This window comes from Pandoraea pneumonica (assembly GCF_049918595.1).
Classification (GTDB): Bacteria; Pseudomonadota; Gammaproteobacteria; order Burkholderiales; family Burkholderiaceae; genus Pandoraea; species Pandoraea pneumonica_A.
This window is the reverse complement of sequence record NZ_JBNCRZ010000001.1, coordinates 1-459,947: the sequence shown is the minus strand read 5'-3', so window position 1 is coordinate 459,947 and position 459,947 is coordinate 1. Positions and strand designations below refer to the sequence as shown.

The window sequence follows — 459,947 nt, the reverse complement described above, 5'->3', positions numbered from 1 at the left end:
TGATAGAGCGGACTCGCCGTGCCGAGCGTCGACACCGCAGCCGCAACGGCACGCTGATTGGGCGTGATGCCGCCTGCGGCGAGCGGTGTGCCGTTCGGCGCGAACGAGAGCAACACCGTAGTCGGCGTGTAGCTGACTTGAGGCGAGAGATAGAGCAAGTTGGTCGACGTCGACGCGAACTGTCCGCTGATACCATTCGCCGCCGAGACGATCACCGCGCCCGATGCATCGGCGGGTTGCGTGCCGGGTGCGGCGTTCACGACAAGATTGCTGCCGCCGATGGACGCGCTGCCGGTTGCGTTCACCTGACTCGGTGCCGTCCCGGGGGCTGCGCTCACCTGAAGTGTCGAGCCCGGCTGGAGCGTGAGATTGCCGCCCACGCCAAGCGACGTTCCCGGCGAACTCACGACAATCTGACCACCGTTTGCGCCGGTCAGCGCACCCGTCTGGGCACCTGCGCCGCTGCCGCCTGCGGACGTGGGCGCGGGTGTCGTCAACGTACCGCCCGCTTGCACGGTGACGGGCGAGTTGCCGAGATTGCCGATGCTCAGGGTGCCACCCGCGACCGTGGTTGGGCCGGTGAGGGGATTGTTGCCGCTAAGCGTTAGCGTGCCGCTGCCTGTTTTCGTCAGACCGCCACTGCCCGCAATGCTGCCCCCGAAAGCGCCCGATGACACTGCCACCGAACCACCGTTGATCGTCAGTCCGCCCGATGCGGTGCCGTTCAGCGACGGCAGCGAGATGTTGATGCCTTGTGTGGACACCGCACCCTGCGCGAGCGTCAGACCGCCGGTGCCGAGGCCCGTGGGCGACGTGACGGTGACCGTGCCGCCGTTCACCGTTGTGCCGCCGGAGAATGTGTTGGGGCCGCTCAGCGTGAGCGTGCCGCTGCCATTCTTGACGAGAGCGCCCGTGCCTTGAATCACGCCGTCGAACGCGCTGTTGGCCGCACCACCCAGCGTGAGCGATTGCGTGCCGAGAGACACCGTCGATCCTGCCGCGCCGTCGAGACCAGCGATCACTGGCGCGCTTCCCTGACCGACATCGAACGTCGCACCGGTGGCGAGCGTCACGTCGTTGCTGCCGGAGAGCGAACCGCCAGTGCCCAGTGCGAGCGTTCCGTTCGTGACATCGATGTTGCCGGTGAACGTGTTCTGTCCGCCGAGCGTTTGCGTGCCCGTGCCCACTTTGACGATGCCGCCCGTGCCGCCGATAGCACTCGACAGCGTTTGGTCACTGCCGCCGCCGAACGTCAGCGAGTTGCCGCCGAGGTTCACACTGCCGCCGGTGCCCGACAACGTGCCGAGCGATTGATTGCCTGCGGCGCTGATATCAAACGCAGCATTGCTGCCCGCCACCACGACGTTTGCCCCTGCCGCGAGCTTGCCGGTGGCACCGAGCGCGAGGGTGCCGTCGTCGATGGTGGTGGTGCCGGTGAATTGCTGCTGACCAGTCAACGTCTGCGTGCCGCTGCCTTGTTTGACGATACCGCCCGTGCCGGTAATCGTGCCGTCCACGGTATGGCTGGACGCATCGCCGAAGGTCAGGGTGTTGTTGCCGAGCGTGACGTTCGTGCCCGCCTGCGCGGTGAGGGCACCGATGGCGCGGTCGCCATTAGCGCCTGAAATATCGAACGTCGCCCCGGCGTTCTGCAACGTGACAGCCCCCGCCGGTGCCAGCGTGCCTGCACCGCCCAGCGCCAGCGTGCCACCTTGCACCGTGGTGCCGCCGGTGAACGTGTTGTTGCCGGTCAGAGTCTCGACACCAGCGCCGACTTTCACAACACTACCCGTACCGGCCACGCCGCCGCTGAAGGTTTCGTTGACGCCGCTGCTGCCGACATCGAGCACGTTGCTGCCCATGTTGATCGCCCCGCCACCGGTTAGCGCGCCGAACGTCTGCGTGCCGTTGCCCGCAGAGAGGTCGAACGTTGCACCGGTTTGCACGTTGACGACACCCCCGGCGTCTAGACTTGCACCGGCGCCGAGTGCGAGTGTTCCCGCGTTGACGTTGGTGGCCCCGGCATAGGTGTTCTGCCCGTTGAGCGTGAGCGTTGCATTGCCATTCTTCGTGATGCCACCAGCACCATCGATAGCACCGTTAAGCGTGAGGTCGTTCGTGCCGAGCACATTGAGATTGCCGCCGAGCGTGATCTGATTGCCGAGCGTCGTGGCCTGCGTTGCGTCGAGGGACGTGGCATCGGCAAATGTGACGGTGCCCGTGCCCAGTGCCGTGTTGCTGCCAACGGCGATGCCACCGCTTTGCACATTCACCCCGCCGCTGAAGTCGCTATTACCGGAGAGCGTCTGCACGCCGGTGCCCGTTTTGACGAGTTGCCCGCCAACGCCGTGGATGTCGGAGGCGAGCGTGTTGGCACCGACACTGCCGAAGTTCAGCGTTGCGTTGCCGAGTTCGATGGCGCTGCCTGCGACGCCTGTCAGCGTTGTGACGACCTGTGTCGGGCCGGTAGAGACGTCCAGCACGCTTGTTGAGCCGTTGAGGCCGACGGCGGCGGAATCGAGTTGCGACCCACCACGCAATGCAAGCGTGCCCGCGTCGATTTGCACCGTACCGGCGAGCACCATGCCGCCCGAAAGCGTCTGCGTACCGCTGCCTTCCTTGACGAGGCCACCCGCACCACTGATCGCACCGCCGAACGTGCCGTTGTGACTGCTGCCGAGCGTGATTGTGCGTCCACCGATACGTAGCGTGCTGCCTGCCGCGCCATTGAGCGCGCCGATCGTCGGCGAAGTGGCGGCGCTCAAGTCGAATGTGGTGCCTGTGTCCAATGCAACGTCGGTCGTGTTTTGCAGCGTACCGCCCGCGCCAAGTACCACGGTTCCGTCCGCCACGGTCAGCGTCCCGGTCAGCAGGTTCGTGCCGGTTAGCGTTTGCGTGCCCGTGCCTTGTTTGAGCACATTGCCGTTGCCTTGAATGGCGCTCGCCAGCGATTGGTCGGTCGCATCGCCGAACGTTAGCGTGTTGTTAGCCAGTGCGACAACGCCGCCTGTGCCCGACAAGCTGCCCACCGTTTGATTGCCTGCGTTGCTCAGATCGAAGGTCGCATCCGATCCGTTCAAAAGGATCTGTGCACCTGCCGCCAGACTTCCTCCTGCACCAATCGCCAAGGCACCGTCGTTGATGGTGGTACTTCCCGTGTATTGCTGTACACCGGTCAGCGTCGCGGTGCCTGCCCCTTGTTTGACGATGCCGCCTGTGCCTGCCATGACACCGCTGAAGATATGTCCCGTCGCGTCGCCAAACGTGAGCGTGTTCGCGCCAAGCGTGACGAGCGTGCCTGCATCGCCGGTGAGGGCGCCGATGGTGCGCGCGCCGTTCGCGCCGGAGATGTCGAACGTCGATCCCGGGTTATTCAGCGTGAGCGCGCCGGTGGCCGCCAACGTTCCCGCGCCGCTCAATGCGAGCGTTCCGGCTTGCACCGTTGTGCCGCCTGTGTAGGTGTTCTGCCCGGTCAATGTTTGCGTGCCCGCACCGATTTTGACCACCGAGCCGGTGCCTGCGATGTTGCCGCTGAAGGTGTCGTTGCTCGCGCCGCCGAGTTGCGTGACAACGTTGCCTAGGTTGACGGTGCCCGCGCCATTGAGGGTGCCGATAGTTTGCGTGCCGTTACCGGCGGACAAATCGAGCGTGGCACCGCCAGCGATGTCGACGGTGCCTGCGGCGTTCAGTGACGCCCCGGCAGCAAGGGCGAGCGTCCCGGCGTTGACGGTGGTGGCTCCGCTGAAGGTGTTATTCCCGCCGAGCGTCAGTGTCGCGTTGCCCGATTTGGTGAGTCCGCCGACGCTCGAGAGAATGCCGTCCAGCGTCAGGTCATTCGACCCGAGTATGGTCAACGTACCCGCAAGATTGACGTTATTCCCCAGCGTGACGGCTTGCGTGCTGTCGAGCGTCGTATTGTTGGCGACGGTAAGTGCACCCGTGCCGAGTGCGGCGTTGTTGCCAACGATCAACCCGCCTGCGTTCAACGTAGTGCCGCCGCTAAAGTCGCTCGCACCCGTAAGCGTTTGAACGCCAGTACCATTTTTCACGATGCCACCGGTACCGTGAAACACGCCATTGAACGTCGAGTCGAGCGTGTTCCCAAACGTCAACGTTTGTGTGCCGAGCGCGATGGCACTGCCCGCAGCGCCGGTGAGCGCGCCAACCGTGGTTGGACCCGATGCGCTGATATCGAATACCGCATTCGCTCCGGAAAGCGAAAGCGCATTTGCCGCTTGCAGCATTCCACCTGCGCCTAGGGCCAACGTGCCGTCAGCAACGTCGATTGCGCCCGTGAAAACCTGGTGTGCCGTGAGCGTTTGCGTCCCCGTACCTTGCTTGACGATGCCGCCTGCGCCCGTGAGAGCCGCTCCCAGAGTTTGGCGGGTGGCGTCGCCAAACGTGAGCGTATTCGCACCGAGCGCAATCGTGCCGCCACTGCCGGAGAGTGCGCCGACAGTGCGGTTTCCCGCGGCACTAATATCGAACACCGCCGTGTTGCTGCCAAGCACAACAGCGCCCTGAGCCGCGAGTGCGCCGTTAGTGCCGAGTGCCAGCGTACCGTCGTTGATGGTGGTGCCGCCGGTCCAAGTACCTGCGCCATCGAGGGTGAGCTGTGCGCTGCCGATCTTTTGCAGCGCGCCGGTGCCCGAAATATTGCCCGTCAATGTCAGATCCTGACTGCCAAGTACAGCTGACGTGCCATTAAGCGTGATGTTGTTGCCGAGCGTCAACGCCTGCGTGGCATCGAGCATCGTCTGGTCGGCCATGGTCAGCGCGCCACTGCCCAACGCACTCGCACTACCCAGTGCCAGGCCGCCCGCATTGACTGTCACACCACCAGTGAAATCACTCGCGCCGGTTAGCGTTTGCACGCCCGCACCTTGTTTGACGAGTGCACCCGTGCCGTGAATGCTGCCGTTGAACGTCTGACTCGTGTTGTCGCCGAAGGTCAGCGTGTTCGCACCGAGTTGAACCGCCGCTGCGCCGCCACTTAACGAACCGATGGTTTGCGGACCCGCACCGCTGATATCGAGCGACGTGGTGTTGTCGCCGAGAATGACGGCGCTTTGTCCGGACAAGCCACCGCCCGCACCGATGACGAGCGACCCGGCGCCAACCACCACACTGCCGGTAAAGGTCTGCTGTCCGGTGAGGGTTTGCGTCCCCGTGCCGAATTTGACGATGCCACCGGCGCCCGAGATCGCGCCCCCAAAGGTTTGATTCGTGCCGTCGCCAAACGACAGCGTGTTGTCGCCGAGATTGACCGCGCTGCCTGCTGCGCCGGACAACGCGCCGATCGTCTGATTCTCGCCAGTGCTGATATCGAAGGCGGCGTTGCTCGCGATGTTCACCGCGTTACCCGACAACGTCCCGGTGCCGCCCATCGCCAAGGTACCCGCGTCGATGGCGACTTGCCCGGTGAAGGTATTGGGTCCGGAGAGCGTTTGCGTGCCCGTGCCTTGTTTCACGATGCCACCGGTGCCGGTCACGCTACCCGCGAACGTCTCGCTCGCCGCATCGCCGAACGTCAGCGTGCCTGCACCGAGCGACACCGTCGAATTGGCCACGCCCGAGAGCGCACCAATGGTCTGCGCACCGGCCTGACTGATATCGAATGAAGTCCCGGCGCCGAGCAGCGATACGGCACCGGTGCTGGCTAGCGATCCCCCTGCGCCGAGCGCAATCCCTCCGGCGTTGATCGTGGTGCCGCCGGTGTAGGTGTTGCTGCCTGAGAGGATCTGCGTGTCGCCGTTCGCCTTGACGATGCCGCCCGAACCGCTGATCGCGCCCGCGAACGTGCCGCTCGCGCTATTGCCGAGCGTGAGGTTGTGCGTGCCCAGCAGGATCTGCGTGTTCGCTACGCCCGAAAGCCCGGCAATCGTGCGGTCGCCGTTCGCCGCCGAAATGTCGAAGATGGCCCCAGCGCCCGATAACGTCAGTGCAGTCCCCGCCACTTGCAGCGTGCCCGCACCCGACAAGGCCAGCGTGCCCGCCGCCACGTTCATGTTGCCGCTGAAGGTATTTACGCCGGTGAGCGTAACGGTCTGTGCGCCTTGCTTGACGACGTTGCCGCTGCCTGTGATCTGTCCGGCGACGGAGAGTGGGGCGCCGCCGCCGAGTGTCAGTGTGCTGCCACCACCCACCGCAATCTGATTGGTTAGCGTGCGCGGACCGCCGGCGTCGAGCACAGCGCTCGAACCGGACACCTGTATGACGCCATTGCCGAACGCACTATTGTTCCCCGCGACCAGCGTGCCGCTGCTCAATGAGGTGCCGCCTGTGTAGGTATTGGTGCCGTTCAACGTGAGGCTGCCGGTCCCCGTGTGCGACACGCTGCCGTTGCCGCTCAACACGCCGCCCAGCGTCAGCGGGTTGCTGCCTGAGACCGTAAGTCCGTTGGCACCGAGCGTGACGGGCAACGTCAAGGCGAGGCCAGTGCTCGCTGCCTGCACGCCGCCGCCGTTGACGACCAGCGTGCCGGTGCCGAAGCTGCCGGGGTCGTTGAAGATAGCGAGGCCGCCGTTCAGCGTGCTCGTCGTGACGGCAAGCGGCCCGTTCATCGTCCACGTGCCGCCGTTGACGGTGGCCTGCGAGAAGTTCACGTAACTCGCGCCGTTGAACGTGCCGTTGCCAACGGCCGTGTTGTTATTCGCCGAGTTGTTCAACACGAGCGAATTGGTGCCGCCTGCGCCGCCATCGACGACGCCCGTGGCAGCAAAGCCAAGGCTGAGTCCTGTCACTGCCAACGCCGCGAGACCTGTGCTGCCACCATCGTTCAATGTCGATCCGGTGACGGCGGTAAAGGTGTTCGTGCTACCGGCACCTAGCGAAACACTGCCACTGATGGTGCCGTCATTGGTGAAGGTGTTGCCTGCGCCGGCGGTGCCGTTAGCCTGAAATGCGATACGCCCGAGTACCGTGCCCGAGTTCGTGAAGTTGACGCCGCCGCCGCCATACGCCGCGACGACCGGTGCGCTGCCCGTGCCGGTGAGGCTCACGCCGAGAATTGCCGTTGCACCGAGCGTGCCGCTGTTGTTGATGGTGGTGGTGCCGCCTGTGGCGTTCTGCACCGTAAGCGCCAGACCTGTCAGCCCCGGCAGGTTCACGCCTAGCAAGCCGACGGTGCCGCGCATGATCGCGTTGTTCGTCACGGTTTGCGTGCTGCCGCCCGCCGCGCCGTTGCCGATGACGGTGCCGCTCGCCAGCAATCCGAGGCTGCCAAGCACCGAAGGGTCGATGGTGCCGCCGTTGACGAGCGTGACGCTGCTCCCGGTGAGTGTCATTGCCGTGCCGCCGACACCGAGCAGCACACCGACACCTGCGCCGCTATTCACATTCACTTGTAAGTTGCTTGCAGCACTCGAGAACGACGGCGCGAGTGGGTTCGCCGCGCCGCTGCATGTCACTACGCTGCCTGCCGACGTGCAGGTTGCCCACGCAGGGGCGGCGACAAGCGCGCTAAACATCGCAAGACACGCGATACAGAGCCGGGTGATCGGGGTGTGGGGCGCACGAGACGTTGTCACTGAGCGCCGTTGTGTCGCTTTGGCGCGCGATGCTGACGATGAACCGGAGCGCTGGCATGCCGTCTCGGGGGCAGGGACGACATCGACGCGGCAATGCCGCCAGACCAATCGATAGAGATGCTTGTTCATCGCGTTCCGGTTCCAAAAGGCGTGCGAGTGGGAAGGGCGGCTGGCGCTCGTTGCAGCGCTAAGCCCATGGCAGGCGACATTCGGGGGGAGCGACGTGGGCAAGCAGTGCCCGGGCGAAGCCTTAATGCGCGGTTTGTGTGCGGGGCATTCTAGAAAGCGGCACAGCGCAGCGCGCAGCGGCGATAGCTTTGCGGATCTCGGCGCGAGGGGAGTGCAATGCGAGGAAAGACTGTTGAATCAACGCAGTGCGCAGCAGGAGACGACGCGGTTCAAGCGTCGATAGAGGGGGCGAGATTCGGAGGATTCCCGCTGTGCGAGGCACATACGGGCATACGCAGATCGGTCAGGGCGGCGGCGTACGAGACGCCGCCTTGCCTCGCTGTGTGACTACGCCGCCTTCGTCAACGGCGCAACTTGCCGGATACCGAGCGACGTCAGCGTTTGTGCGATCGCCGTCACGACGTTGCGCATTTCGTTGTCGTCGATGGCACCGATACAACCTACGCGGAACGTCTCCAGTTGCGTGAGCTTGCCCGGGTACAAGATGTAGCCCCGCTCACGCACAGCGGCATAGAACGCCTTGAAGTCGTACTTGCCGTCGGCGGGCGCGTGGAACGTGACGATCACCGGCGCCTGCACTTCCGGCGACAGGAACGGCCGGAAGCCGAGCGATGCCATGCCGTCGACAAGCGCGCGGCAATTGCGGCGATAGCGCTCGCCGCGCACCGGTTGCCCGCCCTCGGCGAGGAACTGATCGACCGCGGCACGCAAGGCCGCCACCACGTGCGTGGGCGGCGTGAAGCGCCACTGCGTGGTCTTTTGCATGTACGTGTACTGATCGTGCAGGTCCATCGCCAGCGAGTGACTGTTGCCAGCCGACGCGTCGAGCACTGACTTCTTCACGATCACGAACCCCATGCCCGGCACACCTTCGAGGCACTTGCCGCTGGCAGCGATCAACGCGTCGAACGGCATCGTGCGCACGTCGATTTCCACGGCACCGAACGAACTCATCGCGTCGACGATCAGCCCCTTGCCGTGCTTCTGGCACACGCGGGCAATATCGGCTAGCGGGTTCAGTACACCAGCCCCCGTCTCCAGATGCACTTGCGCCACGTGCGTGATCGACGGATCGCGCGTGAGCGCTTCGTCGATGGCAACCGCGCTCGCCGCTTGATCTTCCGGCACGGGCAACGCGACCGCATCGCGCCCGAGATAGCGGCAGATCTTCAGAATGCGTTGGCAATAAGCACCGTTGTCGGGCACTAGAATGCGCGCGTTACGCGGTGTGAGCGTGCCAATGGCCGCTTCCACCGAGAACGTGCCCGAGCCTTGCAGCGGCACGCAGGCGTAGTCGTCGCCGCCGTGCACGATATCGACGAGGTCGCGACACAGCGACGCCGTGATCTGGTTGAACTGGGTGTCCCACGAGCCCCAGTCGCGCAGCATGGCTTGTCGGGTCGCCGGCGACGTGGTGAGCGGGCCGGGGGTGAGCAGAATCGGTTCCTGACCGAGAATCATGACCGCCTCCTATTGAGCGGGGGAATCAAACGAAATCAAGCGAGAGAAAGAGCAAGCACATAACGTCCAAACGCAGTCCGAAAGCACTGTCCATCAATGACCTTTGCGCGCGAGTGCGGCGGGCCGCCGCCACGCCTGCGTGTAGCGCTCCACCACGAGCTGGATGCCGTGATACAGCAGGCAAACGAGCATCGACGTGAGCACGACGAGAGTGGCCATGGCGGCAGCGGGGCCGATGGAGCCCGTCTCGTCCATGTTGACGATGGCCACCGAGGCGAGCGACGTATCGGCGGAGTACAGGAAGACCACGGCGGACACCGTGGTCATCGCGTTGACGAAGAGATAGCGGCTGATGTCGATGATCGACGGCAGGCAGATCGGTGCCGACACGCGCCAGAACGTGCGGTAGAACGGCACCTTGAGCGAGGCCGACACGTACTCGAATTCCGGGTCGATCTGCTTGAGCGCGGTCACTGCCGTGAGATGGCTCGACGAGTAGTAATGCACGACGTTCACGATCACCAGAATGGCGAGCGATCCGTACAGACTGTGCAGCGGATTGCCTTCGGGAACGAAGAAGAAGATGTAACCAAGCCCGAGCACCAACCCGGGCACGCCCATCGGCAGCACCGCCATCATGCGAATGAAGCCGCGCAGCCACGCGAGGCCGCGGGTCTTCTCCAGCAGATACGCAATGACGAAGATCACCGCCGTACCCCACACCGCGCACCAGAACGCCATTTGCACGCTGTTGATATAGGCATCGACCGCGCCGCTCTCCACCAGTCCGAACTGGTAGTGACCCAGCGACAGGCTGAAGTTGTACGGCCAGAACTTCACGAACGAGGCGTAGACCGCCATGCCGAGAATGGCGAGCATGATGGCCGCCATGCCCCAGCAAAGCACGGCCATCACCCAGTCGAAGCCGCGCGAGGGTTTCGGCACGTAAGGCACGGCGCGCGCCGAGAGCAGCGCCTGTTGCTTGCGCTGCACGACGGCGTCGACCAGATAAGTGATGCCCACCGGCACGAGCAGCACGAGACCGACCACCGCGCCCTTCGAGAAGTCTTGCTGCCCGATGACGAGTTTGTAGATATCGGTAGCCAGCACGTTGAAGTCGCCACCGATCACCTTCGGAATACCGAAGTCGGAAATCGCGTAGGTGAAGACGATCATCGCTGCGCTGATCACACCGTATTTCGCGCCCGGCAGCGTAATCGTGAAGAACCGCCGCAACATCGGTGTGCCGAGCGCATCGGCCGCTTCGTAGAGCCGTGCGTCGGTGAGTGAGAGCGCCGTAATCATGATCATCAGCGCGTGCGGGAACGTCGCGTTCACCAAGGACATCACGATGCCCAACGGCCCGTAAATATCGATGTCGCCCATGAACGGACGCAGCACGCCTTGATTGCCGAACCAGAAAATGAACGAGATCGCCGGGAGCAGCGTCGGCCCGAGAATTGGGATGAGTGCGATATTGCGCAGCAGCGTCTTGCCGCGAATGCAGCTACGCGTGAGAGCGTAGGCAAAGATAAAGGCGAGCGGCACGGTGATGCCCGTCGTCACGATCGAGATCCACACGCTGTTCCAGATCGATCCGAACAGGGCTGGCGAATGGAAGTACTCGCGGAAGTGCCGCAAGCCGACGAAGTGGCCGTCGTTATCCTGCACGCTTTTGATGAGAATGGCGGCCATCGGCGCGAGCAGAAAGAGCACGCCTGCCGCAGCGGCAATCAGCAGCAGCGCTTGAGCAAGACGATCCGTCCAGTGCGACGCTAGCCGCGCGGGCCGTAGCGTCGATGGCGGGGCACTACCGGCGGGCCCCGCATGCGGCATCTGCGAGGTGTGATGCGCGAGCGGCGAGGTGGCTTGCGCTGACGATGCGGCGGTCAATGTCGACGGTACAGAGCTCATCGCGGCTTCACCCCTGACGGAAGACGCGCACGGCGGCGCGCGGCACGGCAAAGCGCAACGCGCCGCCGGTGGCCGGTTGCAGGGCCTGCATGTCGGCAGGCGAGAGGTCGGCGTAGAGCGGGTGGTCGCACGCGGGCATGCGCAGCGTCACACGAGAGAATGCACCGAGAAATTCGATCTTCTCGACCGCGCCGTCGAAGAGGTTGGCCTCGTCGTCGAGGTCGTCGAGATCGCGCACGCGCACGTCTTCCGGGCGGAAGAACACGCGAATGTCTTCACCGGTGCGACAGCCGTTGAGCGTGCCGCACGTCAGTTCGTATTGGCCGACTTGCACGCGTCCGGCGTCACCGAGACGTGCGGGCAGGATGTTGGTCTTGCCGACGAAGTCCGCGACAAAGGGGGTGGCCGGGTGCTGATAAATCTCGCCCGGCGTGCCTACCTGCTCGATCATGCCGTGGTTCATCACCACAATGCGATCGGCCATCGACAGCGCCTCTTCCTGATCGTGCGTCACCAAAATCGTGGTGATGCCCAGACGCTGTTGCAACGCGCGAATCTCGCTGCGCAAGCGCACACGCACACGGGCGTCGAGCGCTGAGAGCGGCTCGTCGAGCAGCAACAATCCGGGTGACGTGGCGAGTGCGCGGGCAATGGCGATGCGCTGCTGCTGCCCGCCGGAGAGTTGCCCCGGGAATTTACGGCCCGCGTCGGGCAGGCCCACCATCTCGAGCAATTCGGCGACGCGCTGGTCGCGCTCGGCGCGCGGTACGCGACGGTTGGTCAGCCCGTAGGCGACGTTTTGCGCCACGCTCAGATTCGGAAACAGGGCGTACGACTGGAAGACGATGCCGTAGTCGCGCTGCATGGGCGGCAGCGTGGAGATGTCGCGGCCGTTTTGCGAAATCCTGCCGTGGGTCTGCGCTTCGAGGCCCGCGATGATGCGCAGCAAGGTGGTCTTGCCGCAGCCCGATGGGCCGAGAAAACAGAGCATCTCGCCGCGTCGGACGGTGAGATGAATGTCGCCTAGCACCACGGTGTTGTCGAACCGTTTGTGGATGCCGGCGAGGCTCAGATACGTGTCGTCGCTCATTCGGGAGACCTCCTGCGATGGGCGTTGTGTCCGGTATTGCGAACGGAGATGAAATACGGCGCCGGGCGTGTCGCTACGGACTTTCCCGGCGCCACTCACGTTACTTCTTCTCCGACTTCGCGCCGTAACGCTTCTGCCATTCGGCGAGGACCGATTCGCGGCTCTTCGCGATCTCCGTGAAATCGTTCTTCACGAGCATGTCCTGGTAGTTGGCGGGGATCGTGTCGAACTTCTTCGCGACACCCGGATACGCCACGATGGCCCAGTCCTTCGCGTACATCTCGTTGGCTTCCTTGCTGGCGAGCCAATCCATGTAGCGCTTCGCTGCATCGAGCTTCTTGGTGGTCTTCACGATGCCGGCCGCTTCGATGTCGTAGCCGAGCCCTTCCTTCGGGAACACCAGATCGATCGGCGCGCCGGCGGCCTTGGTGCGGTGCGCGTTGAACTCGAACGAAATGCCGATCGGGTACTCGCCCGCACCCGCGTCGCGACACGGCTTCGAGCCCGAGTGGGTGTACTTGACGATGTTCTTGTCGAGCGCATCCATGTACTTCCAGCCGCCGTCCTTACCGAACATCTGGAGCCACGCGGTCACGTCGAGAAAGCCGGTGCCCGACGTGGCCGGGTTCGGCATCACGATCATCCCTTTGTAGATCGGCTTGGCCAGGTCTTCCCACGACGTGGGCTTCGGCAGGTTGCGCTTGGCGGCTTCCACGGTGTTGAAGCACACCGTCGCGCCCCACACGTCGAGGCCGATCCACGACGGCGGCGTGGCCTTGTCGCTATAGGCGCGCGTGAGCTGGTCGAAGCCCTTGGGCGCATACGGCGTGAGCAAACCTTCTTGCTTGATCAACTCCAGACTCGATGCGGCGAGCCCGGCAATCACGTCGGCCTGCGGATTGGCCTTTTCGGCGAGCACCTTGGCGGTGACCACGCCGGTGGAGTCGCGCACGTACTTGATCTCGATATCGGGGTTCGCTTTCTGGAAGGCCTCGGCGTACGGCCGCATCACTTCGACCTCCCACGCCGTGTAGACAGTCAACGTGGTCTTGGCGAGGGCATGGCCGGCCTGTGCAGCACAGACAAGTCCGGCGGCGAGGACGGCAGCGGCACGCAGGGCGCGGCGCATCGGTTGGTTCATGGATGGCTCCTGTGGGTCGGGCAAAACGCCTTCTTTGAGGCGGTGTGTTGCATATTATTGGCAAATTATGTCTTTTTCTTGAAACCCTTTGCGTTTGTCATCTGCTCGTCAAATACCTCCAATAGTATGGAAATCATTGATTCAGATAGGGTTTTGTCGCTGCCTGCACCGACTCACCCCGACAGTGTTGCAAAATTCGCCTGCGATGTCGGATGTGTTTTGTTGACAATCTACAAACTGCTGTGCTTGAATGTCAAGCAACAAAAATAATCACGTAATGCCACAAAACGCCTCACGTGATTGGCTGAATGTTCGCATCAGAGTTCAGAGAAAAGGAAGACCGGTATGACCCCTAAGCCCACCTCGCCCACGGCCATCGAGTTGCTGCAAAGCCAGTCGCTCACCACGCTCGTGCAGCACGAGATCGAGCGCCAGATCATGGCCGGCACGCTCACGCCCGGCACCAAGCTCAACGAGATCGAAGTGGCTGGCCGCCTCGGCGTGTCGCGCGGCCCGGTGCGCGAAGCGTTTCGGGCGCTGGAAGAGGCGGGGCTGCTGCGTACTGAAAAGAATCGCGGCGTGTTCGTGCGGGTGATCTCGCTCGAAGAAGCCGAAGAGATCTACACGCTGCGTGGCGTACTCGACGAATACGTGGGGCGCACGCTGGCCGAAGTCATCACGTCGGAACAACTCACGCGCCTGCGCGAGTCGGTCGAGGCGATGCATCAGGCGGTGGAGACCGGCGACAGCGAGGCGTACTACCAGTTGAACCTCGCGTTTCACGATGCGCTCGTCGAGATGGTCGGCAACCGCAAGCTGCTCGAGACCTATCGTCGGCTGGTGAAGGAGTTGAGCCTGTTCCGCCACGAAGCGCTGACCGCCGATACGTCGGCACCGCCGAAGTCGGAGCGCGAGCACCGCGACATCGTGAGCGCCATTGCATCGCGCGATCCGGCGCGTGCCGCGCAGGTCATTCGCGAGCATTTGTCGCGCGGCCAGGCGCGCATTCGCGAGGCGTTGGCCCGCGCCCCCGGGGCTGCGCCGACGCAGGCGAAGGCTGGCTAATCGACGAATTGACGAATTGACGTATTCGAACGAATTGCTCTTGAGGAGACCGACGTGACCCAACCCGTACAGATCCAAGTGAATGGCCGCCAGTACCGGCTGCCGCAACAGCCTACCGTCATCGTATGTGTCGATGGTTGTCAGTTCGAGTATCTCGAAGCGGCGGCCAAAGCCGGTGTCGCGCCGTACATCAAACACCTGCTCGCCGAAGGCGCGGTGTTTCAGGGCGACTGCGTGGTGCCGTCGTTCACCAACCCGAACAATCTCTCCATCGTGACCGGCGCCCCCCCGGCCGTGCATGGTATCTGCGGTAACTATTTCTACGATCCGGCGGCCGATGGCGGCAAGGGCGCGGAAGTCATGATGAACGACCCCGCATATCTGCGCGCCGGCACCGTGTTGGCTGCTGCGGCCGATGCCGGTGCCAAGGTCGCTGTCGTCACGGCTAAAGACAAGCTGCGCAAGTTGCTCGGTCACCGCATGACGGGCATCTGCTTCTCGTCGGAGAAGGCCGATCAGGTCACGCTCGCCGAGAACGGCATCGAAGACGTGCTGGGCCTCGTGGACATGCCCGTGCCGGACGTCTACAGCGCAGCGCTCTCCGAGTTCGTGTTTGCCGCGGGCGTGCGCTTGCTCGAGACGCGTCACGTCGACCTGATGTACCTGTCGACCACCGACTACGTGCAACACAAGTGGGCACCGGGCACCGAAGGCGCGAATGCCTTCTACGCGATGATGGACAAGTACCTGCGCCGCATGGACGAACTGGGTGCAGTGATCGGTCTGACCGCCGACCACGGTATGAACGCCAAGCACGATCCGAAGACGGGGCAGCCCAACGTGATCTATTTGCAGGACTTGCTCGACGACTGGTTGGGCAAGGGCGTTGAAGCGGGCGGTGCACGCGTGATTCTGCCGATTACCGATCCGTATGTGGTGCACCACGGCGCGCTCGGCTCGTTTGCCACGATCTATCTGCCGCGCGAGATCGACCGCGATGCCATCCGTGCGCGCATCGCCGCCATGCCGGGCATCGAAGTCGTGTTGACCAATGCCGAAGCCTGCGCGCGCTTCGAGCTGCCGCCCGATCGCGTGGGCGATCTGGTGGTGGTGAGCGATCAATCGGTGGTGCTCGGCACGAGTGCCAGCCGCCACGACCTCACGGGCCTGACCGTACCGCTGCGCTCGCATGGCGGTATCTCGGAGCAGACCGTGCCGCTGCTGTTCAACCGCAAAACCCAAGGCATTCCGGGCAAGGCGCGCTTGCGCAACTTCGACATTCTCGATGTCGCGCTGAACCACGTTTAAGCCAAACTGGAGAACCCCATGAACGCGCCGCACAAGCTGCATCCCGAGTTTCGCGCCGAAGCCTTGCGTATCGGCGGAGAGAAAGTCACCCGCGAACGGATCATCGAAGTCTTCAATCCGTATTCGGGCGATCTGGTTGGCACCGTACCCAAGGCCTCGCTCGACGACGTGCGCCGCGCGTTCTCGATCGCCAAGCAATACCGCTCGACGCTTACCCGCTTCGAGCGCGCGAACATTCTCGACAAGGCCGCCGCGCTGCTGCGTGAGCGCACCGCCGAGGCTGCCGCCATCATCACGATGGAGTCGGGCCTGTGCAAGAAAGACGCGGTGTACGAGATTGGCCGTGTGGCCGACGTGCTCGGCTTTGCTGCGACCGAAGCGCTGAAAGACGATGGACAAGCGTTCTCGTGCGACCTCACGCCGCATGGCAAGAAGCGCCGTGTGGTGACGCAGCGCGAACCGCTGCTCGGCGCGATCTCGGCGATTACACCGTTTAATCACCCGATGAATCAGGTCGCGCACAAGGTTGCGCCGTCGGTCGCCACCAACAACCGCATGGTGCTCAAGCCCTCGGAGAAAGTGCCGCTCTCGGCGTACTACCTTGCCGATACGCTTTACGAAGCCGGTCTGCCGCCGGAGATGCTGCAAGTGATCACGGGCGATCCGATGGAGATCGCCGACGAGATGCTTATCAACGAGAACATCGACATGATCACCTTCACGGGTGGCGTGTCGATCGGTAAGTACATCGCGTCGAAGGCTGGCTATCGCCGCATCGTGCTGGAGCTGGGTGGCAACGATCCGCTGATCGTGATGGAAGACGCCGATCTGGATCGCGCGTCCGATCTCGCAGTGCAAGGCTCGTACAAGAACTCGGGCCAGCGTTGCACGGCGGTCAAGCGCATGCTCGTGCATCGCGACATCGCGGCGCAGTTCACCGAAATGGTCGTGGAGAAGACGCGGGCATGGAAGTACGGCGATCCGGGCGATGGCAGTAACGATATGGGGACGGTCATCGACGAAGCGGCGGCCCGTCTGTTCGAGGCGCGTGTGAACGAAGCCGTGGCACAAGGTGCGCGGCTGCTGGTCGGTAACAAGCGCGACGGCGCGCTGTACTCGCCGACGGTGATCGATCGTGTCGATCCGAAGATGACGGTGGTGCGTGAAGAAACCTTCGGGCCGGTGTCGCCGATCATCACGTTCGGCAGCATCGATGAGGCGATTGCGATCTCCAACGGCACCGCGTTTGGCCTGTCGTCGGGCGTGTGCACCAACCGGCTCGATTACGTCACGCGTTTCACCAACGACTTGCAGGTCGGCACGGTCAACGTTTGGGAAGTGCCGGGTTACCGAATTGAACTGACGCCGTTCGGCGGCATTAAGGATTCGGGGCTTGGCTATAAAGAAGGGGTGCAAGAGGCGATGAAGAGCTTCACCAACACCAAAACCTTCACGTTGCCGTGGGGTATTTAATGTGACGTCCGGGACACGCCCGAGGGGGTGAGGAGAGGCCGTTCGGCCGCTTACCTTCCGGGCTGTCCCCCTTACGCAACAAGGCTTGGCAGAGTTGGCGTAAAAATTGTGACAAATTCATGACACGATTGTTGCGCTCGTCATTTTGGTGTACGGTGTACCGATTGGGGATACGCATGACGCGTGAACTTCATACGCATCCCGACGCCAGTTCTGATCTGACGCGGGATGCCGGTATGGCAAACCAGTGGGCGCGTCATGTCGGCGGCGCACGGCGCTGCCGGTCCCGTCGACAACAAGATCACGGAACACTGGCATGCTGACACTGCTCAACCTTCTCTCCGGCGTAGCGATGCTGATCTGGGGTACGCATATCGTGCGTACCGGGGTCCTGCGCGTCTACGGCGCCGATCTGCGGCGCATTCTCTCCCACAGCATTTCGAATCGCTTTCTTGCCTTCGCAGCCGGCGTGCTCGTGACCGGTCTGGTACAGAGCAGCAACGCGACCGCGCTCATCGTGTCGTCGTTCGGCGCGCAGGGGTTGATTGCGCTGGCCCCGGCGCTCGCCATCATGCTCGGGGCCGACGTCGGCACGGCCATCATGGCGCGGATCCTGACGTTCGATCTGCACTGGTTGTCGCCGCTGCTGATCTTCTTCGGTGTCATCTTTTTTCTTTCGCGTAAGCAAACGCGCGCCGGTCAACTGGGCCGCGTGTCGATCGGCCTTGGCCTGATTATTCTTGCGCTGCAATTGATCGTCGGCGCGACCACGCCGATGACGCAGGCGGCGGGCGTCAAAGTGTTGTTTGGCTCGCTCACTGGCGACGTGATGCTCGATACGCTGATCGGCGCGCTCTTCGCGATGATCTCGTATTCGAGTCTGGCGGCGGTGTTGCTTACGGCCACGCTGGCGTCGTCGGGCGTGATCTCACTGAAGGTCGCCTTATGTCTCGTGATCGGTGCGAATCTGGGCAGCGGCATGCTCGCCATGCTGACCTCGGCGGGTCAGAACGCGGCAGGGCGTCGCGTGGTGTTCGGCAGTCTCATCTTCAAACTGATCGGCTGCCTGATCGTGCTGCCGTTCGTCGACTACGCGCCGCTGATGGTGAGTTGGCTCTCGGACCAGCCCGCGCAGGCTGTCGTGAACTTCCACGTCATCTACAACCTGATTCGCTGCTTGGTGTTCCTCGCGTTCACCGAACCGATGGCGCGTCTGTGTGTGCGCTTGTTGGCGGAAAAGCCGGAAGCCGATACCAGCGCGCGGCCTCGCCATTTGGATGAAAGTGCGCTGTCGATGCCGTCGGTGGCACTGGCCAACGCCACGCGCGAAACGTTGCGCATGGGCGACATCGTCGAGCAGATGCTCAACGGACTACTCGAAGTCATTCGCAGTAACGACGTCGTGCGTGCACGCGAAACGCGGCGTCTGGACGACGACGTCGACCATCTCTACACGGCCGTGAAGATGTACCTCACGCGCGTGTCCCGCGAGAACCTGAGCGAGCCGGACAGCCGCCGCTGGACCGACATCATTTCGCTCACCATCAATATGGAACATGCGGGCGACATCATCGAGCGCATGGTCACTGAAGTCGAAGAGAAGAAGATTTCGCACAAGCTGTCGTTCTCCGAGGCTGGGCTGCAAGAGATTTGCGATATGCATGCGCGGCTGGTGACCAACTTGCAACTTGGCTTGTCGGTGTTTCTGAACGGCGACCTCAAGAGCGCGCAGCGCTTGATGGCCGAAAAGGAAAGCTTCCGCGATCTGGAGCGCGCGTATTCGTACACGCACTTGAATCGTTTGGCGGGGCAGTCGGTGCAGAGTATCGAGACAAGCTCGCTGCATCTGGACATCATCAGCGACATGAAGCGGTTGAACTCGCTGTTCTGCTCGACGGCGTACGCGGTGCTCGACGACGCGGGTGCGTTGCGCAAGAGTCGCATGCGCGACAAGCCGAAGGAAGTGAAAGAGACCAAGACGCAGAAGGAAACGAAGGTGTCGAAACTGGCGGCGCTGGCCGACGTCGCGACGGCGGCCGCCTCATCGGATTCGCGCGACGACAACGAGAGTTCACACGATGGCCCTGAGCCTGCCGGACATCCGCACCCTGTTCGATAAATTCGGCTCGCTGGCATACAGCGGCGAGCCCGTCACCCAGTTGGAGCACGCGCTGCAAAGCGGCGCGTTAGCACAGAGCGAGGGCGCCGACGAGGCGCTCGTCGCCGCCAGCTTCCTTCACGATCTCGGCCATTTGCTCAACCTTCAGGGCGAGACGCCCACCGAGCGCGGCATCGACGATCTGCATCAGTACTACGCCTTGCCTTTTTTGCGGCCGTTGTTCGGCGATGCGGTTCTCGAACCGATTCGGTTGCACGTCGATGCCAAGCGCTGTTTGTGCGCGGTCGACGCTGAGTACTTCAGCCAACTCTCCGCCGACTCGGTGCGCAGTTTGGCCTTGCAGGGTGGGGTGTTCAGCGAAGAGGAAGCGAAGACGTTTCTGGGGCGCGAGCATGCCGAAGCGGCTATGCGCCTGCGCCGCTGGGACGACCGGGCAAAGATCGCCGGGATGGAGACCCCGTCACTCGATCACTTCATGAAGGTGCTGGAGCGCGTCACGATTCAGTGAGGCGTTTGCGAGAGGGGGATGTCACGCCGGACAGACCGGCGTGACCCGAGACGGAGGGGGCTGAGATCAGCGGGGCAACTTCGCCCGCCAGCTGGCAGGCACCAAACGCAGTGCCAACGCGCGCGACGGTTGCCAAAACACGGACAGCAACAAGAGCGACGCACCTACGACGACGGCAATCACCGGCAGTCCGTTCGCGTCGGACGACATCACCACGACCTTCATGATGGCGCTGATCACGTACAGCAGCGACGAGAGCATCAGCGCGCGCCGGTCGATCACGAGCGATACCACGGTCAACACCAGAAACACGGCAATGGCAGCGATCGGATGCTCGGGCATCAGCGTCCAGAAAATCGGGTGCGTCACCATGCAGGCGGCGAGCAAGTGGAGCCAGAACGCCACGTCCGAGCGGACCGTCACGCGTTGTGGGTCTCTTGCGTCCCAACGCAGCGCCCACACGAAAATCGCCAGGCCCGCGACTACGCTAGCCACCAGGATCCATTCCAGGAAATTCTCCTTGAGCACCAGAAAGTGGAACCACGTCGTGAGTACCACGCCGCCGACACCGAGCGCGATGGAGAAGGGGACGCGAAAGCGCCACCAATAAAGGGCGGCCGCGGCGGCGGTGAAAATGGCGGTTCCGGCGAGCGTGAACCAGCTCATCGATTGCCGCATGCCTTCCGTGTCCGACATGAAATGCAACGTGTTGCCGAAGCCGATCAATGCGACGGTGCTGATGAAGCTGAGGCTAAACCACAACGCGGGCAGCGCCATACGGCGGCGTCGCACGAATATCTCGGACAACCCCCATGCGATGGCGGCGGAGATCAACATCTGCAACGACATCGGCAGAGACGTTGTGAGCCATCCGATGCCGAACGAGAGTAGCCATGCGGCCACGACGACAAAAATATCGTTGAAGCTCGTGACGAGTCGCAGTGGTTCGTCGTCGACGCGTTGCTGCTGCAACGCTGGGTCGATCGCGTCGCTTGTCGTGGAAGAGGGCGAGGGGGATGAAGCAGAGGTGGGCGGAAGGCCAGGTGTCGTCATGTACTTTGCAAATCGGTGAGAGTCACGGGCAGTGTAACTGCGCGGTGCTCTCACCGGTCTGCATTAGATGCAACATTCAGTGACTTCCGCAATGAGCGCTTCCTGAATGCAGCACAGACCGCTGCGAATTCGCGGCATGGGCGTGTCGATGTGGCCATCGACGCGCCCTGCATCGGCAGGCAGATTACCCCGCCAGCGCGGTCGCTTCGATTTCAACGGCCACGCCGTGACTGAGTGCCGGCACCGGCACGACAGCGCGCGCAGGCTTCGCGTTACCGGCCCACTCGGTGTACACCTCGTTGAACGGCCCCCAATCGTCGACATTCGTGATGTACACGCGCACTTGCACCAGCCGTTCGATACGCGTGCCGCACGCCGTCAGAATAGCGGCGACGTTATCCAAGGCTTGTTTGGCCTGCACGGCAAACGGCGCACCGACGAGGCGTTCGCCTTCAGGCGTGATCGGCAATTGACCCGAGACAAACACAAATCCGTTGGCGCAAACGCCATGTGAATAGTGACCGCGCGGCGGTTGCAGCGTCGGGACGTTCACTTCTTCGATACCGCGTTCTTGAGCGCTCATACGGCTTCCCCCAGGGTCAGTTTTGCGAAACGGGCCAGATCGACATTGCCGCCTGACAGGATGACGCCGACGCGTTTGCCCTTCACATCGAGCTTGCCTTGCAGCACGGCGGCAGCGGCCAGACACCCGGTCGGCTCGACCACGATCTTCATGCGGCTCGCGAAGAATTTCATCGTCTGCACGAGTTCGTCGTCGGTCACGGTCAGGATGTCGTCGACGAGCGAGCGAATGACCGGGAACGTGAAGTTGCCGAGGTGCTGCGTTTGCGCGCCGTCGGCAATCGTGCGCGGCGTATCGATGTGCACGATGCTGCCGCTGCGAAAACTCTGCTGCCCGTCGTTGCCAGCTTCCGGTTCCACGCCGTAGATGGCGATGTTCGGATTGAGTGCGCGTGCCGCGACAGCGCAACCCGAGAGCAGGCCGCCGCCACCGAGGCAAACGACGAGGATATCCAGTTCGCCGGCGTCTTCGATCAGCTCTTTGGCTGCCGTGCCCTGACCGGCCATCACGTGCGGGTGATCGTACGGGGGAATCAGCGTCATGCCGCGCTCGGTAGCCAGGCGCGTGGCCAGCGCTTCGCGGTCTTCCTTGTAGCGGTCGAAGAGCACCACTTCCGCGCCATAGCCGCGCGTGGCGTCGATCTTCATTTGCGGCGCATCTTGCGGCATCAGAATGACCGCAGCAACGCCAAGCTCGCGCGCAGCAAGGGCAATCGCCTGCGCGTGGTTGCCGGAGGAAAAGGCCAGCACGCCGCCGCGCTTTTGCTCTGCGGTGAACTGCGAAATCGCGTTGTAGGCACCGCGGAACTTGAACGCGCCCATGCGTTGGAAGTTCTCTGCCTTGAAGAACAGTTGTGCGCCGGTCAGTGCGTCGGCGGTGCGCGAGGTCAGCACCGGCGTGCGGTGGGCGGCTTCACGAATCCGATCGTGCGCGGCCGCGACATCGCCGTACGTGATCGCCAATTGGGGAGCAGTCATGATGTGCCTTTCGGGTCGGAGAGGTAGGTGTAGACGGTGGAGCGGGCCACGCCCAGCGCACGTGCAACTTCTGCGTGGGCATGACGCAGGTCGAGCAGCCCGCGCGCTTCGATCATCTGGATGGCTTCGCGTCGCTGCGTCAGCGTGAGCCCTTGCGGCGTGGTATTGCGTTGCGCGGCGAAGTCGGTGATGAGCGGGCCGATATCGTCGAGGCGGCGCGTGGCGAGCGTCTCGCGCACTGGTGTAGGCGAGGTGGTCTGAATACTCACGAGTTGCTGCACGCTGGCGGCGGCCGCTGCGAGCATCGAGATGTCCATATTCAGGCAGATGGCCGCGACATACTCGCCGCCGCTGTTCTTCAAGCCGATGGAGGTGCTTTTGGCCGGACGCCCGTCGGGAAACCGGTTGGCGTAATTGGCGATGACTTCCGGAAAGGCGGGGTCGGCGATGCGTGCGAGCCCCATCTCGGTCACGGCATCGCCTGGCTGACGACCTGACAAATTGTTGGCGATGGCGACAATCGCGTGATCGGGATCGGTCAGATCGTGCAGCACGACCTCGACGAGCGGCGCGAACGTCTGGCCGAGCGCCTCGACGATCTTGCGGCCTTCACGCAACAACAAGGCGTTCTCGTCGCGCTTGGCCGTACCGGAGAGTTTGGTGGATTTCATGATTTGACATTATGTCACCGGGTAACAAAATGTCAAATTTCGTGTGTTACCTCTTGAAATCCACGCGTGAGCGATAAGGGGTGAGAGGTTCAGGCTGCCGCGGCATCGGATGCCATGTTGTCGGCCTCTGTGTCAGCGTCCTCCTCAAAGACACCTTCGAGAAAGGGTGCGTAGCGTTCTTGCAAGTATTTGAGTGACGATGCTTTGTCGACCTGAATCTCTAGCTTGTCTTGAAAGAACTTCAGCCTCGCTCGATTTTCGTCGAGCACTTGTGCCCACGTCTTGGCGTAGATCGACAGGTTGTCTTTTGCGTGAATCAAGCCAGCGGCATCTTGGACGCGATGCTCTGTGTAAGTCGCCAGATCGTCACTGATCACCCAAAACACCCACGTCGTACCGACCTGCTTGAACCTCGGGTCATGCATGACGGAGAAGGCGTAGCTTTCGATCTGCATGACTTCTGGTGCGGCGATGGAGATTTTTGGCGCTTTCAGCTCGACGACGAGATGCGTCAGTTGATTCGCGCGGTGTTGCTTCGTCGCCTTGGAAAGCATCAAGTCGACGATGCCGCGCGTTTGAGAAATGTGCTTCACCGGTGCGTCGATGATGACGTCGGGATCGAGCATTTTCTTGTGAGCGATCAGTACCTGAGTGAGTGATTCATCATCGACCGCAAGATTAAATTCTTCACCGAAAAGCCAGCAGTTCTGCGCGATGATCCTGTGCAGTTGCGAACGCTCTTTCAGTCGCTGTTTGGGAGCTGCGTCGAACAACACGGCCTCAAGGCCCGTCAGGAATTTCAACCGATCGGAGACGATCTTGGCGGCGCCGATAACCGACGAGAGCGAGGTGTCGCGGAGTAGCTGGGCCAGCTCATCGCGTTGGCGCTTGGGCAAGCGCAACACCTCATCGAGGATGACTTGCAGTTCATCGGGGCTTTGTTCGATGGCTTGGCGCAGCATACGAAGTTGAAACGCCTTGTTCTTCGAGTGCGTGGTACCAAAGTCGGGAAGGTGCCGGGCGACGTTGACGGCAACGATATCGAAGACTTGTCGCTCGACTTGTTCGACCGGCGTCATCGCATCCCCGGCGAAGGGATAAACCTGCTGGTCTTTCCATTCTTCCACGACCGTGCGAGCTTCCTCCGCTGCGCGCGTGCGGAAATAGTCCTTGATCGTCTGTTGTGCCTCGTCAATCGCGGCGACGATGGGCGGTTGCATTTCCGCTAATTCGATCGTGCCGTTGTTCTGCATAAGGCTCAGATGCGGTGAGCACAGATACCCCGAAAATTGAAAAGGACCGATATGAAAGCGGCGGTCGACTTGCGTCAGCGGAAATCGTTGATCGTTACAGAGATAGAGCGCGCGGTTTCCAGCATTCTTCCATTCCACGACATGCAGCCGCGCCCAATGGTGAGTGCCATCAGACCTGATATCAGAGAGATTAAATGTCTGGCGACTGGCAATCGCAGTGCCGGGGTCGATGGACCGTCCGTCGAGGACGATGGAAGCACGGTCTTCATAATCCGCAAGGTAGAGCGCGAAGATTTCCGTGAGTGCCTGGCGCCCGTCTTCCGACGTGAACGTTCGGTAATCCTTGAGTGGCTCGCCGATGGTGAGCGTGACACCGGGCTTCGCATTCCCGGTAACGTCGACCTCGTCACTGATATGCACATGGCGAATGTCGTTCGACGTCATACGGATGCTGTACGACCACAACGTTGAATCGCGCTCGTAGACGACGGCCCATTGCGCAGTGACGCCGATGGCAAACGCCTTGAACCGTCCACGCCCTTCTTGGCCATGCAGAAACCGGCCGGAGGCGGTTTGCGCACCCGGTTTTTTCCACGATCCACCAAGGCGTCGAAAGTAGGTTGGTGCTGCCGCGCGTGGAATGCCATGACCGTCATCTGCGACGACAATGGCACTCAACGTTTCGAGTTCGTTGTACTCGAATGAAACGTCCACGCGGGAAGCATCTGCATCGAGGGCGTTCCACAGCAATTCGGCGAGCGCTTGAATTGGCTTAGCTCGCGTGATCTTTTCAAGGAAGTCCGGTTGCACCTCCACCGGGTACTGATCTGCCATGTCCCTCTCCCGACGTCATCTTTGAATGCCGACCGTTTCAACAATCGGCCCGAAAGATTCTAGGGGCAGTGCAATGAGGAACATGGACGGCGGTGACATCGCGATAGATGCCGCCGCGTGAAATTCTCGGGTGGCGTCGTTGCGCAATGTTTTATTTTTCAGGCGCTTACGGCGATTTCACGTGAATTGTCTGCTCGTTGGAATAGCGGCACAGCCACCAGCACTTTCGGAAGATGGCCATAAAACCATGCCGTGCAGCTTTCCCGAAATGCGGGCTCACACCAGCTGCTTCTCCGCCAATTCGCTCTTGAGATAACCGTAGTAGATCGGTGCGGCGACGAGTCCGGGCAGGCCGAAGGCGGCTTCCATCACGATCATGGCGAGTAGCAGCTCCCACGCGCGCGATTGGATTTGCGTGCCGACGATGCGGGCATTGAGGAAGTATTCGAGCTTGTGGATGACGATCAGGAACACCAGCGACGCGATCGCCACGTACAGCGACACCGACAGGCTAAGCACCACGATAAACGTGTTCGAGATGAGGTTGCCCACCACCGGCAGCAAGCCGACCACGAACGTCACCACGATCATCGTCTTGCGCAGCGGCACGTGAATGTCGAACAGCGGCAGCACCGCGAGCAAAAAGATCGCCGTGAACACCGTGTTAATTGCCGAGATCTTGAGTTGCGCGAAAACGATGCGGCGGAACGCGTCGCCGAAGCGCGTCACACGCCGCGAGAGCGCGGCGGCGAGCGGCTGCATGTGCTGAACCGGACGAATCGTCGAGAGCGCCACAAGCGCGCCCAGCACCAGCCCCACGACGATATGCACCATCGCATTGAGCGCTTCCTTGCCAACCAGCGACATTTCCTGCGTGTGGTCTTTCAGGAAGCCGGTCACGGCCTGATGGATATCGTCGCTATCGGCGGGCAGCCGATCGGTGATCCACGACGGCAGTTGCGTGCGCGCCGACTCCACCGCTTCCATCATGCGGCCGTTGATATGTTGCAGATGACCGGCGTCGCTGCGAAAGAACGCCACGATGCCGAAAATCAACGCCGTCATCAGCGCAACGATGATCGCCGAGAGCAAAGCGACCGCCACCAGCCGCGCCCGCTCGCTCGAAATGCGCAGTTGCAGACGCGGCCCGAGCACGTGCACGAGCTGAAAGACAATCATGCCCGCGAGCACGGCCGAGAGCAGGTGAATGCTCAGAATCAACCACAGTGCGACTGCGGCGAAGAGATAGCTTGCCAGTTCGACCCAAAAGGCTCGATCCGGATTCCAGCCAGAACGCGGTTCCATGCGTTACATCCTTGTCTAAGACCTAGCGCTCAGTTTGCTCTTATTTGCACTTGCGAACACTCATGCGCCGCGCTTAAGCAGCGGCGCAAGATATTTGCCGGTAAAGCTGGCTTTGCTCGCCGCCACATCTTCCGGCGTGCCCTGCGCGATGATCTGCCCGCCGCCTGCACCGCCTTCCGGCCCCAGATCGATCACCCAATCCGCCGTTTTGATCACGTCGAGGTTGTGCTCGATGATGACGACCGTGTTGCCCTGATCGCGCAGACGATGAATGACCGTGAGCAACAACTCGATATCGTGGAAATGCAGCCCCGTCGTCGGTTCGTCCAGGATATACAACGTTCGGCCCGTATCGCGCTTCGAGAGCTCAAGCGAGAGCTTCACGCGCTGCGCCTCGCCGCCCGAGAGCGTGGTGGCCGACTGACCCAGCCGAATGTAACCGAGGCCCACGTCGAGCAGCGTCTTGAGCTTGCGGGCAACGACCGGCACCGGCTTGAAGAACTCATGCGCCTGTTCGACCGTCATGTCCAGCACTTCCGAGATATTGCGCCCTTTGTATTGCACTTCGAGCGTTTCGCGGTTGTAGCGCTTGCCATGGCAAACGTCGCAGGGCACGTACACGTCGGGCAGAAAGTGCATCTCCACCTTGATGACGCCGTCGCCCTGACAGGCTTCGCAACGCCCGCCCTTCACGTTAAACGAGAAGCGCCCCGGATCGTAGCCACGTTCCTTGGCGGCAGGCACGCCCGCGAAGAGCTCGCGAATCGGCGTGAACAGACCCGTGTAGGTCGCCGGGTTCGAACGCGGCGTGCGGCCAATGGGCGATTGATCGACGTTGATGACCTTGTCGAAGTGCTCTAGCCCCTCGATCTGCTCGTACGGCGCAGGTTCTGCCTGAGAGCCGTAAAGATGCCGCGCGACGGCGTGATACAGCGTGTCGTTGATCAGCGTCGACTTGCCCGAGCCGGACACCCCCGTCACGCAGGTGAGCAAACCGACCGGCAGGTCGAGACTCACATGCTTGAGGTTGTTGCCAGTGGCATCGATGATGCGCAGTCGATCTTCACCCGGCGCGCGGCGCTCGTGCGGCACTTCGATGCGACGTGCGCCCGACAGGTATTGCCCAGTCAGCGATTCGGGGGAATTCTCGATCTGCGCGGGGCTGCCTTGCGCGATCACCGTACCGCCGTGAACACCGGCACCCAGCCCCATGTCGACGACGTAGTCGCTCGCGAGAATCATGTCCTCGTCGTGTTCGACCACGATCACCGAGTTGCCGAGGTCGCGCAGATGCTTGAGCGTGCCGATCAGACGATCGTTGTCGCGTTGATGCAAGCCGATGGACGGCTCGTCGAGCACATACATCACGCCCGTGAGACCCGAGCCGATTTGCGACGCGAGCCGGATACGCTGCGCCTCGCCGCCCGAGAGCGTGTCGGCGCTGCGCTCCAACGAGAGATAGTCCAGCCCGACGTTATTCAGGAACGACAGCCGCGCGACGATTTCCTTCACGATCTTGTCGGCGATCTCGCGCTTCGAGCCATGCAGCACGAGCTCGTGGAAATAACCGAGCGTCTCGCGCAGCGGCAAGTTGCCGATTTCATATATCGCTCGTGCCTGTGGGCCTTCGCCCACTTTGACGAAGCGTGCTTCGCGGCGCAGGCGGCTGCCTTCGCAATCGGGGCAGGCGCGGTTGTTCTGGTACTTGGCGAGCTCTTCGCGCACCGCGACCGAATCGGTCTCGCGATAGCGGCGCTCGAGGTTCGGGATGATGCCTTCGAACTCGTGCTCGCGCACCGACGTGCGGCCCTTCTCGTTCACATACGTGAACGGAATCGTCTGCTCGCCCGAGCCGTACAGCACGATCTTCTGCGTGTCTTCCGGCAATTCCTCGAACGGCGTGTCCACGTCGAAGTCGTAGAACGCGGCGAGGCTTTGCAGCATCTGGAAGTAGAACTGATTGCGTCGATCCCAGCCCTTGATGGCACCCGAGGCGAGCGACAGTGCCGGGAAACCGACGACGCGCTTCGGATCGAAGAACGTCATCTGACCCAGACCGTCGCAGGTCGGGCACGCACCCATCGGATTGTTGAACGAGAACAGCCGCGGCTCGAGCTCTTGCAGCGAATACGAGCAGACGGGGCACGCGAACTTCGAGCTGAAGACGTGTTCCTTGTCGGTATCCATCTCCACGGCAATCGCGCGGCCGTCGGCCAGGCGCAGTGCCGTCTCGAACGATTCGGCAAGACGCTGCTTGAGATCCGGGCGCACCTTGACGCGGTCGATTACCACGTCGACCGAGTGCTTCTCCGTTTTCTTGAGCTTAGGCAGCGCCTCGATGTCATAGACGCGAGCGGTGCCTTCGTTGGCTGCGCCGCCGCCCGAACGAATGCGAAAACGTACGAAACCCTGTGCCTGCATCGATTCGAACAAGTCGGCATGCTCGCCTTTGCGATCGACCACGATCGGCGCGAGGATCATCAGCTTGGTGTCTTCGGGCAGCGCGAGCACGGCGTCGACCATTTGCGACACGTTTTGCGATTCGAGCGGCAGACCGTGATCGGGGCAGTAGGGCGTACCCACGCGGGCGTACAGCAGACGCAGGTAGTCGTGAATCTCCGTGACCGTGCCGACGGTCGAGCGCGGGTTGTGCGACGTGGCCTTCTGTTCGATGGAAATCGCGGGCGAGAGGCCCTCGATCAGATCGACGTCCGGTTTTTCCATCAATTGCAGGAACTGCCTGGCGTAGGCCGACAGGCTCTCGACATAGCGGCGCTGACCTTCGGCGTAGAGCGTATCGAAGGCGAGCGACGACTTACCCGAACCGGACAGGCCGGTGATCACCACAAGCTGATGACGGGGCAGGTCGAGATTGACGTTCTTGAGGTTGTGGGTGCGAGCCCCACGAATACGAATGGTTTCCATGACGGTTCCGGAGTCGTCGCCGATGAACCCGCGCGGCGAATTGTCGCGGGAGCGGGTTCCGGCCCCCAAGTGCCCTGGTTTCCCGGGTCGTCGGGCCGCGCCGGCACGGTGAATCCGGGCATCGGCACAGCAGGCGGCGGGAGCGGTCGGGCGGACCGCAGGGGGGAAATCCGGGCGGCTAAACCTGCTAATATACCTAAGTTTGATTTCTGGGGCAGAACCTACCGAGCGCATGGCGCAGGCGGGTTGCCAACGTGGGGACAGATGGGGACGAACGGCCCGATTTCCAGAGGCTGGCCCCATGGCAGCGCAAGATTCCGTCCGAGAGCGGGCAAATGGCCTCCGAGAAGGCCGTGCACAGGCGGTTTCGCGGTGCGGCGATCAGGCGCAAAGCAGGCACTCAATCAGATCAATCCGAGGCTGGACGAGCTTTTTCATCTCTCAGGACGTAATGTCTACCGATTCCGTGACTTCCGCATCCCCTGCCACGACCAGCGGCCGTGGTGGCCGTATGACGCCGCTAGAAGTGCGCGCGAGCGCTTCGCTAGCGAGCATCTTCGCGCTGCGCATGCTTGGCCTGTTCCTGATCATGCCGGTGTTCTCTGTGTTTGCGCAGACGATTCCCGGCGGCAACAACACCTTTCTCGTCGGGCTGGCCATTGGCATCTACGGCCTGACGCAGTCGTTGCTGTATATCCCGTACGGCTGGGCGTCCGATCGGCTCGGCCGCAAGCCCGTCATTATTTTCGGCCTGATCATCTTCGCTATCGGTTCGCTGATCGCGGCGCTGGCGCACGACCTGACGTGGATCATCGTCGGACGCGCGATTCAGGGCGCCGGGGCGATCTCGTCGGCCGTGATGGCCTGTGTGGCCGACCTGACGAGCGACGCCAACCGGACGAAAGCGATGGCGATGATTGGCGGCAGCATCGGTATCTCGTTTGCCGTGGCCATCGTGTGTGCGCCGTTCCTTTATCACTGGCTGGGCATGAGCGGCCTGTTCTCGGCCATCGGCATTCTGGCTGTCGTGGCGATCTTCGTGGTGCTGTGGGTGGTGCCGACACCGCCAGTGCACGCCAAAGCCGGTCCGGCCCCGTTCTCCGAGGTGCTGCACAACCCGGAGTTGCTGCGTCTCAATTTCGGCGTTTTCGTGTTGCACGCGACCCAAACGGCATTGTTTGTGGCGATGCCGCGCATGTTGGTGGCGGCCGGTTTGCCGGTGGCACAGCACTGGGAAATTTATCTGCCGGTGATGGGGTTGTCGTTCGTCGCGATGGTGCCCGCGATCATTGCGGCGGAAAAGCGCGGCAAGATGAAGGTGGTGCTGCTCTCGGCGATCGCGCTGGTGGCGATTGCGCAGTTGGCACTGGGCGGTTTGCCGCCGACGGTGGCGGTGATTGCGATCGTGCTGTTCGTGTATTTCCTCGGCTTCAATGTGCTGGAAGCGTCGCAACCGTCGCTGGTGTCGAAACTGGCGCCGGGGCAGCGTAAGGGCGCGGCGGTGGGCGTCTACAATACGACGCAGGCGCTGGGTTTGTTCTGTGGTGGCGCACTAGGGGGTTATCTGATGACCCACTACGGTCAGAACGCAATCTTCCTGACTTGTGCAGCGGGTGCTTTCCTGTGGCTTATAATCGCCGCACCGATGAAGGCACCAGCGCCTCGTCAATCCTGAACGGATTTCAGCAATACCGGAGAAAGTTTCATGGCATCAGTCAACAAAGTCATCCTGGTCGGCAATCTGGGCGCCGATCCCGAAGTGCGCTATCTGCCGAGCGGCGATGCGGTAGCGAACATTCGTCTTGCAACGACCGACCGCTATAAGGACAAGCAGTCTGGCGAATTCAAGGAGATGACCGAATGGCATCGTGTGTCGTTCTTCGGCCGTCTCGCGGAAATCGTCAATGAGTACCTGAAGAAGGGCTCGTCGGTGTACATCGAAGGCAAGATCCGCACGCGCAAGTACCAAGCGCAAGACGGCACGGACCGTTACAGCACGGACATCGTGGCTGACCAGATGCAAATGCTGGGTGGCCGTGGTGGCGAGGGCGGTGGTGGCGGCGGTGGCGGTGGCTATTCGCGCGGCGGCGGCGATGAAGGCGGCGGCGGTGGTGGCGGCGGTTACTCGCGCGGTGGTGGTGGCGGTGGCCGTCAGCAGCAAGCCCCGGCCAAGCAGTCGGGCGGCTTCGACGACATGGACGACGATATTCCGTTCTAAAGCGTCGCCAAGCGTCACGCTTGAACAAAACCCCGAAGGTCTCAGACCCTCGGGGTTTTTTGTTTCAGGCGTGCGTGAGTGTTAGTGGTAGAAGTCTTAACTTCAAGGCTGCGCGAGCGACAACCGGTAGATATCCGCTGGCGCGAGAATCGCAGACGGCGCGCCTCGGCGCACGACATTCAGCATGGCGCCGCCAACCACACGGGTCGTCAGCACGCTGGACGGCGAGATGCTCCGCACCAGTGCGAGCACCGGCCCCAGCAACAAATACAACCAACGGTAGCTGGTCGTGCGCGACTGAATACCGTCTTCAGGAACGATGGCGGCCGGGCGGAAGATGGCAACGCGACCGAAGGGCAGGCGTTGCAAGGCGTTTTCCGTTTGCCCTCGCACACGCGCCCACATCGTCTTGCCGCGCTCGCTGCTGTCTGCCCCGGCGCCTGACACGTACACCATCGCCATGCCCGGACTGCGGGCCAGTAATTGCTGCGCGACGTGCAGCGTCAGGTCGTACGTCACCGCACGATAGTCCGGCTCCGACATCCCGAACGACGTCACCCCGATGCAAAAGAAACACGCATCGATGTTGGCGAACACGTCATCCGATGCATCGAAGGTCTTCAAGTCGGGAGCCACGACAACCCGGACGCGTGGATCGTCGTAGCCCTTCAACGCCTGTCGGCCGACCACGACAATTTCGGTGACGTCCGGTGCCTTCAGGCAGGCGAGTAACGCGCCTTGACCGACCATGCCGCTCGCGCCAAACAGGACAATTCGCATGACGTTACTCCGTAGGCCACTCGGGGGCTGCGGCATTGAAATCGGCAGCCAACGTGACGGGTTTCCATTGTTGCATGGCGTCGTGACGCGCTTGCTCCTGCGCTTGCAGGATTTGCCACGCATCGGACCCTAAGACCAAACGTGCGGGCAAATCCGAGCGTGTAGCGAGCTGGGCAACCAACGCCGCAATACGTTGCGGGTCGCCGACTTCGTGTCCGATGTAAGCGTCGATCAACGTCTTGAATTCGCCCATCGAAGGTGCGTAGTCGGCAGGCAGATCCTTCAACGTCTCGCGTGCTTCATGACCCCAGCCGGTTCGCATCCCGCCGGGTTCCAGCGTGCAAATACGAATGCCGAACGGGGCGACTTCCTTACCCACCACATCACTGAATCCACCCACTGCCCACTTCGCGGCTTGATACGCGGCGAGCCCCGGATTACTGACCCGGCCACCGACCGACGACACCTGAAAAATATGCCCACTGCCTTGACGACGCATGGCGGGAATGGCGGCGCGCGTGAGGTTCACGACACCAAAGAAATTCGTCTCGATCTGCGCCCGGAAATCCGCTTCTGCGGTGTATTCGAACGGCTCGATATGCCCGTAACCGGCGTTGTTGACGAGTACGTCGAGGCTTCCGAACCGGCGCACCGCTTCATCCACGGCACGGCTGGCTTGCGCGCTGTCGGTGACGTCGAGGGGAAACGTCGCGAGCTGCTCCCCGTAGGCTTGGAAATCGGTCTGCAACGCTGCGAGTTGCGCTTCACCGCGCGCCGTCGCCAGCACCTTGTGGCCCTGCTGAAGCGCGGCCTCGACAATCGAACGCCCCAGACCTCGTGCAGCGCCGGTAATCAACCAAACTTTGGACATGATAGTCATCCTTTGAAGATCTACTGCGGATTAACACCGGCTTCACCGGTGGATATAAATGCGTGCGTACGCACTCAATTAATAGGCAAAAAATTGGGCAACGAAACGCGTTGAATCGCCCTTGCCTTAAACGAAACCTCGAAGCTAACCGCCTTACGCCGTAATGCCGCGCCACACCATATGGAACCCCAACTGCCGGAACCGGATGTGCGCGTCGGGTTGCTGATTCACATGGTCGATGGTGGCATCGGCAATTTGCTCGAAGACCGAGGCGAGAAACGAAATCGGCGCCTCGACCAGCACGCCGTCCCGGACCCCGTCTTCCAGCATCTGGGCGACAGCGAGAAACGGTTCCATGCCTTGCATCCGGGTCGTCTCCGAAAGCAGTCCCGACGTGGAAAGGCGCGCCATGGCATGCCGTCCGGCAGCGTTGGCCAGTCCCCAACTGACAAACCGATCGAACACGTGCGCCATGCGCTGCTCGTAGCCACCCTTGTGCGGATAGTCCGGCATCAGGGCTTGCGCCAACTGCTGCTTGAGGTGCAGGTACAACTCGCGAAACAGCGTTTCCTTACTCTCGAAGTAGGTGAACAAGGTGCCTTCCGCCACCCCTGCGCCCTTGGCGATCGCCGAGGTCGTCGCCATCACGCCGTGCTCCGCCACAGCCAGCGTTGCCGACTGAAGCAGGGCGTTACGTTTCTCGGGGCTGAGCGGGCGAGCCATGGCAATACCGTTAAATAGAGTGAGTGCGCGCTCAATTATACGCAACTTGCGGGGAAGTGCAAACGGCCTCACGAAGCGCGACGCCTGACGACAAAACGCGACAAAAGCCCACGTGGCGTCGATTGTCTTGCGCGAGGGGCCGTCATAACCTCGGCGTCGACGATTTGGGAGAACGAAGATGGCAACGACCGGCGTGCGCGCTGCGGTGGGTATTTGGGCAGCGATACTGACTGCGATATCGCTGCAAGCGTGCGCGCTCGAGATGTCGACCACCCACGGTGTGCCGATCTTTGCCTCTAATGAGGCCGCCATCTGGGCGGGCGAGGGCGGCGCAGTGCGATGGCAGCCCTCGGTCACCGACACATGGCAGTGGCAACTGCGGGGCAAGATCAACACGGCCTACAACGTCAATGTCTACGATATCGATCTGTTCGATACCGACGCCGCGACGATCGCGCAACTCAAGCGTGCCAGGCGCAAGGTCGTTTGCTACTTCTCCGCAGGTAGCTCGGAGAATTGGCGTGCCGACTTCGGGCAGTTCAAGTCTGCGGAGAAGGGCAAGGCGATGCGTGGCTGGGCGGGCGAAAACTGGCTCGATGTGCGCTCCGCCAACGTCCGCCGGATCATGAAAGATCGGCTCGATCATGCAGCGGTGAAAGGTTGCGACGGTGTCGAGCCTGACAACGTAGACGGCTACACCAACGACACCGGCTTTGCGCTCAGCGCGCAAGACCAGCTCGACTTCAACCGATTTCTCGCCGAAGAGGCTCATGCGCGCAGCCTTGCAATCGGATTGAAGAACGACACCGATCAGTTGGCGGCGCTCGAACCGTTCTTCGATTTTGCGGTGAACGAGGCGTGCCACGAGGAGAACGAATGCGGGTGGTACGTCGCTTTCACCGCCAAACATAAGCCTGTCTTCAACGCCGAATATCGCGCGAGTTATCGCACCGAAGCGGGGCGGCAAGCCCTGTGTGCGGCGGCAAAAAAAGCGAACTTACGCACGCTCGTGTTGCCGCGCGAACTGAATGACGGCTTCCGATTCAGTTGCGATTGAGCGGACAAAGCGCCGCGGTAATGCTGTGAAAGTTAAGCGTCGCGTGTGCGGCGACAAATCGAAATATTTCTCGTCAGGACTCCACACTATCTGAGCATCGGGATACGTAACATTTTGCGAAGCCTTCCTCTCGCAGTGTTATCAGCCCCCCATCCCGATGAAGATTCTCTACACCAACTTTCACGTCGGCTGCGGCGGCGGCCAGGACACCTATATCCGCGACCTTGCCGTGGCGATGAGCCGGGGCCATCAGGTCACGGTCGCGTCCCCGCCCGGCAGTCACTTGTCGGAAAAACTCAAGCATGCGTCCGGTGTCGAGACGGTCGAGATTCATTTCAAACTGCGCTGGCATAACTTCTTGCGCGAGACGCTCAAGCTGCGAACGCTAATCGAAACGGGGCGCTTCGACATCGTCCACGTGAACGGCTCGGCGGATCATCGGCAGGTCATGTTGGCGATCGCTGGCTTGCCCAATCGTCCGGAAGTCATCTTCACCAAACACAACACCTACGCAGCCAACTCGCTGGGCAATTGGTTTCGCGCGAAGTTCGGCACAAGTCTGACGATTGCCGTCAGCGACTACGTGCGCGAAATGCTCGAACAAAAATCGGCGTACCGAAACGTCGTCGTCATTAAGCATGGTGTTCGCGCTGTCGGGCAAGAAGCCTTGAACTGGGACGCGATTCGTACGCGCAGAACCGCATTGCTCGGCATGAATTCAGCCGATGCCATCGTGCTCGGCAGCGCGGCGGGCACTGGAGCATCGAAGGGCTGGGCCGACTTGATCGCCGCGCTGATGTTGTTGCCGCCGGATCTGCGCAGCCGATTCCGTGTCTGGCTAGCGGGCACCGCGCCGAGCGATGCACAACGTGCCATGGTGTCGCGCTGCGGTCTCGACGAACAGATTGTCTTCACCGGCACACTCGACAGCGTGCAAGACCTGTTGGCCGTGACCGACGTGTCGTTCGTGCTCTCCCATCACGAGAGCCTGTCCTACGCCTGCCGAGAAGCCATGGCGATGGGGTGCCCAATGCTCGTGTCGAAGGTGGGCGGCTTGCCCGAGAACGTCTCGAACGGCGTGGACGGCTGGATCGTGCCGCCGCGCAATGCCAGCGCCATCGCGCAGGTGCTTCGCGAGATCGTCGCGGACCCGGGACGTGTGCGTCTCATGGGCCACATGGCCGCGATGAAAGCCCGTTCGGAATTCTGCTTCGAGAGTTTCGTCGCGGCGACGCATGGCGTGTACATGGACGCCTTGTCGGTGCATCTCATCGCGTCGAAGCAATTGGCGTGAGGTCGTGTCGTGCGCTATCCCATCCTGATGTACCACCATATCCGGCCATTGCCGGACGCCACCGATCCGCTACGCGGTCTCAGCGTCGACCCCGCGACGTTCGCCCGCCAGATGCGCTTGCTCAAGCGATTGGGTTTTCAGGGGCTGAGCATGCGCGACCTACAGCCTTACCTAACGGGTCAGCGGAGCGGCGAACATCACGCCCTCCCGCGTCGCGTCTTCGGCATTACCTTCGACGACGGCTACAGCAATGTGCTGACGAATGCGATGCCGGTGCTGGACGAACTCGGCTTCACCGCGACGTGCTACTTCGTCGCGGGACGTCTGGGCGGCGAGAACGACTGGGACGCCCATCTGCCCACCCAACGGGCGCGCCTGATGTACCGGGACGAGCTGCTCACGTGGATGCGCCACGGCCACGAGGTGGGTTCGCACACGGTGGATCACGTCTCGCTGCCAGACGTGTGCGCGCAAGCCGCTGCGCAGCAGATCGTCGATGCCAAGCGCCGTCTCGAAGACATTTGCAACACGCGCGTCGCATCGTTTTGCTATCCCTACGGCAACGTCAACCGGCAGGTGCGCGATCTGGTCGAGCGGGCCGGTTATGGCAATGCCACAACCACACGGCGAGGAGGGGTATCGCCGGACGACGACCCGTTCCTGCTCGCCCGAATCACCGTCGCGGCAGGCGTCGGGCCTTACCGGCTGCTGTACAAATGCCTGACCGTCTAGCGGCGGCCGCCATCCCCGGCACCGCCGGGAGGAATTCACGGGGTATCTGACGTTTCATCGTCCCTTCGTCGAAAGGGGAAACGGGTAACCTTGCGGTTTTTAGGAAACCTTGTCATCGATGAGCCGTCACAGCACACCTTCCCGACGCGATAGGGGGCGGATCGGTCGCGTCGGCGCTGGCCTGCTGGCAGCCCTCGCGACGGGCGTCCTCGCGCTGGCCTTGCCTGGTGCGGCACAGGCCAAAGCTTGCCGTGCCGAAGGCAGCGACCCCACGCGCCCGTCCATCGGCCTTGTGCTCTCGGGCGGCGGCGCCAGAGGCTATGCGCATCTGGGCGTGCTGGAGGTGCTTGAAAAGAACCACATCCCGGTCGACTGCATTGCCGCGGCCAGCATGGGGGCGGTGGTCGGTGGTTTATACGCGAGCGGGCTCGACACGAAAGACATGCGCCATCGGCTCGAGAACGTGAATCTGGCCGACGTGGCGTTCGACGTGGTGGATCGTAGCGACCTGCCGCAGTCGCTGCGCGAAGACGAGCGCTATTACGTCGACAGCTTCTCGCTAGGTTTCGGCAACAACGGCTTCCAGTTGCCGTCCGGGCTGGTGCACGGCAACCGTCTGCAAGCTTTGCTTCAGGAGTGGACGCCCACCATCACGGGCAAGGTCACCTTCGACAGTCTGCCCATTCCTTTTCGTGCGATCGCCACCGACTTGCGCACCGGCCAGATGGTGGTGCTCGACCACGGGTCGTTACCGCAGGCCATTCGCGCGAGTATGGCGCTGCCGGGGCTGTTCTCGCCAACGGATGTCGACGGCCGCACGCTGATCGACGGCGGCATTACCAGCAACTTGCCGATCGAAACCGTGCGCGAGATGGGCGCCGATATCGTGATTGCCGTCGATATCGGTTCGCCGCTGCGCCCGCTCGACGCGCTGTCGTCACCGGCGGACGTGATGCAGCAGATGATCGGCATCTTGATTCGCCAAAACGTGGCTCGCCAGCGCGACCAGTTGCACAGCGGCGATGTGCTGATTCAGCCCGACTTGGGCCGCCTGACCTTCACCGACTTCCAGAGTGCAGCGAGCGCCATCGACGCCGGCGCGGCGGCCACGCGTGCGGCGTTACCGCAATTGCAGCGGCTCGCTTTATCGCCAACGGCCTATGCCGCGTGGCGCGCGCGCCATGAAATTCCCGCGGCGCAGACGGTGCGCATTGCAAAAATCGAAATCCAGTCACGCGGCGTGGTGCCGCCCGAGAAGATCAGAGCGGCAATTCATGTGCAGGAGGGGGATGTCTACGATCCGGCGCGTATCAATAAAGACCTGCAAGCGCTGACCAACGAAGACGATTTCGAGAGCGTGACGCAGCAAATCGTCGACGACAACGGGCAGCACAAGCTCGTGGTCACTGCGCAGGAGAAGCGCTGGGGGCCGAACTTCCTGCTCTTCGGGCTGGGTCTGTCAGCGACGACGAAAGAAGAGGGCAATTTCCGCCTGCACGTCGGATACCGTCGCCCGTGGCTAACCGACAGTGGACTCGAAGCCCGCGTCGACGCCACGGTAGGTAGCGATCAAGCCGATCTGCATATGGAGCTTCGGCAGCCACTGGCGAATGCGTGGGGCCCGTACATCGCGCCGTATGTCGACTTGCAGCGCCGGCACGCGAACGTCTACGACGAATCGGGGGATATCAAACTCACGCGATACCGACTGACGACCGAGCGTGCCGGTCTCGATGTCGGCTTCCCGATATCGCATCTGGGCGACTTCCGGTTAGGGATTGCCTACGCGCATGGCACGGCGACGCCGCAGTACAACATTCCCCTCGATGAGGACGTGGCAGCGCGCGACCTGCTGTTTCCGGATATCTATGGCCGCCAGCTCAGCGCACGTGCCAAGCTCGTGATCGACCAGTTGGACGATCCTCAATTCGTGCGCAAGGGCTACTTTCTGGAGTTGCGCGCGGAGCGCTCGCTGTTTGCGGGCGACGATAGTTACACCGAGGTGTATGGCAAAGCGCTGGTGGCGGCGAGTTACGGGCGGCATAGCGTCAACGCCAGCGTGGAAGCCGGTAACAACTTCGGCGGCGTGAATCCCACGAACCCGTTTGGTTTCACCTTGGGCGGGTTCCAGCATCTGTCGGCCTACGCGGCGGACCAGTTGGCCGGGAATTCGATGTTCTACAGTCAGGTGACGTACATGAACCAACTGGCGACGTTCTCGGCATCGCCGATCCGGCGACTGTTTGTGGGGCTCAGTCTCGAAGCGGGCAACGTGTGGGGCGGCGATGCGAGTTTCGGTAGCGGCACGCTGCGGCGAAGCATTACGGCGTTCACGGCACTGACCACGTCGTTCGGCCCGATCTATCTCGGTGTTGCGTTCGCACCGGGTGGCCGCAATAACTTCTACTTCCAGTTGGGGCGGACGTATTGATGGAAGTCTTCATCGCGTTTCTCAAGCTTGGGCTGACGTCTTTTGGCGGTCCTATCGCCCATCTGGGGTATTTCCGACGTGAGTTCGTCGAGCGGCGGCGCTGGCTCGATGATGCGACCTTCACCGATCTCGTCGGGCTTTGTCAGTTCCTGCCGGGTCCGGCGAGCAGTCAGCTCGGCTTCTCGATAGGGTTGGTGCGAGCAGGCTGGCTCGGTGGCCTCGCGGCGTGGGTGGGTTTCACGCTGCCTTCGGTCTTGCTACTCATCGGATTCGCAGCGCTCGCGCCTGACTTGAGCGGTCCGGTCGGGGTTGGGCTAATCCATGGATTGAAGTTGGTCGCTGTCGCCGTCGTGGCGCAGGCGGTGTGGGATATGGCGAGGCATCTGTGTCCGGATCGCCAGCGGGCCGGGATCGCGTTGATTGCTGTTGTCGTGGTTAGTGTGTTGACGACCGACTATGCGCAACTCGTCATCATCGCGCTGGGTGCTGGGCTCGGGCTTTTGCTGTGCAGGGAGGCATCCTCAAGCGGCGTTGGACGTTCGTCCGTCCTCACGCACGAGGTTCGGGTCTCGCGCACCGTGGGTGTCCTGGCGTTGATTCTCTTCGGCGTCTTGTTGTTCGGGCTTCCCGTGTTGACTGAACACGAGGCCGGAGGGGCGCTCAAGGTATTCGACGCTTTCTATCGATCTGGCGCGTTGGTCTTCGGTGGCGGTCATGTCGTACTTCCATTGCTGCAACAGCAGACCGTCGCAACGGGTTGGATCTCGCCAAACGATTTCCTGGCGGGATATGGTGCTGCGCAGGCGGTCCCCGGTCCGTTGTTCTCGTTCGCCGCGTTTCTCGGGTGGATGAACGCCGACGCGCCGAACCATTGGACAGGTGCGACACTCGCCACGGTAGGCATCTTTCTTCCCGGCTTTTTGCTGGTGCTTGCTGCGCTTCCCTTCTGGCAAACCCTGCGCGCCCGGCCCTCGATGGCGGCGCTGCTCGCAGGCGTCAATGCGGCTGTCGTGGGATTGCTCGCTGCCGCGCTATACAACCCGGTTTGGACAAGTGCCATCGTGTCGACACTGGACGTTGGAATCGCGGTGGCTGGCTTTCTTCTGCTGGCACGCTGGAGGGTTCCGCCGTTAGTGGTCGTTGTCTTATGCGCGGCGGCCGGAATCGCACAAGCGATGCTGCACTGAGTCAGCCTTCGTCGATCGACCGAATGATCCGCGCCGGATTGCCGCCGACAAGCGTGCCGGGCGGCACGTCCTTGGTGACGACGGCACCCGCGGCGATGACGGCGTTCTCGCCAACGGTCACGCCACCGATGACGATCGCGCCCGCCGCGATCCACACGCCTTTGCCGATGGAGATGGGCTTGCCGATCGTCGTCGATCGCCGCGATGCAGGATCGAGCGGATGGCTCGTGGTGATGAGGCTCACATTCGGGCCGATCATCACGTCATCGCCGATGTGGAGCCCACCGAGGTCGTGAAATGTGCAGTTCTGATTGACGAAGACATTGCGGCCGATATGCATCTCATCGCCGCCAGCGGTATAAAACGGCGGGATCAGCAAGAAGCTGTCATCCACCTTCTTGCCGATCAGTTCGCTGAACAACGACCGCACCTCATCCGCGTCGTCGAACGTCAAACGGTTGAGCCGTGCGGTGATCGCCATGGCTCGCCTGACGTTCGCCACCATGGCGGCGGATTCTGCCGTCTTGGCGTGGATGATTTTGGTGCGGTCGTCGTTGCACATTCGTCACGTTCCTCGGATAACTGTCGCGGCAGCGCTTACGACGCGCCGCGCGGTGCCTGAATCATCTTCCATCCATTGCCTGCCGGATCACGGAAACCTGCATCGATGCTGCCGTAGCGTTCGACCGGTTCCTGCGTGAATTCGACGCCGTTGGCTTTCCACCTTTTGTAGGTCTCGTGGCAGTCCGCCACGTGTAGCACCAGCGGCGGCATGGCGCCTTTAGCAACCATCGCCCGCAACGTCTGGGCGGTCGCTTCATCGTGAATCGGCGGACCGGGAGTGAACAAGCCGAGTTGGAACGATGGTTGATCCGGATGCTGGACGGTCAGCCATCGGTACGGTCCGTTGCGCACGTCCGTGTGCACGCGAAAGCCGAGTTTCTCGACGTAGAACGCGAGCGCCGCGTCTTGATCGTCGACGTACAGGCCCACCACATTGATGCCTTGGTTCATAAGTCCTCCTTGGTTTGCGCGGGTAATGGACTGACTTTATCGTCGGCCATGCGGCGGCGCTTCTCCAAAACTGCGATGTTGAGATCGGGCCGTTGGGCGGCCTTCAAGATGCAGGCGGGGACGTGGGCGAGCGGCGGCGTGCTGGCTTTCGCCTCGCGGCGCATTTCCCCCGGGCTCATGCCGGTGATGTCACGAAAGATGCGACCAAAGGTGCCAAGGCTTTCCCAGCCGGTGGCGTAAGCAATCTCCGTGATGCTGAGCTCGGTGTCTCGCAACAGCGTATTGGCTTGCTCGATACGCCGCGTGAGCAGATAGCGATGTGGCGGCAGACCGAACGCCTGCTTGAACGACCGCGCGAAGTGGGCCGTCGACGTACCGCTGACAGCGGCAAGCCGCTCGACCGGCCATGCCTCGTGCGACGCGGCGTCCATCCGGTCCTTGGCGCGCAGCAACCGGCGCAGCAAGGCGGGGTCTTGCACATCCGTGGACGGGGCGCTACGGCGTTCGCGAGAGGCCATGGTTTCAGGAGGCGCGGGGAGGATGGACGTAGTGTATCTCGCGCTCTCCCCATCCATGCCTTGCTGGATGGACGACGTAATCTCAACCGGGACCGAACGACCTAGCAGTTCTTGTACCGGGATAAGCAGACAACTATCTGCGTTCGCACGATATCCCTATGCTGACGACGTTCCCACGACAACAGGCGACGTCAAATGGCACATCACATTGCAGTCCTTCCCGGCGACGGCATTGGCCCGGAGATCACCGCGCAGGCAGTCAACGTGCTCAAAGCGCTCGACTGCGATTTCATTTTCGACGAGGCGCCGGTCGGTGGCGCAGGCTATGCGGCGAGCGGCCACCCATTACCCGAAGCGACACTGGCGTTAGCGCGCTCAGCCGATGCGATTCTGCTCGGTGCCGTGGGCGATTTTCGGTACGACACGTTGGAGCGCTCGCTTCGTCCAGAGCAAGCCATTCTGGGATTGCGCAAGCATCTGGGCCTCTTTGCAAATCTGCGTCCTGTCGTGCTTTACCCGGCGCTCACCGGCGCATCCACGCTCAAGGCGGAAGTCGTGTCCGGGCTCGACTTGCTCATCATCCGCGACCTGACCGGCGACGTGTACTTCGGCAAACCCCGTGGCGTGCGCACCGCCCCGGATGGCGAGTTCGAAGGCGAGCAGGAAGGGTATGACACCATGCGTTACAGCACATCGGAGATCACACGCGTGGCTCATGTCGCGTTTCGTGCCGCGCGCTCGCGTGGCAAGCGGCTGTGCAGCGTCGACAAGGCCAACGTGCTGGAGACATCGCAGTTCTGGCGCAACACCATGAACGCCGTGGCGAAAGACTATCCCGATGTCGAATTGACCCATATGTACATCGACAACGCCGCGATGCAATTAGTCCGTGCGCCCAAGGCCTTCGACGTCATTGTCACGGGCAATCTGTTCGGCGACATTCTGTCTGACCAAGCCGCGATGCTGACCGGCTCGATCGGCATGCTGCCGTCAGCGTCGCTCGATGCCCATGGCAAAGGGCTGTATGAACCGTCGCACGGCTCAGCCCCGGATATCGCGGGGAAAGACATTGCCAATCCGCTGGCGACGATTCTCTCGGCGGCGCTGATGTTGCGGCATTCGCTGAGACTTCCCGACGAGGCCGCACGTGTTGAAGCGGCGGTGGCGCGCGTGCTCGCGTCCGGCTTGCGCACGCCGGACATCTGGGAGCCCGGCATGCAGCGCGTGGGCACTGCCGAAATGGGTGCAACTGTGGCGGCGGCTTGTTAGCCTGCCTTCAATGTCGGTATGTCCAGCCGGGGGCATGCGCTTGATGGATTGCGACTACTCGCCAGCAGAGAAGGCGGCGCGCAGAAATGCCGCAACGTCGCCGGGCGCTTCCTCGCGGCCTTGGGCATCGCCGCCCATCGTGACACCGCGTGTCAGGCAGCTTTTCGATTCGGCAGTGGCTGCCGCACCGGTCAGCGTCTGGCCGTCGCGAATCATCGTGAGCTTGCGGCTGTCGAGATCGAACACGCCGTGACATTCTCGCCCGCTGGTCGCCAGCGGCACCGAGCGCAGGGCCGTTGGCCGGTCGAACGCGTGATACGCATTCGGATACTCCTTGACCACGACATGCACGCCTTTCGCACGCAACGTGTCTGCATACGACACGCACGGCGCAGCAGGCGTGTAGTTGTCTTTGCCGCCGACGAGCATCAGGATGGGGGCGCCGTCGAGACGTGCAGCGTCATACGAAATACCGCAGGACGGATAGAACGCCACGTGTGCGGCAAAGCGGAGATCGCCATGCGTCGCTGTCTGTTGAAACGGCGCCAATGACGAATAGAGCGCGGCGAAACCTCCGCGTGAAAAGCCCATGACAGCGATTCGCCGCTTGTCGATACGCGGGTCCGTCGCAAGCAAGCGCAGCGCGGCATATGCGTCGGCAACGTCGGCGGCCATCGAAAGCTGCGTCTGATCTTTCTCGGTGTTACGGATGCCGCGCCCGGTAAAGCTATCCACGATGAAGCTGGCATAGCCTAGCGCGTTCATGCGCTGTGCCCACACCCGCTCGCCCGGATTCACGCCACTGCTACCGTGCAGAATGATCACGGCGGGCACCAAAGACGGCGCGTTCTCGGGGAACGTCAAAGTCCCTTCGATAACCGTCTTTTCGTTGCTGGCGTAATTCGCGAGAAAATCGCCGGTGCTGAGCGGTGTCACCGATGCGAAGGCGATGACGCCACTGCGGCCGTCGTTCAGTGAAGGGGCGACGCGTGCGTCGCGGGTGGCATTCGATGCACACGCTGCGATCAGCATGCCAGCGATAGCCGTCAGAACGGTACTGGCCGCAAGGCGGACGATCCTCGAGTTCATTGCGTACGCATTTCCTTGCTGAGACGCTTATCCAGAAAAAAGCCCCACAGGCCGTCACGGCCCATGGGGTTCTTGCATGACAAACAACGTGATTTCGGTCTCGCTAATGACTGATCATCCAAGGCCGTCCGCCAGGCTGTTTGAGACCGCCTGACGCACCTTGGCTAGCGCCCGCCAACGTCACCTTGCCGCCCGTACAGCATTGGCATCCGGCCCGATGCGTGCGCGCCGATCCATCGCCGGACTGACGTGGTGCGTTAGCCGCGCGCTCATTGGTGGCATGCGCCGTACGGCTGGCACCGCCCATCAATGCCAGCGATGGCGCCGTAATGATTCGCGAGCCTTCGCTTCCGCAGTCCGGACAATGACACGGCGCATCGCGATCTGCGATCCGCCTCATCACCGTGAACGGTCCGCAGTCCCCGCATTCGAAGTCGTATATCGGCATGTCGTTCTCCGTTCGATGCGACGTGTCAGGACTTCACAAGATCGGGCGAACACGGCATATCGACACTGCCCTTCACGTGCTTCACCGGGCCGTCCGCGTTCGGACGAATATCGAAGTCGAAGATTTGCGTCGGCAGCCAGAGCGTTGCACAGGCATTCGGAATATCCACCACGCCGCTGATATGCCCCTGTACCGGGGCGCAGCCGAGGATCGAATACGCCTGCGACCCCGAATACCCGAACTTCTTCAGATACTCGATCGCGTTAAGGCACGCCTGACGATAGGCTACCGTTACGTCGAGATAGTGCTGGCCGCCGTGCTCGTCGACCGAGATGCCTTCGAAAATCAGATAGTCGTTGTATGCGGGCGTGATCGGGCTGGGCTGGAACACCGGGTTGCGAATGCCGTACTTCGCCATGCCGCCCTTGATGATGTTCACGCGCATGTGCACCCAACCGGCCATTTCAATCGCGCCGCAGAACGTGATTTCCCCGTCGCCCTGACTGAAATGGAGGTCGCCTACCGAGAGGCCAGCGCCATCGACATACACGGGGAAGAATACTTTCGAGCCGCGCGACAAATCCTTGATGTCGCAATTACCGCCATGTTCGCGCGGTGGCACGGTCCGTGCGCCCATCGCTGCCGCTTTCTCGCGAGCCGCTCCCGACAATTTCCCCATATGCGCCGTCGCAGCAAATGGCGGATTGGCCAACGGTGGCACGCGCTCGGGCGCCGTTGCGATCAGCCCGGTCTCACGCGCGTTCCATGTTTCAAGCAGTTTCGGATCCGGCAGACAACCGATCAGGCCCGGGTGAATCAGCCCCGCAAAATTGACACCCGGAATATGACGAGAACTCGTGTACAGCCCGTGGAAATCCCAGATCGATTTTTGTGCGTGCGGAAAGTGATCGGTCAGAAAGCCGCCACCATTCGTTTTCGAGAAGAAGCCATTGAAGCCCCACTGACTGTCGGCCTTCGCGCCGATGTCCAACAGGTCGACGACGAGCAAATCGCCGGGCTCTGCGCCGCGCACGCCCACCGGGCCCGACAGAAAGTGCACGATCGACAGATCGATATCGCGCACGTCGTCTGCACTGTCATCGTTTTTGATGAAGCCGCCGGTCCAGTCGTACGTCTCCAAAATGAAATCGTCGCCGGGCTTCACCCAACACGCCATCGGAATGTCGGGGTGCCATCGGTTATGCACCTGCTCGTTCTCAAACGCGGACTGCTTCAGGTCGACCTTGATGAGAGTTTCTGCCATTGCGCTCGCTCCTGTTGTCAAATGCCGGTGCGCAAGCACCAGCGTTCTAACGGGCGCCGTGCGGCGCCAAATCTACACAGAGAGGTGTTCGATGACGTACTGAAACATTCAAAGCTACCAAGCCGCGCGTCGCTCAGGACTTCGCGCCTTCGGCCTTCGCAAAACGGCTTTGCACGGCGACCAGTGGGTCGTCGGTGGTGGCCACGAGCCACAGGTGTGCTTGCTCGACGATATGACGGTTGTGATCCTTCAACGGCCCCATGGCGGCAGCCGCTTTCCAGACGACCGGCGCTGTCTTGCTCTTTCTGCCCGATGCCGCGCCGACGAGCAGGCAGTGTGGCCCCAACGGCAGCGAAACGAACGGCAGCCCGGGGCTCGTGCACACGCGCCAGTCGATGAAGGGGGCATCGCCGATGAGCAATGGCGAGGGCAGACCGTAAAGCACACTAAAGTCGTACAGCGCCAACTGTTCGCTCATGCCTGAATAAAGGCGGCGGATGTCGGCGACGACGGCGGCGCGAATTTCATCGTCGAACATCGCCTCTTCGGAATAGCGCGCGACGGCCTCGCGGGCGGGCTTTTGATAGGCGCTGAACAACCCGAGGGCGAGGCAATCCGCGACAGCGCGCTGCACTTCCGCTGCGGAGCCTGCTTCTTCAGGCTTACCCAACTGGGCGGCTTTCAGAAAGCGGGCAAGTCCGGCCTCTTGAATGGCTGGCCCTTGCACCGATGCATCATCGACGGCGTTCTTGTCGAGCGGCACGTAAAGATAATCTTCCGCGGCAAAGTGCGACTTCTTACCTTCGTCGAACTTCACCTCGCCGTCGGCGCAGTCCAAATAGCGAGTGCCGATTCGACCATGCTCCCAAACCCAATTCTTCAGAAACGGACGTAGCGGATGCAGCTTGTCGTGATCAGCCATTGAATTCTCCAAGTGCCCCAGTATAGGGGCAACAGGGCGTGGGTTCGGGAAGAGGGAGTCCGTGCTTCAGGCGACCGGCTTTCGCCACACGCTCGCGAGCCATGGCTGCTGCTCGCGCGGCAATCCGGTAGGGCGGTAGTAGTGTTCAAGTTCGACGAAACCGGCATCGACCACGTAGCTGCGCCACGTTTCGAAGTCATGAAACGCACCATAGCGGCCGTGATGCCAGCCTTCCTGATTCGTGCCGCGTGGGTTGGAGCTGAACAGCACGCCGCCGGGTTTGAGCGTCGCATGGAGTTGGCGCAGCACGCGCGGCAACGCCTGACTCGGGACGTGGAACAGTACGGCGTTGGCGAAAATGCCGTCGAAATGCGCGGCGGGCAAATCGAGGTGAAGAAAATCTTGATGCCACACTTCGCAGCCACTGTCTTCGCGTGCCATGGCAACGAAGCGCTCGGCGCCGTCGAGGCCGATCGCGCGATGGCCCATCGCGGTGAATGCCTTGAGATCGCGCCCCGGACCGCAACCGAAATCGAGAATCGTCAACGGCGGCGTGGCAGTGATGTGACGCAACAGCGCCGACATGTTTTGCGTCACGTCGTGATCGCGCGTGCCTTCGCGGAAGTCTTCCGCGTTTGTGTTGTAGTGCAGCAGGGTACCGGCACTAGTATCGTCGGGTTCGGGAGGCGTGTGGGTCATCGGGGAGCGGGAAGCGGATGCCAAAGGTGACCACCAGTATGCCACCGAAGCCTCCCAAACCTCCTAAGACGCCACGAAGCTCATGGGGCCTTAGGCATGTCCACCCGGTGATCTTCCAGCGCCTGCGCATACGCGGTCAAACCCGCCACTACGGCCTGCTGTTGTTCGAGTGATAACTTCGCCAGCGCATTCGTGACTTGTTGTCTGCCAAAGGCATGAATGGCCGCGACCGTGCGTTTGCCGCGCGGTGTCAGCGACAGCAATTTGGCGCGCGCGTCGCCACGGCTCACGGTCTCTTTCAATTCCCCGGCTTCGATCAGTTTGCGAACCATCCGGCTGATGGTGGATTTTTCCAGATTCAAGAACTCGGCGAGCTCAGCCGCCGTCAGCGACTGACGCGTACCAATTTCCATCATCGCGTGAACGGCCGAGGGCGAATACTCCGTACCCGCCAACGTCGTGCGCATGAAGCCCAGTTCGCGAACCATTTTGCGCGACGCCGCGCGGATGGCATCGATCAATGCCGTGTCGAGATCCGACATTTTTGATTTCCGGTGGATGTTTGAAAATAATGTTGTACGATACAACTAATGCGTGTCTATGGCTATCGATTTCCGCCGCGGACACCGGGGCGTATGTGCGTTGCAACGTTCAGGGGAAAGACATGGAAACGTCGATAGAGCCGACGCGTGCCGTTTCAGGGCGAAACCGCATGGCCGGGCGCGTGGCGCTAGTCACCGGCGGCGGCAGCGGCATTGGCCGGGCCACCGCCCTGCTAATGGCCAGTGAAGGTGCCGCAGCGGTGGTCATCGCGGGCCGCCGTGAACAGGAGGGCGAGGCCGTTGCCGAACAATGTCGCGCTGCGGGTGCACAGGCGTTGTACGTGAAGACCGATGTGACGCGCGAAGCCGACGTGGCGCATCTCGTCGGCACGACCCTCGCGCAGTTCGGACGCCTCGATGTCGCGTTCAACAATGCCGGGTATCAGGAGCGGCGGGCACCCCTTGAAGCACAGGACGCCGCCGTCTACGACACCGTTTTCGACGCCAACGTTCGCTCGGTTTTCCTTTGTCTGAAGCATCAAGTCCCCGCCATGGAGGCTCAAGGTGGCGGGCGCATCGTCATCAACGCGTCGGTGAGCGGGCAGCGCAATCCGAATCCGGGGCTGGCGCTCTATTCGGCGTCCAAGGCGGCGGTCATCTCTTTGATGCGCTCCGCAGCAATGGAATGCGCGCCACGCGGCATTCGCATCAATGCAGTTGCACCGGGGCGCGTGGTGACGGACATGATGCTGGCGTCCGGCATTGCGGACATGTCGGCCGTTGCCGCCGGGCTGCCGCTGCGACGGATGGGGCAGCCCGATGAAGTCGCCGAAGCTGTTGTGTGGCTCGCGTCGGACGAGGCGTCGTTTATCGTCGGCCACGTGCTGGCGGCGGACGGCGGGTTTATGGCGTCGTGAGCGTTCTGCGAGTCGAGTGCGCCGGGGCTATCGCGTCACGGCGGGCCAGCTCATCTCGAAGCGTGCGCCGCCTAATGTCACCGGGTCGGTCGCCATTACTCGGCCGTTGTGCGCACGCAAGACCTGCTCGGTGATGGCGAGGCCCAACCCATAGCCGCCCGTTCTTCGGTCCAGACGTACGAACGCGTCGAAGATCCGCTTGCGTTCGCTCTCAGGAATACCGGGGCCATCGTCTTCCACATAAATCTCCACGTTGCCGTGGCGCAGCAGCAGCCCCACGACAATGCGCGACGTGGCGTAGCGGCTGGCGTTGCGTAGCAAATTGCGCATCGCGTAGGACATCAGTCGCTTGTCCATCACGACCTGCAACGAGGTGTCTAACTCGGTTTCCAGCGTGATTTCTCGGTCGGCGTACAGCAGCGTGGCGTCCTGCACCTGTGCTGCGAACCAGTTCGCCACCGAGGTGGCTTCGACGTGCGACTGTAGCGAGCTGTATTCCAGACGTGCGAACGTGAGGCTCATGTCGATCAACTCGTCGAGTTCTGTCACGTCCTGATCGATACTCTCGAGCGCTTGCTGACAGGCATCCGCAGGGGAGGACGGATCGCGCAGAATTTCGAGCGCAAAGCGCAGTCGTGCCAGCGGCGTGCGCAGCTCATGCGAAATGCCGTTAGTCAGGTCGCGCTGCGTGGCAATCAACTTCTCCATGCGCTCGGCCAGCGCGTTTAGCGTTCTGGCGAGTGGCCCGATGATCACGCTATAGGATTCGCGCGCCCGCGTGTGAAACCGTCCGCCGCTAAAGTCGATGGCCCGCTCTCGCACCATCACCAGATCGACCCAGACCGGACGCATCCACCGATAGGCGACGAATGCGGGTAACGCCAGTGTGGAGAGAATGCAGGGCACGAGAAACCGTGCCGTAAGCAGATGTTCGTGAAGCCACTCGCGGGGCTGGCTGATCAACAGAAGCGCTGCCGGTACCGCAAGCACCAGTAGGCACAGCGACAACATGCGCGTGTAGGTGCGCACGTAGAGACGCGACCAACTGGGGCGCCGGTCGGCGCGGGTGTCGGTCCACGAGCGGCGAAAGCGTTGCCACCGGAGTCGGCAGTAGCGGTAAGGCTGGAAAGGTCGGCCGCGCATGGTGAGTCCCGGTGTCAATCCCAGTCCGACTTGTTGAGCTGATAGCCCTTGCCCCGCACGGTCAGAATGCGCTGCGGCGGTGTGGTGTCGTCGCCCAGTTTGCGGCGCAACTTGTAAATGCCGCCATCGACCGATCGGTCGACTCCATCGAATTCCACGCCGCGCAGTTGTCGCACCAGATCGTCGCGTGTGACGACCTGTCCGGCGGAGCGCGCCAGTGCCCACAGCAAATCGAACTCCGCCGACGTGAGGTCGGGTGTCGTGCCGTTGGGCAGCGTCACGGTGCGGTTGCCACGGTCGATCTTGAATTTGCCGAAGGTGATCGATTCCGGCTGCGCTGCCGAGGATGGCCGCTGCACGTTACGGCGCAGTTGCGCCTTGATGCGCGCGAGCAATACGCGCGGTTGCACGGGCTTATGCACGTAATCGTCCGCACCCAGTTCGAGCCCCAGCACTTCGTCGAACTCCTCATCGCGCGCGGTCACCATGATGACGATGCCGTCATAGTGCTCGCGAGCCTCGCGGCACACCTGAAAACCGTCCTTGCCGGGCAGGTTCACATCGAGAATAACCAGGTCGGGGCGGCGTTTGACGATGGCCTGCACCGCCCGTGCGCCATCGAGCACGGTATCGACTTGATAGCCGTGCTTTTGCATGTAGCCGGCGACCAGCGCCGAGAGGCGAGCGTCGTCTTCGACGAGAAGAATCCGGGTGGGCATGTTCGAGATAGGGGCAGGCGCAGGACGAGGGGGCAGCTTCGGCCAGCAGTGTAGTGGGTTCTCGCGCGTTGTGACGGCCTGTCGACAAAACGCGACAATTCTCCATCAAACGCGACCCATCACTTCGCACGTTCAGATGAATTTCAGGCTTGATGAAGTTGTAATGTGCAACTATATTGTTGCGAAACGCAACTAAACCGAAGATGAACCATGGAAATCAGCGCTAAGCACGCCGACGCGCCTGCCGTGCAGCAGGGGTACGTTCCCGGCTGTGTCGGCGATATTGCAAGCCTGCACGCACGGTTCTATGCAGAACACTGGGGCTTTGGCGCGTACTTCGAGAAGCGGGTGGCCACCGAACTGGCCGCGTTTGCCGGGGACTTGCCCGCCGATGGCAAGGCCATCTGGCTTTGCGTCGAGCATGGCCGAACGCTGGCGTCGCTGGCCATCGATGGCGACCTCGCCACCGGCGTGGCGCACTTGCGATGGTTTATCGTCGACGACGCGCTGCGCGGCACCGGCATTGGGCGCCAACTGATGTCGCAAGCGATGCAGTTCGTCGATGCCCACTACCGTGAAACCTATCTGTGGACGTTCAAAGGGCTGGACGCCGCACGTCATCTCTACGAGTCGTTCGGCTTCCAGCTCACGTCCGAGTCTTCCGGGGCGCAGTGGGGAACCGAGGTCACCGAACAGCGCTTCACTCGCACACGCCCGTCATGACCGAGACGGGCACCGGCTTCACGGCGTCAGGTGCTCGGCAAATGTCTTCAGGTACTTCATGCCGGTATCGCACATAACGGTGACGACGGTAGCGTCTGGTCCGAGTTGCTCGGCAAGTCGCAAGGCCGCCGTCACGTTCGCACCGGTGGACGTGCCGCAGAACAACCCTTCCTCCGCCGCCAGTCGAAATGCCATGGCCTTGGCCTCGTCGGTCGACACGCGCTCGATGTGATTGGCGATACCGTCGCGCCAGAGCGGTACGACGTATCCAGCGCCGATGCCGTCGATCTTATGCGCACCCGAGGGGCCACCCGACAGCACCGCCGACTCTGCGGGTTCCACGGCAACGACACGAATGTTGGCGTCGCGCTGACGCAGCGACTCGGCGATACCGCGCAATGACGCCGCCGTACCGACGCTTTGCACGAAGCCGTCGATGCGTCCGCCAGTCTGTGTCCAGATTTCATCGGCCATCAGCGTGTAGGCATGCAGTTGGTCGGTGTTCTCCATTTGTGCCGTGAGATACGCGCCGGTCTGCTCGGCAATTCGATGGGCTTCACGAATCATGTCCTTCGTCAGCCGTTCGGTCTGCTTGCCGTTGTCGCTGGGAATCAGCGTGAGCCGGGCGCCGAGCAGGCGCATGTGATCGAGCTTTTCCTTCGAGAACGCGTCCGACGTCACGATATGCAGCGGATGCTTCTTGACCGCGCAAATGAGGGCCAACGACACGCCGGTGCTACCGCCCGTGTACTCGACGACGGCACCGCCCGGCGGCAACCGTCCATCCGACTCGGGGGCTTCGATCATGGCAAGCGCCATGCGGTCTTTCATGCTGCCGGTGGGGTTCTGCGTTTCGAGCTTCACGAAGGTGCGCGCGCTGTTGGCGGGCACGACATGCCGAAGCGGCAACAGCGGGGTGTTGCCGATGGTGTCGAGAATGGAGGTCGGGGAGGCGGTCATCAGGGGCGCTCGCTAGTGGCTTGTCACGATGTTGGGGGAGCGGCCGATCTTGCGTGATGGCCGCAGCACGACAAAGTCTAGACCCGGAGATCGCTACAAACTATAGTCGGGAATGACATTATTCGAGTCATTTACGACATGAAACTTGCCATCCTCGCACTCGACGGCGTATTCGACACGGGCCTCACCGTGCTGATGGATACGTTCTCGACCGCCAACGAACTGGCCGCCATGCAGGGGTTTCCGGTGCCGCCGTTCGACGTTCACGTCGTGGGCGTGCGCAAACGCATCAGCACTGCGCTGGGGTTCTCACTGCCAGTGGAACCCGCGAGTGCCCTGCGTCAGGCCGACTGGGTGGTAGTGCCCGCGCTCAACGCCAAGCAACCCGAGGCGCTGACCGTCGCGCTGGCGAGGCCCGACGTCCGAGACGCGATCGCGCACATCCGACGTTGGCACGATGCCTCTGCCACCGGCGTGGCCGCTGCGTGTATCGGGACTTTCCTGCTTGCTGAAACCGGTCTGCTCGATGACCACACCGCGACGACGACATGGTCGCTCGCGCCGTTCTTCCGGCAGCGCTATCCGAGCGTCGATCTCGATCATTCGAAGATGCTGGTGGCCTCCGCGCGCATCGTCACCGCTGGCGCCATGATGGGGCACCTCGATTTGGCGCTCTGGCTGGTGCGCCAGGCAAGCCCTGAATTGGCGGCCTTGGTGGCGAGGCTCATGCTCGTCGATACGCGTTCGTCGCAAGCGCGATACGTCATTCCCGATTTTCTGGCCAATGCCGATCCGCTGATCGCCAAATTCGAGCGCTGGGCGCGTGAGCGTTTGTCGTTGGGTTTCTCGCTTCAGGATGCGGCCAACGCGCTGGCCATTGGGCCGCGCACATTACAACGCCGTACCGAGGCAGTGCTCGGCAAGTCGCCGCTGGCCTTCTTTCAGGATTTACGAATCGAACGGGCGCAGCATCTTGTCTCGCTTGGCCGCGATCTCGAATCGATTGCGACCGAAGTGGGCTACGCCGATGCCGCCACCTTGCGCACGCTGCTGCGTCGCAAGCTGGGGCGGGGTGTGCGCGAGCTTCGGGCCGAAATGCGTTGAATGGGTTGCCGCCAGGCGCTCACCAGGCTTACCCGCCTCACCCTGGAACGCCGTCCATCGGCACTTCCAGACCGACTTTCACGTTGCTCATCGAGACGAGCGTCTTGAAGCGCTTCACGTTGTTGCTCTCGAAGAACAGCGCACGCGTGAGCTCGGTGTACTGCGCCATGTTCTGCACGACCATGATCACCACGAAGTCGCATTCGCCCGCGACGTAGTAGCACTGCTGCACCTGCGCACACGCGAGGAAGCTGCGCCGCATGGCATCGAGCAGATCGAGGCGCTCATTCTCGACTTCGACTTCGGTGATGATAGTGAGCGGATAGCCGACCTGTGCCGCATCGATGAGCGACACCGTTTTTCGCGTCACGCCTTCGTCGCTGAGTTTCTTCAGGCGCCGGTTGACGGCGGCTGACGAGAGATTCACCTGCGCACCGAGGGCATGCTGCGGTGTCGTGGCGTCCTTCTGAATCGCGGCGAGCAGGGCGATGTCGTAACTGTCGAGCGTCATGGCGCGCAATAAAAATTCGATTTGATGGCCGAAAACGCGCAATTGATACGCGTTGTCCGGAATATTATTCAGGTCATCCGATGATACTCCGCCAGCGGTAACGCGCCACTCGCCCGAGTGGCGGGTCTCCCGGGCGTCCAAGTCACACGCAGGTCCAAGACAGCACCGTCTCATGTCGCACAACGAACACACTTCCTCCACGGCTTCCTCGACGTCATCGCTTCGCTTGAATGGCCCCTTGCTGCTGCAACAACTGCGCGAGTTGGGTGAAATTGGTGCCGATCCCGTCAACGGTGGCCGTACCCGCGTCGCACTGACCGACGCCGAGAAAGCAGGCCGCGATCAGGTTGTCGCATGGATGCGCGAGCTGGATCTCGACGTGCGCGTCGACCGCATCGGCAACATCTTTGGCACGCTGCCGTCAGGCACGACGGATGCCGACGGCAACCCACTGCGCCCGCTCATGATGGGTTCGCATATCGATACCGTCGTGGGCGCCGGAGCGCTCGACGGTTGCTACGGCGTGCTGGGCGGACTGGCCGTCGCGCGCGCGTTCCGCGAGGCGGGTATCGTGCCGTCGCGTCCGATCACGGTGGTGGCATTCACTAACGAGGAAGGGGCACGCTTTCATCCGGACATGATGGGGTCGCTCGTGCACGCGGGCGGGTTCTCGCTAGACGAGGCGCTGGATGCCATCGGTACCGATGGTGCGCGACTGGGCGACGAACTGGTTCGCATCGGCTACGCAGGGGACATGACGCCGGGCACGCTCGTGCCGCATGAGTATCTCGAACTCCACATCGAGCAGGGGCCGATTCTGGAAGCCGAGGGTCTGGAAATCGGGGTGGTGGAAAACCTGCAAGGCATTTCGTGGCAGCAGATCACGATCGACGGCAACGCGAATCATGCGGGCACGACGCCCACGCATTTGCGCCATGACGCGGGTTATGCCGCCGCTGCCGTGGTCACCGAGTTGCGCCGCATCGCGCGCGAGTCGGGCACCACGCTCGCGACCGTCGGCACGATGCAACTGTCGCCGAGTGTGATCAACGTGATTGCACGCCGCGCGGTGTTCACTGTGGATATGCGAGACCCGGACGAGCAGCGTCTGGCCGCAGGTGAGGCACGTCTGACCGAATTTTTGATGCAGATTGCCGGGGAGGAAGGTGTGCGCGTCACGACGGAACGCTTCGCACGCTTCTCGCCGGTGGTGTTCGACGCGGCGTTGGCGAATGTGATCGCCGAGTGCACGGAGAAGCGCGGTCTGTCCTACAAGCGGATGACCTCTGGCGCGGGCCACGACGCGCAAATGATCGCGCGCATCGCACCCGCTGCCATGATCTTCGTGCCGAGTCGCGGCGGTATCAGCCACAACCCGCGTGAGCACACCGACGACGATCAACTGGTGAACGGCGCGCAGGTATTGCTCGACGTCGTTGCGCAACGGCTTGGCGTCTCGTCGCTCGACCGATAGCCGACACGCTCGGCATCGTTGCCCCCCAATCTCGAATTACCGGAGTCCCCCCATGCTGTACCTCAATCCTCGCGCGTCGCGTGTGCCGTATCCGGCGGAGCTTCAAAAGATCATGAGCATGGCTCGTGCCAGCGAGAGCCGCGAATGGCTGATGCAATGGGACGGGTTGCGCGCAGGCAGCACGCCGCTGCGTGACTTGCCGGATTTGGCTGCGTCGCTGGGCGTGAAAACTGTGTTGATGAAGGATGAAGCGCTGCGCTCGTCGCTGGGCAGCTTCAAGGCATTGGGTGCGCCTATCGCACTCGTGCGTCAGATTCTGCGCACATTCGAGGGCAACGGGTTCACGGCCAAGACGTTGTTTGCCGGTGCGCATCGCGACGCGCTTGCTGGCTTCACGGCGATCAGCGCGACGGATGGTAATCACGGCCGTGCATTAGCGGCTGCGGCGCAACGCATCGGTTGCCCTTGCGTGATCGTGCTGCACGCCCATGTGAGCGAGGAGCGCGAGCAGGCGATTGCCGCCTACGGTGCGACGATTGTGCGTATCGCAGGTAATTACGACGCCTCGGTGACGGAAGCGGCGGCGCTCGCCGAGCGTCACGGCTGGCATGTGATTTCGGATACGTCTTATGACGGCTACGAAGCGATCCCACGCGATGTGATGCAGGGCTATGGCACCATCGCTGCTGAGGTAGTTGAGGCGTTGGCGGCACCGAGTGAAGACGTCGCGCATGTGGCAAGCACGAGCGCTGCACCGGTGACACATGTCTTTCTGCAAGGCGGCGTGGGCGGGTTGGCCGCTGGCGTTGTGAGCTACTTGTGGGAATGTTGGGGCGCGCAGCGTCCGACGTTCGTCGTGGTCGAGCCGGTGCAAGCCGATTGTCTTTTCCAAAGCGCGATGGCGGGCAAGCCTTCGCAAGCGACTGGCACCGTGGATTCGGTCATGGCGGGGTTGGCGTGCGGCGAGACGTCGCCGTTGGCGTGGCGGTTCTTGCAGCCGTCGGTTGACGGCTTCATGACGGTGACCGACGCGCAAGCGGTGGACGCGATGCGGCGCCTTGCGCAAGGCAGTGAGAACGATGTGCCGTTCGTTGCAGGGGAATCAGGCGTGGCGGGGCTTGCTGGATTGATGGCGGCGACCGCATCGCCGCAGATGACCTCGGCGCTTGGCCTTAATGCCGATGCTCGGGTGTTGCTGATCAACACCGAAGGGGCGACGGCACCGTCCGTCTATGCGGACCTTGTTGGGGAAACGGCTGAGGCGGTGGCCGAACGTCAACGTGCGTGGTTGTCGCGCTGAGTATTGCTGCGTATTGCTGAGGCACGGTGACGGCATCGGCACATCAAGATTCGAGGAACTGACCATGACGCAAGACACCTATTTCGCGAAGGCACTGACCGATTGGCGGCACGCGTTCCATCGTCTGCCGGAGACGGGCTTCGAAGAGGTCAGAACGTCGCAGACAGTGGCAACCATCCTCGAGAGCTTCGGACTGGATGTGCATCGCGGCGTTGGCGGCACCGGCGTCGTCGCGAGTTTGACTGTCGGCGACGGCCCGGGGGCGATCGGCATTCGTGCAGATATGGATGCCTTGCAGATCAACGAGCAGGCACCGGGGCGCGACCACGCTTCGCAAGTGGCCGGCAAGATGCACGCGTGTGGTCACGACGGGCATATGTCGATGGTGCTGGGCGCGGCCAAGTTGTTGTGCGAATCGCGCGACTTCAACGGCACGGTACGCTTCATTTTCCAGCCCGCCGAGGAGCATGGCCGGGGCGCAAAGGCGATGATTGCCGACGGGCTGCTGACACGCTTTCCCATCGATGCGATTTACGGCATCCACAACATGCCGGGCATTCCGGCTGGGCAGATCGCGACGCGCGCGGGCGGCATCATGGCGAGCGAAGACAACTTCGTGATCCGGATTCGCGGCAAGGGCACGCACGCTGCGCGTCCCCATATGGGGATTGATCCTCTGGTGATCGGCGCGGAGATTGTGGTGGCGCTGCAAACGGTGGTGTCGCGTAGCGTCGACCCGGGCGAGTCGGCGGTGGTGTCTTGCACGGAATTCATCACCGACGGTATTCGCAATGCGATTCCCACGAACGTCGTCATCAAGGGCGATACGCGCAGTTACACGCCCGACGTACAGCGCTTGCTCGAAATTCGCATGCGCGACATCTGCATGGGCATCTGCGCGATGCACGGCGCCCATTGCGAATTCGAGTACACGCACGAGTTCGCGCCGACGATGAACTGGGAAGCGAACACCGAGGTCGCGGTACGTGCGGCGAAGGCCGTGGCAGGTGACGCGATGGTCGAGGCGAACATTGCGCCGGTGATGGCGTCGGAAGACTTCGGCGTGTTTCTGCAACATCTGCCGGGCAACTTCGCGTTCATCGGCAACGGCACGCAGGATGAGCCCGGCGCGATTCCGCTGCACAACGCGTGCTACGACTTCAACGACGCGATTCTGCCGTTGGGGGCGAAGTATTTTGCGCAGATTGTGCGCGAGAGTTTGCCGCGTTGAGTTTGTCGCGAATCCAGAAGATCACCGCACCGGCGTCAACGCGGCTGTGCCCGCGTTGATGACTGCATCGGGCAGTTCGCGCACCGCTTCGAGGGTCTTGCGGATGTGGGCGGCGAGATACTCGGCCGCTTTGCGCGCATCGCGCGCGAGGCACGCGTCGAAGATCGCCTGATGCTCCTCGTGCACGTCGCGCGGCACCGGTTGGTGCGTGATCGACAAGCGGCGATAGCGCTCCGACTGCCGGTAGAGAATCGCGAGAAAGTGATGCAACCAGCGTGACGGACACGCCGCAATCAACACTTCATGAAACGCGCGGTTGCGGGCTTCCCATTGCGCGAAAGCTTCTGCTCCGCCGCTAGCCAACCGTTCTTCCGCAAGCGAGAGCAGGTGGAATGCGCTCGTCAGGTTGGCCTCCCACGTATCGTCGCCCAGCGTGATGGACTGACGCAGCGCTTCTGTCTCCAATTGCACCCGCGTCTCGGTGATGTCGATGAAATCGGCCAGCGAGATCGGCGTCACTCGAAACCCCCGGTGCCCGTGTTGCACCACAAGCGCGTCGGCGACCAGTAATGCCAGTGCTTCGCGCAACGTTCCCGCCCCCACGTCGTACCGATCCTTCAGATGTTCGACCCTTAGCTTCTCGCCCGGCGTCAGCACGCCCTCGACGATGTCGCTGCGCAGGCGCAGGTAGGCGCTTTGGGCGAGGGTGGCGTCGGGAGCCTGAGTGGGCGAGGCAGCGTTGCTGAGCATGGGTCTTCGATGTCTTGGGGCTTCCCTGCGCGTTCGATGTGCCTGGGAATGAGTCTCGCGATTATAAGCAGCTTGGTTGGGATTGTCGCCAAAGATGATAAAAATCGAGATAAATAAAAATTCTCGAGAAAATATTGACGAGGGTCCGGGAGCGGATTTATCGTGTGGTCATGTCGCCGGGTGGGAGCCCGGGCGTGGTCATTCCCCGATAAATCGAGAGCGAGACATGAAAGACTTTCAGAACTTCATCAACGGCGAGTGGGTGTCGAGTGCCCGCACGTTCGAGAACCGCAACCCGGTGGACAACCGCCTGATCGGCCTTGTCCATGAAGCTGGCCGCACGGAAGTGGACGCCGCCGTGCGTGCCGCCCGCGCCGCGCTGCAAGGCCCATGGGGAAAGATGACGGTGGCGCAGCGCGTCGAGTTGCTGCACGCGGTGGCAGATGGGATCAATCGCCGGTTCGACGATTTTCTGGCGGCGGAGATTGCGGATACCGGCAAGCCGCATTCGCTAGCGAGCCATCTGGACATTCCGCGCGGCGCGGCGAACTTCAAGGTGTTCGCGGACATGATTAAGAACGTGCCGACGGAGTCGTTCGCGATGGTGGCGCCGGACGGCGGCAACGCGCTGAACTACGGCGTGCGCACGCCGCGCGGGGTGATCGCGGTGGTTTGTCCGTGGAATTTGCCGCTGTTGCTGATGACGTGGAAGGTTGGCCCGGCACTGGCCTTCGGTAATACGGTGGTGGTGAAGCCGTCGGAGGAAACGCCCGCGACAGCGACGCTGCTAGGCGAAGTGATGAATGAAGTTGGCGTGCCAGCCGGTGTGTACAACGTGGTGCACGGCTTCGGTCCGGAGTCAGCAGGGGCGTTTTTGACGGAGCACCCGGGGGTGAATGGGATCACGTTCACGGGCGAGACGCGTACGGGTGAGGCGATCATGAAGGCCGCGGCGAATGGCGTGCGTCCGGTGTCGTTTGAACTCGGTGGGAAGAATCCGGGGATCGTGTTTGCCGACGCCGACTTCGATAAGGCGGTCGCCGGTATCACTCGCTCCAGCTTCGATAACAGCGGTCAGGTGTGTCTGGGAACGGAGCGCGTCTATGTGCAGCGACCGATTTTCGACCGCTTCGTGGCGGCGCTCAAGGAGCGTGCGGAATCGCTGAAGCTGGGCGATCCGTACGCGCAGGGCACGAATTTCGGGCCACTGGTCTCGCAGGTGCATCGCGAGAAAGTGCTGTCGTACTACGCGAAAGCTCGCGAAGAAGGCGCGACGGTAGTGACGGGCGGCGGTGTGCCCGATATGCCCGCCTCGATGAAGGACGGTGCATGGGTTCAGCCGACGATCTGGACCGGCTTGCCCGAAACCGCTTCGGTGATTCGCGAAGAAATCTTCGGACCCTGCTGCCATATCGCACCGTTCGATACGGAAGAAGAAGTTGTCGCGCTAGCGAACGCAACGCCCTATGGCCTCGCCGCAACCGTCTGGACCTCCGACGTCAGCCGCGCACACCGCATGGGCGCCGCCCTCGAAGTCGGCGTCTGCTGGATCAACGCCTGGTTCCTGCGCGATCTGCGCACCGCCTTCGGTGGCGCAAAACAATCCGGCATCGGACGCGAAGGCGGGGTTCACTCGCTTGAGTTCTATACCGAGCTTCGGAATGTCTGCCTGAAGCTTTAATTCGCAGGCATCGGTGAAAGGTTCATACCGCGTCGGTATCCTCGCCGCGGTACCCACTTCATCCTCCCGTGGTCGGCCGCCGGCACGCTACCCGTTTTCGTCGCTCCACGAAATTCGCTTTGGAAAACGGGCAGCGCACCGCCGACTCGTCTCCACGCCCACTGTTCGTTGCAACCGGCGGTGCACTTGCCTTATTCCTGCTTTTTCCGCACCGCCTGCATCGCACGCTGCAATCGCTTTACGCCTTCCTCGATAGCATCGACACCCGGTGCAGCGAATGACAATCGCAATGACGCTGCATCCGCATCCGCCGCATAGAACGCCGTTCCCGGGACGAATAACACCTTCTGTTCGATCGCGTGCGGCAACAACTCGCTCGTGCGCACCGCCGCCAATCGCGCCCACACAAACATCCCACCCTCCGGAGCATGGAACTGGATCTCGTTACCCAAGAATGCGCCCAGCGATTCGCACATTATGTCGCACTTGCGCTTGTACGCTGCCTTGATGCTCGGCAAATGCCGATCCAACGCACCCGCCGCCAAATACTCCGCCGCCACCGCCTGCGTCCACGGCACACTGCACAAATCCACCGTCTGCTTCGCTACGACGCAACGCCGTGCAATCTCTGGCGGTGCAATGGTCCAACCTACCCGCAACCCCGGGGCTACGATTTTCGACAAGCTCGAAAAATGCACGACCCACGCCCGCGAACCCGGCACCTCATCCGCTAATTCCAACAACGTCGGTAATGCCTCGCCCGCAAACCGCAAGTCGCCATACGGATCGTCCTCGATCACGACGAACCGATACTCGGCCGCTAACTTCAACAACGCCACACGCCGCTCGCGCGACATCGTCGCACCCGTCGGGTTGGCAAACGTCGGCACGGTGTACAACAACTTCGGCACCGCAATCTTTCCCTCGCGCAGCAATGCCGCGAGATGGTCGACGTCCAAGCCATTCGCGTCGACAGGCACTGTCACGATCTGCGCCTGCGCTAGTCTCAACGCCTGCAACGTCGCCGGATATGCAGGCTGCTCCGTCACGACCACGTCGCCCGGGGCGACCATGACGCGCAACAACAAGTCGAGCCCCTGCTGCGAACCGGTGGTTACCAACAACTCTTCGCTCGCGCACTTCGCGCCACGCGTCGCCATCAACGCAATGATCTGCGCCTTGAGTTCCGCAAGCCCATCGGTCGGGCCGTATTGCAAGCATCGCGTCGGCTGCGAGAAAGCGCGAGCCTGCGCCGCGGCCAACCCGTCGACGTCGAATAGGTCGCTGGCTGGGTATCCTCCGGCGAACGAAATCATGCCCGGCTCGGACAAGTACTTGAATAACTCGCGAATCGGCGAGCCCGCCGGATTGGCAAACACTGAAGTGAAGGCGTACATGTAGGCCTCGCTATCGAAAGCGTGGAGCGTGTGACGTGAAATGGAAATTCAGGAGGTGGCGAGCTCCGCCCGCTGGATTTAGCGGGCAGGTGCTCGCGAGATTCGCTGCGCACCCGGCGTATGGCCCGTGGGAGTCCATGGCGCCGGGCACGCGTTAGCGCGATATCACTCGATGGAGAAGTCGATGCCTTGCGCGAGCGGCAGGGCGGAAGAGTAGTTGACGGTGTTGGTGGCACGACGCATGTAACCCTTCCATGCATCGGAGCCCGACTCGCGCCCGCCACCCGTCTCTTTCTCACCACCGAACGCGCCACCAATCTCCGCACCGCTCGGACCGATGTTGACGTTGGCAATGCCGCAATCGCTACCGGCCGACGACGTGAAGCGCTCAGCCTCGCGCAAGTCGGTCGTGAACACGCACGACGACAAACCATGCGACGACGCATTGTTGCCATCGATAGCTTCGTTGAAATCGCTGTACTTGAGCACGTACAGAATCGGCGCGAAAGTCTCGGTCAACACGACTTCGGTCTGCTTGGGCATCTCGACGATGGCCGGCTTCACGTAGAAACCGCTCTCGGCACCCGCGACAGCATGACGCTCGCCGCCCGTCACCTTGCCACCCTGCGCACGTGCGCTCTCGAGCGCTGCCTGCATACGCTTGAACGAACCCTCGTCGATCAGCGGGCCCATCAGCGTGCCACGCTCCAACGGGTTGCCAATCGACACCTTGCCGTACAGGGTCTTCAGGCGATCGACAGTCTTGTCGTACACGCTCTCGTGCACGAACAGTCGGCGCAGCGTGGTGCAACGCTGACCCGCCGTACCCACGGCAGAGAACACGATGCCGCGCAACGCCAGTTCCATGTCTGCACTGCCGGTCACGATGCCAGCGTTGTTGCCGCCCAACTCCAGAATCGAACGGCCGAAACGACGCGCCACTTCGACACCGACCTTACGGCCCATCTCGGTGCTGCCCGTCGCACTCACAATGGCGGAACGCGGATCGGCAACCAATGCCTCGCCCACGTCACGGCCACCAATGACGAGTGCCGTCAGGCCCTCCGGCGCATCGCCGAATTCGGCAATGACTTCTTCCATCAGCTTGTTGACGGCCAGTGCGGTCAACGGGGTCTTCTCCGACGGCTTCCACACGACGGCATTGCCGCACACGAGCGCAAGCGCCGCATTCCACGACCACACAGCAACAGGGAAATTGAACGCAGAAATCACGGTGCACACACCCAGCGGATGCCACGTTTCTGCCATGCGGTGGCCCGGACGCTCCGAAGCAATGGTCAGGCCGTACAACTGACGCGACAGACCAACGGCGAAGTCGCAGATGTCGATCATTTCCTGCACTTCCCCCAGACCCTCTTGCAGGATCTTGCCCGCTTCGAGCGTCACGAGCGCGCCCAGCGCCTGCTTGCGCTCGCGCAACTTTTCGCCGAGCAGACGAACCAGCTCGCCGCGACGCGGGGCCGGTACGTTGCGCCATGCGGTGAAGGCGGTCTGCGCACGGGCGAGCGCAGCTTGCGCATCGGCCACGCTGGCGCTGGCGACGCGGCCAATCAGCGCGCCGTCGATCGGCGAATGCACGGCGATGTCGCCGGTCTCGGCCAGTTTGGCAATACCCAGTTCGTTGAGGATGGAGGTGGCGTTCACGTTGAAATCCCTAAGTAGTTCGGTGGTAGCAGCCGTTGGTAGCAGGCAATGGACGCAGCCAGCGTCGCGTGGGCCTATTGTGCGCCCGTCACAACGCGCATGCCGCGCCCCACGGTCATTTGGCGTTAGCGGTCATCTTGAAGATGCCCTGCGCATTTCCCGCGTCGAAACGCAGGTCGATCTTCCAGCAATGCTTGGCGTTGTCGTATTCACGACGACGCGTGATGAATTCGTAAAAGGACCCCGGCACGTCGCGCGTGACGATCTCGCCATTGGCCGCACGGAACTCACGGCGCACAACATCCGCGCGGTACGCCGTCTGGAACACCCGGCCCGAACGCGAACGCTCGACTTCCGGCTTCATCGGGCGGCCCTTGGCCTTCTCGGCGTCGGACAGCGCAAAGACGTCCTCGACACGATCGGTTGCATGATTGAACGCATTGCCCTCGGTCGCGATCCACGCCATCTCGGCCGATTCGGCGAGCAAGGCGTCGTAGTCGGCTTCGCTGGGCACATCATGCTGACGCGCGAACGCCCCCACGATGACGGGCAGCAGTGCCTGAGCAGTCTCCAGCGGCAGCGTACCGTCGCGCTCCAGTTCCCACAGTTGGCCGACAGCCGCTGGCGTGAGCGGGTCTTTGGACGTGCCCACGACGTTGGACACCGCCTGTTGGAACGCTTCGGAGAATCGCTCGGGGTGCAGTTCGCTCACGAAGAATTGCGAAATCTCTTCCGGAGCATCTTCGTGCGCGTAGGCGCGGCCGGTCATGCCCAAGCGGTCAAGCGGATAGCGGCCGTTCGGACGGAAGCCGAGCGGACGCAGAATGCGCGTGAACGCCGCTTCTCCCGGCGGCAACGCGCCATTGTTGGCCCAGCGCACGGTGCGCAACGCGCCATGGTCGAAATACACGCTGCCACCGCTGGCAATGGTTTCCTCGGTGTAGTTGCGGCCGTTGGCCGAGCGCGCCAGCAACCCCTCGAACAACGCCATGTTCATGGCCTGCGCCAACTCGGCGCGGGTCACCTGACCCGGTTCGAACACCGCCAGTATCGACGGCGAATTGAGCGTGGCGAAAAGCGCGTCGGTACGCGCCTCCCCCAGCAGGGAAACCAGCAAGGACTGCACATTGGCATTGCGCATCGGAATGTCTCGCAGGAATGGGCGCCGTCGCGCTTCTCGTATCGCGCAGCACCACAGGGTGTCAGGGCAGGCGCGCCAGAGTGTCATGTCGCACCTTCTTGCAGTGACAGCATTATTGAAAGGGATGTCACTCGCGTAAAGCGAGATAAAATTGCCACTTGATGCGTTTTTGGAATCAACATGCGCAAGTTCAGAACCCCAAGCACGGGAGCGCTGCTGGCTTTTGAGGCGGCCGCCCGGCACGAAAGCTTTACCCACGCGGCCCGCGAGCTGTTTCTGACGGAAAGTGCGGTCTCGCGCCAGATTGCCACGCTAGAAACGCAGCTCGGCGTGCGCTTGTTCGTGCGGGCCAAACAGCGTGTGGTGCTCACGCGCGCCGGGCGTCTGTACAGCACGCAAGTACGCCGCACGCTGGAACAACTCGACCGCGACACGCTGTCGATCATGGCGCACGGCAGCGGCGGGGGGTATCTGGAGTTGGCGGTGCTGCCGACGTTCGCGTCGGAATGGTTGATCCCGCGCATGAAGGACTTCAACGAGCGTCATCCGGACGTGCGCGTGAACATGGGCGTGCACACGGACCTGTTCACGTTCGACGAAACCCACTTTGAAGCGGCAATTCACTTCGGCCAGCCAACGTGGCCGGGCACGTCGTCGGACTATCTATTCGGGGAAGAGGTGGTGCCGGTCTGTCGCCCGTCGTTGCTGCGGGGACCAATCAGTACGGCAGCCGATCTGCTGCAATACCCATTGCTGCACTCGACGACACGTCCCTCGGCGTGGACCCGCTGGTTCGCCGAGCAACGCATCGAGGACAACCGTACGGTGCAAGGGCTGCGCTACGAACTGCACACGATGCTGATCGCGGGGGCTGCGGCGGGGCTGGGCATCGCGCTGGTGCCGAAGTTCTTCGTGGAAGCCCAGTTAGGGGCGCTGGACCTCACGATTCCGTTCGATGTGAAAAGCGTGGCCGAGTCGGCCTATTACCTGGTCTACCCGACGGAACTCACGCATGGCCAGCCACTGACGGTGTTCCGTCAATGGCTGCTCACGCAGGCAAGCGCTTACCGTCCGGTGTAGCGTCCCGGGCGGTGCCACGCCACGACCATGGCGCTCATGGCCACGGCCGAGAGCGCCGACCAGCCCACGCGTCCGAGCGGAATGGTGGCGGTCGAGACAAGCAGAATGGTCGCGTCGATACACACCTGCGAAATCCCGGCGTTGATGCCACGACGGCGTTGCAGCCAGAGCGTGACGATCCCGGTGCCGCCCACGCCCGCGCCATGACGCGCCAACGCGAGAATGCCCATGCCGCACAACGTGCCGCCGACGAACGCGGCAAACAGCGGATTGACGAACGCGACGTGGAGGGTCTGCGGCATGGCCGCCAGCGCAAAGGTGATGCCGAAGCTCGCGATGGTGGACTTGAGCGCGAAGCCGGGCCCCATCGTGAAGTACGCGAACAGGAAGAACGGGATGTTCACCAACGTAAATATGGTGCCCACCGGTAGCGGAAAGATATAAGAGGCGAGCAGCGCGATGCCTGCAACACCGCCGGTCACTAACCCGGCAGCTTTGAGCAGCACCAGACCGACCACCACAAATGCCATGCCGATGACCATCGCGTAGATGTCTTCAAGCACGGAGTGCGGCACGCCGATTGTGTCGGTGGCCGCGATGGCGCCAGATATAGCGCCCGATTCGTGTTTCATGATCTGTAAGTCAGGAACAACAAGACGGCGCGTGCGACTCTCCTTGTGTCGTCACGCGCCGCCGATAATTTCCCGCGCCGCTGTCTCGGGCGGCGCGCAGCTTTACTGCCTGTTATGTTTGCTTAAGACTTAACGCGCCATCAGGCAACGTGGTGGACCCAACCCAGCGGATCGGCCACTTTGCCGCGCTGGATACCCGTGAGTTCGTCACGGATGCGCTTGGTCACGGCACCTTCGCCACCGTCGCCGATGGTGAATTCGCCCTTGGCGTGCTTGACCTGACCAATGGCCGTCACCACGGCTGCCGTACCGCATGCGAAGGTTTCCTTCACGCGGCCGCTGGCAGCATCGGCTTGCCATTGTGCAAATTCGTACGGGGTTTCGTTGACGGTCAGGCCGTTGCGGCGGGCCAGTTCGATGATCGACGCGCGGGTGATACCCGGCAAAATCGTGCCCGACAGCGGCGGCGTCTGGAGCGAACCGTCGTCCATCACGAAGAACACGTTCATACCGCCCAGTTCTTCGATCCAACGATGCTGCGCAGCGTCGAGGAACACGACCTGATCGCAACCCTTGCCGCTGGCTTCGGTCTGCGCAATCAGGCTGGCCGCGTAGTTGCCGCCGCACTTGGCTGCGCCGGTACCGCCGGGCGCTGCACGCGTGTACTGGTCGGACACCCACACGGTCACGGCCGACTTGCCGGGCTTGAAGTACGGACCCACCGGGCACGCGATCACGCAGAAGATGTACTCATGCGATGCGCGCACGCCAAGGAAGCTTTCCGAGGCAAACATGAACGGGCGGATATACAGGCTGCTGCCTTCCGTGCCCGGAATCCACGCGCGGTCGATGTCGACGAGCTTTTCCACGGCTTCGAGGAACAGGGCTTCCGGCACCTCGGCCATCGACATACGCTGGGCCGACTCGCGGAAACGCTTGGCGTTCGCCTGCGGGCGGAACAGCGAAATCTTGCCGTCTTCGCCACGGTAGGCCTTCATGCCTTCGAAGATTTCCTGTGCATAGTGCAGCACGGCGCAGGCCGGATCGATCTCGAACGGACGGCGTGCTTCGACCTTGGCGTCATGCCAGCCCGTGCCTTCGGTCCAGCGGATCGTGACCATGTGATCGGTAAATACACGGCCGAACACCGGGTTGGCCAGCTTGGCGGCGATCTGGTCGGCGGGGGTGGGGTTGGCGTGCGGCTCCACGACAAAACGCAGTTGGTTGTCAGCGCTCATGTTTCTTCAGTGTCTCGGCAGAGTTGGCTTGGTCGTCTATGCCGTTAACGTAAACGGCAAGGTGGCGATATTTTCCTCCTTTCGGGGCCTGCCTGTCGACTGAATTCACCGCACGAAGCGTCTCGGCGGGCTTCTCGCGCGCCGGACGCTGGAAATTCTCGCAATTTGGTGGATTTTCGCGATAAATCTGCGAAATTTAGTGGATCGTCGGTGTGCCGATGCCTAACATGGGACGGTAACCACGTACGGTAACAGTGTGTAAAAAAAGGTTTCGGTCACAAGCCGGAAGACGCTCGACATTTAACATCGTGAGCGGATGATGTGAGCCATGGGAGGGAGGACACATGCAATCGACAACGATTCGGATGTTGCGCGCCTATCTGCTCGTGGCCTCGCTAGGGGCCACCTGCATCGACGCTTGCGTGGTAGTCGCCATGCTGGTGTTCGACGTGCCGCAAACCATTTTTGCCACCACTGACTTTCGCCTGGCCATGGCGGCGTCGCTAGCCCTGTTGATTTTCGCCGCGCGCTCGCTTGCTGGTGTGGCATTTCAGGCGGCGCTCAAAAGCCACCACGCAATGCAGGAAGGCGAGCAAGACGGCACCGGAATCGCGCTGCGCGACGACTGTCCGCACCGCCTGCTCGTACTCTTCCACATCAATATCCATCGCCAGCGGCTGACGATGTTGGCGGCTTAGCCCGGCTTGGGTCCGTTCAGGCTGCCTTGTCTTCCACCGGATCGCCCGGACGTGCAGGGCGCTTGAAGGCCAGCCATTCCTGAACTGCGGGATGCGCAAACTGACGGCGGGCGAACTCGACGAGCGCGGGCGGCACCACGTCGTCGTTATAGACCAGACGATTGAGCATCAGCGCCAGATCCACGTCCGCGATACACCACTTCTCGAACAGCGACATCCGGCCATCGGGCAACAAGCTTTGCGCGATGGCGATGAGCTTGCTCGCCGCTGCGTAACCCGCGTCGGAGAGCGGTTCGCGCGTCGGTTCGTAGAAGATCACCTCGGTCGAACGCTCCGCTCGCAACACGGCCAGATCGCTGCGCAGCCACGCTTGCACCTGACGCGCGCGGGCTAGCGCATGCACTTCGGTCGGGTACACGGGGTTCGCAGGGGAGATCGCTTCCAGATACTCGGTGATGGCCGACGACTCGGACAACGTGAAGTCGCCGTGCACCAGCGTGGGTACGCGCCGCGTGAGCGACAGGTCGGCGTAGCCGCTTTCGTGATGCGCCCCGAGCGCGAGATCGACGGTGCGCAATTCGAACGGCAACCCCTTTTCGCGCAGCGTGACGAAGACGGACAAAGCGTACGGGCTCGTGAACTGAGCATCCGCGTAGAGGATGAAGTTGGCGGGGGCAGCGGCTGACACGATGGACTCCTGACGGAAAAGGGACTCGCCTCGGAACGACACGCGACGGCGAAAATCGCGAAGCAAATATCGCCCGCGAGTCCTTATGTTGCCGTACCTGCGGGGTGATAAGCTACTGCACTATTCGATAGCAAGGTGTGAGCCTAATTCACACCTCCATCACCCCGCGCACCCCCTATGAACGCTCCACTCCGTGCCCGTCCGCCATTGGCCAATCTCGAAACCGTGTGCCTTGTTGCACGGCATGGCTCTTTCAGTGCCGCCGCCGAGGCGAGTGGTCTGACGCACGGTGCCATCAGTCGCCGAGTTGCGGCGGTCGAAAACTGGCTCGGCTGCTCACTTTTCGAGCGCCACGCGCGTGGGGTGAGTCTGACGTGCGACGGCCAGCGTTTTCTCGGGCGTGTGGAACATGCCTTCGACGTCATCGATGCCGCCGCCGATCAGTGGCATCAATCGCGCAAGGCCCCGGCGGTGCGTCTGAGCGTGGTGCCGTCGTTCGCCAAGCTCTGGTTGCTCGAACGCTTGCCCGCGCTCGAAGCGGGCGACCCGTTCATCGACATTCAGGTGACCACTGAACATCGCAACGCCGATGTGGGCGCGGGCGAAGTGGACATCGCCATTCGCTATGGCCGGGGCGCATGGGCCAACGTCGACTGGGAACCGCTGCTACCCGAGACGCTATATCCGCTGGCATCGCCTGAAATCGCCGCACGCCTCAAGGGCGCCAGCGTGAGCGATATGCTGGCGTTACCGTTACTGCACGACTCCGATCTCACCGGATGGCGCGCGTGGTGTGGGGAGCAAGGCGTGTCGCTGCGCCCGCGTGCGCGCGACCGTCGCTTCGAAGATTACACGGTCGTGCTCGCTGCCGCCGAAGCCGGACTTGGCCTCGCGTTGGCGCGAACACCGCTCGCCGACGCGTGGCTCAAGCGAAGCCGTCTCGTGCGCGTGTCCGACGTGGAAGTGGAATGCCCGCTGCGCTACAACATCGTGACGGCCAAGCGCGAGAAGCGCCCTGAAGTGCTGGAAGTGATCGCGCGGTTGCAAGCCGCCGTCGCCGCTAGCGGGCACTGAGGTCGAGCGCTGCTAACACTGCGACGCGTCGCGCTAGTCAATCAACGCGCACGCAAATACCACGAACCTACCGCGCCGTTGGCGGGGGTTTCCCGCAATGCGCACGACGGCGCAGGTTGCCTAAAATGCGTCACCGTTTTGGCTAGGATGCACGGCAGGGGATGAACTTGCGCTCGCTCGATCTGAATTTGTTGCTCGTCTTCGAGTCGCTGTTGCGCACGCGCAGCACGACCGTGGCGGCCGAGGAGCTTAACCTCACGCAGTCGGCGGTGAGCAACGCGCTCAAGCGCCTGCGCCTCGCGTTTGGCGATCCGCTGTTCGTGAAAACGCCGCAAGGCATGCTGCCGACCGACCTCGCCCTGCAACTCGCGCAACCGGTCACCGACGGCCTGAGTCTGATTCGTGGCGCCGTCGAAGCCCCGCAAGACTTTGTGCCAGCCAACGCGCAACGCACATTCCGCCTTTACCTGAGCGATATCGGTCAGCTGATCTTCATCCCGAAGCTGATGGCGACGCTGGCGAAAGAAGCGCCGGGGGTGCGTATCGTCACCGTCGACACCACCCCGCGCGAAGCGCAGAACGCCATGGCGATGGGCGATATCGATCTCGCGCTGGGCCTGTTCACACGATTCTCGTCGGGCTTTCACCAGCAACGCCTCTTTCGCGAACACTACGTCGTACTCGTTCGAGACGGGCATCCGGCGGTGCAGGAAAGCCTGAGCGCCGAGGCGTTCTTCAGCGCAGCGCACGCGGTGTATCGCCCCACGGCGGGCAATCACGACGTCTTCGAGACCGCTGTCGAGCAGTGGTTCGCCCACGCGGGCAGGCAGCGTCATGTCGCGCTGCGCATGGCGCATTCCATGGGACTCTCGGCGTTGATCGCAGCAAGCGATCTCGTGGTCTGTGTCCCGACCCGGCTCGGACGCGCGCTCCAGGCCGCTGCCGACCTGCGCACCTACGCGTTGCCGTTCGAGAGCCCTGTGTTCGATATCTCGCAACTCTGGCATGAGCGCTTTCACACTGACGCGGGCCATCGATGGCTGCGCAGCACGATGTTCCGCCTCTTCCACGGCGAAGACTAAGCACACCTACGCTTGATCTGCCGCATTGTCCGCCGCACTGTGTGGCTCGCTGACTCCGCCGCTACCCCCTGTTTCCCGCCAATGCTGCACGCCTGATTCACGGCGTAAATACCCCGCATTTACGCAATTCGTTGGCGTCATATGGCGGCGCTCCTTATCGTGTTCATCACAAACCGGGCGCTTGCCCGCGACACGAACAACATCCGCAGGAGACAGGCGGTGATCAATCTGCACGACATTCGTTACGTGCGGCTGGGCACACGCGACCTCGAAGGTGCCACGCGCTACGCACGCACCATTCTCGGGTTGCAGGAAGTGCGCCGCGAAGCCGGCTACGTGTACCTCCGCAGCGACAGCCGCGACCATTCCGTGTGCTATTTCGAAGGCGATCCGGCCGACCACACCGTGGCGTTCGACATCGTGAGCGATGCGCACTTCGACGCCGCCGCCGCACAGCTTGAAGCGATGCACATCGACTTTCGCCGTGGCACGCGCGACGAATCCGACATGCGCCGCGTGTCCGACTTCCTCACGTTTCGCGACCCCACGGGCAACCAGATCGAGCTCGTGCTACGCGCTGCGCAAACCGGACGCGGCTATCACGGCGAGCGCGATGCCGGTATCGATTCGTTCAGCCACGTGGGGCTGTGCACGACCGATGCGCGCCGCGATGAAGCCTTCTGGACGAGCGTGTGTAATGCGCGCGTGTCCGATCGCATCGGCGACGCGCCATTGCTGCGCATCGACGACGTGCATCACAAAATCGCGCTCTTCCCGGCCAAGCGTGCGGGTATCCAGCACGTGAATTTTCAAGTGAACGGCATCGATGATCTGATGCGCTCGTGGTACTTCCTGCGCGAACAGGGCGTGCCGATTCGCTTCGGCCCGGGGCGTCACCCGACCTCGCACGCAATGTTCCTGTACTTCGCGGGGCCGGACGGCATGGTCTACGAGTACTCCACGGGCGTGCGCAAGATCGCGCCAGAAGACGAAGCGACGTACGTGCCGCGTCAGTTCCCGTTCGATCCGACCGGGTTCTGCATGTGGGGCGCGAAGCCCGAGATTCCGGAATTTTCGGCCTGATGGCCGCGTGCGGCGTGCGCCCCGGAATGTTCGGGCGGCCGCCTACCTAAACGAGGCGGCGACGCCCGGCTTTCCCCATGACACTCAATTTCCAAGCTGCGCCTGTACAGGCGCCTGCCAACACGCGCGCAGATATCGCAGACGCCGACCGCGCCGTGCGGGTGGCCGCTCGCACGCTCGCTCGCGCTGGGCTGGCACACGCCTACGGGCATTGCAGCGTTCGGCTCGACGACGCGCGATTTCTCGTGTGTGCCGCGCGTCCGATGGGCCTGATCGGCGTGGGCGAAGCGGGCACGGTGGTGCCCATCGATGGTCCGTTGCCCGAGGGGGTGCTGGGCGAAGTGCGTTTGCATCAGCAGATTTATCGCCGTCGTCCGGATATCGGTGCCGTAGCGCGCACCATGCCGCCGAAGACGATGTCGCTCTCCACGCTTCGTCGCACACCGCGCGCGTTGCACGGCCCCGGCACCTACTTCGCGCCGGGCGTGCCGCTATGGGACGACCCGCAACTGATTCGCTCCGATGCGCAAGCGCAGGCGGTGATCGACACGATGGGTGACAACGCTGCCGTGGTGATGCGGGGCAACGGCGCGGTGGTCGCCGCCGACACGCTCGAAGCGATGGTGGCCTTCACTTGGTATCTCGAAGACGCTGCACGCGTCGATCTCGACGTGCTCTCCCTCGACGCCGCAATGCCCGCCGCCGTGCTCGACGGCGCCGAATGTGCAGCACGCGCCACGCGTTCGGGCCGAATCATCGAACGCATGTGGGAATACCTCTCGGCAGGCGACCCGGAGCTTCACATGACCCCGACCGCAACCTGAATCGCCCCCCCACCGGCATCGGCCACCAAGAGCGTCGTCCACAGACGCCATGGCCGGTGACGTTAATTCGCCGCATAGGAGACAGACATGGAAATAACCGCTTTGATGAATCGACGGGGCATCACGCCATTTCAATGGCGCGTGATTGCGCTGTGCTTTTTGATCGTGACGCTCGACGGCTTCGACACGGCCGCCATCGGCTACCTGGCCCCGGCCATTCGCAGCGAATGGGCGATGGCGACGACCAGCCTCGGCACGGTCTTCGGTGCTGGCCTCGGTGGTCTGATGCTCGGCTGTTTCATCTTCGGGCCGCTCGCCGACCGCATTGGCCGCAAGCGTGTGCTGATCGTCTCGGTGGTTATGTTCTCGCTGGGCAGCATTGCGTCGGCGTACGTGAATAGCCCGACCGAACTCGCGATCATGCGTTTTATCACCGGTATCGGACTCGGCGGTGCCATGCCTAACGCGATCACGCTCAGCTCGGAATACTGTGCGGAGCGTATTCGTTCGCTGCTGGTCACGGCCACGTTCTGCGGCTTCACGCTGGGCTTTGCGATTGGCGGTGAGATCGTCGCGCAGACGTTGCCGCACATCGGCTGGCGCGGCGTGCTGATCGCGGGTGGCGTGGTGCCGCTGGCGATTGTTCCGGTCCTCATGCGCTGGTTGCCGGAGTCGATGCGCTATCTCGCGGCGCGAGGCGATCGTGGCGATCAACTGCTGGCTATTGCGAAGCAGATCGATCCGACGCTCACGCGCATCGATCCCGAAGCGGCACCGGCGGGGGCCTCCAACTCGGCGGTCGGCGGACTCTTCACGCGACAGTACGTGATCGGGACGTTGCTGCTGTGGGCCACGTATTTCTGCACGTTGTGCGCGTTCTATCTGCTCACGAGCTGGCTGCCGTTGGTGGTCAAAGACTCGGGTTACACGCTGGCAGAAGCCGCACGTATCGGCGCGATGCTGCCGCTGGGCGGCACGGTCGGCGCGGTGATGATCGGCTTTGCGATGGACCGCACCAGCCCGTATCGCGTGCTCGCAGCGTCGTACGTGATGGCAGGCATTGCGCTGTGCATTCTGGGCGCGGTGACGCATCAGTCCGGCTGGTTGATGGTGGTGGTCTTCCTCGCAGGCTTCGGCATCGCCGGATCACAGACGGGCGCCAACGCACTCACGGCGGCCTACTACCCGACGCCTTCGCGTGCCACCGGTGTTGCGTGGGCATTGGGCGTCGGTCGACTGGGTTCAATTCTTGGGTCGAGCTTGGGCGGTGTGTTGATTGCCACCGCGTCGAGTACGGCGCAGGCGTTCCAGATCGTCGCGATTCCTGCCTTTATCGCGGCGGCGCTCATGCTCGTGATGCGTCGGCGAGTGGGGCGTGACGGGGTCGCAACACCCGGCACGGCGAAGCCCGCGGCACGCGCCATCTGATCGACTTCCTCCGATAGCAGTACCCGCCACGCGTGCGTCCCCCGATGCGCGCGTGGCGGTTCTCATCTCACCGGCCGACACAGGCCGGACCACCACAACGCTTCACAGGAGACTTCACCGTGACCCACAAGGTACTGCCCGCGCTCGCGCTGGCCGCCGGTTTCGCGTTGGCGCAAACGCCGGCCATGGCGCAAAGCGTCACGCTCTACGGCATTCTCGACACCGGCGTCGAATACATCTCTCACGCGGGTACTAACAACAGCTCACTCGTTCGCATGCCGGCGAACACCGGCTCGCTGCCCTCGCGTTGGGGCCTGCGCGGCGACGAGGATTTGGGTGGCGGCTTGCATGCCCTGTTCGTGTTGGAGAACGGCTTCAACGTGCGTGCGGGCGATCTGAATCAAGGCGGACGCCTGTTCGGCCGTCAGGCGTGGGTCGGCTTGTCGAATCAATACGGCACGCTGTCGTTCGGGCGTCAGTATTCGATGACGTTCTGGGTGATGAGCGACGCCGACATTCTCGGGCCTGACCTCTACGGCAGCGGCTCGCTCGACAGCTACATCCCGAATGCGCGCAGCGACAACACCGTGGCGTACAAAGGCGTGTTTCAAGGACTGACGGTGGGCGCGACCTATTCGTTCGGACGTGACAGCGGCGGCACCGGCAACTCGCCGGGGCAGGGCACGTGCGCGGGGCAGGTGCCGGGGCAGATGACGAGCTGTCGTCAAGTCTCCGCGATGCTCAAGTACGACACGCCGTGGTTCGGCGTGGCGGGCGCGTGGGACGAGCAACGCGGCGGTGCGGGGGCGGCAGCGAGCTTCTTCAACGGCGCAGCAGCGGTGCCGCTCACCAGTTCTGCCGACAAGGACACGCGCTGGCAGTTGAACGGCTATGCGAAGGGTGGCAACTGGAAGGTGGGGGCGGGCTGGTTGGGGCGTCGTGTGCAGACGGCGTCGGCAGCGGTGGCCGACGTCAATTCCGACATGTTCTACGTGGGGGCGTTGTACCAGTTCACGCCGTCGTTCGCGGTCGATGGCGAAGTGTTCCGCATGCTCAATGCGCGTCAGAACACGCGCGCCACGATGGCGACACTGCGAGGCACATACTTCCTGTCGAAGCGCACGGCGGTCTACACGCAGGTGGGGTATCTCGCTAACAGCGAGCACGCGGCGTATTCCGTGAGTTCGGGCGGTGCGGGCGGGTCGCCCACGCCGGGCACCAATCAGCTCGGCGTGAACGTGGGCATGCGGCACACGTTCTGATGACGTGCGCCGCATGCCCTGCGGCGCGTTTTACAGCAAACCGGCTTCGGCCAGTTGGGCACGGCGCGGGTCGCCCTGACGCGAGAGCATCCAGCCCGGGTACTCGGCGGGCAGGGCGCTCGCAGCGTCGATGGCGGCCAGCTCACGCGCATCGAGCGTGACGCGAGTGGCGGCGATGTTGTCGTCGAGCTGATCGGTACGCTTGGCACCGATGATGACCGTCGAAACTACCGGCTGGTGCAGCAGCCATGCGAGCGCAATCTGTGCGACCGATACGCCCTTCTCCGTGGCGATGCCGCGCATCACGTCGATGACGTCATAAGCGCGTTCTACTTCCACCGGCGGGAAGTCGAAGGCTTGGCGACGGCTGCCCGCTTCTGCCTGCCCGTCACGGGTGTACTTGCCCGAGAGCAAGCCGCCAGCGAGCGGACTCCACACCATGAGGCCCACGTTTTCACTGCGCAGCATCGGCACGATCTCGCGTTCCAGATCGCGTCCGGCTACGGTGTAGTAAGCCTGAAGCGAAGCGAAGCTCGCGAGGTTCAGCCGTGCCGAGATGCCGAGTGCTTTGGTGATTTGCCACGCGGCCCAGTTCGACACGCCGATGTAGCGCACGTAGCCCTGACGAACGAGTGTGTCGAGTGCCGAGAGCGTTTCTTCGATGGGCGTGGCCGGGTCGAAGCCGTGCACCTGATACAGATCGATGTGCTCGAGGCCAGTGCGCTTCAGGCTGGCCTTGATGCCGTCCATGATGTGATAGCGCGACAGACCACGCGAGTTCGTGCTTTGTGCGCCAGTGGCACCGAACACTTTGGTCGCGACCACGACACTGTCGCGAGGCACCTTGAGGTTGCGCAGTGCTTGGCCGGTCAGAATTTCCGACTGACCTTCCGAGTAGACATCGGCGGTGTCGATGAAGTTGATGCCGGCGTCGAGTGCGCGCCCGACGAGGGTGTCGACGTCGTTCTGCTGCAAATGTCCGATCTTGCTCCACAGCTCGCCCTGACCGCCGAAGGTCATCGTGCCGAGGCACAGTTCCGAGACGAAAAGGCCGGTGTTGCCGAGTTTTCTTTGTCGCATTGCATTGCTCCGTTGAAGTCGCCACCCGTTGCGCACAGTCATCGGGGGAGATGACTGTCACGGGATGGGATGCATTATGCGACGCGGGGCATCAGGCAAGCAGTACCTGTTCCTGCACATTTCCTGCCTGATTCTGCAATGGGCATCCGTATGCCCCGAAATGGCGCGAAATATGGCGGTGAGATGGCAGTCAGGGCGATGCAGGCGTGCGGAAATTGCCGGATTCTCCGGATTTCGTGCCCGATCGTGCCGATCCGTCGATGGAGGATCAGGCAAATTCGTCCGGCGGGCGTATGCTGTGCGTCATTGCTGTCTTGCACGGCTTTGCTTGTGGAGCCTTTCGAATGCATCTGGTCAAAACACAACCGCCGGTGGTCCCCGCGAGCGAGTTCGCCGACGATCCGTCGCGTGCGGCGCGAAATGAACTGGTGCGCTTGCTCGAACGCGCGACGCATGGGTTGGAGGGCACGACGCCCACGGCGGTCGAGGGCCTCTTCGTACACCGAATTCTTCATCCGGGCGGGCCGAAGCCAGCATTGCAATTACCGGCGTTCGCGGTAATCGCACAGGGTGCCAAGCGAGTGCAGATTGGCGACGAGAGTTATGCCTACGATCCAATGCACTACATGGTGTCGTCGGTGCACTTGCCAGTGGTGGCGCAAGTGAGCGGCGCGAGCGAGCACGCGCCGTACCTTGGCTTGCGGCTCGATCTGGCGGTGGACGACGTGACGGCACTCATTGGCGACGAGCATTTGCCGCCGCCTGCGCCTGCTGAGAGTGGGCGGGGGATGTACGTCAACCGGCTCGACGCGTTGCTGCTCGATGCTGTGTTGCGTCTACTGCGGTTGCTTGAGACGCCGCGAGATATTCCGATTCTGGCGCCGATGATTCGGCGCGAGATTATTTATCGGTTGCTGATGAATGGGCAGGGTGTGCTGCTGCGGCAGATGGCGTTGCAGGATAGCCAGATGAATCGTGTGGCGCATGCGGTGCGCTGGTTGCGCGAGCATTACACGCAGCCGCTGCGAGTGGAGTCGTTGGCGCAGGAAGTGCACATGAGCGTGTCGTCGCTGCATCACCACTTCAAGCTGGTGACGGCGATGAGTCCGTTGCAGTACCAGAAGCAGTTGCGCTTGCAGGAAGCGCGCCGTCTGATCTTCGCAGCAGACATTGCGGTGGCTGCGGCTGCGCAGGCGGTCGGTTACGAGAGCGCATCACAATTCAGCCGCGAATATGCCCGCGTGTTCGGCGACGCGCCGCTGCGCGATAAACGGAAATGGTTGCAGGAGGGCGATGCTGGGGCAGGGGCACGCTGACGTTCGGATCGCAGCGGGCTGAGCATCCCGAAGTCTCCTGATATTAGTTTTCTCAATGCCTGCGCACAGTGCGTAAGGATTCCTCAATGAAACAAAGTGGAAAACCTTCCATCCCACAGGAATAGGTGTCGTAGGTCAGCACCAGAAACATATGGGAGGTTTTCGATGGCGATGATCGTGGCAGGCCGTTTCACGACGTTCGATCAGGCGAATCTGGTGGCGCGCCGGTTGTACGACCGGGCGTTTCGGCCGACGGATGTTTCGGTTTTCTTTCTGAACCCAACCGGACAGCACGCAACGTTTCCAACGGGGGGCGATGTCAATGCCGATGCAGCGGCACGCCCCGCGGGTAAGGGCGCGGCGCCGGGTGTCATTGCAGGCGGTGCCTTCGGGCTGGCCGTGGGTGCGTTGCTGTTCGTGATCGTGTGGCGATTCTGGCTCGTGCCGGTCGTGGGCATGATGGCCGGGGCGTATCTAGGCGCGTTTCTTGGCGCGCTGCGCCGTCTGCGCGGACGTGAGCGCGTCTCGGCGGCGCAGGCGGGTATGCGCGATGCAGGCGTGATGCTGGCCACGCACGTGAGCGAATCCACCGCAGACACGGCGATCTCGGTATTGCGAGATGCGGGCGCCGCGGCGATTGAACAAGCGAACGGTGTTTGGGAGGACGGCGAGTGGCGCGACTTCGACCCGCGTCAGCGTGGGCGGAGTGCTGCGGCAACCGATGGCCCGGGTGAGCCGACTGTCGGCGTGGCGGCCAACGATCATTCGACGTCGCCCGCAGCGCCGCGTGGTCGGCCCCGTCGCACCGATTGGCTGTAAATGAATCCGTGTATGCTTGATCGACCTACCTCGCAGGAGGCTTGCCATGTTGTCGATTCACACCGGTTTCGTTGTTTGTCCGACCTGCAAAGCCCGCTTTTCCGTCGCCGCGAGCGAGCCGACGGTGCAGGCCCTCCACGATTATCTCCACTCCGACGCGCAGGTGAAATGCCCCACCTGTGACACCGTATTTACGACGGGAAGTGCGAAAAGCAGCATCGAATTCGAACCCGTCAACGACGGCGTAACCCTCACGCCGTCTCCCGAGCGGAGCATCGACGGGCTCGATAATCACTGACGCGTATCAGGCAGACTGCTCCGCCATCACAGAGGCGTCATCACCGCTTCACCGGCCTGATAACGACGCGTGTTCTCGATGAACATGGCGATCGTGGCGGCTTCCGCTTCCGGCGAGCGACCCGCCACGTGCGGGCTCAGCACGATGTTTTGCAAGTCGATGAGTGCCTTGGGCGGTGACGGCTCGCCCTCGTACACATCGAGACCGGCACCGGCAATGGTGCCGTCGCTTAGCGCCTGCGCGAGCGCTGCCGTATCCACGGCGCTGCCACGTCCAAGATTCACGAGGAAGCCGTGCTTGCCAAGCGCACGCAACACGTCGGCATTCACCATGTGATGCGTTTCCGCGCCGCCCGGCGCGGTCACCACAAGATAGTCGGCCCACTCGGCCAGCGCGATCACGTTATCGAAATACTGATAATGCGCAGGCACGTCGTCACGACGCTTGCGGTTGCGATAACCGATCTGCATATCGAAGCCTTCGCCACGCTTGGCGAACTGCTTACCCACTGCACCCAATCCCACAATGCCGAGCTTCTTGCCCGATACGCCCGGCTGCATCGGCAGCGCGTCGCGCCATACACCTTTGCGGCAAGCCGCATCGTACTCGGGGATGCGGCGCACCGCCGCCAGCAACAACGCGAAGCCTTGATCGGCCACCGTCGGCGCGTTGGCCCCGGCACCGTTCACGGCGACGATCTTGCGTGCGTGCAACGCGTCGAGGTCGAGGTTTTCATAACCAGCACCCAATGCACTCACGAGTTCCACGTTCGGCAGATGCACCAACTCGGCAGCACTCATGCCACGCGAGCCATTGGTGAGCACGAAGCGAGCGCGGGCACCTTCGTCACCCCAACCTTCGGGCGTAGCGTGATGGCTCGGACGGTAGATCACATCGAAATGGGTTTGCAGTTCTAACAACTGCTCAGGATGCATCGGGATAAGGACCAGCAGTGGGGGCAGCGACACCTTCAATCTCCGGCGGTAGGGTGAAATAGTGCAACGACAGCCGCTACTTTATTCCTATCCACGACGGTTTGCGCATCGCAGCATCGCTAAGCCGCGCATCTTCACGCAAATGTGTCGCCATAAACGCAGACGGGCGCCTGAAGCTTCAAGTCACTCGAAGTTTCAGGCGCCCGTGATGGCTTCCCGTTTCGCTACCTACAACGCCAGCAGTAGCGATAAGGTCTCAGCAATCGCCACCTATTCAGGCAGGGGCTCGCATCGCCAGTGCCGCTTCGCGATGACGCAAACGGCCCAAGGTCAGCATGGTCACACCGGCCAACACGGCAGGCACACCGATAGCGGCGAAGAGCGCGGGCATCGACCAGCCCATCGCCAGCATCGACGCACCACCGACCGACCCGACCACCGACCCCAGCCGCCCGACACCGTTCGCCCAGCTCACACCCGTTGCGCGGCAATCCGTCGGATAGAACTCTGCCGACAATGCATTGGCGCCGACTTGACCACCCGAGACGCAAAAGCCCGCCCAGAACACGGCAACCGACGCGAGCACCGGCGAACTCGCCAGCGGCCCGACCGCCGCAATGCAGACACCCGCGAGCGCATAAGCCCCTGCCAGCACATAGTGCGGATTGAAGCGGTCCATGAGCCAGCCCAGCACAATCGCGCCGAGCGTGCCGCCGACCTGAAACATTGCCGTGACGATGGCCGCATTACGCAGCGTCAGACCGTTCGTGCGCAACAGCGTCGGCAACCAGCTAGAGAGCAGATAAATCACCAACAGGCTCATGAAGAACGTGAGCCAGAACAGCAGCGTGCCGCGTAACAACGCGGGATTGAACAGATGCCCCACCGGCGACGTGGTCGACGGCTTCGTCGCCACATTGAACGTCGCGCCCCGCAGGTCCTCGTTCGGCGCAATACGTTGCAACGACGCCGCAATACGCTCCGGTGCTTTGCCCGCCATCACGAGATAACGCACAGACTCCGGCAGCGCACGCACCAACACCGCGCCGAGCACGAGCGGCATCACGCCGCCCACGATCAGCACCGAGCGCCAGCCGAACGCTTCGATCAGCCCGGCCGACGCCAGCCCGCCAAATGCCGAACCCAGCGTGAAGCCGCAGAACATCGTCGTCACGAGAAACGACCGGCGCGACTCGGGGCAGTATTCCGACGTCAGCGTAATGGCGTTCGGCATGGCGCCGCCCAGACCCAACCCGGTCAGAAACCGCAAGGCGATCAGTTGCCACAACTCCATCGACCATGCCGAGGCGAGACTGGCCAGCCCGAAGAACAGCACCGAGAAGATAAGAATCGTCTTGCGGCCGAACTTATCGGCGAGCGGCCCGAACAGGAACGCGCCCGCCATCAACCCGGCGAGCCCCGCGCCAAACAGCGGTGCAAGATGCGCGGGCGTGAGCGACCACTCGGCGCGAATGGCAGGCGCAATGAAGCCGATTGCCGCCGTGTCGAAGCCGTCAATGGCGACGATCAAAAAACACAGGACGACGATCATCACCTGAAACGGCGAGATGCGATGCCGATCGATGAACGCAGTGACGTTGATGGGACTGGCTGGCATGGGGTGTCTCCTCGAAGGTGCCAGAAGCGTCGGGGCAAACCTGCCGCCGACGCGAATGCATCGCGCGCTTATTCGTTTGCTTATTCGTGTGCTTATTCGCGCAATTTGTTGTTTTGTGAACGGTGCTGCGGTTCGGCTTGCGGGGGCGTCGCCGATATGTCAGCTACGTCGATCACGCGTCGCGCAACCAAGGTGTTTGCGACAGGCAGTTCTCCGCGCGCCAGCCGTGCAGCCATTGCAGGGCGTCGTAGAACTGCGTCTGCGTGCGGCCTTTCCAGAGCGAATTCCGCACCCAGCGATCCACACCCTTGGCGTGATACACGCGGCCCATATCGCGCGCGCCGTACAGCACGCGTGCGGTGCGCGGAATGCGCGCGTATTCGTAGCGGCGGAACGCATCGACGAAGTCGCCCTTGGCGGCTTCGTACGCGGCGCCGAGCGTGACGGCATCTTCGAGTGCCTGACACGCCCCCTGCGCGATGTACTGCGTCATCGGGTGTGCGGCGTCGCCGAGGATGGTGGCGCGCCCGAAGCTCCATTGTTCAACCGGGTCACGATCGGCCGTGGCCCAACGTCGCCACGACGTCGGGCGGTCGAGCATCTGATGCGGCAGCGGATCGATCCCTTTGAAGTACGACAGCACTTCTTCCTTGCTGCCATCGCGCACGCCCCAAACTTCCTGCTCGCGGCTGTGGAACGTCACCACGAGGTTGTATTGCTTGCCGCCGCGCAGCGGGTAGTGCACCAAGTGGCAGTGCGGGCCTGCCCACACTACCGGCGCATTGACCTGCAAGTCCTTCGGCATGTTCTCGACATCGACCACCGCGCGATACACCACGTGGCCGGTCACACGCGGCTCGTCGCCGATGAGCGCGTCACGCACGGCAGACTTCACGCCATCACAGCCGATCACGGCATCGGCCGTATGACGCTCGTCATGCTGGTCGATCACCGTGACACCGCTGTCGTCCTGCTCCAGCGAAACAACGCGCGTGGCCGTCTTGAACTGAATCAGCGGATTGCGCTGCACGGCTTCCAGAATCGAGAGGTGAATGTCGGCGCGGTGAATCACAGCGTACGGGTTACCGAAGCGCTCGCGATACGGTGCGCCGACGTCGACTTCCGCAATGACGCTTCGGTCGATAGCGTCGCGCAGCGTGATGTGATCGGTGAACACCGAGCGTGCGCGCGCGGCGTCGCCGACGCCCAACGCGTCGAGCGCGGCAAACGCGTTGGCGGCAAGCTGGATGCCCGCGCCAATCTCGCCGATGGTCTCGGCTTGTTCGAGCAGTTCGATGCGCACGCCCTGATTCGCGAGGGCGAGCGCAGCGGCCAGACCGCCGATACCGCCGCCGACGACGAGTGCTTTCGGTTGATGGGGTTGTGTCATGTTTTGTCTCCTACTACCTCTTCTGCTGTCTGACTCAGCTGCCGATCTCAGGCCGAGAAATCCGGCTGCTTGTCGGGTGCTGCCGCGAGGAATGCGGGATGCGCGCTGGCATGTTCGAACACGGCGAGCGCCCGCGGATACGGCGACAAGTCGCAACCCATGCGCCGCGCATTCGCGATCTGCGGCACGAGGCACACGTCGGCAAGCGTCGGCGCGTCGCCGAAGCACCACGCGCCGTGGCCATGCTTTTCCAGCAGACGTTCCACACCGGCCATGCCTTCGGCGATCCAGTGCTGATACCACGCGTCTTTCTGTTCAGGCGTCAACCCGAGCGTGCCTTGCAGATACTTCAAAATCCGCAGGTTGTTGATCGGGTGAATATCGCAACTGATGAGCGTGGCCAGTTCCAGCACGCGTGCGCGCGCGACAACGTCCTGCGGCAACAGGCGCGGCGTGGGGTACTTCGTATCGAGATAGTCGAGAATCGCGAGCGACTGCCCGAGCGAGAAGTCGCCATCGACGATGGCAGGCACCACCGCCGACGGATTGACTTCGTCGACATACGCGTCGGCGCGATGCTCGCCGACACGGATGTTCACCGGGATGGTGTCGAACGCCACGTCCTTGAGCGCCAATGCAATGCGCACGCGGTACGACGTCGAGCTGTTGAAGAAGCTATAGAGCTGCATGACCGTTCTTGCCTCAGACCACGGCGACGGTGATCTCGCCCAGCCCTTCGACGGCCGTGACCATCGTCTCGCCTGCCTTGACCGGACCCACGCCTTCAGGCGTGCCCGTGTAAATCAGATCGCCCGGTTCGAGGCGGAAGAACTGCGACAGGTACGACACCGTTTCCGCGACCGACCAGATCAGGTGCGTGATGTCGCTCTTTTGCTTTTGCACGCCGTCGACGGTGAGCGAAATGGCAGCCTTTGCGATATGACCGACGCTCGAGACCGGATGAATCGGGCCGATCGGCGACGACGCATCGAACGCCTTGCCGATTTCCCACGGACGGCCCATCTCGCGCATCTTCATTTGCAGATCGCGGCGCGTCATGTCCAAGCCCACGGCATAGCCCCACACGTGTTCCAGCGCCTGATCGAGCGGGATGTCGGAACCGGCCTTGCCGATGACGGCAACGAGTTCGGCTTCGTAGTGATAGTTGCTGGTCTGCGCCGGGTACTTCAATTCCAGCGTTTCACCGTAAGCGACCGGCAGCACGGCGTCGGCAGGCTTGCAGAAGAAGAACGGCGGTTCGCGGTCCGGATCGAAGCCCATTTCGCGTGCATGGGCGGCGTAGTTGCGGCCCACGCAGTAGACACGGCGCACGGCGAATTGGTCGTTGCTGCCGACAACGGGAACGGCGACGGTGGCGGGCGGAGCGAAGACGAAAGACATAGTGTTTGACTCGACGAAAAAGTGAAAAAAGGTGTCGTATGCGGCGCGCGGTCGTGCGCAATCAGGTGCGTGACTCGCGCAGCAGATTCAGCGCGGTGAGTACCGGGCGGTCCGAGTAGCTGAACAGCACCGCGTCTTCGAGCGCGGCGAGTTGCACCGGTGCCCACGACGGCACGACGAAGTGATCGCGCGGCTCGAACTGGAACTGCTCGTCGCCGATGCGCACGGTGCCGCGCCCTTCGACCACCGAGAACACAGTGGCGTCGGTGCTGCGATAGGTCTTGCCCTGAAAACCAGCGGGCAGGTACTGCATGAACGTCGCCATCGTCGGCATCGGCCAGCCACCGGTGGCCGGGTTGACGTAGCGCAGCTTGATGCCGTCCCACGGATCGAGTTCGCCGTTGCGATACAGCGTGTCGAGCGCTTCGCGCGAGCGAGCGTACGGATAGCTAAAGATCGGCGACGTCGGGTCGCTCACCTTATGGCGCACCGGCAGCATGTTGAAGCCGTAGCGCGCGAAGCTGTCGCCCTCGGGGCGCTGCACCGGTTGTTGCGACTCGGGGTAGTTCTCGGCGAAACCGGCATCGAAGTACTGCACCAGCGGGATATCGAGCCCGTCGAGCCAGACGACCGGCTCGCCGTCTGCCGGGTTGCCGTGGTCGTGCCACGTCCACGACGGCGTGATGATGAAGTCGCCCGGGTGCATGGTGGTGCGCTCGCCATTCACGGCGGTCCACGCTCCGCTGCCTTCCACGATGAAGCGCAGTGCCGATTGCGTGTGACGATGGCTCGGGGCGATCTCGCCTGGCAGAATCAGTTGCAAACCGGCATAGAGCGAGCCCGTGATGCTCGACGAGCCCGGCGTGCCCGGGTTTTGCAGAATCAGCACGCGGCGCACGGCTTCTTCCGCGCTGATGACGCGGCCCGCTTCCATCACAAGCGGGCGCACTTCGTTGTATTTCCAGATGGCGGGCACCACACGCGGGCGCGGCTGGGGCGGCACGAGGCTGTGCAGCGATTCCCACAGCGGGGCCATGTGGTTGCGGCCGATGTGTTCGTAATATGCAGCGCGCTCGGCGCTGGGGGCGCGGTCGTTCATGCGTGTCTCCTCTTGGTCCGGTGGCCCGCTGGACGGGGCCCCGGTTGGTCTATGGATAGCGTTATACTCGGCGAGACATAACTTATGAAATGAAAAAATCATCGGATCCATACGAAAAAACGTATGACTCGATGGCTTGAAATTCGATGGGAAGGCACCGGTCCGGTGCCCGGAGACTGCGCATGGATTGGACACATCGCCTGCGTCTGCGCAACTTGCAGATGCTGCTGACCCTTGCCGAGACGGGCAACATGAGCCAATCGGCGGCGTTGCTCAACACGACGCAGCCGGGTTTATCGAAGTGGCTCAAGGATCTGGAGGACGATATCGGCTTGCCGCTGTTCGAGCGTCAGGCGCGCGGTTTGCGTCCGACGGCCTACGGGGAAGCCCTGATCGAACACGCGCGCCGTATCGAGGCGCAACTCGATACGGCGCGCGACGATCTCGACGCAATGCGCGAGGGCGGCAGCGGTTTGGTCGCTATCGGCACGTCGGGAGCATCGTCGGCGGATACGGTGCCGCTAGCCGTGTTGCTGCTGTTGCAACGCATGCCGCGCGTGCAGGCCCGTGTGATCGAAAACACGATGGACCGGTTGATGAATCAGCTGGCGCACAGCGAAATCGATATCGTGGTGGGGCGCTCGGCGCCCGAATTGCAAGATCGCACCGTGCGTGCCGAAGCGCTTTATCTCGAACCGCTGCACTTCGTGGCGCGTGCGCGGCACCCGGTGTTCTCGCTCGATCAGGTGGATTGGCCCGACATGCAGCGCTATCGCTGGGTGGTATGGCCACGAGGCACGCCAATTCGCAATGCACTGGAAGCCGCGCTCGCCGAGGCGGGATACCCGTTGCCGAGCGATACGGTCGAATCGAATTCGACGATTCTTAACCTCACACTACTCAACAACAGCGACATGATCGGCTTGGCGTCGCATCGCACGGCGAGCCGCTTGCAGGCACTTGGTGCGTTGCGCATCGTGCCGCTGCGACTGGCGGGGTTCGGGGCGATTTCGATGTACTGGCGCGACGACGGCGCGAACCGCGCGGCCGTGGTCGCTGCGCTCGACTGTCTGCGCAGTGCCGCGAATCGTTCGCTAGGAGATGCCGTCGCCGGGATCGAGAGCGACGGCTGAAATCAACTCGCCGGCGCCACGCGTCTGCGGCGCAGCGAGGCAAGGTGAGCGGCCATCGCATTGGACGCCGCCACACTGTCGCGGGCTTCGATCGCTTCGAGCACCGCCTGATGTTCGTCTTGCGTGTGCGGCAGATCGCCAGGCGCCAGCACGCGCAGCTTCCACAATCGCGCAGAACGCTCGTGCAATGAACGCATGATGTCGGTCAGCGCGCTATTGCCCGCCGCCTCGGCAATCACCGCGTGAAAATCGTGATCGATCTGCATGAACCGGTCACGGTCGTCGTCGCGGTTGAGTTCGCTCGACGCATCGAGCAGCGCGCGCATGCGCGCGAGTTGGTCGTCGGTGCGGCGTTGCGCCGCGAGGGCCGCGACATTCGCTTCGACGGCCCAACGCGCCTCGAGCAGATCGAGAATCTCGTCCATCGATTCGCGGCGAATCTGCAAGCCCTTGCGCGGAATGATGTCGATCAGCCCTTCGAGCTTGAGGCGTTGAATCGCGTGATGCACCGGCGACCGGCTAAAGCCGATGAGCTCGCAGATCATCAACTCGTTGAAGAACTGGCCGGGCCCGAATTCGAGCGACAGAATGCGGCGCTTGATTTCGTCGTAAGCCTGTTCGGCGAGCGACGGCCCCTTGCGAATACGCGTCGAGGCGCTACCGTTTGCGTCCCGCGAAGGGGCTGCGCTCGATGTCCGAATCGGTTGCGAGGCGCTTGCCGTTGCCGGCATCTCTTTAAAGCTTTTCATCGACTCTTTCCAACGGAATGACGCCTGCGGGGCATGACGGCGTAAGGCTTCGAGTGCTTCGAGCGCTTCGGCGCGAGGCAGATCGCCAACTGCGCCAAGACGACCGAGCGGCGTACGTTGCGCCATGTAGCGATAGCTTCGGCAAAGCGCGCACGCGCACTTCGCACAGCCGGTGAGACGTCGGCCACGACAGGCTGCGCGCATTCTATCGCAGCGAAAACGCCGGTGGCTCTCAAGCGCCGCATGAGCAAGCCCACCGTGATACGACGGCATAGGCGTGTTGAACGACGGACAACACTGCGGACGTTCAGAAGCCTCATCGACGTTTCCCTATGACCGGCTACTTCGCCATCAATAATTTTTCAGTTGCAATTCTGTAACATATCACACAACATTTCACCAACTATATTACGACCCGCAAGCGCACACAACTGCTTTTCTGGGGAGTGTGAAGGGTGAAGGTCAACCCGCGGCTGGGGCGTGAGCATTGGCGTGCAAGTGTCATCGGCTGGTATCTCCTTGGGAGTCGGGTAATGGCAACGAACAGCAAGCGTCGGCAGGTCGTACAGGCGATCGGAGCAGCAACTGTCGGGTGGATGGCGGGGCAGTGGGGCAGCGCGCAGGCGCAGAACAAGCCCCCCGGTGAGCTCACGCTGTCGCTCGATTTCACCGCGCTCGGACGCCACGCGCCGTGGTACGTCGCGTTAGGCAAGGGGTACTTCAAACAGGCGGGGCTGAACGTCAAGATCGTGCCGGGGCAGGGGACGGCACAGGCGATTCAGGCACTCGAATCGGGGATCGCACAGTTCGCATTCTCCGACGTGGTGTCGCTGGCACTGGCTCGTGCAAGAGGCGCTAGCAGCGCGCGCTTCGTGGCGATGAATTATCAAAGCGCACCCTACGCGATCTTCTCGCTGGCGTCGGGCGCTAACGCGGGCACTCCCGACAAGCTCACCGGCCTCGAAGTCGCGAGCGGCGCAGGCAGCTTCTCGCCGAAAGTGATTCAGGGCTTCATGAAGCAGCACAAGCTCGACCCGGGATCGATCAAGTTCGTCAACGTCGACGGCTCGGCGCGCGTGAGCATGCTGCTTAGCAAGAAAGTCCCGGCCATCGAGAACTTCATCTTCAGTCAGGTCGGTATCGAGAAAGTGTTGCCGCCGGGGCAACTCACCACGCTGCTGCTCGCGGCGAACGGCCTTGAGTTGTACGCCAACGGTCTGTTGGTCAAAGACGAAATGATGAAGACCCAGCCCGACACCGTGCGCGCCTTCGTCAAGGCGGCGATGCAAGGCTGGCGCGACACGCTGGCCGATCCCGACGGCGCCGCCACCGTCATGGCCAACTACGTGCCCGGCCTCAATCACGACGTCGCGGTGGGCGAAATCAAACTGCTGGGCACGTTGGCACAAAGCCCGGCGACGCAGCAAAACGGGCTGGGCTGGATCGATGCCGAGCGCATGAAGCGCAGTCTCGATTTCATCTCGCAGAACATCGGCATTACGGGCAAAGCGCCCACGGCTGCCGAGCTATACACGACCGAATTTCTGCCGAAGGTGGGCGCATGAACGCACCTCGCGACGCCGCGCATGCCATCGCGTCTCAAGCCAGCGCGGCTCCCGCTGCTCAACCGTTCGCCCACATCGAGGGCGTCAGCAAGGTCTATCCGCCGCGCGGCAAGAATGCCCAGACCGTCGCGCTGGAAAGTGTGAGCTGTAGTTTCGAAGCCGGGCAACTCGTCGCGCTGCTCGGCCCGAGCGGCTGCGGCAAGACGACGTTACTGCGCATCGTGGCGGGCCTCACGCGTGCGACGACCGGTGTGGTTCGCATCGACGGGCAACCGATCACGGGCGCCCAGCGCGACTTCGGCATCGTGTTTCAAAGCGCGAATCTGATGCCGTGGCGCAACGTGCTGACCAACGTGCTGTTTCCGATGGAAATCCTCGGACGTGCCGATGCTGCCGCGAAAGCACGCGCCCGGGAATTGCTTGAGCTAGTCGGCCTTGCGTCATTCGCCGATGCGCGTCCGCACGAACTCTCCGGTGGCATGCAACAACGCGTGGCGCTGTGCCGCGCCCTGATCCACGCGCCGCGATTGCTGCTGATGGACGAACCATTCGGTGCACTCGACGACTTCACGCGCATGGAAATGCACGACTTGCTGCTCAACGTTCGCGAGCACACCCGCGCGGCGGTGATGTTCGTCACGCACAGCATTTCCGAAGCGATCTACCTCTCCGATCAGGTGCTGGTGTTCAGCCGTCGCCCCGCGAAGATTGCCGAGCGTATCGACATCGATCTGCCGTATCCGCGCACGCAGGAAATGCGCTTCACTCCGCAATTCACCGCGTACGAGCGTCATGCGAGCGCGTCGCTGGGAGTCGTGAAATGTCAAAAATGAATTTGCGCGCGGTGGCATATCCGGCGCTGGGCATCGCGGTTGTCATTGCGCTCTGGCAGGCCTACGTCACGATGTTTCACGTGCCCATCGCCGTGCTGCCGACACCCGCGCAGATCGCACAGTCGTTCGTCGACGATCGCGCCGCGCTCGTCTCGCAAGGCTGGGTGACGTTGCAAGAGTGCGTCTACGGCTTCGGGCTGGCGTTCATCGTGGGGGTGCCTATCGCGTTCATCATCGCGAACTCGCCGGTACTCAACCGTATGTTCTATCCGCTGCTCATTGCAATGCAGTCGGTCCCCAAGGTGGCACTCGCCCCGATCATTCTCGTGTGGCTGGGGACGGGCATCGAATCGAAGCTGGCGCTTGTCTGGCTGGTGGCGTTCTTCCCCATCGTGGTCGATACCGCGGCCGGGCTGCGCACTACGCCCGTGAGTCTGCTGGAACTCGCGACATCGCTGCGCGCAACCCGCATGCAGATCTTCACCAAGATTCAGATGCCAGCGGCGCTGCCGCACATCGTCTCGGGCGCGAAGATCGCCGTGACCCTCGCCGTCATCGGTGCCGTGATCGGCGAATTCGTGGGAAGCAACGAAGGGCTGGGCAATCTGCTGCTCGTCGCGAATTCGCAGATCAACACGCCGCTCGCTTTCGCTGCACTGATCTCGCTCGCCATTCTTGGCCTTGGGCTATACGGCGCTGTGGCGCTCATCGAAGTGGCGCTGCGCCCGTGGTTGCCGCATACCGCAGAGGCGGCGTAGTCGACAAGGTCGTGCAAGGAATTGAGGCATACGCATCAACACATGCGCCGGCGCGCCGACGCGTCATACAGGGAGACGTTCCATGAGCAGTGAAGATCGCCAGTCCGCACCCGCCGGTGCCCCGATGCCCTCGCTTGCCGAGATCCTGCTGCACAGCGAAGCGATGCCGTGGCGCGACAAGTCGCTCGCGGGTATTGCCGAAAAGATGTTCTGGCGCGACGAGGAGACGGGCGCGTCCATCGCGCTCATCAAGTTCGCAAAAGGCGCAGGCATTCCGGCCCCGCATTCGCACGCGTCGAATCAATTCATGTACTGCCTGAGCGGGAAGTACGAGTACACGTCGACGGGCGTGACGCTGTTGCCGGGCAGTTTTTACTGCAACCCGAAAGGCAACGTGCACGGCCCGACGCTCGCCCACGAGGAAACCATCGTTGTCGAAATTTACGACGGGCCGCATTACCCGCAAAAGCCCGATTGGTACACGGACGAGCGCGATGCCCATTGAATCGATTCCCGACGGTCTGCCGCCCGCGCAACTTCACACGCTGATCGCCGCGTTGTTCACGGTCGCAGGCGTGTCGCCGCGCAGCGCAGAGATTGTGGCGCACGCATTGGTGGCGGCGGACATCAGCGGCAAGGCATCGCATGGCGTGATGCTCGTGCCGATGTACCTCGCACGAATGAAGGCCGGATCGGTGACGTGTGCCGACGAAGCGCAGATCGTGCACGACGGCAAGACCACGCTGGTGCTCGATGCTGCCAATGCGCTCGGCCAATTGAGTGCGCATCAGGCGTGTCATCTCGCGACGGCGCGAGCCCGGGAATACGGCCTCGCCATGGTGACTGTGCGCAACGCGTTTCACTTCGGCGAAGCAGGCTACTGGGCGCGCCGCATGGCCGATGTCGGTTGCGTGGGCATCGCCATGGCCAACACGCGGCCATTGATGCCCGCCCCCGGCGGCGCGCAGCGGCGTGTGGGCAACAACCCACTCGCCATTGCCATGCCACACGCCGACGATGTGCCGGTCGTGCTCGACATGGCGATGAGTGCGAGCGCGATGGGAAAGATTCGCCTTGCCGAGCGCGCGGGAAAAACGTTGCCCGACGGCTGGGCCACCGATGCGCAAGGCGTGCCGACGCACGACCCGGCTACGGCCATTGCAGGCATGTTGCTGCCCGCTGCCGGGCCGAAAGGTTTCGGGCTGGCGTTCATGATCGACTTGCTGTGCGGCGGGCTATCGGACGGCGCCGTCGGCGACGAAGTGCAACCGCTTTACGGCGACACCGCGATTCCCTATGGCAGCGCACAGGCGTTTCTCGCCATCGATGCGTCGCACTTCGGCTTGCAACGCCCTCTCGCGCAACGTGCCAGCGGCCTCGCTCGCACGGTACGTGAGTCGAAACCTGCCCCGGGCGTCGAGCGCGTCTTCAGTCCCGGTGAACAGAGTTGGCAGTTTGCTCAAGATCATTGCGAGCGGTGTCCAGTGTCGTTGGACACGGCAAAACAGTTGATCGCGCTCGCGCGCGAGGCGGGCGTCGAGGCGCCCGCCGAATGGCAATCCCTTTGATGTTTTCTTGCAGCAGAACAGGACTCTCATCATGGCAAAAGAACAGATCAGCACCGACGCCCTGCGCACACCCAACGGGCATTTCTCGCAGGCCACGACGATCGAAGCGCGCGGCAAGCTCGTATTTATCTCCGGCATGACCGCGCGCCGTCCCGATGGCTCCATTGCCGGGGTGGGCGATATCGAAGCGCAGACGCGTCAGGTGTGCGAGAACATCAAGAACGCTGTGACAGCGGCGGGCGGCACGCTCGACGACGTGTGCCGTGTCGATGTGTACGTGCGCAATATGGAGCACTTCGAAGCCATCCACAAAGTGCGCCGCGAGTACTTCCGTGCGCCACTGCCCGCATCGACGATGGTCGAAGTCACGAAGATGGTCTCGCCCGATTACCTCATCGAGATCAATGCCATTGCCGTGTTGCCGAACGCCTGACCCGGACATCCGGACCCCACGAAACCACTGAGAAACCGAGATAAGTCATGGCTTTCGCTACGCTGCTGCATCAGAACCAACAACGCATTGCCATCCGGCATGACGACGCATGGGTGCTACTTCCGGCTGCCGTCGGCGACATGGTCAGCCTGATCGAAGGCGGGGCACCGGCGCTCGCGCACGCCAGAGAGTACGCCACCACTTCGCAAGCCGAACGCGTGCCGGTGAACAGCGCGCATTTGCTCGCCCCGATTACGCGGTTCCGGCGCGACGTGCTGTGCACGGGCTGGAATTACTGGGATCACTTCGAAGAAGGTAAGGGCAAGCGCGACGGACAAGACGTGCCGAAGCCGACGGCGCCGACGTTCTTCACGAAGGGGCCCGACACCGTGCTCGGCCCGTACGACGACATCGCCTACGACGCTACCGTCTCCGCGAAGTGGGACTACGAAGCCGAGATGGTCGTCGTGATCGGCAAGCCGGGACGCAGCATTCCGGTGGAACGCGCGATGGAGCACGTGTGGGGCTATTGCCTCGCCAACGACGTGTCGCAGCGCGATTTACAGCGTCGGCATGGCGGTCAGTGGCTCAAAGGCAAGAGCCTCGATGCCACCATGCCGCTCGGGCCGTGGCTGGTGCCCGCCGACGAAATCGATCCGGCGCGCGTGCATCTGGAATGCGTGGTGAACGGCACCGTGCTGCAATCGGCAAGCACGGCGCAGATGGCGTTCTCCATCCCCGAACTCATTGCAGAACTCTCGTTCGGCATGACCTTGCGTGCAGGCGATGTATTGCTAACGGGTACGCCGAGCGGTGTAGGCAACGCGCGCGAGCCGCAAATTTTCCTGCATGAAGGTGATGAAGTCATCGTGCATGGCAGCGGGTTGGGCGAACTGCGCAACCGTCTGGTGAAGGCAAACTTGCGAGGGGAGTCTGGTGTGACGATCGACGCCCCGGTGCAGGCCTGACGACGGCAACCGAATGAGGATTCCCATGGAAAAGGTAGCGGTCAGCGGACTCAACGGTTTTGGCATGACGGTGCCCGATCTGGAGGCCGCGAGCAAGTTCTACAGTACGTTCGGCCTCGACGTGAAGCGCTCCGCCGACGGGCAGGCGTTGCTGTGTAATTGCCCGGGACGCAGCGGCGACGAGATCGTGCTGACACGTGGCGACGAGAAGCGTCTGCATCACTTGTCGTTTCGCATCGAACCCGACACCGCCGAGGCATTCGTCGCGCAAATCGAAGCGAACGGGCTGAAGGTGCATACGCGTGCGCCCGCCGGTTGGCAACGTGCGGGGTTGTGGTTCGAAGACCCGTGGGGCACGTGGATTCATTTGCAGCCCGAGTCGGCACAGGCACAGCCGCGCGTGGCCATGCCCACGTACAACTTCGGCGGCGAGTCGCGCCGTGTGGACGTAAATCTTTGGCAAACGCTGGACAAGGCGCGCGTGCCGTTGCGCATCGGCCATCTGTTGATCTTCACGAACGAGTGGGAGCGCGCCGAACGTTTTTATGCAGATGTGCTTGGGCTGCGCACCACCGACCGCGCGGCGGGCAAAGTGGCATTTATGGCGGCGGGCGTCGGTGTCATCGACCATCACTGCTTCGGGCTGATCAACAGCACCCATCGCGGCTTTCAGCATGCGAGCTTTCAAGTGCCGGGCTTCGACGACATCGGTTACGGCGCCTGGCGTATGCGGGAGGCGGGCTATGGCGACGGGTTTGGCCCGGGACGACACGCCATCGCGTCGAACCTGTTTCACTATGTTCGCGACCCGTGGGGCAGTTGGGTCGAGTTCTATGCCGACATGGACAAGATCACCAGCGCATGGGTATGCCGCGACTGGAACGACCTGCCCTACACATGGGGGCCGCGCTGGTCGCCCGAGTTCTGGGGCAAAGATATGAACGCCAATCTGGAACCCCGCTGACGAGACGCACGATAGCCGAGACATCTTGCCGGGACAGGCAAGCGGCGGGCAACACAACGGAGCAAGGGCAATGACCATACCTCGCATTGCGCTGGACGTACACGCGCATCTCGCCCCTATCGAGCCGTCGCGGCTTGCGGGTATCGAAGGCGTGCGCTGGGACGCCTCGCAACGCAAGCTCGACGTCGACGGACATATCGTCGGCATCGGGGCGTTGTTCTCTCCCGAGTCGCTCATCGCGTGGATGGACGAGCAGGGCATCGAGCGCGCGTGGGTATCGATTCCGCCGCCGCTGTATCGCGCGCACCTGCCCGAGGAGGCGTCGCGCGCGTGGTGCCGCTATGTCAACGAAGCACTGGCCGAGGTTTGCGCGAAGCACGACACACGCCTCTCGCCGCTGGTGCATCTGCCGCTTGAGCATCCCGAACTGGCGCAGGAGATTTCGGCGTCGAACACGCGAGACGCGCGCTACGCCGCAGCGGCTGGCGGATACGACGGCACACTCTCCGACGACCGCTACGCATCGCTGTGGCGGGTGTTGGACCGGCAAGGGGCGTTCGTCTTCCTGCATCCGGGGCATTGCTGCGATACACGGCTCGCCAACTTCTATCTTGAGAACCTGATGGGCAATCCGGTGGAGACAGCCGTCGCTGCCTCGCATCTGGTGTTCGGCGGCGTGGCGGCGCGTCATCCGAAGATTCGCTTCTGTCTGGCACACGGCGGCGGTGCGACGGCGATGCTCGCAGGCAGATACGAGCGAGGCTATCGGACGGCTCGGCCCGGCGTCGATACATCGCTGCCGACGCCACGCACCGCGCTCGGACGCTTTTACGTCGATAGCATCGTGCACGATTCGCAGGCGCTCGCGCTTAGTGCATCGGTGTTCGGACGCGATCACGTGCTGTTCGGCTCGGACTGGCCGTTTCCGATGGGGCTGCTCACACCGCACACCCAGTTGGCCGACGCGGACCCGGCGCTTGCCGAAGGCATCCGCACGGAAAACGCGCACGAGCTGCTCGACGGCCTGCGCTGAGGCAAGCTGGCTGGGCTTGCGCGCCCAGACGCCCGCCGTTTGCTACACTTGCCGCCTGAAAAGTCACTCTCTCGGGGCGTCAATGATTGGCCGCATCTCCGGCACCTTGCTGGAAAAGAATCCGCCGCATCTCCTGGTCGATTGTCAGGGCGTGGGCTACGAAATCTCGGTGCCCATGAGCACCTTCTTCAATTTGCCTAACATTGGCGAGCGTGTGACGCTGCTCACGCAGTTCATCGTGCGCGAGGACGCGCAATTGCTGTTCGGCTTCGGCAGCGTCGATGAGCGCAACACTTTCCGCGAATTGCTCAAGATCTCGGGCGTCGGCGCACGCACCGCGCTGGCGATTCTCTCGGGCATGAGCGTGGCCGACATTGCGCAGGCGGTGACGCTGCAAGAGTCGGGCCGCCTCGTGAAAATCCCGGGTATTGGCAAGAAGACGGCCGAGCGTTTGCTGCTCGAACTCAAAGGCAAGCTCGGTGCGCAACCGGGCACGGTGCCCGGCACGGCGACGCCGCACGATCACAAGAGCGATGTGGTCAACGCGCTGCTCGCACTCGGCTATTCCGACAAGGAAGCGCTGGCCGCCGTCAAGACGGTGCCCGAAGGCACGACCGTGTCCGACGGTATCAAGCACGCGCTCAAGTCGCTCTCGAAGGGCTGATCTGACGCTCGCAAACCTGTTGGCGTGAGGAAACGGCATGCAACTCCGGTGGCTTGAAGACTTCGTCGAACTCGCACGCACGCGCAGTTTTACGCGGGCGGCCGAGAACCGTTTCGTCACGCATCCGGCGTTCGGACGGCGCATTCGCGCGCTGGAAGAATGGGTCGGTACCCGGCTCATCGAGCGCACCAAGCCGCTCGAACTTACCGCCGCAGGGACCGTCTTTCTCGATGCCGCGACCAACGCGCTCGAAATTCTGCATGGCGCGCGCACGCACTTGCAGGACGCCGCACCCACGCTCGAAAACAATCTCAAGATTGCGACGGGGCGCACGCTCGCGGCAACTTTCTTCCCAGATTGGTACGACGAAACCGTCTCGCGTATTGGTTTTTTCACGGCGACGTTGTCGACCAGCGGGGCGGAAGAGGCGATTCTGCGGCTGGCCTCGGGCGAGGTCGATCTGCTGCTCGTTTATTCGAGTCCGCACACACGGCTGCTCATCGATCGGGAGCGTTTCGACTGGTTGACGGTTTCGCGTGAGGTGTTGGTGCCGGTGAGCGCCCTCGATGCGAAGGGGCGCGCGAAGTACCGATTGGCCGCAGGGCCGACGCCGATTCCGTGGCTGGCGTTTGCCCGTACGCTGACGCTGCGCGCCGTGCTGGCGCGGCATTTGGCGGAAATGCCGAACCGGCCGACGCTCAAGCCGGTGTATCAAGCCGACTCATACGAGGCGATTCTCGCGATGGCGCGACGCGGCACCGGCATCGCGTGGCTGCCGCAGCGGCTGGTCGCCGACGACGTGAGCCGAGGCACCCTCGCCATCGTCGGCGGTAAAGACTGGCAGATCGGGTTCGACATCGCGTTGTACCGGCGGCGCCACCAACCGCATCACGTGCTCGATGCCATCTGGCAGGCGGCGCAGCGCGCGGCGGAAGACGACGCGTCCTAACGCTGAACGCGTTTCCCTGGGCGTTGCTTCGCGCGGTGGTGTTATTGCGGCCGCAGATGCGCCATCCCTTGTTTCAGATACTCGATCAGACGCGCGTCGACTAGCGTGCCCGCCATCAATTCAGGCTCGTTCATGTGTGCTGCGCGAATCTTCGCGTGCGTTGCCGGATTGTCACCGGCATACGAGCGGAAGTACGTCATCCACTGCTGCACGAGCGTCAGAACTTCAGGCGATTTCGGCGACGTGCCTTTCTCCAGGTGATCGCGTAGCGCGCCGATGAGCACCGGCCATTCATACGTGTACGTCAGGTAATTCGCCCGCAAGAAGCGCATCTCGTCCTCATCGAGATATTTCGCATAGAGATTGAATTTCGTCTGCGCAAAGGCTTCCTGTACAAAACGCATCAGCGCAGGTGTGATGCCTGTTTGCGTCACCATCTCCGACTCGGTCGCGTGCATGTGATTGAGTTTGGCGAGCAGCCGGGCGTCACCGCCTGTGTCGCGTTCGACCATCGCCATCCATTGGCGCGCTGCCGCTTGCGCGGCGTCGCTTTGCGGCTTGTCTCCAGCCGCCATGAGCGCCTGCACGTGCGCCACCATGGCGGGCCACTCGGTTTCCCGCGCGACATCGTTCTGATACAGCGGCAAGCGAGCGAGTTCGTCTTGCGTGAAGTACTTGTCGTACATGGTCATCAACTCCAGCGTTGTCAGCCATTCGGCAAGATCCGGCGCCTCACCACTGTCCAACTGCGCGCGCAAACCGGTGAGCCGCTCGCGCAGGCGGGCTGCCTCGTCGATCTGATGCGTGAGCATCTCGATCTGCCGGGTGACCAGCGATGCCAGCGGTACGTCGGGTCTTGCCAACCAAGTGCCGATGTCGGTGAGCGACATGCCGAAGCGGCGCAGCGCCTGAATCTGGTGCAGGCGGGCGACATCGTCGCGGTCGTACAGCCGGTAACCGGCATCGGAGCGTGCCGAAGGCGTGAGTAAGCCGAGGGTGTCGTAGTGGTGAAGCGTGCGTACCGTCAAGCCGCAGCGTTTGGCCAATTCACCGACTTTGAGCAGCATCCGGGCACTCCCTTCTTCTGGCGTACGACAAGGCTGAAGGCTCACGTAGCGTGAGGGTCAAGCGATTTTATGCGACAGCAACGGCTGCGCTGATGACAACGCGTGGGGAGCGAACAACCAAGGGGGGAAATGCGACGGGAGAGCCGAATCGTCCCGCCGGGGAGGCGGGACGTCTTACATTACAAACCGGCGCGAGCCCAGCGCGCCGGTTTGTGAGCATCAATGCTCGTGATGCAGGTACTTCGCCTCTCGCGGCAAGCGCAAGCTGACGAAGAACGCGATCACCATCATGGCGGTTACGTACCAGTAGAACGTCGGTTCCTGACCGGCCTTCTTCAGACCCAGCGCCACGTATTCCGCCGAGCCGCCGAAGATCGCGTTAGCAACCGCGTAGGCCAGACCCACACCCAGCGCGCGGACTTCCGTCGGAAACATTTCGGCTTTCACGATACCGCTGATCGACGTGTAGAAGCTCACGATCGCCAGGGCCAGACAGATCAGCAGGAAGGCTGCGATCGGGCTTTGCACGGTCTTGAGCGCCGTCAGAATAGGCACCGTGGCAATCGCACCGAGCAAACCGAACAGCAGCATGTTGTTGCGGCGGCCGATGCGGTCCGACAGTGCACCGAAGAGCGGCTGCATGCACATGTACACGAACAAGCAGCCCGTCATGATGTAGCTGGCGGTCTTGATCGGCATACCGGCCGTGTTCACCAAATACTTCTGCATGTAAGTCGTGAACGTGTAGAAGATCAGCGAGCCGCCGGCGGTGTAACCCAACACGGTGAAGAACGCCGCCTTGTGATTACGGAACAGACCTGCCAACGTGCCAGCTTCGCTATTGGTACGGCTCGCGGCCGTCGACGTTTCGTGCAGCGTACGGCGCAGCATGAGCGCCACCACGGCCGTGATCGCACCGACCACGAACGGAATACGCCAGCCCCAGGCCTTGAGTTCAGCCTCGTCGAGCAACTGCTGAAGAATCACGACCACCAGCACGGCGAGCAACTGACCGCCGATGAGGGTCACGTACTGGAACGACGAGAAGAAGCCGCGACGGCCCTTGAGCGCCACTTCACTCATGTAGGTAGCCGTGGTGCCGTACTCGCCACCGACCGACAGACCTTGCAACAGACGCGCGAACAGCAACAGCGCCGGTGCCCAGTTACCGATGCTGGCGTAGGTCGGCAGCGCGGCGATGAGCAGCGAGCCGAAGCACATCATCATCACGGAGATGACCATCGAGTTCTTGCGGCCCTGACGGTCGGCGATGCGGCCGAAGATCCAGCCGCCGATCGGGCGCATCAGGAAGCCTGCTGCGAACACCCCCGCCGTGTTGAGCAACTGCGCGGTCGGGTCGGAACTGGGGAAGAACGCCGGCGCGAAGTAGATCGCGCAGAACGCGTAAATGTAGAAGTCGAACCACTCGACCAGATTCCCGGACGAGGCCGCCACGATGGCGAAGACGCGTTTGCGCACTTCTTCAGGGGTTGGCGGGACGTTGGTGGTATCGGCGCTCGTTGTGACTGTGTCTCTCATTTCTATTGGCGATGGGCGGCATCGCGTTAACCACGTTGCAACATGACGCAAATGCGATTCGTCCAGCCAATATGCACTTCACACATTAAGGAATCAGCGCATCGCGTCGCGGGGGCGGGGCAACTATAGCGGTTCCCCGCAGGGCGGGGCAATGCCCGCGCGCCGGATTGATCATTTCAGAAACGGAAATAATGCACGGGATTGTTGCGTTGCAGCATGGTGATCGGCCGCATGGGGCGGACATCTGCGAGGGGTGATGGTCCGTTTCGGCAGGAAGTACGAAGGCGCAAAAATTCTTTGAATTTCTCGCAATGCGAGACGAGGCGGGCGATACGTGGGCGTTATGCGCTGAACGCAAAGCGTATTTCTCGTGCGCACTTATTTGCTTTTCGATATCTGTTGGTTCGCCGCGGGTAAGCGGGTCAGTAGCATGACGACGCAGCAAACCCGTGGTGAAGACATGCAAGGCGATACGTTATTGATTAAATCGGGCGGCGAGGCGGCGCTCACGGAGTGGCAGTATCACTTCGCCCGCCTGATGCCCGGACTGCGCGTGTACGGCTGGGACGACCCCTTCGTCGATGCGCGCAGTGTGAAGTACGCGCTCGTGTATCAGCCCGATCACGGACGGCTGGCCGACTACCCCAGATTGCGACTGATCTTGAGCGCGGCGGCGGGTGTCGACCACATTCTGGCGGACCCGGCATTGCCGACGAACGTGCCGATCGTGCGCATGATGACCGACGAGACGCGCGAGCGCATGAGTGACTACGTGACGTGGGCGGCGCTCTCGGTCGTGCGTGATATGCCGGTGTTGGTCGCCGCGCAGCGCGACGGCGAGTGGGCTAACCTGCACACGGGGCGTCTGGCTCGCGACACGCGCGTGAGCGTCCTCGGCTTGGGCGAGTTGGGACGAGCGGTCGCGATACGCTTGCGAGCCCATGGCTTCCAGGTGAACGGCTGGGCACGTTCGCCGAAATCGCTCGACGGCGTGAAGGTCTTCGCGGGAGAGGCACAGCGTAATGCGATGCTCGCCGAGACTGACATCCTCATCAATCTGCTCCCCGACACCCCAGCCACACGCGGCATTTTGGATCGTGCGCTGTTCGCGCGTCTGCCGACGGGGGCCAGTCTGATTCAAGTCGGACGCGGCGCGCATCTGGACCGTCAAGCGCTGCTCGATGCCCTCGACAGCGGCCGATTGCGCTCGGCAATCCTCGACGTCTTCGATATCGAGCCGCTGCCCGCAGACGATGCGTTGCGGCGGCATCCGAAGATTGTCGTTACGCCGCACATCGCATCGACCGTGTCGTATGCGGCGCGCGCAAGGCAGGTCGCGAATGTGCTCGGTGCGCACCTGCGCGGCGCGCCGCTGCCGTTCGTCTACGACGCCACGCGCGGCTACTGAGGCTTATTCCCCTTCTATGAATTGCAGCGCGACGTGAAAGCCTTCGGCGGCGGTTACCAGCACGCTGCCGTCGGCCAACGTCGTCGACGGAATGCGGCTTTCCTTGAGCGTGGCCAGCACCTGCGCGAGTGAGCGAGTGCGCAAAATTAGCGCTACGCCACGCTCGCTGCCGTCTTCGGTCGTCTCCACTTCGCCGAAGCGTCGCTCGGCTTCGGCAGGTGTCACGAATTCCACGCGCGCCTGGCTGGCTTGCAACGCGTAGCCGTCCTGACCGAGGGCCGTCAGCACACCGGGGCCGAACACGCGGTCGTAGAGCGCAGCGGTGATCGCCGGATTCGGCGTGGCGATGACATAGCCGACGATATCGGTCACGCCGTTGGGGTGTTCGCGCCATTCATCGCGCCATACGTGTTCCGGCGTGAAGTGATGGCAGAAGAACGTGCGGCCGTTGCGCACGAGTTCAGTCGCCAGCCGCACGGTGCTAAAACGCGCGTCTTGCGTCGTGCCGTCGGGGAGGTTCACGGGACGGAAAAATTCGGCAGGGGCTTGCGAAGTCACGCCGCGCGCTTGCAAACCAGCGTGCAACGCGTGCGAGTCTTGGGTCTTGAACGCCAGGCCGGTGAGGCCGAGGGGTGCCTGCATGACGTCGGGGCGGACCGTCGATTTGCCCGCCTCGTAACCGAGCAGTTCGAGATAGTTCTCGCCGAAGATGGCCAGATGGTTGCTAGAACCTAGCGAATGGTGACCGCGCTCGGTCAGCGAGAAGCCCAGACGGCGATAGGTCTCGACCGACGCTTCGAGATCGCCTTTGACGTTGACGACGACGTGATCGAGTACCGGGGCAGGGATGGCAACGCTTTGATCATTACGGCTGGACACAAAAACTCCCGAGGGAAATTGGACGACGTGTCCATTCTATGGGGAAGTGTGCACCGGGCAAACTGACCAAATTTCCTTTGCATAGCGATCTGGCAGTCACAACGCGGTCGCGCGGGCAGCGGTTTCGAGCGTGGACACCAGATGGTCGGAGAACGCCTTGACGCGAGGGCTCAGTTCGCGCCGGGACGGGTACACGAGATAAAGCCCGGCTTGCGACGCGCTCGCCGAAGACTTCGCGTTTGCGGTGTCGAGCGGATAACGCACGAGCTCGCCGCGCGTGAGCTCCGCTTCGCAGGTGTGCTCCGGTAACACCGCCGCGCCTGCGCCTCGGAGCGCGAGTTGCTTGAGCAGCGCGAAGCTGTTCGTCGCCACGGCGTAGTGCGCGGGCGGACTCAGTGCAGTTGATCGGGCTGATGCGGCCGGGGCGGCGCGGCTTTTGAACGCCAGTTGCGGCACATCGGGCGTGGCGTGTTTGCGCGATACGCCGAAGGCCGGACTGGCAAATTTCGCGAAACGGAAACTGGCAATGCGGCGCGCGATAACGTGGTCCCCGCCCGGGTGACCGCCGCGAATCGCCATATCGAGGTTTTGGTCGACGAAATCGCTCACGCTGTCGTCGGCCACGACGTCGAAGCGGATTTGCGGATGCGCCACGCGAAACGTGGCGATGGCCTCGCTAAGGACGTCGAATGGGAAATCGAACGGCACGCTCATGCGAATGGAGCCAGTGAGCGTCATGGTCCCGGGGCCGCCGTAGTGTTCCGCTTCGCGCAATGCGGCAATTGCCGGGGCGACGCGTTCGTAATAGTCGCGCCCGTCATCGGTCAGCGCGATACGCCGTGTCGTGCGACGCAGCAGCACCGTGCCGAGATGCGCTTCGAGCGCAGCCACGCGGGCACTGACCGTCGAGCGGGGAATTTCCAGCGTGCGTGCCGCTGCCGAGAAGGACTCGCACTCGACGACCGTGACGAAAGCGAGGGTGGTGTTCAGATCCATTGTCCAATCCATTGGCAAGTCTTGCCAATTTTAGACGTCTTCTCTGGCAGATGGCATCGACGCAAAATGAAGGCAGTCTCACATTGCGTGAGTTTCCACTGCTTTCAAGGAGCCAGACGTCTCATGTCATCCGAATTCAATCCGCATGCCGATAGGGTGTCGTTCGCCAATATGGATGTTCGCCTCATCGAGGGCGTGGGCAGCCCGCGTGATCTCACGATCATGGACATGACCGTCAATCCTCACGGCGGCGCACCGATGCATCGCTCGCTCGACGAGGAAAAGACGTTCGTGATGACGCAAGGCCGCTTGCAGTTCACCGCGGGCGAGACGACGCGCGAGATTGCCGTGGGGGATACCGTCACCGTGGCGAAGGGCGACGTGCACGGCTTCACGAACGTCACGCAGACCCCCGCACGCATGCTGCTCGTCTCGACGCCCGCGCGTCACGACGACTTCTTCCGCGCCATGGCGGCGCTGCCGGTACCGCACGACCCCAACGCCGTGAAATCGGTGTGCGAGATGTACCGGCAGGTAATTCTGGGGCTCTAATTTGCGTTGGCGAGCGCTTCCGGTTGCTCCGCTCGGCCCATGCTCATCTGCACAGCGAGTGCGCACACAAACGCAAAGACCCCCGCCGCGAGGAACGCCCCGCTGAACCCGTGGCTGTACGCGGCGCGTCCGGCATTGAGCAACGCGTCGCCAAGCGCGGGCGGGTAGAGGTGGAGCGCCTGAACGAAGTCGCCGGCGGAAATAGCGTCGGCGAAGTCGAGGCGGGTGGCCCCGTCGTGGAAGCTGCCCACCTGCACAGTGCGCAAGACTTGTGGCAGCGATGTCGCCACGCTGCGATGCACGCCCGCCGTCAACACGGCACCGAGTGCGGTGTAGCCGAGCAGAATGCCGGAGAAGCGGAATGTCGTGCTGATGCCCGAGGCCATCCCGGCGCGCTCGCGGGCGATCGTGCCCATGATCGCCTTTTGCGTCTCACCGTTGAGCAAGCCACCGCCGCTGCCAAGCACAAACATCGCGAGCATCAGCGGCAGACCCGAGTGGCCCACGCCCTGCGACGACACGTACGACATCGCCAGGTTGCCCACCCCCGTGAGCACCAAACCGATCACGAGAATGCGGTGCGATGGCAGGCGCGCAGCAAGCCGCTTGCCTACTTGCGGCAGCAACAGCATGGCCAGCGCGAACGGCAGCATGGCGACACCGGCTCCCAACACCGAATCGCCGCGCGCGTTCTGAAGAAACTGCGGCAGGAGCGAGGCCATCACTTGCGCACAAGCGGCATACGAGAACATCGCAAGCGTGGCGCCCGCGAAGGGCCACGAGCGGAACAGCGACAGGTCGAGCATCGGGTGCTGCCGTGCGCGTTCCACCTTCGCGAAGATGACGAACAACACGCCGCCCGCTCCAATACGCAGCAGGATGCCCGGGCTTGTCCAACCCTGTGCGGGGCCGACGATAAGGGCCCACGTGACGCAGAACATCGCCGAGGCGAAGAGGGCGATACCGGGGACATCTACCGGGCGTTGCACTTGCGCCTTGGATTCCGGCACGATGCGCACGACGGCAAACGCCAGTGCTGCGCAGATCGGCGCGTTGACGTGAAACGCCCAACGCCAGCCGAGCGTGTCGCCGATGATGCCGCCGATGAGCGGCGAGAGCACCATCGTCAATCCCATCACCGCACCCCATAACCCCCATGCGCGGGCACGCGCCTCCTTCTCGTGGAAGCCGTGTCCGATGATGGCGAGTGCGGGGGCCAGCAAGAAGGCCGCGCCGACGCCTTGCGCCGCACGCGCCAGATAGAGCCATTGCGCAGTAGGGGCCAGCCCGCACGCGAGCGAGGCCAATGCGAACCCGGCGATGCCGCAAAGAAACACCCGGCGTCGGCCGAAGCGATCGGCAATCGATCCGGCGGGCAGCAACAGCGCAGCGAAGCACAGCACGTAGGCACCGATGACCCACTGCACGTCGGCGAAGCTCGCATGCAGTTGCGCGGAAATGGTGGGCAGCACGACACCGACGACATTGGTGTCGAGCACGGTCATCGCGCACCCAGTTGAGGCGGTCAGCAGCAGGGCGAGGCTGCCGGTCGTCGATGCGCCGGCCTCCGTCGCCGCCGTCGGCTTAGTGGGATTGGGCGTTGCCATGGCTGTTATCCGATTGCATCAGACCATCCACACCGGCCTTGGCGATTTCTTCGTCGTGCTGCGGCGTATCGGCTGACACACCAATCGCACCGACTACCGTGCCGTTCACGACCAGCGGCAGGCCGCCTCGCATCAGCACGTAGCCGGGCGCAGTGCCGACAGCGCGGCGGCTGCCGTTCAGCGCATCTTCGAGTACCCCACTCGGACGGCGGAACAGCGCCGCAGTGCGTGCCTTGCCCGGTGCGAGATCGACACCCGCGGGCACCGCCGCGTTGTCCATGCGCACGAGCGCGATGGGCAGACCGCCTGCATCGACCACGGAGATAACGCAAGGCCAGCCTTCTGAATTGGCTTTGGCCTGTGCCGCGCGAATGACGTTTTGCGCGGCATCGAGCGTGAGGACTGGACGCGTCGGCAACTCTGCGGCGCGTGCGGAGAAAGGGGCTGCGCCTGCGCACAGGGCAATCGATAGGGCGACGGCTTGTGCTGCACGGCGGGTGTTGAAACGAGACATCATGGTGAGACCCTCTGCAAAGATGACAAAAGATGCGAATTCGCGCGGGATTTCGTGCGCCAATCGCATGTCGTCATTCGATCACGCAGGCGCGAGACAGTCATTGCCGGGCGGCGGCGAAGTTGTTAGGTTCAACCTAATGAAATGCACGGTGACGTCGCAACGGCTGGCGCGGTAGCATGGCGGGCACGCCAAGCCAACCCGTCTCAACTTCGAGGATTCCGTGGAACTCCGGCACTTTCGCTACTTCGTGACGCTTGCCCAGACGCTGCACTTTGGCCGCGCGGCGCAGGCGCTCGACATTGCCGCGCCCACGCTGACGGTGCAAATTCAGGACATCGAGCGCGATCTCGGCGTGCAGCTTTTCGTGCGCAGCCGTCGCGATGTTCGTCTCACACCAGCGGGGGAAATGTTCTTGCAGGAAGCGCTGCTGGTCCTCGCGCAAGCGGAGCGGGCGGTGCTCGCAGGTCAGCGTGCTGGCCGTGGCGAGACGGGCCGGGTGGAAGTGGGATACATCGGCTCGGCGGTTTTCTCCGGCGTGTTGCAGGCACAACTCGCGACCTTCCGGCAGGCGTGGCCGGGCGTCATCGTGAATGCGCGCGAGGTGCCGCAAGGCGAACTGCCGATGATGCTCGCAGAGAACCGCATCGATATCGCATTGCTGCGCATGCCGATGAATTTGCATACCCGTCATCGGGCGCATGTGCTGTTTCGCGACAGCTTCTGTGTGGCGTTACCCGCGGGGCACCCACTGGCGGCACAATCCGGTGCGATCGATGCCGACGCGCTGGAGAACGAGCGCTTCATCGTGCCGGAACAACCGCTGGGGACTTACGAAGTGGCGCGCCGTGGCGGCTTCACCCCGGCGGGTGGCTCGACGCCAGGCTCACTGATCGCGGTGCTCACGCAGGTGACACTGGGCGAAGGCGTGGCCATCGTGCCGGATGTACTCGTCGGCACGACGGCGATTCCCGGCGTGATCTTCAAGCCGTTGGCCGGGCCGCCGATCCACTCCGAGATCGCCGCTGTTTTCCGCAGCTTCGAGCCATCGCTGGCGGTCACACGGCTGATTGCGCAGATCACCCAAACGCCTGCTGTGACGTCATACGCGCTGTTCGATCAGGCAGGGTGAGGTCATCTCATTCGTCGGGGTGAAACCGGGCGAGCAGCTCCAAAAACAAGTCCAGTGCACGCGTGCGAGGCCGCGACGTTTCGGTGATGGCGCTGATGGTGTTCTCGTACTCCGGCCCGGAGGGCACCCGCGCGAGCGCATGCCGCTTGGAAAATAGGGCGGCATAGTATTGCGGCAGCAACCCGACGTAATGCCCGGACAGCACCAGCATCGCGACCGCCTCGAGCCCCGACGCTGCCGGGCCTCGTTCCAGGCCCAGTGTGTTGAGTGCCTCATGCACGAACGGCTGCGAGCGATAGACCAGTGGCAGCGACTTTGCGTCTTGCAGGCGATGGCGGGCGACGAAAAGTTGATGCCGTTCGATGAAGAGCCGCTGATAGTTGAACCCGGCTTCGCGCCGGTACATCCCTCGAATCGCGATTTGCACCCGGCGCTCGCGCAAGGCAAGATCGAGTTCGTTGAAGGTCATCACCGTCAGCTCGACTTTCACATCCGGGGCTTGTGCCTTGAACTCGGCCAGCGCTTCCGGGATATGACAGCCCACGTCGGACACGATGTGCTCGACCATGCCGATCGACAGCGTGCCCGACAACACACCGCGCACCGCATCGATTTCCGGCCGAATCCGTTCCAACGACTTGAGCGCATCGCGCGCCAGCTCCAACGCTACCTTCCCTGCGTGCGTCAGCACGAACCCCGATGGCCCGCGCTCGCATAGCCGCGCGCCCAGCGTTTCCTCCACATCGCGGATATGGCGGCTGATCGACGCCTTCGACATATTCAGTTGCTTTTCCGCCGCCGCGAAGCCGCTCGCCTGTGCCACCGCACAGAAGATGCGCAGCGAGCGCAAATCCCGTTCGTTGAAGTCCCGTCCGGCCATGCGTCGGCTCCTGAATGCGTGAGGAAACGAGCGTTGATGCCCGTCTTAAAAGGTTTCGTTTTTTGAAACCATACCAATAAAAAAATCATTTTTCATGATCTTTTTGCCCGCATACAGTCGATCGCAGGACATCTGATAACACCCCACAACGCGAGGCACGCTATGAAGACCTTCTCCAGACGAACCTTTATGAAGGCCACGCTGGCCTCGGGCGCTGTGTTGGCGCTGCCGACGCTGGCGTTTGCCGAAGGCGGCACGCTGGCCGATATCAAGAAGCGCGGCAAGCTCACGGTCGGCACCGAAGCCGCTTACGAGCCGTTCGAATATGTCGAGAACGGTCAGGTCGTGGGCTACGGCCACGACGTGCTCGAACTGATGGCTGCGAAACTCGGCGTGAAGCTCGAGCAGATGAACCTGCCGTTCCAAGGTTTGTTGCCCGGCCTGATGTCGCACAAGTTCGACTTCGTGGCGACGAGCGTGGGCATTACGCCGGAGCGCGCCAAGCGTTTCGCGTTCAGTCAGCCGGTGGGCGTCGTGCGCTCGGTGCTGATGGTGCGCGCCGACGATAGCTCGATCAAACGCGACATGGATATCGGCGGCAAGACCGTGGGCACGCAGATGGGCTCGTCGTCGCAGCCGGTTGCCGACGAATTCGAGAAGGAATTGAAAGAGAAGACGGGCAAGGGCTACGCGGGGACCAAGCTGTTTCAGGCGTATCCCGATGTGTCGAACGCGCTGGCCAACAAAACGGTGGACGTCGCGCTGATGCCGTCGAATATCGCCGCCGTGCAGATGCGCAAGCAGCCCAATGCGTTCCGTATCGCAGGCGAAATCGGTCAGCCGAAGTTGCTCGCGTGGGTGGCTAACCCCAACGATCTCGAAATTCGCAAGTTCATCAACGACTCGCTCGACGAATTCCGCGCGAACGGCAAGCTCGCGGCATTGCAGAAGAAGTGGTTCGGTGCGCCGATGGAAACGCCGCACGAAAACTATCTGCCTGCGGGCGCGATCTGACGGCCGCCGCCATGTGGGAAGGGTTCGATAAAAGCGGGGTCATTGCACCGTTTCTCGAGGGCGTGGTCTCGGGCACGGCGGTGACCGTCGGCGCATCGGCGCTCGCGTTCGTGATCGGTATGGCGCTCGGCATCGTGCTGCTCATCGCGCGCATTGCGCCGTTCGCCCCGGTGCGCTCGTTCGTGGTGTTGTGGGTGAGCCTTATCCGTGGCACGCCGGCACTGATTCACATGCTGATCGCGTACTACATGGTGCCCGCGATGCTCGACATCTCGATCTCGCCGATCACGGCCGGGGTCGCGGCGTTGGCGTGCAACACGAGCGCCTACATCGTCGAGATCCTGCGCGGGGCACTTGGCACTATTTCGCCCGGGCAACGTGCCGCCGCGTACGCGCTGGGCATGCGCGCACCGTACGTCTGGCGCCACGTGTTGCTGCCGCAGGTGATCTACCGCGCGATTCCGCCGCTCACGAGCGAGTTCACGATTCTGCTCAAGGCGTCGTCGCTGATGTCGATCATCGCGGTGCCTGAACTGGCGACGGTGGCACGCAACGCGACCCTGCAAACCGATTTGCCGTTGCAGGTGTTTGCCGTCACGGCCGCCGTGTACTTCGTCATTCTGTTCTGTATCTCGGCCGCATCGCGACTGTGCGAGCGTCGGGTGTCGAGGATGCTGCCCCATGGTCATTGATTTCGGAATCGTCAAAGACGCCGTGCCGGTCTTGCTCGAAGGGCTGCGGGTGAGTGCACTGGTCAGTGTGATCGGCATTCCGCTGGGCATTCTGATCGGCATTGTCGCGGCCTACGCCACGCAATCTCGCACGCTGCTGAAGCCCGTGGCGCTCGCCTATGTAGAACTGGTACGCAACATCCCGTACCTGATCCTCGTCTATCTGTCGTTCTTCGGGCTACCCAAGCTGGGTGTCGGCGCGTCGGCCATGACGGTGGCGGTAGGGTGCACAGCGTTCTACACCGGCGGCTACTTCTGCGAAATTCTGCGCGCGGCATTGCGCAGTGTGGCGCGCGGTCAGACCCACGCGGCGCTCTCGCTCGGCATGACCTACTGGCAGACACAGCGCCACATTATCGCGCCGCAGTTGTTCGGCTTTTTGGTGCCGCCGACGACCAGCCTCGTGATCATGATGTTCAAAGACTCGGCGATCTTCTCGGTGATGAGCCTGCCGGAGATGACCTACCAGAGCAACTTGCTCACCGCTAACACCTTTGCCTACGTCGAAGTGCTCGGCACCACGGCGTTGCTTTACTGGGCCAGCAGCGTGGTGCTGGCCAGCGTCGGGCGCCGTCTGGAAACCGTGATCGGGCGACGTGCCCGACACGCTTAGCAGCCCCTCGACCTCTCTCGAATGTCACCACCCAAGGACAACACGATGACTACCTATACCGTTGCGCCGCGCGTCGGCCACCCGACACTGTTGTACTCGGAGCTCGATCTCGATATCGACAATCTGAAGGCCGATATCGCCGTGCTCGGCATGCCGTATGGGGCACCGTATGCGGCCTCCGACTTTAGCAACGATCAGACCAATGCGCCGTCGGCGATTCGTCAGGCGACGGACCGTGTGGCGCGCAAGCCTGACCACTACGACTTCGACATCGATGGCCCGTTGTTGCAAGGCCGTACCGATATCCGCTTTGTCGACTGTGGCGACATCATTCCCGATCTGACGAAGCCCGGTGAACACTACGCACGCGCCGAAGCCGCCGTGCGAAGGATTGCGGCGGGCGGGGCCATGCCCATCGTGCTCGGTGGCGACCACGGCATCACCACGCCGGTGTTGCGCGGGCTCGATCAGAAGGGGCCGATCACGCTCGTGCACATCGATGCGCATCTGGACTGGCGTGATGAAGTGAATGGCGTGCGCGAAGGGCTGTCGAGCCCGATTCGGCGCGCGTCGGAAATGGCGCACGTGGATCGCATCATCCAAATTGGTTTGCGCGCACAGGGCAGCGGTCGTGAAGCGGAACTCGTGGCGGCGCGCGCGTACGGCGCGGATTTGGTCACGGCGTACGAGTTGCACGATATCGGCATGGATGCCGTGCTCGACCGGATTCCCGATGGCGGCAACTACTACCTCACCATCGACGCCGACGGCCTCGATCCGTCGACGATGCCTGCTGTCGCCGGACCTGCGCCGGGTGGCGTGACGTTCGTACAGGCGCGCAAGCTGATTCACGGTTTGGTGCGCAAGGGCCGCGTGGTCGGTATGGACATTGTGGAAATCCAGCCCGAGAAAGACGACGCGAATCTGATCTCGTGCGTGACGGCAGGCCGGTTGATTCTGAACCTGATCGGTGCGTCGATTCGCGCTGGGTACTTCGACAAGCAGGTCGAAAAATGAATGCTCAATCGACGACCAACGCGCCGGTGATCGATATCCGGGGCATCGACAAGTGGTACGGCACGCACCACGTGCTCAAGCAATGCTCCACGCAGGTGAGCAAGGGCGAGATCGTGGTGGTGTGTGGGCCGTCGGGCTCGGGCAAGTCGACGCTAATCAAAACAGTCAACGCGCTGGAGCCGATTCAGAAGGGCGACATCGTCGTCGACGGTCTGTCGCTGATGGCGAAGACAACGCAGTTGCCCAAGCTGCGCAGCAAGGTCGGCATGGTGTTTCAGCACTTCGAGTTGTTCCCGCATCTCGACCTGACGCGCAACCTCACCTTGGCCCAGCAGATCGTGTTGGGACGTGACGCCGGTGCGGCGCGCACCAAGGCCCGAGCATTGCTCGACCGGGTAGGGCTGTCGGCCCATGCGCACAAATACCCGGGGCAGTTGTCGGGCGGTCAGCAGCAGCGCGTGGCGATTGCGCGCGCGCTGTCGATGGACCCGAAGGCGATGCTGTTCGACGAACCGACCTCGGCGCTCGACCCGGAAATGGTCAACGAAGTGCTCGACGTGATGGTGGAGCTCGCCCGCGACGGCATGACGATGATGGTGGTCACGCACGAAATGGGGTTTGCGCGGCGCGTGGCGCATCGCGTGGTCTTCATGGAAGACGGCGCCATTGTCGAGGATTGCCCCACCGGCGCGTTCTTTCAGGACACCGCTAACCCGGCAGTCAAACGCTTCCTCTCGAAAATTCTGACGCACTGAACTCACATGACACACACTCGAATCCGCAAATTCAACACCCGCGAAACGTATCCGGAGCAAAAGCTCGACAACGATCTGTGTCAGGCGGTTGTCGCGGGTAACACTATCTATCTGCGCGGCCAGATCGGTCAGGATCTGGACACGCGCGAGTCCGTTGGCATTGGCGACGTATCGGCACAAACCGAGAAGGCGATGGCTAACGTTGCGATGCTGCTCGACGAGTGCGGCAGCAAGCTCGAAGACATCTGCAAGGTCACCGTCTACATCATCGACCCGCGCTATCGCGAAGCTGTGTACAACGTGATGGGCCGGTGGCTCAAGGGCGTGTTCCCCGTGTCCACCGGTATCGTGGTGCAGGCACTGGCGCGCCCGGAATGGCTCGTGGAAATCGATGTGACGGCGGTGAAGCCTTAAGACGCCGCTGGTACGTCCGGCACGTCGATACCCATCAACGCCGAGCTCAGCGATTTGCCGTGGGCGTCAAGCGCGAGCGAGCGCGTGACGCCTCCGCCTAACGCCTTGCCCAGCACGAAGTTGAACGCGGCAAGGCGCGGCAACTCGTAGCGAACCACTTCCCCATGCACGACATCGCTCAGGAATGCCTTGACGTATTCCGGGGTCAGCACCACGCGCAAGTGTTCGTAATGGCGCGCGTCGTAGCAGATGACGGAGACATTCAACGTATTGCCTTTGTCGCCGGTGCGCGAGTGCGCAAGTTCACGTAGTTTCATTTCAGGCCTCGACAAAGGTGAACGCAGGGCGGGCATGTTCGCGCGGCAACAGCACCGACTGCACGGCGAGGACTTCACGGGTGGATTTGGTGACGCCGCCACCGCCCGCCGGTCCGTTCGTGTATAGCGTTTCGACTTCATTGCCGATACGCACGGCTTCTTCAGCCGACGCGGTGCGCCCGGTCACACGCACGCGGACTTCATACGGTTGCGCATGGCGTTCGCCCAGCGTTTCGCCGTGTAGTGCATTCACGCCGATCAGGTCGAAGCGCAACTCGCTGGTCTGTACGCCGGTGATCGTCAACCGTTCACGAACGATGTCGAGCGCCAATTTCGCGCGTGCGACCGCACCGGGCCCTGCGTACGAAATCTGCCCTTCGCCGATATAGCCGTCGACATATCCGACCGACACCTTTAGCGTGCCGGTGCGCGGCGTGCCCAATCCGCCCGTGACACGCACGCGATCCGTGGCTTCCTCCTCGACGATGACCTCGGAGAAGTCGGCCACAACGTCCGGTTGCAGATAGCGCTGCGGATTGTGAATCTCGTAGAGCAACTGTTCCTTGCAGGTCGCGGGCGTCACACGTCCGCCTGAACCGGCGACCTTGGTGATGACGACGGCACCCTCCGACGACACTTCGCCGATAGGGAAGCCGAGTCGCGCGAGATCAGGGACATCTTTCACGCCCGGATCCGCGAAATAGCCACCGGTGACTTGTCCCGCGCATTCGAGCAAGTGCCCTACGACAGTCGCCTGACCGAGGGTGCGCCAGTCATCCATTGCCCAGCCGAACGCGTGGATCAGTGGGGCGGTAAACAGCGACGGATCGGCGACGCGGCCGGTGAGCACGATGTCGGCGCCAGCAGCGAGCGCATCGACGATGCCCGAGGCCCCCAGATAAGCATTGGCCGACACAATGCGCTCGCGGTAGGCCGCGACCGGCTCGCCCGATTCTTCAAAATGCAGATCGCTGCGCAGTACGACGTCGAGCACGTCGTCGCCGGTGACGGCGGCAATTTTCAGGTGATCGAGCCCAAGCGAGCGGGCGATTTGGGCGGTCTTTTGTGCGGCAGCGACCGGGTTGGCCGCGCCCATGTTCGAGATGATGCGCACGCCGTTACGGACCGCAGCGGGCAGCACGGCACGCATGCGCGCTTCGAGCAGCGGATCGTAACCGTGTTGCGGGTCGCGGCGCCGCGCTTGTTGCGCGATCCCGATCGTGCGCTCGGCGAGGCATTCGAACACAAGGTAGTCGAGTGCGCCGTGTTCCGCGAGCTCGACGGCTGGTTCGATGCGGTCGCCGGAGTATCCCGCGCCCGCACCGATCCGGATGCGGCGCGTGTTTTGATGGGCTGTCATGCGAATGGCATCCGGTGAGTTTGGCTTAGAAAGAGAAAACGCCGAGGACGACGGCCGCGATCGTCATCACGATCGACGCACCGAACAGCAACGGAAACGTGAATTTCTGATGGTCGGCGAGATCGATGCCGCACAGGCCGACGACGAGGAACGTGGCGGGGGTGAGCGGGCTGACCGGGAAGCCCGTCGTCATCTGACCGAGCAGGGCCGCCTGACCGACTTGCACCGCCGGCACGCCGAGTTGTCCGGCGACTTCAGCAATGACCGGCAACACGCCGAAATAGAACGAGTCGGGATCGAACAGCATGCTCAGCGGCATGGACATCAAGCCGAGCGCCACGGGGATATGCCCCGCCATTTCAGGCGGTACGAAGCCGACAGCGGCCTGCGCCATCGCCTTTAGCATGCCGCTGCCTTGCATGATGCCGGTAAAGACGCCAGCGGCGAGCAACACCCCGGCCATCATCAGCGCGGCGCGCGCATGGGCATCGATGCGTTTGCGCTGCATGTCGACGTTCGGATAGTTCACCATCAGTGCGATACACAGGCCGACCATGAACATGATCGCGGGCGGAATCTTTTCGCCCATGACGACCATGGTGCCGAGCACGATCAGCGTGAGCACGATGTTGAACCAGAAGTTTTTCGGGCGACGCAGCGCCTGTTCTTCCGGCGTGAGTTCGCGCTTGGGGCTTGGCACCGACGTGCCGCCCCCGGTCAGGCCGAGGCGCTTCTCTTCTCGGCGGCCCAGCCAGTAGGCCATGCCGAACACGAACACCAGACCGACGGCCTGCACCGGGATCAACGGGTTGAATAGGCTCGACACGGGCAAGTGCAACGAAGCCGACGCGCGAATCATCGGGCCAGTCCACGGCAGGAAATTGATGCCTGCGGCCATCGATACCGCGGCCGCCAGCACACGGCGATCCATCCCCAAGCGGTCGTAGAGCGGCAGCATCGCCGGAATCGTGACGAGGAAGCACACGGCACCTGAGCCATCGAGATGAATCAGCAGCGCGAGCAACGTCGTACCCACGACGATGCGGCTAGGGCGGGTGCCCACGGCGCGCAGAATGCGATCGATGATCGGGTCGAGTGTGCCCGCGTCGGTGATGGTGCCGAAATAGAGAATCGCAAAGACAAACATGCCCACCACCGGGGCCAGACTCTTGAGCCCGTCGATCACGAACTTGCTGGTCTGAAACCCGAACCCGCCGATGAGCGACGCTGCAATCGGCACGATGATGAGCGCTACGAGCGGCGACATCCGTTTCGACAGAATCGCGCCGAGCAGTACGACGATGGTCGCCAGCCCCAGTAATGGCAGCATGAGCTTGTCTCCAATATTGTCTTTTAATGCGATGGAGCGTAAGTTCGGCACTGTGATAAATCAATTGAAATGATTTGATTGCAGTCATTAAAAACCATAATGGATCTGAACCTACGAGATATACGCGCGTTCATCGCCGTGGCACAGACCGGCAGCTTCACGCGCGCGGCCACGCGACTGCACTTGTCGCAACCCGCATTGACGGTGCAAATCCGGCGACTGGAGGAGACGGTGGGTGTGCGGTTGTTCGATCGCAATAGCCGCAACGTGGCGTTGACACCGACCGGCCGCGACCTGCTGCCGCTGTTGCAGAAATCGCTGCTCGATATGGAACAGGTGCTGGTCGATGCGCGCTCGCTAGGCGATGGCTCGACGGGGACGGTGCGCATTGCCTGCTTGCCCACGTTTGCTGCGAGTGTCTTGCCGGAGTTGATTCAGGAAGTGAAGGCGGTGGTGCCGCGCGCCGGATTCCACGTGCGCGATGCCGTGGCCGGGATGGTGAATACGCTCGTGCGCAATGAAGAGGTCGATATCGGCCTGACAGGTGGCGACCTGACCGACCCCGCGTTCGAAGTGCTGCATGCAGGAGGCGATCGGCTGGTCGCTGTGATGCCGCAGCAGCATTCGCTGGCTCGGCGTCGGCGCATCACGCTGGCAGATCTTGCCAACGAGCCATTGGTCTTGACCTCACCCGGCACGAGTGTGCGCGCCGTGGTCGACAGCGCGCTCGCCAATGCCGGTCACACGCCGGAGATTGCCTGCGAAGCGACCTACATGATGACGGCGGTCGCGATGGTGCGTGCAGGCCTCGGGGTCACGATCCTGCCTGCGTCGGCGCGTGAGGTGCGAGCCGAGCCGGATCTGCGCGTCAAGCCGATCGACGATCCCGCCTTCTTACGCCCCATCGCATTGATCAAGAAACGCGGACGCACGCTGCCGCCGGTGGCGGACACGTTTGTCTCGATGTTGATCGACCGGCTGTCGTCGGCGTGATGTCGTCGGCAAGATGGCGAAAGGCCATGCCGAGCGTCGGACGCGCATGCCTTAGCCACGTCTTAGCAGTGCTTCAGAAGCGTCGTCGGACGTAGACAGTGGCACCCGTGTCGTGCGAACGGAACAACGCGACGCGTGCGCTGGCGGAGACGGTCCAATCATCGGTGCGCACCTGCAAGCCACGTTGAGGGTTGGAGCCGAGCTTCGAATCTTCGTTGTTCCATTGCACGATGGAGACCTGCGCGACCGATGACGGCAGTCCATGAAGCAGGCTGGCATTGGCCTGTCCGGCGGGTTGTCCCGATAGTCCCGGTAGTCCCTGCGCGGCGGGCGCATTTGCCGAGAGATGCCGCACATCGTATTCGGGCTGCACAACGTAGGCGCTATCGACCGTCTCGTCGACGCGTGCGACCGACGGCGCATAGGGAAACAGCGCAGGGCCTTGATTGGCTACCGACGGCGGCGGCTGTTGCGGTGTGGTTTCGAAGTGGTGGAGATAACGGCGAGGCTCGGGGGCCATCGCAGCGGTCTCCGGCAGGGTAGGGGCAATGTTAGCCATCATCATCCCTTCGGATGAGTCTGCGCCTGGGCCGCCCGCGAATGCGAAGCCGCCGAGCGATAGGAGCATTGCGCCGACAATCGTTTCGTTCAGGCACGTCATGGACATGCCTCCCCTGGAGCGGTTGAAACGTCACGTGAGGGCCCCGCCTCTCCGGGCTGACCGCCCTTGCGGGCGAGCGTCCAGATGCTTACTTGTCGTCAGTGCTGATCATTGCTGATCGTGTGGACTGCACGTACAAATTGTAGTCAGCCAATTGCGCTTCGCCACCCCAATTTGTGCTGATCGCATGGCGCGCGCGCCAACACTCACGCCGTGAAGCCCGTGGCGTCGGCGTCTCCAGCGGAGTGATGGCTTACCCGTGAGGGAATTCACTGATGCTCGTCTTGTCGAGGCACACCGGCCTCGAAGGCCACCATGCTGCGCTGCGGGTTCGCGATGCGGATGCCGCGCTCGCGGAATGTGTCAGCAATGCGACGGTTGAATTCGCGCTGGACTCCCCAACGAGTTGTGTCGGTGCACTGCATTTGTCCGCTGAGCGCGAGGCCAGCGCCATCGACCTGATCGACGCCCCAATAGCTGAAGTCCGACTTGATGCCGTCGCGGAAGGCCGGGTCTTCACGCAGTGCAGCACCAATTTCCTTGAGCGTGGCGACGGCGCGGTCGATGTCTTCTCCATACGCAATGCTAACTTTCACCGCGGCATTGCCCAGCCCGCGGTTCGTGTTGTTGACGGTGGTCACGGAGCTGAACGGCACCGTGTACAGCGAGCCGTCGCTCGCCCGCAGCCGAACCGTGCGGATCGACAAATACTCCACGGTCCCCGAGACGCCCGCCAGCGTGACCCAGTCGCCGACCTGCAACGCGTTTTCCATCAGCAGGAAGATGCCGGTGATGAAGTCCTGCACCAACTTCTGTGAGCCGAAACCGAGTGCGACGCCGAAGATGCTGGCCCCAGCGACCAGCGGCCCGACGTTCACCCCGATTTCGCTCATGCCCGTGAGGATGACCACGAGCGCAATGCACGAGAACAGCAACGTGCGCAGCATCGGCAGGAGGGTGCGCAGGCGTGCCGCGCGCATCACGTCGCCTTGGTGAGTCCATTGCTGAAGGCGGCGCTCGATGGCGATGTTCGCGGCCTCCCACACGACGAGCGCGATCACGGCGGCAATGGCGATCGTCACGAGTGCCCCCGCCAAGCGGTGACCGATCATGCTCGATTCGAACGTTTGCCAGACCGGCACACCCCAGACCTGCAACAGCAGCACCAGCGTGATGATGCCGATGATGGTCGACAAAACGCCACGCACCAGCGGGTAATAGCGGTAAGCGTGGCGATGCACGAGCGTACGGTCTTCGTCGCGGCGCTCGAAGGCGCGCGAGAGGACGCCGAACAGCAGAATGGACAGCAGTCGCATGCCGATGATGACGGCCAGCGTGCGTCCGCCCAACGTAATCAACACGCGGTAGCCGTTGTGTACGTCGAGCGCCCAGATAAACCAGAGCGCCATCACGACAAAGATCGACGCGGGCGCCCATGCGTTAGCGAGCGTGCTGCCGACCGCGTTTAGCGACGGGTGTCTTGCACAGTAAGTGCGAATGCTGGTCGCGACGGGACGAGCGCATTGAATGATGAGCACCGAGACGAGCAGGTGGCCGATGAGCGCTACCGTCTTGATGAGCGCCGTGTGGCCCGCGTCGCTTAGTCCGAAGTTCGCCGCAATTTCTACCAGCGCCGTGCAAATGCCGACGACGAGGGCGATGCGCATGATCCATCGCTGCGCGAAGGCGGCCCATTGATCGCCGAGATGCAGCAACCGGAGTTGCGGTGCGTCGGGTTGGAAGAACAAGCGGCTGGCCAGTGTGATGAGTCGGCAGATCACATAGATGTCGATCAGCGATCCGAGGGCGGCTGCCGTCGGCGTGTCGTCTTCGACGAGTAGCGATATCATCAGGCTGGCGACGCCCGCGAAGACGAGCAGCGGCAGCAGGCGTAACAGCAGCGTGACAAAGGCGCGCGGCAGACGGCTGAGCAGTGTCTTATGCAGTAGCGCGCGTCCCTGGGCTTGCGACGCCTCCGAGGTGTCGGATGGGGAGGACGCGGTGCTACCGGTGGGGTCGTTGCGCTCGCCAGTGACGAAGCGTTGCGCTGCACTTTCGTGGCGTGCGGCGAGCCCCGTGAGCAAGCGCCTTAGCAACCGTTTCGCGATCCATTCGATGACGAATGCCGGAAAGAGTACGGCGAGAATGATCAACAGGGCGTGCGCGAAACCTGCACGTGCGTCGGCGTGATACACGGTGTCGCGCCACCAGCCGCCGACCGAGCCGACATCAAGCAGCGAATGCAGCGACTCACGCAGTCCCACGCCAATTTGTGCCGCCCAGCGCGACCCTTGATGCACCAGCATCGACGCCAGTCCGTTCGACTGCAAGGCGACGGGTGCTGGAGAGGCGGACGCTGCGGAAGCGGCGCTCGGGGCGCTAGCCGCGCTTGGCGGTGCGCTCAACACACCAACGGCTGCAATGGCCCGTAATGTGGTTTCCACGCGGGCGCGTTCTTGCGGATTCTCCAGCACCGAGAGCGCTTGCTGTGCTTGTTGGGGCGTGAGCGATGGTGTTGTGGTGACCGGCGTGCTCGCGGGTGCTGGCGCTGCGGCGGGCGTGGTCAGTGCGGCCAGGGGGGCCGCGAGCGGGTTAGGCGAGGCTGCCTGCGCAGCCATGACAAAGACGGTAAGCAGCCAGCCGATAAAGAGGTGTCGCATTGGATGGGCAGCGCGGGGCGCGCTCAAGCGCAGCCCCGTCAGAAGAAGCGATGGGCACAACTTAACATGACCGCGCCGCAGACCGAAACGTTCCGTCGGGCGCGCGCCATCATGGCATCAAGGCGCTGGCGGCATTGACGGGCGCAGGGTGATCCCAGTCCAGTGGCCGTCGGCCTGTAGCTCACCGATCAGATCGGCAATGCACTGCCGGACGGCGAGTGTGGCGGAACCCACTGGTAACGAGTTCGACCAGCACACGCTGGCGGGGCGCTGTAACTGCGGCGATACGATGCGCAGCGCTTTTGGTCGTAGTGCCGGATCGCGTGGCGCGAGCGCCGACGACGGCAAGATCGCACACGCGTCGCCCGCTCGGGCGATATCGATCAGCGTTGGCAACGAATCGATATCGGCAACGATATTCAGTTCGACATTGGCCTGCGAAAAGCTGCGTTCGATCAGCAGCCGCAGGCCGTTCGAGGCACTCGGCACTACCAAGGGCACATTCGCCAGGCGGGCCAGTTCGCAGGTACCGCTCGCCACGTCGTTGCCCCGCTCGCGCTGTCCTGCTGGCGCGTCCGCATAAATCTCCGGGCAGACCAGATGCCCGCCCATCACATACAGCTCTTCGTCGAACAGCGGCATGACGGAGATGCCACGCGTTTCAGAGTCGCGAAACAACATCGCCAGATCGAGCCGTCCGTTAGCCAACAACTCGCTGATGTAGCCGCTCATGCTCTCGAAAATCTGCAAGCGGATGCCGGGATATTGCGTGCGTACGCGCTGGAACAGCGGTACGGCAAGAATCGCGGCAATGGTTGTGGGAAAGCCCACGGCGACCGGCCCCGCTTCGCTGCCACCCCCTTCGCGCACTTCTTCGCGAATCTGCTCCATCTGACGCAGCACCACGCGCGCATGCCGGTACATCGTCTTGCCCGCTTCGGTCGGCACCACGCCTTGTGCACTGCGAATGAGCAACTGCGTGCCCAATTCCTCTTCGAGCGTGCGCAGTTGCTGGCTCAGCGACGGTTGCGCGATCAGCAGCCGTTCGGCCGCTTTAGACAGGCTGCCGCTATCGACGATGGCGACGAAGTTGCGCAGTTGCCGGACATCCATGATCGATCGGGAATAAGGGAAAGCCATAGCGTACCCCTATATGCACCCAGTTGAAACGCCGATGTGGCCAGGTTTTCCCGGTTGATGGGAACGATTCGGCGGTCAAGTCATAGGCGTGGCCTATGCCCGTATCCGAAATCGGTATTTCCTCCCCGATGTTTTGCGCGCCTATAGTGCGGCAGGAAAACGCATAAATCGGAGACAAAACAAATGCAGATGCGTGAACGCACTCCCCTTGGTACGGCCGAACATGCGCCCTCGGGCGGCACCGCTTCGACCGGCACAGCGCACCCGTGGCGCGACGCATGGTGGCGACTCATGGACATGCGCATCGGCATCGTGCCGCTGCCGGTTCACATCGTGCTGGCGCTCGCGCTGATCGCGACGGCGGTGACCGGCAAACTCTCGGCCGAGCTCTCGCCGATCATCGCGCTCCTCGCCGTGTGCAGCTTCACCTGCATGGAGATTGGCCAACGCATTCCGATTTTCCGCAGCATTGGCGGTCCGGTGATTCTGGTGACGTTTCTGCCGTCTTATCTGGTCTTCACGCATGCGTTGCCGCCGTCGGTGGTCACACCGATCGTCTCGTTCTGGAAGGCGGGCAACTTCCTGTATCTGTTCATTCCCGCGATTATCGTCGGCAGCATTCTGAGCATGGACCGCAAGGTGCTGATCGGCGGATTCCTGCGCATTTTCGTGCCACTGGTGATCGGTTCGTTGCTCGCCGGTGCGGTAGGAACGGCGGTAGGCACGTTGCTCGGCATGGGCGTGTTCCATACGATCTTCTTCGTCGTGATTCCGGTAATGTCCGGCGGTCTTGGCGAGGGCGTGATTCCGCTCACGCTCGGCTATTCCGAGGTGCTGCATCAACCCGCTGGCGAACTGCTGGCGCAGGCGTTGCCCGCCGTGATGCTGGGCAATGTGACGGCCATTGTTTTCTCGGGTGTGCTCAATGCCATCGGCAAGCGTTATCCGTCGTTGACCGGCAACGGACAACTGATGCGCTCGGGCGACGACGAACTGCCCGAGGCTGCCAAATCGACTTCCCCTGTCGATGCCACCGACATTGCCGCTGCGGGCATGATCGCCGTGTGTCTGTACTTCGTCGGCATGCTCGCGCAGAACACGCTGGGCCTGCCGGGTCCGGTGATGATGCTGGTGCTGGCTGTCGCGGCCAAGGTGTTCTTCGTGTTCTCGCCGCGTCTGGAGCAGGGCGCGGGCGTGGTCTACAAGTTCTTTGCGACGGCGGTCACGTATCCGCTGTTGTTCGCCATTGGCGTGGTCATTACGCCGTGGCAGAAGATTATCGATTCGTTCAACGTGCCGACCCTCGTGACCATTGTCGCGACCGTGGCCACGCTCATGGTGACAGCCTTCTTCGTGGGACGCCGCATGGACATGCATCCCATCGATGCGGCCATCGTGGTGGGCACGCATAGCGGGCTTGGCGGCACGGGCGACGTTGCCATTCTCACCGCCGCGAACCGCATGCGGTTGATGCCGTTCGCGCAGATTGCCACTCGCATCGGCGGCGCGATCACGATCACGCTGAGCCTCATCGTGCTCGCCAAGATCGTCTGACGCTTCGCCCATCTATCACTCTCATCCGGAGATCGTTGTCATGAGGCCCCTCGACGGCATCAAGGTTATCGCGCTCGAACACGCCATTGCGGCGCCGTTCTGCACCCGTCAACTGGCCGACCTCGGCGCTCGTGTCATCAAGATCGAGCGCCCCGGCGTGGGCGATTTCGCGCGGGCGTATGACGCGCGTGTCGAAGGCATGTCGTCGCACTTCGTCTGGACCAATCGCTCGAAAGAGAGCTTGGCGCTCGATCTGAAGCAGCCTGCTGCGCAAGACGTGTTGCACCGCTTGCTGGCCGACGCCGATGTGCTGGTGCAGAACCTCGCACCGGGCGCCGCCGACCGGCTTGGCTTGTCTTACGAAGCGCTGGCGGAGAAGTATCCGCAGATCATCGTGTGCGGCATTTCAGGCTACGGCCCAGACGGTCCGTATCGCGACAAGAAAGCGTACGACTTGCTGATTCAGAGTGAGTCGGGGTTCTTGTCGGTGACGGGTTCGCCTGAAGCGTCGGCGAAGGCGGGGTGCTCGATTGCGGATATTGCAGCGGGCATGTACGCGTACACCAACATTCTGTCGGCGCTGCTGCAACGTCAGAAGACCGGGCGCGGCTGCCGCATCGACGTCTCGATGCTGGAGTGCATGGTCGAGTGGATGGGTTTCCCGCTGTATTACGCGATCGACGATCAGACACCGCCGCCGCGTGCGGGCGCTGCGCACGCCACGATCTTCCCGTACGGGCCGTTCGTTTGCGGCGACGGTAAGACGGTGATGCTCGGCTTGCAGAACGAACGCGAGTGGAAGGTGTTCTGCGAGAAGGTGTTGGAGAACCCCGCGCTGACCGACGACGCTCGCTTTCGCTCGAACCCGTTGCGGCTTGAGAATCGCGAAATCTTGCGCGGCATCATCGACGACGCATTTATGCATCTGAGCGCCGCGCAACTGGTTGAGCGTCTCGATTCCGTCGGCATTGCCAACGCCAATCTGAATTCGATGCATGACGTGTGGAACCATCCGCAGTTGGCAGCGCGTGGTCGCTGGACACAAGTGCAGACGCCCAATGGTCCGGTCACCGCTCCGCTTCCGCCGGGTGTGCCTGCGTCGTTCGAACCGCGGATGGACCCGATTCCTGCGTTGGGGCAACACACCGACGCGATTCTCTCGGAGCTGGGACTCACCCCGGCACAGATCGCCGAGATGCACCGCGAGCACGCGGTTTGACGCCGCCGGAGATGCCGATCATGCCTTCTCGTTCGTGGTTGTTCGTACCGGGTAATCGTCCGGAGCGTTTCGATAAAGCGCTGGCCGCCGGGGCTGACGCGGTGATTGTCGATCTCGAAGATGCGGTGCCGCTTGCGGACAAACTGTCCGCGCGCGAGGCAGTGCGCGAATGGCTGACGAGCGACACGTCTTCCGTCGACACGCCTATTTATGTGCGCATCAATGCGGTGACCACCGACTGGTTTGCCGACGACGTGCGTGCGCTTGCGGCTTTGCCGCGCGTGGCCGGTTTGGTGGTGCCAAAAGCCGAGGACGCCGCGACGCTGATCGCCGCGGCCACTGGTGCGCACGAGGCGTTGCGCATCGTGCCGCTGATCGAGACGGCGAGGGCGTTCGGCGCGCTCGATGCGATTGCGGGGGCGCCACGCGTCGAGCGGCTGATGTTCGGCACGATCGATTTTCAACTCGACATCGGGATTGAGGGCGACGGCGACGAGTTGCTCTACTTCCGCTCGCAACTGACGCTGGCATCGCGACTCGCGGGCATTGGGGCGCCGGTCGACGGCGTGACAACCGTGTTCGATGACGCCACGGTGATCGAGCAGGAAGCCCGACGCGCGCGACGTCTCGGGTTTCGCGGCAAGCTATGCATTCACCCGAAGCAGATCGCCGCGGTGCATGCTGCTTTCGCGTGGCGCGACGACGAGGTCGTGTGGGCGCGACGCGTCATCGAAGCGACCGAAGCCAGCGGCGGCGCGGCCGTCGCACTGGACGGGAAGATGGTGGACACGCCGGTGTTGCTGAAGGCGCAGGAGATATTGGCTAGTTCGGTGGGGTGATGTTGGTCGAGGGTGCTGATTTCGTCGATATTGCCGCCGCGATCTGCATGGCCGCGTCTTTCAGGGGCGGCACAAAGCGTCGCACGGCCTCTGCGGGACTCACGGCCTGATCAAGATAGATCACGTTCAGACTGGCGAGCACACGACCGTCGCATGGGATAGCGACGGCCACGGCACCGATCTTGCGCTGATCCAGCCAGTCGCCGTGATTCGAGCCAAAGCCGTTGTCGCGCGTCTGTCGTACGAGGTTGCGGACAAAGGCGTCGTCGCTGGCAAAGCGCTGCTGCAACTCGCCGCCGGTGCCCGTGCGCAGCAAGTCGAGAATGTCTTCGCGTTCAGCGTCAGGACACATGCCGAAGTATGCGCGCCCAGCGGCGGTGAACAGCATCGGCAGGCGACGGCCGACCATCGCACGGTGAAACGACAGTGGGCTGAAGCGATGTGTTGTCTCGCGAATGATCATGGCGTCGCCATCGGGTGTGGTCAGGTCCGATGGCCATACGACGCGCTGCATTAACTGCCCCATCACCGGGGGAGCGACCGTCGCGACACGCTCGTCGTCGGTAAAGCCTTCGCTGAGCGAGCGCACGGCGAGTGCCAGCCGAAAGGTGTCGTCAGAGGTGCTGCGTCGCACTAACCCTTCCTCCAGCAATGTCTCGAGCAAACGCCTCACGGTCGTGCGATGCAGGCCAGTAGCTTCGCTCAGTTGCGCAGGCGTTGCGCGACCTCGTTCCATGACGTTCATGGCTCGCAACACCAATAGCCCACGCGACAAGCCTCGAACGTTCGGGTACTTGCTCATCAAAAATCCCATATAAATCAATCTTGTGCATTCTATGCACATTTCGGTGAAAGTGTTGAGCGCTTTTTGCGACCTGCATAAACTCGAAAAAAATCAGAGCGCTAACGGAGACACCGTCCCTATCCGTCCGAACGACATTCGCCGAAGGCTGGCCGTTCGACTGCGGATCCTGGCCCGACCCGGGCCAACGAAGCGAAGACAAGCGGACACCACGATCCGCCACCGATTCACCTACAGCGGCACGTCATCACTACGCGAGAGATAGGCGCGGGGGCGTGCTCGTGCCCAAGAAAAGTAAAGGAGCGAGACACATGACTACTTCCGTCAATGCGTCCAATGCCATGGCAGACATCACAACCGACGTCGCCATTGTCGGTGCGGGCCCCGTCGGGCTGATGATTGCCAATATCCTTGGCCTGCAAGGCGTGCGCGCCACTATCATCGAGAAGCTCGATCAGCTCATCGACTATCCGCGCGCGATCGGTCTGGATGACGAAGCGCTGCGTGTGTTTCAAGCGGTGGGCCTCACCGATGCCTTGCTCCCCCACACCACGCCCGATCACTGGATGCGTTTTCTCACGCGCGACGGCCATTGCTTTGCGTCGATCGAGCCGCGCACCGACGAGTTCGGCTGGTCGCGTCGTAATGCGTTCATTCAGCCTCTGGCCGATCGCGTCCTGTTCGACGGCCTGGCGCGCTTTGCGCACGTCGAGGTGCTGTTCGGTCATGGCGTCGAGGCCTGCACACAGGACGAACACGGCGTCACGCTGACGACGCGCAAGGGCGACGGCGAAACGCGCACAGTTCGCGCGGCTTACGTCGTAGGCGCGGACGGCGGTAACAGCCTCATTCGCCGCCTCTTGCATGTGCCGTTCGAGGGGCGCACTAAGCCGAACCAGTGGATCGTGGTCGACGTGCGCAATGACCCGGTCGGCTCGCCGCACGTGTACCTGCATTGCGATCATGATCGCCCGTATGTATCGGCCGCATTGCCGCATGGCATTCGGCGTTTTGAATTCATGGTGATGCCGGGCGAGACGGAAGATGAGTTGTCCAGACCGGAAAATCTGGCTGCGCTGATCCGCAAGGTGGTCGCGTATCCCGATAGGGTCGATTACATCCGCAAACGGGTCTACACGCACAACGCGCGGCTGGCCGGGACGTTCCGTGTCGAACGGGTGCTGCTCGCAGGAGACGCCGCGCACATCATGCCGGTGTGGCAGGGGCAGGGCTACAACAGTGGCATTCGCGACGCGAACAATCTCGGCTGGAAGCTCGCGATGGTCGTGAAGGGCCAGTGCCACGGTGCGTTGCTCGACACCTACACGGCCGAACGGCGCGCGCATGCGCGCGCCATGATCCATCTGTCAGAAGTGGCGGGCGACATCTTCGCCCCGACTACGCGCCTTGGTGTGCGCTTCCGCGATGTCTTCGTGCGCAGCCTAAATTGGTTTCCGTCCGTCAAGCGTTACTTCGTCGAGATGCGCTTCAAGCCGATGCCGCGTTACGAAGAGGGCGTGGTCCTGCTCCCGCCGCCCACGAGCACCGGCGGATGGCTCGCGCGGCGACTGGAGCGTTCAGGAAATTCGGCTCCGGGGCGCCTGCTCGGTTTGATGAGCCAGAAGCGCGATTCCTGGTTCGGCCGTTGGGTGTACGGCCGCGATCCGTCTGCCGGCTCCCCGGCCGGGCGTCTGTTCATTCAGCCGCGAGTGCGAACGATCGACGGGGAAACCCGCCGACTTGACGACGTCATCGGCAATCACTTCGCCGTGATCGGCTGGGGAGCCGATCCGACATTTGGTCTGACGCCGGAAGCACGCGTCGTTGCAAAGCAGCTCGGGGTTCGCTTCGTGCTCGCCAAGCCGGACACCCAGCTCGCGTTTATGGACGACGTGCCGGACGGTGTTATCGCGATCGGTGATGCACAGGGTCGCCTCAAGGAGTGGTTTGGCGCGCGTGCGCAGTCGGTGGTGTTGATGCGCCCAGACCGCTTCATTGCAGGGGTTTGCGCGCCGCAGGAAGTCTCGGATTCGCTTTTGAAACTGGCTCGCAAAGCGGCGCTCGTGGAGGACCCGATTCGTCTCGTGGCGAGTGGACTCTCGCCGGTGCCGCCGCGCATCGATAACGACATTGTGTTGACCCAAGTTGCCGGAGCCTGAGCATGCCGATTCATCTTGAATGCCTGTCGCACACGCCGCTGCACGGCTATTTCGACCCAGACGATGACGTGGTGTCGGAAGTGGCGCGCGTACAGGCGGCTGCGCAAGCGCGTGTGCGCGAGTTTGACCCAGAGCTCGTGGTCGTGTTCGCGCCCGATCACTTCAACGGGTTTTTCTATGACGTCATGCCACCGTTCTGTATTGGTGCGCAGGCCACGGCCATTGGTGACTTCAAGAGTCTCGCGGGCACGCTGCCGGTGCCGTCGAACATCGCACATGCACTCACAGAGCACGTGTTGTCGAGTGATATCGACGTTGCACTGTCGTACCGCATGCAGGTCGACCACGGCTTCGCCTATGCCCTGGAAGTGCTGACAAGCCGCCTCGATGCCTATCCCGTCGTACCGGTATTCATCAACTCGGTCGCGCCTCCGATGGCAACGCTTCGCCGCTCACGGTTGCTTGGCGATGCGATCGGTCGGTTCTTCGCGCAAACGGATAAGCGCGTGCTCGTGGTTGGCTCGGGCGGCATTTCACATGAGCCTCCCGTACCCGAGCTCATCGGCGCAACAGAAGAAGTCGCCGAGCGTTTGATTGCCGGACGCAATCCGTCAGCCGAATCTCGTGCGGCGCGTCAGGCGCGCACGGTGGCCGCGGCGAAGGCATTCGCCGCGGGAAGCAGCCATATGCATCCGCTCAATCCGCAATGGGACCGCGATTTCCTGCAAACCCTGGCAGACGGCGACTGGCGCGTCATCGACGCGATGAGCAACGATGCCATCACGCGAGACGGCGGCAAGTCCGCGCACGAGATCCGCGCGTGGGTTGCCGCGTTCGCAATGCTCGCCGTCTATGGCGAATACCGCGCGAGCGTCGATTACTACCGTCCGATTCCCGAATGGATCGCGGGTTTTGCGGCCATGCACGCTTCGCCGCAGCCGCTGTTGGCCGCAGCGGCTTGAACACGAGAAACGAGAGTCACCACGAGGATTTTCCAATGTCGAATGCCCAACTGATTCACCTGCTTGCCGATCGCCTTCGTGAGGCGGAAGCCTCACGTCGAACCATCGCACCCGTGCGCGGCGAGATCGCGCTCGACGACATGGCGACTGCCTACGCGGTGCAACAGCGCAACGTTGACGCGCGGGTGGCCAATGGCGAGCGCATTGTCGGGCGCAAGATCGGCCTGACCTCGCTGGCCGTGCAAAAGCAACTTGGCGTGGACCAGCCCGACTTCGGCGCGCTGTTCGCGAGCATGGCATACGGCGACGCGCAGCCGATGCCGCTTGCCAGTCTTATCCAACCGAAGGTCGAAGCCGAAATCGCGCTCGTGCTTGAGCGTGACCTGGTGCAGGAGACGCACACATTCGCCGACATTCTTTGCGCGAGTGCCTACGCTGTGGCGGCCGTGGAAGTTGTTGACAGTCGGATCGAGCAGTGGGATATCCGCTTCGTCGATACCGTGGCCGACAACGCGTCGAGCGCGCTGTTTGTACTCGGCAGCCGCCCCGTGAAGCTCTCGGACGTCGATCTCACGGCCTGTGCGATGACACTCTCGCGCGACAACGAAGTGCTGTCGCGCGGCAACGGCGCGGCGTGCCTGGGCAATCCTCTCAATGCCGCCGTCTGGCTCGCAGACCGCATGTCGCAGCTCGGCACGCCACTGCGCGCGGGCGACATCGTGCTCACCGGCGCGCTTGGGCCAATGGTGCCGGTCACGCAAGCGGGAACGTTCGTCGCCGAGATCGAGGGTCTGGGCAGCGTCCGCGCGGTCTTTTCGTGAGGCGCACTGCGTCCGATATCCCATCCATCAGCGTGACAGGGCAAACCCGGCGTCAACCGCCATCGCGGTAATTTCGCTATCAACACCATCACCGCCATCAAGAGCGGACTTCGTGAATCTGGAGACTCAGCAATGAATGAATCATCCCAAGGCGTCGCGGCCTCGAAGGGAAGCCTCGCGACGATCGGTTTGTGTCTGGCCATCGCACTGCTCGAAGGCCTTGATCTGCAATCGGCTGGCGTGGCGGCACCACGCATCGCAAAGGAGTTCGGTTTGAGCGTGGCGCAGATGGGGTGGGCGTTCAGCGCCGGCGCCATCGGACTGCTGCCGGGCGCCGCACTAGGCGGGCGGCTGGCCGATCGCTGGGGGCGCAAACGCGTGCTGATGTTGTCTGTCGCGTTGTTCGGCATTTTCTCGCTCTTCACCGCACATGTGTGGAGTTTCGAATCGCTGTTGACGGCGCGCTTTCTCACCGGTCTTGGCCTTGGTGCTGCCATGCCCAACCTCATTGCCCTGTGTGCCGAAGCAGCGCCGCAGGGGCATCGCAACATCGCCGTCGGTGCGATGTATTGCGGCATGCCGTTCGGTGCAGCACTCGCGGCCGTCATCGGTATCGTCAGCCCGAGCGAGGAGGGATGGCGTCATGTGTTTTATGTCGGCGGTTTCGGTCCGTTGCTGATGGTGCCGTTGCTTGGCCGGTGTCTGCGTGAGTCCGCGCAGTTCGTCGAAACGCGACTGGCACGGGCATCGAACGCCGCATTACCGAGCGCCACACCCGGTGTAACGCACGCGCTGTGGAAGGAAGGCCGCACACGCACGACCATTGCGCTATGGGTTAGCTATCTCGGCACGCTGATCGTGCTGTATTTCCTGATGAACTGGCTGCCGTCGATGGTCGTGGCCAACGGCTTGTCCCGCGAACAGGCGGGCGTGGCGATCATGATGTTCAACGTGGGCGGCGGCCTCGGTGCCATTGGTATTTCGAACGTGATGGACCGCTTTTCGCCGCGCCTGACGGTGATCGGCATGTATCTCGGCATTGCGTTGTCGCTGGCCGGGCTGTCGAGCGCCATCGGTGCGTTGACGATGGCCTGCGGTGCTTTCTTCTGCGGCCTGTTTCTCGTGGGTGGGCAGTCGGTGCTGTATTCGATGGCGGGTCAGGCGTATCCCACCGAAATTCGCGGAACGGGGGTTGGCGCCGCGGTGGCGATCGGCCGACTCGGCTCGATTCTCGGACCGCTGATCGCGGGGCAATTGTTTGCGTTGGGGCAGAGCGCGTCGATGCTCGTGTCCTCGAGCATTCCACTGATCGTGATCGCCGCCATCGCCGCGTTGACCGTCGTGGCGACCTTCGAGCCTCGCGTCGAGGCGGGCGCCGTTCAGCCGGGGCACTGAATACGTGTTTGCGAAGTTTTGCGCATTTCAAGTGTGGAATTTTCTAATTTATGAATCTCCGAATCTGATAAGGGAAGGTCATCATGACGGCAATCACTGAAGCGTCGACGAGCCGCTTCGTCACCATTCGCGACGCGGACACCGTGTTTCGCATTCATTACAACGACGTCGGCAGCGGTTCAGAGACGGTTGTGATGCTGCACGGCTCGGGGCCCGGCGCTACGGGCTGGGCCAACTTCAGCCGCAACATTGAGCCGTTGGTTGACGCGGGATATCGCGTCCTTCTGGTCGACTGCCCTGGATGGGGCAAGAGCGATCCCGTGGTCAACACCGGATCGCGTTCCGAGCTCAACGCTCGAGTTCTTAAGGCCGTGCTCGACGAGTTGGACATCGAGCGAGTGCACATCATTGGAAATTCGATGGGGGGACACAGCACGGTGGCATTTGCGTTGTCGAACCCGGCGCGCGTCGGCAAGTTAATTCTGATGGGCGGTGGCACTGGCGGACCCAGCCAATTCGTGGCGATGCCGACCGAAGGCATCAAGTTGCTCAACGGTTTGTACAAGGAGCCGAGCATCGAGAATTTGCGGCGGATGATGAATGTGTTCGTCTTCGATGCCAGCGCCATCACCGACGATCTGATGCAGGCCAGGCTCGACAATATGCTCGCGTCTCGTGAACACCTCGAGAACTTCGTGAAGAGCCTTGCGGCGAATCCGAAGCAGTTCACGGACTACGGCGCGCGGCTCGGTGAGATTGCTGCGTCGACGTTGATCGTCTGGGGGCGCGAAGACCGTTTTGTGCCGATGGACGTTGGTTTGCGCCTGCTGGCAGGGCTGCCCAACGCTCAGTTGCACGTGTTCAATCGCTGCGGCCACTGGGTGCAGTGGGAGCACGCCGACGCGTTCAATCGCATGGTTCTTGATTTCCTGGCGCATTGAAGTGATGAAAATTGATGCGCAGCAATGAGGCTCTGCGCTGACGGAGCCCATTGTTTTGCATCAGCGGTGATGTAAAACAAATAACTCAGTAATCAGACGCTAATGGTTACGCCGGGTTCGGAGGCGCGCCGTTAGAAATTAACTCCGTAATGCCCTACGGTGTGCCAGGAACCCTCGAGCAATCTAACAATAAACTCCGTAACTGCGAGCGATGGACAACCGAAAAAGCTCATTCAACTAAACAGACCGAGCGCCCGGGCGGCCTCGATCGCTTCTCTGCGACTACGTACGCCAAGTTTGTCGAAGATGCGCTGCATGTACCACTTGACTGTTCCCTCAGTGATGCCAAGGCGCAAACCGACAAAGCGTCCTGTGATCCCTTGACTCATCAACGCAAGTATCTCAAGTTCGCGATTGTTAAGCGGGGCGAGCGCCGAGTCGGCCACGCTCGGCGTCAGGTGAATCGCAGCGGCATTGAGACGCGCGTCCATATCCCGCATCATCATCCGAGCAAAGACCTTTTCGTCGACGTTGAGCAACCCCTCGGCTTCGTAGAGTTTGACGAGCAATGCGTGTGCCGGTGCGCCCTCGTCAATCATCGTGCGCACCATACCTAGTTGCTTGCACAGCCGTAACGCCGGCGCAAGGAGTCGCAGCGCACCACCCACATCGCCGGAAAGCCATTTTCCATGCGCCGCAAGTACGGCGAACTGAACAGCTAACCGATAGCATTTGCGCGACAGGCAATACTCCATCCAGCGTCGCATCAATGTCGATGCCGCCTTGCCTTGACCCGAACATAGCGTGATCCTGCCCCAGGTCATGGCCATGGCGGCCTCGCGCACGGTAGCACCGTCGCCGGGAAGTTTCGGGGCATCGGACAACAGTCCCATATCCTTGCCGATGGTCCTGGCTTCATCGATTCGGCCTGCCGACAGGAATTGCCGTACCTGCTCCGCCTGAAATGCCCGTGTCACATGCGATAGCGCATACGCCGATGCGAAATCAAGTCCTCGGTCAAGTGCGGCGGCAGCTTGTGAGGCGTCACCCGAGACGGCAAGTAGCCGGGACTGTGTCAGGAAATAGGCGACTGCGTATTCGACCAGTCCGCCGGGTTGAATCATCTCAGGGCTCGCATCGATGAGCCTTCGCGCCTCGTCGAGTTCGTTGCGTTCGTAGTGGACCTGAGCCGTGAGCACCGCTGGCATTGCCATGACACCCGGTGGCGCGCCAACCAAATGTTTTGATAGTTCCGACGCTTGCGTGTACGCGTGCAGCGCCTCTGTCACATTGCCGCTGCACTCGTGCGTCAATCCGAGAATGCAACTGTGCCAGACCATAGCGTTTCGCAGCCCGCTGCCCTGATACTGGTCGAGCGCCTTGGCTGATGCCATCGTCAGCCCCGCGTTGTCCATCTGGTAGGCGCGAGCGAGCATGAGCACGCTGTTGGCCGTACCGGTGATGAAGCGGCCACCATACGGATAACGCTCAAGCCATTGTTCGCTGAGGCTTGCCGCATCGGCAATTTCACCGCAATGAAATGCGAGAACCAGACGCCGGTGAAGTAACAACTCGTCGAGTACGCCACGGACATCAGGATGCGTGCTCAAGTGCTGTTGCACGGTTTCGAGCAAATGACGTGCCCGGCCAAAATTCCAGTTCATCATTTCCATCCACGCCTGATCGAGCGCGAGGCGGGGAAACTTGCTGATTGTCGCCTGCGGTACCGATCGCACGGCCAGTTGAAATGCACTGTGATTGCCGATGTAAGCGAGCGTGTTGCAGGTGGCCTCAAGCGTTTTCGCAATAAATGGCATGTCTTGCGTCGCGCAGGCAAGCGCCAGCGCTTCTTCCGCGAACTGGTGCTCGCGAAACCACAAGCTGGCCGTTCGCAGCAACCGAACCCGTTCCTCCGGATAGATGGCTTCGAGGCGCTTTTGCAAAAACTCCTGAAAGAGCGGGTGGTACCGATACCATTGGCCCTCGCCATCGAGCCCGACGAGAAAGAGATTCGCGCGCATCAGATAGTCGAGGATCTCTGCGCTGACCATATGTGACAGAAGTGCGTCGCAGTTTCGCGTGCATAGCCGTCCGAGAATCGATGTCTTGAGCAGAAATTCCTGTATCTCCGGGCGCTGTGCGTCCAACACGTTCTGTAGCAGATAACCGCTGATGTCCTGATTCCTGCCCGAAAAATGGCGAATGACGTCCACGGGGTCGCGCGCTTTCTCCAAAGCGATGCGCGCCAGTTGCAGTCCCATGCCCCAGCCTTCGGTCATGCGCAGCAGTGTCTCGATCTGGGTTGGCTCGACCGTGCGGCCCGCGCACACCTGAAAGTACTCGCTGGCTTCGTCGACGCCGAAGCTCAGCGCCTGAGCGTCGATCACGGTCAGGCGGCTTTCCGCACGCAGACGCCAAAAGGGATGATGCTGGACGTCTCGGGCCGCCAGGACGAACGTCACCGTGTCGGGCGAGTAGCGGAGCAGGGCTTCGAGCATCTCCGTGAGCGTTGCACTCGCGGCGTAATGAATGTCATCGAGGAAAACGACCACCGGGTGCTCGAGACCGGCGAGTTCCGCAAGGGCCGCGTCGAGGTAGACATCGACATCCATGCCGCTTCGCCCGTGGAACAAACTGAAGTAACGCTCGCCGAATCCGGGGCAGGCCCGCTGAACAGCCGCCATCAGGTAAGTCAGGAAGTTGACGGGGGCGGCGTCGTGCCGATCGACGCTGACCCAGCCGGCACGTTCGCCGCGTGCCTTGATCGAGGCGAAGGCCTGACTCATCAGAATCGTCTTGCCGTATCCGGCGGGAGCACAGATCAGGATGGCGCGGTGCGAGTCGTCTGTCAGCATCTGCGTCAGACGTCGTCGCTCGAGCCATGCGTTCGACTTTGGCGCGGGCGCGAGTTTGGTTGGAATCAGCGTAGGTAGCATGGGCAGACAGGACGTGGCGCCGAGCCACCTGCGTCGCGGGCGGCAATGCCCATACGTTAGCCGAAGGAAATTTGACGTAGAAGCCCAAGGGCCTCGGGAATAACCCTCTCTGCGGGGCAGAAATCCCCGGTACTGATCGAATCGGATAGGTAAAAGCGGGCCGCGGCAGGGCGCGGTGCCAGCCTATCTGATCCGGAGGGTGTCGCCATACGCGCCGCTGCGTAGTCTGAAGCGGTCCGAACGCCGTTACGTGCGCGACGCTTCGTTGCCTGTGCCGACGTGCGGTCCCACCCAAGGACATTCTGTCCACGACACTAAAAGAGGCAAATATGTTGAATGGAGCCGTTCGCGCGCAGGAGATCAACAACGCGCGCATTCCGTCGCTTTTCCGCAAGCAGCTCGAGAAATGCAAGGTCAGGGAAGGCGAAACCGTGGTCGTTCTGAGCGATCTGACCGTGCGCGACGATTACATCAACGCGGCCATCGTCGGCGCCGAGGAGCTTGGCGCAAACGCCTACGAGATTCGTCTGGGCACCGTGCCCAGTTGGATCCGTGTCGGCGTCGACGTCATCAGCCAGTGCAAAGGCGCTATGGATGCGCTGACGAAGGCCGATCTGATCGTGATGTTCCACGTTCCCATCTGGGCCGACTGGATGCAGCATGTGCTTAAGGCGGGTGGCCGTATTCTGCTGATTCACGATTCACCGGACGACCTGGAAGAACTCATGGCGCCGGAGGGGCTCAAGGAAGCCGTGCAATATTCGGAGAGCATCCTGAAGAAGGCGCGCACCGGCCGCATGACACGCAAGGACGGCACCGATCTGCGCTGGACAGGGGGGCAGTACGGCACATTCGCGCTGTGGGGAGCCGCCGACGAGAAAGGGCATTGGGACCTCTGGGGCGGGGGATTTGTGCAGATGTTTCCCAACGACGGGAGCGCCAATGGCCGCGTGATTCTGCAGCCGGGCGACATTGTCATCCTGCCGTACTGCCGTTACGTGAGCGACCCGGTCGATTTGCAGATCAAGGACGGGATCATCACGTCGATCGATGGCGGGCTCGATGCCAAGCTGATCCGCGACTGGCTTGTCGATAATCAGCGCTCGCCCGATGACACCGATCCGTTTGCGGTGTCGCACCTCGGGTGGGGGCTCAACCCGCAGGCACGCTGGTATTGGGGTGGACTCTATGGTGATGTACCCGAGCGCAATCGCGCCAATGCGCGTGTATTCGCGGGCAACTTCCTGTTCTCGACGGGGCCCAATACGCTGGGCGGCGGAAACCGCGAGACGATGGGGCATTGCGACATCCCGATGCGCGACTGCACGGTGACGATTGACGACAAGCTGATCATGGACGAGGGACGCTTCGTCGATCCGAAGATGATCGTCAAGCGTGAAGTGCGTGGTGCCGGGTCGGGCCTGCTGCCGCAGAAGTAAGGCTTGGCGCGATGGGCCGGCAGGCCCATCGCACGGCGCAAGCCATTGGCTTGCGCGGCGCGGATTACAGATACCAGGGCGCAGGCGTTTCGGTTGCCAGCGTCACAGTCTTGAGATGACTGTACATATGCAGCGTCTCGCGGCATACCTCGCGTCCGATGCCGCTTTCCTTGTTGCCGCCGAATGGCGCGCCACTCATCAGATTCGCATACTGATTGACCCAGACCGAACCGGCGTCCAGCGCCTTGGCGGTGCGCATCGCATGCTTCAGGCTGCTGGTGTACACGCCTGCTGCGAGCCCGTAGCGGACGTCGTTCGCTTCCCGAATCATCGTATCGAAGTCGTGCCAGCGAATGACGGACAGCACTGGCCCAAAGACCTCTTCCTGAGCGATCCGCATGTCGTTCTTCGCCTCGAAGATCGTTGGCGCCACAAAGTAGCCGTGTTCGTTGCCGGGCACGTTGATGCGCTGTCCGCCAGCGAGTAAGCGGGCGCCATCGCGCTCTGCAATCTGAATGTAGTCGAGTACCCGTTGGCCCTGCTTGGCCGAGACAAGGCAACTGACCTGGGTGCGAGCGTCGAGCGGCGAACCCACGCGCAATTGTGCGAAGCCCGACGCCAGTTTGTCTACGAACGTGTCGTAAAGGTCGTTATGAACGAATAGGCGTGTTCCGGCCAGACAAGACTGACCATTGCAGAACGTCGCGGCAAAGGCTGCGTTGTCCACCACGGCTTCGAGATTCTCGATATCGGGAAACACGATGTTTGGACTCTTGCCGCCAAGTTCCAGCGACACGGGCACGAGACGCTGTGCGCCTGCGGCCGCCACGACGCGGCCAATTTCGCTGCTGCCGGTAAACGCGATCTTGGCCACGCCGGGGTGCGCAGTCAGCGCAGCACCGGCTTCGTCGCCAAATCCGGGCACGACGTTGACCACACCGGGCGGAAAGATGGCAGCGAGTTTCTGGGCCAGAACCAGCGTGGAAAGCGACGCATTTTCGTCGGGCTTGAGCACGACGGTGTTGCCAGCCGCCAGCGCAGGGGCGAGCTTGAACGCCGTCATGATGGCCGGCACGTTCCACGGAATGATCTGTCCGCAAACGCCAATGGGCTCTCGCATGGCGATGAAATGGCCGTTAGGCGTGGCGCCACCGAAGTCTTCGAGCGTCATCACGGCCGCTGCGAAATATCGGTACTGGCTGATTGCGAACTCGTGATCCATGCGTGTTTCCGACACACGCCTGCCAATGTCACGGGCGTCGATCTCGGCCAATCGGTCGATGTCGGCAGCAATGGCGTCGGCCAGACGCAGCAGGCATTGGGCGCGCTCGGCGGCGGGCGTATCACGCCATCCGGGCAAGGCCTGTCTGGCGGCGCGTACGGCGGCATCGATATCGGCGGCGCTACCGCGTGCGATTTTGGCGAGATGCTTGCCCGTGGCGGGCTCGATGGCATCGAACGAGGCGTTCGAACGGGATTCGAAGCGCCCGCCGACGAGGGGCAGGTATTGCTCTTCGAGCTGCAAAATCATGAAGTTCTCCGTGCGGGATGTTTCTGAATGGGATTCCCGGCCGGCACAGCATGCGCTTGCCCGGGAACGGTCGCCAACTTGACATGCGCATCCGCCGGCGTCACCCCGCCGATTCGATAGGGCCAGGTATCGGGCCATCCTGCTGAATCGGATAGGTGGCTGCGTGAGAGGGTTTGACGACACTGCGAAGCACAAGCACAAAAGGAGGCTTCGCATGTCCACACCGAACACCGATCCCGCTCAGGAGGCGACCGATCTTTCGGCGCAGTCTGTACCCGAGAACGCTCGCATGTCTCGCACGGGACTCACCATGGCGTGGTGGTCGCTGTGTAGCGCCATGTTCTCGGTGATCGTCGGGCCCTCTCTGGCGCTTCGCTACGGAACACGCAACGCCATCGTGGGCATGTTGCTCGCCGTCGTCGCCTTTTCGGTCGTCAATGGTGTGTTCGCGCGCTATGCCATTCGCACCGGAAATTCGGTCGCACTCGCGTCGCGCGTGGTGTTCGGCACGCTGGCCGCCCCGGTCGCAACACTCATCTTCGCTGCCACCAACATCTACTACGCAGTGTTCGAGAGTTCGGTCGTCGCTGTCGCGATTCATCACATGGTGCCGTCGCTTCCGTATGCCGTGGCGGCGCTCATTGTCGTGGGCTATAGCGCACCGTTGGTGTTCGGCAGCGTGCAGCACTGGCTCGACAAGCTCAACGGTGTTCTGCTGCCGTTCTATCTGCTGGGGCTGCTCGCTGCGGTCGTCATGGCCACGCGCGCTTATGGCTATAGCGACGCCTGGCTGAACTTCGGGCCGGCCGAGGCGGCGCCGACATACGGTTGGGTGCAGTGTTTCGCGTTCTATCTAGGGTCGGCGGCGTACATGATGGCGACGTTCGATTTCGCGCGCTTTGGCCGGCCGCGCGACGTGCGTTATCACGGTCTGTTCAATTTCGGCGTGCCGTTCTGGCTTATGACGTTCGTCGTCAACGGGGTGGTCGGTATCTACCTCGTCGCCACGATCCCCGCAAACGGTCCGTTGTCGGAGATCTCGGTCGTCTTCGCGTTGCTCGGCCTGATGGGGATTTGGGGTTTCGGGTTTCTGTGGGTAACGCAAACCCGCATCAACACGGCCAGCTATTACCTCGCAACGCTCAATGTTCATGGCTGCTTCGCCGGCCTGCTGCTTCGCGTAATGAAGCGCCCGTTGCCGCGATTTGTCTGGGTGTTGCTCATCGGCGTGCTCGTCTATGTCCTGATGCTCGCCGATGTCTTCTCCCACCTGCTCTCGGCGCTTGCCTATCAAGGGGTCTTCATCGCGGCCTGGGCCGGGGTGATGTTTGCAACGCTCATCGGGTCTGGCGTGTCGCGAGAAGCGTCCAGGCAGCCCAGCACATTGCATCGCGCGGCCGTACTCGCCTGGCTGCTCTCGACACTCATCGGACTGGCCATGATGCACGGCGCGTTCGGGAACGCCGACGACGTCAGGCATTTCGCTGCGCCAGCGACATTCGCCGCCGCGTTTGTTCTGCACTTTCTTCTTCGTTCGCGGGTCGCCGCAGGGGCTGCGCGCCCTCAGGGGAGCAGCCGGCGCCGTGAGGCCCGGTTTGCCGCGACGAGACCCTGGCAGCAAGTGTCGGCCGCCGGCACGCAACGGGCGGTAAAACCATAACGAGAAGGAGACAACGCGTGAACAATCGAGTCAATGCGGCGAAGCGTGGGAAGGGCCGGGGCACCGGTCGCTTGCGTCGTGAGCGAGCGTGGCACTTGAGCTTGGCGACGGCCTGCCTGTACTGGGCGGTTGTACCAACTGCCGGGGCGTTCGAGTTCGACACCGGCAATCCGGACTTCAAGATTCGCTGGGACAACACGTTGAAGTACAGCACAGCCTGGCGCGTACAGGGGCAGAACAATGCGCTGCTCGTCGATCCCAACATGGACGACGGCGATCGCAACTTCAACAAAGGATTGATTTCGAATCGCGTCGATCTACTCTCGGAGTTCGATGCGTCGTATCGGGACTTCGGGGTTCGCGTGAGCGGTGCGGCGTGGTACGACACGGTGTACAACCGGGCCAACGACAACAACTCACCCGCTACGGCCAACCAGACGAGCGTGGCCAACAATCAGTTCACCAACGGGACACGCGATCTTTCGGGACGCAAGGTGGAACTGCTCGATGCGTTCGTTCACGGTCGCGTTGATCTGGGCGATCTGCCCACGAGCTTCCGGCTCGGCCGCCACACGGTGCTGTATGGCGAGACGCTTTTCTTTGGTGGTAACGGTATCGCCGGCGCGCAGGCGCCGGTCGACATCATCAAACTCCTCACGGTACCGAGCACACAGTTCAAGGAATTGCTGATGCCGGTCAATCAGCTCTCGGGACAGGTGCAACTCAACAGCAACGTGTCGTTAGGGGCGTACTACCAGTTCGAGTGGCGTGCGAACCGCATTCCGCCAGCGGGTAGCTATCTGTCGAACGCCGACCTCGTCGGAGCGGGAGCGGAGCGCATGTTCGCACCGGGCACTGACGGGCAGTTGTACTTCAACCGGACACAGGACATGGAGGCGAAGAATTCCGGGCAGGGCGGGATGCAGTTGCGCTTCCGCCCGGATAGCGAAATTGCCGAATTCGGCCTGTATGCCGTGCGTTATCACGCCAAGGACTTCCAGTTGTACCTGAATCCGGCCCAGAATCCGGCCATGCCATCACTCGGCACCTATCAGCAGGTCTATCCGGAAGGCATCGTGGCGCTCGGCGCAAGCATGAGCACGACGGTTGGCGGGGCCAATGTGGCGGCGGAAATCTCCACGCGTCGCAATACGCCGCTGACCAGCAACCCGACCGTCGGCATCGGTTTCGATAATGCAGGCCATCCCGCCTACGCGGTGGGTAATTCCGCCCACGCGAACCTGTCGGCCATTTATCTGCTCGACGGCACGCCCATGTGGAACGGCGGCTCGATTCTGGCTGAAGTGGCGTGGAACCGAATGCTCAGTGTCACGAAGAACTCAACGGCGCTGTCGACGACGTCCACACGCGATGCCGTCGGGCTGCGAATCCTCTTCGCACCCGAGTACTACCAGATATTCCCCGGAATCGACATGACGGTGCCCATCGGGGTGGGCTACCTCGCCAGTGGTCGCTCCTCTGTCGACCCGCAGTTTGCTGGCGGCGCCGAGCACGGTGGCGATCTGAGCATTGGCTTCAACTTCGATTACCGCAAGCAGGTCAAGTTCGGCATCAACTACGTGCATTACTTCGGTGGTGCCGGGACCTATCTCACTCCGAACCAGTCGGCGGCGAACACCGCGCTGCAATACCAGCAGTCGCTCAAGGATCGGGATTTCGTGTCTCTTTCCATGCAGGCCACTTTCTAATCCATCGGAATCACGACTATGAAAATCTTCACGAGACGAACGGCGATCGCTTCGGCCGGCATTTGGGGGGCTGTCCTGTGCACATTGGCCTGCGCGGCAGTGACGCCTGAGGAAGCTAGCAAGCTCAAGGGCGAACTCACCCCAATGGGGGCAGAGAAGGCCGGCAGCAAGGACGGGACGATTCCGGCATGGGACGGTGGCTACACCAAGGTGCCGGCGGGATTCAAGCCTGGCGATCCGCGCATCGATCCGTTCGCCAGCGAGAAGCCGGTGGTGTCGATCAATGCCAAGAACATGGATCAATACGCCGACAAGTTGAGTGATGGCGTCAAGGCGCTGATGAAGAAGTCGTCAACGTTTCGCATCGATGTCTATCCGACGCATCGCACTGCGGCGCTGCCCAGTTGGGCCTACGACAACACGTTCAAGAACGCCACGCGCTGCAAGACCAAGGACAGCGGACAGTCGATCGAAGGCTGTTACGGTGGCATTCCGTTTCCCATTCCCAAGGACGGCCACGAGCTGATGTGGAATCACCTGCTCTCCTGGAAAGGTCAGGCGCACTCCATGCTCGCACAAGTATTCGTCGTGCCCTCGGACGGCAAGCCAACCATGGCAAGCGATATTCTGGACGAGTCCCAGCACCCGTACTGGTTCAAGGATGGGTCGCTGGAGACCTTCAACGGGGATTACTGGGCGGCGATGGTCACCACGTTCGGACCGCCGTTCAAGGCGGGGGAGTCGCTACTGTTTCGCGACACCGTCGACATGGGCACGAAAGGGCGGCAGGCGTGGCAGTACCTCGTTGGGCAGCGCCGCACGCGTAAGGCGCCGACGATCGGGTACGACACGCCGGACAGCGTGACCTCCGGTATTAACTATTTCGACGAAGCATTCGTCTTCATGGGCGGTCTGGATCGCTACGACTGGAAGGTCGTCGGCAAGAAGGAAATCTACATTCCCTACAACACCAATCGGACGTGGCTCGTAAAGGCTGAGGATCTGCTCGGTCCGCAGCACACAAACCCCGATGACATCCGTTGGGAGTTGCATCGCGTATGGGTCGTAGACGCCTCGCTTGCCCCCGGGAAACGCCACGCGATTCCGAAGCGTCGGCTATACCTGGACGAGGACACCTATATCGCAGTGCTGAGCGATAGTTGGGACGCGCAGGGGCAACTTTGGCACACCGCGTACAGCTTGCCGATGGTCATGCCAGACGTGCCGGGCAGCATCTTCCAGGCATTTGCCGTCTACAACCTGATGGCCAATACCTACATGTTCGACAACTATCCAGGCGGCAAGCCGTATCACTTCAAGCAGGTCAAGCCATGGCCTGCCAGCTACTTCACGCCTGACAACCTGTCGGCAAAGGGCACGCGCTAACCCGCGAGCTGCCGTCGCCCGTGCGTTTCCCGGGGGGGAAGCGCACGGGCGTGCAGCGTTGCAGCAGGGCAATGCAATCGATCTGATGGAGACAACGATGTTTGCAGGCAAGGAAGGGCGGCGCAGCAGGGCCGTCAAATCCGGCAGTGCGCGCGTGCTGGCGCGCTCGGCAGTATGTGCCATCGCCGTGGCAGGCGCGATTGTCGGCCTGGGGCTTTCAGCGGGAACCGCCGCGGCTTCGGCGGATGGGCCGACGACATCAAATACGGTGTTGGCCGCGATGCCGGGCACACCTGACTCGCTGATGCGACCAGCCGTACAGAGCGCGCGTGCGGCCAACTCGGTAATGCTAGCCATCACCCGTACCGGCAAGCGCATTGTGGCAGTGGGTGAGCGGGGTATCGCCGTGTGGTCCGACGACAACGGGAATCGCTGGCATCAGGCGCAGGTGCCTGTCAGCGTTTCGCTCACGAGCGTGAAATTCGCCGACGATCGCCACGGATGGGCGACGGGGCACGGCGGTGTGGTATTGCGCAGCGACGACGCGGGCGAGACGTGGCATAAGCAGCTCGACGGCATTGGGGCAGCCCGGCTGATGCTTGAGGCTGCGCGGCAGGGCCTGCCGGGTGCCGGCGTCGACCCGCGACAGGCGTTGTCCAATGCGCAGCGGCTCGTGGAGGAAGGGCCAACGAAACCATTTCTTGACGTCTTCGCCTTCGACGCTGATCACGCCATGATCGTCGGCGCGTTCGGTCTGGTGTTTGTCACGAGCGACGCAGGCCGCTCCTGGCACCCGGCGCTCGATCGAATCGACAACCCGCAGGGCAAGCATCTCTATTCGATGGTCGCAGATGGCGACGGTTATCTGATCGTGGGCGAACAGGGCGCAGTGTTCCGTTCGGGCGATCGCGCCGAACACTTTACGACACTCATTACCCCGTACGCCGGCAGCTATTTCGGCGCGCTTTCGACACCCACCGGCTCACTCATCGTCTATGGCTTGCGAGGCAACGTGTACACGCGCGGCCAGGTTAGCGAGCGTGATGCATGGCAACGCAGCCGGGTCGACGACAGCGGTTCGATCGTTGCGGGTATTCGCCTGTCGACAGGCGTGCTCGTGCTACTCGACGACCGCGGCCGCGTGCTGCGCAGCGACGACAGCGGGTTGACCTTTCAAGCGGCGGCCGTGCCGCAGGCGGCCCCCTATACCGGTGCAGTAGAAACGGCAGACGGCAGTCTCGTGTTATCGGGCATTCGCGGGCTGACACGCATCACCATCGACGGTCCCCGAACGACCGTGCCAGTCTGGAGCAAGTCGGAATGAATCACGATACTTCTTTGGCGGAACATCCCGTCGTGCGCGACCCGGCCAGCTTCGATGCGAGATCAGGATCGCTGGCCGAACGGCTGTTATTCAATCATCGTTGGCTGGTGATGCTGATTTGCTTGCTCGTCACGCTCGCACTCGGCTATCAGGCGCTTGGTCTGCGTCTTAACGCGAGCTTCGAGCGGATGATTCCACGCCATCATCCATATATTGAGAACTACCAGCGACATCAGACCGATCTGGCTGGGCTCGGCAACACGGTGCGCGTGGCGGTGGCCAATCCGAATGGAACCATCTTCGACGCTCACTACATGGAGACGCTTCGCAAGCTCAACGACGAACTGTTCCTGCTGCCGAGTGTCGACCGTGCATTCATGAAGTCGCTATGGATGCCGGCCACGCGGTGGATGGGTGTAACCGAAGAAGGACTCGATGGCGGGCCGGTGATTCCCGATGACTACGATGGCTCCACGGCCAGTCTGGATCGCCTTCGTGCAAACGTTGAACGCTCAGGTGAAGTCGGCACGCTGGTGGCCCCGGATTATCGCTCAAGCATGATCGTCGTGCCGCTGCTGGAGACCTCCGGTACGCAGCGGCTTGACTATCAGGCGCTATCGGCCCGGCTCGAACAACTGCGAGCCAAATATCAGGCGCAGGGCGTTGCGATCCATATCACCGGATTCGCGAAGATCGTTGGTGATCTGCTCGACGGTCTGGAACAGGTGCTGCTCTTTTTCGTCATGGCCATCGCCATATGCACCGGCGTGCTGCTTTGGTACACCCGCTGTCTACGAAGCACGCTGCTGGTAGTGGCCTGCTCGCTTATTGCCGTTGTGTGGCTGCTTGGCTTGCTGCCCACGCTCGGTATCGAACTCGACCCGTACTCGGTGCTCGTACCGTTTCTCGTATTCGCCATCGGCATGAGCCACGGTGCGCAGAAGATGAACGGCATCATGCAGGACATCGGCCGTGGCACGCACCGTTGGGTCGCCGCACGTTACACGTTCCGGCGCTTGTTTCTGGCGGGACTGACGGCGTTGCTCGCCGATGCTGTTGGTTTCGCTGTGCTGATGGCGATCGACATTCCGGTCATCCACGATCTGGCGATCTCGGCAAGCGTGGGGGTTGGGGTTCTGATCTTCACCAATCTTGTGCTACTACCGGTGCTGCTGTCTTACACCGGCGTCAGTCCCGAGGCAGCGCGGCGTAGCCTGAGCGGTGAGACGCAAGGCCATGACGGCGCCGCGCATGCCAAGCATCCGTTCTGGGCGTTTCTCGATCGTTTCACCGAGCGTAAGTGGGCGAGCATCGCGATTGTCGCGTCCGTAGCGCTCGGGGTCGCCGGCACCGCTATCAGTTTGCACCTGAAGATCGGCGATCTCGATCCCGGAGCGCCGGAGCTTCGCGCGCAATCGCGCTACAACCGCGATAACGCGTTCATGGCGGCCAATTACGCGGCAAGCAGCGATGTCTATGTGGTCATGGTGACCACGCCTCAATACGCCTGCACAAAGTACCGGGTGCTCTCTCAGGTCGATGCCCTCGAATGGGCGTTGCAGCAGTTGCCGGGAGTCGAGTCGACCCGATCGTTCGCCTCGCTGGCCAAGCAGACGGCGGCGGGTATGAACGAGGGCAGTCTGAAGTGGTACGAGTTGCCGCGTGAACAGGACATGCTCAACGCGATCACCACGCGCGCGCCGCGCGAGTTGTTCAACCAGAACTGCGATCTGCTGACGCTCTACGTGTACCTGAAGGACCATCGCGCCGACACGCTCGATGCTGTCGTACGAACGGTCGAGACTTTTGCAGCAGCCAACGATACCCGAGACGTCCGGTTTCTCTCCGCAGCAGGCAACGCCGGCATCGAGGCGGCGACCAATATCGTCGTAAAAAAGGCCAATTCGCAGATGTTGTTGTTGGTCTATGCGGCCGTCATCGTGCTGGCTTTCATTACGTTCCGCTCGTGGCGGGCCGTCGTGTGCGCCGTGCTGCCGCTCATGCTCACTTCTGTGCTTTGCGAAGCCTTGATGGTAGGGCTCGGCATTGGCGTCAAGGTGGCAACGTTGCCTGTCATTGCGCTGGGCGTGGGCATCGGGGTCGACTATGCCCTCTACGTGCTGTCGGTGACGCTGGCCCGCTTGCGCGACGGCATGCCGTTGTCCGAGGCCTACTACCGCGCGTTGCTGTTCACGGGGAAGGTTGTGGTGCTGACCGGCGTAACTTTGGGGATTGCGGTTGCGACCTGGGCCTTCTCACCGATCAAGTTCCAGGCCGACATGGGGATTCTGCTGGCATTCATGTTCCTCTGGAACATGCTTGGGGCGCTCATTCTTCTGCCCGCCCTTGCCCATTTCCTGTTGGGCAAGCGGGAGGGAAGGACGCGTGCGACGCAGAGTGACACGCCTCGCACGTCGTCCGTTGTCTCGCCTGCCGACGTGTCGTAGCGCGATGTGCGGCGTCTGACGATGCCCGCCAACCTATCCAAAGGGGGGGGTGTGTGCGGGTGAAGGGGCTGTTACCTTCAGCAACGGAAACGGCGCGGACGCTGGCGTTCGCCCTTATCGGGTTTCGGGAGACGAAAACATGTACAAAATTGTCACGGGCACGCTAAAGGCGAGCCACGACGTGTGGAGATGCCCTCGGTGAGTGCTGCGCAACCGGACTGTATTCTCGAGACGCCATCAGGCCGTGTTGAAGGGCGCTTTGTCGACGGGACCATTCGATTCCTGGGGATTCCCTATGCGAAGGCTCCCACTGGCGAGCGCCGTTTCGCTTCGCCGCAGCCCCATCCGTCGTGGGACGGCGTACGCGACGTGACGAATCCGCCGGCCGCGCCCTTTCAGTCGGTGACCGGAGTGGTGAACTGGATCTATCCGGTGCCGGAGTTGATGGACGAGGACTGTCTGTCGATCAACGTCTGGATGCCGGCGGCGAGCGAGCCGCTCGACGGACTGCCCGTGCTGTTCTGGCTATACGGCGGTGCGTTCGTCTGTGGCCACAATAGTCTGGCACTCACCGACGGCGCACGTCTGGCGCAAGAAGGCAACATGATCGTGGTGGCGCCCAACTATCGGCTGGGCATACTCGGGTTCGCTTCGCATTCCGAGTTTATTGATGCCGACACCGGCGCATGCGGCAATTGGGGACTGCAGGATCAGGCATTGGCGCTGGAGTGGGTCCACACGCATATTGAAGCGTTCGGGGGCGATCCGCAACGCATTACCGTGATGGGACAGTCGGCAGGGGCGGTGAGCGCAGCGGTTCTGGCGCAGCGTCCGCAAACGGCTTCCCGGTTCGCGCAACTGGTGCTGTGCAGCATGCCTTACATCGCGCCGCCCGACGTCGCGACGGCGCAGGATATGGCGGCATATATCGAGGATCTCGCCGCACATTTCGGCACCACGGTCAAAGGGCTGCGTTCGTTGCCAGCACAGGCGCTCACGCATGGCGAGTCCGCGTACTTTTCCGGATACACGGTTCGAACGCGTACCGGGCGGGGGCGGCGCTGGCCAACGCTCGACAACCATGTCATGACGGGGTGGCCCGGCGCCGGGGCGATCGTCGACAAGCCCATGCTGATTGGGAACACGCGTACCGAAGGCAGCTTTTCGCTCGATCTCTACGATCCGCTTCAGGGCGGGCAGATTACGCCGCCTCTGCCGGCGGATGCGGCCGAGTTGCATCTCGCTGTGGCGCGCTTACTGGCGGCCCGTGGCTTTGGCTCGAACACGTCGGTCGACGTTGCGAAGCTGCTATTGGCATTCGGACGCTACAGCACGGGGGAACCTGGCGAGACGCTCGTTGCCCTGCAAAGCGACGCGGCCTATCGCCATCCCACGTGGCGATTTGCTCAGGCCGCTGTGGCGGCGGGCAATCGCTCGGTCTATTACTACGATTTTGGACAACCACTTGCCAAGCCGGCACGTGGCACTCCGCATAACGCCGATGTGCCGTTTTGGTTCGGTACCTATGATCACGCGTTCTATCGTCCCAAGTTCGGCGCCGGCCCGCATATCGACAGCCTCTCGCACCTGATGCGAACGACGCTGGCCAACTTCGTCCACTCAGGACGGCCGGCGTTGGACTGGCCCGCGCTTCCCGCCTCGCCGCCGACGACGTCCGGCGTGGCGGCGCCAAGCGTCATGCGGTTCGGTCACAGAGACGCCGTCGCGTGTGTCGGCGATATGCCCGACTTCGAACGTCTGTCGCTGCTGGACACCATTTACACCATCTAATGCACTCATCTCCGGGGGCACCATGATCGATCGCTACACCTTCGTCCTTATTCACGGCGCATGGCACGACGGCCGCCTGTGGGCACCTGTCGCGGAGCATTTGCGGTTGGCCGGTCACGACGTTCATACTCCTACGGTTGCCGGACACGGCGCCGACGTGGGCAAGAACGTGTCGCACGCCGACGGCGTTCGTTCCATCGTCGACTACATTCGTGCGCACGATCTTGCCAATATCGTACTTGTGGCCCATAGCTTTGGCGGAAGCGTCGCGTCGCGCGTTGCCGAGGAGTTACCGGACCGCATGCGGCGGCTGGTGTACTGGAACGCCTTTGTGTTGCGTGACGGCGAGAGCATCGCCGATGTCTCGCCGCCGGCCTACAACCGGATGATGGATGCGATTGCCGAACAGCGTGGCGACAACACAGTGACGCTGCCGTTCCATGTCTGGCGCGACAGCTTCATCGGTGACGCCGATCTCGCTGTGGCCCAACACACCTACGGCCTGTTGAGTTCGGAGCCATATCGCATGCTGACCGACAAGGTGCCGCTTAAGACGTTCGAGCAACTCGATATTCCGAAGACCTATCTGAACGCACAAGCCGACATCGCGATGCCGCCCGGGGAGTACGCCTGGTTCCCGCGTTTCGCGCAGCGATTGTTTCCATGTCGTGTGGTGCACATGCGGGGCAGTCATCAGGTGATGTTCTCCGATCCAGCCGGACTCGCGCGGAAGATCTGGGAGGCGGGGCGCGACTGACGCCACGTTTTCGGGCTTTGCCGGGCGAGTGCCGTCGAGACGGCGTCCGGGGATTAGGGGAAGAAAGGAAGGTCATGGGAATCTCACGCAGAATGTTCATCAAGGCGGCGGCGCTGGCGCCTTCAATTTGCATCGCCCCACTTGGCAGCGAGGCATTTGCCTCACTTTTCGACGACAAGATATTCACGCCGCTACGCTGGCATGACGACACGGGGGCTATGCGATTTCGCGCCGACGGGATCGCCAAAGTCTCAGGTGCGAAGGTGTTTGCGCGCGACATTCGCGCATGGGACATGCCACATTGGCCGGAGCACCAGTCGTATGCCTTTCTGCTCGCAACGACACGTGTAGATCGGCGTTTCGAGGGGCTCGATCTCTCCCGCCTTGCCGACGATGCACAGGCCGACCGGATCGTCATGGCGGAGGATCTCGCACGTGCGGGGCTCGACTTCCCCAAACACTATCCCTATGGGGCGGACATGTTATTGCCGAAGGGGAGCGTGCCAGAGTATTTCGGCCATCCGGTCGCGATCCTGATCTATCACGACTTTGGAAGATTCAGTTTGGCCAAGTCGCGCTTGCAGTTTCAGAAGGACGTGATTCGCTATGGGCAACCTGCACAAGCGACATCTCGTCCGCCCTATGCGGCATTCCGTTTCGTACGACAGGCGGGGCAGACGAAAGACGCGCCCGACCTTTTCTCGTCGGTACAGGACGACTATGTCATGCCGCAATCGTTCGCCGGCGACACGCCGGTGTGGCCGGTTGCAGATGCACACGGGAATGCCGGTCAACGGGGCATGCATTTCGCCGAACGCATCGGCGCGTCGCTTGATCAACCGAAGGGGCCGGTTCGCGTGTTCTCGGGCGAGTTCCATTCGCCGTACATCGACCATTGCGCCCTCGAAACCGATAACTGCAATGCGTGGTACGACCCTGCCAAGCGGCAACTGCACATGGTGTTAGCCAGTCAGTCGCCGCACATCGAAGCGACGGGTATCGATCTGATGGCCAAATCGGGGAAGGTGCCAGTCGACAAGTTGTTTCTTCACCCGGCGCACACGGTCGGCTATGGCGGAAAGGAATGCGCGTTGTTGCCGTATTACGGCGCGGTGGCAGCCATGTTCGCTGAAGGCAAACCGGTACGTCTTGCCTATGACCGCTACGAGCAGTTCCAGTTAGGGTTGAAGCGGCATCCCGTGCGTACCCGAACCCGACTCGCTGTCGATACGCAAACGTTGCGGATGCAGACGTTGGAGGCAAATTTCGAGCTCAATGGCGGTGGGCGTTGTCTATCGACGCCGATCATTGCGCTCGTTGCTGCCGGTCAGGCGACTTCGATCTACGACATTCCCAGCGTTGATTCGCGGGCGGTGGGGTTGGCGACGTGTGCCCCCCCGGTCTCGGCGATGCGAGGCGTGGGTGGTGCGGAATCCGAGCCGAGTCTGGAGATGCTTGTCGACGAAGTGGCAGAGTCGCTCGGTGTGGACGCCATCGAACTGCGATTGAAGAACGCACTCCAGACCGGTCAACGCACGATCACCGGTGAAGTGCCTGTGGTGCAAAGCCGCTTGACCGAAGTGCTGGAGAGAACGCAAGCGCATCCGCTGTGGCGTGACCGGCAGGCGACCAAGCGCGCTTTCGAGAGGGCCAATCCGGGGCTCAGGTACGGTGTCGGCGTCGCATGCGTTCAGCGTGGCTTCGGGAATCTGGCGGAAGCAGGGTATGCCGCTCTATCGCTGGCGCCTGACGGCACGATCACGTTGAAGCACATGCTCGTTGAGATCGGCACGGGGGCGTCGACGTCACAAGCCCGAATTTGTGCGGAATGGCTTGGCATGCCGGCCGACCGTATCGAGACCGGTGTACTTGATTGGGAGGCGCTGGGGCTGTATGAAGACCAGAACCCATATTTGATGTCTGCCGACGCCCAAACGCGCAGTGCCGAAGACCCACGCTGGACCCCATCGCTAGTCTCCAACTCAAGTGCGACGAACAGCGCGTACTACTTTTCGCACTACACGCGTCAGGCCGCGAAGGTGGTGTTCATGCATGGCGTCGCTGTGGCGGCGGCGCGGCTCTGGGGTACCGAGGTCGAAGCGGCGCGTGCCGCGCGTTGGGTAGACGCTAGGCTTGTGCTCGCAGGGCACGAGCCGCTGACACTGGCGCGCCTTGCGGCTTCCGTTCACGAGCAGGGATTGCCCAGTGGCGCGATGGTCCACGGCTTTGACCGATGGGCGTGGGCGGAGGCGGGATACGAAGTGGGCGGTACGGTCCACCGCATGCCGATAGACGCACTGGCCTTGTCGATTGCCGGTGGGGCGTGGCGACGTGTGGAGCGGCGCTCGGTCAAGTATCCGCCGCCATCGAACAGTCGCGCTACGTGGGCGCGTTACGCGTCACAGTCGTCGTTGGTGGCGCTCGCTGTCACAGAGGCGACCGGCGAGGTCAAGGTGCTCGCGCACCATGCTGTGCTCGACTGCGGAAAGGCATTGGTTCCCGAATTCGTTTCCGGGCAATTGCAGGGAGGTGCGGCAATGGGGCTGGGACATGCCTTGTTCGAGGAAATGCCGCCATACGAAGGGGGGCCAGGCGAGGGCGACTGGAACTTTGCGCGTTATCACGTGCCCCGGGCATCGGACGTGGCGGTCTGGCGGTACACCGCCGAAGTTTTACCAGCGCTCGCAGATGAGGACATCGCCAAAGGCGTTGGGGAAATGACGCTAGTGGCGCCGATTCCGGCGGCGGCCAACGCTGTTGCTCATGCCATCGGTACACGGATTCGCGACCTTCCGGTGACGCCGGAGAAAATTCGCAAGGCACTCAATCAATCATGAAGACCAAGACGCTGAAGCTGACGATCAACGGACAAGTCTACGGTCCGACAGCGATCCCGGAGCATCTGATGATGGTGGACTACCTGCACGAATACGCGCGATTGACCGGGTCGCGGTTCGGATGCGGGCAAGGCATGTGTCGCGCGTGTTCGGTAATCGTCGATCAGCCAGATGGCACGAGCCTGGACATGCCGAGCTGCGTGACGCCCGCATTGAGCTTCGATGGAAAGCGCATTCGCACCGTCGAGGGGCACGCCAAATGTGATGCAAACGGCGAGATCGTGGAGGTGTCTGCTGTCCAGAGGAAGTTCCTGGAGCATTTCAGTTTCCAATGCGGCTATTGCACGCCGGGCTTTGTCAACGCGGCGACGGTGTTGATCGAGGCGCTTCGACGCGAGCCAGTCGAGGCAGCCCGATTGGCGGAGCGCATCGGCGAAGCGCTCGATCCACATCTTTGCCGGTGTACGGGATATGTCCGCTATTACGAAGCGGTGAAGGATCTCGTCATCAATACGCCGGGGCTGGTGAGATGAAGGAGTTCCCCTCGATGTGGCGTCGTTGCACGGTGAAGCAGTACCGGCGGGGACACGACACCCGAGATAGGTCTCTCGAGACTTTGTGATATCACGGCCCCCCGCCCAATCAGCACCTTTGCGTGCCGAAACGGCACGAAGCCTGTTTTTATGCCGCCTACACTCCGCTTCCTGAGACTGGCTCGGCGTGCGCGTGCGAAATGCACTTGTGCGCCACACACTATCCCCAACGCCAGCGGACCCAGAGGAGCAGGGCATGACCAGCAATTCCCGCGCCGCCACCCCGGCGCCCCACAACCCGTGGCGTGAAATCTGCGCCGCGAGTATCGGCAACGCACTCGAGTTCTACGACCTGCTGATCTATGGCTACTTCGCCATCGTGATCGGCCAGTTGTTCTTCCCCTCCCACGACGCCACGACCTCGCTGCTGCTCTCCGTGGGTACGTTCGGTATTTCGTTCGTCACGCGCCCGCTCGGCTCGATCATCCTCGGCAGCTACGCTGACCGCGCTGGCCGTAAAGCCTCGCTAACGGTCTCGATCGCCCTGATGATGCTCGGCACCGCCATGATCGCGTTTGCGCCGACCTACGCGCAAATCGGCATCGCCTCGCCGCTTATCATCATCGTCGCCCGTATGCTGCAAGGCTTCTCGACGGGCGGTGAATTCGGCGCCGCGACGGCCTTCATGGTCGAGCACGCCGACGCCAAGCGCCGCGGCTTCTTCGCGAGCTGGCAGATGTCGACGCAAGGGCTAGCCACGGTGCTCGCCGCCGGTGTCTCCGCACTGCTCAGCATGCTGCTCACCGCCGATCAACTGAGCGCATGGGGCTGGCGTGTCGCCTTCGCCGTGGGGCTTCTGATCGGGCCGGTCGGCTTGTATATCCGCCGTAATATCGACGAGACGGCCGACTTCAAGAAGCTGGGCGAAAAGCAACGCGAAAAGTCGCCGCTGCGCGAAGTGTTCGGCCGCGATCGCGCCAACATGGTGCTGGGCGCCGGTGTCGTCGCCGCGGCCACCGCGTTCAACTACGTCCACAAGCTCTACATGCCGACGTACGCCGTCAAGCAACTGCACATTCCGGCCACGTCGTCGTTCGTCGGCGCCGTAGTGACCGGCTTGATGCTGATGCTCGCCGCCCCCGTCGTCGGTCACCTGTCGGACCGCTTCGGGCGCATTCGCGTGATGCTCATCGCGCTGATTCTCGTCGGTGCGACGACCTATCCGCTGTTCGTGCTGCTCAACTTGTATCCGACGTTCCAGACGCTGCTCATGGTGCAGGCGCTCGTGGGCCTGTTGATCGCCGTTAGCCTCGCGCCGCTGCCTGCACTGCTCGCCGATATTTTCCCGACGAGCACGCGCGGTACCGGTCTGGCGCTGTCGTACAACTTCTCGGTGACGCTGTTCGGCGGTTTCGCACCGCTCATCGTCACTTGGCTGATCGACGCTACGCACAGCAAGCTCGCGCCGAGCTTCTATGTGATGGCCACGGCCGTGCTGAGTATCAGCGCCGTGATCGCGCTGGGTCGCCGCGTGCGTGCCGGCAAGATCGCCGGTATCCCGCACCGTGCCTCGCGCGCCTCGAAGGCCGCCTGAGTCTTTTGTCCTGATTTTCGCCGCAACGACGACGCCAGCCGCCTCCCCTGTGGCGGCGTCGTCGGCTTTTTTCGGCATCCCCTTGTGGAGTCTTTTCATGACCACGCTCGAAGCCATCCGCGCCGCTCTGCCGGCGTACCCCATCGAAGTTGCTTTCCCCGACATTACCCGCTGGCGCGAAGGGAACACCGGTATCGACTATCTGCATACGTTCGATAGCGGCAAGCCCGGCAAGCACGTGATGATTCTCGCGCTCACGCACGGCAACGAAGTGAGCGGCGCCATCGCCGTCGACACGCTGCTCGCCTCGGGCCTGCGCCCGGTCGAAGGCCGTCTGTCGCTGGGCTTCGGCAATATCGACGCTTACGAACAGTTCAGCGCAGAGAACGCCGACGCGACGCGTTTTCTCGATGAAGACATGAACCGCGTGTGGACGCCTTCGGCGCTGGACGGCGAGCGTCAGAGCCGCGAGTTGGCACGTGCGCGCGCGATGCGTCCGTTTATCGACACCGTCGACCTGCTGCTCGACATTCACTCGATGCACGAAGCCTCGGCGCCGCTCATGATGACCGGCCCGCTGGAAAAAGCGATTGCGCTGGCTGCGGAACTCGGCACGCCGGAGCACGTGATCATCGACAAGGGCCACGCCAACGGCACGCGTATGCGCGACTACGGTGGCTTTGGCGATACGGCCAGCCCGAAGAACGCATTGCTGATCGAAACCGGCCAGCACTTCGCCAAGAGCGCGCGCGATGTGGCGCTCGACTCGGCCGCCCGTTTCCTGCTGCACGCCGGTGTGGTGGCAGAAGCCGACGTGGCCGCGTTCCTCACGCAAGCCAAGCCCACCAAGCAGAAGTTTGTGGAAATCACGCAGCCGGTCGTGGCGCGCTCGATGGACTTCCGTTTCTCGCAGCCGTTCACGGGGCTGGAAGTGATCGAGAAGGCGGGCACCGAAATCGCGCGTGACGGCGACGAGATCATCGTCACGCCTTACGACAACTGCGTGATCGTGCAGCCGTCGATGCGTCACCTTGGCGTGAACGTCACGATGATGCGACTCGGCCGTTTGCTCGATCGCTAAGCGTGCGGCATTCGCTGATGCGTTGAAGTGACGAGGGGCTGGCAATTTGCCAGCCCCTTTTGCATTTCTGTCGCCACGAAATCGGTCAGAACGATCCAACGAGCGACCCGACAACAATGACGGCGACCAGCGCGATCAGCGCGCTGACGATGCTGGTCATCACGATATCGAGATAACTCTCGCGGTGCGTGCTGCCGCACACGGCGAGCAGCGTGACCACCGCGCCGTTGTGCGGCAAGCTGTCGAGCGTGCCCGACGCCATCACGGCCACGCGGTGCATGAGCGCCGGATCGATGCCGTGCTGCGCGGCCAGACTCACATACGCCGGGCCAAGCGCATCGAGCGCAATCGTCAGCCCGCCGGACGCCGAGCCAGTGATGGCCGCGAGCAAGTTGGCGGAGAGGGCGAGGGACACCAACGGGCCGCCGTCGATGGAGAGTACCCAGTCGCGCACCAACTCGAAGCCCGGTAAGGCCGCAATCACGCCGCCGTAACCGACGAGGCTCGCCGTACACATGATCGGCAGCACCGAGGCGTTAGCACCTGCGTCCATCGTCTTGCGCAGCGCAGGCAACCGCCGCCACTGCAATACGATCAGCACGAGAATGGCGCTGGCCAACGCCACACACACGCCCCACACACCCGCGACGCTCTGCAACGTGATACCGCCCCATCGCGGCGCCGAGAGAAAGCTGGCGTCGAGGCGGGGGAACACCAGCACGTTCATCACGAAGTTTCCGGCGATCACGACGACGAGTGGCAACGCGGCGGTGAGAATGCCCGGCAGTGCGTCGCTGCGATGCCCTTGTTCGATTTCGGCTGGGTCGAACTCGCGGGCGACGCTGGCACGCTCGCGCACGACCGTGGGGTCGGCACGCTTGTCCCACACTTCGTTGTCGGCATACCCATGCCCTGCACGACGTGCCTGCGACTCGCGCCACGTTAGCCACCACAGGCCGACTGCCAGCATGATGGCCGACGCCATCAGCCCCAATCCTGGCGCGGCGAACGGCGTGGTGCCGAAGAACGGCATCGGGATCGCGTTCTGAATGGCGGGGGTGCCCGGCATGGCGGACATGGTGAACGTCGAGGTGCCCAGCGCTATTGCTGCGGGCATCAACCGCACGGGAATGTTCGCCTCGCGAAAGAGCGCATGTGCCATCGGTGCCAGCACGAAGAACGCCACGAAGAGGCTCACGCCGCCGTAGGTGACGAGTGCGCCGCCCAGCACTACGGCGAGCATCGCGCGGCGTGCGCCTAACTTGTCGGTGAGAAAAGCCGCAATGGCACGCACTGCGCCGCTGTCTTCCATCAGCTTGCCGAAGAGCGCACCCAGCAAGAACAGCGGGAAGAACTGCGCGACGAAGCGCGCGGCGTTCTGCATGAAGGTTTGGGTCCAATGCGCGAGGATCGGCTCGCCGGAGAGCGCCGCAGCCAGCATGGCCGCAGCAGGCGCCAGCAGCAGCACGCTCCAACCGCGATAGGCCAGCCAGACGAGCAGGACCAGACCGATGAGAATGCCTGCGAGCTCCATTCAGATCGACTCCATGAGCGTATCGAGATCGAGCGACGAACGATGCCCGAGGTCTGCACCGTGTTGGTCGAGGAACGCGTCGGCGCAGCGGCGGCCTTCGTCGCGAAGCATGACGAGAAAGTCCCATTCGGCTGAGAGCTTCGACGAATAGCCTAGCGTGGTCATCATGTCGCTCGCAATACGGTGCATGCGCATCTGCGCCCAGCGGCGGCCTTCGTCCGTCCCGGCGTCGACCACCTGGCGCAGCACCGCGATCATGCGCAACTCTTTGAGCAACGTAGCGTTGAATGAGACTTCGTTCACGCGGTTGAGAATCTCGCGGGCGGAACGCGGCACTTCCGCACGTTCGACCGGATTGACCTGAACCAAGATCGTGTCGCGCGAGATGGTCTCGCGCACGAGCGGCGTGATCGTCGGGTTGCCCGCGTAACCGCCGTCCCAATAGGCTTCGCCGTCGATGTCGATGGCGCGGTAGAGCATCGGCAGGCAGGCGGACGCGAGCAGCACATCGGAGGTGATTTCGGCATTGCGAAAGACACGTCCGCGGCCAGTGCGCACGTTCGTTGCGGTGATGAAGAGCTGGATTGGACACTCGGCGATCGCGTCGAAGTCGATGTGATCGGCCAGCAGCCGCCGCAGCGGGTTGTACTCCAACGGCGCGAGGTCGTAGGGCGATACCACGCGTGCGGCCAGGTCGAAGAGTACGAAGAACGGCGAATTGTCGAGCGACCAGCGGCCAAGCACCACGTCGAGCGGTGTGCGGCGCAGCGGGCTGAAGCGGCCGGCGTGCGATACATCGCGCCAGAATTGCTCAAGTGCGCCACGCGCTGCGTCCGGGCCGCCTCGCGCGAAGCCAGACGCAAGCACGGCGGCATTCATCGCCCCGGCAGAGGTGCCGGAAATGCCTTCAATGCGTAGCGTGGGTGTGTGGGTCGTCTCTTCGAGCAGACGGTCGAGAACGCCCCAAGTGAACGCGCCGTGGGCGCCACCGCCTTGCAGGGCAAGATCGATGGGCAGGGACGACGGAGTACTGTCTCGTGATGCGCGTGGCATGATCCCTCGGCGATGCGGCACTGCGCCGATCGGCACCGGCCGCGTGGTTCGGAACGAGAGTACGGTTGCAGCCGCTACGTTGTTTGCGGTGCAACAAAGCCACTGTCTCAGATAACGGTGAAATCGGCAACCTTCGGTGTGGTGCCAGTTATGCCTCGTCGGGCGGCGTCGGCTTGCCGCGTCGCAGGCTGAGTTGGGCCAGCACGTCGGCGTGCTGGTTGCCCCAGCGGTAGAGCATCTCGATGGGCTCGATGAACAGCTCTCCCAGCGGTGTGAGCGAGTATTCGACCTTCGGCGGGACCACGGCGTAGACCTCGCGGTGGATGAGCCCGTCGCGCTCCAGTTCGCGCAGCGTCTGCGTGAGCATCTTCTTGGAAATGCCGGGCAAGCGGCGTTGTAACTCCCCCGTGCGTGTGGTGCCGCACTGCAACGCGTACAGCACCATGCTCGTCCACTTGACGCTGAACAACTCCAGCACGCGGCGCGGGACGCAGGTTTCTTCAAAAACGAAGGGTTCGGACTTGCCCATGGTAACCAAATGGTGACTATTCAACTGAAAGGTGCCTACTGGGGATTTCGGCCCTTCGTCACTATACTTTGTCCCGATAGTGCGTGTCACCCGATGCGACAAGCCGTGCGTGTTGCCGGCTGCGATTGTCCGACACGTCACGTGAATGGAGACCCCCATGAGCAGTTTGTCGAAAACGGCCCTCTCGATGCTGGATCTGGTGCCGGTGCGTGCCGGCGGCACCGTGGCCGAAGCCCTCAAGCAATCTACGGAATTGGCGCAGCATGTGGAGCGGTTGGGTTTCAACCGGTTCTGGCTGGCCGAGCACCACAACATGGACGGCATTGCCAGCTCGGCGACCGCGTTGCTGATCGGCCATGTCGCTGGCAAGACATCGCGCATTCGCGTGGGCTCGGGCGGCATCATGTTGCCGAATCACCCGCCGATGGTCGTGGCCGAGAACTTCGGTACGCTTGCCGCCCTGTATCCGGGCCGTATCGATCTTGGACTAGGTCGTGCGCCCGGTGCCGATCAGGCCACGATGCGTGCGCTGCGCCGTGACCGTTTGTCGAATGGCGACGATTTCCCCGAGCAAGTCGCCGAATTGCGCGCGCTGCTTGCGCCGGCGCAGCCGGGGCAGCGTCTCGTCGCAACACCCGGTGCAGGGAGCGATATTCCTGTGTGGTTGTTGGGGTCGTCGCTGTTTTCGGCGCAGCTCGCCGCGCATCTGGGCCTGCCGTATGCGTTCGCGTCGCACTTTGCGCCGCGCTTCCTGTTCGATGCGCTGCGCATGTATCGCGAATTGTTCCGCCCGTCGGCAGTCCTCGATAAGCCGTATGTGATGATCGGTGCGCCGGTCGTGGCCGCGCCGACGGATGAGGAAGCGGCTTTCCTCGCGACGTCTTCACAGCAGAAGATTTTGGCGCTCATGCGCGGGCAAAGCCTTAAGCTGCAACCGCCGGTGACCGACATGGACGCGCGCTGGGACCCGGCCGAGCAACATTCGGTGGAGGCGTTCCTCGGCGTATCGGTGGTCGGTGGCCCCGAGCGCGTGAAGGCTGGCCTCACGGAGTTGGTCGAGCGCACGCAAGCCGACGAGCTGATGCTCGTCACCGATATCTACGATCCGGCATTGCGCTTGCGTTCGTGCGATATCGTGGCGTCGGTTTGGAAGTCGTGATGGCTTGAAGATAGATCGATCAGCGGAAGCGTCCGATCGAAAACGGCGAGAGGTCGAGCGAGGGTCGCTCGCCTGCGACGAGTGCCGCCACGGCGCGGCCAGTCGATGCGGCGGCCGTCAGACCGACGTGACCATGGCCGAACGCATAGAACGCGTTTGGCACTTTCGACGCTGCGCCCAACACCGGCAGCGAGTCGGGCGTGCTGGGCCGGAAACCTTGCCACCGTGCGCCATCGACCGATTGCGTCGATTTTTCCCCGAGCACCGCACCCGGGAACATCTTGTGCAACTGACGCAGCAACAGATCGGCACGGCGCCAGTTCGGCGGCGCTTGCAGGCCCGCCAGTTCAACCGTCCCCGCACCGCGCAAGCGACCGTTCATCGGCGTCGCGAAGAGCTTGCCCTCGGCCCACATCACCGGACGCGATGGCATCTCGGCAGGCGTCGGTAGCTCCACGTGATAGCCGCGCTCGGTATCGAACACGATGCTGTCGCCCAACTGCCGGACAAACGGTGCGGACCATGCGCCCGCAGCCACCACGACCGCGCGGGTTTCCTCGCGACCCGCTTCGGTGTGAACTGCCACTACCTGTGCGCCATTGGTTTCGATGGCCGTCGCTGCGGTGTCGGCGATACGGCCACCGCGCGCAATCACCTGCGCCGTCAGCCGTGCCAGCAAGGCACCCGGGTCCAGCGTGTGGCCCGTCTCGCTGATATAGCGCGCGCCGACGAAGTCGTTCGACAACGTCGGTTCGAAGTCGCGCAGCGCCGCACTATCTAGCGTTTCAATCTGTACGCCATTCTCACGACGCAGCGCCATGCCGCCTTCGTCTCCATGCATGCCACTCTCGCTCGAATAGGCGATGAGATAGCCGCGTCGCGTGACGAGATCGTTCGCGTCGGCATCGTCTAGCAGAGGTTGATAGGCGTCTAGTGCGGGACCGAGCAGGGCGCGTAACGCACGCGCTTGCGCGGTGACCCGGTTGGGCTGACTCGCGGCGACGAACCGCATCAGCCATGGGACCATGCGCGGCAGATAAGACCAACGCAATACCAGCGGACCGTCCGGTTGCAGCAGCCAGCCCGGCACTTGCCAGAGCACACCGGGCATGGCGATAGGCACGACGGAGGAACCGTTGATACACCCTGCATTGCCTAGCGACGCCGCCTGCCGCGCCGACTGTCGATCGATAATCACGACGGGCAGGCCGGCACGTTGAAGATAGGCGGCGGTACACACGCCGACCAGGCCGCCGCCGATGACGACAACCGGACGCGAATCGTTCATGAAGCAGTCCTGCGAAAACACGAAAGCGGCTAGTGTACTGCGCGGGGCGGGCGTGCCCGCCGTCCGTCAAAAATAGCGTCCGTCACGCGTTGTGGTGGCCGGACGCTAAGTGGGCCAAGTTCGCCGTGTGAGATAAGGGCGTGGCTCAAATCATTTCGAGCGGGCGCTTGCGCGACGGCGCTTCGAAGTGGTGGTCGAGGGCGGAGAGCTCATCGGGACTCAGTACGATGTCATGCGCCGCGCGATTGGCCGTGACGTGCGCTTCCGAGCTCGCCTTCGGAATGGCGACGACGCCCGGTCGATGCAGCACCCACGCGAGGGCGACTTGCAGCGGCGCGACGTTTTTCGCACGTGCAATATCGCCAAGTACGCCGCTGGTCGGCAAACGCCCTTGCTCGATGGGCGAATATGCCATTACCGGCAAACCACGCTCGGCAAGCCAAGGCAACAGATCGTATTCCGGCACGCGCCGCGACAAGTTGTATAGCACTTGATTCGTCACGCAGGCATCGCCGCCGGGCGCATCGAACAGTTCATCCATGTCGTCGGTGTCGAAGTTGCTCACCCCCCAATGACGAATCTTGCCGGCATCGCGCAGTGTCTCGAAACCTTCGATGGTCTCTTCGAGCGGCACGGTCCCGCGCCAATGCAGCAGATAAAGATCGAGACGGTCGGTGCGTAAGCGTTCCAGGCTGCGCTCGCATGCCTCGATGACACCACGCCGCGACGCGTTGTGCGGGTAGACCTTACTCACCAGAAAGACCTGATCGCGCAAGCCGTCGAGCGCTTCGCCGACCAGTCGTTCGGTGGCGCCTTCGCCATACATCTCGGCAGTGTCGACAAGCGTCATGCCCAGCGAGACGCCGTGACGCAGTGCCGCAATTTCTTCGCGGCGGCGCTCCGGTTTTTCTCCCATCATCCAGGTGCCCTGGCCCAGCACGGGCACCGCCTCTCCGTTTGGCAACGAGACCGTTCGCATGTTGTGTCCTCCATGGTTTTGATGGCCATTATCGACCTGGATGTCGAGCCCTGACCAGCGCAATGAGGGGTTAGCGCAACACTTTGCGGCGACGTCTGATCGATTTGCTCAGATATGTCTGAAGCACGATAAAGAAATCGCCGCTATTCCCTTCGGTCGCGATTTCTCTCGGATAGTTCACAGACCGTTTGCGAGGCGCTCGCGATAGGCTTGCCTCACCGATGTGCGCAGCGAATGTTGCTACGCAGCGAGACGGCTCGGGAGTGGTGTTGGCTGTGCACGTCGGTCCGGAAAAAAGAAAGCCCCGCAAGCGGGGCTTAAGGCCGGCCGTGTGAAAGCCGGCCAAGGAGGTTCATTCGAGATAGCCGGGCAGTGCCGGGTGTCTGGCCTGGCCCGGCGGCGTGCGAGGCATATTTTCGGCATGGATGACGTGTTGGTGTGGAGGAGGATTCTTAATCTAGATCAGAAACTTGAAGTAACAATTGCGTCCTTTTCGCGTCACAGGTGCAAAGTCATAATGTTTTCGCCGTAATCAGAAGAGGAGTCCCCCGACGATGGATAAAGCGCTCAAGTCCGATCCGGCGCGCCGTTCGCTTGCCGCACTCACACCGCTAGAGCGGTATACGCCGCCCGCTATCTTTTTTCACTGGGCGATTGCGCTACTGATCGTGATTGCCTATGCCGCGGTGATTACGAAAGGCTATCTGCCGCGTGGTAGCGCACCGCGTGCGCTATCGATGGTGATTCACGAGTGGGCCGGCGTGTTGGTACTGGTGCTGGCCGTGCCGCGCCTGCTGTGGCGCATGATCAAAGGCGCGCCGTCTGCGTTGCCCGATCAGGGGTGGTTCGTGCGCACGAGTTCATCGCTGGTGCACTTGCTGCTCTACGTGTTCATGTTTGCGCAGCCGGTGTTGGGCTACCTGACGCTGAACGCCGGTGGTCACGTGTTGACGATTCCGGGGCTGGATATCGCGTTACCGCAGTTCATCGGCAAAGACGTCGATACGCGCCGTTCGATCAAGGAAATTCACGAGACGATCGGTAACGCGTTCTACTGGGTGATCGGGCTGCATGCGCTCGCCGCGTTGTGGCATCACTACTTCCGTCGTGACGACACACTGCGGCGCATGATGTGAGCCGCAGTGTGTCTGCACCTACGAGACGTCGAGTCGCCTGAGCGTCAGTGCTTCCGTGCTTCCGTGGTTAGAACGTGAATCGCACGCCAGCGAAGACGCTACGGCCGTCGCCCGGATAGAACACGGCGGTGTTCGCCGTGCGTGCGTCGGTCACTGTGCTGAAGTCCGACACGTAGCGCTTGTCGGTCAGGTTGCGGGCGTCGACGTAGAACGTGACACCGCGCTGCACGAGATACGACGCTTGCAAGCCGATCAGCGTGTAGCCCGGCACGCGCATCGTATTGGCGTAGTCGACCCAAGCGCCCGTCGGCACCCAGTCGAGAGATGCCGCAATTTGGAAACGATTGGTCAGCGCGTAACCCAGCGTCGTGCGCAGCACGTTGGTGGGCACGCCCGCGATACGGTTGTTGCCGTACTGCGGGTCGTTGCGGAAGCGGAAGTCGCTGTAGTTCCAGATTTGCGAGAGCGTGATGCGATCGCCGGTGGCCACGACGTCCTTGAACAGATCGAACGATGCGCCGACTTCCAGCCCTTGCAACACCGTCTTATTCGCGTTGAAGGTCGAGGCGGGAATATCGGGCGACGTCGTGTATTGCAGCAACTGATCGCGCACGAGCGAGCGGTAGGCGGTGAAGTCCCACGCCACGCGTCCCAGTTTGCCCCGCGTACCGGCTTCAATCGTCCACGCATGCTGCGCCGCGAGCGGCACGAATCGCGACGTCGCGCCGAAGGTCTGCGACAGGTCCGTGAAGTCGGGCACGTCGGCGCTACGGGTGACGTCGATGAACGCCTGTACGTCCTTACGCGGTTCCCACAGCAGGCCGATCTTCGGATTCACGCCCGAGTAGGCGGCGCTCGTTGAACGGTAGTTCGGATCGTTCGGCAGGCCACCATAGTCGACGTATTGGCGCACGTCGCGATACGCCTTGGCGCCGATCATCAGGCCAACGGTCGGCAGGAAGAACAGGCGGTTCTCGAAGTACGCCTCGTAGTTGTAGGCGCTTTGTCGCGAGTTGAGCGTTTGCGCGCCGCGATTGCCGTTCACGTTGACGTACTGGTCGGCTTGCGTGTTACCGCCGAAGAAGCGCGCGCCGACGATCAGGTCGTTGCGCATACCCGCAAGCGTGAGGTTGGCGGTGTAGCGCGGTGCGACGCCATACGTCCAGCCGTCTTGATCCAATGCCTGGAAGATCGGGTGGTACAGGCTCTTGTGAATCACCCACGAGGCGATGTCGAGCTGGCCGACATCGAAGCGGATTGTCGTCAGGTTGCCGAGCCGTTCGGTGCGCGTGTTGCGGGCCTGATCGCCAGAGACGGCCGAGGCAGCGGCTTTGGTCGGATTGTTCAGCGCGTCGAACAGCGAGAGCGAGCCGGGGAGTTTCTGATCGACGATATAAGCGCCGAAGAAGAAACGCGTTTCGACGCGCGGCGAGAACTTGTAGCCGACGTTGGCGTTGAACTGCGCGTAGGTGCCTTTATCGTGATCGCGGTAACCGTCGGCGCGATTGACGGTGATCGTGGCGAGGGCGTCGAGTGGCCCGAAAATGCGCGACATCTGACCGCTCGCGCGCACGTTGCCGAAGCTGCCGCCGTCGATGCGGAATTGATTCGGTGCCTCGGCGGTGTAGGCCGTCGGCGTGACGAAATTCAGCGCGCCGCCGAGCGTGGTTGCACCATAGGCGAGGCCGTTGCCACCTTTGTAAATTTCGGTCGAGCGCAGACCGAGCGGGTCGATCTGGTAGTAGTCGCCGCTGCCGTCGGCGAGGTTCGTGGGAATGCCGTCTTGCAGGATGTCGAGGCCACGCACGTGGTAGCCGCGCGCAATGCCCGAGCCGCGAATCGACAGGCGAAGTTCCTGACCGTAACGGTTTTGCACGTAGACGCCGGGGCTGTCCTTGAGCACATCGCGCAGGTTGAAAGCGTAGGTGTTCTGATACGACTCCGAATCGACGAAGCCGACCGAGCCTGCGGTCTGAAACAGATTGGCCTTCTGTTCTTCGACGCTGGGCGAGGTCAGCGACTCGGCCGGTGCCGTGACGTTCGTCGCGGGCAACGCAGCAACCGGGGCGGCGGGGGCCTGCGAGAGCATGAGCGGCGTGGACGCCGCGCCTGTCGCCGACGCGTCGGCAGTGAACGCGTGTGCTTGACTGCCCAGCGAAGCGAGGGCGAGCGCGATGGCCGTTTGCAACGGCTTCTGTGTGATAGGACGTAGCATGAGTGTCTCTCTGGCGAGCGTATAGCGTGTATGGCGCGTGTGACGCGTGTGACGCATATAGCGCTCGCTTGATGGTCTGGATTGCCGTGTGCGCCAGCGTACGAACGTACGAACGCGCGCATGCCGACCATGGGCGACATAGGCGCACAGGACGCAAGCGAAACGGCGGAATCGGAAATGCGCAAATCACAGCTAACCAGCGGCGAGCCGGTGAGCTGGAAGCGGAGCGATCAGACGATCAGAGAGGGCGGCGCGCGCGCCAGTGCGGCAGAGAAGCGGGCGCGCGGATAGTAGGGCACCAGCACGCGGGGGGCGTCGGCGATGCCTGTCGGCGCGGCAGTCGGGGGGGTAAGAAAATGAGAGGCGACGAGCGGCTGATGCGCCCAGAGCGTGCAATAACCGCACTTTTCCCAGTGTTCGGCAGACGCCAGCGAATGGTCCGGGCCGCTATGTTCGCTGTGCAGGCTGGTGGCTTTGCCCGTGACGGGCGGGGCCTGGGCATCGTCGTGGCCGCTATGGCCATCGTGTGCCGGGTCGCGCTGCGCTTCGGCGCGCGGTGCGCTGTTGTTGCCCAGCGCCGCTTGCGTGCCCTGTACCGTGCAGTAGACCGCGAACGGGTCCTTCTGCATGGCCGCACGCCATTGCGCAATCGCCGGCATGAGCGCTGCCAGCAGGATCGCCAGCAAGGCGATCCCGATTGCGACGCGATGCTGACGGAGCTTGCGCATGCCTGGGCCGAAGTTACGTAAAGAGTGCGTTCAGGGAAGCAGGCATTGTAGGGGCTGCCGTCACGACGCGTAAATGTTTTGCGTTCTCATGTAGGGAGGACGCGACAATTTGACGCATCGTGCGCGGAACTCGGCACGAATCGGGAGATCGTGCCGTGGTACTGGTTCGAATTTCGAGGCCGAATGATGGGGCGAATGTCAGAACTTCATCCCCACACCGACACCGACGATCAGCGGGTCGATATGCAGCGTGCCGAGATCGGTTCCGGCCAGCGACGTATCGGTCTTCATCCAGATTTTCTTGATGTCGATGTTGAAGAACAGGTTCTTCGTCATCTGAATGTCGACACCCGCTTGCAGCGCCGGGCCGACGCTGTGGTTCTTGATCGAAATCGGCGTGCCGCCCGCGTTGAGATTGCTGTTCCAGAAGCGCGTGTAGTTGATACCGGCACCGACGTACGGACGCACCTTGCCCGCGTGGTTGAAGTGGTATTGCAGCAGAAGCGTCGGCGGCAGTACGTTCACGCCACCGAGATGGCCCAGGTTGGACGTGAGTTGATGGCGCGACATGCCGAGAATCAGTTCGACCCCCACGTTGTCGAGAATCATGTAGGTGAAGTCGAGCTCGGGCACGATGGCGTTATTGACCGTGACGCCGAGCGTCGGCAGCACACTGCCGCTCGCGTGCGAGTCGGGCAGGATGCCGATGGCGCGCACGCGCGCAAGAATGTCACCGGCGTAAATGCCCTGCGAACTGTCCTTGATGAAGCCGAAGGTCTTTTCTTGCGGCGCATTGGCGGGCGCGGTGTCGGTAGCCTGTGCCGAAGCGCCGGTGCTGAAAAACGTGGCACCGGCGACGAGTGCGGCTGCGATGGCCGTGGCGCCGAGGGAGTGCTTCATGATGATTTCCAAAGTCGTGAGTGAGCACGACCGATGGTAGAAGTGCTGACATGGCGCAGACTTGACGCGCATCAAGCGCGCGAAAACGCCTGTCGGCAGTGCGACAAACTGTCGCGTATTTGTGGCGGATAAGCGTCGGCCAGCCTCCCCGTTTTGGTAGGATGCGGACTTTGCCACGCGTTGCCCCATCGTGAAGCGCTTGATTTCGTCGCTGCTGCATGCCATCGCCCAAGCGGGCCGGCACGCTATTCGTCTGCTGCAACCTCTGCTGCAATCCGTCCTGCAACGCTTGCAACCGCTCGCGGCGCGCGCCTGGCACCATGTGCGTCATCCCACGCGACGCGGCGTGCTGATCGCCATCGCCGCCGTCCCAGCGCTGTTCATCGCCTACACGCTCATCCTGATTCCGTTCACACCGGGTATTCGCGATATTCGCCGTGCGAAGGTCGACCAGCCTGCGCAGGTGCTCTCGGCCGACGGCAAACTGCTCGCCGAATTCCGGCCCTCCAACCGGGAATGGGTGGCGTTAAAGGATGTGTCGCCCAACGTGGTGAAAGCGCTGGTATCGACGGAAGACCATCGTTTTTACGAACACCACGGCATCGATCTGAAACGCACCGCTTCGGCGGCGCTGCACACGTTCTCGGGGAATCGGCAGGGCGGCTCCACCATTACGCAACAGCTCGCCCGCAATCTGTATCCCGACGAGATCGGCCGTGCGCCGACGCTCACGCGCAAGCTCAAGGAAGCGATCACCGCGCTCAAGATCGAGGCGTTGTACACCAAGCCAGAGATTCTCGAGACGTACCTCAACACCGTGCCGTTTCTGTACAACGCGTACGGGATCGAGATGGCCGCGCGCACCTATTTCGATAAGTCGGCCGATCAGCTCGATGTGGTCGAAGCCGCCACGCTCGTCGGCATGTTGAAGGGCAACAGTTATTACAACCCGGTGATCAACCCGGAGCGCGCATTGCAACGCCGCAATACCGTACTCGCGCAGATGGTGAAGTACGGCGATCTCGATGCGTCGAAACTCGCGGCACTGCAAAAGCGACCGCTTCGCGTCAACTTCGAGCGTCAGACGGAAGAGCCTGGCCCTGCGCCTCACTTCGCCCAGCAATTGCGCAAGTGGCTGATCGGCTGGGCGGATCGCAACGACTACAACATCTACTCGGACGGCCTTGTGGTGCACACCACCATCGACTCGCGTCTCCAGTCGATGGCGACGCAGGCGCTCACGCGTCAGGCGAACCAATTACAGGGCATTGCCGACGCGAATTGGTCGGCACGCGGCGGCTGGCGTGATAGCACGGCGTTGGTGCAGTCTTTCGTGCGTGAGTCCGCCGAGTACCGCAACGCGGTAGCCGGTGGCGAGGCACCCGAGGCCGCGATGAAGCGCCTGCTCGCCGACAAGGCCTTCATGCAAAACCTGCGCACGACCAAGACGCGCGTGCAGGCCAGCTTCCTTGCGATCGACCCGCGCACCGGCTCGATTCGCGCATGGGTGGGTAGCCGCGACTTCACCATCGATCCATTCGATCACGTGCAACAAGCCCGCCGTCAGCCGGGCTCGACGTTCAAGCCCTTCGTGTATGGTGCGGCCTTCATCAAGGGGGCGAAGCCGGAGGACACCATCGTCGACCAGTCCGTCGAAATTCCGCTGGCAGGTGGCGAAATCTGGCGGCCGAGCGACGATACCGCGCCGACCAACAAGCCGATGGCGTTGCGCGATGCGCTCGCACAATCGCGTAACACGGTCACTGCGCAGTTGATGCAAGAGGTAGGACCGTCACGCGTCGTGGGTCTGGCGCGCGCGATGGGTGTGCGCGAGAGCAAGCTCGATCCGGTGCCGTCGCTCGCACTCGGCACGAGCCCCGTGTCGCTCAAAGAAATGGTGGCGTCGTACGGCACGATTGCCGATGGCGGCGAGTACCGCGAGCCGACGATGGTCACCGAGATCACGAACAGCGAAGGCGACGTGTTGGCCACGTTCTCCCCCGCGCGTGCCGAGCGGGCGCTCTCGGAAGCCGATGACTACACGCTGCTCGACACCATGCGCGGTGTGATCAATCGCGGTACCGGCAACGCGATTCGCACGCGCTTCGGCATTCGTGCGGACGTGGCAGGCAAGACCGGCACGACGCAAGACAATGCCGACGGCTGGTTCATCCTGATGCAACCGCAGCTGGTCGCCGGTGCGTGGGTAGGCTTCAACGACAGCCGTATCACGTTGCGCAGCGATTACTGGGGGCAGGGCGCGCATAGTGCGTTGCCGATCGTCGGCGATGTGTTCTCGCGGGCGCTGCGCGCGAAGCTGATCGATCCGAATGCGCGCTTCGAAGCGCCGGACAATCATCATTGGTACAGCGACTGGTGGACGCGTGCGAGCGACTGGGTGAGCGCGCTTTTCGCCAAGAAGCCCGAGCCGGAACATAAACCGAAGGCGGCGGTGAAACGGCAAGCGGCGCCTGCACCCACGTCTTCGTCATCTCAACCGGCCCCCGACGCGGCCAGCGCAACACACAACGACGGCCCGCTACCGGTGCCGGTGGCTTCGGCGGTGCTGGCCCAACCAGATGCGGGTTCTGCCGTAGCGACACCGCATGGGAACACCATCCCCGGGGTGCCGGGTGAATGGGACGGTCCGGGCGCGACATCAGGCGTACCGCCTTCGCCTTCGCAGTTCCCGTCTACGTCGCCGGTGCCGGTGCCGGTCGCACCGCCAACGCAAGTCGTTCCCGCCCCGGCGTCCGCCCAGTAAGACGGCCGGGTGCCATCTCTGGCATGCCCGGCCGAACCAAATTGCCATAACAGTTATGCCGGATTCTCATGACTGCCACGTCTGCTCATGCGCTATATTCATGGCGATATAACGGGGATGTGACACGCCTCCCCGGCCACATCGTGGGGGAGGACGCAGGCCATGTTTATCCGGCAGTTGAGTTATCTCGTGGCGCTCTCGCAAGCGCAGCATTTCCGCCGTGCGGCCGAGTTGTGCAATGTGTCGCAGCCCACGTTGTCGGGCGCGATTCGCAGCATTGAGGAGGAATTTGGGCTACCCATCGTGCGGCGTGGCCGCCGCTTCGAAGGCTTTACGCCCGAAGGCGAGCGCGTGCTGGCGTGGGCGCGTCAGGTGTTGGCCGACTGCGAAGGGTTGCGGCAAGAGGCCAGTGCCAGCCGCCGCGAAGTCGCGGGATGCCTGCGCATCGGTGCCATTCCCACCGCGCTGCCGCTCGTGCCGCTACTCACCGACGCGTGTCTGCGCGACTTCCCCGGCATGCGGCACGAGGTCTACACGCTCTCCGCCACACAGGCACTGCGTCAGCTTGCCGAACTCGATCTGGATGTGGGGCTGAGCTATCTCGACGATCCTCGACTGCGTGAATTCGAGACCATCCCGTTGTTTCGCGAACGCTATGTGCTGATCGCACGCGATGAGACGGTGCTGGCGGGGCGCACCACGCTCTCGTGGCATGAAGCGGCGAAGCTGCCGCTTTGCCTGCTCACGAGCAATATGCAGTGCCGCCAGGGAATCGATGCGGCGTTGGCGCGCGCGGGGACGTCCGCGTCTCCCCGTGTCGAGACCGATTCGCTGATGGCGCTTTACGCCCATGTGCGTTGCGCAGGGCTGTACAGCATCGTGCCGCATAGCGTGTTGTGTCTGGCAGAGATGCGCGACGAATTGCACGCCGTGCCGTTGCAGCCTGCATTGCATCGCGAGATCGGGCTGATTCTGCGGGAGCGTCAGCCGCGGCCCCCGTTGTTGGAAGCGGCTGTCGCCGCGTTCCGGTCGGTGGATTTGCAGGCGCGCTTGGACGCGCTGTTGCCTGCGTAGCGGTTGCCGCAGTGCCATGTCGCTGACAAGCCCCTACAATTCAGCGCATGACACTCCAAATTCGTAACGAAACCGCCGCCGACGCGGCTGCGATCGAAGCGCTGACAACCGCAGCGTTTCTCAATGCGCCCCATACCGATCACACTGAGCAATTCATCGTGAATGCGCTGCGCCGCGCGGACCAACTGACGGTATCGCTCGTAGCGCTTGAGGACGATGCCATCGTGGGGCATGTGGCGGTATCGCCGGTCACGATCTCCGATGGCAGCGCTCGCTGGTATGGCCTCGGGCCGATTTCCGTCGCGCCTGACCGGCAAGGTCAAGGCATCGGCAGCCGCTTGATGCACGCGGCGCTCGACGCATTGCGCGAGCACGGTGCGGCGGGATGCGTCGTACTCGGCGACCCGGCGTACTACGGACGCTTCGGGTTTGTCGCCGTTCCCAGCGTTGTCCTGCCCGCTGTGCCGCCCGAGTATTTCCAAACGCTATCGCTCGACGGTTCGACGCCGTCAGGCACCGTGCAATACCACGACGCGTTCAACGCCACCGCCTGACGTTTCCTCCTGAGTTTGATAGGCCGGACCGATCAACCGATCGGTCTTAACGATTTTCCATCGGTGTGCGATACCCCGATCATTGGCCTCAATGCAGCGACGACACCATGCGTCGCCCACGCAGACAACAACCTCAGGAGCGAGACATCATGGCCAAGATTGTGTGTGTACTGTACGACGATCCCGTCACCGGATATCCCAAGACCTACGCCCGCGACGATCTGCCGAAGATCGAGTGCTACCCCGACGGTCAGACCCTGCCGACGCCCAAGGGCATCGACTTCCAGCCGGGCGCTCTGCTGGGCAGCGTGTCGGGCGAGCTGGGCCTGCGCAAGTATCTCGAATCGAACGGCCACCAACTGGTCGTGACGTCGAGCAAAGACGGCGACAACAGCGTGCTCGACCGCGAACTCGCCGATGCGGAAATCGTGATCTCACAGCCGTTCTGGCCGGCGTACATGACGGCAGAGCGCATCAAGCGCGCAAAGAAACTCAAGATGATCGTGACGGCCGGTATCGGCTCGGATCACACCGATTTGCAAGCGGCGATGGAACACGGCATCACGGTGGCGGAAGTCACGTATTGCAATAGCAATAGCGTGGCCGAACACGTGCTGATGACCACGCTCGCGCTGGTTCGCAACTACCTGCCGTCGTATCAATGGGTGCTCAAGGGCGGCTGGAACATCGCCGATTGCGTGTCGCGCTCGTACGATCTGGAAGGCATGCACGTGGGGACGGTGGCAGCCGGTCGCATCGGCTTGCGTGTACTGCGCCTGATGAAGCCGTTCGGCACGCATCTGCACTATCTCGATCGCCACCGTCTGCCGGAATCGGTCGAGAAGGAACTCAACCTCACGCACCACACGAGTCTGGAAAGCCTGACGAAGGTGTGCGACGTCGTCACGCTGAACTGCCCGCTGCACCCGGAAACGGAACACATGATCAACGCCGACAGCCTGAAGCACTTCAAGCGCGGCGCGTACTTGATCAACACGGCACGCGGCAAGCTGTGCGATCGCGATGCAGTGGCAGCGGCGCTGGAAAGCGGTCAACTCGCCGGCTACGGCGGCGACGTGTGGTTCCCGCAACCGGCACCGGCCGATCACCCGTGGCGCCACATGCCGCACCATGGCATGACGCCGCACATCTCGGGCACGAGCCTGTCGGCGCAAGCGCGCTACGCCGCCGGTACGCGAGAAATTCTGGAGTGCTACTTCGAGAACAAGCCGATTCGTAACGAGTACCTGATCGTGCAAGGCGGCAAGCTGGCTGGCGTGGGCGCGCACTCGTACAGCGCAGGCAACGCCACGGGCGGTTCGGAAGAGGCCGCTCGCTTCAAGAAGTCGGCGTAATCACGTCAAAGGTTTTTCGCAGTTGCTTCCCGCAGTACCTGCCGGGTCGTCGGTCGACGTCCGGCAGGGCAGTATCTCCTCGAGCCCTGTCTCGTTCAAAGGCCGGTCATCCTCACGGATGCACCGGCCCTTTTTTTGCTGCGCTAAGCGCTTTGGCTTCAGGCCGGGCGCTTCGGAATATCAAGTCCGCGTACCACGGCCGGACGCGCAACGAACGCGTCGAGCACACGCTTGACGTTCTTGAACTGCGCGAACTCGACCAGATCGCCCGCCTCGTAGAAGCCGACGAGATTGCGCACCCACGGGAACGTGGCGATGTCGGCAATCGTGTACTCGTCGCCGAGGAGCCACGTGCGGTTGGCCAGATGCGCGTCGAGCACGGCGAGCAGACGCTTGGACTCGTTCACGTAGCGGTCGCGCGGACGCTTGTCTTCATAGTCCTTGCCAGCGAACTTATGGAAGAAGCCCAGTTGCCCGAACATCGGACCGATGCCGCCCATCTGGAACATCAGCCATTGCAGCGTCTCGTAACGTGCTGCCGGATCGGCGGGCAGCAGTTTGCCGGTCTTCTCGGCCAGATACCAGAGAATGGCACCCGACTCGAACAGCGGCAGCGGCTTGCCGTCGGGGCCGTTCGGATCGAGGATCGCGGGAATCTTGTTGTTCGGGTTCAGCGACAGAAATTCGGGCGTGAGCTGGTCGTCGGTCTGGAAGCTGACGAGATGCACCTCATAGGGCAAGCCGATCTCTTCGAGCATGATCGACACCTTCACGCCGTTGGGCGTAGGCAGCGAATACAGTTGCAGACGCTCGGGATGGGCAGCAGGCCACTTGCGGGTGATCGGGAACTGAGACAAATCGGCGGACGGGGCAGTCATGGGGATCGATGCGTTCAGAGACGTTCGGGTTTGGCGGCGCTTATCGCCGCAGGACAGCCAATATAACGCCAAGTGAAAAGGCTTGCTGACGGGGCAGGAGAGGCAGCAGAGGAGGCCGCGTCGGGCGGCATCGTGCCGTTCGGGGGCGTGAAACGACAAAGGGACGGCATTTGCCGTCCCTTCGTTTGTACCGCTGCGGGCTGACCGACGCGTGATTAGGCGTTGTTCAGCACTTTGGCGATGCTTTGTGCCACCACGCCGACGTTCTTCTCGTTCAGGCCGGCGACACACATGCGGCCCGAGCGAATCAGATACACGCCGTACTCGTCGCGCAGCGTGTCGACTTGTGCCGCCGACAGGCCGGTGTACGTGAACATGCCGCGTTGCTCCAGATAGCGCGAGAGCATGGTGTCCGGCACGTGACCACGCAGGCCTTCGTGAATCGCGCCGCGCATGCGCGTGATGCGCTGGCACATTTGCGTGAGCTCGTCTTCCCACGACTTGCGCAGTTCCGGCGTGCTCAACACTTTGGCCACGATCTTCGCGCCATGGGTCGGCGGGTTGCTGTAGTTCGAACGCACGGCGCTCGTCAACTGACCCAGCACGCGATCGGCCGCTTCGCCCGATTCGCAAATCACCGACAGGCCGCCGCAACGCTCGCCGTACAGCGAGAAATTCTTCGAGAACGAGTTGGCAACGAACGCCGGCACACCTTGGCGGGCCAGTTCGCGAATCACGAACGCATCAGCGTCCAGACCCGAGCCGAAGCCCTGATAGGCCATGTCGACGAAGGGCAGCAGTTCGCGCTTCTTGAGCACATCGATCACCTGCACCCACTGCGCGTCGTTCAGATCCACACCGGTCGGGTTGTGGCAGCAAGCGTGCAGCAGCACGACGCTGCGGGCGGGCAGCTTGTCGATGGCGTCGACCATCGCTTCGAATTGCAGGCCGCCCGTGGCTTCGTCGTAATACGGATACGTATTCACGGTGAAACCGGCGCGCTCGAAGATGAAGCGGTGGTTGTCCCACGTGGGGTCGCTCACCCACACCTGCGCGTCCGGGAAGTAACGCTTGATGAAGTCGGCACCCACTTTGAGGGCACCCGAACCGCCCAGCGTTTGCACCGTGGCAATACGGCCTTCGGTGCGTGCGGGCGAATCGTCGCCGAACACGAGGGCCTGCACCGCGTCACGATAGTTGGCGAAGCCGGCCATCGGCAGGTACGGCTTCGGACCCACTTCGGCGAGCAGCAGCGCTTCGGCCTGGCGCACGGCCTGCATGACCGGCAGACGGCCATCGTCGTCGTAATAGATGCCGATGCTCAGGTTGACCTTGTTGGTGCGGGCGTCCTTCGCGAAATTCTCGTTGAGCGAGAGGATCGGGTCACCGGGATAGGCATCGATATGTTCGAACATGGCAGTTCCTGGAATAACGGGAGAGAGTCAGCGAAACGGGAAACAGGCAGGCGGACGACCGCAAACGATGATGATACCGCTAGTGCGGCACCCCCGTGTATGCCCCGCGCGACGCGCGCGCGGGGGAGTCGCCGGGGACGCTGTGTCAGTGAGCCGTTGCCGGCACGCCGGCCGCCGCGCGTTTCTGCCGGATGCGGTAACCGATGGTCAGCACGACCAGCCACACCGGGATCAGATAGACCGAGATGCGCAGGTCCGGAATCAGGTACATCACGACCAGAATGCCGCCGAGGAACGCCAGACACAGATAGTTCGTGAACGGGTACCAGAGGCTCTTGAAGAGCGTGGTTTCCCCGGCACGCGCCTTGGCGCGGCGGAAGACCAGATGGATCACGCTGATCATGGCCCAGTTGATGATGAGCGCCGAGACGACCAGCCCCATCAGCAGTTCGAACGCCTTGCCCGGCATGAAGTAGTTGATCACCACGCACACGGCGGTGGCCGCTGCCGACACGCCAAGCGCGGCGAGCGGAATGCCACGGGCATTGACCTTGAGCAGGGCGCGCGGGGCGTTGCCCTGACCGGCCAGACCGTAGAGCATGCGGCTGTTGCAATACACGCCGCTGTTGTAGACCGAGAGGGCAGCGGTGAGCACCACGGCGTTGAGCACGTTGGCGACGAAGTTGCTGTTCAGTTCATGGAAGATCAGCACGAACGGGCTGCCGCCGGAGACGACCTTTTCCCACGGATACAGCGAGAGCAGCACGCCGAGGGCGCCGACGTAAAAAATCAGAATGCGGTAGATCACCTGATTGGTCGCGCGCGGAATGGTGCGCGACGGATCGTCGGCTTCCGCGGCCGTGATGCCCACCAGTTCGAGACCACCGAACGAGAACATGATCACGGCCATGGCCATCACCAACCCGGAAACGCCGTTCGGGAAGAACCCGCCGTGTTGCCACAGGTTGGCCACGCTGGCGTCGGGGCCGGCGTTGCCCGAGAAGAGCAGGTAGCCGCCGAACCCGATCATGCCGACAATCGCGGCGACCTTGATGATGGCGAACCAGAATTCCATCTCGCCGTACGACTTCACGCTCGAGAGGTTGATGGCGTTGATGATGCCGAAGCACACGAGCGCCGAGACCCACGTGGGAATCGCCGGCCACCAGTACTGCACGTAGATGCCCACGGCAGAGAGCTCGGCCATCGACACGAGGATGTACAGCACCCAGTAGTTCCAGCCGGAGACGAAGCCCGCGAACTGGCCGCAATACTTGTTGGCGAAGTAACTGAACGAGCCGGCTACGGGCTCGTCGACGACCATTTCACCGAGTTGCCGCATGATGAAAAACGCGACGATACCCGCAATGGCGTAGCCGAGCAGTACGGAGGGTCCAGCGGTTTTGATAGTTTGGGCGATGCCGAGAAAGAGCCCGGTGCCGATCGCGCCACCGAGGGCGATCAATTGAATGTGACGATTCTTCAGGCCGCGGTGGAGCGAGCCTTCTTGTGCTGCATTGGCGGACATGTTCTCTTCCTTACCCTACCTTCGATGCCATGCGGCGCGCCTCTCTGTTTCCGTTCGGTGTGAACGGACCGGAGGCGTTGAGCCGCCACAGCGCGGTGCTTATGACACCGCTGCCGTGTCCTTGGTGGTCACCCCGCGAGAGGTGACCGTCATCCCGGCGCACGAGGCGCCGGTCGTCTCCCCTGGACTCAGACCTTGAGCGTGCCCCGCTCGATCTGGTCGCGCTCGAGCGATTCGAACAGTGCCTTGAAGTTGCCTTCGCCGAAACCGTCGTCGCCCCGGCGCTGGATGAACTCGAAGAACACCGGACCGAGCAGGGTCTTCGAGAAGATCTGGAGCAGCAGACGCGGCTTGCCGTCTTCGGTCGTGCCGTCGAGCAGAATGCCGCGCGACTTCAGTTCACCGACCGGCTGGCCGTGACCCGGCAGACGCGTTTCCAGCGCCTGGTAGTAGAAGTCGTTCGGTGCCGTCATGAGCGGGACGCCGGCCATTTGCAGATTGTCGATGACCTGAATCAGGTCGTCGGTCAGGAAGGCAATGTGCTGAATGCCTTCGCCGTTGAAGGCCATCAGGAACTCTTCGATCTGGCCGCTGCCCTTGGCGGATTCTTCGTTCAGGGGGATGCGGATTTTACCATCCGGCGCGGTCATGGCCTTCGAGGCCAGGCCGGTGTATTCGCCCGAAATGTCGAAGTAGCGAATTTCGCGGAAGTTGAACAGCTTCTCGTAGAAGTTCGCCCAGAACGACATACGGCCGCGATATACGTTGTGCGTCAGGTGGTCGATCAGGCGCAGGCCGTGGCCGACCGGATGACGATCGACGCCTTCGATGAATTCGAAGTCGATGTCATAGATCGACTTGCCTTCTTCGAAGCGGTCGATCAGATACAGCGGTGCGCCGCCGATGCCCTTGATTGCCGGCAGACGCAGTTCCATCGGGCCAGTGGCGATTTCGACCGGCTGGGCGCCGAGTTCCAGTGCACGGGCGTAGGCCTGGTGCGAATCCTTCACGCGGAACGCCATGCCGCAGGCGCTCGGGCCGTGTTCGGCGGCGAAATACGCGGCCGGGCTGTTCGGCTCGCGGTTGACGATGAAGTTGACCTCGCCCTGACGATAAAGCACCACGTCTTTCGAGCGATGGCGGGCCACGAGCGTGAAGCCCATCTGCTCGAAGATCGGTTCGAGCACGTTCGGGGTGGGCGACGCGAATTCCACGAATTCGAAGCCCATCAATTGCATCGGGTTGTCAAACAGGTCGGCCATGATCGTCTCGGCTTTGTGAGGTGAATGTTTCGTTGGATGCGTGCTTCGCCCGAGGGTTGAGCGCAGGGTCTCGGACGCCGGATTTCGCGGACGTGTCTCGAAGCGCAATTAAATTGTGGATCGCTGACCGCCCGGTCGGGATTTCACTCCCCGCCGTTTTGATTCCCGAAACCTGCGTGGTACTGGCCATTGGCCTACCGTCGCGCGTGCACTGCATCGATTTGAGGCGGTCAGTGTAAGTGCGTCACCGCAAAATAGGATTTCGTAAAAGCCATAGGGAAACCCTAGGTTATGCATTAATATTTCTCCGTCGAGGCGCCGGAGGAAAGGAAAGTGCATAACATCGAGATCGATCGGATCGACGTACGGTTGCTGGCGATTTTGCAGTCGCAAGGACGGATTTCGAATCTGGAACTGGCCGAAGCCATCAAGCTGTCGCCGGCGCAAACGCTGCGCCGACACCGACGGTTGGAGGAGCTGGGCGTGATCAAAGGCTACGACACCCGGCTCGACGCGCAGCGGCTGGGCTTTAGCGTCGTGGCCTTCGTGCACGTGACGATGGAGCGTGGGCATATCCGTGACCTGTCGAACTTCAAGGGACTGGTCGCGGAGCTGGCGCAGATACAGGAGTGCTTTTCCGTGACCGGCGATATCGACTACGTACTGAAGGTCGTGGCGCGCGATCTGAAGGCGTTGTCCGAATTTCTGCTCGATACACTGATGCGCATTCCGGGTGTGAGCGCCGTCAAGTCGAGCGTCTGTCTCGACGAAATCAAGTGTACGTCTGCGGTACCACTGGCGTCTTGAGCGGGCGAAAGCGGCCTGGGTGCCGCCGCCGCGGCGGCTGGCGGCGACTAGTGGCGCGCGCGAACCGCAAATGCCGCCAGCGCTACGGCTACCGCAACGAGCGTGCATCCGACCCATGGGGTGAGCGTGAGTGCACGCCCATCGACAAGCGCGCCACCGACGCCAGCGCCAAGCGCCACGCCGACGTGCATCGCCGCCACATTCACGCCGACATTGGCATCGGCTTCCTGCGGCGCGCTGCGAATCAGAAAGTTCTGCACTACCGGCGAGATCGACCACGACAGGCTGCCCCACACCATCATTGCGCCGATAAATACCGCCACGTGCCACGCGCTATCGGCCCCCAGCTTGGCGGCGAGCGGCACGCACGCCATGGTCACGAGAAATAGCAGCGGGCACCCGAGCAACGCCCGCGCGGCACCCGCGCGGTCCGAGCCCCAGCCGCCGACCCATGCACCGCATACGCCTGCCACACCGAAAGCAAGGAAGAGCAGGCTCAAGCCGTCAGGCGATGGGGCGAGGGTGGTTTGGAGGTACGGCGCGAGATACGCGAACAGCGTGAAGTGCCCGGCGAGCATGGCAATCGACACACCTTGTGCCGCGAGCAGGCGGGGTTGGGCCAAGGCGTTCACGTAGGCGCGCAGCGTCATCACTGTCGCAGGATGCGTAAGCGGTAAGACGCGCCAGAGCACGAGAATGAGCGGCGCACTGATCAAGCCGATCACTGCGAACACCGCACGCCATCCGGCCCAGTGTTCGAGCGTCATGCCAAGCGGCACACCGAGCACCAACGATCCGCTGATCCCCATGAAAATGATGCCCACCGCGCGCCCGTGAAACTCGGGCGGCGTGATCTCAGTCGCGAGCCGGGAGCAGAGCAGCACGATGGTGGCGCAACTGGCGGCCATCGCCATGCGCGCGACGAATAGCGCGGCATAACCTGGCACCCCCGCCGGTGCGGCTGCGGCGGCGAGATTGCTGAGCGAGAACACCACGAGTGCGACGATTAATGCCCGGCGTCGCGCGTGTCGCGAGAGCCACGCGGCCATCGTGAAGGCCCACAGCGCAAAGACAGTGGAGAAGACGGTGGTGAGTTGCCCGGCGGACGCCATCGAGACGCCGAGCCCTTGCGAGATCGCGGGCAGGATACCGATGCAGATGTTTTCGTCGATACCCACGAGAAACACGGTGAGCGCGAGCCACCAGACCTTGGCGACGCTGTGCGGTGATGAAGTGGTTGGCACAGGCGTGCCGGAGGTGGCAGATGACGCGGCGGGCGCTGATGCCGACGATGAGGCCGATGACGAAAGCGGGGAAGCCAAGACAGACTCCGATGTCATGACACGCACCGCGTGACACCGGGATTGGTGCGACGGTTGAACGTATCGATCCGTCGGGTTTCGAGGCTGACCTTCGGTTATCCCATAAGCCCGCACATTATCGGAATCGGCCCAGAGCGGCAACCAAGGCTCGCCGAAGCCGCCGTGCAGGGATTATCACGAGATAACAGCCGATAGTTGACAGCGCAGGAATAACTGTGTTTTCATCGCAAACATGATCACCGCGCAATTCTCCCTCTCGCTACGACTACTAGCCCGCTCCACCGGGCTTGGTCCGTTGCTGCGCGCGTGCATCGTCTGAATTTCCTCTGAAGCACCGCTGATTTTCCCCAGTTACGCCGATCTGAGCCCCGGTTCATCCAACCGGAGGTCGTAGCTTTTTTGCGCTCAAGCGTCGTCCGGTTGCCACTTTTCCGACAATCGAGACAACGCCATGTTGAACAACCCAGCTACCAAATACCGCGCCTTCACTCCGGTCAACATCCCTGACCGACAGTGGCCGAGCCGCACCATCACGCGTGCCCCGATCTGGATGAGCACCGACCTGCGCGACGGCAATCAGGCACTGTTCGAGCCGATGGACGCCCAGCGCAAGATGCGCATGTTCAAGACGCTCGTCGCGATTGGTTTCAAGGAAATCGAAGTCGCATTCCCGTCCGCCTCCGAGACCGATTTCAACTTCGTGCGCGAACTGATCGAAGGCGGTCACATTCCCGACGACGTCACCATCGAAGTCCTCACGCAAGCGCGTGACGATCTCATCGAACGCACGTTCGCAGCCCTCAAGGGCGCACCCCGCGCCATCGTTCACCTGTACAACGCCACCGCGCCGGAATTCCGCCGCATCGTCTTCAACCTCGATCAGCCGGGTGTGAAAGCGCTGGCCGTGGCTGCCGCCAAGACCATCAAGCGTTGCGCCGATGCCGCCCCCGATACGCGTTGGACGTTGCAATACAGCCCGGAGACGTTCACCGGTACCGAACTCGATTTCGCGAAGGAAGTCTGCGACGCGGTATTCGACGTATGGCAGCCGACGCCGGACCATAAGTGCATCGTCAATTTGCCCGCCACCGTTGAAATCGGCACGCCGAACTACTACGCCGACCAGATCGAGTGGATGCACCGCAACCTCAAGCATCGCGATTCGCTGATCCTCTCGGTTCACCCGCACAACGACCGTGGCACGGCGGTGGCCGCTGCCGAGTTGGCCGTGATGGCCGGGGCCGATCGTATCGAAGGGTGCTTGTTCGGCAACGGCGAGCGCACCGGTAACGTCGACCTCGTGACCCTCGCGTTGAACCTCTACACGCAAGGCGTGGACCCGGGCCTCGATTTCTCGAACATCAACGAAATTGCGCGTACGTCGGAAGAATGCACGCAACTGCCGGTGCACCCGCGTCACCCGTACGTTGGCGATCTCGTGTTCACCGCGTTCTCCGGCTCGCATCAGGACGCCATCAAGAAGGGCCTCGCCGCGCAAAAAGCGGACGCCTTCTGGGAAGTGCCGTACTTGCCGATCGACCCGAGCGACCTGGGCCGTACCTACGACTCGATCATTCGCGTGAATAGCCAGTCGGGTAAGGGCGGCATCGCTTATTTGCTCGAACAATCGTACGGCGTGCAAATGCCGCGCCGTCTGCAAGTCGACTTCAGTTCGGCCGTGCAGCGCTACACCGACGAGACCGGCGCCGAAGTCACGGCATCGCAAATCTGGCAGTTGTTCCAAAAGGAATACGTGGAAGCCGCCGCACCGGTCGCCTATGTGGGCCACTCGCTCTCGGAGCGCGACGGCCGTCAGCACATCGCGGTGACCATCGATATTCACGGTCAACGCACGACTGTCTCGGGTGCCGGTAACGGTCCGCTCGACGCGCTGATGAATGCCATGCGCACGCCGGTTCGTGTTCAGCACTACGAAGAACGTGCGCTGACCCAAGGGGCCGATGCCCGTGCCATCGCGATTGCGGAAATGGCAGGCGAGACGATCGTTGGCAGCGCGTTCGGCGTGGGCATCGATGTGAATCTCACGACGGCGTCGATCCGCGCGGTCATCAGCGGCATCAACCGTGCTTATGCCCGTAGCGAAGACGACGCGAAGGCAACGTTCTTCGACGCGGTGATGCGCGATGTCGCCAAAGCCGTCTGACGCGCGAAGTCACGCAGAACACACAGAAATCTCAGGCAGGCACTGAGGAGACACGTAGTTCGGAAGGGAATTTGAGGCAGACGTGTCGGGCGGCGCACTGATCGTGCGAGCCCGACACCGGCGCGGCGCGACGGCACTTACCCAGTGTCGTGCGACCGCCCCGGCCACAGAAAACAGGCGGAATGACGGGCTTGCCCGATTACACCGCCTCGATGGCGATAGCGATGCCTTGGCCGACCCCAATGCACATCGTACACAGCGCGAAGCGGCCACCCGAGCGCTTCAGTTGATACATCGCCGTCGTGACCAGACGTGCGCCGCTCATGCCGAGCGGATGGCCCAGCGCAATGGCGCCACCGTTCGGATTGACGCGCAGGTCGTCGTCAGCCACACCCAGCTGACGCAGTACGGCCAGGCCCTGGCTCGCAAACGCTTCGTTGAGTTCGATCACATCGAACTGATCGAGCGACATGCCGAGCCGCGCCAACAGTTTGATCGTTGCGGGAGCCGGACCGATGCCCATGATGCGCGGTGCTACGCCTGCCGTTGCCATGCCCAGAATCCGGGCGCGTGGCACGAGGCCAAAACGTGCCGCACTCGCCTCGTCTGCTAACAGCAGTGCGCAGGCGCCGTCGTTGACGCCAGAAGCGTTACCGGCGGTCACGGTCCCATCAGGGCGTACCACGCCCTTGAGTCTGGCAAGCGCTTCCATGCTGGTGGCACGCGGATGCTCGTCGCGATCCACCACAATCGCTTCACCCTTCTTCTGTGCGATCGACACCGACGTAATTTCTTCCGCCAGCGTGCCGTTCGCTTGTGCACGCGCGGCCTTCTCTTGCGAGCGCACCGCAAAGCGATCCTGATCTTCGCGGCTGATACCGAATTCCGTCGCCACGTTCTCGCCCGTCTCGGGCATCGAATCCACGCCGTATTGCGCTTTCATGAGCGGATTGACGAAGCGCCAGCCGATCGTCGTGTCGTAAATTTCCGCCTGACGCGAAAACGCGCTAGCTGCCTTGCCCATCACGAACGGCGCACGGCTCATGCTCTCGACACCGCCGGCAATCATCAAACCCGCTTCGCCCGCTTTGATCGCGCGCGCGGCGGTGCCGATGGCATCCATGCCCGAACCGCACAAGCGGTTGATCGTGGCACCCGGCACGTCCTGCGGCAGCCCGGCGAGCAACGCCGACATGCGGGCCACGTTGCGGTTGTCTTCACCCGCCTGATTTGCGCAGCCGTAAATCACGTCGTCGACTTGCGTCCAGTCCACGTTGGCATTGCGCGCCATCAGCGCTTTGAGGGGCACCGCGCCGAGATCGTCGGCACGCACCGACGAGAGGGCACCGCCGTAGCGGCCGATCGGGGTACGGATTGCGTCGCAGATAAAGACTTCACTCATTTGTCTACCTCACCGAATAGGGGGATTTCGAATTCGCGTCGAACAATGCAAATCGCCGGGAATCTCCCGGCGATGGTGTGCAATACAGGTATCAGGCGACGGCCGGCGACGGCAGTAGCGTCACACCGGTCAGGCGTTCCAGCTCGTCGAACGACAGGCCTTCGACCATGTCGCGCACGCGCAGCCCTTCAGGCGTCACGTCGATGACGGCCAGATCCGTGTAGATGCGCGTCACGCAGCCCACGCCCGTGAGCGGGTACGTGCAGGCGTCGACGATCTTGCTTTCGCCTTGCTTCGTTTGATGTTCCATCATCACGAACACTTGCTTGGCGCCGGTGGCCAGATCCATCGCGCCGCCCACAGCAGGGATGGCGTCGGGCGCACCCGTGTGCCAGTTGGCGAGGTCGCCCGTCTTCGAGACTTGGAAAGCACCCAGCACACAAAAGTCGAGGTGACCGCCGCGCATCATCGCGAACGAGTCGGCGTGGTGGAAGTAGGCGCCACCCGGTTTGAGCGTGACGGGTTGCTTGCCGGCGTTGATGAGGTCTTCATCCTCTTCACCCTTGGCGGGCGCCGGGCCCATCCCGATCACGCCATTCTCGCTTTGCAGAATGATTTCCTTCTCGGCAGGCAGGTGGTTGGCCACTGCGGTAGGCAAGCCGATGCCGAGGTTCACATAAGCGCCGTCGGGAATATCCTGGGCGACGCGGGCGGCCATTTGGTCGCGGGTCAGTCGGTTCATGTCGTAGCTCCGGAATAGGGGACGAGGGATCGTCAAGCGCGCGAGGTGCTGGGCACCGCGACGATACGTTGGACGAAGATGCCGGGCGTGACCACGGCTTCCGGATCGAGCTCGCCCAATTCCACGACTTCGCTCACCTGAACGATGGCGCACTTCGCGGCGGTCGCCATGATCGGGCCGAAGTTGCGGGCGGTCTTGCGATACACCAGATTGCCCCAGCGGTCGCCCTTGAGTGCCTTAATCAGCGCAAAGTCCGCATGAATCGGCGATTCGAGCACATACGGCTTGCCGTCGATCACGCGCGTTTCCTTACCTTCGGCGAGCAGCGTGCCGTAGCCCGTCGGCGTGAAGAAACCGCCGATCCCTGCGCCTGCGGCACGAATGCGCTCGGCCAGATTGCCCTGCGGCACCAGTTCCAGTTCGATTTTGCCCGCGCGGTAGAGCGCGTCGAACACCTGCGAGTCGGTTTGACGTGGGAACGAGCAAATGATCTTGCGCACGCGGCCCGCTTTGAGGAGCGCGGCCAGGCCCGTTTCGCCGTTGCCCGCGTTGTTGTTGACGATGGTCAGGTCGCGCGCGCCTTGTTCGATCAGCGCATCGATGAGCGCCGAGGGCATACCGGCGTTGCCAAAGCCGCCGATCATGATCGTGGCGCCGTCATGCACACCGGCGACCGCGCTGGCGAGCGAATCGTAAATCTTGTTGATCACACGTGCCTCCTGGGCAGTTCCATCGAACGGCTTGCGCTGCGCCCGGCGCAATGGCTGGGTGGGCTTGCCGTCCGTTTTGGGATGTCTCGTGGCGATGACGTCTTGTCCGGCGGCATCGTCTGGTTCACAATGTTCTTATAGCGAACAAATATTCGCTATAAGAACAGCGTAAGCCTTCCGTTGTCGTGCGTCAAGACAGGGGGGCGGGGCAGAGCCGTGGGGTGAGACGGTGCGTACCGGACGTTGGGCGCACGGTGGAACCGCTCGCGCAAATCCTTTACGCTTGCCGTCTGCGTGCGCGTGGTGCCGAGGTATCCGGCACACGGGCGCCAGCAGTCACCACAAAACTAGCCAATCTCCTGTCCATGACATCTGTGCCGAACGAATCCAGCGATCCGACCGAGAAGAAGCCGGGCGACTCATATGTGCAGTCGTTCGCGCGCGGGCTCGCGGTCGTCAAGGCGTTCAATGCCGCCCGTCCGGCGCAGACGCTCTCCGAAGTGGCGCAAGCGTCCGGCCTGACTCGCGCCGGTGCGCGGCGCATTCTGCTGACACTGGAAGCGCTGGGCTACGTCCGCAGCGAGGGGCGGTTGTTTCGCCTGACGCCGCGCATTCTCGATCTGGGCTTTTCGTATCTGACGTCGATGCCGCTGTGGAATCTGGCCGAGCCGTTCATGGAGGCGCTCGTCCAGCAGGTGCAGGAGAGCAGCTCGGCTTCGGTGCTCGATGGCGACGACATCGTCTATGTGCTGCGTGTGCCCGTGCGCAAGGTGATGTCGATCAACTTGTCGATCGGCAGCCGACTTCCGGCATGGTGCACGTCGATGGGCCGGGTGATGCTCTCGGCGTTGCCCGACGATGAACTCGACGCGGCATTACGCCGGGCCGACGTTCGTCAGCACACGCGCCGCACGCTCACGGATGTCGACGCGCTGCGCGAACGAATTCTGCAAGTGCGCGCGCAGGGTTGGGCGGTGGTCGATCAGGAGTTGGAGGAGGGCTTGATCTCGATTGCCGCGCCGATCCGGAATCGGGCAGGGCAGGTGATCGCCGCGATGAACGTTAGCGGTCAGGCAAACCGGACGTCGGCGGCCGAGATGGAGACGAAGTTTCTGGCGCCGCTGCAACAGGCGGCCCAGAAGATTTCGCAGATGGTGGTGGTGTAAGCCGAAGCCGGAACATCGCAATAACCCACGGGGCGTCGCCATGCGAACGCCCCCTGGGTTTTTCTGCGCGCTTTTTCAGTGCTGCGCTGCGCCGCCCAGTGCCCCGGCACGCGCCAACTGCATCGCAGAGAGCAACGTCTCGTGATCGCCGATCTGATTGGCGAGTAGCAGAATCAATTGCGCGTTCGCCGCTTGGCTCTGTGCGTCGTCGAGATCACGATGCATATCGATGAGCGCTTCGTAGAAGTCGTCGGGGCGCGTGAGGCGCGGTTGTGTGTCGAGTGCCATGGGGTGTCTCCTCCCGGCTGAATTCATGTGTGTCGTTGAGTCAGATCAGTGCTGCTGCGCTGCTGTCACGCTGCGCATGGCAGTTGCGCTTGCGTTGACACTGCGCGGCCCAGCGCTTGCTCGCGCGCCTGCGCAATCGCAGCCACATCGAGCGAACGCCAGCGTGCACAGACATGCTGATCCGGGCGAACCAGATAGACCGTGCCCGGCGTCGCGTCGTAACGCTGCGCGGCTAGTCCTTGCACGTCGTGCCAAACGTTTTCGTGATGTGTTTGTGTCACGTCATCGGTAACGAATACAGGCATTACCGGCACGCGGTCATTTGCCATCGCTTGCAAAGTCGCAAGCGCGGCCGTATCCAGCGACGATGGCGAGCCAAACACGAGTGCGACAAAACGTCCGTCCAAGCGCGGCAATAGCCAGCCGTCTTGCCCGTTGCGCGAGAGCGGCGCATCGAGGCAAGTGGCACCGGGCACCATGCGGCCCACGAACGTGTCGCGATCCGGCGTATTCAACGTCGATGTATGTAGTACCGCGGGCACCGACAGGCGGCCACTGTTCACCAACTGGCGAGCGAAGGCGTGATCGCGTGCCAGCGTAAGCACGGCGTCACGAAACACGCGCGACACCGGACTCTTTGGCGTGATGAAATCCGTGGCGCGCGTCGAATTGAGAATGTTTTCGTCGGCGGCAAACTCGCGCTCACGGGCATAGGTGTCGAGCAACGCATCGGGCGCACGATCGTCGAGCACCATCGCCAGTTTCCACGCGAGATTTTCTGCATCCTGCACGCCGCTGTTCGCGCCGCGCGCGCCGAACGGCGACACTCCGTGTGCCGAGTCTCCGGCAAACAGCACGTGGCCATGACGGAAGCTGTCCATGCGCAAGCAGGAGAACGTGTACACGCTCACCCACTCCAGCGTGAATTCGGCATCGGGTCCGAGCAACGCCTGCACGCGCGGAATCACACGCTCGGGCGTTTTTTCCGCTTCGGGGTCGGCATCCCAACCGAGTTGGAAGTCGATGCGCCAAACATTGTCCGGCTGACGATGCAGCAGCACCGACTGATTCGGATGGAACGGCGGATCGAACCAGAACCAGCGCTCTGCCGGAAAGTTCGCCGTCATCTTCACGTCGGCAATCAGGAAGCGATCTTTGAATGTACGGCCGTGACTGTCTACACCGATCAGCTTGCGCATCGGGCTGCGCGAACCGTCGGCAGCAACGACGTAACGCGCCGTCGTTTGATACGCGCCATCGGGCGTGTCGACGGTGAGCGTCACGCTGGCGTCGGGCGTGCCCGGTGTGCCGTGCTGCACGAGTCCCGACACTTTGTTCTTCCAGCGAATTTCGATGTTCGGCAACTCGCGCGCACGTTCGAACAGATAGCCTTCGACGTAGTACTGCTGCAAGTTGATGAACGCGGGGCGATGGTGTCCGGCGTCCGGCAACAGATCGAAGTTGTAGACCTCCTGGTCGCGCAGGAACACGCGGCCCACATTCCAGCAAACCCCTTTTTGCACCATGCGCTCGCCGCAACCGAGGCGGTCGAAGATATCGAGCGTGCGCTTGGCGAAACAGATGGCGCGCGAACCGGTCGAGAGCGTGCAGTCGTCGTCGAGCACGATCACGCGCACGCCTTGGTGCGCGAGATCGATGGCCGTCGCGAGGCCGACCGGGCCTGCGCCAACGACGATGACCGGATGCGGCGTCTGCGCGCTCACGTGGGATTCGGGCACTGCGCTCGACTGTTCCGCACACGGCTGGTAATCGAACGTCAGGCGCTGGTAATCGATGCTGCTCATGCAATGTCTCCGTCGCCGGTGCCTCGCTCGCGTCTTATGCGCAAGGCGGGCACCGTTTTTACTTCTGCTCTACGTTTGCACGGATGCGGACGCCAGCCCGCATCTGAGGCGGGGTCAGTCCTGCAACGCGGCCCACATTTCCTTGTCGCGCTGTGCCGTCCAGATACGCGGATGCGAAATGCCGCTCGCCTCGTCGAAGGCGCGCGTCACGTCGAACGGCAGGCAGTGTTCGTAGATGAACACGTGGCCGAACTTCGGATCCATCTGGCTGCGCGTGAGCGCCATGGCGCCCTTCAGATCGAGCTTCTGTTCGACGGCTTGCTTGCCCGCTTCGAACAGCGTCGTCACGAAGTCTTTCGTATAGGCGAGACCCTTGGCAACGTCGGCGGGCGTGGTGAGCGCAGGGCCGCGGCCCGGCACGAGCTTCTCGGCGCCGAGTGCGCCAAGCGCGTCGAGCGTGGCCGGCCACTCGGCCAGTTGCGCGTCGCCGGTGTAGCAAGCGGCGTCGTACTCGACCAGATCGCCCGAGAACAGCACTTTTTCCTTAGGCAGCCACACCACCGTGTCGCCCTTCGTGTGTCCCGAGCCCAGATGCGCAATCTTCACTTCGAGCTTGCCGAGGAAGAGCGTCATTTCTTTTTCGAACACGAGCGTCGGCCACGTCAGGCCGGGCACCGTTTCGACACCCGCGAACAGACGCGGGAAGCGTTCGATCTCCGACTTCATGTCGGCTTCGCCGCGCTCCTGAATCATTTCGTACGTGCCGCGGCTCGCGATGATTTGCTGCGCGCCTTCGGCGAAGTAGGCCGACGCGCCCAGCACACGCACCGCGTGGTAATGCGAGAGCACGACGTACTTGATCGGCTTGTCGGTGATGGTGCGGATCTTGGCGATGAGGTCCTGCGCCATGGCGGGCGTGGCCGTCGTGTCGACGATCATGACGCCGTCGTCGCCGATGATGACGCCCGAGTTCGGGTCGCCTTCGGCCGTGTAGGCCCAGGCGCTCTCCGACAGTTGGGTGAAGGTGACCTTCTTCGCTTCCAGGTCGGCTTGCGAGGCGAATGCTTTAGCCATGCTTGTCTCTCTCGTATCTCGTCTGTGGGGAGGAATCGACAGCCGGTGGCAGGTCGCATGTCTTGAAAAAAGCATGCTCTGCCGGCCGATCGGCGTCAGGTGAGGCCATCTTACGAAATGGCCTGAATATTTGTCAATGACAAATATGGTTGTTATTTGCTAATGTTGCGTCGTGTCCGATTGATACGGCTTACGGCCTCCGGGAGAACCCTGAGACGGCGGTTTTCGGGGACATCGCGGCGACTTGTTTAGAAACTAGGCCACTTTTTCTTCGGGAGTCCGCTCCCGTCTCTGCATGAATCGAATTCCAAAGGGCGGCGTCCGCGAAGACGTCACTGGTGCCGAGCACAGCGCCGACGATGGCGGCCAGCCTGCGCGGGTTTCGCGCGGGGTGCAAAGCGTCGACGTTGCTGCGCGCGTGTTGCAAGCGCTCGCCCAAGCGCGTCGGCCGCTCGCCCCAGGCGATCTCGCGGCACTGGCCGGACTGCCGCCCGCCCAAGCGCATCCGTATCTGGTGAGTCTTACGCGGCTTGGTCTGCTCAAGCGCGACCCGATGTCGGGCAGCTATGCGCCGGGCCCGATGCTGCTGCGTCTCGCGTTGCTCCATCTGGAGAACGACCCGGCGTATCGCGCCGCCGTGCCGCGCGTGGTCGCGCTCGCGAGAGAGACGGGGTACTGCGTGGCTATTTGCACCCCGGCATCGCAAGGCCCGCTCGTCGTGCATTTCGAGCGTGCGGCGTTTCCGCTGCATGTGAACTTGCACGTCGGCTCGGTCATGTCGCTCACCACGACGTCGACCGGCCGCGCGTTCTGCGCCTTTACGCCGCAAGCCGAATGGCCGCAGGCGTGGCTCGAACAACTGCCAACCCATGAAGATGAACAACAGCATTTCGCCGCGTTGCTCGACGAAACACGCACGCAAGGCATGGCGCGCAGCGTGAACATGCCTAGCCCGTCGGTCAGCAGCTTGTGTGCACCAGTCTTCGATGCGAGCGGGCGGTTGCGGCTCACGCTCACCGCTATCGGGCCGACGGCGGCACTCGATGTGGATTGGCAGGGAAGCGCAGCGCGCGCCTTGCGGGACACGGCGAGCGCAGTCGCTCAGCAGGTGAACGAGGAGACGGCATGACGGACGTCAACAAGGGCGGCAGGAAGGACGGCACCGGCACGCCATCGAAACCGCAGCGCGGCATTCAAGCATTGGAGAGCACGGGCGCTTTGCTCGAAGCGCTGGTCGCGGCTGCACGTCCACTGCCACTCAACGGTTTGGCACGCGACGCGGGGATGGCCGCGGCGAAGGCGCACCCTCATCTGGTGAGTCTCCAACGCGCAGGCCTGCTCTCGCGCGACGCGAGCGGCAACTTCGAAGCCGGTGCGCTCAGTCTTGAGTTGGGGCTGATGGCGCTGCAACGCCTGTCGCCGACTGGCGAAGCGGAACCCGAGATACTGGCGCTCGCCGAAGCCACGGGACTGTCGGCCGCGATGGCGGTGCTTGGCCCCGTGGGACCCACGGTGGTCCGGCTGGAAGAAGCGATGCGCCCGCAACACGTGAGCTTGCGCATCGGTACAGTGCTCTCGCTCGTGAACACGGCCATCGGACGGACGTTCGCGGCCTTCCTGCCTGCCGCCGTACTCGACGGCATGCTGGCACAGGAGAGCGTGCGCATGGCTGGGCTGGGCGCGGACGGTCGTGTCGCAAAGCCGCCGAAAGATTACACGGCGCGGCTTGCCGACATTCGCACGCATCGGCTCGATACGGCGTTGAGCAATCCGGTGCCCGGCATCGATACGGTGGCGGTGCCGGTGTTCGATCACACGGGCGAGGTAACGCTGGTGCTGGCGGTGATGGGCTCGTCGGGCAGTTTCGACACGACGCCGGACGGTGCCCCCGCGCGTGCGCTGCTGGCCGCAGCGCATCGCTTGTCGTGGCGGTTTGGCGCCGTTGGCCGACTGCCGGATGATGCGATGCCGGGCGACGCCGAATAGGTTGGGCGATGTCATAACGGCAAGGTAAGATGAGCGCCAACGCCATCCATGTCATTCCGACACACCGCCGCCATGACTCGCATGCCCGTCGAATCCCGTGGGAGCGCTGCCACGCTGGCGCTGATCCTTTCGCTTGCGGCGTTGCTCGGCGCCTGTGCGTCGCCGCCGCAACAACAGCCGGGTCCGGCGCAGCCGCCTGAGTCGGCGGCCCATGTCGACGGCATGCCCGCCGACTGGACGCTGGTCTCGACCGTCATTGTGAGTCGCCATGGCGTGCGGTCTCCGACACATGCCCATCCCCCGCTAGATAAGATCAGTCCCGACGCATGGCCGGGCTGGGCCGTACCCGCCGGGTATCTGACCGCGCGCGGCGGCTCGCTCGCCGAGCGCATGGGCCGTTACTACGGCGATTGGCTGCGCGCCCGTCGTGTCCTGCCCGAGAACACGTGCCCGGCACCAGCCACGGTCTATGGCTGGGCGGACATCGATCAACGCACGCGCGAGACCGGCAATGCGTTGTTGCAGGGCATCGCACCCGGCTGCGACATGCGCACGGCCCATCAAACCGATCTCACCACTTACGACGCTGTGTTCCATCCGGTGGCCGCAGGTGACTGCCCGCTCGACCCGGGGGCGGCGCGCGGTGCGATTGAAGCGCGTCTCGCGCCGGACGGTGTCTCTGGTCTGAACAAACGTTATGCAGCCACGCTGGCTCGCATGAATGAAGTGCTCAACTATTCGCGCAGCCCGGCATGTGGTGCGCAAGGCGGCTGCAAGCTCGAAGACGTGCCGACGCGCCTACGCGTCGAAGGCGACGGGAGCGGCGTGACGCTGCGGGGCGCGCTCGGCAGTGCGGCCTCGGCATCCGAAGTGTTCTTGCTGCAATACGGCGAAGGCTTCCCCGACAACGACGTGGCATGGGGACGCATTCGCGACGAAAACGACTGGGCACGTTTGCTCGAAGCCCATAACGCGCAGCGCGACTTGCTCGACCGCACCCCCTATCTGGCCGCGACCAACGGCACACCGCTGCTTGCCGTCGTACTCGATGCGCTGACCCGCTCGGCCGCCGACGCCGGGGCACCGCCCCCCGCACCGGTCCGCGGCCCGGTATTGCCCGTGGGCAACCGGGTGTACGTGCTGACTGGCCACGACACCAATGTGGCCAATCTGGCGGGCATGCTCAAGCTCGACTGGCAACTCGCCGATCAGCCGGACAACACCCCGCCGGACGGCGCGTTGGTGTTCTCGCTCTGGCGCAACCCGGCAGGCGAGCCGTTCGTGCGTGTCGAGTTCGTCTATCAATCGATGCATCAGATGCGGCACCTCACGGCGCTCTCGCTCGACGAGCCCGCCAAGCGCATCGCGCTGCCGATGGCCGACTGCACCGATGGCCCGGATGGCCGGTCTTGTCGCTGGCCGGCCTTCGCCCAGAAGGCAAAAGCGGCGCTCTCTCCGGCGTGCTTGGAAGCCGTACGGTAAATCACCCAAAATAAGTGACCGCTTTCTGAGCGTCATTCCGAATGGGGTAGTGTCAACTACCTCTTTGGAGTCCCGCTATGCAAGACCACATCCAGACCCTGCTCGCCCATCTTGAAGGGGAAGGCTTCTTGGCGCACCTCGACGAAGACGGCGACATCGCCTTCAAGCGTGAGGGGTTTCAATACGTGCTGTGTTTCGACGAGAGTGATCCGGGTTACGGCAAGCTGCTGCTGCCCAACGTCTACGAGATCGAAACGCAAGACGAACTGCATCGCGCGCACATTGCCATGGACGAGATCAACCGCCAGATGAAAGTGGTGAAGATCTATACCGTGCGCGATCGCGTGTGGCTCACCGTGGAGTTGTGGTTCGAAGATCAGACGTGCTGGTGCCCGTTGCTCGTGCGCGCGATGCGTGCGCTCAGTCATGCGTTGATGAAGTTTGCCGAGGCGGTCAACACCAGTGCGCCGGAGCCAGCGCCCGCGCGGCGCTTGAACGCGTAACGGCGGTGTCGCAGGCACGCCACGCGCGCAAGGGATCGTAAAATTCGCGCCCCGCCACGGCGGCTAAACTCACGTAGAATTCGCGGCTGGACTACGTGAGCCCGCATGAAACGCGACGATATCGAAAACGAAGAACTCACGCGCCTGTTGCGCAAGTTCGGCCAACCGGGGGACGGCAGTGTTGCCGTCAAGATGGCCCATCGCGAGTTTTACAACCGCATGGCCGGGGCGCTCGACCGGCAGGCCCTGCAAGCTACCGGCTTCAACGACGACCTCGCCCGCCAGACCGTTCAGGAGGCGTGGTGCCGGATCGTGACGGGCGCGCAGGACTACGATCCGTCGCGCGCCTCCGTCAAGACCTGGGTCAACATGATCACGCGGTACTGCGCGCTCGACGTGCTGCGCGTGCACTACAAACATTCCCGCTTCACCGATGACGGTGCAAAGGTACTCGACGACGTACCGGACGCCGCGGACGACCCGGACGACATTGCCTGCGAGTGGCCGAGTGCCGCCGACGGCATTTACGGCGATCAGATCCAGAGCGCTGTGCAAAAGTGTCTCGAGGCGCTGCCCGCCGGCACGAATCCCAACTACCGTTTGGCGATGGAACTGGCGCTCGACGAAGACCTCTCGTATGCCGACATGACCGTGGAGTTGCAGCGTACGCTGCCACCGGATGTGTTCATCAACGCCGAGCAGGTGCGCGGCTGGGTCAAGAAGGCGCGTGAGCGCATGCGCGGATGTGTCTCGCGCAAGTTGGGCCTGACAGCGGCCGCGGCAGGACGTGCCAGCGCTTCGAAGGAGATGGGCGAGTGACGTACGACCAAAAGCACGACGACAAGCACGACGAACTGGAACGCTTCCGCTCACTGGCGTTCTTCTACGCATGCGGGAAGCTCGACGACGAAGCGCGGGCATGGATGGATCAACAGCTCGCGGCGCATCCCGACTGGCAAGCTATCGTCGCTGAGGAGCGCGAGTTCGCCAGCGCGACCCGCGAAGCCATCGAAACGAGCTATGCCGAACGTGCGCCGCTGGTGGCGTTCGACGATCTGCCTGACGCGACGACGATTGCCGTGCGAGCAACACCCAAGGGCGAGGCGAGCGCGGCTAAGCGTAAGCCCACCACGCTAACCGAGCGCTTGCGCGCCTGGTGGCGAGCGCCCGTAGGTCGGGGCTGGGCGTTCGCTTCGGTGGCGGCGCTGGCGCTGCTCGCCGGACTGCAAACGATGCGTCTGGCCGGGCTGGAAAAGCTCGCGGTGCCGACCGAGAGCGCGAGCACGATGCGTGGCGGCGGTGCCTCGCCCGCACCGGGTGTGCCGTTATTGCAGGTGATCTTTGTCGAGTCGACGACCATCGCGCAAATTCGCAAGACACTGGGCGACCTGCAACTCGACGTCGTACGCGGGCCGGACGAGGACGGCATGCTCTGGCTGGCCGTACCGGCAGGCGATCCCAAGAAGGCGTTGGCCGATCTCAAGGCAACGGGCCTGATCGTCTATGGCGACGTCGCGAGCGACGGCAAATAGCACGGATAGCGGGCAACACACCGTGTCGATGACGGGGACTTCGGTCCCCGTTTTTCATTTTTGCGACGGCTTCAAAAAAATCTGAAAAAAGTCGTCCGGTTTTCCGTCCGGACTCCGAATAGGGGAGTAACTGCTGCGACGCACGCCACCGACCAACGGGGATGTGAGCCGGTCAGCGGAGCTACCCACGCCGAGAAGGCGACCTAATTGCGGAGAAACGACATGAAGCAACGTGGAAAGATTTTGCGCGACACGAGCGCCGGCCCCGGTCTGGTGATGATCGGCTCCCGCCAGCATCCGTTCGATCTGGAGGGCGTGTGGCAATCGTCGCAAGCCCCGGCGGTGAACATGACGGTCGAGGCGCTGCTCGACGACGCGGGCAAGGTGGTCATGTTGAACGTGATCTCCGAGAGCCAGTTGGCACGCGAGGCGGCCGACGATGCGATGGCGGCCGTGAAGCAGAAGGGCAACGCGCTCGTCGCCCGTTTCGGGGCCCGTACGTTGGGCGCGATGGCGCTGCTGGCCGTCGGCTGGTTCATGCTCAACGTGCTGTCGGTGCAGGTCTCGGCGAACTATCGCGTGGGCATCTCGTTCTGGAAGTTGCTGGGGCTTATCAACGCGCCGGGCGGGGTGATTAACGCGCTCGGTAGCAACGGCGGCAGCGCGGGTCTGTACGGGCTGGTGGCGGTGCTGGCATTGATCGCGCCGCTCGCCCCCTATGTCTTGAAGGATCGCCGCGCGCATCTCGCCAATCTGTTGCCGCTGGTCTTCATGGTGGCGATTGCCCTCGCCATCTACCTGAACATCAGCGACGGCCTGTCGCAAGCGCAGTCGGCGGCATCGATGTTCGGCGGTCGCGATGCGGGACGCATGGCCTCGGACTTTGCCTCGCAGATGGTGCGTGAAGCGCTCAAAGCGATCTCGCTGGGCTTCGGTGCCTACCTCTCGCTCATCGTCAGCGTGTATCTCGCAGGGATCGGCCTGCGTGGCTACCTCGCGCAACGCTAATTCAACGCTAATCGACGACACCCCAACAACACCTCATCAGGATTCGACTGCCATGAACACGCTCAACCCACTGATTTCGTCCTCCGCTCCCGCTAAGCGCCTGTTGATCGCAACGCTCATCGCCACCAGTGCCATGGGACTGGCCGCATGCGGCAACAAGGGCGGCGATGCCCAGCCCGAGAAAGCTGCCGCCGCCCCGGCCAATCTCAACGATGTGAAGTCGCCGCAGGCCGCGCAGCAACTGCAAAAGCAGATGGTGCAGGACAGCCTGCCGAAGGGTGACCCCGCTACGCCCGACGCCAGCTACATTGAACTGAACAGCGGCAATCAATTGATGTTCTCGTATCTGGCGCTGGCCGATCTGCCGGTCGACTACGATCAGGTGGCGCGTCGCATGTCGCGCGACTACGCGAATTCGAACGACGAGTTTCGCAAGCACGACCTGCTCGAAGCGCTCAAGCCGAAGATCGAGGCGTCGGTGGCGCAAGCGAAGGCACAGCGTTACTTTCGCATGACGATCACCAACGGCATTCGTCAGTACGCGTTCGACAAAAAGGCGTTCCCGCTGGACAGTTCGCTCTCGGAGACCGGCTCGTACCGCTACTTCCTCGACAACGGTGAGTACCGTCTGAGCTTTACCAATGGCGACCGTTTCCGCGATCTGAGCGTGCAAGACGAGAACGCGGCGCGCAAGATCGAGTCGATGCGCGCTCGCGGGGACACGCCGAATCTGGTGGTCTACGGGTTCACGCAGTCGGCGGATATCGCGAACAAAGCCGTGAGTGCACAGATCGTGAAGGTGGCGCTGGTGGACCGTCAGGGCAACGTGCTGGCGTCGCAGTAATTACTCGCCCAGCTCGAGCTTCATGCCTTCGTGGGTGGCATGAAAGCCGAGACTTTCGTAAAAACGCCGTGCATCGTCACGGCGTTTGTCCGTGGTGAGTTGCACGAGCGTGCAACCAGCGGCGCGAGCCCGCGCGAACACCTGCTCGAAAAACCAGCGTCCGACGCCCTGCCCGCGACAGGCGCTCGAGACGCGCACGCCTTCGAGCAGCGCGCGGGTGCGTCCGCGCCGCGACAACCCTGCGATGACAGTGAACTGCATCACGGCGAGCAACTGCCCATCGCGCTCGACGACCAGATATTCATTGCCGCCTTGCGCCACCATCGCGTCGAAGGCGCGCTCGTAGATCGGCAAATCTTGCGGATCGGTACTCTCGCGCGACGTTCCGAGTACGTCGTCGGCCAGTAACGCAATGATCGCAGGCAAGTCTTCACGTGTGGCGCTGCGCACCTTGGCGGTGGCGAGGAAATCGTTCATGGCGTGAGTCCAGAGGGTTGGGCGCTCGTCAGCTTACTCCCCGCGATGAAAACGCTCCATACAAGTCCATGATCGCGTCGTGGCTTTCTTCTAATTTACTTCGTGAGCGAAATAAAATACGACATATACTTCGCGTACGAAATAAATCAAAGACGCATTCAATGGCGCGCCCACCAGCGGCTGCGCGCCGAGGAGCAGTGGCATGTCATCGCTTGCTTTGGAAATCCCGGCACTAGACGGTTACTCGCTAGGCGCCCACGCATGGTATCCGCCGACACTGCCTGCGCGCGGCGTGGTGCTAATCCATCCTGCGACAGCGGTCCCGGAACGCTTGTATTTCGCTTTCGCGCAATACGTGGCGCAACGAGGTCTGATTGCCATCACGTACAGCTATCGCGGCATCGACGGCTCTCGTCCATCGACCTTGCGCGGATTTGCCGCCCGCATGCGCGACTGGGCTGATCTCGATGTGGAAGGTGTCACCCGGTGGGTCCACGAGCAATACCCGTCGCTGCCGCTCTACGCCGTCGGTCACAGCTTTGGCGGGCACGCGCTCGGACTTTGCGAAAGCACGAATTTGCTGCAAGCGGCGGTGCAAATTGCGTCTCACGCGGGATCGATGCGCGTGGTGACGAATCGCCGTGAGCGCGCACGCATCACATGCCTGATGCATTGGGTGGCGCCGCCCCTCGCGCGCGCATTGGGTTATATGCCGGGCAAGCGACTGGGCATCGGCGAGGATCTGCCCGTTGGGGTGTTCCTGGAGTGGAGCGGATGGACGCGACTCGCCAACTACTTTTTCGACGATCCGACATTGCACGCCGAGTCACGATTTGCGCGCGTGCGCACGCCGATTCTCGCGATGGGGTTCGACGACGATCTGTGGGCAACGCCTATCGGCATCGACATGCTCGTGTCGCGCCTGAGTCATGCGCCAGTGGTGCGCTGCACCATTGAAGCGAGTCGTTCGGATACCGGAACGATCGGCCATATGGGATACTTTCGCCAGCGTGCCGGCGCATTCCTGTGGCCCGAAACTGTCGACTGGTTACTGTCGACAGGCGAGGCGAATCAAGCAGCGAGAACAGGAATAGCGGGGCAGGGCGTGCCGGCGTGTACCAACGCATCGGCGCCATTCTCATCGGCCTCTCCTCACCTAGCCTGAATGCCCAAAGCGAAACCAGCTGCTGCCAAGACCTCACTTCGCACTTCACAAAAATCTACCGAGCCCGTCGAGGCGCTCGATCGCCGGTTGCTGTTCCTGCTCAATGTCGGACAACGTCACGTGCAACGCTGGATCGATATGCGTGCGGATGACAGCGCTGGCGTGAGTGCGGCGCAGGCCGGTGTGCTTTTTTATCTACTGCATCACGACGATGCGTTGGTCGGGGAAGTCGGTACGGCGTTGCACCTGTCGCCCTCGTCGATGACCGGGCTGGCGAATCGCATGGTGAACGCGGGCTTGCTCACTCGCCACGCCGATGCCATCGACGGACGTGCCACACGGCTTAGCGTGACGGCTGCCGGTCACAAGGCCATCGCTCGCGCTCGCGACGTGTTGGCCGAACTCAACGCGCGTTTGCACGCCGACTTCAGCGAAGCCGAACTCAAGGTCGTTGCGCGCTGGCTGGGCAATCTGCAAACGCAGTTCCCGACCGACGAATAACGACGGTCAGTTGACTTCAAAGCGAAGCGAAACGGCCCCGCTTAGTGAATGGCAAGCGCGTTCGATTGTCCGTTGGCGACGCCCGCGGCGACGTTCACACCGATGTTGCCCGAGGCCCCCATCAGTGCGCGATCGCCAAGCGAGGCATTCGGCGCGGCGTTGACGGTCGCGGCATGACGAATATCCTGACGCGTGTTCACCATCACATTCGACGCGCTGGCGAGCACCAGTTGATTCGACTGCGCGTTCGCGGCGCCTGCGGCGACGTTCACGCCGAAGTTACCGTGTGCATTGCGCAGCGCATCGGCGCCGAGCGTGGCCACCGCTGCGCCAGAAAACACGGCGTCGCTGGTGACACTTTGGCGAGTGGAAATCTGCGTAACGTTGGCAGTCGTGCCGGTGGTATCCGCAGGTGGGGCCGCGAGGGCCGGTGCGCTGACGACAGACAAGGCAGGCAGGGTAGTCAGCGCGAAAGCGCACAGCAAAGCAGGACGCAACATGTCGTTATTCCCCAGAGCATCCGACGGGACGGATATCTGGTTATCGGCACCTGAGGTGCTCGGGTTGAATGATCTTCCATAAGTTGTGCGCACACGCCGGGCTATTGTTGTTTTGCCCCTGCACCGACGCGTGACCCATCTTCGGAAAACGACTGGCAATCCCGCGACAGCCGCGGCGCGATTCTCGCATGACAACGCGCGAGCGCGCTGCCATGCAAAGCTGTTTAGCAGCATGAAGCTTCGTTGAACTAGCGCAGTCTTGACGCGCGTGATTACGCCGGTTCCCCCGCGCCGTTCGCCAATCCCGGTGCTTTGTTTTGCGACGTGCCGGCAGCTTGCTGTTGCACCGTCGCCGATTTGCTGTGGTCGATGAGCAACACGGCGATGACAGCGATGACGGCGGGAATGGCGATTGCCATAAAGTTTTGCTGCAACGGCAGCGACATGCCGACCAGTACCCCGATCACAATCGGCGCAAGAATCGCCCCGCTGCGCCCAACACCCGACGCCCAGCCGATACCGGTGCCGCGCGCCGCCATCGGATAGAACTGCCCTGCATAGGCGTACGTCACGATCTGCGTGCCGATGGTCGATGCACCCGCCAAACCGACAAGGATGAACAACACCGGCGTCGGCACTTTCACACCCAGCAGCGTGATCGACACAGCGGCGAGCGCGTACATGCCGACGAGCACGTATTTGATGTTGAAGCGATCGGCCAGCCAGCCGCCGCCAATCGCACCGAGCATCGCGCCGAAGTTCAGCACCAAGACGAACGTGAGCGCCGAGCCGAGGCTGTATCCGGCACTCGCCATGAGCTTTGCCAGCCACGAGCTAAGCGCATACACCATGAACAGGCACATGAAGAACGCGACCCACAGCATCGCGGTGCTAAAGCCACGCCCGTCCTGAAACAGGCGCGAGAGCGGTGCGGCGGATTTACGATCGGCAGCAGGCAACGCGAACTGATCGCCAGCTTGTGCAACATACGCGGGCGAGAGCCGCGCGAGCACTTGCTTGAGCGTATCGATACGGCCGGTCTTGATGAGGAACGGCATCGATTCCGGCAGCGCACGCATGGCGAACGGCACCAGCAGCGCCGGCAGCCCGGCGGCAAGGAACACCGACTGCCAGCCGTACGATTCGATGAGTCCCTTGCCGAGCAACGCGGCGAGCATGCCACCGACCGAGTAGCCCGAGAACATCAGCGTGACGAGCGTGCCGCGCAACTTGCGCGGCGAGTATTCCGTCATCTGCGCGACCACGATCGGCATCACGCCGCCAATGCCGACGCCTGCGAAGAACCGCGTCACCGAGAAACTGATCGGCTCATGGGTGAACCCCGCCGCCGCCGTAAAGAGCGAGAACATCAGCACGCAAATCGCAATGGCCTTGCGCCGCCCGATGCTGTCCGCAACCATGCCCATCACGATGGCGCCGAACATCATGCCGAACAGCGCCGCGCTGACCATGAACCCGGCGCTGGTGGCGTCCACACCCATCGCTTTCATGATCGAGGGCAGAGCGATGCCCGCGACTGCCAAGTCGTAACCGTCGAAGATGATGATGAGCGCGCACCAGACCAGAATGCGGCCGTGATAGCCGTTGAAGCGGGCTTCGTCGGCGAGATGATGTACGTCGATATGTCGCATGCGGGTGTCTCCATAACAAAACGCCCCCCGTCGAAGTGCGGGGAGTCTTTCGGGATGTCTTTGACCGACGCAAGCGGCACCTGGCCGAGCTTCACCGGCGCTGCCCGCAAACCACAACAGGCGTCCGCCAATGAAGCAAACCACCGTTCCTCGTCGTGGAAGGTGGTCATTTATGCAATATTGTGCATGCAGTAAACGCGAAAAGTCACACGTCTGCAAGCCATATATTGCCGTTTAAGGGTTTTACATGACGGAACATTGCACTTAAGTGCATGTTTAATCGGCGGGCGGGGAGGGGTGGCGACCGGCCTGAAGGCCGGTCGCGGCAGTGCACGCGCGTCTCGTGGAGACGCGAAGACGGCTTACTGCTTAGCCACCGAGAACGGCGGCAGTTGGTAGCTCCACGTCTCGCTCACGGCCTTGCCGCCAGAGACGAGTGCAGCGCGCAGTTCGGTGACCTTGGCCGGATCCTTCACCATCACGCGCAGGTTCAGGCGCATGCCGCGCGTGACCGGGTTCGGTTGCAGTGTCTGCTCGATGATCGTCGCGTTGTCGCTCACGCTCACCTGCGGTGTGACCGCACCCGCAGGCAGCGTCGCGAGCGGGCCACCGTCGAAGTCCACCACAAGGCCCGTGCTGCCGTCGAAATGACGAATCAGGTTGGCCTGCGTAATTTCACCGGCCGTGCGCAGCGTCTGCTTCACCCATGCCACGTTGCGATCGATGATGCCGCGCTCGTTCATCGTCCAGTGGATGGTGTAGTCGGCTTGCAGTGGCTGGCCTTTGGGCGGCAACTGATCGGGCGTCCAGAACGCGACGATGTTGTCGTTGGTTTCATCGGCGGTCGGAATTTCCACCAGTTCGACGTGACCCTTGCCCCAGTCGCCTTGCGGCTCGATCCACGCGCTCGGGCGCAGGTCGTAACGATCTTTCAGGTCTTCGTATTGCGAGAAATCGCGTCCGCGCTGGAGCAGACCGAAGCCGCGCGGGTTGGTGACCTGAAACTGGCTGAGGGCAAGGTGGCGCGGGTTGTTGAGCGGGCGCCAGATCCATTCGCCGTTACCGGCGTGAATGGCCAGCCCGTTCGAATCGTGCAACGCCGGACGGAAGTTATACGGATCGCGCTGCTGATTCGGGCCGAACAGGAACATGCTCGTGAGCGGTGCAATGCCGAGCTTGGTGACCGGCCCGCGCATGAACACGCGCGCTTGCACTTTGAGCACCGAGTCTTCACCGGGCGACAGTTCGAAGCGATAGGCCCCGGTAGCGCTTTGCGAGTCGAGCAATGCGTAGAACACCAGACGCTTCTCTTCCCCCGTGGGGCGCACGATCCAGAACTCGCGGAAAGCCGGGAATTCTTCGGCCACTGGCAAGCCGGTGTTGATCGCCAGACCGCGGGCGGAGAGCCCGTAGACCTGTCCTTTGCCAATCACGCGGAAATAGCTCGCACCGAGCACGCTCATGATTTCGTCGAGCTTGCCGGGTTCATTGATCGGGTAAAGCACGCGAAAGCCCGCGTAGCCGAGGTTATGCGTGGCGCTGCGGTCGAGCTTTAGGTCGCCGAAATCGAAACGGCTGCTGTCGTACTTGATCTCGCTGACCTTATCGGTGCCATTGCTCCCGACGATCTCATTGATCTTCACCGGCGTGCTGAACTGCATGCCCTGGTGATAGAAGCCCAACCGGAACGGTGTGGGCTGGTCTTTCCACTCGAAGTTCTCGCGCTTGGGCTGGATTTTGATGTAGTCGCCGAACTGCATCTGCGCGAAGGCGGGCGTGAGGTTGCTCTTCGGCGCGGCGTAGGGCGTATCGGCCAGCGTTTTGGCGCGGGCGGTGACGTCATCGAGGGAGAAGGCGTGCGCCTGCGCCGCTGAAACGAGCGCGGCGGCAGCCGCCAGGGCAGGTACCAGCGCTAGCGCGCGTTGGCGCCAAGACACGGCAGGGGAAAACAAAAACACATGGCTCTCCGAGAGTTGGGGGAGGCACCGGGAAGCGCGGCACCGGCCTTACAGCACTAGAGAATCAAAATCTTTCAAAAAGTGCCAATTGTGGCAAAGTATCGCACTTCGCGTTGCGCTCTTGGGCCATTTCCCACGATGTGCAACACCAGCCGATACGACGAGGAGCACAGCCGGACATCGCTTCACCGTTTCCGTTCGCTCTTCGCGCCTCATTGGAATGCCGACCTGATGCGAATCTTTTCCGCACTGGCCCTTGCGGCCAGTCTCGTGGTGGCACCGGCCTTCGCCGATGCCCCTGTCGCCTCGCAAAACAGTGGCAATGCGGACCGAGTCCCCGCTGCGATGCCGTCCCCCGCCGCCAAGCAAGCCTTCATCGACGACCTGATCGGGCGCATGACGCTCGACGAGAAGATCGGCCAATTGCGCCTCATCAGCATTGGCGGGGACATGCCGCAGGCGCAGCTCATCAAAGAGATTGCCGCGGGTCGCGTGGGCGGCACGTTCAACTCGGTCACGCGCGAAGACAACCGCCCGTTGCAGGATGCCGCCGTTAAACAAAGCCGTCTGAAGATCCCTATCTTCTTCGCCTACGACATCGTGCACGGACATCGCACTGTGTTCCCGATCAGTCTGGGGCTGGCTTCCAGCTGGGACATGTCGGTGGTCAAACAAGCCGCCCGCGTGGCCGCCGTCGAAGCGAGTGCCGATGGACTGGACGCCACCTTCGCGCCGATGGTCGATATCTCGCGTGATCCGCGCTGGGGCCGCACGTCGGAAGGCTTCGGCGAAGATCCGTATCTGGTCTCGCAATGCGCGCGTGCAAGCGTGCAGGGCTTTCAGGGCACGTCGCCTGCCAACGCCGATAGCCTGATGGCCTTCGTGAAGCACTTCGCGCTTTACGGTGCGGTCGAAGGCGGACGTGACTACAACGTGGTCGATATGAGCCTGATGCGCATGTATCAGGACTATCTGCCGCCGTATCGCGCCGGTCTCGATGCCGGTGCTGGCGGCGTGATGATCGCGCTCAACTCGATCAATGGCACCCCGGCCACGTCGAACAAATGGCTGCTGCGCGATCTGCTGCGCGATGCGTGGGGCTTCAAGGGCGTGACGGTGAGCGATCACGGCGCGATTGAAGAGCTCATGCGTCATGGCGTGGCGAAAGACGGCCGCGAAGCGGCGAAGCTCGCCATCGAAGCCGGTGTCGACATGAGCATGGCCGACGTGCAGTACCTCAAGCAGTTGCCCGATCTCGTGAAGTCGGGCGACGTGCCGATGCGCGACATCGATAGCGCCGTGCGTGAAGTGCTTGGCGCGAAGTACGACATGGGACTGTTTGCCGATCCGTATCGTCGCATCGGCGACGCCGCGCACGATCCGAAGGATGTGAATGCGCCAGAGCGACTGCATCGTGACGCGGCCCGCGATGCGGCGCGCAAGTCCATCGTGCTGCTGGAAAACCAGCACGACACGTTGCCGCTGCGTAAGTCGGGCAACGTTGCCGTGATCGGCCCGCTGGCCGATGCAAAGATCGACATCATGGGCAGTTGGTCGGCGGCGGGTAAGGCCGATCAGGCGGTCACGCTGCTTCAGGGGGTGCGCGATGCACTCGGCGCGAACGCACAAGTCACCTACGCGCGCGGTGCCAATATCACCGACGACAAGCGTGTGGTCGACTATCTCAACTTCCTCGATTGGGATAACCCGGAAGTCGTGCAAGACAAACGCACGCCGCAGCAGATGATCGACGAAGCGGTGCAAGTTGCACGCGGTGCCGATACGCTGATCGTAGCCGTCGGCGAGTCGCGTGGCATGTCGCACGAAGCGTCGAGCCGCACGAGCCTGTCGCTGCCGGGCAGCCAATTGGCGCTGTTGCAGGCGCTCAAGGCGACGGGAAAACCGCTGGTGGTGGTGCTGATGAACGGCCGTCCGCTCGATCTGAACTGGCCCAAGGCGAATGCCGATGCCATGCTCGAGACTTGGTACACGGGGACGGAAGGCGGTCACGCGATTGCCGATGTGCTGTTCGGCGATTACAACCCGTCGGGCAAGCTGCCCATCTCGTTCCCGCGCTCGATCGGCCAGATTCCGACGTACTACAACCAGTTGCGCATTGGCCGACCGTTCACGCCGGGCAAGCCCGCTAACTACACGTCGCAATACTTCGAAGAGGACTCCGGTCCGCTGTACGCCTTCGGTTACGGCCTGAGCTACACCACCTTCGATGTATCGACGGTGAAGCTCTCGGCGAAGACGCTCGCCCCGGGGAACAAGCTCGATGCCAGCGTTACCGTGCGCAACACAGGCAAGCGCGCAGGCGAGACCGTCGTGCAGTTGTATTTGCAGGATGTCGCCGCGTCGGTGGTGCGTCCGGTGAAGGAACTGAAGGGCTTCCAGAAGGTGACGTTGAAGCCGGGCGAGTCACGCACAGTGCACTTCGCGATCGACGAGAGCCTGCTCAAGTTCTACAACGCGAAACTGCAATACGCGGCGGAGCCGGGTGACTTCAACGTGCAGATCGGTCTCGATTCGCAGAACGTGAAGCAGGCGACGTTCGTGCTTCAGTAACGTCAGTCGGACGCTGCACCGGTCGTCAAACGGGCCTGCGGTTGGAATTCCTCGGCGAGGAATTCCACGCAGGCCCGAACTTTTGCCGACGACGCCACGCGCGACGGATACACCGCCCACACGTTGGCGGGTTGCGTCACGTCAGGCAGTACCTGCACCAGCGCACCGCGCTCGATGAGCCCGCCCACATCCCACATCGATCGCAACAAGATGCCTTGTGCATCGAGCGCCCATTGCACGGCGACTTCGCCGTGATTGGTCGAGAGCGGCCCGGTCACCTTCAACGAGACCGCTTCGCCGCGCTGTTGCAGCCGCCACATGCCGAACGGATGATCGCGCTCCTTGATGACGATGCACGCGTGCCCCGTCAGTTCGCTCAATTGCCGAGGTGTGCCGTGTTGTTCGAGATACGCGGGCGACGCGCACAGCACGCGATGGTTGTCGGCGAGTTTGCGAGCAATCAAATGCGGGGCGATGTCGTCGCCAATGCGCACGTCGAGGTCATAGCCTTCGGCGGCCACGTCGACGATGCGGTCGAACAAATCGAGCCTGACGTTGAGTTGCGGGTGACGTGCGCGTAGGCGCGACATGGCGGGCGCGACCACGTGGCGGCCGAACCCGAAGCTGCTCGACACCCGAAGCGTGCCGCGTGGCACTTGCCGCGTGCTCGACACGTCTTCCATCAGGTGATTCACGTCGTCCAGAATCTTTTCCGCCCACGCGTAGACCCGCTCACCGGCGTCGGTAATCGCGACGCGCCGGGTGGAGCGGTGCAGGAGCCGTGTGCCCAGATCGGCTTCGAGCATGCCCACGCGTTTGCTGACATACGCGGGCGAGACGCCCAGCGCCTCGGCGGCGGCGGAGAAGCTCGCGCGGCGTGCCACCTGACAGAACACGCGCAGATCGTCGAGATTGGGATGGGGATTGACGGGTTTATTCACGATTCGTGGACAGTGGATTAACCAATCGGGTGATTTTATCCGCTTCGGAATGGAATACCCTAGGGCCTGTTCCCCCTAATTCGTCTAACAGGAGACACCCCCATGACCGACCAAGCCCAACGCCCCCTGCGCATTGCCGTGATTCCCGGCGACGGTATCGGCAAGGAAGTGATGCCCGAAGGCCTGCGCGTGCTCGACGCAGCGGCCAAGCGTTTTGGCATCGCGCTCGAGTACCAGCACATCGAATGGGCGAGTTGCGACTATTACGTCGAGCACGGTCAGATGATGCCGGATGACTGGAAGCAGCAACTCGAGGGCGCGGACGCGATTCTGTTCGGCGCGGTGGGTTGGCCCGACACGGTGCCCGACCATATTTCGCTGTGGGGGTCGTTGCTGAAATTCCGTCGCGAGTTCGATCAGTACATCAATCTGCGCCCGGCGCGTTTGTTCGACGGTGTGCCGTCGCCGCTGGCAGGCCGTCAGGCGGGTGATATCGATTTCATGATCGTGCGCGAGAACACCGAGGGCGAGTATTCGTCGATTGGCGGTGTGATGTTCGAAGGGACCGAGCGCGAGTTCGTGGTGCAGGAGTCGGTCTTCACGCGCCACGGCACCGAGCGCGTGCTGAAATTCGCATTCGATCTCGCACAGCAGCGCAAGCGCAAGCACGTGACGGTCGCGACCAAGAGCAATGGCATTTCGATCTCGATGCCGTGGTGGGACAAGCGCGCAGCCGAAGCGGCCGCGCAGTACCCGGACGTGACGTGGGACAAGCAGCACATCGACATTCTTTGCGCGCGCTTCGTGTTGAACCCCGATCGTTTCGACGTGGTGGTGGCGTCCAACCTGTTCGGCGACATCTTGTCGGATCTGGGCCCCGCATGCACGGGCACGATCGGCATTGCGCCGTCGGGCAACCTGAACCCGGAAGGCAAGTTCCCGTCGCTGTTCGAGCCGGTGCATGGCTCGGCACCGGATATCGCGGGCAAGAACATCGCCAACCCGATCGGCATGATTTGGACGGCGGCGATGATGCTCGACTTCCTTGGCAAGAGCGAAGGCCGTGCCCGCGAAGCGCACGACGCGATTCTCGCGGCCGTTGCCAAGGTCATCAAGGAAGGCCCGCGCACCGGTGACATGGGCGGCAAAGCCAACACGACCGAAGTGGGTCAGGCGATTGCGGCGGCCGTCTCCGCCGGCTGAAGCGTTGCCTCGCTAGACGCTGTCTCGGCGTCGCGCGGCGCAAAGTGCCGGTTCGGCACCGCTGGCACGCCGAGATTCTCACGGAACGTCCGGCCTTCGTAATGCGTACGGAACAAGCCGCGCCGCTGAAGCTCGGGCACGACGAGATCGACGAACGAGGTAATGCCCGCTGGCGCGCTCGGAAACATGATGTTGAAGCCGTCGGCGGCCCCCGTCTCGAACCAATGTTGGAAGTCGTCGGCAATCGACTCAGGCGTGCCGACGAGCACGCGATGGCCGCCAGCGGTAAAGCGCGTGTAAAGCTGGCGCACGGTCGGTTGCTCGCGACGGATCCAGTCCACTAAGAGCTTCTGACGGCTCTTGTGCGAGTTGGTCTCCGGCACATGCTCCGGCAACGGCACTTTCGCATCGAACGGCAGACTGCCGAGATCGATGCCAAGGCTCGCGTAGTTCGCCAATGCGTGCAAGGCGACGGCTGGGTCGCGATGTTCGAGCAACGAATCGTAGATCGCGTCGGCTTCAGCCTGCGTGCGCCCGACGATGGGCGCGACACCCGGCAGAATAAAAATATGTTCCGGGCGGCGTCCGTACTTGAGCGCGCGCGTCTTTACGTCGGTGTAGAAAGCGCGAGCGTCCTCGATATCTTGCGCCGCGGTGTAGAGCAGTTCGCCAGCGCGCGCGGCCAGTTCGCGGCCTGCTTCGCTGGAGCCTGCCTGTGCAATCACCGGCCAGCCTTGTACGGGTCGCGGCGCACTTAGCGGGCCGCGCACGCGGAAATGCTTGCCACGATGATCGAGCTTGCGCACGCGCGTCGGGTTGGCCCACTGGCCGGTGGCTTTGTTGCGTGGGAAGGCGTCGTCGGCGTGACTATCCCAGAGGCCCGTCACCACGTCGTAGAACTCGTTGGCGCGCTCGTAGCGCAGTGCATGGTCGACGTGATCGTCGCGGTTGAAGTTCTCGCCACCGCCCGTCGAGGTCACCAGATTCCACCCAGCCCTGCCGCCCGACAGGTGATCGAGCGACGCGAAGGCGCGTGCCACGTTGTAGGGCTCGCTGTAGGTGGTGCTCACCGATGCCACGAGACCGATGTGTTGGGTCGCCCCCGCGAGACCCGCGAGCAGCACGACCGGGTCCCAGCGTGGCGCGCCCGGGCTGTGCGCGAGCGAAACCGGATCGGTCGACATGAAGAGGTTGTCGAAGAAGAACAGCGCGTCGAAGCAACCGCGCTCCAGTTCTTGCGCGTAGTGGCGGTAGCGATCGAAGTTCAGATGCGCGTCGGTGTCGGTATCGGGATGGCGCCAGCTATCGCCCTGCACGCCGGAACCCGACATGTAGGCGCCTAGCCGGAGCTTGCGGGCAGGTTGATTCATAGCGCTCAGCGTCTCGTCGCAAGGCATCGGAAACGTTCACCTTACCGAGCGCCGTGCGGGCGCACAAACAACGAAATCCGATAAGCAAACCCGCATTGACTGCGATAACCATCGCAACAATCGATGGTTTGGCGCGCGTGACCCTCTGCATAGACTGGCCCGTCCGACAACTCTCATCGCTGCGCTCGCGCGTGGTGCCATGTCATGACATATTCGCTCTCTCGCGCCGCCCCTCTCGTTACGAGCCAGATCAGCCAGCGTTGGCCGACATGGCGTTCGCGCCTGCGCCGTGCATTGGTCGTTGGGCTGAGCGTCGCCGCGATTCTTCCGTTCACCTCTGTGAAGGCACAGGAAAAACCTGTGCTCGTCGTGGGCGATCAGGCATTCAATGCGCAGAGTTTGTTCGAAGCGTCCGGTGTACTGCGCGACGCACCGTACACCATTGCGTGGAAGCAGTTTCCCGCAGGCACGCCGGTGATCGAAGCCGTTAACGCAGGCGCGCTCGACATCGGCTTACAGGGCGATGGCCCGGTGTTGTTCTTAGCAGCGCAGGGTGCGCCAATCAAGGTCATCGGCATCTATCGCGACAGTCCCGACAGCGTTGTGCTGCTCGCAGGCCCGCACACGCAGATCACGACGGTGGAGGATCTCAAGGGCAAGACAGTGGCGATCACGCGAGGCGGTTGGTCGCAGCAATTGGTGCAGGCGGCGCTCACCTCGGCGGGGCTTCCGCTCGACGCCGTGAAGTATTCATATCTGGCGTCGGTCGATTCAGCCGCGGCGTTGCAGGCGGGCAAGGTGGATGCCACGGCCACATGGGAGCCGTACGTGTCTCGCTTGCGTCAGGCGGGGGCGCGTACCGTCGTCACGGCCCGCGGATTGATTGCCGCGCAGAGTTATCTGTCGACAACACAGAAAGTGATCGATACCAAGCGTGAGTTGTTGGGAGACTTTGTGCAGCGCTATCAGCGCGCGCGTGACTGGTCGCTGGCCGACGCACGGCATATCGATCGCTACGCCGACGTGTGGGCAGCCAAGTCACGCATCGACCCGAAGCTGGCGCATCAGTGGTTCAGTACCTCACGTGTGCGTTACGAGCCGCTCACCGATGCGGCCATTGCCGAAGCGCAGAAAAGCGTCGACGACTTCGTGAAGACGGGCACGCTGACCAAAGGCTTCGACGTGACAGGGCTGTTCGACACGTCGTTCAACAAGTTCACGCAGGCGGCGCGCTAGGCCGTTACGCGTACACAACGTCCCGCGTCGTTCACGTGCGCTCGCTACAATGCTCGCCAGCGTGCGGGCATTGTCGCTCGCGCGTCCACGGGGAAATGCGTGACAGCCAAGGTTCAATCCACTCTCGTCGGGGTTAATGCGTTTGGTGTGTGCCGCCACGTCGTCATCGTGGCGTTTGAAGGCGTGGAGGCCATCGACGTCGCCGGACCGGCCAGTGCCTTCGCCAAGGCATCGCTCGCGGTGCCGGGCGCTTATCGCCTCACCATTGCATCGCCGTACGGCGGCAACGTGCATACCAGCGCAGGGTTGTCGCTGGCAGATACGCAATCGTTAGCGGTGCTTGCGGCGGCAGCCCCTCCGGACACCGCGTTCGACACGATTATCGTGGCCGGTGGCGAGGAGGCTGCACTGCGCAGGGCGATTCTCGACGATGGCGCAGCGCAGTGGCTGGCGCAGGCGGCTCTGCAAGCACGTCGTGTGGCCAGCGTATGCACGGGCGCATTCGTACTGATGGCGGCTGGTCTGCTCGACAAGCGGCAATCGACGACGCACTGGCGCGCTTGCGATCGCCTTGAATCCATGTGCGCAGACACGCAGGTGCAGCGCGGACGCGTGTTCGTGCGCGACGGCAACGTCTGGACATCGGGTGGCGTGACCACCGGCATCGACATGGCATTGGGCATGATCGAAGCCGATCTCGGCCGCGCGGTGGCGATGGATATCGCACGAGACCTTGCGTTGTTCGTGGTGCGTGGCGGGGCGGAGTCGCAAGTCAGCCGCTCGTTGACTTTGCAAAGTGATGCGTCGTCGCCAGTGCGCGACGTGATCGCATGGATCGAAAGCCACCTTGATGGCGATTTGTCCGTCGATGCGCTGGCCGCTGTCGCGCGCATGAGTCCGCGCAACTTCTCGCGGGCGTTTTCCAAAGAAGCGGGCATATCACCCGCGCGCTACGTCACCCGTTCGCGTCTCGACTTCGCTGCGGCGCTGTTGCGTCAGACGCCGTGGACACAAGAGCGGGTCGCGCAACGTAGCGGTTTTCAAAGTGTCGATGCGCTGCAACGGGCGTTTCGCACGACGTTCGGCAAATCAATCGCTGACTATCGGCGCGACGCCTAATCATCGCTGTGACTTAGGCGTTGGAATGTATTCCATGGCTAGCGTCACAATGTCGCGCTCGGCGGGCCCATAGCGTCGCTCGATATCGGCGAGCGATTGCGCGAACTGCGTCATCGCGTTGCTGTCGCGCGTTAATGCGAGGGGCCTTGTGGTGCCGGAGGCCGGGGCCGTGGTGACGAGCGTCAGGCCGCTTGCCATTCGTACTTGGCCGATCGACGCCGCGCTGGCAGGTGTCGCGATCACTGTCGTGCGCCAAGTACGCGACCATGCGTCGGCGGTCAGCGCGAGTGAAATATCGTCGACACCCTCAGCCACCGGAATGGCGAGCGTTTCGTGACGCCATACGCTCACGGCATTGGCAGCGATTGTCCACAAGCGTCGCGCGTTGAGTTCGAAGCCTGCGCTGGTATGGCGTGCCGACCAGTCGCTGGCACCGAGCCATTGCGCAACCGCGAGCGCTCGATCACGTCCCGCCAAGCCTTCAACGAGGGCGAGCGACACGGGAATGGACGCGCTGACGCCGGTGGTGGTCACGATGCCGTTATCGTGCAGATATCGAACATCGGGCACATAACTGGCCGTGGGATTGGCATCGCGCAGGTCGCTTCGATCGTACCAATGACCGGTGAAGCGACGCCTCTTGAGCAGCCCCGCCTGACTCAGCACGCGTGCACCGGAGCAAATACCGACGATCATCGCGCCGTGCGCGGCTTGCTGCTGTAGCCAGCGAAGCACACGCGGGTCGTCATCGGTGTGCATGGCGGGCACGATCACGATATCGGCCCCGTTGGGATGCTGGGCATCGAAGGCGGTGAGGGTGGTGTCGGGCACGATGCGCAACGCGGGCATCAGCGTGACCTCGCCAGCTTCGAGCGCAACGGCCTGTACGCGCCCGACGCCCGCGCGCTTGAGGACGGCATAAGGGACTAGAAAATCCGTTGTCTCCGTACCGTCGTTCAACGCAACGACGGCGATGACAGGTTCACGAGGCCGTTTCGCTAACGCGTCGAAAAGGTCTTGCTGTGCGGTGGCGCTAATGTCGCTGCCCGGGGCGTCGGGACTGGCGAGCGCGGCTGCCGGGATGATCTGGGCAACCAAAGCGCAGAGTAAGGACAGGAGAGAAAGAAGGCGGGGCATCGACGCATCGTGTGAAGCAAGGAGCCCTAGCGTAGCGATGCCCCGGTCGCTATCGCAATGACAGCGATGCCGCAGATTCTGCCAAGGCTCACGCAGTGGCGCGCTTCGCCGCACTCAGCCCGCCGCCGAACGCGCGCGGGCGCGGTGCATCGACCTTTTCGCGCAGCAACGCCACCGCGCGTTGTGCGCGCGCCGACAACGCCCACTCCGAGCGATGGATCAGCCATAGCGTGTCGACGACAGGCGGGCCGCAATCGACCACACGAATCGCGTCCTGCGAAGCAAACGCTTGCCGCGCGTACTGCGGAATGACCGTGAAGCCCAGTCCGCGCGCGACGTATTCCAGAATCAGGCTGATTTGATTCGTGCACCCATGGCTCGGCAGGCTGCGCACACCCGGGTTGCCCGGGAAGCGGCGGCTGAGCAAGCGCGTCGACATCGCTTCACCGTCCGGGTGATCGATGTAGCCGATGCGTTTGAGGTCTTCCCACTTATGTACGTCGTCTCCGGCGGGCACGACGAGTTCGAGGGGTTCCTGCGTGAACGGCGTAGCAGCCAAACGTGGATCGTCCGGGCGCAGCGTGACCAATCCCAGTTCGTAATGGTTTTGCAGCACGCCTTCCAGCACTTCCGGATCGGGCGCGAACCGATGCCGCACGACCATCGAGGGGGTGGCCTGCTGCATGTCCAGCAGGATGGGACACAGATACAACCCAATGCTGCCCGGTGTGATGAGCGTGATTTCGCCGCAATCGTCGTCGGCGTCGTCCAGCCGCGAGCGCAGATGACGGCTCGCGCATTCGACTTCCGCGCAATACGCGAGCACCGCGTGCCCCGCTGGCGTGAGCTCGATCGCGCGCGGGCGCCGCACCAGCAGCGGCCCAAACTCGTCTTCGAGATGCTTCACGTGCTGGCTGACCGCCGCCTGTGTGAGGCCCAGCCGGTCAGCCGCCCGCGTGAAGTTGCCCAGCTCCGCCAGCGTCGCGAAGGATTTGAGCCATTGGGGATTAACCATAATGAACTGTTATCGATTTGATAATGTGCAGATGGTTTTCATTATAGCGATGTCGGACTAACATTGCTCTCGTCGGCTAACCCGCCGCTAAAGCACATACCCCCCATACCGTAGAGAACACCATGTCCGCCTTGTTTTCCCCGTTTGAACTGAAGAGCGTCAAGCTGCGTAATCGCGTGGCGATTCCCCCGATGTGCCAGTACAGCGCCGTCGATGGCCTGATTAACGATTGGCACCTTGCCCACTACGCCGGATTGGCACGCGGCGGTGCCGGGCTCGTCATCGTCGAAGCCACGGCCGTGTCGCCGGAAGGCCGTATCAGCCCGGGATGCACGGGGTTGTGGAACGACGAGCAAGCGCAAGGTATGGCCCGTATCGCCTCGGCCATCAAGGCGCACGGCGCCGTGCCCGGCATCCAGATTGCGCACGCAGGCCGTAAGGCCAGCGCAAACCGTCCGTGGGAAGGCGACGATCACATCGGTGAAGACGACCCGCGCGGCTGGCCGACGATCTCGCCGTCCGCTGTCGCGTTCGGCGGCCACCTTGGCAAAGTGCCCAAGGCGATGACGCTCGACGACATCGCTCGCGTGAAAGCCGACTTCGTGGCAGCGGCACGTCGTGCGCTGGCGGCTGGCTTCGAATGGCTCGAATTGCATTTCGCCCACGGCTATCTGGCGCAAAGCTTCTTCTCGCCGCACGCCAATCATCGTGAAGACGCCTACGGCGGCGACCTCGCGGGGCGTAGCCGATTCCTGCTGGAGACGCTCGCTGCCGTGCGTGAAGTGTGGCCGGAGCATCTGCCGCTGACCGCGCGTTTCGGCGTGCTCGAATACGACGGCCGCGACGAAGAGACGCTGGCCGAGTCGATCGCGCTGACGCGTCAAATGCGCGAGGGCGGTCTCGACTTACTCAACGTCAGTGTCGGCTTCTCGACGCCGAAGGCGAAGATTCCTTGGGGTTCGGCATTCCTCGCCCCGATCGCCGAACGCGTGAAGCAAGAGGCCGGAATTGCCGTAGCGTCGTCGTGGGGTATCGACGACCCGCACGCGGCTGATCGTGTGGTGGCCGATGGTCAGATGGACCTCGTGATGATTGGCCGCGCGCTGCTCGCCAACCCGCACTGGCCGTACTACGCCGCGCGCGAACTCGACGTGTCGCGCCCGTCGTGGGTGCTGCCCGCACCGTACGCGCACTGGCTCGAACGCTATCAGGTGCAACGCGCTGCTTAAGCGTTGCCTGAGCGATTTCAAGCATCGCGTGTGACTGCCGCCTTCGGCCAGTCACAAGAGAACGCCCCCGCTCGTATGTCGACGCGGGGGCGTTCTTATTGCAACTGCTATGCCGATCAGTTGCGCGCGAACGGCAGTTCGACTTCTGCCGGAATCGGGCAGACATACGGACGGCCTTGACGACGTTCGAGCAGTTCCGCCTTTGCCTTGGCGAGCAACTCCGGCGAGCGGAACAAATCGAGTGCCGAGGCGGCAAGCGTCTTGGCCGCGAGCAGCATGCCCTTATGCGCCAGCGTGCTCTTGCCCTGCGCCACCAACTGCCACGAGTGGAACGGCGTGCCGAACGCATAGCAGGTCGTGAAGCACTGCGCGGTCGGCGTGATCCAGCTCACGTCGCCCACGTCGGTCGAGCCGTGCAGCGTCGGTTCGTTGCCCGCTTGAAACAGCGCCACGTGATCGAACAACGGCTTCGGGTTGCGCCAAGCTTGGCCCAGCGTGCGCGTCGCACCTTCAATGTCTTCTGGTGAGAGCGACGTGTCTTGCACACGACGCGCGTAAGCGACTTCTTCCTCGTCGTATTGCGGTGCGCCGAACGTCTCCAGATTGCGATAGACGACTTCGTTGAGCACGCTGTTTTGCACGAGATTCGAACACGCCTTGTCGAACACCACATCGACTGTGCAACCCGTCATCAGCGCGGCGCCCTTGGCGATGTTCTGCACGCGCTCATACAACTCCGATGCCTGATCGTTGCGCGGTGCGCGCACGAGATACAGCACCTCGGCGTTGGCCTGCACCACGTTCGGCGACGTGCCGCCGGTGTTGGTCACCGCGTAGTGCACGCGCGCATCGGGCAGCATGTGTTCGCGCATGTAGTTCACGCCAACGTTCATCAGTTCCACGGCGTCGAGCGCGCTGCGACCCAGATGCGGCGACGCGGCGGCGTGAGAGGCTTTGCCGTGAAAGCGGAAGTACGCCTGCACGTTCGCCAGTGAGCGTCCGTTAAACACGCCGTTGTGCACGGCGGGGTGCCACGAGAGGGCCGCGTCGAGATCGTCGAACAGACCGGCGCGCGCCATGAACGTCTTGCCTGAGCCGCCTTCTTCGGCGGGGCAGCCGTAGAACCGCACTCGGCCCGGTTGCCCGGTGGCGTCGAGATGCGCCTTGACGGCAGCCGCAGCAAGGTGCGCGGCGGTGCCCAGCAAATGGTGGCCGCAACCGTGTCCGTTGCCGTTACCGATTTCCGCCGACGGCTGGCATTGCAGTGCGCCCGCTTCCTGACTCAAGCCGGAAAGCGCATCGTATTCACCGAGAATGCCGATGATCGGGCCGCTGTCGCCAGCCTCCGCGATGAACGCCGTGGGAATGCCCGCAACGCCGCGCGTCACGTGAAAACCCGCGGCTTCCAGCACTTCAATGTGCAATTCGCTCGAAGCGAATTCTTCGTAGCGCAGTTCCGCGAGATTCCAGATCTTGTCGGCTAGTTCGGTGAACTGCGGGGTGTGTTGCTCGATGTAGTCGAGCGGCGAAGCGATGTCAGACATGGAGTCCTCCTGAAGGGTTAAGCGAGGCGCGCGTCAGAATTTCTGACGAAAGCCGAGCGCGAAGACGACGGGATTGATGCCGGGCGTACTGAGCGGGTCGGCACCGAAAGAAAGGGTCGATTGCCCGTAGTTGCGAAAGCCGCCCACGCGCGCATAGAGGCCGGTGAGCTTCGAGAATTGGTAGTCGTAGCCGAGCAGTGCGCCTACCGCGTGGTCGAGCTTGCCGGACACGTTTCGGTAAATGACGCCAGCACGCACCACATGCGGTCCACGCTGCCACACCATGCCCAGCGAATAGACCTGCGCGGTGAACGTGCCCGGGCCGTTAGGGCGCGTGAGCACATAGCTCGCCGAGCCCATCGTTTCGCCGAACTGATACGTGGCGCTGAGCATGTAAGCGTCGGTGCGCGGGCCGTTGGGCGGCGCACCGGGCGTCGTGCTCGTGTTGGCCCACACGGCGTTGTACGAACCGGAGAGCATGAGCGGGCCGCGGCCGTAGTTCACTACCGTGCCGATGTTGCTCGCGTTCGGGCTAGACCCGGCTACGTTGCGCGAGGCATAAAGCACGGTCGCGGTGAGGCCTGCGATATCGGGCGTTTCGTAGCTCATCGCGTTGTCCACGCGCGCTTGAATCGCAGCGGCACCGGGGCCGAGGTCGGACACGACGAGCGCACTCGTCGCGTACGGCGAGAGCTGGCCGACTGAAACGAAGGGGTCGATACCTTCCGGGCCGATGGCGGGATATTGCTTGCCGAATTTGACCGTGCCCCATTCGGCAGATGACAGCGAGACGTTGGCTTCGCGGTTGTAGAACGCGCTGCTGCTTTGCGCTTTGCCGCTCATCAGATCGAAGCCGCTCTCGAGGCGAAACGCGGCACGCATGCCGCCGCCAAGGTCTTCCGTACCGGTGATACCCCAGCGTGACGTCGATGCGCCGCCGGAGAGCAATTGCAGGTTCTCCTGCCCGCTATTGCGTGAATACATGAGGAAGCTGTCGACAGCGCCGTAGATCTGGACGGCGGCGCTCGCAGGCGTCACCGCCGTGAGGCTGGCACCGGCCGCGGCCAGTGCGAGCGAATATCGTAATTTCATGTCTCTCTGAATCTTGTAGTTGGTATGTTTTTGCTGGGCCGCACGGCGCTCGCGACGGCCCTTGCACGGGAATTCGGGCGTGCGAAGGGCCGGGCCGCGCGCCGAAGCGGCGGCCATCGAGCACAGCATTGGGTGCGAGAAGCTAGGTGGGCGGTTACGCCTTATGGGCGGATGGCGCACTATCCGCAGGGCGCTCGGGGAAGCACCACAGCGCGATCTGGCTCACGACGCCGCAGGCGAGCAGGTACCACGCGGGCGACATCGCGTCGCCGGTGCGGTGCAGCAGCCACGTCACGTTGAACTGCGCGAAGCCGCCGAAGATCGTGACGCCGAAGCTGTAGATCATCGCGAGCGCGGTGGCCCGCACGCGGCGCGGAAACGCTTCCATGATCAGCAGAAAGTACGAGCCGGTGCCGAGCGATGCGATACCCATCACCACGGTCACGATGCCGATCATGAGCGGCACGGACGGCGCAGTCGTCAGCCACTTGAACGCCGGGTACACGCAGAGCAGCGTGATGAGCGACGTGACGATCACTACCGGTTTGCGACGTTTCACGCGGTCGGTAATCCAAAGGCCAGAGATAAGCGACGACACCATAATGATCGCGCCCGATGCGCAACCGGCCAGAAACGACGTTGCCACCGGCAGATGCAGCGTGCGCACGCCGTAAGCGGGCATGAAGAACACGATGATGTAGAGCATGGTCGTGCCGCCCACGAGCAACAGCGTGCCGAGCAGCACGCGCCCGAGGTAGTTGCGCATGATTTCGCCCAACGCGCTCTCTTCGCGCTCGGGCGCTTCGAAGGTCTCGTCGAGATTGCGGCGGATGTACATGCCGACCGGGCCGACCATCAGCCCCAGCACGAACGGCACGCGCCAGCCCCAGCTTTCGAGCGACGCGGGCGTGAGCAGCGACGACAGCAGCGCGCCCGAGAGCGCACCGAGCAATGCCGCAGCGCCTTGGCTGACCATCTGCCAGCACACCATGAAGCCGCGCCGCGATGCGGGGCCCGACTCCATCAGGAACGTCGTCGACGCGCCGATTTCGCCGCCTGCGGAAAGCCCCTGCAACAACCGGCCGAACACGATCAGCACCGGCGCGATCACACCGATGCTTGCGTAACTGGGCGTGAGTGCGATGAGCGCCGTGCCGACCATCATCAATGCGATGGTGAGCGAGAGCGCAGCACGACGGCCCGCGCGGTCGGCATAGTTGCCGATCAGAATGCCGCCGAGCGGACGCATCACGAACCCGACGCCGAACGTCGCCATGGCCAGCAACAGCGGCCCGGCGCCGGAATCCACCGGGAAGAAGTTCTTGCCGATGATGCCAGCGAAGAAGCTGAACACCGTGAAGTCGAACATCTCCAGACCGTTGCCGACCGAAGTGGCGACAATCGTCCGGCGACGTGCGGCACGCGTGCTGGCATCGCTAGACGCGGGTGATGAACTCGCTGCCGGTGCCGACGGCGGGGACGAACTGGCAAGCGCGCCGTTCAGAGGCGGGGCGGCGTTAGGCGTCATACGGGTTGTCTCCATGCATTGGGGGTGTCGTTCTGTCCATGCGCACGCACGCATGCGACGATTCGGGCCGATAGTAATCAAGCCGTAATAATCCCGATACGCATAAATTCTTATCCTGATAACATCCATTTATCAGTGATAACCCTCGGTATGTAGCGATGAAACTCCACCAATTGCGCGCGCTCGTGGCAATCGCCAGCACTGGCAGCATTCACGAAGCGGCGCGCACGCTGCACGTGACGCAGCCCGCAGTCACGCGCGCGTTGCGAGATCTCGAAACGGAAGTGGGATTGATGCTGATCGTGCGCAGTTCGACCGGGGTGTCGCTCACGCACGAGGGGCGTGCGCTGCTTCAGCGCGCAGAGTTGATCGTCAATGAGATGACGCGTACGGAAGCCGAGATGACACGCTTGCGCGATACCCGGCAGGGACGTGTGTCGATTGGCGTGACGCCGCTCTCGGCGATCACCGTGCTGCCCAAGGCGTACAACCGATTTCGGCAGACGATGCCCGACGTGACGCTCGAATTCTCGGAGTTCAGTGCGTCGCAGCTCGTCGAGCAGTTAAAGAGCGGTGCGCTCGATTTCGCGTTGGGCTCCGGCGTCGACGGCCGCGAATTTGCTTCCGTGCGCGCCGTACATCTGGCGACGTTTCCGATGTGGTTTTCCGTGGCACGGCGCGGGCAGTTGGCCAACGCCACATCGCTCGCCGATTTGCAGGACGCCGAATGGCTGCACACCGGACCGTCCAGCGAATTTCAGGCGTTTCTCACGGAGTTGTTTGCGCGCCAAGGGCTGGCCCCGCCGCGTCGCATCACGCGCTGCGCGTCGCAGACGCTCTTCTACAGTCTGGCGGTGAACAGCAATGTCGTGACGTCGTGGACCCACCTTGCGCTGCGCACCGAAGGCGCAGCGGAAGAACTCAAGACGCTCGATCTATTGGAGCAACCGCCCGCACGAAAACTCTTCCTGCTGTTTCGCGACAGCGCGATTCTCACCGCGCCGGCGGAATACTTCGTGCGTTGTATCGAAGACGCGGTGAAGACCGAGCAAGGCACACGCGCAGGCAAGGCGTCGAAGGCCGACCGGTAAGTCACCAGTTGATGTCGACGCAGAGCACTTGCAGCCCCTGCTTTGCCGGGGTGGCGATGGACGCCGTCACGCACAAGTGCGCTTCGTTGATCGACAGATACGGCGGGGTGAAATGCACTTCGCCCGGTTCGCGCATCGCCTCGATGAAGTAGGGACGCCGTGCCCAGTTCGCGCCTTGCGAATGCAGCAGCGGCCGGAAGCGCTTGGCGCGTTGCGACGAATGATTGTTCGGCAGCACGTTGTCGCCGATCTGGCGGCCAGCGGCGTCGAGCAAGAAGCAACGTGCGGCGTCGGGCAACGCCAGCAAGTCGTGCGCCGCTTCCTTGATATCCATCCCTTGTGCGATGCGAGCGGCTGCGGCTTCGATGCCTGCGACGTACGGCGCAAGACGCGCGTGCTCGGCACGCTCGCGTTCCACCAACTGGGTGCGTAGTGCGCCGGAGAGCGCGTCCATGCGCTCGGCGGCGACCTTCGACGGCACCGGATCGACATCGGGCGCAGCGAAGTATTGCCCCTGCACGAAGTCGACGTTGCACTCCAGTGCGATCAGCGCTTCGCGATCCGCCGTCAGGCCGCCCATCATCACCAACTGGCCGGACTCGTGCAGTAGCGACACCAGCCCGGGCAGCACCCGTGCCAGATGCGATTGCTCGGTGGCCTGCGCAAGAATGCCGCGATCGAGCACCACGATATCGGGACGCAGATCCCACACACGGTCGATGTTCGAGTGCTTGGCGCCGAAACCGCCCAAGGCAATCAGGAAGCCCGCTTTGCGCAGGCTGCCGACGATAGCGCCGAAGCGGGGCGTATCCCCGCCGGCTTGCTCGGGTACTTCAAGGACCACGCGTTGGGGCGAGAGTCCGATGGCTTTGAGCGTGGCAATGAGGGCGTCGCCGTAGACCGTGTCCATGAGAGCCGCCGGATGCAGGTTCAAAAAGAGCCAAGCGTCGCGGCTGTCGAATTCGTGGAAGTTGCCCAGATGCAGCGATTCGGCGAGTCGACCGAGTTCGAGCATGTCGCCGTGGCGGGCGGCGAGCGTGAAGACTTCGTGCGAGGGCACGTGGCGACCTTCGGCATCATGCGCGCGCAGCGACGCGTGATACCCGATAGCGCGGCGGTGCGACACGGAGAAGACCGGCTGGAAGACGCTGCAAATGGTGAAGTCGCCGTAAATAACGATACGGCGGCCATCTTCCGCCGCAGTCAGGCGGGGCGGCAGCAAGCCGGGGGCGTCGAGGTCGATCATGCTCATGGTGTGGACAGTCGCGGGAGCGGCAATGTTATTTACAGAATAGATGAGCAAGAACCGTGCTCAAAGGCCGCCCGCGCATTGCCTCGCCGAGCCGGCGCTATTGTCCGTGATTTTCGGCCCGCGATGTGCCGCTCCGCACCAGCGTGTGGCGCAGCAGCACCAAGCTGGGGCGGGCAGCGTCCGCCCCGTCGTCCTGCCGCGTTGCTCCTCATTAAGGCTGAAGCCGTTGCGCCCGCAGCGCCACGCGGGCGAGCAACAGCGCGCAGATCACATTGAAGATGTGCAGGCCGCCCGGGCCGACCAGCGTCATAAACAGCGATGCGATCACCGGACCGAGAATCCCACCCACCGAGAAAAGAATCAGCAGCGTGGCGCTGACGACCACACGTTGCTCAGGCGCAGTTCGGTCGTTCACATGCGAAACGATCAGGCCGTATTGCGTGAAATTGGCTGCCGAGAACAGGAACATCAGCAGGAAGACGAGCCAGTGCGCCTGAATGACGATCAGCGGTGCGCAGAACGCCGCCGACGCGAACGCCAGCCGGCGCGAGAGCGTACGACGGTCCATGCGATCGGAAAGTCGGCCAATGGGCCATTGCATGAGCAGGGCACCGAACAGCGCTACGCCCATGAGCGTGGAGAGACTGCCGATCGACAGGCCGATACGCGTCAGATAGATCGGCACGATGGCGTAGAACGCGCTGTAGAGAAAGCCCGCGAGAATGCAGCCCGGAATCGCAATGGGCGTTGCGCGCGCCATCTCGGCGATGCCGTCGAACAGGCTCATCGCGGGTTGCTTCACGAGCCGTTCGTCGGCCACGCGCGTGGGCCAGCCTTGCATGAGCGTGATGGGCAGAATGGCCGCGACGAACAACCCAGCGACGAGCAGCAATTGGCCTTCGCTGCCCGCTTCGCCGACGTTGAGCAGAAACTGCCCGGCCCCCACGGCGAGGTAGTTGATGGTGAGGTACGAGCCGAACACGCGCCCACGCATCGTGTTGGGCACCGACCCGTTGAGCCAGCTCTCGACGGTGGTGTACACGCCCATGAGCGCGAGGCCCGTGCCCAGACGCATTAGACACAGCATGAGCGTGGTTTCGCTCACGGCAAAGCCCATCACGAACAACGCGGCGAGTGCGGCAAACGCGACGAACGCGCGATGCTGTCCGATGCGCTCGATGAGCGAGCGGTTGTAGAACGCGCCGAGCAGAAAGCCGCCGTAGTAGCACGACTGAATCACGCCGACGGTAAACGTCGACGCGCCGTACTGCAGCGCGTGAAAAGGAATGGCGGTCGCGAACAGGCCGTTGCCGACGACCAGCACGCCGTAGGCAAGCAAAATGCCCATGAGCGCGGGGTAGACGCTGATGGGCAGGGGCACGGCATCGGCCGGTGCCGGTCCGGGGGCGGGCGACGGCGCGCTAAGCAGCGCGCCTTCCGAGAGCGGGCCGGGACGGTCGGGTTCGTCCTCCGGGAGCGGGGTTTCGAGCGACGGATCTCGCTGCATCGTGTCTCGTGGGCAGGTGAGCGATACCCTGAATCATCGCACGAGATCACGCGCAGCGGCCCGCTAGTGTTCCGCAACCCCCGCGCCGTGCCACACATGCTGGCGGCGCTTTTTGCTCGCGATCCACGCGGCAGACAGCGCGCTGATCAACCCCGCACACAGCACGTAGATACAGATCATCCACGGCTCGCCACCGTTCTTTTGCAGCAGGTAGGTCGCGATGATCGGGCTCAGTCCGCTCGCGAAGATGCCCGAGAACTGGTAGACGAACGAGATGCCGGTGTAGCGAACCTTGGCGTCGAACAGCTCGGAGAACAGTGCGGCCTCCGGGCCATAGATCGAGGCGTAGATCACGCCGAGCGGAATCACGATGGCCAGCCAGACGAGGAACACGTTGCCGCCGCTGGCCTTCATCAGCCAGAACCCGCCGAACGATGAGAGGCCGGTCAGCAGCGAGCCCCAGAAGTAGATGCGCGTGCGGCCGATGCGGTCGGAGAGTTTGCCGAAGAACGGAATCGTGAAGATCATCACGAACGCCGCCGCCATCACCCCCATCAGCGCTTCGGTCTGCGAAAGCTTCAGCGTCTGCGTCAGGTAGGCGATGGAGAACACGCCGAAGATGTTGAAGAACACGCCGTCGATGAAGCGTGCGCCCATCCCGGCGAGCACATTGCCGGGGTTCTTGGTGAGCACCTCGGCAATCGGCATCTTGATCTCGGTGCCCGCCTTCTTGATCTTCGTGAACTCGGGCGTCTCCATCACGTTCAGGCGAATGTACATGCCGATGGCGACCAGGCCGACCGAGAGGAAGAACGCGACACGCCAGCCCCAGGCGAGGAACTGTGCGTTGGTCAGCGTGTAAGACAGGAGCGCGACAACACCTGAAGCAAGACACAGCCCCAGCGCCAACCCGACTTGCGGAATGCTCGCGTAATAGCCGCGTTTCTCCTTCGGCGCATATTCGAACGCCATCAACACGGCGCCGCCCCATTCGCCACCCAGCCCGATCCCTTGCAGCACGCGCAGGAAAAGCAGCAAGCAGGGTGCCCACAGGCCAATTTGCGCGAAGGTCGGCACCATGCCGATAAGCATGGTTGCCACACCCATGATCGAGAGCGTCATCACGAGCATGCTCTTGCGCCCGAGCTTGTCGCCGAAGTGGCCGAAGATCACGCCACCGAGCGGGCGACTCAGAAAGCCTACGGCGAATGTGCCGTAAGCGAGCATGGTCGAGACGAGCGGGTCGCCGCTCGGGAAATACAGTTTGTTGAAGACGATGCCGGCGACGACGCCGTATAGGAAAAAGTCGTACCACTCGATGGTGGCGCCGATCAGGCTGGCGACGACGACACGGCGCATCTGCCGGGCGTCGGTCTGAGTCGATGCATTCATGGTTGTCTCCGAATCTTGTAATGTTGTGTGCCGTTACCAATGACTAGACTGCGACCGCTGTCGATGCATTTGCTGCTGTTCTTGCGCCGTGCTCGGTGCGGATCTCCTCGGTATCCGATGCCTGCCGTCTGTCTTCGAGAATCATGTCCGCCGCCTTCTCCGCGATCATGATCGTCGGGGCATTGGTGTTGCCCGACACCAGCTCCGGCATGATCGAGGCGTCCACCACGCGCAGCCCGGCGAGGCCGTGCACGCGCAGCCGGTCGTCAACCACCGCCATGGCGTCGTGTCCCATCTTGCAAGTGCCCGCCGGGTGATAAATCGACTGGCTGTACTGGCGCGCGGCTTGCAGCAACTCGTCGTCGCTCTGGTACTGCGCGCCGGGAATGAATTCGCTGATGATGTGCGGCGCGAGCGATGGGGCGGCGGCGATACGACGTGCCACCTTGATGCCGTCGATGACGACCCGATGGTCGCGCGCGTCCGAGAGATAGTTGGCGTGAATCGCCGGATATTGCAGCGGGTCGTTCGACACGATCTCGACACTGCCTCGGCTGAACGGCCGCAACTGACAGACCGACGACGTGAACGCCGAGAACGGATGGGCGCCTTGTCCGGGTTTGTCCGCCGAGAGTGGCTGCATGTGGAACTGAATGTCAGGGCGCTCGACCTCGGGACGCGAGCGCGTGAAGATCGTCACCTGACTGGCCGCCAGCGTGAGTGGGCCGGTGCGTGCGAATGCGTATTGCAAGCCGATGAGGACTTTGCGCAGCGGATTGTTCACCTCGTCGTTCAGCGTGCGCTCACGCGTTTTGAAGACGAGCCGCACTTGCAGGTGATCTTGCAAGTTCTGCCCGACACCGGGCAGCGCATGACGCAGCGCCACGCCCGCTTTGGCCAGCACCGTCGTCGGCCCCACGCCGGAGTTCTGCAACAACTGCGGTGAGCCGATGGCGCCCGCAGCGAGGATGACTTCAACACGCGCGCGGGCTTTCTTGCGCTCGCCGTTTTGCAAATACTCGACGCCCACTGCGCGCTTGCCTTCGAAGAGCACGCGGCAGGTCTGCGCACGCGTCTCGACGATGAGGTTGCGACGCTCCCGTGCGGGCTTCAGAAAGCCCTTCGCCGTACTCCAGCGAAAGCCGCGAAATGCCGTCTGCTGAAAGTAGCCGACGCCTTCTTGCGTGGCCCCGTTGTAGTCGGCGTTAAACGGAATGCCAATGTCTTGTGCCGCAGCGATGAAGTGGTCGGCGATGGGGCGGCGCAGCCGCAAGTCGGACACTTTCAGCGGACCCCCTGCGCCGTGATAGTCGCTCGCGCCGTGTTCCTGATCTTCCGATTTCTTGAAGTAGGGCAGTACGTCGGCATAGCGCCAACCGCGATTGCCCAGCGTGGCCCAGCGGTCGTAATCCTGACGTTGGCCGCGCACATAAAGCAGGCCGTTTAGCGAACTGGAACCGCCGAGTACTTTGCCGCGCGGCCAGTCGATACGGCGATTGGCGACGTTCTCGTCGGCTTCGGTGCGATAGCACCAGTCGAGCTCCGGGTCGTGCATCGTCTTGAAATAACCGACCGGAACGTGAATCCACGGATTGCTATCTGGACCGCCGGCTTCGAGCAGTAACACCTTGTTCACGGGGTCTGCGCTCAGCCGGTTGGCGAGCACGCAGCCTGCCGAGCCCGCGCCAACGATCAGATAGTCGACCTCATGTTCCATACCGCCTGTCTCCTGCTTTTGTTCGTCCACCGCCGTGCGATCGGGATGAAACGATTCGTTTCGGATTGTTTCGATTCAATGTCGGCGAGCGTCTGGCAAATGCCAAGCGAAAAAGCGCGCGCAACGGGAAACTGAAACGGAATTCGTCGATGGCGGTTCAGAACGCGGCAATTGCTGCGGCGCATCTGCGGGGTTTCACTAGGGGTAGGGGCGGCGCTGGTCCGAGCGGACTTACGTGATCGTTGTTTGCCAAATGTCACGCAAACCGGGGTAATCCCGGGGCTGATGGTAATCAAATAATTGGTATATTTTGTTTCTTTTATTTTGATGATCGGGTGCGAGGAGGCGCGATGCGCGAGACAGGCACGCTGGACGAACTGGACATTCGCGCGAGCGAAGAGGCGCGTAACCTGCGGGCACTGGCGATCATCGAGCGTCTGGCCATCGCCGGGCAGCCTTATACGCTTTCGCAACTGGCCACGCGCCTGTCGATCCCCAAGGCCACGCTCATGCGGCTGATCGAGGCGCTGGAGTTGTGCGGCTATGTAGCGCATGTGCCCGATTCGCGCGGCTCGGAGCGCGGGCTGTCCCTGGGGCCTCGTGCGGCGCGGCTGGCGTTGGTGACGCTGGCGAATAACAACTTCACACGCGCAGCACGCTCGTTGTTGCGCGCGCTGGTCGATCGCGTGGGCGAGACCGTCAACCTGACGGCGCTCGACGGCGATGAAGTGCTTTACATCGAACGCGTGGAAACCAGCGAACCGCTACGCATGCAGATGCACCCGGGCATGCGTGTGCCGTTGCATTGCACGGCGAGCGGCAAGTTGTTTCTGTCGCAGATGCCGTTGGCCGAGCGGCGCGCGGTGCTCTCGCGTTTGACGCTCAAACGGATGACCCCACGCACGATCACGGACACCAGTTTGCTCGACGCGGAGCTTGATCGACTTGCCGCACGCGGCATCGGCATCGACAACGAAGAGTTCGTGCGCGGCATGGTGGCCGTCGGTGTGCCGGTGCGCGCGCCCGACGATGGACACGTGCGCGCGGTACTGGCCGTGCATGGCCCGACCGCACGCGTGACGTTGGAGGAATTGCTGGGGCTGGTGCCGACGCTGCGCGAGACGGCGACGGCGCTCGTACCGCTACTCGACTGGCAGCGCACGAGCAAGACAGAGGCGTTGGCGAAGAAGGCCGACGCGGAGAGGGTCTGATTGGGCAATGTGCCCGGCGGCACACGCCCGCACGGCAATCAGAACGTTCTGGCGAGTTCCTTGGCGGCTTCTTGCAAGCGAGGCACGAACTCCATCGCTTTCGACAGCGACGTGCGCGACACCGGTGCGTGCACAGCGATGGCGGCGATGCACTGACCGTCTTCCTTCATCACCGGCGCCGCGACGCAGGCGATGCCCAGCACAAACTCCTCGTTATCGACAGCAATGCCCTTATGGGCGATGCGGTCGAGTTCGCTCTCGAGCAGTTCGGGATCGGTCAGCGTGTTGGGCGTGAAGCGTTGCAGCTTCATGGCACGCAGGAGCGCAGCACGCTGTTCGCGCGGCATCATGGCGAGCAGCAGTTTGCCGCTGGCGCTGCTGTGCGCGGGCACGTGCGAACCGGGTTTGAGATCGAGGCGCAGCGGCCACGGCGCTTCCATGCGGTCGAGATAGAGCACTTCCGTCTCGTGGAGCATCGTGAGGTTGCAGGTCTCGCCGAGGTCGGCGACCAGGCGGCCGAGAATGGCGTGGCGCATGCGGCGCGCCCCCGCCTGCATCATCACGCCCAGACTCAGTTGGGCGAGACGCGGGCCAATCACATAGGCGTTTTTCTGACCGGGCTCACGAATCACGAGACCACCGGCTTCGAGCGAGCCGAGCATGCGATGCAGCGATGCCTTGGGCATCTGGATGTCGTGCGCCATGTCCGCGAGCGAGACCGGGGCGTCAGCGGCCACCAGATATTCCAGTAAGGCGAACGCCCGCAGGGTCGGGGTGTCGGCCTTGCCGTCTACCGAGGAGTCGCTCTTGGTCGCTGCGTCGTTCATATGCGCCGTTCCGGAAAATGGATCAGCGGTATTGTACCCAAACGGGTGGTCGAACGGCATTGGCAGGGTCCGATGCGTTTCAGTTCGCTCGAATGTAGACGACGCTATCGCGTGCGTCAATTGCTAATTTTATTTTTCGGAACAAATTGTTTCTAAAAATATTTAGCGATATGATGCCGAAAATGAAAGCCCGGTGGCGCGGTACAGGAGACGAACGCGATGCAAAGCCAGAATCAAACCCCCAGCCAGACGATGCCAGAGCACCCCGACCATTGGGTCGATGCGCGCAGCGTGTTCGGCATCGATGTCGATCTGAAGGTGCCTGCTTACCGCGAGCGCGACGATCATGTCCCTGAGATCGACGCGGCGTATCGGTTCAACGCCGATGTGACGCTCGCCATCCTCGCGGGCTTCATGAACAACCGGCGCGTGATGGTGCAGGGGATGCACGGCACGGGCAAATCGACACATATCGAACAAGTCGCCGCGCGCCTGAATTGGCCGTGCGTGCGTGTGAATCTCGACGGCCATATCAGCCGCCTCGATCTCGTCGGCAAAGACGCCATCGTCGTGCGCGACGGTTATCAAGTCACCGAGTTTCAAGAAGGCATCGTGCCGTGGGCGTTGCAACGCCCTGTGGCGCTGATCTTCGATGAATACGACGCGGGCCGCCCCGACGTGATGTTCGTGATCCAGCGCATTCTCGAGCGCGAGGGCAAATTCACGCTGCTCGATCAGAACCGCGTGATTCACCCGCACCCGGGGTTTCGCATGTTCGCAACGACGAACACCGTCGGTCTTGGCAATTTGAATGGCCTGTATCACGGCACGCAGGTACTCAATCACGCGCAGATCGATCGCTGGAACGTGGTCGCCACGCTCAACTATCTGTCCCGTGAAGACGAGGCAGGCATCGTGTTGGCGCGCGTTCCGGAGTTGGGTACAGACGCCGGGCGCACGTTGATCGATTCGATGGTCAGCGTCGCGGAACTCACGCGCAAAGGCTTCGCCACCGGTGATCTGTCGACGCTGATGTCGCCGCGCACGGTCATCAACTGGGCCGAGAACGTGGGCATCTTCCGCGACCCCGGGTTGGCGTTCCGGCTGACGTTCTTGAATAAGTGCGACGAAGCCGAGCGGCCCATCGTCGCCGAGTACTACCAGCGCGCATTTGGTCACGAGTTGCCGTTCGACGACGGTGCACGCTCGTTGCTGGCCGATGCGTCATGACGATCTCCGATCGCGAAGCTGCCCGTCGTGCCGCGCGCGGCGAGGCGCTGTGCGCGGCCACCGTGCGCGCACTGACCGGCGACGCGGCGCTTCACTACAGCGGCTCGCGGTTGTGTCGGAACATGCGTCCGCTGCCGCTGCATGCGCCGCATCTGCAAACCCTGCCGACGCCCCACGACCCGTTCCGCTCGCTACGCGGTGCGGCCGATGGCGCGGCACTGCGACTGCGTCACAGCGATGCAGCGTTGCATCGCAGCCTGCTGCCCGAAGCGTCGCTGGAGCGGCTGCTATTCGAGCTCCTCGAACAGCTGCGCTGCGAAACCTTCGTGCCGCCTGGCATGCCGGGCATCGCAAAGAACCTGCGCGAGCGTTTCGAAGCCTGGTCGCGGGCGATGCACGAGACGGGGGTGGCCGACAGTCATGTCGGATTGTTGCTCTACACCGTCGCACAAATGAGTTGGTCGCGGCTGACGACTTACCCGGTGATCGAAGAGACGGAAGGGCTCATCGAAGCCACGCGCATGGCCATCGCACCGCGTATCGGCGGCGCGTTGGCGGGCATGCGCCGCACGCGGGCCGATCAGGCCGCGTTTGCCGTATACGCCCGCGAATTGGCCGCCGAGATCGCTGCCATGATCCGCTCGGCGAGCGGCGAGGCGGCCGATGCCGCCCCCAAGGATGAGGAAGACCAAAAGGGTGTCCGCAACGCGTTTTCGCTGTTTCTCGACTTCGACGAGAAGGAAGAAGACGGCATCACGCTCGCCCACTCGGGCGACAGCCGTGTGCTGAAGGCGTCGGATCAGGGCTATCGGGTCTTTACGACGCGCTACGACCGCGAGGTGTACGCGGGCGCACTGGTGCGCCGCGCATTGCTCACCGAATTTCGCGAACGACTCGACGAGCGCATCGTTGCGCAGGCGATCAACGTGCCGCGTCTCGCACGTGCGCTGAAAGCTGCGCTAGCGGTCCCGCAGCGCGACGGCTGGTCGTTCGGCGAAGAGCAGGGGCGTATCGATGGCCGACGGCTGGCGCAACTGGTCAGCTCGCCAGCGGAGCGCCGTCTCTTCCGACTGGAAAAGCACACGCTCATCGCCGAATCGATGGTGAGTTTTCTGATCGATTGCTCGGGTTCGATGAAGGCGCAGATCGAGTCGGTCGGCATGATTGTCGACGTGCTCTCCCGCGCACTCGATGCCGCTGGCGTGACCAACGAAATTCTCGGTTTCACGACCGGCGCGTGGAATGGCGGACGTGCACGCACTGACTGGCTGGCGCGTGGCAAGCCGTCGTTTCCGGGGCGGCTGAACGAAGTCTCGCACCTGATCTTTAAAGACGCGGTGACGAGTTGGCGGCGCGCGCGTACGGATATCGCCTCGCTCTTCAAAGCGGACCTGTTTCGCGAAGGTGTCGATGGCGAAGCGGTGACGTGGGCCTGCGAGCGGCTGCGCTCGCGTGTGGCGAACCGTCGCCTGCTGATCGTGATCTCCGACGGCAGCCCGATGGATGCCGCGACGAATCAAGTCAACGACGAACACTATCTCGATCACCATCTGCGCGAGGTCGTGGCGCAGCAGCAAGCGCGCGGCGACGTGGAAGTGCTTGGCCTTGGCGTCGGACTCGATCTAAGCCCGTACTATCGCAACTCGCTGGCACTCGATCTCACTGCGCCGCCCGACATGACGATGTTCGCCAAACTGGTGGATTGGATCGGCAGCGGCGGGCGACGCGGGCATTGATTACAGCATGTGGAGCAGGGCGCTAATCATCAGATGAGCGCCCAACAGCATCAGCGTGATAAAGGCGATGCGCCGCGTGGTGACGCCCGAGAGCGGCGGCGGATGGCTGCGGCCAAGCACCGTCGCCAACGCCACAATAGGCAGCGCCATCGCCGCTTGCCACCACACCGGCGCAGGCAGTTGGCCTGCAAAGGCACTGTAGATCGTGCGAATCGATGCGGTCACGGCGAACAGCAGAATCAGTGCGCACCGGATTTGCACCAGCGTGAGCGGTTGCCGATAGAAATAGAAGATCAACGGCGGCCCGGAGATGCCAAACATCCCACTAAGCAGCCCACCGAAAATACCGCTGTAGAAGAATCCTTTATCGCCTGACCGTTCGGTTTTCGGTGCCGGTCGCAGCGCTGACCCGATGCCGCCATAAAGCACGGCGGCACCCAGCAGCAGATGCAGAAAATTCGACGCCATGCCGTTGAGATAGTCGAACAGCAACACGCCGATGACAACCGAGGGAATGATGCCGAGTGTGGCCGCGCCTACTGCGCGCCAATCGATGTGATGCCACGTGCCGGGCAGTGCGAGGGCGCTATTGATGAGCGTGACCAGACTCACCAGAATCGCCACGCTCGCGACGGGCGCCAGCCCAAAGCCGCTGGCACCACCGAGCACGATCATGCCGAGACCGAAGCCGGTCACCGTTTGAAAATACGTCGCGAAGCCGAGCAGAAGCAGTAACGGCAGCGCGGATAGGACCGACGATAGCGTCATGCCGTCATGCGGCGGCTACCGGTGCTGCCGTGCTGGCGAGGCGAGCCTGCGCGGCCTGCGCCTGCACGCACGTGACGCCGATCACGTAATAGATATCGTCCGCACTACAGCCGCGCGAGAGGTCGTTCGCGGGGCGATTCAGCCCTTGCAGCAACGGCCCGATGGCCTTGGCACCGCCGATGCGTTCCGCGAGCTTGTAGCCGATATTCCCGGCGTCGAGGCTCGGGAAGATCAACGTGTTCGCATGGCCTTCCACTTGCGAATGCGGCACTTTGCGTTGCGCGATTTCGGAGACGATGGCGGCGTCGAGTTGCACGTCACCGTCGATCGCGAGGTGCGGGCGCGCTGCTTTCACGAGGGTCGTGGCTTCGACCACCTTGTCGACGGCCGCGTGCTTGGCGCTGCCGCTGGTGGAGAACGACAACATCGCCACGCGCGGTGGTTCCATCAGCAATGCTTGCGCGCTGTCCGCAGCGGCCATGGCGATTTGCGCCAATTGCGCCGCGTCAGGATCGACCACCAGTGCGCAGTCGGAAAAGATCAACCCGCCCTTCATCGTGTGAAACGGCTCGCAGAGCATCATCAGGAAGAAGCTCGACACGAGTTGGAACGACGGCTGCACGCCAACCAGTTGAATGGCCATACGAACCACGTCGGCGGTGGTGTTGACCGCGCCGGCCACCGACCCGTCGGCATGACCGCAGCGCAGCATCATGTTGGCGAAGCCCAGTGGCGTGCGCATCTCGATCGACGCCTGCTCTCGCGTGATGCCTTTCTTCTCGCGCATGGCAAACCATGTGCGGGCAAATTCTTCGGACAACGGCGACGTCACCGGATCGATCACTTGCATGCCAGCAAGGTCGATGCCTGCGTTGTCCGCCGCTTGCAACGTCTTGTTGATATCGCCAACGAGCACGATGCGGGCGATGCCCTCGCGCGTGGCGCGGGCAGCGGCCTCAAGCACCCGGAGGTCTTCCGACTCGCACAGCACGATGCGCTGGGGGGCGCTGCGCGCTGTGTCGAGAATGCGGTTGATGGCTTTCATGATGTCGAATCCAGAAAAAAAGCGCCCCCGGCACCCACAGAGCCGGGAGCGCTATCACACCGCTAACAGCAGACGATCAGACGTAGTCCTTGTACTTGTCGAGCATACGCACCGGCTTCGAGAGCGCGTCGCGGCGGAACGGATCGCCCAGCTCGCGGGTACACATGATTTCGATGATGGTCGTCTTGCCGTGATTCATTTGCAGATCGATAGCCTTCTTGAGCGCCGGGCCGACATCTTCCAGGCGATCGACCACGATGCCTTCCGCGCCCATGGCTTTGGCGATACCGGCGAAGCTGGCCGTTTCCAGTTCACCTGCGACGAAGCGGCGGTTGTAGAAGTCCACTTGGTTCTTCTTCTCCGCGCCCCATTGGCGGTTGTGGAACACCACGGCCGTGACCGGAATGTTGTGGCGCACGCACGTGAGCGTTTCCATCAGGCTCATGCCCCAGGCGCCGTCACCGGCGTACGAGATCGCGGGGCGGTGCGGTGCTGCCACCTTCGCGCCGATGATCGTCGGGAACGCGTAACCGCAATTGCCCCAGCTCATCGCGGCGAAGAAGCTGCGCGGCTTGTTAAAGCGCAGGTAGCTGTTAGCCACCGAGTTGATGTTGCCGATGTCGGTCGAGACCATCACGTCTTCCGGCATGGCCTTCTCGAGTTCGCGCAGGACCTGACGCGGGTGCAGATACGTGCCGCCGTTGAACGTGCGCTCCTTCGACTGCTCTTCGATCATGTCGAGGCTGTACGGATCGCGCTCGTGGGTCCACTCGTCCAGTTCCTTCTCCCACGCGGCCTTTTCCGTAGCAATTTGGTCGGCGCGAGCACCGCGCGTCGCGTCGCAAGCGAGCGTGCGTTCTGCCAGACGCTGCGACAACGCGACGGCTGCTGCCTTCGCATCGCCGCAGATACCGACCGAGATCTTCTTCACGAGGCCGAGCATCTTGTGATCGGCATCGATCTGGATGATCTTGGCGTTCTTCGGCCAGTAGTCGAGACCGTGTTGCGGCAGCGTGCCGAACGGTCCGAGGCGCGAGCCGAGCGCGACGACCACGTCGGCTTGGGCGAGCAGCTTCATCGCTGCCTTCGAGCCCTGATAGCCGAGCGGGCCGCACCACAGCGGATGGTTAGCCGGGAACGAGTCGTTGTGCAGGTAGCTATTGACGACCGGTGCACCCAGACGCTCGGCGAGTGCCTTGCATTCCTCGATCGCGTCGGCCATGACCACGCCGCCGCCCGAGATGATGACCGGGAACTTGGCCTGTGCCAGCAGTTCGGCCGCTTCGTTCAGGCGTTCTTCGCCACCGGCACCGCGGTCAAGGCGTTGCGGTTGCGGAATCTCGGCCTTGATCTGGCCGTAGAAGTAGTCGCGCGGAATATTGAGTTGCGTCGGGCCCATTTCGGCCATGGCGCGGTCGAAGCAGCGGCCCGTGAATTCCGCCATGCGAGCCGGGTGCGTCACGTGACCTTGGTACTTCGTGAATTCCTGGAACATCGGCAGTTGCTTCGCTTCCTGGAAGCCACCGAGGCCGATACCCATCGTGCCCGCTTCCGGCGTCACGATCACGACCGGGCTGTGCGCCCAGTAAGCGGCGGCAATGGCCGTCACGCAGTTACTGATGCCGGGGCCGTTCTGGCCGATCACGACACCATGGCGGCCCGACACGCGAGCATAGCCGTCGGCCATGTGACCCGCGCCTTGCTCGTGCACGACCGGAATCAGACGAATACCGGCGGGCGCGAAGATATCCATCGCATCCATAAAGGCCGAGCCCATGATGCCGAACATCTCGCTTACGCCGTTGGCAACCATCGTTTCGACAAACGCCTCGGACGGCGTCATGGTCTGCGGGCCGGCGTCCGTGGCCGTGAGTTGCTGGGTGGCCGTAGCCGGGTCTTTGGCGTTCATGGTGTCTCCAGTGAAAAATAAACGGAACAAATAATTCCGATTTCGTTGCGTAAGTGGAAATCTAGGTGATTCACTCGCCTCGGTCAATCGGTATTTTTATTTTTTGGTATGTTTTGTATTGAAAAATGCAACGAAAAATCTTGAGCGATAGTGTCGAGCCGGTGCTCACTGCACGCCGAAAGAAAAAATGCCCCGGCAGGCGGGGCGGAAAACCTGGCGTCTAGGGCCTGTCAGAACGCCGGGCGATCTTTGCGGAACGCGTTTTTCACTTCGATCTTGCCGTCGCGCAGCGTGAAGACGTCGACCATGCGCGCCTCGACGCGCGTGCCGTCGGCCTTGGTGCCGCGAAACGTCGATTCGGATACGCCGCGATTGCCGCTCACGAAGTGCTCGCCCTCAGTCCACGACGCGTCGGGGAAGTTTTCCCACGCCGATTGGAAAGCGGCGCGCACGGCCTCGCGGCCCTCGAACGTGCGGCCCATCATGTCGGGGCCAGCGACGGCGTGAAACACACACGTGTCGGTCATGCAGGCCATGAGGGCCTCGATGTCGTGCCGGTTCCAGGCGTCGTTGAAAGTCGCAAGCAACTGGATGTCGGCGGAAGTGTTCGGTGTCGTCATTGATAAGTCCAAAAGCAAGTGAAACGGATGAGGCGGATGAAACACGGCGCGTGACGCATCAACGCGCTTCGTCTTGTGCGTGATAGCGTTGATATAGGAAGCGCTGGCCGATACGGCGGAACGGCGCGAAGCCTTGCCATTGCACCGTGCCGAACACGTTCGGATATTGCAGCGCGGAGTCGTAAATCGGCAGGCTCCACGACGGATCGCGCTCACCGGCAATGCGTTGTGCAAGACGGCGTCCGGCATGGGCCGAGAACGACACGCCGTTGCCGCCGTAACCCACGGCATAGAACAGGCTCTGGCGCGGATCGGGTTGCGTCACGCGCGGCATCATGTCGTGACTGACGTCGACCCAGCCCCACCACGAGTAATCCACGCGAATGCCGCGCAGCGCGGGGAATTTGCGATGCAGTCCTTCGACCAGCACCGCCATATGTTTCGGATTTTGCGCATCGGCCCCGGTGATCGAACTGCGACTGCCGATTTGCAACCGGTTGTCGGGCAACAGGCGGTAGTAATAGCGGAGCGTGCGCGTGTCGGTGATGACTTCGTGCGTGCGGAAGTTGGTCGCGGCAAGCTCTTCAGGCGTAAGCACACGCGTGACGAGCGAGTTCGAGAGGATCGGCATGATCTTCGAGCGCAACGCTTTCGTCACATCGTTGCGGGTGTAGCCACCCGTCGCAAAAGCGACCGCCTTGGCACGCACCACACCGCGCGGCGTGCGCACGTGATGCACGCCGTTGATCGTCTCGACGCTTAGCACGGGCGTGGACGGATGCACGCGGGCACCGAGCGCACGCGCCATGCGCAAATAGCCGAATGCGAGCTTGAGCGGGTGCACGCCGATGCCGTCCGGCTCGTGCAGTGCGCCGCAATTCTCCTGATCGTCGACGTATTGCTCGCTCACTTCCTCGCGCGAAAGAATGCGTGTGTCGTAACCGAACACGTCGCGCATCACTTTGGCTTCGTTGCGCAGGAAGTCCATCTTGCGCTCGCGGTGGGCAATGTAGAGATGGCCGCCCGGTTGCGGGTCGCACGAGGGCACTTCGGCGATCAGCGACTTGAACGTGTCGAAGCCTTCGCGAATTTCGGCATCGAGCTTCAGTGCGGTTTCTTTGCCCCAGCGCTCGATCCATTGCGAGCGATAGAGACGTCCGCTGGCGTTCTGGCCTTGTCCGCCGTTGCGGCTGGTGCAGCCCCAGCAGGTGCGGTTCGCTTCGAGCACCGTCGCGCGGATGCCGTGTTCGCGAGCGAGAAAGAGTGCCGTGGATAAGCCCGTGAAGCCAGCACCGACGATCACCACATCGACGTCGGCATCGCCGGGTAACGGGCCATCGTCTTCGGGCGGATCGCCTGCGGTGGCGACCCAGTAGGTCGGTGCGTAATCCATGCCGAGTCCCGGGTTTGCCGAGACGAGCGGATCGTAAAGCGGATCGTATGGCGCAGCTTCGGAGCGACGATCCAGCGCGAAGGAATCAATCGTACCCACGGTAGGCTCCTGAGGAAATGAGCCCATACTGCCAAGAACAATTTCCGCGCATTAGTACCACCGGCGCTTTGTGATGGTGCCAGCGAAAAGCACCGTCGGCACAACCGCAGCGCATCGTCGCTGGTCCACGAAAATCACACCGCTGGCACCACACGTTTCTGCGATGTGGCTCTAAACTTCATGATTTTTGGCTGTAGATACTGGGGCCAGCTCACCCTAATTCCGGGCTCGCGAACGTGTTCTACCGGCTGGCTGGCAAGGCGCTCGCAGCGCCGCTTGGTCGCTCCAAGCAAGCTGCGGGCAACGCCGCCAGACGGCCGGTAGGGCACGTTCCCTCTGGGTTGCCCACCCAAAGGGGCGATCGCTGCGTCACGACCCTCGCGAATATTCCCGATATTCACTTCGGCTCATTCCTTGCGCTCGCCCCTTTGGCCGGGCAACGCGAGCCCGGAATTAGGGTGAACTGGCCCCAGGCCAGACAAATGGCCCCAGGGTCAGACAAATGGCCGCAGAGCATCGCTCGATGACGTGGCCAAGGCGTCGCCAGCCACACTGGCGCACTGCTGCCGAACAACGTGTCGCGTGCCGGAGACAGGACATGCTCAGATTGTTGATTGGACTTGGTTTGCCGTATCTCGGGGTCGTCGGGCTGCTGCCGTGGGCGGCATCCGTCGACCGGTATGTGCTTGGCGTGCCGTTTATCTACGGCTGGATCTTCCTCTGGTTCGTACTCACCTCGGGTTGCCTGTATCTGTGCTGGACGCTCTTCGACCGCCATCAAGTCGAAGATCCCGCCTGACGAGCTATCTCGGCTCACCCGTCACCCCTTTAGTTCGCTACGAGCCTTTCGGAGATTGCGTCGATGGCTACTCTCATTTTTGCCGGCTTCATTTTGTTGTCGGTCTATCTCGCATTGCGAGCGCGCGGTGGCCGCGGGCCGCAGAGCATGCACGACTTCTTCGTGGCTTCGCGCCAGTTCGGCGCGTGGCTCGTGTTCTTTCTCGCTGCGGGCGAGATTTACAGCATTGGCACAATGGTCGGTTTTCCCGGCGGCATCTACGCCAAGGGGCCGACGTATGGTGTGTGGTTCCTCGGCTACATCCTGCTGGCCTACCCGGTCGGGTATTTCCTCGGACCGAAAATCTGGGACGCGGGCAAGCGCTACAACGCGATCACGCTGCCTGATCTGTTCAAGGGACACTTCAACAGCCGCTTTCTCGAACTGGTGGTCGCAGTGACCGCCATCGTGTTCCTGCTGCCCTGGGGCCAGTTGCAATTCACCGGACTGGTCGCGGCGCTCAAGGGGCTGGGCTGGAACTTTCAACCGCTGTGGCTGATTTCGTTCTCCGCGCTGCTCGCGTTTATCTACATCGCGATTGCCGGCGTGCGTGCCTCGGCGTATATCGCTGTGCTCAAAGACATCCTGATGGTCGCTGCGATTGTCATCACCGGTGTCGCCGTGGCGTGGGAGGCGGGTGTAACGCCTGTGTTCCAAGCCGCGAGCCAGCATGTGAGCAACGCGATGAGTACGCAGCAACTCACGTTCGCGATGACGACCATCGTGTTCCAGTCGCTAGGCATGTACGTGATGCCGTTTGGCGTGCAGAACTTCTTCACGGCAAAGAGCGCCAGCACGATTCGCCGCACGCAAGTCGCCATGCCGTTGTACATGCTGATGTATCCGTTTCTTGTGCTCGCTTCGTACTACGCCATTAGCCAGAATATCCAGCTGAGCTCGCCGAACGAAGCGTTCTTCGCCGCCGTGACGCAACTGCTGCCGCCGTGGCTCGTGGGGTTGGTGGCCGCTGGCGCCGCACTCTCGGGGTTGCTCGTGCTCGCCGGTATTTGCCTTGCACTGGGCCCGATCGTGACGCGAAACATCTTGTCGGGAATGCCGGAGCATCGTCAGAAGACCAGCTCGAAGGTCGTGATCGTGCTGTATCTGCTCGGCTCTATCGTGCTGACGCTGCTCACGCCGAACCTGATGCTCACGCTCATCAACATGGCCTACTACGGCGTGACGCAATTCCTGCCGGGCGTGATCGCCGTGGTGTTCCGTTTGCGCGTTCGTGCAACAGCGGTCGCCGCCGGGGTGCTCGCAGGACAAGGGCTCGCACTCGTGCTTTACTTCAAGAACCCCGACCTGGGCGGCGTGAACCTCGGGCTGATCTGCCTGATCGTCAACGTCGTCGTCATGGCGGTGCTTCATCTGATTCTCGGCGGCAGTCGCGAGCGTGCGATGGGGCCGGCCGTAGGGACGCTTTCCACTTACAAGAAGTCGTAATGACAGACAGAGACAGCAAGGCAGTACCCGCGAGCGACGTGCGTGTTTTCGCGGCACGCAAGATTCTGACGATGAACCCGGCGCAACCGGTTGCCACGCACGTCGCCGTGCGCGACGGCCGGATTCTGGCGGTCGGCAGCTTGGACGACATACGCCGCTGGACCGACGTGGCACCCGACGAGTCGCTGCGCGACAAGGTGCTGATGCCTGGTCTGGTCGAAGGGCATTGCCACCTGATGGAAGGCGCGATGTGGGATGCCGTCTACGTGGGCTACTACGACCGGCGCGGGCCAGATGGTCATTTGTGGGAGGGGTTGAAGACACCCGCTGCCGTCATCGAGCGGCTGCGTGAAGCGGAGCGTCAGCTGACGGACGATCACAAGCCTTTGCTCGCTTGGGGCTACGACCCGATCTTCTTCGAGGGCACGCCGCTGGTCGCGCGCGACATCGATACGATCTCGATCACGCGGCCCATCGCGATTCTGCATGCCAGCGTGCACCTGATGAATGTGAACACGGCGATGCTCGAACTGGCGGGTATCGACGGCGACACCGACGTTGAAGGCGTCGTGATGGGGGGCGACGGCGAGCCGACGGGCGAGTTGCAGGAGTTCGCGGCGATGTTCCCTGTGTATCGCGTGATCGGTGAAGGCTTGTCGATTGCCGCCAGCGAGAGCCCACGCGCGATCTGGAATTTCGGACGCGTCGCGCAGCTCGCTGGTGTGACCACGGCCACCGACCTCGTCAACGATCTGACCGAGACCGGTAACGCCAATCTGCATGAAATCACTGCCGACCCGGCGTATCCCATCCGCATCGTGCCCGCGTTCGCGCCGCAACGATGCCCGGAAGGCGGCCCGCAACGGGTGCTGAACGCACGCGAATGCAATACCGACAAGTTGCATTACGGGCCGGTGAAGTTCATCGTCGACGGCTCGATTCAGGGCTTTACCGCGCGCGTGCGCTGGCCGGGGTATTTCAATGGCAAGCCCAACGGCCTTTGGCTGATTCCGCCATCGCAACTGGTCGACACGTTCATGCCGTTCCATGCGGCAGGTTTGCAGATGCATATCCACACGAATGGCGATGAAGCGACCGAGGTGGTGCTCGACGCCATCGAAACGCTGCTCGAGCGCCATCCGCGCGTGGACCATCGTCATACATTGCAGCACTGCCAGATGGCCGATGTGGCGCAACTCACGCGCGCGCAACGACTAGGCATGTGCGTCAACTTCTTCGCCAACCATGTGTATTACTGGGGCGATGCGCATTACCACCAGACGATGGGTCCAGATCGCGCGAATCGCATGGATGCCGCCGAGCTGGCCCGACAACTCGGGCTGCCGTTCGCCTTGCATTCGGACGCACCGATCACGCAACTCAACCCGCTGTTCACCGCATGGTGCGCAGCGAAGCGAGAGACGTCGTCAGGGCGAATTCTCGGCGAGTCGCTGCGTCTGCCGGTGGCCGACGCTTTGCGTGCAGTGACGTTGGGCGCCGCGTTCTCGCTCGGGATGGATCACCTGATCGGCAGCATCGAAGTTGGCAAGTATGCAGATTTCGCTGTGCTCGATGCCGACCCGTTCGAGGTACCGATCGACGACCTGCGTCAGATGCCTGTCTGGGGCACTGTGCTGGGCGGTGAGGTGTTTCGCTCCCCCGCTTGATGGCCATCGCGATGAAAGAAACCCGCCCGCCGATTCCCATGATCGTGCTGGGTGGCTATCTCGGTGCGGGCAAGACGACGTTGGTCAATGCACTGCTGCGCAATGCCGACGGCTTGCGTGTGACCGTCCTCGTCAATGACTTCGGTTCGATCAACGTCGACGCTGCACTCATTCGTGAGCGCGGCGACGATGTGATCGGGCTGGAGAACGGCTGCGTGTGCTGCACCATCGGCGGGCGTCTCGTGGAGACGTTGCTGGCGCTCGGTGAGCGCGCGGACCGTCCCGACTTACTCGTGATCGAAGCGAGCGGTGTCTCCGATCCGGTGCGTATCGCGCAGGTCGGGTTGCTCGACCGGGCGTTCCGATTGCACGGCATCGTGGTCGCCGTCGACGTGGACGGTATCGACGACGTGCTGGACGATCGATACGTCGGCGATATCGCGCGCAAGCAAATCGAAGCCGCCAGCACGCTCGTGCTGACGAAGTCGGATCTCGTCAGCGATGAAAAGCTTCATGCGGTGAAACGTCGCTTGGCGTCACTGGGCGCGACACAGGTTGTCGTGACGGCTCAGGACGGTGTCGTGCCTGCCGCCGTTTTGATGCCTGACGACGAGATGACGATGCCCGCAGCAGCGGGGCGTTTTCCTTCTCGTGCAATACGTCCCGCCACCCAACCGCTACCGGCTGGTCTGCGCAGCTTCAACGTGGAAACGTCACAGGTCTTCGACCGCACCCAGTTGAAAGCCGCACTCGCGATGTACCCCGGTCAACTCTGGCGTGCCAAGGGCTTCGTCTCGCTGCAATCCGGTGTGATGACAGAGCTGCATGTCGTGGGCCGTCGCTCGATGCTGACCCGGCGCCCGGATATTCCTTCGCAATCGTCGGTGATTGTCATCATCGGCCTCTTCACTGACCAAGAGCGGCAGCATTTGACCCAAGCCCTTCACGACGCTTGCTGCTGACGTAACCGTCGTTTCTTAACGTTCCCTTTCGCTTCACTGAAAACAATACGGGCGGCAGAATCTGCCGCCCGTATCGATATTCACGCATCCGTGTACGCGATCAGATCTCGTAACCCGGGTCCGGTGAGCGCAGCTTGCGCCAGATCGAACGTACCGTGAACGCGACGAGCAGCACGGTTAGGCTGACGATGCCTAGCGCCAGCGGCGTGCGTTGATCGGGAATGAACGCCATCGCGCCGACGATCGACAGCATGCCGATAATGGCGACCCACGTGAGGTAGGGGAAGCACCACATACGCACCTTGAGCTTGCCCGGTGCTTCGCGCTCCAACCGCTTACGCAGACGCAACTGCGAGAACGCGATCAGCACGTAGACGAAGATCGCCACGGTGCCATACGAATTCACGAGAAACGCGAACACCGTGTCGGGTGACACATACGACATGACCACGGCGGCATAACCGAACAAGGTGCCCACGAGAATCGCGCGCACCGGCACGCCGCGCGAGTTGAGCTTGGCCAGCGAGCGGGGTGCATCGCCACGGCGCGTGAGCGCAAACAACATGCGCGACGACGCGTACAAGCCCGAGTTCAACGCGGATAACACGGCCGTGAGCACCACCGCATTCATGATGTGCGCCGCGGCTGGGATACGCATCGCTTCGAGCGCGCTCACGTACGGCGTGGCCATACCGGCCGAGTTCCAAGGCACGAGCATCACCACGAGCAGGATCGAGCCGATGTAGAAGAACAGCACGCGGCCGATCACAGAGTTCGTGGCACGTGCGACGGCCTGTTGCGGCTCGGCGGCTTCCGCAGCGGCAATCGTGACGATCTCCGCGCCGAAGTAGAAGCCTGTTGCCGCCACAGCCCCGGCCATCACTGGCCCAATACCGTTGGGCATAAAGCCGCCGTGCGAGAGCAGATGGCCGGTGCTGGCTACCGCGCCGGGCCACATGCCGAACACGAACAAGCCGCCGAGCAGCAGGAACACGACAATCGCCGCGACTTTGATCGACGCAAACCAGAATTCGAATTCACCGTACGATGCCACCGAAACGAGATTGGTCAGCGTCAGTACGACGAGCAGCACGAGGCTGATGGCCCACGCGGGAATGTCCGGCAGCCAGAACTGGATCAGGTTCGCACCCGCCACCGCTTCGACGGCGACCACGATCACCCAGAAGTACCAGTACATCCAGCCGGTCAGAAAACCCGCCAACTCACCGCCCACGGGCTTGTCGCTGAAGGCCATGCGGGCGTACTCGTAGAACGACCCGACGGCAGGCAATGCACACGCCATTTCGCCCAGCATGCGCATGACCAGCACGACGAGCGCACCGGTAATCAAAAACGACAGCACGGCGGCCGGACCTGCCGCGTGCACGACGACACCACTCCCGACAAAAAGACCTGCGCCGATCACGCCACCGAGCGCAATCATGCTCATGTGGCGCTGCTTCAGGCTCGAATGCAGCTTCGCACCGCTGTCATGACCGGCCATGGCGACCTCCCATGGGGCGTACGACGAAGCCGCTGTCGAGGATGAGAGAACGAACGTCGCTGGGGGAAGACGGGGAGAGTTCGGGGGAATGGAAATTACGGGGGGACGCGGCAAAATGCCGCTCGCGGACAAGGCGCCCGCGTTGCAATGTCTCGACTGCCACACAACCTCCTGAATACATTGTTGGGCGTCAGGTGCGGCTGGGGGAGCCGCCCTGCGCCTTCTCTAATGACTACTGACCGCTTACACCTTGCCTTTCCAGGGCACGAGCACTCGCTCGAGATAACGCATGATCAGATCGAAGCCGAAGGCGAAGAAGCCGATCACGATGATCCCCATGATCACGATGTCCGACGCGAGGAATTCCGCCGCGTTGAGCACCATGAAACCGAGGCCGCTGGATGCCGCCACCATTTCGGCGGCCACCAGCGTGGTCCAGCCCACGCCGATGCCGATGCGCATGCCGGTAAAGATTTCCGGCAACGCAGACTTCACGATCACGTGCATGACGATCTGGCGCGGGGTGGCGCCCATCGAATACGCCGCGTGAATCTGTTCCATCGATACCGAGCGCACGCCGGCGCGCGCCGCAATCGCGAGCGGGGCGAAGATGGCCAGATAAATGAGGAACACTTTGGAAAACTCGCCGATGCCGAACCAGATGATCACGAGCGGCAAATACGCCAACGGCGGCAACGGACGGTAGAACTCGATCGGCGGATCGAACACGCCGCGCCCAATGCGCGACACACCCATCAAGATGCCCACCGGAATGGCGGTGACACAGGCCAGCGCAAACGCGCCGAACACGCGATAGAGGCTCGCGAGCGTGTGCTGCCACAGCGTGGAGCCAGCGAAGCCTTCGGTCGAAACCTGAATGAATTTCTCGACGATGGCGCGCGGTCCCGGCAGAAACAGCGGCTTGATCATGCCGGACGACGAAATGCCGATCCAAATCAGCAGCAACACAATGACGGTCACGACGCTGATGAGGAGACTCGGCCCCTGACCGGGCGCGCCGAACGATTCCCCCGCTTTCACGGGGCGTGGGGCAAACATGCGCGCAATCGGGCCGCGCTGACGACGTACACGCGGGCTGGGCGTGGCCGCAGAAGTGGAAACCGGCGGATGCGCGGGGCTGGTAGCAACGGGTTTGGTCATCATGATGGCGACGGCTCCTGCGCGGAATCAGGCAGCGACCGCATCGGCCGACGCAGAGGTCTGGCCGGCACGTTCGTCGCCATAGATGATGCTGAGTACGGTCTCGCGCATGGCGATGAAGTCCGGGCTCGACTTGATGGCGCGCGCATCGCGGCATTCGAGATAGCGCTGGTTGAAGTCGAGTTCGTAGGTGTGCGTGATGCGCCCGGGGCGCGGCGACATGACGATCAGGCGGCTGGCGAGGAAGAGGGCCTCTTCCACGCTGTGCGTGATGAAGAAAATCATCTTGCCGGTCTCGCGCCAGACGTCGAGCAGCAGCTCCTGAATGGTTTCGCGCGTGAGGGCATCGAGCGCGGCCATCGGTTCGTCCATCAGCAGCATCGACGGGTTGCAGGTCAGCGCACGCGCAATGCCCACGCGCTGCTGCATGCCGCCCGAGAGCTGGTAAATCATGTGGTTGTGAAAGTCTTGCAAGCCCACGAGCGCGAGGTTGCGTGCGGCACGTGCGCGTCGCTCTTGCTTGGGCACGCCTTGCAGCTTCAGGCCGAATTCGGTGTTCTCCATGACGTTGAGCCACGGCAGCAGCGCATGCTTTTGAAACACCACGCCACGGTCGGCGCCGGGGCCTTCGATGGGGTCGCCGCCGAGCAGCAATTCGCCCGAGGTCGGCGCGATGAAGCCTGCCATCAGGCTAAGCAGCGTGGTCTTGCCGCAGCCCGATGCGCCGAGCGCCACCACGAAGTCGCCGGGGGCGATGGTCAGATCGACGTGGGCGAGTGCCTGCACTTGCTCGCCCGCACGTCGGCCGGGATATACGACGCTGACGTCGTTGACGATGAGTTGTTCCATGAAGCCCTTCTCCTGTCGATCCATCGATCGGGGAGGGGCTGCCGCGCGCTTGGCGAGGCGGCCCCGGCACGGCTTACTTCAGCTTGAGTGCGGCATCGACATAGCGCGACGTCACGTACGGCGTGTAATCGGGCTTGACCTCGTTGATCTTCTGCTGGCTCTTGAGGAAGTCGGCCGTGTCCTTGAGGGCCTTGGCGGCGCGGCTGTCTTTGCCGCCGCCCAGCCACTCAGCCGACGCTTGCTGCTGCGCCGACGGGTAGGCGTAGAGCGAGAGCGCGCCGGGCACGTCTTCCGGCTTGCCGCCGATCGTTTTCACGATGGCTTTGACCTGCGGCGACGTGGCCGTCCATGCCGCCTGATGCTGGCGATAGGCCGCGTCGGCATCGGCAATCACCTTCACGAACTTGGCCATGAAATCGGCGTTGGCCTCACCCCACTTGCGATCCACCGCAATGCCGTCGAACGTCGGCTTGCCTTGCTTCGACAATTCGCCGGACGTGATGAGGACGTGGCCGGTCTGCTTGATCTGCGCGAGCGCCGGGTCCCACACGTAGGCGGCATCGATGTCGCCGCGCTCCCATGCCGCCACGATCTGGTTCGGCTGCATGTTGAGCACCTGCACTTCGGTCGGCTTGATGCCCCACTGTTGCAGCGCAAACATCGTGTGGTAGTGGGTGGTCGAGACGAACGGCACGCCGATCTTCTTGCCCTTCAGGTCAGCCGGTGTCTTGATGTTCGACGCGTTGCGCACGACCATCGCTTCGGCCTGGTTGATGTCGTCGAGGATCCAGAACAATTGCAGATCCAGCCCCTGCGACACTGCTGCGGCCATTGGGCTGGAGCCCAGTACGCCGATCTTGATGTCGCCGGAGGCGAGCGCGGTGGCGACCTTGGCCCCCGATTCGAACTGGCGCCAATGGATCTTGTATCCCGTGGCCTTTTCGAATTCGCCGCTGGCCATCGCCACCAGCCATGGATCGACGATTTGCTGATACGCGATCGTCACCTCCTTGTCCTGCGCTTGCGCAGTGGCCGGTGCCGCCAGGCCGAGTGCCAAAACCCCAGGCAACGCGGCTGCCGCCAACGCCGTGGCAGCGAATACCCGTCGCAGCCGGTTCGGAAGTCCTTTCATGGTTCACCTCTAATCGATAGGTTGTCGGTGGAACACTTTCGGGTTGACGCTGTAAGCGTTACGAATCGGCGTCAGGTGAGTGCATCATTGCCGCGCGTATTTTTGTTCGTTAGAGCCAGTTGGCCGCATTTGATGATGCCAACTGAACCAATTTCACCGGAATCACCCGCTAAGCCGCATGAATGCTGGAATCGGGGGCAATGGAGCCAGACTGGGGATAAACCCGAATTCGGAATTAACGTCACCGTCCCATGAGTAATAATTGACGCTCTGGAAGTAACAAGAAAAAAGGGGACGCGATGTCGAGCCGGATTTCTGCGGCAATGTGGAACCAGTTGTTCCTGATGTCGGCGCGCGCTGGCATGGGGCTGCAAAGTCAGATTCGCCAGATGCTCGTGTCGGCGATTCTCGACGAGCGACTGATGCGCGGTGCGGCGGTGCCGTCGTCGCGTGAGCTGGCCGAAGGGTTGGGCGTGGCGCGCAACACGGTCGTGCTGGCGTATCAGCAACTGGTTGACGAGGGGTATCTGATCGCGCGCGAGCGGCGCGGTTACTTCGTCAATGGCGACATCCTCGCGCCCCGGGTCGGCACGCAAAGTGCCGAGTCGCGTGACGCGACGTCTGGGAGTGGGGGTGTGGCAAGCGAGCTGCCTGCGGGCGTGGACGCTGGCACCATCGCGCCGCTGGCGCCGCTCTCGCCCGATTGGGAAGGGCGCTACGTGGTGCGGCCGTCCGGTCAGCGCAACATCGTCAAGCCCATCGACTGGCAGCAGTACCAGTACCCGTTCATTTACGGGCAGTTCGACCCCACGATGTTTCCGACAGCCGACTGGCGCGAGTGCTGCCAGAAGGCGCTCACCGTCATGGAGATTCGCGACTGGGCGCCCGACATGATTGCGCGCGACGACGAAACGCTGATTCAGCAGATTCGTACGCGCGTGTTGCCGCGTCGCGGGGTGTGGGCCGATGCCGATGAGATCGTGCTGACGAATGGTGCACAGCAGGCGCTGTACTTGTTGGCGGATTTGCTGGTCGGTGCGCGCACGACCGTGGGTATCGAAGATCCCGGGTATCCCGATGCGCGCAATATTTTCGCGATACGCACGCCGAAGTTGATCGGCTTGCCGGTCGACGAGTTCGGTGTGCCGGTCGACGACAACTTGTCGCAATGCGATTACGTGTACGTGACGCCGTCGCATCAATGTCCGACCACGACGACGATGCCGCTGGCGCATCGCGAGGCATTGCTGCGGCGCGCTGAAACCGAAGACTTCGTGTTGATCGAGGACGACTACGAGAGCGAGAACAGCTACTCGGACATTCCAATCCCGGCGTTGAAGAGTCTGGACCGCAGTGATCGGGTGATCTACATCGGCAGTTTGTCGAAGTCGTTTGCGCCGGGGCTTCGGCTTGGCTATATCGTGGCACCCGCGACGCTCGTGGCGGAACTGCGGGCCCTGCGCCGTTTGATGATTCGTCACCCGTCGGCGTTTATTCAACGCTCGTTCTCGCTGTTTCTCGCGCTGGGGCACCACGACGCTTTACTGCGGCGGCTGGCCGACACTTATGCCAAACGTGCCGAGGTGCTAACGGCGGCGCTCAGCACGCACATGCCGGAAGCCTCGTTCGTGCGCGTGAAGGGCGGGGCGTCTTGCTGGGTGCGTGGCCCGGAGGGACTGAACGCGAACCTGCTCGCGTTGCGCGCCAAGGCACGCGGCATCTTGATCGAGCCGGGCGACGTGTTCTTCATGGGCGATGCGCCACCGCGCAACATGTTCCGTCTCGGCTTCTCGTCGATACGCTCGGAACACATCGAGGCGGGCGTGATCGCACTCGCGCAGGTGATGCGCGAGACGATGGCTGAGGTGGCCTGACGACGCCCGTGTTGACGCTGGATTAAGGGTTTAGGCCATCGCGGGTAACAACACACGCTGCCAGATGGCGGTGAGTTCGAGGGCGAAGGCTTCGGTGTCTTCGCTCGCTTTCGCAAATGCCGGGTTGCGCACGACGTAGGCTTCGCGCAGCACATCGTCGACCATCGACCCCAGGCAGTGAATGCGCAGTTCCAGCGCCGCTTCACCCACACCGCCCGTATTGACTCCACCGCCCGCGCCCAACACACGCGAGAGAATCCTGCGAGTCCACAGCGAATTGATGCGCTGACGCTCGAGCACCATCTCCGGGGCCACGCTCATGAGTTCGCGCATGCGCTCCATGAGCGCGGCATTGCTCGCGTAATGCGCCACGTACGCGCAGTTCGTCAGAAATATGCTGTCTTCCACGCGCTCGGCGGTGCGCGCCTGCGCTAACGTGTCGAGCGTCATCTGGCGGAAGTCGCCCAGCACGTCGCGCACCAACTCATCGACCGAGCGGAAATAGAGGTAGATGGTCGGGCGTGAGACCCCGGCTTCCGCCGCCACCTGATCCATGCTCAGTTGCGCGAGCGTGGTGCTCTCCAGACAACGCGCCGCTGCCAGCTTGAGCTGACGGCGCGTGCGCTCGCCTTTCTTCAGCCCGGATTCCTCGGCCAAAACGGCCATACGCCCCACCAAAGTTGCCGAATTTTTTTCGCTTGCCATTTTATGACGGTAGTGTCAGGATTAATTTATGACATCGATGTCAGTTTATCGCAGGTTCGCGGAAAAACCATCTTTCACGCACGACTTGGAGTCCTTATGAAGAGCGACGATCCGTCTTTTTCTCACGATGCCCTTGCCGCGCTGCGCTTCGATAGCCAGTTGGCGACGGCCTTTCTCGGCCGTACGTTCTCCGGCCTGACGGCGATAGCGTACCGCGAACTTGGCGAGGCAGCGGTCAACGAACTGTGGTTTCGCGCGCTCACGTCGCATCAGGGCGACCGATACGAGGAAGGGCTGCGCAAGCTCGGCATCGAGAACGAGCCGGCCGCGGTGGCCGCGGCGAAATACCACTATTTCACGAACATCATCGGCGGGTTGGAGATGGAGTACGTCGAGGAATCGCCGCGCAAGGTGTGGATTCGCTACCTCGCGCCGATGTGGACGTACGCGGGCGTGGCACTCATTGCGATGCCGGCAAGCGTGCGCCGCACGGTGTTCGGTTCGTGGCATCCACGCAATGGCCGGTATATGGGCAACCCGAGGTTGGGGTATGTGGCCACGAAGTTCTCGATGGACGGCGATCCCTACGACGAAGGCTATTTCTTCGAATACGACCACGATCTGCGCGAGGACGAGACTTACCGCATCGAAGTGGCGCGCCATACGCCAGCGTTCGACGCGGCACGTGCGCCGAAACTCGACACACAACTGTGGCCCGAGCCACGCATTTTGAAGGCGCGTCCAAAGTTCTCTGCGGGTTATGTGCAAGCGACCGTCGACAGTCTTTATGCGATGGTGGGCGAGTTGCGCACGCATCAGTTGGTGCGTAGCGCAATGCGCATGCTGGCGATTCAGATGGGGCCGCAACTGGTGACACAAACGGGCGTCGAGACGCGCGACGTGCCGGGCATCCTGCGCTTTCACTGCACCTTACTGAGTGCGATGGGGCGGGATGTGACGGTCGAACCAGGGGAAGACGCACGTCGAGGCCGTTTGGTACTGCGCTCGTATAAGCCGTTCGACGAACGCTACTCGCCGGAGCTGCACGAGGCGTTCTTCGAATTCCACGCGATGGCGACCCGCATGATGAGCAGCACCGTCAAGATCACGCGGCACGAGAGCGCAGACGGTGAAGCGTGGGATGTCGTCGACACCGGCCAATGGCTTTATTGACCCGATTACGCGAATCGAGGGGACAGTCATGGATAACATCAGCCAAGCCGCCGGGGCAGATAACGGTGGCGAGCGCGCCAATACGCTGGATCGCGCGTCATCACGAAAGAAATTCAAACTTCTCGCTGGCGTCGCCGCCGGTAACTTTGTCGAATGGTTCGACTTCGCCGTGTACGGTTACTCGGCGTCGACGATCGCCAAGCTGTTCTTTCCCGACAGCACGCCCTCGTTGGCGTTGCTTGCCACGCTCGCGATCTTTGGGGTGACGTTCCTGTTTCGTCCGGCCGGTGGCATTTTCTTCGGCAAACTCGGCGATCGTATCGGGCGCCGTAATACGTTGTCGATCATCATTTTGATGATGGGCGTTTGCACCACGCTGATCGGGCTGCTGCCGACGTATTCGCATATCGGCGTGATGGCCCCGATTCTGCTGGCCGTGCTGCGGCTCGGGCAGGGCTTCTCGGGCGGCGGCGAGGCGTCGGGCAGTTCCACGTTCCTCAGCGAACACGCACCGGCGGCGCGGCGCGGCTTCTGGACTGGCATCTCGAACGCGTCGCAGACGCTGCCGTTTGTGGTGGCCGCCATCCTGATGACCGGCATCGAGTCGTCGATGTCGAACGAGGCTTACCTGTCGTGGGGGTGGCGCATTCCGTTCTTGCTTTCTGCACCGCTCTCGCTCGTAGGGTTGTACCTGCGCACGAAGCTTGACGACACGCCCGCGTTTGTCGAACTCGCCCGCTCGGGGCAACTGGTCGAAGCACCGGTGCGCATGGTGCTGCGCGACTATCGCCGCGAGGTGTTGCTGCTCGCTGGCGTGGCATCGCTCAATGCCGTGGCGTTCTACACGATGTCGAGCTATATGACGACCTATCTGAAGCAGGTCATCGGTCTTAGCCCGACGATCAGTCTGGTCTCGAATGCCGTGGCGCTGCTGCTGTACAGCATTCTGATCCCGGGCTTCGGCAGTCTCAGCGACCGGTATGGCCGCAAGCGCATTCTGCTGTGCGGTGCGATCGGCCTGATGCTCTCGTCGGTCCCCGGCTACCTGCTGGCGGCGCAAGGCGGCATGCTCAATGCGATTGCCGGGCAAGCGCTCATCACGGTGTTCCTGACGCTGACGGCCTCCGTCGTTGCAGTGGTGCAATGCGAGTTGTTTCCGACGGCCGTGCGTTACACCGGGGCGGCGCTGGGCTACAACCTCGGCTACATGTTGTTCGGCGGCACCGCGCCGTTTGTCGCGCAGTATCTCGTTGTGCATACGAGCGCGCCGTTAGCGCCGGCGTTCTATATGTCCGCCGTGGCGTTGCTCGCACTCATTCCTATCTCGCGGCTGCCCGAGACGGCTGGCTCGAAGATGTCGCGCACGCATGCGCATTTCTCCTCACGCTGACCCGGGGACGGCAGACCCATGGCTTACGCAACTTCGATGAATACGCTAGATAACGAGCCGCTCGAGTCCACGATGCACGACGACAAACGGCGCTACGAGACGTGGTACCGCAACTATCGATGGGATGTTCCCGCGCGCTACAACGTGGCGCGCGATGTATGCGACAAACACGATCCGCAAAAGCTCGCGATGATTCTCACGGGTGAGGGGATTGAGGATCGTCTGGTCTACTGGCAGGAAATTCAGGCGCTTGCCAATCGGTTGGCCAATGCGATCGAGGCGCAAGGCGTGAAGCCTGGAGAGCGCGTCGCGGTGCTCATGGGGGCGGGCGTCGAGTGTGCCGCTGCCGTGCTTGCCATTCTCAAGCTCGGCGCGATTGGCGTGCCCATGGCGGCCCTGTGGAGCGACGACTCGCTGGCTTATCGGTTGAGTGCCGCACAGGTCGCACTGTTGATCGTCGATGAGACGAATGCGGACCGCGCACTGGACGGGAACCATCGCACGATGCGCTACGACGCTGCTGTCATCACAACGTTCGAGGACACCTTTACGACAGCCGATACCGGTCCCGATGATCCGGCCTTGATCTACTTCACGTCCGGTTCCACAGGGAACCCCAAAGGCGTGGTCGCCCCGCACCGTGGGCTGATCGGGCACAACGAATTCGAAGTGTGTCAGGACTTGCGCGAGGGGGAGCGCTCTTACTGGATGGGCGATTGGGCGTGGGGCGTGTACAAGGTACTCGGGCCGTGGCGGTATGGCGCGGTCAATCTCGTGCACGCATCGGCCAAACGCTATGACCCGGAGGGGCTGCTCGCCGCGCTTAGCCGTCACCGCGTCACAAATGTATTTCTGAATCCGAGCGGCCTGCGGCTGATGATGAAGACCGTGCCCGACGCCGGCAGGCGGTACCCGCAGGCGTTCCGCATTTGTTGTAGTGCGAACGAGCCGCTCGGCAAGGCGGAAGCGGCGTGGTTCCGCGAACAGTTCGGCATTGACGTGCTGGAGAATTACGGCATGACCGAGGCGTATCCGATGATCGGCAACTTTGACGGACTGGCGATCAAACCCGGTTCAATGGGGCGGCCGGTGCCGGGTTGGGACGTGCATTTACTTGACGATGCCTTGCGCGAAGTCGGCGTCGGCGAACAGGGTGAGATATGTTTGCGAACGCGCAGCAATCCGCAGTTTCCGCTGGGGTATTGGGGGCGCCCAGAAGATACGCAGGCAGTGTTCGGTGGTGAATGGTTTCACACCAACGATCTGGCGGTGCGCGACAGCGACGGTTTCTATTGGTACGTCGGGCGAAAAGACGATGTCATCAAAGCCTCGGGCTATCGCATTAGTCCGTTCGAAGTCGAGGAGGCGTGTTGTCAGCATTCGGCCGTCGTGGCCGCTGGCGTCATCGGTGTGATCGACCCGGAGCGTGGCTCACGCGTCAAGGCGTTCATCGTACTGGCCGAGGGCATCGTGCCCAGCGTGGATGTCGCGGACAGTATTCGTCAGTTCGTACGTGAGGCGCATTCGCAGTTCGGCTATCCGAAACTGATCGAATTCGTCGATGAGCTGCCGAGCTCGCAGTCGGGGAAGGTCAATCGCAAAGCGTTGCGTGAGCGTCCGGCCGGCAAGGAGTACTGACGGCCGGTGCCTGTCGATCGGGGGGGGGCGTCAGGCGCGGGTATCGACGCCGAACGTCTCGCCCTGATGCTTGAGCAGAATGTCGAGTGCGGTTTGCAAGCGCTTGGCATTCTCGGGTTCGTTGCGCGACTGCGCCGCAGCGATCCCTTGGCGGGCACGGTCCGTAAAGTCGATGCGTTGGGTGTCGCTCTCGGCGGGGACTTCGATGCCCGTGTCGACCGAGATTTTCATCGTCATGGCCATCAACGGCGCGCTGTCGTCGAGCGTCATCTTGCCGCTGCGAATCTGCTCGTTGGTCCAGTCGCGCATTTGTTGCCGGGTCATGCTGGTGAAGTCGAGCTGCGCGGCGTCGGCGGGCTTCGAGGAGGCCGTACCTGCTTGCGATGCCGTCTGCGTCTTGGCGGCCAGCGCCGCAGCGAACGGCGCATGGCTGCTGTCGTTGCGCTTGGCCGTTGCAGGCTGCGTGCTGTTTGCGCCGAGGTAGCTCACGCCACTATTAATTTTCATAGCCGTTCCTTTCAGCAATCCTAATGATTCGATGCAGAACTGCGTTTGTTCTGTCTGCTGAAACGAAATCTACAACAAGTGGTGCGGATGTGCCAGCCTTGCGGGGGCTGGCTTTCACGCCCTTTCACACCCTCTCACGGCGCGCCATTGCGGCCGTGAAGACGAAAGCCTTCGCGTTGCGAGAGCCTGTCGTAGTACGTCGTTACGGCCGGGAGCGGCGGATGATCGATGGGCGTGCTGAACCAGCGATGGACCGACAGGCCGATAGGGATGTCTGCCAGCGTGAACGTCTCGCCGCACACGAATGCCTGCGTCGTTTGGAGTTGCTGATCGAGCACAGTCATGAGTTCGCACCAGCGCCGCACGCTGGCGTCGCGGGTGACCGGGTTGTCGCAGCCCGGGGCGCGCCGAACAAGCGACATGAACGGGTAGCGCCACGCGGGGTTCAGGTCGGCCGCTTGCCAGTCGATCCACTGATCGGCGCGGGCGCGCTCGCGGGGTGCTACGGGATAGAGGGCGTTGTCGCCGCGAGTCGCTGCGAGATAGCGCAGGATGCTGTTCGACTCCCACATCACGAAGCCGTCGTCATCGATGACCGGCACCATCCGGTTCGGGTTCATCGCGACGAAGGCCGGGGTGTCGAGCGGTAGCGTACTTGCGGCATCGCCCCATGGCTCGGCAACAAACGGCGTGTCGGTTTCGTGGCAAAGCCAATACACTTTTCGCACGTTGATGGACGACGCCCTGCCGAGTACGCGAAGCATGAGAACCCCTTGTGTTGGATAGCGGCTGGGTTCGATTCTAGCGGCGTCAGGCGCGCCCGAGCCGTTCGATGAGCGCCTGGTGCGCTGGCCATTGCGCCGCGAGTGCGGCCGGGTCGGCCATCTCGAAGTCCTCGAACGCGAAGCCGGGGGCGACGGTACATCCGACCAACGAGTAGCGCGTCGACGGTGCAGGCTGCGCCGCAAACCAATGGCCAGCGCGGACCACGTGTTGCAGATGCTCTCCGACTGCGACGTCAGCACCGAGGCATGTCGTCGTCAACTTGCCAGCCGGGTCGATCTCGTGAATCCAGAGCGTGCCGCCGAGATGGAAATGCCAGATCTCGTCGCTCCGAATGCGGTGGAACGCGGAGAAGTCGTCAGCTTCCAGTAAATAGAGGATCGCTGTGGAGATACTGCGAGCGCCGGAGAATCCGTCCGGTAGCGCCTGCGCAGCGATGGTGTCGCGCGCGCGATACGTTTCGCGATAATGCCCGCCTTCCGGATGCGGCAGTAACCCCAGAGACGTGACGAGATCGGCGGCAGACGACATGGGAGGCTCCTGACTTGACATTGAGATCGTTGAGATGCGGGCGCCGCTGATCGTTCGCTGGTGTGAACGGCAAGCGGCGCCCCCATTTCAGCAATGTAATTCAGATCCTAGTAGACGAGTTGCGTGTTGAGGTCGCGCAGCACGGCCAGGCCCAGCTTTCTGAAGGCGGGGTATTGATCGGGAGCGATCGTCGTGCCCGTGGGCGTGAGACGCAGCGTTCGCGTCACCGTGAGCACGCGGCCGCTGGCCTTGTAGCTCGACCGATAGCTGCCAAGCGGCGAATCGATACTGGTGGGCTTCGGCAAATTCGCCAGCTTGACCTGCTTGGGCAGCGTGATGATGGTCGTCTCAGTCACTTGGCGCCCAGCAATCGGCATCGCGAAATCGCGCGACTCCACGTTCATCGCGCCGAAGGTGGAGGCGATGTTGACGAAGCCGGACAGCCCGCGCGGCACTTGCATCGCACCGGGGCCGGGAAGCTGCACGTAGCCCGGCTGTTCAAACGCGGTCTGATAGGCGAAGGGTTGAGCGAAATCGCGCGGGTCGCCATGCGTGAAGTCGCCCTGACCGCTGCGCCCGCCCGCGCTCAGCATCTGACTTGCCAGCGTGGACGTCGTGCCTGCGGGCACCGACGCGAAGATTTGGCGCGACACCCAGTCGAACACGCCGCTCGTCGCAATCTCGCCGGTACCCTTCAGATTGCCGTCGTCGTCGAGCGCCACGCGGGTGGTGATGTCGATGCGGGCGTTCTCGGGAGTGTTGCCGGGCAAGGTCATCATCCTGGCGTGCCCGGTGCCGTCGTCGGCGACGAGTGCCGACTTGCCAGCCTCGGTGACCGGCAACGTGCCGAAGCGCGAGACGCTCGCGGTCGAATCCACGAAGAGATTGAATTCCGGCAGATAGGTAATCGCGTGATTGAAGACGCCCAGCGGCGCCGCGACCTTCGGCAGCCAGTATCCGGTGCCGGCGTTCACGAGCACCGGGCTGCTCTTGATGCCCTTGGCGGCGAGCAGGGATTCGAGCAGCGTGACGTGGTCTTTGCAGTCGCCGTACTTTGCGTCGAGGATGGCAGATGCCTCGTGCGGCACGACGCCGCCAAAGGCCAGATAGACGCCGACATAGCGCACGTTCTTGGTGACCCATTCGTACAGGATCTGCGCTTGCTTGCGACGCTCGGTCACGCCTTGGGTGAGGCTATCGGCCAACGTTTGAATGGCCGGTGTCACTGCTGCCTTGGGAAGTGCGCGTTCGTTATAGGCTGCCGCGACAGACGCGAAGTCGGTGAATGTCGTGATCGCGACGCGCGGGCTGTGATCCACTAGCGCGACCGAGCCGGGTTCCGGCGCGTGGGCTGCGGTGTTGGCGAGCGTCCACTGCCATTGTTGCGTGTCGGGCTTGTCGGCCGTTTGCAGACCACCTTGCATGTCGATCGTATCGACATTCAGCTTCAGTGCGGCAGGCGCGCGTACGACGAGGCGAACCGACTGATAAGGCTTGTCTACGCCGAAATACTCGATGGCAGAGAACTGGCCGGGGAAGAGCGCTTGACGCTGCGTATAGCGTGTCTTCAAGGTCAGCGTGGCGCCGATTTCGGTGGCCGGGAAGATGACGGTCTTGACCTTGCCGTCATCGAACATCGGCGCGCCGGCGCTTTCGCGGCTTTGTTGCACGATGATCTTGTCGGCGGCCACGTCGATACGCTTGCCGTCCTTCGTGGTCGTGTAGGCGTCCTCGACAGCGAGATCCTGCAACGACGTGCTGTACCGCATCGCGACTTGGCTATTCGTTTTGACCGCGCGGTCGGTCTCCAGACGTAAATGTCGTGTCTCTTCGCGGGTGAAGGTGCCGTCGGCATTGATGTCGTAGATGACCTCGTCGGCGAGCACGGTGACGTCCGGCTCGAAGACGGCAGCGTGTGCAATGGCGCACGTGCCGACCGTCCCCAATATTGCAGCTACCCCGTAAATGAATTGGCGCATGTTCTTTGTGTGTGGAAATGGGATGCCGCCGTGACGCTACCCGATTCCCATGAATGCGCGATGACTCGGCGCCAGACCGAGTCAAATCTTATTCCCACTCAAGCGCCTTCTTGCCCCATTCGTACGCAAAACCCAACGCGAGGACGAAGAGGAAGAACATCATCGCGATGAACCCCGGCCATCCGACTTCTCGCATCGATACAGCCCACGGAATCGTGAAGGCCAACTCGATATCGAAGACGATGAAGAAGATCGCCACGCGATAGAAGCGCACATCGAATTGTTTGCGTGCATCGCCAAACGCATTGAAACCGCACTCGTAGGCCGAGTTCTTTTCGGCGTCCGGCCGGTGCGGGCGAATAGGCTTCGCGACGAACAGCAGTGCCGTGCCCATGAGCAGAGCCACCAGCAGGAACAGCAGGGCAGGGAAGTACTCGGAGAGGTCCACCGGGCCTCCTAAATGGAAGATTTCTGGAAGGAAGGAGTGCGCGTTATCGGTGCCATTCGAATGACACTCGTGCCACCGACACGCGCGTTGGCGCGAGGGTTCCGCCAACGCCGTGTTTTTGGGAAAAATCCTATGACGCGAGCTTCATCAACACGAGCCCGCTCACGATGAGCACAGCGGCGAGAAGTCGCATGGCGCTGGCCGATTCACCGAGCACAAGAACGCCGACGGTAAATGCGCCGATGGCACCGATGCCGGTCCAGATGGTGTAAGCCGTGCCGAGGGGAAGCGTCTTCATGGAGACCGACAGCAAACCGAAGCTGGCGGCCATGGTGACGAGGGTGATGACAGAGGGGACCCACTTCGTGAAGCCCGCAGACTGCTTCATCGTAAAGGCCCAGACGATCTCGAGAAGGCCCGCAAACAACAAATATATCCAAGCCATACGGCTCTCCTATTTGGGTAGAGCCGGGCCGTCCCGGAATGTGTTGCCAGCAGGCTGAGGTCGTCCTCAGCCCTGAACTATAGCAAATTGCACACTAAAGTGCGTGCACTTAGAGCATGCGTTCAATCGCGTTGCGCATGCTGTTTTCGGCGCGCAGCGTGCTGCCGAGCGTCACCTTCTGTGCCGTACGTCGCGACGGCGAATTTCACGAGCTCATCTTTCCGGGGCGGGCGGCGGCGTCTTTCTTGAGCTCGTCGATCAAGGCGTCATGGATCAGTGCGACAGGCCGGACGAGGCGCGACGGCAGCGCACCGTGCACGAGCCAGACATTGAGCCCGCTGCGGAATTCGGGCACGTCCACGATTTGCAATGCGTCGTGATGGGGGCTGCGTGCCAGCACTTCAGGGGCGGCGAGCCCGACGCCCAAACCCCGCGCGACGAGCGACAGTTGCAACTCGGAGCCGAACGCTTCGACGGCCACATGGAACGGCAACCCTGCTGTGACCATCGCGCGGCTTAGCGCCGAGCGCATGCCGCAGCCATCCTGATTCAGCACCCACGAGTGTTCCGCCAACTCGGCGAGCGTTGCGGACTTATCGGCCAGACCGAGCGAGCGCGGCGCAACCACCACAGTGGGCTTGTGCGCGAGCAGTGTCGTCGTTAGACCTTCCGGCATCGCCGCACTTTCGGGCAGCAGCACGATGGCGGCGTCCACCTTGCCGCGCTCGACGTTCTGCAACAGGCCCGGTGACCAGCCTGCGGTCACGCGCAGGGTCAGCTTGGGGAAGGCGGCACGCAACCGGTCGATGGGCTGCTCCAGCGCCAATTCCGAGAGAAACGGCGGCACACCGATGTTGAACTCACCCGTAGGTTCGTTATCGGGGGAGGCCACGGCCATTAGGTCGTCGACCGCCCGCAGCACCGTGCGCGCGAGCGCATAGACCTCGTTACCCGCGGCGGTCGGCTTGAGCGGTTTGCTCTGGCGGTCCAGCAGTTCGATGCCGAGCATCTTTTCCAGATTCTGGACACGGCGTGTCAAACCCGGCTGCGTCAGGAAAAGCTTCTCCGACGCCCGCACCATCGATTCGCTCTCGACCACTGCCACGAAAGCCTGCAAGTCATGTGTGTTCAAAACAAACTCGCATAATCAATATGAACATAATTCAATTGTGGCATAACGTTGGCGTTTCTACAATCAGCCGGACCGACTCAATGGATCCGGAAAAATGACGCAGCCACCTACCGTTTGTACGCGTAACTTCGCGACGCCTCAGCCACTACCGCCAACCGTGTCGCCACCGCCTTCGGCCGTGCCCGAAGGGGCAGGTCTTAGCAGGCAGATGACGCTTTTCTTCGCGGCAGCCGTCGGCATCATCATCCTGAATTTGTCCGCCGCGCAGCCGCTGACGGGCCCCGTGAGTCATGCGCTGAATTTGCCTGTGGGGCTGTCGGGCCTGATCGCAATGCTGCCGCAACTGGGTTATGCGGCGGGCTTGCTGCTGCTCGTGCCGTTATGCGACTTGCTTGAGAATCGCCGCCTCATCGTGGTGACGCTGACGTGCTGTGCGGCATTTTTGGCGGTGTCTGCGCTCTCGCATTCAGGATGGGTGTTTCTGGCCTCGGTATTTCTCGCGGGGGCCACGTCGAGTGTGATTCAGATGCTTGTTCCGATGGCGGCGTCGATGGCGCCGGAGCAACGGCGCGGCCAAGCGATTGGCAACGTGATGAGCGGGTTGATGCTTGGGATTCTGCTTTCGCGTCCGCTCGCGAGTCTGATTACGGGCACGTTTGGATGGCGGGTGTTCTTCGGCATCGAGGCGCTCGCCGACGCTTTGCTCGCGGTGGTGCTGTATCTCCGGTTGCCGAATCACGCACCGCACGCTGGCGCGAGTTATCCGGCCTTGCTGCGCTCGCTGTGGACGCTGCTGCGCACGGAACCCGTATTGCAACGCCGCGCCTTGCAGGCGGCGCTGGCACTGGGTGCGTTCAGCGCGTTCTGGACGGCCATCGCGTTGCGACTCGCACAACCGCCGTTCTCGCTGGGTATGCAGGGCATTGCCGTGTTCGCGTTGGCGGGGGCCTCGGGCGCCATTGTGACGCCGCTTGCCGGATATCTCGGAGACCGTGGCGCGGGCCACGCGACGCAGATCGTTTCGCACGCCGTGATGATTGTCGCCGTGCTGATGCTCGGTGCGGCGGGTGCGGGGTGGGGCGGTTTCTCGCCGGTGGCGCATCCCGTGCTGGCACTGGCGATGCTCGTCGCCGGGGCCGCAGCGCTCGACGCGGGCGTCATCACCGACCAGACGCTCGGACGTCGCGCGGTCAACCTGCTGAACCCTGCGGCGCGCGGTCGGTTGAACGCGCTCTTCGTCGGCATCTTCTTCGTAGGCGGCGCGATCGGTGCGGCGCTCTCGGGAGCCGCGTGGGCATGGGCCGGATGGAGCGGCGTGTGTGCGGTCGCGCTGGGGTTTGCCGTCGCGCTGTTGCTAGTCGGCTGGCTGGATCGCGCCTCGCAAGGACGTCGTGCGTGAGGTGACGGCGCTCGCTGCGATATCGCGCGGCGTAGCGCCGAACATGCGCTTCATCCACGTGGCCATATGACTCTGATGCGAGAAGCCGGTGTCGAGCGCGATTTGGCTCACGCTCAGCCGGCCCTCGATCAGCAGGGCTTTGGCCCGTTCCAGACGACGCTGCACGACGTACCGATGCACCGGCACGCCCATCGTTTCGCGAAACAGCACTTTGAAATGGGGGACGCTCAGCTCGACGAGGGCTGCGAGTTCCGTGAGCGAAAGGCGTTCGTCGAGATGGGCTTCGACGTAGTCGATGACGCGCGCGGCGGCGCGTGCCGACAAGGTGCGGCGCTTGCGATCGGATTGGGGTTCTGCATTGGCTGCCCCGCCGGTACTGGCTAGCCGCACGATCATCGCCGTGCAAAGGCTCTCGGCGTAGAGGGGATCGGAGGCGTCGTCGGCTTCGAGTTCCGCCTGTAAGGCCCACGCCATTTGCTGAAAGCGTGCGTCGCGCCACTGGAAGTGCGGGCGAATTAGCGCGTCTGACGACTTCAGGCCGAGTTGATCGTAGGTGTCGCGAACCCGATCGGCAGCAAACCAGATGCTGAGGATGGTGCAGTCGGCGTCATCGGACCAAATGCCCGCCATCCCCGCAGGAATGACGTCGGCGTCGCCATGGGACTGAATGCGTGCCTTCGGCGCCCCTTCGCATCGACAAACCGCGTTGACAGGCCTGCCCACGTGAACCCCGACCCGGTGATGCGAGAACGCCGGAATGCGATGTTCACCAGCGGCGACGCGGTACACGTCGGCACCGAAGCCCGACCACCCGAGCGACGTGCTCGAGAGCAGGCTTTTGCGCTGCCCGGAGTGCGGAATCAACGTTGTGTGAGATGCCTTCATTGCCTGCCCCGTGCTTCTCGATGTGATGCCGCATTTTGCGGCAAATTTCGCGCGCGTGCTGGTGGTGATACGAGCAGGGCGATAGGCGGGCTCAGGTTGTCATCCGAATGTGATGGGGAACATCCGTCCGTGTAAGTTTTTCGTCGTGAGGCTTCGTAGACTCAAGATCCATGAATGAGAGGCGATGGACTATGTACGTCATTTTTGGTGCATCGGGAAAAGTGGGCCGCGCGACGGTGGCGGCGCTGCGCAACGTTGGGCACGCAGTGCGAGCGGTGGTGCGCGATCCGGCACAGCACGACGTGCTGAGAAGTCTGGGGTGCGAGGTGGTTCGCGCGGATATCGACGACGAGGCATCGGTGCGGCGCGCGCTTGAAGATGCGCACTCGGTGCAACTGCTTTGCCCGGTGGCACATCATGCGGCGGACCCGGAAGGTGCCATGCGGCGCACATTCACCACGACCGCGCGTGCATTGCGCGGTCATACGCATCTGCACGTCGTCGCGTTGTCAGACTACGGTGCGGAGTTGACGGCGGATTCGGGGATCACGATGTTGTTTCGCGAGCTTGAAGCCGCGTATCGAGACGCGGCGCCACACCTGACGTTGTTGCGCTCGGCGGAGCATATGCAGAACTGGGCGCGCGTGGTGCCCGTGGCACTGGCTTCCGGGTGGCTACCGAGTTTTCATCATCCGATCGACAGGCCATTTCCGACCGTGTCGGCAAGCGATGTCGGTGTTGTGTCTGCGCAGCTTTTGCTCGACGGGCATGACGGTAACGGTGTGCGCGTGGTGAGCGTCGAAGGGCCGCGCCGCTATCGCGCGGGTGACTTTGCGCAGGTGTTAAGCGAAGTCAGCGGACGCGAAATCACGGCGCTCCCGCTGCCACGCAATGCGTGGGACGCGGCGCTCTCGCGGGCGGGATTGAACGCGGATCTCGCCCGTCTCGTTATCCAGACCTACGACGCGCAGAATGCTGGTCGCATCGATGTAGAAGCGGGGAGCGAGCGGCGTTTCGGCACCACCGAGTTGCGAGATGCGCTGACAGCGCAAGTGCTCGCGATTGCCGCGCACCAGCCGCCATCTCCCTGAAGGAGTTTTTCATGCTGTCATGCCCTATTACTTGCTCGACTCGCCATTTCCTCGAGAAATCTCGTGCGCCTGCAAAGCACCATGTGTCGGTGCCGAAGCTCTACCGAGCGCTGGAACTGATCGCCAAGGCGCTTCGTTGGGAGGCGCTCGAGGAATTGCTGAGTGCGATTCCCAGTAGCAATGAGGATTTCGGTATTTCGTAGTGGAGCATTGCCGCCGGTGGCTTCGCCCGGCGCGCCTTAACCGTCGGTCGAGATCGTTAGCGGTTCCCATGCACCGAACTCGTTATCCAACGCCGTCAGATTCTCTCGCACAAGGTTGAGCGCATCGCTGCCGAGCAGCAGGTGAGCCGGTGGATGCTCCACCGTCATGATGGCGAGCATGGCGCGAGCGGCTTTGACCGGATCGCCGAGTTGCTTGCCGCTCTTCGCTTCGCGCGCGGTTCTGACGGGATCGAAGAGCGCGTCGTAATCCGGAATTGAGCGCGGCGTTCTCGTCATCGAACGCCCGGCCCAATCGGTGCGGAACGAGCCGGGGGCGACAGCCGTCACCGCAATCCCTAACGGTTTGACTTCCTTGCCGAGGCTCTCAGAAATGCCCTCCAACGCAAACTTGCTGCCGCAGTAGTAGGCGATGCCGGGCATGGTGACGTGCCCGCCCATCGAGGTGATGTTCAGAATGTGGCCGCGACGGCGCGCGCGCATGAACGGCAGGACCGCTTTGATCATGGCGACGGCGCCAAAGACATTCACGTCGAACTGACGGCGCATTTCCGAGAGCGGCGATTCTTCCAGCACGCCCTCGTGCCCATAGCCAGCGTTGTTGATCAGCACGTCGACCGGGCCGACGTTCGCCTCGATGTCGGCAACGACATCGTCGATGACATCGAAGTGGGTCACATCGAGTACGCGCGCAAAAGCGGCGTCGGAGATCGCTTCAAAATCACGCTTCGCCTGCTCGCTTCGGACTGTACCGACCACGGTATGTCCTGCCGCCAGCGCTTCGTGCGCGAGCGCTCGGCCAAACCCGCTACTCACGCCAGTGATGAGCAATATCTTTCCGGATGCCATGCTTGCCTCTCTCGAGTAATGTGCAGAGAATGCATAGTAATCTCGTGAATTCGCGCGTTTAAGCCATATTCGCCTATTTTTATTGCCTAAAACTATGAATGAACAACAGACCTTGCGACGACGCGTCGGCACGACTTCCGACACGCACGCCAGAACGATTGCGCTGTTGCGGGCATTGGCACCTGAGGAGGGTTACAACCTGACGGCGCTGTCCAGCGTGCGAATTCTGCGTTCCGACCGCGCGCTATCTCGCACCCCAGTGCTGTACGACCCGGGCATCGTGATCGTGTGTCAGGGGCGCAAGCGGGGGTATTTTGGCGGCCAATGCTATGTGTATGACGAGGATCACTATCTCGCCGTTTCGGTCCCCGTTCCGTTCAGTATGGAGACGGATGCCACGCCGCAACGCCCGCTTCTAGCGCTCTACTTGCATCTCGATTTCACGCTGGCCGCAGAGCTAGCGGCGCAGATCGACGCGCAGGGGACGGCGTCATTCACGCACGCACCACAGAGCATGATGTCGACACCAATGGATGCGAGCATGCAGGCGTCGGTATTGCGCTTTCTCGAGGCGATGCATCAACCGCTGGAAGCCGCGGTGCTGGGGCCGGCGCTGTTGCGCGAGTTGTATTTCAGGGTGTTGACTGGCGCGCAGGGTGGGGCCATGCGAGAGGCGCTGGCCATGCGAGGGCAGTTTGGAAGAATTGGTCGGTCGCTGCGACTGATTCATGCCGGGTATGCGCAAGCGCTCGACGTGACGCAGCTCGCTGACGAAGCCGGAATGAGCGTGCCGAGTTTTCATAGCCATTTCAAGGCGATCACTCATGTGTCGCCCATGCAGTACGTGAAATCGACTCGCCTGCATCAGGCGCGGCTGCTCATGGTGCGTCAGGACCTGACAGCCGAGGCAGCAGGGCTGGCGGTCGGTTACACGAGTGCCTCGCAGTTCAGCCGTGAATTCAAGCGACTTTTCGGTTTGACGCCTGCGGCAGAGGCGAAACGTATGCGCGCGAGCTTCGCGATTCCGGAAGCCTTTGACGGGGCGGCCTACGTGTCGTCTCACTAACCGATGCTTCGCTGGCTCACTTCACCGGAATGACCGTTCCACGGTCGACTTCCACGGCGGTCACGGCGTTTTGCGGCGAGCCGTCGATCAGTTTGTCGGAGTAGGTCAGGTAGACGAGCGTGTTGCGGGCTTTATCCACCATGCGCACGATCCGCAGCTTTTTGAATAACGGTGAGAGGCTTTCCGAGAAGACTTCTTCTTGCTTCGGCAGCGGTCCCGTGAACGAGATTGGGCCGACCGGACGGCAGGCGATCGAGGCTTCGGCCTTGTCTTCTGCTAATCCGACCATGCCCTTCACACCGCCGGTCTTTGCGCGAGAGACATAGCACGTAATGCCGTGCACTTTCGGATCGTCGTAAGCATCCACCACAATCTTGTGATCTGGCCCCACCCACTGGAATGCGGTGCTCACGTCGCCAATCTTTTCCGCGTGCGCCCAACTCGTGGCAACCGTTAGCGCCAGCGCGATTGCAATCTTCATTTTCGTATCCGTTTCGTGTCGGTTCGGCGTCGCTAGCGGCTGCGACCATCGCGAGCCAAGCGCTACGACACGCGGATTCTACTCGCGTCGGATGTGGCGCGTGTGACGCTCACACAGACATCGGCGCGAACTAATCCTCGTTGACTGCTTGTTGCAGAATCTCCATCCAGCGCGCCTGATCCTTCTCGCCGATCATTCGGATCTTCCATTCCGGCGCGTCGATATCTTTGACGACCAGGACGAAATGACTCAGCGCGTCGGCATGCGCCTTCGCGCGAAGCGCATTGCCGACGTTCTGCGCCGCACCGGATGCTCCGCCAAACGCCGTGACGTGCGTCGGCCCGGCGTGCACCTTGCTGGCCTTCCAACTCCGGATGTCGGTGAACGGATACGTTTTCATCCGCCACTTCTCGGCAACGGTCACGCATTTTGTCTGCGGATTCAGCACGATGCCGCTGTCTCCGAAGAAAAACGAATACCCCTGACCTTCCTGCAAACCCGCGGCGGCGAGCATGTCCGTCTTCAAACTCCGCTTGCGCAGCACGTGCCATACCGGCAGCGCGACCAAGCAGACGAAAAAGAGCAGCGTTACGAAGGTACCCATCGTTATCCCCTTATCGGCAATCTCAGAACTGGTACTGGGCACCCAGCGTGAACATATCCGCCTTGATGCCGACGTTATCGCCGTTCGAGCCTGCGGCGAAGTGGTCGTAATCCACACGCAGGTGGAGGTGCTGCGTCACCTTGTACTTCACGCCTGCGCCAAACGTGACGTGCCCCTTGACGCCCATGTTGTCGTACGAATCCTTCGAATTGAATCCACCGATGCTCGCGCCGGTTTCTTGCGAGCGATTGGCGAGCACGCTATAGCCGACCTTGCCGAAAACGCTGAACGCATCGGTAATCGGATACGACACGATCGCGTCGATAAAGCCGCCGAGTGCGGTCAACTTGTTCTGGCGGCCATTGCTGAACTCGACCTTATCCGCGCCAAGATCGACGAAGCCCGTCTCCAGCGCCAAGTAGTCGTTGAACTGATACCCCGCGTACACCTTGAAGCCAAACCGATTGCGATTCTGCGTGTAGGTCAACGGCGGAATGGCGATATCGCTGTCGTCGCCCGTGATGTTCGACAAACCCGCGGAGGCACCCAGATAGAAGCCATGCGAGTTATTCGAGGCTTCGGCGGCGAAGCCGAGCGCGGGCAGCATCGTCAGAAGACAGGCGAGGGCGGCGATGGTCTGTTTTTTCATTGTTGTGGTTCGAAGAATGATTGCCCCAAGGAGAACCGGTGGACCGGCGGCGCACGTGCGTCGAAAGCCCCGAGACACCTTGAGCGCAGGTGTGGGTTGGGAGAGATCGTAGGAGGGGGCACGCGCTTGGACAATCGCTTAGGCGATGGCGCGCGACTCAACCCGTGAGCGATGCCGGATCAACCGGCATCGTCGGGAAGGACTTACTGGGCGGGGGATTGCGGCAGGTTCAATGCGGCGAAGCGAATCAACTCGGCGTTGGTGTCGAGGTTGAGTTTTCGTTTGATGTTGGTGCGGTGGGTTTCGACGGTGTTCGCGCTGCGGCCGATGCGCTCGGCGATTTGCTGTTTCTTCAGACCTTGCCCGATGAAGCCGAGGATCTCGATTTCACGCGTCGACAACATGCCCAGCGGCGTGGTCGATTGCGGTGCCAGGCCGCGTGCGCGGCGCAGCAGGCGTTGTTGCACGTCGGGCGGGAAGTACGGCACGCCGCGCAGGACCGAGGCGATCGCATCGAGGATTGTGCGTCCGGCGTTGGCCTTGTTGACATACCCCATGGCACCGGCGAGCGCGGCGGGTTCGGCGTAGGCGGCGTCGGAATGCATCGAGATGCAGACGACGGCGGTTTCTGGAAACTCTCGTGCAATCGTGCCGATCAGCGGCAGCGTTAGCGCGTCGCCAAGCATCAAGTCGACTAGCGCCACATCCGGCCGGTGGGCGCGCACGGCCGCCAGACCTTCGGCTTCGTCGCCTGCCTGAGCCAGCACGCGGTAGTTGGGCGACGCGTGAAACAGCGTCACAAGGCCATCGCGCACGATGGGGTGATCGTCGATAAGGACAAGGGTGTGAGACATGTCAGGTTGGCTGCATATCAGGGCCAGACGCCAAGCGCGACGCGGCCGGGTTACTTCACTTCGACAATGACGCCACCGTGAGGCCCGCGGCGGAAGTCTGCCTGCATGCCAAGCAACTGGGCCCGTGAGCGAATACTGCGCAATCCTACGCTAGTCGTCGGTAGATCGGAAACGTCGATAGGGTTTGGCAGCCCGACGCCGTCATCGCTTACTGTCAGTGCGACGCGCCCGTCGATATCGAGGAGTTGCACGTCGATACGGTGCGCCCGGCCGTGGCGCAAGGCATTGGAGATCGACTCTTGCACGATGCGATAAAGATGCAGCGAGGCTTCCTGCGACAGCAACTCGGTGTCGTACGAGAGATCGAGATGACAGCCGTCGGGGAGTAGTCGTCCTATCTCGTCGCAGAGCTCACGCAGTGCCGCGCCGAGGTCATAAGGCGAGCCGTCGAATGGGGTCAGTCCTCGCGAAAGGGTGCGAATGGTAGCGATGCTGCCTTCGACGATTTTGGCGATCTTGTCGATCGACTGGCGATGACCGGTGTCCGAGGCGGCGGGCTGGGAGTGGGCGAGCGTTTCGAGCATCAACGACGCGCCGGTGAGTTTCTGCCCCAGATCGTCGTGCAGCTCACGGCCGATACGCTGCCGTTCGCGTTCGCCTTGCCGTGCGAGTTCCTGCTCGGCTTGAAGCCGTTCGCGCAACAGCCGATCGACTTGATCGCGCGTGCTGGCCAGTGACGCAGATTGCGACGTGACGGTGGTGGTCAATTGCCGTTGCGACGCGAGCAGCAGGTAAATGACTGCGGCGCTGATAACGCTGAGCAAGATACCGACGGCATAGCCAATGGCTTGAATGTGCGCGCCGATGGGGTCTTTGAAGCGATCTTTGGCGACGGTGAAGTCGAGTTCGAAGACACGGTCGGCGACGAAGAACGAGCGTTTTAGCGTCGCCACGGAGGTGGCCGACGGATGGTCGTCGGCACCGAGGCGATAAAGCGTTCGCCGCAAGGGGAGTTCGGACTCGCCGGATAGCGGTAGCGAGCGGAACGTGAGCGCGAGGTACTGCCGGTCGGCGGCGGGAATGGCTTCATGGATCAGCGTGGGACAGTCGACGAAGATGCCGACCGATCCCGCAAAGTTCGACATCCGGCTGCCCGGCGGCGGGATATTTGCCGAACGGTAGATTGCCAGACGGATGCCGAGTCCCGCGCCGGGCTTGTCTTCGAGTTGCGGGATTGCCAGTCCCGAGGTGACGGCGGTGGCCGATTCTGCGACTTGCTGCGTGACGGACTCCGGATAGTTCATGTAGATGTCCCGGCCGAGATAGACCGTGTTCGGCGACGAATCGAACCGAACGACGAGGCGGTGTGGCAACGTTGTTGCCTTCGGGAACACGGAGAAGTTTGTCAGGTGCTCGGTCTCGCGAATCTGGCGCTCGTAGCGCGCCGTGTCGGCCGTGGCGATGTACTCGTTGAAGTTGATGTTGACCAGCGCCGGGAAGCGGTCGTGAATGCGCAGGGCGTCGTGAAAAGCGAGGAACAGCCGCGTCGTGGGCTCGCCGGTGACCGACCATAGGCCGCGCAGACCGAGCAGGATGTCGGTGTAACGCAGCAACTGCACTTGGACCTTATTGCTCGCGTCGGTGGCGAACTCGTTAAAACGCAGGTCCGCCGCTGCTTGCGTGCGGGTTGCTAGCTCGCTCACGACCAGATGGCTTACGCCCAACAGCGCAAGAAAGACGGTCAAGGCGATGGCCAACGGCAGATGGGAGAGACGTCGGATCACGAGACGAAGAGGCGTGATGGAGATTGGACGCCATCTTGCCGGGGAGTGGGCGTGGGGGCAAGTCTCGCGCTTATCGACTGCTCATCCCCTAAACGTCTTCGCCGTCTCCTCCGCAGCAAACCGCAACTCCGGTTCAAACGCGAGCAGGTCGTCGAGCGTGAGCCGTCCGACCGGTGCCTGTACCGCAATGGCCGCGCAGGCGCGGTTGCGGTTGAGCATCACCGGCACCGCAATTGCGATCAGCCCCTGAAGGTGTTCCTGATTGTTGATGCCCATCTTGCGACGGCGGGTGCGCGCAAGTTCCGCGCGTAGCTCGCTCCGGTCGGTAAATGTGCGCTCCGAGAATCGTCGCAATGGCAGCGTCTCGATCAACCGCTCCCTTCGCTCCTTCGGTAAAAAGCTCATCAGCAGCTTTCCGCTCGCCGAGCAATGCAGCGGCACGTGCGACCCCGGTTGCAAATGCATGCGCAGCGGCCATTCCGTCTCCACACGATCCACGTAAATCACATCGTTACCCGAGAGCATCGTGAGATTGCACGTCTCACCGATTCGCACCACCAGTTGTTGCAACAGCCCATGACGTGCCGCCGCCGGGCCGGTTTGCATCAACACATTGATCGCCAGCGCCCGCACGCGCGGCGAGCACTCATAGCGTCGGTCGTCGGCGCTGCGGGTAATGAGCCACGCATCTTTGAGCTGCGTGAGGATGCGATGCACGGTCTGCTTGGGTAAGCCCAACGCGTTGACCAGATCCATCATCGACTGCGGTCCGCCAGCCGTGGCCAGCGTCTCCAATACCCGAAACGCTCGTACTGCCGCAGCGTTCGATTGATTCGATGCCGTCATGTTCGTCTCCTTTGCGCCTAACCGTCCGTGCGGTTACGCGTCGCTTACGGCGATTTTGCATCGGTTTCGTTATTTTTGCGGACTTCCTTCGGTCCCGAATATCGAGACGACCTGTACACCCCCTCGTTGTGTCCGGTTTGTCCGGGAATTTGAGACCTGCGACGCCACCGCGCTGGCTAGATTGGTTACACGCAAGACAAACCAACGACAAGCGCGCCGCGCATCAGGAGACATCACATGAATTCACGGGCTTTCGGATCCGATATCCATCCTTCCAGTGCGAGCGCAGGTAGCGCCGCACAGGATGTCGAACGTCAGGTCGCCGAGCTTGTCGCCCGCGCCAGGACGGCACAGCGTGAGTTTGCGAGTGGAGGACAGCAGGCGCTCGACACAGCGGCGTGCGCCGCCGCGTGGGCGATCATGGAGTCCACCCGCAACCGGCAACTCGCCGAGCTTGCCGTGCACGACACCGGTCTGGGCAACGTCGAAGACAAGATTCAGAAGAACTTCCGAAAGACGCTCGGCCTGCTGCGCGATCTTCACGGACGCAAGACGCATGGGGTGATTGCCGAAGACACACAAAAAGGCATCGTCGAAATCGCGCGTCCCGTCGGCGTTGTCGCTGCAGTCACGCCTTCCACGAACCCCGCCGCGACGCCCGCGAACAAGATCGTCAACGCGCTCAAGTGCGGCAATGCCGTCATCGTGGCGCCTTCTCCCAAAGGCCATTCGGCCTGCGCGTTGCTGCTCAAGTTCATCCACGCAGAACTCGCTAAGGCGAACCTCTCGCCGGACCTCGTGCAGATGCTGCCGGAACCGGTAACAAAGGCGGCAACCGCTGCCCTGATGCGACAGGCGGACCTGATCGTTGCCACCGGCTCGCAAGCCAATGTGCGCATGGCCTACACCAGCGGAACACCAGCGTTCGGTGTCGGTGCGGGCAACGTGGCCTCGATCGTGACGTCGAGCGCCGATCTGAGCGATGCCGCCACCAAGATTACCCGCTCGAAGACATTCGACAACGCGACGAGTTGCTCGTCGGAAAACAGCGTCGTGATCGAGAGCGGTGTCTACGACGCCATGATCGATGCGTTGCGCGCCGCCGGTGGGGTGATGCTCACCGGCGACCAAAAGCGCGCTTTGCAGGACGTGATGTGGGTCGACGGGAAGTTGTCCGGCAACTGCACGGCGAAATCGGCAGAGGTTATCGCGCAACTCGCTGGATTGAATGACGTTGCAGCCCAACACCCGGCGTTTCTGATGGTGGAGGAGTCGGGCACGGGCACGGATTATCCGTTTTCCGGCGAAAAGCTTTCCCCAGTGCTGACGGTTTATCGCGCGCGAGACTTTGACGATGCCATTTCGCTTGTCGAGCGCATCTATGCCTACATGGGCGCCGGGCATTCCGTCGGCTTACATGGGGCGGATCGCAATCAGGCGCTGCAACTGGGCGAGACCCTGCCGGTTGCGCGCGTGATCGTCAATCAAGCGCATTGCTTCGCCACCGGCGGAAATTTCGACAACGGGTTGCCGTTCTCGCTGTCGATGGGGTGCGGCACGTGGGGACGCAACAACTTCACGGACAACCTGAACTATCGCCAGTATCTGAACGTGACGCGCGTGGCGTATCCGATCGCAGCCGCTGTGCCTGAGGTCGACGACCTGCTGGGCGACTACTTCGGGAGGTACGGACGATGAACGCACCCATGAACCAGCGGCTGGCGGCTACCGTCGCAGCGCACGAGTCATCGTTAGAACCGCCACGTACGGTGCGGGATCTGATCGAGTTGCAAGCAACGGCGTTCGGCGCAAAGCCCTTTCTTTTGACGACCGGCGACGCGAGCGCTTCGGAGATTGGCGACGACCTCGGTGTATCCGGCGCAGTGCCTCTCGCCGATGCACCAGAACTCACCTTCGCTTCTGTGCGCGACGATTGCCGCGCGCTTGCCGAGCGTTTCTCTGCGGCGGGCCTGCGGCAGGGCGACATCGTTTCTGTCTGCATGGGCAATGGCCCGCAGACGGCGCGTCTCATTCTCGCGGCGATGTATAGCGGGCTGGTCGTCAATCCGATCAACCTGCTGTGTCAGCCAGCACAGTTGCAATACATCGTGGAGCATTCGGATACGCGGCTCGTATTCGTTTCCGAAGCGATGTTGCCTGCGCTAGCGCAAGCGATCGGCGCCGCGCGCGAGCAGGGCATGACGAGGCCCGTCGGCGTGGTATGCACGTCGCCGGAATCGATGGGGTTGCCCGATATTCCGCCGCTCGGCGAATCCGGCGCTGCACAGCAACCGATGGACGGCATAGCCCTCCTCATGTACACGTCCGGCACAACGGGTGTGCCCAAAGGTGTGCTGCTCACGCATCGGAACTTGCTGGCCAACGCGGCATTCATTAGCGACGAGCATTGCCTTTCGTCAGAAGACCGCGTGCTGGCGTCGTTGCCGCTTTATCACATCAACGGACTAGTGGTGACGCTGTTCGCACCGCTATTTCACGGTGGGTCGGTTGTCATGGCCCCGCGCTTCTCCGCACGAACGTTCTGGCGAGACGTCACCGCGACGCAATGCTCCTGGATCAACGTCGTGCCGACGATCGTCGCTTACCTGCTCGATGGCGAGGTACCCGAACGATCCGCGCTAAAAGCGCTGCGGTTTTGCCGAAGCGCGTCGGCGGCGTTGCCGGGCGATCACCACCGGGCGTTCGAAGCACGCTTCGGTATTGGCATCATCGAGACGATGGGCATGACGGAGACGGCTGCGCCGGTGTTCAGCAACCCGATCGATGCGAGCCGCCGCCGGGTGGGCAGCATCGGTCTGCCGTCCGGTGGCCAAGCAAAGGTCGTGCGACGCGATGGCACACCGACCGACGTTGGCGAGACGGGAGAGTTGGTGCTGCGTGGCGCACAGGTCATGCGCGGTTACTACAAGCGTCCGGACGAGACTGCCGCTGCGTTCACCGCTGACGGTTGGTTACGCACCGGCGATCTGGGGTACTGCGACAGCGACGGGTACTTCTACATCACCGGGCGAGCGAAGGAATTGATCATCAAGGGCGGCGAGAACATCGCGCCGCGAGAGATCGACGAGGCGCTGCTTCAGCACCCGGGCGTGCTCGAAGCCGCCGCTGTGGGTGTGCCGGACGCCGCGTACGGGCAGGAGATTGTGGCGTTCGTCGTGGTGCGCGAGCGTGCTTGCAGTGCCGATGGCACGGAAGTTCAGCCCTTCATCCCGCCCGATGCCGACGCCCTGCGCGAACACTGCCTCAAGACGCTCGGCCGCTACAAAACACCGAAGGAATTCCGCTTTGTCGCCGACTTGCCGCGTGGACCGTCGGGCAAGGTGCAGCGTTTGAAGTTGCTGCAAAGCTAGCGGACTGTCCTTGCCCGCTAGCGTCACGCATTGCCGCATTACCCGCAGGACACGATCGCAAGTGCACGACACGTGCGACGTAAATACATAGGAGACAACATGGACAAGCGTTCCGGCCGCGTGAAGACGCGCCACATCATTCTTGCGGTCATGTGCCTGATGTATTTCATCTCGTACATCGATCGTGTGAACATCGCCGTCGCTGGCCCTTTCATTCGACAGGAGATGGGGTTGACCACGGTGCAGTTGGGCCTGGTCTTCTCGGCGTTCGCGTATCCGTATGCGGCGATGCAGATATTCGGCGGATGGCTGGCCGATCGCTACGGACCCAAGTTAGTGCTAACCGTGCTTTCGTTAATCTGGGGCGCGGCGACGCTTGCCACCGGATTCGCGGGAAGTATTGCGATGCTGGTGGCGTTGCGGTTCTTGTTGGGCATTGGCGAAGGCGGCGCGTTTCCGACGGCAACGCGCGCATTTACCTACTGGATGCCAGTGGCGGAGCGCGGTTTTGCGCAGGGTATTACGCATAGCTTCGCGCGGCTGGGCGGCGCTATTACGCCGCCGGTGGTGCTCGCGATTGTGGTGGCCTTCGGGTGGCGTGAGGCGTTCATCGTGCTGGGTGTGGTGAGCCTTGCATGGACGCTGCTCTATGTGAAGGTGTTCACCAACACGCCGGATCAGCACCGCCGCATGACGGCGGAAGAGACGGCGGAGATCGGCTACAAAGCGGGCGAATGCGAGCGCGTGAAACGTGCCTCGACACCTTGGCGCAAGCTCGTCCGCCGGATGTGGCTCGTCACGTTCGTCGATTTCTGTTACGGCTGGCTGCTGTGGGTGTACCTGACGTGGATGCCGTCGTATCTACGCGAGTCGCAGGGCTTCGACCTCAAGCAATTGGCGCTATTCACTGCGCTGCCCTTACTCGCTGGTGTGGTGGGCGACACGCTGGGCGGTGTGATCTCCGACAAGCTCTATAAAGCGACAGGACGGCTACGTTTCGCTCGTGTATCGGTCCTGGTGGTCGGCATGGGGGGATCGCTAGCGTTCCTGTTGCCGATGACGATGGTGTCGAATCCGATGACGGCGGTGCTGCTGCTCTCGGCGTCGTTCTTCTTCCTCGAAATCACCAATCCGGTGCTGTGGACGTTGCCGCTCGATATCGCAGGCAAGTACGCCGGTACGGCGGGCGGGATGATGAACACCGGTTTCGGTCTGGCCGGGATGATCTCGCCGGTGGCCTTCGGGTACTTGATCGAGACGACCGGCAGCTATAACGTGCCGTTCGCCATTTCGGCGGCATTGCTTGGTGTGGGCGTCGTTGCCGCACTGTTTATCGACACAAGCAAGACGGTGGAGAAAGATGAGGCGGATGCCGGGCGCAACGAGCCTACCGGCGTTATGGACACCGCGCCGCTTTGGGTCGCCGTCGGGCCGCAACGACACCCGTTGCGTCGCCCGTTGCGCTGGCGCCGGTGAGGGGTATGCTCTCGGGGAATCTGCCACTTATCGGATCGCCCATGACTGAACGCCCACATGAGTTCCTTGACCAGAACGCGTGGGAACACTGGTTGACGCAACACGGTGAGACGTCGGCCGGGATATGGCTGCGCCTTGCCAAAAAGGGGAAGGCACAGCCGTCGTTGACTTACGGGCAAGCAGTAGAGAGTGCCCTTTGTCACGGTTGGATCGATGGGCAGAAGAAGGCGGAAAGCGACGACTATTGGCTGCAACGCTTTACGCCGCGTACCGCAAAAAGCATCTGGTCGAAGCTCAATCGCGACCGGGTCGAGGCGCTGATTGCCGCAGGCAGAATGCTTCCCCCGGGCATGCGAGAAGTCGAGAGAGCCAAAGCCGATGGCCGATGGGTGGCGGCGTATGCATCGCCCAGCAATGCGGTTGTGCCCGACGACCTGCAAGCTGCACTCGATGCCAACCCCAAGGCTCGTGCGTTCTTTGCGACGCTAAGCGGACGAAACCGCTACGCCATCTTGTTTCGGTTGCAAAACGCTAAGCGGCCGGAAACACGCCTGCGCAAGATCGAAGAATTCATCGGTATGTTGGGTCGCGGCGAAACCATTCACCCGTGATCCGGGAGGGCTCCCGCCCCATGTCCAAGCGTACTGGACACGGGTGGGTGGCCCGCCTGCTTAGCCGCCGGTGCCGGCGGCGGCACGCGCATCGGCGATGGTCTTGTCCCGCTCAGCCTTGGCCTGCGCGACCTTGTCGTTATAAACCTTCTTCGCGGCAGCGACCTTACGGTCATAAGCCTTGTTCGCCGCGCGGATCCGGTTATGCATCTGCACCAACGCGTCGTTGCTCTGACCGGCGGCAGCCGGCGCCATGGCGGCCGGTGCTGCGGGGGCGGGGGCCGGGGCGGCCGCAGGCGTCTGCGACCAAGCGGCACCGCTCGCCAGCACGGCAGTGAGAAGGACGGGGATGAAATAGACCTGCTTCATAGTGCATTCTCCAGAGTTGTGAGTCGGGAACCTGCGTGGATAACGCCTGCTGCTGTCACATCGGCTGAGGCATCAGAATCCGCCGGGTGCTGTTGGTCGGCGGCGGTGTCAACTGCGCATCGGTAACCCTTTGCACGGGCGGCAAAACCCTCCGGTCTCAGCGAGTTTTACGCCAGTTGTGACGAGATTCCATAGGGAGAAGGGGCAAATTGGACTGCCCCTCGGGGTAATGCGGTATTCGGTCTGCCGGAAGTATCGAGATGGAGGTCGTCCGGATGACGGTAGTCTTGCTCAGGTGTGCTGACCAACCACGTCGAAGAATGCGCGCACCATGCGTGTTTCTCGTCTTTCCGAGAGGCAGACCATGTGCACGTGCGTGCGGATCGAAGCGTCGCTGATGCGCACCGTGTGCAGGCCGGGCCCGGGGACGAATTCGACTTCGGAAACGGTCGCGATGCCAAGGTTCTGGATAACGGCCTCTCGGATAATCTCGCGGCTTGCCACTTCCATCACGACATCGGCTTCGACATTGGCGTGTTTGAGCGCCGTTTCCAGTGCTTTGCGGGTGGTGGACCCCTGTTCGCGCAGAATTAGCCGCTCGCCTGCCAGTTCGTTGATCTTGATCGACTTGCGCTTAGCGAAGCGATGCTTCGTTGAGCAGAAGATCACGACGGGATGGTCGGTGTAGGGAACCGAGACGAAGCGGTCGTCGCTAGCCACTTGTGCGAGTACGCCGACATCCGCGCTGTAGTTCACCAGCCTGTCGAGGACGTCTTGCGAGTTGCCGGTGCTCACGGAGACCTTGATGCCCGGATAGCGCTGGTGAAAAGCCGCGAGCATGGCCGTTACCTGGGCGGGTCCGACCGCTGCGACGCGTAGATGGCCGGTGCGCAGTTCGCCAGACTCGCGCAGTAACTGGAGCGCTTCGCCTTCGAGGCTGAACATCTGACGCGAAATCGTCAGCAGCCGCTGACCCACTTCTGTCGTCAGAACGCGGCGACCGGTTCGGTGGAACAGCTCGACTTTATACAACGCCTCCAGTTGCCCGACCTGAGTGGTCACGGTCGGCTGGCTCACGTGCAGACTTTGCGCCGCAGCGGTGAAGCTGCCCGTCGTCGCCACTGCATGGAAGGAACGCAGTTGTGTCAGTCGCATATCGAAGGCCCCCAATTCGGTTGAGCCGATTATATAGAGCGCACGAATGGATCGGCTGAAAAACGTGAGGTTAGTGAATAGTTGGCGCTAGAGCGTAGAAACGCCAACGATGAATTAGAATGGCGATATCTCAATAAAACATGAATTCCATTCATTCATCATGCTTGATCGCATTCATTTGTCCATCGTGCAGGAGGTGGAAAAGCAAGGGTCGTTGACCGCTGCCGCTGGTGTTCTGCACGTGACGCAGTCGGCGCTTAGCCACAGCATGAAAAAGCTGGAGCAGCAGTTGGGTACCGATATCTGGCTGCGCGAAGGCCGTAGTCTGCGCCTGACGCAGGCCGGTCAATATCTGCTGGCGGTGGCCAACCGGGTGCTGCCGCAACTGAGCTTGGCCGAAGATCGCTTGCGGCAGTTTGCTCAAGGCGAACGGGGCGCGCTTCGCATCGGGATGGAGTGCCACCCTTGCTATCAGTGGCTGTTGAAAGTCGTGTCGCCGTATTTGGCGGCGTGGCCGGATGTGGATGTCGACGTCAAACAGAAATTCCAATTTGGTGGCATCGGTGCGTTGTTCGGTTATGAGATCGATCTGTTGGTCACGCCCGATCCGTTGGATAAGCCGGGCCTCGTCTTCGAACCGGTTTTCGACTACGAGCAAGTCTTGGTCGTTGCGGGCAACCACAAGCTGGCGAAAGAGGAATACATCAAGCCCAAGCAACTCACCGACGAGGTACTGGTGGCCTACCCGGTGCCAATCGACCGGTTGGACATCTACAGCATGTTCCTCACGCCGGCCGGCATCACACCCAAACGGCATAAGGCGATCGAGACCACCGACATCATGTTGCAAATGGTCGCCAGCGGCCGCGGCGTGGCGGCGTTGCCTCGCTGGCTGGTGCTGGAATACGCGGACACGATGGATGTGGTGCCCGTCCGGCTAGGCAAGCACGGGATTGCCAAGAACATCTATCTGGGTGCGCGCGAGACGGATATGGACATCGATTATCTGCGTGCCTTTATCGAGCAAGCCAAAGGGCACGCCGCGGCCTGACATGTCGCAGGACCGGGCTCCATGAGTGAAGCTCATAAGATCATGAGAACTTATCCATTTTCATGACGCCCGGTCGGACACCATAATTCGAGCCTCTTAGCCGTCGACCCCGATTCCGCAACGGAATCCTGAGCTCGCCAGTCGGCATAAAAATCAGGCATCGGATTACCATGAGTCAAGCTTTCACATTTGCGATCAAGCGCATTTGTTTCGACGAGGACTATCGTCCCTCGGACAACACGCGCATCACCACCAACTTCGCTAACTTGGCCCGTGGAAGCAGCCGCCAAGAGAACCTGCGCAACACCTTCAGGATGATCGACAACCGTTTCAATGCCCTGGCGCATTGGGACAACCCTAAAGGCGATCGTTACACCGTCAATCTCGAGATCGTTTCGGTCGAGATGAGCATTGACGGCGAGAGCCGTGGCAATGCGCTCCCGCTGATCGAGATTCTGAAAACGAATATCGTCGACCGTACGACTGGCGAGCGCATCGAGGGCATCGCGGGGAACAATTTCTCGTCCTACGTGCGCGATTACGACTTCAGCGTACTGCTGCTGGAGCACAACAAAGATCAGCAAGGATTCAGCACGCCAGAAAACTTTGGCGATCTGCACGGGAAGTTGTTCAAGTGCTTTGTGAATTCAGATGCCTACAAAGGCAATTTCAAAAAGCCGCCCGTTATTTGCCTAAGCGTTTCGAGCAGCCGGACCTATCGCCGGACCGCGAATCAACATCCTGTGTTGGGTACGGAGTACCTGCAAGACGAGTATTCCTTGACCGACGAGTACTTCCAGAAGATGGGGTTGAAGGTGCGCTATTTCATGCCGCCGAATAGCGTGGCGCCTTTGGCCTTCTATTTCTCCGGCGATCTGCTTGGCGACTACAACAGCCTTGAGTTGATCGGCACCATCAGCACGATGGATACCTTCCAAAAGATTTACCGGCCGGAGATTTACAACGCGAATTCTGCGGCAGGGGAGTCCTACCAGCCGAGTTTGAAGCACGAGGATTTTTCGCTGACGCGCATTGTTTACGACCGTGAGGAACGCAGCCGGTTGGCGATTGAGCAGGGAAGGTTTGTCGAGGAGAACTTCATCAAGCCGTACCAAAACATTCTCGAGCAGTGGGCTGCTAACTACGCTCATTAATTCATCGAAAACACCAAGAAAATTCATCATGAAGAAATTGTTGCCGACTTCGACTGCTGGCAGTCTGCCGAAACCCTCCTGGCTCGCAGAGCCGGAAAAACTCTGGTCGCCCTGGAAGTTGCAAGGTGATGAATTGATCGATGGCAAACGAGACGCTTTGCGTTTGTCGCTGCAAGAGCAACAGCATGCTGGCATCGATATCGTGAGCGATGGCGAGCAAACGCGTCAGCACTTTGTGACGACGTTTATCGAGCACCTCGACGGCGTCGATTTCGAGAACCGTCAGACAGTGCGGATTCGCGATCGCTACGATGCGAGCGTGCCCACGGTGGTGGGGGCAGTGGCCCGCCGCAAGCCGGTGTTTGTCGAGGACGCCAAGTTCCTGCGTTCGCAAACCAAGCAACCGATCAAGTGGGCGCTGCCGGGGCCGATGACGATGATCGATACGCTGTATGACGATCATTACAAGAGCCGTGAAAAGCTGGCTTGGGAATTCGCAAAGATCCTCAATCAGGAGGCGAAGGAGTTGGAAGCTGCCGGCGTCGATATCATTCAATTCGACGAACCTGCCTTTAACGTCTTCTTCGACGAGGTCAATGAGTGGGGCGTGGCCACGCTGGAGCGGGCAATCGAAGGGCTCAAGTGCGAAACGGCCGTGCATATCTGCTACGGCTACGGTATCAAAGCCAATACCGATTGGAAGAAGACGCTGGGTTCGGAGTGGCGGCAGTATGAAGAGGCGTTCCCCAAGCTGCAAAAATCCAATATCGATATCGTCTCGCTGGAGTGCCACAATTCTCACGTGCCGATCGACCTGATTGAACTCATTCGAGGCAAGATGGTGATGGTGGGCGCCATCGACGTGGCATCGGAGACCATCGAGACGCCGGAAGAAGTCGCCGCGACGTTGCGCAAAGCGCTTCAGTTCGTCGATGCGGACAAGCTCTATCCGTGCACCAACTGCGGCATGGCACCGTTGCCCCGTAACGTCGCACGAGGCAAGTTGAATGCGCTCAGTGCAGGTGCGGAAATCGTGCGCCGAGAACTCTCGAATTAATTCGGGCTGACGTTGGAAGTGCTGCACCGGGGGGCGGTGCAGCCGATATCAGCGGGGGCATCCAGGTCAGTGAAGTGTTTTGACTGGATTGGCGGTGAACTCGATCAAATGAGCCGCCACCTCGTTCGGGCACTCCTCCATGACGAAATGCCCGCAATCGGCCAGCACATGCCCTTGCACATTCACCGCGATGCTTTTCATCGTATCGAACAGCATCGATCCCACACCGAATTGCCCCCCTAGCACCATGACCGGCATCTCAAGCATCCTCGTTGCACGCGCCCGGTTTGCGGCAAGCGCCTCCTGCGAAAACGACTCGCGATAGTAGGCGAACGCCGACCTTGTCCCACCCGGTTGGATGTAGGTGCGGGTGTATTCGTCGATGACGGTGGGCGTGAAGACCCATGGCCGCGCTGCCTTCTGGGAAAACAGCCACGCCAGGTATTCGCGCTCGTGTCCGCGCACGAGGATCTCGGGCAGGTCGGGAATACGGTTGAAGGCAAAATGCCAGGTCCGCTTGTTAAGCTCGTCAGATGGAATCTCCGACCCCGGCATCGGTGAAATGCCCGGCAGCGCCGCGTCGAACAACGATAGCGTGCGCACGTCGTCAGGAAAGTCGGCGGCATAGGCGTAGGCGATCCACGCGCCGACATCGTGCGAGGCCACATCGAGTCTGGTGTCTTTCGTGAGCCCCAGCACTTGTACGAAACGGTGAATTTCGGCGGCGACGACGCCGGGCGTGAACCCCTGCGAAGGATGCGCGGAATCGCCCATGCCGCGCGGGTCGATGGCAATCACTCTGCGCCCCGCTTTTGCGAGCTTTGGGATGACATCGCGCCACGCATACCAGCTTTCCGGCCAGCCGGGAATCAGCAGGATTGGTGCGCCGGAACCGACTTCAACATAGTGGAGCCGGACGCCATCGACGTCGATCAGCCTGTGGTGTAACTCGATGTTGTTATCGCGTGGATCGGGCAGATTTGTTGTGGTCATATCGGTTCCAAAATAAACAAAAGAACGCCATGGATCGCCATGGCACCGTCAAATGCTCAGTCGATGATTTTCATCGCCATATCGAGAATGGCCTTGTCGTGATGGTTGCGATGGACGTCGCTTTTCCCGACAACTCTTAGCCCCTGCAAGAAGCAGAGCAACGCTTCGGCCGCTGCCTTGGTGTTGAGGTCGGCGCGGATCGAACCGTCTTTGATACCGATCCGGATGAGTTCCGATAACGTTCGCTCGAGGTGCTTCAGCGCCTGTTCGAACATGTGCGCGATGTCGGGGTCCACCACGGTGGCTTCGAGTCCTGTCGCGACCACCAGGCAACCGAGCCGCCCCGGCTCTCCTTGCGATTGCTCGAGATAGTGGGCAAGCAGCTTTGCCACGCGCTCGCGCCCCGATCCTTCGCCGCGCGCGATCGCCCGGATCCGTTCGTGCCCGAGACTCACATAGCGTTCGAGCGCAGCAACGTAGACGGACTTCTTGTCCGTGAACGCTTTGTACAAGCTGCCCCGCGTGAGTCCGGTCGCCTCGACCAGATCGGCAATCGATGTCGCGCCAAAGCCGCGCTGCCTGAATAGCGCGATGGCTCGATCGACGACTTCGTCGTAGTCAAACTCCCTTGGTCGGCCGCGGCCCGGTTTGTTCATCATTGGTGTCATGTGCGGATTATGGATCACATCGTTTCCATAATCAAGTGAGCCGACGACCAGAGACATTTCGCTGCCGCCATTCGGCATATTTGATATGGCATCATTGGCGACCCCATGCGTACTGCTGTGCCTAAACTCATGCGTGCGCGGCCACTCACGCTACTCACTTTACGAACGTTTCCTCATGGAACTGCGCCATCTTAGATACTTCGTTGCTGTGGCTGAGGCCGGGAGCTTTCGCGTCGCGGCGGAGCGCATCCATATCACCCAGCCCGCCATCACGCGGCAAATTCAGGACCTTGAAGGGGAAGTCGGGGCCGCGCTATTTGAACGCAGTTCGGCAGGCGTGACGCTTACACCCGCCGGTGCTCATGTGCTCAAAGATGCTCGCGGCATTCTGGACAAGCTGGAGGACACGATACGGTCGGCTCGCAGGATCGGTGCAGGGCTGGCCGGCAGTCTCAGAGTCGGATTTGTCGAGAACGTGGGCTGGGACGGTCTGGTGCCCGATGCCTTTGCTCGTTTCCAACAACAAGCTCCCGAGCTCCAACTGCAATTGATGCCGTCAAACTCGCCGGAGCAGATTCAGCAGATCGAGGCGGACACGCTCGATGGTGGATTCATCTACGCGTTCGACGCATTACCGCCTTCGTTGTGCGTGCTACCGCTGCAAAACCGGCGTGCCGTGTTGGCGATTCCGCGTCAGTGGGCATGGCCGACAGATTTGCCGATCGCAGCATCAGCATTGAACGACACACCCTTCGTTGCCTTTCCTCGCCATACCTACCCCGCCTATTACGATCACTTAATTCAACAGTGCCAGCGTGCCGGTTTGACGCTCGACATCGTGCAGGAAGTGACGACCGAAGCGGCAATTCTCTCGCTGGTATCCGCGGGCATCGGTGCCGCGATCGTCAACGCGAGCAACAAACATCGCCCTCCCGCCCGCGTGGAATTTATCAACATCCACGATCTGGAGGTCCGACTGCCTCTCGGCTTCGTGTATGCACGCGAGAACCGAAACCCTGCGTTAGCGCGATTTCTCACGCTTTTGGAAGCGTTGCGGTCCGAGTCGTCGCCCGACTAGTTCACGCATGTGCGCCGAGTGATGCCTAAAAGGCATCGCCAATACAAAAAACGGCATTGGCGCGCTTTATTGTGGCTATCCATCATCAAGTCCATGGAATGGATTCCGATTTGACGATGGAGACGCATGCGAATGAACACGCAACAATCCCGGATTACCGCCAGTATCGACTTCGATCAGGACGGCTTTCAGACGGGCACGCTTCGAGTGCCGCACTCGGTCGATCGCTCGGCCTACGGACATATTCCGATTCCGATTGCGGTGCGCAAGCAGGGTGACGGACCGACGGTACTGTTGACGGGGGGAAATCACGGCGATGAGTACGAGGGGCCGGTGGCGTTGATGAAGCTGTTGCAACGGCTTCCCGCCATGCAGATCAACGGCCGAATCATCGTCGTGCCTGGCCTGAACTTTCCCGCATATCTCGCTGGCAGGCGCACTAGCCCTATCGACGGTGCCAACATGAACCGGGTGTTTCCCGGGAAGCGCGACGGCACGATCACGGAAATGATCGCGCACTACGTCGATACCGAACTGTTCCCGCGCGCCGACTTCATTTTCGATATTCATTCCGGCGGGCAGTCGTTCGATCATTTCCCGACGCTGCTCGTGTATCCCCCAAAAGATCGGGAAACGCGTGCCTATTACATGGGGCTGATCGAGGCATTTGGGTCACCGCATGCGATGGTCATGGACCTGCTCGGAGAAGACCGTACCTATGGCGCCGCGGTCGAGCGTCAGGGCAAGCTGTTTCTGTGCGGCGAGTTCGGCGGATTCGGTACCTGTAACCCGAGAAATCTGCCCATCGTCGAAGGCGGCCTCGACCGTTTGCTGGTTGCGCTTGGCGTCACCTCATCGACCAGTCTCGATCTTCTCCCGGCGCGCACGGAGTACATGAAAGTCGAGGGGCATCAACATTATGTGTTCGCCTCGCTCGGCGGTATCTACGAGCCAGCCGTTTCGTTGGGCGACTGGGTGAACGAGGGCGATATTGCTGCACGAGTCTTCAGTCCGCATGCCCCTTGGGACGCACCACGCGTCGTGCATTTTGCAGGACGCGGCCGCGTGGTTTGTCTGCGCTCGTTTGCGGGCGTTGAGGCCGGCGATTGTCTGGTGGTCCTTGCGGACCGCACGGACGTCGCCTGATACGGAGAGATCACCGTGTCCATGACCACGTCACTCAGTATCGAGCGCATCGAAGACGCGCTGTTCCGTAAGATCTCGCTGCGTCTGTTGCCGTTTCTGACGGTCTGCTACATGTTTGCCTTTCTCGATCGCATTAATGTCGGGTTTGCCAAACTTCAGATGCAGTCCAGTCTCAATCTGTCGGATGCCGCGTACGGTTTTGGCGCTGGCATTTTCTTCATCGGTTACGTGTTGTTGGAGATTCCCAGTAACCTTCTGCTGCCGAAGGTCGGTGCCCGACGGACGATGGCACGCATCATGGTGCTGTGGGGCCTCACGTCTGCGGGCATGATGTTCGTACGCGACCCGCTCAGCTTTTACGTGCTGCGTTTTCTGCTCGGTGCGTTCGAGGCAGGCTTTGCGCCGGGCATGATTCTGTACCTAACGTACTGGTTCCCCGGGGCGCGCATGGGCAAGACGATGGCGATCGTGATGGCGGCTGGCCCGATTGGCGGATTGCTGGGTGGGCCTGCGTCGACAATCGTCATGACGTCGCTAGCCGGGGTGCAGGGGCTGGCCGGTTGGCAATGGATGTTCATTGTCGAGGGCTTGCCATGCGTGCTGTTGGGGATTGCTGCCTGGTTCTGGCTAACCGATCGGCCCGAAGACGCGAACTGGCTGACGCCCGAAGAAAAGTCGTTGCTTAGCGTGCCAACCGCAGATGGGATGGCTCACGGCGGTACCGTCGGCGGACTGCTTAAGGCGGTACGGGACCGTCGTGTGCTCGGCCTCGCACTCAGCAATTTCTGCGTTATCTGCGGTATCTACGCCGTTAGCTTCTGGTTGCCGACCATTCTCAGCGCAGCCGGGATGACGGACACACGAGCCATCGGATGGTGGTCCGCACTACCGTACGTGGTTTCGCTCGTTGCGATGTATGCACTGTCGGTGCGATCGGATCGGCATGGCGAACGGCGGTGGCATTATGCCGTGGCGAGTGCGGTCGGGGCGGTTGCGCTGCTCGTTGCAAGCCGGTATTCGTCCGTGTTTGGCGTGGCATTGCCTGCCATGACCGTCGCCACGGCGTCGATGTGGGCGGCTTACACCGTGTTGTGGGCGATTCCCGGCGAATACATGAAAGGCAACGTGGCACCCGGCGGTATCGCGCTCGTGAATGTGCTCGGCGTGTTGGGCGGATTTTTCAGTCCGGTGCTGATCGGCGCAATCAAATCGCTGACGGGCAGTCTCGAATCGGGGCTGCTGCCGATGGTCGGGCTGATGCTGCTCGGCGCCGTCGTAATGGTGTTGAATCGGTTTCCTGGTGCAGCAGCCCGTGAGCGGCGCTGAAAATTTGACGACGAACGAAGAATATTCCCCATGAAAAATCCCCTCAAATATCGCGTCGGTGGTGCAACCGTTACTCGTGTCGACGAAACGACATTCTCGCTGCCGCCCGAAGTCTTGTTTTCCGACTGGAACGCGGCATCCGAGCACCTGTTGAGCACAAAGCTGTCTCCAGAAAGTCTCGATACTGAGCAACGGCGGGTATGCATGCGCACTCATTTATGGGTGGTGGAGATCAACGGTTTGACCGTTGTCGTCGACACGGGCATCGGCAATGGCAAGGTGAGACCTTTCAGCGCGCTCTTCGATCGACTCGACAATCCGGTGCTTGAGCGCCTCAATGCCGCGGGGTTCCGCACCGAGCAGGTCGATTACGTGCTGACGACGCATTTGCATGTGGACCACGTGGGATGGAACACGCAATGGAAAGATGGTCGCTGGCGGCCAGTCTTCGAGAACGCGACCTACGTGTTCGGTCAGCGCGAACTAGATTTCTTTGCGACGCAGGAAGGGGAGCCTCGCCGCATGGTGTTCGAAGACAGCGTCAAGCCGATCATCGACGCGGGGCAGGCTCGCGTAGTGCCGGACGCCGAATGCGAAGTCACCGAGGGCATTCGCTTTCTTCCTACGCCCGGACACAGCGTCGGGCATATGGCGATCGAAGTTGTTTCGCAGGGACACACGGCACTCTTCACGGGGGACGCGATGCACAGTCCGCTGCAAGTCTATCGACCGGCGTGGAATTCGACGTTTTGCCGAAATCAGGAGGACGCACGCGCCTCACGTGCGTGGCTGCTCGATCGTGCAGCAAGCACGGAATCGATTGTCTTTCCGGCGCATTTTCCGGAAGCGTCGGCCGGTAGGATTCTGGCTAATTCCCACGGCTTCGAATGGCGGTATTTCGCCTAAGCGACGCTTGTATTGGGCGGATTGTTGAACGGCGGCTTTCGAGCCGTTCCTAATATCGCGGGAATCGCCCTGCCGCTGGATATGTTTCCGACCCACATTGACGACCTGACGCGGAAGTTGGATTGCCGAGGGCGCTTTGCCTGTCTTTGAGCGCAAGCCCCCTCATCAACGCCCACTCGGATCGATCACTCAAGTTCGCTCACTGCAAGCTCGAAACCTTCGTCGAGCCATCCGGTAATACCGCCGATCATCACCTTCACTGGCCGTCCCAATTGCGCCAGCCGAATGGCGCCCCGCGTGGCGCCATTGCAGTGCGGTCCCGCGCAGTAGGTGACGAAGAGTGTGTCGTGCGGATAATCGGCGAGCTTCGACGCGATGATCTTGCCATGCATTAAGTTCACAGCGCCAGGAATGTGGCCGCGAGCAAACAGTGCCGGACTTCGAACGTCGAGCAACACGAAGCCGGGCGACCCGCTGGCCAGTGCACTGGCAACATCGGCGCAATCGGTTTCAAATTGCAGCGACGCATGAAAGTGGGCGAGGGCCGCGCTACTCTCGGCGGCGGGGATAGCAGTAACGGCGTTGTTTTCGCTGAGGGTGGACATAGGTTGGGTCGAAAGAAAGTGCGGTACGCGTGATGCCCGGGTAGCGCGATTCGGGAACCCTCATTTTGCCGTTGCACCGTCAGGTCGATAAGTGTCGTAAATGACAATGTCCGGTAACATTACGCCATGGAAAATCGTCTCGTCGTTGCGCTGGCCTATGACCGGCTCTGTACTTTCGAATTTGGCTGCGTCACCGAATTGTTCGCACTGGAGCGCCCCGAACTCGGCGTCGACTGGTACCGCTTCAGCGTTTGCGCTATCGAAGCCGGACCGCTGCGTGCGGCTGGCGGCATTACCGTCGCCGCGCCCTACGCGCTCAAGCGACTCGACAGTGCTGACACGATCGTGGTGCCCGGTTGGCGTGATCCGGATGAGCTGCCGCCTGAGGCGCTGCTGAAGAAGATTCGCGCAGCCCATCGGCGCGGCGCACGTCTTTGTTCGATCTGTTCGGGCGTATTTGTATTGGCGGCGGCTGGCGTACTCGACGGCAAAACGGTGACGACCCACTGGCGCTACGCCGAAAAATTGCAGCAGCGCTACCCGAAGGTGCGCGTGCAAGCAGACGCGCTGTATGTCGACGAAGGTCAGATCATTACGTCGGCGGGATCGGCGGCGGGGCTCGATATGCTCCTCCATCTGGTACGACGGGATTACGGAAGCGCAGTGGCCAATCGTGTTGCCCAGCGTCTGGTGGTGCCCCCGCACCGCGAGGGCGGCCAAGCGCAGTTTGTGCCGCGACCCATGCCGCGCGACGAAACCGGACGTCTGGCGAAGTTGATCGACTGGGTACGCCAACACCCCGCCTTACCGCACACCCTGCGCTCGCTTGCCGAACGCGCGGCGATGAGTCCACGTACCTTACAGCGGCATTTTCAGGACGCTACCGGCATGGCGCCCTATGAATGGCTGACGCACGAGCGTGTGGCGGTGGCGCGAGAGTTGCTCGAAGCGCAACCGTCCATGCCGATGCTGCGCATCGCCGAGCTGGCGGGCTTCGGGTCGGAGGAATCGATGCGCAGACACTTCCGACGCATCGCCCATACGAGTCCGGCCGCCTATCGGGAGAAGTTTGGTGTCAGTAGAACACTCGCCGACTGAACCGCAGCCGAGTTTCACCGCAAGAAACGGAGTGCCAAGTGTCGCGGGGATAAGCAGTATGCAGCCTTCAACGACAGAAGAAGGTCTGAATAATGTCTCTACTAGACGGAAAGGTGGCCATCGTTACCGGTGCATCGGCTGGTATCGGGCGGGCAATAGCGCTGATGTTCGCTGCGCAAGGCGCCGCAGTTGTTCTGACGGCGCGAGATCAAGCGCGACTGGATCGGGTTGCCGACGAGATTCGCAGCAAAGGCGGGCGGGCTTATGTGTTCGCTGGCGACGTTGGCCAAGCCGACACCCACGAACAGTGTGTGGCAGCGGCGATGCACGAGTTCGGCGGTCTCGACATTGCCATCAATAACGCGGGAACTGTCGGCGCGATGAAACCGCTTGCCGACATCTCGCCGGAAGATTGGCAGCAAACCCTGACGATCAACCTTACGGCGGCCTACCTCGGAGCCCGCAGTCAGATACCCGCAATGCTCGCACGTAATGGCGGCTCGGGCGGCTCGATCGTATTCACGTCCAGCTTCGTTGGCACCAGCGTGGGCTTGCCGGGTATGACTGCTTATGGCGCCTCGAAGGCCGGGTTAATGGGGCTGGTGAAAGGCATCACCGCGGACTACGGCGCCCAAGGTATCAGGGCCAACGCACTGCTGCCGGGCGGGGCGGATACTGGCATGGCGGGCGACCAGAGCCAAAAAGAATGGGCGGCTGGATTGCATGCCATGAAGCGCATTGCCCAACCGGAAGAGATCGCATCTGCCGCGCTCTTTTTAGCCAGCCCCATGTCCAGCTTCGTCACCGGATCGGCCCTCTTTGCCGACGGCGGGAATGCTGCTGTGAAGTGACGGGGCTGAGCGCCCAATCGACGACGCAACTTACGTGATAGAATCGTTGACTGATCAAACATTGATCCGTCCAAAAAATGCCTTCCAATCCGACCACCCCGCATTCGGCGGGGCAGGTGTTGCCTTTCCGGCAGTCCATTGTGGCCATGCTCGGCCTGTGTTTCTGCACGATGCTGGTCGCGCTCGACCAGACCGTCGTCGGGACCGCGCTGCCGACCATCGTCGCTGAACTCAAGGGGTTCGAGTACTACGCGTGGGTCGCCACGTCGTATCTGCTCACCTCCGTCATCACGGTGCCGATTTTCGGCCGGCTCGGCGATTACTACGGGCGAAAGCCATTCGTCATCGCCGCCATCGTCGTCTTCACCGGGGCCTCGGTCCTATGCGGTGCCGCCAATAGCATGCCGTTCCTCGTCATCGCCCGCGCCTTGCAAGGTATCGGCGGCGGCATGCTCGTGGGGACCGCCTTCGCCTGCATCCCCGAACTGTTCCCCGATCCGCACGTGCGCCTGCGCTGGCAAGTCATGCTCAGCTCGGCATTCGGTATCGCCAACGCGATCGGCCCCTCGCTCGGCGGCTTTCTCACCGAAGCCTACGGCTGGCGTTCCGTGTTCTACGTGAACCTGCCGGTCGGTTTGCTCGGACTCTGGTTCGTCGCCCGCCACCTGCCGCATATGCGCGCCGACGAGCACGGCAAAGCTAGTCTCGACTGGCTCGGCGCGCTGCTGATCGCCGCCGCACTTGGCAGTTTGCAAATGCTCGTCGAATGGCTCCCAGCCGATGGCTTCTCGCGCGGCGTGTTCATTCTGCTCGTGGCGTTCGTCGTCGCCTCGCTCGCGCTCTACTGGTGGGAGCAGCGCACATCGCACCCGATTCTGCCGTTCGAGATGTTCCGCAACCCGAGTCTGGCGGCGCTCTTTGTGCTGTCGGTTTTCGGCGGTTTTGCGATGTTCGGCGTGCTGTTCTACGCGCCGCTGATGTTGCAAGGCGGCTTCGGTCTGTCGCCGCGCGAAACCGGGTTGCTGATCACGCCGATGGTGGTCTGTATCACCGTGGGTAGCATCGCCAATGGTCGGCTCATCACGCGCCTGCGGAATCCGAACATGATGCTGTACGGCGGGTTCTTTCTGCTTGCCATCGCGTGTGCCGGGATCATCACCACGCATCGCGGTACACCGCATGGCCTCATCGCCACCTACATGCTGCTGGCCGGTCTTGGCCTCGGTTTTGTTCTGCCGAACCTCACCGTTTTTGCGCAAGAAGTGGCCGGTCGTGCGCACCTTGGTATCGCCACCGCGCTCATGCAATCGCTGCGCATGATCGGCGGGATGCTGGGGACGGCCATCGTCGGCACGCTCGTGGGACACAGCTACACGGCCCGCGTAAAGGAATCGCTCGCCGCCACCGGTGGTCAGCAATGGACCGCACAACTCACCGATCCGCAGCTTCTCGTCAACGCGCAAGCGCAGAGCGATTTTCTGGCGACCGTCGCCCACATGGGGCAGAACGGGGCACTGTTGATCGAGGCGTCACGTACCGCACTGGTCGGGGCAATTCACAACGGGCAGATGGTGTCGCTCGCGGCCGCGCTCGCCGGGCTCTGGTTCGTGCGCCGCGTGCCGCTCATTCGTCTGACCCGTGGTGCCAAACCGGCACCGCCCGCCGGAGAGTAAGCGCATGCCGACACCCCTCAAACGTAACGTCATCCAGCAACTCAGCCTGACGTATCGCGCGATGATGAGCGCGTTCGACGCACAGGTCGGGCATCCGCTGCCGCGCTGGCGAATCATTTATGCGCTGGCCGAGCGCGGCACGTGTTCGCAGAAATTTCTCGCGGAACATTGTCGTCTCGACCCCGCGCAACTCACGCGTCAGTTGCAGTCGATGGAAGCGCTCGGCTGGCTTACGCGTGTGACAGATCCCGATGACAACCGCCTGACTAACGTCACGCTTACCGATGCAGGTAAGCAGGTGCACGATGAAGCCACGCCGCGCCGTCAGGCTTTTTTCGACGACGCACTCGACGGTATGAGCGCAGCCGATATCGCCGCGCTGGAAAACGCGTTGGTCCATCTCGAAGCACGGTTCAAATCGGTGTCGTCACGCGCTCGCAGCGGTGAGAGTGCGGCGAAAGCACCTCCTAGTGAGAAGGGCAGCGAGAAGGTAAGCGACAAAGCGAGCGACAAGGCGAGCGATTCGCAAAATGGCGCACCGGTGGCGTTGTCCACCGCGCCTCGCAAACGCGCGACAAGAACTCGCTAGTTTGTCGGCTCGCCACGCGCAACCAATGCGCGAGCTGCAATGCAAGAAGCCGCCCCTCGGGGCGGCTTCTTTGTTTTCATCGACGCTTGTTTGGCAATCAGAAGAACGTCTGCACGATCTCGACGACGTTGAAGTCGCCATCGACCACCGGCAGGTGACGCCACTTGTCGAACGTCAGACACGGGTGCGAAATGTCGAACGCGATCATGTCGCCAACTTGAATGTCGTCACCCGGCGCGATCCGCAGATACGCGTGCTGGTCCATCATGCCGGTCACTTCCCAATGCTCGGGCGTGGCCACCGGGGCTTTGTCCTTGCCCGGACGGAAGCGCTGTGCCGGTTCCGGCATGCCCGCATCGAACGCCGCATCGCGCTTGCCCAGCGCAATGATCGCGCGCTCAGGTTCCGGAATCGACTGGACATACGCCCACAACTGCAACGCCGGTTGAAGCTGCGAACGCATCTGCTTCGCGATCGGGTTACGCGTAGCGATCTGTGCTTGTGCGGCCTTGTAGATACCTACGTCGTGCGTGAGATAACAGCCCGGGCGCAGCACCACATCGAGCGGCGCGCCAACGTCTTTGTTGGCGAATTCTTCCGCGACCACGTCGTACCACGCGGAGCCAGCGCCGGAGAGTACCGCTGGCGTGCGCTCGACGCGACCCGCTGCGATCAGCTCACGCGTGATCCCCACGGCACGTTGCAGAAACGCGCGAATATCGGCCTCGGTGCTCAGCACGCCCTCATACACTTCGACGCCCGCCAACTTGACGGCATCCTTGTACTGCGCAAGCGCATCGAGTACCGCTTGTTGTTGTTCGGCGTCGCGCACGCCCGTGCGCCCGCCCGTCACGCCCAATTCGATCAGCACCTGAATCTGCTGCTTGCGCGCACGGAAGAACTCACCCAGATGCGCAACGGCCGCGGCAGAATCCACCAGACAGAAGAATTCGAAGCCCGGGTCGTTCAGCAAGTCGGCAATCATGGTCATGTTGCGTTTGCCGACCAACTGGTTGGCCATCAGCACGCGACGCACGCCATGGTGATAGGCCGCATTGGTCTGCTGGGCCGTGGCGAGCGTAATGCCCCACGCACCCCCGTCGAGTTGACGGCGGAACAGCTTCGGCGCCATCGTCGTCTTGCCATGCGGGGCAAGCTTCACACCGTATTCGTGGACGAAACGTTGCATCCACGCCAGGTTGTGACGAATCTTGTCTTCATAGAGCACTGCCGTGGGCAGGCTCAGGTCTTCGTTCAGCAAATTCCAACCAAGCCCGGTCGTGGCCGACGGCGCCAGCGCAGTGTTCAGCGCGCCGAGACCCTTGTTTAGGGTATCGATCATGCCATGTTGATAGTTTGTATCAGTCATTGAGAATTCTCCACGAAGAACGCGCGGGCAACGCCTCGCCATTTGCCGAATGGCTCCTATAATAGCGTCGAATTACCAGCGTTTGACAATTTTGTTATAAAGTAACAAAAATTCGAGCTAAACCCAAAAACGGCACCCGGCAGGGGCCGCACCGACCCCGTAAATGACTGAGTCCTTCGATATCGTGACGCGCGTGGCAGAACGCAGCGACGCCCTGAGCCAGGCCGAGCGCAAGGTGGCGCAGGTGGTGCTCGAGGACGTGGCCGGTGCCGCCGCGTCATCGATCAACGTACTTGCGGACCGCGCCGGTGTGAGCGAGGCGAGCGTGACGCGCTTTGCGAAGGCGATGGGCTGCCGCGACGTGCGCGATCTCAAGCTGCGTCTCGCGCAGGCGGCCGTGGTGGGACAGCGCTTCCTCGGCGCGAATGCCGCCAACGCGCAGGATGGCTCGGGCGAGACGATCGATCGCATCGCGGACGATATTCAGACAACGCTACAGGTGCACCGCGCGCTCATCAAGCCGGATACCGTACGCCGCGCTGCCGGGCGTCTTGCTTCGGCGCGCATGATTTACGCATTCGGTATGGGCGGCGGCTCGTCGCTCATGGCCGACGAAGCGCGCTACCGGCTTGTGCGTCTTGGCCGCCCGGTCGCGAGCTATCAGGACGCCGTGCTTGCCCGCATGGTGGCGGGCACGTTGAACCGCGAAGACGTGGTGTTGGCGTTCTCTGTGAGCGGTCACACCCCGGAATTGCTCTCGGCCTGCGAGATCGCCCGCGAGTACGGCGCACAGTTGATCGCGGTGACGGCGACCGGCTCGCCGCTAGCGGCATTGGCCGACGAAGTGCTGCCGATTCGCGCGCTGGAAACCGATTTCATTTTTAAACCGTCGTCGTCGCGCTACGCGATGCTGCTGGCCATGGATGTGCTCGCCACGGAACTGGCGTTGCTGGCCAAGCCGCAGAGTCAGGCGCTGCTACGACGGATCAAGTACGTGCTCGACACGCATCGGGGCGGCGGCGATCGCCAGCCTCTGGGAGATTGATATGACGGATACCCCTAAAACCCCGGTCGTCGTGGACACGATCATTGCCAACGTGTGCGTGGCCGACGGTTCCGGCGCGCCGATGTCCGACGCGCGCTTCGATGTCGCGTTGCACGACGGACGTATTCACACCATCGCTGCTGCCGGGGCGCTCGCTGGTTGGCACGCGGCCCAACGCATCGATGGCGCAGGGCAGGTGCTCAGCCCCGGCTTCATCGACGTGCACACGCACGACGACACCAACGTCGTACGCGCACCGGAAATGACGCCCAAGCTTTCGCAAGGCGTGACGACGGTGGTCGTCGGGAACTGCGGAATCAGCGCGTCGCCAGTGTCGCTCAAAGGCGATCCGCCCGATCCGATGAATCTGCTCGGCGAGGCCGACGCGTTCCAGTACCCGACGTTCGCCGCCTACGTCGAAGCGCTCGAAAAAGCGCAGCCCGCCATCAACGTGGCGGCGCTGATCGGCCACACGGCGCTGCGCAGCAATCATATGGACCGGCTCGACCGCGCGGCCACCGAGGCGGAAATCGAAGGCATGCGCGCACAACTGCGCGAAGCGCTCGAACACGGCGCGCTGGGTCTGTCGACCGGTCTCGCGTATGCGAGTGCCAATGCCGCGCCGACCGAAGAAGTGCTCGCGCTTGCCGAGCCGCTGGCAGAAGCCGGTGGCCTGTACGCGACGCACCTGCGCACTGAGTTCGCCGAAATTCTCGAAGCGCTGGACGAAGCCTTCCGCATCGGCCGACACGCGCGCGTGCCGGTCGTCGTCTCGCATCTGAAGTGCGCAGGCGTCGATAACTGGGGTCGCAGCGCCGAAATTCTCGAAGCGGTGGACAAGGCACAACGCTTTCAGCCAGTGGGTTGCGACTGCTACCCGTACACGGCCAGTTCGAGCACGCTCGATCTCAAGCAAGTGACCGACGATTTCGACATTCTGGTGACGTGGTCGCAGCCGCATCCCGCACAAGGCGGCAAGCTGCTCGCGACAATTGCCGAAGAATGGGGTGTCGATCTGATGGAGGCGGCCAAGCGGCTGCAACCGGCTGGTGCCGTCTATCACTGCATGGAAGAAGACGACGTGCGCCGGATTCTGCGCCACCCGGCCACGGTCGTCGGCTCGGACGGCTTGCCGAACGATCCGCTGCCGCACCCGCGTTTGTGGGGAGCATTCCCGCGCGTGCTGGGTCGCTATAGCCGCGAGCAACAGTTGTTCCCGCTGGCGGAGGCGGTGCACAAGATGACCGGCCTGTCGGCGGAGCGTTTTGGGCTGACGCAGCGCGGTTTTGTGCGCGAAGGGTATTGGGCCGATCTGGTGCTGTTCGATCCGGCGACGGTGGCCGACGCGGCCACGTTTACCGATCCGATGCAGCCCGCATTCGGGATCGCGGCAGTGTGGGTCAACGGCGTGTTGTCGTGGCAAGACCGCGCTCCAACGTCGGCCGCGCGCTCGGGCCGTTTCGTGCGGCGCGGTACGCCGCAACCGGTTTTGTAAATACAGTTCAGGCAGTTTTGTCGAAAGGAGTGACGATGAGCATCAAACGATATGGCGTAGAAGGCGGGCAGGGCACTGGCGGTCAGCGCATGCCCTTTGCACGGGCCACCGAAGCCGACGGTTTCCTGTTCGTCTCGGGACAGACCCCGATGAAAGACGGTGAAGTGATCGACGGCGGCATCGTCGCGCAATCGCACCAGGCGATTCAGAACATGATCGCAATTCTCACGGAAGCCGGTTACGGCACTGAGCACGTGATGCGTATCGGTGTATGGCTCGACGATCCGCGCGACTTCGCGTCGTTCAACAAGGTCTTCAAGGAATACTTCGGCGATCATCCGCCCGCGCGCGCCTGCGTGGTGTCGAGCATGGTCATCGACTGCAAGGTCGAAGTGGACTGCGTGGCGTATAAGAAACCTGCCGCCTGACGGCGGTTGCGACGGTTCCTGCCCGCCCCCAAAGGCCGACACCCAGTGTCGGTCTTTTTTTATGCCGCGCGTGTGTTCGTCGAGTATCCGTTGCGGCAGACACGTCGGTGACGGTTCCGCAAAGTCTGCGGTTCGCCTTCGATGGCGACGTCGGTGGCCGGCCTGCACGATGGCGTCTCCCATTCAACGAGGAGGCGGCTTGTGAGAACAGAATCGATTTCGATGGGGACGGTGCCGCGGGTTGCCGTCTTGCCGTTGCGCAGCGATTTGGGTGACGCTGGCGAGGAATTATTCAACATCGAGGCACTAACGGCACCGGACGACATGCGCTCGCACACCCGCGCATCGCAGCGCTCGGTGGCTGAGCGTAATCGGTCGGCCTGGGTCAACGCGTGCACGGCCATCGCGTTCACCACGTTCGGTCTGACGAGCTTGGCGGCGACCGTGTACCTCACGCTTTTCGATGCTGACCTTAACGTCAGGCCGCTGGCCGGGACTGACGACTACTTTCGCTATGGGGCGGGCGTGGGGATGACCACGGTGTCGATGATTCTGATCGGCATCGGCGTGAAGCATGCCCGTGGATACGCACGTGCCCGTCGGGGCGAGTCGGTGGCGCCGTCGATTCGGCCAATACCCCCAGTCAACATCGACATGGAGATCGGTGCCCGTGACCGCATTTGATTTCGAGAGCCAACTTGGGCCGACTTCCAGAAGCCTTGCCTCCCAGATCGACGCCGCGCTCGAGGCGGTTCGCGAAGGCGAGCCGCAGGAGGTGGATGCAGACCTTCCTCGCCCTGGGGAGTGGGATGCCGCACAGTGCGACGCCGTGTATCGATGTGGCTATGGTGCTTTTGAGCGGGGTGATTTTTTGCATGCCATCGAGTGCTTCGCGCCGCTGTTGTCGGCGTGTCCGATGGCGCCCGATTATGCGGTTGCCCTTGGGCTGGCGCTTTGTCGCGCGGGAGAGGCGGAAGTCGCACTGCCGATTTTCATTGCGGCAGCGATGATGGACGAGACCGCCCCCGGGCCGATGTATCGCGTGGGGGAGTGTCTGCTCAGACTGAGTTGCTGGGGGCCGGCGATCCACGCGTTGAAGGAGACACTCGTGCGTTGCGACGATCAGCCGCAACATGCACGAGTGGCCAGCACTGCGCAGAAGCATCTGACAGCGCTGGGCTACCCGCCTTGAATTACCGCCGCAGTTACTGACGCGCGGTGCGCGCGTTGTCCGGCATCGGCAACGTGAAGTTGGTGCGGAACGGGTTGATGTCGAGCCCGCCGCGCCGCGTGTAGCGCGCGTACACGGCCAACTGGCTCGGCTTGCATTGCCGCATGATGTCCATGAAGATGCCCTCGACGCATTGCTCGTGAAAGCCGGTGTGGCGGCGATACGAGATCACGTATTTGAGCAAACCTTCCTGGTCGATCGGCGCACCGATGTAGCGAATCTGCAAGCTGCCCCAGTCGGGTTGTCCGGTCACCGGGCAGTTCGACTTGAGCAGATTCGAGACCAGCGTTTCTTCAACGTGCGGCTCGCCGTGTGCGGCTTTGAGCAAGCTGGCGTCGGGCGCGTAGATATCGGTGTCGATGTCGAGGCGGTCGACGAGCAAGCCGTCGAGTTCGTCGAGTTCGAGCTTGCCGAAGCCACCCGGCTCGACCAGCTTCACTTGCACCGACACGCCCGCCGCTTCCGAGAGATCTTGCTGAATCAGTGCGCGTGCCGCGTCGGCATTCGCCAGTTTGGTTTGCGCGAACGAGCCCAAGTAAAGCTTGAACGACTTCGATTCGATGATGTTCGGCGAGTCGGCGGGCACGATGGCCGTGAGCAGCGCGATCTGCGGCTTGCCCTTCTCGTTGAGCCACGAGAGTTCGTAGCCGTTCCAGATGTCGGCACCGAAGAAGGGCAGGGTGTCCGGCACGCCGATGGCCGCACGCGCGGGGGCGCGGGCAATCGGAAACAGCAGCGACGGCTCGTATTGCTCGGTGTAGGCAACTTCTTTGCCCAGCGGAGATTGGTCAGGCGTTGTCATGATTTGCGATGCCACTGATGACGTGACCGGTCGGGGTAACCCGTGCGGCAGACTCGCAGTGGCGTGTCTGATCGTCGAAAAAGAAATCGGGCTCGAACTCGCGCAGGAATGCGCCTTTGTCCAGCCCGCCCAAAAACATGGCCTCGTCGATGTCGATTTTCCAATCCATCAACGTGCGGATGGCGCGCTCGTGCGCCGGGGCGGAGCGCGCGGTCACGAGTGCCGTGCGAATTTTCACCGGCACTTCTTGCCCGGCCAGCGCTTGCAAGCGGTGCAGCGCCAACAGCAGCGGCTTGAACGGGCCCGGCGGCAGCGGCGTGGCGGCGCGTTCGGTTTCGTGCTGCTGAAACGCATCGAGACCGTTGCGCTGGAAAACGCGCTCGGCCTCGTCGGAGAACAGCACCGCGTCGCCATCGAACGCGATGCGAATTTCGTCGGGATGCAGTTCCGCCTTCTTGGCCGAGTCGGGGTACACGCGCGCGGCCGGGAACCCCGCCGTCAGTGCGCTGCGCACGTCGTTCTCGTTGGCCGAGAGGAAGAGGTGTGCGCCCAGTGCATTGAGATACCCGAACGGATCGCGTCCGCGCGTGAACACACCGCGCTCGATTTTCAACTCGACTTGCTTGGCTGAGCGAAAGACGCGCAGTCCGCTTACGGGATCGTTGCGCGAGAGCACCACGACTTCCACGCGATGTTCGTCGCCTCGGTTGAACGCGAGCAGTTTCTGCACCAGCGGGAAGGCCACGCCGACACGCGCGGGTACGTCGAGCCGGTCGAGCTGGTACTGCATGTACGACTGGTCGTCGCCGCTCGCCACGCCGGTCTCATAGACGCGGTTCTCCTCCTCGAAGTCGAACAGCGCGCGCGAAGAGATCGCAACGACGAGCTTGTTTTCGAGCGTAATCGGCATGGCGGCGGACGGTTTCCTGTCGGTTTTTGGGTGGCGGTTGTCGTTGGCTATATGAGGCGGCAGCTTACCCGAGGAACAGCTTGTACACGGGGTTGTCGCTTTCGTCCCAGTAAGGATAGCCGAGCGTGGCGAGGAAGTCGCGGAACGCCCCCTTGTCTTCGTCCGGCACCTGCATGCCCACGAGGATATTGCTGTAGTCCGCCCCCTGATTCCGGTAATGGAACAGGCTGATGTTCCAATTCGGGCTCATCGCCGAGAGGAACTTCATCAGCGCGCCCGGACGCTCGGGGAATTCGAAGCGGTACAGCACTTCATGGCTCGCCAGCGCGGAACGGCCGCCGACCATGTACCGGATGTGCTGCTTCGAGAGTTCGTCGTTGGACAAGTCGAGCGTCGGGAAGCCATGGCGCTCGAAGCCTGCCTTGATGCGCGCCCCTTCGTCGCGGTTATGCATCTGGATACCCACGAAGATGTGGGCGCTGGACGCTTCGCTAATTCGGTAGTTGAACTCGGTCACATTGCGGCTGCCCACCACTTCGGTGAAGCGCTTGAAGCTGCCGCGGGCTTCCGGAATGGTCACGGCGAACACCGCTTCGCGGGCTTCACCGACTTCGGCACGCTCTGCCACGAAGCGCAGGCGGTCGAAGTTCATGTTCGCGCCCGAGGTGATCGCCACGAGCGTCTCGGCCTTGAGCTTTTCGCGCTCGGCGTAGAGCTTGGCACCGGCCACCGAGAGCGCGCCCGACGGTTCGAGCACGCTGCGGGTGTCTTGGAAGACGTCTTTGATCGCTGCGCACAGCTGGTCGGTGTCGACGCGTACGACTTCGTCGAGATATTTTTGGCACAGGCGGAAGGTTTCTGCGCCGACGTATTTCACGGCGGTGCCGTCGGCGAAGAGGCCCACGTCGTTGAGCAACACGCGCTCGCCTGCGTGAATCGACTGTGCCATGGCGTCGGAGTCGACGGATTGCACGCCGATCACTTTGATGTCGGGACGCACGGCTTTGACGTACGCGGCGACGCCTGCGGCCAGACCGCCGCCGCCGATCGGCACGAAGATGGCATGCAGCGGGCCTTGGTGCTGACGCAAAATTTCCATGCCGATGGTGCCCTGACCGGCGATGACTTCGGGGTCGTCGAACGGCGGCACGAAGGTCAGGCCACGTTCTTCCTGCAAGGTCATGGCGTGCGCGTAGGCGTCGCTGTAGGAGTCGCCCGCGAGTACGACTTCGACGGCACGTCCGCCGTGGGTGCGCACGGCGTCGATCTTCACTTGCGGGGTGGTCACGGGCATGACGATGACGGCCTTGCAGCCCAGACGCGCGGCGGAGTACGCCACGCCTTGCGCGTGGTTACCGGCCGAGGCGGTCAGTACGCCGCGCTCGCGCTCAGCCTCGCTCAGGCTCGCCATCTTGTTGTACGCGCCCCGAATCTTGAAGGAGAACACCGATTGGTTGTCTTCGCGCTTCAAGTAAATTCGATTGTGCAGCCGCATGGAGAGCGTGCGCGCCAATTCGAGTTCGCTTTCCTTGGCGACGTCGTAGACTTTTGCGGTGAGGATCTTCTTCAGATATTCGGGAGCTGCGTCGGACATGATTTAAGGCTTCTTCAGGTTAGGCACATCAGGAACAAAAGGACAATGATAGACCAGCCCTTCCGCCGGGGCGGTCGCGCTTGGTCTCTCGGGAAAAAACGGGAAAGGGGAGTGCGCGCCCTAGCGAAGGTCGTCTGGGGTGTCGATGTCGCGCACGATTCCGGCGTCGTCGACATCGACGATCGTAATGTGCTCGCTAATCAACAACTCGCGCGCGCCGGCGTCGCCATCGAGGGCGGCCAGGTGTGAGGTATAGGCGGAACCGAAGGCGACCGGATGGCCGCGCTGTCCCTGATAACTCGGGGCGACAATCGCTTCGGGCGAGGTGAGCCCGTTGGCGATAGCGCGAATGGTATGGGGATTGATGTAGGGCATGTCGGCCAATGCGACAAGCCAGCCATCGAGGTCTTCAAGCCCGGGCGGCGGCGCTTCGTCGGTACCGGAGCGGATGCCCGCGGCGAGCGTCGCACCCATGCCGCGCTTGGTCGCGTGGCTCATGACGACTTCGCAACCCGCCTGCAACAGCACGTTCTCCAACTCGGCCGAGTCCGGTCGCACCACCGCGATCACGCGCGGCAATACCGCCAGCAGCGCATGGGCGCTGGCGAGGGCAACGGGTCGGTTCAAGGGATCGCCGGGCAGCGGCGCGAGCAGCTTGTTCCGGCGCCCAGCCGCATCGAAGCGGGTACCGAGTCCGCCTGCCAGTAAAATGGCCACGGGCGGCGTCGAAGGTCGGGTCATGGGCATGCATTATGCGCCAGACTTTTTGTTTACGCCAAACGCGGGAACGCACGCGTGCCCCGCCCGTTGTGCGACAGACACCGACCGGACGGTCGGTTTTCCTTGGTTTGGTTTCGTTTTTTGCTATCGCCGGAGTTGCATGGAGTCGTTCATTTCCTGGCTGCTAGGGGCGCTTGCGCTTCCCGGCGTTGGCCTGCCTGCCGTCTTTCTGATCGCGTTTCTGTCGGCCACATTGCTGCCGATGGGCTCGGAACCCGCGCTGTTCGGCTATGTGGCGCTGAATCCGCACATGTTCTGGCCCGCGATCATCGTCGCGAGCATCGGCAATACCGCCGGCGGCATGGTCGATTGGTGGATGGGGTTCGCCGCGCGGCGCGGCTATGTGCGGCTCAAGGCGCGCAGACGTGCGCATGCGCGCGCTGCGGCCGTGGCTGGCGGGGGAACGGTGAGCGTCGAAGGGATGGCCGACGCCAACGCTACCAAGCAAGGCAGCACCAAAGCGCCGATGAACGAGCGATATCACCGCTGGATGCGCCGCTTCGGACCGCCGTTGCTGCTGCTCTCTTGGCTGCCCGTGGTCGGCGACCCGCTTTGCACCCTCGCCGGATGGCTCCGGCTTTCATGGCGCGAATGCCTCGTCTACATCGCCATCGGCAAGACGCTGCGCTACCTCTTCATCACCTACCTGATGCTTCGCGTGCCCGAGTCGTTCTGGCAAGGGATCTTCGCGCCGTTCAAACATCTACTGATCGGCTAACTATGTCAGCGGGCCGTGTAGGCCTGAAACGGCGGACCCCCCCCGGGGTTCTGCCGATGCCCCAGAGCCCGGACCGGGGCCCCTTTTCGGGGCTCAGACATAAACCCAACTCGCACCAAAAAGGGGCCCCGGTCCGGCCTCTCATCCTTCAGGCTTTCTCAGGACCCTTCCGGTCCTCCTTTCTGGCAATCGCAGCGTACGGAAGTGTCGCGCTAATCCCGTCATAGCCCTGCCTTTGATCTGCGCTGCAACCCTCGGCTGTCTCCGTCACGCTTGTGGCGATGTGGCGAGCGTGCCTAAAAATCGAAAATCAATCTTTGCAGTACCACTTCCCCGGGGCTCCCAAGTAAGACCTCGTCGATCGTTGCCGCGCGATCTGATAAGGCATGGTGAGTCGATGAACCTGTCGTGGGCGAAGCGCAGTCAATTTGCCAAAGCGCAGGAGACTTTTCAACGCTCGAAGAATCTTGATAAATCTTACCGATCTCATCGTCACGATAATTATTCGATAACTTGGGTGCGAAAAACGAAAAATAAAAATGAGAATCAGCCCATATAAAAAATATATTTGTATGAATATATTGTTTTGACCCTGTGTGGTCTGGGGGTGTTGATTGTCGTGTCGAAGTTTCTACTCTGAATTTTCTTGTTCAGCGAGTTGGAAGAATTGAGGCGGGCAATCGTTCAATATCCGTGGGAAAGAAAATGGAGGCATTGAGATGGAAGAGATCTTGAATTTGGACGAGAAAGTGCTTGAGCAGTTCGCTGAGTTTTTGGAGGAGAATTCGGTGGATTCAAAATCATCCGCTGCTCTATCTGTTGCGCATAATTCAAATAACGTAAACGCATAATCGCGTTTCCTTGTGGCGGCGGCGATTAACGGTCGTCGCCACTTCCCCAGTTAGCGCGTAAAAAGACGGTGTCCAAATATGGGCTCGGATATTTTATTTTTTTTGGCCAGTTCCGCATTTAGCACCGTATCGTTGCACTGTGTCAGATTCGGTTTGTCGTGGCTCGTGATGCGCGAGACTGGCTCCGCTATCGCATTTGCATCGATTTTCGGTGTGTCGAGTTTGGTCGAAGTGTATTCCAAGCCGCTGTTAGCGCCGATGGCGGACTATTTTGACCGTCTGACGATCTATCGGATTTGTATCTGCCTGGCTTCAGTGATCATGTTCGGCCTAATGTTGGCGGTCGTTCTATTTCCATTCTCGATTACGATCCTTACAGGATTACTTGTTGGTCTGAGTCTTATTGCGGGGCTTCGTGATCCCACTGCCGCCGGACTAATCCCTTCACTGGTCGAGGCAAATCGTCTGACTGCAGCTCAGTCGCTTGGTGCAAGCACCAGTGCTGTCGTTGGCCTTTGCGCGCCAATGTTGGGTGCTTTTCTATTGGCCGTCGGTGGGGTGTCGGCGGCGCTCGGCGCCGCAGCCGTTGCCTGTGCCACAGGCCTGCTGACGAGTTTCGGTATCCGTGTACGGAGATCCGACTTCGAGAATGTCCCCAGACCGTGGGCGTCGTACGCAAAAACATGGCACTTACGCACGACCGACGGTATTCGTGCGGTCGTTTTCGCACGCTCGGAACGGATGACGGCCACTGCCATCGCACTTACAAACGCCGGTCTTTTTCCATTTTTACGGTCGCGCTTCCGATATGGGTGAATGAAGGACTTGGCGCTTCTGCCAGCACGATGGCAGTGATTGAAATGGCGTTCGGTGTAGGAATTCTCTGTGGAGGGGCTGTGTTTGTCCGTTACCTAAATAACCTGATCGGGCGCTTCATAGCTCTTATTTCCGGTAATGGTCTTCTGGGTATCGGACTATTTTCTTCCGCATTTAGTAGTGATATTTACCTAATATCGATGTGGTTTTTCATTGGTGGTGCTGGTTTCGCAATTTTCAACATAAATGCAAGTACTTTGCGGGCGGCCGCCACACCGTCGGAGTTTCGTTCTCGAATGGCTGCTGGTGTTGCATTTCTATCTTCTTGTTTAAATCCACTGGCGACACAAGGTGTTGGATTTGCGATTGATGATTTGGGTATTGTGAGCGGGGTCGAAATCTGTGGGGTGCTAATAATTTTATCGACTTTTTTACTGATTAGAAATTCAGACGCCAAGTCGCTGTTGTCGAGGTCGGACGAAGATATCGTTGGAGTATATAGGGAGTTATATCCACGGGCATTTGGTAAGTAAGGGGGGCGATAAAATGATCGGTGATAAATTAATTCGATTAAGTTCTAGTCTCAGAACGCGACGCGTTGAAGAGTCTCTGGCAATCGCAGAATCGTTGGCGATGAGCCGTGGCGTAAGTCGTGTGGTGGATATAACCTGGCTTGACCGTATTGGAATTCCCGTATATTCGTCCATTCGTCCAGATGGAGTAAAGGGAACACTTTGTGTCCATGCAGGGAAAGGATTTACGCATGCAGAGGCCAAGATCGGTGCCTACATGGAGGCGATTGAGTTTAGTTTTGCCACTCCTGGCCGGAACATCGCAAACTGGTTCTTATGCAAACCTTCAGAAATCCTAGAGTCATTCCAAGGAGGTATTAGTTTTCCAGATTTTTGTCCTCGCGTGGGCTGCCGAATTGAACATGGAGATGACATTGCCGTCGTGGTCGGTGAGGAGATTATGAGTAATCTTGGACGTGTCCTCATTCCGGCAGAGTTGGTCTACCTTCCATTTTTAGAAAATACAGGCGTCAAACTGTATGGCTCAAGTACTAACGGCTTGGCTTCAGGGAATTCGTTAGATGAAGCAACTGTGCACGGTCTCGCGGAAGTCATGGAGCGTCACGTGCGGTCGTTTGATGTAGTTCAAGATAGATCTGTTTTAGTCGACCTAGCCGACGCGCCTGAAAAAATAAAAGCATTGGCCGAGAAAATTGAAAGTTCTGGGTTGAGGTGCTACTTACGATATAGCCCAAATGGATTTGGGCTTCCGTACTTCACGGGCTATGTACTTGAGCCCGATGAGCATAATCCGATTGCTGTTGCATCGGGTTTTGGTCTCCACCCCATCGCAGAAATTGCAGGCGTGCGAGCGCTGGCGGAGGCGGTGCAAGGACGGCTCAGCCATATTCACGGCGGCAGGGACGACATTATCAGGCGCGTGAATATCGGTGCCACGCTTGGTCGAGACATGGAGTTAGAACTCATTCGAAATTTGAGAAATATTGCGTCAAATAAAGTAAGGACAACTAAATTTTTAAGCGTGCCGAATTTCGAAGTGGAGAGTGTTATGCAGACTCTCAAATGTCTTTGTCAGGGGCTGGCTCGTGAGGGGATTGGTCATGTCGTACGAGTGACGTTGACTGATTCCTCCTACCCATTTCAAGTTGTCAAGATCGTCGTGCCCGGTGCCGAAATGCACGACGTGGAATTCCCAAGGATAGGGCCGCGTCTCGCAAATTTCTTCAGAGGGTCAAAGGAGTCTTAATGTGGCTAAAACCATTGAAATCTTCGCTGGACCTTCTCTATTTGGTACTGGATTGAGTACTAAGACTACGAATGAGGTCTCCTGGCGGCCTCCAGCTCGCCGCGGTGACATTGAGCATATTGTGAGCACCCACGAATCGCCCGGCATCATCGGGTTGGTCGACGGAACATTCCACTCATATCCGTCGGTGGGACATGTCGAGCTAAGAGAGGCGCTTGAAGCCGGCTGGCGTATCTACGGCTTGTGTTCGATCGGGGCAATTCGCGCGAGCGAGATGGTCCATATGGGGATGATCCCGTGGGGAAACGTGGCTGCAATGTTCTGTCACCAGCACGACCTTGCCGACGATGAGGTTGCTTTGGTGCACGGTACGGAAGCACCTTACTTGCCACTATCCGAACCTATGTTGCATCTTCGAGAATTTTGTAGGCAGGCGGAAGGCGAAAAGCTATTAACCGGAGAGCAAGTCGAAAAAATTCTAAATTCACTCAAGGAAAGATGGTACGGCGATAGAACAATTGATGCTCTTAGATTTCTCCTGTCGAAATATTGCGGTGACGGAGAAATTCTAAATCGGTTGTTGTTTTTTTCTGAAAACTTCAAGCCATATCAGTTGAAGCAAGCAGATTTGGTAGATTTTTTAGTTGCGCAGCCCTGGATGTCCATGGAAGACAATGCGTAATTGCTGCCTGCTGACTTTAGGTGGTCTGCCAATGATAGATGATGATGTCAGCCTATCTAGTTTGGTGACTTTGACATGCGAAATTCGCAGGCGGATGCGAGTGTTTAAATATCCTCTATCAAAATATCTGCTGCCAGGAATAGCCGCGGATTGTTATAGCCGGGTGCGCGCAAACGGCGCGAGTGATAACGAATCCGTTGAGCTAAACGATGATGAAATGGTGGTGGTCCAGAGCGCGTGCAAAGATATTGTATCCATCGTTCCAGAGTGGCGTTTGGCATTCGCTATTCCGCTGTGTTGGCGACGGCTCACCATCGACATATTAAGCTCAAGTAACCCACTCATTCCTCAGCATATATTTCTAGGGAAGAGTGCTTTGGAAAGCCCGCGATTGAGCGAATATATTGTCCATGAAATCTCGCATATCTGGGTCGGAATGTTTGCCGAGATAACGCCGCTCGCAGATCCCGATGAGCCAATTCACGTGTTGCCGTCCGGTACGTCAGGGAAGGATACGCGTCAAGTGATGTACGCATTGACGTTCGCGGTTACAGCTGTCCGATTTTATCGTGCGAGAGTCAACCGCGAAATTAACAATGCCGATGACGATAGTCGTCTGCAATATCTCGAGCGATACGCGCTGGGTTGCCTTGATATTGCTGAAAGCAGTGGCAAGCTAACACCCGACGGCGTAGCTGCTGTCGCTTCCTGTCGGCGTTACTTATTTTCTTCGGGTTGAAAATATGGCCAGAATTAAGATCCCGCCTCAACTTGGAAGCTTGGTTGAAGGGAGAAAGCACATTGATATTTCAGCTTCAAATATTCGCGATGTATTTTTAACTATTGATGAACTGTTTCCGATGGTCCGTTCGCAGATTTTCGATGCTAACGGTAAGGTTCGTGATTTTGTGGGTTTATTTGTTGAAGGCGTTCAGATTCGTGAAATTTCGGATGAAAATCAGACAGTAAGTGAAGACGGGGAAATTTTGATTGTGATTGCCGTTGCAGGGGGGTAATAACATGAGTATTCTCACATCGGAAAAGAAATTCTACGATCGACATTTCAAGTTGCCAGGGTTTAACGAGACGGTGCAGGAACGGCTCCGGTCTTCTAGTGTTTTAGTTTTAGGTGTTGGCGGGCTTGGTTGTCCGGCAGCACTTTACTTGGCTGGCGCAGGAGTTGGCAGAATCACTTTATGCGACGCAGATGAAGTATCGGAAACAAATCTTCATCGTCAAACGTTGTTCGACATAGCGTCTATTGGGAAAAAGAAAGTGACCATCGCCGCTGACAGGCTGCGAGCGCTCAATCCGTACATCTGCATTGACACGATTTGCCGGGAAGCAGATGTGCAGTTGCTGACACAGGTAATCCCCCGCTTCGACGTCGTGATCGACTGCACCGACAACTTTGATGCCAAGTATGCAATCAACGACGTTGCCGCAGACGTTGGCGTACCACTGATCTACGGCACAATTTTTCAGTTCGCGGGGCAGGTTTCAGTATTTCACTATCCGACGGAAGCCCATCCCAGCGGGTTTTCCTATCGAGATCTACATCCAGATGCCCCTCCATCCGCTTTCGCCCAAAGCTGTGGGGAAGCGGGGGTCATGGGCGTACTTCCGGGCGTTATCGGCACACTTCAGGCGAATGAAGCGATCAAAGTCATCACAGGTCTTGGGGAAACGTTAGCGGGATATTTGCTAACGTTTGACGCGCTGAGTGCGACGACGCAAAGACTGAAGCTCGCCAAACGAGAAAACAACGATACGGCGCTAGGGGCACACCACATGATCGAATACGGTGAATTGCTTGATCGCATGCGCTCGAGCTCTTCTCCCGTATTGATTGACGTTCGTGAACACAGCGAGAGGCAAATCTGCTCTATCGGCGGTGAGCATATCCCACTGGCAACGCTGCCCCAGCACCTAAAGGCACTACCTATCGACCGAGACATTGTCGTCTACTGCAAATCAGGCGCGCGTTCGGCAAAAGCAGCCCTCTATCTACGCAGCGTGATGAATGGGACGAAGGTGTTTCATCTGAACGGTGGAATCGATGGTTGCACGGTGGAAACTGCCGGACCAGGATGTGTGCCATGCGCGCCTGCGGACACCCATGACTGATCCGGCGGTTAAATTGCGGCAAGGAGGCTAACCGCCTCGGCGGTTGACTCCGACTTACGCCGTCGTTAAATCGAACGGCAATGCACGCAAGCGCTTACCCGTGACGGCGAAGATGGCATTGGCATACGCCGGGGCCAATGGCGGCAAGCCCGGCTCGCCCATCCCCGTCGGCGCATCGCCCGAACTCACGATGTGCACACCAATCGCTGGCATGTCAGTCAAGCGCGCCACCATGTACTGATGGAAGTTGCTCTGCTCAACCTGACCATCCTTCAACGTAATCGCCGCGCCCGGTAACGTCGTGCCCAATCCCATCAACGCCGCACCCTCAACCTGCGCCGCTACCGTCAACGGATTGACCGCGAAGTTGCAATGCACACCCGCCGTCGCACTCACCAAACGCGGTGTGCCATTCTTCACTTCCGCAACCACCACGTACGCGACCACGGAGTCGAACGATTCGTGCACCGCTACGCCCCACGCCTGACCCGCTGGGAGCTTTGTTTTGCCGTAGCCGGAACGCTCCACCGCCAACGCCAACGCCGCACGGTGACGCGGATGCTTGTCGCCCATCAACGCATATCGGTAATCGACGGGGTCCTTTCCGGCATTTTTTGCCAACTCGTCAATCAAGGTCTCCATCACGTACGCGGTGTGGGTGTTGCCCACGGAACGCCACCACAACACCGGCACATTGACCTGCGGACTATGCAGCGTTAACCGCAACGGCACCGCGTACGGTGTGCCCGCCACACCTTCCACACTCGTGCTGTCGACACCGTTCTTCACCATCATCTTCTCGAACGGCGTGCCCTGAAGAATCGACTGGCCCACGATGGTGTGATTCCACGCCAACACGTTGCCCTTCGCATCAAGTCCAATCTCGGCACGATGCACGTACATCGGACGGTAGTAGCCGCCATGGATGTCGTCTTCCCGACTCCAAATCACCTTGACCGGCTCGCGATGGCCCGCACGCTTCCATGCCTTCGCGACCTGCGCCGCTTCGACGCCATAGTCGGACGTCGGCACCGCACGTCGGCCAAAGCCGCCGCCCGCCATCAAGGTGTGCAGCTTGACCTGCTCGGGCTTGAGATCGAGTGTGTGGGCGATGGCCGCTTGATCGACCGTTTGGAACTGCGTTCCGGTCCAGACTTCGGCACCCTTGTCGCTCAACTGCAAGGTGCAGTTCAACGGCTCCATCGGCGCATGCGCGAGATACGGGAAGCTGTATTCGGCCACCAACGTCTTCGGCGCACCCTTGAGCTTCGAGACGTCCGCATCGATCGCCACGACGCCCGGGGTCTTCGCCAGTTCTTTGTACTTGGCGAGTTGTGCCGTCGTGTCGACATGCTCGACACCCGTCGTGTCCCACGTCGCATTCAACGCATCGCGGCCGGTCTTTGCCTGCCAGTAGCCGTCGGCAATCACGGCGACGGCGGTGCCGCCACGGTCGTCGGGAATCTCGAGCACGTCGCGCACGCCCTTGACCGCTTTCGCTGCCTTGGCGTCGAACGTCTTTACCTTCGCGCCGAAAACTGGCGGGCGTGCAACCACGGCCACTTTCAGGTTCGGCAGCTTGAAGTCCATACCGTACATCGGCGTGCCCGTGGACTTCGCCCGCGCATCGAGTCGGCCGGTCGGCTTGCCCAGCAAGCGGAAGGTCGACGGATCTTTGAGCTTGACGTCGGCCGGTACCGGCATCGTCTGCGCCTTCGCGGCGAGGCTGCCGAACGTCGCGCGCTGGCCCTTGGGGCCAATGACCGCGCCGTTTTCGGTGCGCAGGTCGGCAGGCGAAACCTTCCATTGCTGCGCGGCGGCCGCAATCAACATGGCACGGGCCGATGCACCAATGCGGCGGTATTGCAGCCAAGAATGCGCCACCGACCCGGAACCGCCGGTCATCTGGATGCCGAACAACGGGTCTTTGTAGACGTCGGCCGCCGGGGCCAACTCGCTGCGCACTTTGCCCCAGTCGCAGTCGAGCTCTTCGGCGACGAGCATCGGCAGTGCGGTCTGCACGCCCTGACCGAAGTCGAGGCGGTTGACCTGAATGGTGACGGTGTCGTCCGGCGCGATGCGCACGAACGCGGACGGCACGACCGGTGTGGGCGCCGGTCCTTCGGCATTGGCCACACGTACCGCGCCGGGCCATGACATCTCAAGCATCAGGCCGCCCGCGGCGACGGCGGAAGTTTTCAGAAACGCACGGCGGGACACGCCGGCGTAGTCGCCGATGCTCACACCAGGACGTAAGGGCAAACGCAATCCGTTGAAACGAAGTTCACGCATGGCAGTGTCTCCTCGCCTCAGGCCAGCGACGCGGCAGCGTCTTTGATCGCCGCACGAATGCGCGCATAGGTGCCGCAACGGCAGATGTTGCCCGCCATGGCCGCATCGATCTGCTCGTCGTTAGGCTGTTTGTTGTCGCGTAGCAGGGCAGCGGCAGACATGATCTGGCCGCTCTGGCAGTAACCGCACTGGGGAACGTCGTGCTTGACCCACGCGTCCTGCACCGCTTTGCCGACGGCGTCGGTGCCGACCGCTTCGATGGTCGTGACCTTCTTGCCTGCAACAGATGAGACCGGGGTGATGCAGCTACGAATCGGCGCGCCGTCGAGATGCACGGTGCAAGCGCCGCACAACGCCATCCCGCACCCGAACTTGGTGCCGGTCATCGAGAGCGCATCGCGCAGGGTCCACAACAGGGGAGTGGCAGGGTCGACATCGACCTGCACGGGACGGCCGTTCAGTTGAAACGAGACCATAAGACACCTCTTGGCGGGTGAATGATTGGGGGATCGCGCCAACATACTCCTGTTCCAAGAAATTTTCAGCCCACGATTGCCGCTAAGTCGTTGTATTCAAACGGATATAGCGGTCCGTTTTAGCGGAAATCGGGTTTTCGGCCGGGCTTGGCCGATTCGCGGCGAGTTCGTTGCGGGGCCGACGTGTTGCGGTGCAATGAAGTACAATTCGGCCTACATTCCCCTACCAACACTTTCCCAAGCCGGAAGAAAGATCTGGGCATGCGCATTTACTGCCACACCCCTCAGTGCTTCTGCTCGATGACCGAACAAAATTCGGCATCGACGTCTTCGCACGGCAGTCGTCGATCTCGCTGATCGTCCTTGCCGGCCCGCGCGCACCCGTCGCCAGCGGCCGGTAATTCCAAGCGCATACCCGATTTTGACTTTCGGCGCGTCCCGCGAGACGAACGCCGACGGCGGATGCACCGCCGCATTGACGAGCCCGACAAGATGAACGCACCCTTGCCCGCCTTCGAGCCGCACGACGCAAAACATGCCGTAGCCGCCCAACCCCCGCGTCTGCGCGAAATTCCCTACAACTACACTTCGTTCTCGGATCGCGAGATCGTCATTCGTTTGTTGGGCGCCGACGCCTGGAACATCCTCGACGAACTCCGCGCAGAGCGCCGCACCGGCCGCTCGGCCCGCATGCTCTACGAAGTGCTCGGCGACATCTGGGTGGTGCGCCGCAATCCGTATCTTCAGGACGACCTGCTCGACAACCCGAAGCGCCGCAAGCTGCTCATCGACGCACTGAATCACCGTCTGACGGAAATTGACAAGCGTCGCCGCGCCGATGTGGCCGAGCACGCCGACACGCATGGCCGCGAACGCGCCGCCCGCGTGGAGCAACTGGAAGTGGCCGCGCGCCGCGCCGTTGCCGATTTCGCCGGTGAATTCGAGAAGATGGCGGAACTGCGCCGCCGCGCAAAGAAGGTGCTGGGCCGCACCACCGCCCACGACAACATCAAGTTCGACGGCCTGTCGCGCGTCTCGCACGTGACGGACGCCACCGACTGGCGCGTGGAATACCCGTTCGTCGTGCTCACGCCCGACACGGAAGCCGAAATGGCTTCGCTCGTGAAGGGCTGCTTCGAACTGGGGCTCACCGTCATCCCGCGTGGGGGCGGCACGGGCTACACGGGCGGCGCGATTCCGCTCACGCCGTTCTCGGCTGTCATCAATACCGAAAAGCTGGAACAACTCGACGAAGTCGAATACTCGGACCTGCCGGGTGTCGACAAGCCGGTGCCGACGATTTTCTCGGGCGCCGGTGTGGTCACGCGCCGCGTGGCAGAAGCCGCCGAGCGCGCCGGGCTGGTGTTCGCAGTGGACCCGACGTCGATCGACGCGTCGTGCATCGGCGGTAACGTCGCGATGAATGCCGGTGGCAAGAAGGCTGTGTTGTGGGGCACCGCGCTCGACAACCTCGCGTGGTGGCGCATGGTCGACCCGCAAGGTAACTGGCTCGAAGTCACGCGCCTCGATCACAACCTCGGCAAGATTCACGACATTCCGGTCGCCCGCTTCGAACTGAAATGGTTCGACGGCAATCAGGCCCCGGGCGCGGTGCTGCTCAAAACCGAATTGCTCGATATCGAAGGCAAGCGCTTCCGTAAGGAGGGCCTCGGCAAGGACGTGACGGACAAGTTCCTCGCAGGCCTGCCCGGCATTCAGAAGGAAGGCTGCGACGGGCTGATTACGAGCGCGCGCTGGATTCTGCACAAGATGCCGGCGCACACGCGCACGGTGTGTCTGGAGTTCTTCGGCCAAGCGAAGGAAGCGATTCCGAGCATTGTCGAAATCAAGGACTACATGTTCGCGCAGACGGCTGCGGGCGGCGCCATTCTGGCCGGTCTGGAGCATCTGGACGAACGCTATCTGCGCGCCGTGGGCTACGCCACGAAGTCGAAGCGCAACGCGTTCCCGAAGATGGTGCTGATCGGCGATATCGTCGGCGACGACGACACCGCTGTGGCACAAGCCACCTCGGAAGTGATTCGCATGGCCAACGGCAAGAGCGGCGAAGGCTTTGTCGCTGTCTCGGCCGAAGCCCGCAAGAAGTTCTGGCTCGACCGTTCGCGTACGGCCGCCATCGCGCGCCACACCAACGCCTTCAAGATCAATGAAGACGTGGTGATTCCGCTGCCGCGCATGGGCGAGTACACGGACCACATCGAGCGCATCAACATCGAGCTCTCGCTCAAGAACAAGCTGCAACTGGTCGACGCCCTCGAAAAGTTCTTCGAAGCGGGCAATCTGCCGCTGGGCAAGACCGATGACGCGAACGAGATTCCGTCGGCGGAACTGCTCGAAGACCGCGTGCAGACCGCGCTCACGCTGCTGCGCGACGTGCGCGCACGCTGGGTGTTCCTGCGCGACAACTTCGAACTGTCGCTGAACGACGCGATTCCGCTGCTCAATCGTCACGGTATTCGCGACATGAACGTCGCGCTGAACGATCGGCTGAACAAGCATCCGGACACGCGCCTGATCGACCTGCTGCAAGACCGCACGGTGCGCGTGTCGTGGAAGCAGGAGATTCGCGCCGAACTGCGCCAGATTTTCTCGGGCGGGGAATTCAAGCCGATTCTCGACGAAGCACAAGCGATCCATAAGCGCGTGCTGCACGGCCGTGTGTTCGTCGCGCTGCACATGCACGCGGGCGACGGCAACGTGCACACGAATATCCCGGTCAACTCGGATAACTACGAGATGCTCCAGGATGCGCACAAGGCTGTGGCGCGCATCATGGATATCGCGCGCTCGCTCGACGGCGTGATCTCGGGCGAACACGGTATCGGGATCACCAAGCTCGAATTCCTGACGGAAGAAGAGATCGGCGAGTTCCGCGCGTACAAGCTGCGCGTCGATCCGGAAGGGCGCTTCAACAAGGGCAAGCTGCTGAACCTGCCCGAGCTGCCCGCGGATCTGCGCAATGCCTACACGCCCAGCTTCGGGCTGATGGGTTTCGAATCGCTGATCATGCAGCAGTCGGATATCGGTGCAATTGCCGACAGTGTGAAAGACTGCCTGCGCTGCGGTAAGTGCAAGCCGGTGTGTGCAACGCACGTGCCGCGCGCAAACCTGCTGTACAGCCCGCGCAATAAGATTCTCGCCACTTCGCTGCTCATCGAAGCGTTCCTGTACGAAGAGCAGACGCGCCGCGGCGTGTCGATCAAGCACTGGGACGAGTTCAACGACGTGGCCGATCACTGCACGGTCTGCCACAAGTGCGCGACCCCGTGCCCGGTGAAGATCGACTTCGGCGACGTGACGATGAACATGCGCAATCTGCTGCGCAAGATGGGGAAGAAGAAATTCAACCCGGGTGCTGCGGCAGGCATGTTCTTCCTGAACGCGACGAACCCTGAGACGATCAATATCACCCGCAAGGTGATGATCGACTGGGGCTACAAGGCACAGCGCTTCGGTGCGGACATCTTCAAGAAAATCGCGAAGAAGCAGATGGCGCACCCGCCGGCCACGGTCGGCAAGCCGCCACTGCGCGAAGAGGTGATCCACTTCGTGAACAAGAAGATGCCGGGCAACCTGCCGAAGAAGACGGCGCGCGCGTTGCTCGATATCGAAGACAACAAGGTGGTGCCGATCATTCGCGACCCGAAGGCGACGTCGGTCGACTCGGAAGCGGTGTTCTATTTCCCGGGCTGCGGCTCGGAGCGCCTGTTCTCGCAAGTGGGCCTCGCCACGCAAGCCATGCTCTGGCACGTGGGCGTGCAAACGGTGCTGCCGCCGGGCTATCTGTGCTGCGGTTACCCGCAACGCGGCTCGGGTCAGGGCGAGAAGGCCGAGAAGATCGTCACGGATAACCGTGTGCTGTTCCACCGCGTGGCCAATACGCTGAACTATCTCGATATCAAGACCGTCGTGGTGTCGTGCGGGACTTGCTACGATCAGCTCGCCGGTTACGAATTCGAGAAGATCTTCCCGGGCTGCCGCATCGTCGACATCCACGAGTATCTGCTCGAGAAGGGTGTGAAGCTCGAAGGGGTGGGCGGTACGCGCTACATGTATCACGACCCGTGCCACACGCCGATCAAGACGATGGACCCGGTCAAGCTCGTGAACCAGTTGATGGGCACCGAGAACGACGGCTACAAGATCGAGAAGAACGATCGCTGCTGCGGCGAATCGGGTACGCTGGCGGTCACGCGCCCGGATATCTCGACGCAAATCCGCTTCCGCAAGGAAGAAGAGATGCGCAAGGGTGCAGCCAAGCTGCGCGCCGACGGCAAGGTCGAGGAAGTGAAGATCCTCACTAGCTGCCCGTCGTGCCTGCAAGGCCTGTCGCGCTATAACGAAGACGCTGACGTCACCGCCGATTACATCGTCGTGGAAATCGCGAAGCATGTGCTCGGCGACCAGTGGATGGCCGACTACGTCAAAGATGCGAACAACGGCGGTATCGAACGCGTGCTGGTCTGATGCTTCTCTCGTGGACGCGGCCGATGCCTGACCGACGGACCATGGAGGTGGCATGGAAGTAGTTTTTACAGCGCTCATCCTGTTGTTCGTGGTGGCGCTCACCGGTGTGCTGGGCAGTTTTGTGCGGTTTCTCCCGATTCCGCTTGTCCAGATCGCGGTGGGCGCCGCGCTCGCTTATCCGGGCGCGGGCGTGCACATCGATCTCGATCCCGAGATCTTTTTCCTCCTGTTTATCCCGCCGCTGCTCTTCGCCGACGGCTGGCGCATGCCCAAGCGCGAGTTCTGGCACCTGCGCGTGCCGATCATCGCCATGGCACTCGGTCTCGTGATCTTCACGGTGCTGGGCGTGGGCTATTTCATCCACTGGATGATTCCGTCGATTCCGCTGGCCGTGGCCTTCGCGCTCGGCGGCGTGCTTTCGCCGACCGATGCCGTTGCCGTCTCCGCGCTCACCGGGCGCATGCGTATGCCCACGCGGCTGATGCACGTGCTCGAAGGCGAAGCGATGATGAACGACGCCTCGGGCCTCGTCGTCTTCAAGTTCGCTCTCGTGGCCGCCACGACGGGCATCTTCTCGATCGGTAACGCGACGTTCTCGTTCTTCGTCATCGCACTCGGCGGGCTGCTCGCCGGTTGGGCCGTGACTTGGCTCTTCACGCAGTTTCACCGCCGCGTGATGGACGCCTCCACGGAAGAACCCGCCACGGTCGTGCTGTTGCTGCTACTCATGCCGTTCGCCGCTTACCTGCTGGCGGAGCACTTCGGGTTCTCGGGCATTCTCGCGGCAGTGGCCGCCGGGATGACGGTGAGCTCGACCGATTTGCTCAATACCCGCACGGTCACGCGCATTCTCGGCAACGGTGTCTGGTCGATGCTCGAATTTGTGTTCAACGGTGCGGTGTTCGTGCTGCTCGGGCTGCAACTGCCCGATATCGTGCGCGCGGCGCTCGGCCCCCATGAACACTTGTGGGCGGCGCTCACGAAGCTCTCTGAACTGATGTTCTACGTCGGCGCCATCTCGGCGGTGCTGATCGTGCTGCGCTTTTGCTGGGTGTGGGTGGCGTGGCGCGTGATGTATTTCATGGGCATGCGACGCGGTGAAATCACCCTTAAGCCGGGGATTCGCTTTACCGGTGTGACGGCACTCTCGGGCGTGCGCGGCGCGGTGACGCTGGCCGGTGCGCTCTCGGTGCCGCTGGCTTTACCCGGCGGCGCGCCGTTTCCCGGGCGCGATCTGCTGATTTTTCTGGCGGCGGGCGTGATTCTGCTCTCGCTGATCGGGGGCAGTCTCGGCTTGCCGATTCTCTTGCGCGGCGTGCGCTGGCCCGCCGAAGACCCGCGTAATCGTGAGATGGGTGAGGCGCGGGTCGCAGCGTCCGAGGCCGCCATTCGCGCCGTCGAGTCGCTGCAAAAGGTGATTGCGAAGTCGGGCGACGAACTCGATACCGCCGTGTGCGCCGAAGCGGCCGCCCGCGTGATGGGACGCTATCGCCGCACGCTCAACGCATCGACCGCCACCGACGAGACACGCGAGCGTGCGGTGCGCGAGGTGGAAGTCGAGCGCCGATTGCGCGCGGCGGCAATTCAGGCCGAACGCGTGGAGTTGTCGAGACTGCGCATCACGCATCGCATCAACGACGAAACGCTGCGCGAGATGCTGAGCGAAATCGACTTCGCCGAACTTGCACTGGGGCCGGTCGATCCGGCCACCGGCAAGCGAACGAAAGGCAAAAAGCACTGACAGGTGCGGCGATCAAGGGAGAAGATCATGGACTGTCCGTTTTGCGCAGGTGACGGCGGCGAGGTGGTGTGGCGCGACCCGGTGTTGCGGGTGGTGCTGGCCAATGAGGCCGGGTATCCGGGTTTCGCGCGCGTGGTCTGGGGCGCGCACGTAGCCGAGATGAGTGATTTGCCTGAAGCCGCACGCGAACATGTGATGCGCGTGGTGTTCGCCGTCGAGACGGCGCAGCGCACGGTGATGTCGCCGCATAAGGTCAACGTGGCGAGCCTCGGCAACATGGTGCCGCACGTGCATTGGCACGTGATTCCGCGCTACCGCGACGATATCCATTTCCCGGGCTCGGTCTGGAGCGCGCCGCAACGCGAGGTGCCGCAAGCCGTACTCGCCGAGCGGGCAGCATGGCTACCGGCGTTGCGTGAAGCGATCGTGGCAGAATTGAGCCGCATCCCGGCGTGGCCGACGTCGAACTGACGCGAACTAGCCGGCGCTGACGCAGGCAAGCGCGCCCGCCTGCATGGTCGGCAGCTACCTGAACCGCTATACTTCCCGCCGGTGTGCGCGGCACACCGACCGAATTTCTGGAGTCACACACATGGCAGGGCTGGAGAAAGACACGCCGATTCCGGTTTCCCTCACGCTGCATCGCACCTCGCGTGTGCTGGAGCTGGGATATGAAGACGGCAAAACCTACCGGCTGCCGTTCGAACTCCTGCGCGTGCTCTCGCCGTCGGCGGAAGTGCGCGGCCACGGCCCGGGGCAGGAAACGCTCCAGACCGGCAAGCGCGAAGTCACGCTGAACGGCCTTGAGCCGATCGGCAACTACGCCGTGCGGCCCGTCTTCTCGGACGGCCACGACACCGGCATCTATTCCTGGGACTACCTCTACGAGCTGTGCGTGCGTCAGGACGCGCTCTGGCAGGAGTATCTCGACAAGCTGGCTGCCGCAGGCGTCGAGCGCGACACGCCGATGCCGTCGCCCGCCAGCGGCCACGGCTGCCACCACCATTGACGCGTGGCGTATTGACGCACTGATGCAACGGCGGCGCTGTGTGCGCCGCTTTGATGAATTGGGAGATTGCGATGGGTGAACAGACCCACTTCGGTTATGAGACCGTCGACGAGAAGGAAAAGGCAGGCAAAGTCGCCGAAGTGTTCCATTCGGTAGCGAGCAAGTACGACGTCATGAACGACCTGATGTCGGGTGGCCTGCACCGCATCTGGAAAGCGTTCACGATCGGCCGCGCCGCCGTGCGCCCCGGCTTCAAGGTGCTCGACATCGCGGGCGGCACGGGCGATCTGTCGAAGGCGTTCGCCCGCCAAGCCGGCCCGACCGGCGAAGTCTGGCTCACGGACATCAATGAATCGATGCTGCGCGTGGGCCGCGATCGTCTGCTCGACGCGGGCATCGTCACTCCCGCTTTGCTGTGCGATGCCGAGAAGCTGCCGTTCCCGTCGAACTACTTCGATGTGGTGACCGTGGCCTTTGGCCTGCGCAACATGACGCACAAGGACGCCGCACTCGCCGAGATGCGCCGCGTGATCAAGCCGGGCGGCAAGGTCATGGTGCTGGAGTTCTCGAAGGTGTGGCAGCCGCTGGAAAAGGCCTACGACACGTACTCGTTCAAGGTGCTGCCGTGGCTCGGCTCGCGCATTGCGGGCGATGCCGACAGCTATCGCTATCTGGCCGAGTCGATTCGCATGCACCCGGATCAGGAAACGCTGAAGTCGATGATGGAAGACGTCGGTCTGGAGCGCGTGGAGTACCACAACCTGACCGCCGGCGTGGTCGCGCTGCACATCGGCCGCAAGTTCTGAATCTACTTAATTAGTTGTGACTTAGTAGTCCGGCGGGTATGACAAGTCGGTCTGCTTGTTTAGACGCCCCGACAGGCGGGACTTTTGTTCCGGCGCGGGGCGTTTTTCATGCGCAGGGCATTTTCTCTGTGGCAGAATCGCCGCTCAGTGTACGGTTTGGTTTCGATACGTAAAAAGCGTGTGAACCAATCCGAAAGACGCTTGTCAGTAGTTAGCACCTTATAACTCCACGGAGAGACCAGAGCGATGTTCCAGTTCATGAAAAACAAGCTGTTGTTGGGCGTAGTGGCCGGCGTATTGGCGGTCGGCATGACGATCGCGGACGCTGACGCCAAGCGCGTTGGCGGCGGCCGGAGCGTCGGCAAGCAGTCCAACACCGTGACGCAGCGTCAAGCCACGCCGCAACAACCGGCCCAAAGCCCGAGCGCTACGCCGAACCAAGCTGCCCCGGCAGCCGCCGGTGCTGGCGCCGCAGGTGCCGCCGCCGCGGCCAAGCCCGCCAACCGCTGGCTCGGCCCGATCGCCGGTCTGGCCGCTGGTCTGGGTATCGCAGCCCTGCTGTCGCACTTCGGTATGGGCGGCGCATTCGCCAGCATGATGGCCAACGTCATCATCATCGCGTTGATCGCTTTCGCCGTGCTGTGGGTCATCCGTCGTTTCCGTGGCAATAAGTCGCAGTCGCAAACCCCGGCCTACGCTGGTGCCGGTGCAGGCAACGACGCCTCGAACAACTCGCTGCGTCAGTCGTGGGATAACGCGTCGCAACAGCCTGCCTCGTCCCAACCGACGCAATCGACGCTGTCGGCCGTGCCGGCCGCCGCCGGTGTTGCGGGTGCCGCAGCCGCTGCCGCGGGTCCGTTCGGTGTGCCGGCTGGCTTCGACGTCGAAGGCTTCCTGCGTAGCTCGAAGGTCTACTTCAACCGTCTGCAAGCCGCTTGGGACAAGGGCGATCAAGCCGACATCAACGAGTTCACGACGCCGCAGATGTTCGCGGAAATCAAGATGGACTTGGAAGAGCGCGGCAAGTCGACCAACCGTACCGACGTGGTCCAACTCGACGCCGAACTGCTCGGCATCGAGCAAACCGCTACCGAGTACATGGCCAGCGTGCGTTTCTCGGGCTTGATCCGTGAAGCCGAAGGCGCTGCGGCCGAGCCGTTCAACGAAGTCTGGAACCTGACCAAGCCGGTCACCGGCAACGCCGGTTGGGTGCTGGCCGGGATTCAGCAGCTGAACTAAGCTCCCGCCGTTTTTGCCGTAACCTGCCTTACAATGAGAGCCCGCGTTTGAAGCGCGGGCTCTTTTGTTTTTGCCGCCCGCAGGCTGTTGTACTGCGGGCGACGTCTTTCGGTGCGACCGGTGTTCTGCGCCGGCCGGCCGCCTAGCTCATGACCGTCGCCGCCAAAGCCTTTGCCGCCACCGTGAATCACTTGCTCGCCCGCGAACCGTGGGCGCGCGAACGTCTGCGCCACCACATCGGCGCATCCGCCCGGCTGGCGATGTCGCCGTTCGACCTGCGCTTGCAGGTGGGCGACGACGGCTATCTCGCCGCCTTCGAGGCCGACACTCCCTGCGACGTCAGCATCGCCGTGCCGCCTTCGGCATTGGCTGACTTCGCGGGCGGTGGACAAGCCGCTGTCATGCGTCATGTGAAAATCGAGGGCGATGCCGAGTTCGCCAATACGGTGTCCTATCTTGCCCAGCACCTGCGCTGGGAGGCCGCCGAGGACCTGAGCAAGGTCATCGGCGACGCCGCCGCACACCGTGTGACCGAAACCGGTAAGGCCGCCGTGGCCGGTGCTCGCCGCACGGGGGCCACGCTGGCCCGTTCGCTGACCGACTATCTCGTGGAAGAGAATCCGCTGCTCGTGGCTCGGCCACGGCTCGACGCCATGCGTTCCGATATCGGCACCTTGCGCGACGATCTGGCGCGGCTCGAAAAGCGACTCGAGAAGCTCGAACGTCAGCCCGGCGTGCCGCGCTCGACCGGAGGCCGCTGACCGATGCGACTTCTGCGCCTCATCAAGATTTTCTTCGTCTGCTATCGCTACGGCCTCGACGAGCTGGTGCTCTCCAGCATTCCCCATCCGTTTGCACGTGGCGTCATGCGCGTGCTGTCGTTCGGGCGCGGGGGCCTGAAGGCACCGCGTGGCGAACGCCTGCGTCTGGCGCTCGAAGCGCTGGGCCCCATTTTCGTGAAGTTCGGGCAGGTACTCTCGACGCGGCGCGATCTGATGCCGCCGGACATCGCGCAAGAACTGGCGCGTTTGCAAGATCAGGTGCCGCCGTTCGATCCGGAGCTCGCGCGTGCCGCGATCGAGAAGTCGCTGGGCCGCCCGCTCGAAGAAGTGTTCGTGGAGTTCGAGCGCTCGCCGGTCGCTAGCGCGTCGATCGCGCAGGTGCACTTCGCACGGATTCGTGAAGGGCAGCATGCGGGCAAGGAAGTCGCCGTCAAAGTGCTGCGTCCGAACATGCTCGGCGTGATCGACAGCGACCTGGCGCTCATGCGCGACTTGGCGGGCTGGGTGGAACGCCTGTGGCCGGACGGCAAGCGTTTGAAGCCGCGCGAGGTCGTGGCCGAGTTCGACAAGTATCTGCACGACGAGCTCGACCTGATGCGCGAAGCGGCAAATGCCGCGCAATTACGCCGCAACTTTATTGACTCGGGCATGTTGATGGTGCCCGAGATGTATTGGGACTTGAGCTCCAGCACGGTGCTCGTGATGGAGCGCATGCGCGGCGTGCCGATCAGCCAGATCGAGGTGCTGCGCGAGGCGGGCGTCGATCTGAAGAAGCTGGCGCGCGAGGGCGTCGAGATCTTCTTTACGCAGTTTCTGCGCGACGGGTTCTTCCACGCCGACATGCATCCGGGCAACATTCTCGTGAGTCTCGATCCGGCCACGTTCGGGCGCTATATCGCGCTCGACTGCGGCATCGTCGGCGCGCTCTCCGAGTTCGATAAGAACTATCTGGCGCAGAACTTCCTCGCGTTTTTCCGCCGCGATTATCACCGGGTGGCGTCGCTGCATCTGGAGTCTGGCTGGGTACCGTCGGATACCCGCGTCGAAGAGTTGGAAGGGGCGATTCGCGCGGTGTGCGAGCCTTACTTCGACCGGCCGCTCAAGGAAATTTCGCTGGGGCTGGTGCTGATGCGTTTGTTCCAGACGTCGCGGCGCTTTAACGTCGAAATTCAGCCGCAATTGGTTTTGCTGCAAAAGACGTTGCTCAATATCGAAGGGCTGGGGCGTCAGCTCGACCCGGATCTCGATCTGTGGAAGACGGCCAAGCCGTTCCTCGAGCGCTGGATGGCTGAGCAGATCGGCCCGCGCGGCTGGCTGGAGCGGCTCAAGACCGAGGCGCCGCAGTGGAGCAAGACGTTGCCGCAACTGCCGCGTCTCATTCATCAGGCGCTCGCCGCCCACGCCCGCCCGCAAGACGACACGCTGCTGCTCGCGCTGCTTCAGGAGCAGCGCCGCACGAACCGGCTGCTGACCGGGGCGTTCTGTCTGGTCGGCGGTGTTGCCATCGGTGTACTCGCTGCTTTTATCTGGCTCTATGGTGGATAAACGTCGTCCGGAAGCGGGGGCCGTGAATGCGCCGGCGTCTGCCGCGCCCACTGATCCCGCTGCGCCTGCCGCACCGGCTTTTTCCCATCGCGATTCGTCGCGTGCCGAGTTTTGGAACGAGCGCTTCGCCAGCGCCTTCATGCCTTGGGACGCCGCTGGCGTGCCGCGTGCACTGCGTGAGTTCGTGGCAAGCGAGGCCAAGCCTCAAGCGACGTTGATCCCCGGCTGCGGCGCGGCTTACGAGGCCGCTTGGCTGGGTGCCCAGCAGTGGCCGGTGCGTGCCATCGACTTCTCGCCGGTGGCCGTCGAGCAGGCCAAAGCCCAATTGGGCGAGCGAGCCGCATTGGTCGAGGAGGCGGACTTTTTCAAGTACACGCCGCCGTTCACGATCGACGTGATCTACGAGCGTGCGTTTCTCTGCGCGTTGCCGCGCACGCTTTGGCAGGACTACGCCCGCCGTGTGGCGCAATTGCTGCCCAGCGGTGCGCGTCTGGCCGGGTTCTACTTCTTGCGCGAAACGCCTAAGGGGCCGCCGTTCGGTATCGCCCCCGACGCGCTGGACGCGCTGCTCTCCCAAGACTTCATCTGCGAAGTGAATCGGCCGGTGGACGTCGCCGATTCGGTGCCAGTATTTGCCGGGGCCGAGCACTGGATGGTCTGGCGTCGCCGCTGATTTTCCCGAAATTTGCAACGCGCGCCACCGGGATTTGTGATTTTTTCCCCGCGCGTGTCCCGCGCCGCTATAATCGGCCCAAATTTTTTCGCCAGGTGGCAAAAGCGGGCGCCCCCGAACGCTGAACAGCATCAGCCCCGTCATGCTCGACCTGAATTTCTGTTGCCCGGAAGGCTGCGGCCCGCGGCACGGTTTCGTTAGTTCGCGTGTGCGGCCTCATGCGGCCAGATCACGTCCCTGTCACTGACGCCGCCGCCGCTACCGTCGCCCTGGGGCTTGGCTGGGGCCGCGTTATGCTGATCTGGTTTGTCATTTTGTATTGGGTCATTTCGGTGGCCATCGGGCTGCTGGCCGCCCTCAAGGTCCGCAATACCAAAGATTTCACCGTCGCCGGACGCCGCCTGCCCTACGGCATGGTCATCGCCGTGGTGTTTGCCACGTGGTTCGGCTCGGAAGCCGTGCTCGGCATCCCGGCCACGTTCATCGGCGACGGCCTGCGCGGCATCGTGGCCGACCCGTTCGGCTCGTCGATGTGCCTGGTGCTCGTCGGCGTGTTCTTCGCCCGCAAGCTGTATCGCATGAACCTCATGACGATCGGCGACTTCTACAAGCTCAAATACAACCGCACCGTCGAAGTGGTGACGAGTATCGCCATCGTGATCTCGTACCTCGGCTGGGTCGGTGCGCAGATCAAGGCGCTGGGCCTGGTGTTCCATACGGTGTCGGGTGGCGCGATGTCCGAGCCGACCGGCATGATCATCGGTGCCGTCTCGGTGCTCGCGTACACGCTGCTCGGCGGGATGATTTCGGTGGCGGTGACCGACTTTATCCAGATGATCATCATCGTGGTCGGTCTGGTCTACATTGCCGTGGAAGTCTCCGGCATGGTGCCGGGCGGCGCGACGGCAGTGATCGCTCACGCCGCAGACGCGGGTAAGTTCGTGTTCCTGCCCGCGATGAATCCGGCCGACGTGCTGGCGTTTATCGCAGCCGGTGTGACCATGATGTTCGGCTCGATTCCCCAGCAGGACGTGTTCCAGCGGGTGATGTCGTCGAAGACCGAAAACATCGCCGTGGCAGGCTCGGTGACCGGCGGCGTGCTGTACTTCTTCTTCACGTTCATCCCCATCTTCCTTGCGTACTCGGCGCTGCTGATCGCCCCGTCGATGGTGCAGAAGTACATCGGCACCGACCCGCAACAGATCCTGCCGCAGTTGGTGCTCACCAGCGTGCCGATCGTGGCGCAGGTGATGTTCTTCGGCGCGTTGCTCTCGGCCATCAAGAGCTGCGCCTCGGCTACGCTGCTGGCCCCGTCGGTCACGTTTGCCGAGAACATCATTCGCCCGATGCTGCGCGGCCAGATCGACGACAAGCACCTGCTGCGCCTGATGCGTATCGTCGTGCTGTGCTTTACCGCGCTGGTGCTGGTGTATGCGCTGAACTCGAAGGCGTCGATCTTCCAGATGGTGGAGAGCGCCTATAAGGTCACGCTGGTGTGCTGCTTCGTGCCGCTGGCCTTCGGCCTCTACTGGAAGCGCTCCAGCTCGCTGGGCGGCACGCTGGCTGTGTTCGCCGGGCTGATCGTCTGGATCGGCTGCGAGGTGATGGCCCCCGAGGGGCTGGTGCCGCCGCAACTGGCTGGCCTGCTGGCATCGATCGGCGGCATGGTCGTCGGCTCGCTGCTGCAACCGGCCTCCGAGCGCGGTCAGCCGCCGGGGCAAGAGGTGTCGACGATCTGAGTGCCGGGCAGGGCGGCTGTGTGAGTGCTTGCTCTTGCGTGGGGCGCGCACATGCGCTGTCATGCGTCTCCATCGGCCAGAAGCGTCAAATGCGGTGACGCCAGACCTTGATCTTGCGTCACCGCGTGCCCATATATCTCCGGACAAATCCCGAAAGCCTTGTGAAGCGGTTATAATTCAAGGCTTTGCGCGCCTTTTCCCGTCGGAAAGAATCATGCCTATCTACGCCTATCGTTGCGAAACATGCGGTTTCGCGAAAGATGTGCTGCAAAAAATGAGCGATGACCCGCTCTCCCAATGCCCGGAATGCGGCAAGGACACGTTCCGCAAGCAGGTGACTGCGGCGGGCTTCCAGCTCAAGGGTTCGGGATGGTATGTCACCGATTTCCGTGGTGGTTCGGGCGGCGCAAGCGCACCGGCAGCAGGCGCGTCGGCAACGGCAGCAGCCTCGTCGGGGGAAAGCAGCGCCTCGTCGGGAGAATCGGCAACGGCTTCGTCCGGTTCGTCCGCTTCGGGCAGCGAGTCGTCGAGCGCCCCGGCGGCCAGTTGCGGCGGCGGCTGCGCTTGTCATTAAGCCTTGCCAGAATTGGCAGCCGTAGTAGCCGTAGCAGCGTTAGCCGAATTAGCAGAATTTGCAGTACCCGCGTTACCCAGAAGAGCAGAACGACGCGTCCGGCCCGGCGGCCTGGCGCGTGATTGACCCCGCTGACCCAGTAGCCGCCGACATTCGCGAGTCCTGCCATGAGCGTCAAAAAACCCGCGTTGAAGACGATTTTCCTCACCGGCCTGCTGGTGCTGGTGCCGCTCGCCATCACGTTGTGGGTACTGGGCCTGATCATCGGCACGATGGATCAGACCTTGCTGCTGCTGCCCGACGAATGGCAGCCGTCGCGGCTGATCGGTATGCGCGTGCCGGGTTTCGGCGTGGTGGTCACGCTGGCTTTCGTGTTCGTCGTCGGCCTTCTGGCGCATAATTTCATTGGCCAGAAGCTGGTCGGCTGGTGGGAAGCGGTGTTGACCCGCATTCCCGTGGTCGGGCCGCTGTATGGCAGCGTCAAGCAGGTGTCCGATACATTGCTCTCGAGCAATGGCAACGCGTTTCGCAAGGCGTTGCTCGTGCGTTATCCGCACGCGGACTCCTGGACCATCGCCTTCCTGACCGGCGCGCCGGGCGGCGACGTGGTCAACCACTTGCAGGGCGAGTATGTGAGCGTCTATGTCCCGACGACGCCGAACCCCACGTCAGGCTTCTTCCTGATGATGCGGGCGAGCGACGTTGTCGAGCTCGACATGACGGTCGATGCCGCGCTCAAGTACATCGTATCGATGGGCGTGGTGGCGCCCGCCCACAACCCGCGCCAGCAACGTCCCGGCCCGCTCCTGTGAGCCACCGGTGACTCCCGGCGTCATTTTTTGAAAATCGGAACAGCAAAATGTCCATGCGTACCTCCTACTGCGGTCTGGTGACCGAGCAACAACTGGGCCAAACGGTCAAGCTTTGTGGCTGGGTCAATCGCCGCCGTGATCACGGCGGGGTCATCTTCATCGACCTGCGCGATCGCGAAGGTCTGGTGCAGGTCGTGTGCGATCCGGACCGCGCAGAGATGTTCAAGGCCGCCGAAGGCCTGCGCAATGAGTTCTGCGTGCAAATTACCGGTCTGGTGCGCGCCCGTCCGGCAGGCACGGAAAACGCCAACCTGACGAGCGGCAAGATCGAAGTGCTGTGCCACGAGCTCCAAGTGCTCAACCCGTCGGTCACGCCTCCGTTCCCGCTCGACGACGAGAACCTGTCGGAAACGACGCGCCTCACGCACCGCGTGCTGGACCTGCGCCGCCCGCAGATGCAATACAACCTGCGCCTGCGTTACAAGGTGGCGATGGAAGTGCGCAAGTATCTGGATGCGCAAGGCTTCATCGACATCGAAACGCCGATGCTCACCAAGAGCACCCCGGAAGGTGCGCGCGACTACCTCGTGCCGTCGCGTGTGAACCCGGGCATGTTCTTCGCGCTGCCGCAGTCGCCGCAGCTCTTCAAGCAGTTGTTGATGGTGGCCGGCTTCGACCGTTACTACCAGATCACCAAGTGCTTCCGCGACGAAGACTTGCGCGCTGACCGTCAGCCGGAATTCACGCAGATCGACTGCGAAACCTCGTTCCTGTCGGAGCAAGAGATTCGCGATCTGTTCGAGAACATGATTCGTCACGTGTTCAAGGAAGCCATCAACGTCGAGTTCGACGCCAAGGTGCCGGTCATGCAGTTCTCGGAAGCGATGCGCCGCTTCGGTTCGGACAAGCCGGACCTGCGCGTGAAGCTCGAATTCACCGAGTTGACCGACGTGATGGGCGACGTGGACTTCAAGGTGTTCTCGGTGCCGGCCACGACCGAAGGCGGCCGTGTGGTTGCCCTGCGCGTGCCGGGCGGTGCCGAGATTTCGCGTAGCGAGATCGACGCTTACACCGATTTCGTGAAGATTTACGGCGCGAAGGGTCTGGCCTGGATCAAGGTCAATGAAGTGGCCAAGGGCCGCGACGGTCTGCAAAGCCCGATCGTGAAGAACCTGCACGACGCTGCTATTGCCTCGATTCTCGAGCGCACCGGCGCGCAAGACGGCGACATCATTTTCTTCGGCGCCGATAAGGAAAAGGTCGTCAACGACGGTATCGGCGCACTGCGTCTGAAGATCGGTCACTCGGAATTCGGCAAGAGCCACGGCCTGTTCGAGGCTGGCTGGCGTCCGCTGTGGGTCGTCGACTTCCCGATGTTCGAATACGACGAAGAAGATGCCCGCTGGGTGGCCTGCCATCACCCGTTCACGAGCCCGAAGGACGAGCACATCGACTATCTCGAAACCGACCCGGGCAAGTGCCTGGCGAAGGCTTACGACATGGTGCTCAACGGCTGGGAAATCGGTGGCGGCTCGGTTCGTATCTTCCAAGAGGAAGTGCAGAGCAAGGTGTTCCGTGCGCTCAAGCTGGGTGAAGAAGAAGCCCGTGCGAAGTTCGGCTTCCTGCTCGACGCGCTGCAATACGGTGCGCCGCCGCATGGTGGTATCGCCTTCGGTCTGGACCGCGTCATCACGATGATGGCCGGTGCCGACTCGATTCGCGACGTGATCGCCTTCCCGAAGACGCAACGTGCACAGGATCTGCTCACGCAAGCCCCGTCGCCGGTCGACGAGCGCCAACTGCGCGATCTGCACATCCGTCTGCGTCAGACGGAAGCGCCGAAGGCATAACGACTCTCACGAGCACGCGCTCGTGGCGAAACGTTCGAACCCCCTCTGCCGAAAGGCGAGGGGGTTTTTGTTTTTCAGGTCGAATATCCAAGGAGCACGAAGCGATGATCGTGAGTGCAAAGGCGATCATTCGTCGCAACGATACGGTGCTGTTCGCCCGTAACCCGCGTGACGAATGGGAACTGCCGGGCGGGCAGCCGGAGCCCGGTGAGTCTCTGGAAGACGCGGTGCGGCGTGAGGTACAAGAAGAGTGCGGCTGGCAGATCGCGCAGGTGACTTATCACGGCAGCGCCTCGTTCGAAGTGATTCCCGGGCGGCACGTGATGCTGGTTTTTTATGTCTGCGAACAAGATCCACACGATCTGACGCCGCTGGTGACGAGCGACGAGCATTCGACGTTTGCGTGGATCGACGTCGGTGGCGTGCGCCCTGTCGATTTGCCTGCGTGCTATTGGGATGCGGTCACGCAAGCCTGATGCGAGACGAGGTGAGTGAAACGAGACTGAGTGCCTTAGGATGACCGATCACGTCAGTTGCCCATTACAATGAGCCACCAGCGCATGGCATCCGCGCAGCCTCTCATCGTTCACCCATCTGCATGAAGCCTTTCAAGATTCCCGAATCCGTGCTCGTCGTCATCTACACGCCGGCGCTCGACGTGCTGTTGATCGAGCGTGCCGATGCCGACAACTTCTGGCAATCGGTGACCGGCAGCAAGGACACCCTCGACGAACCGCTCATCGAGACCGCCACGCGCGAAGTGTTCGAAGAGACGGGGATTCGCGTAGGTGAAGGTGGTGTGCCGACCAGCGCACTGACCGATTGGCAGCATCAGATTCAATACAACATCTACCCGCGCTGGGCGCATCGCTATGCGCCGGACGTTACGCGTAACACCGAGCATTGGTTCGGCTTATGTGTGCCCGAAAACACGCCGGTGACGCTCGCCCCGCGCGAGCACGTCGCGTACGAGTGGTTGCCTTGGGAGGCCGCGGCCGCCCGGTGTTTCTCACCGTCGAACGGCGACGCCATCCGACAACTCCCCGCGCGCGTGCGCTGACGCCCCGCCGCGCCAATGAGCAAGTACCTGCCGTTCTCCCACGAAAACGACCTGACGCTGCTCTACCTCGGCGCGGAATACTTCACCGCGCTCATCACCGCCATCGACGCCGCCCGGCGCGAAGTGGTGATCGAGACCTACATCTTCGAAGCCGACGACGCCGGACAAAATGTCTCGGCCGCCCTGCAACGCGCGGCACAACGCGGTGTTGCCGTGCGCGTGATTACCGACGGCGTGGGCACCAGCCGACGCCTGCCGCTCGCAGCCGAATGGCGAGACAGCGGCGTGATGCACCGGATCTACAACCCACGGCTGTTCGGCAAATTCGGCTTTTCTCGCACGCACCGCAAGCTCGCCATCATCGACCACGAGGTCGCGTTCGTTGGCGGCATCAACATCATCGACGACTACAACGCGGGCGGTGGCGTGCGCATGAGCGACCCGCGTTGGGACTTCGCGGTGCAATGCCGGGGGCCCATCGTCGCGGAAATCGCCATTGCGTTTCACATCCAATGGCTACGGCTTGCCCCTGGCTATCTAGGCACGCCGTTCCGCCATCGCCGACGCGGGCAGCGCGGGCGATTGCATTCGTCTGTCGTAGGGCAAGCCGCCTTCGTCGCGCGCGACAATCTGCACAATCGCCGCTCCGTCGAAAAAGCCTATCTGATGGCGTTGGGACGGGCGCGCCACGAAGTCTGGCTCGCGAATCCATATTTCGTCCCCGGACGGCGCTTGCGGCGTGCGCTCACGCAGGCAGCGCTGCGTGGCGTGGCCGTCCATCTGCTCATCGGCCGCAAGGAATTCCGTCTGCTCGACACGGCGGTGCCATGGCTGTACGCCAAGATGCTCGAAGCGGGCGTGCGCATCGGCGAGTACGACATGCGTCAACTGCACGGCAAGGTCGCAGTGGTCGACGATGTATGGGCGACCGTCGGGTCGTCAAACCTCGATGCGCTGTCGCTTTTTCTCAATCACGAAGCGAACGTAGTCTTCTTGGACGATCCGGTTGTCATCCAATTGCGCGACCATATCCGCAAGGCGTTTGCCGAAGCACGTCTGATCGACGCGGCCCGCTATGGCGAACGCTCGGCATGGCGGCGCTTTCGCCAGTGGGCGGCCTACCGGCTGTACCGTCTGGCGATGAAGGTGCTCACGCGCGGCAAGTACGACTAAGCGCTCACCGGCATGACGGCGGCCAGGTTTCCCTAGGCACTGCCAAAGGCATCCCGAGGCCCGCCCAGTGGCGTTCTCGCCGTGATTCCACGGGCCTTCCCCGCGGAAACCGATTAGGTATTCCGATCTAATAAATTCCTTGTTCGCCCATGGGCCTCCCACAATAATAGGACGGCCGTTCGATTTTATGGTTAGCATCGATGAACGGATAACCAAAGCGATGCCATACACATGCGAAAGGGTGAACAGACACGTGCCGCGATCCTGAATGCCGCGCTTGAACTGGCGGGGCGAGACGGACTCGAAGGCCTGACGATCGGCTTACTGGCCGATCGCATGCAGATGAGCAAGAGCGGGGTATTTGCGCATTTCGGTTCGCGCGAAGATCTGCAAATTGAAGTGCTGCGCGAATATCACAGACGCTTCGAAGAAGAAGTGTTCGCCCCCAGCATGGACGTGCCGCGCGGCTTGCCGCGACTGCGCGCCCTGGTGGATCGCTGGATGGACAAGCGAATTCGTGAAGTGACGACGGGCTGTATCTATATCAGCGGTGCCGTCGAGTACGACGATCGCGCAGCCAGCCCGGTGCGCGAAGCCTTGGTGAAAAGTGTGCGGTTGTGGCGATCGGCCCTGCTGCGCGCGATCACACAAGCAAAGGAGGAGGGACATCTGCGCTCGGACACCGATCCGCGCCTGATGCTCTTTGAAATGTACAGCCTGACGCTCGGTCTGCATCACGACGCGCGGTTCCTGCGGGAGCCGGGTGCGGTAGAGATGACCCGGGTGGCACTGGAAAAACTGATTTCGTCTTATCAGCGCGGGTGAGGCGCGAGCCGTCCGCGATTCAATTCGAAGTGTTCGGAGGAGTAGGTCATGGGACAGTACAACGCGCCGCTGCGCGACATGCAATTCGTCATGCACGAACTGCTGGGCGTGGAAAACGAATTGAAGGCATTGCCGAAGCACGCGGACATCGATGCCGACACCATCAATCAGGTGCTCGAAGAAGCCGGCAAGTTCTGTAGCGAGGTCATCTTCCCGCTCAATCAAGTGGGCGATCGCGAAGGCTGCAAATACGAAGGCGATGGCGTGGTCACCACGCCGACCGGCTTCAAAGAGGCTTATCAGAAATACGTCGAAGCTGGTTGGGCCTCGCTGGGCTGCGATCCGGAATTCGGCGGTCAAGGCCTGCCGCAAGTCATCAACAACGCACTGTACGAGATGCTGAACTCGGCGAACCAGGCGTGGACGATGTACCCGGGCCTCTCGCACGGCGCCTACGAATGCCTCCACGCGCACGGCACCCCCGAACAGCAAGCCACCTATCTGCCGAAGATCGTCTCGGGCGAATGGACCGGCACGATGTGCCTGACCGAGCCGCATTGCGGCACCGACCTGGGCATGCTGCGCACGAAGGCCGAGCCGAACGGCGACGGCTCGTACGCGATCTCGGGCACCAAGATCTTCATCTCGGCCGGCGAGCACGACATGGCCGCCAACATCATTCACCTTGTGCTGGCACGTCTGCCGGATGCGCCTCCGGGCACCAAGGGCATTTCGCTGTTCGTCGTGCCGAAGTTCATCCCCGATGCGAACGGCGCACCGGGCGAGCGCAACGGCATCAAGTGCGGTTCGATCGAACACAAGATGGGCATTCACGGCAATGCCACTTGCGTGATGAACCTCGACGGCGCGAAGGGCTGGCTGGTCGGCGAAGCGAACAAGGGCCTGAACGCCATGTTCGTGATGATGAACGCCGCACGCCAGGGCGTGGGTATGCAGGGTCTGGGCCTGACCGAAGTCGCTTATCAGAACTCGCTGGTGTACGCGAAGGAACGCATTCAGATGCGCTCGCTCACCGGCCCGAAGGCACCGGACAAGCCCGCCGATCCGATCATCGTGCACCCGGACGTGCGCCGCATGCTGCTCACGCAAAAGGCTTACGTCGAAGGTGGCCGTGCGTTCTCGTACTGGACGGCACTGCACATCGATAAGGAACTCTCGCACGGCGACGATGCCGAGCGTAAGGAAGCCGCCGATCTCGTGGCACTGCTCACGCCGATCATCAAGGCCTTCCTGACCGACAACGCGTTCGAGTGCACGAACCACGCGATGCAAATTTACGGCGGTCACGGTTACATCGCCGAGTGGGGCATGGAGCAATACGTGCGCGATGCGCGTATCAACATGATCTACGAAGGCACGAACACGATTCAGGCACTCGACCTGCTGGGCCGCAAGGTGCTGGGCGATATGGGCGCGAAGCTCAAGAAGTTCGGCAAGCTCGTGCAGGACTTCGTCGAAGCCGAAGGCGTGCGCGAAGACATGCAAGAGTTCGTCAACCCGCTCGCGGACATTGGCGACAAGGTGCAGAAGCTGACGATGGAAATCGGCATGAAGGCAATGGCTAACCCCGACGAAGTCGGTGCGGCTGCCGTGCCGTATCAACGTGTGGTCGGCCATCTCGTGTTCGCCTACTTCTGGGCGCGCATGGCAAAGATTGCGCTCGACAAGCAAGGCAGCGGCGACAAGTTCTACGAATCGAAGCTCGCCACGGCGCGTTTCTACTTCGCCAAGCTGCTGCCCGAGACTGCGTATCACATCCGCGTGGCTCGCGCCGGCGCGAAGACGCAAATGGAAGTCGACGTCGACCTGTTCTGAGAGCGGAGGAGATCACCGTGAGTCAAACCAACAAACCCCTGGTCGTGCGCAAGGTTGCTGTGCTCGGCGCTGGCGTGATGGGCGCGCAGATTGCCGCGCATCTGGTCAACGCGAAAGTGCCGGTCGTGCTGTTCGACCTGCCCGCGAAAGAAGGCCCGAAGAACGGCATCGTGCTGCGCGCCATCGACGGTCTGAAGAAACTGAGCCCCGCGCCGTTCGCCGATAAGGCCGACGCGCAATACATCGAAGTCGCCAACTACGAAGACGACCTCGAAAAGCTGGCCGGCTGCGACGTGGTGATCGAAGCGATCGCCGAGCGCATGGACTGGAAGCACGACCTGTACAAGAAGGTCGCACCGCACTTGGCCAAGCACGCGATTTTCGCGTCGAACACCTCGGGCCTGTCGATCACCGAACTCTCGGAAGGCTTCGACGCCGAACTGAAGGCGCGCTTCTGCGGTGTGCACTTCTTCAACCCGCCGCGCTACATGCATCTGGTCGAGCTGATTCCGACCGCTGCCACCGAGCCGGCCATTCTCGATCAACTCGAAACGTTCCTCACCTCCACGCTCGGCAAGGGCGTGGTGCGTGCGAAGGACACGCCGAACTTCATCGCCAACCGTGTCGGTGTCTTCTCGATTTTGGCGGTGTTCGCCGAGGCGCAGAAGTACGGCATTCCGTTCGATGTCGTCGACGACCTGACCGGCAGCAAGCTGGGCCGCGCCAAGTCGGCCACGTTCCGCACCGCCGATGTGGTCGGTCTGGACACGATGGCGCACGTCATCAAGACGATGCAAGACGGCCTCAAGGACGATCCGTTCGCGCCGACGTACGCCACGCCGCCGGTGCTCAAGGCACTCGTGGAGAAGGGCGCACTCGGTCAGAAGACGGGCGCGGGCTTCTACAAGAAGGAAGGCAAGGTCATCAAGGTGCTGGACCCGCAAACGGGCGAGTACGTCGAGTCGGGCAAGAAGGCCGACGAGATGGTGGTGCGCATTCTGAAGAAGGCCCCGGCCGAACGTCTGCGCCTGCTGCGTGAATCGACCAACCCGCAAGCCCAGTTCCTGTGGGCCGTGTTCCGCGACGTGTTCCACTACATCGGCGTGTATCTCGAACAGATCGCCGATAACGCGCGTGAAGTCGACTTCGCGATTCGCTGGGGCTTCGGCTGGACCACGGGTCCGTTCGAGGACTGGCAAGCCGCTGGCTGGAAAGACGTGGCCCAGTGGGTCAAGGAAGACATCGACGCGGGCAAGGCCCTGTCGAACGCACCGCTGCCTGCTTGGGTGACGGGCGGCAAGGTGGCAGAAGCCGGTGGTGTGCATACGGCCGCAGGTTCGTACGCCCCCGCGAAGGACGCCTTCGTGCCGCGCAGCACGCTGCCGGTGTATCAGCGTCAGGTGTTCCCGGCGGCGCTCGTCGGCGAAGCTGGCAACGATCCGCGCAAGTTCGGCAAGACCATTGAAGAGAACGACGCCGTGCGTCTGTGGGTCGACGAGACCCCGGGTCAGGACGACGTGCTCATCGTCTCGTTCAAGTCGAAGATGAACACGATCGGACCGGCCGTCATCGACGGTCTGGTGCGCGCCATCGATTTGGCCGAACAGCAGTATCGCGGCGTGGTCGTGTGGCAGCCGACGTCGCTCAAGCTCGGCGCGCCGGGCGGTCCGTTCTCAGCCGGTGCCGATCTGGAAGCCGCCATGCCGGCCTTCATGATGGGCGGTGCCAAGGGCATCGAGCCGTTTATCAAGAAATTCCAAGACGGCATGATGCGCGTGAAGTATGCGCAGGTGCCGGTCGTCTCCGCGGTGTCGGGCATTGCGCTCGGCGGCGGCTGCGAGTTGCTGCTGCATAGCGCCAAGCGCGTGGCGGCCCTCGAGAGCTACATCGGTCTGGTGGAAGTCGGCGTCGGCCTCGTGCCGGGCGGCGGCGGTCTGAAGGAAGCCGCGATTCGTGCAGCCGAAGCGGCCACCGCAGCAGGCAGCGTGCAGTATCTCCAGTTCGTCACCAAGTCGTTCACCAACGCCGCCATGGCGAAGGTCTCGGCCTCGGCGATCGACGCACGCGACATGGGTTACCTGAAGCCGACCGACACCATCGTCTACAACGTGCACGAGTTGCTGTCGGTGGCGCGTAACGAAGCTCGCGCGCTGTCGCTGGCCGGTTACCGTCCGCCGCTCAAGCCCGCCGGTATTCCGGTGGCAGGCCGCTCGGGTGTGTCGACGATCAAGGCACAACTGGTGAACATGCGCGACGGCAACTTCATCTCGGCGCACGACTTCCTGATCGCCTCGCGTATCGCGGAAGCCGTGTGCGGTGGCGACGTGGAAGCCGGCAGCCTCGTGAACGAAGAATGGCTGCTCGCACTGGAGCGCCGTGCCTTCATCGAACTGCTGGGCACGTCGAAGACCCAGGAACGCATCATGGGCATGCTGCAAACCGGCAAGCCGGTGCGCAACTAAGCCGATCGGAGACTGACATGAGCAAACAATTGCAAGACGCCTACATCGTCGCCGCCACGCGCGCCCCGATCGGCAAGGCACCCAAGGGCAGCTACAAGAACACCCGTCCGGACGATCTGCTGGCGATGATTCTCAAGAGCGCGCTCGCCCAGGTGCCCGACCTCGATCCGAAAGTGATCGAAGACGCCATCATCGGCTGCGCGATTCCGGAAGCCCAGCAGGGCCTGAACGTGGCGCGTATCGGTGCGCTGCTCTCGGGCCTGCCGAACACGGTGGGCGGTGTGACCGTCAACCGCTTCTGCGCCTCGGGCCTGACGGCCCTGGCGATGGCTGCCGACCGCATCCGTGTGGGCGAAGCCGACGCGATGATCGCCGGCGGTATCGAAAGCATGAGCATGGTGCCGATGATGGGCAACACGCCGTCGCTCTCGCCGTCGATTTTCGAGCGCGACGAGAACGTGGGCATTGCTTACGGCATGGGCCTGACCGCCGAGAAGGTGGCGCAACAGTGGAAGGTTTCGCGTGACGAGCAGGATGCGTTCGCGCTGGCTTCGCACCAGAAAGCCATCGCTGCCCAGCAACGCGGCGAGTTCACCAACGAAATCACGCCGATCGAGATCGTTGAGCGCTTCCCGAATCTCGCCACCGGTGAAGTGTCGATCAAGACGCGCACGCTGTCGCTCGACGAAGGTCCGCGTCCCGACACGACGATCGAGGGGCTCGCCAAGCTGCGTCCCGTGTTCGCCAACAAGGGCTCGGTCACGGCAGGCAACAGCTCGCAAACGTCGGACGGCGCCGGTGCGCTGCTGGTCGTGAGCGAGAAGATCCTCAAGCAATTCAACCTCACGCCGCTCGCGCGTTTCGTGTCGTTCGCCGTGCGCGGTGTACCGCCCGAAATCATGGGTATCGGTCCGAAGGAAGCGATTCCGGCGGCGCTGCGTGCCGCAGGCCTCAAGCAATCGGACATGGACTGGATCGAGCTGAACGAAGCGTTCGCCGCACAGGCGCTCGCCGTCATCAAGGATCTGGACCTCGACACGAGCCGCGTCAACCCGATGGGCGGCGCGATTGCCCTGGGTCACCCGCTGGGTGCCACCGGTGCGGTCCGTGCAGCGACCGTCGTGCACGCCCTGCGTCGCCATAACCTGAAGTACGGGATGGTGTCGATGTGCGTGGGCACGGGTATGGGCGCTGCGGGGATTATCGAGCGCATGTAAGGGACGGGGCCGGACACTCAGATGACCGGTCATCAAGCGCCGGGGTGTGGATTGCGCAGTACGCGCGTCTGCCCCCGGCGTTTGTCGTGAGACGAACGCAATATTCAGGAGACAGTGGAGATGGACGACGTATTGGTGCAACGCCAGGGCGCGGTACAGGTGCTGACCTTCAACCGTGCACACAAGAAGAACGCGATCACTGCCGGGATGTATCAGGCGCTGGCCGACGCGCTCGGCGAGGCGGAAGCCGACCCGACCGTTCGCGTCATCTTGATTCAGGGGCATCCGGAAGCGTTTTCGGCCGGTAACGACCTCGAAGACTTTCTGAAAAACCCGCCGAAGGACGACGACGCGCCGGTGTTCCAGTTCCTGCATCGGATCAGTCAGGCGACCAAGCCGATCGTGGCTGCGGTTGCGGGCAATGCCGTGGGCGTGGGCACGACGATGTTGCTGCACTGCGACGTGGTGTATGCCGCAGAGACGGCACGCTTCTCGCTGCCGTTCTCGCAACTGGCGCTGTGCCCGGAAGCCGCATCGAGCTTGCTGCTGCCGCGCGTGGCCGGGTATCACCGTGCCGCGGAGAAGCTGCTGTTTGGCGAGCCGTTTGACGTCAATGAGGCCGTGGCGATGGGGTTCGTGAACCGGATCCTGCCCGCCGCCGAGCTCGCGGACTATGCCGCTAAGCGTGCGGCGCAACTGGCCGCCATGCCTGCCGGGTCACTGCGCGTGACCAAGCAACTGATGAAGGGCGACAGCGCGCGTGAGGTGCAGGAGCGCATTCGCGACGAGGCGCTGGAGTTCGGCAAGCGCCTGCTCTCGCCCGAGGCGCGCGAGGCGTTCACTGCGTTCTTCGAGAAGCGTAAGCCGGACTTCAGCCAGTTCTCGTAATTCACGGGCTGCGCTGACAAAAAAGGCTGGCCGCCATTGGGCGCCAGCCTTTTTTGCGTTTTCTACGTTTTGCGCTGCCGTTCAGCCCAGCGTTCCTAGCTTGGGCAACTGACGGGGACGGCGGTCCTCATCGGTCGCCACGTAGGTGACCATGGCCTCGGTCACTTTCACGATCTCGTGCGACAGGCGCATGCGCTGGGCATAAGCCTCGACGTAGACGGTGATCGACGTGTTGCCGGTCTTGACGATCTTGGCGTAGAAACTGAGCAGATCACCGACGAAGACAGGTTGTTTGAACAGGAACGAGTTGACGGCGATGGTCGCCACGCGGCCGTTGGCGCGTTGTGCTGCGGGAATCGAGCCGGCGATATCGACCTGCGACATGATCCAGCCGCCGAACACGTCGCCATGGGCGTTGGCGTCGGCGGGCATCGGCATCACGCGCAACGCCAGTTCTTTTTCTTCGGGCAGCGCCGTGAGGGCAGGGGTCGGGGTACTCATGGGGTTCCTTGCGTGAGCCATCAAGCGGGGGAAAACTCGGGAGAGCACCGCCGGGCGGTGGCCTCCGAGGGGCACCCATGGTGGGGATGCCCGCCCGGCGCTGGCTCAGCATGAGACGCCGGGTTCTGCGAAAATACGCCATTGACGATTCTAGCGGAAAGCCCCCCACCGGACCTGTCGCCCGGGCAGGACCCCGCCCCCACAGCATCATGAGACGTTTCACTCCGGCCGAGCCTGCGCCGGCGGCGGCTAATGCCCCGAATGCCAAGAACACGCCGAAACCGCCGCGCAACGACTGGCAAGTGCTCAAGTCGCTGCTGCCCTATCTGCTCGAATTCCGTGGGCGGGTGACGCTCGCGCTGTCGTGCCTGATTCTCGCCAAGGTCGCCAACCTCGGCGTGCCGATCCTGATGAAACACATCGTCGATGCGCTCGGCCCGGTGGCCGCGCTCTCGGCAACGGCGCGCGCGACGGCCGACCCAAGCCTGATCGTCGTGGGTGGGTTGGGTATGTTGGTGATCGCGTACGGGGTGGTGCGCCTGTCGACGTCGCTCTTCACCGAACTGCGGGAAATGCTGTTCTCGAAGGTGACGGAGAGCGCCGTGCGGCAAATCGCGCTGCGCGTGTTCCGCCACCTGCATGCGCTGTCGCTGCGCTTTCATCTGGAGCGTCAGACGGGCGGGATGAGCCGCGACATCGAGCGTGGCACGCGCGGCATCCAGTCGATGATTTCGTACTCGCTGTACAGCATCCTGCCGACGCTCATCGAAGTGACGCTCGTGCTCGGCTTCTTCGTTGTGCGATACGACGCGTTCTACGCACTGGTCACGCTCGGTGCGCTCGTGTTCTACATCGCTTTCACGGTGAAGGTGACCGAGTGGCGCACGCACTTCCGCCGCACGATGAACGAGCTCGATTCGAAGGCCAACGCGCGTGCCATCGACTCGCTCATCAACTACGAGACGGTGAAGTACTTCGGCAACGAGGCGTTCGAGACGGAGCGCTACGACGAGAACCTGAAGCGCTATCGTGCGGCTGCCATCCGCTCGCAGAATTCGCTCTCGGTGCTGAACTTCGGGCAGCAGGTGATTATCGCCACGGGGCTGATTCTGATTCTGTGGCACGCCACGCAAGGCGTGATGAGCGGCAAGATGACGCTGGGCGATCTGGTGCTGGTCAACACGTTCATGTTGCAGCTCTATATTCCGCTGAACTTCCTCGGTGTGATCTATCGCGAACTCAAGCAAGCGATGACGGACATGGACCGCATGTTCACGCTGCTCGACGTCAATCGCGAAGTGGCCGATCCGCCCGGTGCGCCCGCCTTGGTGTGCAGCGGTGGCACGGTGCGCTTCGAGCACGTGAATTTCGGCTACGAGGCGACGCGTCAGATTCTGCACGACGTGGATTTCACCATTGCGGCGGGCACGACGACGGCAGTCGTGGGCCATAGCGGTTCAGGCAAATCGACGCTCTCGCGTCTGTTGTTCCGCTTCTACGATGTGGGTTTTCCGGGCGCGTCGGCCGGGCGCATCACCATCGACGGGCAGGATATCCGCGATGTGACGCAAGACTCGCTGCGCGCGGCGATCGGCATCGTGCCGCAGGACACGGTGCTGTTCAACGACACGATCTACTACAACATCGCCTACGGGAATCCGTCGGCATCGCGCGAGCAGGTCATTGCGGCGGCGCGCGCGGCCCATATTCACGACTTCATCGAAAGCCTGCCTGCGGGCTATGAATCGATGGTGGGCGAGCGTGGGCTGAAGCTCTCGGGCGGCGAAAAGCAGCGGGTAGCGATCGCGCGCACGATTCTGAAGAATCCGCACATTCTGATTTTCGACGAGGCGACCTCGGCGCTGGATTCGCGCTCGGAGCAGGCGATTCAGACGGAACTGCGCAATATCGCCCGGGAGCGCACCACGCTCGTGATTGCGCACCGGCTCTCGACGGTCGTGCACGCGGCGCAGATCATCGTGCTCGACAAGGGCCGTATCGTCGAGCGCGGCACGCACGACGAATTGCTGCGCGCCGAAGGACTCTACGCCCAGATGTGGGCGCTGCAACAACAGCGTCGTGGCGGCGAGGGGGATGCCGAGGCGTCCCATTTTGCGACCGTAGTCTCCTGAGCCCGGGGGCTCCGCATGGAAATCAAATGGCTCGAAGACTTCGTGTCGCTCGCCAAGACGCACAGTTTCAGCCGCTCGGCCGAGTTGCGTCATGTGACGCAACCGGCCTTCTCGCGCCGCATTCAGGCACTCGAAGCATGGCTCGGCAGTGAACTGATCGACCGCTCGAGCTATCCGACGCGGCTCACGCCCGCCGGTGAGGTTTTCTACGAGCAGGCGCTGGCGTTGCTCTCGCAAGCGCAAGAAGCCCGCGCGCTGCTGCGCGAGCAACGCTCTGCCGATCACTCGGTCCTCGACTTCGCCGTGCCGCACACGCTGTCGATGACGTTCTTCCCGCGCTGGCTCAAGACGCTGGAAAAGCGGCTGGGCTTGTTGCGCAGCCGCCTGCGCGCACTCAACGTGCACGATGCGGCCATGTCGCTGACCGATGGCGGCTGCGACTTGCTCATGTGCTACTACCATCCCAGCCAGCCCTTACAACTCGACGTGGCGCGCTACGAGATGGTCGTCCTGGGCAGCGAACGGTTCAGCCCCTACAGCGCCCCCACGCCGCAAAAGCGCGCGCGCTTTAAGCTGCCGGGCACGGCCGAAGCGCCGGTGCCGTATCTGGCCTACACGTCCAACGCTTATCTCGGGCGCATGGCCGACCTGCTGGTGGGCGATACCACTAGCCCGCCGCATCTCGACAAGGTCTACGAGACCGACATGGCCGAGGCGCTCAAGGCGATGGTGCTGGCCGGTCACGGCGTGGCGTTCCTGCCGGAGAGCGCCGTGGTCGACTCCGTCGCACGCGAGGAACTGATCGACCTCGCCCCGCCGGGCAAAACCGCCGCGCCATGGCATCTGGACATGGAAATCCGGCTTTACCGCGACCGCTTGGCCTACGCCGACGCGAGCAACCGGCGCGAGAAGACCAAACGCGAAGCCGTCGAGGCGTTCTGGCAGGCGGTGCGCGATCAAGTTAAGGCGTGAAAGTGGGGGAAAGGGAGGGCAGGGCGGCAGGCGAGAATGCGCGGAACTAACTATGCACGAAATGCATAGTTGCATGTTTATTCGGCATTGGATTGTTCTTTGCGGGTCTAGGTAAAGTGCGTGCCATTCGTGTCGCAAGCACGGTGTGTGCGTGCGGCGCCGATTGAAGCCGGAGAATCCAAAGATGTCGCAACCGTCACAGCATGCCTTGCCTTCCTACCTTCAGGCCGACGATCTCGGCCCCTGGGGTAACTATCTTCAACAGGTCGATCGCGTCACGCCCTATCTGGGCGGCCTCTCGCGTTGGGTCGAAACCCTCAAGCGCCCGAAGCGCATCCTGATCGTCGACTGCCCGATCGAACTCGATAACGGCACCATCGCCCACTTCGAGGGCTATCGTGTCCAGCACAACACCTCGCGCGGCCCGGGCAAGGGCGGTGTGCGCTTCCACCAAGACGTTACGCTCTCCGAAGTCATGGCCCTGTCGGCCTGGATGTCGGTCAAGAACGCCGCTGTGAACGTGCCGTACGGCGGTGCCAAGGGCGGTATCCGCGTCGACCCGCGCAAGCTCTCGCGCGGCGAACTCGAGCGCCTGACGCGCCGTTACACCAGCGAAATCAACATCATCATCGGGCCGACGAAGGACATTCCGGCACCGGACGTCAACACCAATGAGCAGATCATGGCGTGGATGATGGACACGTACTCGATGAACGAAGGCTCCACGGCCACGGGCGTCGTGACCGGCAAGCCGATCTCGCTGGGTGGTTCGCTGGGCCGTCGCGAAGCGACCGGCCGCGGAGTGTTCGTGGTGAGCTGCGAAGCGGCCCGCCGTCTGGGCATGGACGTGCGCGGTGCGCGCGTGATCGTGCAGGGCTTCGGTAACGTGGGCGGCATTGCTGCGCGCCTGTTCGCAGAAGCCGGCGCACATGTCATCGGCGTGCAAGATCACACCGGTACGATCTACAAGTCGGACGGCCTCGATGTGCCGAACCTGCTCAAGCACGTGGCCGAGACCGGCGGCGTGGGCGGCTTCCCGGCAGCCGAAGCCATCAAGGACGACGAATTCTGGTCGCTCGACTGCGAATTCCTGATCCCGGCTGCACTGGAAAACCAGATCACCGAGAAGAACGCCGACAAGATTCGCGCGAAAGTCGTGGTCGAAGGCGCCAACGGCCCGACGACGACGGCTGCGGACGACATTCTGCGTGCCAAGAACATCCTCGTGGTGCCCGACGTGGTGGCCAACGCCGGTGGCGTGACCGTCTCGTACTTCGAATGGGTGCAAGACTTCTCGAGCTTCTTCTGGACCGAGGAAGAGATTAACCACCGCCTGGAGCGCATCATGCGCGAAGCGTTCGACGGCGTGTGGCACGTGTCGCAGGAACATGGCGTATCGTTGCGTACGGCGGCATTCATCGTGGCATGTAGCCGTATCCTGCAAGCGCGTGAGATGCGCGGCCTGTACCCCTGATCTGGCGGTGCTTGCGCTCTAAGTAGTAATACGCACTATTGCGTAAAAAACGAATGTTCGGGGCGAAATGCGTCAAAAAAGACGTACGTTCCGAACATTCGAGAATAAAAAAACGGGCAATTGCAGTGCTAAAATGCATTCGTTTTGTGCCAAGGAGACCAAGGAATGACCCTCTCGAAAATTGCATTGGCGGTGTGTTGTGTGGGCCTGATGGCAGGTGCTGCACAAGCGCAGGAAAGCGGTACGCTCAAGAAGATCAAGGACACCGGCGTTATTTCGCTGGGTAACCGGGAGTCGTCGATCCCGTTCTCGTTCTATGACAACAACCACAATGTCGTTGGCTACGCGAACGATGTCGCGATGGCTATCGTCGCTGAAGTCAAGAAAGAACTGAAGCTTACGAAGCTCGACGTGAAGCAAACCCCGATCACGTCGCAGAACCGTATTCCGCTGGTGCAAAACGGCACGATCGATATCGAGTGCGGTTCGACCACCAACAACGCCGATCGCCAAAAGCAAGCCGCGTTCTCGAACACGTTCTTCATCATCGGCACGCGTTTGCTGACCAAGAACAGCTCGGGCGTGAAGGATTTCGACGATCTGAAGGGCAAGAACGTCGTGACCACGGCTGGCACGACCTCTGAGCGTCTGCTGCGTCAGATGGATCAGGACAAGAAGATGGGCATGAACATCATCAGCGCGAAGGACCACGGCGAAGCGGCGATCACGCTGCATCAAGGCCGTGCCGTCGCCTTCATGATGGACGACGCCCTGCTCGCCGGTGAGCGCGCCAAGTTCAAGGATGCCAAGGACTACAGCATCGTCGGCAAGCCGCAATCGTACGAAGCCTACGGCTGCATGATGCGCAAGGACGACCCGCAATTCAAGAAGGTGGTGGACACGGCTGTGGCCAACTACCAGAAGTCGGGCCAGGCGTTCACGGACTACAAGAAGTGGTTCCAGTCGCCGATCCCCGCGTTGAACGGCACGAACATGGACTTCCCGCCGTCGGCTGAAATGGCCGCTCTGTGGAAGGCGCCGAACGACAGCGCTGACGTGACGCCGGCCAAGTAAGCCTCATTGGCTTGCAGCAACGCTGAGCATGATCAGTAAGTAATGCCGAAGCGGAAGGAGTCAATCCTTCCGCTTCTTTTTAAGCAAGACAAGTAGAAAAGGGGAGATCATGGCTCTCGGTCTCGATTTCAGTTTTTTCTTCCAGCCGGTAGCCACCGGTGAGAACACCACCTATTTCGGGTGGCTGCTCTCAGGCTTCAAGCTCACGCTAGAAGTCGGCCTTGGCGGCTGGATCATTGCGTTGGCCGTCGGCTCCGTGCTCGGCGTGATGCGCACCGTTCCCAATAAGTGGATCTCGGGCTTCGCGGCGGGGTACGTCGAGCTGTTCCGAAACATCCCGTTGCTGGTGCAGTTGTTCTTCTGGTACTACGTGGCGCCCGACTTCTTGCCTGAAGCGGTCCGTCAATGGCTGTTCTCGCTCAATCCGGCCAGCGTCTCGCTGCTCACCGGTGTGGTTGGCCTGGGCCTCTTTACGGCTGCCCGGGTGTGTGAGCAAGTCCGTTCCGGTATCAATTCACTGCCTAAAGGTCAGAAGAACGCCGGTCTGGCCATGGGGCTCACGCTGCCGCAGACGTACCGCTTCGTGCTGCTGCCGGTGGCTTTCCGCGTGGTGATCCCGCCGATTACCTCGGAATTCGTCAACATCTTCAAGAACTCGGCCGTGATCTCGACAGTGAACCTGCTCGAGCTGACCGGTCAGGGCAAGCAACTGATCGACTACACGGCCCATAGCTACGAGTCGTTCATCGCCGTGACGGTTGCCTACATGCTCATCAACATCGTCGTGCTCACGTTCATGCGTTGGCTCGAATCGAAGACCCGCCTGCCGGGCTACATCGGGGGCAAATAATGGGTGAGATCTTCGCTTGGGGCGGCGTGGTTGACGCGTGGCCGCTGTTGGTCAAGGGCATGGTCACCACGTTGCAGATCACGGCGCTCGCCGTGATCGTGGGCATCGTGTGGGGCACGTTGCTCGCGATGATGCGCCTGTCGGGCGTGGCGCCGTTGAAGTGGTTCGCGGATCTGTACGTGAACGTGTTCCGCTCGATTCCGCTGCTGATGGTGCTGCTGTGGTTCTTCCTGATCGTGCCGCAGGTGCTGCGTTCGTTGCTCGACGTACCGCCGACGTGGGACATCCGGATGGTCTCGGCGCTCGTGGCCTTCTCGCTGTTTGAAGCAGCGTATTATTCGGAAATCATTCGCGCCGGTATTCAGAGCGTGTCGCGCGGCCAGATGTCGGCCGCGTTTGCGCTCGGTATGTCGTACTGGCAGGCAATGGGTCTTGTGGTGCTGCCGCAAGCCTTCCGCAACATGGTGCCGTTGTTGCTCACGCAGGGCATCATCTTGTTCCAGGATACGTCGCTCGTGTACGCGATCGCCCTGTCCGACTTCTTCGGGATGTCGTATCAGGTGGGTCAGCGCGACGGCACTTTGCCCGCAATGATTGTGTTTGCCGGCGCGGTCTACTTTGTGATCTGCGTCTCGGTTTCGATGTTGGTTAAACGTCTTCAAAAGAGGTTGGCGAAATGATTTCCCTCAAAAACGTCTCCAAGTGGTACGGCCAGTTCCAGGTGCTCACGGACTGTTCCACTGAAGTCAAGAAGGGTGAAGTCGTGGTGGTGTGCGGCCCGTCGGGTTCGGGCAAGTCCACGCTCATCAAGACCGTCAACGGTCTGGAGCCGATCCAGCAAGGCGAGATCATCGTCGACGGCACCTCGGTCGCAGACCCGAAGACGAACCTGGCCAAGCTCCGCTCGCGCGTGGGCATGGTGTTCCAGCACTTCGAACTGTTCCCGCATCTGTCGATTACCGAAAACCTGACGCTCGCGCAGGTCAAGGTGCTCGGCCGCCGCAAGGACGAAGCCACCGACAAGGGTCTGAAGCTGCTTGAGCGTGTGGGCCTGAAGGCACACGCGCACAAGTTCCCGGGCCAACTGTCGGGCGGTCAGCAGCAGCGTGTCGCGATTGCCCGTGCCCTGTGCATGGACCCGATCGCCATGCTGTTCGATGAGCCGACCTCGGCACTCGATCCGGAAATGATTAACGAAGTGCTCGACGTGATGGTCGAACTGGCGCATGAAGGCATGACCATGATGGTGGTCACGCACGAAATGGGCTTCGCCAAGAAGGTCGCCAACCGCGTGATCTTCATGGATCAGGGCCTGATCGTCGAAGACGACAAGAAGGAAGAGTTCTTCGAAAACCCGAAGTCGGATCGCGCCAAGGACTTCCTGGCCAAGATCCTGCACTGATCGGACGCGGCACGTCTAGCGACGTATTGCGACGTGCCGCGGCGTTGGTTGAGGAAAGAAAAAAGCGTGCCTTCGGGCACGCTTTTTTTATGGGCGGTTCGGCCACCTGAGTCGCCGACGGCCTTACTGGCAGGCCGTGTTCTGCTCGTTGCGCAGGCGCACGGCTTCCGGAATCGGCACCACGGCACGCTTCGTCGGTGCACCGTTCTCGAAGAGGATCAGTTCGCCCGGCTCGAAGGTCGTCCAGACTTCGTTGTCGGTCAGCGGCACGGTGGCGATGACCGCCACGCGGTCGGCCGGCGTCGTGAACTTGGCGAAGTCGATTTCCCAGTCGGCGTCGATCAGGTGCGCCTTCGCGAACGGCCACTGGCGGGCGATGAAGTGCAGGCGCGTCGAGCAGTGAGCGATGAGCGCTTGCCCGTTCGAGAGCACGAAGTTGAAGACGCCGTGGCGCGTGATCGTGCGCGTGATGTCTTCTACGGCGTGGAACAGCTCGTCGAGCGGCGGCTGCGAGCCGGGGAAGCGCTTGCGCAGGCCCTGCATGATGTCGCAGAACGCCCGCTCGCTGTCGGTCGTACCGACCGGTTGGTAGACGCCGGAGAGGAACGGGTCGTAGTCGTGCAGGTCGCCGTTGTGCGCGAAGATCCAGTGACGTCCCCACAGCTCGCGCTGGAACGGGTGGCAGTTTTCGAGTTCAACGATGCCTTGCGTCGCTTTGCGGATATGCGCGATGACGTTTTTCGACTTGATCGGGTATTTTTTGACCAGTTCGGCGATCGGCGAATTGGCCGCCGCCTGATGGTCGATGAAGAGACGGCAGGCTTTGTCTTCGAAGAAGGCGATACCCCACCCGTCGGCATGATGGTCCGTGCCGCCCCCGCGCGCTGCAAAACCGGTAAATGAGAACGTGATGTCGGTCGGTTCCGCGCAATTCATTCCAAGCAGTTGGCACATGGGACGGGTAAATCTCGGATTGGCAGCTCGCGTCGTGTCTGTGCGCTGCTGCCGTTACAATATGGGGTTGCACAAGCATAGCACCGGCCCCTGTGCACGTACATTCCCGCCCTAAAAGTTCGTCGCGCCGACGCCTCACCCGCCGGCACGGCTCAGCAGCCCCGGATACGATCATGACCACCGAACTGACTATCACCCGTCCCGATGACTGGCACCTGCACGTGCGCGATGGCGCCGTGCTCAAGAGCGTGCTGCCCGACAGCGCCCGCCAGTTCGGCCGCGCGATCATCATGCCGAACCTCAAGCCGCCGGTTACCACGACCGAACACGCGGCGGCCTACCGCGAGCGCATTCTCGCGGCCCGCCCGGCAGGCAACACGTTCGAGCCGCTCATGACGTTGTATCTGACCGACAACACGCCGGGCGACGAGATCCGCCGCGCCAAGGCGTCGGGCTTCGTGCACGGCGTGAAGCTGTATCCGGCAGGCGCGACGACCAACTCGGACGCCGGCGTGACCGACCTGGCCAAGTGCCGCGGCGCGCTCGAAGCCATGCAGGAAGTCGGTATGCCGCTGCTCGTGCACGGTGAAGTGACGAGCGCCGACATCGATATCTTCGATCGCGAAAAGGTGTTCATCGACAAAGTGATGATCCCGCTGCGCCGCGATTTCCCGGGCCTCAAGGTGGTGTTCGAGCACATCACGACGAAGGACGCCGCCGAATACGTCGCGCAAGCCGAAGGCCCGATCGGCGCCACCATCACCGCCCATCACCTGCTGTACAACCGCAACGCGATCTTCACCGGCGGTATCCGCCCGCACTACTACTGCCTGCCGGTGCTCAAGCGTGAAGTCCACCGGGAAGCGCTGGTGAAGGCCGCCACGTCGGGCAGCACGCGCTTCTTCCTCGGCACCGACAGCGCCCCGCATGCCCGCGGCGCCAAGGAAATGGCCTGCGGCTGCGCCGGTTGCTACACGGCGCTGCACGCCGTGGAGTTGTACGCGGAAGCGTTTGACAACGCGGGTGCGCTGGACAAGCTCGAAGGCTTCGCCAGCTTCCACGGCCCGGACTTCTACGAACTGCCGCGCAACGCCGATAAGATCACGCTGGTGCGCGAAGACTGGGAGCTGCCCGCCGAACTGCCGATGGGAGATGCCACCGTCGTGCCGCTGCGCGGCGGCGAAGTGATCGGCTGGAAGCTCAAGGACTGAGGTGGGGCGTTGTCCGTGTCGCGCACGTTGCCCGTGTTGCCTGTGCCGCCCGTCTTATCCGCGTCGGTCGGTCAGTACACGGCGGATTCGCTGCCCGATATTGACTGGCCGCAGCCGTGGTTCGCTACGGTAAGGGCGCACGGGCAGGGCGCGCTCGCTAGCGGCGACTGGCGCGCAGCGCTGTCCTCGCGGGCGAGCGCGGCCGCTCAGGTCAGCGGGCACGGCGAGCCGCTGTGCTTCGTCGACCAAGCGGATTTGCCCGAGGGGACGGCTTACGAGGCGTTCATCGCCGCGACCGGTGGCGTGCCGACTCGGCCCAATCTGCACGACTTCTTCAATGGGCTGATCTGGCTGACCTACCCGTGCAGCAAGGCGGCGCTCAACGCCCGCCAGGCCGCCGCCATCGCCACAGATGGCGTGCAGGCCACCCGTGGGGCGACCCGCGATGCGGCAACCCTGTTCGACGAAAACGCGGTCATCTTTGCCTGTAGCGACCCGGCGTTGAGCGCCGCTCTGCGTGGCTTCGACTGGCAAACGCTGTTCGTCATGCGCCGCGCCGATTGGGGCCGTGCCTGCGAGGTGCAGCCATTCGGGCACGCCTTGCTGGAAAAGCTGGTCACGCCCTACAAGGCGATCACGGCGCACGCATGGATTGTCGATGTGCCGGGCGATTACTTCGATCTGACCCTCGCTGAACGCCTCGAATGGCTCGACGCCCAGTTGGCACCGGGGCTGGTGAGCATTCCTTTCACGCCGCGCGAATTCGCGCCGCTGCCTGTGCTCGGCATTCCGGGCTGGTCACCGGCGAACGGCGATCCGGACTATTACCTCGACACTTCGGTGTTTCGCCCGGGGCGTCGGGCCGACCTGCCCGGCGGTAAGCTGTCAGGGCGCTAATCCGGGGTGATCGGGCGTGGGCCGGGCGTGCGCGTGATACACTTCGGCCCGCAGAGTCGGCCAGACAATCGCCGCCTTCATTTGAAGGGGGAGGAAAGTCCGGACTCCATAGGGCAGGGTGATGGCTAACGGCCATCCGTCGTGAGACGCGGAACAGGGCAACAGAGAACAGACCGCCGATGGCCCCTGGCGAAAGCCAGGCGGATCAGGTAAGGGTGAAACGGTGCGGTAAGAGCGCACCGCGGCGTGCGGCAACGCACACGGCACGGTAACCTCCACCCGGAGCAATTCCAAATAGGCAGGTGAGCGGCATGCGCCTCGTGCGTGTGCCGGCAACGGGGCCCCCGGGAGCCTGCGGGTAGGAAGCTTGAGCGGCGTAGTGATGCGTCGCCTAGAGGAATGGTTGTCAGGCGCGGCGCGAGTCGCGTTCACAGAATCCGGCTTATCGGCCGTCTCTGCATCGATACAAAAGCGAAAGGCTCCCGAGAGGGAGCCTTTTGTCTTTCTGCGCTATTGCGACGTCGGCGGCTTCTCGGCGAGGCAGAGTCCGCGCTCGCCGCCAGTCCACCATGCGCCTTAGCCTTCGACGATTTCCACGCTGTGCGTCAGCTCGGCGGTCTTGGCGAGCATGATCGACGCGGAGCAGTACTTGTCGTGCGAGAGCGTCACGGCGCGCTCGACGGTGGCCGGGTTCAGGTTGCGGCCCGTCACGGTGAAGTGGAAGTGAATCTTCGTGAAGACCTTGGGATCTTCGCTGGCACGTTCGGCCTTGAGCGTCACGCTGCAATCTTTGACCTCGGCGCGGCTCTTCTTGAGGATCAGCACCACGTCGTACGCCGTGCACCCGCCGGTGCCGACCAGCAGCATCTCCATCGGACGCGGCGCCTGATTGTGGCCACCTCCCTCCGGCGCTCCGTCCATCGCGACGATGTGACCGCTTCCCGTCTGCGCGATGAAGGCCATGCCATCCTGGCCCATCCAGCTAACCTTGCATTCCATATCTCGATACCCCGAATTCTCGTTCAAGCAAAAATTGTAGCGGCTTCCGCAATAGTGCGTACGATGCCGTCCGACATGCGCTGAGTGCCCCCGGAATCGCCCCGGTTGCTGCATCGCAATATTGGCGCTTTTTTGATCGCGTTTTCAGGGGGAAAAACCCTAAATTTAGGCAGAAGGCTCTAGTGGCGGACGCAGTTTGCGGCTGAAATTTTTAGTAACTTATTGAATTTAAACGAATATCATACATTTTGTGATGTCGTCGATGATTTCACATTATGGTGTTGTATTTCGCACTATAAATTTTCTTGCAACGCACAATTGTCTTTGCTAGACTTCAGTCATTGGTTGTTGTGCTTCACAGCAATTCTGCAAGTGTCTCCTCCACCCTCCTCCTTTGGTGGATTTAACCCGGACCCAATGAGGTTCGGGTTTTTTTTTGTGCGCCCGAAAAGTCCGGTTTACCTAAGTGCGTTTACCGGAAGGGTGTTTTTTCTGTATAATCAACGGCTTTTCCGGAAATGCCCACGGAAAAAGCATCAGGGAGAGCCTGCAAGCACAGGACTGCGCCATGCAACTCGCAAGGACGCGGCCGGCAGACAAGCAGGAAGTTGGTGTCTATGGGGCAAGAAGTTTTTTAATTGGATCGATCATGAAGACGTTTTCCGCTAAGCCGGCAGAGGTGACGCGCGAATGGTTTGTGATTGACGCGACGGACAAAGTCCTCGGCCGTGTCGCCAGCGAAGTGGCACGCCGTCTGCGCGGCAAGCACAAACCGGAATTCACGCCGCACGTTGACACGGGTGATTACATCATCATCGTCAATGCTGCCAAGCTGAAGGTCACGGGCGCAAAGCAAACCGATAAGAAGTACTACCGTCACACGGGTTACCCGGGCGGTATCTACGAAACCACGTTTGGCAAGATGCAAGAGCGTTTCCCGGGCCGTGCGCTCGAGAAAGCCGTGAAGGGCATGCTGCCGAAGGGTCCGCTGGGCTATGCGATGATCAAGAAGCTGAAGGTTTACGCCGACGGCAATCATCCGCACGAAGCTCAGCAACCGAAGTCGCTCGAGATCTAAGGGCCACGCCATGTTCAAAAACGATTGGAATTACGGCACCGGCCGTCGCAAGAGCGCAGTTGCTCGTGTGTTCATCAAGGCTGGCAAGGGCGACATCGTCGTCAATGGCAAGCCGATCAAAGAGTACTTCGCTCGCGAAACGTCGCTGATGATCGTTCGTCAGCCGCTCGAGTTGACCAACCACGCTGAAACGTTCGACATCAAAGTCAACGTGTCGGGCGGCGGTGAAACGGGTCAAGCCGGTGCGGTTCGTCACGGCATCACGCGTGCACTGATCGACTACGACGCGACCCTCAAGCCGTCGCTGTCGACCGCTGGTTTCGTTACCCGCGATGCTCGTGAAGTCGAACGTAAGAAGGTTGGTCTGCACAAGGCCCGCCGTCGCAAGCAATTCTCGAAGCGTTAATCGCACGAGTGTGCTTGTTGGGATCCGCCAACTTGGCAGATCCGGAGAAAGGCCGCCTCGCGCGGCCTTTTTTCTTTGGGCTTTCCGTTGTGATGTTTTCCGCGTGGCGGCGTCTCACACGTGTCGTCGAAGCTTGATAGAATCGCGGTTCCGATTTAGTAGGGGTGGGACATGGTCAAGGTAGGTATCGTAGGCGGCACCGGCTACACCGGTGTGGAACTGCTCCGTTTGCTGGCACAGCACCCGGAAGTGAAACTGACGGCGATTACCTCGCGCAAAGAAGCGGGCACGTTGGTCGCCGACATGTACCCGAACCTGCGCGGCCGCGTCGACCTGGCGTTCTGCACGCCCGATGACGCCCGTCTGACCGATTGCGACGTGGTCTTTTTCGCGACCCCGCATGGTGTGGCGATGGCGCAAGCGCGCGAATTGCTCGCCGCTGGTGTGCGCGTGATCGACCTGGCTGCCGACTTCCGTCTCAAGGACACGGCCACGTTCGAGAAGTGGTACGGCATGCCGCACGCCTGCCCCGATATTCTTGAAGAAGCCGTTTATGGCCTGCCCGAAATTAACCGCGAGCAGATCAAACAAGCACGCGTTATCGGCCTGCCGGGCTGCTATCCGACGTCGGTGCAACTCGGTTATGCGCCGCTGTTCGCCGGTGGCCGCAAGCTGGTCGATCCGAAGCACCTGATCGCCGACGCTAAGTCGGGCGCCAGCGGTGCCGGTCGCAAGGGCGAGACGTCGCTGATCCTGGCCGAGACGCTGGACAATTTCAAGGCGTATGGCGTGAAGGGCCATCGCCACCATCCGGAAATCAAGCAAGGTCTGGAAGCGATCGCGGGCTACGATGTGGGCCTGACGTTCGTGCCGCACCTGTTGCCGACGATTCGCGGTATCCACTCGACGCTGTACGCGACGATTCTGCCCGAAGCCCGCGATACCGATTTCCAGCAGCTGTTTGAAGCGTATTACGAGAATGAGCCGTTCGTTGACGTGCTGCCGGCAGGTTCGATGCCGGAAACGCGTTGGGTGCGCGCATCGAACTACGTGCGCATGGCGGTTCACCGCCCGGGCAATGAAGACACGCTGGTTATCCTCGTGGTCGAGGACAACCTGGTCAAGGGCGCGTCCGGTCAGGGCGTGCAGTGTATGAACCTGATGTTCGGCTTGCCGGAGAACATGGGTCTGACCCATATTCCCGTACTGCCGTAACGGTATTTATTGTCCCTAAGCTCTTGATTTTTCTGCCGTCGGCACGATTTCGGAATAGGGAATAGAATGGTACCCAACCGAATTATGGAGATTTGCGATGAACGCACCGCTTGAGGCCGCCGTCACGGAAATGCCCGCGTTTCTGGTCTTTACCGACAGCGCCGCGGACAAGGTCAAGCAACTGATCGACGAAGAAGGCAACCCGGAACTCAAACTGCGCGTTTTCGTGCAGGGTGGCGGTTGCTCCGGCTTTCAGTATGGTTTCACCTTCGACGAAGACGTGAACGAAGATGACACCGTGCTCGACAAGAACGGCGTTTCGCTGCTAATCGACTCGATGAGCTACCAATACTTGGTGGGCGCCGAGATCGACTACAAAGAAGATATCAACGGCGCACAGTTCGTGATCAAGAACCCGAACGCCTCCACGACCTGTGGTTGCGGTTCGTCGTTCTCGGTCTGAGCGACACGACGGCAGTATCCGGAAGTACCCAGAGAAAAGGGCCCGCAAGGGCCCTTTTTTCGTTATCGCGTTTTTCGCGCGTTGCCTCGCCGTCAGCGCGGGTAGATCGCTCCGAGGACGCGCAAACCTGCCGCCCCGGTCACCGACGGCAGATTCCCCGGCAGGCGTGCCAGACAGCGCTCGGCAAGCCATGCGAAGGCGAGGGCTTCGACCTGATGCGGCGGCACACCGAGGGCTTCGGTGGTTGCCACTGTGACGCCCGGCAGGCGGGCCGCGATCGCTTGCATGAGTGCCCGATTGCGTGTGCCGCCACCGCAGGCGTAGAAGCCCTTGCAGTTCGGCGCGTGGCGCAACACATCCGCAGCGACGCATTCGGCAGTGAGGGCGACGAGCGTGGCTTGCACATCCACCGGCGCAACGCCCGGAAAGGCGGCCAAACGGGAGTCTAACCATGCCGCGTGAAACAGATCGCGCCCCGTGCTCTTGGGCGGCGTCTGCGCAAAGTAGGGCTCGTTGAGCAGTGCGGCGAGCAGGGCATCGTGGACTCGGCCACTCGCGCCCCATGCGCCGCCATCATCATAGGCTTTGCCGATATGCCGTGCGGCCCAGCCATCGAGCAGCGCGTTGCCCGGGCCGCAGTCGAAGCCTGTCACCGGTTTGCCCGAGGCCGCCGCAGGCAGGATCGTCACATTGCTGATGCCGCCGAGATTGCAGACGACGCGCGTTTCACCGGCATCGGAAAACTTGGCTTGGTGATAGGCGGGCACGAGCGGTGCACCTTGTCCGCCCGCAGCGACATCACGGCTGCGCATATCGGCGACGACGTCGATGCCCGTCAGCTCGGCGATCAATGCCGGAGCGTTCAACTGACGCGTGTAACCGACCCCGTCAAACTCACCGGGACGATGACGAATCGTTTGCCCATGCGCGCCGATGGCGGTAATCGCCGAGGCTGGCAAACCGGCGCTATCCAGCAGGCTTTTCACACAATCGGCGTAATGCCGTGCAAGCGCATTGGCCGCGAGCGCTTCCCGATGCAGTTCATTCTCGGAAGGGGCTTGCAGCACCATCAGCGTCTCGCGCAAATCCGCCGGAAATGCGATGTACGCCTCGGCGAGCACTTTGCCACTGGGCGACGCGACGAGCACGCCATCGACGCCGTCGAGGCTGGTGCCGGACATCAGGCCGATAAAGTGGGAGGTTGCTGCGGTGGCGGCCGAATGGGCGCCTTGGGAAGCGGTGTCAGTCATGAGCGGAGCGCAGACGTTCAAGGAAAGCTGGAGGATGTTTCACACCGGTCGGCAGGGCGTGCATATTCGGAAATATTGCACGCCACCACCGCACGGTGCGGCCTCCAGCATACCTTAATCGCGCTCGGCGACCTGCACGGTGCGCATCAGATCGATACGTTTGAGAAGGTTCTCAGCGTACATGTCGAACAGCTTCAGGCGCGGGCCCGAAAGCGGTGCGACAGCGGCCACATCGGTGGCGAACGGATTGCGCGGCACGTTCTTGTAGCGCAGTTCGTAATGCAGGTGCGGGCCGGTCGCCCAGCCGGTCTGGCCGACGAAGCCGATCACCTGACCCTGCGTCACGCGGGCACCCTGTTTCAGGCCGGAGCTGAAGCCCGACAGGTGGGCGTAGCGCGTCTGGTAGTCACCAGCATGGTTGATCTCGATGAGATTGCCATAACCGTTTTGCGTACCGACAAACTTCACCACGCCGTCGCCCGCGGCAAACACGCGCGTGCCGACAGGGGCCGCCAGATCCACGCCTTCGTGCTTCTTCCACTTGTGCTGGAACGGGTGCTCGCGACCGCCGAATGCCGACGAGATACGCGAAAACTCCACCGGGGTGCGCAAGAACGCCTGCTTGAGATTGCGACCGTCGAAGCCGTAATACGCACCTTCTGCCGAGCCTTGCGGGTCGGCGTACCAGATCGCTTGATGCGTCTTGCCCTGATTGATGAACTCGATGGCGAGAATGCGGCCGGTGCGCACGGTGCGGTCTTGTTGCTTGACCACTTCGTACACGAGCCGGAAGCGATCGCCACGGCGCACGTCGCGCTGGAAGTTGATCACACCGGAAAAGATGTTGACCATCTGCGCGACGACCGCATCGGGCACGCCCGCGTCGTCCATGGCCGTGAAGAAGTTACCCGCGATGGCGCCCGAGCGCATGGCCCATTCGGTGTCGCTCGCCAGTTGATCGATACGCGCGCGCAGCTTGCCGCTGTCGTTGCGCTCGATCACGAGCTGCTGACCATTGGCCGTGCCGGTCGAGAGAACGGTGGAGAGCGTGACGAGCTTGCCGTCGTCGTCGGTTTCGGCCTGAACGACCTGACCGGCGGGCACGCCGATGAGACGCCGTGCAACGGCATTCTCGCGGATGAAGCGCTCGGCAGCGGGGTCTTGAATCGACAGCCGTGACAGCATGTCGCCAAGCGTCTCGCCGCGCCGAAGCGCCACTTGATGGATGAAGGTCTGAGGTTGCGCGTCGAGCTGCTGGATTTGTCGGGCCAGATCGGGGAAGGTGAGTGGCAGCGTGATGCTCGCACCATTGCGTGCCGAGTCCGGCACCATGGGGGCCACGCCGAATGCGGTCACCATTCCCAACGTCAGGGCCGAACCGACCGTCGCCACGATTTGCACCTTTCTGCGACGGTGCTTCGGCTGCGTGGGATCGATCAGGGTCAGCAGTTCACGCGCAAAAAAATCACGGAGTTTTGGCCACATCACGTAAAATTCTGCGCAACTTACGAAAAAGCCCGGGCGGAGCGACACGCTTCGAATTGCCTTCCGGCAACCCGGCGGCGCCTTGGCCCGAGCCGAGAATTGAGCGGCGATTATAGCAGACGCGCCAACATCTCTTGCGTTGGGGGAAATCCCAACGCAGTCTGGACATAGAAGTTATGACAAGTGAACACACACTCACCCCGGAAAAGACGTACCCAGTGACTGACGCCACGCGGGCCGCTATGGCGATCGCCAAGCGCGGCTGCGACGAGCTGCTGGTGGAGGAGGAGTTCCTCCAGAAACTGGCCCGTAGCGAAGCCACCGGCAAGCCGCTGCGCATCAAGCTGGGTCTGGACCCGACCGCACCCGACATCCACATCGGCCACACGGTGGTGCTCAACAAGATGCGCCAGTTGCAGGACCTGGGGCATACGGTCATTTTCCTGATCGGCGACTTCACTTCGCTGATCGGCGACCCGTCGGGCCGTAACAGCACGCGCCCGCCGCTCACGCGCGAACAGATCGAGGCGAATGCCAAGACCTATTTCGAGCAGGCCGCGCTGGTGCTCGATCGCAGCAAGACCGAAATTCGCTACAACAGCGAGTGGTCGATGAAGCTGGGTGCCGACGGCATGATCAAGCTCGCGTCGCGCTACACCATGGCGCGCATGCTCGAGCGTGAAGACTTCACCAAGCGGTTCCAAGGTGGCGTGCCGATCGCGATTCATGAATTCCTCTACCCGCTGATGCAGGGCTACGACTCGGTGGCGCTGGAGTCGGATCTTGAGCTGGGCGGCACCGACCAGAAGTTCAACCTGCTGGTGGGCCGCGAGCTGCAAAAGCAATATGGTCAGGAGCCGCAGTGCATTCTGACGATGCCGCTGCTCGTGGGGCTCGACGGCGTCGAGAAGATGTCGAAGTCCAAGGGCAACTACATCGGTATCAGCGAGAAGCCGAGCGAGATGTTTGGCAAGCTGATGAGCATCTCCGACGACTTGATGTGGCGCTACTACGAGCTGCTGTCGTTCCGCACGCTCGAAGAGATTGCTCAACTGAAGCAGGACGTCGACGGCGGGCGTAACCCGCGCGATGTGAAAGTGCTGCTCGCGCAGGAAATCGTCGCACGCTTCCACTCGCAAGCCGACGCCGAGCGCGCGCTCGAAGACTTCAACGCACGCGCCAAGGGCGGTGTGCCGGACGATATTCCGGAAGTCTCGCTCGACGGTGCACCGTTGGGGATCGCGCAATTGCTCAAGCAGGCGGGTCTCGTGCCATCGACCTCGGAAGCCAACCGCAACATCGAGCAAGGCGGTGTGCGCATCGATGGCGAAGTGGTGTCCGACAAGGGTGCGAAGATCGAGGCTGGCACCTACGTGGTGCAAGTCGGCAAGCGCCGCTTCGCTCGCGTCACGCTCGCGTAATGGTGCCTTCGCGTCGCTATTTTCTGGTGTCGTCGGTTGCGCCGGTTTCGCGGGTTTCGCCGCTAGGTAGCCACGCATGATCGCGCTCATTCAACGTGTACTGGAAGCCGCGGTGACCGTCGATGGCCGCACCGTGGGCGCCATCGGCCCGGGCCTACTGGCGCTGGTATGTGCCGAGCGCGGCGACACCGAAGCGAGTGCGGACAAACTGCTCACCAAGTTGCTTGGCTACCGTGTCTTCTCCGACGAGGCAGGCAAGATGAACCGCAGCGTGAGCAGTCTCGATGGCAACGGCCAAGCGGGCGGGCTGTTGCTCGTCTCGCAATTCACACTCGCGGCCGACACCAACAGCGGCACGCGCCCGAGCTTCACGCCTGCGGCGAGTCCGGCGGACGGCAAGCGGTTGTTCGATCATTTCGTCGCACAGGCGCGCTCGCGCCACGCGATCGTCGAGACGGGCGAGTTCGGTGCGCATATGCGCGTTTCGCTCGTCAACGACGGTCCGGTCACGTTCTGGCTGCAAACGCGTCCCGACAACGCGTAAATCAGACTCGGCATCTCACGCGATACGCGACGGTGTGATACCGTCGTTGGGTTTTGAAATGACATCGCAAGGGAGAAGCTGATGAAAGTCTGGAGTGACTCGTTCGCCGACAATGCGGCGATAGATGAACAGTTCGCGTTCGGCAAGCCCGACGCGCAGTCGCATGTGGCGCTGTCGCAAAACAAGAATCCGCATCTGGCCTGGTCCGACGTGCCTGCTGGTACGCGCTCGTTTGTCGTGATTTGCACCGACAGCGACGTGCCGAGCCAAGGCGACGACGTCAACAAGGAAGGCCGCGAAGTGCCGGCGGACCTGCCGCGCGTCGATTTCTATCACTGGGTGCTGGTCGACGTCCCGGCATCGATCAACGAAATTCCCGCTGCCAGCCATAGCAATCACGTCACGCCGCGCGGCAAGTTCGGCCCGGATGCGCTCGACGGCATGCGTCACGGCATTAACGACTACACCGCGTGGTTTGCTGGCGACGACAGCATGAAGGGCGACTACTACGGCTATGACGGCCCGTGCCCGCCGTGGAACGACACGATCGTTCACCACTATCACTTCACCGTGTATGCCCTCGATGTTGCGCGCGTGCCGCTCGATGGCCGCTTTGGTGGCGATGATGTGATGAAGGCGATCGAACCGCACGTGCTCGGCAAGGCGAGCGTTACCGGCACCTACACGCTGAATCCGAAGGCAGAATGACTGGCAAGACAACGACGCTGACCCTGATTCGCCACGGCGAGACCGATTGGAACCGCATCAAGCGCATTCAGGGACACACCGACATTCCCCTTTCCGCCGAAGGTGAGCATCAGGCCGTGCGACTTGGCGCGCGCATCGCGCGTGAAGTCGCAGCACAGGGACATGTGTTCGATCAGGTGCTCACGAGCGATTTGCAGCGCGCTGTGCAGACCGCTGAACCGGTGGCGCAGGCCTGTGGCTTGCCGCTAGTGCGCACTGCGAATCTTCGCGAGCGGCACTACGGCGTCTTCGAGACGCGCTCGCCCGATGAGATTCAGGCGCAGTTTCCCGAGGACTATGTCCGCTGGCAAACCCGCGATCCGGATTTCACGATCCCGGGTGGCGAGTCGACGCGTGCGTTCTACACGCGTATTACCGGGTTCATCGCGCAGTTGCTGCGCGATCATGCCGGGCAGCATCTCGCGCTCGTTGCACACGGCGGCGTGCTCGATTGCTGTTATCGGCTGGCGACGGGGCTCGATTTGTCGGCACCACGTGCATACCCGCTGCTGAACGCGAGCGTGAACCGCATCGCGTTCGATGGCGAGCATTGGCACGTACTGAGTTGGGGGGATGTCACGCACTTGGACGACGCTGTGCGTGACGAGATCAACGACAAGCCAGCAGAAGGGAATGCGTCAGATCGAGTGGATCCGCGGGTGGTTTGATGTGGGGCGGTTCGCCTGATTACCGCTCCATCGACGGCGCGTGCGAGACGACATCCGGTGTCGCCAGCGCACGCCGTCGAGCCCGATGCGCGACGCTGTTGCGCATCGCCCAGCGCGCGACTTGCGCCGTGTGACGCACGGCCGGTCTCACCGTCAGGCGGCGCATGATCGCGCCTTCTTCGAAGCCGAGCATTCCTTGCGCCCAATCGGGCAGCAAATCGACCCCCGCCCGAAACAACAGTCCCCCGAAAACGCGCGCGCCTGCAAACGGCGACGGCAAGTTGCGCAGCACGCGCACCACTTCGTCCGTGCGTTCGCTCGTGGCTAATTCGGGGCGAATCGCGGCGAAATACTTTTCGATCTCATCAACGCTCGTCGGCACGTCGCGTGCCCCCAAGGCAATCGCAATGCGCGCAACCTCCGCGTAATAGCGATCTTGTTCGCTGCGCGGGAACGCGGGGTTCTTGTAGACCAGATAGCTGCGCAGAAAACTCGATGTCTCTGCGACATGCACCCACGTGAGCAAATCGGGATCGTATGCGGCGTAGGGTCTCCCGTCGGGCGCTGTACCTTTGACTTGAAGATGGATGCGTCGCACGCGATCGAGCAATGCCTCGGCATCGGCTGTATTGCCGAATGTGGTGCCACCGATGAAGGTCGCCGTGCGGCGCAGGCGGCCGATCACGTCCTGCCGAAAGCTTGAGTGATCCCAAACACCCGCCATCGCGAGCGGATGCAGTGACTGCATGAGCAGCGCACTGATGCCGCCGATCATCATCGACGTGAAGTCGCCGTGCACGTGCCAGCACGCGGCGTCCGGGCCGAAGAGACCGGGGTCGCCGTTAGGCGTGTCGTAGTTCAGGCGTGGTGCGCCGGGGCCGGAGGTGAGACTCACGAGCCGCATGGCGATCGCGTGCCGCACGCGGCCCGACAGGCCCACGACGGGGCCAGCGGGCTGAAGCGGGGTTTTCGGCGGCGGGGTAGGGAGATCGTCCGGTGCGCTCATTCGTGACGAGCTCCGGCTGAATGCCGCGGCGATGCGGCTTCACAGAGACTGATGCGAGGGCTGACGTGAGCCGACATGATCGTGGTGCCGGGCGTTAGCGAGCGGCGGTAATGACCGCCGCCGTCAATTCCCACCCGGGGCGTCGGGCGACCAGAGCGAGCCGCTTTCCGGCGCGCTGCCCGGGGCCGACAGCCCGAAGTGGCGATAGGCGGCCAGCGTTGCGACACGGCCGCGCGGCGTGCGTTGCAGGAAGCCCTGCTGAATCAGATACGGCTCAATGACGTCTTCGATGGTGTCGCGCTCTTCGCCGATGGCGGCGGCCAGATTGTCGACGCCGACCGGCCCGCCGTCGAACTTGTGCAACACGGCTTCGAGCAGCTTGCGGTCCATCACGTCGAGGCCGACCGCGTCGACATCAAGCATCGATAGCGCAGCGTCGGCCACGGCTGCCGTAATGCGGCCGTCGGCACGCACCTCGGCGTAGTCGCGCACGCGGCGCAGCAAACGGTTGGCGATACGCGGCGTGCCACGCGCACGGCGGGCAATTTCGAACGCACCGTCGTCGGCGATCACCGCGCCCAACAGCCCGGCAGAACGGCGCACGATACCCGCCAGTTCGTCAGCCGAATAAAACTCCAGACGTGCCACGATGCCGAAGCGATCGCGCAGCGGGTTGGTCAGCATGCCCGCGCGGGTGGTCGCACCGACCAGCGTGAACGGTTGCAGGTCGAGCTTGACGCTGCGCGCCGCCGGCCCTTCACCGATCATGATGTCGATCTGATAGTCCTCGAGCGCCGGATACAGAATTTCTTCGACGACCGGCGAGAGCCGGTGAATTTCGTCGATGAACAGCACATCGTTGGCTTCGAGATTGGTGAGCAGGGCGGCGAGGTCGCCCGGACGTTCGAGCACCGGGCCCGACGTCTGGCGAAGATGCACGCCCATTTCGCGCGCGATGATGTGCGCGAGGGTGGTCTTGCCCAGACCCGGCGGGCCGAAGAGCAGCACGTGGTCGAGCGGCTCGGCGCGCTTGCGGGCCGCCTCGATGAAGATTTCCAACTGGCCGCGCACCTTGCGCTGGCCGACGTATTCGTCGAGCAGCTTGGGGCGCAGCGCGCGCTCGAAGGCTTCTTCGTTGGGCGAGGCCGGTGTCGGCGCAATGATGCGCTCGGCGGCGAGTTTGTCGGTTTCGATCATGGCAGCATTGTAGCGCTTCGGGCGTCGTCAGCCGACCAGCCGGCCACGTCGCACGCGCATCGCTTTACCTGTCAGTGCTTGCGACACATCGGCCAGCGCTGCGAAGGTTTCGCCGCAGTGCGCGTGGCAGATCGCCACGCCCAACGCATCGGACGCGTCGGTGCCCGGCGTGCCGGTCAGCGCGAGCAGGCGGGTCACCATGTCCTGCACCTGTTCTTTACGTGCGCGGCCCGTGCCGACCACGGCTTGTTTGAGTTGCGACGGGGTGTATTCGAAGACTTCCAGTCCGCCGACCGACAGCGCCGTGATGGCCGCGCCGCGCGCTTGCCCAAGCAGCAGCGTCGATTGCGGGTTCACATTGACGAAGACTTTTTCAACGGCGGCTTGATCGGGTCGATAGGTGGCGACCAGTTCCGACACGCTCTCGAAGATGATGCGCAGGCGTGCGGACAGCGTGCCTTCGCCGGAGCGGATGACGCCACTCGTCACGTATTGCAGACGGTTGCCGTGCTTTTCGAGCACGCCGAAGCCGGTGACGCGCAGGCCGGGGTCGATACCAAGAATTCTCATGCAGGGGCCAGTGGCTGGCGCGCGGGGCGCCGAGCGGGGTAAAACGGCGTTGAGAGCCGATATGGCCTGTATTCTGGCACAGCCGAGTGGGGGCGTCGCGTCGATTTGCCGCATGCCAGCGCGCCGTCGGCACGGGATGCCGCCCCTCGCGAGCCACCGGATTGTTGTACATTGCTTGCTGTTCAAAATATTCGATGGCCCGCCCGCGGCCGCCTGCCCCCAATGCTCTGGATCAAAGCGTTTCACATCGTTTTCATTGCCTCATGGTTCGCGGGTCTGTTCTATCTGCCGCGTATCTTCGTCAATCTCGCGATGGAGACCGATCCGAACGCCACGCAGCGTCTGCTGCTCATGGCGCGCAAGCTGTACCGCTTCATGACGATACTCGCCGTGCCCGCGCTCGCCTTCGGACTGGTGCTGTGGCTGTACTACGGCATCGGCCGCCAGAGCGGCTGGCTGCACGCGAAGCTGCTGATCGTCGTGCTGCTGCTCGGTTATCACCATGCGTGCGGCCGTTTGCTGCGCAAGTTCGAGACCGGCCAAAACACGCATTCGCACCGCTGGTATCGCTATTTCAACGAATTCCCTGTGCTCGGGCTGCTCGCCGCCGTGATTCTCGCGGTCGTCAAGCCGTTCTGACACGGTCACAGACAAATCGCACGAACGATTTGCATCGATAACAACACCGCGTCGCACACGCACCGCATCAATTCAGACATCTATCGAGAACCGAGAGGAGCCTGCCGTGAGCCTGCCCTGCGATTACTATCTCGCCCCGCCGTCGCCCTATGTGTATATGGGCCACGCGCGGTTCCTCGAACTGGTACGCCGCTACGACGTGCAGGTTCAGCTCAAGCCCATCGATCTGGGCCGTGTGTTCGCCGTCTCGGGTGGCTTGCCGCTCGCGAAGCGCACGCCGCAGCGTCAGGCATATCGCCTGGTGGAACTGGCGCGCTGGTCGAAGTTTCTCGACCTGCCGCTCAATCCGCAGCCGAAATTCTTCCCGGTGGCGGGCGACCCGGCCGCGCGCCTGATCATCGCCACGCAACTCGCGCACGGCACGGCAAAAGCACTCGACCTCTCGGGCGCGATCTCGACCGCACTCTGGACGCAAGAGCGCAACATCGCCGACGATGACACGCTGTTGGCCATCGCCAATGACCTGTCGCTCGACGGCAAGTCGTTGCTCACGGCTTCGCAAGGCGCGAGCGTGCAAGCCGCGTTCGACGCGAATACCGAAGACGCGATGTCAGCGGGGGTGTACGGCGTGCCCTGGTTCGTGTTTGAAGGCGAGCCGTACTGGGGGCAGGACCGCCTCGACTTTCTCGAGCGCGCGTTCGCCCTCGCGCGCGCCAAGCAAGACTGATGGCAAAGCGTCAACAGAACACCCACTGAGCCTTCGCAGGGAGTCATTAGGATGAGTCGTCCGGAAGTTGTGTTGTACAAGACCGTGCCCGCCGACGTGCGCGCGCGTCTGGCTGAGCATTTCGAACTGCATGAATTCGACGGTGTGAACGACGGCAATCGCGCGGCGTTCACGGCGGCGCTCGGTCGTGCCGACGGCGCTATCGGTGTGGGCGTGAATGTCACGCCTGAGCTGCTCGACGCGGCACCCAAGCTGCATGCGTGGGCCACCATCTCGGTGGGCTACGACCAGTTCGATGTGCCTGATTTCACGCGTCGCGGCGTCGTGCTGATGAACACGCCCGACGTACTCACCGAAACCACGGCCGATACCGTTTTCTCGCTGATTCTCGCGAGCGCACGTCGCGTGGTCGAGCTGGCTGAGTTGGTGAAAGCGGGTGGTTGGAAGGGCAGTCTCGGCGAGGCATATTTCGGCACCGACGTGCAGGGCAAAACGCTCGGCATCGTGGGCATGGGGCGTATCGGCGGTGCGGTGGCGCGTCGTGCAGCGCTCGGCTTCGGTATGAAGGTGCTGTACAGCAATCGTTCGCGCAACGAGGCGGCGGAAGCGGCTTACGGTGCACAGCATCGTGCGCTGCCGGACTTGCTGGCACAGTCGGATTTCGTCGTGACGCTGGTGCCGCTGTCGCCCGCAACCGAGCGCCTGATCGGTGCGAAGGAATTTGCGCAGATGAAGCCGGGTGCCATTTTCATCAACGCGGCGCGCGGCAAAGTAATCGACGAAGCTGCGTTGATCGAGTCGCTGGCGTCGGGCCATTTGCGCGCGGCAGGCCTCGACGTTTTCGAGCGCGAACCGGTGTCGGTCGATTCACCGCTGCTCAAGATGAAGAACGTGGTGGCGCTGCCGCACATCGGGTCGGCGACGCACGAAACGCGTCACGCGATGGCGTCATGCGCTGCCGATAATCTGATCGCTGCGCTGACCGGAAAACCGCTGCAAAACGCGGTGAATCCGGACGCAAAGCGGGGGTAGTGAGACGTTTTAGCGCGCGGGCGCAGAGGCAAAGACCGCTTCGGCATCCGCGCGTCGCAATGTGAAAGGGGCGCTCTCGGCGCCCCTTCGTGTTCCTGTCGTCGTGCGGCCAGTTTATTTATCGCTCTTCGCTAGCGGTACGGCGACGGTTGATGACTTCCTTCGCACGGGCAAGCTGCGCGGGTAGACGATCGCCCAGACGCAGCGCCATCCCCACTGCCAGCACGTCGCCAATGGCCAAATGCGCAATGCGTGAAGTCAGCGGCGAGTAGACATCGGTGTCTTCGTCCACATCGGCGAACAGCGCCACACTCGCGAGCCGCGCCAGCGGCGAATTGCTGTGCGTGATGGCAATCACCGTTGCGCCCGCTGCGCGCGCGAGTTGCGCGGCTTCGAGCAGATCCTGTGTGCGTCCGGTGTTAGAAATCGCGATCACCACATCGCCTTCGCGTAGCAGCGCGGCGGACATTCCATATACATGCGGGTCGCTGTAAGCCACCGCCGGAACGCCGAGCCGGAAGAACTTGTGCTGCATGTCCTGTGCGGCGATACCCGACGCGCCCGCGCCATAGAACTCGATGCGGCGCGCATTCGCCAGCAGATCGATGGCTTGGCCAATACTGTCGGGCGAGAGGTTATTGCGCACTTGCATGAGGCTGCCGATCGTGCGATCGAGCACCTTGCTGGCAATGCCCGGCACCGGTTCGTCGGGACGCACGTCGCGATGCACGAACGGCACACCCTGCGCAATGCCTTGTGCGAGCCGAATCTTGAATTCCCGATACCCGCTGCATCCGACGGCCTGACAAAAACGGGCAATGGTCGGCTGACTGACGTTGGCGCGCTCGGCCAGTTCGTTCATCGATAAATCGACAACTTCACGCGGCGCGTCCAGCACGTAGGTGGCGAGTTTGCGCTCTGAAGGGCGCAATTGAGTCAGTGTGGCTTCGATTCGGTTCAGCATGGCAAGGCAGCAACCCACATAAGCAGTCGCCCACTATAGCATCGGCTACGGCCCGCGCTGCATGGCTTCCCCGGCGATTCAGTCAGCGCGGAAACGATGGGAATGTACAAAAACTACAAAAATATAGCATTTCATATGGCGGTGATAGGTTTCTCAATACGGTAATAATTGGCGTAACTCATGGAAAACACTCAGTAAAACCCCGTATGCCGATGGCTTTTGATTGATGGGATGTAGAATTTCTACTAAACTCCGCTCCCAATCGTGCCCAGCCTGGGCGCACCCAATTCAAGCCGAGCCGGCATGACGTCTGAGCAAACCAAGTCCCTGCACCCGACCCTGATGGCGGTCACCGCGCGCATTGCCACGCGTAGCCGCGACACGCGCTCGGCCTACCTTGCGCGCATCGAGGCCAGCCGTGGCAGCTTCCCGCAGCGCGGCGCGCTCTCGTGCGCCAACCTCGCCCATGGTTTTGCCGCCATGCCCGCCAACGACAAGCTGATGCTGCGCGAGCAGCGTCGCCCGAACGTGGGCATCGTCACGGCATACAACGACATGCTCTCGGCGCACCAGCCTTACGAGCAATACCCGGCCCGCCTGCGCGAAGCCGCCCGCAAGCTGGGCGCGACGGCGCAAGTGGCCGGTGGCGTGCCCGCCATGTGCGATGGCGTGACGCAGGGCAACGCCGGTATGGAGTTGTCGCTGTTCTCGCGCGAAATCATCGCGATGAGCACCGCTGTGGCGCTCTCGCACAACATGTTCGACGCGGCACTCATGCTCGGCGTGTGCGACAAGATCGTGCCGGGGCTGGTGATCGGCGCGCTTCAGTTCGGTCATCTGCCGACGATTTTCGTGCCCGCAGGACCAATGGCCAGCGGCCTGTCGAACGACGAGAAAGCCCGTATTCGCCAGTTGTACGCCACCGGCAAAGTCGGTCGCGACGCGCTGCTCGAAGCCGAGTCGCAGGCTTACCACGGCGCGGGCACCTGCACGTTCTACGGCACGGCCAACAGCAATCAATTGCTCATGGAAGTGATGGGTCTGCATCTGCCGGGCGCCGCTTTCGTGCACCCGCACATGCCGCTGCGCGACGCGCTCACTGAAGCGGCGCTGGCCCGCGTGCTGGCCATCGGCGCCGATACCGCCGAGTACACGCCTATCGGTCACGTGGTCGACGAGCGCGCAGTGGTCAACGGCATCGTCGGCTTGCTCGCGACGGGCGGCTCGACCAATCACACGCTGCACCTGGTGGCGATGGCGCGCGCGGCAGGCGTGGTGATCGACTGGGACGATTTCGATGCGCTCTCGGCCGTGGTGCCGCTGCTCGCCCGTGTGTACCCGAACGGCAAGGCCGACGTGAATCATTTCCACGCGGCAGGCGGCATGGGCTTCCTGATCGGCGAGTTGCTCGACGCGGGGCTTCTGCATGAAGACGTCCAGACCGTAGCCGGTCCGGGCTTGTCGCGCTATCGCCAGGAGCCGTGGCTCTCGGCGCAGGGGCTGGCATGGCGCGACGGTAGCGCCTACAGTGGTGATCGTGACGTATTGCGTGGCCACGCCGAGCCGTTCGCCCCTGACGGCGGACTGCGCCTCATGCATGGCAATCTGGGCCGCGGTGTCATCAAGGTGTCGGCGGTCAAGCCGGAACATCGGCGTGTGGCCGCAACGGCTCGCGTATTTACTTCGCAGGAAGCGGTCAAGGCTGCGTTCGATGCCGGTGAACTGCATCGCGACGTGGTGGTGGTGCTGCGTGGTCAGGGGCCGCGCGCGAACGGCATGCCCGAATTGCATCGTTTGACGCCGCTGCTCGGGGCTTTGCAGGACGAAGGCTTTGCCGTGGCATTGGTGACCGATGGCCGGATGTCGGGCGCGTCGGGCAAGGTGCCGGCGGTGATCCACGTCTCGCCGGAGGCTGCCGGTGGCGGCCCGCTCGCCCGCGTGTGCGACGGCGATCTGATCGTGCTCGACGCCGGGTCTGGCATGTTGCATGCCGAAGTAAGCCCCGACGTGTGGGCCGCGCGCGAGATCGCACCGGTGCCTGCGTCGGGTGACGACACCGGCCGCTTGCTGTTCGGCCACATGCGCGCCGCTGTCGGCGCGGCGGAAGCGGGTGCTTCCGTGTTCTTCGGATCTGTTTGAGCGCAATGGCTCGAGCGGTGCGCAGGCCGCGCCGCTGACTTCAAGGAAAACGCAATGGATATCAATGACATCGTTCGTGCCGGTCCCGTGGTACCGGTGCTCCAGTTCGACGACGTGGCGCAGGGCGAAAACGTCGCTCGCGCGTTGCTCGCGGGTGGGGTGCGAGTCCTCGAAATCACGCTGCGCACGCCAGCTGCGATGGACGTCATCAAGCACGTGGCCAGCCTGTCGGACGAACTGATCGTCGGCGTGGGCACGCTCACGCGCCCCGAAGAGATGGCGCAAGCCGTGGCCGCCGGTGCGCGCTTTGGCGTGTCGCCGGGCTACACGCCCGCCCTCGGTGCCGCCGCGAAAGCCGCCGGTCTGCCGTTGCTGCCGGGCGTGGTCACGCCTTCCGACATTCTCGCGGCGCTGGCCGATGGCTACGAAACCGTGAAGTTCTTCCCGGCCGAGCCCTCGGGTGGCGTGCCGATGCTCAAGGCGCTGTACGGCCCGTTCCGCCATGTGCGCTTCTGCCCGACGGGCGGCATCAGCGCCGAGTCGGCACCGTCGTATCTGGCGCAACCGAATGTGGTGTGCGTGGGCGGTTCGTGGCTCACGCCCAAGGCGCTGGTCGACGCGCAGGACTGGGACGGCATCACCCGTCTGGCCCGTGCGGCGAGCGCGCTGCCGCGTGGTTGACTGAAGCGTGGTTGACTGAATAACAGGATTCCAACAATCGGGGCGTTAGCCCCACGGGCAGCCGCCCATCTAGCCAATCGAGGAGACCCCCATGGCCGCGGTGCAAGGTAACTTGCTGCTGGTGTACGCGCTTGTCGCGGTAATTGCGCTGATCGTACTGATCGCGAAATTCAAACTGAACCCGTTCATTACCCTGATCGTCGTCTCGCTCGTGCTGGGGCTGGCGGTGGGTATGCCGATGGGCGGCATCGTCAAGGCGTTCGAGACCGGCGTGGGCAACACGCTCGGCCACATTGCGCTGGTGGTGGGCTTAGGGACGATGCTCGGCAAGATGATGGCCGAGTCCGGCGGGGCCGAGCGCATTGCGCGCACGCTCATTGGCTTCTTCGGCGAGAAGAACGTGCATTGGGCGATGGTCGTGATCGCGTTCATCGTTGGCTTGCCGGTGTTCTTTGAAGTCGGCTTCGTGCTGTTGATTCCGATTGCGTTCAACGTCGCCAAGCGCACCGGGACGTCGATGGTGCTGGTGGGTATTCCGATGGTCGCGGGCTTGTCGGTCGTGCACGGTCTGATTCCGCCGCACCCGGCCGCGTTGCTCGCCGTGACCGCCTATAACGCGGACATCGGCCACACCATCATGTACGCGCTGATCGTCGGTATTCCGACGGCTGCCATCGCGGGCCCGCTGTTCGCCAAGCTGATGGCGCGCCACGTCGTGCCGAACCCGGATAACCCGCTGCTGGCGCAGTTCGTCGACGAAGACCGTCCGATGAGCGAGTTGCCGGGCTTCGGTATCACCCTGTTCACGATTCTGTTGCCGGTCATTCTGATGCTGATCGGTAGCTGGGCCGACTTGTTCTTCGCCCCGAAGACGTTCGCGAACGATTTCCTGCGCCTGATCGGCAATTCGGTGATGGCACTGCTCATCGCCACGCTCGTGAGCTTCTTCACGTTCGGCAAGCAGCGCGGCTTTAACCGCGATCAGATTCTGAAGTTCACCAACGAGTGTCTGGCCCCGATTGCCACGATTACCCTCGTGGTGGGTGCCGGTGGCGGCTTCGGGCGTATTCTGATGGACGGCGGCGTGTCGAAGGCGATTGTCGACGTGGCCACGCACGCCAGCCTCTCGCCGCTGTTGCTCGGCTGGCTGGTGGCGGCGCTCATTCGCGTGGCAACCGGCTCGGCCACGGTGGCGATGACCACGGCTTGCGGTATCGTGGCGCCGATTGCGGCCGCAGCGGGCGCAACGGTCAAGCCGGAGCTGATGGTGCTCGCCACGGGCGCAGGGTCGCTGATTCTGTCGCACGTGAACGATGGCGGCTTCTGGCTGGTTAAGGAATACTTCAACATGACCGTGCCGCAGACGTTCAAGACCTGGACGGTTTGCGAGACGATCATTTCGGTGGTGGCGTTGCTGCTCACGCTTGGCCTGGCCAGCGTGCTGTGAGGTAACTATGCAGGGCACGCAACACCCGCAACACGCTGACGCGAGTCAGCCGGTCACAAGGAGACGAGCCATGATCGTCGTGGTAATGGGCGTATCGGGCAGCGGCAAGAGCACGGTCGGGCAGATGTTGGCCGACCGTCTGGGCTGCGGGTTTTCCGACGCAGATTCGTTTCACAGCGCCGCGAACATCGAGAAGATGCGCCGTGGCGAGGCGCTCAACGATAGCGACCGCGCGCCGTGGCTCGCTGCGATTCGCGAGGCGATCGTCGCGCGCCGTGTGGCGGGGCGTCATCATGTGTTTGCGTGCTCGGCGTTGCGTTCGCGCTATCGCGATGTGCTGGGCGAGCACGACGGCGACGTCGTGTTCGTCTACTTGAAGGGTGCGCCCGAGGTGATCGGCGAGCGTCTGGCCTCGCGCGCGGGGCATTTCTTCGATCCGGCACTGTTGCAAAGCCAGTTCGATACGCTTGAAGAGCCGCGCGACGCGCTCATCATCGACATTCGCGAGACACCCGAGGCGATTGTCGACACGTTGCTGCACAAACTCGCCGCCTGCCCGGGCGGTGCGCTGCTCACGCCAATCTCGCCGGCCGGTCCGGCACGCGTACAATAGCGCTTTATTCCCTCAGCCGGCGCCCTGTGCGCCGGCCGTACGCATCGCTATGGCTTCCTTCGAATTTTTCGCGCCGTGTCCTCGTGGACTGGAAGAGGCGCTTGCCGCCGAACTGGCTGAACTCGGGCGTCTCGCGCCCTTGTCCGTCGGCAAACAGGTGCCTGGCGGCGTGCACTTTGCAGGCCCCTGGGCGGCCGGCATGGCGGCTAACCTGCATTCGCGCATCGCGAGCCGTGTGCTGCTGCGCATCGCACAGCAGGGCTACCGCACCGAACAAGACATTTACGCGTTCGCGCTCTCGCAGCGTTGGGAAGACTGGTTCGGTTATCAGCAAACCCTGCGTGTGGACGTCACGGGTATCAAGGCGCCGGTGCGCAGTCTCGAATTCGTCACGCTGCGCATCAAAGATGCCGTGTGCGACCGTCTGCGTGAGAAGACCGGCTCACGTCCGAACATCGATACGTCCGAACCGGATGTGCGCGTGTTCGCGTTCCTGACGGCGACCGACGCAACCCTTTATCTCGATACTTCCGGCGAAGCGCTGTTCAAGCGCGGCTGGCGTCTGGACAAGGGTGCCGCGCCGTTGCGCGAGAACCTTGCCGCCGGCATTTTGCGTCTGGCCGGTTGGCGCACGGATACCGCCGCCGACCTGGTGCTGTACGACCCGATGTGCGGTAGCGGCACGTTCCTCGCCGAAGCGGCACAGATCGCACTGGGCGTGCCTGCCGGTGTGGCGCGTCGCTTCGGTTTCGAGAAGCTCAAGGGCTACGACATCAACGCTTGGCAATCGCTCAAGGTGCAAGCGCAGGACGCTCAACGCGATGCCCGCGTGCGTGGGGTGCCGTCGACGATTTTCGGCAGCGACATTTCGGGCGACATGCTGGTGAAAGCGCGCGCCAATCTGGAGCGTGCCGGGGTGGGCGATGTGGGTTTGAAGCAGGTGGATGCCCGCGACATGGCGCCGCCGGTCGATCGTCCGGGCATCATTGTGGCGAACCCGCCGTACGGCGAGCGTATTGAAGTGCGTGGCCGCCGTTCGCCGCGCGATGCAGGTGACGAGGGTGATTTCGAGTCGTCGGGCGGACGTGGTCAGTTCCAGCGCGTGCAGCCGGATGGCGTCGATGCGCAGTTCTTCAAGGCCTTCGGCGACGTGCTCAAGCAGCGCTTCACGGGTTGGAGCGCTTACCTGCTGACGGCCGACATGAGCTTGCCGGGGCAGATGCGTCTGCGCGAATCGCGCCGCACGCCGCTCTTCAACGGCGCGCTCGAATGCCGTCTGTTCCGCTTCGATCTGATCGCTGGCTCGGTGCGTAAGCGTCCTCAGGAGGGCGAGGGTACGACGCCGCAGAGCTGAAGTCGGGTGGGTAGCATCGACCAATGAAAACGACCGGCCTTTGGCCGGTCGTTTTCATTTCGTCGTCAATATCGCTGCGACACTGTGACGGACGTGCGGTGTTAGGTGGCGTTTGCGCTCAGTGGTGTCGGAGTTGCGCAATTTCTTTAGCGATCAGACGGCGATTGGTTTCCGTCTTGTCGTGAATGATGGCACCTGCCATGTCCATATTGAGGAGCCACCGCATGGTATCGGGGGTTGCACCGACGCTCCAACCCGCATGGGGAGTACGGATGGCATTTGACGACGGGTCTTCCCGAACTTGCCACTCATCCTCGACCTTTACCCAGTTGGGCCAGAGCTCCCCATTTTCCTTATGCTGCGCGCTAATGATGGCCTCGCACACATTTCGCGCGATGAGGCGCCGGGGGTTGCTTTCCTCATCACGATGTATCGCGAGGTGTATCAGGTCGTTAATGTGATAGTTGCGAGAGTAGATGTCGGCGCAGAGCAAGACATGTCGGGTGCCGAGATCATACTGCCAGGGTAATGCCACGTTGTAGCCAAACGTTTGGAGGATTCGCAGCGTGAGTAAGTCTTCATTGGCCGCGGCAGGTGTTTCGCGCTCAAGCGCGGTCTTGATCCACGCTTCCATACTTGGGTACGCTGCCAGCCGGTTGGCGATGGTCCATTCGGGCCCGCAAATCTGAAGTCTGCGATTGAGATCGCTGGCAAGCGCTTCGGGCAATCCTGTATCTCGCAGCAAGTCGACGGTGATCTCGTCGTTTCTCGATACGACGAGTTCGCATATCGCGCGCAGCTGCGATGCATTGCGTGTCAGTTCACTCGCTCCAGGGTGACGTTCCACGTAAGCCCTGATCTCTTTGCCGGCGACAGAATTCGGATCCAACACCGTCGCCTTAATCGCGTCGCGCGTTTGCGCGCAGTTGAACTGGGCCGCACGTGCGCTGATTAGGTCTTTTAGCGGGAGACATTGAAAGACCGTCCCGGCAGCATTCGTGTCGAGGCGTCCGAGGACTGGCGTGGCTGCTTGGGATGGGAGGGCATGCGGATTCATTAGAAATATTCCTTCAGTGGTCGCGAGAGACCGGATTCTCTCGAATGAAGGAGATGGGACTTTCTAATATTTCGCCGCGATTTGTCGACTCCGGCCCGTGTTCTCCGTGTCGATGCCGACTTTGGGGGAACGCTTCGTTGCCGCTACGTCCGAGCTGAGGTCAGGAAGCGGCGAATGACACCATGCGAGTAGTGGCTCGCGACATCGCGCAGAAAGCGCGGGAAATCGACGTGCGCTTCGTCATCCGCCGAATCGGACACCGTGCGCATGATGGCGAAAGACACCCCGTACTCGTGACAAACCTGCGCCACGGCAGCGCCTTCCATTTCGACGGCAAGTGTTAGCGGCAGGGCTTCGCGCAGGCGTGCCACTTCTGCCGCGCTGCTGATGAACTGATCGCCGCTCGCGATTTGTCCGATGTGCACGCGCGGGGCGCGCATGCCGTGATCGCTTCGGACAACTTCCGCCACGTGATGTGGCATCTCTTCCGAAAGCCAATCGCGCGCGGCCTGCGCGAGTGCATCGCGCAACGACGCATCGGTGTCGAACGTCGCGCGGCCGAGCAACGGCACTTCAAAGCGGGGAAAGAGCGGGCTGGCGTCGAGATCGTGCTGCACGAGCGTGTCGGCGACGACGATATCGCCGACGGCGAGGCCATGGGCGAGTCCGCCGGCCAGTCCGGTGAAGACGATTTCACTCACGCCGAAGCGGTGAATGAGGGCCGTTGTCGTGGCGGCTGCGGCGACTTTGCCGATGCGCGCGAGCACGATCACGCAGTCTCGTCCGTGGAGCGTGCCCACGTGATAGTCGCGCATGCCGATGTGTTCGACTCGGGCACCGGGTGCCATCTCGGCGAGCAAGTCGGCGATTTCTTCGTGCAGAGCGGCAACGATGCCGAGCGGGCCAGACGTCATAGCGCGATTTCGTAGAGCGGGGGCAAGAACGAGCGCGCATTGTAGCGCGGGGCGACTCTCGCCGCCCCGCATGCCTTGCCTCGTGCGCCATTGCAGCGCACGTGTTAATGCTGCCTCAATCGACCGCCTTGACCATTTCTTCGACGACCTTCTTCGCGTCGCCGAACACCATCATCGTCTTGTCGAGATAGAACAACTCGTTATCCAGCCCAGCGTAACCGGCGGCCATCGAGCGCTTGTTCACGATGATCGTCTTGGCCTTGTAGGCTTCGAGAATCGGCATGCCCGCAATCGGCGATTGCGGATCGTTCTTCGCGGCCGGATTCACCACGTCGTTCGCGCCGAGCACCAGCACTACGTCGGTCTGACCGAATTCGCCGTTGATCTCGTCCATTTCCAACACTTGATCGTAGGGGACTTCGGCTTCGGCGAGCAGCACGTTCATGTGACCCGGCATACGGCCTGCGACCGGGTGAATGGCGTAGCGCACTTGCACGCCTTTCTCGGTGAGCTTGTCGGTCAGTTCCTTGAGTGCGTGCTGCGCGCGGGCAACCGCCAGACCGTAACCCGGCACGATCACGAGCGATTCGGCATTGCTCATGAGGAACGCGGCGTCGTCAGGCGAGCCGGACTTCACCGGACGTTGCTGCTGTTCACCACCCGCTGCCGCTGCACCCGGTTGCGCACCGAAGCCACCGAGAATCACGTTGAAGAACGAGCGATTCATGGCCTTGCACATAATGTACGACAGAATCGCGCCCGACGAACCGACCAGCGAACCGGCGATGATCAGCATCGGATTGTTCAACGAGAACCCGATACCTGCCGCCGCCCAACCCGAGTACGAGTTCAGCATCGACACCACCACCGGCATGTCGGCACCGCCAATCGGGATGATGATCAGCACGCCCAGCACGAAAGCAATCGCCGCCATCAGAATGAACGGCAGCCAGCTTTGCGACAGGAAGAAGATCACGCCGAAGCCGAGCATCGCAATCGCGAGCAGCAGGTTGATCGTGTGCTGGCCCGTGAACTGCACCGGCGCGCCTTGAAACAGGCGGAACTTGTACTTGCCCGAGAGCTTGCCGAAGGCGATGACCGACCCCGAGAACGTGATCGCGCCCACGAACGTGCCGATGAACAACTCGATACGGTTGCCCGGTGGCAGCAAGGTCTCTCCCGCAGGCACGATACCGAACGCTGCCGGTTCAGCGACCGCGGCGACAGCGATACACACCGCCGCCAGACCGATCAACGAGTGCATGGCTGCGACCAGTTCCGGCATCTTCGTCATCTCGACCTTGCGAGCGACGTAGGCACCGATACCGCCACCGACCACGAGGCCCGCGAGGATCAAGGCGAGGCCCGAGTAGTTACCGCCCGAGAGCCTGCGCAATTCGTAAATCAGTGCAATCGTGGTGACGGCCGCGATGGCCATGCCGATCATGCCGAACGCGTTGCCGCGCCGCGCCATCTTCGGATTCGACAGGCCCTTGAGTGCCTGAATGAAACAGACCGATGCGACCAAATAAAGCAGCGTGACGAGATTCATACTCATTGCTTGCTCTCCTCGGCTTTTACCGGCTTGTCTTTCTTCTTGAACATCTCGAGCATGCGTTGCGTCACGAGGAAGCCCCCGAACACGTTCACGGCAGCAAGCGCCACGGCAACAACGCCCATCGTCTTGCCCAGACCGCCTTCGGTCAGGCCAGCCGCGAGCATCGCGCCCACGATGACAATGGCGGAAATCGCGTTAGTCACCGCCATGAGTGGCGTGTGCAGCGCCGGTGTGACGTTCCACACCACGTGATAGCCGACGTACACCGCCAGCACGAAGATGATCAGATTGATCACCGTGTGATTGATCATTTCCATTCTTATGTCCCCCTTCTTATGCAGCGCGTAATACCTGACCGTCGCGGCACATCAGGCACGCGGCGACGATGTCGTCGTTGGTATCGATGACGAGCTTGTTTTCCTTGTCGATCACCAGCTTGAGGAAGTCGAGCACGTTGCGGGCATACAGCGCCGAGGCGTCCGCCGCGACCATGCCTGCCAAGTTCGTGTAACCCGCGATCGTCACGCCGTGCACTTTCACGATCTCGTCGGCCACCGACAGCGGGCAATTGCCGCCGCCGTTGGCACCACGCCCTGCGGCGAGGTCGATGATGACCGAGCCGGGCTTCATGGCCTTGACGGTGTCTTCGGCGATCAGCGTCGGCGCAGCGCGCCCCGGGATCAATGCGGTGGAGATAACGATGTCGGCTTGCGTGAGGCGCGTGTGTACCAGTTGCGACTGGCGCGCGAGCCATGCAGCAGGCATCGGACGGGCATAGCCGCCCACGCCCTTGGCGATCTCGCGTTCTTCGTCGGTTTCGAACGGCACGTCGATGAACTTTGCGCCGAGCGATTCGATCTGCTCGCGTACGGCCGGACGCACGTCCGACGCTTCAATGACCGCGCCCAGCCGCTTGGCCGTCGCAATGGCCTGCAAGCCAGCGACGCCAGCGCCCAGCACGACAAGGCGAGCCGCCTTCACCGTCCCGGCCGCCGTCATCAGCATCGGCATAAAGCGTTGATACAGGTTCGCAGCGAGCATCACCGCTTTATAGCCAGCGATGTTGGCCTGTGAGGAAAGCACGTCCATGCTCTGCGCCCGCGTGGTACGCGGCGCAGCTTCGAGCGCGAAGGCGGTGATGCCTGCGGCGGCCATGCGCGAGTTGTTCTCGGCATCGAACGGGTTGAGCATGCCCACGAGCACGCTGCTGCGCGGGATCTGCGCGAGTTCTTCGGGTGAGGGGGCGCGGACTTTGAGGACGAGTTCTGCCCCTAAAGCCTCGGCGGCGCTGCCAATCGCGGCGCCGGCGGCGACAAAAGCGGCGTCGGGTACGCTAGCTGCGTCTCCAGCGCCATGGGCAACTACGACTTGATGTCCTGACGCGACCAGCTTTTTGACCGTTTCTGGCGTGGCCGCCACACGGGTTTCGCCGGCAAGCGTCTCGGCGGGAATGCCGATTCTCATTGCGTCTCTCCTTGGGTTTGTGAACTGATCTCATCAACGGCCAAGGAGCCGCAGCCAGTGCTGCCGGGGAGCAAGGCGGCCGGGGCGGCGCCCCGCGCCGGCCATATCGCCACTGATGACATTAGTCCTGCAACAAACCACTGCGAACGAACTACTGCACAAACCGGTGAGGCGGTACTGCCACTGCACACTGCTGGTGCTCGAAGCTTACCCGAAGATGACAAACCCGCCTATTGCGCGAAACGGCATATGGATATTCAGGTTTGACGGGGTCTCGGGCGCCGCACGGCCGACCGACCGGTCGGTCGTCACGGGCGCTGGCGGGGGTGGCGTCGGTGCAACCCGGGGCGAGCTAGGGGCGCGGGGCGAGGGCCGAACCCCCGTCTTCAGCGCCAAACACCGCCAGACGGTAAAATGTCGCTTTTATCGGGGTAACGTCCCGCGACCTGTGAGGATGCGCCATGGATGTGCGCTGGAAGCCCAACGTGACGGTCGCGGCGGTTGTCGAGCGCGACGGCCGCTTTCTCTTCGTTGAAGAACAGAAAAGCGCGGGCCTGTTGATCAACCAACCGGCGGGGCATCTCGACCACGGCGAGTCGATCCTCGACGCCGTGCGGCGCGAAGTGCTCGAAGAGACGGCCTACGTCTTCACACCGCGGCACCTGCTCGGCATCTATCTGGCACCAGGCCCGGACGACATCACCTACCTGCGGTTTGCCTTCACCGGCGAGTTGGGGGAGCACGACGCCTCGCGCACGCTCGACGAGGGCATCGTGGGCACCGTCTGGCTCACACCTGACGAGGTGCGCGCCCAGCGCGCGCGCCACCGCTCGCCGCTGTTGGAACGGTGCGTGGACGATTACCTGCGGGGCGTACGATACGACCTCGCCATACTTCAGATCCATCCGGGCGTGCCCGGAGGGCAGGGCAACACATGAGTCAAAAACGCGTAGTGGTTGGCATGTCGGGCGGCGTCGATTCGTCGGTCACGGCATGGCTGCTCAAACAACAGGGTTACGACGTCGTCGGCCTGTTCATGAAGAACTGGGAAGACGATGACGACAGCGAATACTGCTCGACCCGGCAAGACTGGATCGACGTGGTGTCGGTTGCCGATTTGATCGGCATCGACGTCGAAGCCGTGAACTTCGCTGCCGAATACAAGGACCGCGTGTTCGCGGAATTCCTGCGCGAATACTCGGCGGGCCGCACGCCCAACCCGGACGTGTTGTGCAATGCCGAAATCAAGTTCAAAGCGTTCCTCGATCACGCCATCGCGTTGGGCGGCGAGACGATCGCTACCGGGCACTACGCCCGTGTTCGCGAGCGCGAAGGCCGCTTCGAATTGCTCAAGGCGGTCGATCACACGAAAGACCAGAGCTACTTCCTGCATCGCCTGAACCAGCACCAGCTCTCGCGCACGATGTTCCCGCTGGGCGAGATGCCCAAGACGAAGGTGCGCGAGATCGCGGCCCAGATTGGCCTGCCGAACGCGAAGAAGAAAGACTCCACGGGCATCTGCTTTATCGGCGAGCGCCCGTTCCGCGACTTCCTGAATCGCTATCTGCCGACGAAGCCGGGCCCGATGAAGACGCCCGACGGCGCGGTCGTGGGCGAGCACGTCGGCCTCGCGTTCTACACGCTCGGCCAGCGCAAGGGCATCGGTCTGGGCGGCAGCCGCGACGGCTCGGGCGAACCGTGGTTCGTCGCGCGCAAGGACATGGCGAACAACACGCTGTATGTCGTGCAAGGTCATGACCATCCGTGGCTGCTCTCGGGCACGCTCAATGCCGAAGACGTTTCGTGGGTGGCTGGCGAGGCGCCGACGCAAGGCCTGCGCTGCGGCGCCAAGACTCGCTATCGTCAAGCGGACGCTGCCTGCGAAGTGGTGCAGGCGAGCGGCGACGCGCTGACCCTGTCGTTCAGCGAGCCGCAATGGGCCGTGACACCGGGTCAATCGGCTGTGCTCTACGACGGCGACATCTGTCTGGGTGGCGGCATCATTGCGTCGACGACGGAGATCGATCCGTCAGATGTGCGCGCGAGCGGCAACGCATCGAATGCGTCGAACGCCGCGAATCAAACGATCCTCAATACGCATTAAAGCCGCCGGCGCTCGCCGGGGGGACACCCGGCAGCGTGCCGGCGTGTGTCCCCCCCAAAGCAAGGAGGTTTCATGTTTTCGCGCCGATTCCTGGCACTGTGGCTGGCTGTCGTGTTGCTCGTCGCAACGCTTGCGTTAGTGCTGTTCGACGGCTGGCATCCGCTCTGGCCGTTGCCGTTCGCGGCGTTAGTGGCGCTCGGGGCATGGGACGTGGTGCAGCAACGCCACGCGGTGTTGCGCAACTACCCGCTGTGGGGCCACTTCCGATTCCTGTTCGAATTTATTCGTCCAGAAATTCGCCAGTACTTCGTGGAAGACGACACCTCCGAGACGCCGTTCTCTCGCGCCCAGCGAAGCATCGTCTATCAGCGCGCAAAGGGGGACGTCGATAGCCGACCGTTCGGCACCGAGATCGACGTGAAGGCCACAGGCTACGAATGGATCGCCCATTCGCTCGCGCCCACCGTGCTCGATACGCACGACTTTCGCATCACTATCGGGCCGGACCGCGCGCAGCCGTATTCGGCGTCGATCTTCAATATTTCGGCGATGAGTTTCGGCGCGTTATCGGCCAATGCCATCCGCTCGCTCAATCGCGGCGCCAAGCTCGGCAACTTCATCCATGACACCGGCGAGGGATCGATCTCGCCGCATCACCGCGAGCAAGGCGGCGATCTGATCTGGGAAGTGGCGTCGGGCTACTTCGGGTGCCGCAACGACGACGGTACGTTCAACGCCGAGAAATTCACCGCGCAGGCCACCACGCCGCAAGTGAAGATGATCGAGGTGAAGCTCTCGCAAGGCGCGAAACCCGGTCACGGCGGCGTGCTGCCAGCCGCGAAGATCACACCCGAAATTTCCGCAACGCGCGGTGTGCCGATGGGGCAGGACTGTATCTCGCCGTCGCGCCATAGCGAGTTCTCTACGCCGTTGGGCCTGCTGCAATTCGTCGAGCGCCTGCGCAACTTGTCGGGCGGCAAGCCGACCGGTTTCAAGTTGTGTATCGGGCATCCGTGGGAATTCTTCGGCATTGTGAAAGCCATGCTCGAGAGCGGCATCCTGCCCGACTTCATCGTCGTGGACGGCTCGGAAGGCGGTACCGGTGCCGCCCCGTTGGAATTCACCGACCACGTGGGTGCGCCGCTTCAGGAAGGGCTGCTGCTCGTGCACAACACGCTTGTGGGAGCGGGGTTGCGCGACAAGATTCGTATCGGCGCGTCGGGCAAGATCGTGACGGCGTTCGACATTGCCCGCACGCTGGCGATCGGGGCCGATTGGTGCAATTCGGCGCGAGGCTTCATGTTTGCCATCGGGTGCATCCAATCGCAGAAGTGCCACACCGACCGCTGCCCGACCGGGGTCGCGACGCAAGACCCGCTGCGCCAGCGCGCGCTCGTGGTGCCCGATAAGGCGGAGCGTGTGCACCAGTTCCACGAACACACCTTGCACGCATTGCAAGAACTGATTCAAGCAGCGGGGCTGGCACATCCGTCGGACCTGCGCGCGCACCACATCGTCAAGCGCGTGTCGTCCAACGAGATTCGCTTGATGTCGGAGTCGCTGAAGTATCTTGAGCCGGGCGACCTGCTGCGCGGGCAATTCCGCTATCAGCTTTACGAGAAGTATTGGCCGATGGCGCGCGCCGATAGTTTTTCTCCGGCGCCAGTGGCGTGAGCAAAACCGCAAAACATCGGTAGATGAAAAAACGACAACCCGGCGCGCAAACGCCGGGTTTTTTCATGTTTTCGACAAACGGCGTGCAATCGCGATAACGCAGCGGCGACACCACTCACTTTAAGGTCTCTACCGGATGACATTCACAAGCGCACCCGCCTATCTTGCGGAGACTGACTTTGTCATCCCGCCCTGAACTTCCGTACAGGAGGCCCTATGAGTACGGTGCGATTTCTCATCAGCCACCACGACACCAATCTGAAAGTGAACGGTCTCGTGCAAGCTTTGCCCGCCGGTAGCATGACGGCCACCAGTTCCGACGCCGTCACCGATTCCCCAGATCGAACGACAGCCCACGACTTTCACGTGTGCGATTTGCAGGCGCTGTATCCCGATGTTGTCGACCTGCTCGACCGGCGCCCGCTCGGCGTCTTTCATCGACAAGCGGCGCGCACGTTACTGCTAGAACCCAGCATGCTCGATGTGGCGGTCGCGTTGCAGAACATCGATCGCATGGCGATGCTGCGTTTCTTCTACGTCTATTGCTTGTGCCGCGATCAGCGATATTTCTCCGCGATGCTGCGGCAGTCCATCGCGGGCAGCCATTCCTTGTTCGACTTTGTCGAAGCCAACTTCCACAAACCGTGGCCCGTGGGGCGCTTAGCCGACGAGTTCGGCATGCCGCTTCGCAAATTCCGCTATCTCTTCCAGCAAACCTACGGCATGCCCGCCAAGCAATGGCTGCTTGAGCGGCGTCTGCGACTTGCGCGCGACTTGCTGTTGTCCACACGGCACAAGGTGCTCGATATCGCGCTCGAGTGCGGCTTCACGAATCATGCGCATTTCACCGATACCTTCCGCAAACGCTTCGATTGCGCGCCGACCGAAATCCGGCTGGGTGCGCCGCCGTTGCGCGGTGGGCAGCGCGTGGCGATGACTCGCGCGGACGCTTACGCGGCGATGCGCGCGGATCTCGTGGCGGGGCATGGCGCACTGGCAGATGGGGAACTGGCGTGAACGTCGAGGAAATCAACAGCCAGTTCGGCGAGACGTCGCGCCGGGTGTCGGAGCAAGCGATGCAGAGTTTGCGTACGCGCAAGCTCGACAATCCAGCGGAACTGATTGCCGTTCAATTCGAGTTACAGCAGGCCACGACGATGTTTGGCCTGCATAGCGCGATCATCAAGCTCATCAAAGACACGTTGATGGGCATCATCGCCAAAATCGCATGATGTCCGGTGCTAGTGAAATCGCCTCGGCGCAGCCAACCGGCATCCCACACGGTGCCGGTCGATGGCTGGACGCGTCGATCCGGCAGGCGGTCGTAGAACTGGCGTTCGCCGGAGCGTGCCACGGGATGACGTCTGAAGCCCGCGTCATTCTCGAAGCCTTGCCGCAACTTGTCGACGATGCCGTCACGCGACACTGGCTTGATGCCGCGTTGCTGCTCGCGCTGGGTGACACCGGCGCAGCGCGCAACGCGCTTACCGAGGGTGACGCAGTCGCCGATGCCGACGATATCGATGCTTCGGATCCAGCCAAGTTGCAAGTGCTGCATCGATGGCTGGCCGCCGCGCAGGCCATACCCGCGAGCGCGAACGATGCCTCGCGCGACATTCCCACTTCTCTCTCCCGAATCTCCCGATCATGAGTGTCGATTCGATCCACGATGGCGTGCAGCGGATCTCCGCTGTGCGTCAGCCGACGGCTACGCCAACCCTCGCTGACGAAAGCGACTCGGCGCATTTTGCCGACGTACTGGCACACGCTACGCCGTTGCCCGAGCATCACTTGCTCAGTGCAGCCGGCAAGCTCGCCGAAAACACCAACCACTTAACGACGCGCGCGACGCTCGACGGCCGCACCATCGACGACCCGCAACACCTGCTTCAGGCACAGCGCGAGCTGACCGAGCGCGTGCTGTCGCTCGAACTCGTCGCGAAGGTTGCCGGTGCCACCACGCAGGGCGTGAATAAACTCGTCCACATGCAATGAAGCGGGTATCGATGCATAAATGCGCCACGGTGCTGGCGCTCGCCGTGCTGATGTCTGGGTGCAAAGAAGACCTGCATCGTGCGTTGGCGGAAACCGAAGCCAACCAAATGCTCGCGTTGCTGCTCATCTCCGGGGTGGACGCCGATAAGCGCGCCGAGACGACGGGCGCGACGGTACGCGTGGCGCGAAGCGATTTTGTGCGCGCGGTGGAAGTGTTGCGTCAGCATGGTTTGCCGCGCGAGAAGCGCGCTTCCGTGGAGGATGTCTTCCCGCCCGGACAGTTGGTCAGTTCGCCAGTGCAGGAGCAGGCGAAGCTCGTCTACCTGAAAGAGCAGCGTCTTGAGCGCATGCTCGCGGCGCTCGACGGCGTGATGGTCGCCGAAGTCTCGATCGCACAAGTCCCCATCGATTCCGCCGGGCGAGCCACGTTGCCGCCCGGTGTTGCCGTCTTCGTGAAGTACAGCCCGGAGATCAACATGGCGAAGCGGATGACGGATATCCGCAGTCTGATTCACGACAGCGTGCCCGGGGTGGCACCCGAGCGTATCAGCGTGGTGATGCAACCGGCCGACTATCGCTTGCCGCGCACCGTGCCGTCTCCCAGCGGTACACGGGGTGAAAACGTCACCGAGGGTACCGACGCAACAGGCCGGGGCACATCGGTCTGGCGATGGCTCTCGGGTGCTGCGGCAACGCTTGCTTTGACGGCTGCGGCGGTATTGGGGCTGCGCATGCGTGCGAAGGGACAGCGCGTCCGGGGGGCGTGATGACAAGCTCGCCGCGTGCCCTCGCAACGCCCACTGCGCTCACACAACTTGCGCGACTGATTTGGCAGCCCGGGCGCTACATGGACGAGCGCTGGTGGCGGAAGTTCGACATGTCGGCGTTGCAGTACGTCTACCAGCATCGCCTCGCAACACGTGCGGCAATTGACCGGCAATTGAACGCGCGTCGCGGTTGGCCGAATGACCTGAGTGAACTAGGCACCGAGCTGTCGTTGAGCGATACGGCGTGTGCCACGCTGCGCCTCGTCCCGAACGTGCGCCGCGTGGCGCTGGCGTACGGACTGCACGTTATGGGATGTCCCGACTATTTGCTGTTCGGCGACTATCGCCGCGTCCTTGTCCCTTGGCTCGATGCCTGGCAATGCGACCGTCTGCTGCTCGCGCGTCGCGACTGGCCGACGCCCGGGACCGTTCCGCCTGAGAAGCTTGTCGACACGGCCCTCGCCACAACGGTCGCATGCCTTGACGAGACACCGGTGAATGCATCCCCGGACGTTGCCGTCGCGCACCGTGCGATGCGCGTTTTGTTGCCGCCAAGCGATTCGTCCACGCATCCCGATCTGGCACCGGCGCCTGACGTGTGGTCGCGGCTGGTGGCGTTGGAGAAGATGTTATGTATGTCGTCGACTATCCCTTGACGTCGATCGAACGGATCGACGGCCCGGTCCCCTCGGGCAATGTCATCCCGCGCAAGACGCTCGATCTAATGCGCGATCAATCCCGATATCGTGAGCAGTGGCTGGTGGAAGCACAGGCCTGCCTCGACGCTGCGCGTGCAGAGAGCGAGCGCATGCGGGCCGAGAGCGAAGCGATGCGTAGGGCACTGCTCGACGACGCGCGCGCGCAGGCGGAGCAGCATGCCACGAAGCGCGCGGAGGAAGCGCGGCGCGTTGCGGTGGCTCAGACGATCGATTGGCTGATCGACGAGGCGTCCATGGAGCGCGAGACCGTGCGGTCTCTGGAGCGGCGCATTGCCGACGCGCTGACTGGCGCGCTGTCGAACTTCGTCGCTACGCTCGACGTCGGCGAGCGTTTCGCGCATCGCGTTGCCAACACATTGCCTTCTCTCGTACGCGAAGGGGCGTTGTTGTTACATGTGCCGCCAGCGCACCACGAGTCGGTGGCGAGCGCGCTCAGGCATGCGGGTATCGTGCTCGCCTGCCAACCCGATCCTGCGCTTAGCGGTCATCAGGCACGTTTGACAAGCGAATGGGTGACGCTTTGCCTGGATCTCGACGCCGATCTCGCGGTGGTCATCGAGCGATTACGTGTGGTGCCGAGCCTGGAGGTGGCCTATGGTTGATCGTGTTCAGAACCCCGGACAGGCCAGACCTGCCGCCGCTGGCGAGAACCGCGCACTCGAGAATATTCTCGACGACGAAATGCTCGAACTCGAAGGCGAGTTAACCGATGTCGGGCGTGGCGCGGTGCGTCGACCCGCGCCCAACACCACCGGCGGTTACGTCGCGATGATCGAAGCGGCCATCGCCCACGACGACGATGCCGCACTCGCCGAGTCGCAGGAAAATCTCAGCCTTGCGCTGGGCGTGCGTTTTCGGCGTCCGGGGAGGGCTGACCCCCGTGACGATAAAGCCCGCGCCCGTGCGTTGCTGGAGCAACAGACGCGCCTGCTTTCACGCGTCAATCGCGCGCAACTCGACGCGTTGCGCCAGCAACTGCGCGACTTACCTCACGCGCCCGATCCGGCTGAACTGGTTCGCCGCGCGGGCTTGTCTGCCGGTCATGCCGCGCTGGTCGTCGCCGCGTGGCTTGCCGACGACAAATTGCGCCCCGGGATGCGCGCCCGTTTGCAGCGCTTGCTCGGTGAGCTGACCTCCGGCGACGACTGGGCCATCGAAGCCTTCGCCGTGCTGGAGTGCGGGAGCCCCGATCCGGCTTTGCTCCAGCAACTCAAAACGCTCTATCGGCAAGCGCATGGCCAGCAACGCTCGCTCGTGCAGTGGTTCGACGAGTGCCGCCGGTTCGGGCAACGGCGCGCGCGTTTGCGGGCGCTGCTACAGGCACTGGGATTGGAATTGGGGGCGCAGAACGCCGACGCCGACACAGCGCATCTGGCTGGCGTGATCGACGATCTGCGACGCGTGGTGCTCTTTCTCACGCTGGAGTCGACCTGCGAACAATCGGCAGCGGCCATGCGCACGGCGGGATATTGGACGTGCGAGACCGACACCATGATTGTCGAGATGCTCACGCTGCTCGATCAACCGTGGGCCGGTGCCGAATGGTTTGCGCAACGCGCGTCGTACCTGGGGATGGTGTCGCCAGAAACACACTATGCATTCGCGCGGGAACTCACTTTGCTGGTGAAGTCGGCGCATGACGGTTGTTTTCGCGACGAAACGCAACGCGACGCGCTGAACGAGGCACTCGACACGTGGCGCACGAGTCTCGCTCAGGACGATCTGTAATGGCGCGTCAGCACCGCGCGCGAGGTTCGCCGATTAGGCGCGCAAGTGTTCGCGGCACAGTTTGATGCGGTCGTAGAAATCGGTGAGCGCTTGCGCGAAAGGCTCCGGCTCGGCGGACGCGTCTTCGTTCACCAGCGCGTGAAGCACGAGCCGATTGTCTTGTGCGCGCAGTTGCACGTGGCCGGTGATGGCCCATTCGGCAGGCTCGATCAGTAATTGGAGAAGACGCTCGCTGTTGGCGCGATGCAGCCGCGCGGACTCGTCGGTGGCGACGATCGAATGAATGCCGCAGGTCTGATTTTCCAGCGTTTCCACGATGATGCTTGGCGAGGCGTTGAACGTCAGTTCGATGGGCGAGTGATTGTCGACGGTGTGGATCTTGCCCGGATCGCAGCCGATCAGCTTGAGCGCGTCTACAAGGGTCTGCGCGAGGTCGTGACGTGGCATGGTGTACGTGCTCTTAAAAGTTGACGGTAGTGTGTGACTTCGAGGGGTTCGCACGCGCACGATGCGTCGCGCGCGAAGGCCGCGGTGCCGAATGGTCACACGACGAAATGCCGCCGACTTTCGTTACGTGATCATGGTTGTCGCTTCCCGGCGCAACCGTACGAAGCGCCAAAGCGTTGTGCCAGCCGCCTCAGTATCTCGATCGCCGCGTCGAGCGCATCGGCTTGAACTCGCGCTTGGCGGTACGACGCCAGCGGGAGCGGCGATTGAAATACGTCTTCGAGCGCTCGCCGGGCACATTCGAGTTGCGTCAGCCGGACAGTCGCGGTGTCGAACGGCGATTCGGCCAGTTGGTCTTCAATCTGCGTCAGACGTATCGTCATAAGTCGACTCCGGTGTCAGTGGCAAATAGAACAGCCGCTCATGCGCAGCGATCGACACGCCGTCCGCCGCAACGGCAACGATGTGCGTACCACCGGCCAGTCTCGCGCCGCTCATGAGGCGTGTGCCGTCGGTGAGCGTAATGTGAGGCGCGTTGGGTGATCCGCCAATACTCGCCAGCGGTGCAGGCAGGCCAGTCTCGGCAAGCGTTGGAACGCGTACTGGCAACGGCTCAATGCGTAAGCGCAACGTGCGAGACGCGTCGTTCCAGGTGTCGGCGAGCGACTGCAACGCGGCTTCACGACGCGGCGTCAGCGCGCCGGTGAGCCGCCACCCGTCGCGCTCGCGCGTGATGTTGATGCCGCGCAACTGGCCCGAGTCTTTCAGGAGTTGCACGACGGTATCGAAGCCGTCGGCGTCGTCGTTGTCGACGCGCCAACCGCGAGGCAGACCGAGCCCATCGAGGGCGTCCGACGTGGCCCGCCAACGCGCGTCCGCCACGAAACGCCCGCTGATCACAACCTCTCCGCCGGGATCGACACCGACGTAGGCCGAGCCATAGCCATATAACCGGAGCAGCGTTTGCACGGACTGCGTCAGATCGGCGGGGCACCATGAGTCGTCGCGGACAACTCTGCCCAATCGGCGAGCTTCGGCTCGCAACATGGCGCGTGCGTCTTCGGGGACGCAACCGCCGGAGAATTGCACGGCGTTCTCCGAAATAGCCACCGACACGCCGGGCGCAATGCGCGCGGCCAACACCTTCAACGTGTCGGTATCGGCCGGGGGCGTGATGACGTTGGCTGCACCGGGACGCCAGATCATGGCACCCGCGGCGATGACGGCCAGCGAAGTGAGGGTTGCGGCCAACCACGTCATCGTTCGACGGCGCGTCGGTCGCCACCAGCGCACTTGTCTAGTCGTTCGCGCGTGCATGGGTGCGGATGCGCTGGACCGTGGGTCGACTGGCACGACGCGCGGCGGTCGCCGAGGCAGCGGTACGGGCAATTCGCCATCGGTACGGCTTAGCCAGATGCCAAGCCCAGCCAGATCGATCACCGTCCCGAGTGGCAGCGTTGGCGCGGCAAAGCCGTCCTGCACCATCCCTGCGTGCAAATCGAGCGGTGCACCGTCGAGCCAAACGGCTGCGGGCGTCATCAGACGCGCGCCTTCCTCCCCAACATGCAACGTAACGGTGACACCGTCTTCCAGTGCCATCGCAATGTCGGAGTCCTCGGCGCCTAGCGAGAACTCGCCCGGTGGCAAGGGCAAGGAGCGCCCGGCGAGCAGGCCGTCGAGCAGGGTGAGCGTGTACATCGTCGTCATGCCTTGGGTTCGCCGGTCGTCGGCTCGGCCTTGATCAGGAACAGCCGGACGACGCTCTCGCTGCGGTTCGTGGTCGAACTGAACAAACGCCCGAGAAACGGAATATCGCCGAGCAGCGGGATCTTGCTTTCCTGCTCGTGCTGGGTGTCCTGAACGAAGCCGCCAAGCAGCAGGCTTTGCCCCGCTTGCAGTGTCGCCTGCGTGGAGATGGCGGAGTTGCGAATCGACGGCACGTCATTGCGCGCATCACGCGGGCTGCGGACTTCCCCTCCGTCTTCGATATTGAGCGTGAGCATCACTTGCTCGCGCCCACCCGCTTCATCGGGCACCAGTCGCGGCGTGACGCGCAGCAGCGAACCAGAAGTCACGCTCTCGAGCTTGGCCACTTTCTCCCCGGTGACCTTCGTATAGAACGTCACGCTGCGATCGAGCACCGCTTGCATGTTGTCGAGCGTGACGATGGAAGGGCGCGAGAGCACGCGCGCTTTCGAATTTCGCTCAAGCGCAGAGAGGTTGACCATGAACTTGTTGGTGTCGCCGACCACCGCTGAAAACGTGCCCTGATCGTTCCCGCCACCGTCCTCGCGAAGCCGTCCGCTATTCAAACTCAGGCTGCCGAAGCCACCGAGTCGGGCACTTCCGGCGATATCGACACCCAGCTCGGCAATGTCGCTGGCATTCACATCGATGATGGCCACCGAGATGTCGACGAGGCGGGGGCGGACGTCCAACTGCGTGATGAGGTCGGCGTAGAGCGGTAGATTGCGCCGCCGCTCGCGTACCACGACGGCATTGCGGCGCGCATCGGCGGAGAAGCGCGGTGTGTTGGCGCGCGGCGGACTTTGCGCCACATCGGTGGTGGCCCCGGCGACGGGGACGAGCGGGCCGGCGCCGAGAATCAGATCCTGCAATACGCTGACGACGCCCGGCACGACGACTTCCTGTCCGCGATAAGAGTACCTAGTGTCGGCCGCCGTCGCGAATTTAAGGGGAAAAATCTCGATGGTCTCTTCGCTCTCTTGCTGATCGCGCGCGTCGCGCTCCAGATGTTCGGCAAGCATCGTCACGGTTTCGAGGCATGCGGGCACACCTGCGATCTCCAGCGCACGAGCGGCAGGAATGGCCCGTGCGACGCAGTGCTGCGGGTGAAGCACCCCGGCACTGCGCAAATGCGAAAGCAGATCGTCCGGCGACGCATAGCGCAGCGATGTGATCTGCCGCGCCGCTTCGCTGGCCTTATAGATGTGCAGCGTCTGGCCGTTGAAATACCACGAAAGCCGATAACGTTCGGATAACGCGTCTAGCGTCGCCTGGGGTGAACCGGGAGGCAGCGTGCCGACGAAGCGATCGGTCACCAACGCACTGACAAGCGTCGGCACCCGGTGATGGGCGCCGAAGTCTCGCAGCAACTCCGCGAGCGGGGTGCCGGCACTTTGGAACAGAAACGGGCCGCCCTGCCAGGCGGGCGCGGGAGGCTTTCTTGGCAAGGCGGCTGTTGTCGAGGACGCCGTTGCCTCGGGGCGTAAGTGAGTTGCCGCAGCTAACGCGGACGGTGGGAGCACGGTCAATAGGGGCAGCAGCACAGCGGCGTGTGTGACAAAAGGAAGCGAACGATGGGGCCACATGATCATGAGCGGCGCAGTGCGCGAAGACGTTGGCTCGCTTGCCCGGCGTCCGGCAGGGCGCCGGGGTGGGCGTCGGGATGGAGATCGGGCTCGGGTTTGGGCGCAACGAGTTGGCAGGCGAGCATCTGCCGGCGCAGTTGCGATTCGACGCAGGCCGGGCGCTCGTGGTGGGCGAAGCGATGCACCCACCAAATCTCGTCGTGAGCGATGCACAAACTGTCATCGCGCAGTTCCGGCTGGGCCGCGATGACCAGTGCGAGCCGTGTGAGCCAACGCGGCGGCGGGGTGTCGTTGGTTGGCGTGATGGCGCGTGGACGGTGTAGTGGCGATACGGGGACGGCAATCGCCACGCAGTACCCGGCATCCACCGTGCAGACCCAGCCACGATGGCCGTCAAGGTCGATTTGGTGACGTGCACCTAGCGCATCGCGCGGGGTAATCCAGTCGAGAGCGGCGAGCGCGAAGGGCAAACGCATACGTGGAGGAGAGTGTCGGAAGTGAGGGTGGAACACACAAGACGGCCCGTGAAACGACACAAAGCACGCGCCCATGGATGTTGGTCGATGCATTCGCCGGGCGCGGTCATTTCCTGGAGAAATGCGACCAAAGCCTGCACGATCCGCTGGCGATGCGGCGCAATTGCGCGCAGCGAACGGGGACAATTCGAGTGAGTGGCCGACGCGCGCAAAGACCGGAATTGTGGCGTGACCGATGGCGTGAGTCATCCGGCGCAGACCTGATTTAACGACGCGCCATGCCACTAAGGGGAATTCGCCCTATGTCCTGTCGCGCGAGAGATACGGGAGAAGGCCCGAGAATCGTTTCGCTAATTCGGATACCAAAATTATGGTCAAAAATCGGTATATCCATAAATCGCAAATGTCCAGGAGTCGGGAATGACGGGATGCACAGGCGTAATCGTTGTAGAGGATCACGAGTTGCTGGCGGACGGGATGTGCCGGCTCGTCGAGGAGGATCTCAAGTGGCGTGTGCTGGCCAGGGTGGGCAACGGGCTCGACGTCTACCGTGCGTGTCAGGTGCATCGTCCCGATCTGATCATGCTCGATCTTGGGCTGCCGGGCATGGACGGCGTCGATGTCATTCGGCAGTGCTGTCAGCGCTGGCTCGGCTTGCGGGTGTTGGTCCATTCGGCGAGCGACGACGGCGAGCGAGCGCGACAGGCACTCGGTGCGGGCGCGGTGGCGTATGTCCTCAAAAGCAGCGCGCGCGACACACTGATTCAGGCGGCCCGTCAGGTGATGGCCGGACGCCGCTTCATCGATCCGGCGGTGTTCGGTGTGTTGCGATCGCCAACGAAGCCGTCGACCTCGTCGTGCGCCTGCGACAACGACACCCCCGAACGCCTGCTCACGTTGCGCGAGCGTCAAGTGCTCAAACTCGTCGCCGAGGGCCAGCGCAATCGCGACATCGCGGCGCTCCTATCGATCAGCATCAAAACGGTGGAAACGCACCGCCTCAACATGATGCGAAAACTCGATGCGCACAACGTGGCCGACATCGTGAACTGGGCACACCGGCTGCGCATGATGTTGTAACGACCGGGAGGCGTCGCGCACTGCGCCGAAGTTCAGGTCTGCGCCGGATGGTCGCGCAATCGTGCCCGGGAGACTATCGCCGTGACTTTCCCTCTCCCACTCTCCGACCATCTGGCCGGTCTCCGGCGCCCGCCGCATGCACGCTTCCCCAATCGATCTCCAGACGCAACGCAAACTCGAACAGTTTTTCGAACTGCTGGCGTTGCCTGCGCGCGCTATCGAACCGCGCATGCGCATCGTCCTCGCCCCGTGCTATCTGATGATCGAAGCAGGGGCCACGGGCGTGACGTTCGTGCTGACATTGATCGACCGAGCGGTTCGCGCGGAGCGCTGGCTGCCGTTGTTGCTACAAACCTGCGCGCCTGAATGGAGCCGGGGCATTCCGGTGAAGGCCTGCGTCGCGAAAGGGCGTCCCATGCTGATTGCGACGCCGCCTGCGGCGTCTCGCATGCAGGCAAGTGACTGGCTGCACTGTCTGGCGCGCATGCGGCAACTGCTCGAGCGTATCGACCGTGAACAGCAGCGGGAGCCGCAGGCATGACGCGCTTGATGTCGTGGCTCAGCGCGGCGGCCGGGCGGCAGGATATCGTGCTCGCGGCGCTGTTGCTCGTCACCGTACTGATGATCATCATCCCGATGCCGCCCTCGGTGATGGACATGCTCATCGCTCTCAATCTCGCGGTGTCGTTACTGCTCCTGATGGTGGCGCTGTACGTCAACGAGCCGCTCGACTTCTCCGTTTTCCCCTCTGTATTGCTGATGACCACACTGTTCCGGCTCGGGCTGACGATCAGCACGAGCCGGTTGATTCTGCTGCGTGCCGATGCCGGGGACATCGTCTACACGTTTGGCGACTTTGCGGCGGGCGGCAACATCGTGGTGGGGATGATCGTGTTTCTGATCATCACTGTCGTGAACTTCATCGTGATTACCAAGGGGTCCGAGCGCGTGGCGGAAGTGGGGGCGCGCTTTTCGCTCGACGGCATGCCCGGCAAGCAGATGAGTATCGATGGCGATCTTCGCGCAGGCACCATCGACGCCATCGAAGCAGGGCGCCTGCGCCGGGTAGTACAGAAGGAAAGCCAGTTCTATGGCGCGATGGACGGCGCGATGAAGTTCGTCAAGGGCGATGCAATTGCTGGACTCGTCATCATCGTCGTCAACTTGCTCGGCGGGATCGGTGTCGGCGTGTTCATGCACGGCATGAGTGCGAGCGAAGCGGGTTCGCTTTACGCCATCTTGTCTATCGGAGACGGTCTGGTTTCGCAGATTCCGGCGCTGCTAATTTCCGTGACGGCGGGCATTATCGTGACGCGCGTGCCCGGCGAACAGCGCCACAACCTTGCGCGTGAATTGACGGATCAACTCGCGGCGCAGCCGCAGTCGTTGATGGTGGCGGCGGTCGTTCTCGTGCTGTTCGGTCTGATTCCCGGTTTCCCGATGCACTACTTCGTGCTGCTGGCGGCGATGTCGGGCACAGCCGCATGGTGGGTGCGACGCCGGGCGCGAGAAGGTGGTGTGGCCGCGCACGGCACCAGCGCCGACGGTGTATCGGGCGCGGCGAATGCTGGCCGTCCCGGTGCGCAGCCGCTGCAAGTGCGCGTGGGGAGTGCGTTGGCAAGCGCATCGGGCGGGGCGAGTGCGCTAAGCGAGAAGATCGATGCACTGCGTGATCGAAAATTCGAACAGTTCGGCGTGCCGATGCCGGAAGTCTGTTTGGTGATCGACACGACGTTGGCCCCCGAGATGCTGGATATTCAGCTGTATCACGAGAGCGTGCTCACCCTCGCTATGGCACCGGGCATGGCGCTCGCGCAGTTCGATGGTGAACGCACCGCGGTGGCCCTGCGCGATCTCGTCACCGATGTGTTGCCGCAAACGCCAGTGCCGTTTGGTGGCCACCTCCTTTACTGGCTCGACGATGCACAGCGCGATCTTTGGCGAGAGCGCGGCGGTGCAGCGCTTGAAGGCGCAGACCGGGTGGCGCAGTGCGTGTCGTTGGTGATCGATGCGCATGCAGCCGACTTCCTCGGTGTGCAGGAGACGCGCTTCCTGATGGACGCCATGGAAGACCGATACGGGGAGCTGGTGAAGGAGTTGCAACGGCAATTGCCGATCAACCGCACCGCGGAAGTGTTGCAACGGCTGGTCGCGGAAGGCATTTCGATTCGTGACTTGCGACGGGTATTCGAGGCGCTGATCGAATGGGCGCCACGCGAGCGTGATCAGATCATGCTCACGGAGTATGTGCGGCTTGGCCTGCGGCGCCACATCACACGCCGCTTTCGGCATGGCAACGCGCAGATCGCGGGTTGGAATGTCGGACAGGGCATTGAAGACGCGGTGCGCGCCGCGATTCGGCAAACGTCGTCGGGTTCCTACGCCGATTTGAACCCCGAGCAAACGGAAGCGATTCTCTGCGCGATCGACGACATGCTGGCTGTGCACGACGGGACCCCGGCTGTGTTGTTCACCGCGATGGACGTGCGCCGCTTTGTGCGAAAGCTGGTGGAGCGCGAACGGGCCGATCTGGCGGTGCTGTCGTTTCAAGAAGTGTCTGACGAGCCACAAGTGCGCGTACTCGGGACGATCGACTTGCAGGGGGCGTACTGACATGCGACAACCTGACGCCATTCGTGTTGCCAATGCGCTGCGACGCTCGCTTAAGGCACGTCGCAAAGCTTGCGACGAGTGGCGCACAGCCCCGGGGCGCGACGTGCTGCACGGCCGCATCGACAAAGTGACTCCGAACGCCCTGCGCGCGCGTTTGCGGGGCGCATCGTTGGGCGAGCAATGTCGCATTGTGTCGCCCGCCATCGACGCCGAGGTCATCGCGGTGGAAGGGCCGCACGTCTGGCTGTCTCCCTATGCCGAACCCAGAGGCGTTGCGAACGGTGCGTTGGTCTATGCGCTCGGTACGCCATCGCAAGTGGCGGTTGGTGAGCAGTTGAGAGGGCAGGTGCTCGACGGTTTGGGCCGCAGCCTCGACGCGGAAATGTTGCCATCGAGTGCTCACGGCATCGTTTGGCGTGCCCTGGAAGCCTCGCCGCCATCGGCGATGACCCGCGCGCTGGTGAATGCGCCACTGCCGCTCGGCATTCGCGCCATCGATGGCCTGTTGACGTGCGGCAGAGGGCAGCGGCTTGGCATTTTTGCGGCCGCTGGGGGCGGCAAAAGCACGTTGCTTTCGATGATGTGTCAGGGCACGCAGGCGGACGTGATCGTGCTCGCGTTGATTGGCGAGCGGGGCAGAGAAGTGCGTGAGTTTCTCGAGCATGCGCTCACACCCGAGGCCAGAGCGCGAACGGTCTGTGTCGTGGCGACGTCGGATCGCCCGGCACTGGAGCGCATGAAGGCCGCCTACACCGCGACGGCCATCGCGGAGGCATTCCGGGATCAAGGCCAGGACGTGTTGCTGCTGATGGACTCGCTCACCCGTTTCGGCCGTGCGGTGCGAGATATCGGCATGGCGGCGGGCGAGCCGCTCGGCGCCACCAGCGGTCTGCCGCCGAGTTTCTACGCGCGTTTGCCGCGATTGCTCGAACGGGCCGGCACGGGCGAGCGTGGCAGCATCACGGCGTTCTACACGGTGCTGGTCGAGGGCGATAACCTCGATGAACCGCTGGCCGACGAAGTCCGCTCGATTCTCGACGGACATATCGTTCTCTCCCGCCGTCTTGCGCAAGAAAACCACTACCCCGCCATCGATATCGCAGCGAGCCTGTCGCGCGTGATGGGCAACGTGACCGATGCGCGACACGTCGCCTCTGCCGCGCGCGTGCGCCGGGCGATGGCGCTTGCCGCCGACGTCGAATTGCTCGTGCGCGTTGGCGAATATCAAGCCGGGCAAGACCCAGAGACGGACGACGCACTCGCGCGGGCTGCCGCCATCAAGGCGTTCTTGTGCCAGCCGCATGGCGAATTCTCATCGTTCGACGAGACACAAGCATGGCTCGCCCGTCTCGCGAGCTGAAAGGGATCGCACAGATTGCCGCTTTGGCGGCACTTGCGCGTCGTCGGGAGGCCAGTCTGCGGGCTGCCGTGACAAAGGCCATGCAAGCGCTCGATGCGGCTCGGGCAACTGAAGAGACCCGCCGCCGTACCTGCGAGGCGCAGCGACGCCGTTGGCACGAGGCACTGGCGCGCGGCGGCGTGTATGGTCAACGCGCGCTCGGTGCGGCAAGCCAATGCGTCGAAGCAGAGCGCGCCAAACTGGTCGACGCCGTGTCGGCGCAAGACGCCGCCGCTGCGCACACCGCCCAGTCTCAGTCGGATCTGCAAGTGCAGCGGGCATTGCTGCAAGAGAACGCGCGCAAGCAGGAGAAGCTTCGCGAATTGCTCGCGTCACTGCAGGCGTCACCCAGGGCGTGAAGCATGACGTTGAGGCCATGCGCCCCCGACCACCTAACGCCCCCGAATTCCGTTCGCAACCAAGAGGACATCACGATGAGCATCATCCGCCGCAATGGCATGTCAGCAGAGGCATTCGCCAATATGGGAGCTGGTTCGTCGGTACCGCATCGCAGCCCTTGCGAGGGCGGCGGCAAGCGACGGCAAATGGACGATGACGACGAGCCTGAGTTCACGCTCAACGTCGAGACAACACCGCGTGTCACGGGGCCGGGCGATGTGCTTCGCTGGCTCCGAGTGTGGCACGCGCGTCAGGAGCAAGCGTGGGATGGCGGGAGCGTTTTGCGCCTGTGTGTGCACGGCGGTGTGCTCGACGAGATGGTGGTGGAGGCGAGGCGCGGCTTGCACGGCGTGACGATCAGCCTGATATCTCCGCGTTTGACGTTGTACCGTCGCTTGCTGACGCAACGTGGCCGCCTTGAGCGGGCCATGACGTGGCGGCTCGGTTTGCCGGTGACAGTCGAAGTCGAGGCACGCTATGCGCCCTGATATGCGCACGCCAGACGCGGCGGTCAGCCATCCACTCGGCAATTCGCTAGGCGGCGCCGACAGCGTTCGCTTCGATCAAGGCGACTTACAGGTGCAGGTCGGCTGGCTGCGTGTGGGAGGCGACGGTCTGGTCGTGACCGCGCGCGTGGATCGAGGCCCGGTCGGCGAACTGCGCTTCTGGTGCGATACACAGCAGTGGTGCGATTGGCTGGCGCCCTGGCTGCCCGTCCCGTCGTTCGACGTGTTGCCGCAGGCGTGGCATGAGATCGCGATGTCGCTGACGTTCGCGGATGGGCGCGACGTTGAAGACGATGACGATGATGAAGGCGGCGCACTCGCGCTTGCGGATTCGTGGCCGAGCGCGACTCAATTGACTCGCGGGACTGCGACGGTTGATTGGCGCATCGGCATCGTCTTGCAGCGAGAGGGCAAGCGGCTCGCATTGGCATGGCTAACGCGAGAGGACGCGCAAGAGAAAGCAAGCGCGTGGCTTCGCGAACGGTGTGCGCGCGCAGCCCCTTGTGCACAACCGCTCGATCCTGCGGGCGTGCCGCAGCGTCACGGCTTGCTGGTCGCGGGGTGGACGGATATATCGGGCGAACAATGGGGCGCGCTCGGCGGTGGCGACGCTGTGATGCTCGACAAGTGGGCCGACGTCGCGAGCGGCGCGTATTGGGTCATCGACGGCGATTACGCGTTGGCCTATCCGGGCAATGGGCCGTCGACGCGTGGGGCGGTCGCCCGCCCGGAGGTGCTCCGACTCGACGGCCCCTGTGAAGCATCGGAAGGACTTGCTACTGCACGCGTGTTCGCGGTGCTGACCACACGGCCGTTTCCGGTGCCCATGCTCGACGCCTGGCGAGCTGGCCAGTTGCCGGACACGTTCGCGCGCGGCGCGTCTCGCGGGGGAACGTCATCGTGCACCGAGCCCGCGCTGCACATGACGCATGTCACGCTGTGGCGCAATGACATCCCGTGCGGCGCGGGCCGCCTTCTGCGCTTCGACGACGGCCGGCTGGCCGTCTGTCTCGATGGCGAAGACGATAAATCCATCACAGGACACGACAACCCCCAAAGGCTGACCAATTCGGGTGGCGACCCGATGGGCGTGCACCCGTTGACCCCCTAAGATCGCGGCACTTCAACGCCGCACACACGTGCCGGCCTCGGATGCTCAACGGAGTTCGTATGTCCCTGCTCGACCACCCGGTGCAGCTCGTGGTGTTGCTCTCGCTACTCTCGATCTTGCCGTTGCTGGTCGTCCTCGGGACGGCGTTTCTGAAACTCGCTGTCGTGTTCGCGCTGTTGCGCAACGCGCTCGGCACGCAGCAAATTCCCCCCAACATCGCCATCTACGGTCTTTCGCTCGTGCTCACCTGTTTCATCATGGCGCCCGTCGTTTTCGATATCGAAGCGAATCTTGCGAAACGGCCCGTCGCGCTGTCGTCTCCTACCGCAGTGGCCGATGCAGATGCCAGCATTCTGGTGCCGTATCGCGCTTTCCTCACCCGTCATACCGACCCACGTCAACGCGAGTTCTTCGCGGGCATTGCCACCGATACGTGGCCCGAAAAGCACCGCGCACGCATCGGCCCAGATTCGCTGCTCGTGCTGATGCCTGCCTTCACCCTGAGCCAGCTCGCAGAGGCCTTCAAGATCGGGCTGCTGCTTTACCTGCCCTTTGTCGTCATCGATCTGGTGATCTCCAACATCCTGCTCGCGATGGGGATGATGATGGTCTCGCCCATGACCATTGCGCTGCCGTTCAAGCTGCTGGTGTTCGTGATGATGAACGGCTGGGAGCAACTGGTGCGTCAGTTGCTGCTTTCGTACGCGTGATCCGGCATGAGCGAAGCGATCGTCGTCAAGTTCACGAGCGAGATGCTCTGGCTCACGTTGCTGCTGTCCTTACCCACGGTCATCGTGGCGTCGGCGGTCGGCGTGTTTGTGTCGCTCGTACAAGCGCTTACGCAGGTGCAGGACCAGACGGTACAGTTCCTCATCAAGCTGCTCGCCGTGTCGATCACGCTGGTGGCGACCTATGGCTGGATGGGCAACGTGCTGCTCAACTATGCGGGCAGCGCGTTCGAGCAAATCAGCCGAATGCAATGAGCGGAGCCTGCGCCCTATGTCGTCGATCATGACCACGCTCGCCCCGGCGTTCGGGGCCGCGGGCGATACGGCCTTCACGAGACTCTGGGGAGATCTGTACGGCTGGCTACTGGCGTGGGCGGTGGCGATGCTGCGCCCGTTCGGTATCGCGATGCTGTTGCCGGTGTTCTCACAAGGCATGCTCGGCGCGGGGATGTTGCGCAATGCGCTCGTGTTGGCGCTCGCGCTCCCCGTCGTGCCGATGGTGCACGCAGGGCCAGCGATCGCACCTCAGTGGGGCGCGTGGGCCATGCTGATCCTCGGCGAATTGAGCGTCGGGCTGCTGCTGGGGTTTGCCGCGGCGCTGCCGTTCTGGGCGGTCGATATGACCGGGTACGTGATCGACACCATTCGCGGTGCGTCGATGGCGAGTGTGCTCAATCCGCTCATGGGCGCGCAATCGTCGATCTTCGGCATCGCGCTCACGCAAATGCTGTGCGTGCTGTTCTTCATCACTCCGGCGGCACACGCCGTGCTCAGTGCGCTGTACGACTCGTATGCCGCGTTGCCGGTCGGTGCGGCATGGCGTTGGCAGGACGCCGGGGTGCCCTGGTTGCTTACGCTATGGCAAGCGATGCAAACGATGTGCGTCGCCGTCGCGCTGCCCGCCATGGTGGTGATGGTGCTCGTCGATATGGCGATGGGGTTCATCAATCGCGCTGCGCAGCAACTCAACGTGTTCTTTCTCGCGATGCCGGTCAAGAGTGCGATGGCCTTGCTGGTCACGCTGGCGAGCCTGCCGTTTGCTATCGCGGTGCCGTTGGGCCACTGGTACCGGTTGCCCGAGGTATTCCGGGCGTGGGTCGTCGCGGCGCTCGGGAGTTCGTGAACACCGATGAGCGAGAAGAACCAACCGCCCACACCGAAGAAGATTCAGGACGAGCGCAAGAAGGGACGCGTCGCGAAGAGCGCCGACCTGGCCGTCTGCGCCCAGCTCGGCATCGTGTTGGCGTGGCTCGTATTCGAAGGGCCAGCGCTTTACGTGGCTTGTGTGGGGCTGGTGCAGCGCATGCTGCTGGTGCTGGGCGATCCCGTGGGCGAGGCGGTGCGTGGCCTGCTCGTGCCGTCTCTGATGCTGCTCATGCGCTTTTGCGGCGGGCTGGCCGTCGTGTTGATCGTATGCACGTGGCTGGTCATGGTGCTGCAAATCGGCGCGCTGGTAGCGCCCGAGGCGATCACGCCGAAGTACGAGCGGATTGATCCGGTGGCCAAAGCCAAGCAATTGTTCTCGCTTCAGTCGCTCTTCGAGTTCATGAAATCGCTGCTCAAGGTCGGCGTGCTGGGGACGGTGTTCTTCTACTTGATCCGGCAATACACGCCGTCGCTTGCCGTGCTGCCGCAGTGCGGTGCGGACTGTGGTTTTACGCTGACCGCGCGAATGCTGTTCTGGCTGATGTCGGCACTCGTCATTGCCTATGTGGTGTTTGGCGCGCTCGACTTCGCGTTTCAGAAATACAACCTGAACAAGCAACTGATGATGTCGCACGACGAAATCAAGCGCGAGTACAAGGAAGTCGACGGTAATCCGGAGATTAAGCACAAGCGCCGCGAGTTTCATCGCGAAACGATTGAGAGCGGCAGTCTCGCCAATAACGTGAAGCGCTCGACAGTGGTCGTGCGTAACCCGACGCGGCTCGCCGTTTGCTTGCGCTATGTCGCGGGGGAGACGCCGGTACCTTGCGTCATCGAGAAGGGACGTAACGAGCGCGCTCGCACCATCGTTGCACTGGCCGAGCGCGAGGGTGTGCCGGTCGTCGAGCACATACCGGTGGCGAGGCGATTGATGGCAGACGTCGAGATCGACGCGCCCATTCCGGTAGATCTTTTCGATGTAGTGGCGTCGATTCTGCGTCTGGCGCTTGATTTGCCTTACGAAGCGCAAGGAGGCGGCGAACCGGATGCTGCTGGCGCACGGACGGGTGAGGCGCAGCGTCCTGACGGGAACGGGCGGCCATGAGGATTCCGATTCTCGGCGTGCTTTTTGCGCTTGCGCTCGTGTGCGCGCCCACGGTTGCGGCGAGGGTGCCGGCGGGCATTGCACTGCCGTTGCATCCGCGCATGACCGATGCCGGTGTCGAAGTGCCTGAGCGGAAAGCGGTGCCGAGGGTGTCGCCTGGCTTATCACCGGTGTCGTTGCCGGAACTCGCGGTGGACGCAACGCAGACGCGAACCGAGACGGCGGCGGAAAACCGCGATGCGCTAGCGTCCACACCCGCGCGGTCATTGCCTTTCGACACGCTCGTTCAAACGACCGCCCGCGACCTGTCGCTCGATGCGGCGCTGCTGCACGCGATCGTCAGCGTGGAGTCGGGCTACGACGCGCTGGCCGTCTCGCCAAAGGGCGCCATCGGATTGATGCAGGTTCGGCCGCAGACCGGCGCACGGTTTGGGTTTCGGCGTTTGGAAGATCCCGCGGAGAACCTGCGTGCTGGCGCGACCTACCTGCAATGGTTGCTCACTCGCTTTGACGGCGATCTGTCGCTGGCGCTTGCAGCGTATAACGCGGGAGAGGGGGCGGTGCTGCGCTACGGGCGGCAAATTCCGCCGTTCCGTGAAACGCAGGATTACGTGCGCAAAGTGATGGCGGGTTATGCGCGCCTGGCCGACGGGCCGAAGAAGGCGGTGGCGCCCGCTGCTGCGGTGGCGTCGCCTGTTGGTACTGCTGCCGTGACTCAAGTCCGTAGTGCGGACTCACGCGATCAAAGCGACAGGCAGGCGTGGCGGATATTACGAGGGCTGGGTGCCTTGATGACCCGCAGCCCGTCGAAACGTGGTGCGGCCGCCGCGGGCCGCGACCAACCGGCGGTCGTCATGCCGACGAGGTAGGCTCGCCGGTAGTCATGACTCGCCGCAGACTCCCGATCAGACGGCCGGTACGGTGTCGGCGACGGACGGGCGAGCGGACATGCGCTCGAAATGACGAGCGAGATTGGGGTGCGTGGTCCGCCAATCGATGTCTGCAAAACGGAAGTCGAGATAGCCCAGCGCGCAGACGACGGCCACATCGGCGAGCGTCAGGCGGTTGCTCGCGCACCATTGACGCTCATCCAGCCCTTGCGACATGGCACGCAGCGCCTCGTCGATCTTGCTGCGTTGACGGTCGATGAGGGCCTGCGAGCGCGCCGCTTCGTCGTGGAACATCATTTCCACGCGAATCTGCACGGCGGCATCGGTCACACCGTCGGCCAGCGCTTCCCAAACGCGCACCTCGGCGCGTTCGCGGCCCAAGGGGGGCAGCAGCTTGCCCACCGGCGACAGGGTGTCGAGATATTCGCAGATCACCCGCGAGTCGAAAACGGCTTCGCCGTCCTCCATCACCAGGCAGGGCACCTTGGCGAGCGGGTTGGACTGCTGGATGCGGCTGTCGTCGGCCCACACGTTCTCGAGTTCGAGCTTGTAGTCGAGCTTCTTTTCCGCAAGCACGATGCGGACCTTTCGAACGTAAGGGCTGGCGAGGGCACCAATCAACTTCATGTGAATCCTTGATAAATCGCAATAGCGCCGCAGAGTATAACGTGCGGCCCGGGGCATCGCGTAACGCCCCGGAGGGGCCGCTTGGCGTGTACGCGACGCGGCTCGGGCGCCGATTGGGCGTGAAAGTGGCCGTCGATGGTAAAATATCGGCCTTTCCGAGTTGGCGTTTTCGCTTTGCCAGGTTTTGCCGGTATCGCGCGGTGTTCCGGGCCCCCCGATAGGGACGGCCGGCCTCGTGCGAGCGCTGCGGCAGACCTCGCCGGCTCCCCGGTTTTCTTTTTCGGTGCCCAGTGCCATGTCCGACGAATTCTCCCCCTTGACCGCGCTTTCCCCGCTCGACGGCCGCTATGCCAGCAAGACCGACGCCCTGCGTCCGTGGCTGTCCGAAGCCGCTTTCATGCGCCATCGCGTGACGGTCGAAATCCACTGGCTGATCGCGTTGTCGAAGGCCGGCTTCGCCGAGATCGCGCCGTTCTCGGCCGACGCAGAGAAATTCCTTCTGGATCTGGCGACTAACTTCTCGAATGCCGATGCCCAACGCATCAAAGACATCGAGAAGGTCACCAACCACGACGTGAAAGCCGTCGAGTACTGGCTCAAAGAGAAGGTGCAGGGTCAGGCCGAACTCGAGAAAGCCAGCGAGTTCATCCACTTCGCCTGCACGTCGGAAGACATCAACAACACCTCGCACGGCCTGATGATCAAGGGCGCGCGCGACAAGGTGATCGTGCCTGCGCTCGAATCGCTGGTGGCCAAGCTGAGCGAACTGGCCCGCGAACACGCCTCGCAGCCGATGCTCTCGCGCACCCACGGTCAGCCGGCGTCGCCGACCACGCTGGGCAAGGAACTGGCCAACGTGGCCGTGCGTCTGGCTCGCGCACTCGAGCGCGTACGCCGCGTCGAGCTGCTCGCCAAGATGAACGGTGCCGTGGGCAACTACAACGCGCACCTGTCGGCCTACCCGGAATACGACTGGGAGACGTTCTCGAAGACCGTCATCGAACAGCGTCTGGGCCTGACGTTCAACCCATACACGATCCAGATCGAACCGCACGACTACATGGCCGAGCTGTTCGACGCCGTGGCCCGTGCCAACACGATCCTGCTCGACTTGAACCGCGACGTCTGGGGCTACATCTCGGTTGGCTACTTCAAGCAGAAGACGAAGGCCGGTGAAATCGGTTCGTCGACCATGCCGCACAAGGTCAACCCGATCGACTTCGAAAACTCGGAAGGCAATCTGGGTCTGGCCAACGCCGTGCTGCGCCATCTGGCCGACAAGCTGCCGGTCTCGCGCTGGCAGCGTGACCTGACCGACTCGACCGTGCTGCGCAACATCGGCGTGGCGTTCGGCTACAGCCTGCTCGCGTACGACTCGTGCCTGCGCGGTCTGGGCAAGCTCGAAGTCAACCCGCAGCGTCTGGACGAAGACCTCGACAACACGTGGGAAGTGCTGGCCGAGCCGGTGCAAACCGTGATGCGCCGCTTCGGTGTGCCGAACCCGTACGAGCAACTCAAGGAACTCACGCGCGGCAAGGGCATTACCCGCGAAGCGCTGCAAACGTTCATCAAGCAACTGGCAATTCCGGAAGACGCAAAGGCGCGTCTGCTGGAAATGACGCCGGCGAACTACATCGGGATTGCCGAGTCGCTCGCCAAGCGCGTCTGACGCTTGCGTTGTTGTTGCATAAGAAAAGGGCCGCTGATGCGGCCCTTTTTGCATGTCATACGGGGTGCTGAATAGCTTGTGTATCATAGCCGGACAATTCATAAGGAGAATCCCCGCAAATGAAGCTCGCCCTTGCACTCGCTACCCTCGCCGCAGCGCTGGTCCCGGCACTTTCGCACGCGCAATTCGCCAAGCCCGACGACGCGGTGGAGTACCGCCAGTCGGCCCTGTTCCTGCTCGGTAACCACTTCGGCCGCATCGGTGCGGTCGTCAAGGGCGACGCGCCGTTCAACAAGGACGACGTGGCCAAGAACGCCGAACTCGTCGCCACGCTCTCGAAGCTGCCGTGGCCCGCGTTCGAAGGCGGTCAGACCACCGCTAAGAGCAAGGCCAAGCCGGAAGTCTTCACCGACAAGGTGAAGTTCCAGCAAGCGCAAGAGAAGATGGAAACGGCCGTGGCGCAACTCAACACGGTGGCCAAGGGCGGCGATCTGGCATCGATCAAGAAGGCCTTCGGCGACGCCGCACAGACCTGCAAGAGCTGCCACGACAACTTCCGCGCGAAGTAAGTCGCTTCATCGCGCTGGTGAGGGCGGTTTCCTAATCGAACGCCCTCAACGAAAAAGACCGGTCCCCATCAAGGGCACCGGTCTTTTTTTGTCTTGCGAGGACGCGCGTTCGAAGCGCGTCCGACATCAGTACGACGGCAGCGAGGCCACGGCTGGCGTGAGATGCACGATCCGATACACCACGGCCGAAGCCAACACGATCAGTACCAGCGCACCGGCACGCACGCGCCAGTCGTCGCGCGCGGGCGGGGTGGGTGTCGCCAGCGGCTTGTCGCCCACGATCATCGGGGTGATCAGGTCCTTCTTGCGGCGCACGCGATAGTAGACGATCGCCACCACGTGCAACACCACCAGACCGACGAGCACCCACTGATTGCGCTGATGCCAGCCAGTCAGCCAGTCGCTCAAATCCTTATCGATGAATTTGACGAGCGGGCCGTCGTTGAAGATGTCGTCGTTCGAGAAGAGGCCGAGCACCGCCTGAATGCCGAAGAACAGCAGCATGGCGATCACCGAGAGCCCGCCCAGCGGCGTATGGCCCGCGAAGCGCGCATCGGTGGTCGTGGGGGTGCGGAGCGACTGGAAGAACGTGCGCGGACCGGTCATGAAGTCGCCAAAGCGCGCGTAACGCGGCCCCACCAGCCCCCACACCAAGCGGAACATCAGCAGCGCGAGAATCGCGTAGCCGCACCAGAAGTGATAGATCATCGCGTTGCCGCCCGTCTTCGCGGTGACATAGGCGGTGAGCGCCAGCACGACGAACGACCAGTGGAATAAACGGGTGGGCAGGTCCCAGATGCGGATCGGCTTCATGGCAGGGATAGGCGTGTTGGGTGAGGAAAAAAACCGCCAGACATGCCGGCGGTTTTTTCACTGACTGCTAATGCTTCGCGCGTCGGTTAGACACGTGCACCGAAGTTCGGGTCGTTGCGATCGACACCGTCTTCTTCGTCCTTGCCGCTGTGCTTGATGAGGTCTTCGCGCTTCACGCCGAACCACATCGCCAACGCAGCTGCCACGAACACCGACGAGTAGATACCGAACAGAATACCCACGGTCAGTGCCAGTGCGAAGTAGTGCAGCGTCTGGCCGCCGAAGAAGAACATCGAAAGCACCATCATTTCCGTGCTGGCGTGGGTGATGATCGTACGCGACATGGTCGTCGTAATCGCGTGGTCGATCACCTCCTGCACGGTGGCCTTGCGCATCTTGCGGAAGGTTTCGCGAATCCGGTCGAAGATAACGACCGACTCGTTCACCGAGTAGCCCAGCACTGCAAGCACCCCCGCGAGCACCGCCAGCGAGAACTCCCACTGGAAGTAGGCGAAGAAGCCCAGAATGATCACCACGTCGTGCAAGTTGGCGATCACACCGGCCACTGCGAATTTCCATTCGAAGCGGAACGACAGGTAAATGATGATGCCGACCACCACGAAGGTGAGCGCCAGCAACCCGTCGGTGAAGAGCTCGTGGCCGATCTGCGGGCCGACGAATTCCACACGGCGCAGTTGCACATCAGGCGCGTCGGCCTTCAGCGCACCCATCACGGCGTCGCTTTGCTGCGCGCTGGTGACTTGCTTGCCGTCCGGGCCGTTCTGAATCGGCAGACGGATCATCACGTCGCGCGAGGTGCCGAAGCTCTGCACCTGCACGTCGCGATAGCCCAGCTTGCCGACTTCGCCGCGAATCTTCTCGAGATCGGCCGCCTGCGTGTAGGCCACTTCCATGACCGTCCCGCCGGTGAACTCGATCGACATGTGAAGACCGCGTGTCGCCAAGAAGAACACCGCCGCCACGAAGGTGAGCGCCGAGATGATGTTGAAGATCAGGGCGTGCCGCATGAACGGCACGTCTTTTTTGATGCGGAAAAATTCCATGACTGTTTCCTCTCGCGCCTGCGGTTATTGCTCGCCTGCGTCGGGTGCGTTCTTCGCACCGTCCGGGCGCCAGACTTGACCGATCGCCAGCGACTTGAGCTTGCGACGGCCGCCGTACCACAGGTTGACCAGGCCGCGCGAGAAGAACACGGCAGAGAACATCGAGGTCAGGATACCCAGGCAGTGCACCACAGCAAACGCGCGCACCGGGCCCGAACCGAAGGCCAGCAGCGCCAGACCGGCGATCAGCGTGGTCACGTTCGAGTCCAGAATCGTGGCCCAAGCATGTTCGAAGCCCAGCGAGATGGCCTTTTGCGCCGAAGCGCCGGCCCGCAGTTCTTCACGAATACGCTCGTTGATCAGCACGTTCGCGTCGATGGCCATACCGAGCGTGAGCGCGATAGCGGCGATACCCGGCAGCGTCAACGTGGCTTGCATCAGCGAGAGCATGGCCACGAGCAGCAACAGGTTGAACAGCAGCGCGATCACCGAGAACACGCCGAACAGCATGTAGTACATCATCATGAACAGGGCGATGGCGATCAGGCCGTACATCACCGAATCCACACCCTTTTGCACGTTGTCGGCACCGAGGCTCGGGCCGATCGTGCGTTCTTCGATGATTTCCATCGGCGCCGCCAGCGAACCGGCGCGCAGCAGCAGCGCCAGATCGTTAGCACCCTGTGCCGAGCCCATGCCGGTGATCTGGAAGCTCTGACCCAGTTCGCTGCGGATGTTGGCCACCGTCAGCACTTCGCCCTTGCCCTTTTCGAACAGCACGATCGCCATCGGCTTGCCGATGTTGTCGCGCGAGACGTCGCGCAGCACACGCCCGCCCGCGGCGTCGAGCTTGATGTTCACGGAGGGCTGCTGATGATCGTCGAAGCCCGCGGCGGCGCTCGTGATGCGATCGCCGCTGAAGATCACCGAACGCTTGAGCAGCACCGGGGCGCCATTGCCGTGCAGGAACAGTTCGTCCTGCGGCGGCACCGGCGTGTCGGCCGACACGATGCGCGGTGCGTCCGGATCCGCCAGACGGGCTTCGAGCGTGGCGGTACGGCCGATGATGTCCTTCGCCTTGGCCGTGTCTTGCACGCCCGGCAACTGAACGACGATGCGGTCCGGGCCTTCTTGCTGAATCACCGGTTCGGCCACGCCGAGTTCGTTCACGCGGTTATGCAGCGTGACGATGTTCTGCTTGACGGCGTTGTCCTGCACTGCGCGGCGTGCCGCTTCGGTGAAGGCACCCACCACCTTGAACGTGCCGTTCGGGCCGGCTTGCGTGGTGTAGGTCAGGTCAGGCAGACCATCGGAGAGCACGCCACGGGCACGGTCGGCATCGGCCTGATCCGTGAAGGCGACTTCGATGCCGCTATCCGTGCGCGTCACACCGTTGTGGCGGATGTTCTTGTCGCGCAGCAGGGAGCGGGCGTCGGCCGCCGAAGCGTCGAGGCGCTTCGTGATGGCACCGGCCATGTCGACTTGCAACAGGAAGTGCACACCGCCGCGCAGGTCGAGACCGAGGTACATCGGCAGCGCGTGAATCTTGGTCAGCCAGGTCGGCGAGGCCGAGAGCAGGTTGAGCGCGACGACGTAGGTCGGATCGGTCGGGTCGGTGTTCAGCGACGACTGGAGAAGGTCTTTGGCACGAAGCTGCGTGTCGGTATCGGAGAAGCGAATACGCACGCTCGGGTTGCTACCCGTGCTGTCGAACACGGCACCTTGATAGGTGATGTTCTGTGCCTTGAGCGCGTCTTCAGCGCGCGAGAGCGTCGAGGGATCGACCTTGACGGTCGCCTTGACGCTGGAAATCTGTACCGCCGGTGTTTCACCGAACAGGTTCGGCAGCGTGTAGAGCACCCCGATGGCAAGCGCCACCAGAATGATGATGTATTTCCAGAGAGGATAGCGATTCATAGCGGCGGGCTAGGGTGATGCCTCGTGGCAAACCGTGCTTCAGACCAGGCGCATGGCGGCACCTGTTGCCCCAAGGGCAGAGGTGCCGCCAAACGCTGCGGCCGCCAGATACGGCGGCCGCGTGCGGTTGCGCGAAGGATCAGAGCGCCTTGATGGTGCCCTTCGGCAGCAGGGTCGTGATCGCGCCCTTCTGCACGTTGATCTCGACGTTCTCGGCGATCTCAACGGTCACGAAGGTTTCACCGACCTTCGAGATACGGCCGGCGAGGCCACCCGAGGTCACGACTTCGTCGCCCTTGGCGAGCGCGGCCAGCATGTTGCGGGTTTCTTTCTGACGCTTCATCTGCGGACGGATCATGATGAAGTACAACACCACGAACATCAGCACGAGCGGCAGGAAGCTCATCAGGTTGCTGGTCGGGCTAGCGGCGCCAGCCGTCTGAGCGAAGGCTTCGGAAATCAGCACGTTCGGTTCTCCTTATGTGTAAGACGTGTAAAAGCCGCGTGTGGCCAGTTGCCCAGTCACGCGCGGCATGTGTTTCGGTGCGAGGATGCAGGATCCAAGCCCGGCATTTTACCACCGCCCGACCCCGTTCCTCCGGGGATTCGGTGCCTGAGTTTCAGGCACCCACCTTCACTGCACGCCGCGCGCGCGATCGGCCTTGAACTTGGCGACGAAAGCGTCGAAACGGTGGGCTTCGATGGCATCCCGGATTTCCTGCATCAGCGTCAGATAGTAATGCAGGTTGTGGATGGTGTTGAGCCGCGCGCCCAGAATCTCCCCGGCTCGCTGCAAGTGGTGCAGATAGGCGCGCGAGAAGTTTCGACAGGCGTAACAGCCGCAAGTTTCGTCCAGCGGGCGTGTGTCCGTCTTGTGCGACGCGTTGCGAATCTTCAGATCGCCAAAACGCGTGAAGAGCCAGCCGTTACGGGCATTGCGCGTGGGCATGACGCAATCGAACATGTCCACCCCTGCTGCCACGCCAGCCACCAGATCTTCCGGCGTACCCACGCCCATCAGGTAGTGCGGCTTGTCCGCCGGCAGGCGCGGGGCGACGTGGTTGAGTACCCGCATCATGTCTTCTTTCGGCTCGCCGACCGACAGCCCACCGATGGCGTAACCGTGGAACGGCAGCTCCGAGAGCCCGGCGAGCGATTCGTCGCGCAGGTTCTCGTACATTCCGCCTTGCACAATCCCGAACAGTGCGTTCGGATTTTCGAGCTTGTTGAATTCGTCGATCGAGCGCTTGGCCCAGCGCAGCGACATGCGCATCGACTGCCCGGCTTCGGTCTCGGTCGCCGGACGGCCGTCGATCTCGTACGGCGTGCATTCGTCGAACTGCATGACGATGTCCGAATTGAGCACGTGCTGGATCTGCATCGAGATCTCGGGCGACAGGAACAGGCGGTCGCCGTTGACCGGCGAGGCGAATTTCACGCCTTCTTCGCTGATCTTGCGCAATTCGCCCAGGCTGAACACCTGAAAACCGCCCGAATCGGTCAGGATCGGCTTGTCCCAGCCCATGAAGCGGTGCAGTCCGCCGTGTGCGGCAATGGTTTCCAGCCCCGGGCGCAGCCACAGGTGGAAGGTATTGCCGAGGATGATCTGGGCGTTGTTTTCGACCAACTCGACAGGCGACATCGCCTTGACCGAGCCGTAGGTGCCCACGGGCATGAAGATGGGCGTCTCGACCACGCCATGGTTGAGCGTGACGCGCCCCCGACGGGCATTGCCGTCGGTGGTGATGAGTTCGAACTTGAGCATGTGTCTTGCGCCCCGGCACCACCGGCAAAACAAGCCGGCGCCCGCACGGGACGGAATAAAGCGGCACGCGCCCCATGCGCGGCCAGGGCGCTATTGTACCGGGTCGGACAGGGGCGGTTAGAGAAGTGTGGTACGGGTGCGGGCTGGCTGCGTGGCGTAGACGGTGCGATGCACCGTCCAGCTGCACCGGCCAAGCCAGCGATGCATCAAGCCGCCGCTTTCGGGGCCTCGTGCAGTGCTTCGCGCGACAGAATCATCGCGTCGCCGTAGCTGAAGAAGCGATAACGCTGCTCGATGGCGTGACGGTAAGCTGCGCGGATCGTCTCCATGCCCGAGAAGGCCGACACGAGCATGAGCAGCGTCGACTTGGGCAGGTGGAAGTTGGTAATCAAGCGGTCGACCAATTGGAAGCTGTAGCCCGGCGTGATGAAGATATCGGTCTCGGTACTGCCCGCGCGCAACGTGCCCGGTTCGCCGCCTGCCGCCAGTGCTGCCTGTGCGGCAGATTCGAGCGCACGCATCGACGTGGTGCCCACCGCAATCACACGGCCACCGCGTGCGCGCGTGGCGGCAATGGCTTCGACCAGTTCGGGGGTGATTTCGTACCACTCGGAGTGCATCTTGTGCTCGTTGAGTTTCTCCACGCGCACGGGCTGGAACGTCCCGGCACCCACGTGCAGCGTGAGCGTAGCGCGTTGAACACCCAGCGCATCGAGGCGAGCGAAGAGGCCGTCGTCGAAGTGCAGACCTGCTGTCGGGGCCGCCACGGCACCAGGGTTACGGGCGTAGACGGTCTGATAACGCGTCTCGTCGCCCGCATCGGCTTCGTGGACGATATAGGGCGGCAACGGCAGGCGTCCGTACGTTTCCAGCAGGGGATAGCAGTCGCTTGGGAAATGCAGCGTGTAGAACGGGTCGACGCGCTCACCGACGGTGACGTCGAAGGCGTCGGCCAGTCGCAGCACCGTGCCCGGCCCCGGGCTCTTGCTCGCGCGGATCTGAGCGAGCACCGTGGTGCTGTCGATCACGCGCTCGACGAGGACTTCGATCTTGCCGCCGCTGGCCTTTTGGCCGAACAGGCGTGCTTTGATGACACGGGTATCGTTGAACACCAGCAAATCGCCCGGCGCGAGCAGACCGGGCAGGTCGGCAAAGCGGCGATCGTAGAGATGGGGCGGCGTGACGCTGCCGTCGACCTCCAGCAAGCGGCTGGCGGTGCGCTCAGCGAGCGCGGTCTGCGCGATCAGTTCGGGCGGCAGGTCGAAATCGAAATCGGAAAGGGTATACATCAGCGTTTACAATGCGTAGCAACCGACATTTTACTTGGTTCGTCCGGTGGCTTGCCGATATGGCGTGCACCCGGGGCACGAACCTCTGACGCCGCGACTGCATGACCGAACGCCGAATGCCCGCCCCAGCGCCTGCTGCCGACCTTGTAGATCTCGCCGATGCTGCCGATAGTGCACCCGGGGAGACCGGTGCCGCACGCGGGGGCAAGGCGCAGGCGAAGCCGAAGGCCGCCACCAAGCGTGGTGCAAAAGCGAAAGCTGCGAAGTCAGCGAACGCTGCCAATGACAGCGCAGACGACGATGCGAACGCTGCCGCAGTCAACGGAAAATCCGCCAAAAAGCCTGCCGAAAAAACCGCCCCGGGCAGCAGCGCCGCCCGCAAAGGCAGCGCGGACAAGCTCGCCAAGCTCGGCCTCAAACGCGACATCGATCTGATTCTGCATCTGCCGATGCGCTACGAGGACGAGACACGCCTCAGCAAAATCGGCGACGTGCTGCCGAGCGAACTGGCGCAGGTCGAAGGCACCGTCACGTCGAGTGAAGTCGCCTACCGTCCACGCCGCCAATGGCTGGTACGCATCGAAGACGAAGGGCACGAATTAGTGCTGCGTTTTCTGAATTTCTACGGCAGTCAGCAAAAGCAACTTTCCGTCGGCACCCGAGTGCGGGTGCGCGGCGAAGTGCGTGGCGGGTTCTTCGGATTGGAGATGGTGCACCCGGCGTATCGCGTGGTGTCCGATGCCTCGCAACCGCTGCCCGAAGCGCTCACGCCGGTCTATCCAAGCGCCGCCGGGTTGTCACAGGCGTATCTGCGCAAAGCCATTCACAACGCCATGGAGCGCACCCCGCTTCCGGAACTGCTGCCGCCCGGTCTGCTGCAAGCGGCCATCGGCCCGGATCATCCGCTGCCGCCGTTGGCCGACGCCGTGCGGCTGCTGCACGCGCCGCCCCCCAAAGTCTCCGAGACGTCGCTCATGGAGCGCTCGCACCCCGCATGGTTGCGGATCAAGTGCGAAGAACTGCTTGCGCAACAACTCTCGCTCAAGCGGGCGCAGGCGGCACGCCGACGTCTGGCGGCACCCTCGCTTGGCAAGCACGTCCCCGGCGGACTGCTCGAACGTTTCGAGGCGGCGCTGCCGTTCCGGCTGACTGGGGCGCAGCAGCGCGTGTGGGCCGAGATTCGTGCCGATCTGGCCGAGCCGCATCCGATGCAGCGTCTGTTGCAGGGCGATGTGGGCAGCGGCAAAACCATCATTGCCGCGCTCGCAGCGACGCAGGCTATCGACGCGGGTTTTCAGGCCGCCATCATGGCGCCGACAGAAATTCTCGCCGAGCAGCATCTGCGCAAGCTTTCCGCATGGCTCACGCCGTTGGGCGTGCAGGTCGCGTGGCTCGCGGGCAGCATGAAGGCCAAGGAGAAGCGTGAGGCGCTGGCGCGCGTGGCGAGCGGCGAGGCGCAACTCGTCATCGGCACCCACGCCATCATTCAGGACACCGTGACCTTCGCCCGTCTTGGCATGGCCGTCGTCGACGAGCAGCACCGCTTCGGCGTGGCACAGCGCCTGGCACTGCGTAGCAAGATGGCGACGGCGGGCATGGGCGCGAACGCCATGCCGCACCAACTGATGATGAGTGCGACACCGATCCCGCGCACGCTGGCGATGACGTATTACGCCGATCTCGATGTCTCCGTCATCGATGAGTTGCCGCCAGGGCGCAGCCCCGTGGTGACCAAGCTGATTAGCGACACCCGTCGCGCCGAAGTCGTCGATCGCGTGCGTGCGGCGGCGCTGGCGGGACGGCAAGTGTATTGGGTGTGTCCGCTCATCGAGGAAAGCGAGGCGCTGCAATTGCAGACCGCCGTCGATACGCACGCGCAACTGGTCGCGGCGTTACCCGAGTTGCGCGTCGGTCTCGTGCACGGGCGTCTCTCTCCGGCGGAGAAAGCCGCCGTGATGGAGGATTTCACGCGCGGCGACACGCATCTGCTCGTGGCGACGACGGTGATCGAAGTGGGCGTGGACGTGCCCAACGCGTCGCTGATGGTGATCGAGCACGCCGAGCGCTTCGGCCTCGCACAGTTGCACCAGTTGCGCGGGCGAGTCGGACGCGGTTCGGCCGAATCGGTGTGTTTGCTGATGTATGCGTCGCCGCTGTCGATGGGTGCCAAGGCACGCCTGCAAACGATGCGCGAGACCACCGACGGTTTCGTCATTGCCCGGCGCGACCTCGAAATCCGTGGTCCGGGCGAGTTCCTCGGCGCGCGGCAGTCAGGCGCGGCGATGTTGCGATTCGTCGATCTGAACGAGGACGGCTGGATGATTCCCGGCGCGCAGGAAGCGGCAGAACAACTGCTGGCATCGCATCCGGGCGCGGTCGCGGCCCATTTGGAGCGCTGGCTCGGTGCCCGCGAGGACTATTTGAAAGCCTGATCGGGCACGGACAGCGCAACGTGCGGTCAATCCGACAGGTGACGCATCGCGCGCGATGGCCGGCCCACGATCGGGCGTCGCCTGAAAACGGGCAATGGCCGCTCGATTGTGCTATAAAAAACAAAATCTATCGATTGCGGTAATCCGATTAATTTACAGGTTAGGACGACATGACCCTCACGGAACTCAAGTACATCGTGGCGGTGGCGCGAGAACGCCATTTCGGTCGCGCAGCGGAAGCCTGTTTCGTCAGCCAGCCGACGCTCTCGGTGGCGATCAAGAAGCTCGAAGACGAGCTCAATGTGCAGATTTTCGAACGGGGTGCCGCTGAAGTGAGCGTCACGCCGCTGGGTGAGCAGATCGTGGCGCAAGCGCAGCGTGTGCTCGAACAGACCATTGCCATCAAGGAAATTGCCAAGCAGGGCCGCGATCCGCTCGCCGGCCCGCTGCGTCTGGGGGTGATCTATACGATCGGACCGTATCTGCTGCCCGCGCTGGTCAAGCAGATGATCGAGACCACGCCGCAGATGCCGCTCATGCTGCAAGAGAACTACACGCTCAAGCTGATCGAGTTGCTCAAGCAGGGCGAGATCGACGCGGCGATCATGGCGCTGCCGTTCCCGGAAAGCGGTTTGATGGTGCGTCCGCTGTACGACGAGCCGTTCGTGGTGGCGCTACCGCGTTCGCACCCTTGGGCGACGCGCGAGCAGATCGATGCGGGTGACCTGAAGCAGGAAACGATGCTGCTGCTGGGCAGCGGGCATTGCTTCCGCGATCACGTGCTTGGCGTCTGCCCGGAGCTGATGCGCTTCTCGCAGAACGCCGACGGCATCCAGAAGACGTTCGAAGGCTCGTCGCTCGAGACGATTCGTCACATGGTCGCGAGCGGCGTCGGCATCACCGTGCTGCCGAAGACGTCGGTGCCCGAGTCGCAAGCGCCCGACAGTCTGCTGCGCTACGTGCCGTTCTCGGCACCGGTGCCCGACCGTCGCGTGGTACTCGCATGGCGCAAGAGCTTCACGCGTCTACCGGCCATCGAGGCAGTGGCTCAAGCCATCGCCCGGTGCAATTTGCCCGGGGTGATCCCGCTCGATCTGCCGGCCACGGCAAACTGAGCCGAAACACCCGCTAAACCCGCTAAACCTGCAAGACCCCGATGCGCCGCCGCTTCCCGCCGCGGCGCATTGTTTTTCCCTATGCGATAGATAAAAACGATTAATTCGACTGTTTTAATTAGAATTATTAACCTAGCGACATGCGTTTGCGAACCCCTCGCCACGCACCTGAGGTGACCCCGATGACCGCACTGAAGACATATCTGCACGACATCGAAGCCACGCTGGAACACGTGCTGGCCGAGTTTGCGCAGATGGCGGCGTAAGCCCATTCCCCACGCAACCTGCCCGACGGGTTGACCGATCAAGCAACAGGAGAGCCTCGCATGTCCGATACCAAGAAACTCACGACCGCCGCCGGTGCCCCGGTACCCGACAACCAGAACACGATGACGGCCGGCCCGCGTGGCCCGGCGTTGCTGCAAGACGTGTGGTTCCTTGAAAAGCTGGCTCACTTCGACCGCGAAGTGATTCCCGAGCGCCGTGTGCACGCCAAAGGCTCTGGCGCCTACGGCAAGCTCACCATCACGCATGACATCACGCGCTTTAGCCGTGCGCGGGTGTTCGAAGCCATCGGCAAGGAGACGCCGGTATTCCTGCGCTTTTCCACCGTCGCGGGCGAGCGTGGTGCTGCCGATGCTGAGCGCGATGTGCGCGGCTTCGCGTTGAAGTTCTATACCGACGAAGGCAACTGGGATCTCGTGGGCAACAACACGCCGGTGTTCTTCGTGCGTGACCCGCTCAAATTCCCCGACTTCATCCACACGCAAAAGCGCGACCCTAAGACGAACCTGCGCAACCCGACAGCGGCATGGGATTTCTGGTCGCGTCATCCGGAATCGCTCCATCAGGTCACCATTCTGATGAGCGACCGGGGCTTGCCCGCGAACTACCGACAGCAGCACGGTTTCGGCTCGCACACGTTCAGCTTTATCAACGCGGCGAACGAGCGCTTCTGGGTGAAGTTCCATTTCAAGTCGATGCAGGGCGTCGAGAATCTGACCAACGCTCAAGCGGCAGAAGTGGTCGCTGGCGATCGCGAGAGCGCGCAGCGCGACCTGTTCGATGCCATCGAAGCCGGTAACTTCCCGCGCTGGCGCATGCAGGTGCAGGTGATGCCTGAAGCCGATGCGGCCACGTATGCGATCAACCCGTTCGATCTGACGAAGGTGTGGCCGCACGGGGACTACCCGTTGATCGACGTGGGCGTGCTTGAGCTCAATCGCAACCCGGAGAACTACTTCGCGGAAGTGGAGCAGGCGGCGTTCAATCCGGCGAACGTGGTGCCGGGGATCAGCTTCTCGCCGGACCGGATGTTGCAGGGCCGGTTGTTCTCGTACGGCGACACGCAGCGTTATCGCCTTGGTGTGAACCACAGCGCCATTCCCGTGAACGCGCCGAAGTGCCCGTTCCACAACAGCTTCCACCGCGATGGCGCGATGCGTGTGGACGGCAATCTGGGCGGCACGACGAATTACCAGCCGAACCGTTACGGTGCGTTTGCCGATCAACCGGAGTTCCGCGATCCGCCGGAAGCGGTAGGCGCGGTGGCTGATCGCTACGATCATCGTGAGGACGACGATTACTACTCGCAACCGCGTGCGTTATTCCGGTTGTTCGATGACGGGCAGAAGTCGCGCCTGTTCGGCAATATCGCCGCCGCCATGCAGGGCGTGCCCGATGACGTGGCAGATCGCCAGCTTGCACATTTCGCCAAGATCGATCCGGCGTATGCGCAAGGGGTGAAGGCGGCGCGCGAGGCGCTGGCGAAGCAGTAAGGGGAGGGGAAGGGCGGTTTTGCCGCCCTCAATCCGCTGGCCAGAACGCGCGAATCGCGGCGACGCCGTGGGCACCGGCGTTACGCGCGGTGTTTAGCGTCTCGGCGCGCATGCCGCCGAGAGCGAAGACGGGCAGGGTAGTTTGTGCTGCGAGTGCAGAGAACGCAGGCCAGCCCAGCGGCGTGGCATCGGGATGTGTTGCAGTGGCGAGCACCGGCGAGAGCGTTACGAAGTCGACGCCGATGTGGTCGGCTTGCGCGAGTTGCGCCGCGTCGTGACAGGCGGCGCTCACGAGTTTCCATCCAGCGGGCCGTGTATCGGATGCCAGTAGCCGCGCGCTGGTCAGGTGCCAGCCATCGGCGTGCGGGACAGTATCTGCATGCAGGCCGTTCGCGGCATCGAGCCAAAGGTCGGCGACGTCGGCGCGCGGATTGAGCAGCAACTGCGCGCCTGCGGCATGCGTCAGGGCTAACGCAGACTCTGCGAGCGCACGGTAACCATCCGCATCGAGCGAGCGGTTACGCAGTTGCACGAGACGGATGCCACGTGCGAGCGCCTGCGCGAGCAGGGACGCAAACGAGGCGATCTGTGCAACGGAGGTGACTTCCGGTGTCACCAGAAGCTGACGGGGAAGCGTGGCGTCGGCAGCGCTTGTTGCGCTGGACAGGCTGGACATCGACAGGAATCGGGCAAGGTCGGCAGGCATGCGGCAGTGTAACCGGAACATTAATCGCAATGCCGCATCACACCAATAGTGTGCCTCGCATCGCACCACGATGTGGGTAACCCTAGTGAATCAAACGAACGGAGTCATCATGGCAAAGAAAAACAACGTCGCCACCGTGAACATTGGCATTAGCGAGAAGGATCGTAAGCGCATCGTCGAAGGGCTGAATCATCTGCTCGCCGACACGTACACGCTGTATCTGAAGACGCACAACTTCCACTGGAACGTCACCGGTCCGATGTTCAACACATTGCATCTGATGTTCGAAGGCCAGTACAACGAACTGGCGCTGGCCGTCGATCAGATCGCCGAGCGGATTCGTGCGCTGGGCTATCCGGCACCGGGGACTTACAAGGAATTCGCGAAGCTGTCGTCGATTCCCGAAGCCGAAGGTGTGCCGAGCGCCGAAGAGATGATTCGTCAGCTCGTCGAAGGGCAGGAAGCCGTGACGCGCACCGCGCGCGGTATTTTCCCGACGGTAGACGCCGCCTCGGACGAGCCCACTGCCGACTTGCTCACGCAGCGCATGCAACTGCACGAAAAGAACGCGTGGATGCTGCGCAGTTTGTTGGCATAACGCGCGGACTCACCCCAGCACGCGCCGGATTCCCGGTGCGTGCCATCGTCACCCCTATCGCACGAGAAATGTCATAGAGAAAGGGTGCACTCACTTGGGCAGTCCAGTACACTCGCTGGATGCCTACCGATTGGCTTTTCCGCAACCTCCTTGTGGGTCTGTTTTTGCCGCCCGCCAACGTTTTGGCGCTGGCGGCGCTTGCGCTTATTTGCTGGCGGCGCTGGCCGCGCCTGGGTAAGACACTCGCCGTGGTGGCCGCATTGGCGCTTTGGCTTCAGGCGATGCCTTGGGTTGGCGATCGGCTGACACGCTCGCTCGACGTTGGCACGCCGGTCGATGTGAAAGCCCTCGACGCCGCACGTCAGTCGCCCGAAGCCGCTGCACAACTGCCGCAGGCGGTGGTCATTCTTGGCGGTGGTATCAGCGCCGGGGCGACTGAATACGGCCGTCCCGATGGCGCCGACTTGCATCCGGTGAGTCTTGCCCGCGTGCGCTACGGCGCTTTTCTTGCGCGGCATGCCCAACTTCCGGTTCTTGTGTCCGGCGGTGCGCCGTCGGGCTTTCCCATTGCAGAGGGCCGCCTGATGGCGCAGGTGCTCTCCGAAGAATTCGGCGTACCGGTCCGCTGGACCGAGGCTCAATCGCTGAACACGGCGCAAAACGCCATCTTTAGCGCGCGCATGCTGACCAATTCCGGTATCACGCGCGTGTATCTGGTCACGAGCGCCTGGCATATGCGCCGCGCTCGCGATCAGTTTGTGCGTGCTGGACTCACGGTGGTACCCGCACCGTGCTGCAACGAGCGCGCACTCGATCCCGAGGTCATTCCCGGCTGGTGGCCGACACTCGACGGCATGCGCAGTACGCGCTTTGCCCTGCGCGAGTGGATGGCGATCGCCGTAGGGCACTGAGCCGCTTGCGGTGTGCCCGATGTCACGAAGCGACGGCATAGTTCACATGGGTCCGACCCAATGAACCTGATCCAATGAACCTGACCCAGGCTTCGCGACGCGATCTCCGATTTTCTGCTTTGTTCACCCACCTGAATGAGAGAGACATATGAAGACGAAGGCAGTCCTGACCGCTGAAGACGTACAAAAGATCAACGCCGCTGCGGTGGCTGAAGCCACGGCGAACGGCTGGAACGTGTGCATCACGATCGTCGACGATGGCGGCCACGCGTTGTCGCTGCATCGCATGGACGGTGCTGCCCCCAGCACCGCGATGATGTCGATGGGCAAGGCGCAGACGTCGGCCGTGGGCCGTCGCGACAGCGGTGTGTTCGAAGAGATGATCAACGGTGGCCGCTTCGCGTTCCTGAGCGCGCCGAACACGGCGATGCTCGAAGGCGGCGTGGCGATCGTGGTCGACGGCAATGTGATCGGTGCGGTGGGCGTGTCGGGCGTGAAGTCGGCGCAGGACGCACAGATTGCGCGTGCCGGTATCGCTGCGGTTGTCGGCGCGTAATTTCCGCCGCACCAAAAAGAAAACCCGCTCGCGAGAGCGGGTTAAAGGCTTGTCAGGCCGGATGGCCGCAACCTGAGGCTTGGCAGGTTGGGCCACGAGGAGAACATCAATGAAACCCTTGTGGCTGGACAAAAAAGTGGCTTGGCTGGCGCGCAACGCAGGTAGAGAGGGGCTTGCCGTAACTACATGGGATCGCGTTGCGTTCGCTGGCTACTGCCAAACACCTCTTAGGCGAGGTGGTCCCCACAAAACTCGGTGAAGGCGGCGGCAAGGTCGTGGTCAAGCCACCGCCAAAATTCTTTACTTCGCCTTCGTACTGCTGATTCCTACAACTGACTGAGGGTAGGGCTAACTTCGGTTACTTCGTCAGGATCAACTTGCCGTAGCGCGTAGCGCGCAGTTGGTAAGTCTGGCCGTTGTGCAAGATGTTCACGCATTGCGTGCCTTGCAGCAGATGGTCGCTCGTCAGGACGCGGCCGGTTGCGTTGCTGGCCGGCTTCGCTGCTGCCGGGCTGGCCACTTGCGTACGCGACACCGACAAGGTGCGGCGCGGCGCCGTAGCGGGCGTGGTCTGGCGTGCAGTGGTGTGGCTTGCGCTCATCTGGCTCATCCGTATGTCTGACTGTGAGAAGAATCTTAAATGAGAATCATTCCCATTTATATTTGAATTTGACTATTGTTCTCAGGTCGGCAATAGATTTTCTGGATTCGCGCGGTTTCGAGAGACGCCGGACGCGAGGAAGGTGCGTCCGGCGGATGTTTCGGGCTAATGCGTCCGAAAGCCACATGCGACTTAGTCGAGCGCGCCTTGTTCGGCGAGGGCGCGGATGTGCGCGATGGTGTCGATGTCGGCCTCGCGATAGGCCGATTTCACGAACTCGCTATACCGCGTGTCGGCGCTTGGGGCGTCTTCGGGCAGCGTGGTGCTGTAGATAAACCGCACGAAGTAATGCGTAGGCGTCGGCTCCTCGATCTTCATCGTGAGCGTGCCGCCCGCGTGCTGGTCGGTGGCCGCCGTTTCATAGCGCACCGATTGCAGTGCCTCGAAGATCACGCGATCGTGCACCACGGCTTGTCCGAAGCGAAGCTCGCGCACCAACGTGTCGTCCGTGCGTTCATGCACGATGCATTCGTCGAGCCCCAGCACGAAGTTGGCCGGTTGCTCAGCACGCAGCACGAGGCCGTTCCAGAGTTGTTCACGCGAGAGCGAAAAAGCCAGCGGGTTCAGGAGGTCGTTGACCTCGATCAGGTGTTCGTACTGCAAGAATTTTCCCCTTGAATCGATAACCGCCAGCGCGCCAATTTGGCGGGCCGGCGGAGTAGGTGCGGGCTGTGGCAATCGACGGTTAGCCGTCTTGGCGTCTCGTCGTTACTCGATCAGCGAACTGTCGATAGCGATCGTCCCCGACAACACCTTGTGAATTGGGCACGCGTTGGCGATTTCCAAGAGGCGCTGCCGTTGTTCTTCCGACAGATCGCCGCCCAGCTCGATCTTGCGCGTGATTTGCGTCGTCCCGGCTGCGGGTTTGCCATCCGGATTCATGGCCAGCGTGACTTTCACTTCCTTGAGCGGCCATTCTTTACGGCGGGCATACATCTGCAACGTGATCGACGTGCATGCACCCAGGCTCGAGAGCAGCAGCGCGGATGGCATGGGACCTAGGTCACCGCCGCCTAGCGAGGCGGGCTCATCGCCGATCCATTCGTGCTTGCCATCCGAGAGTCGCGTGGTGAATCCGGCGGCGCCCAGATGGGCAGTGACAATCGCTTCTGCGCTCATAACAACTCCTGTTAGACGGCCTCATGGGTCACAACGCACTTTGCGTGTCATTGTGACCCAATTCAGTCCTGCAAGTGCAATGCACGCGTGTCGATCAGGCACCGGTTGCCGGAATGTGGCCCATGCGACCTGCCTGGAAGTCGAGAATCGCCTGACGAATCTCGCCTTCCGTGTTCATCACGAACGGGCCGTAACGTGCGACCGGCTCACCCAGCGGCTTGCCACCGATCAGCAGGAACGACAGCGGGGTGTCGCCGTGGTTGCGCACGGTGACGCCTTCGCCCTCGTTGCCGAACACGACCATCTGATGCTTCTTGGCCGCCGTTGCCTCGGGGCCGAACTCGCCTTCACCGTCGACCACATACGCGAACACGTTGAAGTCGGCCGGTACCGCTTGCTCGACCACGCCTTGCGGCTGCAACGTGAAGTGCTGATACAGAATCGGCGTGCGGGTCTCAATGGCCGCCTTCGTGCCCAGCGCCTCACCGGCGATCACACGGACCGACACCTTGCCGTCGTCGCTGGTAGCGACCGGAATCCCGGCCGCAGGCAATTCCTGATAGCGCGGGGTCATCATCTTGTCCACGCGCGGCAGGTTCACCCAAAGCTGGAAGCCGTGCATCTCGCCGCCGCGCTCTTGAAACGCCTTCGACGGCATTTCGGAGTGAATGACACCGGCACCGGCCGTCATCCACTGCACGTCGCCGGGCGTGAGCTTGCCCGCATGACCTTGCGAGTCACGATGTTCCATTTCGCCCGCGAGCAGATACGTCACGGTCTCGAAGCCACGGTGCGGGTGATCGGGGGCGCCCTTGGCTTCACCCGGTTCGACCTGCATCGGCCCCATTTCGTCGAGCAGCAGGAACGGATCGAAATCCATCAGCATGCGGGTCGGGAACGGACGGTTGACGTAAAAGCCGGCACCTTCCTGCGTTTGCGCAGCCGTGAAGACGCGGGCCACCGGGCGGGTTTGGGTCGTGCTCATGAGGGGGCTCTCCTGTGTGGGCTGATACGCATAGGGCGCAATCAGTCCGTTGTCATGTGCAGACTATATCGGGGCGAGTGGGGCGGGGAGTAGCCCGGAAGCGGGGAAGGATTGTTACCCGATTGGAACAATCGAGCGGAAGTGGGTGCGACAGACGAAAAAAAGCGCGGTGATGGACACCGCGCTTTTCGTTTCAGCGATTCGTGAATCGACCGGGTGGTTACTTCGCCGGTTCCGTCACAAAGCCGAGTTTGGTGACGCCGGCCGACTGCGCATCGGCGAGCACCTTGGCGACGCTCTCGTAACGCACGTTCTTGTCGGCGAACAGGTGCAGTTCCGGTTGCGGCTGCGCTTCGGCGGCTTGTTGCAGACGAGCGTGCAACGTGGCCTCGTCGACTTGCTGCTTGTCCCAGAAGACCGTGCCGTCGGCCTGAATCGACAAGTCGATCTTGGCCGGCTTGGTGTCTTCCGGTTGGCTGCTTGCCTGCGGCAGGTCGAGCTTGACGGCGTGGTTGAGCACCGGCAGCGTCACGATGAAGATGATCAGCAGCACCAGCATGACGTCGACGAGCGGCGTCATGTTGATCTCGCTCATCATGCCGTCATCGGCGCTTTCATCGCTGCTATAGGACCCCATGGCCATGGCGAACTCCTTCTCTCGTACGGCGGCTTAGCTGGCGCTGGCCGGGGTGGACTTGCGCACCGGCGTAACGTTGCTAGCGAATTGCGGCGAATGCAGGCTGGCGCCGGTCAGGAAGTAAGCGTGCAGGCTGTGGGCGAAACGGTTGAGCTTCGAGACCACACCCTTATTGCCGCGCGTCAGGGCGTTGTAGCCGAGCACGGCCGGGATGGCGACGAACAGACCGAAGGCCGTCATGATCAGGGCTTCGCCCACGGGGCCGGCCACTTTGTCGATGGTCGTCTGACCCGATGCGCCGATGGCCAGCAGGGCGTGATAAATACCCCACACCGTACCGAACAGGCCGACGAACGGCGAGGTCGAGCCGATGGAAGCGAGCAAGGCCAGACCGCTTTGCAGGCGCGAGACAGTGTCGTCCACCGAGTTCTTCAGGGCACGGGTGATCCAGTCGCTCACGTCCATCTTGTCGTGCAGGTGCGGCTGGCTTTGGCGGTGGTGTTCGGCGGCGTCTTGACCGGCGAGTGCCAGCGCGAGGAACGGGTTGTTGTTACCCGACGATTCGCCCAGCTTTTGCAGGCCGGCGGTGAAGTTTTCCGAGTGCCAAAAATCCGGTTCAGCCGTGCGCGTGAGGCGGCTCAGACGGAAGATCTGCGTGCCCTTGATGATGATGACCGTCCAGGACAGCACCGACATCACCAACAACACGATCGCGATGGCACGGGTGACGAAATCGCCCTGCGCCCAGACGTGGCTCAAACCATACTCTTGCATTTTGCGTTCCTCGGGAGATCCAGTTCGTGAATCGTTACGTTAATCGTTCAGATTGAAATTAAATGGCTTGGTCGCCGCAGCTTCCACTGCGCGGCCGTTTTGCATCGGGGGCGCACAACGCATCGCCAGTGCGGCGGTGCGGGCAGCCTGATCGAGACGGGGGAAGCCGCTCGACTTGACCACATTCGCGCTCGACACCACACCTCGCGTGTCGATCACCAGACGCAGCGTGACGGTGCCTTCCTCGCCAACGCGTCGTGATTGCGTAGGATAGACCACGCGCGGCTCTTCGCACTTCACCGCCAGACCTTCGATCGGACCCGACGGGGCGGGCGCTGGCGTAGGCGCAGGCGGAGCAGGCGGCGTCGGCGCAGCGTTCTGCGTGGGTTCCACTTGCGCTTGCGGCGGGGCGACGGGCTCGGCCTTCTGCGTAATGGCGTTTTGCGGCTGCACGCGCGGCTTGGGCGGCGGCGGCGCGACCTTCGGCTTCGGCGGTTCAGGCTGCGGCTTGGGCGGCGCGGGTTGCGGCGGCGTCGGGGCAGGCGTGAGCGGAATGATCGTGGCGGTAAACGTCGTCGGCTCGATCGTGGCTTTCTCGGGCTCGTTGCGCAACTGCGACAGCCCGATCAGGGCGGCAATATGGATGACTACGATCGCTGTGGCGACCGCGATAGCTCGCGGCGACATCAACGGATCGCGGCTCGGCATGAGCGCGAGGGTCGTAGGGGGCACGGTCGACATGGTAACGGCTAGGGTACGCTAATTGCGGCGGTGAACGGTGAGTGAAGCGCGGTGTGCGGGACTCGGGGTTCGGATGGGCCGGACGTGCGATCAAAGGAAAACCGCGCCAAGGGGCGCGGTCGGCGAATACAGCGAGTGCGCGAAGCAGACAGCCTGACGTGCACTCACCTTCGAAACAGGAAGAACGATAAGCATAACGTCGATACAAAGCCAATCAGGAGTTCCATTTGACACCTCCGGGGGTGACGCGAATCGCTGGCTGGCGCATGGCCGCCTGATGCGAGTGATCGCATGCGAGACGCCTGGCTGGCTCCCTTGCCTTCGCGACTTACCGCAGTGTCGCAACGGCGAAATCCTAACGGATGACATGTGACAGTCGCGACCGCGCTCTGAAGATTCAGAGGGTCGCGCGCTGCATTACGCTGCCAACGCGAGTTCTTGCATGACGACGACTTCGGTCGTGGTCGTGGTGGTGACGTCGCAGGCCGACTGGCAGCAGCCACCGCACGAGCGGCCACAGCAGGGCGAGGCACCCGCGACCATTTCTTGAACGTACGGACCGCACTTGCCGCAGCATAGGGCTACGCCGAGGTCGATCTGAAGATCTTCCATCGAGGTGGCGCCAGCGTCGAGACAGGCCTTGATCTGGCGCTCGGAGACGGATTTGCAGACACAGACGATCATGATGAAAACGTCAAAATGTAACACTAATGAGAATAATTATTATTTAAGCGATCAGAATTTGCAAGTCCCAATGCCCTATCCCATAGCACGCACATGGATATACGGGTGTTTGAATCGGACTAAACAGTTGGACGTCGTAGGAAGGTTGGGTAGCTTAGATTTGGGCTAGACGCCCATGGGGTGGGCGTTGGCGGGCTGTGGCGGGCGGGTGCCCGCCGCCCTGTTCAACTGGCGAGTGCCGAGTCGGTTTTGATGGCCGTGTCGGTTGCGGGCCACACGGCCCCGTCAATTTGACCGATTTCGACGGTCTGCGCGACGGGCGGATTCACCAGCAGGCGGTCCGCCATCGTCTGAAGCGCGTGAACGTTAGCCGTCGTGAACAACTGCATGTCGCCGCTCGTGCCGCTCGTGCCGCTCGCGCCGGGCGTGCGCGGTGCGCACAGATCATCGGTTTCGAGGCGGCGCTGCAATTGGCGCGCGATGGCGGCACCGGTGTCGATGAGCGTCAACGCGCCGCCAAAGCGCTGTTGTATCGCCGGGATCAAAAACGGGTAGTGCGTGCAGCCCAACACCAGCGTGTCGGCCCCTTGCGCCACCATCGGTGCGACGTAGCGTTCGAGCAACGCCATGACGGCAGGGGAGTCGACGTCGCCCGCTTCGATGCGTTCCACGAGGCCGTGTCCCGGCTGGCAAAGAAAACGCTGACCTTGCGCCGTGTGACGGGCGAGCAAGTCGGCGAAGCGTGCGCTGCGCAGCGTGGCGGCCGTTGCCAGCACACCGATCACGCCGCTGCGCGATGCGGTGGCGGCAGGCTTGATGCCAGGCTCCACACCCACGACCGGCCACGACGCGTCGGCGCGCAGCGCAGCGACGCCGTGTGCAGTGGCCGTGTTGCAGGCGACGACGAACGCTTTCGCACCACGCTCGCGCAGCCAGCGTCCGATGGCGAGACTGCGCTCGGCAATGAAGGCGTCGGGGCGTTCACCGTAGGGGGCGAAGGCGGAGTCGGCCACATAGAGCAGCGACTCGTGCGGGAGCAGGGCGCGTACGGCTTGGAGGACCGAGAGGCCGCCGAGACCGGAATCGAAGACGCCAATCGGCGCGTTGGAGGGCATGGCAAATAGAAAAGGGCCGGCAAATTGCCGGCCCCGAAATTCTAGCGCAAAGCCCGTTGGGCGGTGTTGACCTGCGGGCTTTGTGCGTTTGTCTTACGTGGTTCAGTCTTCGAACGAAGCCATGCCCGACTGTTGGTAGTTTTGCAGGCCGACCTTGGCGATCAGTTCGATCTGCGTTTCCAGCCAGTCGATGTGTTCTTCCGTGTCGTGGAGAATTTCGTTGAAGATTTCGCGCGAGACGAAGTCCTTCACGCTTTCGCAGTGGGCGACGCCTTCCTTGCAGGTCTTCTGCGAGAGGTATTCGAGCTTCAGATCGCAAGCCAGAATTTCTTCCGTGTTCTCGCCGATGAGCAGCTTGTGGAGGTCTTGCAGGTTGGGCAGGCCGTCGAGCATGAAAATGCGCTCGATGAGCTTGTCGGCGTGCTTCATTTCACCGATCGACTCGTCGTACTCGTGCTTGCCGAGCTTGTCGAGGCCCCAGTGTTTGTACATGCGGGCGTGCAGAAAGTACTGGTTGATCGCGGTCAGTTCGTTGGTGAGCTGAGCGTTGAGGAGTTCGAGGACTTTCTTGTCGCCTTTCATTTCGGATCCCTATATGCAGTTGTGCAATTTGCAAGCGGTTGAACGATAGCCTGAAAACCGCCGAAAGCCAAGCCCTGTAAGGCTTTTCGTGAACCGAGACACGAATGGTAACGCGATCCATTCGCGTTGATTTTGCATCGTCTTCCACAAGAAAAAGGCCCGGACAGTGCCGGGCCTTTCCCTACAACTTCGCTACAACCGGATTACTCCGCCGCGACCGGAATCTTACCGATCTTGGCTTGCCATTCCTTCGGGCCGGTTTGGTGCACCGACACGCCGGTGGCATCCACGGCGACGGTGACAGGCATGTCCTTCACGTCGAATTCGTAGATGGCTTCCATGCCCAGGTCTTCGAAGGCCAGCACGCGTGCGGCGCGAATTGCCTTCGACACGAGGTAGGCGGCGCCGCCCACGGCCATCAGGTACGCAGCCTTGTGCTTCTTGATGGCTTCAATCGCAGCCGGGCCACGTTCCGACTTGCCGATCATGACGGCGAGGCCCGTCTTCGACAGCATCATGTCGGTGAACTTGTCCATGCGCGTGGACGTGGTCGGACCGGCCGGGCCGACGACTTCGTCACGTACCGGATCGACCGGGCCGACGTAATAAATCGCACGGCCATTGAAGTCGACCGGCAGCGGCTCGCCCTTGGCGATCATGTCGGCGATGCGCTTGTGGGCAGCGTCGCGGCCCGTGAGCATCTTGCCCGAGAGCAGCAGGGTCTGACCCGGCTTCCAGCTGGCGACTTCTTCCGGCGTGAGCGTGTCGAGGTCGACGCGCTTGCTCGTCTCGGTGTTCGGTGCCCAGTGCACGTTCGGCCAGGCGTCGAGCGACGGGGCGGCGAGGAACGAGGGGCCCGAGCCGTCGAGCGTGAAGTGCGCGTGACGCGTGGCGGCGCAGTTCGGGATCATCGCGACCGGCTTCGACGCGGCGTGCGTCGGGTAGTCGAGAATCTTCACGTCCAGCACGGTGGCCAGACCGCCGAGACCTTGCGCGCCGATACCCAGTGCATTGACCTTCTCGAACAGCTCGATACGCAGCTCTTCGTTCCAGTTTTGCGGGCCGCGCTTGATCACGTCATGAATGTCGATCGGGTCCATGAGCGATTCTTTGGCGAGCACCATGGCTTTCTCGGCCGTGCCGCCGATACCGATGCCGAGCATGCCCGGCGGGCACCAGCCGGCGCCCATCGTCGGCACGGTCTTGACCACCCAGTCGACGATCGAATCGGACGGGTTGAGCATCACGAACTTCGACTTGTTTTCCGAGCCGCCGCCCTTGGCTGCGACCGTGATGTCCACCTTGTCGCCTTCCACGATTTCGTAGTGGATGACGGCGGGCGTGTTGTCCTTCGTGTTCTTACGGCCGGCTTCGGGCGGGGCGACGATCGAGGCGCGCAGCACGTTGTCCGGGTGCATGTAAGCCTGACGCACGCCTTCGTTGATCATGTCGGTGAGGCTGCGCTTGGCATCCCACTGCACGTTCATGCCGACCTTCACGAAGACCGTCACGATCCCGGTGTCCTGACACAGCGGGCGGCGGCCTTCGGCGCACATGCGGCTGTTGGTCAGAATCTGTGCGATGGCATCCTTGGCAGCGGGGCTTTCTTCGGCCTCGTAGGCGCGGCCCAGTGCTTGGATGTAATCGTCCGGATGGTAGTAGCTGATGTATTGCAGGGCACCGGCGACGCTCTGAATGACGTCGTCTTCTTTAATGACGGTAGACATGAAACGGCTCTCGACTTAGTGGGGACTTGGTGAGGATTTAGTGGGTGTTATTGGGTACAGCTTGGGGGGTAGCGTATGCCGGGGCGTGGCTGTCGTTGGTCATTTTGTTGACCACGGCCATCACGACGGCAGAAAGCAGGAACGAGATGTGGATAACGACTTGCCACATGATCGTGTGCGGCGTCTGTTGCGCCGCATCGATAAACGTTTTGAGCAGGTGGATCGACGAGATGCTGATGAGCGCCATCGAGAGTTTCACCTTGAGGACACCGGCGTTCACGTGATCGAGCCATTCGGGCTCGTCGGGGTGGCCTTCCACGCCGAGGCGGGAGACGAAGGTCTCGTAGCCGCCGATGATCACCATGATGAGCAGGTTCGAGATCATCACCACGTCGATCAGGCCGAGCACGACGAGCATGATCTGCGTTTCGTCGAAGCTTGCTGCGTGGGTGACGAGGTGCCAGAGTTCGGCGAGGAATTTATAGACGTAGACGCCTTGCGCAGCGATCAGGCCGAGGTAGAGCGGCAATTGCAGCCAGCGGCTGAAGAAAATGATGCGAGGCAGCGGGCGCATCGGCGCGTCGGAGGGGCGGCCGGGAGTCGACATGGCAATCTTGACGAAGTGGGGGACATTCGCCTGCGCCCGAAGCCGCAGGCCATTTTTATCAAATCAACATCAATCGAAGCATTTGAAGCATTTCAAGCATCTGGCCGGTCTCGTGATGCGAAAACCGGCACCGGCGGCATTTTACAACGTCTTGCCGCCGGGGCTGCCGCTATCTGGCGGCAACCTTTTTCGCCGCCCCGGCACTTGGCAGCGCGGCCAGCACGATGCCCGAGACCGTCAGCGCCAGTGCAGCGCCTTGGGCGATCGTCAGTTGTTCGCCCAGAAACACCACGCCGTAGGCCGTTGCCGCGACCGGCACCATTGCCGTGAAAACGCCCGCCAACTGGGCGCTCACATGCCGAATGCCGCGCATCCAGAGGAAGAACGAGAACACGCTGGCGGCGAGTCCGTACCAGACGATGAGCGCCCAGTGACCGGGCGTGAGCGCCGAGTAATCGACGGCCATCAGTCCGACGATACCCAGCGGCAGCATCATCGCGCCGCCAAGCAAGTGGGTGTAAGCGCAGATATCGATGGCCGCCATCTCCGAGGCGAGGCGCTTGGAGACAATCACGTAGATCCCCTCGCAAACCACCGCGCCCAGCACCAGCGCGTTGCCCAGCCACGCATTGCTTGTCGATCCAGCGGCCCCGGCCCCGTGCGAATCGCCGCGCGACAGATTCAGCAGCGCCACACCGAGAATCGCGAGTCCGATGCTTACCAGCGTGCGCCGCGACGGATGCTCGCGCAGCACGGCCCATGAGAGCAAGGCGACGCAGGCGGGCAGTGTGGCGGTAATCACCCCGGCAGCCGTCGCCGTGGTCTGCCGCACGCCGTAGAGCATCAGCAGGGTGAAGAGAAACGTGCCGAAGAACGTCTGCACGAAGAGGTTGCGCCATTGCGAGCGCGTGACGAGCCGCATTCTCGCCGGGCGATAACGCGGGGCGAGGGCGATGACGGCGATCACGAAGCGCCAGAGTGCGAAGGCGGCCACGGGCATGACGGTGACCATGGTTTTCCCGATGCCCACATTGGTGCCGACAAAGAACATCGCGAGCGCCAGAGCGAAGCTTGGAAAGCGGGCAAACAGCCGGTCGGTCGACGAGGGCAGCGCTTGTGCGGCGGGCGTCGAAGGGGGCGAAGAGGTCGAATTCACGGGCGCTCCGGGCGAGTCCGGGGTTGGCGGGATAGGGATGATGCGGGTAGGATTGTAGCGAATACGCCACGGTCTGCTGCACCGCAGTGACGCGCTTACGTGAGTCCCGCACGCGAGAGACGTCACGCGGGTGCACCAGTGTAAGGCGTTAGTAAGTCGCTCGTCTTAATGTGGCGTTAGCGATTTGTTTTGGCTTGATTGCAATGGTTTTTGCATATCCATAAGAGGGGACAACTCATGGCAGCAATTGAATCGGTATTGCAGGAGCAGCGCGTCTTCGCGCCGCCGCAGGCGCTTGTCGCCAAAGCGAACATCTCCGGCATGCCCGCCTATGAGGCGCTGTGCGCCGAGGCCGAGAAAGATTACGAGGGATTCTGGGCGCGTCAGGCGCGCGAGAATCTGGCCTGGCACAAGCCGTTCACCAAAGTCCTTGATGAGACCAACGCCCCGTTCTACACGTGGTTCGAAGATGGTCAACTCAACGCGTCTTACAACTGTCTGGACCGCCAAATCGAAGCGGGTCTGGGCGACAAAACCGCCATTCTCTTTGAAGCCGACGACGGCACGGTGACCCCGGTCACCTACCGCGACCTGCTCTCGCGCGTGAATCGCTTTGCGAACGCGCTCAAAGCCAAGGGTGTGAAGAAGGGCGATCGCGTCGTGATCTACATGCCGATGTCGATCGAAGGCGTGGTGGCCATGCAGGCTTGCGCGCGTATCGGCGCGACGCACTCGGTGGTGTTCGGTGGCTTCTCGGCCAAATCGCTGAATGAACGTGTGATCGACGCGGGCGCCGTGGCGATCGTGACGGCGGACGAGCAGATGCGCGGCGGCAAGGCGCTGCCGCTCAAGGCGATCGTCGACGAAGCGCTGGGCATGGGCGGCTGCGATCACGTGAAGTCGGTGATCGTCTATCGCCGCACGGGCGGCAACGTGACGATGCAGGCCGGGCGTGACGAAGTGCTGCAAGACTTGGTCGCGACGCAATCGGACAAGTGCGAGCCGGAGTGGGTGGGCGCGGAGCATCCGCTGTTCATTCTTTACACGTCGGGTTCGACGGGTAAGCCGAAGGGCGTGCAGCACAGCACGGGCGGCTATTTGCTGTGGGCGTCGCTCACGATGCAATGGACGTTCGACATCAAGCCGGACGACGTTTTCTGGTGCACGGCCGACATCGGCTGGATTACCGGTCACACGTACATCGCTTACGGCCCGCTCGCGGTCGGTGCGACGCAGGTGGTGTTCGAAGGTGTGCCGACGTATCCGAATGCCGGGCGTTTCTGGGAAATGATTGGCCGTCACAAGGTGTCGGTGTTCTACACGGCGCCGACGGCGATTCGTTCGTTGATCAAGGCGGCGGAGCAGGCCCCGGATGTGCATCCGAAGAAATACGATCTGTCGTCGTTGCGCATTCTCGGGTCGGTCGGTGAGCCGATCAATCCGGAAGCGTGGATGTGGTACTACGAAAACATTGGCGGCGGCCGTTGCCCGATCGTCGATACGTGGTGGCAGACGGAGACGGGTGGTCATGTGATCACGCCGCTGCCGGGTGCGACGCCGCTGGTGCCGGGTTCGTGCACGCTGGGGTTGCCGGGTATCGATGTGGCGATTGTCGACGAGACCGGTCAGGACGTGCCGAACGGTCAGGGCGGCATGCTGGTCATCAAGCGTGCGTGGCCGTCGATGATTCGTACGATTTGGGGCGATCCGGAGCGTTACAAGTCGAGCTACTTCCCGCCGGAGTTGGGCGGCAAGATTTATCTGGCGGGTGACGGTTCGATTCGCGATGCGAAGACTGGGTACTTCACGATCATGGGGCGCATCGACGACGTGCTGAACGTCTCGGGGCACCGCATGGGCACGATGGAGATCGAGTCGGCGCTGGTGGCGAACCCGATCGTGGCGGAAGCTGCGGTGGTGGGCCGTCCGGACGATACGACGGGTGAGGCGATTGTGGCGTTTGTTGTGCTCAAGCGTTCGCGTCCGACGGGCGACGAGGCGAAGCAACTGGCGCTGGAGTTGCGTAACTGGGTGGGTAAGGAGATCGGTCCGATCGCCAAGCCGAAGGACATCCGCTTCGGCGACAACCTGCCGAAGACGCGTTCGGGCAAGATCATGCGCCGTCTGTTGCGCGTGATTGCGAAGGGCGAGGAGATTACGCAAGACACCTCCACGCTGGAAAACCCGGCGATTCTCGAGCAACTCAAGCAAGCGCAGTAAGTTGGCTGCCGCGTCGTCGAAGTGTGGCGACGCGGCGGTGTGGCATGGGGCGTCATCGTGAGTGGTGACGCCCCATGTCGCATGAGGCATGCGCTGCGACGGGTCTTTGACGTCATTTTTGACGTTATTTCCGTGCGCATGGGCTGACGACTGCGAGCGTCGACACAACATCCCCTATGCAGTGCCGATGGGGCTTCCGTCAGGTGACTGACCGCGCGCCGATGGTGAATCCTTTGAAGACCCGTAACGGCGACTCGACAGCGACATCGGGCCAGACCGACGACCTGCCGCGCAATTCGCATTGGCATCGGGAGGCGGCGGCCATCGCTGCGCGCCACTGGCGTCGCACGTTGTGGCTAGTGGCGGTGTTGATGGTGATCGGCTTCGTGGTGACGTTCGTGCCGCAGTTCTGGGCGCGTGAATGGATGTCGGTGCGATTTGCTGGCTGGCCGATACCGTTCTATATGGGCGCGCAGGGATCGATCCTGATCGATATCGGGTTGATCGTTGTCTATGCGTTGATCCAGCGTCGCAATGACGCGCGGTATCACGGTGAGTTGCAAGCGCTGCGCCGGGCGCGTAGTGACAGTCTTGGGCTGGGTGAAGCGGCTGGGACTGGCATGGCTGGCGGTGCGCAGGGTGCCGCTTCTCGTATGGCATCTCGCGCCACGTCGGCGCCGAATTCCCAATGAATTTCACGCGCAGGCTGCTGCGCTACTACCTGTATTACACGGCGGGGTTCTTCGCGTTCGTGCTGATGATTGGCCTGCTTGAGCGGGTCAACGGGCCGGGCGTGTGGATCGGCTATGCGTTTCTGTTCGTGACGATTGCCGTGTACGCCGTGATCGGGCTGATTTCGCGCACATCGGATGCTACGGAGTACTACGTGGCCGGACGGCGTGTGCCGCCGATATTCAACGGCATGGCGTGTGCTGCCGACTGGATGAGTGCGGCGTCGTTCATGGGGCTTGCGGGATCGTTGTACGTATCGGGTTATGACGGGCTCGCTTATGTCATGGGCTGGACGGGCGGCTACTGTCTGGTGGCGTTCCTGCTAGCGCCTTATCTGCGGAAGATGGGGCGTTACACGGTGCCTGATTTCTTGGGCACTCGGTACGACAGCAATCTTGTGCGGGCGTTGGGGGTGTTCTCGACGATCTTGTGTTCGTTCGTTTATCTCGTCGCGCAGATTCAGGGTGTGGGGTTGATTGCGTCGCGGTTCATCGGCGTGGAGTTCACAATCGGCATTTTCTTCGGGCTGGCGGGCATTTTGGTGTGCTCGTTCCTCGGCGGGATGCGCGCGGTGACTTGGACGCAGGTCGCGCAGTACATCATCATGATCACGGCGTTTCTGGTGCCGACGGCGATGATCGGCCATCAGACCGGGCACGGTTGGTTTCCGCAGTTCAGCTATGGCGAGGCTCTGGCGAAGGTGGAGGTGCTGGAGCGCGAGATCCAGAAGTCGATACCTGAACGCGAGGTGCGCGACTACTACCGCGAGCAGGCGGAGCAGATGCAGCGGCGACTGGATGGCTTGCCGGATAGCTTCTACAGCGAGCGGGCGGAGTTGGAGCGTCAGTTGCTCGATACGAAACGTCACAACGGGCCGCTGCGTGAGGTGAAGGTACTGGAGGCGAAGCTTGACGCGTTTCCACGCGACGTGGGCGATGCGCAGAATCGTTGGCTGGAGTTGCGCAATCAATATGCAGAACGGAGTGAACCGCCGCATGCGATGACCGAGCCATTCCCGGCGAAGGACGATACGACGCGCAGTTCGCAGCGATTGAATTTCCTGCTGTTGATGGTGTGCCTGATGATCGGCACGGCGAGTTTGCCGCACATCCTCACGCGGTACGGCACGACGGCGACGGTGCAAGGCGCGAGAAGCTCCGTGGGCTGGACGTTGTTCTTTGTGGCGCTGTTGTATGTGAGTGCGCCGGCGTTGGCGGTGATGCTCAAGTACGACGTGCTGCTGCATCTGGTCGGGGCGCGGTATGAGAACTTGCCTGCGTGGGTGATTCAGTGGCGGCATGCGACGCCGGTGCAGCTCGACGTGTCGGATGTCTATCGCGATGGCGTAGTGCAGTGGGGCGAAATCTGGATGCAGCCGGACATGTTGGTGCTGGCCGGACCGGAGATCGCAGGGCTTCCGTATGTAATTTCGGGGCTGGTGGCAGCGGGCGCGTTGGCGGCGGTGTTGTCGACGGCTGACGGGTTGCTGCTGACGATTGCGAACGCGCTGTCGCACGATGTGTATTTCCACATGATCGACCGGAACGCATCGAGCCAGAAGCGGGTGACGACGTCGAAGATCCTGTTGCTATGCGTGGCGATGTTCGCGTCGTATGTGACGTCGTTGAAGCTGGGCAATATTTTGTTTTTGGTGGGGGCGGCGTTCTCGTTGGCGGCGTCGTGCTTGTTCCCGGCGTTGGTGCTAGGGGTGTTCTGGAAGCGCACGACGCGGCTGGGCGCAACGGCCGGGATGGTGAGCGGGTTGCTGGTGTGCGTGTACTACATCATGACGACGTACCCGTTCTTCACAAGACTGACGGGCTTCGCCGGGGCCCGCTGGTGGGGCGTGGACCCGATTGCGGCAGGGGCGTTTGGCGTGCCGGTAGGGTTCGCGGTGGCAATCCTGTTCAGCCTGCTGGGCGGACGCCCGAGCGAACGGGACGAACATCTGGTGGACCACCTGCGTCGGCCCTGAGGAAGAAATTTTAGTAAGCGAACGCCGAAGGGACTGGGATATTCCCGCCGACCTGCTATAATGCGCGACTCTTCAGGAGAGATGGATGAGCGGTTTAAGTCGCACGCCTGGAAAGCGTGTATAGGTTAATAGCCTATCGGGGGTTCGAATCCCCCTCTCTCCGCCACAGATAAACAAAGGGCTCCCCGCGTGGGAGCCCTTTGTGCGTTTACTATCTCGGGGATATTTACCAACTCGGGGGAACGCGTGAGACGAATTATCACCATCGGTCAGGCTGACCCGCTCGCGGCGATTCACGAGATCGCTAGCGACATGCATGTTGCAGGCGGTATCAGCAAGCGTGAGATGCGCGAGTATGACGGGTTGTGCATACCGCCTGTCCCTGAATACACGAAGACAGCGATCATCAAGATTCGTAAGAGCGTGCGGGTCAGTCAAGGCGTGTTTGCCGAGTATCTCAATACCAGCCCTTCGACCGTTCAGAAGTGGGAGGAAGGTACAAAGAAGCCGAGTGGTGCAGCGGCCAAACTTCTCCAAGTGATAGAGAAACACGGGCTTGAAGTGCTGACGTAATTTCTTGCTGGCTTCTGCGTCAATCGATAAAGGGCTTCCCATGGGGAAGCCCTTTGCACATGTTCCGTTGGATAAATGTCTAGCGTGCGGTCGTGCTAACGAAGAAGCGTGACGCGTTTCGGCTTGCGCCGATCGCCCCTCATTGCCAGTTGGCTAGGCGGCGAGAAGGTCACCTTTTAGCTTGTGGCATTCGATAACAAGCTCTACGGTCATTTCGCCGAGTTCTTCGAAGATCGCGAGCAGAAACCTGTGCGGCATTTCATTGCCTGCGTAAGTCGTCGTGCACGTCGAGAGCGCCAGGATGCGTTCAGAGAGGACGTTGAGTCTGTCTACGGAAACGTGGACAAGGGAAGTTGCTGATGAATGATTCGTCATGCGGGGTGCCTCGTACTAGCCAATTTCTGGACCCCGCCACCCGCTGCATTGCGCAGGGGTGGGCGGGCACTGGACTAGGTTAGCGAACCGCTGATGATTCGGATTAGGCGGCACACCCGAAGGTGTCCCAATCCAGACCCGCCCGTTGACAAGAAGGCGTGGCATTGCGCACACGAAAGCCGCAAACATCGCGGCTATGTGCCCGAAAACATCGTTCAGGTCGCTAAACCCGGTCGCGTTTGTGGCGCGACGGGTACAAGACTAACGATCGGATTTCGAGGGCACCACGCGTTCAGAGTCGCATTCTAGGTCACTCGTTGAGATTCGGAACATTCTGATCTCTCAATGGGGATTCTTCTTGGTCGACGGCGAAGGTCGTCGTGACGCCCAACCGGAAACGAAAACGGAGCCGAATGGCTCCGTTGTCACGTTCGCACAGACGATTCTATCCGTACCGTTTGACCAGCAGCCCACTACCTATGAGTCCCACGACCATTGCAGTTACTGTAATGATTACGCTGGGTGTAAGCACGGTCGTACCTAGGCCGACGGCTGTTCCTCCCGTAAGCGTAGTCACAATCTTGATCAAACCACTAGAAGGCGGTTGCCGATGCGTGCTTGAGGGGAGTGTGCGATTAGGGGCGAGACTTGTCCTTCGGATTGAGCGCGCTCTGGATGCGCTAGCTGCAAGTCTTTTGCGCGTCGGTGTGGCGGACATTATCAACTCCATTGGCTAATGTTGCGTCCTGCACGTTGTAAGCCGAAACGACGATTACGACCATCAGAACGCAGGTAAATACTATCAGGATACCGGGCGGCTTCCAGTCCGATATCTCCCCTCGGGTAATCATGCCTGCGGCCACGACAGCGCCGCAGAGTAGGGCGGCAGCAAAGCAAATCCACACAGCAATCGAGTTTTGCCCAGTGACGGAATGCTCAACACCCCTCAGCCCTGATTGAACAGCAAGGATGGCCCCGCCGTACAACCACCCCATTGAATCAAACGCTTGACCCCACGCCCATTTCACTCGCTTGCATGCGGGCGTCACCAGCCACTTAGCTGCCCCGAGAAAGCCATAAATCAAAGTTGCTCCGAAGAGTGGGAGCAACGCTTGAAGCAATACCCATTTAGTTGCGGGAGACATGCAACTGCGCCTCGTCATGCATCAATGATTCTCCGGAAAATTCGCCCATACATCTCGGGCGATGTGGGGGCGGATTGTATGCCGGGGGTAGACGTTGGGCGTGCGGTTGCGTTGTGGCTTCTGGTGAAGAATCCCTAACAGAGCCGACCGGGCGGGGATATCCGCAGCGATGAAACTACGGTCTGTCGCATGGAAATTTGAGAGCCTGCCCAATTTGAGGTGCAAGGACGAAGGTCGCGCAACCTAAGCGTGACCTACCCGTACCAGGTGCCGGGGGCTGATCCATCCAGATGGCTTATTGAGGACGGTAATTTCGTTCCCGTGCAGGAACGAAATGCGTGGATCAATTGCTAGCGTTACTCCGCATCCACCTCAGGCCAGAGTCTCGGGAACAGGAACCTCAGGCTCTTCAACGGCAGCGCGAATGCAAGTTCGTCCCGATGGGAGTCGGATCTAAGAATCCCAAAGTCCAGCAGGCTACGCGTGATGCGCCGTGATGTTGCCTCGGTTTCCCCCAGGATTTTTGCGAAGTCAGAGCGGGATAGGGGGCGAGTGCGTGCAACGAATTCGAGAGCAAGGGCTGACCTCTCGGGTTTGATAACCGACTTCTCGGAGCCGATTTGCCACGGATTCGCATCCAGATACATGAGAAGGTCACGCAGGCGTGCGGTAAAGCCGCCTAACTCGACCATCTTCAACATGAAAGTAACTTGATCGAGGCAGCAGGTCAGGAAGTAGTCGACGAACTTCACCAACTCTTCTTGCGACAGGTTGCCTCGTCCATCCAGATCGTTGCGTCGGGGCATATCTGCTGCGGCAAGGCGCGCGTAATACTCTTCGTGGGTACGAGCAAAACCTCGCAGAGGTGACCAAAGGCCATCGGTTAGGCCAGATGCGTGAAGCGCCAAATGAGAGTGCAGACGGCAGACTCGGCCATTTCCGTCGATGAACGGGTGAATCCATGCAAGGCGATGATGTGAGCAAGCTATCGCGATGAGTTGGTATTCGGAGGGTCGAATTCGGGAGTAGCGCTTTCCCCATTCCTCCAGCAATTGGGGGATGAGACCCACAGGTGGTGCCATGTGTCTGCCGACGGTGACATCCTTTTCGCGAAATTCACCTGGACGGATCAGGTCACCTTCGTTTGTCAGTCGAAAATTCTCCGGAAGCGCCTCAAAGAACAGTCGATGTATCGTGCGGACTCGTTCTGCGTCGAACATTTCGTTGACGGTTACGTCTCGCCATTGCTGCTCCAGTTGCTCTTCGGCATGGATGTGCGCGGTGGCCATCAACTGTTTCTTGTGCTCTTCCGCGTCTGACGAGTAGTGATGTTCAAGCGCCTGTTGAATTTGCGCTGGCGTGGTGTGTTGTCCTTCAATTTTGTTGGTGTAGTACGAGTTCATGTTCCGCAGCAGCGGAACAAGTGCGTCGGCGACCGGGCCTCGTCCTTCGGCTTGCAAGTCGCGGGCCTTCTCGGACAGCGTTGCCGCGAGTTCGATTGATCCATCAAGCACCCGTTCTTCGGGGAATAGGGGCTGGATCGTGGCGACAGTAACCATTGGACGTTCCTTGCGTTGAGTTCCCCCCCCACTGAGAACACTCCACCCCTCACTGGTTGGTTGTCTGGAGGGTTGAATGTAGGGTTCTTTGGAAGGTGAATTGCTTCATAAGTTGTTGTGTATTATAGCTTTTTGTAATTCTCTGTGCGGATAAATGTAGGGTTCTTTGGTGGGGCTCCTGTTTTCGTAGTCGATAGCCCTCAAACCCCTCTCCCCGCTATCCCCGCCCCCCATCCCACCCCCCCGCGCATGAATGATTTCTCATCGCGCATACGCGTCGTTTTTTTCGTTTGTAAGGAAAAAAATGGCTGCCTACCTTCTCTCCACCGGTTCTTAGTCAAAAAACGCTGCTCGGATTCGTCGCTGCGGTAGGCGTTCACGCGCCGACGGCACTTGCCTTATGCGGTGAGCCGAGACAACCGAGCGCACTCGAATAACCGGACGGACCTGTCATTGAATCGGGTTCGGGGGGCAGAGCTACATGGATTGGAGATCCAGATGAAGAAAATCGCAGTCGGCCTAATCGCACTTTTCCTGTTTTCCAGCTCGGCGCTGGCGCAGTCGAACGTGACGCTTTATGGCGCAATTGATGAAGCGGTCGTGTACTCGAACAATTCCGGTGGTGGGAGCGTTGTGCAATTGCTCGACAGCTATCACTGGAACACGGTGTTCGGCATGAGGGGGACGGAGGATCTGGGGGGAGGGCTGAAGGTTGTTTTCGATCTGGCGAGTTATTTCAACTTGTCCAACGGCAAGCTGTTCCGATCGGATACGTTCTTTAGTCGCAGCGCTTGGGTGGGGTTATCCAAAGCGGAGTACGGCACGCTGACTTTCGGGCATCACAACGATTTTTCGGTGCTTTTACTGGGCAATTCGCCCGGATTCAACTCAACGTTTTCGCAGACGCCAGCGAATGCCGACCACATGGCGGGTGGGTATGTGAACAACTCTGCCTCTTATCGATCACCGACATTCGGCGGCTTCACCTTCTTCGCCCTCTATGCACTACCGGGCGGTGCATCAGACACCTATAACCGCGGTCGAGCACTGAGCTTCGCCGTGTCTTATGCAGACGAGCGGCTAAAAGCGGCAATTGTCGGCACCAAAATCAACGGAGTGAACTTCACGCCCACCTTAGCCGGGATGAAAACGTTCCTCGGCCAGACCGTGACGCCGTATCGCCCCTTTGCCGTCGATTCGCAAAACATCTACGGGGCGAGCGCTTCCTACAAGTTCGCCGACAAGTGGACCGCAGGATTGAGCTATACCGACGTGGCGTTTGCCGGTTTTGGTCAATATGAATCGATCCGCAGCGGCACGGCTGACGTCATTTACGATTTTCAGCCGGACCTCAAGATCACGTTGGGGTATGGGCGTAGCGCTTTAGGTTCGGGGCGACTCTCCAATTACAGCCTTTTCGTCGACAAATTCCTGTCGAAGCGAACCGACATCTATGTCGGCGCGAGTTTCGTGACGTCCTCCGGGGCGACGCAATCCGCCGTCTTATTCCCTCTCACGCCATCGACGACCAACCGTCAGTTTGCTGTGGCAACCGGGATTCGCACCTTCTTCTGACGAGTAGTGCCGCACTTAATAAATCGAGAAGAAAACGCATGTGTTTGAGCGCGCTCGCTCCCGTCTGACGCAGAGTGAGTGCAGCAAATCAAAGCTATTTGGAGGGTTTCAATGAAACAGGGGAATATCACTTCCGCCGCGGAAGCGCGGTCGGAAGGCAAGCGCACGAATGAACCATGGCTAATGGTCATCTACGCGACGATCGGCGCGGGCGTGTGCAGCACGGCGGTCATTCTGATGACGGTGGGTGTGTTCATTCGAGCGCTGGGCGCAGCACACGGCTGGGATCGCGGGCAAATCTCCGGAGCGCTGTCTATCTGCGCGATCAGTCTGGCCGTCGCGACGCCCGTAATCGGTGCGCTGATCGACCGCTTTCACCTCCGAACCGTGCTTGTGACGTCGTTGCTCACCTATGGCGCGACGGTGCTGGCAGTTCCGCTGATGGTGAAGACGTGGGGAATCACCGGCTTTTTCCTCGCGTTTTTCTTGATCGGCGTCTTCGGCGCGGGTTCGAACACCATCGTCTACTTACGAGTGATCTCCGGTTGGTTCGACCGATCGCGTGGCCTTGCGCTTGGCATCAACATGGCTGGCGTTGCGCTCGGAGGGGCCATCGCAGCCCCATTTGCCGCTGCGATGATCCAGCGGTTTGGATGGGAGGCTGGCTACTACGCGCTTGGCGCAATGCCGATCGTGCTCGGCGTGCCATTGGGGCTGTTTCTACTGCGAGAAGCGCCGTCCGAGGGCAACGTAAGCGGCCGCGCCGCCGGGACATTCGGGACAGCCGGAAGCACGCTAGCGCAAGCGCTCTCCAGCCGCGCATTCTGGCTGGTTGGGATTTCCGCATTCCTCATGGCCGTCGCGATCAATGGCGCGCAGATCCACTTGGTGCCCATGTTGCTCGACCGTGGCGTCGCGCTCTCGTCGGCGGCTTTCGCGACGACTGTATTGGCGGTTGCCGCGCTCATCGGACGCGTTGCGGCGGGTTATCTATTCGATCGAATCTTTGCCCCTCGCGCCGCCATTGGCATTTTTGCGTTGTCGTGTGTTGGCTGCGCGGGACTTCTGGCAACGAACGCCCCGGGGTCCGTGTATCTGTGCGCGGCACTTCTCGGCTTTGGTGCCGGTGCCGAATCCGATCTGCTGGGGTATTTAATTAGCCGGTATTTCGGATTGGATCACTTCGGCAAGATATTCGGTTGGGTGTTTGCGTCGTTTATGGCGGGATCGGCCGTCGGCCCGGTCGTGTTCGGAATGGGATTCGACGCGTCGGGAAGTTACGCCATGCCGCTCTATCTGGCGTGCGTGGCCCTGCTGGCCGTCTGCGCGTTGTGCGCGATGATGCCGCGATATGCCCCAGTTCAAGAGGCTCGACTGGAAAGCGCTACCTAATCGTTGAATGCCGTTCCGCTCGCTAAGGCACGAGCACCGGGACGCATTACAAAAAGTGAGGCAAGGGCGTCGAACAAAACGTGTATAGCGCGTTGACGCCTTGCATACAGTGCACAAAACTCTCCACTCCATTTGAGCCAAGCTCGCAGACGGTCGTCTGAAGGCTTGGCACGCGTTTCGGGGAAAAGATGAAAGAAGTCGAACTAGAAGTGCTGATCGCGTCGAGATTGCGCGACGCGTACACCAGCGGTCCCATTGCTCCATTCGCTTCCTGCGTTGATGGCGATATCGACGCCGCTTATCGCATCCAACACCGCAACACCGACCATGCGCTGAAGGTCGACGGCCGCCGAATCGTGGGGCGGAAGATCGGGCTGACATCTACGGCTGTCCAGAAACAGCTTGGCGTCGACCAGCCTGACTACGGCGCGCTGTTTGACGACATGGCGATCGCCAACGCCGGGACCATCGATATGTCGAGCCTTTTACAGCCAAAGATCGAAGCGGAGATCGCATTTGGTTTTCGCGTGGACATTGACGACCGGTCACTCGAAATGTCCGACCTGTTCGAGCGAATTGAATGGGTGGCCCCGGCGCTGGAAATCGTGGATAGCCGCATCGATAACTGGCGGATTGGGATTGTGGAGACGATCGCGGATAACGCGTCGTCCGGTCGCTTCGTGATTGGCCCGAAATTGCCATTCACGTCGGACATCGAGTTGGTGAACTGCCAAATGCAAATGCAGGAGAACCGGCAGGTGGCTTCGACGGGAAGCGGGGCGGCGTGTTTGGGGCATCCGCTGAACGCAGCGCTTTGGCTCGCCAAAAAATTGATCGAGATGGGGCATCCGATCAAAGCGGGAGAGTTGGTGCTTAGCGGCGCACTCGGACCCATGGTGAGCGTCAAGCATCACAGCACGTATCACGCCGCTATCGAGGGGATCGGTGAGGTCTCCGTTCGGTCCAGCGCTGAAGCCGGAATTTGATTCGGAAGTTAGGAGAGGAAGTTGCCATACCTAGATCATCATGAAAGTCGGCTGTATTACGAGGTGCACGGCAGCGGCTCGCCGGTAGTGCTATTGCATGGCGTGGGCGGTAATCACGCAAGCTGGTTTTATCAAGTTGCAGCATGGCGAGAAGATTTTCAGGTCATTCTTGTGGATGCCCGAGGCTTTGGGAAATCCACGGACGCCGAGCTAGCCGGACGCACGGAGTTCACGAACGATCTCCTCGCAATTCTGGATGCGCTCGATTTGCACCGCGTATCGTTTGTTGCGCAGTCGATGGGCGCTGGCACCGCGATCGATTTCGCGTGTCGATATCCAGACCGCGTTGCGTCCCTTCTGATTGCCGATTCTCTGGTCGGCATTACCTTGCCGGAATCCATCGCTTTGGAAATGGCAAAGGTGCAAAACGCTACGCGCGACCTGTCCCAGGCAGAACGTGTGCTTGGACGCACACACCTCGCTAATTCCCCTGCAATGACGCAGTTGTATCTGCAAATTGCCGGATTCAATCGGTACACCTTTAAAACACTGGTGGGCGTTCAGCCGTCTTACACACCCGAGCAGATCGCAGCAACGGGCGTACGTATCGGCTTTCTCGTTGGCGAGGAGGATGTTCTGTTTCCAGCAAAGATCGTCGCTGACGTCTGCAAGCGCTTTGCCGGATCGGAATTGATAACGCTACCCGGCGCTGGGCATTCCGCCTATTTCGAGGCGCCAGACGCCTTTAATACGCGCGTCGCCGGTTGGCTTCGATCCCAAGCGTCCCAAGCATAGACAGCCAGCGAACTGCGGCATGCAAAGAGCGCTCGCGAGATTGACCGAGGTCTGGATTGCCGGGGGGCAACCTTCTGCGCCTGCGGTCAATCTCGCGACGCACCCTTTAGGCCAACGGCGCTATCGCTCACGTTTGAGCGCCATTGATGGAAGGTTCCGGCGGCTATGGCAGCTTCACAGGAAGTCGGGCAGCGATTGCGCGACTGGATATACGACGCGATCCGAGATCTCGTCGAGCGCGGCAAGCTGCAACCCGGTCAACGGTTGACGGAAACGCATCTCGCCGCACGATTTGGCGTTTCCAGAACGCCTGTGCGTGAGGCATTGTTTCAGTTGGCTAGGGAAGGGCTGCTGGAGCCATTGGAGCGAGGTTACGGGTTCAGTGAAATGCCGATGCAGGCGTTACTGGCCCGATTGGACGTGAAAGCGTTGCTCGATCCGGTGGTCGTCGCTAACGTTGCTGAATCAGGAACCGTCGCACAGATCTCGCAAATTGCCATCTTGTCGGACGATGCGAGACGTGTGCTCCTTTCCGACGCTTCGTCATTCGCGGCGGCGAGCGCAGTTCACGGATTGCAGAAAACCCTCGGCATCGCTTGCACAAACCACGTGCTCGCACGGTGCTTCGTCGCTGCGGAAGATGACTTTCTCGCCGCGAGGCCATTGCTGCTGCGATCAATGAAAACCCGCTTAATGACCTCGGACTATCTGGACGTCCTCGTTAAGCAACTGATGAGCAGGGACGCAATGTCAGCCGAGGCTCAAACGCGCGCCTATATCGCCAGACTTGCGGAATCGTGCGGCATGCAAGCCTGAGAAGTCGACGCAAGGAAGGGGACGCAGTTACGAACGCGTCTCCGCGGCCGTCTTCACGCTTCGCTTTCGGGGCGCACGTCCCGAGGGGTTCGGATGCGTTTTTATCAGCATCTCGACATACTCTTTCGCAATCTTCCCCGCGCCTTTCACGTCGCGCGAACGAATCGCCGCGAGCAACAAGCCATCGCGATGCACTGAAATAGCGCGATTCCCTTCGTCTTTGTAATGCTCGTTGCGAACCAGCAGGAACTGATCTTCCAGCACTGCACAAACGCGCGTTAGCGCCGTGTTGTGGCTCATGTCGAGCAGTAGGGTGCGGAACTCATGTGCCGCCGCGACAAACGCGGAATACTTCGACGACGCCTCGGCCTTCTTCATCTTTTCGTAGGCGCTCGCCAAGGCTTCGATCTGCTCGTCGGATCCGTACTTTGCCGCGTGTTCGGCCAGCGGCGGATCCAGCAATAGCCGGACTTGCATCCGTTGCAGGAAATCTCGCGGCGTATCCGTCATCAGCGAATACCCGCGATCGGTGCGCACAACCAAGCCCTCACGCGCCAATTGGAAGAGCGCTTCACGTATCGGCGTGCGCGAGACCCCATAGCGCTCGGCCAATTCCAGCTCAACGAGCCGCGACCCGGCCGGAATGGCGCCCCCGTGCAGATCCTCCCGAAGCAGTTGGTAAACCTGATCGCGTAGCCGATCGCTCTGTACGACTCTACGGGTGGCGCTCATAGCGTTGAAGTTTTGGTTAGTTCGCACCGATTCTACGACGAAACGCCTGAGATTTCGGTGCGCAAAGTGGGATTCCGTGACATTCACTCAACACATTCGCAATGCTCATGCATAGGTGAATTTCAAATCGTTTGTTGCGCCTTGAACGCGGCCCTAGGATGGCAATCACGTCGAGTTGCGGCGTCGAAACTATCCGCACGCAATAAGAAGTCCAGTATTCATTGCATACAGTACGCAAACAAATAAATCGGAGACGCCCACAATGAGCGAACAGGCACATTTTGTAGACGAAAGTTTGTTGAACAAGGTCCCGCGCTGGCGCAATTACCTTGCGGCGAAGCTTGGCTTTCGGAATCACTGGTATCCGGTAAAGCTGTCCAGCGACGTTCTCGAAGGGAAGGTGAGCCAGGCGACGGTGTGTGGCGAGGAGATCCTGCTCAAGCGCGTGGACGGCGAAGTGAAGGCGATTCGCGACCGGTGCCTGCATCGCGGCGTGAAGTTCTCCGAGAAGGTGGAGTGCTATACGCCCGACACCATCACGTGCTGGTACCACGGCTTCACCTACAAGTGGAATGATGGCAAGCTGTGCGACATCCTGGCCTCGCCCGACAGCAAGGCAATTGGCCGACGTAGCGTCAAGAGCTATCCGGTTCAGGAAGCCAAGGGCCTGATCTTCGTGTTCGTGGGCGACGAAGGTTTTGAAGCGCCACCGCTCGCGGAAGACGTGCCGCCGACGTTCCTCGACGACGATTTGGAATTGCACTGCGCAATCTACGAAGTCGAGTCGAACTGGCGCGTCGGGTGCGAGAACGGCTTCGACGGCTTGCACGTGTACATCCACCGCGCTTCGGAGCTTGTGCCGGACACGCAGCGATCCCTGCCCATTGGGCACCTTGCGAAGTCAGGTGACGTGCTCGTACACGAGGAGGCGGGCGCACCGAAAGGCGTCTACGACGCATTCGCCAACCATACGAGCATTTGGGAAGGAAAGGTCGATGGTCAGGTCGTCGTCACTGGCACGAAACGCGTGTCTGAAAAGCCGACCCGAACCACGGCAGCGTCGCTCTGGATGCCGTGCGGGCTGCGCGTCGATGACTTCCCCGATCAGGACATCACGCAGTTCGAGTTCTACGTCCCCGTTACGGAATCGAAGCACCTCTACGTGATGCTCGTCGGCAAGCGCGTTTCGTCGGAGGAAGAAAGCGCGCATTTCAATCATGAGTTCTGGAATCGCTGGAAGCCTATCGGTTTCGAGAATTTCAACGCTCAGGACATTCAGGCGCGACTGGCGCTTCAGACGTTCTACAAGCGCGATACGGCCTGGCTCGACGAGATGCTTATCGAAGGCGATTCGCCGCTTATCAAGTGGCGCGAGCTGTGCCATCGCCATGCGCGCGGCATTCAGAAGCCGGAACACATGTGAGCGGTCGAGGCTCAATGGCGCAAGGTGAGCAATGAAAAATACACACGAGAATGAGCCGATGGTGATCATCGGCGCGGGCATCGCAGCCGTCTACGCCGCCGAAAGCGCGCGAAAGGCGGGCTTCGACGGCCGAATCATCATCTGCGGAGACGAGAGCGAGGCCCCTTACGACCGTCCGCCGCTTTCCAAAAAGGTGCTGCAAGAGGCGGCGGAGGCGGACCACATTTCGTTGCGGGACAACGCGTTTTACGACGCGCATGACATCGATCTGCGCCTCGGCAACGCGGCGCAGCGTATTGATCGGGACGCGCGTCAGGTCATGTTCGCCGACGGCACGTCCCTCGGGTACGGCACGCTCGTGCTGGCGACCGGGTCTTCGCTGCGCACGCTTGCTTTGCTTCATCCCGGTATGCAGCACGTGTTTTACCTGCGTCGGATTTCTGATGCCATCGCATTGCGAGAGGCGCTGCCGAATATCCGGAGCCTCGCGGTGGTTGGCGCGGGCGTTATCGGTCTTGAGGTGGCGTCTGTCGCCAACGGCATGGGAATCGACGTGACGGTGCTGGAAGCGGGAGACCGTCCAATGGCTCGCGCAACCTGCGTCGAGGTTTGCGATTTCGTCGTGAAGCAGCACGAAGAACGAGGTGTGCGCATTCGCACCGGCGTCTCGATTCGAGAGGTCACTGAACGCGCGCCTGGTTACCGCCTGGCGCTCTCCAATGGCGAATCGCTCGACGCGGATGCGGTAGTGGTCGGCATCGGCGTGGTGCCGAACGTCGCTCTTGCCGACGCCGCTGGCATCGAGACGTGCGCGTCGGGAATCTGCGTCGACGGGCGCGGCCGAACCTCCGACGAGCACATCTATGCAGCCGGGGAAGTCGCGTTTCACTTCAACGCCCGTGTGGGCCGTCCGGAGCGTCAGGAGAACTGGCATCACGCCGTCGCCCACGGCGAGCACGTCGGACGGGCCATCGTGTGCGGTGGGCCTGACTACGAAGAAATCAGCGGCTATTGGTCGGATCAGTACGACTTCAGCCTCCAGTCATTCGGGGTGGCCATTGGCGAGCAGAACATCGTGCGTGGCGATCCCGCCACCGGGGCGTTCGTCGTCTTCCACTTGCAGGCTGACGTGGTTGTTGGCGTCAGTGCCGTGGGCGCGCCTCGCGAAATGCGGGCGGGCAAAGCGCTCGTGAGGTCGGCGTCCAAAGTCCCCGTTTCAGTGCTCCGCGATGCCAGCGTCGACTTGGCAAAGTGGCGGGACGAGCGGCGTTTCGATGCCAAGTCGGCGTAGGGGGCAGCGTGCGAATCCTATTTGCAATGACGGGCAAGGATACAAAGCCCTGGATCGAAGCGCTGCGAAACGCACTGCCGAGGGCCGACGTGCGGGAGTGGGGCCACGCCGACGTGTCCCCGGCCGATTACGTGCTGGTCTGGAAATCCGATCCAGTGACCCTGCGCAAGCGCACCGGACTGAAAGCCCTCTTCAACGTAGGGGCTGGGGTCGACTGGATTTTGAAAGCGGTCGAGCAAGACCCCACGGTGGTGAGCCGGGACGTGCCCATCTACCGGATCGAAGACGCTGGCATGGCATCGCAGATGGTCGAGTACGCCACGTACGCGACGTTGCGAAGCTTCCGACGCTTCGATGCGTATGAGCAGCAGCAGCGCGAGGGCGTCTGGCAGCCGCTCGCCGTTCATGCGGCTGACGAGTTCATTGTCGGCGTACTCGGTTTGGGCAGCCTCGGTGCAGCGGTCGCCAGTCGGCTGGCGTCGTTCGGCTTCCAAGTCCGGGGCTACAGCCGATCTCCGAAACAGTTGGACGGCGTGCAGTGTTTCAGTGGCAAGGACGAGTGGTCTTCGTTCGTTCAGGGCGCCCATGTCCTGATCAATCTCCTGCCCAACACACCGGAAACCCTCGGGGTGCTGAACGCACAGACATTCCAGCGGCTTGCCAAAGGCGCGCACGTCGTGAATTTGGCGCGCGGCGAGCATCTGGTCGAGCAGGATCTTCTCTCGGCCATCGAGCACGGACAACTCTCCGGCGCGACCCTCGATGTCTTCATGCAGGAACCACTTCCCGCCGGTCATCCCTTTTGGAAAGAACCACGCATCGGTATGACGCCACACATCTCGGCGCAAACGCGGTTGGGGGAGAGCGTCGAGCAGATGGTGCGCAAGATCGATGAGATTGAACACGGCCGAACGCCCACCGGTCGGGTGGATGTGCTTCGCGGCTATTGAACGGAATAGGTAAGGCTTATGGAAAAGAAGATTTTCTTGTGTCGCAAGGCGGAGGTGCCGAGCGAGAGCGTGATTCAGGTCTGCCCGAAAGAGGTCGAAGACGGGCTCGCGGTCTATCACGTCGAAGGGAAGTTCTATGCGACGGAGGATCTCTGCACGCACGGCATGGTTGCGCTCTCGGGCGGCGATCTGCAAGGCACCACTATTTTTTGCCCGCTCCATGGCGGGGCATTCGATATCTGCTCGGGCGAGGCTGTCGAGAAGCCGTGCACCGTGCCACTCAAAACCTACCGCGTCATTGAAGAAGGCGACGCGCTGTTCGGTCTCATCGACTGACCTTGCCCTTAGTCACACGCCAGGCAGGAAGCGTCGATTCAATTTCGGAGGGGAAACGTATGTTCAGTAAGGAAGACAACGAGCGACTGTGTCGAGTAGGCCCGGACACGCCGATGGGCAAGGCATTCAGAAGCATGTGGATGCCGTTCCTGATGCCGGAAGAACTGCCCGGCCCGGACTGTCCGCCCATTCGCGTTCGCTTGCTTGGGGAAGACCTCGTCGCGTTTCGCGATACCAACGGCAAGATCGGCCTGCTCGATCGCTATTGCCCGCATCGCCGCGTGGACCTTTTCTTCGGGCGCAACGAAGAGTGTGGTCTGCGCTGCGTGTATCACGGCTGGAAGTTCGATGTCACCGGTGCGATCATCGATATGCCAGCAGAGCCGGAGAATACGCGCATGAAAGCCGATACGCGCATCAAGAGCTATCCGGTGATCGAGTGGGGCGGCGTCATCTGGGCGTATATGGGCGATCCCGCGCACATGCCCGAGCGGCCGCCCGAACTCGAATGGGGACTCGTGCCGCCTGATTTTCGATTCATCACGAAGCGCTTGCAGCGCACGAATTACGCGCAAGGGGTGGAAGGCGGCATTGATTCCAGCCATGTGGGCATTCTCCACAGTCACCTCGACGCGGAACATCCCGACCTGCCGTTTCGCCAGCGGCAGGTGTCGCCCAACCTCGCCATTCCGTATCTGGCGTCGGACACCGCGCCGAAGTTCTTTGTTCGCCCGACCGACTACGGCATGGCCATCGGCGCTCGGCGCAACGCGGGCGATACCTCGTACTACTGGCGCGTCACGCAGTTTCTCGCGCCGTTCTACACGATGATTGCGCCGATCAAGGAAGGACGCGCCTACATGGGGCATGCATGGACGCCCATCGACGACGAGAATTGCTGGGTGTTCACGATGACGTGGAATAGTGACCGTCCGCTGAGTCAGGAGGAACTGGACCACGGCGCGGTGCATTCGGATGTGATGAACGACGGCTCGTATCGCCCCCTGGTGACGGCAGAAACGGACTACGGCATCGACCGTCTGCGTCAGCGCCTGCATAGCTCGACGGGCATCGAAGGCATCGGCATGCAGGACACTGCCGTGCAGGAAAGCATGGGCCCTATCGTCGACCGGTCGCGCGAGAATCTGGGTTCAGGCGACGCGGCCATCGTCGGCTTCCGTAAGGCGCTGCTAAAGCTGACGACGCAGTGGGAAGCGGCGGGTGTGCTCGACGTCGCACACCACCCCGAGTGGTACCGCGTTCGATCCACGGCCGCCATTCTCGAACACGGCATCGATTTTCAGGCGGGCACCTCGGCCGCCACGACCGTGGGTTGATCCATCTCGCAACGCAAGCGACTGGCTTCTCCTGCAAGCCAGTCGCACAGCGAACGCACAGCCCCATCTTCCTGAGCGCCCTCGCGCATCAATAAGTGATAGGCCCCCGCGCTGGTGACCTCGCCTAGCGGCGGCACCACCAACTCGTCGCGTCCCTCGTAGTTTTCCAGCACCGCCTTCGGCACAAGCGCCACGCCCTTGCCATCCTTCACGGCTTGCAGCGTGATGAAGAAGTGCCCGAAGTCGAGCGGGTTGGCGTCGTCCGGCACACGCAGTCCGTGCAAGGCCAGCCAATCCGGCCACGCGTGCCGTCGGCTCGCCGTATTGATCAGACGGTATTGCAGCAAGTCGGCGGGCGCGTTGATGGCGCCTACTGCGTCCATGAGATGCGGCGAGACGACGGGGACAAGAATGTCGGGGAAGAGCGGCTCGACGTAGACGTCCTTCCAGTTCTCCGTCATGTCCAGATCGATGCGCGGCGCGCGCCGGTCGTAGCGTTGTCCGGGCACCTTGCCCACGCGGATGGCGACATCCACCTTCTCGCTGTGCAGATTCACGGGGTCGATCGACGAGATCAGCCGGACTTCGATATCCCGGTGCGCCTCGGTGAATTGCGCCAGCCTCGGCATGAGCCAGCACGTGGCGAGCGTTGGCAGGACATCGAGCGTGACGACGCGGTGGGTGTCTCGCACAGCGCGATGCGTCGCCATGGAGATGATGTCGAGCGCTTGTTGAATCGATCGAAAGTACTCGCGTCCGGCGGGTGTCATTTCGATCTTTCGCGTCAGCCGGACAAACAGCTTTTGCCCGAGAAAACTTTCGAGAAGCCGAATCTGCCGGGAGATCGCCCCCTGAGTCAGATGTAGCTCTTCTCCGGCTTTGGTAAAGGACAAGTGCCGCGTCGACGCTTCGAAAGCGCGCAGGGCCAGCAAGGGGGGAAGACGATAGCTCATATGACGTACCAAGTTCGACAGGCTTGAGACAGGGCTCCCGCACCGGTGTTTATCAGTGACGCATTCCGAAATGCACACATCCGACGCAGAAAAAATCGTTTGTTGATGGGAGAGGTGAACTCCTACCATCCAGACTCGTATCCGACAGGTCGCGCAGGTTCGAAATTACAGAAAATCGCGATTTGTGTGGCTTGAGTCCTTTATTTATCAGGCACTTACGGATTCCACTGTATACAGTACTCAATGGATTCGATACTAGAGAAAACGCTATGGCAAAAATTGTGATGGGCATCGGTTCCTCTCATAGTCCGACCCTTTTGATGAAGCCATCCGCATGGTTGGCCCGCGCCGCGACTGACGATCAAAATTTCTTTGTGCTTCACGATCACTCAGGCGCTCGGGTGAGCTATGGCGAGTTGCTCGAAAAGGCCGACCCGGCAATCCTGGACGAGATCACGCCCGCCAAACTCGAGCAGCGTCATAAGCAGAATCAAGCGGCTGTGGCGCAACTTGCCGAGACGCTTAACAAAGTGAACCCCGACATCGTCGTGATCATTGGCGACGACCATAAAGAGGTGTTTCACGACGACAACATGCCGGCACTGTCGGTGTATTGGGGCGAGACCATTCCTTATCGTCCGACGGGGATCATGAAGTGGAAGTACGACCCGGATCTCGATCAAGAGCTCTGGTATCCGCAGGAGCCGAAGGACTATCCCGTTGCGTCGCAATACGCAGAGCGTTTGATTCGCGGAATGATGGATGACGGCTTCGATGTTGCGCAGTCGAAGTACTTTAAAGATCAGCAGGCAATGAGCCATTCCTTTGGCTACGTCTATTACAAGCTCATGACCGAGAAGATCTACCCGTCGATTCCGGTCAGCATCAACACCTATTACCCACCTAACAACGTGTCGCCGCTGCGCGCCTATCGCATCGGGCAGTCGATCCGTCGTCAGATCGAATCATGGAGCGAAGACCTGCGGGTGGTTGTTATGTCGACGGGCGGGCTGAGTCACTTCGTCGTCGACGAAGCGTTCGATCGCGATTTCCTCGAGCGCCTCGCGGCGGGGGGACCTGACGTCCACGCTCAACTGCCGCTGCAAAAGCTTCAGTCGGGCAATTCCGAGTTCCGTTGCTGGTCGGCATTGGCCGGTGCAGTCGACGGCATGAAGATGGATCTGATCGACTACATCCCGTGCTATCGCAGCCCCGCCGGAACCGGATGCGCCATGGCATTTGCGACCTGGTCGTAACGCTAAGCCTTTGGTTTTCGGGTAGCGGCGTGAAAGCCTTGGCCGCTGCCCTTGATAACGCCGGTGAATTCGAGGATTGGGAAAAGTAGATATGCAAGCGCATACGAGCGGTCAAACGAAACGAGTGGGTGTGGCGGTACTGGGGACGGTAGGTAAGTCGATTGCGAAAGCGCTCGATGAGGGGATTCCGGGGATTGAGCTTGTCGCCGTCGCGGCGCGTGATGGCAAAGCGGCTGCTGAGTGGGCTGCTTCTCTGAGGAGTCGTCCCGTCGTCGCCAGCTTTAGCCAGATGGCCGAGATTTGCGACGTCGTCATCGAATGCGCGCCGGCGCATCTTCTGCCGGAAATCGCTGCGCCCGCGCTCAAATTGGGGAAGCAGGTTGTCGTACTTAGTTGCGGCGCACTGCTCGACAACGACGAACTCATCGACATTGCGCGTGAGCACGGCGGACAGATCGTGATTCCGACCGGGGCGCTGCTGGGGCTGGATGCGGTGAACGCTGCGGCAGAAGGCCGAATCATGTCGGTGAACATGGTGACGCGTAAGCCCGTCAAGGGACTCTTGGGCGCGCCGTATCTTGCAGAGCAAGGGATCGTGCTCGACGGAATCACCGAGAAGACGCGGATATTCTCCGGCACAGCACGCGAAGCGGCGAAGGGCTTCCCCGCGAATTTGAATGTCGTGGTTGCGCTGTCGCTGGCGGGCATTGGCCCCGATCAGACGAAGCTGGAAATCTGGGCAGATCCGGACATCACGCGAAACATGCACACCATCACGGTGGAATCGGACGCGGCGTTGTTCTCCATGTCGATCGAAAACATTCCGACCGAAAACCCCCGCACGGGGCGGATTACGGCGCAAAGCGTGTTGGCGCTTCTGCGCAAAATGACGTCGCCGATGCGCGTGGGAACGTGAGGCGCGGCCATGAGCGTACGACGCCGCCCCCCTGTGGAACTGCACCGGCTGATTAGCGCGCTCGTGCACCGTCCCGAGTTGGTCGCCCGGCTGCGAGAGGCGCCGGATCAGGTGCACGAGGAATTCGGGATTCCCGCAGATCAACGCGTGCAATTGCAGGCCGAGCCAGCGAAAGCGCTGCGCGAACTCGATGTGCATCCGAACTTGCAGTTCAAGTATCTCGGTGCCTGTGGCTTGTTGAAGCTGGCCCCGGCGTCGATTGCTCCGTTTCTTCAACAACAAGGTCTTGGCGATGGGAAAGATTGTTAGTGCCGCGGCCACGTCTCACACGTTCGGCGTGGCGGATGGGGTGGAGGCGCAAGCGCAGCGCATCTTCGACGGCATCGACCGAATTGGGCAGGCGATTCAGGCATCGAAGCCCGATGTGATCCTGATTGCCACCAGCGACCATCTCGTCAACTTCTCGCTCGATTTCCAGATTCCGCTCGCTGTCGGTATCTCGGACGAGTGGTGTCCCTACGGCGATCTTGGCGTGCCCCGGCAGCCGTTTCCGGGACATCGGACGTTTGCCACGGAACTCGTCGCGTTTGCCGCGACGAAGAATTTCGATCTTGTTGCGGTCGAGAACGTTAAGCCGGATCACGGGCTTGCCATGCCAAACGCGATCATCAATCGCAGCATGAACGTGCCGGTCGTGCCGATCTACATCAATACCGTGATGACACCTGCACCGACTTGCGCGCGGAGCTTTGCGTTGGGCAAGGCTGTGCGGGAATTTGTGGAAACCGCGCGACCGGCGCGCGAGCGTGTCGCGGTTTTGGCGACGGGCGGGCTCTCGCACTGGATCTGCTTGCCCGATTCAGGGCGCGTGAATGCGAAATGGGATCGTGAATTGATCGAACGGGTCGCGACCGGGCGTGGTGCCGAACTGGCGGACTTGTCGTTCGACGAGATCATCAGGGACGGCGGAAACGGCGGACTCGAGATGGCCACTTGGGCATTCATGGCCGGTACGACAGGGGCGAGCGTGGGCGAACAGGTCTATTACGAAGAAATGACCGCGTGGTGGACCGGCATGGGCGGCGTGCTCATGCATCTGGATGAGGCGTAATTTTCATCCACCCGCGACTCGTTGTTTCTCTAAACATTTGAAGAAGGTTTGATGATGAGTTATCCCTCTCTGCCTGCTGATATTCAGGCGGCAAGTCACACGGTCGATGTGAATGGCATCGAAACGCATTACCTCGACATTGGACACGGCGACCCTCTGATCTTGATCCATGGTGGTGGCGCCGGCGCTGACAGCTGGGGCAACTGGCGTGGCTGCCTGGACGCTTACGCAAAGCACTTTCGCGTGATTGCCTACGATATGCCGGGCTTCGGTCGTTCTGCGAAACCGTCTCCCGACGTGTACGAGTACACGCAACAGAACCGCAATCGCCATTTGCTCGGATTCATCGATGCGCTTGGTCTTGAGCGCGTCAGGATCATTGGGAATTCGATGGGCGGGGCGACGGGGCTTGGGCTGGCGATCGACCATCCGGAACGCGTCGAAAGGCTCATTTTGATGGGGAGCGCAGGACTGAATATCGCTAATCCGGATCCGTCGTATATCAAGAACCTGCAAGGCTACGACTTCACGCTTGAGGCCATGCAGCGGATCATGCGCGCGATGGTGGGATCTCGTCACGTTGTCGATCCGGTGATCGTGCAATATCGCCACGAGATCATGCAGAACGAGGACGCCCGGCAGGCGATTCAGCAAATCACCCGGGCCAAACTGACTTATGAGCGCGAGCAGATTGCGTCAGTGAAGACGCCGACCCTTGTCGTCGGCGGGAAGGAGGACAAAGTGGCGGTGCTGGCTCGAACGTACGGTTATCTGGAGTTATTGGATAACTCGTGGGGATTCATCGTGCCTCACGTCGGGCACTGGGTGATGATTGAAGCGCCGCAAGAGTTTGCGGTGATGACGCTGGGCTTTTTGACGGACCCCGCCTTCGTTGCGTGTTAAGCCGTAGCGACCTGCCGTCAACGTGACATCAATGCGTATTACGCTTTCACGGACGTTTTGAACGTGTATGCGGTACCAACACATACGAAAGCATTGATATCACGGGATCATTTCAAATGACAGTGCCACACCTCATCAATTTGATTGCGCATGTGGCGGCGGGTGTTTGCGCGATGGGTATCGGATTTTTTATCCTGTTCACGACCAAAGGAACGGTCGTGCACAGGAAAATGGGGCGCGTCTTCACCTATTTCACGCTTGCCGTGTGTCTCTCAGCGGTGATCGGCAGCGTGTTTTTTCGCTTCATTCCCATGTTTGCAGTGCTGACCGTTCTGGTGGCATTTCAGCTACTAAGCGGTTGGCATGTGATCTACACCAAGGATCTAGGGCCGAACAGAGTCGATTTGCTTCTTGCGTCATGTGCAAGCTTGTTCGGTGGTCTGCTACTGAAGCAGGTGCTGTCTTCCCCTTCGACAGGCAGCACGTCAAACGTGGTCGTATATTCGTCGCTCGGGACGCTAGCGCTCTTAGTTTTTTATGAGTTTTTGCGCTGGACATTTCCAAAGGCGTGGCATGCGAATCTGTGGCGTTACGAGCACATCTACAAACTCGTCGCCTCTCTGTTCGCCATGATTTCGGCGTTCGTCGGCAATGTCATTCGCTTTGGTCAACCATACTCTCAAATCGCTCCGTCGATTGTTGGGTTGCTCACCATTGGATGGTTCTTCTGGATGAACTATCGATACCGAATGAAGCCGTTGTTGACGGCTGCCTAGGTCATTGAGAATTCCACGCTCACGTACTTGCCACAAGCGTCGCAAAACACCATAAAATCAAGCGTCTTATAAGGCTCTTGATTTTCAATAGGCTCGCCATTCGCTCGGTGGACCCGTTGGAGATTGAAGAATGACCTCCAACGGGGAAGCGCGTCATGGCAAACACGGAAATTCGGATTTCAACGGATTCGATCGAACCGTCGTTACGCGACGACTTTTGGCGTGAAGTGACGCGTCCATTTGTCGAGACCATGCGCTCCAAGACTTCGAATGCGGTCCCGTTGGAAGGCGCGATGTTGATCCGCACCGTTGGTGGAATGACGCTCGGATCAACAAGATTCAACGCGCAGCGCTATGTGCGCGACAAACGAACTATCGCGCAAGGCGGCCTCGATCATTACTTGATTCACGTGTTGGCGGCTGGATCAATTCACGGTGACTTTGCTGGGAAAGATGTCGTCGCCGCACCGGGTGGAATCTGTGTCATCGATCTTGCGCGAACCTATACGTGCGAAGTTGACGCGGGCGTGCGAGTGGCTACGACGGTTCCGCGTGCGAGTGTCGAGAAGTTGTTGGGTTCGCGTGATCTGCACGGCTTCGTGCTGAAAGCCGGTCTGCCGCTGACGAGATTACTCATTGATTACCTTCAAGGCTTGCACGAGATTTCCGCGAGCCTGTCGGCCAGCGAAGACATCGCGGTGCAGGACGCGCTCATGACGCTGCTCGCCGCAGGCCTTGCGAATGCGCCGCCCGCACATGCCGAGCCGATATCCGTGCTTGGGCGTGCGTTACGTGAGCGTTTGCTGGCTTTCATCGATAGCAATCTCACGCATCCAGACCTTGGTCCCGAGCTTCTCACGCAACGGTTTCGCATTTCGCGTGCGCATCTGTATCGCACGTTCGCGGATGACGGCGGAATTGTGAGCGTCATCCGAAACAAGCGTCTTAACGCGGCCTACCGGGCGTTGCTTGATCCGAGCAGGACGGCAAGATCAACGTCGGCCATTGCGGCCGATTTCGCATTTGCGGATGCGGGGAAGTTTCGCAAGGCATTCGCTGCGAACTTCGGGGTGACGCCTGATGACGCGCGCGAACAGGGGCAATACATCGCGTCTTTAACTGACGGCGCCGGTCATCTATCGACTCACTTCGCGGCGTTCAGCGGGCATTCAGTCGCGCGGCAGACGCATAAGTAATAGAGGGGAAAGGCTGCCTCGGTGCCCCGCTGTCGATTTGCGAGGCCACCAGTCGCGACAACATGTCATGTGTCGTTGGCTCAAAATCGGTACCTCAGGCCAATGATCGGCCCCTGTTGAACAACGTTATAAACGAAGCCGCTCTTGTTGTATTTAACGCCGAGCGCGCGGTATCCGAACATGACGGACCAGCTTTCTTTGAATTGATATCCGACAGCCGCCGTCACATCCCAATCTAGATCCGCCTGTCCTGACCCGACGACGCCCCAGCCTGTCAGATACCAGTTGTCGGTCAAGAAGTAGTTTCCTCGGACTCCCGCAACCGCATCGACCCACGTCGCGCTATCGCTGCGGCGCTTTCCGTTGAGCGCGCCCGCAGTGATGTCGATGTCGGTGCTCGCATACCAGACGCGTGCGCCTGCGACTAAATCAAGTCGAGTCTGGCCGTTGGCGAGGATGTTGTAGGTGCCGCCTAGAAAGCTGGTGAATGTCTTCGACGTGACATCGAATTTCCCGCCGGTAGAGACGCGTCCATACATCACGTCTGCAAGCAAACCGTAGCGGCCATATCGCGCTTCGGCTCCCGCCATGAACGACAGGTCGACATTCTTGAGAATGTCGCCGAAGTCGGAACTGATATGACTCGCGGCCATGCCGAACTGTCCGACGTTGCCGTGTATTCCGGCAGCCCAGAGGTATGGGCTGGCACTTAACGTCCAACGCTCAGCATTCGGCGATGCGTTAGTTAAAAGCGTTGGCGGGACGGAAAGCGCGTCCGCTGCGAATGCCTGAGTGTGAATCCCCGATAGGGCGCTCAACAGCGTCGCCGTCGCGATAAATGATTTCATGGTGCGCTGATTCGGCATCTTGTCTGTCAGTCAATCGGTTCGATAAACGGCTTATTGACCCGACAAGGCTGCCGCTTCGCTCGCACAGTTCAACTGCGATGACGCGCCCTTCGACTGCTGGGCTAACACTTCTTTGCGCGCCGCTTTCAGATCGGCAAGAAATGCCGCATTGGTGTGAAGCTTGGCGACCGTCGCCGCACCCATGGTGCGTCCCGCGTCCACGTCGCTTTGCCAATGCGCATTGCAAATGACCCGGCTTTGGCCGAATTCCAGACCGCGCCGCAATAGCGCATCGGATCGACCGGGATTGATTTCAGACAAAATGAGTGCCCACGCCCAGCCTGCGGCAGTGTGTCCCGACGGGTAAGAACCGTCATTGCGCAGCAACGGTTCTTGCTCAGGAAAGCAGGTGCCTTCGTTGTGAACCACGAACGGGCGCGTGCGGTTGTAGGTGTTCTTTACGCCATAAGTCGACAGCCCCGCATCCGTCAGCACGCGCTGCATCAGGCGGTAGAGATGCGGCGTCTTCTTTTCGCTGATATCGACGCCCATCGCGCAGGAGAAATTCTTCGCGGGCTGCGGAAACTTCAGATCGGCGTCCAGACGGGCCAATTCAGAGCGTGGCTTACCACGCAGCGGGATCGTTGCTTCCCGCGCCGCTTCGTCACGGGCGAGTGCTGCGCTGCCGTCGGCGGGTGGTGGTCCTAGCAATTCCAAACTATTGGGTAAGTCTTTGGGCTGGATATAGCCGGGCGCTAACTGGAAGTGCGGATCGGTAACTTCGGGACTCGGGCCCGGCGTGTTGTCTTTAGCAATCGAAATGCCAGCTTGCATGCCGACGACGACAACCGACAAAGCAGTGATTCTCTTGCGAAGTTGCGAGCGCATGGGCGATAGGTCTCTTGGAATTGAAGGTCATGTGTCTTGGAATAGCAGGACAGCGACCTTGATACCTTTCGCCAGTTTTATTCGTACTCCGGATAACAAGTTATCTAGTGAGTCGTGTTCTTTTATAACAAGGTGGCTTGTGCGATCCTGCTCGCGACTTTACCCGCGGAGCCTTCGGAAAAGACGGCGCGGGCAGTGCGGTGAGACAAATCGCAAGGGATAAAGAGACAGAACTGGGGAATGTTCGTCCTGTATAGGCGTCTCCTATGCCTTGTCACGAGCTAGCCGTCCGCGATGACTACGCCTTAAACCGAGCGACCAGAAAGTCGAGGAAGGTGCGCAGCTTGACCGACAACTGGTGGCGCTCGAGATAAATCGCATGGATGTCGGCGTTCGGTAACGCCCAATCGTCCAGCAGAGCGACGAGGTCGCCGCGCGCCAGGTGCTCATCGATCTCCCATTCGGACCGCACGGCGATGCCACGGCCCTCGAGCGCCCAATGCAGGACGGCACTGCCATCGTTACTGGCAAGCGGCCCATCGACTTTGACCGTCTCAACGCGCTTGCCTCGCGAGAAATGCCAACTGCCGAAGGCCGACTCATTCTCGCGAATGACGAGGCAAGCGTGCTGTGTCAGATCGTGCGGCGTGGATGGCGCGCCATGACGCTTCAGATAGGCGGGTGACGCGCAGACGATGCGACGATTGCGCATGAGCCTCCGAGCATTCAGCCGAGCGGCAGGGATTTCGCCAAAGCGGATACCGACGTCGAAGCCTTCGTCCTGCAAGCTCACCGGGCGGTCGCTCAGGTGCAGTTGAATCTTCATCGCAGCGTGCTGCGCGACGAAGTCCGAGATGGCGGGGACCAACCGCGCGCGGCCGAAGCCGAAGGAGGCGTTCACGCGGAGCAAGCCGGTCGGCTCCGCGCGACTGCGCGTGACGAGTTGTTCTAACTCGGTCAATCCGTCGAGCAGACGCGCACCATTAGATAGATACAGCTCACCCTCAGGCGTGAGGCTCAGCCGCCGCGTCGTCCGGTTCATCAGTCGAACCCCGAGCCGGCGCTCCAATTGCGCGAGCCGCTTGCTCACTGCGGGCGGTGTCACCCCGAGCTCCCGGGCGGCCGCCGCGAGATTGCCGTGGCGCGCCACCAGCGCAAATAGTCGCAGTTCCGAAAAACCATCCATATAAGAGCCTTTTGCCGTCGTTATTCATTCCAAATGGTAACGAGTGGAATTACTTTATGGAAACCCAATCGCCTGAGGCATCAATTAGACTCAAAACGGTTTCGGGAGGCAACGATGTTCGAAGGATTTACTGACGCGTCCGTCCAAGTCGACGGCATCAACATTCACGCCATCCGTGGCGGACAGGGCCCGGCGCTGCTGTTATTGCACGGGCATCCGCAGACGCACGTCATCTGGCACAAGGTGGCGCCGAAGCTGGCGGAACATTTCACGGTGATCGCAGCGGATCTGCGCGGCTATGGCGATAGCGGAAAGCCAGTCGGGGATGCGGGGCACGAGAATTACGCCAAACGGCGAATGGCGCTTGATCAGGTCGAATTAATGCGACACCACGGGTTCTCGTCATTTTCCGTGCTCGCGCATGACCGCGGCGGGCGTGTGGCGGCGCGTATGGCGCTTGATCATCCGGACGTCGTGACGCGTTTGATTACATTAGATGTGGCGCCGACGCTGGCGATGTACGAAAAGACATCCTTCGATTTCGCCCGCGCTTATTGGCACTGGTTCATGCTTGTGCGCCCGGCGCCGTTCCCCGAGACGTTGATTCGCGCCGATCCCGATCTCTATCTACGTCAGACGATGGGCGCACGCAGTGCTGGCTTGGCGCCCTTTACTAAAGAGGCGTACGCGGAATACCTGCGCTGCCTTCAGGACCCGGCCACCGCGCACGGCATGTGCGAGGACTACCGGGCGAGCGTGACGATCGATCTAGCGCACGACCGGGCGTCGTTGGCGTCAGGACAGCAGATCCGTTGTCCTTTCTTAGCGCTCTGGGGCGCGCACGGCGTGATCGAACAGTGCTTCGATCCTATTAAAGAGTGGCAGGCGTACGCGCCGCAGGTAGAAGGCGAGGCGCTGCCGTGCGGACACTATCTTCCTGAAGAGGCGCCGGACCAGTTGCTTGCGCGGGTGTTGCCATTCCTCGATGTGCCTGCAAAATAAGCACCTTCAAAAAAGTTTCACAAACCCCTTGCGCGCATCGAAGAAGGTGACTAATATCTCGTCTCTCGCAACGACAGCGACGCAGCGAATGCAGCGAAGCAGGAAGATGCGACGGGCTGGAAAGCCCGGTGGTTAGTGGTTTTGGAGCTTGTGAGTCGCTACGGCGGCGAGCGAAAAGAAGCGAAAAAAACTGTTGACGACGACGAGAAGCTGCGACATAATCTCACTTCTCTGCTGCTGATGC

The 459,947-nt window shown here is 62.1% G+C and carries 418 protein-coding genes, 1 tRNA gene, 1 other RNA gene and 1 pseudogene (1 of these 421 running past the window's edge); 242 read left to right on the top strand and 179 right to left on the bottom strand.

The window, feature by feature from the left end; all coding sequences use genetic code 11:
- The 5 genes from ACPWR9_RS02105 to ACPWR9_RS02085 all read right to left on the bottom strand — a co-directional run.
- A protein-coding gene (locus ACPWR9_RS02105; protein WP_426312707.1) for an autotransporter-associated beta strand repeat-containing protein crosses the window boundary here: on the bottom strand, positions 1–7,469 show its 5' portion. It extends 1,090 nt beyond the left edge of the window; 7,469 of the gene's 8,559 nt are visible here — the first part of the coding sequence; the start codon lies at positions 7,467–7,469; its stop codon lies off the left edge, out of view.
- 576 nt (positions 7,470–8,045) lie between these two features.
- Complete coding sequence (locus tag ACPWR9_RS02100; protein WP_426312706.1) at positions 8,046–9,179, bottom strand: 2-aminoethylphosphonate--pyruvate transaminase; 1,134 nt, start codon at positions 9,177–9,179, stop codon at positions 8,046–8,048.
- A gap of 93 nt (positions 9,180–9,272) precedes the next feature.
- The gene (locus ACPWR9_RS02095) at positions 9,273–11,093 is read right to left on the bottom strand and encodes a putative 2-aminoethylphosphonate ABC transporter permease subunit (RefSeq protein ID WP_426312705.1); all 1,821 of its coding nucleotides are present in this window, start codon (positions 11,091–11,093) and stop codon (positions 9,273–9,275) included.
- Positions 11,094–11,100: 7 nt separating this feature from the next.
- Complete coding sequence (locus tag ACPWR9_RS02090; protein ID WP_426312703.1) at positions 11,101–12,183, bottom strand: putative 2-aminoethylphosphonate ABC transporter ATP-binding protein; 1,083 nt, start codon at positions 12,181–12,183, stop codon at positions 11,101–11,103.
- A 100-nt stretch (positions 12,184–12,283) separates the two neighbouring features.
- Entirely contained in the window at positions 12,284–13,312 is a 1,029-nt protein-coding gene (locus ACPWR9_RS02085; protein ID WP_426312866.1) for a putative 2-aminoethylphosphonate ABC transporter substrate-binding protein, read from the bottom strand.
- Between the two features lie 357 nt (positions 13,313–13,669).
- Between ACPWR9_RS02085 and ACPWR9_RS02080 the strand changes: the two genes are divergently transcribed.
- From ACPWR9_RS02080 to ACPWR9_RS02060, 5 genes are all read left to right on the top strand, one after another.
- Complete coding sequence (locus tag ACPWR9_RS02080; RefSeq protein WP_150679972.1) at positions 13,670–14,389, top strand: phosphonate utilization associated transcriptional regulator; 720 nt, start codon at positions 13,670–13,672, stop codon at positions 14,387–14,389.
- A 54-nt stretch (positions 14,390–14,443) separates the two neighbouring features.
- Positions 14,444–15,697, top strand: a complete 1,254-nt coding sequence (phnA, locus tag ACPWR9_RS02075; RefSeq protein ID WP_426312702.1) for a phosphonoacetate hydrolase — start codon at positions 14,444–14,446, stop codon at positions 15,695–15,697.
- A gap of 18 nt (positions 15,698–15,715) precedes the next feature.
- Positions 15,716–17,170 (top strand): phosphonoacetaldehyde dehydrogenase, encoded by a 1,455-nt coding sequence (gene phnY, locus ACPWR9_RS02070; protein WP_426312700.1) that lies wholly within the window; start codon positions 15,716–15,718, stop codon positions 17,168–17,170.
- Between the two features lie 316 nt (positions 17,171–17,486).
- Positions 17,487–19,289 carry a Na/Pi cotransporter family protein gene (locus tag ACPWR9_RS02065; protein ID WP_426312699.1) on the top strand — a complete coding sequence of 601 codons (1,803 nt, stop codon included), beginning with the start codon at positions 17,487–17,489 and terminating at the stop codon, positions 19,287–19,289.
- On the top strand, positions 19,249–19,797 hold the full coding sequence (locus tag ACPWR9_RS02060; protein ID WP_426312698.1) for a phosphonate degradation HD-domain oxygenase: 549 nt from the start codon (positions 19,249–19,251) through the stop codon (positions 19,795–19,797). The genes ACPWR9_RS02065 and ACPWR9_RS02060 overlap by 41 nt, the downstream gene beginning before the upstream one ends.
- Positions 19,798–19,863: 66 nt before the next feature.
- Here the strand turns inward: ACPWR9_RS02060 and ACPWR9_RS02055 are convergent, their stop codons facing one another.
- From ACPWR9_RS02055 to uvrA, 7 genes are all read right to left on the bottom strand, one after another.
- Positions 19,864–20,769: a hypothetical protein gene (locus ACPWR9_RS02055; protein ID WP_426312696.1), complete on the bottom strand. Its 906-nt coding sequence runs from the start codon at positions 20,767–20,769 to the stop codon at positions 19,864–19,866.
- Positions 20,770–21,034: 265 nt separating this feature from the next.
- Positions 21,035–21,433 carry a RidA family protein gene (locus tag ACPWR9_RS02050; protein WP_426312695.1) on the bottom strand — a complete coding sequence of 133 codons (399 nt, stop codon included), beginning with the start codon at positions 21,431–21,433 and terminating at the stop codon, positions 21,035–21,037.
- Positions 21,430–22,410 (bottom strand): threo-3-hydroxy-L-aspartate ammonia-lyase, encoded by a 981-nt coding sequence (locus ACPWR9_RS02045; RefSeq protein WP_426312694.1) that lies wholly within the window; start codon positions 22,408–22,410, stop codon positions 21,430–21,432. The genes ACPWR9_RS02050 and ACPWR9_RS02045 overlap by 4 nt, the downstream gene beginning before the upstream one ends.
- Positions 22,407–23,081 carry a helix-turn-helix transcriptional regulator gene (locus tag ACPWR9_RS02040; RefSeq protein WP_426312692.1) on the bottom strand — a complete coding sequence of 225 codons (675 nt, stop codon included), beginning with the start codon at positions 23,079–23,081 and terminating at the stop codon, positions 22,407–22,409. Before ACPWR9_RS02040 ends, ACPWR9_RS02045 begins: the two co-directional genes overlap by 4 nt.
- Before the next feature lie 89 nt (positions 23,082–23,170).
- A complete protein-coding gene (locus ACPWR9_RS02035) occupies positions 23,171–25,168 on the bottom strand; it encodes an ATP-binding protein (RefSeq protein ID WP_426312690.1) in 1,998 nt (665 codons plus the stop codon).
- Between the two features lie 276 nt (positions 25,169–25,444).
- Positions 25,445–26,473: an AI-2E family transporter gene (locus ACPWR9_RS02030; RefSeq protein WP_426312689.1), complete on the bottom strand. Its 1,029-nt coding sequence runs from the start codon at positions 26,471–26,473 to the stop codon at positions 25,445–25,447.
- Positions 26,474–26,533: 60 nt separating this feature from the next.
- Positions 26,534–29,398, bottom strand: coding sequence for an excinuclease ABC subunit UvrA (gene uvrA / locus ACPWR9_RS02025; protein WP_426312688.1), 2,865 nt, complete (start codon positions 29,396–29,398; stop codon positions 26,534–26,536).
- Positions 29,399–29,909: 511 nt separating this feature from the next.
- Between uvrA and ACPWR9_RS02020 the strand changes: the two genes are divergently transcribed.
- A complete protein-coding gene (locus ACPWR9_RS02020) occupies positions 29,910–31,073 on the top strand; it encodes an MFS transporter (protein WP_426312864.1) in 1,164 nt (387 codons plus the stop codon).
- Positions 31,074–31,103: 30 nt separating this feature from the next.
- Positions 31,104–31,616 carry a single-stranded DNA-binding protein gene (locus ACPWR9_RS02015; RefSeq protein ID WP_426312685.1) on the top strand — a complete coding sequence of 171 codons (513 nt, stop codon included), beginning with the start codon at positions 31,104–31,106 and terminating at the stop codon, positions 31,614–31,616.
- Positions 31,617–31,718: 102 nt separating this feature from the next.
- Here ACPWR9_RS02015 and ACPWR9_RS02010 read toward each other — a convergent pair whose 3' ends face one another.
- The 3 genes from ACPWR9_RS02010 to ACPWR9_RS02000 form a co-directional block, all read right to left on the bottom strand.
- Positions 31,719–32,396 (bottom strand): semialdehyde dehydrogenase, encoded by a 678-nt coding sequence (locus tag ACPWR9_RS02010; protein ID WP_426312684.1) that lies wholly within the window; start codon positions 32,394–32,396, stop codon positions 31,719–31,721.
- 4 nt (positions 32,397–32,400) lie between these two features.
- Positions 32,401–33,267, bottom strand: coding sequence for an SDR family NAD(P)-dependent oxidoreductase (locus tag ACPWR9_RS02005; protein WP_426312682.1), 867 nt, complete (start codon positions 33,265–33,267; stop codon positions 32,401–32,403).
- Positions 33,268–33,420: 153 nt separating this feature from the next.
- Positions 33,421–33,990, bottom strand: coding sequence for a TetR/AcrR family transcriptional regulator (locus tag ACPWR9_RS02000; protein ID WP_426312679.1), 570 nt, complete (start codon positions 33,988–33,990; stop codon positions 33,421–33,423).
- A gap of 178 nt (positions 33,991–34,168) precedes the next feature.
- On the opposite strand from ACPWR9_RS02000, the gene ACPWR9_RS01995 reads away from it, so the two are divergent.
- The 5 genes from ACPWR9_RS01995 (at position 34,169) to chrA (ending at position 40,691) form a co-directional block, all read left to right on the top strand.
- On the top strand, positions 34,169–35,047 hold the full coding sequence (locus ACPWR9_RS01995) for an endo alpha-1,4 polygalactosaminidase (protein WP_426312677.1): 879 nt from the start codon (positions 34,169–34,171) through the stop codon (positions 35,045–35,047).
- Between the two features lie 157 nt (positions 35,048–35,204).
- A complete protein-coding gene (locus tag ACPWR9_RS01990; protein WP_426312674.1) occupies positions 35,205–36,341 on the top strand; it encodes a glycosyltransferase family 4 protein in 1,137 nt (378 codons plus the stop codon).
- 27 nt (positions 36,342–36,368) lie between these two features.
- Positions 36,369–37,073, top strand: a complete 705-nt coding sequence (locus ACPWR9_RS01985; RefSeq protein WP_426312862.1) for a polysaccharide deacetylase family protein — start codon at positions 36,369–36,371, stop codon at positions 37,071–37,073.
- A gap of 118 nt (positions 37,074–37,191) precedes the next feature.
- Positions 37,192–39,504, top strand: coding sequence for a patatin-like phospholipase family protein (locus ACPWR9_RS01980; protein ID WP_426312671.1), 2,313 nt, complete (start codon positions 37,192–37,194; stop codon positions 39,502–39,504).
- Positions 39,504–40,691 carry a chromate efflux transporter gene (gene chrA, locus ACPWR9_RS01975; protein ID WP_426312669.1) on the top strand — a complete coding sequence of 396 codons (1,188 nt, stop codon included), beginning with the start codon at positions 39,504–39,506 and terminating at the stop codon, positions 40,689–40,691. Before ACPWR9_RS01980 ends, chrA begins: the two co-directional genes overlap by 1 nt.
- 1 nt (position 40,692) lies before the next feature.
- Here chrA and ACPWR9_RS01970 read toward each other — a convergent pair whose 3' ends face one another.
- From ACPWR9_RS01970 to ACPWR9_RS01960, 3 genes are read right to left on the bottom strand one after another with little or no spacing between them, the layout of a single operon-like run.
- Positions 40,693–41,253: a sugar O-acetyltransferase gene (locus tag ACPWR9_RS01970; protein ID WP_426312667.1), complete on the bottom strand. Its 561-nt coding sequence runs from the start codon at positions 41,251–41,253 to the stop codon at positions 40,693–40,695.
- A gap of 35 nt (positions 41,254–41,288) precedes the next feature.
- Positions 41,289–41,705, bottom strand: coding sequence for a VOC family protein (locus tag ACPWR9_RS01965; protein ID WP_426312666.1), 417 nt, complete (start codon positions 41,703–41,705; stop codon positions 41,289–41,291).
- The gene (locus ACPWR9_RS01960) at positions 41,702–42,223 is read right to left on the bottom strand and encodes a helix-turn-helix domain-containing protein (RefSeq protein ID WP_426312664.1); all 522 of its coding nucleotides are present in this window, start codon (positions 42,221–42,223) and stop codon (positions 41,702–41,704) included. The genes ACPWR9_RS01965 and ACPWR9_RS01960 overlap by 4 nt, the downstream gene beginning before the upstream one ends.
- A gap of 195 nt (positions 42,224–42,418) precedes the next feature.
- Here ACPWR9_RS01960 and leuB point away from each other — a divergent pair, with 195 nt between their 5' ends.
- A complete protein-coding gene (leuB, locus tag ACPWR9_RS01955) occupies positions 42,419–43,492 on the top strand; it encodes a 3-isopropylmalate dehydrogenase (protein ID WP_426312662.1) in 1,074 nt (357 codons plus the stop codon).
- 54 nt (positions 43,493–43,546) lie between these two features.
- On the opposite strand, the gene ACPWR9_RS01950 is transcribed toward leuB, so the two are convergent.
- The 6 genes from ACPWR9_RS01950 to ACPWR9_RS01925 form a co-directional block, all read right to left on the bottom strand.
- Positions 43,547–44,581, bottom strand: a complete 1,035-nt coding sequence (locus ACPWR9_RS01950) for a dienelactone hydrolase family protein (RefSeq protein ID WP_426312661.1) — start codon at positions 44,579–44,581, stop codon at positions 43,547–43,549.
- Positions 44,582–44,684: 103 nt separating this feature from the next.
- Positions 44,685–45,029, bottom strand: coding sequence for an FmdB family zinc ribbon protein (locus tag ACPWR9_RS01945; protein ID WP_426312659.1), 345 nt, complete (start codon positions 45,027–45,029; stop codon positions 44,685–44,687).
- Positions 45,030–45,054: 25 nt separating this feature from the next.
- Positions 45,055–46,293 (bottom strand): formamidase, encoded by a 1,239-nt coding sequence (gene fmdA, locus ACPWR9_RS01940; RefSeq protein WP_426312657.1) that lies wholly within the window; start codon positions 46,291–46,293, stop codon positions 45,055–45,057.
- Positions 46,294–46,426: 133 nt separating this feature from the next.
- Positions 46,427–47,215 (bottom strand): hypothetical protein, encoded by a 789-nt coding sequence (locus tag ACPWR9_RS01935; RefSeq protein ID WP_426312655.1) that lies wholly within the window; start codon positions 47,213–47,215, stop codon positions 46,427–46,429.
- Between the two features lie 66 nt (positions 47,216–47,281).
- Positions 47,282–47,914 carry a class I SAM-dependent methyltransferase gene (locus tag ACPWR9_RS01930; RefSeq protein ID WP_426312654.1) on the bottom strand — a complete coding sequence of 211 codons (633 nt, stop codon included), beginning with the start codon at positions 47,912–47,914 and terminating at the stop codon, positions 47,282–47,284.
- Between the two features lie 80 nt (positions 47,915–47,994).
- Complete coding sequence (locus ACPWR9_RS01925) at positions 47,995–48,501, bottom strand: MarR family winged helix-turn-helix transcriptional regulator (RefSeq protein ID WP_426312653.1); 507 nt, start codon at positions 48,499–48,501, stop codon at positions 47,995–47,997.
- A 77-nt stretch (positions 48,502–48,578) separates the two neighbouring features.
- Between ACPWR9_RS01925 and ACPWR9_RS01920 the strand changes: the two genes are divergently transcribed.
- Complete coding sequence (locus tag ACPWR9_RS01920; protein ID WP_426312652.1) at positions 48,579–49,373, top strand: SDR family NAD(P)-dependent oxidoreductase; 795 nt, start codon at positions 48,579–48,581, stop codon at positions 49,371–49,373.
- A gap of 27 nt (positions 49,374–49,400) precedes the next feature.
- On the opposite strand, the gene ACPWR9_RS01915 is transcribed toward ACPWR9_RS01920, so the two are convergent.
- Complete coding sequence (locus ACPWR9_RS01915) at positions 49,401–50,516, bottom strand: ATP-binding protein (protein ID WP_426312650.1); 1,116 nt, start codon at positions 50,514–50,516, stop codon at positions 49,401–49,403.
- Between the two features lie 14 nt (positions 50,517–50,530).
- Complete coding sequence (locus ACPWR9_RS01910; protein WP_426312649.1) at positions 50,531–51,235, bottom strand: response regulator; 705 nt, start codon at positions 51,233–51,235, stop codon at positions 50,531–50,533.
- 219 nt (positions 51,236–51,454) lie between these two features.
- On the opposite strand from ACPWR9_RS01910, the pseudogene ACPWR9_RS01905 reads away from it, so the two are divergent.
- Positions 51,455–51,958 (top strand): annotated as a pseudogene (locus ACPWR9_RS01905) (GNAT family N-acetyltransferase); the annotation flags it as partial.
- A gap of 18 nt (positions 51,959–51,976) precedes the next feature.
- On the opposite strand, the gene ACPWR9_RS01900 reads toward ACPWR9_RS01905, so the two are convergent.
- Positions 51,977–52,918: a PLP-dependent cysteine synthase family protein gene (locus ACPWR9_RS01900; protein ID WP_426312647.1), complete on the bottom strand. Its 942-nt coding sequence runs from the start codon at positions 52,916–52,918 to the stop codon at positions 51,977–51,979.
- A 138-nt stretch (positions 52,919–53,056) separates the two neighbouring features.
- Between ACPWR9_RS01900 and ACPWR9_RS01895 the strand changes: the two genes are divergently transcribed.
- Positions 53,057–54,022, top strand: coding sequence for a GlxA family transcriptional regulator (locus ACPWR9_RS01895; protein ID WP_426312646.1), 966 nt, complete (start codon positions 53,057–53,059; stop codon positions 54,020–54,022).
- A 37-nt stretch (positions 54,023–54,059) separates the two neighbouring features.
- Here the strand turns inward: ACPWR9_RS01895 and ACPWR9_RS01890 are convergent, their stop codons facing one another.
- Positions 54,060–54,533 (bottom strand): Lrp/AsnC family transcriptional regulator, encoded by a 474-nt coding sequence (locus tag ACPWR9_RS01890; protein ID WP_426312645.1) that lies wholly within the window; start codon positions 54,531–54,533, stop codon positions 54,060–54,062.
- A 172-nt stretch (positions 54,534–54,705) separates the two neighbouring features.
- Here ACPWR9_RS01890 and ACPWR9_RS01885 point away from each other — a divergent pair, with 172 nt between their 5' ends.
- The 3 genes from ACPWR9_RS01885 to ACPWR9_RS01875 all read left to right on the top strand — a co-directional run bounded on the left by ACPWR9_RS01885 (position 54,706) and on the right by ACPWR9_RS01875 (position 58,538).
- Positions 54,706–56,007, top strand: coding sequence for a Zn-dependent hydrolase (locus ACPWR9_RS01885; protein WP_426312644.1), 1,302 nt, complete (start codon positions 54,706–54,708; stop codon positions 56,005–56,007).
- Between the two features lie 52 nt (positions 56,008–56,059).
- Positions 56,060–57,307 carry a diaminopropionate ammonia-lyase gene (locus ACPWR9_RS01880; RefSeq protein WP_426312643.1) on the top strand — a complete coding sequence of 416 codons (1,248 nt, stop codon included), beginning with the start codon at positions 56,060–56,062 and terminating at the stop codon, positions 57,305–57,307.
- A 64-nt stretch (positions 57,308–57,371) separates the two neighbouring features.
- On the top strand, positions 57,372–58,538 hold the full coding sequence (locus tag ACPWR9_RS01875; RefSeq protein WP_426312642.1) for a M20 aminoacylase family protein: 1,167 nt from the start codon (positions 57,372–57,374) through the stop codon (positions 58,536–58,538).
- A gap of 21 nt (positions 58,539–58,559) precedes the next feature.
- On the opposite strand, the gene ACPWR9_RS01870 is transcribed toward ACPWR9_RS01875, so the two are convergent.
- Positions 58,560–59,288 carry a GntR family transcriptional regulator gene (locus ACPWR9_RS01870; protein WP_426312641.1) on the bottom strand — a complete coding sequence of 243 codons (729 nt, stop codon included), beginning with the start codon at positions 59,286–59,288 and terminating at the stop codon, positions 58,560–58,562.
- A 226-nt stretch (positions 59,289–59,514) separates the two neighbouring features.
- On the opposite strand from ACPWR9_RS01870, the gene ACPWR9_RS01865 reads away from it, so the two are divergent.
- Complete coding sequence (locus tag ACPWR9_RS01865) at positions 59,515–60,969, top strand: 2-hydroxymuconic semialdehyde dehydrogenase (RefSeq protein ID WP_426312640.1); 1,455 nt, start codon at positions 59,515–59,517, stop codon at positions 60,967–60,969.
- A gap of 191 nt (positions 60,970–61,160) precedes the next feature.
- Here ACPWR9_RS01865 and ACPWR9_RS01860 read toward each other — a convergent pair whose 3' ends face one another.
- The 3 genes from ACPWR9_RS01860 to ACPWR9_RS01850 form a co-directional block, all read right to left on the bottom strand.
- A complete protein-coding gene (locus tag ACPWR9_RS01860; protein WP_426312638.1) occupies positions 61,161–62,366 on the bottom strand; it encodes a PLP-dependent aminotransferase family protein in 1,206 nt (401 codons plus the stop codon).
- Between the two features lie 165 nt (positions 62,367–62,531).
- The gene (locus tag ACPWR9_RS01855) at positions 62,532–64,031 is read right to left on the bottom strand and encodes an aldehyde dehydrogenase family protein (protein ID WP_426312636.1); all 1,500 of its coding nucleotides are present in this window, start codon (positions 64,029–64,031) and stop codon (positions 62,532–62,534) included.
- A gap of 115 nt (positions 64,032–64,146) precedes the next feature.
- Positions 64,147–65,172, bottom strand: a complete 1,026-nt coding sequence (locus ACPWR9_RS01850) for a DUF1338 domain-containing protein (RefSeq protein WP_426312635.1) — start codon at positions 65,170–65,172, stop codon at positions 64,147–64,149.
- A gap of 180 nt (positions 65,173–65,352) precedes the next feature.
- On the opposite strand from ACPWR9_RS01850, the gene ACPWR9_RS01845 reads away from it, so the two are divergent.
- Positions 65,353–66,252 carry a LysR substrate-binding domain-containing protein gene (locus ACPWR9_RS01845; protein ID WP_426312633.1) on the top strand — a complete coding sequence of 300 codons (900 nt, stop codon included), beginning with the start codon at positions 65,353–65,355 and terminating at the stop codon, positions 66,250–66,252.
- Here the strand turns inward: ACPWR9_RS01845 and ACPWR9_RS01840 are convergent.
- Both ACPWR9_RS01840 and ACPWR9_RS01835 read right to left on the bottom strand, forming a co-directional pair.
- Positions 66,237–66,884, bottom strand: coding sequence for a YitT family protein (locus ACPWR9_RS01840; RefSeq protein ID WP_426312632.1), 648 nt, complete (start codon positions 66,882–66,884; stop codon positions 66,237–66,239). The two genes, ACPWR9_RS01845 and ACPWR9_RS01840, sit on opposite strands and share 16 nt — an antisense overlap.
- Before the next feature lie 140 nt (positions 66,885–67,024).
- Positions 67,025–68,122: a branched-chain amino acid aminotransferase gene (locus tag ACPWR9_RS01835; protein WP_426312631.1), complete on the bottom strand. Its 1,098-nt coding sequence runs from the start codon at positions 68,120–68,122 to the stop codon at positions 67,025–67,027.
- 344 nt (positions 68,123–68,466) lie between these two features.
- Here ACPWR9_RS01835 and ACPWR9_RS01830 point away from each other — a divergent pair, with 344 nt between their 5' ends.
- Positions 68,467–68,820, top strand: a complete 354-nt coding sequence (locus ACPWR9_RS01830) for a hypothetical protein (RefSeq protein ID WP_426312630.1) — start codon at positions 68,467–68,469, stop codon at positions 68,818–68,820.
- A gap of 16 nt (positions 68,821–68,836) precedes the next feature.
- On the opposite strand, the gene yfcF is transcribed toward ACPWR9_RS01830, so the two are convergent.
- Entirely contained in the window at positions 68,837–69,508 is a 672-nt protein-coding gene (gene yfcF / locus ACPWR9_RS01825; protein WP_426312629.1) for a glutathione transferase, read from the bottom strand.
- Between the two features lie 177 nt (positions 69,509–69,685).
- Here yfcF and ACPWR9_RS01820 point away from each other — a divergent pair, with 177 nt between their 5' ends.
- From ACPWR9_RS01820 to ACPWR9_RS01795, 6 genes are all read left to right on the top strand, one after another.
- Entirely contained in the window at positions 69,686–70,582 is an 897-nt protein-coding gene (locus ACPWR9_RS01820; protein ID WP_426312628.1) for a LysR substrate-binding domain-containing protein, read from the top strand.
- A 161-nt stretch (positions 70,583–70,743) separates the two neighbouring features.
- Positions 70,744–71,664, top strand: coding sequence for a LysR family transcriptional regulator (locus ACPWR9_RS01815; protein WP_426312626.1), 921 nt, complete (start codon positions 70,744–70,746; stop codon positions 71,662–71,664).
- A 219-nt stretch (positions 71,665–71,883) separates the two neighbouring features.
- On the top strand, positions 71,884–72,747 hold the full coding sequence (locus tag ACPWR9_RS01810; protein ID WP_426312860.1) for a VOC family protein: 864 nt from the start codon (positions 71,884–71,886) through the stop codon (positions 72,745–72,747).
- A 77-nt stretch (positions 72,748–72,824) separates the two neighbouring features.
- On the top strand, positions 72,825–73,571 hold the full coding sequence (locus ACPWR9_RS01805; RefSeq protein ID WP_426312625.1) for a class II aldolase/adducin family protein: 747 nt from the start codon (positions 72,825–72,827) through the stop codon (positions 73,569–73,571).
- An 87-nt stretch (positions 73,572–73,658) separates the two neighbouring features.
- Complete coding sequence (locus tag ACPWR9_RS01800) at positions 73,659–74,999, top strand: MFS transporter (protein WP_426312624.1); 1,341 nt, start codon at positions 73,659–73,661, stop codon at positions 74,997–74,999.
- 119 nt (positions 75,000–75,118) lie between these two features.
- Positions 75,119–76,261, top strand: coding sequence for a porin (locus ACPWR9_RS01795; protein WP_426312623.1), 1,143 nt, complete (start codon positions 75,119–75,121; stop codon positions 76,259–76,261).
- A 30-nt stretch (positions 76,262–76,291) separates the two neighbouring features.
- Here ACPWR9_RS01795 and ACPWR9_RS01790 read toward each other — a convergent pair whose 3' ends face one another.
- Entirely contained in the window at positions 76,292–77,341 is a 1,050-nt protein-coding gene (locus ACPWR9_RS01790; protein WP_426312622.1) for an aldo/keto reductase, read from the bottom strand.
- Between the two features lie 344 nt (positions 77,342–77,685).
- Here ACPWR9_RS01790 and ACPWR9_RS01785 point away from each other — a divergent pair, with 344 nt between their 5' ends.
- The 3 genes from ACPWR9_RS01785 (at position 77,686) to ACPWR9_RS01775 (ending at position 79,774) form a co-directional block, all read left to right on the top strand.
- Positions 77,686–78,657: an AraC family transcriptional regulator N-terminal domain-containing protein gene (locus tag ACPWR9_RS01785; protein WP_426312621.1), complete on the top strand. Its 972-nt coding sequence runs from the start codon at positions 77,686–77,688 to the stop codon at positions 78,655–78,657.
- Between the two features lie 165 nt (positions 78,658–78,822).
- Positions 78,823–79,476 carry a hypothetical protein gene (locus ACPWR9_RS01780; RefSeq protein ID WP_426312619.1) on the top strand — a complete coding sequence of 218 codons (654 nt, stop codon included), beginning with the start codon at positions 78,823–78,825 and terminating at the stop codon, positions 79,474–79,476.
- A gap of 46 nt (positions 79,477–79,522) precedes the next feature.
- Positions 79,523–79,774, top strand: coding sequence for a hypothetical protein (locus tag ACPWR9_RS01775; RefSeq protein WP_426312618.1), 252 nt, complete (start codon positions 79,523–79,525; stop codon positions 79,772–79,774).
- Between the two features lie 26 nt (positions 79,775–79,800).
- Here the strand turns inward: ACPWR9_RS01775 and ACPWR9_RS01770 are convergent, their stop codons facing one another.
- The 6 genes from ACPWR9_RS01770 to gtdA form a co-directional block, all read right to left on the bottom strand.
- The gene (locus tag ACPWR9_RS01770; protein WP_426312617.1) at positions 79,801–80,742 is read right to left on the bottom strand and encodes a 2-hydroxyacid dehydrogenase; all 942 of its coding nucleotides are present in this window, start codon (positions 80,740–80,742) and stop codon (positions 79,801–79,803) included.
- 241 nt (positions 80,743–80,983) lie between these two features.
- Positions 80,984–82,327 carry an MFS transporter gene (locus ACPWR9_RS01765; RefSeq protein ID WP_426312615.1) on the bottom strand — a complete coding sequence of 448 codons (1,344 nt, stop codon included), beginning with the start codon at positions 82,325–82,327 and terminating at the stop codon, positions 80,984–80,986.
- 172 nt (positions 82,328–82,499) lie between these two features.
- Positions 82,500–83,717, bottom strand: coding sequence for a 3-hydroxybenzoate 6-monooxygenase (locus tag ACPWR9_RS01760; RefSeq protein ID WP_426312614.1), 1,218 nt, complete (start codon positions 83,715–83,717; stop codon positions 82,500–82,502).
- A 47-nt stretch (positions 83,718–83,764) separates the two neighbouring features.
- Entirely contained in the window at positions 83,765–84,406 is a 642-nt protein-coding gene (gene maiA / locus ACPWR9_RS01755) for a maleylacetoacetate isomerase (protein WP_426312613.1), read from the bottom strand.
- Between the two features lie 13 nt (positions 84,407–84,419).
- The gene (locus ACPWR9_RS01750) at positions 84,420–85,118 is read right to left on the bottom strand and encodes a fumarylacetoacetate hydrolase family protein (protein WP_426312612.1); all 699 of its coding nucleotides are present in this window, start codon (positions 85,116–85,118) and stop codon (positions 84,420–84,422) included.
- 61 nt (positions 85,119–85,179) lie between these two features.
- Complete coding sequence (gene gtdA, locus ACPWR9_RS01745) at positions 85,180–86,217, bottom strand: gentisate 1,2-dioxygenase (protein WP_426312611.1); 1,038 nt, start codon at positions 86,215–86,217, stop codon at positions 85,180–85,182.
- A 182-nt stretch (positions 86,218–86,399) separates the two neighbouring features.
- Between gtdA and ACPWR9_RS01740 the strand changes: the two genes are divergently transcribed.
- A complete protein-coding gene (locus ACPWR9_RS01740) occupies positions 86,400–87,350 on the top strand; it encodes a LysR family transcriptional regulator (protein ID WP_150680029.1) in 951 nt (316 codons plus the stop codon).
- A 2-nt stretch (positions 87,351–87,352) separates the two neighbouring features.
- On the opposite strand, the gene ACPWR9_RS01735 is transcribed toward ACPWR9_RS01740, so the two are convergent.
- Entirely contained in the window at positions 87,353–88,225 is an 873-nt protein-coding gene (locus tag ACPWR9_RS01735; RefSeq protein ID WP_426312610.1) for a GntR family transcriptional regulator, read from the bottom strand.
- Positions 88,226–88,632: 407 nt separating this feature from the next.
- Between ACPWR9_RS01735 and ACPWR9_RS01730 the strand changes: the two genes are divergently transcribed.
- From ACPWR9_RS01730 to ACPWR9_RS01680, 11 genes are all read left to right on the top strand, one after another.
- Complete coding sequence (locus ACPWR9_RS01730) at positions 88,633–89,664, top strand: ABC transporter substrate-binding protein (protein WP_426312609.1); 1,032 nt, start codon at positions 88,633–88,635, stop codon at positions 89,662–89,664.
- Positions 89,661–90,497, top strand: coding sequence for an ABC transporter ATP-binding protein (locus tag ACPWR9_RS01725; protein ID WP_426312608.1), 837 nt, complete (start codon positions 89,661–89,663; stop codon positions 90,495–90,497). Before ACPWR9_RS01730 ends, ACPWR9_RS01725 begins: the two co-directional genes overlap by 4 nt.
- Complete coding sequence (locus ACPWR9_RS01720; protein ID WP_426312607.1) at positions 90,485–91,255, top strand: ABC transporter permease; 771 nt, start codon at positions 90,485–90,487, stop codon at positions 91,253–91,255. The genes ACPWR9_RS01725 and ACPWR9_RS01720 overlap by 13 nt, the downstream gene beginning before the upstream one ends.
- Positions 91,256–91,337: 82 nt before the next feature.
- Positions 91,338–91,760 (top strand): cupin domain-containing protein, encoded by a 423-nt coding sequence (locus ACPWR9_RS01715; RefSeq protein WP_217426947.1) that lies wholly within the window; start codon positions 91,338–91,340, stop codon positions 91,758–91,760.
- The gene (locus ACPWR9_RS01710) at positions 91,750–92,823 is read left to right on the top strand and encodes an Ldh family oxidoreductase (RefSeq protein ID WP_426312605.1); all 1,074 of its coding nucleotides are present in this window, start codon (positions 91,750–91,752) and stop codon (positions 92,821–92,823) included. The genes ACPWR9_RS01715 and ACPWR9_RS01710 overlap by 11 nt, the downstream gene beginning before the upstream one ends.
- A 31-nt stretch (positions 92,824–92,854) precedes the next feature.
- On the top strand, positions 92,855–93,256 hold the full coding sequence (locus ACPWR9_RS01705) for a RidA family protein (RefSeq protein WP_426312604.1): 402 nt from the start codon (positions 92,855–92,857) through the stop codon (positions 93,254–93,256).
- Positions 93,257–93,303: 47 nt separating this feature from the next.
- Positions 93,304–94,224 carry a fumarylacetoacetate hydrolase family protein gene (locus ACPWR9_RS01700; protein ID WP_426312603.1) on the top strand — a complete coding sequence of 307 codons (921 nt, stop codon included), beginning with the start codon at positions 93,304–93,306 and terminating at the stop codon, positions 94,222–94,224.
- 25 nt (positions 94,225–94,249) lie between these two features.
- The gene (locus tag ACPWR9_RS01695; RefSeq protein ID WP_426312601.1) at positions 94,250–95,188 is read left to right on the top strand and encodes a VOC family protein; all 939 of its coding nucleotides are present in this window, start codon (positions 94,250–94,252) and stop codon (positions 95,186–95,188) included.
- Positions 95,189–95,258: 70 nt separating this feature from the next.
- Positions 95,259–96,221, top strand: coding sequence for an amidohydrolase family protein (locus ACPWR9_RS01690; protein ID WP_426312600.1), 963 nt, complete (start codon positions 95,259–95,261; stop codon positions 96,219–96,221).
- Between the two features lie 82 nt (positions 96,222–96,303).
- Positions 96,304–96,885, top strand: coding sequence for a Holliday junction branch migration protein RuvA (gene ruvA / locus ACPWR9_RS01685; RefSeq protein WP_426312599.1), 582 nt, complete (start codon positions 96,304–96,306; stop codon positions 96,883–96,885).
- 37 nt (positions 96,886–96,922) lie between these two features.
- Entirely contained in the window at positions 96,923–97,834 is a 912-nt protein-coding gene (locus ACPWR9_RS01680; protein WP_426312598.1) for a LysR family transcriptional regulator, read from the top strand.
- Between the two features lie 41 nt (positions 97,835–97,875).
- Here the strand turns inward: ACPWR9_RS01680 and ACPWR9_RS01675 are convergent, their stop codons facing one another.
- The gene (locus tag ACPWR9_RS01675) at positions 97,876–98,901 is read right to left on the bottom strand and encodes a MerR family transcriptional regulator (RefSeq protein ID WP_426312597.1); all 1,026 of its coding nucleotides are present in this window, start codon (positions 98,899–98,901) and stop codon (positions 97,876–97,878) included.
- Positions 98,902–99,120: 219 nt separating this feature from the next.
- On the bottom strand, positions 99,121–100,440 hold the full coding sequence (locus ACPWR9_RS01670) for an MFS family transporter (protein ID WP_150680042.1): 1,320 nt from the start codon (positions 100,438–100,440) through the stop codon (positions 99,121–99,123).
- Positions 100,441–100,870: 430 nt separating this feature from the next.
- Here ACPWR9_RS01670 and ACPWR9_RS01665 point away from each other — a divergent pair, with 430 nt between their 5' ends.
- Positions 100,871–101,848 carry a 2-hydroxyacid dehydrogenase gene (locus ACPWR9_RS01665; protein WP_426312596.1) on the top strand — a complete coding sequence of 326 codons (978 nt, stop codon included), beginning with the start codon at positions 100,871–100,873 and terminating at the stop codon, positions 101,846–101,848.
- Positions 101,849–101,851: 3 nt separating this feature from the next.
- Here the strand turns inward: ACPWR9_RS01665 and ACPWR9_RS01660 are convergent, their stop codons facing one another.
- Together ACPWR9_RS01660 and ACPWR9_RS01655 are read right to left on the bottom strand one after the other, a co-directional pair.
- Entirely contained in the window at positions 101,852–102,727 is an 876-nt protein-coding gene (locus tag ACPWR9_RS01660) for a VOC family protein (RefSeq protein ID WP_426312594.1), read from the bottom strand.
- Between the two features lie 96 nt (positions 102,728–102,823).
- Complete coding sequence (locus tag ACPWR9_RS01655) at positions 102,824–103,723, bottom strand: LysR family transcriptional regulator (protein WP_426312592.1); 900 nt, start codon at positions 103,721–103,723, stop codon at positions 102,824–102,826.
- A 123-nt stretch (positions 103,724–103,846) separates the two neighbouring features.
- Here ACPWR9_RS01655 and ACPWR9_RS01650 point away from each other — a divergent pair, with 123 nt between their 5' ends.
- A complete protein-coding gene (locus ACPWR9_RS01650; RefSeq protein ID WP_426312591.1) occupies positions 103,847–104,275 on the top strand; it encodes a cupin domain-containing protein in 429 nt (142 codons plus the stop codon).
- On the opposite strand, the gene ACPWR9_RS01645 is transcribed toward ACPWR9_RS01650, so the two are convergent.
- Together ACPWR9_RS01645 and ACPWR9_RS01640 are read right to left on the bottom strand one after the other, a co-directional pair.
- Positions 104,272–105,882 (bottom strand): MFS transporter, encoded by a 1,611-nt coding sequence (locus tag ACPWR9_RS01645; protein WP_426312589.1) that lies wholly within the window; start codon positions 105,880–105,882, stop codon positions 104,272–104,274. The genes ACPWR9_RS01650 and ACPWR9_RS01645 overlap by 4 nt on opposite strands.
- Complete coding sequence (locus tag ACPWR9_RS01640; RefSeq protein WP_426312588.1) at positions 105,860–106,399, bottom strand: heme-binding protein; 540 nt, start codon at positions 106,397–106,399, stop codon at positions 105,860–105,862. The genes ACPWR9_RS01645 and ACPWR9_RS01640 overlap by 23 nt, the downstream gene beginning before the upstream one ends.
- A 220-nt stretch (positions 106,400–106,619) precedes the next feature.
- Here ACPWR9_RS01640 and ACPWR9_RS01635 point away from each other — a divergent pair, with 220 nt between their 5' ends.
- On the top strand, positions 106,620–107,528 hold the full coding sequence (locus tag ACPWR9_RS01635; protein ID WP_426312587.1) for a LysR substrate-binding domain-containing protein: 909 nt from the start codon (positions 106,620–106,622) through the stop codon (positions 107,526–107,528).
- A 7-nt stretch (positions 107,529–107,535) separates the two neighbouring features.
- Here ACPWR9_RS01635 and ACPWR9_RS01630 read toward each other — a convergent pair whose 3' ends face one another.
- The gene (locus ACPWR9_RS01630) at positions 107,536–108,408 is read right to left on the bottom strand and encodes a LysR family transcriptional regulator (RefSeq protein ID WP_426312586.1); all 873 of its coding nucleotides are present in this window, start codon (positions 108,406–108,408) and stop codon (positions 107,536–107,538) included.
- A 162-nt stretch (positions 108,409–108,570) separates the two neighbouring features.
- On the opposite strand from ACPWR9_RS01630, the gene ACPWR9_RS01625 reads away from it, so the two are divergent.
- From ACPWR9_RS01625 to ACPWR9_RS01600, 6 genes are read left to right on the top strand one after another with little or no spacing between them, the layout of a single operon-like run.
- On the top strand, positions 108,571–109,422 hold the full coding sequence (locus ACPWR9_RS01625; RefSeq protein WP_426312585.1) for a transporter substrate-binding domain-containing protein: 852 nt from the start codon (positions 108,571–108,573) through the stop codon (positions 109,420–109,422).
- Between the two features lie 11 nt (positions 109,423–109,433).
- Positions 109,434–110,114: an amino acid ABC transporter permease gene (locus ACPWR9_RS01620; RefSeq protein WP_426312584.1), complete on the top strand. Its 681-nt coding sequence runs from the start codon at positions 109,434–109,436 to the stop codon at positions 110,112–110,114.
- Complete coding sequence (locus tag ACPWR9_RS01615; RefSeq protein ID WP_426312583.1) at positions 110,104–110,766, top strand: amino acid ABC transporter permease; 663 nt, start codon at positions 110,104–110,106, stop codon at positions 110,764–110,766. Before ACPWR9_RS01620 ends, ACPWR9_RS01615 begins: the two co-directional genes overlap by 11 nt.
- Positions 110,767–110,811: 45 nt before the next feature.
- Positions 110,812–111,783, top strand: coding sequence for an agmatinase (locus ACPWR9_RS01610; protein WP_426312582.1), 972 nt, complete (start codon positions 110,812–110,814; stop codon positions 111,781–111,783).
- Positions 111,780–112,538, top strand: a complete 759-nt coding sequence (locus ACPWR9_RS01605; RefSeq protein WP_426312581.1) for an amino acid ABC transporter ATP-binding protein — start codon at positions 111,780–111,782, stop codon at positions 112,536–112,538. The genes ACPWR9_RS01610 and ACPWR9_RS01605 overlap by 4 nt, the downstream gene beginning before the upstream one ends.
- Positions 112,539–112,544: 6 nt before the next feature.
- The gene (locus tag ACPWR9_RS01600; protein WP_426312580.1) at positions 112,545–112,952 is read left to right on the top strand and encodes a RidA family protein; all 408 of its coding nucleotides are present in this window, start codon (positions 112,545–112,547) and stop codon (positions 112,950–112,952) included.
- Here ACPWR9_RS01600 and ACPWR9_RS01595 read toward each other — a convergent pair.
- From ACPWR9_RS01595 to ACPWR9_RS01585, 3 genes are read right to left on the bottom strand one after another with little or no spacing between them, the layout of a single operon-like run.
- The gene (locus ACPWR9_RS01595) at positions 112,949–113,269 is read right to left on the bottom strand and encodes an AtuA-related protein (protein ID WP_426312578.1); all 321 of its coding nucleotides are present in this window, start codon (positions 113,267–113,269) and stop codon (positions 112,949–112,951) included. The two genes, ACPWR9_RS01600 and ACPWR9_RS01595, sit on opposite strands and share 4 nt — an antisense overlap.
- A 1-nt stretch (position 113,270) precedes the next feature.
- Positions 113,271–114,629: an acyclic terpene utilization AtuA family protein gene (locus ACPWR9_RS01590; protein WP_426312577.1), complete on the bottom strand. Its 1,359-nt coding sequence runs from the start codon at positions 114,627–114,629 to the stop codon at positions 113,271–113,273.
- 25 nt (positions 114,630–114,654) lie between these two features.
- Positions 114,655–115,959: a CitMHS family transporter gene (locus ACPWR9_RS01585; RefSeq protein WP_426312576.1), complete on the bottom strand. Its 1,305-nt coding sequence runs from the start codon at positions 115,957–115,959 to the stop codon at positions 114,655–114,657.
- Between the two features lie 99 nt (positions 115,960–116,058).
- On the opposite strand from ACPWR9_RS01585, the gene ACPWR9_RS01580 reads away from it, so the two are divergent.
- The gene (locus ACPWR9_RS01580) at positions 116,059–116,952 is read left to right on the top strand and encodes a LysR family transcriptional regulator (RefSeq protein WP_426312574.1); all 894 of its coding nucleotides are present in this window, start codon (positions 116,059–116,061) and stop codon (positions 116,950–116,952) included.
- 73 nt (positions 116,953–117,025) lie between these two features.
- Here the strand turns inward: ACPWR9_RS01580 and ACPWR9_RS01575 are convergent, their stop codons facing one another.
- From ACPWR9_RS01575 to ACPWR9_RS01565, 3 genes are all read right to left on the bottom strand, one after another.
- The gene (locus ACPWR9_RS01575) at positions 117,026–117,613 is read right to left on the bottom strand and encodes a hypothetical protein (RefSeq protein ID WP_426312572.1); all 588 of its coding nucleotides are present in this window, start codon (positions 117,611–117,613) and stop codon (positions 117,026–117,028) included.
- A 269-nt stretch (positions 117,614–117,882) separates the two neighbouring features.
- A complete protein-coding gene (locus ACPWR9_RS01570; protein WP_426312571.1) occupies positions 117,883–120,273 on the bottom strand; it encodes a mechanosensitive ion channel family protein in 2,391 nt (796 codons plus the stop codon).
- A gap of 117 nt (positions 120,274–120,390) precedes the next feature.
- Entirely contained in the window at positions 120,391–121,386 is a 996-nt protein-coding gene (locus ACPWR9_RS01565) for a LysR substrate-binding domain-containing protein (RefSeq protein ID WP_426312858.1), read from the bottom strand.
- A gap of 210 nt (positions 121,387–121,596) precedes the next feature.
- Between ACPWR9_RS01565 and ACPWR9_RS01560 the strand changes: the two genes are divergently transcribed.
- The 3 genes from ACPWR9_RS01560 to ACPWR9_RS01550 are packed head-to-tail and all read left to right on the top strand — an operon-like array spanning position 121,597 to position 125,025.
- Positions 121,597–122,967, top strand: a complete 1,371-nt coding sequence (locus tag ACPWR9_RS01560) for a 2-hydroxycarboxylate transporter family protein (RefSeq protein WP_426312570.1) — start codon at positions 121,597–121,599, stop codon at positions 122,965–122,967.
- Positions 122,968–123,007: 40 nt separating this feature from the next.
- The gene (locus tag ACPWR9_RS01555; RefSeq protein ID WP_426312569.1) at positions 123,008–124,186 is read left to right on the top strand and encodes a CaiB/BaiF CoA transferase family protein; all 1,179 of its coding nucleotides are present in this window, start codon (positions 123,008–123,010) and stop codon (positions 124,184–124,186) included.
- Between the two features lie 20 nt (positions 124,187–124,206).
- Positions 124,207–125,025, top strand: coding sequence for an HpcH/HpaI aldolase/citrate lyase family protein (locus tag ACPWR9_RS01550; protein ID WP_426312568.1), 819 nt, complete (start codon positions 124,207–124,209; stop codon positions 125,023–125,025).
- Here the strand turns inward: ACPWR9_RS01550 and ACPWR9_RS01545 are convergent.
- Positions 125,009–125,827: a DNA-binding transcriptional regulator gene (locus ACPWR9_RS01545; protein WP_426312567.1), complete on the bottom strand. Its 819-nt coding sequence runs from the start codon at positions 125,825–125,827 to the stop codon at positions 125,009–125,011. The genes ACPWR9_RS01550 and ACPWR9_RS01545 overlap by 17 nt on opposite strands.
- Positions 125,828–126,138: 311 nt before the next feature.
- On the opposite strand from ACPWR9_RS01545, the gene ACPWR9_RS01540 reads away from it, so the two are divergent.
- The 5 genes from ACPWR9_RS01540 to ACPWR9_RS01520 all read left to right on the top strand — a co-directional run bounded on the left by ACPWR9_RS01540 (position 126,139) and on the right by ACPWR9_RS01520 (position 132,105).
- Complete coding sequence (locus ACPWR9_RS01540) at positions 126,139–127,986, top strand: bifunctional 3-(3-hydroxy-phenyl)propionate/3-hydroxycinnamic acid hydroxylase (protein WP_426312566.1); 1,848 nt, start codon at positions 126,139–126,141, stop codon at positions 127,984–127,986.
- A gap of 2 nt (positions 127,987–127,988) precedes the next feature.
- Positions 127,989–128,948: a 3-carboxyethylcatechol 2,3-dioxygenase gene (locus tag ACPWR9_RS01535; RefSeq protein WP_426312565.1), complete on the top strand. Its 960-nt coding sequence runs from the start codon at positions 127,989–127,991 to the stop codon at positions 128,946–128,948.
- 35 nt (positions 128,949–128,983) lie between these two features.
- Entirely contained in the window at positions 128,984–129,769 is a 786-nt protein-coding gene (gene mhpD / locus ACPWR9_RS01530) for a 2-keto-4-pentenoate hydratase (RefSeq protein WP_426312564.1), read from the top strand.
- 132 nt (positions 129,770–129,901) lie between these two features.
- Positions 129,902–131,164 carry a 3-(3-hydroxy-phenyl)propionate transporter MhpT gene (gene mhpT / locus ACPWR9_RS01525; RefSeq protein ID WP_426312563.1) on the top strand — a complete coding sequence of 421 codons (1,263 nt, stop codon included), beginning with the start codon at positions 129,902–129,904 and terminating at the stop codon, positions 131,162–131,164.
- An 83-nt stretch (positions 131,165–131,247) separates the two neighbouring features.
- The gene (locus tag ACPWR9_RS01520) at positions 131,248–132,105 is read left to right on the top strand and encodes an alpha/beta fold hydrolase (protein WP_426312562.1); all 858 of its coding nucleotides are present in this window, start codon (positions 131,248–131,250) and stop codon (positions 132,103–132,105) included.
- A gap of 233 nt (positions 132,106–132,338) precedes the next feature.
- On the opposite strand, the gene ACPWR9_RS01515 is transcribed toward ACPWR9_RS01520, so the two are convergent.
- Entirely contained in the window at positions 132,339–135,041 is a 2,703-nt protein-coding gene (locus ACPWR9_RS01515; RefSeq protein WP_426312561.1) for a LuxR C-terminal-related transcriptional regulator, read from the bottom strand.
- 329 nt (positions 135,042–135,370) lie between these two features.
- On the opposite strand from ACPWR9_RS01515, the gene ACPWR9_RS01510 reads away from it, so the two are divergent.
- On the top strand, positions 135,371–136,480 hold the full coding sequence (locus ACPWR9_RS01510) for a hypothetical protein (protein ID WP_426312560.1): 1,110 nt from the start codon (positions 135,371–135,373) through the stop codon (positions 136,478–136,480).
- Positions 136,481–136,544: 64 nt separating this feature from the next.
- On the opposite strand, the gene ACPWR9_RS01505 is transcribed toward ACPWR9_RS01510, so the two are convergent.
- Entirely contained in the window at positions 136,545–138,011 is a 1,467-nt protein-coding gene (locus ACPWR9_RS01505; RefSeq protein ID WP_426312559.1) for an aldehyde dehydrogenase family protein, read from the bottom strand.
- 214 nt (positions 138,012–138,225) lie between these two features.
- Between ACPWR9_RS01505 and ACPWR9_RS01500 the strand changes: the two genes are divergently transcribed.
- From ACPWR9_RS01500 to ACPWR9_RS01450, 11 genes are all read left to right on the top strand, one after another.
- Positions 138,226–139,671 carry a purine-cytosine permease family protein gene (locus ACPWR9_RS01500; protein ID WP_426312558.1) on the top strand — a complete coding sequence of 482 codons (1,446 nt, stop codon included), beginning with the start codon at positions 138,226–138,228 and terminating at the stop codon, positions 139,669–139,671.
- A gap of 17 nt (positions 139,672–139,688) precedes the next feature.
- Entirely contained in the window at positions 139,689–141,380 is a 1,692-nt protein-coding gene (locus ACPWR9_RS01495) for a DUF1302 domain-containing protein (protein WP_426312556.1), read from the top strand.
- An 18-nt stretch (positions 141,381–141,398) separates the two neighbouring features.
- Positions 141,399–142,766 (top strand): DUF1329 domain-containing protein, encoded by a 1,368-nt coding sequence (locus ACPWR9_RS01490; RefSeq protein ID WP_426312555.1) that lies wholly within the window; start codon positions 141,399–141,401, stop codon positions 142,764–142,766.
- A gap of 97 nt (positions 142,767–142,863) precedes the next feature.
- Entirely contained in the window at positions 142,864–144,090 is a 1,227-nt protein-coding gene (locus tag ACPWR9_RS01485; RefSeq protein WP_426312553.1) for a WD40/YVTN/BNR-like repeat-containing protein, read from the top strand.
- On the top strand, positions 144,087–146,537 hold the full coding sequence (locus tag ACPWR9_RS01480) for an efflux RND transporter permease subunit (protein ID WP_426312552.1): 2,451 nt from the start codon (positions 144,087–144,089) through the stop codon (positions 146,535–146,537). Before ACPWR9_RS01485 ends, ACPWR9_RS01480 begins: the two co-directional genes overlap by 4 nt.
- 198 nt (positions 146,538–146,735) lie before the next feature.
- Positions 146,736–148,328 carry a carboxylesterase/lipase family protein gene (locus tag ACPWR9_RS01475; protein WP_426312551.1) on the top strand — a complete coding sequence of 531 codons (1,593 nt, stop codon included), beginning with the start codon at positions 146,736–146,738 and terminating at the stop codon, positions 148,326–148,328.
- A 22-nt stretch (positions 148,329–148,350) separates the two neighbouring features.
- Complete coding sequence (locus ACPWR9_RS01470) at positions 148,351–149,085, top strand: alpha/beta fold hydrolase (RefSeq protein WP_426312549.1); 735 nt, start codon at positions 148,351–148,353, stop codon at positions 149,083–149,085.
- Between the two features lie 74 nt (positions 149,086–149,159).
- Positions 149,160–151,922, top strand: coding sequence for a xanthine dehydrogenase family protein molybdopterin-binding subunit (locus tag ACPWR9_RS01465; protein WP_426312548.1), 2,763 nt, complete (start codon positions 149,160–149,162; stop codon positions 151,920–151,922).
- A complete protein-coding gene (locus ACPWR9_RS01460) occupies positions 151,919–152,455 on the top strand; it encodes a (2Fe-2S)-binding protein (protein ID WP_426312547.1) in 537 nt (178 codons plus the stop codon). Before ACPWR9_RS01465 ends, ACPWR9_RS01460 begins: the two co-directional genes overlap by 4 nt.
- A gap of 256 nt (positions 152,456–152,711) precedes the next feature.
- Entirely contained in the window at positions 152,712–154,049 is a 1,338-nt protein-coding gene (locus ACPWR9_RS01455; protein WP_426312546.1) for an MFS transporter, read from the top strand.
- A gap of 97 nt (positions 154,050–154,146) precedes the next feature.
- Complete coding sequence (locus tag ACPWR9_RS01450; protein WP_426312545.1) at positions 154,147–155,130, top strand: M14 family metallopeptidase; 984 nt, start codon at positions 154,147–154,149, stop codon at positions 155,128–155,130.
- Between the two features lie 85 nt (positions 155,131–155,215).
- On the opposite strand, the gene ACPWR9_RS01445 is transcribed toward ACPWR9_RS01450, so the two are convergent.
- From ACPWR9_RS01445 to ACPWR9_RS01435, 3 genes are all read right to left on the bottom strand, one after another.
- Positions 155,216–156,664: a GntP family permease gene (locus tag ACPWR9_RS01445; protein ID WP_426312544.1), complete on the bottom strand. Its 1,449-nt coding sequence runs from the start codon at positions 156,662–156,664 to the stop codon at positions 155,216–155,218.
- Entirely contained in the window at positions 156,665–157,717 is a 1,053-nt protein-coding gene (locus ACPWR9_RS01440) for a patatin-like phospholipase family protein (RefSeq protein ID WP_426312542.1), read from the bottom strand. It lies immediately after the preceding gene.
- Positions 157,718–157,865: 148 nt separating this feature from the next.
- Entirely contained in the window at positions 157,866–158,246 is a 381-nt protein-coding gene (locus ACPWR9_RS01435; RefSeq protein WP_426312541.1) for a winged helix-turn-helix transcriptional regulator, read from the bottom strand.
- 157 nt (positions 158,247–158,403) lie between these two features.
- Between ACPWR9_RS01435 and ACPWR9_RS01430 the strand changes: the two genes are divergently transcribed.
- On the top strand, positions 158,404–159,405 hold the full coding sequence (locus ACPWR9_RS01430; protein WP_426312539.1) for an LLM class flavin-dependent oxidoreductase: 1,002 nt from the start codon (positions 158,404–158,406) through the stop codon (positions 159,403–159,405).
- Positions 159,406–159,424: 19 nt separating this feature from the next.
- On the opposite strand, the gene ACPWR9_RS01425 is transcribed toward ACPWR9_RS01430, so the two are convergent.
- Together ACPWR9_RS01425 and ACPWR9_RS01420 are read right to left on the bottom strand one after the other, a co-directional pair.
- Complete coding sequence (locus tag ACPWR9_RS01425) at positions 159,425–160,693, bottom strand: NAD(P)/FAD-dependent oxidoreductase (RefSeq protein ID WP_426312538.1); 1,269 nt, start codon at positions 160,691–160,693, stop codon at positions 159,425–159,427.
- 145 nt (positions 160,694–160,838) lie between these two features.
- The gene (locus tag ACPWR9_RS01420; RefSeq protein WP_426312537.1) at positions 160,839–161,672 is read right to left on the bottom strand and encodes an aldo/keto reductase; all 834 of its coding nucleotides are present in this window, start codon (positions 161,670–161,672) and stop codon (positions 160,839–160,841) included.
- A gap of 554 nt (positions 161,673–162,226) precedes the next feature.
- On the opposite strand from ACPWR9_RS01420, the gene ACPWR9_RS01415 reads away from it, so the two are divergent.
- A complete protein-coding gene (locus ACPWR9_RS01415; protein WP_426330709.1) occupies positions 162,227–162,808 on the top strand; it encodes a cytochrome b in 582 nt (193 codons plus the stop codon).
- A 67-nt stretch (positions 162,809–162,875) separates the two neighbouring features.
- On the opposite strand, the gene ACPWR9_RS01410 is transcribed toward ACPWR9_RS01415, so the two are convergent.
- The 3 genes from ACPWR9_RS01410 to ACPWR9_RS01400 all read right to left on the bottom strand — a co-directional run bounded on the left by ACPWR9_RS01410 (position 162,876) and on the right by ACPWR9_RS01400 (position 166,651).
- Positions 162,876–165,023, bottom strand: a complete 2,148-nt coding sequence (locus ACPWR9_RS01410; protein WP_426312535.1) for a TonB-dependent receptor family protein — start codon at positions 165,021–165,023, stop codon at positions 162,876–162,878.
- Between the two features lie 230 nt (positions 165,024–165,253).
- A complete protein-coding gene (locus ACPWR9_RS01405) occupies positions 165,254–165,751 on the bottom strand; it encodes a DUF2946 family protein (RefSeq protein WP_426312533.1) in 498 nt (165 codons plus the stop codon).
- 198 nt (positions 165,752–165,949) lie between these two features.
- Positions 165,950–166,651, bottom strand: a complete 702-nt coding sequence (locus tag ACPWR9_RS01400; RefSeq protein ID WP_426312532.1) for an OmpW/AlkL family protein — start codon at positions 166,649–166,651, stop codon at positions 165,950–165,952.
- Between the two features lie 190 nt (positions 166,652–166,841).
- Between ACPWR9_RS01400 and ACPWR9_RS01395 the strand changes: the two genes are divergently transcribed.
- The 4 genes from ACPWR9_RS01395 (at position 166,842) to ACPWR9_RS01380 (ending at position 172,398) form a co-directional block, all read left to right on the top strand.
- Positions 166,842–169,415, top strand: a complete 2,574-nt coding sequence (locus ACPWR9_RS01395) for a transglycosylase domain-containing protein (protein WP_426312531.1) — start codon at positions 166,842–166,844, stop codon at positions 169,413–169,415.
- A 162-nt stretch (positions 169,416–169,577) separates the two neighbouring features.
- On the top strand, positions 169,578–170,489 hold the full coding sequence (locus tag ACPWR9_RS01390) for a LysR family transcriptional regulator (RefSeq protein WP_426312530.1): 912 nt from the start codon (positions 169,578–169,580) through the stop codon (positions 170,487–170,489).
- A gap of 47 nt (positions 170,490–170,536) precedes the next feature.
- Entirely contained in the window at positions 170,537–171,043 is a 507-nt protein-coding gene (locus ACPWR9_RS01385; protein WP_426312529.1) for a GNAT family N-acetyltransferase, read from the top strand.
- Positions 171,044–171,192: 149 nt separating this feature from the next.
- Positions 171,193–172,398 (top strand): NAD-dependent formate dehydrogenase, encoded by a 1,206-nt coding sequence (locus ACPWR9_RS01380; RefSeq protein WP_426312528.1) that lies wholly within the window; start codon positions 171,193–171,195, stop codon positions 172,396–172,398.
- Positions 172,399–172,556: 158 nt separating this feature from the next.
- On the opposite strand, the gene ACPWR9_RS01375 is transcribed toward ACPWR9_RS01380, so the two are convergent.
- From ACPWR9_RS01375 to hppD, 4 genes are all read right to left on the bottom strand, one after another.
- Entirely contained in the window at positions 172,557–173,276 is a 720-nt protein-coding gene (locus tag ACPWR9_RS01375) for a glutathione binding-like protein (protein WP_426312527.1), read from the bottom strand.
- Between the two features lie 215 nt (positions 173,277–173,491).
- Complete coding sequence (locus ACPWR9_RS01370; protein WP_426312526.1) at positions 173,492–174,691, bottom strand: aromatic amino acid transaminase; 1,200 nt, start codon at positions 174,689–174,691, stop codon at positions 173,492–173,494.
- 145 nt (positions 174,692–174,836) lie between these two features.
- Complete coding sequence (locus ACPWR9_RS01365; protein WP_426312525.1) at positions 174,837–176,219, bottom strand: amino acid permease; 1,383 nt, start codon at positions 176,217–176,219, stop codon at positions 174,837–174,839.
- A gap of 188 nt (positions 176,220–176,407) precedes the next feature.
- The gene (gene hppD / locus ACPWR9_RS01360; RefSeq protein ID WP_426312523.1) at positions 176,408–177,481 is read right to left on the bottom strand and encodes a 4-hydroxyphenylpyruvate dioxygenase; all 1,074 of its coding nucleotides are present in this window, start codon (positions 177,479–177,481) and stop codon (positions 176,408–176,410) included.
- A gap of 333 nt (positions 177,482–177,814) precedes the next feature.
- Here hppD and ACPWR9_RS01355 point away from each other — a divergent pair, with 333 nt between their 5' ends.
- On the top strand, positions 177,815–178,288 hold the full coding sequence (locus tag ACPWR9_RS01355) for an Lrp/AsnC family transcriptional regulator (RefSeq protein WP_426312522.1): 474 nt from the start codon (positions 177,815–177,817) through the stop codon (positions 178,286–178,288).
- Between the two features lie 47 nt (positions 178,289–178,335).
- Here ACPWR9_RS01355 and ACPWR9_RS01350 read toward each other — a convergent pair whose 3' ends face one another.
- Positions 178,336–179,610, bottom strand: a complete 1,275-nt coding sequence (locus tag ACPWR9_RS01350) for an MFS transporter (protein ID WP_426312520.1) — start codon at positions 179,608–179,610, stop codon at positions 178,336–178,338.
- Positions 179,611–180,061: 451 nt separating this feature from the next.
- Between ACPWR9_RS01350 and leuA the strand changes: the two genes are divergently transcribed.
- A complete protein-coding gene (gene leuA / locus ACPWR9_RS01345; RefSeq protein WP_426312519.1) occupies positions 180,062–181,774 on the top strand; it encodes a 2-isopropylmalate synthase in 1,713 nt (570 codons plus the stop codon).
- A 199-nt stretch (positions 181,775–181,973) separates the two neighbouring features.
- Here the strand turns inward: leuA and pcaF are convergent, their stop codons facing one another.
- The 3 genes from pcaF to ACPWR9_RS01330 form a co-directional block, all read right to left on the bottom strand.
- Positions 181,974–183,176, bottom strand: a complete 1,203-nt coding sequence (gene pcaF / locus ACPWR9_RS01340; RefSeq protein ID WP_426312518.1) for a 3-oxoadipyl-CoA thiolase — start codon at positions 183,174–183,176, stop codon at positions 181,974–181,976.
- Between the two features lie 91 nt (positions 183,177–183,267).
- Positions 183,268–183,918, bottom strand: coding sequence for a 3-oxoacid CoA-transferase subunit B (locus tag ACPWR9_RS01335; protein ID WP_426312517.1), 651 nt, complete (start codon positions 183,916–183,918; stop codon positions 183,268–183,270).
- A 32-nt stretch (positions 183,919–183,950) separates the two neighbouring features.
- A complete protein-coding gene (locus ACPWR9_RS01330) occupies positions 183,951–184,628 on the bottom strand; it encodes a 3-oxoacid CoA-transferase subunit A (RefSeq protein WP_426312516.1) in 678 nt (225 codons plus the stop codon).
- 365 nt (positions 184,629–184,993) lie between these two features.
- On the opposite strand from ACPWR9_RS01330, the gene ACPWR9_RS01325 reads away from it, so the two are divergent.
- Positions 184,994–185,794, top strand: coding sequence for an IclR family transcriptional regulator (locus tag ACPWR9_RS01325; protein WP_426312515.1), 801 nt, complete (start codon positions 184,994–184,996; stop codon positions 185,792–185,794).
- 75 nt (positions 185,795–185,869) lie between these two features.
- Here the strand turns inward: ACPWR9_RS01325 and ACPWR9_RS01320 are convergent, their stop codons facing one another.
- The 3 genes from ACPWR9_RS01320 to ACPWR9_RS01310 form a co-directional block, all read right to left on the bottom strand.
- Positions 185,870–186,082 carry a DUF2783 domain-containing protein gene (locus tag ACPWR9_RS01320; RefSeq protein WP_426312514.1) on the bottom strand — a complete coding sequence of 71 codons (213 nt, stop codon included), beginning with the start codon at positions 186,080–186,082 and terminating at the stop codon, positions 185,870–185,872.
- Positions 186,083–186,147: 65 nt separating this feature from the next.
- Complete coding sequence (locus ACPWR9_RS01315; protein WP_426312513.1) at positions 186,148–187,887, bottom strand: FAD-dependent oxidoreductase; 1,740 nt, start codon at positions 187,885–187,887, stop codon at positions 186,148–186,150.
- Between the two features lie 114 nt (positions 187,888–188,001).
- Positions 188,002–188,961 carry an MBL fold metallo-hydrolase gene (locus ACPWR9_RS01310; RefSeq protein ID WP_426312512.1) on the bottom strand — a complete coding sequence of 320 codons (960 nt, stop codon included), beginning with the start codon at positions 188,959–188,961 and terminating at the stop codon, positions 188,002–188,004.
- A 295-nt stretch (positions 188,962–189,256) separates the two neighbouring features.
- Between ACPWR9_RS01310 and ACPWR9_RS01305 the strand changes: the two genes are divergently transcribed.
- From ACPWR9_RS01305 to ACPWR9_RS01270, 8 genes are all read left to right on the top strand, one after another.
- Complete coding sequence (locus ACPWR9_RS01305) at positions 189,257–190,090, top strand: IclR family transcriptional regulator (protein ID WP_426312511.1); 834 nt, start codon at positions 189,257–189,259, stop codon at positions 190,088–190,090.
- Complete coding sequence (locus ACPWR9_RS01300) at positions 190,087–190,947, top strand: IclR family transcriptional regulator (RefSeq protein WP_426312509.1); 861 nt, start codon at positions 190,087–190,089, stop codon at positions 190,945–190,947. Before ACPWR9_RS01305 ends, ACPWR9_RS01300 begins: the two co-directional genes overlap by 4 nt.
- 72 nt (positions 190,948–191,019) lie before the next feature.
- Positions 191,020–192,429 (top strand): histidine-type phosphatase, encoded by a 1,410-nt coding sequence (locus tag ACPWR9_RS01295; protein WP_426312508.1) that lies wholly within the window; start codon positions 191,020–191,022, stop codon positions 192,427–192,429.
- A 77-nt stretch (positions 192,430–192,506) separates the two neighbouring features.
- Entirely contained in the window at positions 192,507–192,932 is a 426-nt protein-coding gene (locus ACPWR9_RS01290; protein ID WP_426312507.1) for a T3SS (YopN, CesT) and YbjN peptide-binding chaperone 1, read from the top strand.
- Between the two features lie 105 nt (positions 192,933–193,037).
- Positions 193,038–193,751, top strand: a complete 714-nt coding sequence (locus ACPWR9_RS01285; RefSeq protein ID WP_426312505.1) for an RNA polymerase sigma factor — start codon at positions 193,038–193,040, stop codon at positions 193,749–193,751.
- Positions 193,748–194,464 (top strand): hypothetical protein, encoded by a 717-nt coding sequence (locus ACPWR9_RS01280; protein WP_426330708.1) that lies wholly within the window; start codon positions 193,748–193,750, stop codon positions 194,462–194,464. The genes ACPWR9_RS01285 and ACPWR9_RS01280 overlap by 4 nt, the downstream gene beginning before the upstream one ends.
- Positions 194,465–194,686: 222 nt before the next feature.
- Positions 194,687–195,472 (top strand): hypothetical protein, encoded by a 786-nt coding sequence (locus ACPWR9_RS01275; protein ID WP_426312502.1) that lies wholly within the window; start codon positions 194,687–194,689, stop codon positions 195,470–195,472.
- A gap of 52 nt (positions 195,473–195,524) precedes the next feature.
- Complete coding sequence (locus ACPWR9_RS01270; RefSeq protein ID WP_426312501.1) at positions 195,525–196,316, top strand: DUF4852 domain-containing protein; 792 nt, start codon at positions 195,525–195,527, stop codon at positions 196,314–196,316.
- Here ACPWR9_RS01270 and ACPWR9_RS01265 read toward each other — a convergent pair whose 3' ends face one another.
- A complete protein-coding gene (locus ACPWR9_RS01265) occupies positions 196,317–196,793 on the bottom strand; it encodes a GNAT family N-acetyltransferase (RefSeq protein WP_426312500.1) in 477 nt (158 codons plus the stop codon).
- A gap of 202 nt (positions 196,794–196,995) precedes the next feature.
- Here ACPWR9_RS01265 and ACPWR9_RS01260 point away from each other — a divergent pair, with 202 nt between their 5' ends.
- Positions 196,996–197,958, top strand: a complete 963-nt coding sequence (locus tag ACPWR9_RS01260; protein ID WP_426312499.1) for an alpha/beta hydrolase — start codon at positions 196,996–196,998, stop codon at positions 197,956–197,958.
- A gap of 138 nt (positions 197,959–198,096) precedes the next feature.
- Positions 198,097–198,459: a MarR family winged helix-turn-helix transcriptional regulator gene (locus tag ACPWR9_RS01255; RefSeq protein ID WP_426312857.1), complete on the top strand. Its 363-nt coding sequence runs from the start codon at positions 198,097–198,099 to the stop codon at positions 198,457–198,459.
- Positions 198,460–198,500: 41 nt separating this feature from the next.
- Here the strand turns inward: ACPWR9_RS01255 and ACPWR9_RS01250 are convergent, their stop codons facing one another.
- The 3 genes from ACPWR9_RS01250 to ACPWR9_RS01240 form a co-directional block, all read right to left on the bottom strand.
- On the bottom strand, positions 198,501–198,959 hold the full coding sequence (locus ACPWR9_RS01250) for a hypothetical protein (RefSeq protein ID WP_426312498.1): 459 nt from the start codon (positions 198,957–198,959) through the stop codon (positions 198,501–198,503).
- Between the two features lie 272 nt (positions 198,960–199,231).
- Entirely contained in the window at positions 199,232–200,611 is a 1,380-nt protein-coding gene (locus tag ACPWR9_RS01245) for an MFS transporter (protein ID WP_426312497.1), read from the bottom strand.
- Positions 200,612–200,973: 362 nt separating this feature from the next.
- Positions 200,974–202,569, bottom strand: coding sequence for a glucan biosynthesis protein G (locus tag ACPWR9_RS01240; RefSeq protein WP_426312496.1), 1,596 nt, complete (start codon positions 202,567–202,569; stop codon positions 200,974–200,976).
- Positions 202,570–202,800: 231 nt separating this feature from the next.
- Between ACPWR9_RS01240 and bglX the strand changes: the two genes are divergently transcribed.
- Positions 202,801–205,140 (top strand): beta-glucosidase BglX, encoded by a 2,340-nt coding sequence (gene bglX, locus ACPWR9_RS01235; RefSeq protein ID WP_426312495.1) that lies wholly within the window; start codon positions 202,801–202,803, stop codon positions 205,138–205,140.
- A 2-nt stretch (positions 205,141–205,142) separates the two neighbouring features.
- Here bglX and ACPWR9_RS01230 read toward each other — a convergent pair whose 3' ends face one another.
- Positions 205,143–206,081 carry a LysR family transcriptional regulator gene (locus tag ACPWR9_RS01230; protein WP_426312494.1) on the bottom strand — a complete coding sequence of 313 codons (939 nt, stop codon included), beginning with the start codon at positions 206,079–206,081 and terminating at the stop codon, positions 205,143–205,145.
- A gap of 102 nt (positions 206,082–206,183) precedes the next feature.
- Between ACPWR9_RS01230 and ACPWR9_RS01225 the strand changes: the two genes are divergently transcribed.
- A complete protein-coding gene (locus tag ACPWR9_RS01225) occupies positions 206,184–207,284 on the top strand; it encodes a tartrate dehydrogenase (RefSeq protein WP_426312493.1) in 1,101 nt (366 codons plus the stop codon).
- Here ACPWR9_RS01225 and ACPWR9_RS01220 read toward each other — a convergent pair.
- Positions 207,251–208,654, bottom strand: coding sequence for an LLM class flavin-dependent oxidoreductase (locus tag ACPWR9_RS01220; protein WP_426312492.1), 1,404 nt, complete (start codon positions 208,652–208,654; stop codon positions 207,251–207,253). The two genes, ACPWR9_RS01225 and ACPWR9_RS01220, sit on opposite strands and share 34 nt — an antisense overlap.
- Positions 208,655–208,858: 204 nt before the next feature.
- Here ACPWR9_RS01220 and ACPWR9_RS01215 point away from each other — a divergent pair, with 204 nt between their 5' ends.
- On the top strand, positions 208,859–209,890 hold the full coding sequence (locus ACPWR9_RS01215) for an ABC transporter substrate-binding protein (protein ID WP_426312491.1): 1,032 nt from the start codon (positions 208,859–208,861) through the stop codon (positions 209,888–209,890).
- Between the two features lie 99 nt (positions 209,891–209,989).
- Entirely contained in the window at positions 209,990–211,009 is a 1,020-nt protein-coding gene (locus ACPWR9_RS01210) for a GlxA family transcriptional regulator (RefSeq protein WP_426312490.1), read from the top strand.
- Here ACPWR9_RS01210 and ACPWR9_RS01205 read toward each other — a convergent pair whose 3' ends face one another.
- Together ACPWR9_RS01205 and ACPWR9_RS01200 are read right to left on the bottom strand one after the other, a co-directional pair.
- Positions 211,010–212,146, bottom strand: a complete 1,137-nt coding sequence (locus ACPWR9_RS01205) for a DJ-1/PfpI family protein (RefSeq protein WP_426312489.1) — start codon at positions 212,144–212,146, stop codon at positions 211,010–211,012.
- Between the two features lie 88 nt (positions 212,147–212,234).
- The gene (locus ACPWR9_RS01200) at positions 212,235–213,161 is read right to left on the bottom strand and encodes a LysR family transcriptional regulator (RefSeq protein WP_426312488.1); all 927 of its coding nucleotides are present in this window, start codon (positions 213,159–213,161) and stop codon (positions 212,235–212,237) included.
- 122 nt (positions 213,162–213,283) lie between these two features.
- Between ACPWR9_RS01200 and ACPWR9_RS01195 the strand changes: the two genes are divergently transcribed.
- Complete coding sequence (locus ACPWR9_RS01195; protein WP_426312487.1) at positions 213,284–214,390, top strand: NADH:flavin oxidoreductase/NADH oxidase; 1,107 nt, start codon at positions 213,284–213,286, stop codon at positions 214,388–214,390.
- Positions 214,391–214,506: 116 nt separating this feature from the next.
- Here ACPWR9_RS01195 and ACPWR9_RS01190 read toward each other — a convergent pair whose 3' ends face one another.
- From ACPWR9_RS01190 to ACPWR9_RS01180, 3 genes are all read right to left on the bottom strand, one after another.
- Positions 214,507–215,934 (bottom strand): M20 family metallopeptidase, encoded by a 1,428-nt coding sequence (locus tag ACPWR9_RS01190; protein WP_426312486.1) that lies wholly within the window; start codon positions 215,932–215,934, stop codon positions 214,507–214,509.
- A gap of 33 nt (positions 215,935–215,967) precedes the next feature.
- Positions 215,968–217,026, bottom strand: coding sequence for a porin (locus tag ACPWR9_RS01185; RefSeq protein WP_426312484.1), 1,059 nt, complete (start codon positions 217,024–217,026; stop codon positions 215,968–215,970).
- 154 nt (positions 217,027–217,180) lie between these two features.
- A complete protein-coding gene (locus ACPWR9_RS01180) occupies positions 217,181–218,554 on the bottom strand; it encodes an MFS transporter (protein WP_426312483.1) in 1,374 nt (457 codons plus the stop codon).
- 158 nt (positions 218,555–218,712) lie between these two features.
- Here ACPWR9_RS01180 and ACPWR9_RS01175 point away from each other — a divergent pair, with 158 nt between their 5' ends.
- Complete coding sequence (locus tag ACPWR9_RS01175) at positions 218,713–219,645, top strand: LysR family transcriptional regulator (RefSeq protein ID WP_426312482.1); 933 nt, start codon at positions 218,713–218,715, stop codon at positions 219,643–219,645.
- A gap of 1 nt (position 219,646) precedes the next feature.
- Here ACPWR9_RS01175 and ACPWR9_RS01170 read toward each other — a convergent pair whose 3' ends face one another.
- The 4 genes from ACPWR9_RS01170 to ACPWR9_RS01155 form a co-directional block, all read right to left on the bottom strand.
- Positions 219,647–220,897: a sensor domain-containing phosphodiesterase gene (locus ACPWR9_RS01170; protein ID WP_426312480.1), complete on the bottom strand. Its 1,251-nt coding sequence runs from the start codon at positions 220,895–220,897 to the stop codon at positions 219,647–219,649.
- Positions 220,898–221,108: 211 nt separating this feature from the next.
- A complete protein-coding gene (locus ACPWR9_RS01165) occupies positions 221,109–222,404 on the bottom strand; it encodes an MFS transporter (RefSeq protein ID WP_426312479.1) in 1,296 nt (431 codons plus the stop codon).
- Positions 222,405–222,467: 63 nt separating this feature from the next.
- Positions 222,468–223,796: an MFS transporter gene (locus ACPWR9_RS01160; RefSeq protein WP_426312478.1), complete on the bottom strand. Its 1,329-nt coding sequence runs from the start codon at positions 223,794–223,796 to the stop codon at positions 222,468–222,470.
- A 43-nt stretch (positions 223,797–223,839) separates the two neighbouring features.
- A complete protein-coding gene (locus tag ACPWR9_RS01155; protein WP_426312477.1) occupies positions 223,840–225,513 on the bottom strand; it encodes a GMC family oxidoreductase in 1,674 nt (557 codons plus the stop codon).
- Positions 225,514–225,863: 350 nt separating this feature from the next.
- Here ACPWR9_RS01155 and ACPWR9_RS01150 point away from each other — a divergent pair, with 350 nt between their 5' ends.
- The gene (locus ACPWR9_RS01150; RefSeq protein WP_426312475.1) at positions 225,864–226,724 is read left to right on the top strand and encodes an IclR family transcriptional regulator; all 861 of its coding nucleotides are present in this window, start codon (positions 225,864–225,866) and stop codon (positions 226,722–226,724) included.
- A 38-nt stretch (positions 226,725–226,762) separates the two neighbouring features.
- On the opposite strand, the gene ACPWR9_RS01145 is transcribed toward ACPWR9_RS01150, so the two are convergent.
- Complete coding sequence (locus ACPWR9_RS01145; protein ID WP_426312473.1) at positions 226,763–227,551, bottom strand: IclR family transcriptional regulator; 789 nt, start codon at positions 227,549–227,551, stop codon at positions 226,763–226,765.
- A gap of 252 nt (positions 227,552–227,803) precedes the next feature.
- Between ACPWR9_RS01145 and ACPWR9_RS01140 the strand changes: the two genes are divergently transcribed.
- Positions 227,804–228,781, top strand: coding sequence for an AAA family ATPase (locus tag ACPWR9_RS01140; RefSeq protein WP_426312855.1), 978 nt, complete (start codon positions 227,804–227,806; stop codon positions 228,779–228,781).
- Positions 228,778–230,517: a cobaltochelatase CobT-related protein gene (locus ACPWR9_RS01135; RefSeq protein ID WP_426312471.1), complete on the top strand. Its 1,740-nt coding sequence runs from the start codon at positions 228,778–228,780 to the stop codon at positions 230,515–230,517. The genes ACPWR9_RS01140 and ACPWR9_RS01135 overlap by 4 nt, the downstream gene beginning before the upstream one ends.
- Here the strand turns inward: ACPWR9_RS01135 and ACPWR9_RS01130 are convergent, their stop codons facing one another.
- The 5 genes from ACPWR9_RS01130 to ACPWR9_RS01110 all read right to left on the bottom strand — a co-directional run bounded on the left by ACPWR9_RS01130 (position 230,518) and on the right by ACPWR9_RS01110 (position 236,378).
- Positions 230,518–231,285, bottom strand: coding sequence for a TSUP family transporter (locus ACPWR9_RS01130; protein WP_426312469.1), 768 nt, complete (start codon positions 231,283–231,285; stop codon positions 230,518–230,520). It lies immediately after the preceding gene.
- A gap of 4 nt (positions 231,286–231,289) precedes the next feature.
- Positions 231,290–232,330, bottom strand: a complete 1,041-nt coding sequence (gene pta, locus ACPWR9_RS01125; protein ID WP_426312467.1) for a phosphate acetyltransferase — start codon at positions 232,328–232,330, stop codon at positions 231,290–231,292.
- A gap of 76 nt (positions 232,331–232,406) precedes the next feature.
- Positions 232,407–234,239 (bottom strand): sulfoacetaldehyde acetyltransferase, encoded by a 1,833-nt coding sequence (gene xsc / locus ACPWR9_RS01120; protein ID WP_174988049.1) that lies wholly within the window; start codon positions 234,237–234,239, stop codon positions 232,407–232,409.
- A gap of 230 nt (positions 234,240–234,469) precedes the next feature.
- Complete coding sequence (locus tag ACPWR9_RS01115; protein ID WP_426312465.1) at positions 234,470–234,859, bottom strand: nuclear transport factor 2 family protein; 390 nt, start codon at positions 234,857–234,859, stop codon at positions 234,470–234,472.
- Between the two features lie 58 nt (positions 234,860–234,917).
- Positions 234,918–236,378, bottom strand: coding sequence for an NAD(P)/FAD-dependent oxidoreductase (locus ACPWR9_RS01110; protein ID WP_426312463.1), 1,461 nt, complete (start codon positions 236,376–236,378; stop codon positions 234,918–234,920).
- 571 nt (positions 236,379–236,949) lie between these two features.
- Here ACPWR9_RS01110 and ACPWR9_RS01105 point away from each other — a divergent pair.
- The 4 genes from ACPWR9_RS01105 to ACPWR9_RS01090 all read left to right on the top strand — a co-directional run bounded on the left by ACPWR9_RS01105 (position 236,950) and on the right by ACPWR9_RS01090 (position 241,264).
- Positions 236,950–237,150, top strand: coding sequence for a DUF3311 domain-containing protein (locus ACPWR9_RS01105; RefSeq protein ID WP_426312461.1), 201 nt, complete (start codon positions 236,950–236,952; stop codon positions 237,148–237,150).
- Between the two features lie 63 nt (positions 237,151–237,213).
- The gene (locus tag ACPWR9_RS01100; RefSeq protein ID WP_426312459.1) at positions 237,214–238,635 is read left to right on the top strand and encodes a sodium:solute symporter family protein; all 1,422 of its coding nucleotides are present in this window, start codon (positions 237,214–237,216) and stop codon (positions 238,633–238,635) included.
- A complete protein-coding gene (locus ACPWR9_RS01095) occupies positions 238,635–240,302 on the top strand; it encodes an amidohydrolase (protein WP_426312456.1) in 1,668 nt (555 codons plus the stop codon). Before ACPWR9_RS01100 ends, ACPWR9_RS01095 begins: the two co-directional genes overlap by 1 nt.
- Positions 240,303–240,313: 11 nt before the next feature.
- Positions 240,314–241,264 carry a CobW family GTP-binding protein gene (locus ACPWR9_RS01090; protein ID WP_426312454.1) on the top strand — a complete coding sequence of 317 codons (951 nt, stop codon included), beginning with the start codon at positions 240,314–240,316 and terminating at the stop codon, positions 241,262–241,264.
- Between the two features lie 100 nt (positions 241,265–241,364).
- Here ACPWR9_RS01090 and ACPWR9_RS01085 read toward each other — a convergent pair whose 3' ends face one another.
- The 4 genes from ACPWR9_RS01085 to tauA all read right to left on the bottom strand — a co-directional run bounded on the left by ACPWR9_RS01085 (position 241,365) and on the right by tauA (position 245,910).
- Complete coding sequence (locus tag ACPWR9_RS01085; RefSeq protein ID WP_426312452.1) at positions 241,365–242,768, bottom strand: amino acid permease; 1,404 nt, start codon at positions 242,766–242,768, stop codon at positions 241,365–241,367.
- Positions 242,769–243,011: 243 nt separating this feature from the next.
- On the bottom strand, positions 243,012–243,932 hold the full coding sequence (locus ACPWR9_RS01080; protein WP_426312450.1) for an ABC transporter permease subunit: 921 nt from the start codon (positions 243,930–243,932) through the stop codon (positions 243,012–243,014).
- Positions 243,933–243,956: 24 nt separating this feature from the next.
- The gene (locus ACPWR9_RS01075; protein ID WP_426312447.1) at positions 243,957–244,778 is read right to left on the bottom strand and encodes a taurine ABC transporter ATP-binding protein; all 822 of its coding nucleotides are present in this window, start codon (positions 244,776–244,778) and stop codon (positions 243,957–243,959) included.
- 73 nt (positions 244,779–244,851) lie between these two features.
- Complete coding sequence (gene tauA / locus ACPWR9_RS01070) at positions 244,852–245,910, bottom strand: taurine ABC transporter substrate-binding protein (protein ID WP_426312446.1); 1,059 nt, start codon at positions 245,908–245,910, stop codon at positions 244,852–244,854.
- Positions 245,911–246,209: 299 nt separating this feature from the next.
- Between tauA and ACPWR9_RS01065 the strand changes: the two genes are divergently transcribed.
- Positions 246,210–247,784 carry a PLP-dependent aminotransferase family protein gene (locus tag ACPWR9_RS01065; protein ID WP_426312444.1) on the top strand — a complete coding sequence of 525 codons (1,575 nt, stop codon included), beginning with the start codon at positions 246,210–246,212 and terminating at the stop codon, positions 247,782–247,784.
- A 30-nt stretch (positions 247,785–247,814) separates the two neighbouring features.
- Here the strand turns inward: ACPWR9_RS01065 and ACPWR9_RS01060 are convergent, their stop codons facing one another.
- A complete protein-coding gene (locus ACPWR9_RS01060; RefSeq protein ID WP_426312442.1) occupies positions 247,815–248,450 on the bottom strand; it encodes a TetR/AcrR family transcriptional regulator in 636 nt (211 codons plus the stop codon).
- A gap of 135 nt (positions 248,451–248,585) precedes the next feature.
- Between ACPWR9_RS01060 and ACPWR9_RS01055 the strand changes: the two genes are divergently transcribed.
- The 3 genes from ACPWR9_RS01055 to ACPWR9_RS01045 are packed head-to-tail and all read left to right on the top strand — an operon-like array spanning position 248,586 to position 252,690.
- Complete coding sequence (locus ACPWR9_RS01055; RefSeq protein ID WP_426312441.1) at positions 248,586–249,662, top strand: hypothetical protein; 1,077 nt, start codon at positions 248,586–248,588, stop codon at positions 249,660–249,662.
- Positions 249,663–249,690: 28 nt separating this feature from the next.
- The gene (locus tag ACPWR9_RS01050) at positions 249,691–251,052 is read left to right on the top strand and encodes an MFS transporter (RefSeq protein WP_426312438.1); all 1,362 of its coding nucleotides are present in this window, start codon (positions 249,691–249,693) and stop codon (positions 251,050–251,052) included.
- Between the two features lie 18 nt (positions 251,053–251,070).
- Positions 251,071–252,690 carry an acyl-CoA synthetase gene (locus ACPWR9_RS01045; RefSeq protein WP_426330706.1) on the top strand — a complete coding sequence of 540 codons (1,620 nt, stop codon included), beginning with the start codon at positions 251,071–251,073 and terminating at the stop codon, positions 252,688–252,690.
- Positions 252,691–252,720: 30 nt separating this feature from the next.
- On the opposite strand, the gene ACPWR9_RS01040 is transcribed toward ACPWR9_RS01045, so the two are convergent.
- The 7 genes from ACPWR9_RS01040 to ACPWR9_RS01010 form a co-directional block, all read right to left on the bottom strand.
- On the bottom strand, positions 252,721–253,197 hold the full coding sequence (locus ACPWR9_RS01040) for a hypothetical protein (protein ID WP_426312434.1): 477 nt from the start codon (positions 253,195–253,197) through the stop codon (positions 252,721–252,723).
- A gap of 134 nt (positions 253,198–253,331) precedes the next feature.
- Positions 253,332–253,961, bottom strand: a complete 630-nt coding sequence (locus ACPWR9_RS01035) for a glutathione S-transferase family protein (RefSeq protein WP_426312432.1) — start codon at positions 253,959–253,961, stop codon at positions 253,332–253,334.
- A gap of 46 nt (positions 253,962–254,007) precedes the next feature.
- Positions 254,008–254,511 (bottom strand): cupin domain-containing protein, encoded by a 504-nt coding sequence (locus ACPWR9_RS01030; RefSeq protein WP_426312431.1) that lies wholly within the window; start codon positions 254,509–254,511, stop codon positions 254,008–254,010.
- Between the two features lie 107 nt (positions 254,512–254,618).
- Positions 254,619–256,490: a DUF3857 domain-containing protein gene (locus ACPWR9_RS01025; protein WP_426312429.1), complete on the bottom strand. Its 1,872-nt coding sequence runs from the start codon at positions 256,488–256,490 to the stop codon at positions 254,619–254,621.
- A gap of 88 nt (positions 256,491–256,578) precedes the next feature.
- Positions 256,579–256,938 carry an NADH-quinone oxidoreductase subunit A gene (gene ndhC, locus ACPWR9_RS01020; RefSeq protein WP_426312428.1) on the bottom strand — a complete coding sequence of 120 codons (360 nt, stop codon included), beginning with the start codon at positions 256,936–256,938 and terminating at the stop codon, positions 256,579–256,581.
- A gap of 130 nt (positions 256,939–257,068) precedes the next feature.
- A complete protein-coding gene (locus ACPWR9_RS01015) occupies positions 257,069–257,383 on the bottom strand; it encodes a DMT family transporter (RefSeq protein ID WP_426312427.1) in 315 nt (104 codons plus the stop codon).
- Between the two features lie 205 nt (positions 257,384–257,588).
- A complete protein-coding gene (locus ACPWR9_RS01010) occupies positions 257,589–258,515 on the bottom strand; it encodes a LysR family transcriptional regulator (RefSeq protein WP_426312425.1) in 927 nt (308 codons plus the stop codon).
- Positions 258,516–258,609: 94 nt separating this feature from the next.
- On the opposite strand from ACPWR9_RS01010, the gene ACPWR9_RS01005 reads away from it, so the two are divergent.
- Positions 258,610–259,914 (top strand): MFS transporter, encoded by a 1,305-nt coding sequence (locus ACPWR9_RS01005; RefSeq protein ID WP_426312423.1) that lies wholly within the window; start codon positions 258,610–258,612, stop codon positions 259,912–259,914.
- Here ACPWR9_RS01005 and ACPWR9_RS01000 read toward each other — a convergent pair.
- Entirely contained in the window at positions 259,870–260,799 is a 930-nt protein-coding gene (locus ACPWR9_RS01000) for a helix-turn-helix domain-containing protein (protein ID WP_426312420.1), read from the bottom strand. The genes ACPWR9_RS01005 and ACPWR9_RS01000 overlap by 45 nt on opposite strands.
- Positions 260,800–260,990: 191 nt before the next feature.
- Between ACPWR9_RS01000 and ACPWR9_RS00995 the strand changes: the two genes are divergently transcribed.
- Complete coding sequence (locus ACPWR9_RS00995; protein WP_426312418.1) at positions 260,991–261,890, top strand: NAD(P)H-binding protein; 900 nt, start codon at positions 260,991–260,993, stop codon at positions 261,888–261,890.
- A gap of 11 nt (positions 261,891–261,901) precedes the next feature.
- Complete coding sequence (locus ACPWR9_RS00990) at positions 261,902–262,093, top strand: hypothetical protein (protein ID WP_426312417.1); 192 nt, start codon at positions 261,902–261,904, stop codon at positions 262,091–262,093.
- A 36-nt stretch (positions 262,094–262,129) separates the two neighbouring features.
- Here ACPWR9_RS00990 and ACPWR9_RS00985 read toward each other — a convergent pair whose 3' ends face one another.
- Positions 262,130–262,960, bottom strand: coding sequence for an oxidoreductase (locus ACPWR9_RS00985; protein ID WP_426312415.1), 831 nt, complete (start codon positions 262,958–262,960; stop codon positions 262,130–262,132).
- A 94-nt stretch (positions 262,961–263,054) separates the two neighbouring features.
- Here ACPWR9_RS00985 and ACPWR9_RS00980 point away from each other — a divergent pair, with 94 nt between their 5' ends.
- A complete protein-coding gene (locus ACPWR9_RS00980; protein WP_426312413.1) occupies positions 263,055–264,026 on the top strand; it encodes an AraC family transcriptional regulator N-terminal domain-containing protein in 972 nt (323 codons plus the stop codon).
- A gap of 16 nt (positions 264,027–264,042) precedes the next feature.
- Here ACPWR9_RS00980 and ACPWR9_RS00975 read toward each other — a convergent pair whose 3' ends face one another.
- The 6 genes from ACPWR9_RS00975 to ACPWR9_RS00950 form a co-directional block, all read right to left on the bottom strand.
- A complete protein-coding gene (locus ACPWR9_RS00975) occupies positions 264,043–264,507 on the bottom strand; it encodes a CreA family protein (protein WP_426312411.1) in 465 nt (154 codons plus the stop codon).
- A 130-nt stretch (positions 264,508–264,637) separates the two neighbouring features.
- Positions 264,638–265,111 carry a DUF4755 domain-containing protein gene (locus ACPWR9_RS00970; RefSeq protein WP_426312408.1) on the bottom strand — a complete coding sequence of 158 codons (474 nt, stop codon included), beginning with the start codon at positions 265,109–265,111 and terminating at the stop codon, positions 264,638–264,640.
- Positions 265,112–265,133: 22 nt separating this feature from the next.
- A complete protein-coding gene (locus ACPWR9_RS00965) occupies positions 265,134–265,760 on the bottom strand; it encodes an outer membrane beta-barrel protein (RefSeq protein ID WP_426312406.1) in 627 nt (208 codons plus the stop codon).
- Positions 265,761–265,963: 203 nt separating this feature from the next.
- Positions 265,964–266,614, bottom strand: coding sequence for a response regulator (locus ACPWR9_RS00960; protein WP_426312405.1), 651 nt, complete (start codon positions 266,612–266,614; stop codon positions 265,964–265,966).
- 50 nt (positions 266,615–266,664) lie between these two features.
- The gene (locus ACPWR9_RS00955; RefSeq protein ID WP_426330705.1) at positions 266,665–268,398 is read right to left on the bottom strand and encodes a histidine kinase; all 1,734 of its coding nucleotides are present in this window, start codon (positions 268,396–268,398) and stop codon (positions 266,665–266,667) included.
- A gap of 81 nt (positions 268,399–268,479) precedes the next feature.
- Positions 268,480–269,244 carry an IclR family transcriptional regulator gene (locus ACPWR9_RS00950; protein ID WP_426312401.1) on the bottom strand — a complete coding sequence of 255 codons (765 nt, stop codon included), beginning with the start codon at positions 269,242–269,244 and terminating at the stop codon, positions 268,480–268,482.
- Between the two features lie 237 nt (positions 269,245–269,481).
- On the opposite strand from ACPWR9_RS00950, the gene sauS reads away from it, so the two are divergent.
- The 4 genes from sauS to ACPWR9_RS00930 all read left to right on the top strand — a co-directional run bounded on the left by sauS (position 269,482) and on the right by ACPWR9_RS00930 (position 274,702).
- Positions 269,482–270,942: an acylating sulfoacetaldehyde dehydrogenase gene (gene sauS, locus ACPWR9_RS00945; RefSeq protein WP_426312399.1), complete on the top strand. Its 1,461-nt coding sequence runs from the start codon at positions 269,482–269,484 to the stop codon at positions 270,940–270,942.
- Between the two features lie 8 nt (positions 270,943–270,950).
- Complete coding sequence (locus tag ACPWR9_RS00940) at positions 270,951–272,615, top strand: AMP-binding protein (RefSeq protein ID WP_426312853.1); 1,665 nt, start codon at positions 270,951–270,953, stop codon at positions 272,613–272,615.
- A 99-nt stretch (positions 272,616–272,714) separates the two neighbouring features.
- A complete protein-coding gene (locus ACPWR9_RS00935; RefSeq protein WP_426312397.1) occupies positions 272,715–274,091 on the top strand; it encodes an MFS transporter in 1,377 nt (458 codons plus the stop codon).
- 41 nt (positions 274,092–274,132) lie between these two features.
- Complete coding sequence (locus tag ACPWR9_RS00930) at positions 274,133–274,702, top strand: YdeI/OmpD-associated family protein (protein ID WP_426312394.1); 570 nt, start codon at positions 274,133–274,135, stop codon at positions 274,700–274,702.
- Positions 274,703–274,762: 60 nt separating this feature from the next.
- Here ACPWR9_RS00930 and ACPWR9_RS00925 read toward each other — a convergent pair whose 3' ends face one another.
- Together ACPWR9_RS00925 and ACPWR9_RS00920 are read right to left on the bottom strand one after the other, a co-directional pair.
- On the bottom strand, positions 274,763–275,071 hold the full coding sequence (locus ACPWR9_RS00925; RefSeq protein WP_426312392.1) for a hypothetical protein: 309 nt from the start codon (positions 275,069–275,071) through the stop codon (positions 274,763–274,765).
- A 291-nt stretch (positions 275,072–275,362) separates the two neighbouring features.
- Complete coding sequence (locus tag ACPWR9_RS00920) at positions 275,363–276,226, bottom strand: LysR substrate-binding domain-containing protein (RefSeq protein ID WP_426312390.1); 864 nt, start codon at positions 276,224–276,226, stop codon at positions 275,363–275,365.
- Between the two features lie 160 nt (positions 276,227–276,386).
- Here ACPWR9_RS00920 and ACPWR9_RS00915 point away from each other — a divergent pair, with 160 nt between their 5' ends.
- The 3 genes from ACPWR9_RS00915 to ACPWR9_RS00905 all read left to right on the top strand — a co-directional run bounded on the left by ACPWR9_RS00915 (position 276,387) and on the right by ACPWR9_RS00905 (position 279,488).
- On the top strand, positions 276,387–277,277 hold the full coding sequence (locus tag ACPWR9_RS00915; RefSeq protein WP_426312388.1) for a LysR substrate-binding domain-containing protein: 891 nt from the start codon (positions 276,387–276,389) through the stop codon (positions 277,275–277,277).
- A gap of 170 nt (positions 277,278–277,447) precedes the next feature.
- Positions 277,448–278,431: a DUF1852 domain-containing protein gene (locus tag ACPWR9_RS00910; protein ID WP_426312385.1), complete on the top strand. Its 984-nt coding sequence runs from the start codon at positions 277,448–277,450 to the stop codon at positions 278,429–278,431.
- 28 nt (positions 278,432–278,459) lie between these two features.
- Entirely contained in the window at positions 278,460–279,488 is a 1,029-nt protein-coding gene (locus tag ACPWR9_RS00905) for a methionine synthase (RefSeq protein WP_426312384.1), read from the top strand.
- A 66-nt stretch (positions 279,489–279,554) separates the two neighbouring features.
- On the opposite strand, the gene ACPWR9_RS00900 is transcribed toward ACPWR9_RS00905, so the two are convergent.
- The gene (locus ACPWR9_RS00900) at positions 279,555–280,481 is read right to left on the bottom strand and encodes an alpha/beta fold hydrolase (protein ID WP_426312383.1); all 927 of its coding nucleotides are present in this window, start codon (positions 280,479–280,481) and stop codon (positions 279,555–279,557) included.
- A gap of 56 nt (positions 280,482–280,537) precedes the next feature.
- Positions 280,538–281,206, bottom strand: a complete 669-nt coding sequence (locus ACPWR9_RS00895) for a TetR/AcrR family transcriptional regulator (RefSeq protein ID WP_426312381.1) — start codon at positions 281,204–281,206, stop codon at positions 280,538–280,540.
- A gap of 28 nt (positions 281,207–281,234) precedes the next feature.
- Here ACPWR9_RS00895 and ACPWR9_RS00890 point away from each other — a divergent pair, with 28 nt between their 5' ends.
- The 4 genes from ACPWR9_RS00890 to ACPWR9_RS00875 all read left to right on the top strand — a co-directional run bounded on the left by ACPWR9_RS00890 (position 281,235) and on the right by ACPWR9_RS00875 (position 285,605).
- A complete protein-coding gene (locus ACPWR9_RS00890) occupies positions 281,235–282,227 on the top strand; it encodes a LysR family transcriptional regulator (RefSeq protein WP_426330704.1) in 993 nt (330 codons plus the stop codon).
- Positions 282,228–282,359: 132 nt separating this feature from the next.
- Positions 282,360–283,373 carry a succinylglutamate desuccinylase/aspartoacylase family protein gene (locus tag ACPWR9_RS00885; protein WP_426312378.1) on the top strand — a complete coding sequence of 338 codons (1,014 nt, stop codon included), beginning with the start codon at positions 282,360–282,362 and terminating at the stop codon, positions 283,371–283,373.
- Positions 283,374–283,394: 21 nt separating this feature from the next.
- Positions 283,395–284,699, top strand: coding sequence for an MFS transporter (locus ACPWR9_RS00880; RefSeq protein ID WP_426312376.1), 1,305 nt, complete (start codon positions 283,395–283,397; stop codon positions 284,697–284,699).
- Positions 284,700–284,729: 30 nt separating this feature from the next.
- The gene (locus tag ACPWR9_RS00875; RefSeq protein ID WP_426312374.1) at positions 284,730–285,605 is read left to right on the top strand and encodes an MBL fold metallo-hydrolase; all 876 of its coding nucleotides are present in this window, start codon (positions 284,730–284,732) and stop codon (positions 285,603–285,605) included.
- 185 nt (positions 285,606–285,790) lie between these two features.
- Here ACPWR9_RS00875 and ACPWR9_RS00870 read toward each other — a convergent pair whose 3' ends face one another.
- Positions 285,791–286,210 carry a rhodanese-like domain-containing protein gene (locus ACPWR9_RS00870; protein WP_426312373.1) on the bottom strand — a complete coding sequence of 140 codons (420 nt, stop codon included), beginning with the start codon at positions 286,208–286,210 and terminating at the stop codon, positions 285,791–285,793.
- Between the two features lie 126 nt (positions 286,211–286,336).
- Between ACPWR9_RS00870 and ftrA the strand changes: the two genes are divergently transcribed.
- The 4 genes from ftrA to ACPWR9_RS00850 all read left to right on the top strand — a co-directional run bounded on the left by ftrA (position 286,337) and on the right by ACPWR9_RS00850 (position 290,421).
- Positions 286,337–287,308, top strand: coding sequence for a transcriptional regulator FtrA (ftrA, locus tag ACPWR9_RS00865; protein WP_426312371.1), 972 nt, complete (start codon positions 286,337–286,339; stop codon positions 287,306–287,308).
- 92 nt (positions 287,309–287,400) lie between these two features.
- On the top strand, positions 287,401–288,159 hold the full coding sequence (locus ACPWR9_RS00860; RefSeq protein WP_426312370.1) for an SDR family oxidoreductase: 759 nt from the start codon (positions 287,401–287,403) through the stop codon (positions 288,157–288,159).
- Positions 288,160–288,236: 77 nt separating this feature from the next.
- A complete protein-coding gene (locus ACPWR9_RS00855; protein ID WP_426330703.1) occupies positions 288,237–289,832 on the top strand; it encodes an MDR family MFS transporter in 1,596 nt (531 codons plus the stop codon).
- A gap of 4 nt (positions 289,833–289,836) precedes the next feature.
- Positions 289,837–290,421 (top strand): MarR family winged helix-turn-helix transcriptional regulator, encoded by a 585-nt coding sequence (locus tag ACPWR9_RS00850; RefSeq protein WP_426330702.1) that lies wholly within the window; start codon positions 289,837–289,839, stop codon positions 290,419–290,421.
- A 97-nt stretch (positions 290,422–290,518) separates the two neighbouring features.
- Here ACPWR9_RS00850 and ACPWR9_RS00845 read toward each other — a convergent pair whose 3' ends face one another.
- Positions 290,519–291,790, bottom strand: a complete 1,272-nt coding sequence (locus tag ACPWR9_RS00845; RefSeq protein ID WP_426312365.1) for an amino acid deaminase — start codon at positions 291,788–291,790, stop codon at positions 290,519–290,521.
- 163 nt (positions 291,791–291,953) lie between these two features.
- On the opposite strand from ACPWR9_RS00845, the gene ACPWR9_RS00840 reads away from it, so the two are divergent.
- From ACPWR9_RS00840 to ACPWR9_RS00820, 5 genes are all read left to right on the top strand, one after another.
- Entirely contained in the window at positions 291,954–292,835 is an 882-nt protein-coding gene (locus ACPWR9_RS00840; protein ID WP_426312363.1) for a MurR/RpiR family transcriptional regulator, read from the top strand.
- A 1-nt stretch (position 292,836) separates the two neighbouring features.
- Positions 292,837–294,330: an N-acyl-D-amino-acid deacylase family protein gene (locus ACPWR9_RS00835; protein WP_426312361.1), complete on the top strand. Its 1,494-nt coding sequence runs from the start codon at positions 292,837–292,839 to the stop codon at positions 294,328–294,330.
- A 41-nt stretch (positions 294,331–294,371) separates the two neighbouring features.
- Entirely contained in the window at positions 294,372–294,758 is a 387-nt protein-coding gene (locus ACPWR9_RS00830) for a RidA family protein (protein ID WP_044457733.1), read from the top strand.
- A gap of 201 nt (positions 294,759–294,959) precedes the next feature.
- Positions 294,960–295,442, top strand: a complete 483-nt coding sequence (locus ACPWR9_RS00825; protein ID WP_426312359.1) for a hypothetical protein — start codon at positions 294,960–294,962, stop codon at positions 295,440–295,442.
- Entirely contained in the window at positions 295,429–295,950 is a 522-nt protein-coding gene (locus ACPWR9_RS00820) for a hypothetical protein (RefSeq protein WP_426312358.1), read from the top strand. The genes ACPWR9_RS00825 and ACPWR9_RS00820 overlap by 14 nt, the downstream gene beginning before the upstream one ends.
- Positions 295,951–295,963: 13 nt before the next feature.
- On the opposite strand, the gene queF is transcribed toward ACPWR9_RS00820, so the two are convergent.
- The 4 genes from queF to ACPWR9_RS00800 form a co-directional block, all read right to left on the bottom strand.
- On the bottom strand, positions 295,964–296,791 hold the full coding sequence (gene queF / locus ACPWR9_RS00815) for an NADPH-dependent 7-cyano-7-deazaguanine reductase QueF (RefSeq protein WP_426312356.1): 828 nt from the start codon (positions 296,789–296,791) through the stop codon (positions 295,964–295,966).
- Positions 296,778–297,701, bottom strand: coding sequence for a 5'-nucleotidase (locus tag ACPWR9_RS00810; protein WP_150680191.1), 924 nt, complete (start codon positions 297,699–297,701; stop codon positions 296,778–296,780). The genes queF and ACPWR9_RS00810 overlap by 14 nt, the downstream gene beginning before the upstream one ends.
- Positions 297,702–297,765: 64 nt before the next feature.
- Entirely contained in the window at positions 297,766–299,295 is a 1,530-nt protein-coding gene (gene ilvA / locus ACPWR9_RS00805) for a threonine ammonia-lyase, biosynthetic (RefSeq protein ID WP_150680192.1), read from the bottom strand.
- A gap of 120 nt (positions 299,296–299,415) precedes the next feature.
- A complete protein-coding gene (locus tag ACPWR9_RS00800; RefSeq protein ID WP_426312355.1) occupies positions 299,416–300,036 on the bottom strand; it encodes a nucleotidyltransferase family protein in 621 nt (206 codons plus the stop codon).
- Positions 300,037–300,175: 139 nt separating this feature from the next.
- Here ACPWR9_RS00800 and ACPWR9_RS00795 point away from each other — a divergent pair, with 139 nt between their 5' ends.
- The 8 genes from ACPWR9_RS00795 (at position 300,176) to ACPWR9_RS00760 (ending at position 307,048) form a co-directional block, all read left to right on the top strand.
- Entirely contained in the window at positions 300,176–300,793 is a 618-nt protein-coding gene (locus tag ACPWR9_RS00795; RefSeq protein ID WP_426312353.1) for a YqaA family protein, read from the top strand.
- 929 nt (positions 300,794–301,722) lie between these two features.
- The gene (locus tag ACPWR9_RS00790) at positions 301,723–302,460 is read left to right on the top strand and encodes an MFS transporter (protein WP_426312351.1); all 738 of its coding nucleotides are present in this window, start codon (positions 301,723–301,725) and stop codon (positions 302,458–302,460) included.
- The gene (locus ACPWR9_RS00785; protein WP_426312350.1) at positions 302,457–302,993 is read left to right on the top strand and encodes a hypothetical protein; all 537 of its coding nucleotides are present in this window, start codon (positions 302,457–302,459) and stop codon (positions 302,991–302,993) included. Before ACPWR9_RS00790 ends, ACPWR9_RS00785 begins: the two co-directional genes overlap by 4 nt.
- A 13-nt stretch (positions 302,994–303,006) precedes the next feature.
- On the top strand, positions 303,007–304,239 hold the full coding sequence (locus tag ACPWR9_RS00780) for a YcaO-like family protein (RefSeq protein ID WP_426312349.1): 1,233 nt from the start codon (positions 303,007–303,009) through the stop codon (positions 304,237–304,239).
- Position 304,240: 1 nt separating this feature from the next.
- Entirely contained in the window at positions 304,241–304,921 is a 681-nt protein-coding gene (locus ACPWR9_RS00775) for a TfuA-like protein (protein ID WP_426312347.1), read from the top strand.
- Between the two features lie 31 nt (positions 304,922–304,952).
- The gene (locus tag ACPWR9_RS00770) at positions 304,953–305,660 is read left to right on the top strand and encodes a hypothetical protein (protein WP_426312346.1); all 708 of its coding nucleotides are present in this window, start codon (positions 304,953–304,955) and stop codon (positions 305,658–305,660) included.
- Between the two features lie 4 nt (positions 305,661–305,664).
- Positions 305,665–305,937 (top strand): hypothetical protein, encoded by a 273-nt coding sequence (locus ACPWR9_RS00765; protein ID WP_426312344.1) that lies wholly within the window; start codon positions 305,665–305,667, stop codon positions 305,935–305,937.
- A 4-nt stretch (positions 305,938–305,941) separates the two neighbouring features.
- Positions 305,942–307,048, top strand: a complete 1,107-nt coding sequence (locus tag ACPWR9_RS00760) for a ThiF family adenylyltransferase (RefSeq protein WP_426312342.1) — start codon at positions 305,942–305,944, stop codon at positions 307,046–307,048.
- A gap of 54 nt (positions 307,049–307,102) precedes the next feature.
- Here the strand turns inward: ACPWR9_RS00760 and ACPWR9_RS00755 are convergent, their stop codons facing one another.
- Together ACPWR9_RS00755 and ACPWR9_RS00750 are read right to left on the bottom strand one after the other, a co-directional pair.
- Positions 307,103–309,217, bottom strand: coding sequence for a molybdopterin cofactor-binding domain-containing protein (locus ACPWR9_RS00755; RefSeq protein WP_426312851.1), 2,115 nt, complete (start codon positions 309,215–309,217; stop codon positions 307,103–307,105).
- 140 nt (positions 309,218–309,357) lie between these two features.
- Positions 309,358–309,816: a (2Fe-2S)-binding protein gene (locus ACPWR9_RS00750; RefSeq protein ID WP_426312340.1), complete on the bottom strand. Its 459-nt coding sequence runs from the start codon at positions 309,814–309,816 to the stop codon at positions 309,358–309,360.
- A gap of 492 nt (positions 309,817–310,308) precedes the next feature.
- Here ACPWR9_RS00750 and ACPWR9_RS00745 point away from each other — a divergent pair, with 492 nt between their 5' ends.
- The 21 genes from ACPWR9_RS00745 to ACPWR9_RS00645 all read left to right on the top strand — a co-directional run bounded on the left by ACPWR9_RS00745 (position 310,309) and on the right by ACPWR9_RS00645 (position 336,535).
- Positions 310,309–314,304: a DUF3683 domain-containing protein gene (locus ACPWR9_RS00745; RefSeq protein ID WP_426312338.1), complete on the top strand. Its 3,996-nt coding sequence runs from the start codon at positions 310,309–310,311 to the stop codon at positions 314,302–314,304.
- Positions 314,305–314,356: 52 nt separating this feature from the next.
- On the top strand, positions 314,357–316,045 hold the full coding sequence (locus ACPWR9_RS00740; RefSeq protein WP_426312335.1) for a Na+/H+ antiporter: 1,689 nt from the start codon (positions 314,357–314,359) through the stop codon (positions 316,043–316,045).
- A gap of 27 nt (positions 316,046–316,072) precedes the next feature.
- Positions 316,073–316,516 (top strand): HIT family protein, encoded by a 444-nt coding sequence (locus ACPWR9_RS00735; RefSeq protein ID WP_426312334.1) that lies wholly within the window; start codon positions 316,073–316,075, stop codon positions 316,514–316,516.
- A gap of 121 nt (positions 316,517–316,637) precedes the next feature.
- The gene (locus tag ACPWR9_RS00730; protein ID WP_426312333.1) at positions 316,638–317,054 is read left to right on the top strand and encodes a gamma-butyrobetaine hydroxylase-like domain-containing protein; all 417 of its coding nucleotides are present in this window, start codon (positions 316,638–316,640) and stop codon (positions 317,052–317,054) included.
- A 71-nt stretch (positions 317,055–317,125) separates the two neighbouring features.
- Positions 317,126–317,860 (top strand): bifunctional demethylmenaquinone methyltransferase/2-methoxy-6-polyprenyl-1,4-benzoquinol methylase UbiE, encoded by a 735-nt coding sequence (gene ubiE, locus ACPWR9_RS00725; RefSeq protein WP_150680200.1) that lies wholly within the window; start codon positions 317,126–317,128, stop codon positions 317,858–317,860.
- A 246-nt stretch (positions 317,861–318,106) separates the two neighbouring features.
- A complete protein-coding gene (locus ACPWR9_RS00720) occupies positions 318,107–319,099 on the top strand; it encodes a Tim44 domain-containing protein (protein WP_426312332.1) in 993 nt (330 codons plus the stop codon).
- Between the two features lie 149 nt (positions 319,100–319,248).
- Positions 319,249–319,860, top strand: a complete 612-nt coding sequence (locus ACPWR9_RS00715) for a ubiquinone biosynthesis accessory factor UbiJ (RefSeq protein WP_426312330.1) — start codon at positions 319,249–319,251, stop codon at positions 319,858–319,860.
- A gap of 3 nt (positions 319,861–319,863) precedes the next feature.
- Positions 319,864–321,426, top strand: a complete 1,563-nt coding sequence (ubiB, locus tag ACPWR9_RS00710; RefSeq protein WP_426312328.1) for a ubiquinone biosynthesis regulatory protein kinase UbiB — start codon at positions 319,864–319,866, stop codon at positions 321,424–321,426.
- Positions 321,416–322,099, top strand: a complete 684-nt coding sequence (locus ACPWR9_RS00705) for a methyltransferase domain-containing protein (protein ID WP_426312327.1) — start codon at positions 321,416–321,418, stop codon at positions 322,097–322,099. Before ubiB ends, ACPWR9_RS00705 begins: the two co-directional genes overlap by 11 nt.
- A 293-nt stretch (positions 322,100–322,392) precedes the next feature.
- On the top strand, positions 322,393–323,838 hold the full coding sequence (locus ACPWR9_RS00700) for a sodium:solute symporter family protein (RefSeq protein ID WP_426312325.1): 1,446 nt from the start codon (positions 322,393–322,395) through the stop codon (positions 323,836–323,838).
- 214 nt (positions 323,839–324,052) lie between these two features.
- Complete coding sequence (locus ACPWR9_RS00695; RefSeq protein WP_426312322.1) at positions 324,053–324,412, top strand: FmdB family zinc ribbon protein; 360 nt, start codon at positions 324,053–324,055, stop codon at positions 324,410–324,412.
- Between the two features lie 167 nt (positions 324,413–324,579).
- Positions 324,580–325,224 carry a DUF502 domain-containing protein gene (locus ACPWR9_RS00690; RefSeq protein ID WP_150680207.1) on the top strand — a complete coding sequence of 215 codons (645 nt, stop codon included), beginning with the start codon at positions 324,580–324,582 and terminating at the stop codon, positions 325,222–325,224.
- Between the two features lie 47 nt (positions 325,225–325,271).
- Complete coding sequence (aspS, locus tag ACPWR9_RS00685; protein WP_150680208.1) at positions 325,272–327,074, top strand: aspartate--tRNA ligase; 1,803 nt, start codon at positions 325,272–325,274, stop codon at positions 327,072–327,074.
- A gap of 104 nt (positions 327,075–327,178) precedes the next feature.
- The gene (locus ACPWR9_RS00680; RefSeq protein WP_426312319.1) at positions 327,179–327,550 is read left to right on the top strand and encodes an NUDIX domain-containing protein; all 372 of its coding nucleotides are present in this window, start codon (positions 327,179–327,181) and stop codon (positions 327,548–327,550) included.
- 122 nt (positions 327,551–327,672) lie between these two features.
- Positions 327,673–328,134 (top strand): dihydroneopterin triphosphate diphosphatase, encoded by a 462-nt coding sequence (nudB, locus tag ACPWR9_RS00675; RefSeq protein WP_426312317.1) that lies wholly within the window; start codon positions 327,673–327,675, stop codon positions 328,132–328,134.
- A gap of 15 nt (positions 328,135–328,149) precedes the next feature.
- Positions 328,150–329,307, top strand: coding sequence for a cardiolipin synthase ClsB (gene clsB, locus ACPWR9_RS00670; RefSeq protein ID WP_426312315.1), 1,158 nt, complete (start codon positions 328,150–328,152; stop codon positions 329,305–329,307).
- A 231-nt stretch (positions 329,308–329,538) separates the two neighbouring features.
- Positions 329,539–330,132, top strand: coding sequence for a TetR/AcrR family transcriptional regulator (locus ACPWR9_RS00665; protein ID WP_150680212.1), 594 nt, complete (start codon positions 329,539–329,541; stop codon positions 330,130–330,132).
- A 48-nt stretch (positions 330,133–330,180) separates the two neighbouring features.
- Positions 330,181–331,968 carry an acyl-CoA dehydrogenase C-terminal domain-containing protein gene (locus tag ACPWR9_RS00660; RefSeq protein WP_426312313.1) on the top strand — a complete coding sequence of 596 codons (1,788 nt, stop codon included), beginning with the start codon at positions 330,181–330,183 and terminating at the stop codon, positions 331,966–331,968.
- A gap of 17 nt (positions 331,969–331,985) precedes the next feature.
- The gene (locus ACPWR9_RS00655) at positions 331,986–334,430 is read left to right on the top strand and encodes a 3-hydroxyacyl-CoA dehydrogenase/enoyl-CoA hydratase family protein (RefSeq protein WP_426312311.1); all 2,445 of its coding nucleotides are present in this window, start codon (positions 331,986–331,988) and stop codon (positions 334,428–334,430) included.
- Between the two features lie 17 nt (positions 334,431–334,447).
- The gene (locus tag ACPWR9_RS00650) at positions 334,448–335,647 is read left to right on the top strand and encodes an acetyl-CoA C-acyltransferase (protein WP_426312310.1); all 1,200 of its coding nucleotides are present in this window, start codon (positions 334,448–334,450) and stop codon (positions 335,645–335,647) included.
- A gap of 120 nt (positions 335,648–335,767) precedes the next feature.
- Positions 335,768–336,535: an enoyl-CoA hydratase gene (locus tag ACPWR9_RS00645; RefSeq protein WP_426312308.1), complete on the top strand. Its 768-nt coding sequence runs from the start codon at positions 335,768–335,770 to the stop codon at positions 336,533–336,535.
- A gap of 81 nt (positions 336,536–336,616) precedes the next feature.
- On the opposite strand, the gene ACPWR9_RS00640 is transcribed toward ACPWR9_RS00645, so the two are convergent.
- Positions 336,617–337,036 (bottom strand): acyl-CoA thioesterase, encoded by a 420-nt coding sequence (locus ACPWR9_RS00640; protein ID WP_426312306.1) that lies wholly within the window; start codon positions 337,034–337,036, stop codon positions 336,617–336,619.
- A gap of 209 nt (positions 337,037–337,245) precedes the next feature.
- Here ACPWR9_RS00640 and ACPWR9_RS00635 point away from each other — a divergent pair, with 209 nt between their 5' ends.
- From ACPWR9_RS00635 to ACPWR9_RS00605, 7 genes are all read left to right on the top strand, one after another.
- The gene (locus ACPWR9_RS00635) at positions 337,246–339,168 is read left to right on the top strand and encodes an ABCB family ABC transporter ATP-binding protein/permease (protein WP_426312305.1); all 1,923 of its coding nucleotides are present in this window, start codon (positions 337,246–337,248) and stop codon (positions 339,166–339,168) included.
- Positions 339,169–339,183: 15 nt separating this feature from the next.
- Positions 339,184–340,140 (top strand): LysR family transcriptional regulator, encoded by a 957-nt coding sequence (locus ACPWR9_RS00630; RefSeq protein WP_426312302.1) that lies wholly within the window; start codon positions 339,184–339,186, stop codon positions 340,138–340,140.
- Positions 340,141–340,324: 184 nt separating this feature from the next.
- Positions 340,325–341,614 carry a Glu/Leu/Phe/Val family dehydrogenase gene (locus tag ACPWR9_RS00625; RefSeq protein WP_150680220.1) on the top strand — a complete coding sequence of 430 codons (1,290 nt, stop codon included), beginning with the start codon at positions 340,325–340,327 and terminating at the stop codon, positions 341,612–341,614.
- A 165-nt stretch (positions 341,615–341,779) separates the two neighbouring features.
- Positions 341,780–342,688, top strand: a complete 909-nt coding sequence (locus tag ACPWR9_RS00620) for a glutamate/aspartate ABC transporter substrate-binding protein (protein WP_150680221.1) — start codon at positions 341,780–341,782, stop codon at positions 342,686–342,688.
- A gap of 109 nt (positions 342,689–342,797) precedes the next feature.
- The gene (locus ACPWR9_RS00615; RefSeq protein WP_426312299.1) at positions 342,798–343,538 is read left to right on the top strand and encodes an amino acid ABC transporter permease; all 741 of its coding nucleotides are present in this window, start codon (positions 342,798–342,800) and stop codon (positions 343,536–343,538) included.
- Positions 343,538–344,218, top strand: a complete 681-nt coding sequence (gene gltK / locus ACPWR9_RS00610; protein WP_426312296.1) for a glutamate/aspartate ABC transporter permease GltK — start codon at positions 343,538–343,540, stop codon at positions 344,216–344,218. Before ACPWR9_RS00615 ends, gltK begins: the two co-directional genes overlap by 1 nt.
- On the top strand, positions 344,215–344,940 hold the full coding sequence (locus ACPWR9_RS00605; protein ID WP_150680224.1) for an amino acid ABC transporter ATP-binding protein: 726 nt from the start codon (positions 344,215–344,217) through the stop codon (positions 344,938–344,940). Before gltK ends, ACPWR9_RS00605 begins: the two co-directional genes overlap by 4 nt.
- A gap of 123 nt (positions 344,941–345,063) precedes the next feature.
- Here ACPWR9_RS00605 and ACPWR9_RS00600 read toward each other — a convergent pair whose 3' ends face one another.
- Positions 345,064–345,894: a class II glutamine amidotransferase gene (locus tag ACPWR9_RS00600; RefSeq protein ID WP_150680225.1), complete on the bottom strand. Its 831-nt coding sequence runs from the start codon at positions 345,892–345,894 to the stop codon at positions 345,064–345,066.
- Positions 345,895–346,067: 173 nt separating this feature from the next.
- Here ACPWR9_RS00600 and pyrC point away from each other — a divergent pair, with 173 nt between their 5' ends.
- From pyrC to rnpB, 3 genes are all read left to right on the top strand, one after another.
- Positions 346,068–347,105: a dihydroorotase gene (gene pyrC / locus ACPWR9_RS00595; RefSeq protein ID WP_426312293.1), complete on the top strand. Its 1,038-nt coding sequence runs from the start codon at positions 346,068–346,070 to the stop codon at positions 347,103–347,105.
- A 15-nt stretch (positions 347,106–347,120) separates the two neighbouring features.
- Complete coding sequence (locus tag ACPWR9_RS00590) at positions 347,121–348,002, top strand: DUF3025 domain-containing protein (protein WP_426312291.1); 882 nt, start codon at positions 347,121–347,123, stop codon at positions 348,000–348,002.
- Between the two features lie 52 nt (positions 348,003–348,054).
- An RNA gene (gene rnpB / locus ACPWR9_RS00585) (RNase P RNA component class A) lies at positions 348,055–348,463 on the top strand.
- Between the two features lie 115 nt (positions 348,464–348,578).
- On the opposite strand, the gene ACPWR9_RS00580 is transcribed toward rnpB, so the two are convergent.
- On the bottom strand, positions 348,579–349,001 hold the full coding sequence (locus ACPWR9_RS00580; RefSeq protein WP_150680444.1) for an OsmC family protein: 423 nt from the start codon (positions 348,999–349,001) through the stop codon (positions 348,579–348,581).
- A gap of 649 nt (positions 349,002–349,650) precedes the next feature.
- Here ACPWR9_RS00580 and rplM point away from each other — a divergent pair.
- The 4 genes from rplM (at position 349,651) to erpA (ending at position 352,163) form a co-directional block, all read left to right on the top strand.
- A complete protein-coding gene (rplM, locus tag ACPWR9_RS00575) occupies positions 349,651–350,079 on the top strand; it encodes a 50S ribosomal protein L13 (RefSeq protein WP_010805091.1) in 429 nt (142 codons plus the stop codon).
- A gap of 10 nt (positions 350,080–350,089) precedes the next feature.
- Positions 350,090–350,485: a 30S ribosomal protein S9 gene (gene rpsI, locus ACPWR9_RS00570; RefSeq protein WP_058377436.1), complete on the top strand. Its 396-nt coding sequence runs from the start codon at positions 350,090–350,092 to the stop codon at positions 350,483–350,485.
- 171 nt (positions 350,486–350,656) lie between these two features.
- Positions 350,657–351,700 (top strand): N-acetyl-gamma-glutamyl-phosphate reductase, encoded by a 1,044-nt coding sequence (gene argC, locus ACPWR9_RS00565; protein ID WP_426312287.1) that lies wholly within the window; start codon positions 350,657–350,659, stop codon positions 351,698–351,700.
- Between the two features lie 97 nt (positions 351,701–351,797).
- Entirely contained in the window at positions 351,798–352,163 is a 366-nt protein-coding gene (gene erpA / locus ACPWR9_RS00560) for an iron-sulfur cluster insertion protein ErpA (RefSeq protein WP_058377438.1), read from the top strand.
- 92 nt (positions 352,164–352,255) lie between these two features.
- Here the strand turns inward: erpA and ACPWR9_RS00555 are convergent, their stop codons facing one another.
- On the bottom strand, positions 352,256–353,413 hold the full coding sequence (locus tag ACPWR9_RS00555; protein WP_426312285.1) for an anhydro-N-acetylmuramic acid kinase: 1,158 nt from the start codon (positions 353,411–353,413) through the stop codon (positions 352,256–352,258).
- A 114-nt stretch (positions 353,414–353,527) separates the two neighbouring features.
- Complete coding sequence (locus ACPWR9_RS00550; protein ID WP_426312283.1) at positions 353,528–354,898, bottom strand: M23 family metallopeptidase; 1,371 nt, start codon at positions 354,896–354,898, stop codon at positions 353,528–353,530.
- A 176-nt stretch (positions 354,899–355,074) separates the two neighbouring features.
- Here ACPWR9_RS00550 and tyrS point away from each other — a divergent pair, with 176 nt between their 5' ends.
- The 4 genes from tyrS (at position 355,075) to ACPWR9_RS00530 (ending at position 358,278) form a co-directional block, all read left to right on the top strand.
- The gene (tyrS, locus tag ACPWR9_RS00545; RefSeq protein WP_426312280.1) at positions 355,075–356,319 is read left to right on the top strand and encodes a tyrosine--tRNA ligase; all 1,245 of its coding nucleotides are present in this window, start codon (positions 355,075–355,077) and stop codon (positions 356,317–356,319) included.
- 76 nt (positions 356,320–356,395) lie between these two features.
- On the top strand, positions 356,396–356,863 hold the full coding sequence (gene dtd / locus ACPWR9_RS00540) for a D-aminoacyl-tRNA deacylase (protein WP_426312279.1): 468 nt from the start codon (positions 356,396–356,398) through the stop codon (positions 356,861–356,863).
- 81 nt (positions 356,864–356,944) lie between these two features.
- Positions 356,945–357,571 carry a YbhB/YbcL family Raf kinase inhibitor-like protein gene (locus tag ACPWR9_RS00535; protein WP_426312278.1) on the top strand — a complete coding sequence of 209 codons (627 nt, stop codon included), beginning with the start codon at positions 356,945–356,947 and terminating at the stop codon, positions 357,569–357,571.
- Complete coding sequence (locus tag ACPWR9_RS00530) at positions 357,568–358,278, top strand: histidine phosphatase family protein (RefSeq protein ID WP_426312276.1); 711 nt, start codon at positions 357,568–357,570, stop codon at positions 358,276–358,278. Before ACPWR9_RS00535 ends, ACPWR9_RS00530 begins: the two co-directional genes overlap by 4 nt.
- 19 nt (positions 358,279–358,297) lie before the next feature.
- On the opposite strand, the gene ACPWR9_RS00525 is transcribed toward ACPWR9_RS00530, so the two are convergent.
- From ACPWR9_RS00525 to ruvC, 3 genes are all read right to left on the bottom strand, one after another.
- Positions 358,298–359,284: an oxygenase MpaB family protein gene (locus ACPWR9_RS00525; RefSeq protein ID WP_426312275.1), complete on the bottom strand. Its 987-nt coding sequence runs from the start codon at positions 359,282–359,284 to the stop codon at positions 358,298–358,300.
- Between the two features lie 123 nt (positions 359,285–359,407).
- Entirely contained in the window at positions 359,408–360,481 is a 1,074-nt protein-coding gene (gene ruvB / locus ACPWR9_RS00520; protein WP_426312274.1) for a Holliday junction branch migration DNA helicase RuvB, read from the bottom strand.
- A 27-nt stretch (positions 360,482–360,508) separates the two neighbouring features.
- Entirely contained in the window at positions 360,509–361,051 is a 543-nt protein-coding gene (ruvC, locus tag ACPWR9_RS00515) for a crossover junction endodeoxyribonuclease RuvC (RefSeq protein ID WP_426312272.1), read from the bottom strand.
- 222 nt (positions 361,052–361,273) lie between these two features.
- Between ruvC and ACPWR9_RS00510 the strand changes: the two genes are divergently transcribed.
- The 3 genes from ACPWR9_RS00510 (at position 361,274) to ACPWR9_RS00500 (ending at position 363,449) form a co-directional block, all read left to right on the top strand.
- On the top strand, positions 361,274–361,690 hold the full coding sequence (locus ACPWR9_RS00510) for a CopD family protein (RefSeq protein WP_426312271.1): 417 nt from the start codon (positions 361,274–361,276) through the stop codon (positions 361,688–361,690).
- Positions 361,691–361,796: 106 nt separating this feature from the next.
- The gene (locus tag ACPWR9_RS00505; protein ID WP_426312269.1) at positions 361,797–362,417 is read left to right on the top strand and encodes a 2-hydroxychromene-2-carboxylate isomerase; all 621 of its coding nucleotides are present in this window, start codon (positions 361,797–361,799) and stop codon (positions 362,415–362,417) included.
- A 51-nt stretch (positions 362,418–362,468) separates the two neighbouring features.
- A complete protein-coding gene (locus ACPWR9_RS00500; protein WP_426312267.1) occupies positions 362,469–363,449 on the top strand; it encodes an NAD(P)-dependent oxidoreductase in 981 nt (326 codons plus the stop codon).
- 118 nt (positions 363,450–363,567) lie between these two features.
- Here ACPWR9_RS00500 and ACPWR9_RS00495 read toward each other — a convergent pair whose 3' ends face one another.
- Positions 363,568–364,413, bottom strand: coding sequence for a MurR/RpiR family transcriptional regulator (locus ACPWR9_RS00495; RefSeq protein ID WP_426312265.1), 846 nt, complete (start codon positions 364,411–364,413; stop codon positions 363,568–363,570).
- A gap of 303 nt (positions 364,414–364,716) precedes the next feature.
- On the opposite strand from ACPWR9_RS00495, the gene edd reads away from it, so the two are divergent.
- The 5 genes from edd to ACPWR9_RS00470 all read left to right on the top strand — a co-directional run bounded on the left by edd (position 364,717) and on the right by ACPWR9_RS00470 (position 370,647).
- Positions 364,717–366,552, top strand: coding sequence for a phosphogluconate dehydratase (edd, locus tag ACPWR9_RS00490; protein ID WP_426312263.1), 1,836 nt, complete (start codon positions 364,717–364,719; stop codon positions 366,550–366,552).
- Positions 366,553–366,606: 54 nt separating this feature from the next.
- Complete coding sequence (gene eda / locus ACPWR9_RS00485) at positions 366,607–367,233, top strand: bifunctional 4-hydroxy-2-oxoglutarate aldolase/2-dehydro-3-deoxy-phosphogluconate aldolase (RefSeq protein WP_426312262.1); 627 nt, start codon at positions 366,607–366,609, stop codon at positions 367,231–367,233.
- A gap of 91 nt (positions 367,234–367,324) precedes the next feature.
- Positions 367,325–368,680: a GntP family permease gene (locus ACPWR9_RS00480; protein ID WP_150680242.1), complete on the top strand. Its 1,356-nt coding sequence runs from the start codon at positions 367,325–367,327 to the stop codon at positions 368,678–368,680.
- Positions 368,681–368,750: 70 nt separating this feature from the next.
- Positions 368,751–369,293, top strand: a complete 543-nt coding sequence (locus tag ACPWR9_RS00475; RefSeq protein ID WP_150680243.1) for a gluconokinase — start codon at positions 368,751–368,753, stop codon at positions 369,291–369,293.
- A 49-nt stretch (positions 369,294–369,342) separates the two neighbouring features.
- Positions 369,343–370,647, top strand: coding sequence for a THUMP domain-containing class I SAM-dependent RNA methyltransferase (locus ACPWR9_RS00470; protein ID WP_426312261.1), 1,305 nt, complete (start codon positions 369,343–369,345; stop codon positions 370,645–370,647).
- A 118-nt stretch (positions 370,648–370,765) separates the two neighbouring features.
- On the opposite strand, the gene ACPWR9_RS00465 is transcribed toward ACPWR9_RS00470, so the two are convergent.
- From ACPWR9_RS00465 to ACPWR9_RS00445, 5 genes are all read right to left on the bottom strand, one after another.
- Positions 370,766–371,704: a hypothetical protein gene (locus tag ACPWR9_RS00465; protein ID WP_426312259.1), complete on the bottom strand. Its 939-nt coding sequence runs from the start codon at positions 371,702–371,704 to the stop codon at positions 370,766–370,768.
- 143 nt (positions 371,705–371,847) lie between these two features.
- On the bottom strand, positions 371,848–372,618 hold the full coding sequence (locus tag ACPWR9_RS00460) for a 5'-methylthioadenosine/adenosylhomocysteine nucleosidase (RefSeq protein ID WP_426312257.1): 771 nt from the start codon (positions 372,616–372,618) through the stop codon (positions 371,848–371,850).
- A gap of 115 nt (positions 372,619–372,733) precedes the next feature.
- Positions 372,734–374,176: an NAD(P)(+) transhydrogenase (Re/Si-specific) subunit beta gene (locus tag ACPWR9_RS00455; RefSeq protein WP_426312254.1), complete on the bottom strand. Its 1,443-nt coding sequence runs from the start codon at positions 374,174–374,176 to the stop codon at positions 372,734–372,736.
- Positions 374,173–374,493 carry an NAD(P) transhydrogenase subunit alpha gene (locus ACPWR9_RS00450; protein ID WP_426312252.1) on the bottom strand — a complete coding sequence of 107 codons (321 nt, stop codon included), beginning with the start codon at positions 374,491–374,493 and terminating at the stop codon, positions 374,173–374,175. The genes ACPWR9_RS00455 and ACPWR9_RS00450 overlap by 4 nt, the downstream gene beginning before the upstream one ends.
- 16 nt (positions 374,494–374,509) lie before the next feature.
- On the bottom strand, positions 374,510–375,640 hold the full coding sequence (locus tag ACPWR9_RS00445) for a Re/Si-specific NAD(P)(+) transhydrogenase subunit alpha (RefSeq protein WP_426312250.1): 1,131 nt from the start codon (positions 375,638–375,640) through the stop codon (positions 374,510–374,512).
- Between the two features lie 461 nt (positions 375,641–376,101).
- On the opposite strand from ACPWR9_RS00445, the gene ACPWR9_RS00440 reads away from it, so the two are divergent.
- From ACPWR9_RS00440 to ACPWR9_RS00390, 11 genes are all read left to right on the top strand, one after another.
- On the top strand, positions 376,102–376,578 hold the full coding sequence (locus ACPWR9_RS00440; RefSeq protein ID WP_426312247.1) for an NUDIX hydrolase: 477 nt from the start codon (positions 376,102–376,104) through the stop codon (positions 376,576–376,578).
- Entirely contained in the window at positions 376,575–377,744 is a 1,170-nt protein-coding gene (mnmA, locus tag ACPWR9_RS00435) for a tRNA 2-thiouridine(34) synthase MnmA (protein WP_426312245.1), read from the top strand. The genes ACPWR9_RS00440 and mnmA overlap by 4 nt, the downstream gene beginning before the upstream one ends.
- A gap of 72 nt (positions 377,745–377,816) precedes the next feature.
- Complete coding sequence (locus tag ACPWR9_RS00430; RefSeq protein ID WP_426312242.1) at positions 377,817–379,418, top strand: FMN-binding glutamate synthase family protein; 1,602 nt, start codon at positions 377,817–377,819, stop codon at positions 379,416–379,418.
- A 216-nt stretch (positions 379,419–379,634) separates the two neighbouring features.
- Positions 379,635–380,435 (top strand): helix-turn-helix transcriptional regulator, encoded by an 801-nt coding sequence (locus tag ACPWR9_RS00425; protein ID WP_426312240.1) that lies wholly within the window; start codon positions 379,635–379,637, stop codon positions 380,433–380,435.
- Complete coding sequence (gene sctF / locus ACPWR9_RS00420) at positions 380,432–380,650, top strand: type III secretion system needle filament subunit SctF (RefSeq protein WP_426312239.1); 219 nt, start codon at positions 380,432–380,434, stop codon at positions 380,648–380,650. The genes ACPWR9_RS00425 and sctF overlap by 4 nt, the downstream gene beginning before the upstream one ends.
- The gene (locus ACPWR9_RS00415) at positions 380,647–381,069 is read left to right on the top strand and encodes a DUF1039 domain-containing protein (protein WP_426312236.1); all 423 of its coding nucleotides are present in this window, start codon (positions 380,647–380,649) and stop codon (positions 381,067–381,069) included. Before sctF ends, ACPWR9_RS00415 begins: the two co-directional genes overlap by 4 nt.
- Positions 381,066–381,413, top strand: a complete 348-nt coding sequence (gene sctI, locus ACPWR9_RS00410) for a type III secretion system inner rod subunit SctI (protein ID WP_426312234.1) — start codon at positions 381,066–381,068, stop codon at positions 381,411–381,413. Before ACPWR9_RS00415 ends, sctI begins: the two co-directional genes overlap by 4 nt.
- Before the next feature lie 11 nt (positions 381,414–381,424).
- Positions 381,425–382,180, top strand: coding sequence for a type III secretion system inner membrane ring lipoprotein SctJ (gene sctJ, locus ACPWR9_RS00405; protein WP_426312231.1), 756 nt, complete (start codon positions 381,425–381,427; stop codon positions 382,178–382,180).
- On the top strand, positions 382,180–382,836 hold the full coding sequence (locus tag ACPWR9_RS00400; RefSeq protein ID WP_426312229.1) for a type III secretion system domain-containing protein: 657 nt from the start codon (positions 382,180–382,182) through the stop codon (positions 382,834–382,836). The genes sctJ and ACPWR9_RS00400 overlap by 1 nt, the downstream gene beginning before the upstream one ends.
- The gene (locus ACPWR9_RS00395; protein WP_426312228.1) at positions 382,812–383,501 is read left to right on the top strand and encodes a hypothetical protein; all 690 of its coding nucleotides are present in this window, start codon (positions 382,812–382,814) and stop codon (positions 383,499–383,501) included. The genes ACPWR9_RS00400 and ACPWR9_RS00395 overlap by 25 nt, the downstream gene beginning before the upstream one ends.
- Positions 383,494–384,627, top strand: a complete 1,134-nt coding sequence (locus tag ACPWR9_RS00390; RefSeq protein WP_426312225.1) for a TyeA family type III secretion system gatekeeper subunit — start codon at positions 383,494–383,496, stop codon at positions 384,625–384,627. Before ACPWR9_RS00395 ends, ACPWR9_RS00390 begins: the two co-directional genes overlap by 8 nt.
- Positions 384,628–384,660: 33 nt before the next feature.
- On the opposite strand, the gene ACPWR9_RS00385 is transcribed toward ACPWR9_RS00390, so the two are convergent.
- The 5 genes from ACPWR9_RS00385 to ACPWR9_RS00365 form a co-directional block, all read right to left on the bottom strand.
- A complete protein-coding gene (locus ACPWR9_RS00385) occupies positions 384,661–385,074 on the bottom strand; it encodes a hypothetical protein (RefSeq protein ID WP_426312223.1) in 414 nt (137 codons plus the stop codon).
- A 131-nt stretch (positions 385,075–385,205) separates the two neighbouring features.
- Complete coding sequence (locus ACPWR9_RS00380; protein ID WP_426312221.1) at positions 385,206–385,457, bottom strand: EscE/YscE/SsaE family type III secretion system needle protein co-chaperone; 252 nt, start codon at positions 385,455–385,457, stop codon at positions 385,206–385,208.
- Complete coding sequence (sctD, locus tag ACPWR9_RS00375) at positions 385,432–386,781, bottom strand: type III secretion system inner membrane ring subunit SctD (RefSeq protein WP_426312220.1); 1,350 nt, start codon at positions 386,779–386,781, stop codon at positions 385,432–385,434. Before sctD ends, ACPWR9_RS00380 begins: the two co-directional genes overlap by 26 nt.
- Positions 386,778–388,268, bottom strand: coding sequence for an EscC/YscC/HrcC family type III secretion system outer membrane ring protein (locus ACPWR9_RS00370; protein ID WP_426312218.1), 1,491 nt, complete (start codon positions 388,266–388,268; stop codon positions 386,778–386,780). The genes sctD and ACPWR9_RS00370 overlap by 4 nt, the downstream gene beginning before the upstream one ends.
- Positions 388,269–388,408: 140 nt before the next feature.
- On the bottom strand, positions 388,409–388,882 hold the full coding sequence (locus ACPWR9_RS00365) for a hypothetical protein (RefSeq protein WP_426312216.1): 474 nt from the start codon (positions 388,880–388,882) through the stop codon (positions 388,409–388,411).
- A gap of 420 nt (positions 388,883–389,302) precedes the next feature.
- On the opposite strand from ACPWR9_RS00365, the gene ACPWR9_RS00360 reads away from it, so the two are divergent.
- From ACPWR9_RS00360 to ACPWR9_RS00305, 12 genes are all read left to right on the top strand, one after another.
- Entirely contained in the window at positions 389,303–389,962 is a 660-nt protein-coding gene (locus ACPWR9_RS00360) for a two component system response regulator (RefSeq protein ID WP_426312214.1), read from the top strand.
- Between the two features lie 136 nt (positions 389,963–390,098).
- On the top strand, positions 390,099–390,503 hold the full coding sequence (locus ACPWR9_RS00355) for a hypothetical protein (RefSeq protein ID WP_426312212.1): 405 nt from the start codon (positions 390,099–390,101) through the stop codon (positions 390,501–390,503).
- The gene (gene sctV, locus ACPWR9_RS00350) at positions 390,500–392,575 is read left to right on the top strand and encodes a type III secretion system export apparatus subunit SctV (RefSeq protein ID WP_426312210.1); all 2,076 of its coding nucleotides are present in this window, start codon (positions 390,500–390,502) and stop codon (positions 392,573–392,575) included. The genes ACPWR9_RS00355 and sctV overlap by 4 nt, the downstream gene beginning before the upstream one ends.
- Before the next feature lies 1 nt (position 392,576).
- Entirely contained in the window at positions 392,577–393,935 is a 1,359-nt protein-coding gene (locus ACPWR9_RS00345) for a FliI/YscN family ATPase (RefSeq protein WP_426312209.1), read from the top strand.
- On the top strand, positions 393,911–394,333 hold the full coding sequence (locus ACPWR9_RS00340; RefSeq protein WP_426312206.1) for a hypothetical protein: 423 nt from the start codon (positions 393,911–393,913) through the stop codon (positions 394,331–394,333). The genes ACPWR9_RS00345 and ACPWR9_RS00340 overlap by 25 nt, the downstream gene beginning before the upstream one ends.
- A gap of 75 nt (positions 394,334–394,408) precedes the next feature.
- Positions 394,409–394,861 carry a hypothetical protein gene (locus ACPWR9_RS00335; protein ID WP_426312204.1) on the top strand — a complete coding sequence of 151 codons (453 nt, stop codon included), beginning with the start codon at positions 394,409–394,411 and terminating at the stop codon, positions 394,859–394,861.
- Positions 394,851–395,990 (top strand): hypothetical protein, encoded by a 1,140-nt coding sequence (locus tag ACPWR9_RS00330; protein ID WP_426312201.1) that lies wholly within the window; start codon positions 394,851–394,853, stop codon positions 395,988–395,990. Before ACPWR9_RS00335 ends, ACPWR9_RS00330 begins: the two co-directional genes overlap by 11 nt.
- Before the next feature lie 59 nt (positions 395,991–396,049).
- Entirely contained in the window at positions 396,050–396,700 is a 651-nt protein-coding gene (gene sctR, locus ACPWR9_RS00325) for a type III secretion system export apparatus subunit SctR (RefSeq protein ID WP_426312199.1), read from the top strand.
- Between the two features lie 6 nt (positions 396,701–396,706).
- Complete coding sequence (gene sctS, locus ACPWR9_RS00320) at positions 396,707–396,973, top strand: type III secretion system export apparatus subunit SctS (RefSeq protein ID WP_426312197.1); 267 nt, start codon at positions 396,707–396,709, stop codon at positions 396,971–396,973.
- A gap of 16 nt (positions 396,974–396,989) precedes the next feature.
- A complete protein-coding gene (gene sctT / locus ACPWR9_RS00315; RefSeq protein ID WP_426312195.1) occupies positions 396,990–397,841 on the top strand; it encodes a type III secretion system export apparatus subunit SctT in 852 nt (283 codons plus the stop codon).
- 6 nt (positions 397,842–397,847) lie between these two features.
- Positions 397,848–398,969 (top strand): EscU/YscU/HrcU family type III secretion system export apparatus switch protein, encoded by a 1,122-nt coding sequence (locus ACPWR9_RS00310; RefSeq protein WP_426312194.1) that lies wholly within the window; start codon positions 397,848–397,850, stop codon positions 398,967–398,969.
- Positions 398,966–399,838: a lytic transglycosylase domain-containing protein gene (locus tag ACPWR9_RS00305; protein ID WP_426312192.1), complete on the top strand. Its 873-nt coding sequence runs from the start codon at positions 398,966–398,968 to the stop codon at positions 399,836–399,838. The genes ACPWR9_RS00310 and ACPWR9_RS00305 overlap by 4 nt, the downstream gene beginning before the upstream one ends.
- 36 nt (positions 399,839–399,874) lie before the next feature.
- Here ACPWR9_RS00305 and ACPWR9_RS00300 read toward each other — a convergent pair whose 3' ends face one another.
- Entirely contained in the window at positions 399,875–400,486 is a 612-nt protein-coding gene (locus ACPWR9_RS00300; RefSeq protein WP_426312190.1) for a glutathione S-transferase family protein, read from the bottom strand.
- A 295-nt stretch (positions 400,487–400,781) separates the two neighbouring features.
- Between ACPWR9_RS00300 and purB the strand changes: the two genes are divergently transcribed.
- Together purB and ACPWR9_RS00290 are read left to right on the top strand one after the other, a co-directional pair.
- A complete protein-coding gene (gene purB / locus ACPWR9_RS00295) occupies positions 400,782–402,155 on the top strand; it encodes an adenylosuccinate lyase (RefSeq protein ID WP_426312188.1) in 1,374 nt (457 codons plus the stop codon).
- 119 nt (positions 402,156–402,274) lie between these two features.
- The gene (locus ACPWR9_RS00290; protein ID WP_087689238.1) at positions 402,275–402,724 is read left to right on the top strand and encodes a c-type cytochrome; all 450 of its coding nucleotides are present in this window, start codon (positions 402,275–402,277) and stop codon (positions 402,722–402,724) included.
- 126 nt (positions 402,725–402,850) lie between these two features.
- Here the strand turns inward: ACPWR9_RS00290 and ACPWR9_RS00285 are convergent, their stop codons facing one another.
- The 6 genes from ACPWR9_RS00285 to queA form a co-directional block, all read right to left on the bottom strand.
- Positions 402,851–403,537, bottom strand: coding sequence for a cytochrome b/b6 domain-containing protein (locus ACPWR9_RS00285; protein WP_426312186.1), 687 nt, complete (start codon positions 403,535–403,537; stop codon positions 402,851–402,853).
- Positions 403,538–403,623: 86 nt separating this feature from the next.
- The gene (gene secF, locus ACPWR9_RS00280; protein ID WP_426312183.1) at positions 403,624–404,601 is read right to left on the bottom strand and encodes a protein translocase subunit SecF; all 978 of its coding nucleotides are present in this window, start codon (positions 404,599–404,601) and stop codon (positions 403,624–403,626) included.
- Positions 404,602–404,625: 24 nt separating this feature from the next.
- Positions 404,626–406,518, bottom strand: a complete 1,893-nt coding sequence (gene secD / locus ACPWR9_RS00275; protein WP_426312181.1) for a protein translocase subunit SecD — start codon at positions 406,516–406,518, stop codon at positions 404,626–404,628.
- Positions 406,519–406,657: 139 nt separating this feature from the next.
- Complete coding sequence (yajC, locus tag ACPWR9_RS00270) at positions 406,658–406,924, bottom strand: preprotein translocase subunit YajC (protein WP_233179920.1); 267 nt, start codon at positions 406,922–406,924, stop codon at positions 406,658–406,660.
- A 228-nt stretch (positions 406,925–407,152) separates the two neighbouring features.
- Positions 407,153–408,283, bottom strand: coding sequence for a tRNA guanosine(34) transglycosylase Tgt (gene tgt / locus ACPWR9_RS00265; RefSeq protein WP_426312180.1), 1,131 nt, complete (start codon positions 408,281–408,283; stop codon positions 407,153–407,155).
- A 206-nt stretch (positions 408,284–408,489) separates the two neighbouring features.
- Positions 408,490–409,572: a tRNA preQ1(34) S-adenosylmethionine ribosyltransferase-isomerase QueA gene (gene queA / locus ACPWR9_RS00260; protein ID WP_426312177.1), complete on the bottom strand. Its 1,083-nt coding sequence runs from the start codon at positions 409,570–409,572 to the stop codon at positions 408,490–408,492.
- Positions 409,573–409,673: 101 nt separating this feature from the next.
- On the opposite strand from queA, the gene recG reads away from it, so the two are divergent.
- The 3 genes from recG (at position 409,674) to ACPWR9_RS00245 (ending at position 414,897) form a co-directional block, all read left to right on the top strand.
- Positions 409,674–412,004, top strand: coding sequence for an ATP-dependent DNA helicase RecG (gene recG / locus ACPWR9_RS00255; protein WP_426312174.1), 2,331 nt, complete (start codon positions 409,674–409,676; stop codon positions 412,002–412,004).
- A gap of 170 nt (positions 412,005–412,174) precedes the next feature.
- Positions 412,175–413,119, top strand: a complete 945-nt coding sequence (locus ACPWR9_RS00250) for a LysR substrate-binding domain-containing protein (RefSeq protein ID WP_150680283.1) — start codon at positions 412,175–412,177, stop codon at positions 413,117–413,119.
- A gap of 326 nt (positions 413,120–413,445) precedes the next feature.
- Positions 413,446–414,897 (top strand): catalase, encoded by a 1,452-nt coding sequence (locus tag ACPWR9_RS00245; RefSeq protein WP_426312171.1) that lies wholly within the window; start codon positions 413,446–413,448, stop codon positions 414,895–414,897.
- 28 nt (positions 414,898–414,925) lie between these two features.
- Here the strand turns inward: ACPWR9_RS00245 and ACPWR9_RS00240 are convergent, their stop codons facing one another.
- A complete protein-coding gene (locus tag ACPWR9_RS00240; RefSeq protein ID WP_426312169.1) occupies positions 414,926–415,573 on the bottom strand; it encodes a thiamine phosphate synthase in 648 nt (215 codons plus the stop codon).
- Between the two features lie 139 nt (positions 415,574–415,712).
- Here ACPWR9_RS00240 and ACPWR9_RS00235 point away from each other — a divergent pair, with 139 nt between their 5' ends.
- From ACPWR9_RS00235 to ACPWR9_RS00225, 3 genes are all read left to right on the top strand, one after another.
- Complete coding sequence (locus ACPWR9_RS00235; RefSeq protein ID WP_150680286.1) at positions 415,713–416,201, top strand: Dps family protein; 489 nt, start codon at positions 415,713–415,715, stop codon at positions 416,199–416,201.
- Positions 416,202–416,320: 119 nt separating this feature from the next.
- Positions 416,321–417,112: a YdcF family protein gene (locus ACPWR9_RS00230; protein ID WP_426312166.1), complete on the top strand. Its 792-nt coding sequence runs from the start codon at positions 416,321–416,323 to the stop codon at positions 417,110–417,112.
- A 148-nt stretch (positions 417,113–417,260) separates the two neighbouring features.
- Positions 417,261–417,668: a GlcG/HbpS family heme-binding protein gene (locus ACPWR9_RS00225; protein WP_426312163.1), complete on the top strand. Its 408-nt coding sequence runs from the start codon at positions 417,261–417,263 to the stop codon at positions 417,666–417,668.
- A gap of 358 nt (positions 417,669–418,026) precedes the next feature.
- On the opposite strand, the gene hemP is transcribed toward ACPWR9_RS00225, so the two are convergent.
- The 13 genes from hemP to ACPWR9_RS00160 form a co-directional block, all read right to left on the bottom strand.
- A complete protein-coding gene (gene hemP, locus ACPWR9_RS00220; RefSeq protein ID WP_150680289.1) occupies positions 418,027–418,278 on the bottom strand; it encodes a hemin uptake protein HemP in 252 nt (83 codons plus the stop codon).
- A gap of 183 nt (positions 418,279–418,461) precedes the next feature.
- Positions 418,462–418,932 (bottom strand): SRPBCC family protein, encoded by a 471-nt coding sequence (locus tag ACPWR9_RS00215; protein WP_426312160.1) that lies wholly within the window; start codon positions 418,930–418,932, stop codon positions 418,462–418,464.
- Between the two features lie 105 nt (positions 418,933–419,037).
- Positions 419,038–419,448: an OsmC family protein gene (locus tag ACPWR9_RS00210; RefSeq protein ID WP_058377503.1), complete on the bottom strand. Its 411-nt coding sequence runs from the start codon at positions 419,446–419,448 to the stop codon at positions 419,038–419,040.
- Between the two features lie 94 nt (positions 419,449–419,542).
- A complete protein-coding gene (locus ACPWR9_RS00205; RefSeq protein WP_426312158.1) occupies positions 419,543–420,433 on the bottom strand; it encodes a pirin family protein in 891 nt (296 codons plus the stop codon).
- 220 nt (positions 420,434–420,653) lie between these two features.
- Positions 420,654–421,076: an ExbD/TolR family protein gene (locus ACPWR9_RS00200; protein WP_426312155.1), complete on the bottom strand. Its 423-nt coding sequence runs from the start codon at positions 421,074–421,076 to the stop codon at positions 420,654–420,656.
- A gap of 27 nt (positions 421,077–421,103) precedes the next feature.
- Positions 421,104–421,844: a MotA/TolQ/ExbB proton channel family protein gene (locus ACPWR9_RS00195; RefSeq protein ID WP_150680293.1), complete on the bottom strand. Its 741-nt coding sequence runs from the start codon at positions 421,842–421,844 to the stop codon at positions 421,104–421,106.
- A gap of 39 nt (positions 421,845–421,883) precedes the next feature.
- Entirely contained in the window at positions 421,884–422,585 is a 702-nt protein-coding gene (locus tag ACPWR9_RS00190) for an energy transducer TonB (RefSeq protein ID WP_426312154.1), read from the bottom strand.
- 417 nt (positions 422,586–423,002) lie between these two features.
- Positions 423,003–423,269: a (2Fe-2S)-binding protein gene (locus ACPWR9_RS00185; RefSeq protein WP_426312152.1), complete on the bottom strand. Its 267-nt coding sequence runs from the start codon at positions 423,267–423,269 to the stop codon at positions 423,003–423,005.
- Positions 423,270–423,493: 224 nt separating this feature from the next.
- Positions 423,494–424,384, bottom strand: a complete 891-nt coding sequence (gene murI / locus ACPWR9_RS00180) for a glutamate racemase (RefSeq protein ID WP_426312150.1) — start codon at positions 424,382–424,384, stop codon at positions 423,494–423,496.
- A gap of 102 nt (positions 424,385–424,486) precedes the next feature.
- On the bottom strand, positions 424,487–424,966 hold the full coding sequence (gene bfr, locus ACPWR9_RS00175; RefSeq protein WP_150680297.1) for a bacterioferritin: 480 nt from the start codon (positions 424,964–424,966) through the stop codon (positions 424,487–424,489).
- Positions 424,967–425,169: 203 nt separating this feature from the next.
- The gene (locus tag ACPWR9_RS00170) at positions 425,170–426,693 is read right to left on the bottom strand and encodes a fumarate hydratase (protein WP_426312147.1); all 1,524 of its coding nucleotides are present in this window, start codon (positions 426,691–426,693) and stop codon (positions 425,170–425,172) included.
- A gap of 37 nt (positions 426,694–426,730) precedes the next feature.
- Positions 426,731–427,300 carry a TIGR00645 family protein gene (locus ACPWR9_RS00165; protein ID WP_426312146.1) on the bottom strand — a complete coding sequence of 190 codons (570 nt, stop codon included), beginning with the start codon at positions 427,298–427,300 and terminating at the stop codon, positions 426,731–426,733.
- Between the two features lie 169 nt (positions 427,301–427,469).
- Entirely contained in the window at positions 427,470–428,390 is a 921-nt protein-coding gene (locus tag ACPWR9_RS00160) for a DMT family transporter (RefSeq protein WP_426312848.1), read from the bottom strand.
- A 303-nt stretch (positions 428,391–428,693) separates the two neighbouring features.
- Here ACPWR9_RS00160 and acs point away from each other — a divergent pair, with 303 nt between their 5' ends.
- The 5 genes from acs to ACPWR9_RS00135 all read left to right on the top strand — a co-directional run bounded on the left by acs (position 428,694) and on the right by ACPWR9_RS00135 (position 433,956).
- Positions 428,694–430,676: an acetate--CoA ligase gene (gene acs, locus ACPWR9_RS00155; protein WP_426312144.1), complete on the top strand. Its 1,983-nt coding sequence runs from the start codon at positions 428,694–428,696 to the stop codon at positions 430,674–430,676.
- A gap of 221 nt (positions 430,677–430,897) precedes the next feature.
- Positions 430,898–431,368, top strand: coding sequence for a DUF4212 domain-containing protein (locus tag ACPWR9_RS00150; protein WP_426312142.1), 471 nt, complete (start codon positions 430,898–430,900; stop codon positions 431,366–431,368).
- Entirely contained in the window at positions 431,365–433,383 is a 2,019-nt protein-coding gene (locus tag ACPWR9_RS00145) for a sodium:solute symporter family protein (protein ID WP_426312140.1), read from the top strand. Before ACPWR9_RS00150 ends, ACPWR9_RS00145 begins: the two co-directional genes overlap by 4 nt.
- 75 nt (positions 433,384–433,458) lie before the next feature.
- Positions 433,459–433,549, top strand: a tRNA-Ser gene (locus ACPWR9_RS00140).
- 146 nt (positions 433,550–433,695) lie between these two features.
- On the top strand, positions 433,696–433,956 hold the full coding sequence (locus ACPWR9_RS00135) for a helix-turn-helix domain-containing protein (RefSeq protein WP_426312846.1): 261 nt from the start codon (positions 433,696–433,698) through the stop codon (positions 433,954–433,956).
- A gap of 153 nt (positions 433,957–434,109) precedes the next feature.
- On the opposite strand, the gene ACPWR9_RS00130 is transcribed toward ACPWR9_RS00135, so the two are convergent.
- The 3 genes from ACPWR9_RS00130 to ACPWR9_RS00120 all read right to left on the bottom strand — a co-directional run bounded on the left by ACPWR9_RS00130 (position 434,110) and on the right by ACPWR9_RS00120 (position 437,035).
- The gene (locus tag ACPWR9_RS00130) at positions 434,110–434,331 is read right to left on the bottom strand and encodes a hypothetical protein (RefSeq protein ID WP_426312138.1); all 222 of its coding nucleotides are present in this window, start codon (positions 434,329–434,331) and stop codon (positions 434,110–434,112) included.
- Between the two features lie 680 nt (positions 434,332–435,011).
- On the bottom strand, positions 435,012–435,476 hold the full coding sequence (locus tag ACPWR9_RS00125) for a hypothetical protein (protein WP_426312137.1): 465 nt from the start codon (positions 435,474–435,476) through the stop codon (positions 435,012–435,014).
- 356 nt (positions 435,477–435,832) lie between these two features.
- Positions 435,833–437,035: a Fic family protein gene (locus ACPWR9_RS00120; protein ID WP_426312135.1), complete on the bottom strand. Its 1,203-nt coding sequence runs from the start codon at positions 437,033–437,035 to the stop codon at positions 435,833–435,835.
- Between the two features lie 498 nt (positions 437,036–437,533).
- Between ACPWR9_RS00120 and ACPWR9_RS00115 the strand changes: the two genes are divergently transcribed.
- The 5 genes from ACPWR9_RS00115 (at position 437,534) to ACPWR9_RS00095 (ending at position 442,599) form a co-directional block, all read left to right on the top strand.
- Positions 437,534–438,610, top strand: coding sequence for a porin (locus ACPWR9_RS00115; protein WP_426312134.1), 1,077 nt, complete (start codon positions 437,534–437,536; stop codon positions 438,608–438,610).
- A gap of 111 nt (positions 438,611–438,721) precedes the next feature.
- A complete protein-coding gene (locus ACPWR9_RS00110) occupies positions 438,722–440,002 on the top strand; it encodes an MFS transporter (protein ID WP_426312132.1) in 1,281 nt (426 codons plus the stop codon).
- A 188-nt stretch (positions 440,003–440,190) separates the two neighbouring features.
- Positions 440,191–440,988: a 2-keto-4-pentenoate hydratase gene (locus ACPWR9_RS00105; protein WP_426312131.1), complete on the top strand. Its 798-nt coding sequence runs from the start codon at positions 440,191–440,193 to the stop codon at positions 440,986–440,988.
- A gap of 21 nt (positions 440,989–441,009) precedes the next feature.
- Positions 441,010–441,783: an alpha/beta fold hydrolase gene (locus ACPWR9_RS00100; protein WP_426312130.1), complete on the top strand. Its 774-nt coding sequence runs from the start codon at positions 441,010–441,012 to the stop codon at positions 441,781–441,783.
- A gap of 165 nt (positions 441,784–441,948) precedes the next feature.
- Complete coding sequence (locus ACPWR9_RS00095; protein ID WP_426312128.1) at positions 441,949–442,599, top strand: GntR family transcriptional regulator; 651 nt, start codon at positions 441,949–441,951, stop codon at positions 442,597–442,599.
- A gap of 27 nt (positions 442,600–442,626) precedes the next feature.
- Here ACPWR9_RS00095 and ACPWR9_RS00090 read toward each other — a convergent pair whose 3' ends face one another.
- On the bottom strand, positions 442,627–443,331 hold the full coding sequence (locus ACPWR9_RS00090; protein WP_426312125.1) for a GntR family transcriptional regulator: 705 nt from the start codon (positions 443,329–443,331) through the stop codon (positions 442,627–442,629).
- A 298-nt stretch (positions 443,332–443,629) separates the two neighbouring features.
- On the opposite strand from ACPWR9_RS00090, the gene ACPWR9_RS00085 reads away from it, so the two are divergent.
- From ACPWR9_RS00085 to ACPWR9_RS00065, 5 genes are read left to right on the top strand one after another with little or no spacing between them, the layout of a single operon-like run.
- On the top strand, positions 443,630–444,754 hold the full coding sequence (locus ACPWR9_RS00085; RefSeq protein ID WP_426312123.1) for a Rieske 2Fe-2S domain-containing protein: 1,125 nt from the start codon (positions 443,630–443,632) through the stop codon (positions 444,752–444,754).
- 31 nt (positions 444,755–444,785) lie between these two features.
- Entirely contained in the window at positions 444,786–446,045 is a 1,260-nt protein-coding gene (locus ACPWR9_RS00080; RefSeq protein ID WP_426312121.1) for an NAD(P)/FAD-dependent oxidoreductase, read from the top strand.
- Between the two features lie 8 nt (positions 446,046–446,053).
- Entirely contained in the window at positions 446,054–446,995 is a 942-nt protein-coding gene (locus ACPWR9_RS00075) for a 2-hydroxyacid dehydrogenase (RefSeq protein WP_426312119.1), read from the top strand.
- Positions 446,996–447,013: 18 nt separating this feature from the next.
- Complete coding sequence (locus tag ACPWR9_RS00070; protein ID WP_426312116.1) at positions 447,014–447,331, top strand: non-heme iron oxygenase ferredoxin subunit; 318 nt, start codon at positions 447,014–447,016, stop codon at positions 447,329–447,331.
- A gap of 59 nt (positions 447,332–447,390) precedes the next feature.
- Positions 447,391–448,668 (top strand): Rieske 2Fe-2S domain-containing protein, encoded by a 1,278-nt coding sequence (locus ACPWR9_RS00065; RefSeq protein WP_426312114.1) that lies wholly within the window; start codon positions 447,391–447,393, stop codon positions 448,666–448,668.
- On the opposite strand, the gene ACPWR9_RS00060 is transcribed toward ACPWR9_RS00065, so the two are convergent.
- A complete protein-coding gene (locus ACPWR9_RS00060; RefSeq protein ID WP_426312112.1) occupies positions 448,632–449,621 on the bottom strand; it encodes a LysR substrate-binding domain-containing protein in 990 nt (329 codons plus the stop codon). The genes ACPWR9_RS00065 and ACPWR9_RS00060 overlap by 37 nt on opposite strands.
- Before the next feature lie 320 nt (positions 449,622–449,941).
- On the opposite strand from ACPWR9_RS00060, the gene ACPWR9_RS00055 reads away from it, so the two are divergent.
- From ACPWR9_RS00055 to ACPWR9_RS00025, 7 genes are all read left to right on the top strand, one after another.
- Entirely contained in the window at positions 449,942–450,877 is a 936-nt protein-coding gene (locus ACPWR9_RS00055; protein ID WP_426312110.1) for a hypothetical protein, read from the top strand.
- A gap of 91 nt (positions 450,878–450,968) precedes the next feature.
- On the top strand, positions 450,969–451,793 hold the full coding sequence (locus ACPWR9_RS00050; RefSeq protein WP_426312108.1) for an aspartate dehydrogenase: 825 nt from the start codon (positions 450,969–450,971) through the stop codon (positions 451,791–451,793).
- Between the two features lie 9 nt (positions 451,794–451,802).
- Positions 451,803–452,102 carry a hypothetical protein gene (locus ACPWR9_RS00045; RefSeq protein ID WP_426312106.1) on the top strand — a complete coding sequence of 100 codons (300 nt, stop codon included), beginning with the start codon at positions 451,803–451,805 and terminating at the stop codon, positions 452,100–452,102.
- Complete coding sequence (locus ACPWR9_RS00040; protein WP_426312103.1) at positions 452,086–452,904, top strand: hypothetical protein; 819 nt, start codon at positions 452,086–452,088, stop codon at positions 452,902–452,904. Before ACPWR9_RS00045 ends, ACPWR9_RS00040 begins: the two co-directional genes overlap by 17 nt.
- A gap of 51 nt (positions 452,905–452,955) precedes the next feature.
- Positions 452,956–453,807, top strand: a complete 852-nt coding sequence (locus tag ACPWR9_RS00035) for an alpha/beta fold hydrolase (RefSeq protein ID WP_426332388.1) — start codon at positions 452,956–452,958, stop codon at positions 453,805–453,807.
- Between the two features lie 116 nt (positions 453,808–453,923).
- Positions 453,924–454,583, top strand: a complete 660-nt coding sequence (locus tag ACPWR9_RS00030; protein ID WP_426312099.1) for a hypothetical protein — start codon at positions 453,924–453,926, stop codon at positions 454,581–454,583.
- Between the two features lie 155 nt (positions 454,584–454,738).
- On the top strand, positions 454,739–455,779 hold the full coding sequence (locus tag ACPWR9_RS00025) for a helix-turn-helix domain-containing protein (protein WP_426312098.1): 1,041 nt from the start codon (positions 454,739–454,741) through the stop codon (positions 455,777–455,779).
- Positions 455,780–455,859: 80 nt separating this feature from the next.
- Here the strand turns inward: ACPWR9_RS00025 and ACPWR9_RS00020 are convergent, their stop codons facing one another.
- From ACPWR9_RS00020 to ACPWR9_RS00010, 3 genes are all read right to left on the bottom strand, one after another.
- The gene (locus ACPWR9_RS00020) at positions 455,860–456,627 is read right to left on the bottom strand and encodes a hypothetical protein (protein WP_426312096.1); all 768 of its coding nucleotides are present in this window, start codon (positions 456,625–456,627) and stop codon (positions 455,860–455,862) included.
- 51 nt (positions 456,628–456,678) lie between these two features.
- On the bottom strand, positions 456,679–457,515 hold the full coding sequence (locus ACPWR9_RS00015) for an acid phosphatase (protein WP_426312094.1): 837 nt from the start codon (positions 457,513–457,515) through the stop codon (positions 456,679–456,681).
- 298 nt (positions 457,516–457,813) lie between these two features.
- Entirely contained in the window at positions 457,814–458,701 is an 888-nt protein-coding gene (locus ACPWR9_RS00010) for a LysR family transcriptional regulator (RefSeq protein ID WP_426312092.1), read from the bottom strand.
- 114 nt (positions 458,702–458,815) lie between these two features.
- Between ACPWR9_RS00010 and ACPWR9_RS00005 the strand changes: the two genes are divergently transcribed.
- Entirely contained in the window at positions 458,816–459,703 is an 888-nt protein-coding gene (locus tag ACPWR9_RS00005) for an alpha/beta fold hydrolase (RefSeq protein WP_426312091.1), read from the top strand.
- Positions 459,704–459,947 lie beyond the last annotated feature (244 nt).

Coding starts and splice junctions, on each gene's coding strand:
- ACPWR9_RS02100 (WP_426312706.1), bottom strand. CDS start 9,179: ATGATTCTCGGTCAGGAACCGATTCTGCTCACCCCCGGCCCGCTCACC.
- ACPWR9_RS02095 (WP_426312705.1), bottom strand. CDS start 11,093: ATGAGCTCTGTACCGTCGACATTGACCGCCGCATCGTCAGCGCAAGCC.
- ACPWR9_RS02090 (WP_426312703.1), bottom strand. CDS start 12,183: ATGAGCGACGACACGTATCTGAGCCTCGCCGGCATCCACAAACGGTTC.
- ACPWR9_RS02085 (WP_426312866.1), bottom strand. CDS start 13,312: ATGCGCCGCGCCCTGCGTGCCGCTGCCGTCCTCGCCGCCGGACTTGTC.
- ACPWR9_RS02080 (WP_150679972.1), top strand. CDS start 13,670: ATGACCCCTAAGCCCACCTCGCCCACGGCCATCGAGTTGCTGCAAAGC.
- phnY (WP_426312700.1), top strand. CDS start 15,716: ATGAACGCGCCGCACAAGCTGCATCCCGAGTTTCGCGCCGAAGCCTTG.
- ACPWR9_RS02065 (WP_426312699.1), top strand. CDS start 17,487: ATGCTGACACTGCTCAACCTTCTCTCCGGCGTAGCGATGCTGATCTGG.
- ACPWR9_RS02060 (WP_426312698.1), top strand. CDS start 19,249: ATGGCCCTGAGCCTGCCGGACATCCGCACCCTGTTCGATAAATTCGGC.
- ACPWR9_RS02050 (WP_426312695.1), bottom strand. CDS start 21,433: ATGAGCGCTCAAGAACGCGGTATCGAAGAAGTGAACGTCCCGACGCTG.
- ACPWR9_RS02045 (WP_426312694.1), bottom strand. CDS start 22,410: ATGACTGCTCCCCAATTGGCGATCACGTACGGCGATGTCGCGGCCGCG.
- ACPWR9_RS02040 (WP_426312692.1), bottom strand. CDS start 23,081: ATGAAATCCACCAAACTCTCCGGTACGGCCAAGCGCGACGAGAACGCC.
- ACPWR9_RS02035 (WP_426312690.1), bottom strand. CDS start 25,168: ATGGCAGATCAGTACCCGGTGGAGGTGCAACCGGACTTCCTTGAAAAG.
- ACPWR9_RS02030 (WP_426312689.1), bottom strand. CDS start 26,473: ATGGAACCGCGTTCTGGCTGGAATCCGGATCGAGCCTTTTGGGTCGAA.
- uvrA (WP_426312688.1), bottom strand. CDS start 29,398: ATGGAAACCATTCGTATTCGTGGGGCTCGCACCCACAACCTCAAGAAC.
- ACPWR9_RS02020 (WP_426312864.1), top strand. CDS start 29,910: ATGACGCCGCTAGAAGTGCGCGCGAGCGCTTCGCTAGCGAGCATCTTC.
- ACPWR9_RS02015 (WP_426312685.1), top strand. CDS start 31,104: ATGGCATCAGTCAACAAAGTCATCCTGGTCGGCAATCTGGGCGCCGAT.
- ACPWR9_RS02010 (WP_426312684.1), bottom strand. CDS start 32,396: ATGCGAATTGTCCTGTTTGGCGCGAGCGGCATGGTCGGTCAAGGCGCG.
- ACPWR9_RS02005 (WP_426312682.1), bottom strand. CDS start 33,267: ATGTCCAAAGTTTGGTTGATTACCGGCGCTGCACGAGGTCTGGGGCGT.
- ACPWR9_RS02000 (WP_426312679.1), bottom strand. CDS start 33,990: ATGGCTCGCCCGCTCAGCCCCGAGAAACGTAACGCCCTGCTTCAGTCG.
- ACPWR9_RS01995 (WP_426312677.1), top strand. CDS start 34,169: ATGGCAACGACCGGCGTGCGCGCTGCGGTGGGTATTTGGGCAGCGATA.
- ACPWR9_RS01990 (WP_426312674.1), top strand. CDS start 35,205: ATGAAGATTCTCTACACCAACTTTCACGTCGGCTGCGGCGGCGGCCAG.
- ACPWR9_RS01985 (WP_426312862.1), top strand. CDS start 36,369: ATGTACCACCATATCCGGCCATTGCCGGACGCCACCGATCCGCTACGC.
- ACPWR9_RS01980 (WP_426312671.1), top strand. CDS start 37,192: ATGAGCCGTCACAGCACACCTTCCCGACGCGATAGGGGGCGGATCGGT.
- chrA (WP_426312669.1), top strand. CDS start 39,504: ATGGAAGTCTTCATCGCGTTTCTCAAGCTTGGGCTGACGTCTTTTGGC.
- ACPWR9_RS01970 (WP_426312667.1), bottom strand. CDS start 41,253: ATGTGCAACGACGACCGCACCAAAATCATCCACGCCAAGACGGCAGAA.
- ACPWR9_RS01965 (WP_426312666.1), bottom strand. CDS start 41,705: ATGAACCAAGGCATCAATGTGGTGGGCCTGTACGTCGACGATCAAGAC.
- ACPWR9_RS01960 (WP_426312664.1), bottom strand. CDS start 42,223: ATGGCCTCTCGCGAACGCCGTAGCGCCCCGTCCACGGATGTGCAAGAC.
- leuB (WP_426312662.1), top strand. CDS start 42,419: ATGGCACATCACATTGCAGTCCTTCCCGGCGACGGCATTGGCCCGGAG.
- ACPWR9_RS01950 (WP_426312661.1), bottom strand. CDS start 44,581: ATGAACTCGAGGATCGTCCGCCTTGCGGCCAGTACCGTTCTGACGGCT.
- ACPWR9_RS01945 (WP_426312659.1), bottom strand. CDS start 45,029: ATGCCGATATACGACTTCGAATGCGGGGACTGCGGACCGTTCACGGTG.
- fmdA (WP_426312657.1), bottom strand. CDS start 46,293: ATGGCAGAAACTCTCATCAAGGTCGACCTGAAGCAGTCCGCGTTTGAG.
- ACPWR9_RS01935 (WP_426312655.1), bottom strand. CDS start 47,215: ATGGCTGATCACGACAAGCTGCATCCGCTACGTCCGTTTCTGAAGAAT.
- ACPWR9_RS01930 (WP_426312654.1), bottom strand. CDS start 47,914: ATGACCCACACGCCTCCCGAACCCGACGATACTAGTGCCGGTACCCTG.
- ACPWR9_RS01920 (WP_426312652.1), top strand. CDS start 48,579: ATGGAAACGTCGATAGAGCCGACGCGTGCCGTTTCAGGGCGAAACCGC.
- ACPWR9_RS01915 (WP_426312650.1), bottom strand. CDS start 50,516: ATGCGCGGCCGACCTTTCCAGCCTTACCGCTACTGCCGACTCCGGTGG.
- ACPWR9_RS01910 (WP_426312649.1), bottom strand. CDS start 51,235: ATGCCCACCCGGATTCTTCTCGTCGAAGACGACGCTCGCCTCTCGGCG.
- ACPWR9_RS01900 (WP_426312647.1), bottom strand. CDS start 52,918: ATGACCGCCTCCCCGACCTCCATTCTCGACACCATCGGCAACACCCCG.
- ACPWR9_RS01895 (WP_426312646.1), top strand. CDS start 53,057: ATGAAACTTGCCATCCTCGCACTCGACGGCGTATTCGACACGGGCCTC.
- ACPWR9_RS01890 (WP_426312645.1), bottom strand. CDS start 54,533: ATGACGCTCGACAGTTACGACATCGCCCTGCTCGCCGCGATTCAGAAG.
- ACPWR9_RS01885 (WP_426312644.1), top strand. CDS start 54,706: ATGTCGCACAACGAACACACTTCCTCCACGGCTTCCTCGACGTCATCG.
- ACPWR9_RS01880 (WP_426312643.1), top strand. CDS start 56,060: ATGCTGTACCTCAATCCTCGCGCGTCGCGTGTGCCGTATCCGGCGGAG.
- ACPWR9_RS01875 (WP_426312642.1), top strand. CDS start 57,372: ATGACGCAAGACACCTATTTCGCGAAGGCACTGACCGATTGGCGGCAC.
- ACPWR9_RS01870 (WP_426312641.1), bottom strand. CDS start 59,288: ATGCTCAGCAACGCTGCCTCGCCCACTCAGGCTCCCGACGCCACCCTC.
- ACPWR9_RS01865 (WP_426312640.1), top strand. CDS start 59,515: ATGAAAGACTTTCAGAACTTCATCAACGGCGAGTGGGTGTCGAGTGCC.
- ACPWR9_RS01860 (WP_426312638.1), bottom strand. CDS start 62,366: ATGTACGCCTTCACTTCAGTGTTTGCCAATCCGGCGGGCTCGCCGATT.
- ACPWR9_RS01850 (WP_426312635.1), bottom strand. CDS start 65,172: ATGCGCAATGCCAATGTGCAGTCCTTGCTGGTTTCCCTGCTGGGGGAG.
- ACPWR9_RS01845 (WP_426312633.1), top strand. CDS start 65,353: ATGCGCAAGTTCAGAACCCCAAGCACGGGAGCGCTGCTGGCTTTTGAG.
- ACPWR9_RS01840 (WP_426312632.1), bottom strand. CDS start 66,884: ATGAAACACGAATCGGGCGCTATATCTGGCGCCATCGCGGCCACCGAC.
- ACPWR9_RS01835 (WP_426312631.1), bottom strand. CDS start 68,122: ATGAGCGCTGACAACCAACTGCGTTTTGTCGTGGAGCCGCACGCCAAC.
- ACPWR9_RS01830 (WP_426312630.1), top strand. CDS start 68,467: ATGCAATCGACAACGATTCGGATGTTGCGCGCCTATCTGCTCGTGGCC.
- ACPWR9_RS01820 (WP_426312628.1), top strand. CDS start 69,686: ATGAACGCTCCACTCCGTGCCCGTCCGCCATTGGCCAATCTCGAAACC.
- ACPWR9_RS01815 (WP_426312626.1), top strand. CDS start 70,744: ATGAACTTGCGCTCGCTCGATCTGAATTTGTTGCTCGTCTTCGAGTCG.
- ACPWR9_RS01805 (WP_426312625.1), top strand. CDS start 72,825: ATGACACTCAATTTCCAAGCTGCGCCTGTACAGGCGCCTGCCAACACG.
- ACPWR9_RS01800 (WP_426312624.1), top strand. CDS start 73,659: ATGGAAATAACCGCTTTGATGAATCGACGGGGCATCACGCCATTTCAA.
- ACPWR9_RS01790 (WP_426312622.1), bottom strand. CDS start 77,341: ATGCGACAAAGAAAACTCGGCAACACCGGCCTTTTCGTCTCGGAACTG.
- ACPWR9_RS01785 (WP_426312621.1), top strand. CDS start 77,686: ATGCATCTGGTCAAAACACAACCGCCGGTGGTCCCCGCGAGCGAGTTC.
- ACPWR9_RS01780 (WP_426312619.1), top strand. CDS start 78,823: ATGGCGATGATCGTGGCAGGCCGTTTCACGACGTTCGATCAGGCGAAT.
- ACPWR9_RS01775 (WP_426312618.1), top strand. CDS start 79,523: ATGTTGTCGATTCACACCGGTTTCGTTGTTTGTCCGACCTGCAAAGCC.
- ACPWR9_RS01765 (WP_426312615.1), bottom strand. CDS start 82,327: ATGCCAGCCAGTCCCATCAACGTCACTGCGTTCATCGATCGGCATCGC.
- ACPWR9_RS01760 (WP_426312614.1), bottom strand. CDS start 83,717: ATGACACAACCCCATCAACCGAAAGCACTCGTCGTCGGCGGCGGTATC.
- maiA (WP_426312613.1), bottom strand. CDS start 84,406: ATGCAGCTCTATAGCTTCTTCAACAGCTCGACGTCGTACCGCGTGCGC.
- ACPWR9_RS01750 (WP_426312612.1), bottom strand. CDS start 85,118: ATGTCTTTCGTCTTCGCTCCGCCCGCCACCGTCGCCGTTCCCGTTGTC.
- gtdA (WP_426312611.1), bottom strand. CDS start 86,217: ATGAACGACCGCGCCCCCAGCGCCGAGCGCGCTGCATATTACGAACAC.
- ACPWR9_RS01740 (WP_150680029.1), top strand. CDS start 86,400: ATGGATTGGACACATCGCCTGCGTCTGCGCAACTTGCAGATGCTGCTG.
- ACPWR9_RS01735 (WP_426312610.1), bottom strand. CDS start 88,225: ATGGCGCAACGTACGCCGCTCGGTCGTCTTGGCGCAGTTGGCGATCTG.
- ACPWR9_RS01730 (WP_426312609.1), top strand. CDS start 88,633: ATGGCAACGAACAGCAAGCGTCGGCAGGTCGTACAGGCGATCGGAGCA.
- ACPWR9_RS01725 (WP_426312608.1), top strand. CDS start 89,661: ATGAACGCACCTCGCGACGCCGCGCATGCCATCGCGTCTCAAGCCAGC.
- ACPWR9_RS01720 (WP_426312607.1), top strand. CDS start 90,485: ATGTCAAAAATGAATTTGCGCGCGGTGGCATATCCGGCGCTGGGCATC.
- ACPWR9_RS01715 (WP_217426947.1), top strand. CDS start 91,338: ATGAGCAGTGAAGATCGCCAGTCCGCACCCGCCGGTGCCCCGATGCCC.
- ACPWR9_RS01710 (WP_426312605.1), top strand. CDS start 91,750: ATGCCCATTGAATCGATTCCCGACGGTCTGCCGCCCGCGCAACTTCAC.
- ACPWR9_RS01705 (WP_426312604.1), top strand. CDS start 92,855: ATGGCAAAAGAACAGATCAGCACCGACGCCCTGCGCACACCCAACGGG.
- ACPWR9_RS01700 (WP_426312603.1), top strand. CDS start 93,304: ATGGCTTTCGCTACGCTGCTGCATCAGAACCAACAACGCATTGCCATC.
- ACPWR9_RS01695 (WP_426312601.1), top strand. CDS start 94,250: ATGGAAAAGGTAGCGGTCAGCGGACTCAACGGTTTTGGCATGACGGTG.
- ACPWR9_RS01690 (WP_426312600.1), top strand. CDS start 95,259: ATGACCATACCTCGCATTGCGCTGGACGTACACGCGCATCTCGCCCCT.
- ruvA (WP_426312599.1), top strand. CDS start 96,304: ATGATTGGCCGCATCTCCGGCACCTTGCTGGAAAAGAATCCGCCGCAT.
- ACPWR9_RS01680 (WP_426312598.1), top strand. CDS start 96,923: ATGCAACTCCGGTGGCTTGAAGACTTCGTCGAACTCGCACGCACGCGC.
- ACPWR9_RS01675 (WP_426312597.1), bottom strand. CDS start 98,901: ATGCTGCTCAAAGTCGGTGAATTGGCCAAACGCTGCGGCTTGACGGTA.
- ACPWR9_RS01670 (WP_150680042.1), bottom strand. CDS start 100,440: ATGAGAGACACAGTCACAACGAGCGCCGATACCACCAACGTCCCGCCA.
- ACPWR9_RS01665 (WP_426312596.1), top strand. CDS start 100,871: ATGACGACGCAGCAAACCCGTGGTGAAGACATGCAAGGCGATACGTTA.
- ACPWR9_RS01655 (WP_426312592.1), bottom strand. CDS start 103,723: ATGGATCTGAACACCACCCTCGCTTTCGTCACGGTCGTCGAGTGCGAG.
- ACPWR9_RS01650 (WP_426312591.1), top strand. CDS start 103,847: ATGTCATCCGAATTCAATCCGCATGCCGATAGGGTGTCGTTCGCCAAT.
- ACPWR9_RS01645 (WP_426312589.1), bottom strand. CDS start 105,882: ATGGCAACGCCCAATCCCACTAAGCCGACGGCGGCGACGGAGGCCGGC.
- ACPWR9_RS01640 (WP_426312588.1), bottom strand. CDS start 106,399: ATGATGTCTCGTTTCAACACCCGCCGTGCAGCACAAGCCGTCGCCCTA.
- ACPWR9_RS01630 (WP_426312586.1), bottom strand. CDS start 108,408: ATGGCCGGACGGGACTTCAACGAACGGGATTTGCGCTCGCTGCGCATC.
- ACPWR9_RS01625 (WP_426312585.1), top strand. CDS start 108,571: ATGAAGACCTTCTCCAGACGAACCTTTATGAAGGCCACGCTGGCCTCG.
- ACPWR9_RS01620 (WP_426312584.1), top strand. CDS start 109,434: ATGTGGGAAGGGTTCGATAAAAGCGGGGTCATTGCACCGTTTCTCGAG.
- ACPWR9_RS01615 (WP_426312583.1), top strand. CDS start 110,104: ATGGTCATTGATTTCGGAATCGTCAAAGACGCCGTGCCGGTCTTGCTC.
- ACPWR9_RS01610 (WP_426312582.1), top strand. CDS start 110,812: ATGACTACCTATACCGTTGCGCCGCGCGTCGGCCACCCGACACTGTTG.
- ACPWR9_RS01605 (WP_426312581.1), top strand. CDS start 111,780: ATGAATGCTCAATCGACGACCAACGCGCCGGTGATCGATATCCGGGGC.
- ACPWR9_RS01600 (WP_426312580.1), top strand. CDS start 112,545: ATGACACACACTCGAATCCGCAAATTCAACACCCGCGAAACGTATCCG.
- ACPWR9_RS01595 (WP_426312578.1), bottom strand. CDS start 113,269: ATGAAACTACGTGAACTTGCGCACTCGCGCACCGGCGACAAAGGCAAT.
- ACPWR9_RS01590 (WP_426312577.1), bottom strand. CDS start 114,629: ATGACAGCCCATCAAAACACGCGCCGCATCCGGATCGGTGCGGGCGCG.
- ACPWR9_RS01585 (WP_426312576.1), bottom strand. CDS start 115,959: ATGCTGCCATTACTGGGGCTGGCGACCATCGTCGTACTGCTCGGCGCG.
- ACPWR9_RS01580 (WP_426312574.1), top strand. CDS start 116,059: ATGGATCTGAACCTACGAGATATACGCGCGTTCATCGCCGTGGCACAG.
- ACPWR9_RS01575 (WP_426312572.1), bottom strand. CDS start 117,613: ATGACGTGCCTGAACGAAACGATTGTCGGCGCAATGCTCCTATCGCTC.
- ACPWR9_RS01570 (WP_426312571.1), bottom strand. CDS start 120,273: ATGCGACACCTCTTTATCGGCTGGCTGCTTACCGTCTTTGTCATGGCT.
- ACPWR9_RS01565 (WP_426312858.1), bottom strand. CDS start 121,386: ATGGATGTCCGGCAACTGCGCAACTTCGTCGCCATCGTCGATAGCGGC.
- ACPWR9_RS01560 (WP_426312570.1), top strand. CDS start 121,597: ATGCAGATGCGTGAACGCACTCCCCTTGGTACGGCCGAACATGCGCCC.
- ACPWR9_RS01555 (WP_426312569.1), top strand. CDS start 123,008: ATGAGGCCCCTCGACGGCATCAAGGTTATCGCGCTCGAACACGCCATT.
- ACPWR9_RS01550 (WP_426312568.1), top strand. CDS start 124,207: ATGCCTTCTCGTTCGTGGTTGTTCGTACCGGGTAATCGTCCGGAGCGT.
- ACPWR9_RS01545 (WP_426312567.1), bottom strand. CDS start 125,827: ATGAGCAAGTACCCGAACGTTCGAGGCTTGTCGCGTGGGCTATTGGTG.
- ACPWR9_RS01540 (WP_426312566.1), top strand. CDS start 126,139: ATGACTACTTCCGTCAATGCGTCCAATGCCATGGCAGACATCACAACC.
- ACPWR9_RS01535 (WP_426312565.1), top strand. CDS start 127,989: ATGCCGATTCATCTTGAATGCCTGTCGCACACGCCGCTGCACGGCTAT.
- mhpD (WP_426312564.1), top strand. CDS start 128,984: ATGTCGAATGCCCAACTGATTCACCTGCTTGCCGATCGCCTTCGTGAG.
- mhpT (WP_426312563.1), top strand. CDS start 129,902: ATGAATGAATCATCCCAAGGCGTCGCGGCCTCGAAGGGAAGCCTCGCG.
- ACPWR9_RS01520 (WP_426312562.1), top strand. CDS start 131,248: ATGACGGCAATCACTGAAGCGTCGACGAGCCGCTTCGTCACCATTCGC.
- ACPWR9_RS01515 (WP_426312561.1), bottom strand. CDS start 135,041: ATGCTACCTACGCTGATTCCAACCAAACTCGCGCCCGCGCCAAAGTCG.
- ACPWR9_RS01510 (WP_426312560.1), top strand. CDS start 135,371: ATGTTGAATGGAGCCGTTCGCGCGCAGGAGATCAACAACGCGCGCATT.
- ACPWR9_RS01505 (WP_426312559.1), bottom strand. CDS start 138,011: ATGATTTTGCAGCTCGAAGAGCAATACCTGCCCCTCGTCGGCGGGCGC.
- ACPWR9_RS01500 (WP_426312558.1), top strand. CDS start 138,226: ATGTCCACACCGAACACCGATCCCGCTCAGGAGGCGACCGATCTTTCG.
- ACPWR9_RS01490 (WP_426312555.1), top strand. CDS start 141,399: ATGAAAATCTTCACGAGACGAACGGCGATCGCTTCGGCCGGCATTTGG.
- ACPWR9_RS01485 (WP_426312553.1), top strand. CDS start 142,864: ATGTTTGCAGGCAAGGAAGGGCGGCGCAGCAGGGCCGTCAAATCCGGC.
- ACPWR9_RS01480 (WP_426312552.1), top strand. CDS start 144,087: ATGAATCACGATACTTCTTTGGCGGAACATCCCGTCGTGCGCGACCCG.
- ACPWR9_RS01470 (WP_426312549.1), top strand. CDS start 148,351: ATGATCGATCGCTACACCTTCGTCCTTATTCACGGCGCATGGCACGAC.
- ACPWR9_RS01465 (WP_426312548.1), top strand. CDS start 149,160: ATGGGAATCTCACGCAGAATGTTCATCAAGGCGGCGGCGCTGGCGCCT.
- ACPWR9_RS01460 (WP_426312547.1), top strand. CDS start 151,919: ATGAAGACCAAGACGCTGAAGCTGACGATCAACGGACAAGTCTACGGT.
- ACPWR9_RS01455 (WP_426312546.1), top strand. CDS start 152,712: ATGACCAGCAATTCCCGCGCCGCCACCCCGGCGCCCCACAACCCGTGG.
- ACPWR9_RS01450 (WP_426312545.1), top strand. CDS start 154,147: ATGACCACGCTCGAAGCCATCCGCGCCGCTCTGCCGGCGTACCCCATC.
- ACPWR9_RS01445 (WP_426312544.1), bottom strand. CDS start 156,664: ATGGAGCTCGCAGGCATTCTCATCGGTCTGGTCCTGCTCGTCTGGCTG.
- ACPWR9_RS01440 (WP_426312542.1), bottom strand. CDS start 157,717: ATGCCACGCGCATCACGAGACAGTACTCCGTCGTCCCTGCCCATCGAT.
- ACPWR9_RS01435 (WP_426312541.1), bottom strand. CDS start 158,246: ATGGGCAAGTCCGAACCCTTCGTTTTTGAAGAAACCTGCGTCCCGCGC.
- ACPWR9_RS01430 (WP_426312539.1), top strand. CDS start 158,404: ATGAGCAGTTTGTCGAAAACGGCCCTCTCGATGCTGGATCTGGTGCCG.
- ACPWR9_RS01425 (WP_426312538.1), bottom strand. CDS start 160,693: ATGAACGATTCGCGTCCGGTTGTCGTCATCGGCGGCGGCCTGGTCGGC.
- ACPWR9_RS01420 (WP_426312537.1), bottom strand. CDS start 161,672: ATGCGAACGGTCTCGTTGCCAAACGGAGAGGCGGTGCCCGTGCTGGGC.
- ACPWR9_RS01415 (WP_426330709.1), top strand. CDS start 162,227: ATGGATAAAGCGCTCAAGTCCGATCCGGCGCGCCGTTCGCTTGCCGCA.
- ACPWR9_RS01410 (WP_426312535.1), bottom strand. CDS start 165,023: ATGCTACGTCCTATCACACAGAAGCCGTTGCAAACGGCCATCGCGCTC.
- ACPWR9_RS01405 (WP_426312533.1), bottom strand. CDS start 165,751: ATGCGCAAGCTCCGTCAGCATCGCGTCGCAATCGGGATCGCCTTGCTG.
- ACPWR9_RS01400 (WP_426312532.1), bottom strand. CDS start 166,651: ATGAAGCACTCCCTCGGCGCCACGGCCATCGCAGCCGCACTCGTCGCC.
- ACPWR9_RS01390 (WP_426312530.1), top strand. CDS start 169,578: ATGTTTATCCGGCAGTTGAGTTATCTCGTGGCGCTCTCGCAAGCGCAG.
- ACPWR9_RS01385 (WP_426312529.1), top strand. CDS start 170,537: ATGACACTCCAAATTCGTAACGAAACCGCCGCCGACGCGGCTGCGATC.
- ACPWR9_RS01380 (WP_426312528.1), top strand. CDS start 171,193: ATGGCCAAGATTGTGTGTGTACTGTACGACGATCCCGTCACCGGATAT.
- ACPWR9_RS01375 (WP_426312527.1), bottom strand. CDS start 173,276: ATGACTGCCCCGTCCGCCGATTTGTCTCAGTTCCCGATCACCCGCAAG.
- ACPWR9_RS01370 (WP_426312526.1), bottom strand. CDS start 174,691: ATGTTCGAACATATCGATGCCTATCCCGGTGACCCGATCCTCTCGCTC.
- ACPWR9_RS01365 (WP_426312525.1), bottom strand. CDS start 176,219: ATGTCCGCCAATGCAGCACAAGAAGGCTCGCTCCACCGCGGCCTGAAG.
- hppD (WP_426312523.1), bottom strand. CDS start 177,481: ATGGCCGACCTGTTTGACAACCCGATGCAATTGATGGGCTTCGAATTC.
- leuA (WP_426312519.1), top strand. CDS start 180,062: ATGTTGAACAACCCAGCTACCAAATACCGCGCCTTCACTCCGGTCAAC.
- pcaF (WP_426312518.1), bottom strand. CDS start 183,176: ATGAGTGAAGTCTTTATCTGCGACGCAATCCGTACCCCGATCGGCCGC.
- ACPWR9_RS01335 (WP_426312517.1), bottom strand. CDS start 183,918: ATGAACCGACTGACCCGCGACCAAATGGCCGCCCGCGTCGCCCAGGAT.
- ACPWR9_RS01325 (WP_426312515.1), top strand. CDS start 184,994: ATGACATCTGTGCCGAACGAATCCAGCGATCCGACCGAGAAGAAGCCG.
- ACPWR9_RS01320 (WP_426312514.1), bottom strand. CDS start 186,082: ATGGCACTCGACACACAACCGCGCCTCACGCGCCCCGACGACTTCTAC.
- ACPWR9_RS01315 (WP_426312513.1), bottom strand. CDS start 187,887: ATGAGCAGCATCGATTACCAGCGCCTGACGTTCGATTACCAGCCGTGT.
- ACPWR9_RS01310 (WP_426312512.1), bottom strand. CDS start 188,961: ATGGCTAAAGCATTCGCCTCGCAAGCCGACCTGGAAGCGAAGAAGGTC.
- ACPWR9_RS01305 (WP_426312511.1), top strand. CDS start 189,257: ATGAATCGAATTCCAAAGGGCGGCGTCCGCGAAGACGTCACTGGTGCC.
- ACPWR9_RS01300 (WP_426312509.1), top strand. CDS start 190,087: ATGACGGACGTCAACAAGGGCGGCAGGAAGGACGGCACCGGCACGCCA.
- ACPWR9_RS01295 (WP_426312508.1), top strand. CDS start 191,020: ATGACTCGCATGCCCGTCGAATCCCGTGGGAGCGCTGCCACGCTGGCG.
- ACPWR9_RS01290 (WP_426312507.1), top strand. CDS start 192,507: ATGCAAGACCACATCCAGACCCTGCTCGCCCATCTTGAAGGGGAAGGC.
- ACPWR9_RS01285 (WP_426312505.1), top strand. CDS start 193,038: ATGAAACGCGACGATATCGAAAACGAAGAACTCACGCGCCTGTTGCGC.
- ACPWR9_RS01275 (WP_426312502.1), top strand. CDS start 194,687: ATGAAGCAACGTGGAAAGATTTTGCGCGACACGAGCGCCGGCCCCGGT.
- ACPWR9_RS01270 (WP_426312501.1), top strand. CDS start 195,525: ATGAACACGCTCAACCCACTGATTTCGTCCTCCGCTCCCGCTAAGCGC.
- ACPWR9_RS01265 (WP_426312500.1), bottom strand. CDS start 196,793: ATGAACGATTTCCTCGCCACCGCCAAGGTGCGCAGCGCCACACGTGAA.
- ACPWR9_RS01260 (WP_426312499.1), top strand. CDS start 196,996: ATGTCATCGCTTGCTTTGGAAATCCCGGCACTAGACGGTTACTCGCTA.
- ACPWR9_RS01255 (WP_426312857.1), top strand. CDS start 198,097: ATGCGTGCGGATGACAGCGCTGGCGTGAGTGCGGCGCAGGCCGGTGTG.
- ACPWR9_RS01250 (WP_426312498.1), bottom strand. CDS start 198,959: ATGTTGCGTCCTGCTTTGCTGTGCGCTTTCGCGCTGACTACCCTGCCT.
- ACPWR9_RS01245 (WP_426312497.1), bottom strand. CDS start 200,611: ATGCGACATATCGACGTACATCATCTCGCCGACGAAGCCCGCTTCAAC.
- bglX (WP_426312495.1), top strand. CDS start 202,801: ATGCGAATCTTTTCCGCACTGGCCCTTGCGGCCAGTCTCGTGGTGGCA.
- ACPWR9_RS01225 (WP_426312493.1), top strand. CDS start 206,184: ATGACCGACCAAGCCCAACGCCCCCTGCGCATTGCCGTGATTCCCGGC.
- ACPWR9_RS01220 (WP_426312492.1), bottom strand. CDS start 208,654: ATGAATCAACCTGCCCGCAAGCTCCGGCTAGGCGCCTACATGTCGGGT.
- ACPWR9_RS01215 (WP_426312491.1), top strand. CDS start 208,859: ATGACATATTCGCTCTCTCGCGCCGCCCCTCTCGTTACGAGCCAGATC.
- ACPWR9_RS01205 (WP_426312489.1), bottom strand. CDS start 212,146: ATGCCCCGCCTTCTTTCTCTCCTGTCCTTACTCTGCGCTTTGGTTGCC.
- ACPWR9_RS01200 (WP_426312488.1), bottom strand. CDS start 213,161: ATGGTTAATCCCCAATGGCTCAAATCCTTCGCGACGCTGGCGGAGCTG.
- ACPWR9_RS01195 (WP_426312487.1), top strand. CDS start 213,284: ATGTCCGCCTTGTTTTCCCCGTTTGAACTGAAGAGCGTCAAGCTGCGT.
- ACPWR9_RS01190 (WP_426312486.1), bottom strand. CDS start 215,934: ATGTCTGACATCGCTTCGCCGCTCGACTACATCGAGCAACACACCCCG.
- ACPWR9_RS01185 (WP_426312484.1), bottom strand. CDS start 217,026: ATGAAATTACGATATTCGCTCGCACTGGCCGCGGCCGGTGCCAGCCTC.
- ACPWR9_RS01180 (WP_426312483.1), bottom strand. CDS start 218,554: ATGACGCCTAACGCCGCCCCGCCTCTGAACGGCGCGCTTGCCAGTTCG.
- ACPWR9_RS01175 (WP_426312482.1), top strand. CDS start 218,713: ATGAAACTCCACCAATTGCGCGCGCTCGTGGCAATCGCCAGCACTGGC.
- ACPWR9_RS01170 (WP_426312480.1), bottom strand. CDS start 220,897: ATGAGCATGATCGACCTCGACGCCCCCGGCTTGCTGCCGCCCCGCCTG.
- ACPWR9_RS01165 (WP_426312479.1), bottom strand. CDS start 222,404: ATGCAGCGAGATCCGTCGCTCGAAACCCCGCTCCCGGAGGACGAACCC.
- ACPWR9_RS01160 (WP_426312478.1), bottom strand. CDS start 223,796: ATGAATGCATCGACTCAGACCGACGCCCGGCAGATGCGCCGTGTCGTC.
- ACPWR9_RS01155 (WP_426312477.1), bottom strand. CDS start 225,513: ATGGAACATGAGGTCGACTATCTGATCGTTGGCGCGGGCTCGGCAGGC.
- ACPWR9_RS01150 (WP_426312475.1), top strand. CDS start 225,864: ATGCGCGAGACAGGCACGCTGGACGAACTGGACATTCGCGCGAGCGAA.
- ACPWR9_RS01145 (WP_426312473.1), bottom strand. CDS start 227,551: ATGAACGACGCAGCGACCAAGAGCGACTCCTCGGTAGACGGCAAGGCC.
- ACPWR9_RS01140 (WP_426312855.1), top strand. CDS start 227,804: ATGCCAGAGCACCCCGACCATTGGGTCGATGCGCGCAGCGTGTTCGGC.
- ACPWR9_RS01135 (WP_426312471.1), top strand. CDS start 228,778: ATGACGATCTCCGATCGCGAAGCTGCCCGTCGTGCCGCGCGCGGCGAG.
- ACPWR9_RS01130 (WP_426312469.1), bottom strand. CDS start 231,285: ATGACGCTATCGTCGGTCCTATCCGCGCTGCCGTTACTGCTTCTGCTC.
- pta (WP_426312467.1), bottom strand. CDS start 232,330: ATGAAAGCCATCAACCGCATTCTCGACACAGCGCGCAGCGCCCCCCAG.
- xsc (WP_174988049.1), bottom strand. CDS start 234,239: ATGAACGCCAAAGACCCGGCTACGGCCACCCAGCAACTCACGGCCACG.
- ACPWR9_RS01115 (WP_426312465.1), bottom strand. CDS start 234,859: ATGACGACACCGAACACTTCCGCCGACATCCAGTTGCTTGCGACTTTC.
- ACPWR9_RS01110 (WP_426312463.1), bottom strand. CDS start 236,378: ATGGGCTCATTTCCTCAGGAGCCTACCGTGGGTACGATTGATTCCTTC.
- ACPWR9_RS01105 (WP_426312461.1), top strand. CDS start 236,950: ATGCTCAGATTGTTGATTGGACTTGGTTTGCCGTATCTCGGGGTCGTC.
- ACPWR9_RS01100 (WP_426312459.1), top strand. CDS start 237,214: ATGGCTACTCTCATTTTTGCCGGCTTCATTTTGTTGTCGGTCTATCTC.
- ACPWR9_RS01095 (WP_426312456.1), top strand. CDS start 238,635: ATGACAGACAGAGACAGCAAGGCAGTACCCGCGAGCGACGTGCGTGTT.
- ACPWR9_RS01090 (WP_426312454.1), top strand. CDS start 240,314: ATGAAAGAAACCCGCCCGCCGATTCCCATGATCGTGCTGGGTGGCTAT.
- ACPWR9_RS01085 (WP_426312452.1), bottom strand. CDS start 242,768: ATGGCCGGTCATGACAGCGGTGCGAAGCTGCATTCGAGCCTGAAGCAG.
- ACPWR9_RS01080 (WP_426312450.1), bottom strand. CDS start 243,932: ATGATGACCAAACCCGTTGCTACCAGCCCCGCGCATCCGCCGGTTTCC.
- ACPWR9_RS01075 (WP_426312447.1), bottom strand. CDS start 244,778: ATGGAACAACTCATCGTCAACGACGTCAGCGTCGTATATCCCGGCCGA.
- tauA (WP_426312446.1), bottom strand. CDS start 245,910: ATGAAAGGACTTCCGAACCGGCTGCGACGGGTATTCGCTGCCACGGCG.
- ACPWR9_RS01065 (WP_426312444.1), top strand. CDS start 246,210: ATGTCGAGCCGGATTTCTGCGGCAATGTGGAACCAGTTGTTCCTGATG.
- ACPWR9_RS01060 (WP_426312442.1), bottom strand. CDS start 248,450: ATGGCCGTTTTGGCCGAGGAATCCGGGCTGAAGAAAGGCGAGCGCACG.
- ACPWR9_RS01055 (WP_426312441.1), top strand. CDS start 248,586: ATGAAGAGCGACGATCCGTCTTTTTCTCACGATGCCCTTGCCGCGCTG.
- ACPWR9_RS01050 (WP_426312438.1), top strand. CDS start 249,691: ATGGATAACATCAGCCAAGCCGCCGGGGCAGATAACGGTGGCGAGCGC.
- ACPWR9_RS01045 (WP_426330706.1), top strand. CDS start 251,071: ATGGCTTACGCAACTTCGATGAATACGCTAGATAACGAGCCGCTCGAG.
- ACPWR9_RS01040 (WP_426312434.1), bottom strand. CDS start 253,197: ATGAAAATTAATAGTGGCGTGAGCTACCTCGGCGCAAACAGCACGCAG.
- ACPWR9_RS01035 (WP_426312432.1), bottom strand. CDS start 253,961: ATGCTTCGCGTACTCGGCAGGGCGTCGTCCATCAACGTGCGAAAAGTG.
- ACPWR9_RS01030 (WP_426312431.1), bottom strand. CDS start 254,511: ATGTCGTCTGCCGCCGATCTCGTCACGTCTCTGGGGTTACTGCCGCAT.
- ACPWR9_RS01025 (WP_426312429.1), bottom strand. CDS start 256,490: ATGCGCCAATTCATTTACGGGGTAGCTGCAATATTGGGGACGGTCGGC.
- ACPWR9_RS01015 (WP_426312427.1), bottom strand. CDS start 257,383: ATGGCTTGGATATATTTGTTGTTTGCGGGCCTTCTCGAGATCGTCTGG.
- ACPWR9_RS01005 (WP_426312423.1), top strand. CDS start 258,610: ATGACGCAGCCACCTACCGTTTGTACGCGTAACTTCGCGACGCCTCAG.
- ACPWR9_RS01000 (WP_426312420.1), bottom strand. CDS start 260,799: ATGAAGGCATCTCACACAACGTTGATTCCGCACTCCGGGCAGCGCAAA.
- ACPWR9_RS00995 (WP_426312418.1), top strand. CDS start 260,991: ATGTACGTCATTTTTGGTGCATCGGGAAAAGTGGGCCGCGCGACGGTG.
- ACPWR9_RS00990 (WP_426312417.1), top strand. CDS start 261,902: ATGCTGTCATGCCCTATTACTTGCTCGACTCGCCATTTCCTCGAGAAA.
- ACPWR9_RS00985 (WP_426312415.1), bottom strand. CDS start 262,960: ATGGCATCCGGAAAGATATTGCTCATCACTGGCGTGAGTAGCGGGTTT.
- ACPWR9_RS00980 (WP_426312413.1), top strand. CDS start 263,055: ATGAATGAACAACAGACCTTGCGACGACGCGTCGGCACGACTTCCGAC.
- ACPWR9_RS00975 (WP_426312411.1), bottom strand. CDS start 264,507: ATGAAGATTGCAATCGCGCTGGCGCTAACGGTTGCCACGAGTTGGGCG.
- ACPWR9_RS00970 (WP_426312408.1), bottom strand. CDS start 265,111: ATGGGTACCTTCGTAACGCTGCTCTTTTTCGTCTGCTTGGTCGCGCTG.
- ACPWR9_RS00965 (WP_426312406.1), bottom strand. CDS start 265,760: ATGAAAAAACAGACCATCGCCGCCCTCGCCTGTCTTCTGACGATGCTG.
- ACPWR9_RS00960 (WP_426312405.1), bottom strand. CDS start 266,614: ATGTCTCACACCCTTGTCCTTATCGACGATCACCCCATCGTGCGCGAT.
- ACPWR9_RS00950 (WP_426312401.1), bottom strand. CDS start 269,244: ATGACGGCATCGAATCAATCGAACGCTGCGGCAGTACGAGCGTTTCGG.
- sauS (WP_426312399.1), top strand. CDS start 269,482: ATGAATTCACGGGCTTTCGGATCCGATATCCATCCTTCCAGTGCGAGC.
- ACPWR9_RS00940 (WP_426312853.1), top strand. CDS start 270,951: ATGAACCAGCGGCTGGCGGCTACCGTCGCAGCGCACGAGTCATCGTTA.
- ACPWR9_RS00935 (WP_426312397.1), top strand. CDS start 272,715: ATGGACAAGCGTTCCGGCCGCGTGAAGACGCGCCACATCATTCTTGCG.
- ACPWR9_RS00930 (WP_426312394.1), top strand. CDS start 274,133: ATGACTGAACGCCCACATGAGTTCCTTGACCAGAACGCGTGGGAACAC.
- ACPWR9_RS00925 (WP_426312392.1), bottom strand. CDS start 275,071: ATGAAGCAGGTCTATTTCATCCCCGTCCTTCTCACTGCCGTGCTGGCG.
- ACPWR9_RS00920 (WP_426312390.1), bottom strand. CDS start 276,226: ATGCGACTGACACAACTGCGTTCCTTCCATGCAGTGGCGACGACGGGC.
- ACPWR9_RS00915 (WP_426312388.1), top strand. CDS start 276,387: ATGCTTGATCGCATTCATTTGTCCATCGTGCAGGAGGTGGAAAAGCAA.
- ACPWR9_RS00910 (WP_426312385.1), top strand. CDS start 277,448: ATGAGTCAAGCTTTCACATTTGCGATCAAGCGCATTTGTTTCGACGAG.
- ACPWR9_RS00905 (WP_426312384.1), top strand. CDS start 278,460: ATGAAGAAATTGTTGCCGACTTCGACTGCTGGCAGTCTGCCGAAACCC.
- ACPWR9_RS00900 (WP_426312383.1), bottom strand. CDS start 280,481: ATGACCACAACAAATCTGCCCGATCCACGCGATAACAACATCGAGTTA.
- ACPWR9_RS00895 (WP_426312381.1), bottom strand. CDS start 281,206: ATGTCTCTGGTCGTCGGCTCACTTGATTATGGAAACGATGTGATCCAT.
- ACPWR9_RS00890 (WP_426330704.1), top strand. CDS start 281,235: ATGGCATCATTGGCGACCCCATGCGTACTGCTGTGCCTAAACTCATGC.
- ACPWR9_RS00885 (WP_426312378.1), top strand. CDS start 282,360: ATGAACACGCAACAATCCCGGATTACCGCCAGTATCGACTTCGATCAG.
- ACPWR9_RS00880 (WP_426312376.1), top strand. CDS start 283,395: ATGACCACGTCACTCAGTATCGAGCGCATCGAAGACGCGCTGTTCCGT.
- ACPWR9_RS00875 (WP_426312374.1), top strand. CDS start 284,730: ATGAAAAATCCCCTCAAATATCGCGTCGGTGGTGCAACCGTTACTCGT.
- ACPWR9_RS00870 (WP_426312373.1), bottom strand. CDS start 286,210: ATGTCCACCCTCAGCGAAAACAACGCCGTTACTGCTATCCCCGCCGCC.
- ftrA (WP_426312371.1), top strand. CDS start 286,337: ATGGAAAATCGTCTCGTCGTTGCGCTGGCCTATGACCGGCTCTGTACT.
- ACPWR9_RS00860 (WP_426312370.1), top strand. CDS start 287,401: ATGTCTCTACTAGACGGAAAGGTGGCCATCGTTACCGGTGCATCGGCT.
- ACPWR9_RS00855 (WP_426330703.1), top strand. CDS start 288,237: ATGCCTTCCAATCCGACCACCCCGCATTCGGCGGGGCAGGTGTTGCCT.
- ACPWR9_RS00850 (WP_426330702.1), top strand. CDS start 289,837: ATGCCGACACCCCTCAAACGTAACGTCATCCAGCAACTCAGCCTGACG.
- ACPWR9_RS00845 (WP_426312365.1), bottom strand. CDS start 291,790: ATGACTGATACAAACTATCAACATGGCATGATCGATACCCTAAACAAG.
- ACPWR9_RS00840 (WP_426312363.1), top strand. CDS start 291,954: ATGACTGAGTCCTTCGATATCGTGACGCGCGTGGCAGAACGCAGCGAC.
- ACPWR9_RS00835 (WP_426312361.1), top strand. CDS start 292,837: ATGACGGATACCCCTAAAACCCCGGTCGTCGTGGACACGATCATTGCC.
- queF (WP_426312356.1), bottom strand. CDS start 296,791: ATGACAACGCCTGACCAATCTCCGCTGGGCAAAGAAGTTGCCTACACC.
- ACPWR9_RS00810 (WP_150680191.1), bottom strand. CDS start 297,701: ATGCCGATTACGCTCGAAAACAAGCTCGTCGTTGCGATCTCTTCGCGC.
- ilvA (WP_150680192.1), bottom strand. CDS start 299,295: ATGTCCGACGCAGCTCCCGAATATCTGAAGAAGATCCTCACCGCAAAA.
- ACPWR9_RS00800 (WP_426312355.1), bottom strand. CDS start 300,036: ATGACCCGACCTTCGACGCCGCCCGTGGCCATTTTACTGGCAGGCGGA.
- ACPWR9_RS00795 (WP_426312353.1), top strand. CDS start 300,176: ATGGAGTCGTTCATTTCCTGGCTGCTAGGGGCGCTTGCGCTTCCCGGC.
- ACPWR9_RS00790 (WP_426312351.1), top strand. CDS start 301,723: ATGGGCTCGGATATTTTATTTTTTTTGGCCAGTTCCGCATTTAGCACC.
- ACPWR9_RS00780 (WP_426312349.1), top strand. CDS start 303,007: ATGATCGGTGATAAATTAATTCGATTAAGTTCTAGTCTCAGAACGCGA.
- ACPWR9_RS00770 (WP_426312346.1), top strand. CDS start 304,953: ATGATAGATGATGATGTCAGCCTATCTAGTTTGGTGACTTTGACATGC.
- ACPWR9_RS00765 (WP_426312344.1), top strand. CDS start 305,665: ATGGCCAGAATTAAGATCCCGCCTCAACTTGGAAGCTTGGTTGAAGGG.
- ACPWR9_RS00760 (WP_426312342.1), top strand. CDS start 305,942: ATGAGTATTCTCACATCGGAAAAGAAATTCTACGATCGACATTTCAAG.
- ACPWR9_RS00755 (WP_426312851.1), bottom strand. CDS start 309,217: ATGCTTGAGATGTCATGGCCCGGCGCGGTACGTGTGGCCAATGCCGAA.
- ACPWR9_RS00750 (WP_426312340.1), bottom strand. CDS start 309,816: ATGGTCTCGTTTCAACTGAACGGCCGTCCCGTGCAGGTCGATGTCGAC.
- ACPWR9_RS00745 (WP_426312338.1), top strand. CDS start 310,309: ATGAACGCACCCTTGCCCGCCTTCGAGCCGCACGACGCAAAACATGCC.
- ACPWR9_RS00740 (WP_426312335.1), top strand. CDS start 314,357: ATGGAAGTAGTTTTTACAGCGCTCATCCTGTTGTTCGTGGTGGCGCTC.
- ACPWR9_RS00735 (WP_426312334.1), top strand. CDS start 316,073: ATGGACTGTCCGTTTTGCGCAGGTGACGGCGGCGAGGTGGTGTGGCGC.
- ACPWR9_RS00730 (WP_426312333.1), top strand. CDS start 316,638: ATGGCAGGGCTGGAGAAAGACACGCCGATTCCGGTTTCCCTCACGCTG.
- ubiE (WP_150680200.1), top strand. CDS start 317,126: ATGGGTGAACAGACCCACTTCGGTTATGAGACCGTCGACGAGAAGGAA.
- ACPWR9_RS00720 (WP_426312332.1), top strand. CDS start 318,107: ATGTTCCAGTTCATGAAAAACAAGCTGTTGTTGGGCGTAGTGGCCGGC.
- ACPWR9_RS00715 (WP_426312330.1), top strand. CDS start 319,249: ATGACCGTCGCCGCCAAAGCCTTTGCCGCCACCGTGAATCACTTGCTC.
- ubiB (WP_426312328.1), top strand. CDS start 319,864: ATGCGACTTCTGCGCCTCATCAAGATTTTCTTCGTCTGCTATCGCTAC.
- ACPWR9_RS00705 (WP_426312327.1), top strand. CDS start 321,416: ATGGTGGATAAACGTCGTCCGGAAGCGGGGGCCGTGAATGCGCCGGCG.
- ACPWR9_RS00700 (WP_426312325.1), top strand. CDS start 322,393: ATGCTGATCTGGTTTGTCATTTTGTATTGGGTCATTTCGGTGGCCATC.
- ACPWR9_RS00695 (WP_426312322.1), top strand. CDS start 324,053: ATGCCTATCTACGCCTATCGTTGCGAAACATGCGGTTTCGCGAAAGAT.
- ACPWR9_RS00690 (WP_150680207.1), top strand. CDS start 324,580: ATGAGCGTCAAAAAACCCGCGTTGAAGACGATTTTCCTCACCGGCCTG.
- aspS (WP_150680208.1), top strand. CDS start 325,272: ATGTCCATGCGTACCTCCTACTGCGGTCTGGTGACCGAGCAACAACTG.
- ACPWR9_RS00680 (WP_426312319.1), top strand. CDS start 327,179: ATGATCGTGAGTGCAAAGGCGATCATTCGTCGCAACGATACGGTGCTG.
- nudB (WP_426312317.1), top strand. CDS start 327,673: ATGAAGCCTTTCAAGATTCCCGAATCCGTGCTCGTCGTCATCTACACG.
- clsB (WP_426312315.1), top strand. CDS start 328,150: ATGAGCAAGTACCTGCCGTTCTCCCACGAAAACGACCTGACGCTGCTC.
- ACPWR9_RS00665 (WP_150680212.1), top strand. CDS start 329,539: ATGCGAAAGGGTGAACAGACACGTGCCGCGATCCTGAATGCCGCGCTT.
- ACPWR9_RS00660 (WP_426312313.1), top strand. CDS start 330,181: ATGGGACAGTACAACGCGCCGCTGCGCGACATGCAATTCGTCATGCAC.
- ACPWR9_RS00650 (WP_426312310.1), top strand. CDS start 334,448: ATGAGCAAACAATTGCAAGACGCCTACATCGTCGCCGCCACGCGCGCC.
- ACPWR9_RS00645 (WP_426312308.1), top strand. CDS start 335,768: ATGGACGACGTATTGGTGCAACGCCAGGGCGCGGTACAGGTGCTGACC.
- ACPWR9_RS00640 (WP_426312306.1), bottom strand. CDS start 337,036: ATGAGTACCCCGACCCCTGCCCTCACGGCGCTGCCCGAAGAAAAAGAA.
- ACPWR9_RS00635 (WP_426312305.1), top strand. CDS start 337,246: ATGAGACGTTTCACTCCGGCCGAGCCTGCGCCGGCGGCGGCTAATGCC.
- ACPWR9_RS00630 (WP_426312302.1), top strand. CDS start 339,184: ATGGAAATCAAATGGCTCGAAGACTTCGTGTCGCTCGCCAAGACGCAC.
- ACPWR9_RS00625 (WP_150680220.1), top strand. CDS start 340,325: ATGTCGCAACCGTCACAGCATGCCTTGCCTTCCTACCTTCAGGCCGAC.
- ACPWR9_RS00620 (WP_150680221.1), top strand. CDS start 341,780: ATGACCCTCTCGAAAATTGCATTGGCGGTGTGTTGTGTGGGCCTGATG.
- ACPWR9_RS00615 (WP_426312299.1), top strand. CDS start 342,798: ATGGCTCTCGGTCTCGATTTCAGTTTTTTCTTCCAGCCGGTAGCCACC.
- gltK (WP_426312296.1), top strand. CDS start 343,538: ATGGGTGAGATCTTCGCTTGGGGCGGCGTGGTTGACGCGTGGCCGCTG.
- ACPWR9_RS00605 (WP_150680224.1), top strand. CDS start 344,215: ATGATTTCCCTCAAAAACGTCTCCAAGTGGTACGGCCAGTTCCAGGTG.
- ACPWR9_RS00600 (WP_150680225.1), bottom strand. CDS start 345,894: ATGTGCCAACTGCTTGGAATGAATTGCGCGGAACCGACCGACATCACG.
- pyrC (WP_426312293.1), top strand. CDS start 346,068: ATGACCACCGAACTGACTATCACCCGTCCCGATGACTGGCACCTGCAC.
- ACPWR9_RS00580 (WP_150680444.1), bottom strand. CDS start 349,001: ATGGAATGCAAGGTTAGCTGGATGGGCCAGGATGGCATGGCCTTCATC.
- rplM (WP_010805091.1), top strand. CDS start 349,651: ATGAAGACGTTTTCCGCTAAGCCGGCAGAGGTGACGCGCGAATGGTTT.
- rpsI (WP_058377436.1), top strand. CDS start 350,090: ATGTTCAAAAACGATTGGAATTACGGCACCGGCCGTCGCAAGAGCGCA.
- argC (WP_426312287.1), top strand. CDS start 350,657: ATGGTCAAGGTAGGTATCGTAGGCGGCACCGGCTACACCGGTGTGGAA.
- erpA (WP_058377438.1), top strand. CDS start 351,798: ATGAACGCACCGCTTGAGGCCGCCGTCACGGAAATGCCCGCGTTTCTG.
- ACPWR9_RS00555 (WP_426312285.1), bottom strand. CDS start 353,413: ATGACTGACACCGCTTCCCAAGGCGCCCATTCGGCCGCCACCGCAGCA.
- ACPWR9_RS00550 (WP_426312283.1), bottom strand. CDS start 354,898: ATGTGGCCAAAACTCCGTGATTTTTTTGCGCGTGAACTGCTGACCCTG.
- tyrS (WP_426312280.1), top strand. CDS start 355,075: ATGACAAGTGAACACACACTCACCCCGGAAAAGACGTACCCAGTGACT.
- dtd (WP_426312279.1), top strand. CDS start 356,396: ATGATCGCGCTCATTCAACGTGTACTGGAAGCCGCGGTGACCGTCGAT.
- ACPWR9_RS00535 (WP_426312278.1), top strand. CDS start 356,945: ATGAAAGTCTGGAGTGACTCGTTCGCCGACAATGCGGCGATAGATGAA.
- ACPWR9_RS00530 (WP_426312276.1), top strand. CDS start 357,568: ATGACTGGCAAGACAACGACGCTGACCCTGATTCGCCACGGCGAGACC.
- ACPWR9_RS00525 (WP_426312275.1), bottom strand. CDS start 359,284: ATGAGCGCACCGGACGATCTCCCTACCCCGCCGCCGAAAACCCCGCTT.
- ruvB (WP_426312274.1), bottom strand. CDS start 360,481: ATGATCGAAACCGACAAACTCGCCGCCGAGCGCATCATTGCGCCGACA.
- ruvC (WP_426312272.1), bottom strand. CDS start 361,051: ATGAGAATTCTTGGTATCGACCCCGGCCTGCGCGTCACCGGCTTCGGC.
- ACPWR9_RS00510 (WP_426312271.1), top strand. CDS start 361,274: ATGCTCTGGATCAAAGCGTTTCACATCGTTTTCATTGCCTCATGGTTC.
- ACPWR9_RS00500 (WP_426312267.1), top strand. CDS start 362,469: ATGAGTCGTCCGGAAGTTGTGTTGTACAAGACCGTGCCCGCCGACGTG.
- ACPWR9_RS00495 (WP_426312265.1), bottom strand. CDS start 364,413: ATGCTGAACCGAATCGAAGCCACACTGACTCAATTGCGCCCTTCAGAG.
- edd (WP_426312263.1), top strand. CDS start 364,717: ATGACGTCTGAGCAAACCAAGTCCCTGCACCCGACCCTGATGGCGGTC.
- eda (WP_426312262.1), top strand. CDS start 366,607: ATGGATATCAATGACATCGTTCGTGCCGGTCCCGTGGTACCGGTGCTC.
- ACPWR9_RS00480 (WP_150680242.1), top strand. CDS start 367,325: ATGGCCGCGGTGCAAGGTAACTTGCTGCTGGTGTACGCGCTTGTCGCG.
- ACPWR9_RS00475 (WP_150680243.1), top strand. CDS start 368,751: ATGATCGTCGTGGTAATGGGCGTATCGGGCAGCGGCAAGAGCACGGTC.
- ACPWR9_RS00470 (WP_426312261.1), top strand. CDS start 369,343: ATGGCTTCCTTCGAATTTTTCGCGCCGTGTCCTCGTGGACTGGAAGAG.
- ACPWR9_RS00465 (WP_426312259.1), bottom strand. CDS start 371,704: ATGAATCCGCATGCCCTCCCATCCCAAGCAGCCACGCCAGTCCTCGGA.
- ACPWR9_RS00460 (WP_426312257.1), bottom strand. CDS start 372,618: ATGACGTCTGGCCCGCTCGGCATCGTTGCCGCTCTGCACGAAGAAATC.
- ACPWR9_RS00455 (WP_426312254.1), bottom strand. CDS start 374,176: ATGAGTATGAATCTCGTCACGCTGCTTTATTTGGTCGCATCGGTCTGT.
- ACPWR9_RS00450 (WP_426312252.1), bottom strand. CDS start 374,493: ATGGAAATGATCAATCACACGGTGATCAATCTGATCATCTTCGTGCTG.
- ACPWR9_RS00445 (WP_426312250.1), bottom strand. CDS start 375,640: ATGAGAATCGGCATTCCCGCCGAGACGCTTGCCGGCGAAACCCGTGTG.
- ACPWR9_RS00440 (WP_426312247.1), top strand. CDS start 376,102: ATGGATGTGCGCTGGAAGCCCAACGTGACGGTCGCGGCGGTTGTCGAG.
- mnmA (WP_426312245.1), top strand. CDS start 376,575: ATGAGTCAAAAACGCGTAGTGGTTGGCATGTCGGGCGGCGTCGATTCG.
- ACPWR9_RS00430 (WP_426312242.1), top strand. CDS start 377,817: ATGTTTTCGCGCCGATTCCTGGCACTGTGGCTGGCTGTCGTGTTGCTC.
- ACPWR9_RS00425 (WP_426312240.1), top strand. CDS start 379,635: ATGAGTACGGTGCGATTTCTCATCAGCCACCACGACACCAATCTGAAA.
- ACPWR9_RS00415 (WP_426312236.1), top strand. CDS start 380,647: ATGATGTCCGGTGCTAGTGAAATCGCCTCGGCGCAGCCAACCGGCATC.
- sctI (WP_426312234.1), top strand. CDS start 381,066: ATGAGTGTCGATTCGATCCACGATGGCGTGCAGCGGATCTCCGCTGTG.
- sctJ (WP_426312231.1), top strand. CDS start 381,425: ATGCATAAATGCGCCACGGTGCTGGCGCTCGCCGTGCTGATGTCTGGG.
- ACPWR9_RS00400 (WP_426312229.1), top strand. CDS start 382,180: ATGACAAGCTCGCCGCGTGCCCTCGCAACGCCCACTGCGCTCACACAA.
- ACPWR9_RS00395 (WP_426312228.1), top strand. CDS start 382,812: ATGTATGTCGTCGACTATCCCTTGACGTCGATCGAACGGATCGACGGC.
- ACPWR9_RS00390 (WP_426312225.1), top strand. CDS start 383,494: ATGGTTGATCGTGTTCAGAACCCCGGACAGGCCAGACCTGCCGCCGCT.
- ACPWR9_RS00385 (WP_426312223.1), bottom strand. CDS start 385,074: ATGCCACGTCACGACCTCGCGCAGACCCTTGTAGACGCGCTCAAGCTG.
- ACPWR9_RS00380 (WP_426312221.1), bottom strand. CDS start 385,457: ATGACGATACGTCTGACGCAGATTGAAGACCAACTGGCCGAATCGCCG.
- sctD (WP_426312220.1), bottom strand. CDS start 386,781: ATGACGACGATGTACACGCTCACCCTGCTCGACGGCCTGCTCGCCGGG.
- ACPWR9_RS00365 (WP_426312216.1), bottom strand. CDS start 388,882: ATGCGTTTGCCCTTCGCGCTCGCCGCTCTCGACTGGATTACCCCGCGC.
- ACPWR9_RS00360 (WP_426312214.1), top strand. CDS start 389,303: ATGACGGGATGCACAGGCGTAATCGTTGTAGAGGATCACGAGTTGCTG.
- ACPWR9_RS00355 (WP_426312212.1), top strand. CDS start 390,099: ATGCACGCTTCCCCAATCGATCTCCAGACGCAACGCAAACTCGAACAG.
- sctV (WP_426312210.1), top strand. CDS start 390,500: ATGACGCGCTTGATGTCGTGGCTCAGCGCGGCGGCCGGGCGGCAGGAT.
- ACPWR9_RS00345 (WP_426312209.1), top strand. CDS start 392,577: ATGCGACAACCTGACGCCATTCGTGTTGCCAATGCGCTGCGACGCTCG.
- ACPWR9_RS00340 (WP_426312206.1), top strand. CDS start 393,911: ATGGCTCGCCCGTCTCGCGAGCTGAAAGGGATCGCACAGATTGCCGCT.
- ACPWR9_RS00335 (WP_426312204.1), top strand. CDS start 394,409: ATGAGCATCATCCGCCGCAATGGCATGTCAGCAGAGGCATTCGCCAAT.
- ACPWR9_RS00330 (WP_426312201.1), top strand. CDS start 394,851: ATGCGCCCTGATATGCGCACGCCAGACGCGGCGGTCAGCCATCCACTC.
- sctR (WP_426312199.1), top strand. CDS start 396,050: ATGTCCCTGCTCGACCACCCGGTGCAGCTCGTGGTGTTGCTCTCGCTA.
- sctS (WP_426312197.1), top strand. CDS start 396,707: ATGAGCGAAGCGATCGTCGTCAAGTTCACGAGCGAGATGCTCTGGCTC.
- sctT (WP_426312195.1), top strand. CDS start 396,990: ATGTCGTCGATCATGACCACGCTCGCCCCGGCGTTCGGGGCCGCGGGC.
- ACPWR9_RS00310 (WP_426312194.1), top strand. CDS start 397,848: ATGAGCGAGAAGAACCAACCGCCCACACCGAAGAAGATTCAGGACGAG.
- ACPWR9_RS00305 (WP_426312192.1), top strand. CDS start 398,966: ATGAGGATTCCGATTCTCGGCGTGCTTTTTGCGCTTGCGCTCGTGTGC.
- ACPWR9_RS00300 (WP_426312190.1), bottom strand. CDS start 400,486: ATGAAGTTGATTGGTGCCCTCGCCAGCCCTTACGTTCGAAAGGTCCGC.
- purB (WP_426312188.1), top strand. CDS start 400,782: ATGTCCGACGAATTCTCCCCCTTGACCGCGCTTTCCCCGCTCGACGGC.
- ACPWR9_RS00290 (WP_087689238.1), top strand. CDS start 402,275: ATGAAGCTCGCCCTTGCACTCGCTACCCTCGCCGCAGCGCTGGTCCCG.
- ACPWR9_RS00285 (WP_426312186.1), bottom strand. CDS start 403,537: ATGAAGCCGATCCGCATCTGGGACCTGCCCACCCGTTTATTCCACTGG.
- secF (WP_426312183.1), bottom strand. CDS start 404,601: ATGGAATTTTTCCGCATCAAAAAAGACGTGCCGTTCATGCGGCACGCC.
- secD (WP_426312181.1), bottom strand. CDS start 406,518: ATGAATCGCTATCCTCTCTGGAAATACATCATCATTCTGGTGGCGCTT.
- yajC (WP_233179920.1), bottom strand. CDS start 406,924: ATGAGCTTCCTGCCGCTCGTGCTGATGTTCGTGGTGTTGTACTTCATC.
- tgt (WP_426312180.1), bottom strand. CDS start 408,283: ATGCTCAAGTTCGAACTCATCACCACCGACGGCAATGCCCGTCGGGGG.
- queA (WP_426312177.1), bottom strand. CDS start 409,572: ATGTATACCCTTTCCGATTTCGATTTCGACCTGCCGCCCGAACTGATC.
- recG (WP_426312174.1), top strand. CDS start 409,674: ATGACCGAACGCCGAATGCCCGCCCCAGCGCCTGCTGCCGACCTTGTA.
- ACPWR9_RS00250 (WP_150680283.1), top strand. CDS start 412,175: ATGACCCTCACGGAACTCAAGTACATCGTGGCGGTGGCGCGAGAACGC.
- ACPWR9_RS00245 (WP_426312171.1), top strand. CDS start 413,446: ATGTCCGATACCAAGAAACTCACGACCGCCGCCGGTGCCCCGGTACCC.
- ACPWR9_RS00240 (WP_426312169.1), bottom strand. CDS start 415,573: ATGTCCAGCCTGTCCAGCGCAACAAGCGCTGCCGACGCCACGCTTCCC.
- ACPWR9_RS00235 (WP_150680286.1), top strand. CDS start 415,713: ATGGCAAAGAAAAACAACGTCGCCACCGTGAACATTGGCATTAGCGAG.
- ACPWR9_RS00230 (WP_426312166.1), top strand. CDS start 416,321: ATGCCTACCGATTGGCTTTTCCGCAACCTCCTTGTGGGTCTGTTTTTG.
- ACPWR9_RS00225 (WP_426312163.1), top strand. CDS start 417,261: ATGAAGACGAAGGCAGTCCTGACCGCTGAAGACGTACAAAAGATCAAC.
- hemP (WP_150680289.1), bottom strand. CDS start 418,278: ATGAGCCAGATGAGCGCAAGCCACACCACTGCACGCCAGACCACGCCC.
- ACPWR9_RS00210 (WP_058377503.1), bottom strand. CDS start 419,448: ATGAGCGCAGAAGCGATTGTCACTGCCCATCTGGGCGCCGCCGGATTC.
- ACPWR9_RS00205 (WP_426312158.1), bottom strand. CDS start 420,433: ATGAGCACGACCCAAACCCGCCCGGTGGCCCGCGTCTTCACGGCTGCG.
- ACPWR9_RS00200 (WP_426312155.1), bottom strand. CDS start 421,076: ATGGCCATGGGGTCCTATAGCAGCGATGAAAGCGCCGATGACGGCATG.
- ACPWR9_RS00195 (WP_150680293.1), bottom strand. CDS start 421,844: ATGCAAGAGTATGGTTTGAGCCACGTCTGGGCGCAGGGCGATTTCGTC.
- ACPWR9_RS00190 (WP_426312154.1), bottom strand. CDS start 422,585: ATGTCGACCGTGCCCCCTACGACCCTCGCGCTCATGCCGAGCCGCGAT.
- ACPWR9_RS00185 (WP_426312152.1), bottom strand. CDS start 423,269: ATGATCGTCTGTGTCTGCAAATCCGTCTCCGAGCGCCAGATCAAGGCC.
- murI (WP_426312150.1), bottom strand. CDS start 424,384: ATGCCCTCCAACGCGCCGATTGGCGTCTTCGATTCCGGTCTCGGCGGC.
- bfr (WP_150680297.1), bottom strand. CDS start 424,966: ATGAAAGGCGACAAGAAAGTCCTCGAACTCCTCAACGCTCAGCTCACC.
- ACPWR9_RS00170 (WP_426312147.1), bottom strand. CDS start 426,693: ATGTCTACCGTCATTAAAGAAGACGACGTCATTCAGAGCGTCGCCGGT.
- ACPWR9_RS00165 (WP_426312146.1), bottom strand. CDS start 427,300: ATGTCGACTCCCGGCCGCCCCTCCGACGCGCCGATGCGCCCGCTGCCT.
- acs (WP_426312144.1), top strand. CDS start 428,694: ATGGCAGCAATTGAATCGGTATTGCAGGAGCAGCGCGTCTTCGCGCCG.
- ACPWR9_RS00150 (WP_426312142.1), top strand. CDS start 430,898: ATGGTGAATCCTTTGAAGACCCGTAACGGCGACTCGACAGCGACATCG.
- ACPWR9_RS00145 (WP_426312140.1), top strand. CDS start 431,365: ATGAATTTCACGCGCAGGCTGCTGCGCTACTACCTGTATTACACGGCG.
- ACPWR9_RS00135 (WP_426312846.1), top strand. CDS start 433,696: ATGCATGTTGCAGGCGGTATCAGCAAGCGTGAGATGCGCGAGTATGAC.
- ACPWR9_RS00130 (WP_426312138.1), bottom strand. CDS start 434,331: ATGACGAATCATTCATCAGCAACTTCCCTTGTCCACGTTTCCGTAGAC.
- ACPWR9_RS00125 (WP_426312137.1), bottom strand. CDS start 435,476: ATGTCTCCCGCAACTAAATGGGTATTGCTTCAAGCGTTGCTCCCACTC.
- ACPWR9_RS00120 (WP_426312135.1), bottom strand. CDS start 437,035: ATGGTTACTGTCGCCACGATCCAGCCCCTATTCCCCGAAGAACGGGTG.
- ACPWR9_RS00115 (WP_426312134.1), top strand. CDS start 437,534: ATGAAGAAAATCGCAGTCGGCCTAATCGCACTTTTCCTGTTTTCCAGC.
- ACPWR9_RS00110 (WP_426312132.1), top strand. CDS start 438,722: ATGAAACAGGGGAATATCACTTCCGCCGCGGAAGCGCGGTCGGAAGGC.
- ACPWR9_RS00105 (WP_426312131.1), top strand. CDS start 440,191: ATGAAAGAAGTCGAACTAGAAGTGCTGATCGCGTCGAGATTGCGCGAC.
- ACPWR9_RS00095 (WP_426312128.1), top strand. CDS start 441,949: ATGGCAGCTTCACAGGAAGTCGGGCAGCGATTGCGCGACTGGATATAC.
- ACPWR9_RS00090 (WP_426312125.1), bottom strand. CDS start 443,331: ATGAGCGCCACCCGTAGAGTCGTACAGAGCGATCGGCTACGCGATCAG.
- ACPWR9_RS00080 (WP_426312121.1), top strand. CDS start 444,786: ATGAAAAATACACACGAGAATGAGCCGATGGTGATCATCGGCGCGGGC.
- ACPWR9_RS00070 (WP_426312116.1), top strand. CDS start 447,014: ATGGAAAAGAAGATTTTCTTGTGTCGCAAGGCGGAGGTGCCGAGCGAG.
- ACPWR9_RS00065 (WP_426312114.1), top strand. CDS start 447,391: ATGTTCAGTAAGGAAGACAACGAGCGACTGTGTCGAGTAGGCCCGGAC.
- ACPWR9_RS00060 (WP_426312112.1), bottom strand. CDS start 449,621: ATGAGCTATCGTCTTCCCCCCTTGCTGGCCCTGCGCGCTTTCGAAGCG.
- ACPWR9_RS00055 (WP_426312110.1), top strand. CDS start 449,942: ATGAAGCCATCCGCATGGTTGGCCCGCGCCGCGACTGACGATCAAAAT.
- ACPWR9_RS00050 (WP_426312108.1), top strand. CDS start 450,969: ATGCAAGCGCATACGAGCGGTCAAACGAAACGAGTGGGTGTGGCGGTA.
- ACPWR9_RS00045 (WP_426312106.1), top strand. CDS start 451,803: ATGAGCGTACGACGCCGCCCCCCTGTGGAACTGCACCGGCTGATTAGC.
- ACPWR9_RS00040 (WP_426312103.1), top strand. CDS start 452,086: ATGGGAAAGATTGTTAGTGCCGCGGCCACGTCTCACACGTTCGGCGTG.
- ACPWR9_RS00035 (WP_426332388.1), top strand. CDS start 452,956: ATGATGAGTTATCCCTCTCTGCCTGCTGATATTCAGGCGGCAAGTCAC.
- ACPWR9_RS00030 (WP_426312099.1), top strand. CDS start 453,924: ATGACAGTGCCACACCTCATCAATTTGATTGCGCATGTGGCGGCGGGT.
- ACPWR9_RS00025 (WP_426312098.1), top strand. CDS start 454,739: ATGGCAAACACGGAAATTCGGATTTCAACGGATTCGATCGAACCGTCG.
- ACPWR9_RS00020 (WP_426312096.1), bottom strand. CDS start 456,627: ATGAAATCATTTATCGCGACGGCGACGCTGTTGAGCGCCCTATCGGGG.
- ACPWR9_RS00015 (WP_426312094.1), bottom strand. CDS start 457,515: ATGCGCTCGCAACTTCGCAAGAGAATCACTGCTTTGTCGGTTGTCGTC.
- ACPWR9_RS00010 (WP_426312092.1), bottom strand. CDS start 458,701: ATGGATGGTTTTTCGGAACTGCGACTATTTGCGCTGGTGGCGCGCCAC.
- ACPWR9_RS00005 (WP_426312091.1), top strand. CDS start 458,816: ATGTTCGAAGGATTTACTGACGCGTCCGTCCAAGTCGACGGCATCAAC.